This window comes from Nostoc sphaeroides (genome assembly GCF_003443655.1).
GTDB classification, from domain to species: domain Bacteria; phylum Cyanobacteriota; class Cyanobacteriia; order Cyanobacteriales; family Nostocaceae; genus Nostoc; species Nostoc sphaeroides.
In genome coordinates this window covers 2018326-2479698 of record NZ_CP031941.1, presented here as the reverse complement: position 1 = coordinate 2479698, position 461373 = coordinate 2018326, and the positions used below count along the sequence as shown (strand labels likewise).

At 41.9% G+C, this 461373-nt stretch carries 386 protein-coding genes, 2 tRNA genes and 14 pseudogenes; 202 read left to right on the top strand and 200 right to left on the bottom strand.

What is annotated here, in order from left to right:
- Nucleotides 1-1038 precede the first annotated feature (1038 nt).
- Complete coding sequence (locus D1367_RS11120) at nucleotides 1039-1452, top strand: HetP family heterocyst commitment protein (protein WP_118166515.1); 414 nt, start codon at nucleotides 1039-1041, stop codon at nucleotides 1450-1452.
- A 911-nt stretch (nucleotides 1453-2363) separates the two neighbouring features.
- Here D1367_RS11120 and rpe read toward each other — a convergent pair.
- Nucleotides 2364-3071 (bottom strand): ribulose-phosphate 3-epimerase, encoded by a 708-nt coding sequence (gene rpe / locus D1367_RS11110; RefSeq protein WP_109008981.1) that lies wholly within the window; start codon nucleotides 3069-3071, stop codon nucleotides 2364-2366.
- A gap of 229 nt (nucleotides 3072-3300) precedes the next feature.
- Between rpe and D1367_RS11105 the strand changes: the two genes are divergently transcribed.
- Complete coding sequence (locus tag D1367_RS11105) at nucleotides 3301-4896, top strand: S8 family serine peptidase (protein ID WP_118166513.1); 1596 nt, start codon at nucleotides 3301-3303, stop codon at nucleotides 4894-4896.
- Nucleotides 4897-5501: 605 nt separating this feature from the next.
- Nucleotides 5502-6830: a serpin family protein gene (locus tag D1367_RS11100; protein WP_118166512.1), complete on the top strand. Its 1329-nt coding sequence runs from the start codon at nucleotides 5502-5504 to the stop codon at nucleotides 6828-6830.
- Between the two features lie 24 nt (nucleotides 6831-6854).
- On the opposite strand, the gene D1367_RS11095 is transcribed toward D1367_RS11100, so the two are convergent.
- A complete protein-coding gene (locus D1367_RS11095; RefSeq protein WP_118166511.1) occupies nucleotides 6855-8030 on the bottom strand; it encodes an AI-2E family transporter in 1176 nt (391 codons plus the stop codon).
- 229 nt (nucleotides 8031-8259) lie between these two features.
- Here D1367_RS11095 and D1367_RS11090 point away from each other — a divergent pair, with 229 nt between their 5' ends.
- Complete coding sequence (locus D1367_RS11090; RefSeq protein ID WP_118171323.1) at nucleotides 8260-8646, top strand: hypothetical protein; 387 nt, start codon at nucleotides 8260-8262, stop codon at nucleotides 8644-8646.
- A 286-nt stretch (nucleotides 8647-8932) separates the two neighbouring features.
- A complete protein-coding gene (locus D1367_RS11085) occupies nucleotides 8933-10363 on the top strand; it encodes an LCP family protein (protein WP_118166510.1) in 1431 nt (476 codons plus the stop codon).
- On the opposite strand, the gene D1367_RS11080 is transcribed toward D1367_RS11085, so the two are convergent.
- The 6 genes and pseudogenes from D1367_RS11080 to D1367_RS11055 form a co-directional block, all read right to left on the bottom strand.
- On the bottom strand, nucleotides 10335-11396 hold the full coding sequence (locus tag D1367_RS11080; RefSeq protein ID WP_118166509.1) for an anthranilate phosphoribosyltransferase family protein: 1062 nt from the start codon (nucleotides 11394-11396) through the stop codon (nucleotides 10335-10337). The two genes, D1367_RS11085 and D1367_RS11080, sit on opposite strands and share 29 nt — an antisense overlap.
- Before the next feature lie 72 nt (nucleotides 11397-11468).
- Nucleotides 11469-12416 (bottom strand): LysR family transcriptional regulator, encoded by a 948-nt coding sequence (locus D1367_RS11075; RefSeq protein WP_118166508.1) that lies wholly within the window; start codon nucleotides 12414-12416, stop codon nucleotides 11469-11471.
- A 375-nt stretch (nucleotides 12417-12791) separates the two neighbouring features.
- On the bottom strand, nucleotides 12792-13037 hold the full coding sequence (locus tag D1367_RS11070; RefSeq protein WP_118166507.1) for a hypothetical protein: 246 nt from the start codon (nucleotides 13035-13037) through the stop codon (nucleotides 12792-12794).
- Nucleotides 13021-13101: pseudogene (locus D1367_RS32160) on the bottom strand (BrnT family toxin); the annotation flags it as partial. The pseudogene D1367_RS32160 and the gene D1367_RS11070, both read right to left, overlap by 17 nt.
- Before the next feature lie 180 nt (nucleotides 13102-13281).
- Complete coding sequence (locus D1367_RS11060; RefSeq protein ID WP_118166506.1) at nucleotides 13282-14580, bottom strand: HEAT repeat domain-containing protein; 1299 nt, start codon at nucleotides 14578-14580, stop codon at nucleotides 13282-13284.
- 547 nt (nucleotides 14581-15127) lie between these two features.
- The gene (locus D1367_RS11055; protein WP_118166505.1) at nucleotides 15128-15541 is read right to left on the bottom strand and encodes a QcrA and Rieske domain-containing protein; all 414 of its coding nucleotides are present in this window, start codon (nucleotides 15539-15541) and stop codon (nucleotides 15128-15130) included.
- A 497-nt stretch (nucleotides 15542-16038) separates the two neighbouring features.
- Between D1367_RS11055 and D1367_RS11050 the strand changes: the two genes are divergently transcribed.
- A complete protein-coding gene (locus tag D1367_RS11050) occupies nucleotides 16039-17619 on the top strand; it encodes a ferredoxin--nitrite reductase (RefSeq protein WP_118166504.1) in 1581 nt (526 codons plus the stop codon).
- Nucleotides 17620-17637: 18 nt separating this feature from the next.
- Here D1367_RS11050 and D1367_RS30710 read toward each other — a convergent pair whose 3' ends face one another.
- Nucleotides 17638-17913, bottom strand: a complete 276-nt coding sequence (locus tag D1367_RS30710; protein ID WP_181985142.1) for a hypothetical protein — start codon at nucleotides 17911-17913, stop codon at nucleotides 17638-17640.
- A gap of 63 nt (nucleotides 17914-17976) precedes the next feature.
- Between D1367_RS30710 and D1367_RS11040 the strand changes: the two genes are divergently transcribed.
- The 5 genes from D1367_RS11040 (at nucleotide 17977) to D1367_RS11020 (ending at nucleotide 25116) form a co-directional block, all read left to right on the top strand.
- Nucleotides 17977-19473 (top strand): NarK family nitrate/nitrite MFS transporter, encoded by a 1497-nt coding sequence (locus D1367_RS11040; protein ID WP_118166502.1) that lies wholly within the window; start codon nucleotides 17977-17979, stop codon nucleotides 19471-19473.
- Nucleotides 19474-19758: 285 nt separating this feature from the next.
- Nucleotides 19759-22020, top strand: coding sequence for a molybdopterin oxidoreductase family protein (locus D1367_RS11035; RefSeq protein ID WP_118166501.1), 2262 nt, complete (start codon nucleotides 19759-19761; stop codon nucleotides 22018-22020).
- Nucleotides 22021-22301: 281 nt separating this feature from the next.
- Nucleotides 22302-22760: a phosphate-starvation-inducible PsiE family protein gene (locus tag D1367_RS11030; RefSeq protein ID WP_118166500.1), complete on the top strand. Its 459-nt coding sequence runs from the start codon at nucleotides 22302-22304 to the stop codon at nucleotides 22758-22760.
- Nucleotides 22761-22954: 194 nt separating this feature from the next.
- Nucleotides 22955-23404 (top strand): nitrate reductase associated protein, encoded by a 450-nt coding sequence (locus D1367_RS11025; RefSeq protein ID WP_118166499.1) that lies wholly within the window; start codon nucleotides 22955-22957, stop codon nucleotides 23402-23404.
- Between the two features lie 329 nt (nucleotides 23405-23733).
- Entirely contained in the window at nucleotides 23734-25116 is a 1383-nt protein-coding gene (locus D1367_RS11020) for a PrsW family glutamic-type intramembrane protease (RefSeq protein ID WP_118166498.1), read from the top strand.
- 615 nt (nucleotides 25117-25731) lie between these two features.
- Here D1367_RS11020 and D1367_RS11015 read toward each other — a convergent pair.
- The 4 genes from D1367_RS11015 to ndhM form a co-directional block, all read right to left on the bottom strand.
- Nucleotides 25732-26379, bottom strand: a complete 648-nt coding sequence (locus D1367_RS11015) for a hypothetical protein (protein WP_118166497.1) — start codon at nucleotides 26377-26379, stop codon at nucleotides 25732-25734.
- A 146-nt stretch (nucleotides 26380-26525) separates the two neighbouring features.
- Complete coding sequence (locus D1367_RS11010) at nucleotides 26526-28106, bottom strand: CHAT domain-containing protein (RefSeq protein WP_118166496.1); 1581 nt, start codon at nucleotides 28104-28106, stop codon at nucleotides 26526-26528.
- A gap of 142 nt (nucleotides 28107-28248) precedes the next feature.
- Nucleotides 28249-30510: a PP2C family protein-serine/threonine phosphatase gene (locus D1367_RS11005; RefSeq protein WP_118166495.1), complete on the bottom strand. Its 2262-nt coding sequence runs from the start codon at nucleotides 30508-30510 to the stop codon at nucleotides 28249-28251.
- Nucleotides 30511-31096: 586 nt separating this feature from the next.
- Nucleotides 31097-31456, bottom strand: a complete 360-nt coding sequence (gene ndhM / locus D1367_RS11000) for an NAD(P)H-quinone oxidoreductase subunit M (protein ID WP_118166494.1) — start codon at nucleotides 31454-31456, stop codon at nucleotides 31097-31099.
- An 874-nt stretch (nucleotides 31457-32330) separates the two neighbouring features.
- On the opposite strand from ndhM, the gene D1367_RS10995 reads away from it, so the two are divergent.
- Entirely contained in the window at nucleotides 32331-32615 is a 285-nt protein-coding gene (locus D1367_RS10995) for an Npun_R1517 family heterocyst differentiation transcriptional regulator (protein WP_118166493.1), read from the top strand.
- 658 nt (nucleotides 32616-33273) lie between these two features.
- Here D1367_RS10995 and D1367_RS10985 read toward each other — a convergent pair.
- From D1367_RS10985 to ctpB, 3 genes are all read right to left on the bottom strand, one after another.
- Nucleotides 33274-33969: a response regulator transcription factor gene (locus tag D1367_RS10985; protein WP_118166491.1), complete on the bottom strand. Its 696-nt coding sequence runs from the start codon at nucleotides 33967-33969 to the stop codon at nucleotides 33274-33276.
- A 647-nt stretch (nucleotides 33970-34616) separates the two neighbouring features.
- Nucleotides 34617-35606, bottom strand: a complete 990-nt coding sequence (locus D1367_RS10975) for a glycosyltransferase family 2 protein (RefSeq protein ID WP_118166490.1) — start codon at nucleotides 35604-35606, stop codon at nucleotides 34617-34619.
- Nucleotides 35607-35736: 130 nt separating this feature from the next.
- On the bottom strand, nucleotides 35737-37077 hold the full coding sequence (gene ctpB / locus D1367_RS10970; RefSeq protein WP_118166489.1) for a carboxyl-terminal processing protease CtpB: 1341 nt from the start codon (nucleotides 37075-37077) through the stop codon (nucleotides 35737-35739).
- 310 nt (nucleotides 37078-37387) lie between these two features.
- On the opposite strand from ctpB, the gene D1367_RS10965 reads away from it, so the two are divergent.
- From D1367_RS10965 to D1367_RS10955, 3 genes are all read left to right on the top strand, one after another.
- Nucleotides 37388-38086: a YdcF family protein gene (locus D1367_RS10965; RefSeq protein WP_118166488.1), complete on the top strand. Its 699-nt coding sequence runs from the start codon at nucleotides 37388-37390 to the stop codon at nucleotides 38084-38086.
- A gap of 581 nt (nucleotides 38087-38667) precedes the next feature.
- On the top strand, nucleotides 38668-39411 hold the full coding sequence (locus D1367_RS10960) for a tetratricopeptide repeat protein (RefSeq protein ID WP_118166487.1): 744 nt from the start codon (nucleotides 38668-38670) through the stop codon (nucleotides 39409-39411).
- Nucleotides 39412-39580: 169 nt separating this feature from the next.
- A complete protein-coding gene (locus D1367_RS10955) occupies nucleotides 39581-40477 on the top strand; it encodes an SDR family oxidoreductase (RefSeq protein ID WP_118166486.1) in 897 nt (298 codons plus the stop codon).
- 217 nt (nucleotides 40478-40694) lie between these two features.
- On the opposite strand, the gene gcvP is transcribed toward D1367_RS10955, so the two are convergent.
- From gcvP to gcvT, 3 genes are all read right to left on the bottom strand, one after another.
- Complete coding sequence (gene gcvP, locus D1367_RS10950) at nucleotides 40695-43682, bottom strand: aminomethyl-transferring glycine dehydrogenase (protein WP_118166485.1); 2988 nt, start codon at nucleotides 43680-43682, stop codon at nucleotides 40695-40697.
- A 351-nt stretch (nucleotides 43683-44033) separates the two neighbouring features.
- Nucleotides 44034-44423, bottom strand: a complete 390-nt coding sequence (gene gcvH / locus D1367_RS10945) for a glycine cleavage system protein GcvH (protein ID WP_118166484.1) — start codon at nucleotides 44421-44423, stop codon at nucleotides 44034-44036.
- 133 nt (nucleotides 44424-44556) lie between these two features.
- Nucleotides 44557-45693, bottom strand: a complete 1137-nt coding sequence (gene gcvT / locus D1367_RS10940) for a glycine cleavage system aminomethyltransferase GcvT (RefSeq protein WP_118171320.1) — start codon at nucleotides 45691-45693, stop codon at nucleotides 44557-44559.
- A 259-nt stretch (nucleotides 45694-45952) separates the two neighbouring features.
- Between gcvT and D1367_RS10935 the strand changes: the two genes are divergently transcribed.
- Nucleotides 45953-46450, top strand: coding sequence for a pentapeptide repeat-containing protein (locus D1367_RS10935; RefSeq protein ID WP_118166483.1), 498 nt, complete (start codon nucleotides 45953-45955; stop codon nucleotides 46448-46450).
- Nucleotides 46451-46626: 176 nt separating this feature from the next.
- On the opposite strand, the gene D1367_RS10930 is transcribed toward D1367_RS10935, so the two are convergent.
- Nucleotides 46627-48519, bottom strand: a complete 1893-nt coding sequence (locus tag D1367_RS10930; protein WP_118166482.1) for a tetratricopeptide repeat protein — start codon at nucleotides 48517-48519, stop codon at nucleotides 46627-46629.
- 676 nt (nucleotides 48520-49195) lie between these two features.
- On the opposite strand from D1367_RS10930, the gene D1367_RS10925 reads away from it, so the two are divergent.
- Both D1367_RS10925 and D1367_RS30705 read left to right on the top strand, forming a co-directional pair.
- Nucleotides 49196-49444: a hypothetical protein gene (locus D1367_RS10925; protein ID WP_118166481.1), complete on the top strand. Its 249-nt coding sequence runs from the start codon at nucleotides 49196-49198 to the stop codon at nucleotides 49442-49444.
- A 197-nt stretch (nucleotides 49445-49641) separates the two neighbouring features.
- Nucleotides 49642-50001: a hypothetical protein gene (locus tag D1367_RS30705; RefSeq protein WP_181985141.1), complete on the top strand. Its 360-nt coding sequence runs from the start codon at nucleotides 49642-49644 to the stop codon at nucleotides 49999-50001.
- Here D1367_RS30705 and D1367_RS10915 read toward each other — a convergent pair.
- From D1367_RS10915 to nfi, 3 genes are all read right to left on the bottom strand, one after another.
- Nucleotides 49993-51948, bottom strand: a complete 1956-nt coding sequence (locus tag D1367_RS10915; protein ID WP_118166480.1) for an FHA domain-containing protein — start codon at nucleotides 51946-51948, stop codon at nucleotides 49993-49995. The genes D1367_RS30705 and D1367_RS10915 overlap by 9 nt on opposite strands.
- A 96-nt stretch (nucleotides 51949-52044) precedes the next feature.
- Entirely contained in the window at nucleotides 52045-52563 is a 519-nt protein-coding gene (locus D1367_RS10910) for an FHA domain-containing protein (protein ID WP_118166479.1), read from the bottom strand.
- 86 nt (nucleotides 52564-52649) lie between these two features.
- On the bottom strand, nucleotides 52650-53315 hold the full coding sequence (gene nfi / locus D1367_RS10905) for a deoxyribonuclease V (protein ID WP_118171317.1): 666 nt from the start codon (nucleotides 53313-53315) through the stop codon (nucleotides 52650-52652).
- A gap of 352 nt (nucleotides 53316-53667) precedes the next feature.
- Between nfi and D1367_RS10900 the strand changes: the two genes are divergently transcribed.
- The 4 genes from D1367_RS10900 to D1367_RS10885 all read left to right on the top strand — a co-directional run bounded on the left by D1367_RS10900 (nucleotide 53668) and on the right by D1367_RS10885 (nucleotide 56647).
- A complete protein-coding gene (locus D1367_RS10900; RefSeq protein ID WP_118166478.1) occupies nucleotides 53668-54189 on the top strand; it encodes a hypothetical protein in 522 nt (173 codons plus the stop codon).
- A gap of 182 nt (nucleotides 54190-54371) precedes the next feature.
- Nucleotides 54372-55856, top strand: coding sequence for a hypothetical protein (locus D1367_RS10895; RefSeq protein ID WP_118166477.1), 1485 nt, complete (start codon nucleotides 54372-54374; stop codon nucleotides 55854-55856).
- 123 nt (nucleotides 55857-55979) lie between these two features.
- Complete coding sequence (locus D1367_RS10890) at nucleotides 55980-56213, top strand: hypothetical protein (protein ID WP_118166476.1); 234 nt, start codon at nucleotides 55980-55982, stop codon at nucleotides 56211-56213.
- The gene (locus tag D1367_RS10885) at nucleotides 56201-56647 is read left to right on the top strand and encodes a type II toxin-antitoxin system VapC family toxin (protein ID WP_118166475.1); all 447 of its coding nucleotides are present in this window, start codon (nucleotides 56201-56203) and stop codon (nucleotides 56645-56647) included. The genes D1367_RS10890 and D1367_RS10885 overlap by 13 nt, the downstream gene beginning before the upstream one ends.
- A gap of 10 nt (nucleotides 56648-56657) precedes the next feature.
- Here D1367_RS10885 and D1367_RS10880 read toward each other — a convergent pair whose 3' ends face one another.
- The 8 genes from D1367_RS10880 to purC form a co-directional block, all read right to left on the bottom strand.
- Nucleotides 56658-57914: a DNA cytosine methyltransferase gene (locus D1367_RS10880; protein WP_118166474.1), complete on the bottom strand. Its 1257-nt coding sequence runs from the start codon at nucleotides 57912-57914 to the stop codon at nucleotides 56658-56660.
- A gap of 109 nt (nucleotides 57915-58023) precedes the next feature.
- Nucleotides 58024-59193: a lipid-A-disaccharide synthase gene (gene lpxB, locus D1367_RS10875; RefSeq protein WP_118166473.1), complete on the bottom strand. Its 1170-nt coding sequence runs from the start codon at nucleotides 59191-59193 to the stop codon at nucleotides 58024-58026.
- A 265-nt stretch (nucleotides 59194-59458) separates the two neighbouring features.
- Nucleotides 59459-60277, bottom strand: a complete 819-nt coding sequence (gene lpxA / locus D1367_RS10870) for an acyl-ACP--UDP-N-acetylglucosamine O-acyltransferase (protein WP_118166472.1) — start codon at nucleotides 60275-60277, stop codon at nucleotides 59459-59461.
- Between the two features lie 313 nt (nucleotides 60278-60590).
- Nucleotides 60591-61121, bottom strand: coding sequence for a 3-hydroxyacyl-ACP dehydratase FabZ (fabZ, locus tag D1367_RS10865; protein WP_118166471.1), 531 nt, complete (start codon nucleotides 61119-61121; stop codon nucleotides 60591-60593).
- 92 nt (nucleotides 61122-61213) lie between these two features.
- A complete protein-coding gene (gene lpxC / locus D1367_RS10860; RefSeq protein ID WP_118166470.1) occupies nucleotides 61214-62062 on the bottom strand; it encodes a UDP-3-O-acyl-N-acetylglucosamine deacetylase in 849 nt (282 codons plus the stop codon).
- 227 nt (nucleotides 62063-62289) lie between these two features.
- Entirely contained in the window at nucleotides 62290-64836 is a 2547-nt protein-coding gene (locus D1367_RS10855; RefSeq protein ID WP_118166469.1) for a BamA/TamA family outer membrane protein, read from the bottom strand.
- Between the two features lie 56 nt (nucleotides 64837-64892).
- Nucleotides 64893-65024 carry a hypothetical protein gene (locus D1367_RS32760; RefSeq protein WP_267255522.1) on the bottom strand — a complete coding sequence of 44 codons (132 nt, stop codon included), beginning with the start codon at nucleotides 65022-65024 and terminating at the stop codon, nucleotides 64893-64895.
- A gap of 23 nt (nucleotides 65025-65047) precedes the next feature.
- Nucleotides 65048-65785, bottom strand: a complete 738-nt coding sequence (gene purC, locus D1367_RS10850; protein WP_118166468.1) for a phosphoribosylaminoimidazolesuccinocarboxamide synthase — start codon at nucleotides 65783-65785, stop codon at nucleotides 65048-65050.
- 858 nt (nucleotides 65786-66643) lie between these two features.
- Between purC and D1367_RS10845 the strand changes: the two genes are divergently transcribed.
- Nucleotides 66644-66904 (top strand): DUF7219 family protein, encoded by a 261-nt coding sequence (locus D1367_RS10845; RefSeq protein WP_118166467.1) that lies wholly within the window; start codon nucleotides 66644-66646, stop codon nucleotides 66902-66904.
- A 52-nt stretch (nucleotides 66905-66956) separates the two neighbouring features.
- Here D1367_RS10845 and D1367_RS10840 read toward each other — a convergent pair whose 3' ends face one another.
- The 5 genes from D1367_RS10840 to D1367_RS10815 form a co-directional block, all read right to left on the bottom strand.
- Entirely contained in the window at nucleotides 66957-69554 is a 2598-nt protein-coding gene (locus tag D1367_RS10840; RefSeq protein WP_118166466.1) for a GAF domain-containing protein, read from the bottom strand.
- A 473-nt stretch (nucleotides 69555-70027) separates the two neighbouring features.
- Nucleotides 70028-71173: a glycosyltransferase family 4 protein gene (locus D1367_RS10835; protein ID WP_118166465.1), complete on the bottom strand. Its 1146-nt coding sequence runs from the start codon at nucleotides 71171-71173 to the stop codon at nucleotides 70028-70030.
- A 6-nt stretch (nucleotides 71174-71179) separates the two neighbouring features.
- Nucleotides 71180-71824, bottom strand: a complete 645-nt coding sequence (locus tag D1367_RS10830) for a DUF4291 domain-containing protein (RefSeq protein ID WP_118166464.1) — start codon at nucleotides 71822-71824, stop codon at nucleotides 71180-71182.
- A gap of 12 nt (nucleotides 71825-71836) precedes the next feature.
- Nucleotides 71837-72991, bottom strand: a complete 1155-nt coding sequence (locus D1367_RS10825) for an NAD-dependent epimerase/dehydratase family protein (RefSeq protein WP_118166463.1) — start codon at nucleotides 72989-72991, stop codon at nucleotides 71837-71839.
- Nucleotides 72992-73184: 193 nt separating this feature from the next.
- Nucleotides 73185-73715: a hypothetical protein gene (locus D1367_RS10815; RefSeq protein WP_118166461.1), complete on the bottom strand. Its 531-nt coding sequence runs from the start codon at nucleotides 73713-73715 to the stop codon at nucleotides 73185-73187.
- A 751-nt stretch (nucleotides 73716-74466) separates the two neighbouring features.
- Here D1367_RS10815 and D1367_RS10810 point away from each other — a divergent pair.
- The gene (locus D1367_RS10810; protein WP_228674553.1) at nucleotides 74467-75957 is read left to right on the top strand and encodes an NF041680 family putative transposase; all 1491 of its coding nucleotides are present in this window, start codon (nucleotides 74467-74469) and stop codon (nucleotides 75955-75957) included.
- Between the two features lie 151 nt (nucleotides 75958-76108).
- On the top strand, nucleotides 76109-76852 hold the full coding sequence (locus D1367_RS10805; RefSeq protein WP_228674554.1) for an FHA domain-containing protein: 744 nt from the start codon (nucleotides 76109-76111) through the stop codon (nucleotides 76850-76852).
- Nucleotides 76853-76911: 59 nt separating this feature from the next.
- Here the strand turns inward: D1367_RS10805 and D1367_RS10800 are convergent, their stop codons facing one another.
- Complete coding sequence (locus D1367_RS10800; RefSeq protein ID WP_118166460.1) at nucleotides 76912-77427, bottom strand: ester cyclase; 516 nt, start codon at nucleotides 77425-77427, stop codon at nucleotides 76912-76914.
- A 242-nt stretch (nucleotides 77428-77669) separates the two neighbouring features.
- Here D1367_RS10800 and D1367_RS10795 point away from each other — a divergent pair, with 242 nt between their 5' ends.
- The 3 genes from D1367_RS10795 (at nucleotide 77670) to D1367_RS10785 (ending at nucleotide 80106) form a co-directional block, all read left to right on the top strand.
- Nucleotides 77670-78023, top strand: coding sequence for a slr0373 family blue light stress response protein (locus D1367_RS10795; protein ID WP_118166459.1), 354 nt, complete (start codon nucleotides 77670-77672; stop codon nucleotides 78021-78023).
- Nucleotides 78024-78101: 78 nt separating this feature from the next.
- Nucleotides 78102-79613, top strand: coding sequence for a stress-responsive protein Ycf46 (gene ycf46, locus D1367_RS10790; RefSeq protein WP_109006933.1), 1512 nt, complete (start codon nucleotides 78102-78104; stop codon nucleotides 79611-79613).
- A gap of 142 nt (nucleotides 79614-79755) precedes the next feature.
- Nucleotides 79756-80106 (top strand): DUF1257 domain-containing protein, encoded by a 351-nt coding sequence (locus D1367_RS10785; protein ID WP_012407317.1) that lies wholly within the window; start codon nucleotides 79756-79758, stop codon nucleotides 80104-80106.
- Between the two features lie 242 nt (nucleotides 80107-80348).
- Here D1367_RS10785 and D1367_RS10780 read toward each other — a convergent pair whose 3' ends face one another.
- The 3 genes from D1367_RS10780 to D1367_RS10770 are packed head-to-tail and all read right to left on the bottom strand — an operon-like array spanning nucleotide 80349 to nucleotide 81284.
- Complete coding sequence (locus D1367_RS10780) at nucleotides 80349-80570, bottom strand: hypothetical protein (RefSeq protein WP_118166458.1); 222 nt, start codon at nucleotides 80568-80570, stop codon at nucleotides 80349-80351.
- 58 nt (nucleotides 80571-80628) lie between these two features.
- A complete protein-coding gene (locus D1367_RS10775) occupies nucleotides 80629-81057 on the bottom strand; it encodes a type II toxin-antitoxin system VapC family toxin (RefSeq protein ID WP_118166457.1) in 429 nt (142 codons plus the stop codon).
- A complete protein-coding gene (locus D1367_RS10770) occupies nucleotides 81054-81284 on the bottom strand; it encodes a type II toxin-antitoxin system VapB family antitoxin (RefSeq protein ID WP_118166456.1) in 231 nt (76 codons plus the stop codon). Before D1367_RS10770 ends, D1367_RS10775 begins: the two co-directional genes overlap by 4 nt.
- 386 nt (nucleotides 81285-81670) lie before the next feature.
- Between D1367_RS10770 and D1367_RS33295 the strand changes: the two are divergent.
- Nucleotides 81671-81963 (top strand): annotated as a pseudogene (locus D1367_RS33295) (hypothetical protein).
- Nucleotides 81964-82010: 47 nt separating this feature from the next.
- On the opposite strand, the gene D1367_RS10765 reads toward D1367_RS33295, so the two are convergent.
- Both D1367_RS10765 and D1367_RS10760 read right to left on the bottom strand, forming a co-directional pair.
- On the bottom strand, nucleotides 82011-82643 hold the full coding sequence (locus tag D1367_RS10765) for a retropepsin-like domain-containing protein (protein WP_118166455.1): 633 nt from the start codon (nucleotides 82641-82643) through the stop codon (nucleotides 82011-82013).
- 70 nt (nucleotides 82644-82713) lie between these two features.
- Nucleotides 82714-83319, bottom strand: coding sequence for a Uma2 family endonuclease (locus D1367_RS10760; RefSeq protein WP_118166454.1), 606 nt, complete (start codon nucleotides 83317-83319; stop codon nucleotides 82714-82716).
- 75 nt (nucleotides 83320-83394) lie between these two features.
- Between D1367_RS10760 and D1367_RS10755 the strand changes: the two genes are divergently transcribed.
- From D1367_RS10755 to D1367_RS10745, 3 genes are all read left to right on the top strand, one after another.
- Nucleotides 83395-84354: an SMP-30/gluconolactonase/LRE family protein gene (locus D1367_RS10755; protein WP_118166453.1), complete on the top strand. Its 960-nt coding sequence runs from the start codon at nucleotides 83395-83397 to the stop codon at nucleotides 84352-84354.
- Between the two features lie 70 nt (nucleotides 84355-84424).
- Nucleotides 84425-84985 carry a putative antibiotic biosynthesis monooxygenase gene (locus tag D1367_RS10750; RefSeq protein ID WP_118171311.1) on the top strand — a complete coding sequence of 187 codons (561 nt, stop codon included), beginning with the start codon at nucleotides 84425-84427 and terminating at the stop codon, nucleotides 84983-84985.
- Between the two features lie 17 nt (nucleotides 84986-85002).
- A complete protein-coding gene (locus D1367_RS10745; RefSeq protein WP_118166452.1) occupies nucleotides 85003-85716 on the top strand; it encodes an SDR family oxidoreductase in 714 nt (237 codons plus the stop codon).
- 280 nt (nucleotides 85717-85996) lie between these two features.
- Here the strand turns inward: D1367_RS10745 and D1367_RS10740 are convergent, their stop codons facing one another.
- The 3 genes from D1367_RS10740 to thrB all read right to left on the bottom strand — a co-directional run bounded on the left by D1367_RS10740 (nucleotide 85997) and on the right by thrB (nucleotide 89500).
- A complete protein-coding gene (locus D1367_RS10740; RefSeq protein WP_118166451.1) occupies nucleotides 85997-87631 on the bottom strand; it encodes an NAD(P)H-quinone oxidoreductase subunit 4 in 1635 nt (544 codons plus the stop codon).
- Nucleotides 87632-88048: 417 nt separating this feature from the next.
- Nucleotides 88049-88558 carry a hypothetical protein gene (locus D1367_RS10735; RefSeq protein WP_118166450.1) on the bottom strand — a complete coding sequence of 170 codons (510 nt, stop codon included), beginning with the start codon at nucleotides 88556-88558 and terminating at the stop codon, nucleotides 88049-88051.
- Nucleotides 88559-88588: 30 nt separating this feature from the next.
- Nucleotides 88589-89500 (bottom strand): homoserine kinase, encoded by a 912-nt coding sequence (thrB, locus tag D1367_RS10730; RefSeq protein WP_118166449.1) that lies wholly within the window; start codon nucleotides 89498-89500, stop codon nucleotides 88589-88591.
- Between the two features lie 284 nt (nucleotides 89501-89784).
- Here thrB and D1367_RS10725 point away from each other — a divergent pair, with 284 nt between their 5' ends.
- On the top strand, nucleotides 89785-90561 hold the full coding sequence (locus D1367_RS10725) for a DUF5131 family protein (protein WP_118166448.1): 777 nt from the start codon (nucleotides 89785-89787) through the stop codon (nucleotides 90559-90561).
- Here the strand turns inward: D1367_RS10725 and D1367_RS10720 are convergent.
- The 3 genes from D1367_RS10720 to D1367_RS10710 form a co-directional block, all read right to left on the bottom strand.
- The gene (locus D1367_RS10720; RefSeq protein ID WP_118166447.1) at nucleotides 90551-91699 is read right to left on the bottom strand and encodes a three-Cys-motif partner protein TcmP; all 1149 of its coding nucleotides are present in this window, start codon (nucleotides 91697-91699) and stop codon (nucleotides 90551-90553) included. The two genes, D1367_RS10725 and D1367_RS10720, sit on opposite strands and share 11 nt — an antisense overlap.
- Before the next feature lie 147 nt (nucleotides 91700-91846).
- A complete protein-coding gene (locus D1367_RS10715; protein ID WP_118166446.1) occupies nucleotides 91847-93535 on the bottom strand; it encodes an NAD(P)H-quinone oxidoreductase subunit 4 in 1689 nt (562 codons plus the stop codon).
- Between the two features lie 202 nt (nucleotides 93536-93737).
- Nucleotides 93738-94457: a response regulator gene (locus D1367_RS10710; protein ID WP_118166445.1), complete on the bottom strand. Its 720-nt coding sequence runs from the start codon at nucleotides 94455-94457 to the stop codon at nucleotides 93738-93740.
- Nucleotides 94458-95272: 815 nt separating this feature from the next.
- Between D1367_RS10710 and D1367_RS10705 the strand changes: the two genes are divergently transcribed.
- The gene (locus D1367_RS10705) at nucleotides 95273-96367 is read left to right on the top strand and encodes a hybrid sensor histidine kinase/response regulator (protein WP_118166444.1); all 1095 of its coding nucleotides are present in this window, start codon (nucleotides 95273-95275) and stop codon (nucleotides 96365-96367) included.
- Between the two features lie 831 nt (nucleotides 96368-97198).
- Here the strand turns inward: D1367_RS10705 and D1367_RS10690 are convergent.
- Nucleotides 97199-97381: a CsbD family protein gene (locus D1367_RS10690; protein WP_094351326.1), complete on the bottom strand. Its 183-nt coding sequence runs from the start codon at nucleotides 97379-97381 to the stop codon at nucleotides 97199-97201.
- 410 nt (nucleotides 97382-97791) lie between these two features.
- Between D1367_RS10690 and D1367_RS10685 the strand changes: the two genes are divergently transcribed.
- The 6 genes from D1367_RS10685 (at nucleotide 97792) to D1367_RS10665 (ending at nucleotide 104313) form a co-directional block, all read left to right on the top strand.
- Nucleotides 97792-99447: a tetratricopeptide repeat protein gene (locus D1367_RS10685; protein ID WP_118166441.1), complete on the top strand. Its 1656-nt coding sequence runs from the start codon at nucleotides 97792-97794 to the stop codon at nucleotides 99445-99447.
- 201 nt (nucleotides 99448-99648) lie between these two features.
- A complete protein-coding gene (locus D1367_RS30095; RefSeq protein WP_181985139.1) occupies nucleotides 99649-99885 on the top strand; it encodes a hypothetical protein in 237 nt (78 codons plus the stop codon).
- Between the two features lie 117 nt (nucleotides 99886-100002).
- On the top strand, nucleotides 100003-100326 hold the full coding sequence (locus tag D1367_RS10680) for an RNA recognition motif domain-containing protein (RefSeq protein ID WP_109006946.1): 324 nt from the start codon (nucleotides 100003-100005) through the stop codon (nucleotides 100324-100326).
- 116 nt (nucleotides 100327-100442) lie between these two features.
- Nucleotides 100443-100631 (top strand): 30S ribosomal protein S21, encoded by a 189-nt coding sequence (gene rpsU, locus D1367_RS10675; RefSeq protein WP_012407716.1) that lies wholly within the window; start codon nucleotides 100443-100445, stop codon nucleotides 100629-100631.
- Between the two features lie 122 nt (nucleotides 100632-100753).
- On the top strand, nucleotides 100754-102514 hold the full coding sequence (locus D1367_RS10670; RefSeq protein WP_181985138.1) for a serine/threonine protein kinase: 1761 nt from the start codon (nucleotides 100754-100756) through the stop codon (nucleotides 102512-102514).
- A 413-nt stretch (nucleotides 102515-102927) separates the two neighbouring features.
- A complete protein-coding gene (locus D1367_RS10665; RefSeq protein WP_118166440.1) occupies nucleotides 102928-104313 on the top strand; it encodes a molybdopterin molybdotransferase MoeA in 1386 nt (461 codons plus the stop codon).
- Nucleotides 104314-104732: 419 nt separating this feature from the next.
- Here the strand turns inward: D1367_RS10665 and D1367_RS10660 are convergent, their stop codons facing one another.
- Complete coding sequence (locus D1367_RS10660; RefSeq protein ID WP_118166439.1) at nucleotides 104733-105965, bottom strand: cysteine desulfurase-like protein; 1233 nt, start codon at nucleotides 105963-105965, stop codon at nucleotides 104733-104735.
- Nucleotides 105966-106681: 716 nt separating this feature from the next.
- On the opposite strand from D1367_RS10660, the gene D1367_RS10655 reads away from it, so the two are divergent.
- The gene (locus tag D1367_RS10655; protein ID WP_118166438.1) at nucleotides 106682-106903 is read left to right on the top strand and encodes a DUF4327 family protein; all 222 of its coding nucleotides are present in this window, start codon (nucleotides 106682-106684) and stop codon (nucleotides 106901-106903) included.
- A gap of 399 nt (nucleotides 106904-107302) precedes the next feature.
- Nucleotides 107303-107536, top strand: a pseudogene (locus tag D1367_RS10650) (zinc ribbon domain-containing protein); the annotation flags it as partial.
- Between the two features lie 70 nt (nucleotides 107537-107606).
- Here the strand turns inward: D1367_RS10650 and D1367_RS10645 are convergent.
- Nucleotides 107607-107858 carry a hypothetical protein gene (locus tag D1367_RS10645; protein ID WP_118166437.1) on the bottom strand — a complete coding sequence of 84 codons (252 nt, stop codon included), beginning with the start codon at nucleotides 107856-107858 and terminating at the stop codon, nucleotides 107607-107609.
- A 673-nt stretch (nucleotides 107859-108531) separates the two neighbouring features.
- Here D1367_RS10645 and D1367_RS10640 point away from each other — a divergent pair.
- A pseudogene (locus D1367_RS10640) lies at nucleotides 108532-108909 on the top strand (sucrose synthase); the annotation flags it as partial.
- A gap of 305 nt (nucleotides 108910-109214) precedes the next feature.
- Here D1367_RS10640 and D1367_RS10630 read toward each other — a convergent pair.
- Nucleotides 109215-109526, bottom strand: coding sequence for a hypothetical protein (locus D1367_RS10630; RefSeq protein WP_147337353.1), 312 nt, complete (start codon nucleotides 109524-109526; stop codon nucleotides 109215-109217).
- A gap of 30 nt (nucleotides 109527-109556) precedes the next feature.
- Here D1367_RS10630 and D1367_RS10625 point away from each other — a divergent pair.
- Nucleotides 109557-111752 (top strand): annotated as a pseudogene (locus D1367_RS10625) (glycoside hydrolase family 65 protein); the annotation flags it as partial.
- A 353-nt stretch (nucleotides 111753-112105) separates the two neighbouring features.
- Nucleotides 112106-112402 carry a sensor histidine kinase gene (locus D1367_RS10615; protein ID WP_420819796.1) on the top strand — a complete coding sequence of 99 codons (297 nt, stop codon included), beginning with the start codon at nucleotides 112106-112108 and terminating at the stop codon, nucleotides 112400-112402.
- A gap of 119 nt (nucleotides 112403-112521) precedes the next feature.
- On the opposite strand, the gene D1367_RS10610 is transcribed toward D1367_RS10615, so the two are convergent.
- A complete protein-coding gene (locus tag D1367_RS10610; protein ID WP_118166433.1) occupies nucleotides 112522-113439 on the bottom strand; it encodes a metallophosphoesterase family protein in 918 nt (305 codons plus the stop codon).
- Nucleotides 113440-113575: 136 nt separating this feature from the next.
- Between D1367_RS10610 and D1367_RS10605 the strand changes: the two genes are divergently transcribed.
- On the top strand, nucleotides 113576-114442 hold the full coding sequence (locus D1367_RS10605) for a hypothetical protein (protein WP_118166432.1): 867 nt from the start codon (nucleotides 113576-113578) through the stop codon (nucleotides 114440-114442).
- A 120-nt stretch (nucleotides 114443-114562) separates the two neighbouring features.
- Nucleotides 114563-115393: an ATP-grasp domain-containing protein gene (locus D1367_RS10600; protein WP_118166431.1), complete on the top strand. Its 831-nt coding sequence runs from the start codon at nucleotides 114563-114565 to the stop codon at nucleotides 115391-115393.
- Nucleotides 115394-115980: 587 nt separating this feature from the next.
- Here the strand turns inward: D1367_RS10600 and D1367_RS10595 are convergent.
- Nucleotides 115981-118011: a GAF domain-containing sensor histidine kinase gene (locus tag D1367_RS10595; RefSeq protein WP_118166430.1), complete on the bottom strand. Its 2031-nt coding sequence runs from the start codon at nucleotides 118009-118011 to the stop codon at nucleotides 115981-115983.
- Nucleotides 118012-118105: 94 nt separating this feature from the next.
- Here D1367_RS10595 and cobN point away from each other — a divergent pair, with 94 nt between their 5' ends.
- Both cobN and D1367_RS10585 read left to right on the top strand, forming a co-directional pair.
- The gene (cobN, locus tag D1367_RS10590) at nucleotides 118106-122185 is read left to right on the top strand and encodes a cobaltochelatase subunit CobN (RefSeq protein ID WP_118166429.1); all 4080 of its coding nucleotides are present in this window, start codon (nucleotides 118106-118108) and stop codon (nucleotides 122183-122185) included.
- 9 nt (nucleotides 122186-122194) lie between these two features.
- On the top strand, nucleotides 122195-123334 hold the full coding sequence (locus tag D1367_RS10585; protein WP_118166428.1) for a peptidoglycan-binding domain-containing protein: 1140 nt from the start codon (nucleotides 122195-122197) through the stop codon (nucleotides 123332-123334).
- 131 nt (nucleotides 123335-123465) lie between these two features.
- On the opposite strand, the gene D1367_RS10580 is transcribed toward D1367_RS10585, so the two are convergent.
- The 5 genes from D1367_RS10580 to lipA form a co-directional block, all read right to left on the bottom strand.
- Nucleotides 123466-123921: a Fur family transcriptional regulator gene (locus D1367_RS10580; RefSeq protein ID WP_012407750.1), complete on the bottom strand. Its 456-nt coding sequence runs from the start codon at nucleotides 123919-123921 to the stop codon at nucleotides 123466-123468.
- Between the two features lie 577 nt (nucleotides 123922-124498).
- Nucleotides 124499-125749 carry an RNA polymerase sigma factor SigC gene (gene sigC / locus D1367_RS10575; protein ID WP_118166427.1) on the bottom strand — a complete coding sequence of 417 codons (1251 nt, stop codon included), beginning with the start codon at nucleotides 125747-125749 and terminating at the stop codon, nucleotides 124499-124501.
- Between the two features lie 505 nt (nucleotides 125750-126254).
- The gene (locus D1367_RS30085; protein ID WP_147337352.1) at nucleotides 126255-126512 is read right to left on the bottom strand and encodes a hypothetical protein; all 258 of its coding nucleotides are present in this window, start codon (nucleotides 126510-126512) and stop codon (nucleotides 126255-126257) included.
- 301 nt (nucleotides 126513-126813) lie between these two features.
- Complete coding sequence (locus D1367_RS10570; protein WP_118171304.1) at nucleotides 126814-127749, bottom strand: NAD(P)H-dependent glycerol-3-phosphate dehydrogenase; 936 nt, start codon at nucleotides 127747-127749, stop codon at nucleotides 126814-126816.
- A 4-nt stretch (nucleotides 127750-127753) separates the two neighbouring features.
- Nucleotides 127754-128644 carry a lipoyl synthase gene (gene lipA / locus D1367_RS10565; protein WP_118166426.1) on the bottom strand — a complete coding sequence of 297 codons (891 nt, stop codon included), beginning with the start codon at nucleotides 128642-128644 and terminating at the stop codon, nucleotides 127754-127756.
- 315 nt (nucleotides 128645-128959) lie between these two features.
- Here lipA and D1367_RS10560 point away from each other — a divergent pair.
- Nucleotides 128960-129033 (top strand) — tRNA-Pro (locus D1367_RS10560).
- Between the two features lie 30 nt (nucleotides 129034-129063).
- Here the strand turns inward: D1367_RS10560 and D1367_RS10555 are convergent.
- The gene (locus D1367_RS10555; RefSeq protein ID WP_118166425.1) at nucleotides 129064-129846 is read right to left on the bottom strand and encodes an ABC transporter permease; all 783 of its coding nucleotides are present in this window, start codon (nucleotides 129844-129846) and stop codon (nucleotides 129064-129066) included.
- A gap of 342 nt (nucleotides 129847-130188) precedes the next feature.
- Complete coding sequence (locus tag D1367_RS10550; protein ID WP_118166424.1) at nucleotides 130189-130743, bottom strand: hypothetical protein; 555 nt, start codon at nucleotides 130741-130743, stop codon at nucleotides 130189-130191.
- A gap of 192 nt (nucleotides 130744-130935) precedes the next feature.
- Between D1367_RS10550 and D1367_RS10545 the strand changes: the two genes are divergently transcribed.
- The 3 genes from D1367_RS10545 to D1367_RS10540 all read left to right on the top strand — a co-directional run bounded on the left by D1367_RS10545 (nucleotide 130936) and on the right by D1367_RS10540 (nucleotide 133991).
- Entirely contained in the window at nucleotides 130936-131526 is a 591-nt protein-coding gene (locus D1367_RS10545; protein WP_118166423.1) for a thioredoxin family protein, read from the top strand.
- Between the two features lie 414 nt (nucleotides 131527-131940).
- Complete coding sequence (locus D1367_RS30700; protein ID WP_181985137.1) at nucleotides 131941-132108, top strand: hypothetical protein; 168 nt, start codon at nucleotides 131941-131943, stop codon at nucleotides 132106-132108.
- 377 nt (nucleotides 132109-132485) lie between these two features.
- Complete coding sequence (locus D1367_RS10540) at nucleotides 132486-133991, top strand: SIMPL domain-containing protein (RefSeq protein WP_118166422.1); 1506 nt, start codon at nucleotides 132486-132488, stop codon at nucleotides 133989-133991.
- A 10-nt stretch (nucleotides 133992-134001) separates the two neighbouring features.
- Here the strand turns inward: D1367_RS10540 and D1367_RS10535 are convergent, their stop codons facing one another.
- From D1367_RS10535 to acsF, 5 genes are all read right to left on the bottom strand, one after another.
- Nucleotides 134002-134232 (bottom strand): DUF6737 family protein, encoded by a 231-nt coding sequence (locus D1367_RS10535; protein ID WP_118166421.1) that lies wholly within the window; start codon nucleotides 134230-134232, stop codon nucleotides 134002-134004.
- Nucleotides 134233-134842: 610 nt separating this feature from the next.
- Nucleotides 134843-136879 (bottom strand): NAD-dependent DNA ligase LigA, encoded by a 2037-nt coding sequence (gene ligA / locus D1367_RS10530; protein ID WP_118166420.1) that lies wholly within the window; start codon nucleotides 136877-136879, stop codon nucleotides 134843-134845.
- A gap of 32 nt (nucleotides 136880-136911) precedes the next feature.
- Nucleotides 136912-137040, bottom strand: coding sequence for a hypothetical protein (locus D1367_RS32755; RefSeq protein WP_276469599.1), 129 nt, complete (start codon nucleotides 137038-137040; stop codon nucleotides 136912-136914).
- Nucleotides 137041-137285: 245 nt separating this feature from the next.
- Entirely contained in the window at nucleotides 137286-138350 is a 1065-nt protein-coding gene (locus tag D1367_RS10525; protein WP_118166419.1) for a vWA domain-containing protein, read from the bottom strand.
- Nucleotides 138351-138618: 268 nt separating this feature from the next.
- Complete coding sequence (gene acsF, locus D1367_RS10520; RefSeq protein ID WP_118166418.1) at nucleotides 138619-139695, bottom strand: magnesium-protoporphyrin IX monomethyl ester (oxidative) cyclase; 1077 nt, start codon at nucleotides 139693-139695, stop codon at nucleotides 138619-138621.
- Nucleotides 139696-140062: 367 nt separating this feature from the next.
- On the opposite strand from acsF, the gene D1367_RS10515 reads away from it, so the two are divergent.
- Nucleotides 140063-140557 (top strand): TM2 domain-containing protein, encoded by a 495-nt coding sequence (locus D1367_RS10515; RefSeq protein ID WP_118166417.1) that lies wholly within the window; start codon nucleotides 140063-140065, stop codon nucleotides 140555-140557.
- A gap of 67 nt (nucleotides 140558-140624) precedes the next feature.
- Here D1367_RS10515 and D1367_RS10510 read toward each other — a convergent pair whose 3' ends face one another.
- Nucleotides 140625-141263 carry a DUF2996 domain-containing protein gene (locus D1367_RS10510; protein WP_118166416.1) on the bottom strand — a complete coding sequence of 213 codons (639 nt, stop codon included), beginning with the start codon at nucleotides 141261-141263 and terminating at the stop codon, nucleotides 140625-140627.
- 1388 nt (nucleotides 141264-142651) lie between these two features.
- Between D1367_RS10510 and D1367_RS10505 the strand changes: the two genes are divergently transcribed.
- Entirely contained in the window at nucleotides 142652-143641 is a 990-nt protein-coding gene (locus D1367_RS10505; RefSeq protein WP_118166415.1) for a water stress protein WSP1, read from the top strand.
- 177 nt (nucleotides 143642-143818) lie between these two features.
- Here D1367_RS10505 and D1367_RS30080 read toward each other — a convergent pair whose 3' ends face one another.
- Nucleotides 143819-144343, bottom strand: a complete 525-nt coding sequence (locus D1367_RS30080) for a hypothetical protein (protein ID WP_147337351.1) — start codon at nucleotides 144341-144343, stop codon at nucleotides 143819-143821.
- A gap of 544 nt (nucleotides 144344-144887) precedes the next feature.
- On the opposite strand from D1367_RS30080, the gene D1367_RS10500 reads away from it, so the two are divergent.
- Nucleotides 144888-145841 carry a water stress protein WSP1 gene (locus D1367_RS10500; RefSeq protein WP_181985136.1) on the top strand — a complete coding sequence of 318 codons (954 nt, stop codon included), beginning with the start codon at nucleotides 144888-144890 and terminating at the stop codon, nucleotides 145839-145841.
- A 757-nt stretch (nucleotides 145842-146598) separates the two neighbouring features.
- Nucleotides 146599-147558, top strand: a complete 960-nt coding sequence (locus D1367_RS10495; protein ID WP_147337350.1) for a hypothetical protein — start codon at nucleotides 146599-146601, stop codon at nucleotides 147556-147558.
- A 208-nt stretch (nucleotides 147559-147766) separates the two neighbouring features.
- Here D1367_RS10495 and D1367_RS10490 read toward each other — a convergent pair whose 3' ends face one another.
- Nucleotides 147767-148609: a D-alanyl-D-alanine carboxypeptidase family protein gene (locus D1367_RS10490; RefSeq protein ID WP_410477585.1), complete on the bottom strand. Its 843-nt coding sequence runs from the start codon at nucleotides 148607-148609 to the stop codon at nucleotides 147767-147769.
- 542 nt (nucleotides 148610-149151) lie between these two features.
- Here D1367_RS10490 and mnmG point away from each other — a divergent pair.
- The 3 genes from mnmG to D1367_RS10480 are packed head-to-tail and all read left to right on the top strand — an operon-like array spanning nucleotide 149152 to nucleotide 152663.
- A complete protein-coding gene (mnmG, locus tag D1367_RS10485; protein ID WP_118171301.1) occupies nucleotides 149152-151095 on the top strand; it encodes a tRNA uridine-5-carboxymethylaminomethyl(34) synthesis enzyme MnmG in 1944 nt (647 codons plus the stop codon).
- 26 nt (nucleotides 151096-151121) lie between these two features.
- Nucleotides 151122-151244, top strand: coding sequence for a hypothetical protein (locus D1367_RS32750; RefSeq protein WP_267255527.1), 123 nt, complete (start codon nucleotides 151122-151124; stop codon nucleotides 151242-151244).
- 60 nt (nucleotides 151245-151304) lie between these two features.
- Nucleotides 151305-152663, top strand: coding sequence for a hypothetical protein (locus tag D1367_RS10480; protein ID WP_118166411.1), 1359 nt, complete (start codon nucleotides 151305-151307; stop codon nucleotides 152661-152663).
- A gap of 592 nt (nucleotides 152664-153255) precedes the next feature.
- On the opposite strand, the gene D1367_RS10475 is transcribed toward D1367_RS10480, so the two are convergent.
- Nucleotides 153256-153876, bottom strand: coding sequence for a hypothetical protein (locus tag D1367_RS10475; protein ID WP_225892291.1), 621 nt, complete (start codon nucleotides 153874-153876; stop codon nucleotides 153256-153258).
- A gap of 74 nt (nucleotides 153877-153950) precedes the next feature.
- Nucleotides 153951-154907: a DNA polymerase III subunit delta' gene (locus tag D1367_RS10470; protein WP_118166409.1), complete on the bottom strand. Its 957-nt coding sequence runs from the start codon at nucleotides 154905-154907 to the stop codon at nucleotides 153951-153953.
- A 247-nt stretch (nucleotides 154908-155154) separates the two neighbouring features.
- Here D1367_RS10470 and D1367_RS10465 point away from each other — a divergent pair, with 247 nt between their 5' ends.
- Entirely contained in the window at nucleotides 155155-155736 is a 582-nt protein-coding gene (locus D1367_RS10465; protein ID WP_118166408.1) for a DUF411 domain-containing protein, read from the top strand.
- Between the two features lie 29 nt (nucleotides 155737-155765).
- Here the strand turns inward: D1367_RS10465 and D1367_RS10460 are convergent, their stop codons facing one another.
- Complete coding sequence (locus D1367_RS10460; RefSeq protein ID WP_118166407.1) at nucleotides 155766-156734, bottom strand: tetratricopeptide repeat protein; 969 nt, start codon at nucleotides 156732-156734, stop codon at nucleotides 155766-155768.
- A 361-nt stretch (nucleotides 156735-157095) separates the two neighbouring features.
- On the opposite strand from D1367_RS10460, the gene D1367_RS10455 reads away from it, so the two are divergent.
- The gene (locus D1367_RS10455) at nucleotides 157096-157722 is read left to right on the top strand and encodes an HD domain-containing protein (RefSeq protein WP_118166406.1); all 627 of its coding nucleotides are present in this window, start codon (nucleotides 157096-157098) and stop codon (nucleotides 157720-157722) included.
- A gap of 579 nt (nucleotides 157723-158301) precedes the next feature.
- On the opposite strand, the gene D1367_RS10450 is transcribed toward D1367_RS10455, so the two are convergent.
- From D1367_RS10450 to D1367_RS10435, 5 genes are all read right to left on the bottom strand, one after another.
- The gene (locus D1367_RS10450) at nucleotides 158302-159027 is read right to left on the bottom strand and encodes a lipoate--protein ligase family protein (RefSeq protein ID WP_118166405.1); all 726 of its coding nucleotides are present in this window, start codon (nucleotides 159025-159027) and stop codon (nucleotides 158302-158304) included.
- A 53-nt stretch (nucleotides 159028-159080) separates the two neighbouring features.
- A complete protein-coding gene (locus D1367_RS10445) occupies nucleotides 159081-159560 on the bottom strand; it encodes a YbjN domain-containing protein (RefSeq protein ID WP_118166404.1) in 480 nt (159 codons plus the stop codon).
- A 295-nt stretch (nucleotides 159561-159855) separates the two neighbouring features.
- On the bottom strand, nucleotides 159856-159999 hold the full coding sequence (locus D1367_RS30695) for a hypothetical protein (protein ID WP_181985135.1): 144 nt from the start codon (nucleotides 159997-159999) through the stop codon (nucleotides 159856-159858).
- Nucleotides 160000-160696: 697 nt separating this feature from the next.
- Complete coding sequence (locus D1367_RS10440; protein WP_118166403.1) at nucleotides 160697-161647, bottom strand: AAA family ATPase; 951 nt, start codon at nucleotides 161645-161647, stop codon at nucleotides 160697-160699.
- A gap of 246 nt (nucleotides 161648-161893) precedes the next feature.
- The gene (locus D1367_RS10435; RefSeq protein WP_118166402.1) at nucleotides 161894-162988 is read right to left on the bottom strand and encodes a DUF4350 domain-containing protein; all 1095 of its coding nucleotides are present in this window, start codon (nucleotides 162986-162988) and stop codon (nucleotides 161894-161896) included.
- 336 nt (nucleotides 162989-163324) lie between these two features.
- On the opposite strand from D1367_RS10435, the gene D1367_RS10430 reads away from it, so the two are divergent.
- Nucleotides 163325-164896, top strand: coding sequence for an adenosine deaminase (locus D1367_RS10430; RefSeq protein WP_118166401.1), 1572 nt, complete (start codon nucleotides 163325-163327; stop codon nucleotides 164894-164896).
- A 190-nt stretch (nucleotides 164897-165086) separates the two neighbouring features.
- On the opposite strand, the gene D1367_RS10425 is transcribed toward D1367_RS10430, so the two are convergent.
- Nucleotides 165087-166571 carry a CIA30 family protein gene (locus tag D1367_RS10425; RefSeq protein ID WP_118166400.1) on the bottom strand — a complete coding sequence of 495 codons (1485 nt, stop codon included), beginning with the start codon at nucleotides 166569-166571 and terminating at the stop codon, nucleotides 165087-165089.
- Between the two features lie 349 nt (nucleotides 166572-166920).
- Here D1367_RS10425 and D1367_RS10420 point away from each other — a divergent pair, with 349 nt between their 5' ends.
- Nucleotides 166921-167403 carry a tetratricopeptide repeat protein gene (locus D1367_RS10420; RefSeq protein ID WP_118166399.1) on the top strand — a complete coding sequence of 161 codons (483 nt, stop codon included), beginning with the start codon at nucleotides 166921-166923 and terminating at the stop codon, nucleotides 167401-167403.
- Nucleotides 167404-167424: 21 nt separating this feature from the next.
- Nucleotides 167425-168489: an ABC transporter substrate-binding protein gene (locus D1367_RS10415; protein WP_118166398.1), complete on the top strand. Its 1065-nt coding sequence runs from the start codon at nucleotides 167425-167427 to the stop codon at nucleotides 168487-168489.
- Nucleotides 168490-168509: 20 nt separating this feature from the next.
- On the opposite strand, the gene D1367_RS32155 is transcribed toward D1367_RS10415, so the two are convergent.
- Nucleotides 168510-170564: a DNA adenine methylase gene (locus D1367_RS32155; protein ID WP_228674556.1), complete on the bottom strand. Its 2055-nt coding sequence runs from the start codon at nucleotides 170562-170564 to the stop codon at nucleotides 168510-168512.
- Between the two features lie 234 nt (nucleotides 170565-170798).
- On the opposite strand from D1367_RS32155, the gene D1367_RS10400 reads away from it, so the two are divergent.
- The 3 genes from D1367_RS10400 to rtcA all read left to right on the top strand — a co-directional run bounded on the left by D1367_RS10400 (nucleotide 170799) and on the right by rtcA (nucleotide 173866).
- A complete protein-coding gene (locus D1367_RS10400) occupies nucleotides 170799-171563 on the top strand; it encodes an ABC transporter ATP-binding protein (protein ID WP_118166397.1) in 765 nt (254 codons plus the stop codon).
- Between the two features lie 14 nt (nucleotides 171564-171577).
- A complete protein-coding gene (locus D1367_RS10395) occupies nucleotides 171578-172405 on the top strand; it encodes an ABC transporter permease (protein WP_118166396.1) in 828 nt (275 codons plus the stop codon).
- A gap of 414 nt (nucleotides 172406-172819) precedes the next feature.
- On the top strand, nucleotides 172820-173866 hold the full coding sequence (gene rtcA / locus D1367_RS10390; RefSeq protein WP_118166395.1) for an RNA 3'-terminal phosphate cyclase: 1047 nt from the start codon (nucleotides 172820-172822) through the stop codon (nucleotides 173864-173866).
- A gap of 37 nt (nucleotides 173867-173903) precedes the next feature.
- Here rtcA and D1367_RS10385 read toward each other — a convergent pair whose 3' ends face one another.
- The 4 genes from D1367_RS10385 to D1367_RS10370 form a co-directional block, all read right to left on the bottom strand.
- Nucleotides 173904-174233, bottom strand: coding sequence for a XisI protein (locus D1367_RS10385; protein WP_118166394.1), 330 nt, complete (start codon nucleotides 174231-174233; stop codon nucleotides 173904-173906).
- Nucleotides 174221-174292 carry a hypothetical protein gene (locus tag D1367_RS32150; RefSeq protein ID WP_244945018.1) on the bottom strand — a complete coding sequence of 24 codons (72 nt, stop codon included), beginning with the start codon at nucleotides 174290-174292 and terminating at the stop codon, nucleotides 174221-174223. Before D1367_RS32150 ends, D1367_RS10385 begins: the two co-directional genes overlap by 13 nt.
- Before the next feature lie 87 nt (nucleotides 174293-174379).
- Nucleotides 174380-174688 (bottom strand): hypothetical protein, encoded by a 309-nt coding sequence (locus D1367_RS10375; RefSeq protein ID WP_118166393.1) that lies wholly within the window; start codon nucleotides 174686-174688, stop codon nucleotides 174380-174382.
- 457 nt (nucleotides 174689-175145) lie between these two features.
- Nucleotides 175146-176600: an MFS transporter gene (locus D1367_RS10370; protein WP_118166392.1), complete on the bottom strand. Its 1455-nt coding sequence runs from the start codon at nucleotides 176598-176600 to the stop codon at nucleotides 175146-175148.
- An 80-nt stretch (nucleotides 176601-176680) separates the two neighbouring features.
- Here D1367_RS10370 and D1367_RS10365 point away from each other — a divergent pair, with 80 nt between their 5' ends.
- Nucleotides 176681-177199, top strand: a complete 519-nt coding sequence (locus tag D1367_RS10365; protein ID WP_118166391.1) for a phosphoribosyltransferase — start codon at nucleotides 176681-176683, stop codon at nucleotides 177197-177199.
- A 408-nt stretch (nucleotides 177200-177607) separates the two neighbouring features.
- Here the strand turns inward: D1367_RS10365 and D1367_RS10360 are convergent, their stop codons facing one another.
- The 4 genes from D1367_RS10360 to D1367_RS10345 all read right to left on the bottom strand — a co-directional run bounded on the left by D1367_RS10360 (nucleotide 177608) and on the right by D1367_RS10345 (nucleotide 180629).
- A complete protein-coding gene (locus D1367_RS10360; protein ID WP_118166390.1) occupies nucleotides 177608-178408 on the bottom strand; it encodes an alpha/beta fold hydrolase in 801 nt (266 codons plus the stop codon).
- A gap of 42 nt (nucleotides 178409-178450) precedes the next feature.
- Nucleotides 178451-178843, bottom strand: a complete 393-nt coding sequence (locus D1367_RS10355) for a carboxymuconolactone decarboxylase family protein (protein WP_118166389.1) — start codon at nucleotides 178841-178843, stop codon at nucleotides 178451-178453.
- A 72-nt stretch (nucleotides 178844-178915) separates the two neighbouring features.
- Nucleotides 178916-179476: a retropepsin-like aspartic protease family protein gene (locus tag D1367_RS10350; RefSeq protein ID WP_118166388.1), complete on the bottom strand. Its 561-nt coding sequence runs from the start codon at nucleotides 179474-179476 to the stop codon at nucleotides 178916-178918.
- A 379-nt stretch (nucleotides 179477-179855) separates the two neighbouring features.
- The gene (locus tag D1367_RS10345) at nucleotides 179856-180629 is read right to left on the bottom strand and encodes a nucleoside phosphorylase (protein WP_118166387.1); all 774 of its coding nucleotides are present in this window, start codon (nucleotides 180627-180629) and stop codon (nucleotides 179856-179858) included.
- Between the two features lie 542 nt (nucleotides 180630-181171).
- Here D1367_RS10345 and D1367_RS10335 point away from each other — a divergent pair.
- The 3 genes from D1367_RS10335 (at nucleotide 181172) to D1367_RS10325 (ending at nucleotide 183899) form a co-directional block, all read left to right on the top strand.
- Nucleotides 181172-182044, top strand: a complete 873-nt coding sequence (locus D1367_RS10335) for a GNAT family N-acetyltransferase (protein ID WP_118166386.1) — start codon at nucleotides 181172-181174, stop codon at nucleotides 182042-182044.
- Between the two features lie 127 nt (nucleotides 182045-182171).
- On the top strand, nucleotides 182172-183047 hold the full coding sequence (locus tag D1367_RS10330) for a GNAT family N-acetyltransferase (protein WP_118166385.1): 876 nt from the start codon (nucleotides 182172-182174) through the stop codon (nucleotides 183045-183047).
- A gap of 63 nt (nucleotides 183048-183110) precedes the next feature.
- On the top strand, nucleotides 183111-183899 hold the full coding sequence (locus D1367_RS10325) for a Uma2 family endonuclease (protein WP_118166384.1): 789 nt from the start codon (nucleotides 183111-183113) through the stop codon (nucleotides 183897-183899).
- 114 nt (nucleotides 183900-184013) lie between these two features.
- Here the strand turns inward: D1367_RS10325 and D1367_RS10320 are convergent, their stop codons facing one another.
- From D1367_RS10320 to D1367_RS31755, 4 genes are all read right to left on the bottom strand, one after another.
- Entirely contained in the window at nucleotides 184014-184547 is a 534-nt protein-coding gene (locus D1367_RS10320; protein WP_118171295.1) for a hypothetical protein, read from the bottom strand.
- 165 nt (nucleotides 184548-184712) lie between these two features.
- Entirely contained in the window at nucleotides 184713-184916 is a 204-nt protein-coding gene (locus D1367_RS10310; RefSeq protein WP_181985134.1) for a hypothetical protein, read from the bottom strand.
- A gap of 117 nt (nucleotides 184917-185033) precedes the next feature.
- On the bottom strand, nucleotides 185034-185186 hold the full coding sequence (locus D1367_RS31760; RefSeq protein ID WP_220451031.1) for a hypothetical protein: 153 nt from the start codon (nucleotides 185184-185186) through the stop codon (nucleotides 185034-185036).
- Nucleotides 185187-185230: 44 nt separating this feature from the next.
- Nucleotides 185231-185539: an aldo/keto reductase gene (locus D1367_RS31755; RefSeq protein WP_220451030.1), complete on the bottom strand. Its 309-nt coding sequence runs from the start codon at nucleotides 185537-185539 to the stop codon at nucleotides 185231-185233.
- A 211-nt stretch (nucleotides 185540-185750) separates the two neighbouring features.
- Here D1367_RS31755 and D1367_RS10300 point away from each other — a divergent pair, with 211 nt between their 5' ends.
- Nucleotides 185751-187226, top strand: a complete 1476-nt coding sequence (locus tag D1367_RS10300; RefSeq protein ID WP_220451029.1) for an efflux RND transporter periplasmic adaptor subunit — start codon at nucleotides 185751-185753, stop codon at nucleotides 187224-187226.
- A 2-nt stretch (nucleotides 187227-187228) separates the two neighbouring features.
- A complete protein-coding gene (locus tag D1367_RS10295) occupies nucleotides 187229-188395 on the top strand; it encodes an ABC transporter permease (RefSeq protein WP_118166382.1) in 1167 nt (388 codons plus the stop codon).
- Nucleotides 188396-188644: 249 nt separating this feature from the next.
- Here the strand turns inward: D1367_RS10295 and D1367_RS10290 are convergent, their stop codons facing one another.
- Entirely contained in the window at nucleotides 188645-189067 is a 423-nt protein-coding gene (locus tag D1367_RS10290; RefSeq protein ID WP_118166381.1) for a mannose-binding lectin, read from the bottom strand.
- 711 nt (nucleotides 189068-189778) lie between these two features.
- On the opposite strand from D1367_RS10290, the gene D1367_RS10285 reads away from it, so the two are divergent.
- The 4 genes from D1367_RS10285 (at nucleotide 189779) to D1367_RS30075 (ending at nucleotide 193671) form a co-directional block, all read left to right on the top strand.
- Nucleotides 189779-190138, top strand: a complete 360-nt coding sequence (locus D1367_RS10285; protein WP_118166380.1) for a hypothetical protein — start codon at nucleotides 189779-189781, stop codon at nucleotides 190136-190138.
- Between the two features lie 491 nt (nucleotides 190139-190629).
- Entirely contained in the window at nucleotides 190630-190803 is a 174-nt protein-coding gene (locus D1367_RS30690; RefSeq protein ID WP_181985133.1) for a hypothetical protein, read from the top strand.
- 99 nt (nucleotides 190804-190902) lie between these two features.
- Complete coding sequence (locus D1367_RS10280; RefSeq protein ID WP_118166379.1) at nucleotides 190903-192852, top strand: TolC family protein; 1950 nt, start codon at nucleotides 190903-190905, stop codon at nucleotides 192850-192852.
- A gap of 453 nt (nucleotides 192853-193305) precedes the next feature.
- A complete protein-coding gene (locus D1367_RS30075; RefSeq protein WP_147337349.1) occupies nucleotides 193306-193671 on the top strand; it encodes a hypothetical protein in 366 nt (121 codons plus the stop codon).
- A gap of 115 nt (nucleotides 193672-193786) precedes the next feature.
- Here D1367_RS30075 and D1367_RS10270 read toward each other — a convergent pair whose 3' ends face one another.
- Both D1367_RS10270 and D1367_RS10265 read right to left on the bottom strand, forming a co-directional pair.
- Nucleotides 193787-194242 (bottom strand): EVE domain-containing protein, encoded by a 456-nt coding sequence (locus D1367_RS10270; protein WP_118166377.1) that lies wholly within the window; start codon nucleotides 194240-194242, stop codon nucleotides 193787-193789.
- A gap of 200 nt (nucleotides 194243-194442) precedes the next feature.
- The gene (locus D1367_RS10265; RefSeq protein WP_118166376.1) at nucleotides 194443-195087 is read right to left on the bottom strand and encodes a class I SAM-dependent methyltransferase; all 645 of its coding nucleotides are present in this window, start codon (nucleotides 195085-195087) and stop codon (nucleotides 194443-194445) included.
- Between the two features lie 138 nt (nucleotides 195088-195225).
- Between D1367_RS10265 and D1367_RS10260 the strand changes: the two genes are divergently transcribed.
- From D1367_RS10260 to D1367_RS10240, 5 genes are all read left to right on the top strand, one after another.
- The gene (locus D1367_RS10260; RefSeq protein ID WP_118166375.1) at nucleotides 195226-196881 is read left to right on the top strand and encodes an ArnT family glycosyltransferase; all 1656 of its coding nucleotides are present in this window, start codon (nucleotides 195226-195228) and stop codon (nucleotides 196879-196881) included.
- A 77-nt stretch (nucleotides 196882-196958) separates the two neighbouring features.
- Nucleotides 196959-197426: a MarR family winged helix-turn-helix transcriptional regulator gene (locus tag D1367_RS10255; protein WP_118166374.1), complete on the top strand. Its 468-nt coding sequence runs from the start codon at nucleotides 196959-196961 to the stop codon at nucleotides 197424-197426.
- A 161-nt stretch (nucleotides 197427-197587) separates the two neighbouring features.
- Nucleotides 197588-199042 (top strand): HlyD family secretion protein, encoded by a 1455-nt coding sequence (locus tag D1367_RS10250; RefSeq protein WP_118166373.1) that lies wholly within the window; start codon nucleotides 197588-197590, stop codon nucleotides 199040-199042.
- A 480-nt stretch (nucleotides 199043-199522) separates the two neighbouring features.
- The gene (locus D1367_RS10245) at nucleotides 199523-201103 is read left to right on the top strand and encodes a DHA2 family efflux MFS transporter permease subunit (protein ID WP_118166372.1); all 1581 of its coding nucleotides are present in this window, start codon (nucleotides 199523-199525) and stop codon (nucleotides 201101-201103) included.
- A 48-nt stretch (nucleotides 201104-201151) separates the two neighbouring features.
- On the top strand, nucleotides 201152-201721 hold the full coding sequence (locus D1367_RS10240) for a Uma2 family endonuclease (RefSeq protein ID WP_118166371.1): 570 nt from the start codon (nucleotides 201152-201154) through the stop codon (nucleotides 201719-201721).
- Nucleotides 201722-201756: 35 nt separating this feature from the next.
- Here the strand turns inward: D1367_RS10240 and D1367_RS10235 are convergent, their stop codons facing one another.
- Both D1367_RS10235 and D1367_RS10225 read right to left on the bottom strand, forming a co-directional pair.
- Nucleotides 201757-202986: a tetratricopeptide repeat protein gene (locus D1367_RS10235; RefSeq protein ID WP_118166370.1), complete on the bottom strand. Its 1230-nt coding sequence runs from the start codon at nucleotides 202984-202986 to the stop codon at nucleotides 201757-201759.
- Nucleotides 202987-203426: 440 nt separating this feature from the next.
- Nucleotides 203427-203891, bottom strand: a complete 465-nt coding sequence (locus D1367_RS10225) for a hypothetical protein (protein WP_118171288.1) — start codon at nucleotides 203889-203891, stop codon at nucleotides 203427-203429.
- Nucleotides 203892-204056: 165 nt separating this feature from the next.
- Between D1367_RS10225 and D1367_RS10220 the strand changes: the two genes are divergently transcribed.
- From D1367_RS10220 to D1367_RS10205, 5 genes are all read left to right on the top strand, one after another.
- A complete protein-coding gene (locus D1367_RS10220) occupies nucleotides 204057-204962 on the top strand; it encodes a YihY/virulence factor BrkB family protein (RefSeq protein ID WP_118166368.1) in 906 nt (301 codons plus the stop codon).
- A 91-nt stretch (nucleotides 204963-205053) separates the two neighbouring features.
- The gene (locus D1367_RS10215) at nucleotides 205054-205560 is read left to right on the top strand and encodes a DUF4112 domain-containing protein (RefSeq protein WP_118166367.1); all 507 of its coding nucleotides are present in this window, start codon (nucleotides 205054-205056) and stop codon (nucleotides 205558-205560) included.
- Between the two features lie 19 nt (nucleotides 205561-205579).
- Nucleotides 205580-206512, top strand: coding sequence for an alpha/beta fold hydrolase (locus D1367_RS10210; RefSeq protein ID WP_118166366.1), 933 nt, complete (start codon nucleotides 205580-205582; stop codon nucleotides 206510-206512).
- 498 nt (nucleotides 206513-207010) lie between these two features.
- Nucleotides 207011-207283 (top strand): hypothetical protein, encoded by a 273-nt coding sequence (locus tag D1367_RS30070; RefSeq protein WP_147337348.1) that lies wholly within the window; start codon nucleotides 207011-207013, stop codon nucleotides 207281-207283.
- Nucleotides 207265-207930 carry a class I SAM-dependent methyltransferase gene (locus tag D1367_RS10205; protein ID WP_118166365.1) on the top strand — a complete coding sequence of 222 codons (666 nt, stop codon included), beginning with the start codon at nucleotides 207265-207267 and terminating at the stop codon, nucleotides 207928-207930. Before D1367_RS30070 ends, D1367_RS10205 begins: the two co-directional genes overlap by 19 nt.
- A 241-nt stretch (nucleotides 207931-208171) precedes the next feature.
- Here the strand turns inward: D1367_RS10205 and D1367_RS10200 are convergent, their stop codons facing one another.
- From D1367_RS10200 to D1367_RS10175, 6 genes are all read right to left on the bottom strand, one after another.
- Nucleotides 208172-209863 (bottom strand): fasciclin domain-containing protein, encoded by a 1692-nt coding sequence (locus D1367_RS10200; protein WP_118166364.1) that lies wholly within the window; start codon nucleotides 209861-209863, stop codon nucleotides 208172-208174.
- 1292 nt (nucleotides 209864-211155) lie between these two features.
- On the bottom strand, nucleotides 211156-212364 hold the full coding sequence (locus tag D1367_RS10195) for a NupC/NupG family nucleoside CNT transporter (protein WP_118166363.1): 1209 nt from the start codon (nucleotides 212362-212364) through the stop codon (nucleotides 211156-211158).
- Nucleotides 212365-212541: 177 nt separating this feature from the next.
- Nucleotides 212542-212889, bottom strand: a complete 348-nt coding sequence (locus D1367_RS10190; protein ID WP_118166362.1) for a type II toxin-antitoxin system RelE/ParE family toxin — start codon at nucleotides 212887-212889, stop codon at nucleotides 212542-212544.
- Complete coding sequence (locus D1367_RS10185) at nucleotides 212886-213140, bottom strand: hypothetical protein (RefSeq protein ID WP_094348969.1); 255 nt, start codon at nucleotides 213138-213140, stop codon at nucleotides 212886-212888. Before D1367_RS10185 ends, D1367_RS10190 begins: the two co-directional genes overlap by 4 nt.
- Before the next feature lie 178 nt (nucleotides 213141-213318).
- Entirely contained in the window at nucleotides 213319-213933 is a 615-nt protein-coding gene (locus D1367_RS10180; protein ID WP_118166361.1) for a hypothetical protein, read from the bottom strand.
- Between the two features lie 144 nt (nucleotides 213934-214077).
- Nucleotides 214078-215523 (bottom strand): amidohydrolase, encoded by a 1446-nt coding sequence (locus D1367_RS10175; protein WP_118166360.1) that lies wholly within the window; start codon nucleotides 215521-215523, stop codon nucleotides 214078-214080.
- Nucleotides 215524-215604: 81 nt separating this feature from the next.
- On the opposite strand from D1367_RS10175, the gene D1367_RS10170 reads away from it, so the two are divergent.
- Together D1367_RS10170 and D1367_RS10165 are read left to right on the top strand one after the other, a co-directional pair.
- Nucleotides 215605-216384, top strand: a complete 780-nt coding sequence (locus D1367_RS10170) for a cysteine hydrolase family protein (protein ID WP_118166359.1) — start codon at nucleotides 215605-215607, stop codon at nucleotides 216382-216384.
- 398 nt (nucleotides 216385-216782) lie between these two features.
- A complete protein-coding gene (locus D1367_RS10165) occupies nucleotides 216783-217238 on the top strand; it encodes a cupin domain-containing protein (RefSeq protein WP_118166358.1) in 456 nt (151 codons plus the stop codon).
- A gap of 848 nt (nucleotides 217239-218086) precedes the next feature.
- On the opposite strand, the gene D1367_RS10160 is transcribed toward D1367_RS10165, so the two are convergent.
- Complete coding sequence (locus D1367_RS10160; protein WP_118166357.1) at nucleotides 218087-219742, bottom strand: B12-binding domain-containing radical SAM protein; 1656 nt, start codon at nucleotides 219740-219742, stop codon at nucleotides 218087-218089.
- 101 nt (nucleotides 219743-219843) lie between these two features.
- Between D1367_RS10160 and D1367_RS10155 the strand changes: the two are divergent.
- Both D1367_RS10155 and modA read left to right on the top strand, forming a co-directional pair.
- A pseudogene (locus D1367_RS10155) lies at nucleotides 219844-220194 on the top strand (ATP-binding cassette domain-containing protein); the annotation flags it as partial.
- A 297-nt stretch (nucleotides 220195-220491) separates the two neighbouring features.
- Nucleotides 220492-221286, top strand: a complete 795-nt coding sequence (gene modA / locus D1367_RS10145; RefSeq protein ID WP_118166355.1) for a molybdate ABC transporter substrate-binding protein — start codon at nucleotides 220492-220494, stop codon at nucleotides 221284-221286.
- Nucleotides 221287-221829: 543 nt separating this feature from the next.
- Here modA and D1367_RS10140 read toward each other — a convergent pair.
- The 3 genes from D1367_RS10140 to D1367_RS10130 all read right to left on the bottom strand — a co-directional run bounded on the left by D1367_RS10140 (nucleotide 221830) and on the right by D1367_RS10130 (nucleotide 223413).
- The gene (locus D1367_RS10140; protein ID WP_118166354.1) at nucleotides 221830-222387 is read right to left on the bottom strand and encodes a peroxiredoxin; all 558 of its coding nucleotides are present in this window, start codon (nucleotides 222385-222387) and stop codon (nucleotides 221830-221832) included.
- A 57-nt stretch (nucleotides 222388-222444) separates the two neighbouring features.
- On the bottom strand, nucleotides 222445-222687 hold the full coding sequence (gene sipA / locus D1367_RS10135; protein WP_118166353.1) for a regulatory protein SipA: 243 nt from the start codon (nucleotides 222685-222687) through the stop codon (nucleotides 222445-222447).
- A 204-nt stretch (nucleotides 222688-222891) separates the two neighbouring features.
- Complete coding sequence (locus D1367_RS10130; protein ID WP_118171285.1) at nucleotides 222892-223413, bottom strand: Spy/CpxP family protein refolding chaperone; 522 nt, start codon at nucleotides 223411-223413, stop codon at nucleotides 222892-222894.
- 491 nt (nucleotides 223414-223904) lie between these two features.
- On the opposite strand from D1367_RS10130, the gene D1367_RS10125 reads away from it, so the two are divergent.
- Complete coding sequence (locus tag D1367_RS10125) at nucleotides 223905-225170, top strand: sensor histidine kinase (RefSeq protein WP_118166352.1); 1266 nt, start codon at nucleotides 223905-223907, stop codon at nucleotides 225168-225170.
- On the top strand, nucleotides 225170-225832 hold the full coding sequence (locus tag D1367_RS10120) for a response regulator (RefSeq protein WP_118166351.1): 663 nt from the start codon (nucleotides 225170-225172) through the stop codon (nucleotides 225830-225832). Before D1367_RS10125 ends, D1367_RS10120 begins: the two co-directional genes overlap by 1 nt.
- A gap of 371 nt (nucleotides 225833-226203) precedes the next feature.
- Here D1367_RS10120 and D1367_RS10110 read toward each other — a convergent pair whose 3' ends face one another.
- Complete coding sequence (locus D1367_RS10110) at nucleotides 226204-226629, bottom strand: nucleoside deaminase (protein WP_118171280.1); 426 nt, start codon at nucleotides 226627-226629, stop codon at nucleotides 226204-226206.
- Nucleotides 226630-226717: 88 nt separating this feature from the next.
- Here D1367_RS10110 and D1367_RS10105 point away from each other — a divergent pair, with 88 nt between their 5' ends.
- From D1367_RS10105 to D1367_RS10060, 10 genes are all read left to right on the top strand, one after another.
- Nucleotides 226718-227515 (top strand): ion transporter, encoded by a 798-nt coding sequence (locus D1367_RS10105; RefSeq protein WP_118166350.1) that lies wholly within the window; start codon nucleotides 226718-226720, stop codon nucleotides 227513-227515.
- Nucleotides 227516-227764: 249 nt separating this feature from the next.
- Nucleotides 227765-228856 (top strand): TIGR04222 domain-containing membrane protein, encoded by a 1092-nt coding sequence (locus tag D1367_RS10100; RefSeq protein WP_118166349.1) that lies wholly within the window; start codon nucleotides 227765-227767, stop codon nucleotides 228854-228856.
- Between the two features lie 5 nt (nucleotides 228857-228861).
- Entirely contained in the window at nucleotides 228862-229689 is an 828-nt protein-coding gene (locus tag D1367_RS10095; protein WP_118166348.1) for an MbnB/TglH/ChrH family RiPP precursor modification enzyme, read from the top strand.
- Entirely contained in the window at nucleotides 229686-230276 is a 591-nt protein-coding gene (locus tag D1367_RS10090; protein WP_244944998.1) for an SCO6045 C-terminal-like domain-containing protein, read from the top strand. The genes D1367_RS10095 and D1367_RS10090 overlap by 4 nt, the downstream gene beginning before the upstream one ends.
- A 60-nt stretch (nucleotides 230277-230336) precedes the next feature.
- On the top strand, nucleotides 230337-231173 hold the full coding sequence (gene fghA / locus D1367_RS10085; RefSeq protein WP_118166347.1) for an S-formylglutathione hydrolase: 837 nt from the start codon (nucleotides 230337-230339) through the stop codon (nucleotides 231171-231173).
- Nucleotides 231174-231402: 229 nt separating this feature from the next.
- Nucleotides 231403-231861, top strand: coding sequence for a response regulator (locus D1367_RS10080; protein WP_244944997.1), 459 nt, complete (start codon nucleotides 231403-231405; stop codon nucleotides 231859-231861).
- A gap of 175 nt (nucleotides 231862-232036) precedes the next feature.
- Nucleotides 232037-232501 carry a pyridoxamine 5'-phosphate oxidase family protein gene (locus tag D1367_RS10075; protein ID WP_118166346.1) on the top strand — a complete coding sequence of 155 codons (465 nt, stop codon included), beginning with the start codon at nucleotides 232037-232039 and terminating at the stop codon, nucleotides 232499-232501.
- A gap of 250 nt (nucleotides 232502-232751) precedes the next feature.
- Nucleotides 232752-235202: a hypothetical protein gene (locus tag D1367_RS10070; protein ID WP_118166345.1), complete on the top strand. Its 2451-nt coding sequence runs from the start codon at nucleotides 232752-232754 to the stop codon at nucleotides 235200-235202.
- Nucleotides 235203-235518: 316 nt separating this feature from the next.
- Complete coding sequence (locus D1367_RS10065) at nucleotides 235519-235758, top strand: type II toxin-antitoxin system Phd/YefM family antitoxin (RefSeq protein ID WP_118166344.1); 240 nt, start codon at nucleotides 235519-235521, stop codon at nucleotides 235756-235758.
- Between the two features lie 74 nt (nucleotides 235759-235832).
- Nucleotides 235833-236138: a type II toxin-antitoxin system VapC family toxin gene (locus D1367_RS10060; protein WP_228674562.1), complete on the top strand. Its 306-nt coding sequence runs from the start codon at nucleotides 235833-235835 to the stop codon at nucleotides 236136-236138.
- A 305-nt stretch (nucleotides 236139-236443) separates the two neighbouring features.
- Here D1367_RS10060 and D1367_RS10055 read toward each other — a convergent pair whose 3' ends face one another.
- Complete coding sequence (locus D1367_RS10055; protein WP_118166343.1) at nucleotides 236444-238660, bottom strand: FUSC family protein; 2217 nt, start codon at nucleotides 238658-238660, stop codon at nucleotides 236444-236446.
- 446 nt (nucleotides 238661-239106) lie between these two features.
- On the opposite strand from D1367_RS10055, the gene D1367_RS10050 reads away from it, so the two are divergent.
- The gene (locus tag D1367_RS10050) at nucleotides 239107-239883 is read left to right on the top strand and encodes a Uma2 family endonuclease (RefSeq protein WP_118166342.1); all 777 of its coding nucleotides are present in this window, start codon (nucleotides 239107-239109) and stop codon (nucleotides 239881-239883) included.
- A gap of 238 nt (nucleotides 239884-240121) precedes the next feature.
- Here the strand turns inward: D1367_RS10050 and D1367_RS10045 are convergent, their stop codons facing one another.
- Nucleotides 240122-241804 carry a DUF1565 domain-containing protein gene (locus D1367_RS10045; protein ID WP_118166341.1) on the bottom strand — a complete coding sequence of 561 codons (1683 nt, stop codon included), beginning with the start codon at nucleotides 241802-241804 and terminating at the stop codon, nucleotides 240122-240124.
- A 922-nt stretch (nucleotides 241805-242726) separates the two neighbouring features.
- Here D1367_RS10045 and D1367_RS10040 point away from each other — a divergent pair.
- The 5 genes from D1367_RS10040 (at nucleotide 242727) to D1367_RS10020 (ending at nucleotide 247915) form a co-directional block, all read left to right on the top strand.
- Nucleotides 242727-243095: a hypothetical protein gene (locus D1367_RS10040; protein ID WP_118166340.1), complete on the top strand. Its 369-nt coding sequence runs from the start codon at nucleotides 242727-242729 to the stop codon at nucleotides 243093-243095.
- A gap of 172 nt (nucleotides 243096-243267) precedes the next feature.
- Nucleotides 243268-243513: a hypothetical protein gene (locus D1367_RS10035; RefSeq protein ID WP_118166339.1), complete on the top strand. Its 246-nt coding sequence runs from the start codon at nucleotides 243268-243270 to the stop codon at nucleotides 243511-243513.
- 261 nt (nucleotides 243514-243774) lie between these two features.
- Entirely contained in the window at nucleotides 243775-244143 is a 369-nt protein-coding gene (locus D1367_RS10030; protein WP_118166338.1) for a hypothetical protein, read from the top strand.
- A 138-nt stretch (nucleotides 244144-244281) separates the two neighbouring features.
- Entirely contained in the window at nucleotides 244282-246468 is a 2187-nt protein-coding gene (locus tag D1367_RS10025; RefSeq protein ID WP_118166337.1) for a peptidase domain-containing ABC transporter, read from the top strand.
- A gap of 70 nt (nucleotides 246469-246538) precedes the next feature.
- On the top strand, nucleotides 246539-247915 hold the full coding sequence (locus D1367_RS10020) for an HlyD family secretion protein (RefSeq protein WP_118166336.1): 1377 nt from the start codon (nucleotides 246539-246541) through the stop codon (nucleotides 247913-247915).
- A 351-nt stretch (nucleotides 247916-248266) separates the two neighbouring features.
- Here D1367_RS10020 and D1367_RS10015 read toward each other — a convergent pair whose 3' ends face one another.
- From D1367_RS10015 to D1367_RS09995, 5 genes are all read right to left on the bottom strand, one after another.
- A complete protein-coding gene (locus D1367_RS10015) occupies nucleotides 248267-250648 on the bottom strand; it encodes a phosphoketolase family protein (protein WP_118166335.1) in 2382 nt (793 codons plus the stop codon).
- A gap of 187 nt (nucleotides 250649-250835) precedes the next feature.
- Nucleotides 250836-251120: a type II toxin-antitoxin system PemK/MazF family toxin gene (locus D1367_RS10010; RefSeq protein ID WP_244945017.1), complete on the bottom strand. Its 285-nt coding sequence runs from the start codon at nucleotides 251118-251120 to the stop codon at nucleotides 250836-250838.
- Between the two features lie 255 nt (nucleotides 251121-251375).
- Nucleotides 251376-251630 carry a hypothetical protein gene (locus tag D1367_RS10005; protein ID WP_118166330.1) on the bottom strand — a complete coding sequence of 85 codons (255 nt, stop codon included), beginning with the start codon at nucleotides 251628-251630 and terminating at the stop codon, nucleotides 251376-251378.
- A gap of 120 nt (nucleotides 251631-251750) precedes the next feature.
- Nucleotides 251751-252383 (bottom strand): ribosome maturation factor RimM, encoded by a 633-nt coding sequence (gene rimM / locus D1367_RS10000; protein WP_118166328.1) that lies wholly within the window; start codon nucleotides 252381-252383, stop codon nucleotides 251751-251753.
- Between the two features lie 93 nt (nucleotides 252384-252476).
- Nucleotides 252477-253760 (bottom strand): valine--pyruvate transaminase, encoded by a 1284-nt coding sequence (locus tag D1367_RS09995; RefSeq protein WP_118166325.1) that lies wholly within the window; start codon nucleotides 253758-253760, stop codon nucleotides 252477-252479.
- Between the two features lie 431 nt (nucleotides 253761-254191).
- Here D1367_RS09995 and D1367_RS09990 point away from each other — a divergent pair, with 431 nt between their 5' ends.
- The 4 genes from D1367_RS09990 (at nucleotide 254192) to D1367_RS09980 (ending at nucleotide 257232) form a co-directional block, all read left to right on the top strand.
- On the top strand, nucleotides 254192-255301 hold the full coding sequence (locus tag D1367_RS09990; RefSeq protein WP_118166323.1) for an S-(hydroxymethyl)glutathione dehydrogenase/class III alcohol dehydrogenase: 1110 nt from the start codon (nucleotides 254192-254194) through the stop codon (nucleotides 255299-255301).
- 517 nt (nucleotides 255302-255818) lie between these two features.
- Nucleotides 255819-255971, top strand: a complete 153-nt coding sequence (locus D1367_RS30685; protein ID WP_181985132.1) for a hypothetical protein — start codon at nucleotides 255819-255821, stop codon at nucleotides 255969-255971.
- Between the two features lie 441 nt (nucleotides 255972-256412).
- Nucleotides 256413-256670 (top strand): hypothetical protein, encoded by a 258-nt coding sequence (locus D1367_RS09985; protein ID WP_181985131.1) that lies wholly within the window; start codon nucleotides 256413-256415, stop codon nucleotides 256668-256670.
- Nucleotides 256671-256773: 103 nt separating this feature from the next.
- Nucleotides 256774-257232, top strand: coding sequence for a DUF29 domain-containing protein (locus D1367_RS09980; RefSeq protein ID WP_118166318.1), 459 nt, complete (start codon nucleotides 256774-256776; stop codon nucleotides 257230-257232).
- A gap of 49 nt (nucleotides 257233-257281) precedes the next feature.
- Here D1367_RS09980 and D1367_RS09975 read toward each other — a convergent pair whose 3' ends face one another.
- Together D1367_RS09975 and D1367_RS09970 are read right to left on the bottom strand one after the other, a co-directional pair.
- Nucleotides 257282-258955 (bottom strand): hybrid sensor histidine kinase/response regulator, encoded by a 1674-nt coding sequence (locus D1367_RS09975; protein ID WP_118166315.1) that lies wholly within the window; start codon nucleotides 258953-258955, stop codon nucleotides 257282-257284.
- A gap of 261 nt (nucleotides 258956-259216) precedes the next feature.
- Nucleotides 259217-261136 (bottom strand): GTPase family protein, encoded by a 1920-nt coding sequence (locus D1367_RS09970; protein ID WP_118166312.1) that lies wholly within the window; start codon nucleotides 261134-261136, stop codon nucleotides 259217-259219.
- An 88-nt stretch (nucleotides 261137-261224) separates the two neighbouring features.
- Between D1367_RS09970 and D1367_RS31750 the strand changes: the two genes are divergently transcribed.
- Nucleotides 261225-261374: a hypothetical protein gene (locus D1367_RS31750; RefSeq protein WP_220451027.1), complete on the top strand. Its 150-nt coding sequence runs from the start codon at nucleotides 261225-261227 to the stop codon at nucleotides 261372-261374.
- A gap of 216 nt (nucleotides 261375-261590) precedes the next feature.
- Here the strand turns inward: D1367_RS31750 and D1367_RS31745 are convergent, their stop codons facing one another.
- A complete protein-coding gene (locus tag D1367_RS31745; RefSeq protein WP_118166309.1) occupies nucleotides 261591-261896 on the bottom strand; it encodes a PIN domain-containing protein in 306 nt (101 codons plus the stop codon).
- 3 nt (nucleotides 261897-261899) lie between these two features.
- Nucleotides 261900-262115 (bottom strand): hypothetical protein, encoded by a 216-nt coding sequence (locus D1367_RS09955; protein ID WP_118166306.1) that lies wholly within the window; start codon nucleotides 262113-262115, stop codon nucleotides 261900-261902.
- 296 nt (nucleotides 262116-262411) lie between these two features.
- Between D1367_RS09955 and D1367_RS09950 the strand changes: the two genes are divergently transcribed.
- Nucleotides 262412-262555 carry a DNA-binding protein gene (locus D1367_RS09950; RefSeq protein WP_118166304.1) on the top strand — a complete coding sequence of 48 codons (144 nt, stop codon included), beginning with the start codon at nucleotides 262412-262414 and terminating at the stop codon, nucleotides 262553-262555.
- A 39-nt stretch (nucleotides 262556-262594) separates the two neighbouring features.
- Here D1367_RS09950 and ebsA read toward each other — a convergent pair whose 3' ends face one another.
- Nucleotides 262595-262969, bottom strand: coding sequence for a type IV pilus biogenesis protein EbsA (gene ebsA, locus D1367_RS09945; protein ID WP_118166302.1), 375 nt, complete (start codon nucleotides 262967-262969; stop codon nucleotides 262595-262597).
- 648 nt (nucleotides 262970-263617) lie between these two features.
- On the opposite strand from ebsA, the gene D1367_RS09940 reads away from it, so the two are divergent.
- Nucleotides 263618-265024: a glycosyltransferase family 2 protein gene (locus tag D1367_RS09940; protein WP_118166299.1), complete on the top strand. Its 1407-nt coding sequence runs from the start codon at nucleotides 263618-263620 to the stop codon at nucleotides 265022-265024.
- Between the two features lie 150 nt (nucleotides 265025-265174).
- Here D1367_RS09940 and D1367_RS09935 read toward each other — a convergent pair whose 3' ends face one another.
- Nucleotides 265175-267301 (bottom strand): DNA polymerase III subunit gamma/tau, encoded by a 2127-nt coding sequence (locus tag D1367_RS09935; RefSeq protein ID WP_118166296.1) that lies wholly within the window; start codon nucleotides 267299-267301, stop codon nucleotides 265175-265177.
- Nucleotides 267302-267707: 406 nt separating this feature from the next.
- Here D1367_RS09935 and D1367_RS09930 point away from each other — a divergent pair, with 406 nt between their 5' ends.
- A complete protein-coding gene (locus D1367_RS09930; protein WP_181985196.1) occupies nucleotides 267708-268394 on the top strand; it encodes a hypothetical protein in 687 nt (228 codons plus the stop codon).
- A gap of 188 nt (nucleotides 268395-268582) precedes the next feature.
- Nucleotides 268583-272434, top strand: coding sequence for a CHAT domain-containing protein (locus tag D1367_RS09925; RefSeq protein ID WP_118166290.1), 3852 nt, complete (start codon nucleotides 268583-268585; stop codon nucleotides 272432-272434).
- Between the two features lie 474 nt (nucleotides 272435-272908).
- Here the strand turns inward: D1367_RS09925 and recR are convergent, their stop codons facing one another.
- Both recR and D1367_RS09915 read right to left on the bottom strand, forming a co-directional pair.
- Nucleotides 272909-273466, bottom strand: a complete 558-nt coding sequence (gene recR / locus D1367_RS09920; RefSeq protein WP_244944996.1) for a recombination mediator RecR — start codon at nucleotides 273464-273466, stop codon at nucleotides 272909-272911.
- Nucleotides 273467-273631: 165 nt separating this feature from the next.
- Nucleotides 273632-273982, bottom strand: a complete 351-nt coding sequence (locus D1367_RS09915; protein ID WP_118166284.1) for a histidine triad nucleotide-binding protein — start codon at nucleotides 273980-273982, stop codon at nucleotides 273632-273634.
- A gap of 223 nt (nucleotides 273983-274205) precedes the next feature.
- On the opposite strand from D1367_RS09915, the gene D1367_RS09910 reads away from it, so the two are divergent.
- From D1367_RS09910 to D1367_RS33075, 4 genes are all read left to right on the top strand, one after another.
- Nucleotides 274206-275744, top strand: coding sequence for a glycosyltransferase family 39 protein (locus tag D1367_RS09910; protein WP_118166281.1), 1539 nt, complete (start codon nucleotides 274206-274208; stop codon nucleotides 275742-275744).
- Nucleotides 275745-275858: 114 nt separating this feature from the next.
- Complete coding sequence (locus tag D1367_RS30675) at nucleotides 275859-276020, top strand: hypothetical protein (protein WP_194198680.1); 162 nt, start codon at nucleotides 275859-275861, stop codon at nucleotides 276018-276020.
- 95 nt (nucleotides 276021-276115) lie between these two features.
- A complete protein-coding gene (locus D1367_RS09905; RefSeq protein ID WP_118171274.1) occupies nucleotides 276116-278062 on the top strand; it encodes an APC family permease in 1947 nt (648 codons plus the stop codon).
- Nucleotides 278049-278492 (top strand): hypothetical protein, encoded by a 444-nt coding sequence (locus D1367_RS33075; RefSeq protein ID WP_323808632.1) that lies wholly within the window; start codon nucleotides 278049-278051, stop codon nucleotides 278490-278492. Before D1367_RS09905 ends, D1367_RS33075 begins: the two co-directional genes overlap by 14 nt.
- Before the next feature lie 499 nt (nucleotides 278493-278991).
- Here D1367_RS33075 and D1367_RS09895 read toward each other — a convergent pair whose 3' ends face one another.
- From D1367_RS09895 to D1367_RS09885, 3 genes are all read right to left on the bottom strand, one after another.
- A complete protein-coding gene (locus tag D1367_RS09895; protein WP_118166278.1) occupies nucleotides 278992-279876 on the bottom strand; it encodes a hypothetical protein in 885 nt (294 codons plus the stop codon).
- 70 nt (nucleotides 279877-279946) lie between these two features.
- Nucleotides 279947-280537, bottom strand: coding sequence for a DUF1517 domain-containing protein (locus tag D1367_RS09890; protein WP_118166275.1), 591 nt, complete (start codon nucleotides 280535-280537; stop codon nucleotides 279947-279949).
- Nucleotides 280538-280644: 107 nt separating this feature from the next.
- On the bottom strand, nucleotides 280645-282216 hold the full coding sequence (locus D1367_RS09885; protein ID WP_118171268.1) for a pentapeptide repeat-containing protein: 1572 nt from the start codon (nucleotides 282214-282216) through the stop codon (nucleotides 280645-280647).
- 67 nt (nucleotides 282217-282283) lie between these two features.
- Between D1367_RS09885 and D1367_RS09880 the strand changes: the two genes are divergently transcribed.
- On the top strand, nucleotides 282284-283123 hold the full coding sequence (locus D1367_RS09880) for a prephenate/arogenate dehydrogenase (RefSeq protein ID WP_118171266.1): 840 nt from the start codon (nucleotides 282284-282286) through the stop codon (nucleotides 283121-283123).
- Nucleotides 283124-283242: 119 nt separating this feature from the next.
- Entirely contained in the window at nucleotides 283243-283533 is a 291-nt protein-coding gene (locus tag D1367_RS09875) for a hypothetical protein (RefSeq protein ID WP_118166272.1), read from the top strand.
- Nucleotides 283534-283576: 43 nt separating this feature from the next.
- Here the strand turns inward: D1367_RS09875 and D1367_RS09870 are convergent, their stop codons facing one another.
- The 7 genes and pseudogenes from D1367_RS09870 to D1367_RS09845 form a co-directional block, all read right to left on the bottom strand.
- Nucleotides 283577-286204: a beta strand repeat-containing protein gene (locus D1367_RS09870; RefSeq protein WP_181985129.1), complete on the bottom strand. Its 2628-nt coding sequence runs from the start codon at nucleotides 286202-286204 to the stop codon at nucleotides 283577-283579.
- Nucleotides 286205-286217: 13 nt separating this feature from the next.
- Complete coding sequence (locus tag D1367_RS09865; protein WP_181985128.1) at nucleotides 286218-287465, bottom strand: calcium-binding protein; 1248 nt, start codon at nucleotides 287463-287465, stop codon at nucleotides 286218-286220.
- 301 nt (nucleotides 287466-287766) lie between these two features.
- On the bottom strand, nucleotides 287767-287955 hold the full coding sequence (locus D1367_RS09860) for a DUF3122 domain-containing protein (RefSeq protein ID WP_225892300.1): 189 nt from the start codon (nucleotides 287953-287955) through the stop codon (nucleotides 287767-287769).
- A 72-nt stretch (nucleotides 287956-288027) separates the two neighbouring features.
- Nucleotides 288028-288204, bottom strand: a complete 177-nt coding sequence (locus D1367_RS30670; RefSeq protein ID WP_181985127.1) for a hypothetical protein — start codon at nucleotides 288202-288204, stop codon at nucleotides 288028-288030.
- A 551-nt stretch (nucleotides 288205-288755) separates the two neighbouring features.
- Nucleotides 288756-292529 carry a translocation/assembly module TamB domain-containing protein gene (locus D1367_RS09850; protein WP_420845980.1) on the bottom strand — a complete coding sequence of 1258 codons (3774 nt, stop codon included), beginning with the start codon at nucleotides 292527-292529 and terminating at the stop codon, nucleotides 288756-288758.
- On the bottom strand, nucleotides 292489-294117 hold the full coding sequence (locus D1367_RS33290) for an AsmA family protein (protein ID WP_420845979.1): 1629 nt from the start codon (nucleotides 294115-294117) through the stop codon (nucleotides 292489-292491). The genes D1367_RS09850 and D1367_RS33290 overlap by 41 nt, the downstream gene beginning before the upstream one ends.
- Nucleotides 294118-294964: 847 nt before the next feature.
- Nucleotides 294965-295522 (bottom strand): annotated as a pseudogene (locus D1367_RS09845) (carbohydrate ABC transporter permease); the annotation flags it as partial.
- Nucleotides 295523-296015: 493 nt separating this feature from the next.
- Here D1367_RS09845 and D1367_RS09840 point away from each other — a divergent pair.
- Nucleotides 296016-297326 carry an FAD-dependent oxidoreductase gene (locus D1367_RS09840; protein WP_181985126.1) on the top strand — a complete coding sequence of 437 codons (1311 nt, stop codon included), beginning with the start codon at nucleotides 296016-296018 and terminating at the stop codon, nucleotides 297324-297326.
- A gap of 166 nt (nucleotides 297327-297492) precedes the next feature.
- Here D1367_RS09840 and D1367_RS09835 read toward each other — a convergent pair.
- A pseudogene (locus tag D1367_RS09835) lies at nucleotides 297493-297663 on the bottom strand (ABC transporter substrate-binding protein); the annotation flags it as partial.
- Nucleotides 297664-297786: 123 nt separating this feature from the next.
- Here D1367_RS09835 and D1367_RS09830 point away from each other — a divergent pair.
- Nucleotides 297787-298533, top strand: a complete 747-nt coding sequence (locus D1367_RS09830) for an SDR family NAD(P)-dependent oxidoreductase (protein ID WP_118166261.1) — start codon at nucleotides 297787-297789, stop codon at nucleotides 298531-298533.
- A gap of 90 nt (nucleotides 298534-298623) precedes the next feature.
- Here the strand turns inward: D1367_RS09830 and D1367_RS09825 are convergent, their stop codons facing one another.
- Complete coding sequence (locus D1367_RS09825; protein ID WP_118166258.1) at nucleotides 298624-298821, bottom strand: hypothetical protein; 198 nt, start codon at nucleotides 298819-298821, stop codon at nucleotides 298624-298626.
- Between the two features lie 202 nt (nucleotides 298822-299023).
- On the opposite strand from D1367_RS09825, the gene D1367_RS09820 reads away from it, so the two are divergent.
- Nucleotides 299024-300319 (top strand): chloride channel protein, encoded by a 1296-nt coding sequence (locus tag D1367_RS09820; protein ID WP_118166255.1) that lies wholly within the window; start codon nucleotides 299024-299026, stop codon nucleotides 300317-300319.
- A 115-nt stretch (nucleotides 300320-300434) separates the two neighbouring features.
- On the opposite strand, the gene D1367_RS09815 is transcribed toward D1367_RS09820, so the two are convergent.
- Nucleotides 300435-302756 carry a family 1 glycosylhydrolase gene (locus D1367_RS09815; protein WP_228674568.1) on the bottom strand — a complete coding sequence of 774 codons (2322 nt, stop codon included), beginning with the start codon at nucleotides 302754-302756 and terminating at the stop codon, nucleotides 300435-300437.
- A gap of 295 nt (nucleotides 302757-303051) precedes the next feature.
- On the opposite strand from D1367_RS09815, the gene D1367_RS30665 reads away from it, so the two are divergent.
- A complete protein-coding gene (locus D1367_RS30665; RefSeq protein ID WP_181985125.1) occupies nucleotides 303052-303243 on the top strand; it encodes a hypothetical protein in 192 nt (63 codons plus the stop codon).
- A 76-nt stretch (nucleotides 303244-303319) separates the two neighbouring features.
- Here D1367_RS30665 and glf read toward each other — a convergent pair whose 3' ends face one another.
- The 4 genes from glf to D1367_RS09790 all read right to left on the bottom strand — a co-directional run bounded on the left by glf (nucleotide 303320) and on the right by D1367_RS09790 (nucleotide 310738).
- Nucleotides 303320-305806 (bottom strand): UDP-galactopyranose mutase, encoded by a 2487-nt coding sequence (glf, locus tag D1367_RS09805; protein WP_118166251.1) that lies wholly within the window; start codon nucleotides 305804-305806, stop codon nucleotides 303320-303322.
- A 1371-nt stretch (nucleotides 305807-307177) separates the two neighbouring features.
- A complete protein-coding gene (locus D1367_RS09800; RefSeq protein WP_118166249.1) occupies nucleotides 307178-308173 on the bottom strand; it encodes a glycoside hydrolase family 43 protein in 996 nt (331 codons plus the stop codon).
- 316 nt (nucleotides 308174-308489) lie between these two features.
- Nucleotides 308490-309710, bottom strand: a complete 1221-nt coding sequence (locus D1367_RS09795) for a hypothetical protein (protein WP_118166246.1) — start codon at nucleotides 309708-309710, stop codon at nucleotides 308490-308492.
- A 218-nt stretch (nucleotides 309711-309928) separates the two neighbouring features.
- Nucleotides 309929-310738, bottom strand: a complete 810-nt coding sequence (locus D1367_RS09790) for a phytanoyl-CoA dioxygenase family protein (protein ID WP_118166243.1) — start codon at nucleotides 310736-310738, stop codon at nucleotides 309929-309931.
- 999 nt (nucleotides 310739-311737) lie between these two features.
- Between D1367_RS09790 and D1367_RS09785 the strand changes: the two genes are divergently transcribed.
- From D1367_RS09785 to D1367_RS09765, 5 genes are all read left to right on the top strand, one after another.
- On the top strand, nucleotides 311738-313597 hold the full coding sequence (locus tag D1367_RS09785; protein ID WP_118166240.1) for a glycoside hydrolase family 2 protein: 1860 nt from the start codon (nucleotides 311738-311740) through the stop codon (nucleotides 313595-313597).
- Nucleotides 313576-314676 (top strand): galactose-1-phosphate uridylyltransferase, encoded by a 1101-nt coding sequence (galT, locus tag D1367_RS09780; RefSeq protein WP_118166237.1) that lies wholly within the window; start codon nucleotides 313576-313578, stop codon nucleotides 314674-314676. Before D1367_RS09785 ends, galT begins: the two co-directional genes overlap by 22 nt.
- Before the next feature lie 337 nt (nucleotides 314677-315013).
- The gene (locus D1367_RS09775) at nucleotides 315014-315910 is read left to right on the top strand and encodes a restriction endonuclease (RefSeq protein WP_118166234.1); all 897 of its coding nucleotides are present in this window, start codon (nucleotides 315014-315016) and stop codon (nucleotides 315908-315910) included.
- A 220-nt stretch (nucleotides 315911-316130) separates the two neighbouring features.
- A complete protein-coding gene (locus tag D1367_RS09770; RefSeq protein WP_118171260.1) occupies nucleotides 316131-316418 on the top strand; it encodes a hypothetical protein in 288 nt (95 codons plus the stop codon).
- Entirely contained in the window at nucleotides 316418-316813 is a 396-nt protein-coding gene (locus D1367_RS09765) for a type II toxin-antitoxin system VapC family toxin (protein ID WP_118166231.1), read from the top strand. The genes D1367_RS09770 and D1367_RS09765 overlap by 1 nt, the downstream gene beginning before the upstream one ends.
- Here the strand turns inward: D1367_RS09765 and D1367_RS30660 are convergent.
- The gene (locus D1367_RS30660) at nucleotides 316802-316948 is read right to left on the bottom strand and encodes a hypothetical protein (protein WP_181985124.1); all 147 of its coding nucleotides are present in this window, start codon (nucleotides 316946-316948) and stop codon (nucleotides 316802-316804) included. The two genes, D1367_RS09765 and D1367_RS30660, sit on opposite strands and share 12 nt — an antisense overlap.
- A gap of 23 nt (nucleotides 316949-316971) precedes the next feature.
- On the opposite strand from D1367_RS30660, the gene D1367_RS09760 reads away from it, so the two are divergent.
- The 3 genes from D1367_RS09760 to D1367_RS09750 all read left to right on the top strand — a co-directional run bounded on the left by D1367_RS09760 (nucleotide 316972) and on the right by D1367_RS09750 (nucleotide 320418).
- Entirely contained in the window at nucleotides 316972-318060 is a 1089-nt protein-coding gene (locus D1367_RS09760) for a M24 family metallopeptidase (protein WP_118166228.1), read from the top strand.
- A 5-nt stretch (nucleotides 318061-318065) separates the two neighbouring features.
- Nucleotides 318066-319148 (top strand): galactokinase, encoded by a 1083-nt coding sequence (galK, locus tag D1367_RS09755; protein ID WP_118166225.1) that lies wholly within the window; start codon nucleotides 318066-318068, stop codon nucleotides 319146-319148.
- Nucleotides 319149-319257: 109 nt separating this feature from the next.
- Nucleotides 319258-320418, top strand: a complete 1161-nt coding sequence (locus tag D1367_RS09750) for a GNAT family N-acetyltransferase (protein WP_118166223.1) — start codon at nucleotides 319258-319260, stop codon at nucleotides 320416-320418.
- A 120-nt stretch (nucleotides 320419-320538) separates the two neighbouring features.
- On the opposite strand, the gene D1367_RS09745 is transcribed toward D1367_RS09750, so the two are convergent.
- On the bottom strand, nucleotides 320539-321033 hold the full coding sequence (locus D1367_RS09745) for an ureidoglycolate lyase (RefSeq protein ID WP_118166220.1): 495 nt from the start codon (nucleotides 321031-321033) through the stop codon (nucleotides 320539-320541).
- Nucleotides 321034-321148: 115 nt separating this feature from the next.
- Nucleotides 321149-322168 (bottom strand): RNA polymerase sigma factor, RpoD/SigA family, encoded by a 1020-nt coding sequence (locus D1367_RS09740; RefSeq protein WP_244944995.1) that lies wholly within the window; start codon nucleotides 322166-322168, stop codon nucleotides 321149-321151.
- A 607-nt stretch (nucleotides 322169-322775) separates the two neighbouring features.
- Between D1367_RS09740 and D1367_RS33425 the strand changes: the two genes are divergently transcribed.
- Nucleotides 322776-322970, top strand: coding sequence for a hypothetical protein (locus D1367_RS33425; RefSeq protein ID WP_228674572.1), 195 nt, complete (start codon nucleotides 322776-322778; stop codon nucleotides 322968-322970).
- A gap of 234 nt (nucleotides 322971-323204) precedes the next feature.
- On the opposite strand, the gene D1367_RS09730 is transcribed toward D1367_RS33425, so the two are convergent.
- A complete protein-coding gene (locus D1367_RS09730; protein ID WP_118166214.1) occupies nucleotides 323205-323597 on the bottom strand; it encodes a hypothetical protein in 393 nt (130 codons plus the stop codon).
- A gap of 492 nt (nucleotides 323598-324089) precedes the next feature.
- Entirely contained in the window at nucleotides 324090-325796 is a 1707-nt protein-coding gene (locus D1367_RS09725; protein ID WP_118166211.1) for a hypothetical protein, read from the bottom strand.
- Between the two features lie 260 nt (nucleotides 325797-326056).
- Between D1367_RS09725 and D1367_RS31740 the strand changes: the two genes are divergently transcribed.
- The gene (locus D1367_RS31740) at nucleotides 326057-326221 is read left to right on the top strand and encodes a hypothetical protein (protein WP_220451026.1); all 165 of its coding nucleotides are present in this window, start codon (nucleotides 326057-326059) and stop codon (nucleotides 326219-326221) included.
- A 395-nt stretch (nucleotides 326222-326616) separates the two neighbouring features.
- On the top strand, nucleotides 326617-330276 hold the full coding sequence (gene nifJ / locus D1367_RS09715) for a pyruvate:ferredoxin (flavodoxin) oxidoreductase (protein ID WP_118171254.1): 3660 nt from the start codon (nucleotides 326617-326619) through the stop codon (nucleotides 330274-330276).
- 62 nt (nucleotides 330277-330338) lie between these two features.
- Here nifJ and D1367_RS33420 read toward each other — a convergent pair whose 3' ends face one another.
- The 3 genes from D1367_RS33420 to D1367_RS09705 are packed head-to-tail and all read right to left on the bottom strand — an operon-like array spanning nucleotide 330339 to nucleotide 331101.
- Entirely contained in the window at nucleotides 330339-330563 is a 225-nt protein-coding gene (locus D1367_RS33420; RefSeq protein WP_476739226.1) for a hypothetical protein, read from the bottom strand.
- A complete protein-coding gene (locus D1367_RS31735; RefSeq protein WP_220451025.1) occupies nucleotides 330503-330784 on the bottom strand; it encodes a hypothetical protein in 282 nt (93 codons plus the stop codon). Before D1367_RS31735 ends, D1367_RS33420 begins: the two co-directional genes overlap by 61 nt.
- Nucleotides 330781-331101 carry a DUF433 domain-containing protein gene (locus D1367_RS09705; protein WP_118166205.1) on the bottom strand — a complete coding sequence of 107 codons (321 nt, stop codon included), beginning with the start codon at nucleotides 331099-331101 and terminating at the stop codon, nucleotides 330781-330783. The genes D1367_RS31735 and D1367_RS09705 overlap by 4 nt, the downstream gene beginning before the upstream one ends.
- Before the next feature lie 162 nt (nucleotides 331102-331263).
- Here D1367_RS09705 and D1367_RS09700 point away from each other — a divergent pair, with 162 nt between their 5' ends.
- From D1367_RS09700 to D1367_RS09690, 3 genes and pseudogenes are all read left to right on the top strand, one after another.
- Entirely contained in the window at nucleotides 331264-331449 is a 186-nt protein-coding gene (locus tag D1367_RS09700) for a hypothetical protein (protein WP_118166202.1), read from the top strand.
- A gap of 289 nt (nucleotides 331450-331738) precedes the next feature.
- Nucleotides 331739-332162: pseudogene (locus tag D1367_RS09695) on the top strand (thiamine pyrophosphate-dependent enzyme); the annotation flags it as partial.
- A gap of 1004 nt (nucleotides 332163-333166) precedes the next feature.
- On the top strand, nucleotides 333167-335764 hold the full coding sequence (locus D1367_RS09690) for a beta strand repeat-containing protein (protein WP_118166199.1): 2598 nt from the start codon (nucleotides 333167-333169) through the stop codon (nucleotides 335762-335764).
- A 215-nt stretch (nucleotides 335765-335979) separates the two neighbouring features.
- Here the strand turns inward: D1367_RS09690 and D1367_RS09685 are convergent, their stop codons facing one another.
- Together D1367_RS09685 and D1367_RS09680 are read right to left on the bottom strand one after the other, a co-directional pair.
- Nucleotides 335980-336921 carry a DUF1338 domain-containing protein gene (locus tag D1367_RS09685; protein WP_118166196.1) on the bottom strand — a complete coding sequence of 314 codons (942 nt, stop codon included), beginning with the start codon at nucleotides 336919-336921 and terminating at the stop codon, nucleotides 335980-335982.
- Between the two features lie 48 nt (nucleotides 336922-336969).
- Nucleotides 336970-338289, bottom strand: coding sequence for an acetyl ornithine aminotransferase family protein (locus D1367_RS09680; protein WP_118166193.1), 1320 nt, complete (start codon nucleotides 338287-338289; stop codon nucleotides 336970-336972).
- Nucleotides 338290-338580: 291 nt separating this feature from the next.
- Here D1367_RS09680 and D1367_RS09675 point away from each other — a divergent pair, with 291 nt between their 5' ends.
- The 3 genes from D1367_RS09675 to D1367_RS09665 all read left to right on the top strand — a co-directional run bounded on the left by D1367_RS09675 (nucleotide 338581) and on the right by D1367_RS09665 (nucleotide 339914).
- Nucleotides 338581-339003: a serine/threonine protein kinase gene (locus D1367_RS09675; RefSeq protein ID WP_118166190.1), complete on the top strand. Its 423-nt coding sequence runs from the start codon at nucleotides 338581-338583 to the stop codon at nucleotides 339001-339003.
- Nucleotides 339004-339195: 192 nt separating this feature from the next.
- Complete coding sequence (locus D1367_RS09670) at nucleotides 339196-339468, top strand: DUF2281 domain-containing protein (protein ID WP_118166187.1); 273 nt, start codon at nucleotides 339196-339198, stop codon at nucleotides 339466-339468.
- Between the two features lie 2 nt (nucleotides 339469-339470).
- Nucleotides 339471-339914, top strand: a complete 444-nt coding sequence (locus tag D1367_RS09665; protein ID WP_069070167.1) for a type II toxin-antitoxin system VapC family toxin — start codon at nucleotides 339471-339473, stop codon at nucleotides 339912-339914.
- 44 nt (nucleotides 339915-339958) lie between these two features.
- Here D1367_RS09665 and D1367_RS09660 read toward each other — a convergent pair whose 3' ends face one another.
- The 3 genes from D1367_RS09660 to D1367_RS09650 all read right to left on the bottom strand — a co-directional run bounded on the left by D1367_RS09660 (nucleotide 339959) and on the right by D1367_RS09650 (nucleotide 344910).
- Nucleotides 339959-341200 carry a M20 family metallopeptidase gene (locus D1367_RS09660; RefSeq protein WP_118166184.1) on the bottom strand — a complete coding sequence of 414 codons (1242 nt, stop codon included), beginning with the start codon at nucleotides 341198-341200 and terminating at the stop codon, nucleotides 339959-339961.
- A gap of 1275 nt (nucleotides 341201-342475) precedes the next feature.
- Nucleotides 342476-343156, bottom strand: coding sequence for a dethiobiotin synthase (bioD, locus tag D1367_RS09655; RefSeq protein ID WP_118166181.1), 681 nt, complete (start codon nucleotides 343154-343156; stop codon nucleotides 342476-342478).
- Nucleotides 343156-344910, bottom strand: coding sequence for a serine/threonine-protein kinase (locus D1367_RS09650; RefSeq protein WP_118166178.1), 1755 nt, complete (start codon nucleotides 344908-344910; stop codon nucleotides 343156-343158). The genes bioD and D1367_RS09650 overlap by 1 nt, the downstream gene beginning before the upstream one ends.
- Nucleotides 344911-345515: 605 nt before the next feature.
- Between D1367_RS09650 and D1367_RS09645 the strand changes: the two genes are divergently transcribed.
- The 3 genes from D1367_RS09645 (at nucleotide 345516) to D1367_RS09635 (ending at nucleotide 349845) form a co-directional block, all read left to right on the top strand.
- Nucleotides 345516-346532: a ribose-phosphate pyrophosphokinase gene (locus D1367_RS09645; RefSeq protein ID WP_118166175.1), complete on the top strand. Its 1017-nt coding sequence runs from the start codon at nucleotides 345516-345518 to the stop codon at nucleotides 346530-346532.
- Nucleotides 346533-347112: 580 nt separating this feature from the next.
- A complete protein-coding gene (locus D1367_RS09640) occupies nucleotides 347113-347907 on the top strand; it encodes a GNAT family N-acetyltransferase (protein ID WP_118166172.1) in 795 nt (264 codons plus the stop codon).
- A gap of 255 nt (nucleotides 347908-348162) precedes the next feature.
- A complete protein-coding gene (locus D1367_RS09635; protein WP_118166169.1) occupies nucleotides 348163-349845 on the top strand; it encodes a glycosyltransferase family 39 protein in 1683 nt (560 codons plus the stop codon).
- A gap of 366 nt (nucleotides 349846-350211) precedes the next feature.
- On the opposite strand, the gene D1367_RS09630 is transcribed toward D1367_RS09635, so the two are convergent.
- Nucleotides 350212-350616 (bottom strand): hypothetical protein, encoded by a 405-nt coding sequence (locus D1367_RS09630; RefSeq protein ID WP_118166166.1) that lies wholly within the window; start codon nucleotides 350614-350616, stop codon nucleotides 350212-350214.
- Between the two features lie 32 nt (nucleotides 350617-350648).
- Nucleotides 350649-351224, bottom strand: coding sequence for a bifunctional adenosylcobinamide kinase/adenosylcobinamide-phosphate guanylyltransferase (cobU, locus tag D1367_RS09625; RefSeq protein ID WP_118166163.1), 576 nt, complete (start codon nucleotides 351222-351224; stop codon nucleotides 350649-350651).
- A gap of 217 nt (nucleotides 351225-351441) precedes the next feature.
- Between cobU and D1367_RS09620 the strand changes: the two genes are divergently transcribed.
- The 5 genes from D1367_RS09620 to D1367_RS09600 all read left to right on the top strand — a co-directional run bounded on the left by D1367_RS09620 (nucleotide 351442) and on the right by D1367_RS09600 (nucleotide 357006).
- A complete protein-coding gene (locus D1367_RS09620; protein ID WP_118166160.1) occupies nucleotides 351442-352239 on the top strand; it encodes a hypothetical protein in 798 nt (265 codons plus the stop codon).
- A 182-nt stretch (nucleotides 352240-352421) separates the two neighbouring features.
- Entirely contained in the window at nucleotides 352422-353354 is a 933-nt protein-coding gene (locus tag D1367_RS09615; RefSeq protein ID WP_118166157.1) for a glycosyltransferase family 2 protein, read from the top strand.
- Nucleotides 353355-353421: 67 nt separating this feature from the next.
- Nucleotides 353422-354378, top strand: coding sequence for a glycosyltransferase family 2 protein (locus tag D1367_RS09610; protein WP_118166154.1), 957 nt, complete (start codon nucleotides 353422-353424; stop codon nucleotides 354376-354378).
- Nucleotides 354379-354417: 39 nt separating this feature from the next.
- Complete coding sequence (gene hpsU / locus D1367_RS09605) at nucleotides 354418-354996, top strand: hormogonium polysaccharide biosynthesis acetyltransferase HpsU (protein ID WP_118166151.1); 579 nt, start codon at nucleotides 354418-354420, stop codon at nucleotides 354994-354996.
- 846 nt (nucleotides 354997-355842) lie between these two features.
- On the top strand, nucleotides 355843-357006 hold the full coding sequence (locus tag D1367_RS09600) for a substrate-binding domain-containing protein (RefSeq protein ID WP_118166149.1): 1164 nt from the start codon (nucleotides 355843-355845) through the stop codon (nucleotides 357004-357006).
- A gap of 180 nt (nucleotides 357007-357186) precedes the next feature.
- Here D1367_RS09600 and D1367_RS09595 read toward each other — a convergent pair whose 3' ends face one another.
- Nucleotides 357187-358395 (bottom strand): RNA-guided endonuclease InsQ/TnpB family protein, encoded by a 1209-nt coding sequence (locus D1367_RS09595; protein WP_118164548.1) that lies wholly within the window; start codon nucleotides 358393-358395, stop codon nucleotides 357187-357189.
- Between the two features lie 404 nt (nucleotides 358396-358799).
- Between D1367_RS09595 and D1367_RS09585 the strand changes: the two genes are divergently transcribed.
- Nucleotides 358800-359276: a hypothetical protein gene (locus tag D1367_RS09585; RefSeq protein ID WP_118166147.1), complete on the top strand. Its 477-nt coding sequence runs from the start codon at nucleotides 358800-358802 to the stop codon at nucleotides 359274-359276.
- Between the two features lie 50 nt (nucleotides 359277-359326).
- Here D1367_RS09585 and D1367_RS09580 read toward each other — a convergent pair whose 3' ends face one another.
- Nucleotides 359327-359725 carry a nuclear transport factor 2 family protein gene (locus tag D1367_RS09580; protein WP_118166139.1) on the bottom strand — a complete coding sequence of 133 codons (399 nt, stop codon included), beginning with the start codon at nucleotides 359723-359725 and terminating at the stop codon, nucleotides 359327-359329.
- 304 nt (nucleotides 359726-360029) lie between these two features.
- Here D1367_RS09580 and D1367_RS09575 point away from each other — a divergent pair, with 304 nt between their 5' ends.
- Both D1367_RS09575 and D1367_RS09570 read left to right on the top strand, forming a co-directional pair.
- Nucleotides 360030-360944: a DUF4437 domain-containing protein gene (locus tag D1367_RS09575; protein WP_118166137.1), complete on the top strand. Its 915-nt coding sequence runs from the start codon at nucleotides 360030-360032 to the stop codon at nucleotides 360942-360944.
- Between the two features lie 67 nt (nucleotides 360945-361011).
- Nucleotides 361012-361755: a maleate cis-trans isomerase family protein gene (locus tag D1367_RS09570; protein WP_118166134.1), complete on the top strand. Its 744-nt coding sequence runs from the start codon at nucleotides 361012-361014 to the stop codon at nucleotides 361753-361755.
- Between the two features lie 47 nt (nucleotides 361756-361802).
- Here the strand turns inward: D1367_RS09570 and D1367_RS09565 are convergent, their stop codons facing one another.
- Nucleotides 361803-362597 (bottom strand): aspartyl/asparaginyl beta-hydroxylase domain-containing protein, encoded by a 795-nt coding sequence (locus D1367_RS09565; protein WP_118166132.1) that lies wholly within the window; start codon nucleotides 362595-362597, stop codon nucleotides 361803-361805.
- A 117-nt stretch (nucleotides 362598-362714) separates the two neighbouring features.
- On the opposite strand from D1367_RS09565, the gene D1367_RS09560 reads away from it, so the two are divergent.
- Entirely contained in the window at nucleotides 362715-364193 is a 1479-nt protein-coding gene (locus D1367_RS09560) for an amidohydrolase family protein (RefSeq protein ID WP_118166129.1), read from the top strand.
- Nucleotides 364194-364594: 401 nt separating this feature from the next.
- Here D1367_RS09560 and D1367_RS09555 read toward each other — a convergent pair whose 3' ends face one another.
- From D1367_RS09555 to D1367_RS09540, 4 genes are all read right to left on the bottom strand, one after another.
- A complete protein-coding gene (locus D1367_RS09555) occupies nucleotides 364595-364801 on the bottom strand; it encodes a hypothetical protein (RefSeq protein WP_118166127.1) in 207 nt (68 codons plus the stop codon).
- Between the two features lie 26 nt (nucleotides 364802-364827).
- Nucleotides 364828-365127 carry a protealysin inhibitor emfourin gene (locus D1367_RS09550; RefSeq protein WP_118166125.1) on the bottom strand — a complete coding sequence of 100 codons (300 nt, stop codon included), beginning with the start codon at nucleotides 365125-365127 and terminating at the stop codon, nucleotides 364828-364830.
- A 239-nt stretch (nucleotides 365128-365366) separates the two neighbouring features.
- A complete protein-coding gene (locus tag D1367_RS09545) occupies nucleotides 365367-366446 on the bottom strand; it encodes a M4 family metallopeptidase (protein ID WP_118166123.1) in 1080 nt (359 codons plus the stop codon).
- A 69-nt stretch (nucleotides 366447-366515) separates the two neighbouring features.
- On the bottom strand, nucleotides 366516-367232 hold the full coding sequence (locus D1367_RS09540; protein WP_118166120.1) for a class I SAM-dependent methyltransferase: 717 nt from the start codon (nucleotides 367230-367232) through the stop codon (nucleotides 366516-366518).
- 968 nt (nucleotides 367233-368200) lie between these two features.
- On the opposite strand from D1367_RS09540, the gene D1367_RS09535 reads away from it, so the two are divergent.
- From D1367_RS09535 to D1367_RS09525, 3 genes are all read left to right on the top strand, one after another.
- Nucleotides 368201-369433, top strand: a complete 1233-nt coding sequence (locus D1367_RS09535; protein ID WP_118166117.1) for a sedoheptulose 7-phosphate cyclase — start codon at nucleotides 368201-368203, stop codon at nucleotides 369431-369433.
- Between the two features lie 4 nt (nucleotides 369434-369437).
- Nucleotides 369438-370271 carry an O-methyltransferase gene (locus D1367_RS09530; protein WP_118166114.1) on the top strand — a complete coding sequence of 278 codons (834 nt, stop codon included), beginning with the start codon at nucleotides 369438-369440 and terminating at the stop codon, nucleotides 370269-370271.
- A 470-nt stretch (nucleotides 370272-370741) separates the two neighbouring features.
- Entirely contained in the window at nucleotides 370742-372130 is a 1389-nt protein-coding gene (locus tag D1367_RS09525) for an ATP-grasp domain-containing protein (RefSeq protein ID WP_118166111.1), read from the top strand.
- A 102-nt stretch (nucleotides 372131-372232) separates the two neighbouring features.
- Here the strand turns inward: D1367_RS09525 and D1367_RS32745 are convergent, their stop codons facing one another.
- The 4 genes from D1367_RS32745 to D1367_RS09510 form a co-directional block, all read right to left on the bottom strand.
- On the bottom strand, nucleotides 372233-372367 hold the full coding sequence (locus D1367_RS32745) for a hypothetical protein (protein ID WP_267255531.1): 135 nt from the start codon (nucleotides 372365-372367) through the stop codon (nucleotides 372233-372235).
- 304 nt (nucleotides 372368-372671) lie between these two features.
- Nucleotides 372672-373718 (bottom strand): D-alanine--D-alanine ligase family protein, encoded by a 1047-nt coding sequence (locus D1367_RS09520; protein ID WP_118166108.1) that lies wholly within the window; start codon nucleotides 373716-373718, stop codon nucleotides 372672-372674.
- A 443-nt stretch (nucleotides 373719-374161) separates the two neighbouring features.
- Nucleotides 374162-374449, bottom strand: coding sequence for a type ISP restriction/modification enzyme (locus tag D1367_RS09515; protein ID WP_228674575.1), 288 nt, complete (start codon nucleotides 374447-374449; stop codon nucleotides 374162-374164).
- Between the two features lie 157 nt (nucleotides 374450-374606).
- Nucleotides 374607-376877 (bottom strand): RelA/SpoT family protein, encoded by a 2271-nt coding sequence (locus tag D1367_RS09510; protein ID WP_118166105.1) that lies wholly within the window; start codon nucleotides 376875-376877, stop codon nucleotides 374607-374609.
- 291 nt (nucleotides 376878-377168) lie between these two features.
- On the opposite strand from D1367_RS09510, the gene patD reads away from it, so the two are divergent.
- The 6 genes from patD (at nucleotide 377169) to D1367_RS32140 (ending at nucleotide 385336) form a co-directional block, all read left to right on the top strand.
- Nucleotides 377169-377522: a heterocyst frequency control protein PatD gene (patD, locus tag D1367_RS09505; RefSeq protein WP_118166102.1), complete on the top strand. Its 354-nt coding sequence runs from the start codon at nucleotides 377169-377171 to the stop codon at nucleotides 377520-377522.
- 1092 nt (nucleotides 377523-378614) lie between these two features.
- Entirely contained in the window at nucleotides 378615-381965 is a 3351-nt protein-coding gene (locus D1367_RS09500) for a beta strand repeat-containing protein (RefSeq protein ID WP_118166099.1), read from the top strand.
- A gap of 174 nt (nucleotides 381966-382139) precedes the next feature.
- The gene (locus D1367_RS32740) at nucleotides 382140-382271 is read left to right on the top strand and encodes a hypothetical protein (protein WP_267255532.1); all 132 of its coding nucleotides are present in this window, start codon (nucleotides 382140-382142) and stop codon (nucleotides 382269-382271) included.
- Nucleotides 382272-382814: 543 nt separating this feature from the next.
- Complete coding sequence (gene cysH / locus D1367_RS09495) at nucleotides 382815-383540, top strand: phosphoadenosine phosphosulfate reductase (protein WP_118166096.1); 726 nt, start codon at nucleotides 382815-382817, stop codon at nucleotides 383538-383540.
- A gap of 97 nt (nucleotides 383541-383637) precedes the next feature.
- A complete protein-coding gene (gene sbcD / locus D1367_RS09490) occupies nucleotides 383638-384891 on the top strand; it encodes an exonuclease subunit SbcD (protein WP_118166094.1) in 1254 nt (417 codons plus the stop codon).
- Nucleotides 384892-385120: 229 nt separating this feature from the next.
- Nucleotides 385121-385336 (top strand): hypothetical protein, encoded by a 216-nt coding sequence (locus D1367_RS32140; protein ID WP_228674577.1) that lies wholly within the window; start codon nucleotides 385121-385123, stop codon nucleotides 385334-385336.
- A 61-nt stretch (nucleotides 385337-385397) separates the two neighbouring features.
- Here D1367_RS32140 and D1367_RS32735 read toward each other — a convergent pair whose 3' ends face one another.
- Nucleotides 385398-385520, bottom strand: coding sequence for a hypothetical protein (locus D1367_RS32735; RefSeq protein WP_267255533.1), 123 nt, complete (start codon nucleotides 385518-385520; stop codon nucleotides 385398-385400).
- Between the two features lie 315 nt (nucleotides 385521-385835).
- Between D1367_RS32735 and D1367_RS09480 the strand changes: the two genes are divergently transcribed.
- The 3 genes from D1367_RS09480 (at nucleotide 385836) to trxA (ending at nucleotide 388480) form a co-directional block, all read left to right on the top strand.
- A complete protein-coding gene (locus D1367_RS09480; RefSeq protein WP_118166091.1) occupies nucleotides 385836-386366 on the top strand; it encodes a YdcF family protein in 531 nt (176 codons plus the stop codon).
- Nucleotides 386367-386664: 298 nt separating this feature from the next.
- The gene (locus D1367_RS09475; RefSeq protein ID WP_100898834.1) at nucleotides 386665-387828 is read left to right on the top strand and encodes a GuaB3 family IMP dehydrogenase-related protein; all 1164 of its coding nucleotides are present in this window, start codon (nucleotides 386665-386667) and stop codon (nucleotides 387826-387828) included.
- Between the two features lie 328 nt (nucleotides 387829-388156).
- Nucleotides 388157-388480: a thioredoxin gene (trxA, locus tag D1367_RS09470; protein WP_118166088.1), complete on the top strand. Its 324-nt coding sequence runs from the start codon at nucleotides 388157-388159 to the stop codon at nucleotides 388478-388480.
- 148 nt (nucleotides 388481-388628) lie between these two features.
- Here the strand turns inward: trxA and D1367_RS09465 are convergent, their stop codons facing one another.
- Complete coding sequence (locus D1367_RS09465) at nucleotides 388629-389222, bottom strand: MarC family protein (RefSeq protein ID WP_118166085.1); 594 nt, start codon at nucleotides 389220-389222, stop codon at nucleotides 388629-388631.
- Between the two features lie 210 nt (nucleotides 389223-389432).
- Here D1367_RS09465 and D1367_RS09460 point away from each other — a divergent pair, with 210 nt between their 5' ends.
- On the top strand, nucleotides 389433-390245 hold the full coding sequence (locus D1367_RS09460; RefSeq protein WP_118166082.1) for a carbon-nitrogen hydrolase family protein: 813 nt from the start codon (nucleotides 389433-389435) through the stop codon (nucleotides 390243-390245).
- Nucleotides 390246-390611: 366 nt separating this feature from the next.
- On the opposite strand, the gene fba is transcribed toward D1367_RS09460, so the two are convergent.
- The 8 genes from fba to pdhA form a co-directional block, all read right to left on the bottom strand.
- Nucleotides 390612-391691 carry a class II fructose-bisphosphate aldolase gene (gene fba / locus D1367_RS09455; protein ID WP_100898838.1) on the bottom strand — a complete coding sequence of 360 codons (1080 nt, stop codon included), beginning with the start codon at nucleotides 391689-391691 and terminating at the stop codon, nucleotides 390612-390614.
- Nucleotides 391692-392412: 721 nt separating this feature from the next.
- The gene (locus D1367_RS09450) at nucleotides 392413-392823 is read right to left on the bottom strand and encodes a mannose-binding lectin (RefSeq protein ID WP_118166079.1); all 411 of its coding nucleotides are present in this window, start codon (nucleotides 392821-392823) and stop codon (nucleotides 392413-392415) included.
- Between the two features lie 501 nt (nucleotides 392824-393324).
- Nucleotides 393325-394863 (bottom strand): tetratricopeptide repeat protein, encoded by a 1539-nt coding sequence (locus tag D1367_RS09445; protein ID WP_118166076.1) that lies wholly within the window; start codon nucleotides 394861-394863, stop codon nucleotides 393325-393327.
- Nucleotides 394860-395702 (bottom strand): RNA polymerase sigma factor, encoded by an 843-nt coding sequence (locus D1367_RS09440; RefSeq protein ID WP_118166073.1) that lies wholly within the window; start codon nucleotides 395700-395702, stop codon nucleotides 394860-394862. The genes D1367_RS09445 and D1367_RS09440 overlap by 4 nt, the downstream gene beginning before the upstream one ends.
- A gap of 105 nt (nucleotides 395703-395807) precedes the next feature.
- Nucleotides 395808-395948 (bottom strand): hypothetical protein, encoded by a 141-nt coding sequence (locus tag D1367_RS30655; RefSeq protein WP_181985122.1) that lies wholly within the window; start codon nucleotides 395946-395948, stop codon nucleotides 395808-395810.
- 16 nt (nucleotides 395949-395964) lie between these two features.
- A tRNA-Lys gene (locus tag D1367_RS09435) sits at nucleotides 395965-396036 on the bottom strand.
- Between the two features lie 61 nt (nucleotides 396037-396097).
- Nucleotides 396098-396967, bottom strand: coding sequence for an aldose epimerase family protein (locus D1367_RS09430; protein ID WP_118166070.1), 870 nt, complete (start codon nucleotides 396965-396967; stop codon nucleotides 396098-396100).
- A 178-nt stretch (nucleotides 396968-397145) separates the two neighbouring features.
- Complete coding sequence (gene pdhA, locus D1367_RS09425; protein ID WP_118166067.1) at nucleotides 397146-398180, bottom strand: pyruvate dehydrogenase (acetyl-transferring) E1 component subunit alpha; 1035 nt, start codon at nucleotides 398178-398180, stop codon at nucleotides 397146-397148.
- 908 nt (nucleotides 398181-399088) lie between these two features.
- Here pdhA and D1367_RS09420 point away from each other — a divergent pair.
- Nucleotides 399089-401395 carry an IMS domain-containing protein gene (locus tag D1367_RS09420; protein ID WP_118166064.1) on the top strand — a complete coding sequence of 769 codons (2307 nt, stop codon included), beginning with the start codon at nucleotides 399089-399091 and terminating at the stop codon, nucleotides 401393-401395.
- 611 nt (nucleotides 401396-402006) lie between these two features.
- Here the strand turns inward: D1367_RS09420 and D1367_RS09415 are convergent.
- From D1367_RS09415 to lpdA, 3 genes are all read right to left on the bottom strand, one after another.
- Complete coding sequence (locus D1367_RS09415) at nucleotides 402007-402258, bottom strand: DUF5340 domain-containing protein (RefSeq protein ID WP_100903113.1); 252 nt, start codon at nucleotides 402256-402258, stop codon at nucleotides 402007-402009.
- A 389-nt stretch (nucleotides 402259-402647) separates the two neighbouring features.
- Nucleotides 402648-403538 carry an indole-3-glycerol phosphate synthase TrpC gene (gene trpC / locus D1367_RS09410; protein WP_118166062.1) on the bottom strand — a complete coding sequence of 297 codons (891 nt, stop codon included), beginning with the start codon at nucleotides 403536-403538 and terminating at the stop codon, nucleotides 402648-402650.
- A 175-nt stretch (nucleotides 403539-403713) separates the two neighbouring features.
- Nucleotides 403714-405138 carry a dihydrolipoyl dehydrogenase gene (lpdA, locus tag D1367_RS09405; protein ID WP_118166059.1) on the bottom strand — a complete coding sequence of 475 codons (1425 nt, stop codon included), beginning with the start codon at nucleotides 405136-405138 and terminating at the stop codon, nucleotides 403714-403716.
- 571 nt (nucleotides 405139-405709) lie between these two features.
- Between lpdA and D1367_RS09400 the strand changes: the two genes are divergently transcribed.
- The 12 genes and pseudogenes from D1367_RS09400 to D1367_RS09355 all read left to right on the top strand — a co-directional run bounded on the left by D1367_RS09400 (nucleotide 405710) and on the right by D1367_RS09355 (nucleotide 422710).
- The gene (locus D1367_RS09400; RefSeq protein ID WP_181985121.1) at nucleotides 405710-407485 is read left to right on the top strand and encodes an SWIM zinc finger family protein; all 1776 of its coding nucleotides are present in this window, start codon (nucleotides 405710-405712) and stop codon (nucleotides 407483-407485) included.
- Between the two features lie 379 nt (nucleotides 407486-407864).
- Complete coding sequence (locus D1367_RS09395) at nucleotides 407865-409670, top strand: ShlB/FhaC/HecB family hemolysin secretion/activation protein (RefSeq protein WP_118166055.1); 1806 nt, start codon at nucleotides 407865-407867, stop codon at nucleotides 409668-409670.
- Between the two features lie 508 nt (nucleotides 409671-410178).
- Nucleotides 410179-410316 carry a hypothetical protein gene (locus D1367_RS31730; protein WP_220451024.1) on the top strand — a complete coding sequence of 46 codons (138 nt, stop codon included), beginning with the start codon at nucleotides 410179-410181 and terminating at the stop codon, nucleotides 410314-410316.
- Nucleotides 410317-410447: 131 nt separating this feature from the next.
- Nucleotides 410448-413084, top strand: coding sequence for an EAL domain-containing protein (locus tag D1367_RS09390; protein WP_118166052.1), 2637 nt, complete (start codon nucleotides 410448-410450; stop codon nucleotides 413082-413084).
- Between the two features lie 595 nt (nucleotides 413085-413679).
- A pseudogene (locus tag D1367_RS09385) lies at nucleotides 413680-414601 on the top strand (histone deacetylase family protein).
- Between the two features lie 470 nt (nucleotides 414602-415071).
- Entirely contained in the window at nucleotides 415072-415209 is a 138-nt protein-coding gene (locus D1367_RS30650) for a hypothetical protein (protein ID WP_181985120.1), read from the top strand.
- Nucleotides 415210-415386: 177 nt separating this feature from the next.
- Nucleotides 415387-415833: a tellurite resistance TerB family protein gene (locus D1367_RS09380; RefSeq protein WP_118166049.1), complete on the top strand. Its 447-nt coding sequence runs from the start codon at nucleotides 415387-415389 to the stop codon at nucleotides 415831-415833.
- Between the two features lie 814 nt (nucleotides 415834-416647).
- The gene (locus D1367_RS09375; RefSeq protein WP_118166046.1) at nucleotides 416648-418009 is read left to right on the top strand and encodes a UDP-N-acetylmuramoyl-tripeptide--D-alanyl-D-alanine ligase; all 1362 of its coding nucleotides are present in this window, start codon (nucleotides 416648-416650) and stop codon (nucleotides 418007-418009) included.
- Nucleotides 418010-418164: 155 nt separating this feature from the next.
- A pseudogene (locus tag D1367_RS09370) lies at nucleotides 418165-418564 on the top strand (transposase); the annotation flags it as partial.
- Between the two features lie 250 nt (nucleotides 418565-418814).
- Complete coding sequence (locus tag D1367_RS09365; protein WP_118166044.1) at nucleotides 418815-421334, top strand: tetratricopeptide repeat protein; 2520 nt, start codon at nucleotides 418815-418817, stop codon at nucleotides 421332-421334.
- A 241-nt stretch (nucleotides 421335-421575) separates the two neighbouring features.
- Nucleotides 421576-421872, top strand: coding sequence for a DnaJ domain-containing protein (locus D1367_RS09360; protein WP_118166041.1), 297 nt, complete (start codon nucleotides 421576-421578; stop codon nucleotides 421870-421872).
- 61 nt (nucleotides 421873-421933) lie between these two features.
- The gene (locus tag D1367_RS09355) at nucleotides 421934-422710 is read left to right on the top strand and encodes a nucleotide exchange factor GrpE (protein ID WP_118166039.1); all 777 of its coding nucleotides are present in this window, start codon (nucleotides 421934-421936) and stop codon (nucleotides 422708-422710) included.
- A 34-nt stretch (nucleotides 422711-422744) separates the two neighbouring features.
- On the opposite strand, the gene D1367_RS09350 is transcribed toward D1367_RS09355, so the two are convergent.
- Nucleotides 422745-423365 (bottom strand): Uma2 family endonuclease, encoded by a 621-nt coding sequence (locus D1367_RS09350; protein ID WP_118166036.1) that lies wholly within the window; start codon nucleotides 423363-423365, stop codon nucleotides 422745-422747.
- A 397-nt stretch (nucleotides 423366-423762) separates the two neighbouring features.
- Here D1367_RS09350 and D1367_RS30645 point away from each other — a divergent pair, with 397 nt between their 5' ends.
- The 6 genes from D1367_RS30645 to D1367_RS09330 all read left to right on the top strand — a co-directional run bounded on the left by D1367_RS30645 (nucleotide 423763) and on the right by D1367_RS09330 (nucleotide 427036).
- Nucleotides 423763-423903, top strand: a complete 141-nt coding sequence (locus D1367_RS30645) for a hypothetical protein (RefSeq protein WP_181985119.1) — start codon at nucleotides 423763-423765, stop codon at nucleotides 423901-423903.
- 24 nt (nucleotides 423904-423927) lie between these two features.
- Nucleotides 423928-424110, top strand: coding sequence for a hypothetical protein (locus tag D1367_RS09345; RefSeq protein ID WP_118166034.1), 183 nt, complete (start codon nucleotides 423928-423930; stop codon nucleotides 424108-424110).
- A 19-nt stretch (nucleotides 424111-424129) separates the two neighbouring features.
- Nucleotides 424130-424294, top strand: a complete 165-nt coding sequence (locus tag D1367_RS30640) for a hypothetical protein (protein WP_181985118.1) — start codon at nucleotides 424130-424132, stop codon at nucleotides 424292-424294.
- Nucleotides 424295-424327: 33 nt separating this feature from the next.
- Nucleotides 424328-424531 carry a hypothetical protein gene (locus tag D1367_RS09340; protein ID WP_118166031.1) on the top strand — a complete coding sequence of 68 codons (204 nt, stop codon included), beginning with the start codon at nucleotides 424328-424330 and terminating at the stop codon, nucleotides 424529-424531.
- 248 nt (nucleotides 424532-424779) lie between these two features.
- Nucleotides 424780-426537 (top strand): Hsp70 family protein, encoded by a 1758-nt coding sequence (locus tag D1367_RS09335; RefSeq protein ID WP_118166028.1) that lies wholly within the window; start codon nucleotides 424780-424782, stop codon nucleotides 426535-426537.
- Between the two features lie 19 nt (nucleotides 426538-426556).
- On the top strand, nucleotides 426557-427036 hold the full coding sequence (locus tag D1367_RS09330) for a hypothetical protein (RefSeq protein ID WP_118166025.1): 480 nt from the start codon (nucleotides 426557-426559) through the stop codon (nucleotides 427034-427036).
- Nucleotides 427037-427236: 200 nt separating this feature from the next.
- On the opposite strand, the gene D1367_RS09325 is transcribed toward D1367_RS09330, so the two are convergent.
- The 7 genes from D1367_RS09325 to D1367_RS09295 form a co-directional block, all read right to left on the bottom strand.
- Nucleotides 427237-427572 (bottom strand): hypothetical protein, encoded by a 336-nt coding sequence (locus tag D1367_RS09325; protein WP_118166021.1) that lies wholly within the window; start codon nucleotides 427570-427572, stop codon nucleotides 427237-427239.
- Nucleotides 427573-427777: 205 nt separating this feature from the next.
- Nucleotides 427778-428179 carry a fasciclin domain-containing protein gene (locus D1367_RS09320; RefSeq protein WP_118166018.1) on the bottom strand — a complete coding sequence of 134 codons (402 nt, stop codon included), beginning with the start codon at nucleotides 428177-428179 and terminating at the stop codon, nucleotides 427778-427780.
- Between the two features lie 222 nt (nucleotides 428180-428401).
- Nucleotides 428402-429718, bottom strand: coding sequence for an FADH(2)-oxidizing methylenetetrahydrofolate--tRNA-(uracil(54)-C(5))-methyltransferase TrmFO (gene trmFO / locus D1367_RS09315; protein ID WP_118166016.1), 1317 nt, complete (start codon nucleotides 429716-429718; stop codon nucleotides 428402-428404).
- Nucleotides 429719-429826: 108 nt separating this feature from the next.
- The gene (locus tag D1367_RS09310; protein ID WP_118166013.1) at nucleotides 429827-430543 is read right to left on the bottom strand and encodes a Uma2 family endonuclease; all 717 of its coding nucleotides are present in this window, start codon (nucleotides 430541-430543) and stop codon (nucleotides 429827-429829) included.
- Nucleotides 430544-430659: 116 nt separating this feature from the next.
- On the bottom strand, nucleotides 430660-431487 hold the full coding sequence (locus tag D1367_RS09305; RefSeq protein ID WP_118166011.1) for an Rpn family recombination-promoting nuclease/putative transposase: 828 nt from the start codon (nucleotides 431485-431487) through the stop codon (nucleotides 430660-430662).
- 402 nt (nucleotides 431488-431889) lie between these two features.
- The gene (gene panB, locus D1367_RS09300; RefSeq protein ID WP_118166008.1) at nucleotides 431890-432660 is read right to left on the bottom strand and encodes a 3-methyl-2-oxobutanoate hydroxymethyltransferase; all 771 of its coding nucleotides are present in this window, start codon (nucleotides 432658-432660) and stop codon (nucleotides 431890-431892) included.
- Nucleotides 432661-432785: 125 nt separating this feature from the next.
- Entirely contained in the window at nucleotides 432786-433892 is a 1107-nt protein-coding gene (locus D1367_RS09295; RefSeq protein ID WP_118166005.1) for a ligand-binding sensor domain-containing protein, read from the bottom strand.
- A gap of 969 nt (nucleotides 433893-434861) precedes the next feature.
- On the opposite strand from D1367_RS09295, the gene D1367_RS09290 reads away from it, so the two are divergent.
- From D1367_RS09290 to D1367_RS09260, 7 genes and pseudogenes are all read left to right on the top strand, one after another.
- On the top strand, nucleotides 434862-436292 hold the full coding sequence (locus tag D1367_RS09290) for a form I ribulose bisphosphate carboxylase large subunit (protein WP_118166003.1): 1431 nt from the start codon (nucleotides 434862-434864) through the stop codon (nucleotides 436290-436292).
- 207 nt (nucleotides 436293-436499) lie between these two features.
- Nucleotides 436500-436907, top strand: coding sequence for a RuBisCO chaperone RbcX (gene rcbX / locus D1367_RS09285; protein ID WP_118166000.1), 408 nt, complete (start codon nucleotides 436500-436502; stop codon nucleotides 436905-436907).
- 47 nt (nucleotides 436908-436954) lie between these two features.
- Nucleotides 436955-437293, top strand: a complete 339-nt coding sequence (locus tag D1367_RS09280; protein ID WP_118165998.1) for a ribulose bisphosphate carboxylase small subunit — start codon at nucleotides 436955-436957, stop codon at nucleotides 437291-437293.
- A gap of 151 nt (nucleotides 437294-437444) precedes the next feature.
- The gene (locus tag D1367_RS09275) at nucleotides 437445-438485 is read left to right on the top strand and encodes a tetratricopeptide repeat protein (protein WP_181985117.1); all 1041 of its coding nucleotides are present in this window, start codon (nucleotides 437445-437447) and stop codon (nucleotides 438483-438485) included.
- Between the two features lie 55 nt (nucleotides 438486-438540).
- A complete protein-coding gene (locus tag D1367_RS09270) occupies nucleotides 438541-438768 on the top strand; it encodes a type II toxin-antitoxin system Phd/YefM family antitoxin (protein ID WP_118165993.1) in 228 nt (75 codons plus the stop codon).
- Nucleotides 438765-439151 carry a type II toxin-antitoxin system VapC family toxin gene (locus D1367_RS09265; RefSeq protein WP_118165991.1) on the top strand — a complete coding sequence of 129 codons (387 nt, stop codon included), beginning with the start codon at nucleotides 438765-438767 and terminating at the stop codon, nucleotides 439149-439151. The genes D1367_RS09270 and D1367_RS09265 overlap by 4 nt, the downstream gene beginning before the upstream one ends.
- Before the next feature lie 91 nt (nucleotides 439152-439242).
- A pseudogene (locus D1367_RS09260) lies at nucleotides 439243-440515 on the top strand (ribulose bisphosphate carboxylase small subunit).
- A gap of 235 nt (nucleotides 440516-440750) precedes the next feature.
- On the opposite strand, the gene D1367_RS09255 reads toward D1367_RS09260, so the two are convergent.
- The 6 genes from D1367_RS09255 to fraI all read right to left on the bottom strand — a co-directional run bounded on the left by D1367_RS09255 (nucleotide 440751) and on the right by fraI (nucleotide 447547).
- Nucleotides 440751-441503 (bottom strand): hypothetical protein, encoded by a 753-nt coding sequence (locus tag D1367_RS09255; protein WP_118165988.1) that lies wholly within the window; start codon nucleotides 441501-441503, stop codon nucleotides 440751-440753.
- A gap of 1115 nt (nucleotides 441504-442618) precedes the next feature.
- Entirely contained in the window at nucleotides 442619-442990 is a 372-nt protein-coding gene (locus D1367_RS09250) for a C6orf136 family protein (RefSeq protein ID WP_118165985.1), read from the bottom strand.
- Between the two features lie 74 nt (nucleotides 442991-443064).
- Complete coding sequence (locus D1367_RS09245; RefSeq protein WP_118165982.1) at nucleotides 443065-443628, bottom strand: hypothetical protein; 564 nt, start codon at nucleotides 443626-443628, stop codon at nucleotides 443065-443067.
- A gap of 394 nt (nucleotides 443629-444022) precedes the next feature.
- Nucleotides 444023-444697, bottom strand: a complete 675-nt coding sequence (locus D1367_RS09240; RefSeq protein WP_118165980.1) for a HupE/UreJ family protein — start codon at nucleotides 444695-444697, stop codon at nucleotides 444023-444025.
- Nucleotides 444698-444886: 189 nt separating this feature from the next.
- On the bottom strand, nucleotides 444887-446638 hold the full coding sequence (locus D1367_RS09235) for an ABC transporter ATP-binding protein (protein WP_118165977.1): 1752 nt from the start codon (nucleotides 446636-446638) through the stop codon (nucleotides 444887-444889).
- A gap of 255 nt (nucleotides 446639-446893) precedes the next feature.
- On the bottom strand, nucleotides 446894-447547 hold the full coding sequence (gene fraI / locus D1367_RS09230; RefSeq protein ID WP_118165974.1) for a septal nanopore formation protein FraI: 654 nt from the start codon (nucleotides 447545-447547) through the stop codon (nucleotides 446894-446896).
- Between the two features lie 413 nt (nucleotides 447548-447960).
- Between fraI and galE the strand changes: the two genes are divergently transcribed.
- Nucleotides 447961-448959 (top strand): UDP-glucose 4-epimerase GalE, encoded by a 999-nt coding sequence (gene galE, locus D1367_RS09225; protein ID WP_118165971.1) that lies wholly within the window; start codon nucleotides 447961-447963, stop codon nucleotides 448957-448959.
- 178 nt (nucleotides 448960-449137) lie between these two features.
- Here the strand turns inward: galE and D1367_RS09220 are convergent, their stop codons facing one another.
- From D1367_RS09220 to D1367_RS09205, 4 genes are all read right to left on the bottom strand, one after another.
- Nucleotides 449138-449833: a hypothetical protein gene (locus tag D1367_RS09220; RefSeq protein ID WP_244944994.1), complete on the bottom strand. Its 696-nt coding sequence runs from the start codon at nucleotides 449831-449833 to the stop codon at nucleotides 449138-449140.
- On the bottom strand, nucleotides 449808-451079 hold the full coding sequence (locus tag D1367_RS09215) for an urease accessory protein UreH domain-containing protein (protein WP_118165968.1): 1272 nt from the start codon (nucleotides 451077-451079) through the stop codon (nucleotides 449808-449810). The genes D1367_RS09220 and D1367_RS09215 overlap by 26 nt, the downstream gene beginning before the upstream one ends.
- A 633-nt stretch (nucleotides 451080-451712) precedes the next feature.
- Complete coding sequence (locus D1367_RS09210; RefSeq protein WP_118165965.1) at nucleotides 451713-452846, bottom strand: hybrid sensor histidine kinase/response regulator; 1134 nt, start codon at nucleotides 452844-452846, stop codon at nucleotides 451713-451715.
- 24 nt (nucleotides 452847-452870) lie between these two features.
- On the bottom strand, nucleotides 452871-453461 hold the full coding sequence (locus D1367_RS09205; protein WP_118165962.1) for a response regulator: 591 nt from the start codon (nucleotides 453459-453461) through the stop codon (nucleotides 452871-452873).
- A 1039-nt stretch (nucleotides 453462-454500) separates the two neighbouring features.
- Between D1367_RS09205 and D1367_RS09200 the strand changes: the two genes are divergently transcribed.
- Nucleotides 454501-456834 (top strand): NACHT domain-containing protein, encoded by a 2334-nt coding sequence (locus tag D1367_RS09200; RefSeq protein ID WP_118165959.1) that lies wholly within the window; start codon nucleotides 454501-454503, stop codon nucleotides 456832-456834.
- A 590-nt stretch (nucleotides 456835-457424) separates the two neighbouring features.
- Complete coding sequence (locus tag D1367_RS09190) at nucleotides 457425-458477, top strand: M28 family peptidase (protein WP_118165956.1); 1053 nt, start codon at nucleotides 457425-457427, stop codon at nucleotides 458475-458477.
- Nucleotides 458478-458579: 102 nt separating this feature from the next.
- Here the strand turns inward: D1367_RS09190 and D1367_RS09185 are convergent.
- The 4 genes and pseudogenes from D1367_RS09185 to D1367_RS09170 form a co-directional block, all read right to left on the bottom strand.
- A pseudogene (locus tag D1367_RS09185) lies at nucleotides 458580-458759 on the bottom strand (transposase); the annotation flags it as partial.
- Between the two features lie 245 nt (nucleotides 458760-459004).
- A complete protein-coding gene (locus D1367_RS09180) occupies nucleotides 459005-459316 on the bottom strand; it encodes a ferredoxin (RefSeq protein ID WP_118165952.1) in 312 nt (103 codons plus the stop codon).
- A 106-nt stretch (nucleotides 459317-459422) separates the two neighbouring features.
- Nucleotides 459423-459674 (bottom strand): annotated as a pseudogene (locus D1367_RS09175) (uroporphyrinogen-III synthase); the annotation flags it as partial.
- A 92-nt stretch (nucleotides 459675-459766) separates the two neighbouring features.
- Nucleotides 459767-460078 (bottom strand): hypothetical protein, encoded by a 312-nt coding sequence (locus D1367_RS09170; RefSeq protein ID WP_147337347.1) that lies wholly within the window; start codon nucleotides 460076-460078, stop codon nucleotides 459767-459769.
- A 25-nt stretch (nucleotides 460079-460103) separates the two neighbouring features.
- Here D1367_RS09170 and D1367_RS09165 point away from each other — a divergent pair, with 25 nt between their 5' ends.
- Both D1367_RS09165 and D1367_RS31725 read left to right on the top strand, forming a co-directional pair.
- Complete coding sequence (locus D1367_RS09165) at nucleotides 460104-461006, top strand: S1C family serine protease (protein WP_118165947.1); 903 nt, start codon at nucleotides 460104-460106, stop codon at nucleotides 461004-461006.
- 51 nt (nucleotides 461007-461057) lie between these two features.
- Complete coding sequence (locus D1367_RS31725) at nucleotides 461058-461351, top strand: ribosomal eL19 family protein (protein WP_220451023.1); 294 nt, start codon at nucleotides 461058-461060, stop codon at nucleotides 461349-461351.
- The last annotated feature ends 22 nt before the right edge of the window (nucleotides 461352-461373 follow it).

Genomic DNA, 461373 nt, shown 5'->3' with positions numbered 1-461373 from the left:
TTCTAATATTCTCACGGCTTAAGTCGCTACATACTTTTTAGTAAAACCATCTTGCTATAAGTGTTTTACTTGATTATATTGATGATAATTAAAACTAGCTATCTCTATTATTGCTAACCAGTATTATTTTCAAAACTAAGCTATCTGTGATTACTAACTGATAATGATAAAGTAATTCACGCTCAATTTACAGTAATTTTATTTAAATAGGCTAAAGCTGGATTCCTTGTAAATCAAGAAATATGAGGGTAATAAATATAATTATCTAATTGAACTTATTAAAAAATATGTTCAATGCTATAGCTACGAACGTTTTTTATTATTTTCATTTTACTATTTTTAGAAGTTGTTTTACATTATAGTTAATGGTAGTATTTTCTAGTGACTCGACCATAATAAAGGGTTTAAATTGAGATTGCATGGGGGGTCAGACCCCTCATGAATTAGCAAAGGAGGACAAAATTAAAAGTTGCACAATCTGCAAGTACGTATCTAAATACATTCAGTAAATTTAGCTTAAAAATCTACTAACTTAGTAGATGACATTAACGACAAAAAATAGTATAAATACGAATGGCGTTGTTAAAGCTCAAAGATAAATAAATTTTTCCCACTACTAGAAAAAATATGAAAACTTGCCGGAAAATGCTTAATTAAGCAGTAGTAAGAAATACAGGCGTTTTAACAGAGAAAGTTTATTGAATTAGGAGTTGAGAAAGTTTCAGAGGACAAAACTGCATCTACCAAGAGCTACGCCGAGACTTTTGTCCTACCAGTCAGATGATAAGACAAAAGATAAATTTTTACCTTTGACTTACTAACAAGCTATAAGCACAGTTTCCTCAATTCATCGGAGGGAATCTGGATAGTTAGGACTGAGCAGCCAACAAGCTTGATTAAAAACTTGATTGTTTTTAATCAAAGGTTAGTTCATGAAAAAAATCATCAGGTCAAATGTAGTTTTTAAACCTCAATTGAAACAGCAACAATCGCAGAAAGTTAACTAGTTTACTTCATCCAAGATAACTAAACACTATGATGAATCAAGACATTGCTGGTATTAGTAGTAACTTAGATACAACAGTCAAGGCTCAACAATTTGACAAAGTAGTTGAAGCAATTATTGCTGGAAAGTACTCCTGGGCATGTGTTTTAATGCTACGTTTTGCTGGTTATAATCCTCTCCATTACATTCCGTACCGTACCTACAATCGATTGCTCAAAGAAAATCAAACCAACAGAACAAAACAACAGCAAAATGAAAATATAAAAATGCTGAAAGATTCAAGACCTGCTTATCTTGAAGTGGTTGGAAAGCAAAAAACAGAAATTCGTGGTGGTAGTTTAGACCAGAGATTGGGACAGCCAATTAACGAACATCAATCAAGGAAATCGCCATTAAAACCAGAAGGCAGCCAAGATATTTCCTTGAAACGCTGTGGAGTCAATTAAAAAAAATTTGGAATCCAGAGATTCTGCCCTAGAGTTGATTGAGTGTCTGAGAGCCTACTATGCTAATTTAAAATTCTTAGCATGGTAGGTTTTCTATAGCAGTGATTAATTTGATATTTTTCTTAAAAATCTGCCAAAATGGCAAATATATACTGATGATATTGGTAAACTAATAACAACTACAACTTCAACCAAAATAGAGGTGATTAGCGGCAAGCAAGTTAATTTTAATAAATAAAATCAATGATTAGTTCTGACTATGAAATAAATCAAACTGATTACAAAACTAGTCAGCATTTCATGGAGTAAATAACTCCTAAGTAGGTCGGCGAGAAAAACCAAACTATGTAACGAAAAGTAAAATATCTGTATTTGGCTCGTAGTTGCGCTTTAGCGCTAAACCGCAACTACAAACCAGTGATGATTATTTGCGCCGACTTACTTATACCAAGACCAACGATAGAACCGTTGCTGCTGGTGGTTCTTTTTCTGAGGAAGTCTCAGCAAAGAGAATTTGGGGAGGTGGATTCCCCCAATCCAAATTTTACACAGCTTTCATCGACTGCAGACGATGTGAGTAATGCTTATAAAACTTTCTATCCTGTGGTTGGTGTTGCTTTAGTTAAATAAAGCAAACGCTTAACACCAATAACAGGAACGGAAACAGAAAAGTGACGGTAAAATCGTTGTCGTGGCTAGTAGAACTAGTAGGTCATACGCTTCTCTTTCGACTATTGTAATCCTATTCCTCCCAACCTGGATTATCTCTGCTTTCTAAATTTTCAATTTATATAGCAACTACTGGAAGTTCAAAACTTGAATAGCTTCCAGTTTTTTTATGTGTAAATAAAAATAGGGTAGACAATTTGCCCACCCTACTTTTTGTAGAGAATAATTAATCCAAAAATGAATTAAACCTTAGCTAATTCTGGCGTAGGACGCTTGCTATTGCGAATTGATGTAATAGCCTCAGCATAATCCTTAGCGTTAAATACAGCTGAACCGGCGACAATTGCATTAGCTCCCGCTTCCAAAACTTGCCAGGTATTATTTGCCTTGAGTCCTCCATCCACTTCAATCCAAGGGTCAAGACCGCGTTCATCACACATTTGACGCAGCTTGCGGATTTTGGGTAATACACCAGGGATAAAGCTTTGACCACCAAAACCAGGGTTGACGCTCATAATCAGTACTAAATCGCACAAATCTAGAACGTATTCAATTAGCTCTAGAGGGCTACCAGGATTAAGTACAACTCCAGCTTTCTTACCAAGCTCTTTAATTTGCCCCAAGGTGCGGTGCAGGTGTGGGGAAGCATTATGCTCGCAGTGTACAGAGATAATATCGGCACCCGCCTTAGCAAATCCTTCTACATATTTTTCTGGCTCCACAATCATCAAGTGGACATCCAGGGTCTTGGTGGTAACCGGACGAATCGCCTCCACAATCAGAGGGCCTATTGTAATATTAGGTACAAAACGACCGTCCATGACATCAACATGAATCCAATCCGCTCCAGCCGCGTCTACGGCGCGAATTTCATCACCCAGACGACTAAAATCGGCTGATAGGATAGATGGAGAAATGACAATGGGTTTTTGAGATAGGTTTTGGGTCATGGCTAGTGGATTTTTAAGCGTCCTCGTCTGTAAGCATTGTAACAAAACATTGAGCAAGACTCATAATTTTGATCCCGGATTTTTTGGGAGTGGGGAGATGAGGGAGAATAATAACTCCTAACTCCTAACTCCTAACTCCTAACTCCTAACTCCTAACTCCTAACTCCTAACTCCTAACTCCTAACTCCTAACTCCTAACTCCTAACTCCTAACTCTTGACTAATAACAAATGACTAAAAAACTAACCTGGATAATTTGGGGATTAAGTGCTTCTTGTTTGAGTGCGCCGGTAATTGCTTCGGCTTTAGAATCTGCTATAGGAACTAATGGTATTGATGCTCTGAGGCTACACCGAGCTCCTTATAATTTAATCGGTCGCAAGGTTGCTATTGGTCAGGTGGAAATTGGCCGGCCTGGAATGTTTGGGTGGGATAAGGCGGTGTCTAAAAATCGCGCTATATCTTTAGCGGCGGTGTTCTTACGCAATGGGCCAGCTAAATCAAATAGCGGTGTTGACCCCCACGCTTACAATGTCGCTGGGATGATGGTGAGTCAAGACAAAGCTTTGCCGGGGGTTGCTCCGGGAGCGCGACTGTATTCGTCTGCGGTGGGTTCCACTAAAAATATGGGTCAGCCAGAAGAGTGCTTATCAGCCCAGCACATAGCGTTACAAAATGGTGGCGATGTGCGGGCCATTAACTTTAGTTTTGGTGAACCTCTGACGCGCGATCCTAGACCAGAAGCTACTTTAGACGGCAATGCTTTACTAACTTTATGTGTTGACTGGTCTAGTCGCGTTCATGATGTTTTGTATGCGATCGCAGGCAACCAGGGTAAGGGGGGTATTCCCATCCCTACAGATAATTTTAACGGAATGAACGTGGCTTTTTCATCCCACCGTGGGAAAGTTTTTAATAAAGTAGACGTGGCTAATCTGGCGGGCGCTAACCAAGGAGTGAGTGGAAGGCTAGCTGGAAGGGAATTTAATCTTGATGGGCGTCCTGCTATCAGTTTAGTTGCTCCTGGGAATAATATTCCCTTGCTCAATCCAGATGGCAAAGTGAATAAGGTTACAGGTACTAGTTTTGCAGCGCCTCAAGTTACGGCTAGTGTTGCTCTGTTGCAAGAATTTGCTGACCGACAGATACGGACAAAACAACCGCACTGGAGCATTGATGCTCGCCATTATCAAGTAATGAAAGCTGTATTGCTGAATTCAGCAGACAAAATCCAAGATAGCGGTGATGGCTTGCTGTTGGGAATGAGCCGGACATTAATTGATAAAAAAAATCAAAGCTGGCTGGATTCTGATGCTTATAAAGATCCAAAAATTCCCTTGGATGCTCAAATGGGAGCGGGTCATTTAAATGTATTTCGCGCTTATCAGCAATTTAGTAGCGGTCAATGGCAGCCATCAACGGCTGTACCTGCCATTGGTTGGGATTATCGCACAGTTAATGCTGGAGCGTCTGTTGACTATATATTAGCAAAACCGTTAAAGCAGGGGAGTTTTGTTGCTGTGACTCTGAGTTGGGATCGATTAGTAGAACTCAACGATAAAAATAAAAACCAGCGATATGACGTAGGCGAAAATTTCCGCGATCGCGGTTTGAATAATCTCGACCTATACTTAGTAAAAGCTAATGCTCAAAATTCAGATGCTGATACTGTTTGCTCCTCAATCAGCCAAATCGATAGTGTAGAACATATTTTTTGCCCCGTTGCTGCTGCTGGCAATTACAAAATCCGCGTCCAGTTTCGTCAAAAGTTAAATGAAGTGACTCAACCCTATAGTTTAGCTTGGTGGAGTGTACCTATCAATTAAATCAGTGAACAGTTATCACAGTAACTCTTTCGGGGATTTGTCCTTCACTGAAACCTACCACTTGTTAGAAGTGGGGGACTCTGACGAATTGGATAAATACATCATGCAACTGATAACTGTTGAAATAGGGCAGCACAGCCGTGCATACGTGTCAACTTAAGCTAAAAGTAGCAAAACTTTCAGCTTCCTCACCCGCCTCGAACTTCAGTTCCTTGCGGGACATGGCTTTTACGTTAAGTTGACACCAATGACAGCCGTGTGTCCCTATAAAAGCTTGGTATTTCGTGAACTGAAAAGCGTGATTTTATCTTTAAAAACCAAGAGCGCTGGTTATTTTGCGATTAGGTAGTCTAAAATACTTTTATAGATAAATAGACATCTCCGAAAAATCGAGATTTTTCATAATTCATCTGCATAATCGCCTCAATTAGGAATTCACAACTCTAATCAGTTGTGTTTAATTCCTCTGAGTTACTAAATTGCTGTTACAGAAACTGTAACAGTCCCACTTTTCTATTGGAGCAAATGCAATAGTTAATCATTGACACAGTGTCTGCGTCAACCATAATCACAGATCGGGAATCTTTGGCAAGTGAGGTGGTAAAATGAATCCGCAGAAATATAGTAGTATGAGAGAAAATTTCATGCAAAGACGTTACGGTGTTAGTCTAGGCAGACGCTATGCTATGGCAGCCGCAAGTGTTGTTTTATGCAGTGTATTAGGGTATTCTCAAATCGAGAGTAATAAAAGTGCCCTTGCCCAATCTGGTTTACCTCAGCCAGAAACTCCATTGCAAAAAAAAACACTCAAGACTGATACCAAAATTGTTGATAGCAATAAGTTTGGCTTCAAACTGTTTTCAGAAGTTCTGAAAAAGGATCAGGATCAGAAGAATGTTTTTCTCTCACCAACGAGTGTTGCGATCGCTTTAGCTATGACCTACAACGGCGCTAGCGGCACGACTCAACTAGCGATCGCAAAAACTCTGGAATTACAGGGGCTGAATCTATCAGAAATTAACTCCTCTTACAAGGCGGCATTAAACCAGCTTTTAGACAATTCTGATCCGAAAGTGCAACTGAAGATTGCTAACTCACTTTGGGCAAATAAAAATTTTAGCTTTCAGCCAGACTTTTTCCAGAGAACGCAGTATTTCTATCAAGCTAAGGTCAGCAATTTAAACTTTCAAGATCCCGCCGCGCCTAATATTATCAATAAGTGGGTAAAAGATAATACTAATGGTAAAATCGCTAAGATAATTGAAAAAATTGAACCAGGTCAGGTGTTGTTTTTAATTAATGCCATTTATTTCAAAGGAAAATGGAGTAAAGAATTTGAAAAAAGTCAAACTGCTCCATACCCTTTTTATACCACATCTGGCAAGCCAAAACAACACCCGATGATGTCACAAAGTGGTGACTATAGATACTATGAAAGCAAACAGTTTCAGGCTGTTAGTTTACCTTACGGCAAAGATGGGAAATTCAGCTTTTATATTTTCCTGCCAAAACAGAACTCTAACCTGAAAGCCTTCTATCAAAACTTGAAGGTTGAGAACTGGGATAAATGGATGACTCAGTTCAGCAAACAAAAAGGGTTTATTCGCTTACCCCGATTTAAAAGTGAGTATGATGTTACTCTCAATAACGCCTTAAAAACCTTAGGCATGGAAGAGGCTTTCAGCAGCAAAGCCAATTTTTCTGGCATGGGTAAAAATCTTAGCATCAGCGAAGTTAAGCATAAAACTTTTGTTGAAGTTAACGAAGAAGGCACGGAAGCGGCTGCGGCTACTTCAGTGGGTATAACAGTAACAACTTCTATTTCTATAGAGCAACCATTCGAGATGATTGTTGATCGTCCATTCTTCTGTGCCATTAGGGATAATCAGACAGGAAGGGTTTTGTTTATGGGTTCTATCATTGACCCACAATGAGGAGGCAGAAGGCCTCCTACCTCCTTAAGGTAATGTCGCTTCAGAAATACTCAATGTATTGTTAGCGTCAGCTTTCGAGGACTGGTTTGCTGCAATAGGTGCAGTTATCTCCCCTGTGGTGCTGTCGTCTGTCTCGCTGTTTAGGCTCCCAGGACGCAAGGCGCTTAAAGCAGTCTTAATCACAACAGCCGTGGGTACTGCCACAATTACCCCCAACAATCCGCCAATTCTTGCGCCTGTTAAGACCGAAATTAAAATCCAAACTGGATTTAAACCAGTAAAGCTGCCTAAAATTCGGGGGGCAATTAAGTTTTCGAGAATTTGCTGTACAATTACTGCTGCTATCAAGACTCTCACACCCATTGAAAAATCTTGCAGTGCTACCAATAGTGTAGTCAGGGCGATACCTACAGAACCGCCAAAGGGGACGAGAGCCATCAAACCAATAGTTAGGCCAAATAGTAGACCAAATGGCACTTTCAGCCACAAAAAGGTAGGAATGAGGGCTGATGCCATGCAAGTCGATAAAATCAACTGGGTGATGAAGAAATTTTGGAAGCTCAGGCGGACTGTTTTAGAAAAAGGATCGCGAAATTTAGAGGGTAGCCATTCTACTAAACTTTCCCACAGTTCACCCCCATGCTGTAAAAGGTAGAAAGTCAAAACCATCGTCAAGAGAATATCTAGCAGGCTAGTGACTGTAACAACTGCTAGATTCAAAACTTGTCCAGCGATCGCTTGCAATTGTCCCTTGACGCGATCGTTGATTTGCACTACCAGAGCATCAAGGTTAATCGGTAAACCATAAGTCTCAGCTTTTTCGTTTAATATCATTAACTGAGAGCGTCCAGAGTCGATTAACTCTGGTAAACGAGCCACCAATTGTTGAGCTTGGGTAAGGGCCAACGGAAAAAGTGTCACACCCAAGGCTAATAAAATCGATAAAGCCAAGAGAAATACTAAAATAGCGACTTGCTCTCGTTTAGCACCATGATGCTCCATCCAGCTCACGGGGTAGTTGAGCAGAAATGCTAGCACTGAGGCTCCAACTAAAATGACTATGAGAGAATGGAAATAATTAAAAAATACCGAAAGTGCCCAACCATTAAGAACTAGTAGCGGTAGGAATAACGCGATCGCCCCGATTCGCGCTATTGGTGTGAATGTTTGCCACCAGTCGAGTAGCTTGCGTGTCTGCATTTTGAGCTGATTGCTGGATAGAACTAAATAAAATCTTTCTTTACAGATTATTATCTCTAACTATATGGGTCTTATTCATCCTTCTAGTTTAGGAGTTAGACTAATCCCAATGGAAAATTTTGAACCGAAAGAGAATGGGGAGTGGGGAGTGGGGAGTGGGGAGTGGGGAGTGGGGGAAGCAGGGGAAGCAGGGGAGGCAGGGGGAGAAATAACAAATGCCCAATACCCAATGCCCAATACTTCGACTTCGCTCAGTACAAGTGCCCCATGCCCAATCCCCAAAACACAGTTGCTTTTACATTTGATTCCAATCATCGGCTTTTTTCCGTCCTTGTGGACTCTCTATCGGGGTCAAGGGAGTCGGGAACAACTTGCTATTAGCCGTCTATCTATTACTTTGGCGCTTACTTGGCTGTTGGGATATCTATTGTTAGCTACCGGAGCAGCAACTTCAGATTTTTTTGGGCTACGTCTTTTTATCCTGAATAGTTTTCTTACGTCGGGTTACTTTTTAGTAAGTCTCTGGTTGATTTTGCGCCTAATCCAGGGAAAATCTGGGCGTTTACCAGGGTTTACTACCTTAGCCGAACGAGTACTAGGAAAGTACTTATCTTAATTTTTTAGGGTGAGAAATTTTCAGTAGTTTTACCTATTTCCTAAAAAATTACTGTTGATTTATCTATATATCTAGTCAAATCCAGTTTATTATTGCCATACTTCAGTAAAACATCTCTAGGTTGGCCCAAAAGAAGGAAAAATGCTGCTATAAGTGTTGTGGTTGACACTACATTAAAAAAATTAGCACTGATAATTAAGAGTTAGTTATTATGGGTTGATTTGTTTGGATGTTTTTAGTTTGCAAATTTACCGAATTTGATTATTGAGTAAGTGTGAGGAAGTCTGTGACCATTCAAAGAAGTTCGGCGGAAGAAAACCAGTCGGGAAAAGCCTCAAAGTCCAGTAAAAGAATTCCCCTTTCCCATAACTCGAAATCCGGGCGTTGGCTATGGTTTTGGGTAGGTATGAGTGGGATTGCAATGGTGTCAGCAACAGCAGGGGCGCTTTTGGCGGTGTCTTTGACCAGTACACCTTTGCAACAAGCCCAGCTAAGTCCACAGGATGAGGCGGTCTTTGATGGCGATCGCATTTCTGGAGGTGTGCTGCAATTTTCAGAATTAACTCGCCCGGTGAATCTCTTGGTTATGGGGATGAGTGTACTTCCTCCAGATGTGCAAAATCCTCCCGAAGAAACCAAAAACCTTAGATATCTGCCCCAAGTAAACTCCTTTGATGGTCTTGCTGATGTGATGCTCTTGGTCAAATTTGATCCAGAGACGAAAAAAATAGTTATGCTCTCGGTTCCCAGAGATACCCGTACAGAAATAGAGGGGTATGGGGTGAGAAAAATTAATGCCGCTAATATTGAAGGTGGGCCAGCTTTGACTGCCAGAACCGTCAGTAATCTCTTAGGTGGCGCCGGAATTGATCGCTATGTGCGAATTAATGTTCTCGGAGTTGCCAAGCTAATTGATGCTTTGGGTGGCGTGACAGTTTATGTCCCCAAAGATATGAAGTACCAAGATGATTCTCAGCATTTGTACATCAATTTGAAGGCGGGTAAGCAGCATCTCAACGGCGAACAGACACTTCAATTGCTGCGGTTTCGCCATGACGAACTCGGAGATATTGGTCGCATTCAGCGCCAGCAAATGGTCATGCGGGCTTTGATGGATCAAACACTCAACCCAGCTACTGTAACTCAATTACCTAAAGTTCTTGATGTAGTTAAAGACCACATTGATACCAACTTGACGGTTGAAGAATTAGTGGCGCTAATGGGTTTTGGGGTGCGAACAAATCGCTCTAATATGCAGATGTTAATGCTGCCAGGTCGCTTTAGCGAGAAGAATGAGTTTGATGCTAGCTATTGGTTGCCTAACAAAAATGGTATTGCCAAACTGATGGCTCAACACTTTGGTTTGGAGTCAGAACAGGAACAGCAGGCTACTGCGACTGACCCACATTCTTTACGTGTAGCAATTCAAGATAGTACAGGTGGCGATCGCTCTAACCTGCGACCATTGATTAGAGCCTTGGAAAAATCTGGATATCGCAATATCTATGTAGCCAAGGCATGGGGTGAACCTCTAGATGTGACTCATATTGTCGCCCAGCAAGGAGATGGTGACAGTGCCGAAGCAATTCGTGACACTTTAGGGTTTGGCGAAGTGCGTGTAGAAAGTACTGGCAACCTTGGCTCAGATATCAGTATTCAAGTCGGTCAGGATTGGTTGCAACAAAAATCTATTTTGGAGAAGTCGCTAACACCCTAAAGTTGAGTTCTTGGAGTTTAGCTGCTACTGCACCATTGGTTAATAATTCTTCTGCCTTAGCTAAACCCTCTGGCATATTTGGACAAATACCACTCCGCCATAGGTAAAATCCGCCATTCCACAAGGCTGTTTGCATTAGTTCGCCTGGTTCACCTGCCAAAACCTTCTGCATATCCGCCACTAGTTCTTCAGTAGTTCCAAGGGGTACGTTCTTGGTAGTAAAGCCGTAATCACGCGGTACGAGGTGTAATCGTTCTACCTCTTGGGATGCTACAGATGAAGATAAGCTGATGATTGCAGTGCGATCGCGCGGTAAGTCGCAACTACCTTCCAATCCTTTTACGAATGTAAATTTTGTTACTCCCCGCAGCCCCAAAGCTATCTGAAACATCCCTTCTGTCGGCGGATGCACAAACCCAGCAATTACGTGAGCATCCCCGGCATAAGGACACCAGATTAGCTCCATTGTCGCCAATGGCGGACGTTTGCCAAGTTGGTCGCGGTATTCCCAAATACTTTTAGCTAAGGGAAAATGCTGAGGTAGATAAATAAAGCCGATTCCCGTTTGCTCAAACACTTGTTGGGTTTTTGCTAGTGGTACGACAGTCCAATCGACTCCTAAACCTTGCCAAATATCTATTAGAGGTAAGCCGTACTTAGTTGGGAGGCGATCGCCACCATGCATTACCACTGGTTGGCCAACTGTGGCGAGTAGTAAAGCTATTACCGGACTAATTGGTGCTGTGCGGGTTCTGCCATCATAAGGGATACCAAGAGCGATCGCTGGTCTTTGAGAGACGATTGGTTGCAGTTTTGGCCCCAGTTCATCATAAGCATCCAACATTCCCGCTAACTCTTCCCCCGTGGGGCGTTTGATTCGATGAGCAATCAAAAACGCTCCGATTTGGGCTGGTGTAGCTTCACCCAGCAGCATCATTTTAATGGCGGTGGCTGCTTCGGCACGAGTTAAATTCTCACCTGTGTGGTTTCCGCTACCTACTTTTTTCAGTAATTCCCGAAATACATTGCTCATTTGTACTTTGTCCTTTGTGCTTTGTCATTTGTGAATAACCGAAAATGACTAATGACCAATGACTAATGACCCTTAAGAAGCCGATCGCTGCTGGTCAATTTGCAGTGGGATATTTTCGCGCACGAGTTGCCAAAAGTGCTTAATGGGGGGAATTTGCAGTCGGTCTTGAGTTGTTACCATAACTACCCGACGAGTCAAACTGGAACCATCTGCTAAACCAGTAGTATTATTGCTGGCTAAGGAACGAATCGCTAGGGTAGGGTCAAGACGAGCTTCCACTAATGCTGATTGAGGTAGCAAAGCTATCAGTTCTCCTTGGCGCACCACTCCCCGAAAGGCATCTAGGGTATTTACCTCTAAAGCCGCTTGGAGTGTAGCTTCCATTCGCTCAAATTTATCTTGTATTAAACGCTGCATCCCATAACCATCTTTAAAAACCACTTGGGGATAACGAATTAGCTCCGACCAAGGGACGTATTCATATTGGGCTAGGGGATGATTGGCGGCGGTTAGAACTTCTATCGGTTCATCATAAAGTACTTCTACCACCATTTCTCTACCAGTGATTAAAAAGCGATTATTCATCACAATTGCTAAATCCACCAATCCATCTTTGAGGACTTTCAGGGCGCGATCGCTTCCCAATGAAGTCACCCGCAATTGCACATCTGGATAATCATGACAAAATTTTTGCAACACTGGGGGTAAGTAAGATCCGCATACTGAGTGAATCGCGGCAATGCAAAGTTCTGGTTGCTTTCCGGCGATTAAATCGGCTAATTCTTCTGTAGCTATCTGCCATTCTTGGCAAATTTTGCGGGCACGGGGTAGTAAAGATTCACCTGCCAGTGTCAATTTGGCGTGACTAGTTCTGTGAAACAGTTCTACACCCAAATCTGCTTCTAATGCCTGGATTTGGCGACTAATAGTCGATTGGGTAATACCACATGTTCGCGCTGCTTGTTGAAAGCTGCCGGTTTGTGCGATCGCCAGAAAGGCTTGCAACTGCTCTAGGCGCATTTTTATGTAGCCTGAATTACATTTATAGCTTTCATTAAGTTAACGGTTTTTTATCCACAATTTAGTATAGTTTGTTACAGCATTTTTTATCTGATTTACATTTGTGTAAAACAGGTTTGACTGCCTTAATCGTCAATTATCCGCTTTGCTACGGGTTGTTTCGGAAAATATCGCCAAAAAAAGAATTGACTATATTGTGCTGAAATATATGAATTTTTAGATAAGACTTTTAAAATATGCGGGGGATTATAAGGTTTGAGCAACACAAGTAAGTTTCTGTGTAACCTCAAGCAAATAGCTGTGCAATTTGCGGATACGCCTGCGATCGCGTCATACTTGCTTGCATTTACTGATTACAAATTATATTGATTATTTTTATTCTGTCTGCTGCACCGCAGTATTAGGCTGCTGGCGTTGGGCAACCTGAATTAACAACCTCAATGCCTCATTCACCGTTTTATCATTAGGAAAAGCTTGGGCAACATCGGGATCTAAAAGTACTAAATTTGTTCCCTGACGATACCGCTCAATATAGTTGCCTCTGATGCCTCCCTCCATTTGAGCAAAATCGTACTCAGAACGTAATTCGTCTTCCATTTCATTCTCAATTTCTTTCTTCATAAAACCTTTTCTCCTTACGGGTGGCTTTTCGAGCGCTGATAATTCGTACTTTTTCTCCTCGATCGGTGTGTGCAACGACTAAGAGTTGTTCAAACCTAGATACACCAAATCAGCGTAATATTCTTTCAAGTTGTTTGAGATCAGGGATTGTACGAACTTTCCAATAACGCATATTGCCAAACTTGGGAAACTTATCAAGGTTAGTATTTACTTGCCCTTTATGCTCATCCTTCATTGAAGGAAATTACCACTCAGCTAAAGCGATCGCTATTCCTTGTTGCAAATCTGGTGTGAGTGCAGCATTATTTGCTAAGTGCTGCAATTGTTGATATGTAGCTTCCCCATCCAAATTTTTTAATGCTGCGATCGCATGTAGTCTCACCGATATATTCTTGACAGCTAGCAGCGAAATCAATGGTTCAATAGCTTGCATTTCGCCTAACTGTCCTAAAGATAAAGCGATCGCACTTTTGACACTGACAATCTCTCTGGCTGGATGCTGCGATCGCAGGATTTGCAATAATATTTCTGTGGCTAGTGTAGTTTGCGGCTTTTGCACTCGCCCCAAAACTGTAACAATTTCTTGCCAAAGTATCTCTGAAGTGATTTGATTAAATGCTGTTTGTAAATATTCCAAACTAGATAACGTCCCCAGCCAACTTAAAGCGCGGATGGTTTCTAATTGTAGTGGTAGCGGTGTATGAGGTGATATTAGCAGCTTAAATAATTGCTGGGCTGCATTATCACAACCCATCCGAGAAAGGGAAACTGCGGCTGCACAACAAACATCAATATTAAAGTCGTAAAGCTTGGGTTGTAGTCTCGCCACCAAATCTAAGGCTTCGCGTAAGTCGGGGCGAAAACCTAAACCAAGCACTGCTGCACGCCTAACTGTAGCGGCTATATCATCCAAAGCGTTTAACAAGATTGGTGGTACACGTTCGTCATGAAAGCTGCTGAGGGCTTCAATTGCAGCCGTGCGGATTGCTGCTTGTGGATCTTGCACTACACTTAATAGCGGTGTGATGGTTTCTGTTTGGGGAATGCAGGAAAGCGATCGCACTGCTAAAAGCCGTGTATCTTCATCTGCTAGAAGTTCAGTTAGTGAAGTAATCGCAACACTACCCATTTGCCCTAGTGCTGTAGCTGCGATCGCTTTGAGTTCTTCATCCTCATCGGTTTTCAACAATTCCACTAAGGGTGCGATCGCTTCTGGATGCTGAAATTCGCCTAAAGTTCGTGCTGCATACCAGCGTAATTCTTCTTCTGCATCTTCATCTTCTAATATATCAATGAGTGGTGGGATGGCAATATTTCCCAAGCTAGTCAACACTTTGGTGATTTCCCAGCGTTGCTGAAAATCTCCCATCTCTAAGATTGAAAGTGTTAATTTCAGCAGATATTCTCGATTTTTAACTATTTCTGGATGTTCAGAATCTATCCCTAAAATTAATTGTTGTAAATATTGAATGAGTGATGAGCAATCAGCTGCATCGTATGCTGTCTGGGCTTGCACCAAAAGCTGGTTGATATTACTCACCATACCCTGAATTGTGAATTATATGAATACAACAAAAACACAAAATCGTAAATAAATCGCTGCTTTTATTTGCCCTTATACCATTCCACTTTAATAATGATACAAATACGCTCTTTTGGGGCATGGCGCAATACCCATTAGTGTCAACTTAACGTAAAAGTCATGTCTCGTAAGGAACTGAAGTTCGTTGCTAATAGCGAAAGTCTTCTATTGATGACTAAATATAACCAAAAATCTTTAGTCTACTTCAGTAGACTTTAGCTAAAAGCCAAAGGAATTTATTCCCAGGCGGGTGAGTTCGCCAACAGTTAAGCTACTTTTAGGTTAAGTTGACACGTATGGGCATTGCGCCTTGCCCTTACGATAAATCTATATGTATCAAGATTTTAGGGAATTGGTATTACTCTACTTTTTAGTAGATCATTACACCAATGTTATCAGATTGTAGCTAGCGGCTTTAGCTCTGATTTAAGCACTAAAGTGCATACTACGAACTACGAATTACGTTAGCGTAGCGGTAGCGAGTATTCGAGCGTCATTACGAATTATTTTAACTTGCCTTGACTACAACTGAATTACCCTCAATTTTGACGGCGTAAGTTTTAAGCGCTTCTGTCGCTGGGCCTTTTTGCACTTTACCGTCAATTCCAAATTCCGAATTATGACAAGGGCAGACGAATTTTTTTGTCTCAGCTTTCCATCCCACTGTGCAACCTGCGTGAGTACAGGTAGGGTTAACTGCTGTCAGATTTGCACCTTTAGATGTACCGACTACCAACACAGGCCCAGCAGGTGAGTTTTTCGCCAGCAATTGGCCCGTTTTATCTAATTCTGCTGATGTACCTACTGTTTCCCAATTCTTAGATACTGGAGTTGTTTGAGAAGAACAGGCTGCGATCGCTACAGGTAGAGAACTCGCTATCAAACCCAAACCTACCCAATTAATAAAATCACGACGTTTCATAGCTGCTGAAATAATATCTAAGTTTTAGCTAACATTTGCCACTCAATTTTGGATTCAGAATTGATTTATGGCAATCCAAAATCCTTTCGATCATTTCAAATACTAATCATTAAGGGGTTTGCGTAAGATATTGGTTGGCTTTGATGCAATAAATGCATATTGTTTATCCGTTTTCAGCAATCTTACCAAAAAACCGTAGCTATTTATACGATTTTAACAGAAATATGCCTTTAATTTATAAGTATCGAAATTGTTACATGAACATTATCTAAACCTGCTTGACAAATTTCCCAGATGTAAATGGTGACAAGTTTTGCTTAACTAATCACGGATTTGGAGTTTCGCTTTGAATGCTTTGAAGTAAAAATAATCAACCGTAAGCAAATATTAAGTTTTTAATTCCTAATCCTCGTAGATACAACACCTAATGGAACTACGGGTTGATTGATATTGGGCAATTATCACCATATTCAGTAGTTTAAACGAGAGTCAGCCTCATGACAGACACAACAACTAACACTACCAGCCTCAATAAATTCGAGAAATTGAAGGCGCAAAAAGATGGACTCGCAATCAGGGATGAGATAGAGAAATTTGCCGCTTTGGGCTGGGAAGCAATGGACGAAACCGATCGCGATCATCGACTTAAATGGGTGGGTGTGTTTTTCCGCCCAGTCACCCCAGGTAAGTTTATGATGCGGTTGCGGATGCCTAACGGTATTCTCAGCAGCAGTCAGATGAATGTTTTAGCCCAAGTAGTGCAACGTTACGGTGATGATGGTTGCGCTGATATTACTACGAGACAGAATATCCAATTACGGGGGATCAGAATTGAAGATTTACCAGATATCTTTAATAGATTTCACGCAGTTGGTTTAACCACTATCCAGTCAGGGATGGATAACGTTCGCAATATAACAGGCGATCCGGTGGCGGGGTTGGATGCAGATGAGTTGTATGACACACGAGAGTTGGTACAGCAAATTCAAGATATGCTCACCAACAAAGGCGAAGGAAATCCAGAGTTTAGCAACTTACCACGGAAGTTTAATATTGCGATCGCAGGAGGAAGAGACAATTCAGTTCATGCTGAAATTAACGATTTAGCTTTTGTTCCAGCATTTAAGGAAGCAGGGGAGCAAAATTTCCCCTCTAAAATATTCGGGTTTAACGTCTTAGTGGGTGGTTTTTTCTCGGCTAAACGTTGTGAAGCGGCGATTCCTCTGAATGCTTGGGTACTTCCTGAAGATGTGGTAGCCGTATGTAGAGCAGTTTTAGAAGTCTTTCGTGATCATGGCCCGCGTGCTAATCGGCAAAAATCCCGCTTGATGTGGCTAATTGATGAATGGGGTGTAGAAAAGTTTCGAGCAGAAGTAGAAAGCCGTTTAGGTAAATCATTGTTACCCGCAGCAGCAAAAGACGAAATCGACTGGGAAAAACGCGACCACATCGGGGTATATAAACAAAAGCAAGCAGGATTAAATTACGCAGGTTTGAACATTCCCGTCGGGCGACTATATGCCGAAGATATGTTTGAAATTGCTCGTCTAGCGGAAGTTTACGGCAGTGGCGAAATCCGGTTTACAGTTGAGCAAAACATCGTTATCCCCAACATTTCTGACTCGCGTTTAGCAACATTTTTAACAGACCCTTTGCTAGAGAAGTTTTCTATTGATCCAGGTTTGCTAACGCGATCGCTAGTATCCTGCACAGGCGCACAATTTTGCAACTTTGCCCTCATCGAAACCAAAAACCGCGCCCTGGCAATGATAAAAGCCCTAGAAGAAGATTTAACCTTCACCAATCCAGTGCGAATTCACTGGACAGGTTGCCCCAACTCATGCGGACAGCCCCAAGTTGCAGACATCGGCTTGATGGGAACTAAAACTCGCAAAAATGGCAAAACCTTGGAAGGCGTTGACATATATATGGGTGGCAAAGTCGGCAAAGACGCTCATTTAGGAACTTGCGTCACCAAAGGCATACCATGCGAAGACTTGCAGCCAGTATTGCAAGATTTACTTATCAAAAACTTTGGGGCAAAACTCAAGCAAGAAGCCATATTAGTTAGTAACTGATTGGGGATTTGTCATTTGTCATTTGTCATTTGTGATTGGGCAAAACTCATATTTCAACCTTAAAGGCTCAACGTCCGAGTTCAAAGGCTCAACCTTCGAGTAAAAAGGTGCAACGTCCGAGTAAAAAGGCTCAACCTTCGAGTAAAAAGGCTCAACCTTCGAGTAAAAAGGCTCAACCTTCGAGTAAAAAGGTGCAACGTCCGAGTTCAAAGGCTCAACCTTCGAGTTCAAAGGCTCAACCTCCGAGATAAAAGGCTCAACCTCCGAGATAAAAGGTTGAACCTTCGAGTTCAAAGGCTCAACCTCCGAGTTCAAAGGCTCATCTTCTGCGTATTTTATTCAATTAGAAAGATTAGAATGCTTAAAAACTTATTTTCGTTCAGCGATCGCTACCGCATCTTACATCAAACTTGGTTTGCTTTCTTTCTCACCTTTGTTTGTTGGTTTAACTTTGCTCCCTTCGCTACAACCATTGGCAAAGAGCTAAGTTTAGCGCCTGAGCAAATTAAAACTTTAGGCATCTGTAACCTTGCTCTCACAATTCCCGCCCGGTTAATAATTGGGATGCTTCTGGATCGTTTTGGCCCCAGAATCACCTACTCAATGCTACTAATGTTTGCAGTAGTTCCTTGTTTAGCAACCGCACTAGCGCAAGATTTTAATCAACTAGTTATCAGTCGTTTGCTGATGGGAATTGTCGGATCTGGGTTTGTTGTCGGTATCCGCATGGTAGCAGAATGGTTCCAGCCGAAAGAGATGGGAATTGCTCAAGGCATTTATGGCGGTTGGGGTAACTTCGGGGCTTTTGGTGCGGAATTTGCCTTACCGATACTTGCAGTTTCTACTAGCTTTTTTGCTGGTGGTGCTTCTAACTGGCGGTTTGCGATCGCATTTACAGGGATTGTTACAGCTATCTATGGCGTAATTTATTACAACACTGTCCAAGATACACCCACAGGTAAAGTCTACAAGAAACCTAAGAAAAATGGTTCTTTAGAAGTGACCAGTATTAAAAGCTTCTGGGCGATGATTGTCTCGAATTTTGGTTTGATTTTCGCTCTAGGTTTATTAGCTTGGCGCTTAGAACAAAAGAACATTCACTTCTTAACTTTGAGCCAAATGTATCTGACTTGGTTACTATTAGCAGGATTGTTTGCTTATCAAAGTTACCAAGCTTGGCAGGTAAACCGAGAACTTCTAACTGGTAAAAAAACTTACGCTCCATCTGAACGCTTTCAATTTGGTCAAGTAGCCTTACTCGAATTCACTTACATAACTAACTTTGGCAGTGAACTAGCAGTTGTTTCCATGCTCCCGGCATTCTTTGAAAAAACTTTTGCTTTAGAACATGTTGTAGCTGGGATGATTGCCGCGATCTATCCATTCTTAAATTTAGTTTCTCGTCCTAGTGGTGGCTTAATTTCTGATAAATTTAGCTCCCGGAAATGGACAATGACAATTATCAGTGTCGGCATTGGCGTTAGTTATTTGATTGCACATTTTATTAATGGTAACTGGCCAATTCCAGCTGCGATCGCAGTTACAATGTTGGCCGCCTACTTTGCCCAAGCCGGCTGCGGTGCAACCTATAGCATCGTACCCCTAATTAAGAAAGAAGCCACTGGACAAATTGCTGGAAACGTGGGAGCTTACGGTAATTTTGGCGGCGTAGTTTACCTGACAATTTTTAGCTTAACCGACGCTCCCACACTATTTTCCACAATGGGTATAGCTGCTTTAATCTGCGCTTTCATGTGCGCCTTCTTCCTCAAAGAACCAAAAGGTTCCTTTGCCCCTGCTTATGAAGGTGAACTACCAGAAACCGCAACACCTATCTTCTTAACTGAAGAATAATCAACTCAAGGATGAAGTAAAAAATTCACTATCAAATCTGAATTAGGGAACTTTACACTTCATCCTTCCATAGCAATCCTAATTCATAAAAATCTCTTTTTCTTCTCTCTGCGCTCTTGGCGTCTTGGCGGTTCGTTAAGAAAATTTATGAAAAAACGAACCGCCAAGACGCCAAGGACGCAAAGGAATAAGAGTTTCAAAGAGTTTTTACATAACACACAAATTTCTCAACCTGGCGCTACATCTGAGGTTGCACAATCAAAATAACAAAATAGTACAACAGCCATGAGTGAATTTACCAAAACCCTTTGTCCCTACTGTGGTGTTGGCTGTGGTTTAGAAGTTTCACCTCCAGCCCAACATAACAAAGCAACTAATCGAGATAGCCAAGGAACTCCAACTTGGCGAGTGCGCGGTGATAAAGCCCATCCATCTAGTCAAGGAATGGTTTGCGTCAAAGGCGCAACGATCGCAGAATCTTTAGATAAAAATAGATTACATTACCCAATGGTGCGAGACTCCTTAGATCAAGAGTTTCGCCGCGTTAGTTGGGATGAAGCTTTTAATATCATCACACAGCGCATTCAAACTATCCGCTTCAACCAAGGGCCAGAAGCCTTATGTATGTATGGTTCCGGCCAGTTTCAAACCGAGGATTATTACATAGCCCAGAAACTAATGAAAGGCTGTCTGGGTACTAATAATTTTGATGCCAACTCTCGCTTATGTATGTCTAGTGCAGTGTCTGGCTACATTCAAAGCTTTGGCTCAGATGGCCCGCCCTGCTGTTACGATGACTTGGAGTTAACCGACTGTGCATTTTTAATTGGTACTAATACAGCCGAATGTCACCCCATTGTTTTCAACCGGCTAGAAAAGTATCACAAAAAGAACCGCAAAGTCAAAATGATTGTGGTTGATCCCCGTCGCACGCCAACCGCAGAAGCTGCTGACTTGCATTTAGCCATTCGTCCCGGTACAGATATCGATTTGTTAAACGGCATCGCTCACTTGTTGATGCGCTGGAATTATATCGATACCATGTTCATGGACGACTGCACCAGCAACTTTCCGGCTTATGCTGAGGTAATTCGCCACTATCCACCAGAAGTAGTGGCTCGTCAATGTGGAATCAGCATTGAAGATTTAGAAACAGCAGCTCGCTATTGGGGTAAATCAGAGCGAGTATTGTCTTTGTGGTCAATGGGTGTAAATCAATCCTCAGAAGGGACAGCTAAAGTAAGAACTATTATTAACCTGCACCTGATGACAGGACAGATTGGCAAACCTGGGGCTGGCCCTTTTTCCCTTACTGGTCAACCAAACGCAATGGGAGGACGGGAAGCCGGAGGTTTGGCGCATTTATTACCGGGTTATCGGGTGGTGAAAAATCCCCAGCACCGTGCAGAAGTTGAGGAGTTTTGGGGACTTCAGCCAGGACAGATTTCGCCCAATCCCGGTTTGACTGCTTGGGACATGATTACTGGCTTGGAAGATGGCGCTGTAGAGTTGCTGTGGATTGCGGCTACTAATCCAGCAGTGAGTATGCCAGATTTGGAGCGTACTAAAAAGGCATTATTGCGATCGCCTTTTACTATTTACCAAGACGCATATTATCCCACAGAAACCTCTGCTTATGCTCACGTTCTACTACCAGCAGCCCAGTGGGGTGAAAAAACTGGTGTGATGACCAACTCCGAACGGGTGGTAACTCTGTGTCAAGCATTTCGCCAACCGCCAAGAGAAGCGAAAGCCGATTGGGAAATTTTCGCCGAAGTTGGACGTAGATTAGGCTTTGAGAAAGAGTTTGCCTTTGCTAACTCGGCTGAAGTTTATGCTGAGTTTGTCAAACTAACAAAAACTCGCCCCTGCGATATGACAGGTATCAGTCACCCCCAATTACAAGCACAAGGCCCAACTCAATGGCCTCACCCACAAAAAAGTGATGAGTTAAAAGTTAGGAGTTATGAATTAGAATCTTCAACTCCTAACTCCTCACTCCTCACTCCTAACTCCTCACTCCTAACTCCTAACTCCAAACGCCTCTACACCAATCTCCGCTTCCACACCCCTGATGGACGCGCTCGATTTGGGGCATATTACTCAAAGGGATTGGCAGAACCACCAGACCCAGATTATCCTTTTGTGCTGACTAATGGACGACTTTACGGACACTGGCATACGCAGACGCGCACCGGGCGAATTGAAAAAATTTGTAAAATGCATCCCGAACCATTTATCGAAATTCATCCCCGTGATGCTGCGAACTTAGGTATTGTAGATACTATGTATGTAGAAGTGCGATCGCGTCGGGGTAAAGCGAAGTTTCCTGCTAAAGTGACAAAAGCGATCGCGCCTGGTACAGTTTTTGTCCCCATGCACTGGGGTTCATTGTGGGCAGATAATGCCGAAGCTAACGCCCTCACCCATCCAGAATCTTGCCCCGATTCGCTCCAACCAGAATTAAAAGCTTGTGCTGTGCAGCTGATACCAATCTCTGTAGAAGTTACAGTCAAAGATTATCAACTCCAGTCCTCACAATGGTAAGCTCCTAACTGTACGCTCAAGAGATCATTAATAATCACCAATAGGTAATTTAGTCAATAATCAATAGCCAATAGTGATTATTATTTTTTATAGCTCTCTACTATTGACCCATACCAATTACGATATTTGAAGAGGTTAAACTTATAATAACCAGAGGTTTGACTAGCGCCGAGTTAAGCTATGGGAAATAATAAAAATCAGATAGTATTAGAAATCATCTTATTTTAATCCTCTAGATTTATCTATGGGATTTTATTTTATTTAAAAATTGGGTGCAGCAGATGAAAAAGTTACTGAGGCAAATTATAGGGGCTACCAGAGACGAAAACTTCATGCGCATCATTGAAAACGTAGAAGTGATAGTTTCTAAAGTTCTATCTGTTTTTATGGTGGTCGTGATTTTGGTAGCGATCGGGGATTTAGGAGTATTTATTCTTAAAGAGTTATTTACAGCGCCTTATGCAAAGTTTAACACAACGTTATATAAAATTTTTGGGCTATTTTTGAATATTTTAATTGCTTTAGAAATCTTAGAAAATATCACAGCTTATTTACGAAAACACGTTTTTCAAGTTGAATTAGTTATTGTCACATCTTTAATTGCTGTTGCCCGAAAAATTATTATTCTTGACTTAGAGAAAGTTGGAGGTATTGATATAATTGGTTTAGGAATTGCTATTCTTGCCTTGTCAATTAGTTATTTGATAATTCGTCTTAGTAATTCCAAAAATACCCGTTAAAAATTCCAGATGTTTGGCATACAATTTAGTTATATATAGGTTAGTCTGAACTCTTTGCAGATAATATATAGCAATTCGATTTTATTTATGAAAAAATCTAGGTATATGTAGAGTGTGAAAGCGTTGCGTAATGCACCGTCCATTGATGGTTAAAAACCCTTAATTTTGAACGATCAAATTTTAGATACTTTCTTATGACAGATTTCTTTGAATTTGAAGCAGACTTTGTTGATTCCCTGCGCTGTATCCCCATGCAGGTGCGTTGCAAATTAGATACTTGTGGCATTAAACTAAAATTGTCTGATTGGAATCAAATGACTACAGCCGAGCGTCAAGCTTTAGTCGAATTACCTTGCACTACAGAAACAGAAATTCAGTCTTACCACGAACATATCCAGCAATTAATTCTACAACGCACGGGTATACCAGCTACAAAATTGCCCATCGAGTCTCATCCTGCATGGCTAGATGCCACTGTACCAGCCAGCCTCCAGGAAAAAGCTCAAGAACTAGGTGTAACCCTAACACAACAACATTGGGCAGGTTTAACGTCCTTACAGCGTTTTGCCCTGATTAAACTCAGCCGCCCAGGACATGAAAACAAAAACTTTGAGAGAGCGATCGCAGAATTTCATCTGCTTTAATCAGCCAATAGTTATTAACAGAACAAATCTGTAAAGTGCATTACACTTTGTTGACTTGCCGCCCTCAAATGATACAGTACAGCCTTGAGTACGCCACCCAGACAATTTGATTTATCGGACTAACAAGCCAGTTTTAGGATAAACTCAAGAGCAAATGGAATACTTATTTACGTTAGGTAAAAGAATTTGAAATTTTGCATCTATAAATTTAAATTTCTTAGCGGGAAGTGAAGCTATAGTGGATTTAGCAATGCTGCTGTTAATGTGGCTAAGGTTAGTCCTGCTGCCAAATTATATGAAGAATTAGTTTAGAAACGCACTTCTTATCGATGACAGGCAAACACGCAAGACATAATGCATTTCTGCGGCTAGTGTCTGGTAATGGGGCAGCTTTTGGATCAGAATCTCGCTATTCCCTGCCCCCCAGTAAAGAGATGGTAATTGGACGCGACCCCAGCTGCCAAGTTGTCTTGGATGCCATGATGTACCGAATGGTATCTCGTCGTCATGCAGTGGTTCGTCCCCTCTCTCTATCGCCAGATAGCAAATTCAGCTGGGTGCTTTGTGATTTGAATAGTGCTAATGGCACTTATTTGAATGGACAACGCTTGTATGAATGTCAGGAATTGCACCCAGGCGATCGCATTTCTCTAGGTGCTGATGGGCCGCAATACGTTTTTGAGTATGAGTATACCTTACTCACCCCGGCCACGACAGTTAACCAAGTTACACCATTACCTTCGGCGACAAATTACCACGGCCACACCCAATTAAAGCAGCCAGATTCTGTTAGCTTTACCCAGCTTTTCCCCATTATTTCCACTGGTAAAGATTTAACTCGGAAAGCTTACCTCGTACCGGGAATACTGACCGTAATTTTTGTAGTGTTAATGTTTGCTACAGTCGGTCAGCCCCAAGCTAATCAAGTTATCGTCGCAACTTACATCGCCTTCGCTGCCTACTATTTTGTTTACCAACTTTGCGGTAAACAGAAGCCTTGGTGGGTGCTAATGGCTGCGGCAATGGGTACGATGCTGATTTTGCTTAGTCCGTTGTTGGATTTATTTATCTTCGTGTTTCGCACCATTCTGCCTGGAAACTTGCCCTCATCCCAAGAATCTACCACCTTCACAGAGTTGCTGGTGCGGATGTTTTTTGGCGCTGGCTTGATGGAGGAATTACTCAAGGCATTGCCTGTACTAGGGGCCTTTGCCATCGGGAGAATATTGTCTTCACCTTGGCGGGAACGCATAGGCGTCTGGGAACCTCTAGATGGTATTCTCCTGGGAACAGCTTCTGCTGTGGGCTTCACTCTCTTGGAAACTCTCGGACAATATGTGCCAGATATTACTCAAAATGTCACGCAACAGGTGGGTATAGGCGCTGCTGGTCAACTAGCGGGTTTACAACTGCTAATTCCGCGAATTTTAGGCTCCGTAGCCGGACACATGGCTTATAGTGGCTACCTGGGTTATTTTATCGGGTTGGCTGTTCTCAAACCCAGTAGAAGTTGGCAAATTCTCTCTATTGGTTATCTTAGTGCTGCTGCGCTCCATGCTTTATGGAATGCTACAGGATCAATCAATGCCTTGCTGTTGGTAGTTGTTGGGGTGTTATCTTACGCCTTTTTGATGGCAGCAATTCTCAAGGCACGGGCGCTATCACCGACGCGATCGCAAAATTTTGCTACCCGATTTCTTGGCCCAAAATAACCCTCTTCTGTCACTCTGGGAAAACTTTTGCCATTTCTGAATTCTAGAGCTTTTGTATCCGAAGCGATGGCAATGTCTGCCGCAGGCATCGCAAGATTTTTTCCTAATAACAAATACAATAACCAAGTTTTTGTAATAGGATAGCTTGTATTGCTTGACTGATAAAGCTTCTAGAGATTGCCCTCTCGGAAAGTGACAGAAGAGGGGTATTACAAAACAATAGAGAATTATGCAGTTTTCTGCATTCTCCAGGTATGAAAACTGCACTCAAATATGCAGAAAAGGTGGATGTGTGGCATGAAGATGTCAGATATTCTGTAACTCATCGGCAACAACAGTAAAACTACTGACCGGGCACATCTAGCGGTTGGGGTAAGGGGGATAGCAAATAGTGCTTAAAATCAAGCTGATAATTAGCGCTGGAATTTTGAATATTTATATCTTTGGATAGATGACCTAATGGTTAGAATCAGGTTATAATAATCATTGTTTTAGCCCCACTGTAGAAAAATATTAAAAATCAGTGGATGCTTAAAATCGCAGCACAAGCGTTATCAGCAGATAAATCTGCCTGCACCGGAAATTTATGTAGAAAACAGAGACAATTCATTCAAGTTATGCTTCATACTCAGACTTGTTGAGTTCATTGAAAGCATAAGAGGCGATCGCTAAACTAACCTTTGCTTTTTCTACTTCTGATAAAGCTGTCCACGAGCTATTTTGAAGATTACTGAGTGCAGATGCCGCGTTTTCCGATTCGCTACTTCGCATAGCGTAAGCAAAAGGACGAGCCAAAACTAAAAGATCCTCTGTTCCCCAATTTGGTAGTACTGTCTGAACACACTCAACCAGTTGTTCACCGATTGATTGTTGGGCAGCAAGGATTTCAGTAGCTTTGGTGGCGATGGTGTTGAGCAATGCTTGGGGGACACAGGCGGCAAAAGTACTAGATAATCTTTCTTGAAGATTAAGCACTACTGTTTGGTGGGGATTGTGATTATAGTCTGACTCCACAGAGATACCAGACCAAAGTGTGTCTAGATGGCTATAAAAATCTTGCGATCGCGTTGTCAGTTCTTCATCAAGTAAATCTTGCATTCCGAACTGTTGTTCTAATTCGTCAAAATAAGCAATTGATTCTTCATCACCGGGATTCCAGGGATAGGTAGCATCGTCTGGTTCCAGTAATGCTTCTAATAATTCTAAATCTATTTGAGATGGCAAAGAAGAGGAAGTGTCTGAGCCGTTAATTTTATTAGCCATTTTTCATTGCCTCACAATTATTTGGTGGTATTTACAGCTACAATTCCTCAGAAGAGATTTCCGCAAAAGCAGTTGAATTTATCTACAGTAAAACAGATTTTAAAGGTTGATGCTAAAGACTCAAATTTATTTCTGCAATAGCTCTGCTAGGAGTCTTCAATAATAAACTCCCAGGTTTCAGATTTAGCACTTCCAAACTTTAACTGCATTCCCGATTTCAATGGGACTTCCTCTCGGAGGATTTGTTGCCAACCATTAGTCCCTAAAAACCAGGTTGTCCCGTAGGTGGAAAAATCTTGCAAATAATAACTTTGCACCAATGTAGCATCAGTAAGAGTATTGCGGCAAAAAATTTCGGCGTGGCGTTTGGATACAGATGGTTCAGGGATGACAATATCATTGTCTTTCGTGCGGCCGATGCGGGTGACTCCATAACGCAGTAACCAGGTTTTACCTTTTGGGGCGAGCGATCGCAACGAAGCAGAAGGAAGCGGGGAACCGATATCAGGAATGGCTGTATCTGGTAGTTCGGTAATACCTTCGTCCAGATTCTTAATCAGTTCGCCATTAAAATCTGGATGCAGGTAGAGAACAGGCAAAGTCCAAGCAGGTTGATTATATTTATACACTGTTAACAACTCTTGCCTAGCTTGGGCTACGGCTTCATCAATTGGCTTGTGCGATCGCAAAGCTTCGGTAAAAGCTTGAATAAAGCTGTGGCTTTCATGGTCTGCGATTTCATCGCGCATCCCCAAAACCGCAGGCACACCATGACGAATCAACACTTCTGCTAAACTGCTGGCAGGTATAGCTTGATGATTGATAGCAGCTGGTTGTGCGCCCCAACAGGCGTTAAAAACTGCTAATTTCACACCTGTATGGGTCAATACTTGGGCCAATTCTATCCCATTTAGGGGCATATCTGGTCGCAAAAATAGTAACCCCCCGTCTGGGTCTGGCAAACCATGGCCAGCATAAAAGAAAACATTGTATGCTCTGGTTTCTAATTCTTGAATCAACTCCTGTGGAGTTGGTTGTAGAAGTTGATTCACTATACAAGGTGCATATCTTTGGGAATTACCACCCACAGAGGTATCTGCAAGAGTTTGCTCTAAAATAGCAGCTTCTTGTTCTAGTTGCAGCTTGTCATCATGACCTAAAACCAGGAGGATACTTAAAGCCTGGTCAGTTCGCAAATGCGGTAAGGGGTCAACTTCACTGCTGGTGCGACTAAATAGCAAATCTTGGGAGAGAGACATAGCTGATTGACCAGGTTCACGCTGCATAATTTCCCAAGGGAGAGCGATCAGATCCGGGTCGCGGATTTCTAGGCGGAAGCGCAAACGTGTATGCTGCCCCATAGCAATACCGCGACTGCGTTCTAGACTACCAAGAATTTGCCCATCAAATATCCAGCGCCATAAATTCATTCCCAAGTATTGCATCAGACGACTGCTGTAGGGGCCAGTGGTTTGGCCTGAAGGGGGAGAAATCCAATCTATGGGGAATGGGTTGGTCTTTTGAGATGTTGAGTTTGGGGAAATATCTAAGTGACTATGACCAGCAAACATTTGCTGCCATTCTTGCCAGACTTGATTGAGTTCATCAGGCCATACACAGTCGCGTAAAACGTAGCCACTGGGATAGGGAGCTTTGACCACCCAAATGGCGAAGTTGTCAGTGCCAGTGTTTCGGAGACGGGCGATCGCCAAATTCAGGGATGGCATGGATTCATTCAAATAAAAACTAAAATAAATAATTTCAAATAATAATTCTCCAAGGTGAAAACTTTCTACTTTTTTACCTTGTAAGTTTTTACTCTGATGTTACCTATTATTCCAGGTTTCTACCAGTTTATCGATTATTTAACTAAGTTGGACTACTGTCGTCAGGTGGTTGAGGAACTGGCGGTTGTGTGGCAGGTGTACACGGACTTGGTGCATCTTCTGGTAAGACAGAGAAGCTCAAAGGATTTATTTTGGAGGAGTCCAGCAATACTTTTGCTGGCAAAGGTTTTGGATTTGGTGGAACTGAGGTAGTTCCTGCCGATTTATTAGTATTAGCTGAACTTTGCGTACTATTACTAGCACAGACTCGCATAGGCACTAAAAAATTCCCAGTAACAGGTTGGGGATTTGATGTTTTCTCAAGAACTTCTAAATAAGTTCCAGGGGGAATTAATTGCTTGTTTCCCCAAGATATTGCCTTCTTGGTTTTAATTACTGAACCAGGAGAAAGGTTGGCTAGCGATCGTGTATCTTTGATGGTAGGACTTGAAGTTGGTGTCGGAGGGGATGAAATCCAGGGGACTGATGGCAATCGCACTCGCTCCACAAACAATCCTAAAGCACCTGCTGCTAACACAAATATTAATGGAACAATCCACTGTAGCGGTAAACCGGAACTTTTAGCCGGCTCAGTGTCTGGAATCACCTGAGTTTTGTGGTTTGGGCTACCTAAAAGTATCGAATCTGTCCCCCTAGATGCAAAATCAATAGTTTTGGCAGAATAACTCTCTGGAATGAAGGCTTTGATCGTAATTTCTGGTTCCCAGTATTGGACTTGATAATGGACTAAAGCGATGGTGACATTATCGTGTCCATTCTTAGTGTTAGCGATTTCAACTAATCTATCCGCAACATTTGCGATCGGGACTTCCCCAACTAGAATCGGCAAGATTTCTGTTTCCCAGTACTCCTCCACCCGATCAAAATCACTCAAACCATCGGATGTGAGCAGAAAAACAGCATCTTCGTCGAGCATAAATCGCCCAGAGGTGGGATGCAATGAAGTGCTTGGCCCCATACCTAAAGCCTGGACGAGAGAGCCAGCAGAACTTTGTTGTACAGCCTCGCGGTAAAGGGCATAGCCTAGCCGCACCTCGCGGGAAGCAACATCATCGTCGAGGGTAACTTGATAACAGCCGTGGCGGGTAATCCAGTAAGCACGACTATCACCGACGTGGGTAATGTACATTTCATGAGCAACAGGCAATGCCATTACTAAAGTCGTGCCCATCCTCTGACGCCCTTGGCGATTTTCACTATCATTGCGCTGACTAATTTTGTCATTAGCAATTGCCACTGCCTTTTCTAGGTCATTAAGTAGCAGTGAGGGGTCTATGTGGTCGTAGGGAACTTTTGTGAGTTGGTGTACCTGCTGCTGGATCGTTTCAATGGCTAAATTTGAGGCGACATTGCCACCCTCGTGTCCACCGATGCCATCACAGACAATTGCTAAGGCTGTTGACTGGGGTGGTTTGCTTACCAGAGTTCCACTAGGGGGGCTACAAGAATCTTCGTTACGTTGGCGGCTGGGCCCAGTGTCGGTTTTGGTGATAATTTTGATTGAGGGTGTTTGCGATCGCCCTAACCCAGCCAGTCCGCGATCTAAAACTCCGATTAATTGATCGGTTGAATTAATCTTTCCCTGAATTAAGGAAAGGCTAACCTCGTTAACAAATTCAGTTATGGCTGGTTTGGCTTCATGTACCAACTGCTGCCAAAATTCGCCTAATTGGGGCAATTCTGGTGATGTTGCGGCATCGAAACGCAATTCTAACAAACGGACTAACGATCCTTCTACCCGTAATACAGATGAGTCAAGCAAGCTAGAGACGACACCTTCACTTGCAAGAGGTTGCCACAGATGAGCTATTTGCCATAACCAATTGAGTTGGCGCATCGATGTTGCATCACGCCAAGCGGTGGTTAACTCGCCAGCCAACTGCACTTGTTGGATTTTCTCATCTACTAATAATGGCGGTTTTTCTAAAAGTAATATTTCTTGATGGGAGGCGCCGTCACCGAGAAAAAGCACTCCATATACCTGCGGTACGTGTAATCGGTAGGGAATTAGTCTCAGGTAAGCTTTTAGAGGCTGTAAGTGATCTAACTCAGGCGTTAGCGTTAATAAACCAGGTTTCGTATCTAAAAGAACAAATTTATCAAGGACTAAATAGCGATCGGCTAATATTTCTCCAGGGCTACCCACACTTGGGCCATCTAACACAGCCCAGAGATAATTTTTGGTTAGGGGCGTGGAACATCGCAGGCAAAACTTGTGAGTCAGGGGGTTGGCAGCCTGACAACTTTCATTTGTACAGTAGAGCGTTGCCGCGTCATTTTCCATAGTTTTCGCACCGGGAAGCGATTGGCAATTTCTTTAACAGCATTATTAGGGACAATCTAGACCGCTCATCTTTTTTAAACTTGACATACCCAGACTTTAGATGATGATTTTAGCTGGGGGATATCAGCAGGTGCTAATACTTACTTATCCAAAAATACGCTCCTAAGTCAACCCCACAGCCTGATCATAGCTTCTATTGCTCTGTGACTCTTCATCAATAAAGCAACGAACTCCAACCCTGTTAGCAAAGCATAACCCAAACATAACTGCGCCCCAAGCTTTTGCTAAGTTACCCCATCATCAAGAGGCAGATAATCTTGGTATTTATTTAGTTTATAAGTAGGATAGCAAGAATTAAGTTTAATTAAGAATTAAGATAAGTGAACTACTCAAAGTAGCTGACTAATGAAGAGGCTTTAAAAATCTGGTAATCTCGTTTCCGGGTTCTTTTTGGGGAGGTCGCAAAGCTTCACAGATTGATTTTCCCCCTTCCAGCGTCGGGAAGGGGGTTAGGTTTTTCGTGAACTTTTCCAGATGGATCTGAAAAGTCACAAAGGTTCAGTCAGATCGCTACCAACTCATTCGGTTATTTTTTGTCGTCAATTGCAACTTGGGGGACTCCCATGCTGTAGTTGGTAACGCGGGCAGAGAGATTGTAGCTGATTTCGCCGAGTTGCAGGAGCGATCGCAGATAATGCTCTAAGTCTGACCCAACACGACGCAAGTTATAGTCTGTGAGGTCTGCACCACTAGATGCTTCTACTAGTTCATCAAATTTTCGATAAACTTTTTGCAGCGCATCTTCATTCCAGTTAAATTCGTTATCTGGGTCAATATCTAACGTTAAGACCTGTTCACTCGGAACCAGATCGCCATCCCGGTCAATTTCGCCTGCAAAAATGCGGACATGCCGGGTTGTGGACTTGAGCAGCATCGGGTTATCCATAAAAGGGTGTAAGATTTGGGTGGATTACACTGAAATTATTGTAAACGGTATATTCAAGCTTGAATGCTCTCAATTTACAAGCTTTGAACACAGTTTCAAAAGGGTATATTGAATGGGCATAAGTAAAAATATCACCTGTACTGATTAACTTACTACTTCTGTTAGGAGTTGAAGACACAATTAGTAGCTAGTACTGACAGTAGTCTAATTATTTTCCTGTAAAAATTACTGGGGAGATTCTTTTTATTTGGCGTATACAAACAAGTCAAAGTGGTGTGCTAATCTTACCTACTGCTAATATTTTCCTACTCATGAAGCCTAAAAGCCAGTAGGGTAAAGCACTCAGCAGGAATAATTTGATCTGTGTACATTTTTTTATAGAGAACAAAAGTTTTTACCTGAATAATTCTGACGATCAATTTCTTCGGAATTTTCTATTGCAAAAAACGTACATCAAGTAATTTTACTGAATAGCGCTACATCTACCTCTGGCTTTAATAAGTTCCAAAAAATTAAGCGGTTTTACTTACGTATAAACACCAAAACTAAAGTAACAAGTCAAACTGTTATTGACGTTCACATAAAGTTGATGTAAAAACCTTTAAAAAGGGCGAGCAACTTCTTACAGAAACTTTATTGTGTAGAATCTTAAAAACTGAATAATAGTTATGGCTTACCATAAGCTACATCTGGCACAATCACATCAAAATCTAGCTTGAAAATAAAACACAGGAGACTGAAATAGAATACAAAGGTGATTGATGAAGAAAAATTCTTAATTCAAGCACTTTGGATTCAAAGAAGATATAAAGAATTTTGCTGGACATCTACCTCCTTACCCTCATGACCACCAAGTAAAGGAATCTCAATAGCTATGAACTCCAAAGCATTACCACGCCAGATTAATAATCTTGAAGTAGGTGTTTATGAGTGCGAAATCCATCTCAAATTCCGGTTGATTGAGGAAAAGAGTCTATTGGGCGATCGCGAACAACTGTTACAGGTATTACTTGATGCCTTAACCGAGGGTTCCGACGACTTTCTAGAGACGCTGCAAGCGTCCGTTAAAGCCCAAGAAGTGTCAGAGTTCAAAGCCTCACCTCAAATGCGACGCCAGCTGATGCGCTTGCGTAATGCTGCTGAAAATCCCCAGCCTTAAAGGTGTAATTTAAGTAGCGAAAAAACATGAATTGGGCATCAAATCAAATGTTGATCGTATAGCCCCGTTGCAATAAAAACTAAGCAGTGAGTAGAATTCATAAATAAAATATTGTGATTTCTACTTTATGAAAGTCTTATTTAGCAGCACAAAGTCCCAGGAACAGTTTCCTCTATTAAAAACTTTGTAGCAAAGGATACTGGTAGAATCTAAAAGTAAATTCAGCCGGGTGCATTTTACCGAGTTTTTATCAAAACATTGCAGGAACAAGAAAACCCTGTGTCTTTACAGATGGGGAATTGGACAACAGGCGCGAATTCAATGAAAACCTAAAAGGTCAGCCCCTTCCCTACGGGACGCTGCGCGAACGGGGAAGTCAAAAGTCAAAAGTCAAAAGTCAAAGTGAAAATCAATAACCTGACTTTTAGCTTTTTACTTTAGCTAAGTGCCTGATTTGCTGAAATACTTATGTTTTATTTATTACTGGTAATAGGTCATGGTTTAGCAGCCAGTTACCTATTACCAATTACCCACAAGAAGGGAGCAGGGGAAGAAATCAATTCAAAATTCAAAATTCAAAATTCACAATTCACAATTCAGAATTTCTGCCTCCTCTTTCCCAATCCCCTGTTTGGTCAATGCCCAATTCAAAAACTGTCTATTTAGCAAGACCGTGTTCTAGGGCGAAACGAACTAACTCTGTACGGCTATTGGTGCCAGTTTTACTAAATAAACGGCTGACGTATTTTTCTACATTGCGGACGCTGGTTTCTAAGCGACGGGCGATTTCTTTGTTCATTAAGCCTTCAGCGACCAAATTTAAAACACTTTGTTCTCTGGGAGTCAAATCAATTTTGAAAGGGGCTGGCGATTGGGAAATGGCATTTCTTTGAGTTAATAATGCCTTAATTTGGGCAATCTGATTGGCTAGTTCAGCAAGATCGGGGGTTTCAACGTCATCTCCGGTAGTTGCAGCCTTAGCGGCGCGGCGGGCTAGCAAATTTTCGACTATAGCCACTAACTCATCTGGATCGAAGGGTTTGGGTAAATAGGCATCGACACCAGCATGATATCCTTGGATGCGATCGCCTGTCATGCCTTTAGCAGTTAAAAATACTACTGGTAGCGCTTGGAAGCGGGGGTCTTCTCGCAGTTGCTTCAGGAACTGATAGCCATCCACCTGAGGCATCATGACATCAGAAATCACTAAGTCAGGTGTATTCATCTGCATCCATTCCCAACCTTCAAGGGCGTTACTGGCGACTTGAACGCTGAAACCGCTCTCTTGCAAATAGTCTTTCACGGCTTCCCGTATCCCTGGTTCATCATCCACCAGTAACAATTGTGCTGACATTTAAAATTCCCTTAAATTTACCTTTTTCCAATTTAGCGAAAGTTGACAGGCATTGAACAAAAGGATGAAATCAATTCGCAATTCGCTTTTTCGCCCATTCGCAATTAAACTAAGCCCGACACAACGGGCAGAGGGTTTCAACCTACCAAGAGAATACAAGGATTTTTTCGCTTGACTTCGGGCGAGGTTTTGAACCTTCACTTTTTCCATAAAGGGAAAAATGAGAGAGCTTGTTAATGTTAAGCATTATTTTTATAGCGATTCTCGTTTACATGAGGTACACACGTAGGGGCACGGCAGTGCCGTGCCCTTACACCTGGTGATGTAATGTTGTACCCCATCTGAATGGGAACCGCTATAACCCTCTTCTGTCACTCTCCGAAAAGATTTACCTTTTCTAAAATCTAGAGCTTTTGTATAGCAGGCGTTTGTGCGATTCTTTTCTAATAACAAATACAAGACCAACTTTTTTCTAACAAAACCTAAAATAGAGCCTTTGGTGAGCGAAACAATTGGTTGGTAATAAACTCGAAATTCAAGGCGTTCAATTGCTTTGCGTAACTCGGACTCTAACTGCAATTTCGCCAGAATATTAGCATACTTCTTAAGATATATTCACTTTTGTAATCTTAACGAAAGAATAATTGTTACAGTCGATCAATTATCTTGGCATTTTCTGGCAACTTGGCGTTTCGTTGCCCAGCAGTACGCGCCCTAGCAGTGAACAAACCAATGGGAGTATTTAATAAATCTACAAGGGTGACTTTACCCGCGATGCCTGCTTTGGGCTGCGCCAAAGCCTTTTTCATATCCCTTGGTATTTCCTTGACTAACCAACGTGCCAAACGATAACCGCATTCTTTGAGTGTAATATCTCGCATCAAATCTACACCGTGCAGTTCGTGCAGATAGCGATTTGAGCGTCCATAGCGCCGCCATTGACTTTGCAGTTCTTTAAGTGTGGCGCGGTGCCGGTGTCTAACGATCGCATTCGGGGCAAATTCCAAACGTCCGATGTTTTCGGCCAAAATCCGCCAGCAAATATCGGCATCGCCACCACTGGTAAGATAGGGACGAAATAAACCCGCTTTTTCTAAGGCAATGCGTCGAATCGCTAAATTAGCCGTTTGACCATAGGGACGAAAGGAATGGTTAAGGGTATGCTTTTGCGACAAAGTTTCTTGACGCTCTGCGTGTTGTTCTAGCAGAGTTGTGCCTGGTAGTGCCAAAATTTCACCAGCGACTATTACCACTTCTTGGTTGACAAAAGGCGGAATTAATGCATGTAACCATTGTGGTTGTGGACGGCAATCAGCATCGGTAAAAACGATAATTTCACCCGTAGCGGCGCGAATCCCAGTATTACGAGCAGAGTATGAGCTTTGAATTTGGTTTTCGCTGAATGGGCGGATTGTAATTGGGCAATTTTCGGCAGATGTTTTGAGGATGGTGAGAGTGCGATCGCTACTATTATTGTCCACCAACAAGTACTCTACCCGGTCTTTCGGGTAAGTTTGAGACAATAAACAATTGATTAATTCTGGTAAATCCGCCTCACCGTTATAAATAGGAACAACCACCGACACCATTGGTAAAAAACTGGTGGCGGTGGTTGCATCAACTGGCTGATGATTCATAAATCTGAGATTTTAGAGATAGGATTACTAGCTAGTATTCCCAAACCAAAATCCTAGAAGGGTATATCAAGCAGTTTTCGGAACTCCAAAAATCTGGATTTGGGAATACTACTATATCATTTGCGTCAATCTAAAATTTTAGGCTATCGGCGCGGCTCATGGGTCGAGTGGGCTGATTTGCTGGCGGTTGGGCAAAGTTGTTATTTGATAAAATTGCGATCGCCCGGGCATATTGTGGATCGCTCTTAGTTCCGATTAAATCTGGATTAGAAGCCAATTGCCGCTCTTGTGCCTCTGTCAAGTCTAGCTTGATATCTGGGGCAATCCCTTTATGGTTAATATCCGTTCCTGCCGGGGTGTAGTAATGGGCAATGGTAACTGCCAAGCCGGAACCATCTGCGAGTTCATGAACTGACTGGACTAAGGCTTTACCAAAGGTTTGACCACCTACGACTACCGCCCGCTTATTATCCTTGAGTGCCCCTGTGAGGATTTCGCTAGCACTAGCTGAATTCCCATCCACTAAGACTGCCAAAGGACGATTTGTTAGAGCAGTGCGATTGGCTTTAGTTTCTTCAGTGCCGCCCACACGGTCTACTGTCTTGACAATGCCGCCATCATTATACCACATCCGGGCAATTTCAATGCTCGCCTGTAACAACCCGCCAGGATTTCCCCGCAAATCCAAGACATAAGAATCAACTTTCTTAGTGTTCAAATCGCGGATGGCTCGTTGCATTTGGTCTGCGGCGTGAGCGCTAAATTCCCGCAAACGGATATAGCCAACGCGACGATTCCCTTCTTGTCTGAGGGTATAACGTACCGTTGGTACTTCAATATTTGCCCTTGTTAACTTCAAATCAAAGGCAGTTTGCCCCGCCCGTCCCAGCTTTAGTTTGATGGGAGTACCCGCTTTGCCACGAATTAGCTTAGAAGCATCATCCACCTTCATTTTGAGAGTGGGTTTGCCGTCAATTGCCAAAATTTCATCGCCTGCTTTGATCCCAGCTTTCAGTGCTGGAGAATTTTCTATAGCTTCGACAACAGTGAGGCGCTGAGTTTTTTCGTTCACTTCCATCCGAATGCCAATACCAGAGACTTCCCCAGATGTTTGGCTAGTCAGGGCTTCAAATTGTTTGGGATCCATGAATCGAGTGTAAGGATCTCCCAACTTTTGTAAAGCTTCGCGGATGGCAGTGTATGCTTCTTCCCGAGAAGAATAGTCTTTGCTCAACAGGCTTTGCCTGGTTGCTTGCCAATCTTGTTGATTAAATTTGCCATCAACATATTCATGGTTCACTAGTTGCCACACTTGGTCAACTATCACTTTCGGGCTGTCTTGTAGGGCTAGAGCGGCCCGGACACCACGAGTCCAAGCGGTGCCGAACAAAGATATAGTAGCAGTAGTGGCGATCGCTCCACCAATCAAGGCTACTTGGAGCGGCGAGTAACTTTTCGCAGATTGGTTCATGTATATTAGCTGGAATAATTGTGTTATTGACAGTTTAGCAATCAGGCTTTCAAGAGACTTTTAAGTTTTTATACCCCAAACGTAAGCTCTGCTCCCTTCATCATTTTTATCGTTGAATGATGCCGAAAATACTGCATTATTAACAACCATTTCTCAGTTTGTTAGCTTTCTTGGGAAGGCTATACTGAACTTATGACACTTTGATAAGCGTCATTTTTGTACTTATTCATTACTTTTATAAGATAGCACTTTGATCACTGAATTGCAGCACTTTTAGACAGCCATTAAATCAGCTTTTATTACCTAAGTCATGAAACGTAAATTTCCTATCAAATCGTTAATTTCTATTAAAAAATTTTTTGCTAATCTGTGGCAATCGTTACAAAAACTAACTAGTGGATTGTACTTTGTTTTGGGCACTTGGCTGATTTTTACCACTATAACCTTAGTTTTTGCTTCTTCGCAGCCAGTAGATGCCTTCTTTGTGCTTGGTGGCAGTATTCGTCGAGAAACTTATGTTGCAGGGCAAGCAAAACAATACCCGCAAACGCCAATTTTAATTTCTCATGGTTCCCCAGACCCCTGTATATGGTTAATTTTTCAGGCGGAATTAGCAAGGTTACAAAACGTTTGGTTAGAAAACTGCGCTAATTCTACCTTTGAAAATTTTTATTATGGTATTCCAATTTTGCGACGTTGGGGAGTGCATAAAGTCATGTTGATTACCTCGCCAAGCCATTTACCCAGAGCCTTATGGATGGCAAAGATTCTCTTAGGCGCTCATGGTATTTGGGTAGAGACAGAGATTGTTGAGGAGTTGGGTGTTCCTGGTAATAATGAATCTTGGTCAAAAACTGGATTAGATGTAACACGCAGCTTATTTTGGGCGATTGTAAGTCAAATTATTCAACCGCAATGCTCAAATGTAACAAGACTTACCGAAGTAGATATGCAAGCTTGGGAGCATCGAGGTTTTCATTGTGAACACCAAGGGGGGTTGAGCAGATAAGTTACTCGTAATGTGTCCACATGCGAATTGACTACAGATATAGACTTGACGCTCGGAGAATGGCTGACCATTTTGCTCACCCTGACGCTCTAAAGACGACTAATGAATCAATTCAAAATTCAAAATGACGCTCTCTACGAGACGCTGCGCGTAGCTTGCTTCCCTGTAAGGGTACGCGGACTTGCTTGAGGTTTTAAGGATAAAGCTTTTTTCATAAAGGCTTTTAGTCGTCTAAAGACGACTTCTGCTGTGAGCCGCAAAACTTTAGTTCTGGGCAGTTTATGTCTAGAACGAAATAGCCTTGACTGCAATTACTAGCTGACGATGCTGCTATTCCCTACATCTATAGCTACTCTAGCTAGGGAGTGAACGGTGCTACTAGTGTAAAAGTGGCATCGTTTGCTTTATGTGTATTTAATATGATAATGTAATATCCGCTTGATTTTTACGGAAATCTATGCATCATCAGCAAAGTTATTTGTGAAAATATAAGTAAATGAATGAGTAAAAATACTGTATTTTGACAATACTCAAAAAACGAACAAATTTTAACATCATCTTCTAAATTTTGTAGGTACAGCATGGTTTTTCGGCGCTGCTTGGTTGCATCTGGCTTGATAGTTTTCTTCGCATTTGGTTGTAGTGGTGGGGCAAACTCATCAACAGAAAATACTACAAAAGTTGTGCAAGAAAATAATGTAACCCAGCTTTTCATAGAAGCGAAGGCTACCCAGAAAACAGAATATTTTTTTCATCAAGGTAATAATTTATTAGATGGACAGCGTTACGACGATGCAATAAAAGCATACAATAAAGCGATCGCTATCAAAGTTGAGAGTCCTGAAGTTTGGATTAACCGTGGCATAGCCTTAACATCGTTGCAACGCTACCAAGAGGCTATTGCATCATACGAGAAAGCGATCGCCATCAAACCCGACAAAGATGAAGCCTGGTATAATCGTGGCATAGCCTTAACATCGTTGCAACGGTACCAAGACGCGATCGCATCTTACGACAAAGCGATCGCTATTCAACCTGACAAGTATGGAGCCTTAATTAACCGAGGCATTGCTCTGACAAAACTACACCGCTACAAGGATGCGATCGCGTCTTATAATAGAGCGATCGCCATCAAGCAAGATTTGCACCAAGCATATTACAATAAAGCTTGCTCTTATGCTTTACAAAGTAATCTCGAATTAGCAATTGAGAACTTAGATAAAGCAATCGAGTTTGTTCCTGATAAATACAAAAAATTAGCAAAAACTGACCCAGACTTTAGCAAAGTGCGTAGTGCAAAGCAGTTTCAGGAATTACTGCAATAGTTTGTTGTAACCACCGCTCAGTGTAGAATATAAGCCAATACAGTTCAGATAAGACCAAAACACTTGTAGAGACGGCGATTTATCGCGTCTATAAAACTATAAAACCCAAGCGTATAGAATATAAGCTTGCGACAGCAAGGATTTTTTCTTGAGCGGTTTCCAATTAGACATGAAAAAATTGTTAATCACCGGAGCAAGTGGTTTTTTAGGATGGCATCTTTGCCAACTTGCAAAACAAGAATGGGAGATTTATGGCACTTATTTATCCCATTCTCTAGAAATTCCTGGTATAAAAATGTTAAAAGCGAACTTAACAAATTTCCAGGAATTGAAACGTATATTTAATGATGTCAAGCCGACGGCAGTTATTCATACTGCTGCACATTCGCAACCAAATTTTTGTCAAACCAACCCCAAAGAATCGCACGCAATTAACGTCATCGCATCCTGCAATATTGCCGGACTTTGCGCGGATAATTCTATTCCTTGTGCTTTTACCTCAACAGATTTGGTTTTTGATGGTTTAAATGCTCCCTATCAAGAAACAGATGCCGTGTGTCCTGTCAATCTTTACGGTGAGCAAAAAGTCATGGCGGAAGCAGATATGCTAGAAAGGTATCCCATGACCGCAGTCTGTCGAATGCCGTTAATGTTTGGTGTACAAACACCTACAGCTAAAAGCTTTATTCAGCCATTTATTCAAACTTTACAAGCAGAAAAAGAACTAAGTTTATTTATAGATGAATTTCGTACACCAGTAAGTGGAACAACTGCTGCCAAAGGACTTTTATTAGCATTAGAAAAAGTCAACGGCATCATTCACTTAGGTGGAAAAGAGCGGATTTCGCGTTATGATTTTGGAAAAATATTAGTTGAGGTATTTCAACTTCCCACCACCAAGCTTAAATCGTGCCGACAACAAGATGTGAAAATGGCAGCGCCTAGACCGGCAGATGTTTCTTTGGATAGTTCCAAAGCTTTTGCATTGGGGTATGAGCCTTTATCTGTAAAGGAAGAATTAGAAGATGTTTGTAAAGTCTTAATTCATGCTAGCCCTGGCGACTAGAAGTCGCGGCTATACGAGACTTTACCCACCTCCGTGGGTTTGAAACCCTTGATTTTCTCTTACTCCACGGAGTTTTTGAGACGCGATAAATCGCCGTCAAGACAAGTGTTTTGGTCTTATCTGAACTGTATTGAATTCTATTCACCCAATACTTTTCAAACATCCTCTTATAGGAGTTAGGGGTTTTAATTCCTAACTCCTAACTCCTCACTTGATTTTAGTAAGCATCCATTGGCAGACAAGAACAAACAAAGTTCCTATCACCAAAGGCTGCATCAATGCGACCAACAGCCGGCCAGAATTTATACTCACGAGTCCAAGGTGCAGGATAGGCAGCTTGTTCACGAGAATAAGAATGTTGCCATTCGTCGGTGATGAGACTTTCGGCAGTGTGGGGTGCGTTTTTCAAAACATTATCTTGAACATCCACCTTACCTGATTCAATCTCGGCAATTTCTTGGCGAATAGAAATCAACGCATCACAGAAACGATCTAACTCTTGTTTAGATTCACTTTCTGTAGGTTCCACCATGATTGTACCCCCTACAGGCCAGGAGACTGTCGGCGCATGGAAACCATAATCCATGAGACGCTTGGCAACATCATCAATTTCGATCGCAGCTGATTTTTTGAGCGATCGCAAATCTAAAATACATTCATGGGCAACTAGACCATTTTTCCCCTGGTACAAAACCGGATAGTAAGATTCCAGTCTCTTAGCAATGTAGTTAGCATTGAGAATCGCCACCTTAGTTGCTTGGGTTAAACCATCTGCACCCATCATGGCGATGTACATCCAAGAAATCACCAAAATACTAGCACTACCCCAAGGCGCAGCCGCCACAGCACCAATATGCTGGGTACTGGGGATTGGGAATTGGGGATTGGGAATTTCTTCTTTCCTAGTCCCCAGTCCCCAGTCCCCAGTTCCTACCACAGGATGTCCGGGGAGAAAAGGCACAAGATGAGAGGCTACCCCAATGGGCCCCATACCAGGGCCACCGCCACCATGAGGAATACAGAAGGTTTTATGCAAGTTTAAATGGCAGACATCCGCGCCAATATCTCCAGGACGGCAAATTCCCACTTGGGCGTTCATATTTGCCCCATCCATGTAAACTTGTCCACCATGACTGTGGACAATAGCGCAGATTTCCTGAATTGGCTCCTCAAAAACACCATGAGTCGAGGGATATGTCACCATTAAGGCAGCTAATTCATTGCTGTGTTTTTCTGCCTTACTCTTCAGGTCATCAACGTCAATATTACCTTGTGAATCACAGGCAACTGCTACCACCTTCATCCCGCACATCACTGCACTGGCTGGATTTGTCCCATGTGCCGAGGTGGGAATCAAACAGACATTACGGTGTTTTTGTCCACGGCTTTCGTGATATTGGCGAATCACTAAAAGTCCAGCGTATTCGCCCTGAGAACCAGCATTAGGTTGTAGAGAAATTCCCGCAAAACCAGTAATTTCAGCTAACCATGCCTCAAGTTGCTCAAACAGGACTTGATAACCTTGCGTTTGCGACGCCGGGGCAAACGGGTGAATCTTGCCAAATTCCTCCCAAGTTACTGGAATCATCTCAGCAGTTGCATTCAACTTCATTGTGCAAGAACCCAAAGGAATCATCGATGTTGTTAGCGACAAGTCCTTGCTTTCTAGCTTGTGCAGATAGCGCAACAACTCAGTTTCTGAGTGATAGCGGTTAAATACAGGATGGGTGAGATAAGTGCTTTGACGGCTAAATGGTTCACCGCTTAAACCTGATTGCTGAGTTATCCATTCCATCTCTTCCACATTCAAAGCAAACCGTAACTCATCTGTCCCTGCAAAAATCTGGCATATATCTCGCACATCATCCAATGTGGTAGTCTCGTCCAGCGAGATACCAACAGTAGATGTATCAAAAATACGCAAATTAATTTGACGGGCTTCAGCAGCTTGTAGAATTTCTTGCAGAGGTTTAGTTCCTAACTCCACCCGCAGCGTATCAAAGAAAGGTTTGGAACTGATGCTGTAACCTACTCGCTGCAACCTCTCTGCCAAAATCAAAGTCAGGGAATGTATTCTAGTCGCTATTGTCTTAAGTCCATCTGGCCCATGATAGACGGCGTACATACTTGCCATTACCGCAAGTAGCACCTGTGCAGTACAAATATTACTAGTAGCTTTTTCGCGGCGGATGTGCTGTTCGCGGGTTTGCAAGGCGAGACGCAATGCAGGCTTACCTTGAGCATCTTTTGATACTCCCACAATTCGCCCTGGAACCAGCCGCTTATACTCTTCCTTCGTAGCAAAGTATGCCGCGTGAGGCCCTCCAAACCCCAACGGAATACCAAAGCGCTGGGTGCTGCCGACAGCAATATCAGCGCCAAATTCCCCAGGAGGGGTGAGCAAAGTTAAACTTAAAGGATCTGCTGCTACCGTCACCAATGCACCCTTAGCATGGGCTTTTTCTATAAAAGCGCGGTAGTCGTAAATAGTCCCATCACTAGCAGGATATTGCAGAACAGCCCCAAAAATTGGTTGATCAAAATCAAATGTTTGATGATCGCCAACAATAATCTTAATCCCTAATGGTTGAGCGCGTGTTTGCAACACGTCGATAGTTTGGGGATGGCAATCACCAGAGACGAAATAGGCATTTGCCTGATTTTTACATACACCATAGCTTAGGCTCATTGCTTCAGCTGCGGCTGTGGCTTCATCAAGTAACGAAGCATTGGCAATTTCCAAACCTGTTAAATCGATAATCAGGGTTTGGAAATTTAGCAGTGCTTCTAGTCGCCCTTGGGCAATTTCTGGCTGATAAGGAGTGTAGGCAGTATACCAACCGGGGTTTTCTAGGATGTTACGCCCAATTACAGGTGGGGTAATACTGTCGTAATATCCCATACCGATGTATGAACGGAAAACCTGATTTTTGGCAGCAACTTTTTTTAAAGATATCAGTGCTGCATACTCACTTTCGGCTTCTGGTAACTTTAACGGTTGCTTCAGCCGAATTGCCTGCGGGACTGTTTGGTTGATTAGAGCATCCAGACTGGGAAAGCCCAAAACCTTAAGCATAAGCTGGATATCGTCGGAGTTAGGGCCAATGTGTCTTGGCACAAAACTACTTAGCTTTTGACTTGTTTGACTTTTTTCGTCCAGCACTTGCTGCTCATTAGACTTGAGAATAGGGGCGTTCAATACCACAAATTACTCTCCAGACGGTACTATTTCATATTTTGCAATAAATACTGATGATAAGTTGGTGTAACTTTTCAGTTAATCTAAATTTCATGACTTATCTTCAGGTGGAATGGGAGATGGGAGAGAAAATTTTTCCTTAAAACCTCGTTTCCAGCCTCTGGCTGGAAATGCTTGTCATTGGGCTGCTGCCGCTAATTCTGGAGGCGGCAGCCCCAACGATGGGCATTCCCAGTCGGAGCAGGGAACGAGACACGAGACAATGACTTATCTTCGGGTGGAATGGGAGATGGGAGAGAAAATTTTTCCTTGTCTCTTTGTCCCCCTCATCTCCCTCATCTCCCTCATCCCCACTCCCTACTCCCCTTCTACCTGGGCGCGATACTCATCTGCTGTCAAGGCATCCTCAACTTCATCAGGGTCATTGACGCGCACTTTCAAAAACCACCCTTCCCCGTAAGGGTCGTCTGACACGTCTTCGGGAGAATTAATTAAGGCTTCATTGCGTTCTATAACTGTGCCTGTCACTGGTGAATTCAGTTCTTCAACCGCTTTCACTGATTCAATTGTGCCAAAACTTTCTCCTCTAGTAAGAGCGTCACCAATTTCTGGCAGTTCCAAAAAGACGATATCGCCCAATTCATTTACAGCAAATTCAGTAATACCAATGGTGGCAATTTCACCATCTATTCGCACGTATTCATGAGAATCCAGGTATCTGAAATCTTGAGGATACTCAAAAGACATATCACTTCCTCTCCCTTATCAAAAAAATTATTGTCCCAACAGTCATCCAAGCCATATCTGGTAATGAACCTTACTGTAGATTGATTGACTAACTAACTCACAACACATTATTCCTCAAAAACCTCGACGCTTATCAGTTGGCGACACGATTTTTTGACCGATAAAAGGGACGTTTAACTACAACTGCTGGATAAGCTTTGCCGCGAATTTCGACTTCTAGCTGTTGACCGACGGTTGCTAGTTGGGTAGGAACGTAAGCTAAGGCAATGGGATAACCAAGTGTAGGCGACAGGGTGCCACTGGAAACTTCTCCCACAACTTTACCTGCTGATAACACTTGATAGCCGTGACGCGCAATGTTGCGTCCTTGGGTTTGCAAACCCACCAATCGACGCTGCACTCCATCGGCTTTTTGCTGTGCTAAAATTTCCCGACCAATAAATTCGCCTTTGCTATCTAAATGAACTAGCCAACCCAAACCTGCTTCTAAGGGTGTGGTGGTGTCATCGATATCTTGTCCGTAAAGTGCCATCGCCGCTTCTAGCCGCAGAGTGTCTCTGGCACCGAGTCCACAGGGAATAACACCAGCATTATGGAGACTTAACCACAATTCTACCCCCACATCTGGATCTACCATCACCTCAAAGCCATCTTCTCCGGTGTAACCTGTGCGGGCCAGGAAGGCAGGTTTGCCTAGTAGGGTTGCTTCTAAATGTCCGAAGGCTTTGATTGATTGTAAGTCTTCTTGCACTAAGGGCTGGAGGTATTTAATCGCTTTTGGCCCTTGCACGGCAATTAAGGCTTTATCTGGTGAAAGGTCTTGGAATTGCACTTTATCCAAGTCAAGGTGTTGCAATAGCCATGCTTTATCTTTACCAGAGGTTGCGGCATTGACGATGATGAATGCCTTCTGTATACCAATGGTGTCTTCACCTTGGTAATAAACAATGATATCGTCAATAATTCCGGCTTGGGGATTTAACAATACGGTGTATTGGGCTTGACCGGGTTGCAATCGACTCAAGTCTGAAGGCACTAGAGGCTGGAGTTGGGAAATGAGATTTTTACCTTGGAGGGTAAATTTGCCCATGTGGGAAATATCGAACATTCCGGCTGTATTTCTTACAGCTTCGTGTTCGCGGCTAATGCCACTAAATTGCACGGGCATTTCCCAACCACCAAAGCTGGTAAAGCGTGCTTTAAGTTCTACACCCACTTGATATAAAGGGGTTCGCGCCAGAGATTGGGCGTTGTCTTCTTGATTAGCCACAGGTAATTTTGCGTAGATGCGGAGCAACTTGCCGTTAGGCATCGCACCTCAACATCTATAATCCTACGAGATGCTTTCTGCTTTTAGAGTCTTATGTATTGAATTTGGGCATTGGTCATTAGTCATTAGTTATTCTCCCCCATCTCCCGGTTGGTGAGCGAAGTCGAACCTCATCTCCCTCATCTCCCCACTCCCTTGTCCCCTTCTGTAAGCTTTAATAGTTAATGTTGCAAGTGTTGAGATTTATTAAGAAGACATTATGAAATATTGGCGACTGTTAGCTAGCTTTGTCTTAGCGATGGTTCTTTTTTGGTTTCCCTTATCGGCGCAAGCTGCAAGTTCTTCCAGTATTACCCGTTCTATGGGTAATGATGAACTCAAGGGCAAGGATTACTCTGGTCAAAGTTTAGTTGGTACTGAGTTTACCAATCTCAAATTAGAGAATGCTAATTTTAGCAATGCTGACTTACGTGGTGTCGTGTTTAACGGTACTCTGCTGGAGGGAGTAAATCTGCATGGTGCTGATTTTAGTGAAGGCATAGCCTATCTAACAAAATTTAAAGATGCTGATTTAAGCGATGCTGTGTTGACTGATGCAATGATGCTGCGTTCTATTTTTGATGATGTAAATGTCACAGATGCTGATTTTACGAATGCAATTTTAGATGGGACGCAAGTGAAAAAACTTTGTGTTAAGGCAAGTGGTGTTAATTCTAAAACTGGTGTAGATACTCGCCAGTCTTTAGGATGTAAGTAGAATTTATCCCCTTCTTCGCTAGTGGAGAGGGGGATAAATTTTAACGAATTACGAATTACGAATTAGGCGCAGCGATGTCTAACGACAAGCCGCTGACGCTCCAACTCTTGGAGACGCTGCGCGAACGTCGCTACCGCTTCTCTACTAGAGGCTTCGCCAACGCTAATGCGTCTACGCTAGTGATATGCTTCTGTTAAAAAGTTTACATAATTTGCCCGAATTGTCATAGTAGTAGGATGATTTACACCTAAAGTTTGTTCACAAATTTTCAAAGCTTGCTCAAATAACGGTTTGGCTTTCCTGTAGCGTCTTATATTACGGTAGAGTGCTGCAAGATTATTCAGACTAATGGCGACATCAGGATGATTATCTCCTAGCAGGCGTTTACTCACTTCTAAAGCTTCTTGATACAAGGGTTCGGCTTTGGTGTAGCGTTCTGTAGATTCGTAGAGTTGCGCTAAATTATTCAGGCTAGTAGCGACATCAAGATGGTTCTCTCCCAGCAAGCGTTTTCTCAGTTCTAAAGCTTTTTTAAGCAAGGGTTCAGCTTTGCTATAGCGTCCTGTATAACAGTACAATGCTGCTAAATTGTTCAAGGTAGTAGCGACATGGGGATGTTCTTCTCCGACTAGGCGTTTCCACAGCTTTAAAGCTTGCTGATACAAAGGTTCGGCTTGGTTATAGTGTCCTATAGATTCATAGAGCAATGCTAAATAGCTTAAGGTAGTGGCGACATCGGTATGTTCTTCTCCCAGTAGCCGTTTTCTCAGTTTTAAAGCTTGGTGATAGAGAGGTTCGGCTTCGCTGTAACGTCCTATAGAATCGTAAAGTTGTGCTAAATTATTTAGGCTATTGGCGACATCAAGATGGTTCTCTCCTAGCAGGCGTTTGCTCAGTTTTAAAGCTTGCTGATACAAAGGTTCAGCTTCGCTGTAACGTCCTCTAGATTTGTAAAATCCTGCTAAATTGTTCAAACTAGCAGCGACATCGGTATGTTCTAAACCAAGACGATTTTGAGTCACTTCTACACACTGTTGCAACCAAGATTCTGCTTGCTGATAAAGTCCTTGACCTTGATAAAACCAGGACAATTTGGTAAACAGAATAATTAGATTTTCATCGCCCACATACTGGGATAGGTGGGTTGCAACTTCTGTAATGTGCGGGATATGTGGAGTGAGGTTGAGAATATCTTCAGGGTTAGGCTGTTGCGGAATTAGCTTTGCTACCTCTAACATCATCGCTGCAAAGTTAGTTTTTGCTTCATCCGCCTCATTTGACTTATCCAACTTCATTTGAAAAAGTTGCCGAGTTAGAAGATTTAGACGATAAATTCCTTTACTTTTGTGTTGTAGCAAATGCAATTGTAGTAAATCGGCTATGGCTTTCTGCCAAAGTTCTTGTTTTTTGTTATCTTCTATCGTCTCAAGAGATAAGGGAATGTCAGCTAATGCACACAAACTTAGCAAACAGCCAAAGCTTTGTGCATTTTCATCCAACTGTTCCCAACTTAATTCAAAAGCTTCAGCTACACCGGATTCATAAGATATCAATGAGTTAGCATTGACTACTGCTTCATGTTCCACTCGCTTTTTCTCTAGCCGCTTCAGTAGTGTTTCCAGAGACAACTCTGGTATTTTATCCAGATATTGCCCTACTAACTCTAACGCTAAAGGTGAATATCCCAAAAATTTACAAATTCTTCTCGCAAGCCAAGGTTCTTGTTGCAGTCGTTCCCGAACCACTAGCGTTTTTAATAATTTCATCGCCGCCAATGGTTTGATGACATCCAATTCGCTATTATATTTCACTTTCAGGTAAACTTGTAACGTTTCTAGTTTGTCCCGATTGTTAGAAATGGCTAACTCAGGATAACTCTGAGCGAACTTTTCATATATCTCACCCATCCACTTTCTGAAAGCAGCAACATCAACGTTTAATTCGCTGAGAAGTTTAGCTTCACTTTTTCCTAAATTTTCATTATTAAAATACTTTAGAAAGGCTGCTGTTTGCTCTAGAGATAAGCCATGAGTAGCAGCTTCTTTGGCTAGAAAATTAGCCCATTGCATAAATAGTTTATAAAGTTTATTTTTAATTCTACTTTGTCTTCATTTGGAAATATCCTCTCTTTGGGGGAAAAATACCATTTGCAATGAGAATCGAACCGCAGAGGCGCAGAGGACACGGAGGAAGAAATTAAGAGGGAGCGATCGCCCTTTGAAGTTAGAGTCGATGGCGATCGCTGCTAAAATTTTAACTACAACTTTGGTGTGATTTTGTGAAAGGGTGCGATCGTTAGCATACTTCTACAAAATCGTGGGTTTGGAGACGCGATAAATCGCCGTGTGTACAAGACGCCATAAATCGCCGTCTGTACAAGACGCCATAAATCGCCGTCTGTACAAGACGCCATAAATCGCCGTCTGTACAAGACGCCATAAATCGCCGTCTGTACAAGACGCCATAAATCGCCGTGTGTACAAGACGCCATAAATCGCCGTCTGTACAAGACGCCATAAATCGCCGTCTGTACAAGACGCCATAAATCGCCGTGTGTACAAGACGCGATAAATCGCCGTCTCTACAAGTGTTTTGGTCTTATCTGAACTGTATTGGCTTATGAGATTTATTCTCGATTCTACTTAATTTCTACCTTCTCTCTACTTTGTCTCTATTTCTATGGAATCTCTTCTTCTCCTGGCAGAAATACCATTTGCATAGAAACATTTAAAAGAGATTCAAGCCATGAAAACTGCCTTAACAACTCCAGCCAACTCAAATCAAACCACCCAAACTTCGCAATTAATCCCCGCCTCGCCAACATCGGTAGAGAATCCATCTACTTGGATGCGAGATGGATACAGCCCTACTGAAATCATCCTCGCGGCGGCAATTTTAACTTCATTGTCGATTGGGGGAATTGCCTCTGTGATTGTGGCGATTACGGGTTTAGTTAAAACTTTAGTACGCCCCACAAGCGAAAAAACAAAGTAGGCTTACTGGCAAAGGCAAATTCTTCGCTTCGTTGCTATCCCGCCTCTGAATCAATTCCGAGGCTAATAGCCTAAGTCCGTTGAAACGGACTAAATTGAATTAATTTGAGTCAGTTTTAACTGACTTATGCTGTTAGCCTGCGATTTGAATCGCAGGCGGACTGAAAATATCGCCCGTCACTTGAGCCACTTGAGCCTTTGAACCTGAACGTTGAGCCTTTGAACCTCGACGTTGCACCTTTTATCCTCAACGTTGAGTCTTTGAACCTCGACGTTGCACCTTTTATCCTCAACGTTGAGCCTTTGAACCTCGACGTTGCACCTTTTATCCTCGACGTTGAGTCTTTGAACCTCGACGTTGCACCTTTTATCCTCGACGTTGAGCCTTTGAACCTCGACGTTGCACCTTTTATCCTCAACGTTGAGCCTTTGAACCTCGACGTTGCACCTTTTATCCTCAACGTTGAGCCTTTGAACCTCGAAGTTAGGATTTGCTACTCAAAACAGCCAGATAAATACTCTATCCCTCCTGCGTCCTGCCTTCTTAAACTAAGGTGACTGATTTAACACCCACTTCACCCACTGCCCAAAGGAACTTGCAACATTCAACCTTTGAACTCCAGTAGCACGGGCGGCGGCGAGTCCATCAATGGCGACTAAGGCGGCGTACTGCAAGCCCAAAAAACTATCAACGGCTGCATAAGGGCCACCTAAAGTAATAGCTCCGGCAGCATACATTTGACCTCTATCACTACGCATTTCTACTAATTCAAAATTGTTCGCTACAGTCAATCGCCCCAAGTGATTCACTGGGAGGTTGTAATGTTTCACTAAATCTGCTATGAGGGGATTAGCATCTACCTTGGCATCCAGTCCAGTAGCGTCAACAATAAAGTCGGCTAGCAATTTCATTTCCCCAAAGCTTTGTTCTCGGATACGGGTAATAGTCCGGTTTTGGGCATCTCGTTCTACATCCAGCACCTCACCAAAGGTAATTTGATACCAGCCTTCGCTTAACCCTTGGGCAGTAATTTGCTGCCAGTCTTGGCGGTCTGCGGTGGTAGTTCCACCCCAGTCTGCTAGTAAACGTTTGCGTTCATCGGGGGTGGCTTTTTCTAACATTGCCCGGAGTTCGCCGCCCCAGCAGGCTTTAGGCCAGTTAAAGGGTTGAAATTCGTAATGATTTTTGACTAGGCGCTGGGTATTTTGAAATTTGTTGCCTTGAGGTTTAGGCGATCGCATTAAATGCAAAACTGCAATATTCCGATTTCTTTTTCTTGCTTCATAAATGCGCTGCACAATCCGCGAAGCTACAATTCCCCGCCCCCGAATCAACACCGTACCACCTTGTTGCTCTAGTTGCTCATAAACATGATCGTGAGCTTCATAAGCATTGACGACAGATTTAAAATCTTGATATTTTTCCCTATAAGCTTGCAAATCTGGGAGAAACTGAATTGCTGGATACCCAGTAGCTAAATGTAAATAACGACTAACTAAAAAAGCATAATTTCCTGGGGCGCGAGAATAGGCTATACAATATCTACCATCATCAGTTTTGCGAATTCCCCTAACTCGTCCATAGCGATAAATTTGATTCCAGCCAATGCGCTTCGCCTCTCTATCTATAGAATCAAAGACATTGCCCGCACGGGGTGTATAAGTTTCGGCAAATGTTGGTTCAGCAAACACTTGCCACAAATATTTGAATGCTGAGTTTATCTGTCCCTTAGTGAAATCGTGCCAAGCCTCACGCAAGGCATAACTAGGCCAGCCCCAAATATTATCAGGACAAGAGTCAGAATTAGAACGCAGTCTTTCATATAACGGAATTTGCGAATTTAAACAAAGGCGCTTGTAACGAGCATAAGGTTCCGCCTCTAATCCCAAAGCCACAATTTTGTCAGCCCGCACACCACTAATTCGCAGCAAATCAGCCCAAACAAAGCTACCCAGTCCTGCCCCGATCGCTAGATAATCAGATTCATCTACTGGTAATCCTGTAGCATGAAGTGCTTGCACAGCGACTTTTTGCGCCTGAAACGCTAGTGGTGGGAAATTACTTGCCAAGGGCGTTAGCGGCTGGACTACAGGCAAGCTGGGGTCTGGAAAATTGGTATTTGCATTGAAGTGAATCGTTGAAGGAAGACTGGTATCTGGTGCAGGGACGTTAACAGCAAATGTCACTGTTATTAAATAGGGGCCAATTTGCAACGTATCGCCATTAGCCAGAACACTGCGCGTTTGTGGTTGACCGTTGACATACACACCGTTAACGCTGCCTTGGTCAATCACTACTAGGTGGTCTTGTTCCCAGTCAATTAGGGCATGGTAGCGAGAAACTTCGTTACTGTTAAGCAGCATCCGAGAAACGCGTACTCCCCTAAGTTCAGCAGGTAAACGAGCGAATTCTCGACCAAAAGCGATCGGCATATTCAACCTTGGTTCTCGCCGTTCACCCGTCGCTGGTTCTTCCCAACTCAATTGGATTTGTTCATTTGTCATTTGTCATTTGTCATTTGTCATTTGTCATTTGTCATTGGGCATTGGGCATGGCAAAAAAATCTTGTACAGACGCGATTCATCGCGTCTCTCTTGTCTCTAATTCCCTGCTACCAACACACTCACAGCCGCAGCTAAAGATGTCCCACACCAATGACAGCCAATTTTGAGATTTTCTCCTGGGGAAACTTTATGACATTTGGGGCATTCTAAGCCATAAACTCCTGGCGGTGGTGCAGGGGGTGTTGGTGGATGTGGTGGCATCAAAATTGTTGCTGGAATACTAGCCGTGGAAACACTAGTAACATTGAGTTTTATTTGTCCCAAAGATATACTAGTGCCCTCACTTAAAAGCATTTCACCTTGGACTAATTGCCGTCCATCAATAAGGGGGGGATTTTGCGATCGCAAATTCCTAATATAAAAGCGCTGTTGCTGGTGATGAAAAAATATTTCGACGTGCAGTCCAGAGACAGTAGGGTGACTCAGAACAATATCGCACCGGAGTGGATCACGACCGATGCGAACAGTGCCAAGATTTTTACTTGGCTGTTGTTCGTAAATATTCTGAGTTTTATCTTGCCCTGCATCGTGCCACTGTAAAGTTAGTGCGTTCATGGTTAGCTACTTCAACTCCTTTCTGTGCGATTCCTAACACGATTGAGTCGGTGCAAGCAAGTATTTAGAAAAAACTTCAACAAGATTTATTTCGCCGATGCTAATTTATCAGCAATGCGCGTCGTTTCTGGTAGCCGATATTTGGGTGTGCAGCGTAATACATAGTCAATGGCTGTTGGTAAACTAATTCGATGACCACTGGAGATGTAAAGAGGTTTTACTCCTGTGCGCGATCGCAAAACTGCCCCAACCGTTTCACCTTTATATATAAGTGGTTGGCTGCTGCCTTTTGTTTCTGGCAATTCCTCATACTTACCTACTAACCTGGACTTGGCTACACCAATTGTCGGCATATCTATAAGCAACCCTAAATGGCTAGCTATACCCAATCTGCGAGGATGGGCAATTCCTTGACCATCACACAGGATGATATCTGGTGTTGTTTGAATCTTCTCTAGGGCATCGAGAACAGCTGGAATTTCCCGAAATGAGAGGAACCCAGGAACATAAGGAAAGGTTGTAGGACGGTGTGCTAGGCTTGTCTCGATTACTTGCAAATCAGGAAAATTCAGGACTGCGACAGCTGCACGGCTAATGGTTCCATCAGCTTCAAAACCCATATCCACTCCAGCAACGTACTGGATGGGTTCTTGCAGTTGATCCTCAGTAATTACTTGATCTCGCAGCTTTTCTTGGATAACTATGGCTTCTTCTAGCGTCGAAGGCCAAACATGATCTCGATAAAATTTCATATTTAAAATTTGAATTAAACTGATTAATATTAACAAGCTCTGCGGGTTTAAGTCCCCCGCTTCAATAAATAGGTAAATTTTGTATTGGGGTTAAAATTTTCATTACAAAACTTAATTACGAATTACGAATTACGAATTATTTTAATCCTGTTATGGCAAGCACAAAAACAAGAGTTTTTGATGTTGATGCAGGGAAAATCTATTTTTTGCAAAAGTCTGTGAATGACTATCTTTATCCTAGACATTTTAGCCCCGGTTAGCTGATATCTTGCATCATAATGTTACTTAAGGCTGTCAAGAGGGAATCCTGAGAATATAAGTTTATTTTTCTAGATTTTCTGTTTTACTAGTTATGACACAGCCAAATATTCTGGAACTTGCAAGACAGGGAGATGTACAGGCGATCGCATCTCTGATGAACCGCCACCTACAGCCCAAAGGGATCACCGCACAGGTAGCCTTACAAGATGCTTGCTTGGAGGTAATACTAGAATCTACCCAAGTACTAAATCAGCAAATTTTAGTTGCATTTATCCGCAAAGGGTTAACCGCTTTAGGGTCTGCATCTATTGAAATAGTGAAAGTTTATGGAAAACAAACGGGTCAAGAGTTTCCAGCTTGGAGTAGAGAGTTTAATTTAGGCATAGCAGAAGCTGAATTAGTAGCAATAGATGATGAACACTCTTCTAGTAATCCTCAAAGTCTAACTATTTGTATTAACTTAAGCGGCGATACTGCCCAAGGATTAACAAACCAAGATTTTGAATTGATTGCTAATCAAATCAGCAGTGATATTTTATCATCTTGTTCTGAGGTTTTTATTCAAAAAGTAAGTATTACTAATGGTAGTTCTGTAATTACAAAGGAGCGCTAATGTTTAAGGCTCACCCAGAGACGCAGAAAAATAGTCTAAAATTGGTGTTTTTGCAGCAATTATAATAAATTAAAGTATATTTTCACCATAAGACTTTTAAGATTTTTAAAATGTTGTTTTTACCTGTAAATGGGGAACCCTGAGATAGAAGATATTTTCTTAGGTTTTCGGATTTATTGGTTATGACACAGCCGAATCTTTTAGAACTTGCTAAACAGGGAGATGCACAAGCGATCGCATCAGTAATTAATTATCTTCTGCAACCAAAAGATATTACTGCCAAAGTAGTATTGAAAGATGGTTGCTTACAGGTAATGCTGGAATCTTTTCAAGTACCGGAGCAAGAATCATCAGTCACTTTTATTCGTAAACTAATAATAAAGTTAGAAGCTATATCTATTAAGTCCGTAAAAATCTATGGAAAAGGCAAAGGACAAACCTCAGTAGCTTGGATAGATTATTTACATTTGACTCCTGAGAATGAGGAGATTAAAAAACATTCCAGTATTTTAGAACTAGCTAAACAGGGAAAATACGAAACACTCTCTCAAATATGGCCAGTTTGGTTTCCTTATCCTAGTTCTTGGTTTAGGGCGATTATTCTAGTTCCCATAGCATTTCCTGGCACACGTTTAATAGTTTTTGGATTGGCAGGAGTATTTATATCACTTCTCGGCAACAGCCCTATATTATTAATATTTTCTGTTTTATTCGGCTTATTAATACCAACCATTTTCTTAGGCTTTATATACCATATTTTCTGGTTTATTTGGCAAAAGCCTAAATTATCTAATAAATTACCTAAATGGATACCTACCTTGAATAGTTTATGGGCAGGTTTCTATGGCACAGTGGTTATGGGATTATCTTTTATGCTAATCCTAACTATTTTTTCGGAATTAGCTTTTTCTAGTTGCAATTTGTACAATAAAATACCAGAATATTTCAATGGTTGTACAGGGCATTTAACAGGACACGCAACAAACGGAATTTTTTACAGTATTGAAAATAATGATTTTTTAAGTCAACGTTGGTTCATGATTTGGATGTTCACTGCCGCCTATCTTTACCAATTAGAACATTTATTGATAAAACGCTTCATTCCTAAACTGAAAATTCTACTCCAAAACTTACAAACTAGACCTAAAAGCTACAGTGTTGATCGCACAGATTTAGAAATTGACAGATTACGTGGTGATATGGGATTAACCCAAATCAAAAAAGGTAAAAAGCCCCATTTACTTATACTATCTCAAGATAATTATCAAAAGCCTAAAAATTTAAATAAAAAACTGTTGATAATTATGCTCATTCCTTTGGTTGCTATTGGAATATATTTATTAGCAAACATTCTTAAAATAAAAGAAAAAGTACCAACTTCTATAGCTTCTCCAGTGATGTCACCAAGTCCATTTGTAACAGCATTCACGCCTCAAACTGATACATTCCGAGAGGCAGTCAGTAAAGCAATTAATGCAGCTAACCTGACTCAATTAGCAAAATCTCCAGATGAGTGGAAAACAGTTGTGAGTCAGTGGGAAGCTGCGATCGCACTTATGAAAAGTGTGCCATCTTCTAGCCCCAATTATATAGTAGCTCAACAAAAAATCATCGAATATCAGAGAAATCTAAACTACGCTGAGAAAAATTCTCTTGGGAATAAGTAAAGCGATCGCACCTCAAAGCTAGACTAAAAAAAGCAGTGCGTAGCTTGCCGCCGTAGGCATCGCTCTTATTCTTACCTATACTGATGAAATGCGATATTCCGACACTAATGAGGATAAATTATCATGCTTAATGGACTCAGGCAACAGGCGATCGTCAAACCTGGTGGTGTAGTAGAAATCTGTTCTCCAGAACTTCCAACAGGTGCAACTGTCGAGGTGATAGTACTTCTGGAGTCACCCCCAAAGCATTCAGAAAAGCCTCTAACTAGCTTTATCGGATCTGCTAGAGGCAGTTTTGCCACACCCGAAGAAGTGGATAAGTTTATTCGCCAAGAAAGAGATGCATGGGAATTCTAGATGCTATTCAAGGCACACGAATCTACCTCGATACAAACATTTGGATCTATGCTTTAGAGGGATATCCACCATTCGTCCAAGATTTAACTCAGTTATTCCAAAGGATTGATCAAGGTAACTTGAGTGTAGTAACTAGTGAATTATCACTCGCTGAAGTATTGGTAAAACCTTTCCAAAATCAGAACTTAGCTCAACAGACAACTTACAAACAACTGATTAGTAATTCACAGAATTTAACAGTGATTCCTGTCAGTCGTCAGGTTTTAATTGAAGCTGCTCAACTCCGTGCCAGTATTAAGATTAAATTACCAGATGCTATCCATGCAGCAACAGCATTATTGACTCAATGCTCTACTTTTCTAACCAATGATCAGCGCTTTCGGAGTGTTCCTAATCTATCAGTAATTTTGCTTTCTCAAATTAATTCTCCCTAGCAGTGTATTTTTACCAGTCACGCTGATAATATTGTGCCGCTTGCGACATATTAAATTGTAATAGCTTCTCCTCCCTCAACTTGTATCGCAAACTCGGCTTAAAAGGTGAAATATTCAAACTGCGAATAATTTCCGCCGCCACAGCCTTTGCTAGTAGCGGTGGTACAGAATTACCAACTTGTCGAAATCCATGCCATTTGGTTACATGAAATCTAAACCAATCTGGATAAGAATGCAATCTCGCCGCTTCCCTAACTGTAATACAGCGCGGCGTAATTGGATGAATCGGTCTTGGAGATGTGAAAGAACCCCTATACTTATCTGTTCCGGCTCTTAAAGTATTACAGACACCAGCAGGATGCAGCTTATAAAAACGACTAATTTTTTCTCTCTCGCCTTGTTGAGTTTCCTGAAAACGTTGAATAGTTTCCGCAGAATGTTTTGTCCTTAAACTTGAAGAAAGTATTCGCAAATCATATTCTCGTTTATAAGAATAATCATCATTTAGGCATTTGATACCGCGAAGTACAAGAGCATAATTACTAGGTTTTTCGTATTCTGCTACAACCCAATCTCTTGTTAGTAACTCGGAATATTTTTCTATTTCCGGTAAATCTCCAATTGCATCCAATACTGTAGGACTCAATGGGATATCAGATATTTTTTTAGAATTTAAATTATTTGGTAATGCTTGTTTAGTAATTGGGTGAGGATATTTCGGCAACTCTACATCCTCTCTTGCACCTATGAGAAATAATCTCTCACGAGACTGTGGTACTCCGTAATGTGCAGCGTTGAGAACTTGGTAGTTTTCTTCTACTTTATAGCCGTGAATTCTAAACTCGCTAATTAAGGATTGGAGGATTTGTTTATGTTCGCCAACTGTAATCCCCCGAACATTTTCCATGACAAAAAACTTTGGTTTTAGCTCAAAAACGAGCCGATGAAAGTGAAACACCAAAGAGTTTCGGGGATCATCAATAGCCCGTTTCCCAATTAGAGAAAACCCTTGACATGGTGAGCCACAAATTACCACATCAATTTCGCGATCGCCAATCTCAGACCGATGCCTAATTTCTTCCCCAGTTATATCCACAACACTTTTACATAACACTGAGCAATAAGGGAAGTTAAACTCATGTGTTGCACAGTGGATCGGGTCAATTTCCACAGAGGCTAGGACATCAAAGCCAGCTTGTTCAAAGCCAAGAGTCATACCCCCTGCACCGGCGAATAAGTCAACAGCGATCGCTCTTTGTTTTTTCATCTCATAAGCTATGACACCTCTAAAGAGATTGGGATTGGGTATCACGTATTAAATATACAAAATTTTCCCTACTCCCACTTTGTACAGACGGGATTAATCGCGTCTCTCCCTACTCCCCATTCCCCGCCACCATTTGCAAAATTTCTTGAGCAACGCGATCGCAAACCCCAACTTCTCCTAAACTTTGCCGCATTTCTTGATAATCCGCCAAAGTTTGCTCTCTGCGACTGGGATTGAGTAGCAGTTCCATCGCCGTTTGGATAATATTCTCTGGTGTGGCTTGCTCTTGTAAAAATTCTGGCACAATCGGCTTCATCACTACTAAATTAGGTGGTGATGCGAAGGTTATAGAACCTTTGAGGATTTTACGAGCTATCCAAGCAGTCAAAGAACTTAAGCGGTAAACTACAACTTGCGGCACATTTAACAGGGCAAGTTCTAAATTCACGGTACCAGATTTACTAATGGCTAAATCAGCAGCAGCAAAAACTTCTATTTGTTGACCTGATATAATTGTCGCCCGTAAACCATAACGCTCAATAGCCTGCTCAATTGGCTGTCTATAAACTTCCAGCGACAGGGGAATCCAGAAATGAACTTCAGGTAATTTCGCTTGAATAGTTTGAGCGGCTTGAAAAATAATTGGTAAAAGATATTTTAGTTCTTGGCGGCGAGAAGCGGGGAGGAGTGCGATCGCAATTTGTTCTGGTGCAATTCCCAGTGTTGCACGGGCTGCTTGGCGACTAGGAGCATCTTGCATTCGGTCAACCAAAGGATGCCCTACCCAAGTAACTTTTGCTCCTTTCTCCTTAAAGTAACGGGCTTCTTGTGGGAAAATTGCCAACAGCTTATCTGTAAAACCAACAATCCGGTTAGTTCTTCGCAAACTTATTGACCAAGCCCACTCTTGGGGAGCAATATAATACACCACAGGCACATTTGGTAATTGCTGTTTCATATAAGTCCCAATTTCCAGATTGGGAGTCATATAATCGATCAGCACCACCAAGTCGGGTGGATTTTGTTTTAAGAAAGCGATCGCCTGACGTTGCACCTGGAGAGTCGGTAAAATATAAGGCAGCCCTTCTAGAATACCCATTGAGCCAATACTACTGGTATTTCCCAACAGAATTGCCCCAGCCTCCACCATTTTTTCGCCACCTAGCGCCACAATCTCTAATTCCAACCCAATCGCCACAGCTTGACGCTTCAGCGCTGTAATTAGCAGCGACCCTTGTAAATCGCCAGACACTTCGCCAGTGCTGATAAATATCCGCATTTGATAATTAAAATTAGGAAATAAATAGTTAGGAAAAAATAGTGAGGAGTGAGGAGTCAGGAGTGAGGAGTGAGAAGTGAGGAGTGAGAAGTTATGAGTGAGGAGTGAGAAGTGAGGAGTTAGGAATGATACAGTGAAGGGTTAGCAGTTAAATTTAATTTATCAACTCCTAACTCATAACTCATAACTCCTAACTCATAACTCCTAACTCATAACTCCTAACTCCTAACTCCTAACTTATAATTCCTAACCCCTAACTTATAATTCACGACTCATCACTCACGCCTTTTTTTCCCCTACCGGGAATCAAGCCACGCCTTCCTGGCATCTGAGAAAGTAGCAGAAAACGGCGCAAATGCTGCAACTGTTCGCTATTCCCTAACAATTCCAACTGTTCTAAAGCATCCTTAAAGGGCAAATCAGAACGGTAGAGAATGCGGAAGGCTTTTTTCAGCATAAGCAAATCTGTAGAATCCATACCAGACCGTTTAAGTCCGACAAGGTTGAGGGTTCGTACCCGCGCTGGATTTCCCTCCACTAGCATATATGGGGCCACATCCCGGTCAATCCGTGCCATGCCTCCCACCATTGCCTGTCTACCAATATGTACAAATTGATGGACACCTAAAACCCCACTCAGCCTAGCGCGTGACTCTATATGCACATGACCCGCCAACGCCACAGAGTTAGCAATCACTACCTGGTCTTCAATCACGCAGTTATGAGCCACATGGACATAAGCCATCAGTAAGTTACCATCGCCAATTACCGTTGCTTCACCAGCACCAGTAGCGCGGTTAATAGTAACGTACTCACGAATTAAGTTGTTATCACCAATTTTGACCCAGGTTGGTTCTCCCACAAACTTCAGATCCTGGGGTTCCATGCCGATGGCTGCACCTGTAAAAATCTGATTTTGCGCCCCAATTTCACAAGGCCCCTCTAGCACGGCATGAGCGCCGATTATTGTTTCAGGGCCCACTTTGACATGCTCTCCAATCACAGCATAGGCACCGACTTGCACTGTATGGTGGAGTTCCGATTTCGGATGAATTACAGCAGTTGGATGAATTAGCGTTTTCAAGGGTGAATCTCCAGAACTGTCTTGATAAGCCAGCGCCGGGTGGGGTTTTTAAAGCAGTGCGTTACCCTGGTTAAGAGAGTTATACTGACTGCCGTCCCATTGAAGCGACTGGCATTGTTGAGCGATAAGTATTTCAGTGAACGAAAGTGTCGGGCAAAGCAAGTTAAGTGTGTTCGTGAGTGCGTCTCGTAAAGAGGGCGTCAAAAATCAAGAAATTATTCAGATGCTGTTGTGGATTTTTGTCAACTGTCATCCTTTTTCAGGATTCAGTAAGGGCATTTCACGGCTATGCCAATACCACGAAAGCAAACTTTTAATTAACTAGAGAAAACATTAATTCCCCTTCACAAGCAAGTTGACCGTCAACTTCGGCACGACCTTGCATCTTACCGAAACGACGTTGTTTTACCCATAACAGTTCCACCGTCATTACTAGTTGATCTCCCGGTACAACCTGGCGGCGAAAACGAACTTTATCGATACCAGCAAAGACGAACAGTCCGCCTTCTACTGAAGACATTTGAGTTAAAACAATGCCCCCAACTTGTGCCATTGCTTCGACAATTAGTACCCCTGGCATCAGTGGTCGTGCTGGGAAATGTCCTGGGAAATGGGGTTCGTTGATAGTGACGTTTTTTACTCCAACAGCTTTTTTACCTGGAGCGTAATCAATTATTTTGTCTACAAGTAAAAATGGGTAGCGGTGGGGTAGCAATTTCTGAATTTCTTCAGATGTAAAGGTTGTTTTAATCTCAGATACGATTGTAGTCTCATTTATAGCTTCTGATTCGGTAGATGTAGGTGTCGTCGTATCGATGGTATTCACTTCAGTGAGGATTGACATTGGCCGTGTGGTTAATTTTTTATCTGAAAGTTGAGTAGGCAGGCGTATGTCGAAAGCCTTAATAATCCTAGATTGTAAACTTTAGATCAAATCTAAAATCCAAAATCTAAAATTCTCTGAGCCAGTTGAATGTGTAAATTGTGGCTGGCTTTATACGCTAAGAAATGAGCAATAGGAAAAGTTCCTAGTAAACTTAAATCTCCTACTAAATCCAAGATTTTATGACGGACTGGCTCATTTGCAAATCTTAATGGTGGATTTAACCACCCTTCTGGCCCACAAACGAGTGCATTATCCAAACTGCCACCTTTAATTAACCCTGTTTTTTGTAAGTGTTCAATTTGATGCAGTAACCCAAAAGTCCTGGCGGGAGCAATTTGTGCAGCAAAGCTAGCAGAAGCTTTTTCTAGTTCAGTGGTTCGTGACCAACTGTGCCATTGATTACCAATGGCGGGCAGGTCAAAATCAATACCGTAACTAAAGCGGGTTTCTGGTGCTGGGAGGGCACATACAAAGGCATCTCCTTCGTAGACCCATATTGGTTCTGTAATAGCCTTAGGAACTTGGTGGTTAACGGGTTGTGATACTAAGCCAACTTGGGCAATGTTGGTTGTCCATACACTTGCTGAACCATCTAAAAGTGGAACTTCTGGGCCATCAATCTCAATCCGGGCATTATCCACACCCATACCCGAAAGCGCAGCCAACAAATGTTCTACCGTGCGGACGGATACCTCACCCTTACCCAACTGAGTTGAGAGAACAGTGTGACTAACTGCCGCAACTTGGGCTGGAATGATCGGCAAATCCGGTAAATCTACCCGCACAAAGTAGCGTCCACTTCCCGCCTCAGCTGGTAGTATCCGCACCTGGGTACTCACACCGCTATGCAATCCCACCCCTACTTGGGTGATTTGGGCTGCTAGAGTGTGCTGTTGCATAGCCGAAAAGTCAGTATATTTCCTTTAGTATTGTTCATCGTCTGTTTTGGTAAAATCCCTGATATTCCCCTGAAAATGTCATTAATCCCTTTATCGGAACAGTATTGAGGTAAATGTCAAATTTAGCAAGCAAATCCAAAAAAGTTAATTGTCCAAAGTCCAATTGTGATTCACTAATGACCAATGTACAGACGCGATTAATCGCGTCTCTACTGACTAATGACAAATTAAAACCTTTCGCCAATACCGAAATTAATTCGGCTATCACCATCATCGTTGATACCGTAGTCAATCCGAATTGGCCCCAGTGGAGACTGGACGCGAACGCCGAGACCATAGCCGTAGCCACTACCATTTTTGTTCAAAACTTCAGCCGCCCTAGTACTAGTTCCCAAATCGCTGCCGAGATCAAAAAATAGTGCGCCACTGACTACTGAAAAAACTGGAAACCGATACTCAACTGATGCTTGCACATAAGAGCGCCCACTAGCTAATGCTCCTTCTTCATAACCCCGGACTGAGTTGCTACCGCCAATGGTAAAAGCTTCGTAAGGAGGCAAGTCACCAAGGATAGTTCCTGCTTGCAGGTTAAATGCTAAGGTTTGTGCGCCTTTGGAGAGGCTAATCAGCTTGATAGGTAAATATTGACTGTAGCTCCCCCGCAATCTGGTGAGCAAGATGTTGCCTAGCCCGACGGGAACCGATTGATCGACCCCGAAGCGGAGATAAGAACCGCTAGTGGGTTGCAATGGGTTATTACGGAGATCGCGCTGTAGACCGACTTGCAATAGTAGTAAATCGTCTTGCCCTCCTGGAGATTCGGTCAGTGGAATTGTGATTGGTTGATCATTGCTGGTGGGATTTCCATTTTCGTCGATGGGAATTCCATCATCATTAAATAGACCTCCTGTTGGTCTGAGATTGCCATCAGCATCACGGGCAGAAACTCGTTGATACTGTATACCTGCTGAAGCAGTCCAGACGGAAGTTTTGTAAGGATTAGCTGACAGGGGACGGGTAAAGGTGACACCACCACCTAGCCGGAGAATACGGGGGCGATCCTGAGCATCTTCATTATTGACGTTGTTTGGTTCAAAAGTCCTAATATCCTGATCTTTACCATCAAAAATCAACGAAATCGAACTGCGGCGAAAAAGATTGGTTGTGTAGGAAGTCCGGTAAGGATCTCCGGCAATCCAGGGGTCTGTAAACCGCACATCAAACAGCAGTTCCCTTTCTCCCACCTGTACTTCTGCCCCCAGTTTTTGGTTTCTACCGTTCAGGTTTTGCTGTTGATAGCTTACTGTTCCAAAAAGTCCGCTAGCAGAACTAATACCTGCCCCAGCCGCAATCGAACCACTACTGCGTTCAGCTACATTCACGACTACATCCACCTTGCTGGGGTCAGTACCAGGGTCAAGGGAGACATTCACATCTTCAAACAGTCCTAGTCCATACACGCGCTGTAAGTCTCTTTGCACTGTGTTGCGATTGAATACTTGTCCTGGCTTTAACTCCACTTCTCGCGTAATGATGTAATCTTGTGTCCGTCCCCGAATTGGTTGTCCTTTCTCGTCTGTCTCCTGACCATCTTTATTGCGGAACCGGACTCTAATGTTTTCTACTACACCTTCTGCTACTTGCAAGGTAACAACTCCGTTTTCAGAGACTTGGGGCGCTCCAATCACGTTAGCTAGTACGTAACCTTGGTCTTGATACCGCTTGTTTAACTGCTTGATGCCTTCCTGCAAGTCACGCAAGTTGAGGATTTTGCCATACTGCTCCCGAAATACTTCATCTACAGTATTAGCTGGGAGTACAGAAGCAACACCAGTGCCAGGGTTGGCTTGCACTTCTACCTTGCTTAAAACAGGGTTAGGCTGCACAACAAAGCTGACCCGCACTCCCAAGGGGGTATCTTCTGGCGCTGCTTGCACGTTGGAGAAGAAGCCAGTACCAAAGATGGCGTTAATATCTTCTTGCAGTTGGCTGCGGGTTGTGGTTCGTCCTGGTTGGGTACGAATTACTTTGTAAACTTGGTCTTCCAGTCCTGCTGGTAGTTGCCCAGCCTGCGCTCTAACTACTACTTCCGACACCAATACGCGGGGGTCATTGGCTTCTGGGGCTGCGTTGGGTTGAGTATTTTCTGGAGTTGTCGGCGGGTTAACATTCTGCGGACTGGGAGTCGCACCTGGGCTTGGAGCAGGTGTTCTTTGTTGACCATTTGGGAATGGAACATCGGGAGCGGTAGATGGTTCTGGAGTTGTGGGTGATAAAGGTTGCGTTGTCGGTGGGTTGACATTTTCTGGGACTGGAGTTGGGGAAGGCGTTGGGGAAGGCGTTGGTTGTTGAATTTCTGGCGGTGGAATGTCTAAAGTGGGAGACGGCTGTTGAGTAGGGTTAGGATCTATTGGAGGGGTTTGTGCAGTTTTTGGCGTTGTGGAGGTTGGCACGATTACCTTTGGGGTTGCTGCATCTACGCCCGCACTTCGGCTGCGCTCAGTGACCACCGCAGGCATCGCTCCTGGATTGCCAGGGTAAACTGCGACAATGCGAGATTTCTCCGCCTCTATAACCCTTATGGCATTAGGTCGAGATTCTAAATTTTTACTATCAACCTGACCAGTATCCTTTTCTGGCTGCTGATTTGTTTCTATTGTCAAAACTTCTGTTGTCTGTTTTGAACTGTTGGCGGTTTCTGCATTTGCACTCAATGAACCGCCCAAAGGGGCTGCAATTGCTACTGCTGCCAGCAACATGGGAGATAAACGCATTTTACTTATAATTCCTCTTCACGACCACACACACACAAATAGTCATTAGTCATTAGTCATTGGTCAGAGACGCGATTAATCGCGTCTGTACAATGGCGATTAATCGCGTCTGTACAATGGCGATTAATCGCGTCTGTACAAGGTCGTTGGTGAATAACCAAGGACAACTGACAAAGGACAATCCACACGAGTTTAATTGATTTTTACCCACTTAATTATTACTCTCTACTGCTTTTAGCACTCTTTGTAAAACCTCCTGGTAGGCATCTTCTACATTTCCTAAGTCCCGGCGAAAGCGGTCTTTGTCCATTACCCGGCGGTTTGAGTCTTCTTCTGCGGTATCCCATAAACGGCAGGTGTCGGGGCTAATTTCGTCTGCCAAGAGCAACTGCTGGTGTGAGTCCAAACCAAACTCTAGTTTGAAGTCTACTAGGGTAATGCCGCATCGTTGCCAAAAGTTCTTGAGAAATTCATTGATTTGCAATGCTAGATGTGTAATTGCATCTACTTGTTCCGCAGTCGCTAGTTCTAGCAGGTACAGGCGATCGCGTGTCAATAAAGGATCTCCTAACTGATCGTTTTTGTAATAAAACTCTACCAACGGCTGTTTTAGAATTGTACCCACTGGTAACCCTGTTTGCTGACACAAACTGCCAGCAGCAATATTTCTGATAACTACTTCTAAGGGTAAAATCTTTACTGCCTTCACCCGCATCTGATTCGGGGCAGGGCTGTCGATAAAGTGAGTTTTTATACCATAAGCCTCCAACTGTTTAAAAAGCTGGCTGGAAATGCTACAATTAATTTTTCCCTTCTCTTGGATACTGCCACGTTTTTGGGCGTTAAACGCGGTGGCGTCGTCTTTAAAATCGGCCAACAAGACTTCCGGATCGTCTGTTGTATAGAGAATTTTGGCTTTGCCTTCGTATAACTTGGAATTAACAGACATGGTGGCAGGTAAAGTTCTAGGCGATGGACAAAAGTTGTCCTTTGAGGCTTCACCATTTTATCTTTAGTTATTAACTATTAGCCATTGGTGATTATTTAGGAGGGTGCGGGGACACGGTTAAAACAATTCGCAATTCGCAATACCTCGACTTACCTCGGCACAAGTTCGCAATTCGCAATTACGTTTTGTGACGGGGATTTAGATTTAGGCATTCAATTCGCGCTGCTTGATAGAAGCAGGGGACTTAAACCCCTACCACTTGTTAATTGGGCAGAGGTCTATGGAAGGAACCCGTAACGTAGGAAAAGAGCAGAGGGGCACAGAGGAAAATCTTCCCCCTTTGCTCTGCTTAACCTTTCCGTGTTTTTGGTCACGCCCCAGCAGAAAGTTGCTAAAGATTCCCAACTGAATTTCTAACTTTTAACAGATGACAATTTGCTTTAACGCATAGTATGTTTGCCTAAGTACTTTTACCCGCAAAAATATGTAATTATTTTTGCAAACAATGATAATTAATAACAATATAAAATACTGGTATATTTTTTTGGCATGTAACTCAGGGTTTCAACTGAAGTTAATTACAGTCAGAAATTCATAAATTAAAATGAGATAAATTGACGACTGGGAGGTAAGTCAAATATTATCTTTAGCAGAAACTTTTTTTGTAACTTTTACAGTAAGAGTGTTTCAAGCTTTATTTTCTAGTCTCAAAATCCAAATCAATCAATTCCCGCATCATTAATTGGAAAAGGAGTTTGATGGTTTGAGTTACCGCAGTGTTACAACAGTGCGGTAGCTAATGATTCAGCTTTAGAGATTCAAACACAAGGGGAGTTGAATAAATTGGAGAACAAAATAGTGAACAAGGATGATTTTCTTTACCCTCGCGGCCGCTACTATGGCCAGGTGAAGCCAGAAAACTTGGTTTTTAATGCAAATTTACAAGAATTTGCCCAACGAGTAAGCTACATTTGCAATTTAGAAACAGGTGGAAAACTGCCTCCAGGTGAAGCTTACGAACAAATAAAGGATCTATGGAAACAGTTGAAACACTCAAAAAAAGAGCTAAGAATTGGCGAAGATCCGTTTCAGGATGATCAGGGGGAGGTTGAAGAGTGAAGGGGATAAGGGGAAAAACTATACCCAATGACAAACGACTAATGACTAATGACTATTTAGTAAGCATTGTCCAAATACCATCCCAGGACTCTGGGGGCGGCGCTTGTTGGTAATTACGCGCCCGTTCTAGGTGGATATCAACAGCTTGGTCTTGGGGTTGGATGCATTTGGCGGCTTCAAAACAGGCGATCGCTTGTGAGAAGTTGCGCGATAAATAAGCCGCGCGTCCAGTATGATAATGAAATAAAAATTCTTGAGTGTTGGCATCTAGGGGGGTGGTGCGATCGCCAATTAACTCGTAGATATTTACAGCCTGGTGTTTCCCTTTGACTCGAATTTTATCTAACTGGCGCACCCAAATGCGATCGCTGCAAAGCTGATAAGTAAATTCGCTTAGAATTATATCACAACCATAATCCTTAGTTACGGCTTCCAAACGCGAACTTAAATTTACGCCATCTCCAATTACGGTGTAATCCATTCGTTTGCGGGAACCAATATTACCCGAAACCACATCCCCAGAACTAATCCCAATGCCAATATGGATTTGTGGCTGCGCCTGGATAATTCGCCGTCGGTTAAATTCCTCTAACCGTTGTCGCATATCTAAGGCCGACTGCACAGCCCTCCAAGCATGATTTTCTGTCAATGGTAGCGGCGCACCAAATACCGCCATTAAGGCATCACCAATAAATTTATCAAGAGTGCCTTCGTGGTTAAAAACCGCCTCTACCATCGTTTCAAAATACTGATTGAGCAGCAATACTACTTCAGCTGCACCAAGATTTTCTGTAAGTGTGGTATAGCCTCGGATATCAGAAAACAAGATGGTTACTTCCTTGCGCTCACCCACCATTAAAGCATCTTCCCCCAAAGCCATAATTTGCTCGGCTACATGGGGCGTTAGGTAGCGGGACATGGTAGTTTTCATCCGTTTTTCCTGGCTGATGTCTTCTAACACCACCAAACCACCCCGGACACCGCCTTCGGGGTTAGTTAGGGGATTAACAGTTAGATTCGTGCTGCGTTCTAATTTTTGTACTTCATTAGCGGTGAGAAACTCAGATTGGGAAGTGAGGGGTAAATTCCAGGGAATGAACACATCGGGATTAGTGCGATCGCGGACTGCTAAAATTGAGTCCTGAGTCCTAATTTTTGATTCTTGAGTCTCACTTTTAACTCCTAATTCTTCACTATTAACTTGAGAAATTCCTACTATTAAACTTTGCTCTGGCACATAATGTTTAGCTCCAGTTTTTAAACTATCTTCTAACCGCATTTGGAGATTTTCAATTGGCACAACTTCCCAAACTAGCCGACCAATCAAATTTTGTTCCCACGAAAGCTTGTTGTTTTTACTATTAGCATCTTTTATAGGACAGCCCAGCAACTCTAGCGCCGCATCATTAATCGTAACAATGCGTCCTGCCATATCTGTAGAAATCACCGCATCTGATAAACTTTGTAAAATATCTTTTTGATACTGTTTTTCTAACAGCACATTTTCAAATAGACGAGCATTTTCTAAAGCAACTCCTGCCTGAATATTAAAAGCCCGCATAAATTCTTCATCAGAAGCGGTAAAACTGCTTTGTTGTTTATTAATTAATTGTGTAACGCCTATTAATTCATTTGCCGAATTAAATACTGGCAAACACAGGATACTACGAGTTACATACCCAGTTTTTCTATCTGTAGTCGGGTCAAAGCGGGGATCTTTATAGGCATCGGAAATATTTAAAGCTTCACCAGTAGAAGCCACATAGCCAGCAATACCACGATTAGCGGGAATGCGGATTTCTATCAAGTTTGTTCCATCCGCCGCCGCCGCAACTTTCGTCCAGAGTTCGTTCATCTCTTTACGATATAAAAATAGTGTGCTGCGGTCTGCTTGCATTAAAATTCGAGCTTGCTCCATGACTATTTGCAAAGTTGCTTCTAAATCCAAACTTTGCCCCAGTGTCTGAGTTGCCCGCAATAAAGCCGTTGCGCCTCGTTGATTACGAGCGGCTACATAAAAAGATTGGCAGCTTTCCAGAATAATACCAATAGAAGCGGCGAAGTCTCGAAAACGTTCTTCATCATCAGAATTAAACGGAACATTCCCGGTTTTATTAGCCAGTTGCACTACTGCTACAGTCTGGTTTTTGCTACTGGTAACAGGCATACATAAAATATTATGGATTTTGTAGCCCATTTGTTTTTCAAGTTCTGGACTAAATAAGGGATGAGTAGAAGTTTCAGATATATTTAGATATTCACCTGTACTGGCAACATGACCAGGAATACCCACTGTAATGGGAGTCCGAATTTCTAAGAATTTTTGGGTATTATCTTGGGGAACTTTTGACCACAGTTGACCTTTGTCATAGTCAACTAAAAAAATGGCTGTGTGTTCTGCTTGTAGAATTTGACCAATTTTGAGTGTGATAGCTTCTAGTACCTTCTCCAACATAGTTTCTAGAGCTTCATTATTGATCAGTTCAATAGCTCTAAGAAATTGCTGGAACTCAGCAGTTATGAAGTCGAGTAAGCAAACAAATTCATTAACAGATAAGTCTTTAACACGACGCAGTAAGGCATGAGTATGATTAACTTGAGTCAGTTCAGTTAATGTAGCCAATACGCTGCCAGGGTTGGGGAGTGTCACGTCGCTTTGCTCCGAATTCAAAAGTCAAAATTCAAAATTCAATAATTTTTAATCCCCATAAATAAATGGGCTTGTATCATTAGTCTGTTTCGGTCATAGGAATTTTAGATTTTAGATTTTGGCATTGGTTATTAATTCTTCTCCCTCATCTCCAGGGCTATTTCGTTCTAGTACCGCAAGGCGGAATTCAAAATTCACGCATTCACGCATTCAAAATTAAGACAGAGTAAGCGTTCCGTTGATTTTGAATGGTCTGTTTATTTACGCCGCGCTGTACTAGATATAAACCGCCCAGAACTAAAGTTCAGCGGCTCATAGCCTAACTCCACGCTTGGTGGACTAAAAGCCTTTATTAGTCGTCTTTAGACGAATGAGTGCTATTAGCCTCAGAATTTATTCTGAGGCGGGCTAGATGAGAATCAAATAGCCCTGCCTCATCTCCCGGTTGGTGAGCGAAGTCGAACCACATCTCCCTACTCCCTACTCCCTGATTTTGCCAATTTTTCAGAAAATATTACCTTTTGATAGTAATCTACTAGCTGTCTGGTAGCAGATGGCCAACCCCAACTTTCTGCCTCCTGGCGAGCATTTTGACGAATGATGTCTCGTTGTTGTTTTTGTTCTAACAGGCGAACAGTAGCAGCTAATGCTCCTTGAACATCTGCTGTTGGCTCAAAAAGATATCCATTTACCCCATCTGTGACAATATCAGGAATCCCCCCGGAACGGGCTGCTACTACCGGACAGCCAGCAGCCATCGCTTCTAGTAATACTAAACCTAGTGTTTCTGTACGGGAAGGAAAGATAAAGGCATCAGCACTCGCAAAAGCAGAACCTAATTCTTGCCCCATGAGATACCCAACAAAATAAGTGTTTGTGCCAGCAAAGTGTTTTTGCAATGCTTCACGGTGGGGGCCATCCCCAACCAATGCTAACCGCGCTTCGGGAATTGCTTCTAAAATTGGTTTGATGCGCTCAATTTCTTTTTCAGCAGAAAGTCGCCCCACGTAAAGTAATAATGGACTTTCTGGATGATTTTTTGATAGGCGCGATCGCATCTCTACACTAGCTAAATCAGGGTGAAATAATTCCGTATCCACCCCACGTTGCCATAAATCTACACGTTCAATACCATGTGCTGTCAGTTCCTCCACCATTGCTGTGGAAGTACATAGATTTAAAGCTGCTTGATTATGAGCGCCTTTGAGCAGTTCCCAAAGAAAACCCTCCAGCATCCCCAAACCGTAATGCTGGAGATATTGGGGTAAATGGGTATGATAAGACGCCACTAAGGGTATTTTGAGGATTTTGCTATAAAATATCCCAGATAAACCTAAAACTGCTGGATTCACGACATGAATAATATCTGGCTTGAACTCTTCTAAAGCGTACCCAATGGCTGGGCGCGGAAGTGCCATTTTCAATTCTGGATACAATGGCAAAGGAAAGCCAGTTATGCCGTAAACTTTAGCGCCTTTGTGTTCTGTGATGCCTCCATCAGGGGCAATCACCAGTACTTGATTACCACTACGCTGTAAATGGTCAACAGTATGGCGCAGGCGCGTTACAATGCCGTCAACCTTGGGTAAAAAGGTTTCGGTAAATAGGGCAATTCTCATATAAAACTATTCAGTCCAGGCAGATAATCTCAGCTTTGCTTGTGTTTCGGTATCAAACACAGAATAGACCCTCTCCCGTGGTGTAATCAACTCTGCACATTCAGATTTAATGTTTTGCCTCTGTTTTTGTACAAAGTCTGAGATATCCTCAATGTTGACAATCCAATCTTTGGCGTAAGCAGCTAGTACTTCGCCACGTAACCCTAACTGAATAGCGCGTCTTTCTAATTTTGTCCCAGATGGGTGATGGTCTGGATCCCATTGTAGGCGGACTTGCGATCGCTTCAATGCTCTTTGCCATGCACTTTTATCAGGATAAAGTTCTGGAACGTAGCTGGAATGAACAGCCGCCGCTAAAATTTCTTCAATTGCCGAACGCTTAATCCAAATAGCTAACACTACCTCTTGCCCATTTTGTGTACCCCATCCAGAACGATACATCATCCAAAGGAAGTTAGGTTTTATCCAACTCATCCGCTCAAAACTGAAGTCACCACCAAAATAACCGTAGGTGGCGGCGAAGTTACCAATAGATGGACGATACGCCTGATAAACAACAATTGAATGGTCGTCATATTGTGCTAAAATATGACAACCATTTTCAGGCCAATTAATGACTTGAGTTAAATAAGGTTCTGTTATCAGCCGCACGCGGAGTTTACCCTAATTTCTGTGCCAAGAGACTTTGGGCAGAATTTGTTTGTGATCAACTCGCGTCTGATACTTGATGGCAAAGTTTAACAGAGAATCGAGTAAAGAATCAGAAAGCAAGTGAGGCTGTAAACCTAAATCGAGCAATTTAGTGTTTTTAGCGTTGAAGTAATGTTCTTCTTTCTCGACTCTGGGATTATCTAAGTGATTGATTTCTACATTCAATCCCATAGCGTTACCAGCTTTTTTCACCATCAATGCCAAGTCGCCGACGCTGAATTGTTCGGTAAATTGGTTAAATACGCGGAATTCACCAGCCTCAGCAGGGTTAGCGATCGCTAATTCCACACATCGTACTGTATCCCGAATATCCAAAAATCCGCGAGTTTGCCCACCTTTACCATAAACGGTTAAAGGGTGTCCGATCGCTGCTTGAATACAAAAGCGGTTTAGTGCAGTACCAAACACACCATCGTAATCCAGCCGATTAATCAATAGTTCGTCCATCCCCGTTTCTTCGGTTAAGACGCCATAAACTACACCCTGATTTAAATCAGTTGCCCGCAATCCCCAAATCCGGCAAGCAAAGTGGATGTTATGACTATCATGGACTTTGCTTAAATGGTACATTGAACCGGGTTGCTTGGGATAAGGTAGGGTATCCTTGCGTCCATTGTGTTCAATGGTGATATACCCTTCTTCGATGTCGATGTTGGGTGTACCGTATTCGCCCATCGTCCCCAGCTTCACCAAATGACAGTCGGGGAAATCTTCCCGCATGGCGTACAGCAAGTTCAACGTACCAACTACATTATTGACCTGGGTAACAACTGCATGTTCTCGGTCAATCATGGAAAATGGGGCCGAACGCTGTTCACCAAAATGCACCAGAGCATTTGGCTGAAATTTCTGTAATGTTTTATGAAGAAATTCGTAATTCGTAATATCGCCGATGAACAAATCGATAGATTTACCCGTCAAATCTTGCCAGCGCTGGAGACGTTGTTGAATTAGTGCGATCGGAGTGAGAGTTTCAACACCAAGTTCATTATCCCAATGCCGCCGCACCAAACTATCTAAAATTCCAACTTCATAACCTCGATTGGAAAGGTAAAGAGCAGTTGCCCAACCGCAATATCCATCACCACCAATAACCAGGACTTTCATCTTCACCAGTTTTTACTCGCTGATAGCTAAATCTATCAGGTTTCTGTCCCATCTCAATCATCATTATGAGGGAAATGTGGATTTTGGGCGCAGGGAGCAGCAATAAATAAGGGAAAATTAGAGGAATTTTTATTTTTGTACAGACGCGATTCATCGCGTCTCTCTTGTTCGATTCATCGCGTCTCTCAGTCTCTTAGGACTTCGGAATCCGATACTGTTGGGCAATGTAATAAAACAAACGATAATAATCTTGAAATCTTTGGCTCTTGCTTCGTCCTCGCCAATAGTATTTTACTTGACTCTGAGTTAGTGTCAGTGTCATTGAACCTATATCTTTATCAACCTCTACAACCATTACCCCAGATACTCCTTGGGCTGTTTGAAAGTTGGATTTTGTCTTTTTTAACGGCTCTTGCTCTGTAACAATCGAATTTGGTAACTGCTGACTTGCCCACCCCCGAATTTCCACTGAGTTATCCTGTGGTGAAAGAAACGCAATTCCATCATCATTTGCTGGTGCTGCTAAAGAAGTCCAGTTACTCGGATATGGAAATTCAAAGCCATAACGGGAGTTGCTATAAGTTTTCCAGGCGATCGCTCCAGCGTTAAAATTATTTGCAGTACAACCCCACAAAATTATTAACAGGGCAATAACCCCGCTAACGCTGGCGGCAAACCGATAAATTCTTCGCCCCAAACTACAGATTTTATTCGCAGTAGCCATTTACATTACACATTTTGCCAAAGTCACTGATTTTATAGAAGAGCCAGAAACTTAGATCAATACCTTCGCCAATTTACTAGCTATTCTCGAATCCGTAAACTGCTGAACAAACTGCACCAAAAGAGCGCTGATTAAAAATTCAATAATATTCAGGATATTTACCATTCTCTTTTGAGTTCTCAGTAGAGAAACTTATAAAAAGTGCTTTATCACACATTTTATGCACAGTGCATCTCAGACAGCCGAGCTAACTTTGGAGCTTTTTCACTTTTGGACTTTGGACAAAAAAGATTTGTTCGCGGGTATTAACCGCGAACAGGAAATGATTAATCTTGTTTATAGTTTTTCGCCTCTTTGATCAAATCTGCTGACCCTACTAGAGACTCAAGTAGCTAAAGTAATATAAAAATTTATGTTCTTAGGACTTACGCATTGACAGAAAAGCCAAAATAACAGGTAGAGTTTTCAAGGCTGATAGCTAGATTTTTCAATGAGATTTTAGCGATCGCACTCAATCAAAGGTGATTGATAAAAGCCTGAAACAACGTATTTAGGTTGATGCACAAGATAGTTATTTTGTACAGTGCGTAAGTCCTAGTTCTTTGGTGATATTACTTATTTGATTTGGGACAAAAATTGTAAGCAAAGCGTATTAATTTCGCTTGCTTTAGCGTGGGCAGAAAAAAAGGATAGCCACCAGACCCCCAACAAATAGTAATATCAACGACAAAGTATCTTTGGGTAAATACTGATGGCTATGCCAAAATTTAATAACAATCAATTAATAGCGCAATTTCAAGATTTTAGACAAAAAATTTACAACTGTTTTGAATCATGTAGTGATGCCTGTATGAATTTGTTGGATGCGCTTGCGGGGAATACGGGAGCCAATTCAATTGCTGAGTTATCTTTAAGTCCTTTGTTTCCAAGAACCTATAACTCTATTTATAAAGCTATAATTGCATCATTTAATACAACTAGTCAGGAGATGAACAATGAAGAACAAGAAGGAGGAAAAGAAGAAGAAGAAAAAGAAGAAAAACCAAATAACTTAATTAGGGTGGTGTCTGAGTTAATTAGGCAACCACAACAACGCCCTTTTTACTTATTTGCAATAGATACAACACCACATCCGCGTCCTTACGCGAGGACTTTAGCTGAACGTGGGTATATTTACCAGCCAAATACTATCAAGGGTAACAAACCTATTAATATTGGTCATTCTTATTCGATACTTTCTATCTTACCAGAGAAAGAAACTGTGAATGCAGCCCCTTGGTCAATACCAATATCAGGAGAAAGGGTATCACTTGATAAAACTGGTGTTGATGTGGGTAGTGAACAAATTTCCGAAGTGATGTCTGATTCATCACTGCCCTGGCAGGAAAAATTGTGTGTCTTAGTAGCAGATAGCGCCTATAGTCAGCGTTCATTTCTGTTTGAACAGTCCAAACACAAAAATTTGGTAGTGATAGCCAGAGTTCGTAGTAATCGAATTTTCTACCAATCTCCACCCGTTGACTCCTCAAAGAAAAAACGTGGTTGTCCAAAAAAATACGGTGAACGGTTTAATTTAGCTGATGTTGAAACTTGGCACTCTCCCGACGAGACAACACAAATTCAGCAGACAACCCGTAAGGGTCGTCTTTTAAACATCACCATACTCGCTTGGCATCAAATGTTGATGAGGGGAACCAAGCACCAAAAAATGTACCGTCATCCTTTTACTCTGATTAGGATTCATGTGACTGATGATACTAATCAATCTCTCTGGAAACCAATGTGGTTAATTGTCATAGGTGAGCAACGTGGAGAAATCTCACCTACAGTTGCAAACCATTGCTATAGACAAAGGTTTGATATTGAACACATGTTGCGATTTAGCAAGCAGCATTTGTTGATGACGGAGTTTCAAACTCCAGACGTCTTGCATGAGGAAAATTGGATACGTTTAGTAATGCTTGCTTACGCACAACTCTGGGCGGCAAAAGATTTAGCAACACACTTACCTAGACCGTGGGAGCGTTATTTAAAACCTCAAAGTGATACAATCATGACTCCCAGTACCGTGCAACGCGATTTTCCGAGAATTATTTCAGAGATTGGTACACCCGCTCGTTCTCCCAAAACCCGAGGAAATTCAATCGGTCGAGTTCAAGGTCAGGCTCAAACGCAACGCACTAAGCATCCTGTTGTCAAGAAGCAGTCAAAATCAACACCTAATAAACAAAAAGCCGCGTAAATTTTCTTAGGCTTTAGGCGTTTAACTCAGTTGTACTCAGTTTGAAAAATAACTGGGGTAATTTATGATGCCTAGATTTTAAGTTCGCGTGTAATCTACGCGAACACTTCTTTTTTGTCCAAAGTCCAATCACTTCCAAACCAACAAATCTTTGCAATTTCCAGCAAATCTTTCTGTAATTTCCATCGGTAAGCCAAACGACCAAAAATCACCAGATATTGATATCTCTGGCTTACCAGATTCGGATGTGGCATCTCGCATCCACGCGCAAATTTGGATAAATGGGGATGAATACCATATCACCGATTTGGGCAGTTCTAATGGTACATACATTAATGGTGCGAAACTTCAACCTCAAGTTTTTTTCCCACTGCATCCAGGAGATAGAATTTCCCTTGGGCAGGGAGACAAAATAACTTTTATGTTTAGGGTGCAGCAGCACTCTGCATCTGCCACAACAAATCCTCCGCCAAATTCCGCACCCACAAAAATTACAGCGCCTACCATCGGCAAAGAAGAGGAACAAGTAATCCTTGCCAGTAAGCTTATTGGCTTAGGACTAATCCTCGCAGGCTTTACATTTTTAAGTACAAGTATTTATGTGAGCGTCTACTTACGCAGCACGCCTGGAATTTTGCTGTGTATGGGAGGTGTAGTAGCTCTAAATTGGGGTGGGCGCGATAATCGGAAACTGGGATGGGTGTTGATTGGCATAGGAATTGCTCTATTCCTTGCCAGTGGTGTTGTAATCGGCTCTGTGTCCCTTTTCTCTATGCTGGTGTCATTCGCTGGCATCTCTTGTGGATATCAGTTGTTTACAACCGGAAAGGTGTTCAACTTTAATCCGCTTACACTCCAAATAGTTAAAAAATCAGCCAACTCAGGCAATCATTAAATTAGCGATCGCTAATTCACGTTCTGGTAAAAATCTTGGCTGTTCCCTTAACCAGAAGATCACACACCCAAGTTATTAATTCCTCTTGGTTTTTTAAACAGCTTTGATAAAAGACTTTTAAGGATATGTGGCAAAAGCACAGGCCCTGGTAAAAAGACAATACCCAACTGTTGCATTAATCCAAGGGCATCTCCTTGTCCCCAATGCTCTACAATTTTGCTGTTTTCAACGCGATCAATATGCATGATTGATAACTTAATTTGCTTACCTGTTGAAGGAAGACCTTGGAAGTCACCAAGATGCGTAGCTGTAAATGTTCCACAAGTAACAACTTTATCTCCTTCAACAAGCACCTGGTCAAATTTATGTTGACCATTCGTAAAGGCTAAGTAAAAAGCCATACCGAACTGTTTAAAACCTTCACTGTCAAGAGGGGCAGATGTGCCAGCCATGTGAGCGACAAAATTAGGAGCCAGAAGCGCAAAGGCTTCGCTAATATTCCGCCTGTCGAAAGCTCCATAGAACTGAAGAACGATATCTTTATTTTGTTCAGTTGGACTTATTTCTTTACACATACAGCTTTACAAATAGCTTATCGAATAATTTATCGTCCCATTGTTGGGGAATGATTACGAGCCACAACCCATCAAATTTTCTAGTGTAAGCAGTTGATAATGGCTACTTAATAAACAGCATTTCCGCCTTTAATGTAAATAAATGTAACGAAACTAGCGTTAAAACGTTTTGCTGTCTTGACAAGCAATAAAAGAACCGATACCTTGATATACATACCCGGGTAAGACCGTTAAAGAGTTATATGCAAACGCAAACTAAGCAAAAGGTCACTTTGTATTTATCGCCAGAGTTGCACAGAAAACTGAAGATTCGTTCAGCAGTCGATTCGGAGCCAATGTCAGAACTTGCCGAACGTGCCCTTGGTTTTTATCTATCTAATCAAGAATTAGTTGACGAGTTAGAAGATTCTACTTATGGGCGGACTCATAGAGTTTATTCATGCCCAACTTGTGATAGCTCACTAGTCTTACGTGATGGGGAACTGGTTACTTTAGGCAATCAACCAGGAGTAGTTGGTCAAGAGCTTCTTTCCATTGATGAAATGGACGAAGATGAAACCAATCCCAAGGGTGAGGAAGAGTTAGTTCCTTGCTAAATAGATATTCATGATTCGGTTGTCTTTACCAGAAGCAATGTCTCTACTGTCTCTATAAGGTCTCAAGTAGGTCGAAGTATGAAAGAAGAGCTCAATATCCTAATTCAAGCTCAATACCCTTTAATCTACCTTGTGACCTCCGAGGAAGAGCGGGCCGAGCAAGCAGTTTCCACCATCGCCCAGTTATTAAAGCCCCAGCGCCGAGTATTTGTTTGGACAGTAACCCACGGGATTGTAGAGTATGGTCAACCCCGGAATGTTACTCAACATAATACTGTGTCTCCAGAGGCGGCGATTGAGTGGATAATTCGGCAGAAAGAACCTAGTATATTTATTCTTAAAGATTTACACCCCTTTATAGATGCGCCTGCAACAAATAGATCGTTACGTGATGCGATCGCTAGCTTTAAAGGCACGCAAAAGAACATCATTTTAATGTCTCCAATGCAACAAGTACCTATAGAGTTAGAAAAAGAAGTTGTTGTTATCGATTTTACGCTGCCAGATATGGCGGAGTTAAATAAAGTACTAACTCAGCACGTAGACCAAAATCGCGGTCGGCGGTTGACAACAGAAGCTAGAGAAAAGCTTCTCAGAGCTGCTTTAGGTCTAACTAAAGATGAAGCTGAGAAAGTCTACCGAAAGGCACAGGTAACTACAGGGCGTTTGACGGAAGATGAAGTAGATATCGTTTTATCTGAGAAAAAGCAACTAATTCGGCGCAATGGGATCTTAGAATACATTGAAGAAGATGAAACCATTGATGCTGTAGGTGGCTTAGAAGAGTTAAAAAGATGGCTCAAGCAACGCTCTAACGCTTTTACAGAAAGAGCTAGAGAGTATGGTTTGCCTCAACCAAAAGGGATGTTAATTCTCGGTGTTCCCGGTTGCGGTAAGTCATTGATTGCTAAAACTACTTCCCGACTGTGGGGTTTACCACTGTTGCGGTTGGATATGGGGCGAGTTTACGACGGCTCAATGGTGGGACGAAGTGAAGCAAACTTGCGGAACGCCCTGAAAACAGCAGAATCTATTTCGCCAGCGATTTTGTTTATCGATGAATTGGATAAATCCTTTGCTGGTAGTGGAGGTTCATCTGATTCCGATGGGGGAACATCAAGCAGAATCTTCGGCTCTTTCCTCACATGGATGCAAGATAAGAAATCACCAGTGTTCGTGATGGCAACCGCCAACCGAGTAGAACGCTTACCTGGCGAGTTCTTGAGGAAAGGACGCTTTGATGAAATTTTCTTTGTCGATCTGCCAACACCGGAAGAACGGCAACAAATTTTTAATATTCATCTGACCAAGCGCCGTGAAGACATCTCTCGATTCGATCTTGAGCAACTAGCTAAGATGTCTGATGGCTTTTCTGGGGCAGAAATTGAGCAAGCGATCGTTGCGGCAATGTATGAAGCTTTTGCCCAAGATCGGGAGTTCACCCAACTAGATATTATTGCTGCACTGAAGGCAACATTGCCGCTGTCTCGAACGATGCAAGAACAAGTAACGGCTCTGAGAGATTGGGCCAGACAGCGCGCCCGCCCCGCAGCATCCTCCGTAGCTGAATATCAGCGAATGGAGTTTTAAAAGCTTTCCTCTGCCATCCCAGGGGGAAAGGCTAGCTCCCAATGCTAGCAGTTATAAGAAAAAGCCGCATCCTGCTAAGAGCGGCTTCGCCCGAAACAAACCGTTGTCGTTTTTCTCAATCTTCTCATTGGAGGAAACCCAAATGTCTCACTTTAGCACCCTGCGTACCAAGATCACCGATGCCGAAATCCTCAAAGCTTCCTTGCGCGACCTCGGTATCAGCGTAAAGACTGAAGCTGATGTCCGTGGTTATAACGGTCAGCGCGTCCGTTCTGACATCGTTGCTATGTTAGATGGCGAATATGACCTCGGTTGGTCTCGCAACAGCGATGGTTCTTTTGACCTAATTGCTGACCTGTGGGGCGTTGCTAAGAAGCACAACCAAACCGAGTTGATCAACTCAATCAACCAAAAGTATGCCGTTAACAAAACTTTGGCTGAAGTAAAACAGCGCGGTTTGCAAAACGCCAATGTGAAGTTGGTATTGCAATAAGAATTACTCTGCGCGTTCCCAAAGCTGCACGGGTTAACCATATCAATAGCGGTTAGCCCGCTTTTTTATCGGGACTGAGAAATAAATCTCAGTCCCGATTTTTATAAAATTTTATCCTTGAGTCACACTCAGCTAAACATAAATCAATACGCTTGGGTTAGAGCCAAAAACCTTAAACTGCGTAGGTTGGGTTGAGGAACGAAACCCAACATTTATCAGAATTTGTTGGGTAACACTAAAGTTCAACCCAACCTACGATTATCCTTAACTGAACTGTATTGAAACATAAATAAGTCTAGCTCATCTACATTGTGAATAATATTGGAATCAGAAACATTATATGCCACTGCTAGTTTAATACTAGCTTGCAGCCTCAATTCTACATTTAAACTAGGGTTAAAAGCTGCTTGAGCTAAGTTACCCAATTTTTCATAAGGGCTATTTTGCGTTTGAGCTACACGCATAATCCAGTTGGGTGATTAAGGATTCTTCTAGTTCGGCTTCGGGTTGGGTGGTCACAATTCACTCAAGACTGTAAGGATTTATAATTTTAACTGGTGTCAGTTTAAAATCATCAACATTGCGGGTAACTAAAGTTAATTTATGATGATGTGCTGTTGCGGCAATCAGACTATCCATTACGGCTAATTTTTTACCTTTCAATTCTGAAGAAGCAGAAAATTTTGCCCAATTATCTAAAATATCATCGTTTATTGGTAAAATATGAGAAGAAAATTCAATTTCTACTTTTTGCAGCCATATTTTTAGTTTTTGATATCGTTCAGGTTGTGAGTCTTGGATCTTATAAATCCCTTTTTTTATTTCAGCGATGGTAATACTACTTAAAAACAGTTGTTCAATCGGTTGCTGATTAAACCATTGACTAACTTGGGGGTTGGGAGCTTTTTTAACAAACTCAGACATTACACAGGTGTCTATTAGATAAGTCATAGTTCAAAATTCCTGCCTGTGTCTCTATCGCGTTCAAACAACGAGGCGATATCATCTTCGGCAGATTCGTCGTCTATAAAACGTAGTCGCTCAAACAAAGGCAGTTCTTTTTTTTGCTGCTGCAAGTAATTGGATAATATTTTAATGACTGCTTCCTGTGGATTTTCATAGTGACTGAATGCAATAATTTCATTAATTAGTTCATCATCTATTGTGATAATGGTCATCACTTTGTCCTCGGTTGTGTTAAATAAAATTTATGCAATCTGAATGATTTTGTTAAGCTGATTGCACACTTGTAGAATTGAAGAAGAATTCAGAAGCGATGCCCTGAGCTTGCCGTTCGCGCAGCGTCTCGTAGAGAAGGGTCAGAATGGGCTAAACGCCCCGCCACCGCTAACAGGAATCAGAATCAAGACGCTCGATAGCGTAGCAGTAGCGAATCCTTGAGCGTCTGACTCGCTACCGCTTTCCATTACGATTCAACCACTTGAGCATTTCATCTGTTTCTATTTTAGAGCGTGTTGTGTTCATATATTTAATTTTGTCCGTGGATGCGGAATATTTAAAGCAGTATTTTTAATCTTCTGGTGCAAGATGTGAACTACCAAACCTGACTCGCAACAGCGATGGTTCTTTTGACCTAATTGCTGACCTGTGGGGCGTTGATAAGAAGCACAACCAAACCCAATACGGTTCAGTTAAGACTAAAACTTTGCGATCAAAGTCAATTTTTTAACGAACCGCCAAGGCGCAGAGGACACAGAGAGAAAAAAGAAATGCTTAACTGAACCGTATTGCAACCAAACCGAGTTGATCAACTCAATCAACCAAAAGTATGCTGTTAACAAAACTTTGGCTGAAGTAAAACAGCGCGGTTTACAAAATGCCATTAAGTCTAAATAGCAGTAAGTTTATAAGGTGGGTTAAGGTTGTGCTTAATCCACTAATTTTTATGACTTCAAATCTTCACGCCATGTAAAAATAATTTGCTCCTCAGCTTGCCTAAATTCAATATTAAATTTATCAAATACAACTTCTCGACCTAAAAGCAATTGTTCTCCGCCTGTATTGGTTTGTAACCATGCTACAGGAGTAATAAAATTGTGTTCATCAATTGTCATTTCTACATTACGTAAAACGTACTCAACTCTGCCACCTATAGTTTCTGCCAACAAAGTTGATTCGGAATCAGCCAAAGCATAGCCTAAATCTTGACCAACTTTTAATGAAATTAAACTTAATTCAGCACCAGAATCTACTAACATTGTTGTATTAGATTCTATATCTCTGTGCTTTAAAATTACGCTATAATTTGGTTGCCAATCATGTCGAGCAATGCTGCGGAATCGAATTGGTAAAATTTCTATAGAAGCAGTGCGACGGGGAACTAGGTAAATTAAAAAAGCCTGTTTTGAAGCATTACCTAATGCTAGAACTTCGCGTAAGTTTTCACTGTGAGCAATTATTCCATTTGCATTGTAAGCAATATATTGATTTTTATATAAATCTAATAACATCTGGCGGTTACGATTCAACCACTTGATTATTTCATCTGTTTCTCTTTTAGAAGGCGTTGTGTTCATATATTTAATTTTGTCCGTGGATGTAGAATATTTCTAGCACTATTTTTAATCGTCTGGTGCAAGATTTGAACTACCAAACCTGATTTAAATCCAAAACAAAACCAGGTAGTAAAGTTTCACCGAAAAGAGTTTTAGGATTATCTAATACCTCAACCGCTATATTAGGACGATAAATAAAAACTCGCCGTTGTTTTCTATCAATTAACCAACCAAGTTGCGTCCCATTATCAATATACTCTTGCATCTTGTCTTGCAAAATTCGTAAGTTATCGCTCTCTGAACGCAATTCAATCACAAACTCAGGACAAATCGGTGCAAATTTTTTTCGCAGTTCTGCTGGTATCGCCTCCCAGCGATCGCGTTTTATCCACGCTGCATCAGGCGATCGCACTGCACCATTCGGCAAAGTAAACCCACCACTGGAACCAAACCCTACACCTGTACCATCTTGCTTTGTCCATACCCACAACTGCCCAACTAAGTTAAAGTTGCGTTCATCAGTTTCGGAACCAGTAGGGGGCATAATCACTAATTCTCCAGCAGCATTACGTTCGATGCGAAAGTCGTGGTTTAACTGACAAAATTCGTAAAACTGATCTTCAGTTAGTGCGATCGCAGGTTGCAATTGCAAGACCATTGGTATAATTTCTGTGGCTACAGGTAAGTTAGTGGTCATAATCGCTTTTTGGGAATTTTACCTGTCTTCACGATATCTCTTTGTGAAAATTTTGAGGAAGTGTGCTAGGTCAATATGGAAAATTCACCAGGTTTACCCCCGATTTACGTAGAGATGCAGATTGAATTAGCACCTGCTAAAATTATTACCTCGTTTCCTGTTAATACTTTTTTAGAAAATCTAGCGATACCTCCGGCGGGCTACGCCTACGCACCAGATGGCACAATTTTTGTAACCAATCATGAAGTCGGTAAAATTGTTCGCATTACTCCAGATGGCAATCAGCAGATTCATGCGACTGTTGAAGGTAAAGTCAGTGGTCTTGCTTTCACTACCAACGGCGATTTGGTTGCAACAGGCTGGAATGCTGATTCTATACCTGTGATTTCTCTAGTTAAAAGTGATGGCGCGGTGAAAACGTTGCTGACACTACCAGACGCAATATTCCTCAATGGCATCACCCCACTTTCTAGCACTCAGTATTTGACAGCAGATTCCTATCGCGGTGCAATTTGGCTAATTGATGTTACTAAACCCAGTGGATCAATTTGGCTAGAACATCCAATGCTTGCTCGTAGCAGTTCGGAGAATGTGACTCCGGCTGCAAATGGGTTGAAGCGTTTTGGTGATTTTCTGTACGTTTCAAATACGGAAAAAATGTTGCTCTTGCGGATTCCCGTTGATAGCACTGATAAACCAGGTGAGCCGGAAATTTTTGTTGAACAGACCAATATTGATGACTTTGCCTTTGATGTGGAAGGCAACCTTTATGGAGCAACGCACATTTACAACAGTGTGGTAAGAATTGCGCCCGATCGCAATACTACTATCATTGCTCAAGCCGAGCAAGGTGTAATTGGCAGCACAGCCGTGGCTTTTGGTCAAACAGAGAGCGATGTCTACGACGGGCTACGCCTACGCACCGCGATTTATGTTGTCACCAATGGTGGAATGTTTTTACCACCGCCTACAGGGGTTGTTCCTGCTAATGTTGTTCGGCTTGAGGTTGGAAAAGCTGGGTATCCCTTAATTTGAGAATGACTCAACCATGCTACGGTTGCAAAAACTTACAACTATTAACTTGATGGTGGCATAACTAATGGAGATGGAACAGGACGATCAATTTGTAACCGTGGTCATTACACAACTTGTCAAACCAGGATGCGAAAACGCTTACGAAATTTGGTTAAAAGATATTACTAGTGTTGCCAGAACTTATATTGGTCACATGGGAACAAATGTAATTCGTCCCCAACTTGGTGTGCGAAATGAATATGTAATTATCTTCCGGTTTGACGGTTATGAAAATTTAAAGGTGTGGATGACATCGCGCGATCGCGAATATTGGCTGAATCAAGGTAAGCATTTGGTGGAATCTGATCCTGATGTTCAACAACTCTGTGGATTAGAAGCTTGGTTTTCTCTTCCCGGTCAACCATTAAAAACTCCACCGCGCTATAAAACAGCCTTGCTAACTTGGGGAGCTGTATTTGTGTTGATTAATTTGTTAAGTACGTTTATAGTCCCCCTACTTCGTGGTTTACCTCCCTTGATTATTTCGTTAATCGTTACAATTACAATGGTTTTGCTGTTGACATATATTGTCATGCCTAGAGTTAGTCGTTTGTTTAGCTTTTGGCTATATCCTAAATCACGAAAAGTTTAGGAATTTAAATTACTTATATGGATTCACAAAAAGTAGCGATTATTACGGCTGCTAGTCGAGGGATTGGCGCAGGTTGTGCGCGAGAGTTAGCAGCGCAGGGTTATAGGGTTTCACTGATGGCGCGATCGCCACAGATTCTGGATTTAGCAGATGAATTGGGCGGTATTGCTACTCAAGGATCAATTACCAATTTTCAAGACTTACAGCGATTAGTAGAGACAACTTTAACTCAATTCGGTCGTATTGATGCAGTAGTAAATAGTTTTGGAGATCCACCCCGACCAGATTTGCTATCTATTTCTGATGAAATGTGGATAGAAAACTTTGAAATGCTGTTTTTGAGTGTTGTCCGCATCGCCAGACTAGTTACAGAAGCAATGCGATATTCAGGAGGCGGTGTCATCGTGAATATTTCCGCGTGTGACTCCCATGAACCAGAATTAGGGACACCCTTTAGCGGTACACTCCGCGCCGCAATGGAAGGGTTTACAAAACTTTATGCCAAGCGTTACAAATCAGATAGAATTCGCATGGTTTCCGTAGCGCCTTTTTTTGTCGCAGATTCAATGGCAGAGTTAGAGGGATGGAATGTACCTTCGGATTTGATGCTTGGTCGTCCTACTACCTATGCAGAGTTTGCTAAAATAATTGCTTTTCTGATTTCTGATGATGCCAAGTTTATTACAGGCACAACTTTGAAGGTGGATGAAGCCTATTCTTCTGCTATTTAATTTTATTTCTCGGTCGGGAAATACAAGCGATGCCTATAGCGCAATACAGTTCAGTTAAGCCCAAAAACCTTGGTAAAGACGCGAAATTTCGCGTCTCTACAGGTCTAAAATTAGTACCAAAAATCCTTAACTGAACCGTATTGGCCTATAGCGGGCTACGCCTACGCACCTGATCACCCCTCAAAAAGCCAAAATGTTAGGGGTAGTTATCTAACTAACCACCCCTTTATTGCCCTAATAATTTAGAATTTACTTACAGACCCCTTAATGGGAAGTTAATTTACTCGGAAATGTTAATCGAACTTTCAACTTGAGAATTAGCTAGTGTTGGTGCAGAGAAAATCCGCGAGTACAGACTTGATGGTTGTTGATGAGCAACGACTGGTAGAACTTCACGAGCATGAGCGGCTAATTCCACCGCTTTCACATCATAAGTCTGCGTTGCCAATTTGGGATAAAACCCAATACCGATAATAGGAAGCAGCAAACAAGCGGTAATAAAGATTTCGCGGGGTTTGACATCAGATATTACAGCATCCAAGTGCAACTCTTCTCTACGAGACGCTACGCGAAGACTTTGCTCACCGTAGAACACTTGACGCAGCATCGACAGTAAATAAATCGGTGTCAAAATCACGCCAACTGCTGACAGCAACACAACTACAATCTTGAAGCTGGAACTGTAAACATCACTGGTGGCGATACCCAGAAATACCATCAACTCACCCACAAAACCACTCATTCCGGGTAAGGCGAGAGAAGCCATTGAACCAATGGTAAATAGAGCAAAGGTTTTGGGCATTACCTTCGCCATACCGCCCATTTTATCCATCATCAAGGTGTGAGTGCGATCGTAAGTCACGCCAGATAAGAAGAACAAGCTAGCAGCAATCAAACCGTGAGAAACCATCTGTAGCACTGCACCACTGATACCCAGTTCTGTGTAAGAGGCAATCCCAATCAGCACAAACCCCATGTGGGCAATTGAAGAGTAAGCCAAGCGGCGTTTGAGATTGGTTTGAGCGAAGGCACAGCAAGCACCGTAGACAATATTCACTACACCCAAAATTGCTAACACTGGCGCAAAAGTAACATGGGCATTGGGCAACATTTCCACATTGAAGCGGATGAGGGCATAACCACCCATTTTTAACAACACACCAGCCAAAATCATTGAACCGGGTGCAGATGCTTCACCGTGGGCATCAGGTAGCCAAGTATGTAAGGGGAAAATCGGTAATTTTACACCGAAGGCAATCAAGAAACCTGCATAAACCAACAATTCCAAGGTTTTGGGGTATTCTTTCATTCCCAGAGTCGCCATGTCGAAGGTGACGGTATCTCCAGAGAAGGCAAGTGCAAAACCGGCAATCAAGATAAATATTGATGCGGCGGCGGTGTAAAGAATGAATTTGGTAGCCGCATAACGGCGGTTTTGTCCTCCCCAGATGGAAATCAGCAGGTAAACCGGCACTAACTCGATTTCCCACATTAGGAAGAATAGCAGCAAATCTTGGGCAACAAATACGCCAAGCTGGGCGCTGTACATCGCTAACATCAAACCATAAAATAATCGCGGCTTGGTGGTAACTTTCCAAGCCGCGAATATTGCGAGGGTATTTATTAAGCCTGTCAGAAGTAGCAAGGGCATCGATAAACCATCAACCCCCACCGCCCAATGCAAACCCAACTGCGGTATCCAAGGATAGTTTTCTACAAGTTGGAGTCTTGAACTCTGAAAGTCGTATTTATACCAAAAGGCATAAATCATCAGTGCAAAGTCAGCAAAAGCAACTCCCAGACCATACCACCGCACAGTTCTACCTTCTTTGTCTGGGATTAAGGGGATGGCTAAGGCAGCCACCAAGGGTAAAAGGATTATGGCTGTTAGCCAGGGAAATTCAATAGCATTCATCACTTCTGACAATTAATTTGCTTTCTCGCTTTTAGTTACATTATATTAAGGAGTTTTTACTTTTGTAACCTTTATTGAAGTCTAAAAGATTAAGTTTTTGCTTCTTGATGAGAATATATACTCATCGAATGTCAATTTTTCAGGATAAACAGGAATAAATACTTATGTAATTTTGCCGATTCCATTCTAAATGTAAAGTTTTGCAACGTCAACTAAAGCCACCGTTACAAAACCGTCATATTTTCTAGCCCAATTGTCAGGGCTATTTAGTCTACGCTTCTAAGTTGAGTCATAGACCTAACAAGAACAGCCCCTTCCCTTATAGGGAAGGGGAGTAAGATTCAAAGCCTCTCTCCTCTTAGGAGAGAGGTTTGGAGAGAGGTCAATTTATTGCATACAAACGAAAAGGCTAAAGCATTAAACAATCCGGTTGACAATTGTCCACACTTCCCCATCAGAGCGGACATAAGGAACAGAGATTGTCTTGAACCCAGTAATGAAGGGCTTGTAATAAATCTGCCAATACATTGGACTCATTTGATTAGCACAAGCTTTAAGAAAACGGACTTCTGCGGCTAGTTCTCCAGCTAGCTGATTAATGCGTTGAGCATGAACCTGTGCCACTTCTTTCGCTTCTTCTAGCTGCTGCTGTTGGATAAGTTGTTTTGATTCACCTTGCGATCGCACTAATTTACCTTGTTTTTGTTTTATCTGTCCTTCCAAAGCGGCGATCGCTGCATCTATGCCTTGGAGTTCAACTGATAATTGGGCATTTTCTCTGGCTTGACGGCGGTAGGCTTCAACCATTGCCTGGGGTGAATCATTCTCGCCAGAGATGACATTATTAATAGTGAGTGCAGCGCGTTCTTCTAAAAGAATCTGAATTTGAGATTTAAGCGCCGCCATTTCAGCCTGAATTTGCTCCATAAATCGAGTTTTTAAGTGCTGAGTAAAATATTAAAAGCTTTTTGCGCCTTGGGTATCGAGAGAAAGCGATCGCACCTCGGCTGTAATTCCTTCTTCTTGCCAAGCAGCTAACATCGCCGCCTCCACAGCCTCTGAGTGTAATTTATCTGTCAAAGCTAACAGTGTCGGCCCCGCACCACTAATCACCATACCATAAGCACCAGCACTAACGGCTGCGATGTTAAGAACATCATAACCAGGAATCAAAGCTTTACGATAGGGCTGATGTAACTTATCTTGCAAAGCTGTTTTTAACCATTGTCCGTTACCAGTTTCCAAGCCGCGCAACAATAACCCCAAATGTGCTGTATTGAAAATCGCATCGGCGCGACTCACCTCAGTTGGAAGAACGCCCCGTGCCTCTGAAGTGGAAAGTTCAAAATTAGGAATAGCTATAACTGGTACAATATTTTGATGCCAGGGAACATCACAAATTTCCCAAGCTGCACCACTGGTAGCAGCGAGACGACATCCTCCCAACAAAGCTGGGACTACATTATCAGGATGTCCTTCCATTGCGATCGCTAACTCCATCACCTGCGACTGAGACAGAGTTGCACCCTCAAGTTGATTAGCAGCAACCAATCCACCAACAATTGCTGTCGCTGAACTACCCAAACCCCTCGCCAACGGCACACCTAACTTAATCTCTATTTTCACAGTTGGCGGCGTTTGCTCTATATATTGATAGAACTTGACAAACGCCTGGTAGAGGAGATTACTTTCATCAGTTTGGACTCGTTCAGCTTCAGTACCAGTGACATGAATACTTAGCCCACCTTCTTGGCGAGTGAACTTGAACTCGTTGTACAGCTTTAATGCTGCACCGATGCAATCAAAACCAGGCCCCAAATTCGCAGTTGTGGCGGGAACAGTAACAGTGATAGCAGAAACAACAGACATTGGTAAAACTCACTAATCATCAACTAGCATCCCATGTATTGGTAGCATGGGGCTAGTTTTTGCTCTACTGTTCCTTAATCGATCCTCCGAGCCTTGAGTTGCAGTGGTTGTGGCTCTGGCAAAATTCTACTATGGGAATTTAAATGCTTGGATTGTGCGATCGCTCCGCCCCATCTACAGCGATGAGATGATCATGAGTTCTGTTATAGTACGTATACACTATAAAAATCACACATCCTAAAAAGTATAATTTGCAGAATTTGTAATTTACAAGGTTATGTAATATGTCTAGTACGCACACGGGTATTGAGTGGACAGATAAAACTTGGAACCCAACGACTGGTTGTAACAAAGTTAGCCCAGGTTGTTTGCATTGTTATGCAGAAGCTCTCACTAAACGTTTTCCTAATAACTTCAAGAATGGATTTGATTTAACTTTACATCCTGAAAGGTTAGCAGAACCTCTCAAGTGGCGTACTCCGAGTAGAATCTTTGTGAATTCAATGAGCGACCTTTTTCATGAAGATGTACCTCTTGATTTCATTAAAAAGGTCTTTAAAGTGATTCATGAAACGCCTTGGCACATATATCAAATATTAACAAAAAGACCTGAGCGATTACTTCAGTTGGCTTCTGATCTAGAATTTCATGAAAATATCTGGTTGGGTGTGTCAGTCGAAAATCAAAACTATGTTCATCGTGTTGACTTTCTTCGCCAAGTTCCGGCGACTGTCCGCTTTCTTTCATGTGAACCGCTCTTAGGTGAATTGAATCTTGAGTTAACAGATATTCACTGGGTTATTGTCGGTGGAGAGTCTGGACAAAAACATCGCCCTCTAAAAACTGAGTGGGTAAAAGATATTCATGACCAGTGTCAAGCAGCAGAAGTGGCATTCTTTTTCAAGCAGATTGGCGGAAGAACTTCTAAGGCTGGAGGTAGGTTACTGGATGGTAAAATATGGGATGAAATGCCTGATGCTTGGAAGCGACATCAAAAGAGATGGGGAAATACTCCAGTTAAATTAGCAGGGAAAAAAGAAAGTTTGGTAATCACTGCTTAGGTGGAAATGTAACTTTTACCGAATCTGCGAATGTAAGTTCACCTTTATTCTTTCTTCGTTTATTAGCAGGTGGCTCTGCTACTATTTTGCTTTTAGCTTCAAGATTCTTTAGAGCATCTTTGTAATTCTTGCTAATATAACGCCTTCCAACATGATGCTGATTGTAAATGTCTTGCATGGTTATTGTTCGACCCGCAAATGTATCCAATAACATTTCTTCTAAGTCATCAAGAGGACGGTAAAACTCAAAAAGCAATGGTTGTTTAGAAGTCGCTGGATTATATTCAAAAGAAGGTACGCCTTGATTTTGTTCAGAACTCTCTTTTGCCATTATTTCTTTCATGATTTCATAGCCTCTAACGTGCTTACTCACGAAGATTAAGTGGTGGCTAGTTCGGTTGCCGTTTTCATGTTTAAAGCGAAAAGGTAGAACATAGTCTCCACCCATTTCTTTGAGAGCTTCGCAAAGTGCCTCTACGACTGTTAATTCCCGTTCTTTTGGATTAAGAGTTATTAGTTGTTGGCGTACTTCATTGGCTCGTATTTTTCCAAATAGGGCATTCATGTGTTCTTCAACAGCTACGTTACTTAAACCCATATTGATGCGGTTGTAATTGAAAAAGAAAATGCAATCACACCCCCAGTTCTTTACAACTGAATTAATAAGTTTTAGCGATAATCCCTTATATCCCCAAGGATCTACAAAAAACAATGTAGGGACTAACTTTCGCTCGTTAAATGTTTTGACAATATTTTCCCCAACTTCATGATTGATTACTTGAGGCTTATATTTAAAGTCGTCAATACGAGGAATTAAATTTATGGCTTCATGAAGAGAACTGACATTTTCTGCATCAACATCATTAAATACTGTCACCAGCCTATTTTGCATCTCTGGGTTAGAAATTCCAGTTTCTAAAACTTTTATTGGTGTTGATTTTGAACCATCTTTGTATCGACCTGGCCCTGCAAAAAGGTCTATGTAAGCAATTCTTGGATCAACTTCCCTACCTTTGCTTTCAAGCCTTTTAATAGTTCCAATCATTACTTGTGCCCAAGCCCAAAAATATTTCTCAACAATTCTAGCTTTTATTAAAGATTGCTCTTTCTGTTCATCAAAGAAGGAAGTATTACTCATACGCAACCCACTTATGTATTACTCTAATGTAGTAATTGTAGGTTGCGTAGAGCCTTTGGTCAAAGTAATAACCTAATAAAAACGCATAGACGGGTAGTAGTTAGTCGTACAAAACGCTCTTTTCGACAAGTCTATGAGTCAAAAAGCTTACTTCAAAGTTCCCAAAACGGGCGCTACCTCAACCTCGGAAATTTGCGGAACAAAGAAACCCTTAGCATAAATCTGGGGATTTGTTTGCGAGACTATGGCATAAGACTGGCGAAGATTAGCATTGACTGCAACGGTCTTCACATCGTACATCTGCATGGCCATCTTGGGATAGAAACCAATACCAATAATCATCAACAGAAAACAGGCAGCGATAAACACCTCACGGGGTCTAGCATCGTCGTAGACTGCATCTTCTGGTACTAAGCAATCTGTACCAAAACAAACTGTTCCGTCATCTTCTTGATTTTCCAAGGCTGCATTATTAATGTCGCATAGTAGTGCTGCATCTTTACCATAAAACACCTCTCGCAGCATGGAAAGTAGATAGATAGGTGTGAGGATGACTCCAACTGCGGCGAGAAAAACTGTGACGGTGCAGAAAGTCGAACTATAAACGTCACTGCTTGTCATCCCAACAAATACCGAGAGTTCGCCAGCAAAGCCACTCATACCGGGAAGTGCTAGGGATGCCATCGCGCTGATTGTAAACAGGGCAAAGACTTTGGGCATGGCTTGACCAATACCGCCCATATCTTTCATTACCATTGTGTGGGTGCGATCGTAAGTTACGCCTGCTAAAAAGAACAGCACCGATGCAATCAAACCATGCGAAATCATCTGCAACATCGCACCGTTGATTCCCAAATCAGTGAAGGACGCAATCCCAAGCAGCACAAACCCCATGTGGGAAATCGACGAATAAGCTAAACGCCGCTTCATATTCGTCTGAGCAAAGGAGTTCAATGCACCATAGATAATGTTGACAACACCAAGAATGGCTAGAACCGGTGCAAAGTAAATGTGTGCATCAGGAAGCAACTCAAGATTCAGGCGAATCAGTCCATATCCGCCCATCTTCAGCAACACACCAGCCAAAATCATCGACACAGGAGAAGATGCTTCGCCGTGGGCATCAGGCAACCAGGTATGCATCGGGAAAACAGCAAGCTTGACACCAAATGCAACCAATAACCCTGCATAAAGTAGCAGTTGTAATCCAAGAGGATATTCCTTCTGGGCGAGGGCGGTTATATCAAATGTCATATCACCGCCGCCGTATAGCCCCATTGCTAAGGCTGCCACTAAAATAAATATAGAAGCTGCTGCGGTATACAACAAAAATTTGGTAGCTGCATAACGTCGCCTTTGCCCACCCCAAATGCAGACTAGTAGGTAAACGGGGATTAGCTCTACTTCCCACATAATGAAAAATAGCAGCAAGTCTTTGGCAACAAACACCCCTACCTGTGCGGAATACAGCACCAGCATCAAGAAATAAAAGAGGCGGGGACGGTGATCAACTTGCCAAGCTGAAAAAATCGAGAGTGTGGTGACAAATCCTGCCAGCAGCACAAGTGGCGCTGAAAGTCCATCAACCGATACTGCCCAGTTAAGACCCAACTGAGGCATCCAGGCATAACTTTCCACCATTTGAAAACTAGCATTGCTGGCATCGTAATGCTTCCAAAAGGCGTAGCACATCAAGGCGAAGTCTGCGATACCTATACCTAATGCATACCACCGCACGCGCTTACCATCTTTATCAGGCAGCACAGGGATAAGCAGGGAAGCAATGAGTGGCAGCAAGACAATTGCGGTAAGCCAAGGAAATTGATCCGCTATCATGTATATGAGAATAAATACTTATTTGGGATGATGTCATTGTACTAAACTTTGTAACAATTTCTTCATAAGTATTTGTCCCAGTTAACCATAAATATTTGTCCGGGTTAACCGCTTTGACTCAAAGACAATTGACTTGAAAATGGCGACTGGGCTTGCCGTGAGCGTAGCCGAACGGGACTGGGGAAGAAAGATTTTTAGTTGCTCACGGTACTAATCCAGCCCGCAAGGCACGGACGGCAGCCTGTGTCCGGTCAGCAACACAGAGTTTATTGAGAATACCTCGAACATGAGTTTTTACAGTACCAACTGTTAAATAGAGCCTTTTAGCAATTTCTGCATTGTCACACCCGGCGACAATCAACTCTAAAACATCCATCTCTCTATGAGTTAAAGGATAGGTGACTATACTTTTCTCAACATCTGGGTCAATACCTTCAATCAAGACTCTTTTTCCAGATGCGCCTTTGTTGCCATCGGGGAAATCTTGACGTATTTGTTGTAGTACAAGGTCTGCGATCGCTGGATCGATCCATGAGCTACCTGCATAAGTTGTTCGCACAGCCTCAACTAGTCTCTCAGTTTCGATATCCTTCATGCAATAAGAATCTGCACCTGCTGCAAATGCCGCTAAAACTGCCTGTTCGCTATTCTGCATGGTTAAAATTAGCAGTTTTGTGGTATAGTCTTCATTCTCTGCTTGATATTGCCTAAATGTGCGTGTTAGCTCAATACCATCCATGTCAGGCAAACCAATGTCAATAGTAGCAACATCCGGCTTGAGAGTTTTCAGAAGCTTGATGCCGTCGGCTGCATTTGCTGCTTCACCAACAATGTTAAACTCTGGCTGGGTTTGTAAGGCAGCCCGTAAGCCGATTCTCGTCAGGTTGTGATCTTCAATCACGAGGATCTTGATTTCATTCATAGTTGCTTAACTTTACTGTTATCTATCTAAAGTACAGATTAAAATAATCTCGTTCTTCTATCCGGGATCTTATACAAAAAGCAATGTATTTGGTATTGTTCCCTTAACTTCATCTACCATTAGACATAAATAACCTTATCTCGGAAGTTTTTCTAAAGCAAGAGTTTCGATATGACAATAATAAGTTCATCAAAAAATATTTTTATACATTAATCTCAGGATGATGTTTCATGGTAAACAATTTTTCATTGAAAATCCGGTAGCAAGCAAGAGTGGGTGAACAGTTAACAGGCGTATCGGCGTAGGTTTAAACCCACCACCAACGCCTGACACCAATTGGTGGGGGACTTAAACCAATTCGCAATTCGCAATGACGCTCGCGGACTCGCTACCGCTACGCTAACGCAATTACGTTTTGTGACGAGGATTTAGATTTAGGCATTCAATTCGCGCTGCCGTCATTAGGCAGGGAACTTAAACCCCTAAAGTTTGTTAAACCAAGCGAATTGAAACTGATAACTGTTAAAGAGTTGCTTTTGCAGTGGCTACGATGATCTAAATAAAAGGGACTAAACTACCTCATCCTAAGACCCAGACACAGATATTGCTTGGATAATCAGATGGCTAAGATATTTGTTAAGAGAATATGCTAATACATTTATCAAATAAAGGCTCAGTGTAATTACTTAAAAAAGTTAGATTTTAATTTAGGAAACTTTAAACGAAAATATGAATCCTTAATAATCTTAGCGCTGGTGAAGTAAGCTATTACTAGATTTGCGAGGGATAGCCAAGCACTTCTTTTTTATTTAGCCATGTCTTTAACTAAAACTGTCAAAAAAGATAAAATTCTGGTTGTAGATGATATTTTTGATAATTTACTGGTCTTAGAAGCTGTCTTAGAAGATGAGGGCTATGAAATTAGCTTAGTCGAAGATAGCAAAATTGCTCTGGCTATGGTTGAGGAGTCGCCGCCAGACTTAATTCTCTTAGATGTGATGATGCCGGAGATAGATGGGTATGAATTTACTCGACGCATCCGGCGGAATCCGGCGTTGCCATTTATCCCCATTTTGCTGCTCACGGCTCACTATGCGTCTAGCGTTGTGGAAGGACTCGATGCTGGTGCAGATGACTTTATTCGTAAACCATTCGATCCTGATGAACTTCATGCACGAGTGCGATCGCTCCTGCGCCTGAAGCATAGTATCGACGAACGAGATCAGATGGCTAACCTGCGGGCAGATTTTGTCTCCCGTTTTACTCACGATTTACGCATCCCACTAGTAGCCTCTAACCGCGTATTAAAATTATTGCTGGAAGGCAGGTTTTGCGATGTTTCGCCACAATTGCAAGAAATAATTGATACCATGATTGGCAGTAATCAAGACCTGCTGGAAATGGTAAATACCTTGCTAGAAGTTTATCGTCACGAAGCGGGCTGTAAAACCTTAAAAATTTCTCCCTGCAATATTCAGGAATTAGTTAGTGAAGTTTCTCTAGAATTAACTCCCTTAGCTGAAGAAAAAGGATTAGCTGTAAATATTGATCGAGATGAAACTGCAAGTACTGTCATGGGCGATCGCGTCGAACTGCGGCGAGTTTTGACAAATATTATCGGCAATGCCATCAAATTTACAGACAAAGGTTCTGTAGATATTCACTGCTATTCTACTCCGGTAGCTGTGACTATTGATATCCAAGATACAGGGCCAGGAATTTCTAAACAAGACCAGGCAATATTATTCGAGCGATTTCGCCAAGGGAAACACCAACGCTCTGGTAGTGGTTTGGGACTATATCTATCTCGCTACATTATTGAAGCACATCAAGGCACAATCGATGTGACATCTGAACCAGGGAAGGGCAGTACATTCACGATTCGTCTACCTGTAGCTGGCGAAAACTAAAAATTATAAGGGAAATGCTGAAAACCCGTGAGAAGCAGGACACGCAAGTGTCCGAGGTTCGTACTTCAGGCTGCGTTTTGAAAGGAAGTCAGAAGCCTTTAGGCTTAAGTCATTTTGTTGACGATCATGGTAAAATATTGTTGATCAGTACAAGATTTAAAAACCTACCCCCGGACTGGGGGAAAGTCTACGCCCAAAACATTCTTGAGGAGATATCACTACGCACCTTGTGTGCAAACGTGGTGAGCCTGGGAACCTGTGCAAACAGGATATTAAGGCTGAAAAGTCTTAAGAATCTCCGTCTCTTTAGAGCGGAGAGTGTCAATACTTATCGAAACAGAATTCAGCATGAATTCTGTTTCAGGTAAATATAAGACAATACAGTTCAGTTAAGGATAATCGTAGGTTGGGTTGAACTTTAGTGTTACCCAACAAATTCTGATAAATGTTGGGTTTCGTTCCTCAACCCAACCTACGCAGTTTAAGGTTTTTGGCTCTAACCCAAGCGTATTGAAATATAAGATTAATCATGAATTAGCACTTTTGAAAAAATCAATGATAGCTTGAGAAAATATTTTCGCTATAAATAAAGTTTCATCTAGTACAGTATCGCTAAATTCAGCTACTATCTCAATTAACGAACTTTGGGGGTTTAAGTCCCCTGCCTCTACAGGCAGCGCGTTTTGTGTCGGGGTATAAATCCCCGTCACAAAACGTAATTGCGAATTGCGAATTGCGAATTGCGAATTGTTTTAACCAGATCAGTAGGGGCAATTCATGAATTCCCCCTACTTGAGTACCTTATTAAAGGTAGGGAAACTTCCGCCTGTACTATTCTAAAGTCTTTTTAACTTCATCTTTGATATTCTCAGCAGTGTGGCGGACTTGTGATTCAGCTTGTTTAGCTTTACCTTCAGCCTTATCTTTAGGATCGCCGGTTACTTCACCAACCGCCTCTTGGACTTTACCTTCGACGTTTTTAGCAAAAGCTTTTGCTCTATCTTCGATACTCATATTCTTTGTTCCTAAGATAATTGTCGATTAGTTTTTTGTTGCTTGCTCGAAAAGCGCTGCAATATTTATAGATTACTTTTAGACAAGCTTTAATTCTTCTATCTGGCGATGTTTTTATAAAGAATATTTGTGTCCGTTGTACATAATTATTTAGAGGTTAAATTCATCTGGAGAATTTAATTAATATCCAAAAGAGGGAAAGGTATCATTATATTATTCTATCTTGAGACAAAATAATTTATAACTTCAGGTAGATAGTGATGCTGATAACCCACAAGTTGGCTTATTAAGCTGTCGCGCATTTAATTTGCACAACTAGGGCGGGCAAGATGCCCACCCCACAAGAGATTTATTTTTTGGAGGATGCAAATTAAATATTAATAAAAAAAAGAGATTGAATATAAAGAATAATGAAGTACTTATTTCTAATTTGGGTGCTTATACTCTCTTTAATCGCTCCTAGTGCAGCGATCGCTGACGAAAAGCCGCTTTACGTCTACGCTCAAGCAAGACAGCCCTATAGTTTAATATCTGGAGTTGGGACAATCCACCATCCAGTTTCCACTTCTAATCCCCAAGCGCAAGAGTTTTTCGATCAGGGATTAAATTTGATTTACGCTTTCAATCATGATGAGGCGGTGCGTTCTTTTCAATACGCTGCCAAACTCGATCCACATTTGGCGATCGCATATTGGGGTATTGCTCTAGCTCTAGGCCCTAATATTAACTTAGCAATCGACCCCAACCGAGAATTAGCTGCTTACCAAGCAGTACAGCAAGCTTTAGCACTTTCCACCCAAGCATCTGCCGAAGAACGAGACTACATTAGCGCCTTAGCAAAACGTTACTCTCAAGATGTCGATGCAGACTTGTATCAATTAGCGGCAGACTACGCAAAAGCAATGGCAACCCTAGTCAAACGCTATCCAGATGATTTGGATGCGGCGACGCTTTACGCTGAAAGCTTGATGGATCTGCATCCTTGGCAGCACTGGACTAAAGATGGCAAGCCACAGCCAGATACAGAAGAAATTGTGGCTATTTTAGAATCAGTTCTCAAACGTAACCCAAATCATACCGGAGCTAATCATTACTATATTCATGCAGTGGAAGCCTCACCTGCTCCAGAACGGGCCCTTGTGAGTGCCAAACGACTGGGAACCCTAGCACCAACAGCCGGACACTTGGTACACATGCCAAGTCATATTTATTTTCGTGTAGGAGATTATGAAGGGGCAATGCAAGCAAATAAGCAGGCGATCGCTCAAGATGATATTTACATCAAAAAATATCAAGTCCAGGGCACTTACGCCATGATGTACTACAACCACAACATACATTTTCTCATGGTGGCCAGTAGCATGGCAGGAAAATATAAAGATGCTCTCCAATCCGCAGAGACGTTAGTCGCAAATGCTACTGCAATTGACCCGTATGCACCAATGCTTGAGGGATTCCTGGGCAGCAAAATGCTGATTCAAACACGCTTTAGTGATTGGGATGCCATCTTAAAAACTCCCGTCCCCGATGCTAAATTGCCTACTACCACAGCACTTTGGCATTTTGCTCGCGGTATGGCGGAAGCAGCCACAGGCAAACTTGAAGATGCAGCAAGTGAAAGTCGGGCATTACTTACCGCCAAACAAGAAATTTCTAGCGAAGCAACTATTGGATTCAGTCCCGCCAGTCGTATTTTAGACATTGCCTCTAAAGTTCTAGATGCCAAAATTGCTAGACAAAAGCATGATTATGAATCTGCCATTTTATTGCTAAAAAAAGCGGTGGCAGTAGAAGATACCCTTGATTACGTGGAACCACCAGACTGGTACTTTCCGACGCGGGAATCTTTGGGTGCTGTGCTTTTGGCTAAAGGTGACTATGCACAGGCTGAAAAAGTCTTTCGTGCTGATCTAGAAAAATATCCCCATAATGGGCGTTCTCTATTTGGTTTGCAGGCAAGTTTGCAAGCACTGGGCAAAGATAAGGCTGCTCAACTTGTCAAAGCCGAATTGGAAACAGCTTGGAAAGGTGATAATAAGCAACTTGATATAGCCAACATGTATTGAGGGAACGCCAAAAAATAAATTATCCAATTTTTGGAATCAAAACCACTTTTTCTCTCCCAGCTAAGAGATCCCTGCTCCCCTGCCCTGAAAGCGACGCACCAGAAAGCGGTTAGATAATTTTTATAACTCAAATTAGGATTGCCATACCCTTTATTTGTTGCCTGACTTTGCCTTTCATATTAAAATTTGGGAGTAATACTTTTGGTTAATACAGTCAAACGTTCAATTCGGATATTAAAGATGCGCCCCTGCATGTCTGATTTCCTTGATCACCCTACAGGATTTATCTTCTTCCATTTCCAACCCTTTTTTGCGGTGGGCTGTACTTATGGTAGGTGGGGGCAGGCGATCGCGTTGGTGCGATCGCATCACTTAGTTAATTATCTGTTAACGATCTACTGGATGCAGAGAGTTGGCTCGTATGTCATCCTAGATTAGGAGAGTTAATTTGGTGATGTCTTTGGTTTTAGTATTGAAAGGCTTTTTCCTTTTAGTATTTACAGACTACTCAGAGAAATTAAAATCTCTACACAGTGATGATTTTGGAGAGAATCGATGTCAATTTATGTAGGTAACCTCTCGTATGACGTTACACAAGAAGATTTAAGTGGTATTTTTGCAGAATATGGTACTGTAAAACGGGTTCAAGTACCTACTGACCGTGAAACAGGTCGTCCACGCGGCTTTGCTTTTGTGGAAATGGGAACCGAAGCTGAAGAAGCAGCTGCCATAGAAGCTCTCGATGGTGCTGAGTGGATGGGTCGTGACCTGAAAGTGAACAAGGCTAAACCCAAAGAAGATAGAGGTGACAGAGGTTCCTTCGGTGGTGGTAGAGGAGGATACGGCGGTGGTGGCGGCGGTGGACGCAACCGCTACTAACGTTGGAAACAAAAAAACTTACCTAGAGTCTTAAGGTCAGACAAGGAGTCTGTCTTTTTTTTGTAATGTTAGTGCTTCCATAGCCATTGATGAAGTCAACTTAGTTAGGAGAAATAATGACCCAAGTAATTGTAGGTGACAATGAACACATTGAATCAGCCTTACGGCGATTTAAGCGAGAAGTTTCCAAGGCTGGAATTTTTCCAGATATGAGAAAGCATCGTCATTTTGAAACCCCTCTAGAAAAACGCAAGCGCAAAGAAGTTGCCAAGCACAGACAAAGCAAGAGAAGCTTTCGTAACTAAGGGCTGACATAGATATAACGAAAACCCTCATAAAATCTATGAGGGTTTTCCTTTTGGCTATTTTAAAATCAGGAAACCTAAAGAAACGCTAAAATCAAGTCAGCCTTTGTATTGTAGCGGTTGTGTCTCACATCACTCAGAGGGCGGTTCACTGTATAAATCCTGATTGTCAACGTCCTTATCCTCAGCCTTGGGGAAACAAATTTTGCAACAGTTGTGGCGCACCGCTAGAACTGTTAGACCGCTATGTTCCACTTCAGGCTTTGGGGTCGGGAGGATTTGCTCAAATTTACACGGTTTGGGATGAAAAAACTCAAACAGAGAAAGTGCTGAAGGTGTTGGTAGAAGATTCACCAAAGGCACTGGAGTTATTTACCCAAGAAGCGGCGGTTTTATCTAATTTGCACCATCCAGGTGTCCCCAGAGTCGATACCGAAGGGTATTTTCAGGTACAACTGTTTAACCCCAAACCGCACCAATTGCCTTGTCTGGTAATGGAAAAAATCAATGGGCAAACTTTAGAGGAGATATTAAAAAAGTTTCCCCAAGGGTGTCCAGAGGATTTGGTTTTAAATTGGTTTGCTCAAGCTGTACAGATTTTACAAGAATTACATAAACGTCAGATTCTTCACCGGGATATCAAACCTTCTAATTTAATGCTGGGCACTTCTTCGCCATCTTTAACCCCGCCACAAGGGCAAACAGGGGGCGATCGCTTAGTACTAATTGATTTTGGCGGGGCAAAACAATTTAGCGCCTCTAAGCTGCGTTCTCAGTCTAGTTCCACCCGATTATTTTCTTCTGGCTACAGTCCACCAGAACAGGTGACTGGCGGGATTGTTGGGCCAAATGCTGATTTTTATGCCCTTGGTCGAACGATGATTGAACTATTAACAGGCAAGTACCCGCTAGAATTGGAAGATCAGCAAACGGGTAAATTGCGGTGGCGAACTACGGTAAATGTCAACCCCCAATTGGCAGATTTGCTGGATGAGATGGTGCAGGAAGATGTGCGATCGCGTCCAGCGAATGCAGCTATAATTCAAAAACGTTTGGCGAAAATTTCTCAACCATTACCGCCACCAGGATTATTTGCCCAACTGCGAGATAACCTTAAGCAAGTCTCAACGCAAGTTTCCCAAAGATTTACACAGCTAATACAAGCGATTGAACAAGTTTTAGCTAACTTTAGCCAAGCTGTAACCAAAACCGTTATTTTTATTGCTCAGACAATCATCAAAATTTTGCAAGCTTGTTTGGCGACGATTTGGGCGATGATTCTGGCTTATGTTGGCGCTTGTTTTGGTGCGATCGCAGGTTTTATTTTGGCATATCACACCAGCTTGGGTCGTCAGGTTGTGGAATTTATCTGGAATCAGCAAAACCAATTAATGCCAAATACTCAACCCGTCTTTGGGGCAGATATTTTGGTATTCGTCGCCGCAGGCTGGGGAACCGCTTGGGGACTGACAGTATCCGGGTGTTTTGGTCAACAGCGACGCTTTTTAGTAGCGTCGCTGATGGGCATGATTAGCTATGGCTTCGGCTGGTTGATTTTGCAATTAATCACACCCAAAGATAGCGGTGAGGGCTTAGTGGCAGTAATTTTAGTGGGAGTTTGCCTACTTACCTTGAGCTTAGGACTTCGCAGCCATCAGATAGTGTATGCTGTGTTTGCTGCCTTTGGTAGTGCGATCGCCTATGCAGTTTTGATTCTTTTGAGGTTAGCGCCTCCGATTTTCCAATTCTCAAGTCAACCAGGCTGGTCAGAGTTACAGTTACCTCTGATTTTTTTTGGTTCTGTAGGCGTCTTTATTAGCTTCTGGTTAGGAGTGAGTTACTACCTAATTGTCCCAGGATTGCGGTTTTTAGGATGGCGTTAAATCAGTGAACAGTTATCAGGTAATACGCTTGGGTTAAGGAAAATTGTAGGTTGGGTTAAGCAAGGCGCAACCCAACAAAGCCCCGAAAATGTTGGGTTTCGTTCCTCAACCCAACCTACATATTTCAAGGTTTTTGGCACTAACTGAACTGTATTGAGTTATCAGGTATCAATTTTTAATCTGTTTTTGAGAAATATTCAGTAATTACACAAAATACCTCTCAAACTCTTATTACTCCGTGTTCTCTGTGCTTCTGTGGTTCGATTTTCCGTTATTTGTGCGTAAGTCCTAATTCAATCCAAAATTTAAAATCGTTCGACTGAGCGACTTGTGCCGAGCGGAGCCGAGGTAAGCCGAAGTCTAAAATCTAAAATTAGTCAAAGGGATAAAAGAAAAATTTGGAGGCGATCGCTATGGTATCAGTCAGCGATGCACAAGCAATTATTTTAAATTTAGTACAACCGTTGAATCACCAACAAGATACAGAAGTTGTCGATTTATTAGTAGCAGATAGTCGGATTTTGGCAGTACCTGTCACCAGTCCGCTAGATTTTCCCCATTGGGATAATTCGGCAATGGATGGCTACGCAGTTCGCTACGAAGATGTACAGCATAGCAGCGAAAACCCAGCCGTTTTAGAAATTGTTGAAGATATTCCGGCTGGGTATCAGCCCAAGTCTACAATTCAACCAGGGCAAGCCGCGCGGATTTTCACAGGTGCGGTGATCCCAGCAGGTGCGGATACTGTAGTCATGCAAGAAAAGACACGCCGCGAGGAAAACCGTGTATTTATTCTGGATGCGCCAAAACCGCAAGAATTTGTCAGACACAAAGCATCTTTTTATCAATCTGGAACACAATTACTACCAGCAGGAATTAAATTAAATGCTCCAGAAATTGCCGTATTGGCGGCAGCACAATGTCCGCAATTAAGTGTTTATCGCCGTCCGCGTGTGGCAATTTTTTCCACCGGTGATGAGTTGATGACAGTTGATCAACCCTTGCAACCAGGGCAAATTGTCGATTCTAATCAGTATGCGCTAGCAGCTTTGGTGAGACAAAGTGGCGCAGAACCAATACTTTTAGGCATAGTCAAAGATGATCCAGTTGCTTTGGAGAAAGTTATTGCCCATGCTGTTGCGATCGCTGATATAGTTCTCTCTTCTGGTGGTGTCTCAGTAGGAGATTATGACTATGTTGATAAAATTCTAGAGTCACTAAAAGCAAAAATCCACATTCGCTCTGTAGAAATGAGGCCAGGAAAACCCCTCACCGTCGCTACATTCTCCAGCACAGACGCGATTAATCATACAGACGCGATTAATCATACAGACGCGATTAATCCTACAGACGCGATTAATCCTACAGACGCGATTAATCCTACAGACGCGATTAATCCTACAGACGCGATTAATCGCGTCTCTACAAACTCGCCACTTTATTTTGGTTTACCAGGAAACCCTGCTGCTGTATTGGTGACATTTTGGCGGTTTGTGCTACCAGCAATCAAGAAACTTTCGGGAATTACTGAAGGTTGGGAACCAGTGTTTTTGAAAGTGCGATCGCATCATGAGTTGCGATCGAATGGCAAACGCGAAACTTACCTTTGGGGTAAATTGCATTTAATTGATGGAGTTTACGAATTTCATCAAGCTGATGGTAGTCAAAGTTCCGGCAATTTAATTAATTTAGCTCAAACCAATGCTTTAGCTGTTCTCCCAGTGGGTAAAACATTAATTTACCCACAAGAAGAGGTGCAAGTTTTGCAGCTTAGTAATGGATCAATACAGTTCAGTTAAGCAATTTTTTCCTTCTCTTTCTTCTCTCTGCGTCCTCTGCGTCTTGGCGGTTCGTTAAAAAATTGACTTGGATAACAGAGTTTTAGCCTTAACCCAAGCGTATTGAGTAATGGGTAATAAGCTGATATGCGTCTAAATTATATAAACATTCTTTATAATCGTTGACAGTTGACGGTTGACGGTTATTGGTCAATACGGTTCAGTTAAGGATTTTTGGTACTGATTTTAGACCTGTAGAGACGCGAAATTTCGCGTCTCTACCAAGGTTTTTGGGTTTAACTGAACGGTATTGGCTTAACGGTCATCAGTCAACCGTCAACAGTCATCAGGTAAATGTACAATATTATTTGCATAACAGCTTAGACAATGGAGACAAGGAGAATAACCTATTACAAATGACAAATGACAAATGCCCAATTTTAAAATACCTGTTCAAAAGCCTCAATCAAACTGTTAACTTCCTCAAGAGTATTGTAATGCACCATACTCACCCGGACTATTCCACCTTGCGAGGCTAAACCCAGGTATTCAATCAGCCGTTTAGCATAAAAGTCTCCGTAGCGAATCGCAATATAATGTTGGTCAATTTTTGCCGGAATGGTTGAGCTATTCATTCCATCTACGACAAAAGATATAGTTGGTACACGAAATTTACGGTCAGCTTTTGATTGACCAATTACTCGCACATTAGACTTGCTGTTAAGGTAATTTAAGAGGCGATCGCTAATATGTTCTTCATGTATGCTAATTAAATCAAACGCTTGCACCATTTGATTTCTCAAATCAGGTGCAGTTTGTTCGCCGTAGTGTAATTGTGCTAATTCACTTAGATAATCACATAAACCCAACATGCCATAACTTAATTCAAAATTGACATTCCCTAACTGAAATTTATAAGGTATATCTGTTTGGTCAATAAAATAATGGTTAAGACCAGGTAATCTTAATAAATGTTCTTCTTTGCCATAAAGTAAAGCATGATGTGGCCCGTAAACTTTATAACAACTCAAAGTATAGAAATCAACATCCAAATCTTGGACATCAACTAACCTGTGGGGTGCATAAGCTACACCATCCACACAAATCATCGCGTTGCGATCGTGTACAAATGCAGCAATTTCTTTGATAGGATTGATGGTTCCCAGAACATTAGAAGCATGAGTCAAAGCTACTAGTTTTGTACGCTGACTCATCAAAGGTTCTAAATCTGCTAAATGAAGTTCCAGGGTGTCTGGGCGAATTTGCCACACTTTAACCTTCATTCCTTGTTTTTCGAGAGCCACCCAAGCACCAATATTGGCCTCATGGTCACAATTAGTCACAATAATTTCATCACCAGGCGTAAAGGTTTGACCAAGACAAATAGAAAGAACTTTTAACATCATCGTAGTAGATGGGCCCATAACCACTTCTTTATAAGAATTGGCATTAATGAAAGTAGCCATTCCTCTAGTTGCTAAAGCCAATCGTTCTCCTGCAAGTTGAGAAACTGCATAAGAAGCTCCCAACTGGACATCAGAACTCAGGAGGAATTCGCTAATTCTATCTACTACTTTTTTCAGGGTTTGTGAGCCGCCAGCATTATCAAAAAATGTCCATTCACCAGCTAGAGCGGGAAAATATTGCCGAACTTTATCAAGATTCAAAAGCATAGTATAAGTTTTTTGGAGAATGTTCTTTACCCTAGCCTACATTTTGGCAAGTCGCCCAGAGAGCATCTACATCCCAATACTGCTCGGGTTTTGGTGCATAGTCATTGAAGATCGGGAGCATCTGTGCGAAAGCAAATATACCTTGCGATTAGAAATCGCGGCTACACAAACTTTCGTCCCGCGGACTCCAGGAATTTGAAACCCACGGAGGTGGGTTTTGTCTGTATAGCCGCGAATTCCATTCGCCAGGGCTAGGGCGTGTTTTTACACTCATTGAGATGCTCCCTTGAAGATCCCCTTTAGTCCCCCGATAAATTGGGGGAAAATAAGCCCTCCAATTTATTTGGGGGGGGTTGGGGGGATCGACTCAAAACCTACGCAGTATTTATCTACTGTCTTGATGTTTACAGCTTGTTATTCCAGCCTTCTTACTCTGCAAGAATCTCTCCAGAGGGGGTATGCTTGGTGACTCAGAGACGATATTACTGACATATAGCAGTTACCGTATGGGTAAAGTACAAAAAAAATAATTAACCACAGATACTAGTAGGGACACGCCCTGATTGAATTGAGAATCACTATATCTAACTTACTGCAAGGGTTAATGTCTTGATTCTTTACAATTCTCGCCAATTTTATTTGATAAGTTTAAGGGAGAGTCAAAGCAACTATTGTTTTGATTTTTAATTCCTTGATTGAAAATAAAGGAACGAGCTATGAATACTACGGTTAAATACGACATTGAGGTTATCAAGGAAGATGCACTTCAACTTGTAAAAAAGAGACTTGTTAACCGTCAGCAGTCAATTTATACCCTCTGTAAATATATTCCTCATCCTGACTGGGTTAATTTTGAACTTGAGTTAGAAAAAAACGAATTTTTGCTCAGAGATAGAATCATCGACCTCCTGAATCACGAATTGTGGGAAGATGATTGAGGCTGCATTTGGAAGCTGAACCTTCTTAGCAGCATCCTAATAAAATTAAAAATTCATTTTTCAGCATTAAAAACCCTCTAATTAAGTTGAGGGTTATAAACAATAGATTATTACTGGTTATTTATAAAGTAATACGCTTGGGTTAGCGCCACAAACCTTAAACTGCGTAGGTTGGGACAAAGGCTGGAAATCAATACTGCTCGGTTAACAATATTCGTAGGTTGGGTTGAGCTAAAGCTCAACAAACCCCACTTTTAGGTTGGGTTTCGTTCCTCAACCCAACCTACACATTTTTATTTTTTAACCTTAACCGAGCAGTATTGGGCTGGAAATACACTTTATTGGCGAGTAACGAAGGCGGAAGGCGGAGCCTTTTAGTAGCAGGGCAAACGCATCAGTTCTGTCTGTGGCGAGAAAGTGAAAAAATCTCTGTCTACAAGAACTCATGTTTGCCCACATTGCAACTATGTAGCGGATAGGGACATAAACGCTAGCATCAATATTTTGAAATTAGGGGTGAGTATGGTAGGGCATACCGGAATTTACGCTACAGGAGATTTGCCCTCTTGGGCGGTTGGCGCAAGCCTGTCGTCTAACGGCGAGTCTATGAATGTAGAATCCCCATTGCTTTAGCACGGGGAGTGTCAAGACGATTCCTTGGTGGAAGAAAAAATTATACTAAACCAATTTCAGTCACTTAGGATTAGACAGACAATTCTTCTAGCCCTATCCATTCGGTGATAGATTGCCATTTGCTTGCGTAAACGGTAGTATTTATACGTCTTTCTTGTTGAGGTTTTCTAAGTATTTTTCCCTTGACAGCCTCGGTGAATGAACTGGATTGGTTCAGATTATAAACAGGCATTTCTTGCCAGCAGTGGCGACAAAACCAGTAACTTTCTGCACCGCGTACATGTTCTAAAAGTAGACTTGAACAGCAAGGACAGTAATTCATATTTTTCTCAAATCCTGTTAATAAAAGTGTTATTGCAAATCAGGGTAGCCAGTTGACAAGCCCGTAAGTATTTAAAACAATGTGTCTGTATTTTTACTATAGTATTTAAATTTGAGGAACTTGTGAGTAAATTGAAAACACTTAATAATCTCGTATTATTTATACATATTTCTTAAGTAATGACATCAATGGGACTTAAAAGCAGACTTACTTGTAGCGTGCCACCCACTAAGTAAATTTATTAAGTATTATTACTGAAAAAGATGTACTTAGGCTTATAGCTGCTGGAATAGACTTATCTACGGTGACGATCGCACAAGTAATGACGCAGGCAGTAGTTACCCTTAGACAATCAGATTCTCAGGATATTTTCATTGCCTTATCGCTATTGCGTCAGCATCAGACTCATTATTTGCCCTAAGTCTGTACTGAACTTACGTTTACCCGACGAAATAGGCTTGCTGGCTAATGAACATTGGTATATTAATTATGAATTTTTAACTCATGATTTCCTCATTCTATAGATATAGATTTGAAGCTATCGCAGCATTTCATCCCAGAGCTAGAAGCGAGGAATTTTCATAGTCATATACCATTAAAACGGAAATGTACCTCACAGAATTAGAGAAAAATATGAGGTCGTAACCTAACTAAATTTCTGGGATTCGTCATCATGTATGAACTAGTTCAAGCTGTCTTCAACGGTGATGAAAAAACTGCTCTACATCAGTTAATTTATACGTTGAATGCTTCAGGTAAGCGTTACTTCCTAAGAAATGAAATTTTGCAAGCTTTTGCCGATTACTGTCATGAATCCCAAAAGCCAGCCTATTTTTACCACTCTTCTTCTGTGGGCAAACTGATCCAGTCCACTCACGAAATAATTTTTGAAGAGGAAAGTACCTGGTTCGTGGTTCGTCCCAGGATTGCTAGCCAGGAAGTTTGGAAACTGACAGCCGATTTTAATAGTTTTGAGCAGATGACGCCTCAAGCGCTGCTAGATGTGAGAGATCGCCTAGTCAATCGCTACCAACCCCACATCCTGAACATTGGCACGAAGTCTCAGAATGGATGAGTCAGCGAATTCATAATAGATACAACTGGCATTTACATAGTAATCAATTACTACAGCTTGCTAAAACGTTTAGTTTTTGGAATTTTGTTGCTCCAGAAAATAACGAAGCCAGAGATCGCTGCTATATGGAAACCTTATTTCATCTCATTTATAAACCTAGAGCCGAAAAGATGTTGGAAAAGCATAAGGGGGGATGAGGGAGTGGGGAGTGGGGAATGGGGAATGGGGAGTGGGGAGTGGGGGAGCAGGGGAAGCAGGGGAAGCAGGGGAAGCAGGGGGAGTTAGAAGTTAAAGCATTGGCTTAAAGACTCATTCATCCACCTCAGAGACTCATTCATCCACCTCAGAGACTCATTCATCCACCTCAGAGACTCATTCATCCACCTCAGAGACTCATTCATCCACCTCAGAGACTCATTCATCCACCTTAGAGACTCATTCATCCACCTCAGAGACTCATTCATCCACCTCAGAGACTCATTCATCCACCTCAGAGACTCATTCATCCACCTCAGAGACTCATTCATCCACCCCAGAGACTCATTCATCCACCCCAGAGACTCATTCATCCACCAAATTTCCCAATTCCCCATTCCCCATTCCCTACTCCCCACTCCCCACTTATGCAAACAAAAGGTCATTCTCGCAATTTTATCTACACAGACTGGATCTTAATCGAAACCCAGTTTGACCCCGATCAATTGCACTCTAAAGAAACCGTCTTTACAATCGGCAATGGATATCTAGGAACAAAAGGCAGTTTTGAGGAAGGTTATCCTCATGCATTGCCAGCTACTTTGATCAACGGTGTCTACGACGATGTGCCGGTGGTGTACACTGAACTGGCAAATTGCCCTGACTGGTTACCTTTGATAGTGATTGTAAATGGCGATCGCTTCCGTCTCGATCAAGGTGAGATATTGCGCTACGAACGAAGGCTTGATTTACGCTACGGGCTTCTTAGCCGTTACATGCGTTGGCGCTCTCCCAGTGGAAACACTATAGATATTACCTTTGAACGCTTTGCTAGTTTTGCAGATCAGCATGTGTTGGTGCAACGCTGCCATTTAACTCCAGTAGATTTTGACGGGTTAATCGAAGTTCAGGGAAGTATCAACGGCTATCCTGAAAATCAGGGTTTTAATCACTGGGAAGGACTAGATCAAGGCAAGACTGACCAAGGAATCTGGTTGCAACGCCGCACCCGCCAATCCCGAATTGAACTCGGTATGGGCGCAACAATGAAAATATCAGGCGCTGAAGCATCTTTGCAAGTCAGTACCGCACCTGGTTATCCAACCTTGAGCATGACCTACCAGGCTAAATCACAACAGACCGTAACGGTAGAAAAGCTTGTGATAATTTTTACCTCGCGGGAGACTGAGACACCAGTTTCCGCAGCTACAGAAAAACTCGCGCAACTGCCAGACTACGCAGCACTATTAAAAGCCAATCAGCAGGCATGGGATGAGGTGTGGCAGCAAAGTGACATCCTCATTGAGGGGGATAGCACAGCTGCTTTTGCTGTTCGCTACAACTTATTCCAACTGCTGATTGCTGGGTCACGCCATGATGATAGGGTGAGCATTCCGGCTAAAACACTTTCGGGGTTTGGCTATCGCGGTCATATCTTTTGGGATACAGAAATTTTTATGCTGCCCTTTTTTCTGTTTACCCAACCTGCGATCGCCCGAAACTTACTCAGTTACCGTTGGCACACCTTACCAGGAGCTAGACGCAAGGCAATCCATTACGGATATAAAGGGGCAATGTTTGCCTGGGAAAGTGCTGATACCGGAGATGAAGTAACACCACGTTGGGGACTCAATAGTGATTTTTATGGTGAAGACGTGCGGATTTGGTGCCGCGATCGCGAAATTCATATTAATGCAGATATTCCCTACGCCGCCTGGAATTACTGGCAAACCACTGGTGATGATCAGTGGATGCAACAGCGCGGCGCAGAGATTATTTTGGATGCCGCCATCTTCTGGGGTAGCCGGGTTGAATTCAATTCTGAGCTACAACGCTATGAAATTCGCGGAGTGATTGGAGCAGATGAATACCATGAACTTGTCCACAACAACGCCTTTACAAATCGGATGGCGCAATGGCATTTAGAGAAAGCGATCGCAGTTTATGATTGGTTGGCTCACAAGTTCCCCGAACGAGTTACTGAACTAGAAGAGAAACTAAAACTCACCCCACAAGAGCGATCGCACTGGCAAGATATCATCGCCAAAATCTTGTTTCTCCATGACCCATTAACAGAACTAATCGAGCAGTTCGAGGGATTTTTCCAATTAGAAGATATCAACTTAGCAGATTACCAAGGGCGCGATCGCTCCATGCAAGCCATCTTGGGTATTGAGAAAACCAATAAATATCAAGTAATCAAACAGCCAGATATTTTGATGCTCCTTTATTTAATGCGGGAATCAGCAGATTTTCCCTACAACGAAAAAGCATTACAGACCAACTGGAACTACTACGCACCCCGCACAGACATTACTTATGGTTCGTCCCTTGGCCCAGCAGTTCACGCCATTTTAGCTTCCGATTTGGGCAAATCATCCGAAGCTTACCAAGTGTTTATGCAAGCGTTAATGGTGGATCTTGAAGATAACCAAGGTAACACCAGCGATGGAATTCACGGTGCTACTGCTGGTGGCGTTTGGCAAGCTGTAATTTTTGGATTCGGCGGCATTCAACTAACCGAAAATGGCCCCGTAGCCAACTCCCATCTCCCTGATGGCTGGACGCGCCTAAAATTTAAACTGCACTGGCGCGGAAAATGGCACGACTTCGACCTACGCAAAGAACAAGTCACTCAAGATATCAATACAGTTCAGTTAAGCCCAAAAACCTTGGTAAAGACGCGAAATTTCGCGTCTCTACAGGTCTAAAATTAGTACCAAAAATCCTTAACTGAACCGTATTGACTCAAGATATAACTCGTCAACTAGAATATCTCCAACTTTCCCTCTCCCAAAATCCCCCAAATTTCCCCTCAGAAGCTTCTAAACACCAAACTTTCCCCCCTGTTCCCTCATCCCCCCCCACTTTGTACAGACGCGATTAATCGCGTCTCTCCTCACTCCCCCAACATCCAAGGATTCATCTTCGACCTAGATGGAGTGCTAACAGATACAGCAGAACTCCATTATCAAGCTTGGCAAAAGCTAGCAGATCAAGAAGGTATACCGTGCATTGCGATCGCTTTGCTCATATTGACATTATCGATTCTGGCAGTGGAATTCCACCTGAAATTCAAACGCGCATTTTTGAACCCTTCTTCACCACTAAATCAGTGGGACGTGGTTCAGGACTTGGTTTGGAAACCGTTCGCCGGATTGTAGAAAATCGCCATCACGGTATGCTCTCATTTGAGTCGCACTCAGGTAGAACTTGTTTCACCATCTGCTTGCCTTTGACCAAAGAGGATTCGCGTTACAGTCTTGCAAAGTAAAGACTAATGGGAGATGAGATGAATTGCCACCAGGTAAAAACTAACGCGACAGCTATGAAATGTTTGGTTTATTTTGGTTATCAACGTAATGTTTTAGTTGCTCAACTGTAGTCATATAACTAAGCTGATTTTAATTGAATAATACCTTTATCAAAAATGCGATTATCAGTAGCGATCGCACTTACTTCTATTCTATCTTTATACACCTCATAAGAGGCAAAACTTAAATCACTCGTAGAATACTTTGTCCACTCAGAGCGCCCTACAGGACGATTACCAGCACCTGCCCCACAAATTAAATAAGTTGTACCATTAATAGCACGAGTGCGTTCATAACTGTGTTCGTGACCATTGATGTAAAGTTGAACGCCGTGTTTTTTAAATAGAGGAGTGAAAGTTTTAATAAAATCTGGATTACTCCCATACTGACCCGATGAATAAATTGGATGATGGCCAAATACAACTTTCCAAGGAGCATTACTAAGACTTAATTCTTTTTCTAACCAAGTTAGCTGGTTTTTCCAATCAGCATTACTGTTAGTATCTAAAGCGAAAAATTGTACTTGATTACGTTTAAATGTATAATAACGTCCCTTCATATTAAAGCCAGCATACTTGACTTGTGGATCGCCATTTTCAGTCCGAATATCGTGATTACCTAAACAAGCCTGAAATTTCACACCAAGTTTTAGTAGATATTGATAAGGACGCTCAAAAACTGCACTGATTTTCTCAATTTCGCCGTTGTTGTAAATGTTGTCTCCAGCTAAAACAACTAAATCATAAGGATTTCGCTTGTGATATGCGTTCATCGCTCCAGCCACAGCATACTGTCCTTTAGCCCCAGTCCCTGTATCAGCCACAGACACAAAACGTAATAACAAGTCTTTTTTGGCTGGGGTGGCGGCTATAGCTGTTGTCGAATCGGTGATATCAGCAGTTTGATGATTTTTATCAGCTAACATCCAGGCTAAAAATCCCGTACCAATGGCGCTGAAGCTACTTAAAAATAAAAATTGACGGCGTTTGAGGTTCATAACTCACCAAATTTAATAAATAGTCAGTTTAGCTGAAGCAATGTGCAATTGAAGTGATACATTAAGGCAAAAGAAGGCAGCACCAGTAATAATGTACGTTGTTTGTCTTTGATTCGCTGCTTTTGGTGAAAGTTCCATGTCACAAGACAATCAGTCAAAACCGACGGATAAGCAAGTAACTCAACCTCCGCAAAAACCTTACCAGAGAGTTCAGCCATTTTGGAAGGCTAAAATTATCCAACTTCTGCAAGGGACGATTGGGGTTTTAGAAGTAACGGTGGAGAAACTAGAGACAGCACCGCCACCTGGTACTGAGGAAAAACCCAGCTTTTTCCAGCAGTTTCAGTTGTGGTGGGGTGGACTGTTAAGGACAATCCGCTTGTTTTTACCATCAAATTTGTCAACAAAGTTATCAGATACAGCTTTGACTGGAATTGTTACTGCAATTGCTGTAATTATTGTTTGGACAACTGCGAGTGTCTTTACTGGTAAACCTACTGAAATCGCAACAGTTCCACCCGTTGAAGAAGTTCCTACACCGACACCAACGATAACTACTCCACCTGAGTCAGTCGCACCCGAACCACAGCCACCAGAGGAAATTACGCCGCCGCCAGAAGTAGAAATTCCGCCACCACCAACGCTGGAACCCGAACCAATTCCCACGCCAACCCCGACACCAGTCATAGAATTAACGCCAGAACAAGCCTTGATTGCGGCTATTGAAAATCAGGTAGCCGAAATTAGCGATCGCATTGCCTCTGGTCTGATAAAGTCAATTCAAGCCAACTTCCGTAGCAGCAATCTTACGGTCAAAATTAGTAACGATTGGTACACTCTCAAAGAATCTCAGCAGGACAAACTAGCTGGGGAGATATTACAACGCTCTCAAGAATTGGATTTTACTCATTTAGAAATTGTTGACTCCCAAAATAGATTGATAGCGCGTAACCCAGTTGTTGGTACTGAGATAGTAATTTTTAAACGGCAACCAGCAAGTTAAAATAATTCGTAATGACGCTCCTACGGACGCTCGTTCCTCTCTACGAGACGCTGCGCGAACGCTACCGCTTCCCTAACGTAATTCGTAATTCGTAATTTGGACATTTAAATTTAAGTATTTATGTTAGATAATGTTTCGCTACTGCTCCAAGCTTGTGAAAACTTAAACATCAGCTATGAAATTTTTAACCCGGCTGAAAACTTAATAAAAATTCAACTCAATAATAAACAGCATTATTTTTGTAACTATAGCACTCCGTTAATTAATCAAGCAGTAGCAAAAATTATAAAAGACAAAGAGTACACTTACCATATTTTAAAGCAAAAGGTTAAAATTCCTCGGACAGTAGGTTTTCTCTCGCCTTTTTGTGACATCCAATATAAGATGTATTTAAAATTTCCAACTATTCAAGATATCGTATTAGAGATTAAAGAAAAATTTGAAACACCTGTTATTGTCAAAAGGAATTCTGGCTCTGGTGGACATAACGTTTTTTTATGCCAAAATCAAGATGAAATTGAAACTGCTTTAAAAGAGATTTTCAATATTAATCACAAGTATGATTACGTTGCGATCGCTCAAGAATATATTCACATTAAATCTGAATATAGAGCGGTTTTCTTAAATAAAGAGTTAGTTTTGCTCTATGAAAAAGATATAAGTAATGCAGAGTTTGCGGGTAACCTCAGCCCTCTGCACTGGAATGGTGCAAAAGCAAACTATATCAACGATCCACAAATATTGTCAGATATTGCTAATTTTGCTAAACCAATTTTTGAAGAATTAGACCTTGATTATGGTGGTTTAGATATTGTATTAGATCGAGATAACCAATATTGGTTAATTGAAATCAACTCTCACCCAAATTATACGATTTTCACTAGAGACAATGGAGAAGAGCCTGTGTTGAAAGTTTTTGAAAAAATGCTTATTAGCCTGGCCTCAAAATAAAAAATTTAGTAGTTTGGTTAGCTGATATCATCTGCGACCAAATACCATAATTCACATTATGGTAAATTTGTGCAGTGCGTAAATCATAGTTTAGATAAAAAGTACTTAAACATAAAAAGTTTAAGTACTCCTGCTATTCTCAACAATCAAATAACAGCTTATTTGCTGTAACCAATTCAAAAAACCCCCTTAAGATAGATTATTTATTCATACTTAAGTTAGTTGCAAAAATTTTACTTATATTGTAAAAGGGCTTCAAACTCGTTGTATCCTAAAAAATAGGCGAACGCAGGCATAGTCTGTTGATGAATCGAGGCGAGTTAAGTAACGAACAGTGGGCTAAAATCTAAAATCGCATGACCACTTTTTGAATTCAAAATTCAAAACTTGTACTGAGCGTAGCCGAAGTATTCAAAATTCAAAATAAATTGTTATAAATTTTGAATTGATACCTAAAGGGATACAAGCCCCTAATTTCAATTATGAAAAAAAATAAAACACGTAGTATCAATATTCAAGCCCTCGCATTTATGCGTGGGGTATTAATAATGAAATTGATAATTTTGAATTTTGAATTGTTTTGACTCCTAACTCACTATTCTCATTGCCTGAGTTGGTATCCATACAGTAAAAACTGAGCCAATACTTACAGTTGATTCCACTTCAATTCGACCCCGATGGAGTTCCACGAGTTGTTTAGTTAAAGCCAGTCCAAGTCCAGTACCTTCGTAGCGGCGGCGATAGGGTGTATCGAGTTGCTGAAATTTCTCAAACAATAATGGTAATTGTTCATCGGGAATACCAATCCCAGTATCTTCCACTTGAAAAATAGCATTATCATCTTCCACCCAAAGACGCAAGGTAACGCTACCATTTTCAGGGGTGAATTTAATCGCATTAGTTAACAGATTCCAGAGAATTTGTTCTACTCGTTCTCTATCGGCGGTAAAGCGATCGCGCCTGGGATCGATTTGCAAATCAAGTATAAGATTAATTTGTTCACTGATTGCTTTTTTTCGCAGTGACTCAACAGCATTTTGGGCAACATTCACCAAAGAAAATTCCGAAATATTTAAAGCTGTCTTACCAGCCTCGATTTGCGATAAATCGAGGATATCATTAATCATTTCTAATAAATGTTCTCCACTGTCGTGGATTGTTTGCAGATAACCCCGTTGTCGTTGACTTAATTCACCCAAAGGCCAACGTAACAATGTAGATGACATCCCAATAACATAAGTTAAAGGCGTGAGCAATTCGTGACTGATAGTAGCAAGAAATTCACTTCTGAGACGGTTAGCAGCTTCGGCGGCGAGGAGAGCATCACGTAATCCTATTGTGCGCTCAATAACTCGTTGTTCGAGAGTTTGTTTTTCTTGGGTGAGGGTTTGCATCAACTCAGCTTGGTGAATAGCGATCGCTAATTGTTCTGCGATCGCCATCAGCAAGTTTTTTTCGCTCTCAGTCCACTGGTGTGGGCGATCGCACTGATGAGCAATCAGCAATCCCCACAATTTCTCCTCAAATATAATTGGTGTTGCTAACTTAGCCCTAACTTGGCATTCCCTCAAAAAATTCAACAAACACTCTTCTAGAGCATAAGTTTTTTTCACATCATCCACAGCTAAGGTAAAGCCTTGGCGATACTTTTCCCAACATTTAGAGGTTCGGATAAAGCAATTTCTTTCCGTGTAATTCAACACCGATGTAATAGCATCTGTAGCGCGAGCTTCATAGACAATATAACCTCCATAGTTTTGGCAGTCTTCTAGTAATGGTTGATTATTGACTGACACAGAAGGCGAGTGTTTATCGTTGTCATGTATAGAAAAATAGATTTCGGAAGGTTCCAGTTCTATACCTGTAGCCAGTGCCGTTTTATTGAGAGGAATAGTGTCAGACTGGTATGGTTGAGCCTTGACTTTGGAACCTGCAAATTTATAGATTACTAATCTATCTAATTCCAGAAACTCACGCACTTGTGTAATTGCTGTTGCCATAATCACCGGCAAATCCAGGCTTTTGCGGATCTGCGTTGTTACCTGATTTAACAACCGCTCTTGGGAAATCTGTTTTTTTAAAGCATCTTCCACTGGCTGACAGATATAAATTGTCGGCGTAGTTGAGCTTGGAGGTGCTATTATTTCTTGGTTTGGCTGAGTTAGGAGGTATTCTAATAACAACAGCGAGAATTGACTTTGGAGCGTGGCATCATTGGGTCGAATAATTTGGCGATAGCCTTCGAGATTTTGGTAAGTGGCGGAATCACACTCAAACAAGTCTCTCAATTTGTAGACAAATGTTGCGATCGCCTCTAAATTAAATGTCAACTGAGCATTAAGCGCCGAGTCCTGAGTCGTTACTTGTTCTCCCTCATCCCCCTCATCTCCCTGCGCTAAGTTTCCTACCAACAGCGCACTAAACTGCTCAGAAACCACCAACGTAAACCTTTGCCTTTGCCATTCCACAGGTATGCAAATCCGCATCAACACAGCTTCTGTCAGTATCAGAGCGGCACTTCCCACCCTTTGAGCCATCTGTTCCAACAATTCCCCAAGCTGATTAAATACAACAATAGGCAAGGTTCGAGAAAAGCTCAAATCAGGAGAACTAAGCATTTTTAATCATTACTGGTAAGAGGGGGCTGAATGCAGGGAAAAAGTTTGTTTTGATTGTGCAATAACCAATAGTTTAAGACGGTAATACAGCATTATGCATCGTACAAGTAGCATATCGGGTGGATGGAATCAGTCAGAGAGTTTAATTTTTATAGAACAAACTCCAGCGCCTTTCGTGTTAATTACGGCTGCTGATACCGACATTCAAACTTTGGCAGTTGCGGTGACAAAATTACCTACAACCTTTCCGGCATTAAGAGTCGCCAACCTGTTGCAGTTACAGCAACAATTAACCATAGACACTTATGGAGAGCAAGTTTTGGAACTTGCCCAAGTTATTATTTTGCGCCTGTTAGGAGGACGCTCCTACTGGAGTTATGGTTTAGAAGTAGTGCAAGAAATTGTACAACGTAATGGTAGAACCCTCATTGTAATGCCAGGGGACGACGCTTTTGATCCCGACTTAATTTCTCAGTCTACCGTGCCTGTGAGTATTGTTAATCAGGTATGGCAGTATTTCAGCGAAGGCGGCGTAGAAAATTTCGTTAATGCTCTCCAATTTATCTCTGATACTTGTCTGTTAACTGCATATAATCCGCCATTACCCCGGCCGATTCCGCGAGTGGGATTGTATGAATGGCAAGTGGGGAGTGGGGAGTGGGGAATAGGGGAGCAGGGGAGCAGGGGAGCAGGGGAGCAGGGGAGCAGGAGAGAGTTAGAACCTCGTTCATCCACCTCAGAATCTCAAATTTCCCAATCCCCAATCCCCAATCCCCAATCCCCAATCCCCAAAATTGGCATCCTTTTCTACCGCGCCCATTATTTAGCGGGAAACACTAAAGTAATTGATGCTTTATGCGAAGCTTTGGTACAGAAAAATTTACAACCAGTGCCAGTATTTGTTTCGTCATTGCGTGAACCTGATGTGCAACTTGAGTTGAGTGAATTTTTTCAACCCAAAGAAGGCGAATCAATAGCTGTGCTGCTGAATACCACCAGTTTTTCTCTAGCACGCTTGGAAAGCGAAACACCCCAAACTGAACTATGGGAAAAATTAGATGTGCCTGTGTTGCAGGTAATCCTCAGTGGCGGATCAATTGAGCAGTGGGAGTCACAATTTCAAGGGCTTTCTCCCCGCGATATTGGGATGAATGTGGCGCTACCAGAAGTAGATGGGCGGATTATTACTCGTGCTGTGTCTTTTAAAGCCGTACAAACTCGTAATCCCTATCTAGAGACAGATGTGGTAATTTATGAACCAGTGAGCGATCGCATCGAGTTCGTTGCTAAACTAGCAGCAAATTGGGCGCGTCTCCGTTCCAAACCACCCCAAGAACGGCGAATAGCCCTAATTCTGGCAAACTACCCCAACCGCAATGGCCGCCTTGCCAATGGTGTAGGACTCGACACCCCAGCTAGTTGTGTAGAAATCCTGCAAGCTTTACATCAGGCTGGGTATGAAGTAGAAAAACCACCTGCTCAAGGAGACGAGTTGATTCAACGGCTGACATCTGGCGTAACCAACGATCCAGAAGGTAGAGAATCGCTTCCTGTATACCAAAGTGTTTCTTGGGAAGAATATCAAGAATATTTCGCTTCATTACCGCCAGCAGTGCAGCAGGGTATTAGCGAAAGGTGGGGAATAGGGCATGGGGCATGGGGCATGGGGCATGGTAAGAACAAAGATGAGAGTTATAACCAATCCCCAATGCCCAATTCCCAATCCCCAATCCCCGTTCCCGGAATCCAACTCGGCAACATCTTCGTGGGAATTCAGCCAGCAAGAGGTTATGATAATGACCCCAGTTTGAATTATCATGCGCCGGATTTAGAACCAACCCATGATTATTTAGCTTTCTACTATTGGGTTAGAGAAACTTTTGGCGCTGATGCTGTAGTTCATGTAGGGAAACACGGAAATTTAGAATGGCTACCGGGTAAAAGTGTGGCTTTATCGAGTAATTGTTATCCAGAAGTTGCTTTCGGCGCACTTCCCCACCTGTACCCTTTTATTGTCAATGATCCTGGTGAAGGTTCCCAAGCCAAACGTCGCGCTCAAGCGGTGATTATAGATCATTTAACGCCGCCAATGACTCGTGCAGAACTCTACGGTTCTTTGCAACAGTTAGAAAATTTAATTGATGAGTATTATGAAGCCGACAGTTTAGATCCTTCGCGTTTGCCAGTAATTCGCGATCGCATCCACGAACTGGTGATCAAAGAAAATCTCCATCTAGATTTAGGAATCCAAAACGAAACAGAAATTTTTAAGTCTGAATCTTTAATTTTGAATTCCATCGGTGGCTATCTTTGTGAATTAAAAGAAGCCCAAATCCGCGACGGGTTACATATTTTTGGGCAATGTCCCCAAGGAAGGCCGCTACGAGATTTAATAGTAGCGATCGCTCGCATCCCCAATCGCCATTCTCCAGGTATTACCCGTGCGATCGCTCAAGATTGGGGTCTAGATTTCGATCCCCTCACAGCCGATTTGTCAATGCCTAGCGGTGAATACTCAATAGTCAATGGCACAGAATGCCGTACCCTTGGTGATATCGTCGAAGTCCTAGAAGAACACGCCGCCCTCCTAGTAGAACAACTAATAAATCAAAATTCTTCTTGTAGAGAGGCGATTCATCGCGTCTTAGCTGGCGAGGAAGACGCCATTCATCGCGTCTCCACCTGGATACGCGATCGCCTCCTTCCCGCCCTACAAAAAACCCACCAAGAAATCACCCATTTATTACACGGACTCGATGGCGGTTACGTCCCCAGCGCTCCATCTGGCGCACCCACCCGCGGCCGCCCGGAAGTTCTACCCACAGGGAGAAACTTTTATTCTGTCGATATTCGCGCCATTCCCACAGAGACAGCTTGGGATATCGGCAGAAAAGCTGCTGAAACCCTCGTAGAATATTACACTCAAGAACATGGTGAATATCCCAAAACACTAGGCTTATCATTGTGGGGAACAGCCACCATGAGAACAGGCGGTGATGATATAGCCGAAGCCTTAGCTTTACTCGGAGTCCAACCAGTCTGGGATGGTGCAGCGCGGCGAGTAGTGGATTTTGAAATTTTGCCCTTGGCGATTTTGGGGCGTCCCCGTGTAGATGTCACCTTGCGAATTTCTGGATTCTTCCGCGATGCTTTTCCTAACTTAATTGATTTATTCGCTCAAGCAGTATCAGCAGTAGCAGATTTAGATGAACCACCAGAACAAAATCCTCTCGCCGATGCAGTTTGCCAAGAAACTGATTTGTGGACAAGCCAAGGATTAAGTTTAGAAGAAGCCGTAGTGCGATCGCGCTATCGCATCTTTGGTTCTCGCCCAGGTGCTTACGGCGCCGGACTCCAAGGTTTAATCGAATCCCAAAACTGGACAGACGACGAAGATTTAGCCCGCGCCTACATCAACTGGAGTTCTTACGCCTACTCATCGGGAAACAGCGCAGAGGAGCAGGGGAGCAGAGGAGCAGAAATTATTCCTAATCCCCAATCCCCCCTCCCCACTCCTAACTCCTCACTCCTAACTCCTAACTCCTCACTCCTAACTCCTAACTCCTCACTCCTAACTCCTAACTCCCCCCTCCCCTCCCCCGAAGCCTTCAAACAACGTTTATCCCAAATGCAAGTTGTCCTGCACAATCAAGATAATCGTGAACACGATCTCCTAGATTCCGATGATTATTACCAATTTCAGGGCGGCTTAACTGCGGCGGTGCGTTCTCTACAGGGGAAAAATCCCGAAACTTATTTTGGTGATAATTCTATACCCGCTAAACCACGAGTCCGCCAACTGAAAGAAGAAATTGCGCGGGTGTATCGCTCTCGCGTAGTTAATCCCAAGTGGATCGCCGGAGTCATGCGCCACGGATACAAAGGAGCCTTTGAAATGGCGGCGACGGTAGATTTTTTATTTGCCTACGATGCTACAGCTAAATGTGTTGAAGATTACATGTATCAAGGCATAGTAGATGCTTATTTACTCGATCCAGTTGTTGTAGAATTTATTCAGCAAAAGAACCCTTACGCACTGCGTGATATTGCTGAAAAATTATTAGAGGCACACAAGCGCAATTTGTGGGAGGATGTAAATATAGGAACATTAGAAGCTTTGAGGAACCTAGTACATCAAGCTGAAGCAGTGATCGAAGAAAAATCAATGGTGTAGGAAACAAATATGGAAAATCTTGCGTATTTGCACCTAGCTTTCGCCTACGAAGACAGCACACCCAGTGAATTGGTCTCCCTCAGTTCTTTGTTTAACAAAGCAGCTGCACCAGACTGGAAACGGCTTTCTGGTAGGGCTTGGAAGTATATGTTGCCCCTTGCTCTGTCCTTATCTATTCTTGGCGCTGTTACTAGCGTCATGGCACTGGAAAAAGGCGATCAAGGCCCTTCTGTCAGAAATCTACAACAAAAGTTGAAAACAGCAGGTTTTTACCAATCTTCTGTTACCCAAGTATATGACGCATCCACACAAGAAGCTGTGCGGCGCTTCCAAAAGGCCGCTGGTTTGCCAGTAGATGGCATTGTTGGCGCAAACACCCTGCAAAAATTAGAAAGTTGGCAAGCGAAAAAGCCTACAACTACGGCTACACAAGCTAAAACTACTGCTGTAAGAAGCGCACAAGCTAAAAAGCCCAGCAGTACTACTTCAGCTAGTTCAGCAACAAGAGTGCGCCGTAATTCCAACTACCTTGCTAAAGGGGCTGAAGGTGAAGATGTCAGAGCTTTGCAAGAACGCTTAAGAGTTGCAGGTTTTTATTACGGGAACGCCACAGGAATATTTGGCCCAATTACCGAAGAAGCTGTGAAGCGGTTCCAAGATTCTTACAAATTAAGCGTTGACGGTGTTGTAGGCCCAGCAACATTAGCTAAATTGCCGGGAGTTGGCATTGGTAGTGGAGAAGAGGCTCCCACAAAGGTAGTGAATCGCAATAAACTTCGTGTAGGCGATCGCGGTGAGTCTGTTAGAGTACTTCAAGAACAATTGATCCGGGCAGGATATTTAGAGGGAGAGCCAAATGGCTACTATGGCCCCTATACTGCCGATGCTGTCAGGAGATTCCAGGCAGCTAATTACTTGAGTGCAAGCGGTGTTGCTGGCCCAACTACGCGAGCTAAGTTATATAGCTCAGTTAATACTACTAGCAAAAGCGAATTTAATACCCTAGAAATCCAAACGCGACTACAGGAGCGGGGTTTTTATAAAGGTAAGCTGAACGGTGTGATGGCACCTGACACCAAAAAAGCAATCAAACAAGCCCAAGAATTCTACGGCATCAGTCTCAAGGATCTTAAGAGCGGACGCTTTTAACATCCGCTTTGGCGTTGTTAGTATCAGTCCCCAACTGGTTGCTTACCTCCAGTAACAGCAAATTACGAACTGCTCAAAATTCCATTTATTTGGTTAATTTGAGTAGTTTTGTTTTGTTATCCATCCAAGTGCTAAAGCGGCATTAGTGCCCGTTGGCACTTGGGACACACTGCATGAATAGTCATTTGACAGTCCAGCAGGTGAAAACCTTCTTTTTGAGCGGTTTTCGACCCAATTTTTAAAATTGAGTCATTTTTAAACTCAATAGTTGAGTTGCATCTAACACAAATTAAGTGATGGTGGTGATGGGGATAAGGCTGGTTGATTTCATAATGCTTATGTCCCTCGCCCAGTTCTAGTTCCCGTAAAATTCCCATTCTTGCCATCAACTTCAAAGTCCGATAAATAGTTGACAGACTGATCCCTTCACCATCAGTTTCTAGCCGATGATAAAGATCCTCCGCACTCAGATGTTCACCTTGCGGAAGTTCTTGAAAAATGTGTAAAATTGTTTCGCGCTGGGGAGTTAATCGCCAGCCTCGTTCGTTCAGTTCTGCCTTGAGTGAAGTAGTTGTGTAGACAGTCATACTAATATTTCTCAACAAAGCTCGTTAGTTGAGAATATAACAAATCTTGGGAGCAATTTGCAACAATCATTGCCTATTGAGAATTCTTACTAAATATTTAAGAACAATTCATCAAATCTTGATCAAAATTAAAGTAATTAGCTGTAGTGCATTTAATTTGCATACAGCTAATAGTTAGGATACTTGTAACGATTGCATCCATTGACTTTGAATTTTGCATAAGTGAATTTTGAATTGCTCAGTTGATCCCCACTTCAAGATATTTGAGCAAAGGTCTAGGGAAACTCTTGTACAATTAAATGCAAATAATTTGCTACAAGCCTCTAAAAGGCTTTTGACCAGCAATTTTAGATTTTGGATTTTAGATTTTGGATTAAAATAATTTTTGGTTCATACCCCATCCCTTGTGTACAGAACCAATCTTAAATCCTTGAGCTAAGTCCCCTTGTGGGCAAAGTCAATGCAAAATTGCAAATCTAAAATCCAAAATTGTTTAAATAGGGGATCAAATCAGCCATTTGTCTGTAGTCATTTGTCAAGTATAGTTTTCAAATGACAAATGACTAATGACAAATGACTAACTTAGAGATTCCAAATAATCACGGATGAGGTTGCGACGCTTGGGTTGACGTAGCTTTTGCAAAGCCTTGGATTCTATTTGTCTGACTCGTTCCCGTGATAAATCGAGAGCGCGGCCAATTTCTGCTAAAGAGTAAGGATGACCATCTGCCAAACCAAACCGCATCAAAATTACATCACGTTCTCGGCTAGTCAAATCTGACAGAAGATGATGCAAGTCTCTTTGTAAAGATTCTCGCATTAACATCTCTTCTGGGGTTACACAGTCAGTTTCGAGTAATTCGCCTAACTCAGTGTCTTTATCTTTACCTACTTTGGTTTCCAAAGAAACGGAGCGAGGAACCCGCAACAAAACTTCTCGGACTTGGGTCGGTGTCATCTCTAACTCAGTTGCTAAATCTTCTAGAGTTGGAGTGCGGCCTTTTTCTTGAGCAATTTTGCGTTGAGCCTTTTTGATTTTGTTTAACTTTTCGGTAATATGGACAGGAAGGCGGATGGTGCGACTAGAAGTAGCGATCGCCCGTGTAATACCCTGACGAATCCACCAGTAAGCATAAGTACTGAAGCGATAACCCTTAGTTGGGTCAAATTTTTCTACAGCCCGCTCCAAACCTAGTGTGCCTTCTTGGACTAAATCCAACAATTCCAAACCGCGATTTTGATACTTCTTAGCAACAGACACAACTAGGCGAAGATTAGCCTTAATCATGTGTTCTTTTGCTTGGAGTCCTTGGGACTGAACTTGCTCCAACTCTTCTACAGTCAACTTGGCAATTTCAGCCCAGCGACGCTTGCCATTTGCCAAAGTTGGCCTAAGATCGGATAAAACTATATCAGCAGTAGCAGCCCATCTTTCCAAAGATGGGCGATGTCCTAGTTCGGAAGTAAGACGTTCTTGAACTTCAACTAACCTTAGATAGGGCGTAATTACTTCATCCCCTTCCTTGGCGGCCTTAGCAAGTAATATCCGCATCCGCAAGTAACGTTGGACTTTTTGAGCTTCTGAAACCTCTTCATCTCGCCCTAACAAGCGAACCCGACCAATTTCTTGAAGATATAGACGTACTAGGTCTGTACTCCGACGGTTAGTGTTAGCAGCAAAGTTAGCATTGTCAGCAGAAGCAATCTCTAGCTCCTGTAGATCATCTACCGATAACTCACTGTCATCAACCGTGAGATCCGAGTCCAAAGCCTGGCGGGACTTTTTGGTGTTGTAGGGGGCGTCTGCATAAAAAGATGTTGCTGGCATAAAGATCGTCTCAATGGCTCCAGGTAACAATAGATTTCGGTCAGCTTAGATTACGGTCAGCTATTCAACTGTTGCTATTGTTCCCGTGATTTACGATGAACTAACATGGTTGAACGTTCCATTACAGTTTTTTTTTGAAATTAACTGTAAGGGTTTGATTGGATACAGCATTACTGAACTTAATCGGCTGCTAAACTTTTGATTAAACCAATAGCTATTCAAATCGGCAGCTAGGTTTTCAATATTTCAACTACTTAGTTAACATTTCAACCTTGATGGTTTTTAATAGTAACTTTTATAACACGGTATAAACATCCTTCAGTGAATGTCATCTTTATAATTGGCATAGTCACATTTACATGGCTACAAAAGTAATATCCTGACGATTTAGCAATTTTTTCTCAGGATTATTCAGGTATAAGTAGAACTAATGGATATTGGGGAAGTGATTAGTATTAGCGGCAAAAATTCTCTCGACACTGAGATAGAAAACGCGGGGGAGTTATTAAATACTCTCTCCTGTCCCCGCGTCCTTTTGCATATTAGTTAGGGAGACGCGATAAATCGCCGTTAGGGAGACGCGATAAATCGCCGTTAGGGAGACGCGATAAATCGCCGTTAGGGAGACGCGATAAATCGCCGTTAGGGAGACGCGATAAATCGCCGTTAGGGAGACGCGATAAATCGCCGTTAGGGAGACGCGATAAATCGCCGTTAGGGAGACGCGATAAATCGCCGTCTCTACAAAGAATCTATCCGTCAATTATTTCTTGACAGACTATTACTGTCCATCAGGCTAACGAAAGCCTGGTATGTAGTAAGCACTCAGTGGTTAATATAAGGACTAAAGTCCTTACTACAAACTTAGTTACCCAGCATAGTTGACTTCTAACTAGTGGTCTGTCCCATTAGTTGTAAAGACGCGAAATTTCGCGTCTCTACAGGGTTTTGGTAACAAACTAATCAATCAGAACTTATGAGACAGACTACTAGTACAGCACGGCGTAAATAAACCACCCATCCCAAATGACCGAAACTCTTACGCTGTATTCATTTTAACTGTACTAGTAGTTGTACTCTGGCTTGATATCTCGCAGCATCAGTTCATCAAGTGCTTGTCGGGGTGTGATTTCGCCTTGAAGTAAACGATAAACTTGCTCAGTAATTGGAACAGGAATATTTTGTTGCTTGGCTCGTTGCATCAGAACCTGACAAGTGTTCACTCCTTCAGCAGTTCCTTGTAAATTTGCGAGAGTTTCTGTAAGTGACTTACCGCCAGCTAGCTGGTAGCCGACTTGGTAATTGCGACTTAAGGGACTATTGCAGGTTGCTAACAAATCTCCTAGACCTGATAAACCATAAAATGTTTCCGTCTTCGCACCCCAGTTGTTACCGATGCGAACCATTTCTGTAAGCCCACGGGTGACTAAAGCAGCTTTGGCATTGGTTCCTAGTTGTAAACCATCGCACACACCGGCTGCGATCGCAATCACATTTTTCAGTGTTCCCCCCAATTCCACGCCCAAGGGATCGGGATTGGTATATACCCGAAAACGCCCAGAAGAAAATACTAACTGCACTATTTCCGCAGCCGTGGGGATATTACTGGCTACCACCGTGGCTGCTGGTAATTCCATTTGAATTTCTTTTGATAAATTAGGCCCAGACAAAACAACCACTGCATGGTTAGGGAATACTGTTTGCCAAATTTGCGACGGTGTGCAAGTGGTTTGGGGGTCTAAGCCTTTCGTCGCTGTGACAAAAATTGTCTCTGGAGATAGGGTGAAAGACTGGACTTGCGAAGCAACATCTCTCACACCAATCATCGAGATAGCGGACAAAACTATTTGGGCATCTTTTAAAACTGCTTGGATAGTTTGGGAACCTTGACGCGACCAGACGCGCACCTGATGACCATTTGCTGTGGCCAGATTTGCCAGAGATGCACCCCAAGCACCTGCACCAAGAATTGCAACAGAAAGTTTTGAGTTGGAGTACATCTGCTCACTCATAACTCCTAACTTTTGAGCGGGGATAACGTTCCATTAATTCCCTGACTTGTTCAGCATGATATGAACTTCTTGTCAATGGTGAAGAAACAACTTGTAAAAATCCGATTTCTTCGCCGAATGCCTTCCAAGCAGCAAATTGTTCTGGGTTGATAAATTCATTTACTTGCAAGTGTTTTTGACTGGGTTGGAGGTATTGCCCAATGGTCAAAATGTCGCAATCCACAGTTCGCAAGTCTTGCATGACTTGGCGAATTTCAGCATCAGTTTCACCGAGTCCAACCATGATACCGGATTTAGTGTATGTGTTAGGACAAACTTGGCGAGAGCGGTGCAATAATTCTAATGTGCGATCGTAGTTTCCTTGGGGACGCACCCGACGATACAGGCGGGGAACAGTTTCTGTATTGTGGTTTAATACCTCTGGCGCAGCTTGTAGAATCAACTCTAGAGCATTCCAATTACCGCACAAGTCAGGAATTAGTACCTCAATTGTGGTGTTGGGTGAAACAGTGCGAACCGCATTAATACAGGCTATAAACTGAGACGCACCACCATCGGCCAGATCATCTCGGTTTACAGAAGTGATCACAACATGGTTAAGTTTCATGCGGCGAACGGCTTCTGCTAGTCGTGCAGGTTCTGTGGGGTCTAGTGGTTTGGGTTTTTTCTCAAAATCAATATCGCAGTAGGGACAAGCGCGTGTACAAGCCGGGCCCATAATCAAAAACGTGGCAGTACCAGCATTGAAGCATTCACCAATATTTGGACAGGACGCTTCCTCACAAACTGTATTGAGGGCTAAATCCCGCAAAATATCTTTAACGTTACCAATGCGCTCACGCCCAGGTGCTTTTACCCGCAACCAGTCTGGTTTTACAGTCACAATCCGCTTTTACCACTAGAGTTATACAAATTTAATCGTAGCAAGCAAAGCCTTGGGTGAAGCGATCGTATATATATAGATGTGGGGAGCATCCCAATGCAAGCCAAAAGCTACAGGACTGACACAAAAACCCTGTACAAACCTCTTTCCTTGGCGCTCTTGGCGTCCTTGGCGGTTCGTTATTTCATTATTGTTCTAAGCCAAAATCCCGTATAAAAATAAACTTGCACATTTGGGATGCTCCCTAGATGTGGATCTAATTCTGCTATTTGGCACGCGTTGTGATATTCTTAATTTACAATGCCATTTTTATGGCGGGATGTGGCGCAGCTTGGTAGCGCACTTCGTTCGGGACGAAGGGGCCGCTGGTTCGAATCCAGTCATCCCGATTTTTAGTTGAAAGGCGTTGCTGTAGCTCTCTAACTCGAAGCACTGGTATAAAACCGCAACGCAAATCGCCAAAACCAAGTTGAGGCGAAAAACAACGTTACTGCTAATATTGCCGCACCTATCAACCAGCTAATTTCACTCCGACCCAGTAGCGCTTCGGCTGGTACAGTAGTTAAAAAACCGACTGGCATCACAAAGGTGAAGAAAAAGCGGTAAGCAGTAGGATATGCTGCGATGGGATATCGGCCAGCTTCCAACAAACCACGCAGCACTTCGGTAGCGTTGTATATTTTTACGAACCAGATACTTGTCGCTCCCAGCATAAACCACAGGCTGTACAGAATCACAAAGCTGAACAATAACGGCAGCACACCAACTAGATAGTCGTCTATCCCTACACCGAGGTGTTTACCTGCATAGCCAATCACAATACTACCAAAAATTATATCCGGCAGTCCCCAAGGTGACAGGGTATGGGTGGAAAGCCAAAACTGACTGCGGATAGGTTTTAATAATATAAAGTCCAAAGTGCCTTCTTGGACATGGCGGACAATGCGATTCAAGTTCGACGCTAAAAAAGTAGCAGAAAATCCTTGTAGTAAGGTAAAAATTCCTAGAACTACTAAAGCTGCCTCCCATGACCAGCCACTAAAAGTATAACCAGTCCGGTAAAACAAGAATAGTCCAAAGAGGCTACCCACTAGATTTCCCAAGCTGCTGAGGGTAGCGATGAAAAAGTTAATCCGATATTCCAACTCTGCTGCGATCGCAGCGCTCCAAAATAGTCTTAGTACTTTCAAATATCTTTCCATCTTGCACCTCTACCTCAAAATGTATCATCTGTCACTAGATTTTCAAAGATTACACAATAACTTTATGGAAATTTAATATTACTTTTTATTCAGGAAAATTGCTAAACGTTAAGATGTTGTGGATCTATTGTTGAAAGCTAAAAAATTCTATGCATCTGGATTTACCACAACTGAAGTGCCATCGATTATTCATCTAATACAAGAAAATAGAGCCAACAAAAGTTGAAATATTTTTTGGATTTGCTGTAAATATTAGGTCTGCGCTAACGTAATTATTAATTAAGTTTTGTAACAGAGATTTAGACACCGCCACAAAACTTGCCGTAACTGAAACCTACAGAATTAATTAATCGCAGAATTAGCCATTTTTACCAAAGAAGTGCGATCGCCTGCTTTTAAACCAACAACATATTGCACACCCTGTTGTCTCCAAGTCAAGGTAGCATCTGAGCAATTAGCACCACAAGTAGAATCCACAAAATAGCCAGTGATGCCCTTAGCTAAAGATACAGGTTTACCAGTAAGGCGGGGTGTTTTGCGGGTTACAGCTTCAGCATAAACAACGCCCAAACGACAGGCAGTTCCACCAGTACAATCGGGACTGAAACCCAGTAAAATTTCGTACTTTTTTTGCGTAGCAGCTTCTATAATCGCGTAAATTGGATTTTCCCCATCCGACTCAGGAATAAACTTCGGCAATAGAATCCGAATCTGAGTCTTCTGCTTTAATTTGGGCAAAATAGATTTGAAAACTGGGTGTGGCTGAGTTTTACTCTGCTGTGCTATCAGTTGAGATTGGTTATTTACAGTAGCTATGGCTGACGTATGAAAGCTACCAACGCTGACTAATAAAAATACGGCACACACAGCACTGGTATAACTGATGCTTAAAATCATCTTTTAAAACCTATTTCATCTAAAGTACTTATTTGTAATACCCATTTTGAGTATCAAATTACATATTAAAAAGATGAAAAATTGCTAGGAAGTGGGGCTTTTGGCGAATTAGCTAAAGGTGGAGAGTTAAAGAGCGGTTGGAGTCAGCTAAACTAAAGAAGAAATTGCTTAATAAGTTTTAATAATTTTCTTATGAGTACTGATTCACCTGTTAATTCTCCCGATAAGTCTGAATCCAACTTCGGGAAGCGTTTGAGAAACTTTTTAATTGTAATGGTAGCGATCGCCCTTAGCGTTGCCCTCGTTTTAGGATTGCGAACTGAAACAACCTCGGCAACTCTAGCCAAGTTAAGTGATACGTCCACACCGCTAGAAGTAGCAATCAGCAACGGCAAACCATCTCTAGTAGAGTTTTATGCTGATTGGTGTACTGTCTGTCAGAAAATGGCACCAGATATCACTCAACTGGAAACAGAGTATGCTGACAAGATGAATTTTGTGATGCTGAATGTGGATAATACCAAGTGGCTACCAGAGATGTTGAAATATCGGGTAGATGGGATTCCCCATTTTGTATTTTTGAGTCAGCAAGGGGAAACCATAGCCCAAGCGATCGGCGATCAACCCCGGACGATTATGGCTAGCAACTTAGAAGCTTTAGTTACTGGTTCGTCTCTCCCTTATGCTCAAGCTAGCGGCAAAGTTTCCAAATTTTCAGCCCCAGTAGCACCAACGGCTAATCAAGATGATCCTCGCAGTCATGGCAGCCAAGTGGTAAATTAGCAGGACAGACACCGAGTTTTGCCGTTCCCTTCAGGCAATAGCTTTAAGAGTAGGGGTACAAAACTGAACTTACTTTTTCTCGCTACAGCAACGATTTCGACGTTTCCTTTTGCAAGTGCTTCTAATGCTTCGCCTTGGGCATCTTCTTGCCTTTTTTCACCATCTGCTTGAGCGATCGCTCTCGATCATCTCTGCACAGAAGCGCAGAGATGATTCGATATAGGAAAACTCAAAGCCTGGAGCTTAATTCTTTTTTCAGTAACTTCGCTTTATACCAATTAATTTGGTTTAAAGCAGCGATTGATACAGTTTTAGGGAACTCCAAAAAATAAATTATTCCACATTCAAGTCGTTGACTGTTGACTGTTGACTGAAAACTCGTGAACCGTCAACGGTCAACAGTGAACAATAGCAATGGAATATTTTTTTACTTGGAAGTCCCTTAGTAATCGGTTTCAGCTTTTCGGCGTACCAGATGGTAACAGTGCCTTAATTGCTACAATTATGGCCCTCTTAAATTCGACAAACTTGTTACGTAATCAGGACTTACGCAGTACAATTATTTCGTTGAGTTGGGCATAGGCAATGGGGCATCGGTGAATTTTCTATGCCCAATGCCCGATGACCAATGTCCAGCCCAAACCCTTGATTTTTCGTTACTGATGCGTAAGTCCTAGTAATATTAAGTCGCAGATGGCTTTAAAAGATTGTCTGCTAACATGTCAGCATTGCGTTTTATACCGCCTTTTCTAGCTGCTGGAATCAGTCCCCATAGCAATTCCCACTGCGGCGATGAAAGTTAATTAGGTACGGTGGATTCATGTCTCTCGTCACGCTGTCATCCTTAAGTATTTTTTCTACTGAGAGGATATCGGTGAGTGAGCTTTCTTACTTTTCAGACATCCTCTAAGATTAAAACATCAACAGGTTTCAAACATCATTTAAGCAAGGAGAATAAGATGGCTAACACAAATAATCTCACAGTTGTGAGTGAGCAGGCTCTTGTGATCATCGCTCCCCTGACTGGTAGCACTAATCCAAACACTGCTCCTGCTCAGATATTGGAAGTCACTGGTCAAGGAGAGGTAACGGTTCCCACTACTTTAACTGAGGTTCAATTGGGGATTCAAGTAGAGGGAAAAACCGCAACCGAAGTTCAAGAAGAAGTTGCTCGACGTTCAACAGCAGTAGTTGATGTGCTGCAAAAGCTTGGGGCGCAAGAACTTCAAACTACATCTATTCAACTAAACCCCGTCTTTAGCTTTGAAAATAATACTCAAACCCTAATCGGCTTTAGAGGAGTCAACACACTTCAGTTTGAGTTACCAACAGATAGAGCTGGAGGAGCAATTGACACAGCTATCCAAGCAGGTGCGAATCTAATACAGAATATAAACTTTACTGCCTCAGACGAAGCATTGCAGCAGGCACGCTTGCAGGTTCTTAGCGAAGCTGTTAAAGACGCCCAAGCTCAGGCTAATGCAGTTTTTAGTACCTTGCAGTTAACCCCCGGAAAGATTATTGACATTGATATTAACTCAGCTGCCAATCCTAGCCCATCTCCTTTGGTGTTTGAAGCAGCAAATAGGGCGTCTTTTGCAGCAGATACTACAACTCCTATAATTGGTAGCCCTCAGACGATAGAAGCTAGCGTTTCTCTAGATATCGGTTATTCTCCGAATTCAGCAGGCACTCTCGCTTCGGCTACTGATAATCTCACCGGTGCGATTAAGCAGGCTCTTGGGATTATCGATCCCCTGACTGGTAGCACTAATCCAAACACTGCTCAGATATTGGAAGTCACCGGTCAAGGAAAGGTCAGTGTTCCCACTACCTTAACTGAGGTTCAATTGGGGATTCAAGTAGAGGGAAAAACCGCAACCGAAGTTCAAGAAGAAGTTGCTCAACGTTCAACAGCAGTAGTTGATGCGCTGCAAAAGCTTGGGGCGCAAGAACTTCAAACTACATCTATTCAACTAAACCCCGTCTATAGCTTTGAAAATAATACTCAAACCCTAACTGGCTTTAGAGGAGTCAACACACTTCAGTTTGAGTTACCAACAGATAGAGCCGGAGGAGCAATTGACACAGCTATCCAAGCAGGCGCAAATCTAATACAGAATATAAGCTTCACTGCCTCAGACGAAGCATTGCAGCAGGCACGCTTGCAGGTTCTTAGCGAAGCTGTTAAAGACGCCCAAGCTCAGGCTAATGCAGTTTTTAGCACCTTGCAGTTAACCCCCGGAAAGATTATTGACATTGATATTAACTCAGCTGCCAATCCTAGCCCATCTCCTTTGGAGTTTAATCTAGTAGCAGATAGAGCTTTTGCAGCAGGTAGTACAACTCCTTTAATTGGTGGCCCTCTGACGATAGAAGCTAGTGTTTCTCTAGATATTGCTTATTCTTCAGCTTCAGCAGGTACTCTCGATCTAGCTACTTATGGATTGCAGCAATCTACTTAATCCTCATTCCTTAGTCCTTATACGACTCCAAAATCCCACTGCGAATCATTAGTTGTGGCCAAAACAACACAAAAAATCCCATCCATATCATTACAGGGATAGAGAGGAGAACTGTTAGCCAGATAGTTTTAAATAGTAACCAACTACCACCAATCAGAGTTACACCTGTGAGAACTATAGACCAAGGCTGACACCACCAAGGTTTGTAGTTCCACGGGCTTATGGGCTTTTCTTCAGACATTGGTTTTATTTTAGTAAAGTTCCAAATTTTTCAGAACAGCTTGCCATCTTTATCAATCTTAAAGTGAAACGGTATAAGGGAACTCCAAAAAATAAATTATTCCACATTCAAGTCGTTGACTGTTGACTGTTGACTGTTGACTGTTGGCTGAAAACTCGTGAACCGTCAACGGTCAACAGTGAACAATAGCAATGGAATATTTTTTTACTTGGAAGTCCCTAAGACGGTAAAGTTATATATCTTGCACCTGTCCATTTTCCCGCCAGAGAATAAATTCCGAGGCGGGATAGAAACGCAGTGCGAGATTTATTAATTAACGTGATGTGCAACTTATCCTTAAAATCCCGCTTTCATTCCTCTCCCCCACTCCTGAGAAGCTTTGATTCTTGCTCCCCAACGCTAGTAGGGAAGGGGTTGGGGGTTAGGTCTGAGAGAAAGTTGCACACGGCGTTAATAATTAATAAAGATATGGCTGCGACAAAACTTGTGTATACACGGTAGCCTTAAAAAGAGGGTTAGGGAAAATCAAGGCTAAAGCCAAGCGTAATAAACGTTAACAATTAATTCTGTCTGGTTACTTAATGAGTATGACGGGTTTGCCAGATATACATCAATCCTCAAGCATCTCTAACAACTGCACCTCGCTTAATTGCGTAATTCCCAACGAGACTGCTTTTTCTAATTTAGAACCTGCATCTTCTCCTACTACCAAATAATCTGTTTTTTTACTCACTGATTCAGTCACTTTTCCACCAGCTTTTTGAATCAAAGCTTTCGCTTCATCTCGCTTTAAGGTTGGCAATGTTCCCGTAATTACAAAAGTTTTACCTGCAAACTTTTGATTAACATCACCAACTGTTTTTGTTTCCTCCGTGGCAGCTAATTGTAATCCTTCTGCTTGTAAACGTTCTATTAACCTTTGGTTGGCATCAATCCGAAACCACTGGTACACAGATTGGGCAATTTCAGCACCGATACCGTAAATTCCTTCAATATCTGATTGCTTTGCTGTAGCTAACTGGTCTACAGTGAAATATTTCTGAGTCAACAATTGGGCATTCACACTGCCAACGTGACGGATGCCTAAACCATACAATACCCTTGACCAAGGTTGGTTTTTCGATTGAGCGATCGCATCCACTAATTTCTCTGCCGACTTTTCCCCCATCCTTTCTAATGCACACAATTTGTTTTCTGTCAACTCATACAAATCGGCAACGGAATGCACCAAACCTTTATCAACGAGTTGATGCACCAGCTTTTCGCCTAAACCTTTAATATCCAAGGCATCACGACTTACCCAATGTTCAATGGAACCTTTGAGAATCGCTGCACAGGAAGCATTGACGCACCGAGTTACCGCCTCACCTGATTCTCGCACCACTGGTTGACCACAGACTGGGCAATGGGTGGGCATAACGAAAGGTTCAGTGTCAGAGGGACGGAGTTCTTTTAGTACCCTCAGCACTTCTGGGATGATTTCTCCCGCTTTGCGGACAATCACAGTATCGCCAATGCGGATGTCTAATTGAGTAATGCGATCGCTATTGTGTAAAGTCGCGCGAGAAACTGTTGTCCCCGCCAGTTGCACCGGGCGCATCTCGGCTAACGGCGTTAACGCTCCCGTTCGTCCGACATTTACAGCAATATTTTCTACACGGGTGGGTGCTTCTTCGGCTGCGTACTTTAGAGCTACTGCCCAGCGAGGGAATTTCTGCGTAAACCCTAGCTGTTCTTGAAGTTTAAAAGAATTCAGCTTTACTACTACCCCATCAGTCATGTAGGGTAAATTCAGCCGTTCCGTATCCCAGTATTCATAATATTTTGCCACTTCTGCGATCGAGGCACACAGTTTGTGGTTGGGGTTGACTCGAAAACCCATCTTTTTTAATAACTCCAATGCTTCCCATTGGGTATTGGCAATACTGGCGTCATCTCTACCAGGAATGTGCAAGGTGTAGCCAAAGAAATCTAATCGCCGTTTAGCGACAATACGCGAGTCTAGTTGCCTGAGTGTACCAGCTGCGGCATTACGAGGATTGGCAAATAATTGCTCACCTGCTTTTTGTCTTTCCTCGTTAATTTGTTTAAACACTTCCAACGGTAAAAACGCCTCGCCGCGTACTTCCACCCTTTCTAGAATTTCTAACCCTTCAAAATTCAAACGTAAGGGAATTGAGCGAATTGTCCGCACATTTTGGGTGATATCTTCACCCGTCGCCCCATCACCCCTAGTTGCACCCCTTACTAGAATGCCATCTTGATAGGTAAGAGCCAAAGCAGAACCATCAATTTTGAGTTCACTGACATATTCCACCGAATCTATTTTCGGTAGTTGTCGCCGCCAACGCTGCTCCCAGGCTTGCAACTCATCGATATTAAATGCATTCTCCAGACTGTATAGCGGGATATTATGCCGCACCGAGGTAAACTGCGTATGCTTAAGCTCACCCACGCGCTGAGTCGGACTATCAGGTGCTGTCAATTCTGGATATTGAATTTCCAGTTGTTGCAATTCTCGATATAGCTGGTCATAGACTGCATCCTCCATAATTGGAGCATCTAAAACGTAATAAGCGAAGCTTGCTTGTTGCAATAACTGGCGCAATTCTTCTGTGCGCTTTACTTCCGGCTTAATCTGTGTCATTAGAATAATTACAAAATATCTAGAAATAAAATTTAAACATGATCAAACCTGCTTTTGCGGTTAATTGTGATGGTAGCTGGATTTGAGCCAAGCTGTACTACAGACTTTTCCAGGTTATCGAATTTAATGCCAATCGTCCCATCCATCGGTAGACTTAACATTTTATGTGTAGCGCTCCCTGACTTCTCATTTGCGTCAGGTACACCCTTAGGGGCACGGCACCGCCGTGCCCTTACACCCTGCGATATCGATATAATGTTGTACCGCGTCTGAATGGGAACCGCTATAACTGGGTTTTAGAGACGCGTTAGCGTAGCGGGACGAAGTACAATTTCGCGTCTCTACAGGGTTTTGGTAACAAACTAATCAATCAAAACTTATGAGACAGACCAGTAGTCGTTGGCATTTAGCGATCCCAGTCTTCGACTTCATATAAAAATCGAGTTTTGCCAATCAGTTTACGATTAGCAGAGGTACTTTGGACAAACACAACATACTTTTCTAGGTTACTCGGTTTAATCCGAATCGTTGCATCCATCGGTAGACCTAATATTTCTCGTGCAGCCCCTCCTTCAAATAAATCACCCGTTACCCGCTCCATTAAGATAATTTCTTTTTGAGCCTGGATAGTTTCTGTTTTTGTGAATTCGTAGAAACCCCGCCCAACTTTAAAACTCAAACCATTTTCCAATACAAACGCTTTAATTGAAATATCTTGTTCAACCTCTAAAATCTGGAAACGTCCTGGATAAACTGCCCGTAAATCAGCCGATTCGTAATAGGATGTTGCTTCCCGGTTCATCATAGTGTTAAATATTTTATTTAACCCACGGCTCATGCGTCCTTGATCAATTACTTCTTGTTCATAAGCTTGTAGCTGATCGGTAGAAGATTGTTGGTAGCAAACTGCTAAAAACAAGTCACTAATATACGAAAACTGGTCTAAGTTGATATGAAAACCGCCAGACTTTTCTGCAAGTTCTTGATAAAAAGGAGTAGCATGAGGGCGATTGAGTGCTTGAACTCCGTAAACTGTAATTTCTGCCTCAGCTAATTTATCTAACTCTTTGCGCCAATTTAGTTTTTTAGGATTGTGGGCTGGAGGATGGGGAATATCATCGCCAATCAAAACCAGTGATTTTGTTGCTGACTTTGACCAAGATAAAGATTGGGATTCATGTAATACTAATTCGTAACATTCTGGTGCATCTCCGCCACCAGTAGGCTCGACATTTTGCACAAAATCACAGATAGCATCAACATCACCGGATATATTAAATATTTTGGTGACATAAGTTGAACCTGCATCGCAGTAGTCACCATGAGCAATAATCCCAATCCGAATTAAGGGAATTTCGTCTATCAGTCTGGTAACGGTATTTTTGATTTTTCGCCGTACCTGGGTAAGGCAAGGGTACATACTCCCAGTTGTATCAAAACTGAAAACAATCTCAATATTATTACTTGTCATCCGCTTACCTAAATTAATATTTAATTTTTAACTTACAAAATTACAAATGGCACGCAATCATGGTTAAAAATTTTACAGGTAAGCCCCCAATTATCATTGCTCACCGAGGGTGAAGTCCTCTCAAGAGGCTCATAGCTGAAGTCTTCTTTAGAAGACTGAGCAAGGATTTTAGTAGCGATCGCACTACTAATGACCTGTAATATTTAAGACAAAAAAAGTGGCTCTGCAATCAGCAGAACCACTAAAGCTTTCGCAAACCTGTTATAACTTAACGAACTGCCCCTTGAGCAGAAACAGTATCAATCGGTTTCATCAGGTACAGCCGCAATAACTGCCAGCCACTGGAGATGTAAAGCGGCAGTTTTTGGAAGATTTGCAGGAATTTGGGAGTGCTAGAGTTAGCGATCGCACCCAGCTTCTCGTTATTGCTTATACAAGTATCCAAGCGTTCATAAAACTCTGGATTCTCTACATCCAGCATCAATGGGAACACTCGACCTGCGTTTTCGTTAGTCTTCTTAATTACATGGATGTCGTATTCTCGCGCATCCAATCCAAGGGTGGCATAAAAGTCCTTGCGTTGGATGTCATTGAGATACATTGTCGCAAACACCGACAACAAGAAGAACCGACTCCACAGCCGTGCTTTCCAGTCATTCAATATTTGCGGCTGGGATTTCATGATCGCATCAAAGAAATCGCCGTGACGGTTTTCATCCTGACACCAGTTCTCAAAGAACCGGAAGATTGGATAAACCCGGTCTTCGGGATGTGCTTCTAAATGGCGATAAATAGTGATATAGCGCCAATAACCGATCTTCTCAGAAAGATAAGTAGCGTAGAAGATGAATTTCGGTTTAAAGAAGGTATAACTGCGACTCTTAGTCAAAAACCCTAAATCTAGGGACAGATTAAAGTCCGACAAAGCTTTGTTCAAAAAGCCAGCGTGACGTGCTTCATCCCGTGACATCAGGTTAAAACACTCTGCCAAGACGGGGCTTTTGTCTTTCAAGCGACGGCCAAGTTCTTTATACAGCAAAAAGCCAGAAAACTCAGCCGTACAGGAACGTTCTAGAAACTCAACGAACAACCGACGAGTTTCCCCGTCAATATGATCCCAGGATTGTTCAAACTCGGCATCTCGAACAAAGTGATGGCGGTTGTAGTCAGTGCGGAACTCTTCGAGAATGGCTTGTAACTCGTCTTCATTGACGGAAATATCCATCCGCGCCATTTCATCAAAATCGGTAGTATAAAACCGAGGTGTTAACAGGGTTTCTTTTGCCGGGACTTTAATCCCTGGCCGGATTTCTTCAAAGCCTGGTTTTTTGAGGGAATCTACCATGTCTTGATTGCTCTTTCGTCTTTATTATCTTAAGTAGACCAGAAAGCCAAGGTTAAAGCTCTGGCAAGGCGTAACAGCCCACAATAATCCAATTGTATAAAGTTCAGTCTACCAAGGTACGGGTTAGAAATTTGTAAGCAAAAGATTAAGAGTTGCAACAATCATTCAATGTTTACGGAACCAAGAATCGCTGACTAGTAGTCAAATAAACGTAGTTCAGCGATCAGCACTGTTTAGATCAAGTGGAGTAGTACGCACTTCTTGTATTCTAAAAGCACTGCTATCTCAGTAATTTTCTGTGGTTTTTACTACAATATGGAAAACCCATCTTAGGCAACAAGAGTAAATCCAAAGGGTTGAAAACGAGATGAATCTTGAAAACAATCAGCATAAAGACCGACTTCTTGTCTCTTACATCTTGTGTGCAGCAGTCTTTTTCGGATTAGGAGGACTGCACCGTTTCTACAATGGCAAGATTGGGACTGGTTTGTTGTGGCTGTTGACCGGTGGTGTGTTTGGTATAGGGCAGTTGGTGGATTTGTTTTTCATCCCCAACATGGTTGACGAATACGAAAACAACCTGAGATTAAAAGCGGGTGTGTCTCCCTTTGGTGTGCCCTTAAATCAAGCAGTGGTTGCTTCTCAAGTCCACCGCCCAACAGGCAACCAACTCATGATTAAACTGATTGAAGCGGCAGAAAGCAAGGGTGGTATTTTAACTGTGACTCAAGGCGTAAAGTTTACGGGAGCTAGCTTTGCTGAAGTGGAAGCTACTCTGAACGAGATGTACAAATCAGGTTACGTAAAAATAGATAACGACCCCAATACTGGAGCCGTTATCTACCATTTCCATGAACTTTAAATAAAATAGTCCTTTGTCATTTGTCCTTTGTCTTTTCTTAAAAAAACCAATGACTAATGACCAATGACTAATTTATACCTAACCACTTTTGACCGTCCAAGCGCTGAACTAAGCCAAATACTAACAAATCAAGGGTAGTTTTGCGCTCATCAATTAAGAAGGACTCAAGAGTGCTAGGTTTTTTGCCTTCATTACAGGAAAATCCCTTTTTCCCTTGAATATCTTCTTCTGGGAAATAGAGGTTAAACTGACGCAGACCAATTTCTTTCCAACTGCCGATAATTTGCCAGCATTCTTCGGCAGATTCAAAACCAGTGATTGGAACTTTCTGCTTGGCAAAAGACACCTGTAAATCTTTCACGCCTTGTTGAGCGATCGCTTTTTGTAAAGCTGGCAAGTAGTCTTGCTCGATGAACTCTACAAATGGCTTATCCTCAACAGCTGGGGCTTTTTCCTTTTTGGCGGCTTTAGCTGCGGGTTTTTCTCCTGTTGCGGCGGCTGCGGGTTTTTCGCGCTTAGGTGATGCAGCATTAGGGTTATCTTCGGGGTTTGCAGCTTTCGGATCTGGCGCGTTAGCAGTAGGAAGGTCTGTAGCTTCCGGTGAGTCTGTACTAGGAGCGTGTTCTTCAGCCACACTGGGAGCTTGCTTGTCAACTGTGCTGGGAGCTACTTCTCCCGCTTGATTGTGATTGGTTGGGTCTGCCATTGCTCAGGTCAATCCTTTAATCTAGCTTTTGGAGCGATCGCTCACCTTGATGTATCGGGTATTTTTATTTTGACATACTAATGCAGCAGGGCAAAAATAACTGTGCAGTTAGAAATTTGTTAAACCAAATAATATATATAGATGCACATAACAAGATACCCCAGTATTCCCGCCGATGCCTTGGGGGGTAAATATATGCACCCTCTCAAATAATTGGTATAAAACTAGACCAACATTTTGATTGCGTTTAGGTTGCGATGTCAGACAACAAGCCCGAAACAACGGAAACGTCTTGGCTTTGCGCTGTGCGTTTATGCCCTAGCAAAAGTCTGATTTAGTCCCAATACAGTTCAGTTAAGGATTTGTGGTACTGATTTTAAACCTGTAGAGACGCGAAATTTCGCGTCTTTACCAAGGTTTTTGGGCTTAACTGAACGGTATTGGATTTAGTCCTCCACAAAAGGCATTAAAACAATTCGCAATTCGCAATTCGCAATTCGCAATTACGTTTTGTGACGGGGATTTATACCCCGACACTTTCACGCGCTGCCTGTCTTGCTGGGGACTTAAACCCCCAAAGTTCGTTAAAGTTCTTGCAGAGTCAGGTTAAAGGGCAAAGGAGAAGAGATGAGATTTTCTTTTTACCTTTGTCGTTTAACCTTTTTTTATTCTTTTTGTTAAAGGTACTCTCAAGTGAACAGGACTAAGATTTACGCACTGTACAAATTAATCATGATATGCATTTACCACAATACGTTTTTTCAGGCTTTTATTGATCATTTTTTGATGGTAAATACACCCGCAATCTAGGGGTAATTAATAAATTAACCCTAAGATAGATGTGTTTTTAAAACATCTGCATTTGGTATTTACTTTTAATGCGTAAGTCCTAATGCCAATAGCGATCGCCTGCGAAGATTAAATCGTTTAATAGCTATTAAAACAGTCGAGTGATGCTTACATAAGTGAGTAAAAATAATCAGTAGCTACTAAACTTTAACCGAGATATCATCAAATCTTAACATCAGTCAAATATAGTGTTAATAAGATCATCTCAAATACAGCTTTTAACCTTAAACTTTGACTTTGAATCGGCAAATCAAAGATCCTTTTCTCTTTATTCATTGAGCAAATAGTAACTACAACGGTATTGAGTTAAGTTGTCTTAGCCTGTTTCCGGACAAAGGTTTAGTAGTGTTTCAATTTTGCAAGCTTATAGGCTATATAAGCAAAATTAAATGCAGACTATTTTTAACTTTTAGCCTGCAAAGGTTAGCTTTGTTAGTGTCGTTAAAGACTTTTAGCCAGATAGCAATTTGCACATTTGGAATGCTGCATATTTGGAATGTTCTCAAAAGTTTAACAGTTTGAATAAGGAGACAGTTATCATGGTTCTTTACGGCTATACCATTGGAGAAGATAGTAACCCTAACACTAGTGGAAATCAACTTCCCGTTTACCGCTTTTTGATCCCTTCTGCACCTACAGGTTCTATTGCTGCCACATTAGTAGGTACAGTCGATATTACAAGTACTGCTGCCACACGCATAGACCTAGAAGGTTTGGCAACGAACCCCACCACCGGAAGGGTAAGTGCAGTTAACGAAGCACGGGTCACGGGTACTACAACAGCAATTGATCCAGCTGTTATTGTCGTTAATAATGTAGATGTGCCTTTTGCTCCAGCCACGGTTTCACCAACCCGTACACCATCTGACTTACGTCGTTTTGGATTTGAGTCAGGTGCTGACTTTGATGGTAATACTCTATACAACATTTCAGGGAATCCTGTTACCGCAAATGGGACAGTAGGAAGCTCTCTTTATAGAATTACCACAGCTAACTCTGGAACTATTAGCCTTGTAGCCGCAGCACCTACTGCTGCACAAACACAAGGAACTCAACCTACCAACCCTGGAAAGTATGCAGATGGATTAGCTATCGATAATCTTAATCCTGGCCCTACTCGTGCTTTTGCTAGCGATTTCGATAACAGAGATGAAATTGCGTCCGACAACACTAAGAACAACCTTTACAAAGTAGATTTGCTCACTGGTGAGCTATCTGAGCCGATTGTGCTTAGAACTCCTTCAGGGGAAAATTTGAATGTCACCACAACTTCTGGAATTGGATTAGATTCTGGTTTGGCATTTACTAACAGTGGATCTCAAAGATTGTTGGCTTTGCTGGAAAATGGCGCTGTCTATGAGATCACAGGCTACCAAGATGAACTTGCTGCATCAGGTCTAGGTTTAGGTAGTGCTACTGGTACTAATGGTGCTGGCTTTGCAACCGCCACCTTAATTGGTAACGTTAATTTACCAAATGCTGTGAGTGGAGCCATTGATTATGAAGGCTTTACGATTGTTAATGAATAACAGTCGTTAGGATACTCTTTCTTCAACTCTTGTAAATACTACTTTTACAAGAGTTGAAGAACGGAGTTAAAGATAAAAAAAGTTTTATTTGCTAAACTACCTGTAATTTTTGTAGAGACTAACTGGATTTTATTTTGAAATTTATTCTATCCTCTAACCCTTTTTTAATTCTTTTTGTTAAAGGTGCTTTGAAGTGAACAGAACAATAGCGATCGCCTCCAAGGTGCTTTGAAGTGAACACAACAGTAGCGATCGCCTCCAAGATACTTTGAAGTGAACACAACAGTAGCGATCGCCTCCAAGATGCTTTGAAGTGAACAGAACAATAGCGATCGCCTCCAAGGTGCTTTGAAGTGAACACAACAGTAGCGATCGCCTCCAAGGTGCTTTGAAGTGAACACAACAGTAGCGATCGCCTCCAAGGTGCTTTGAAGTGAACACAACAGTAGCGATCGCCTCCAAGGTGCTTTGAAGTGAACACAACAGTAGCGATCGCCTCCAAGATGCTTTGAAGTAAACAGAACAATAGCGATCGCCTCCAAGGTGCTTTGAAGTGAACACAACAGTAGCGATCGCCTCCAAGGTGCTTTGAAGTGAACAGAACAATAGCGATCGCCTCCAAGATGCTTTGAAGTGAACAGAACAGTAGCGATCGCCTCCAAGATGCTTTGAAGTGAACAGAACAGTAGCGATCGCCTCCAAGGTGCTTTGAAGTGAACAGAACAGTAGCGATCGCCTGCGAAGATTAAATCGTTTAATAGCTATTAAAACAGTCGAGTGATGCTTGCATCAGTAAGTAAAAATAATCAGTAGTTACTAAATTTTAACCAAAATATTATTTTAACCAAAATATTATGAAATCTTAACATTACTTCAATATAGTATTAGCAAGATAATTCCAAATGCAGTTTTTAACCTAAAAATTTGACTTTGAATCGGCAAATTAAACACCCTTTTCTCTTTGTTCATTGAGTAAATAGTCAGTAGAACAGTATTGAGTTAAGTTGTCTTAGTCTGTTTACAGTCAAAGGTCTAATAGTGTTTCAATTTTGCAAGCTTATAGGCTATATAAGCAAAGTTAAGATAATACAAGTAATACAAGCTAGTTTTAACTTTTAGCCTGCAAAGGTTAGCTTTGTTTGTGTCGTTAAAGACTTTTAGCCAGATAGCAATTTGCACATTTGGAATGCTGCATATTTGGAATGTTCCTAAAATTTTAACAGGTTTCAATAAGGAGAAAATTCTCATGGCTCTTTACGGCTATACCATTGGAGAAGATCGTGACGGCAACGCTAATAATGGCAAGCAACTTGACGTTTACCGCTTTTTGATACCTTCGGCACTTACAACTTCACCTATTGCTCCCACACTAGTAGGTACAGTCAATCTTCCAGCTAATGCTACTACCGCCGATCTAGAAGGTTTGGGAACTAACCCCATTACCGGAAGGGTAGGTGCGGTTAACGAAGCACGCGTCACTGGTCCTACAACACCAATTGATCCAACTGTTACTGTAGTTAATAATGTAGATCAACCTTTTGCTTCAGCCACGACCTCACCAACCCGTACACCATCTGACCTACGTCGTTTTGGATTTGAGTCAGGTGCTGACTTTGCTGGTAATACTCTATACAACATTTCAGGGAATCCGAATCCCGCAAATGGGCCAGTAGGAAGCTCTCTTTATAGAATTACCACAGCTAACCCTGGAACTATTAACCTTGTAGCCGCAGCACCTACTGCTGCACAAAGACAAGGAACTCAACCTACCAACCCTCAATATGCCGATGGATTAGCTATCGACAATCTCAATCCTGGTAGTCGCGCTCTTGCTAGCGATTTCACCACTCGTGATGGAGATGGAGCGCAACTTTACAAAGTCGATTTGCTCACTGGTCAGCTATCTGCGCCGATTGCTTTGAGAACTCCTTCTGGGGAAGCTCTGAATGTAAACGGAGATTCTGGGTTGTCATTTACTAACTTCGGTTCTCAAAGATTGATCGGTTGGCTGGAAAGTGGCGCTGTCTATGAGATCACAGGCTACCAAGATGAACTTGCTGCATCAGGTCTAGGTTTAGGCAGTACTGGTGGTACTAATGGTGCTGGCTTTGCAACCGCCACCTTACTTGGTACCGTTAATTTACCAAGTGCTGCAAGTGGAGCCATTGATTATGAAGGCTTTACGATTGTTAATGAATAACAGTCGTTAGGATACTCTTTCTTCAACTCTTGTAAATACTACTTTTACAAGAGTTGAAGAACGGAGCTAAAGATAAAAAAGTTTTATTTGCCAAACTAATTGTACTTTTTGTAGAGACTAACTGTATTTTGTTTTGAAATTTATTCTATCCTCTAACCTTTTTTTAATTATTTTTGTTAGACGTACTTTGAAGTGAACAGATCAATAGCGATCGCCTCCAAGCTGCTTTAAAGTCAAGAGAACAATAGCGATCGCCTGCGAAGATTAAATCGTTTAATAGCTATTAAAACAGTCGAGTGATGCTTGCATCAGCAAGTAAAAATAATCAGTAGTTACTAAATTTTAACCAAAATATTATTTTAACCAAAATATTATGAAATCTTAACATTACTTCAATATAGTATTAGCAAGATAATTCCAAATACAGTTTTTAACCTAAAAATTTGACTTTGAATCGGCAAATTAAACACCCTTTTCTCTTTGTTCATTGAGTAAATAGTCAGTAGAACAGTATTGAGTTAAGTTGTCTTAGTCTGTTTACAGTCAAAGGTTTAATAGTGTTTCAATTTTGCAAGCTTATAGGCTATATAAGCAAAGTTAAACTAATGCAGACTAGTTTTAACTTTTAGCCTGCAAAGGTTAGCTCTTGTTTGTGTCGTTAAAGACTTTTAGCCAGATAGCAATTTGCACATTTGGAATTCTGCATATTTGGAATATTCCCAAAATTTTAACAGGTTTCAACAAGGAGAAAATTCTCATGGTTCTTTACGGCTATACCATTGGAGATGCGGATATCAATCCTAGACAAGCTGGAGAACAATTCGCAGTTTACCGCTTCCCCATAAGCCCCCTTGCTACTACTCCCGAAAAAGTAGGCGAAATCACTGCTGCGAATATTAATAACGCAGAACTAGAAGGTTTGGGAACTAACCCCATTACCGGAAGAGCAAGTGCGGTTAACGAAGCGCGTGGTTCTAATACAATACCTGGTCCTGTTGTTGTCGTTAATAATGTAGATCAGCCTTTTGCTCCAGTCACGGTCTCAGCAACAGCTACACCATCTGACCTACGTCGTTTTGGGTTTGACTCAGGTGCTGACTTTGGACGTGACTATTCAGTAACTGGTCAACCAATTGTTCTATACAACATTTCATCGGATGCTGAGACGCCCGTAGGAAGCTCTCTTTATAAAATTACTACAGCTAACCCTGGAACTGTTACCCTTGTAGACGGCTTTGGCGCACCTACTACTGCTGCACAAAGACAAGGAACTCAACCTACCAACCCTGGAAAACATGCCGATGGATTAGCTATCGACAATCTCAATCCTGGTAGAACTCGCGCTCTTGCTAGCGATTTCACTAGTGGTGATGGAGATGGCAACCAGCTTCACAAAGTAGATTTGCTCACTGGTGAGCTATCTGCACCGATTACTTTGAGAACTCCTTCAGGGCAAGCTCTGAATGTTGATTTAGATTCTGGATTGGCATTTACTAACAGCGGTTCTCAAAGATTGTTGGCTTTGCTGGAAAATGGCGCTGTGTATGAGATCACAGGCTACCAAGATGAACTTGCTGCATCAGGTCTAGGTTTAGGTAGTGCTACTGGTACTAATGGTGCTGGCTTTGCAACCGCCACCTTACTTGGTACCGTTAATTTACCAAGTGCTTCGACTGGAGCCATTGATTATGAAGGCTTTACGATTGTTAATGAATAACAGTCGTTAGGGTACTCTTTGTTCAACTCTTGTAAATACTACTTTTACAAGAGTTGAATAACGGAGCTAAAGATAAAAAAGTTTTATTTTTAAATTTATTCAATCTATTCAATTGCTTATAAAAACTTGATGCTTATGTATGATTGCAGAAACTTACATCATGTCCGTTTAATAGCATGTCTAATTCTGTATTAAATGATATTAATAATTAAAGTGGGGTAATCCAATAAATAATGCCTCGGATAACTTGTTTGTTAAAACCAAACAGAGGTAAATTCTCTTCAGTTAAACCCACATAACTCCAATGTGGAACATCATTTTGTACAGTTTGAAACCAACCATTTTGATTAAGAGCTTTTCTTTGTTCTTTACTACCTACGCGTAAATCAATTGCTAATCCCCAGAGATGTTGTGAAGTTCCAGGAGGTGCAACCACACCGAGAATTTTTGTTTCTTTGCCCTGTTGAACTTTCGCCAAAATTTGATTGTTAGCATATTTGTGCCAAAATCTTAAATTCGTATTGAAAGTGCGAGTACAATCACCAGAACCATAACCAGATTTTAGTGGTATTTGTTGCTGGATTCGCGCTTTATTTAAAGCATCAGCCGCCGATTTTTGTAAATAACAATCTTTAGTGCCATCAACATGACTCATTGTTAAACTACCTTGAAACTCTTGGGTTTCTTGTTCATTAGCAAAAATATTTTTTTGCGGTAGTTTAATTTCGACATTTTGATTTACAAAGACTGCGCCATAGTTTCGCAGCAAAATATATTCATAAGTACCAGGCTGGGGAACTATGGGTAACTTCCTAGCGATCGCAGATAAAAAACGCTGTTGAGCATTTAATTTTGGATCGGGAAGAAATGGTTCTAATGTCGTCTTTTTAAAGGTATGTGTACAAAGTAATGAATCAGTACTCAGGCATCCATTTAATGGTTGGGCAGTTATCGCAACTTTGTGGTGGGTAATTTCATTACTAGCTACTAATACAAAAATCATCAAAATAACTATACTGACGAAAGTTGCCTTTCTTAAAAATCTAGTAATATTCCTTTGCTTTTTAAGAGTAAGTTTCATTTCTAAATAATTACTGAATTGATTCCAGAATAAAGTTAAGAAAATGCTGAGATATATTTATTGTTAATTAGTTAGTTAGTTAGTTAAAAACACAAGTTAGTTATTTACATTAATCTATATATCACTCCTAAATAATTTTTATAAACTATATATCTCTTTATTATTTCTTCCCTTTGCAACCTTGGCGTACTTTGCGGTTCGTTTTCTTCTTGATATTTTTCACGAATTAAATAAGACTGCTATAGTTTTATGCATATCTAATATCTCTCAGCAATCAATCAAATTTGTGCTAATTGCTAAACATGGGAACAATAGTTGTAATAAACAACCCGGAAGATTGTCACAAATTTTAAAAAGATTATATTTTTACTTAATCCTCAAGTTAAAAAAAGAAAATTACCTTTAATTCAGTACTAGTAAATTTGATAACTTTTTTATCAGAAAGTTACATCCCTGAAACCACTGGAACAGTTAAAATTGAAAAGAACTCTCAGCAAGCTGATCCTGTAAGTATGACCATGCACAATTCCGTTGAATTCCAAGACGCTTTTGATGTCATAGTCGTCGGTGCAGGTCACTCCGGTTGCGAAGCAGCTCTCGCCTCTGCACGCCTCGGTTGTCGTACCCTGCTATTGACGCTCAACTTGGATAGAATCGCTTGGCAACCTTGTAATCCAGCAGTGGGTGGCCCAGCCAAATCTCAGTTGACTCATGAGGTAGATGCACTCGGCGGGGAAATTGGTAAAGTAGCAGACCGCACCTACCTACAAAAACGTATCCTCAACTCTTCACGGGGGCCTGCTGTTTGGGCATTACGCGCCCAGACAGACAAGCGCGAATATGCATCAGTGATGAAGAATATTGTCGAGAACCAAGAAAACTTGACAATCCGCGAAAGTATGACAACAGATTTAGTGCTGGGCGCTAACGGTGAAGTCATCGGCGTTGAAACTTATTTTGGTGTCGGGTTCCAGTGTAAAGCAGTCATCTTGACAACTGGCACCTTCCTGGGGGGGAAAATTTGGGTTGGTAACAAATCAATGCCAGCCGGACGTGCAGGAGAATTTGCGGCTGAAGGATTGACACAAACCCTAAATCGCCTGGGATTTGAAACCGGCAGACTCAAAACTGGAACTCCAGCGCGGGTAGACAAGCGATCGGTAGATTATAGTAAAATGCTCATCCAGCCAGGGGATGAAGATATACGCTGGTTTAGCTTTGACCCAGAGGCGTGGGTAGAACGGGAACAAATGCCTTGCTACATTACCCGCACAACTGCCGAAACCCATCGCCTAATTCAGGAAAATTTGCACCTGTCACCAGTTTATGGCGGTTGGGTGGAAGCGAAAGGGCCGCGTTATTGTCCCAGTATTGAAGATAAAATTGTCCGCTTTGCCGATAAGGAAAGCCATCAAATCTTTATTGAACCAGAAGGAAGGGATATACCCGAACTTTATATCCAAGGGTTTTCCACAGGGTTACCCGAAAATTTGCAACTGCAAATGTTACGGACTCTCCCCGGTTTGGAAAAATGTGTGATGCTGCGTCCGGCGTATGCTGTGGAATATGACTATTTACCTGCAACTCAGTGTTACCCCACACTGATGACTAAAAAGATTGCCGGACTGTTTTGTGCTGGGCAGATTAACGGCACTACAGGTTATGAAGAAGCCGCAGCTCAAGGGCTGGTGGCAGGAATTAACGCAGTTCGATTTGTTCGCTCTCAAGAAATGATTGTCTTTGCCCGCGAGCAAAGTTACATTGGGACGCTAGTTGATGACTTGTGTACAAAAGACCTGCGGGAACCTTACCGGATGCTCACCAGTAGGTCTGAGTACCGATTGATATTGCGTTCTGACAATGCCGACCAACGCTTGACACCCTTGGGACGGGAAATCGGTTTAATTGACGATCGCCGTTGGGATCTATTTACCCAAAAGCAAGCCAATATTACCACAGAAAAGCAAAGATTGCAAGCCACACGAGTCAAAGAACATGATGAAATAGGAATAGCGATCGCATCTAATACCCAGCAATTAATTAAAGGTTCAATTACCCTCAACGACTTGCTGCGCCGTCCCGGATTCCATTACGTTGACCTCGACAGGTTCGCCCTTGGAAACCCCAACCTCAACCGCGCCGAGAAAGAAGGCGCAGAAATTGACATCAAGTATTCTGGCTATCTCGCTAGGCAACAAAATCAGATTGACCAAATTGCTCGCCAAGCACACCGCCAGTTACCTGCGGATTTGGATTATACAATAATTGATACCCTATCCAAAGAGGCGCGGGAAAAGCTAACTCACGTAAAACCACTCACTCTTGGTCAAGCTGCACGTATTGGTGGTGTGAACCCAGCAGACGTTAACGCTTTATTATTATATTTAGAATTGCGTAGAATCAAGAGCCAGTCGGAGTTTCCAGCGTTAGCTTCACACAAACTTGATAAAGACTGAGTATAGTAGTAGGGAGGGGGATTGGTATGATAGATGACATAAATATTAGTAGTGGCATCATCAACAATCCCCAGATTAAAGTTGACTTTAATACCAACGCTCAACCAACTCGTCTCAATCAGACGGTAGATTGGATATTTTATCTGTAATCCTAATTAAGAGGCAGTAGGCGCGGCGTTTCCTCGTCCTAGCAACAACCCAGAAAGTCTATGTTACAAGAAGCCAGCACCCGTCTCATAGTACCGGAACCATCAGAAGACTTAATCGCCAACGAGCCTTGGTCGATAGAAAACTATGCTGATGGTCTAATGGATGAACTCTTTGCCGATATCGACTCCATTCTGGATGTTAGTAGTAATCTGCTTTCTCAAACCGTTAGGCAAAGTAGGCAGAAGAAATCCAACCAGTTTGTTGCTGGGGTTTCTCCCCAATATCAACGCCAGTCGCCTCCAGAAAACGTGGTGCAAACAGTTACGACAATACCGCAGATTATCTTACCAAACGCAGTAAACCAAGCAGTACAGTCAGTTGCTCATAACCACAAACACTTGAGTACCGTTGTATTTGACACCGCCTCCGTAAAAAGAGTTAGTAGAAAGCGTCAGAAAAGTAGTCGAAATTTGGGCAAACTGCTGATGGTGGGAACAACTTTAGGCGTGGCGATCGCTGGTACTATCTACTTGGTACAGTCTGGAGTCGTATATCTTTTAAATACCAACTTTACCCAGCCAGCTTTTTTAGTGCCGCAACCGCAGTCACGGTTGCCAACAAAAGTAGAAATTGAGGCAGATTTAGTTGACTACATGCTGCAATCGCTGGCAGTTATAGATAAGCAAGAAGCAATGCCCAATCAAAAATCTGCCAGCCCAGGATTTTCCAGTCAGACAAATACTAACCAAATAGCCCTTGGCAAGAGCCAAACAACTGGTAATCTACCATCACTTCCACTTCTAGCTAATAATACACCATCAGCCCCCAACCGTTCTGGAAGTGTTGTTGAGCGCATTTACGTTCCTGTTTATCAAGCGCCGTCGCCAATGCGCTACGCCCTGCCGGCTATTCCTGGTAGTCCTATAGTTTTACCACAAGTTGCGAGTGCGTTACAGGGATCTAAACCGGATGTTGTGAAAAATGCCCTGAATACAGTGCGACAAGCTGCCAAGCCTGTAACTGTCAACATGTTAGCTGCGGCTGTAAGAGCCGAACTTAAACCTGTAGCGGCGAAAACTGCACCGATTACCGTGCGGCAAACACCCAGCCCTCTGCCTGCATTACCAGTAGTTGCATTACGTGCAGCCCTCGCCCCAGAGTCAGAACCAACTATTATCCAAGAACAAGTATATCCGGCAGTTGCGATCGCAGAGGCTCCGAGTAATACCTTAGAAGGATTACTAGAGTTAGGCAACAAATCTGCCGCTTTGTTTAAAATTGATGGCGTAACTCGCCGCGTCAATATGGGTGAAAGTATCGGCGAAAGCGGTTGGACATTAGTCGATGTAAGTAATGGTGAAGCTGTTATCCGCCGTAACGGCGAAGTCCGATCGATTTACGCAGGGCAGAAACTTTGACAACTCCCCAGCCTAAAATTAGCTCCTCACTGGTAGGTTAATTTCAAAATGAATATGATTATCGTGACCACTCAGAGAAACACAAAGTCTTTCTCTAATTAGCGAGATTACTTGCAGGATAAGCATGATCAGAATTGTCTTAATGTCTATCAGCTGACTACTCTACATAACCAGGACTTACGCAAAAATTGCCGAAAAGCTTAATTTATCGAACCGCCAAGACGCCAAGAACGCCAAGAATTCGTAGAGTGTGCGTAAGTCCTAATAACTATTGACAAAAAATACAAAATATAATTCCCGCTTAAAAACCATATCTTTCGTAATAGCACAGCATTGCTCATAGGTGTCAACTTAAGCTAAAACCCTTTTCAAATCTCGTTTCCAGTCTCAGACTGGAAATGCAGATCAATTGCGGCTCTGCCGCTAATCTTGAGGCGGCAGCCTCTAATTAGGCATTCCCAGTCGGAGACTCTTGACGAGGCAAGACTGGGAACGAGACAATCTAAAAGCTAGTTCCAAGTTGGCTTTCAGCGTAAGTCCTAGAATAGATAATAGTTGGGTTAAAATGTGTAGGTATAGCCCGTTGCATCGCTTAATAAATGTTTCGCCAAGCGTTCACCGTCCCTTTGCCAATTTCGCTATCAACAGTTTGACCACCTTCCAAGACTAGTCTGATGTCTAAGTTCTCATCTGGAGCATTTTTCAAAGCAGTGGCTAATTCTTGACTGACTGCAAAAGTGCCGGTTGAACCGTCTACTTGAAAAACTTTTTCCCTGACCTTGAGCAAAAGTTTATCGACTTTCCTGGTAGTGACAAACCTAAGAAAGTCAGGTCTAGGATACACACGACCTGCGGTGTAGAAAGGAAACCTTGCTTCACCCGAATTTACAGTTACGAGAACTCGAATGCTTGAAGGAGTCCACAAACTAATAACTTGCGTTGCACCCTCACGGAACAAATAGCCACCTAAGGAGTTGCGGTCAAAAACCCCAAGAAACTCCCCTTCAAAAGGGTCAACGATTCTCACGGCTTTCGACCAAGGTACATCCATATCAGGGGATAATCCTGCTGATTTGACTACTGGTAAATCGCTTGATGCTTTGGCAAGACTAGCTACCTCTTGAACAGTGAAAGCAGGACAAACTTGAGGTGAAAGCACAGCCAAGCTAGTCCCTAAAAGAAGAACTGGAATTGTCTGCGGTAAGTTCATCATAAGTTAAGGGTACAATCTTCAAAGATAATAATTGGACAGCCTTTATTAGTCATCCTCCGCAAGACTTTTGTTTGCTATGAAGCTTTGACAATTGAGCATACAGATAAAAGCAGACATTCCCAAACTAGCCGTGGTTGAGCGTAAGAAAGTAAGTATTTACGAGATTGTTCTAGCTGGTTGATGATGCTGGGTTGATGCCACTGCTGCCAGTAGAATTGCTGAAGATAATCAATTAACCACAGTTGGGCTTCTGTATCTAAATCTTTATCAATTTTCTTCGCTAACTCCAAGGCTTTGCGGTAAGAAGCAGGAGCTTTTTTTAAGTCTTCGAGTAACTCTGAAGGAATAGCTTGTAATTGCTCGTAAGATGCGATCGCACTTCCGGCACTGCCAGCTGCTATGCTCAATACTGCCTGATTTGACAAAATTTCTTGATGACCAGTTTGTGTGAGTACAACAGCCAAAGACTGTGCATCTAAGCGATAAAAAGGAATGCGTTGACAGCGTGATACCAAAGTTGGCAAAACAGACTCTAAGGTAGGTGCAATTAAAATTAACGTTGCCTGTCCCGGTTCTTCTAAAGTTTTAAGTAAAGCATTTGCTGCTGCTTCTGCCATTGTTTGGGCTTCTTCCAGCACCACCACATTCCTCGGCGCTTCCAAGGGTGGACGACTGAGAAACTCGGTAATTTCCCGAATTTGCTCTAGCCGAATTACAGGTGGTGCTTTACGCTTAAGTCCTTTTTCGGCCGCTTCTGCTGCTGTTAATCGTTGTCCCTGGTATTGGTACGTCGGTTGCACCCACAACAAAGATGGATGGTTCCCTTGACGCAAACGGTTTTGTAAAGCCGCAGTGACTCCCATCTCATTAGAAAATAGCAATTCCACAAAACACTTGGCTGCTAAACTTCTTCCTACACCATCTGGCCCTACAAATAGATACGCTGGAGCAACCCGATTTTGAAGGGCAGCCTGAGTGAGTAATTCTATGGCTTGCTGTTGTCCTACAAGTGGTGCAAATGGGTTAATAATTCAGTACCTTCGCCAAAACAAGAATATAGAAAACAGAGGGCTGATGTAGTAGAGTTGTTGTTTTCTAGAACCACAACTTAGAAGTTAAAAAATGCCAATATTTGACATATTAGCACTGTTATAATGACTTCTACCGCGTAAGGGTCGTAGTATTTTTAAACGCAGAGGGGCGCAAAGGTACGCAGAGTTTTTTTGAAGGGAATTTGTTACAACAAACTTATGCAATGTTGTACTTAGGAAGTCTCAGATGTCGTACAAACAATTTATTTATTGCTGGCAAAAATGCTTACCTCCTATCTTGGTACGTGTTGCTGTACGTGCAGTGGTAATATTTTGTCTAACAGTCGGAGTGTTAAGCATATTGGGAAGCACTGCTCCGATGAGTAATGCTCAACTGGTAAGTACTACTAAAGGTATCCAAGATAAACAGACACCATTAAAATCAACAGCGCTAAATGCAACTGTATATCACAGTCCTGATTGTAATTGTTGTGGTGGGTGGATTGACCACTTAAAGACACAAGGTTTTCAAATCACAGACTTTTCTACGCCTGACATCGAAACAGTCAAACAAAAGTACAATGTGCCAGATAACTTGTCATCTTGCCACACAGCAATTGTTAATGGATATGTTATCGAAGGACACGTCCCAGCAGACGACATCAAACGTTTGCTTCAAGAAAAGCCAAATGTTGCTGGTTTATCTGTTCCGCAAATGCCTGTAGGCACTCCTGGGATGGAGATGGGGGATCGAAAAGACCCGTTTTATGTGCTTTCTTTTGATCGCAAGGACTCTGTTGCGGTATTCAACCAATACCCGTCCTCTTGATGTAATCTCGCTGTATTCGGGGGAATATGTCAATCGTTAGAATCAGCTTTGATGAACTGCGACAAATGACTGAACCATCTCCCTAACCAGAAGGGAGATGCTGCACTTGCAATATTTTGAGAAAGAAGCTCAATGGCATGGTTACAATCTTGCAGACTTGCATCGAGTCCCATTGTATGATATAATTCGCGGGCATTGCAAAAAGCATCCATCGCTTCTGATTCTCGATTGATTTTTTCTAAGACCAGACCCAAATTAAACCAGGCGTTTGCTTCTGCATTTTGGTCATCAAGATTTCTTCTGATATCTAATGAATATTGATGAAACTCAACCGCCTTTTGGTACTGTCCTAGAGCATTATAAGCATTACCCAACGCACTTAAGGCCATGGCTTCCCCGTTGCGTTGGCAATGCCCGCCGTAGGCATCGCAGATGAATCTTGCCAGTTCTAACCATTGCTGGTAAAACTTAATTGCCAGTTGGTATTGCCCCAACGATTCATAAGTATTGCCCAAACTTCCCAGACAAATGCATTCCCCAGTCCAATCGCCTATTTTCTTGCTGATACTCAACCACTGCTGATAAAATTCGATCGCTTGTTCATACTTGCCCAGGTATTCATAAGTATTGCCCAAGCTTCCCAAGCAAATGCCTTCGCCAGTGCGATCGCCTATTTTCCTGGTGATGCTCAACCACTGATGATAAAATTCAATCGCTCGCTGGTATTTTCCCAGTGATTGGTAAGAGTTACCCAACCCAGATAAAGATTTAGCTTCCCCTAAGCGATCGCCTATTTCTTTCGCTATATCCAACCACTGCTGATAAAACTCAATTGCCAGGTGATACTCGCCAAGTGACTGGTAAGCATTGCCCAAACTTGCTAAACAAACGACTTCCCCATTGCGATCGCCTGTTTCTCTGGCTTTGTGCAAGCACCGCTTTTCAAACTCAATGGAATCGATGTTATTTAGGCCCCCGGATTTAATTACTTCTGTCATTCTCTATAGAAAAGGAAATTTGTGATCGATAAGCTGTCGATTATACAATTTTCTGTGGCTTTCGCACACTATAAGTGCAACATTGAAAGGAATTGCCTGAAATGGCATCAGAAATTAAATTGGCTGTGCAGTTTTGAAAGTGTCACTCAATATACTCGCCTTTTGATAGAAGCAGTGATACTATTTATTTGTGTGAGGAGCAAGTTAAAAATAAAAAGCGTCTGGGGTGGAAACACGGCAACACTCCCAGGCGCTTTTTAATTGGTATGTAGAAAAAATCTCTTGCATGTTTGCTGCAATAACTGAGATAATCGCCTACAGTTAAAAATCCAGTCAACCCGACTCACAATCAGAAATCTAGGTGCAAATTAATCGGCTGACTCAACAAATTCAGTTCATCATCGAGATTGACCAATTGAAACAGGTGATGCGCCAAACCCTACTTATTGATGGGTCACGCCGAGAAAATAGTGCAGAACATTCTTGGCATTTAGGGGTGATGGCGATCGCATTAGCAGAATATGCCCCGGAGGGTGTTGATATATTCCATGCCATCAAAATGCTGCTAATTCACGATTTGGTAGAAATTGATGCAGGTGATACCTTCTGCTACGATGTGCAGGGTAATGACAGCAAGGTAGAACGAGAACTACAAGCAGCGTTACGCTTATTTGGACTTTTGCCAGCAGATCAAGCTAGGGAGTTGCGTTTACTCTGGGATGAGTTTGAAGCAGGGGAAACACCTACCGCCAAGTTTGCCGCAGCCCTAGACCGTATACAGCCTTTGCTGCACAATCAACAAACTCAGGGCGGGACTTGGCGCATTCATGGCATTAGGCGCGATCAGGTCATGAAACGGGTAGCGCCAGTAGAAACAGGTGCGCCGGAACTGTGGCCGTTTGTCCTGCAATTGATTGATGATTGTGTGATAGCAGGATATATAAAGGAGAGTCCTGCATTCACTCCTGTGGCAGGCGATTATTCGTAAGGGAGTCAGTAATTAGACATCTCCAGATATTAAATATGCGTTACCCAGAACCCTTGTAGAGACGTAGCAGTGCTATGTCAAAACAATTCTTTTTCACTCCTATATCTATTTGATTCGGTGCGTTATACCAATTCACGAAAATCCTGATACATCATATAGATTTATTGTAAGGGCATGGCAATGCCCATTGGTGTCAACTTAAGCTACAGATAGCTTGACTGTTGCCTTCCTCACCCGCCTTGAACTAAAGTTCAAGGCTAATAACTAAAGTCTACTAAAGTAGACTAAAGATTTTTGGCCATATTTAGTCATCTTCAGATGAGTTTCGCTATTAGGAAGGAACTGAAGTCAATACGCTTGGGTTAAGGCCAAAACTCTTGTTTTACGAACCGCAGAGGCGCAGAGAACACAGAGAGAAGAAAGAGTATAAATGCTTAACTGAACTGTATTGGAACTGAAGTTCCTTGCGAGACATAGCTTTTACGTTAAGTTGACACCTATGGGCATTGCGCCTTGCCCCTACCAGCTTTTTTGTATCATTATTAAAGTGAAATGGTATTACGCTGTCGCTAACACACCCTACGTTGTTGCCAAAATTTTCTCCCACTCAGATTGTGAGAGGGGTTGCAACTCTATCTGCATATCAAAACAATCACTAGCTGCGGCAACTAAAGCTGCAATAATCTTTTCTACACTCAGACTTTGAGGCAGTTGTACAGTCGTAAAAGATTCTGCACCAAATACTTGAGTAAACAGTTCAGAATCGGGTTGCAAACGAATGGAACCATGTTGCAAAATTACCCCACCACGTCGCAATTGAGCGCTACCAATGAGTTTGCTAGCATCTGGCAAAACTAAATCTGCACTGGTAGCGGTGCCAAAACAGTTAGGATTGTGGATGTAACTTCGCCCAGCCGTACCGTAATGTAATTCTACGCCGAGCGATCGCCACCCTTGAATCAAAAACTCACAAATTTTTTCGTACACCTGAAGGCGACTACCCGTAAGTCCAGATGTGACTACAGCGTAAGTTAAATCACCTTGGTGTAACACAGCCCGTCCACCAGTCGGACGCCGCACTAAATCTAGTTTTTGTCCTTGCCAAGTTAAATGTTGCCAATATTCAGGGTATTGGCGTTGATGATAGCCGAGAGAAATGGCAGGTGGCGACCAAGTATAAAAGCGCAGAGTTGGCGGGTGCTTTCCAGACTGGTGCTGTTCTAGCAACCATCGGTCAATCGCCATCTGCACATTGCCAGTCGCCTCTAGCAAAGGAATTAGTCGCCAAACCTGATTGCTATGCATCCGATGCAGCAATAGCCCAATCCAAAATCCAAAATTCCAAAATCCAAAATTCTTTAACTCGCACCAAATTCAGTTTGTAAAGCTTCATCGTTATTATCAGCGATCGTTGCCACAATGGTAATGAGTCGAGATACTTCGCCAGGAGATAACTCAGCTAAGGTACGTGTTGATATCACAACCACTCGGTTTTCAATAATACCGAAACGCGCTTCAAAAGTACTAGAGCAGTTTAACTCCAAAAGATATCGCATCAACTTAGGTTCATCTTTGGCAGGTAAATTTAGCACCGTAGACCAAACCGTTATGGTGTCTTCATCGGTTGTCCCGTTGAGTTGGACAAATACTTGCACACTTCCATACTTAAACTTCCAGAGATAACCACCCTCTGGAGTGTGGCTAACCATCGCACTGTCATCTTGTTCTAAGGAATCGATGACATTCTCAATTACCTCTACATGGTTAATGCTTGCCGTCTCGGCGATTAGCTCATTAATCGATTCGTTACTAGGTATGGTTTCTTGGTAGCTTGTCATAGAGATTTTTTCCTCAACATCCTTGCTGTCTTATCTACACATACTTTATAACTTGTGGAGGCAGTTAGTTTGAGCTTCCTTTTGGCCTACTTTCCAAATGCCTAAAGTGTGGGGCTTTCCAATTAAAAAATACCTTCAGGGTAGGGGCACAGGATTGCTGTGCCTTTACAGAGTGGTCTATTTACCTGAAAATAGCTGTATATTTCTGGGTATGATTGCGAAATCCTGTAAATTTAGTTTGCAGATTTATTGATTCTGGCAATAAGATTTAGTCATGAGAGCAAAATTTTGGATATTAGCTTGTAGGTGTGATGAGTAAGGGCATATTCAAATTAGTTATCTGTGTTGGTTGTTGATCATTGGCGATATATGCATCGGCATTATATTTTAGCGATCGCACATCTACCGCGATCGCTAGTAAGGGCACAGCATTGCTCATAGGTGTCAACTTAAGCTAAAAATCGCTTATCTGTTGGCTTCCACGCCCGCCAGAGAATGAATTCTCTGGCTAATAGCTAAAGTCTACTGAAGTAGACTCAACATTTTGGGGGATATTTAGTAATCTTCATATTACTTTAGGCATTATGTAAAAATAAGTTGTACAAATTTTATCTTAAATAGCTTGTGATTCTAGCTTTCACATAAAAAGTGTTCAAGTTATTTTTACACAATTCCTTAGCTAAAAGCCAAGGAACTGAAGTTCCTTGCGCGACATCGTTTTCACGTTAAGTTGACACCAATAAGCATTGCTGTGCCCCTATAGCAACCCCTATGTACGTAGTTTACCGCCGTAGGCATCGCAGGATTAATTCTAAAAGTTCTATAAAAAATTTTGCAATCAGTTCTTTAAATAAACGGTCGTGGTCAATGATATTAATATCAGTTTACCTATAAGTTGATTCTAAATCATTGCTTTACTCCTTTTATTACTTCTAATATTTCGATGTAACCAAACGCGATCGCATTATCTCATGCAAGGTATGGCGGGTTGCCGTGAACTTAAGCCCCAGCGAATAAAATTTGCGGCTACACAAACAGGTAAGGAAAATTAAGGTTTTTAAGGCGAGTTTTGCCTGTATAGACACGGTTTATAACCGCCAATTTAATTTTACTAGTATAGCCTGACAAAGATTTTTTCATCTTGGAACTGCTACTTGATTAATTACCGACGCAATTACCGCATCCATTTGTAAACCATCCAGCATTGCTTCTGGTTTCAAAATGAGGCGATGACGTAAAAGCGGCGATGCAACTGCTTTAACATCATCTGGTGTGACAAAATCTCTTCCAGCCAACCACGCTAGGGCTTGAGATGTCTGCAACCAAGCACCGGCGGCGCGAGGCGATGCACCCAAAGTTAAATCAGGATATTGACGCGATATTCTCACCAACGCCAACAAATAATCAACGATCGCTTCTGATACTTTAACCTCTTTGACTGCTTGTCGTGCTTGCAAAATGTCGGCTACTGTTGCGATTGGTTTCAAACGGCTAATATCCATACGCCGTGCTGCAAAACCCGCCTGACGATTCAGTAACATTTGCTTTTCGGCAGCTTGATCTGGGTAATCTACCACCAGTTTAAATAAAAATCTGTCTAACTGCGCTTCTGGTAAGGGATAAGTCCCCTCAAATTCCAGGGGGTTTTGCGTCGCAATCACCCAAAATAAATCTGGTAAGGGCAAACTTTCACCATCCAATGTTACCTGCATCTCTTCCATCGCTTCTAATAGCGCCGCTTGTGTCTTTGGAGGAGTGCGGTTGATTTCGTCTGCTAGCAGCACTTCGGTAAATATTGGCCCTTTTTTCAAAGTGAAATTGCGGCTATTCAAGTCAAAAATATTTGTCCCAGTAATATCTGAAGGTAAAACATCTGGTGTTAGTTGAATCCGGCGAAATTCCCCTTGGATTAACTGCGCTAACACTTTTACTAGCAGAGTTTTACCAGTCCCCGGTACTCCTTCTAAAATTACGTGCCCACCCGCTAGCAGTGCTACTAAAAGTTGTTGTATTAGGCTAGATTGTCCGACAATTACTTGATTAAGACCTTGACCAAGGCGAATTAAAATAGGATGAGTTTCGCTCATATTTTTTAATAATTACAAAGATATTTCCAAGAAACAAATTATCCAAATAAACGAACCACAGAGACGCAGAGAACACAGAGAGAGGAGAAATAGAGAGAATTTTTAGGTCAGTTTGGGGATATTTTTTATTTGGAAGTCCCAAAAAAATAATTACGAATTACGAACTTGTACTGAGCGTCTTGCCCTGAGCGACTTGTGCCGAGCGAAGCCGAGGTAAGCCGAGGTAAGCCGAAGGGAGCCGAAGTATTACGAATTACGAATTAATCTAATCTTTCCCCATTTCCCCAACCAGCTTAACAGTTCTTGTTCACTGATGGGCTGTTTGCGAGATTGTAGCTTTAAAACTGCATCTAGTTCTGCTGCACTTGCGCCTGTTTTTTCTATCCAGAAGTTGATCAAGGCTTCAGGTTCTAAAGGTATTTGCCCTAATCCCAAGGCTTTTTGGAGTTGTAGTTGTTCTTGTTTACCCACCATCTCTACAACAAAGTCGGCGGTATCAGCTTTCTGCAAGACTCCGGCTAAAGCTTGGATGTATGCTTCGCTGTTATCTACAACTGGTGTATCTAAAGCTACTGGTTTGCCAAAGCGGCGATTCTGCGCCCAAATTAGCACTAATAGCAGGATACTGACTTGTACTAATATTGGAAATACAGGAGTTTTAGCAAAAAAACTAGATAAATCTGCTTCGCTTTCTTTCTTTCTGATATCGGCATCTTTATAGCCGTGGATGTATTCATCAACAAATACTGTGTTATTTTTTTCAGTAACCAAACTGGCTAGATACTTGAAATTACTTAAATAATCTTGGTAGGCGTTGGCGGCTAAATAAGGAGTGGTAGAAAAAATTACCTTTCCCTTTTTGTAATTTTCTTCCCAGACAACAGCACCGAAGCGATCGCCTAAATCAACTTGCTTAGAGTTAGCTTTTTTATATCGTCTACGTGTATCAATTTTAATATCACCTTTGGGGGATTTTTGCATAGTGCTAAACTGCGCCTCTGTAACCCGCGCCCCCGCACCCAAAATTACCAAAGTATTCCCTTTTTCTACCCATTCACGCTTTTGACTATCCAGTGTCGTTTCCCTTGGATCGCTGCTTACCTGTAGGAAGGTAACAGGGTTGTTATCTGGCTGAATATCACTAAAAGGCTTTTGCCAGCGCTTGATAGAAATTCCCTGCTGTTGCATAAAAGCATACCAAGCACCATAGCCATCGGAGGCGCGATTATAAGTAGAGCCAATGTTGATTTTAGTATTATTAGGAGCCGCAAATAAACTAAGTAAAACGATCGCAGCGAGTGCGATCGCTCCTATCCAAGCAAGACGATTTGAACGTTTCATCTTCCATCACTATAATCACTGCGTTTCAGGATCAGTAGTGTTAATACTTACTTATTTTTCAGGGAAAGTCAAAAATATTATTAATTTTATTAAATCCTGCATTAAAACACCTGTAGTAATAAACCATACAAGTTATTTGAATTATGCATATTACAATATGCGATCGCGCTGAACTAGGTAGGTTGCCCCGATTTATTGAGCAGATAATAAAATTTATTAATACGTATCTATCTTAGGCTATAGTTTATCTAGCTTATAAAGATTGATAGTTGATGGTTTTGAACAGCATGAGAACTCAGATAATTCTGGCCATGTTTTACAAAAAAATAAATCTATATGCATAGACGAGCGCGTTTATCTTTGTTTTTAGGAGTATTAACGAGTTCTAGCTGTTTTATCTTCAGTGTAGTAGCCCAAGTCCCATCTAATTCGCAGCAGTCCTCGACTGGGAGTGAAGCTGAAACTGCTAGTTGGTTTGAAGCCCATCGCGCCCAGCCAGCCGCTTTACGAGCATTTGTACAGCGAATGCCGAAGGGAGGAGATATCCACAGTCATCTAAGCGGGGCTGTATATGCAGAAAAATATCTGGAGTGGGCTGCCACCGATGGGTATTGTGTGAATCCACAGGCGGGGGCTTTAGTTGAACCAAAAGCTTGCGGTCAGGACAGTAGCTATTTTCCCGCCTCAGAATTGTTAAACCGAACATCTGTTTATGATTCCCTAATAAATCGTTGGTCTACTCGTAACCTCCCATTTGCTGGAAAATCTGGGCACGACCAATTTTTTGAGGCTTTTAGTGGTTTTGGGACAATATCAGACTCTACGAGCCGTCGGGATGATATGGTTGCGTCAGTAGCAAATCGGGCAGCTTCGCAGCATATTACCTATCTAGAGTTAATGCTTACCGTTCAGGGCAGTGAGGTTCGACAGCTAGGGCGTGAAGTTGGTTGGAATAAAGATTTTGCTCAAATGCACCGTCAATTGCTCAAACGAGGATTAACCAAGCTAGTGACACTTGGCAGCCAGCAATTTACAGAGTTGGAGCGCGAAGTCTCGAAAACACTCGGTTGCGGCACTCCATCGGCACAGCCTGGATGTGCAGTGAAAGTGAGCTATTTGCAGCAAACGACAAGAACAAAGTCGCCCGTTGAAGTGTTTGCTCAGTTAGCTTATGCCTTTGCACTAGATTCATCGGATTCGCGGGTAGTTGGCATCAATCTCGTCGCCCCAGAAGACAACCCAATTGCACTGCGCGACTACACCCTGCAAATGCAAATGCTGCAATTTTTAAAACGCCAATATCCCAATGTCAAGGTCGCGCTCCATGCCGGAGAGTTAACTCTGGGGTTGGTTCCAACGGAGGATTTACGTTTTCATATTCGGCAAGCTGTAGAAGTGGCACAGGCATCTCGCATCGGACATGGTGTGGGTATTTTTTTTGAGGAGCGTCCCTTCGAGTTGATGGAGCAAATGCGGCGACGCGGCGTGTTAGTCGAAATCTGCCTGACCAGTAATGAGGTTATTTTAAATGTCCAGGGAGATCAGCATCCTTTTAGGGAGTATTGGAAGGCTGGAGTACCAATGACCCTTGCTTCTGATGATGAAGGCATTTCCCGCATCGATTTGAGTCATGAGTATTTGTTAGCAGCAACGAGATATGGGCTGGGATATAAAGACCTCAAGCGACTGGCTCGCAATGGCTTAGAATATAGTTTCGCTGTGGGAAATAGTCTCTGGAAGTCGCCTGAGTTTAAGGCAATGGTTTCAGCTTGTGCAAGCGATACCCCTGGTGAAACCTCTGTTTCTCAAGAGTGCAGTGCTTTTTTGCAAAAGAGCGATCGCGCGCGGATTCAATGGCAGCTAGAATCGGAATTTGCTCGGTTTGAGTCATTGCAGAACTGGCTTTGATTGACTTTCACCAAAAGTGTAGAGCGATCGCACTTGGTCTGATGAGGTACAGCTTAACCTGACCCCGATAAAGCTGTGCTTTATCTCCCCTCTCCTTAGTAAGGAGAGGGGTTGGGGGTGAGGTTTTGATTTTGATATGTATATGTACTTCATCCACCTGGGAAGCGCTATAAGTCTGTAGTCACTTCACTTATTTATCCTTAGCTAAATCAGAAAATAACTTCTGCCAATCGATAGAGTTAACAGTATTATCTCCCTGTTTTACTTCAAACGTGACATTAGAAGCTTTTGCTAGTTTTAAAGCTTGCACGCAAAGTTCTGCCACATCCTCACGGCTGATTTTGCCCTTAATATTATCGCCTTGCTCGAATATTAATTCCTTCCCTCCTGGTTCTTCAGTTAAAGCACAAGGTCTAACAATTGTATAAGGAATTCCGCTTTCTCTTAAACTATCTTCTCCCTTCAACTTCCAAGTTAAAATTCCTCCCAATTGGTCATTTAATTTCACTGCTGGCGGTTCTTCATCTAAATTAATTCCAGGGCGTCCCGGACGAGTCACGCCTGCTGAACTGACTAAGATAAATTGTGGTAAAGTTGTCCCGCCATAAGCTTTTATTGATTCCAACTGCAAAGCAAAACCACCGGGAGAAAATTTAGGATTCAAAGCGCCATCATATTCAAATTTGCTCAACATCAGTTGGAATGAACAAACTCTATTCTGCTCAATTGGCGGCGCATCTTTGACAACTTTTGCCCGAAATACAGGAATCAAATCTGCAAAGGGAATGCGAACATCTATCCAGGTATTAGCTACGGTATCGAAAGAATAGCTGTAGCCAATGCCATCCCATTTTGTATCTGTCCGCAGAAAGATTTTATAACGTTGACCGTCACCTTTGACGCGTAATTTTACACCTTCGCAATCAGATAAGTTGAAGGGTGGATCAAAATTCTTAGTTCTGATAGAAGCAAATCCGCCAGAGTTAGCGGTGGAGACATTACCAGCAAACAAAGCTGCATTTTCTACTAATTGGATATTACTGGCACTCACGCCACCCATAACGACATCATCCAGCGCCCCCCAGTAATCCTTTAATTCTGCTGATGGCTTGGTGAAATCAAATATCGGTTTTTCGTTTGCTTGGGGTAGATATTTTGCAGCCGCTTGGACTAAGTTTTTAACACCTTGATATTCGACATTTTCTGGTGTGTCGCCAACAATTTCTGGCTGGTAAAATTTAACACCTTGATAATATTTTACTCTATCTGCTGTGTCTCCCTCAACTGGTTGCACGCGCACTGCTGTACAACAAACTATAGCTTGGATATCAGCCATAACTAAAGAAGTTAAAGTTTCTGGTTGAGTGATATCCGCAACTACTAAGTCTATATCATTACCAAGAATTGACCTGGCTCTGTCAATATCTCGAACTAGGGCGCGAACTTTATAACCTTGTTCGAGCGATCGCTGCACTACTCGTTTACCTACACCACCTGTTGCACCTGCTACTAATATTACACCCACGTTTCTTCCTCCATTGGGTCTATTTTGATTATCCTTAGGACGACCTTGGATTAACTGCTGTACCCAGTTAAGGAAAGGAATTACCTCAAAGTAAGCCAGGGTTTCGATAAACCTGCCTAAGTCCCATTGAGAACGATTTTTGTCAGTCATATTTGCGTCCTCATAACTTTCTTAAGTTTAGCCCAATGAGCTAGTACCGCAGGGCGGAAGTCACGCATTCACGCCTGCTTTAATTTTGGGGTTTTTGGCTGTAATGAAATGGTATGTTTGTTTTTGCCGTGGCGTACTAGGTATTTGTCAACTGTCTCTAGTTAGTTTTTATTTTGATGACTCTAAATGTCGAGTGTGGTATTAGTCGTATGCTGAATACAATAAATCACACAGAAAATTCATAATTAGCAATAAATTACCGCATTTTTAAAGATGGCTTTAAAAACCATTTAATAGATATATTTTGTGAGAAAGTTAATACAAACGTATATTCACTGATTTCAAATTCATGGATTCTTTACCTATCAATTCCTTACTTGAAGAGTTGAAAAACCCCGATGCCACAGTCCGCGAAAAAGCAACCAGAAAAATCTGGCGGATTTGGTTTCAGCAAAAGGGAATTTATGGACTGGAAATAATTGATCGCAGTCAAAAGTTACTCGATGCAGGTGAAATTACTGAAGCCGAAACAGCGCTGACAGCACTAATCAAAGACCAGCCAGATTTTGCCGAAGCTTGGAATCGCCGTGCTTTTCTCTATTACAGTATTGGAGATTATCAAAAATCTCTGGCAGATTGTCAGATGGTTGTGCAGATAAATCCAATACATTTTGGGGCGCTTCACGGTATGGGCTTGTGTTATGCAGCACTAGGAGAGTATGGTGAAGCCATCAAAGCTTTTAGAAGTGCTTTAGAAATTCAGCCTTATTCCCTAGTGAATCAAAAGTTGATTTTAGAATGTACATTTAGATTCAGTTACAAAGGCAAATAAAAGAGAACATCATCCTGTTTTATGAAACCGTCATCACCCTCATCAACAGCAGTTAATCGCCTTAGTCGCCGCAATTTTATTCAATACGGTTCTATCTGGATTGGTAGTAACTTTATTGCTGGTTGTACTAACAGCAACCAACCGTCAACTAGCAATTCTCGGTTGGATAAAGTTACATTTGGCACAAACTGGATAGCACAAGCAGAACACGGCGGATTTTACCAGGCGATCGCCACTGGTATTTACAAAGACTATGGTTTAGATGTAACTATTAAAATGGGTGGCCCGCAGGTTCCCAGTGGTACTCAATTGTTGATGGGGGGTGCGGTAGATTTCTTTATGGGTTATGGCATTGATGCCGTGAATGCCATAGCACAAGGTATTCCCAAAATCACAGTCGCAGCAATTTTCCAGAAAGACCCCTGGTGTCTTATTGCACATCCCAACCCAGCAATTAAAACCCTTGCAGACCTCAAAGGCAAGCCAATTTATGTCTCTGCTTCTGCTAACATTACCTATTGGCCTGTTCTGAAAGCTAAGTACGGTTTTACCGATGATCAGAAACGCCCTTACAACTTTAATCCTGCTCCCTTTTTAACTGACAAAAACTCAGCCCAGCAAGGTTATATTACATCTGAACCCTTTGCTATTGAGAAGCAGGGTGGTTTTCAGCCAGTAGTATTTTTATTAGCAGATTATGGTTATCAACCCTATGCAACCACTATTGAAACAAAAAAAGAACTAGTAGAAAAAAATCCCGATTTAGTGCAGCGATTTGTTGATGCGTCAATTAAAGGTTGGTATAGCTACTTAAAAAATCCCCAACCAGGGAATCAGTTAATTAAAAAAGAGAATCCAGAAATGACGGATGAGCAAATTGATTATGGGATTCAAAAGCTGAAACAATATGGAATTATCCTTTCTGATGCCGCAGAAAAACAAGGGATTGGGGCGATGAGTGATGCAAGGTGGAAATCACTCTTTGACAGCATGGTTGATACTAAGATTTCTAAATCTAAGGTTAACTACAAAGAAGCATACACCTTGCAATTTGTGAATAAAGGGGTAGGCTATTACAAGAAGTAGCTTCACATTTTTTCTACCTCTCAAAGTGGAGTATCTAATTCAGTCTCAACATCTGAGTTGATTTCCACTTCAACAGTCTCAACAGCTTGGCGTAATGCTAAAAAGGCCTCCTTTAAGGGTTGACTAACTGCACTGTCGGGTTCTGCAAGCACAAGCTTTTGATATTCCTCCACAAACTGCATCCGTAAGCGATGAAACAAGTGCAAAAAATGCCGTAAAAAACCAAGGCAATCAAGTACTACAATCTCTATACCTCCTGTCTTTTCATAGAGATTAGCAGCATAGTCTTCTACATCTTTATCTATAGTTTCAGTAGTTATAAATATGTAATTATCAATCTTATATCCAGTTTGCTCTATTCTTCGTGTAATTTTTGGAAGGGCATTATTGATGTCATTTATAGTAATACGTTTCATTTTCATCTCGTAGCTGGTTACTAAATTGTTACTACTTATAAGTCTGATTTCAATATCACCTAAAGAACCAGTTTGTTTATCAGCCGCATTGTGACTTTCAAGCGGTAAACATCGTTCTCCTAAATGTTCTGAGGCTGATTGATAAGCCGCAGCTACAATAAGCACTGGCAAACGACTTGCTCTGGGACAATCCAAATGCTGTCTAATAAGTTTTACAATTGCTTCAGCAGAAAGAGGAATTGCCCGATCATCTAGAGTGTTTAAATTAGCAATAAGGCTTTGAATTCGTTGTTCTTTCTCTTTTTTGAGAATCAAAAGCCATTTTATAGTTTCTACAAGAAGGTCTTCTGTTGCTACACGCTCTGTATAAACATCATCAAATAGCTGAATAACAGTCTGGTATAATATTGCAGGTTTTCCTATCAACTTAGCGTCTAAAGTTAAAGGTATTGCTTTAGTACGAAGTGCAGGTGTTAAAAAAGCAGTTGTTGGGTTGCATACATCTTGTAAGTTACGTTCATTTATAAAAAATGCTATATATGATTCATCATAAAAACGACCAGAGTAAGAATCTTTTGTGCCAATTTCAGTAAATGGCTTACGAATATCTAGATGAGGTTGATGAACTTTCGCTAATAAGCAAGCTAATAGAAGCCTTATGCCAGCCTTATTTTGAGGGTGCCTACAGACAAATTCAACTCTATCAATAATTTCTGGAGCAATCATCATTGAATCGCCCGTTCTTATGTATTCGGATGCTCTATCAAAAGCTGAGTTAAGAATCTCTGGAGGCGTTGACATAATAGCTGTTTTAGACTTTTTGGACTTACTTTGAGATATTTGTACAGGTTGATATTCTAAGTTATAGTTTGTCCAGAGGACTTCTGTACGTAACTTTTTGACAGAGTGACAGTACTTTGACGGTGCTGGAATACGTCGCCAGTCACCATATAGTTCCTCCATTAGGGTACAGTCGTATCCTGAGATAGCAACTTTAGCACTGACATTGTGAAGGACATAAGCTAGTTTATGATGTTGTTCATCTGTCATCTCATACCCATAAGCATTACTGTCTCCACGGGAATCATGTGGATAAGGAGGGTCACAGTAAAAAAGTGTTTCTTCGCTGTCATATCTTTGAATAACTTCAATTGCTGGGCAGTTTTCTATTTGAACTCGCTGAAATCTTTGAACTATTTTAGAAAGGTCATCTATACTCCCTAACCATCTTGAGACAGCCCCAGCCATACCTGCACGACTTGTCAACAAACAATGTGCCCATCTACCGGAGCTTGCTGTCTGAGCTAATCCTGTTCTTACTTGTCTAGCTCGGACAAAAAATCGTCTAGCTCTCTCTAAATTAGATAACTCTTTAGTGGGTTGAGAAATGGCAAGTTCAAACTCACGTCTTGAGAAAGGTGTAAAAGTAATAGCTCTGATGAGTTCATTTTTCTCATCACGTAGTACACGAAAAAAGTTAACTAGTTCGCCATCAAGATCATTGTAAGTTTCTACAGGTGATGGTTCTTTGTTTATCAAAACTGCTGCTGAACCTCCAAAAGGTTCACAGTAGTGAGTAGTTTTTGACAAGAGTGGTAGAAGCCAGTCAAGATGACTATATTTCCCTCCATACCAACCGAATGCTATCAGTTTACTCATAAGTTTGCTATTTTATGTAACCCTCTAATTTAACACTAAGTTGTTCAGTTAAACTAAAATAGATCCCATTTAAATTTGCATTGGCAGTATTTTTAAGGAATATTTAGTTAACATCGACTCGAAGAAATATTATTAATACTTTTAACGGCTTTGAGTTTTAACTGATAATTAGATTAACCATTAAAAATATTTTCCATATTGTTTCATACAGTCAAATTTTAATCTATAGAATGAATGAGTAAGCATCCCATCATCACACTCAATCAAATTACCAAGGTCTACACCAATGGCACTGTTGCCCTGCAAGACCTAAATTTAGCAATTCCAGAGTCGCAATTTGTTAGTTTAGTTGGCCCCTCTGGGTGTGGTAAAAGTACAGTCCTGCGCCTGATTGCCGGACTGGGGCGCACGAGTTCTGGTAGTATTGACTGGAGTATAACTCAGCAAGCAAGAAAGCTGGCTTTTGTTTTCCAAGATGCTGCACTCATGCCTTGGGCTAACGTTAGAGAGAATGTCCGCCTACCGCTAAAGTTGGCGAGAATGTCTAAAAAAGATAGCCAAAAATTGGTGCAGGAGACATTAGAATTGGTAGGATTAGAAGGCTTTGAAGAAAACTATCCCCGCCAATTATCAGGTGGGATGAAAATGCGGGTATCAATTGCTAGAGCATTAGTTACTCAGCCAAATGTTTTGTTGATGGATGAACCATTTGGTGCATTAGATGAAATCACTCGTAGCAAACTCAATGGTGATTTACTAAATTTGTGGCTTCAACAGCGCTGGACGGTGGTTTTTGTTACCCACAATATTTACGAAGCAGTGTACTTATCAAATCGCGTGCTAGTTATGGGGATAAGTCCCGGAAGGATTGTAGCTGATGTAGAAATTGATGTTCCCTACCCCCGTAACGATGACTTTCGCACATCATTGCTGTATAACCAATATTGCCGTGAAATTTCTCAGCATCTAGCCCAAGCTATGATCTCTGTGCCAATTTAAAGTTTTGAATTTATATGCTATTTATCCGTCGCACCAAATCACAAAAGACATCGAGCAAGTTTCTTTCTGCTGAGGTTTTGGCACCGATGGGAGTTGGCATTATAGCATTATTTTTATGGGATATATTTGTGCGAATAACACATCTACCTCCTTATATCCTCCCTGGCCCTTTATTAGTATTTAAAACTTTAATTACTGACTGGAACGAGCTTTTTCCATCACTATTAATTACACTGCAAATCACAGTTGTTGCTTTTGTTGCTGCGGCTATTTCTGGTTTACTAATGGCGATTTTGTTCACCCAAAGTAAATGGATTGAACGCAGTTTATTTCCCTATGCAGTGATTTTACAAACAACTCCGATAGTTGCGATCGCACCCCTAATAATCCTTTGGTTAAAAAATAACACTTTCGCCGCCTTAGTAGTTTGTGCCTGGATTGTCGCCTTTTTCCCCATCGTATCCAACACTACACTAGGACTCAACAGCGTTGACCGGAACTTGCTCAACCTATTTCAACTTTACAAAGCTTCTCGCTGGCAAACTCTGCTGTATCTCCGTTTACCCAGCGCCATGCCCTATTTTTTAGGTGGTTTAAAAATTAGCGGTGGTTTAGCATTAATTGGCGCAGTTGTAGCCGAATTTGTCGCCGGTACTGGTGGGGCAAAATCTGGCATTGCTTACCGGATTTTAATCTCCAGCTACAACTTACAAATTCCTCGGATGTTTGCAGCATTATTTCTTACAACTGGGTTGGGTGTATTAATTTTTGTCAGCTTGAGTGCCCTATCTGACTTTATATTAAGTAAGTGGCATGAAAGTGCTGCCAAACATGAGAATTAAGATTTTAAAACGCAGAGGAACGCAAAGGTTTACGCAGAGGAACGCAGAGGAATTAATTCTCTGCGAACCTTTGCGCTTCCCTCAGCGTCCCTCTGCGTTAAAAAAAGGATATAAGCTAAGTTTAGAATTTTTACCAGGTTAGGTGCAGCAATATGGCGGCCAGATTACTATTGATCCTGAAGAGTTTAAGTTTAAAGAAATAGTTGACCCATATCGGTTGATGAATCCCGGTAAAAGCAAGGTTCTTCAATTGCAAATTCAAAATTAGCAAACTACAAAAAACATCCTCTCAGAATTTTTTCTGTATATTTGTGTAACTTGTCTTCAAAAAACTAGCTGCTAGACGTTTATAATTTGTGGTTTGATTTTAAGAGCCGTGGGGATAACCCAAAATCCACCATTCCAAAATCGCCCATGATTGAAATTGACGGTTCCTACGGAGAGGGAGGCGGACAAGTTCTTCGCACTTCCTTAAGTCTAGCCGCTATCACTGGCGAACCCATACGAATTTCAGGCATTCGCGCTGGACGCAAAAAACCAGGATTAGCAGCACAACACTTAACAGCAGTTCGGGCTGCGGCGAGAATTTGTAATGCCCAACTACGGGGTGATGCTTTGGGTTCAATGCTGCTAGAATTCATCCCAGGTAGTGCTGTGCAAGCTGGAACTTATACCTTTGATGTTAGTAAAGCACAAGTTGGTGGTTCTGCGGGTGCGATCGCTCTAGTTTTACAGACAATTCTCTTACCTTTGGCACTAGCATCGGGCAATTCTCAAGTAACTCTAAAGGGTGGAACTCATGTAAATTTTAGCCCGACAGTGACGTACATTGAGCAAGTTTATTTACCGATATTGCAACGCATGGGTGTAGAAGCCCAAGTCAAGTTAGGTGCTTGGGGGTGGTTTCCCAAAGGTGGCGGAGAGGTACAGTTGCATGTAGATGGCGGTGGTAAACTCAACGGGATTAACTTGTTGGAACGGGGAAATTTACAACAGGTGCGAGGGCTAGCAGTGGTAACAGAATTGCCTTCGCATATTCCCCAACGGATGGCGAATCGTGCCGAGAATTTGTTACGGGAAGCCCATTTGAAAGTTGCTGTACACGCTTTGCGAGAAAGAGGTATAGCACCTGGGGCGGGTATTTTTTTAACTGCTGAGTATGAGAACAGCTTGACTGGCTTTGGTGGATTTGGGCGATTACGGTTATCGGCGGAGACAGTTGCAGAAATTGCTTGTCAGCAACTCCTTGAGTTTCATCACACCGGTGCAGCAGTGGATGAACACTTAGCAGATCAGTTATTATTGCCGGCTGCTTTAGCTTCACAGGAAAGTCATTACCGGGTAGCTGAGGTAACTAGACATTTGACGACGAATGCAGTCGTAATTGAACAATTTGGGTTGGCGCAGGTTAGGGTAAATGAAGCTGAGAAAATCGTGTCGGTAAAGAGTTTGACTAGATGAAATAAGGTTTATTAGTGCTTTTTGATCAAGATGTGCTTCAACTAGCAGCAAATTCAGTAAATTTTCGTTTGTATGGGGCTTTAAAAGCCAAAACTATATCTTGTTTAGGAACTCCAGCTTCTACTAATTCATTAGCTACTCCGATTTCCGTTCCATCGCGTTCGATCCAAATTTTGCCATCTTTAATTTCTACATAAATAATACAACCAAATATTCGCGTTAGCTCTTGCCAACCAATATTCATAACTTGATAGCGATGGCGCTCAGTATCAAATAACAATTTGACTTCTGTCTGACTATTTGAGCGATTTTTGGCATGAGTTTCCAGAATTTTTTGGACTATTTCTTGATAATTTAGTCTCTCCATATAACTATCTCCTCTTGCTCTGGATTAAAAACTAGTAATTTTAGTTGATATTCGCCAATAATTCTTTGAATAAACTTCCGACTAAAAAACTCATTATACTGACAATTGAGAAGGTGCGTTACATTTCATTAACGCACCCTACAAGATCAGGCGATCGCACTGAACACTTTCTTAAGAGCCTTGATTTTTGTAGTATCAATGCCACATTCAAGTTTAGAGATAGGATTTAAGCTTTTCCACTTGCCTTTACTAGCACTGAATATAACATCAGACGATTTTTCTATATCAATAGCTTCAAAGCCATCTATTTGAGATTTTGATAAATAACTCAAACGAATAAAAATTTCATCTCTTGATGCAGATTTAATACTCACAATTTTTGGTGGTGGTAGCTGCGGTAAATCATTGATTACTATATTAAAGCTTTTCCCTAAAAGCGATCGCACTTGCAGCACTAAGACTTTGCCTATATCCCCGACGACAAAATTACCCGTGGGGTATATAGCTAGATAGAAATTTGCCTCATTTCCAAGAGTGGGAATGAGGCAAAGGTGTTTAATATAAGCAAAGACAGAAAACTTTTGATAGTTTATTTAAGAGGATTTGCAATCAAACTTTTAACCTGCATGGGTTGTAACAATCAGCGACCAACCAATTTACAAGGCAATGCAAATGTAGTTGAGACTGAGTTCAGTTGTCTGTGATACTTGCTCTTTAGTTAAGTATGGAACAGAGCGTTTGAATTTACCTCTGTCACTTAGGTTAAGTCAGTTTGCGATCGCAAATATACAAGGCACTGGGAATTGAGCATTGGGTAGGAGTCTAGGAACGCCAGCAACGAGTGTAAATAGGAGATGTTTATTTATGCCGAATTCGTAATTGAATTCTTAACTACGAATTACGAATTACGAATTAATTAACTCCCCTCTTCTCTTGCCGTTCTTTGAGTTTTAGCATAATCTCTGCGTGCATCTCGCGGGTAATTGGGTAAAAATACGTTAAAACTAAACCCAATATTAAAGCGATCGCTGGTAGGGGGCCAATAAAACTACGAATTACATCTAACACAGTATTTGGTTGAATTGGCATTAGCACATCTGGCGTGGGTTTAATATATCCAGCTGTACCTAATCTTTGTAAAAGTATATAAACTGCAAATCCTAAACAGATTTTCTGGAGAAACACCATAAAACTGTAAAAAATACCCTCTCGCCTCTGTCCAGTTTTGAGTTCATCCAGTTCAATTACATCAGGTAGCATTGACCAGGGAATAAGATAGGCAGTGGAGACACCCAAACCTGCCATCATCGCAAAAATGTACATTAGGATGATTTGACCAGGTTGCAAGAAAAAAAGTCCAACTTGGGCAATAATCCAAATAGTCATTCCCATGTAGTACACAGCTTGTTTGCCAAAACGCTTACTGATGGCAGCCCAAACAAACAGCATAGACATGGCGGTTCCTTGCACCGTCAACAGCACTAGGCTAACGTGCCATTGCGGTAGCCGCATCCAACTGGTGACAAAGTAGGGAATAATGCCAGCTGACAATTGAAAACTCAACCAAGAACAAAGGTAAATCCCTACTACAAACAAGAAAGGGCGATTAGTAAAAACAATTTTGAGTTGTTGCCATAAAGGAATAGAGACTTTTTGCTCAGTTTCTGGGTGTAACTTTGCTACTGCTTGAGCGCGTTTTTTTGTTCCCCAAACACACCAATATAAAGGGAAAACAGAGACAGTTGCACAAATGCCTCCCAAAACTACATATTGTAGTTGTCTGTTATCGGGAATTAGTATAGAAATAGCTAAAAAAAGAAGTATGGCGAAAATGCTACCGCCAATAGAAAAGAAAAAGCGAAAGCTGGTTAGACTAGTGCGTTCGTCGTAGTCTTGAGTTAGTTCTGCGGTGAGCGCTGTATATGGTAAATTGACGACTGTATAGAAAGCATTAAACAAAATAGAAACAGCAGTGTAATACCAAAACAACCCCCACTGATTCACACTTTCTTGAGTGCTAAATTGCGGAACAATCCACTGCAAAAAGAAGAAAATCCCAAAAGGAATTGATCCCCAAATCATCCAAGGATACCGCCTTCCTTGACTACTTTGAGTGCGATCGCTCAATACCCCAACCATCGGATCGTTGACTGCATCCCAGACTTTACCAACCAGTTGGGTTTGTCCGGCTAAGTTGGGATCTAAACCAGCAACATCTGTGAGGAATGGTGACAAATAAGTGATCCCAATCATCGCCGCGATCGCTGTTCCCAAATCTCCAGCACCGAAAGCAATTTTAGTACTGAGGTTTAGTTTTTCATTTTTAGGCGTTCCTTGAGCGTCGCCATCAGCAGTAGAATCATTCATAAAACTTTGCACTCATAGTAAAATAAGAAATTTGTTTTCAACACTAGCTATCAATCTTATCCATCACTTCCCTAAGACTTATGCCAGACCTTTATGTTTCTTGGTCAGATTATCACCAAAAAATTGAACAACTGGCCGTTCAGATTTATCAATCAGGCTGGGAATTTAACCAAATTATCTGTCTTGCCAGAGGAGGACTACGAATCGGAGATATTCTCTCCCGTATATACCAGCAGCCGTTAGCAATTTTAGCAACCTCATCTTACAGTGGCGTCCAAAAGCAAGAAAGAAATAATTTAATTTTCTCTCGCCACTTAACGATGACTGCCGAAAAGTTAGGTTCCCGCATTCTCCTAGTGGATGATTTGGTAGACTCTGGCATCACACTCCAGCAGACTATACCTTGGCTCCAGCAAAATACTGATTTCCCCATTGAGGAAATTCGCACCGCCGTTCTTTGGTATAAAGCTTGTTCAGTTATAGCACCCAATTATTATGTTGATTATTTGGCTGACAACCCCTGGATTCATCAACCTTTTGAACACTACGAGCAGATAAATATTGCAGAATTTGCGGCTAAAGTAAATCAAATGTGTTGATTAATACTAAGGTGATTTACAAGAATAAATATACCGATGCCGTTGGTTTCGACTTCGCGGTAGTTGAGCGTAGTCGAAACTCAACCAACTGATAGATCGAGAGTTGAGCGTTCGCGTAGCGTCTCCAAGAGTTGTCGAAACTCGCCAACACAGGTATTTTCTTTGTTGGAAATCACCTAAACAAAGTTAATTTTACAGCCAAAAGTATTGGTCACTTTTGAGATTTTAGCGTTAGCGTAGCTCGCACTTCTCTACGAGACGCTCCGCGAACGGCAAGCTCAGTGACCACCGCAGGCATCGCTTCCCTAATAAGAGTCTGCTTTTCACAGAACGGGCGTTATTGGTGGGTTAAGAGTGCAGTGCAAGCGATCGCAATCATCAGCCCAAAAACGCCGCCTGGAACCCTGATTATTTCGTCAACTTCCTCAGGAAGTTAAGCATGGCTGAAACCACAGCATCCGGCGACTCAATTAAGAAGCCATGACCCCCTCCATTGAGGGCTAAAAGTTCAGTGTTGGGAATGCCTTGAGCAAGTTGCTGGGAAAACTTTAGCGGGGTGAGAATGTCTTGTTTACCAACTAGAACTAGGGTAGGACAATGAATTTTTTGAAGGCGGTCTGTTGTGTCAAAGTCAAGCATAGCTCGGCTGTGATGATAGAGTGAATGAGCCGCAGGTGGAAAAGGATATCTGATTGCAAATTCAATTAGTCCTTCGATCATCCCAGGAATCGAGTAGAACGTATCTGTAAATATCCAGGGTAATACGACTTTTTCATAAAGTTTCAAGTCTACATTTTTGCAGAGGTCGCCCCAAGTCTCAATGATACTGTTAAATAATCCATCACCCTTTGCTAATGATGAAAGTAGTATCAGACTTTCTACCTTTTCAGGATGTGCTAACACTAACTCTTGGGCTATCTGACCACCCATTGAATGACCTACTAAATGCACTTTATCGATCGCAATGCGATCGAGCAATGCTGCAACGTCATTAGCCATCTGTTTCAGACTATAGGGGGTTTCGGGAGCAGAACTTCGCCCCATACCTCGGTTGTCTAAACGAATGACTTGATACTGCGAAACCAGCGATGGCATAATCAACGACCAATAGGCATGATCGCACAGGAAGCCAGCTATTAATAGCAAAGGTTCACCCTTTCCCTTAATGTCGTAGAACAAATCAATCCCGTTAATCTGAACTTTGGGCATAGTAAATAATTTTCTTAAGCAGGGATGGACAAGGCTACACTCCTACGTCTTAAATCTCTCGTCCACAGGAATTTGATAGCCGTTGGCGAGGCGATTAGTCATGTTGGCAGTGGCTGCGATCGCCATTAGTTCCCCGAACATGGTATCATCCATACCCTTAGCCCGCGCCCCTGCTGTGTGCGAGGCGATGCAATACTCACAGCCATTCGTCGCACTCACGGCGATGTAAATTAGTTCGCGCATCAGTGGATCAATCTCACCGGGGCCAGTCATCACTTCTTTCACCGCTTGCCAAGTTCGTTGCAAGGTAGGGGGATGATTGGCTATCGCTTTCCAAAAGTTATTTATATAGTCATTCTGGCGTGTAGCGCGGATGTCGTCATATACTGCCCGGACTTCCTCGCTGGCTTCTTCGTATTCAATCAGCTTAGTCATGGAAAATTTGGGTTATTCCCTGTCCTTTTATAGATACCAAAATGTAGGATACTACGTTTTTAGCTGCGAACATTAGCGGTGATGAAATTCCACCTCTTTTTCCAGAATTTTAATATCATAGCTGCCAAAGAAATCGTGACCTAGTAAGCCGATGCTTGCTTTTGGTGCGATCGCTACCCGCAGATTATTGGCTGTTACTCCGCCTACTGCAATAGATTTTACCTGACTGGTTGGAAATTCTACTTGGCTACCATCGGCAATTTGGGCTTGCATTGTCCCTGTAGCCTGGAGTTCAAGTGTATTCGCCATCTCTTGAGTGATAATAGTTTCACTAGCACCTGTATCTACAATCATTTCAAAGGTTTTATTGTCGTTGAAGGTGACATCAATTACAGGAGTTCCCCCAAAGCGGCGTTTGATTGAGACTCGAAAAACTCTTTTGTCTGAAGCTACGGGTATATTGCTACAAAGCCTTCCCAATCTAATGGTTTTACCAGAGGAGGTTATCATGTAACATGCTCCTGGATCGTCTGCTGTTGCTCGATGAGAGAATGCTAAAAATATCAGCGTCGGTATTAGTCCGATTGCAGCTAGGTTAACGGTCGTAATCCAACGCCTCCAAGCATTCTTCATGTTATATTTTCTCCAATTTCGCTGAGTTTTTTTAATAGCTTAATTCATCATAATGGCTAAAATAATTGGTGCTTTAAATTCATCTTTTTAAGATTAAAAGCTAATTTTTAAAGTTTTCATTACAATAAATTTTAAAATAAGTGGCTTTACTTTTGTTATAATTATTGTTTATTTTAATTACACAGGTTTTTTAATTTTAAGTTGTTTAGTGATTTTTTTACTGTTAATTTAAGTGTCTCCAGAAGATTAAATTGCATTTTACTCAATACATCTTATCTACAATTACTGATTGATAAATTAAAGATTAGGTAAAGACATGATAAAACTACTTAGAGCATATTAAATCTAGCAGACTAAAAAGTTAAATAAGATACATTTATTATTCAAGGGTTTTTGCTGCATGTACAGCAGTTGCGATCGCATTTTTAACAGCGATATCTTTTTGTTCTAAGATGATATTTTCACTAACAGTACGCCCAGCTACTACAGCGCAAATAGCAGCAGCAGTAAAATTATACACTCCTGCCATTTTGAATAATGTGCCGCATTCCATTTCATAATTCAAGATATTTAATCGCCGATATTCTTCTGTAATACCATGCAGCGATCGCATTAAATTTGGATTCGCTGAATCAGTGCGTTCTTGTCCTTCGTAAAAAGTATCAACTGATGCCGTAATTCCTATGTAATGTTCAACCTTTAATTCTCGGGCGGCTTTAACTAAAGCGACTGTGAGAAAAGGATCGGCTGCGGCTGGATACTCCACAGGTGCAATATCATTTGCTGCACCTTGGCGACACAATGCTGCACTGCTAATAACAACGCTACCGACTGGTATATAAGATTGAATTGCTCCGCAAGTTCCAATACGAATAATTTGCCGGATTCCTACTTGGATTAACTCATTGACAACAATACTTAATGAAGGCGCACCCATACCACTAGTAGCTGATAAAATACTGCGACCATTTTGTAAGTATCCCACATAGCTATTGAGTCCGCGATTTTCTGATAACACGCGCACATCTAGTAAATAAGTTTGGGCAATTAGACGCGATCGCTCTGGATCGCCAGATAATAAGGCAATGCTGGGAGGTGATGAACCTAAATCGTCTTGTCCAAAGCCAATGTGATAAAAGCGTTTACCAGTCATAGAGTTGAGATTAGCGATCGCTCTAACACAATACTATGCTAGGGTGACTTTTATTTTCCTAGAGCAAATCTCCTTCTTCCCATATCTGAAGTTGTCTTTGGGCCGCAACTATGCAATTGAGATATTTGGGTGGGTACAGAAAATGATCCTAAGCTAAAGCCATCATTAGGGAACTCCAAGAAATAAATTATCCAATATTGTGGGGTGGGCGTCTCGCCCGCCCATGATTAGGGGCGGGCGAGACGCCCACCCCACAAGAATTAATTGGATATTTTTTTATTTGGAAGTCCCTTATCAGCCTTTTTATATGCTACATATATAATACAAAAAATATCACCACTCAGTTGGTGACTGTTTGTCGCTTGAACAAAAGGAAATTTTATGATTCCCCGAACAGGCACTTGAAGTAGTTTAATTTAGGGGCACAGTTAGGCTGTGTTCCTTTCAATTACCATTAGGTAGAACCAACTTCACAGATGGCATTGCTACTATTCCCAAAACAGCTTATTCGGTAAACTAAATTGGACACTCAGGAGTTTTTTGTGCCTATTTTGAGAACTCTGCAACCTGGAGATGAAGTATCGCTGGAAGCATTTCTCTTGCAACACACTGATACTTCTATGTTTTTGCGCTCTAATTGGCGAACTGCGGGACTACTTGACCAAAATGCCAGATTTCAAGGAACTTACATAGCAGCCTACACAGATGAAACTATAGTGGCAGTTGCAGCCCATTTTTGGAATGGGATGATCGTAGTCCAAGCCCCTGTATATTTGCCAGAAGTGGTGCAAGCAGTTGTGGCACAATCTGAACGTGCTATTTCTGGAATTAGTGGCCCAGCAGCACAAGTCGAAGCGACAAAAAGCATTTTGGGACTTAGCAACCGACCAACTCAACTTGATGAGTCTGAGATATTGTTTTCTCTAGCATTACGAGACTTGCAAATACCTGAAGCTTTAGCATCGGCAAAAGTGCAGTGTCGTTTGCCACATCCAGAGGAGTTGGAATTACTCACTCAATGGTGCGCTGCTTATAGTGTGGAAACTTTAGGACAAAGAGATACTCAGAGTTTAACAACAGCTAGCCGTAGCATAATTGAAGCTCGTCAAGCTATGGCAATGCATTGGGTTTTGGTAGCAGAAGATACCCCAGTTTCTTACTCTGCTTTCAATGCCAGCTTACCTGATATTGTGCAAATTGGTGGAGTGTGGACACCGCCAGCCCTGCGGGGTAAAGGCTACGCCAAAAGTGTAGTCGCAGGCTCATTGTTAGATGCGCGATCGCTCTTAGTAAAACGTGCCATCCTGTTTACAGGTGATAATAACCAAGCAGCCCAAGCAGTTTATCAAGGAATTGGCTTTTTGCCTACTGGCGAGAAGTATGGCTTAGTCTTATTTGAAGAGACTCAGGCTTGAGAAATATTGGGTTCAACGTTGGAGGCGCAACATCTTAAGCCCTTGCTATCCATTTATATTTCCCTTTTTCTGGATTTGCTGGAATTGATTTTATAGTAAGTAGTGAATTGATAGTAATACTTTAACTATGAACCAGTATCGTTTCAAACAGTCATTCTCTGCTGAACCCAGCATAAGCGATAAGCTTTTTGACTTAATGGAAGCCACATTTCCCGGACTCAGCAGTTTAGCAGAATGTGCAAGAAAACTAGGCGCATCCTGGGAAACAGCTTCGACTCCGTTTATTCGCTTTCATGATGATATAGCTATTACCCATGTGGGAGTGTTAGAAATTCCCATGCAAATTATGGGACAAAAGCTCACTGTCGGCGGAGTTCATGGAGTAGCTACCCGTGCAGAATTTCGTAGGAGAGGATATTACCGCGAAGTAATGGAAGAAGTGCTGGAATATTGCGATACCCTTTACGAAACCCTGGTACTAACGACACCACAACCAGAGTTTTACTTACCTTTTGGCTTTCGTATTGTCGAAGAACATATCTTCAAAGTTAAGTGTAACTCCACAGGTAGCACTGATAGCTTCAGAATACTGGATTTTACAGATACCAAAGATTACACATTGTTACACAGACTTTTGGAAACACGCGCCCCTGTCTCTAATATAGTTGGCGTAGTCAAGGAAAAACCTGTGTTCTTTGTCAATGAAGGAAGTCGTACCTTATACTATGCAGAAGATTTAGATTTAATCGCCTGTCTGGAGATAGAAGATACCCGACTTCATCTTTTTGATCTAGTTACAACGCAGATATGCTCTTTGAAGAATATTATTGCTAAAATACCCCAACCCATTGAAGAAGTAGTGATTTACTTTAGTCCAGAACTTTTGGATGTCAAAGATGTGCAAGCATTCGTCCATGCATTTGACGAAACTGTGCTGATGGTTCGTGGTAAATTTGCAGCCGAGGGCGAAAAATTTATGTTGCCGCGTTCTGCAAGGTGTTGAGTTACTTAAAAACAATTGAATCATAATATAACTGAGAGTTTCATCATCAGGACTAGCTTTATGATGTATCAAACTGACCCGCCGCGATCGCCAAAAGATGTATTGCCAACCATGTATGATCTTCCCAGTGAAGATCCACAGGAGCCTGGTTTGCCCGATCAGTTTCATTTATTGCAACCTCGTCTGTTAGACGAAACCTTTCGTCCACCGAATTATCCAAGCGACGAGATATTTGTTGCTAGCGATCTGAATCTTTATTATGACCCGCGTCATCCACTGTGGCATAAGCGACCAGATTGGTTTGCCGTTTTAGGTGTTTCCCGCCTCTACGAACAACGGGATTTACGCTTAAGTTATGTCGTTTGGCAAGAGGGAGTTTATCCTTTTATTGTGGTTGAATTGCTGTCTCCTGGTACTGAAAAGGAAGACTTGGGGCAGACATTGCGGGATATCAAGCAACCACCAGGAAAATGGGAAGTATATGAGCAGATTCTGCGTGTTCCTTATTATGCAGTATTTGATCGCTACAAATATGAGTTAAGGGTATTTAAGTTAGACGGTGGTCGTTATGCTGAGATAACACTGTCAGAATCACGCTTTTGGATACCAGAACTAGAATTAGGCTTGGGTGTGTGGCACGGACGCTATCAAGATGTAGAACAGCCCTGGTTACGCTGGTATGATTGGACAGGCTGCTGGGTATTAACTTCTACAGAACAAGAAAGACAACGGGCTGAACAAGAAAAACAACGGGCTGAACAAGAAAAACAACGGGCTGAACAAGAAAAACAACGGGCTGAACGGTTGATTGCACAATTGCGATCGCTCGGCGTTGAACCCGATGTAGATTAGACATAGGAGTGAAAATTAAATATGCATTATCCAGAACTCTTGTAGAGACGTAGCAGTGCTACGTCTCTACAATCATTTTTGGAGATGTCTATTAGTTTTTTTAGAAATTTTCACTTAATTTCCCATAAGTTTGCTCTTTTGTGAATAGTCTGTATAGCCTTGAATATTTTCTGGTTCAAATTGACGCAGTACGCGTGTAGCTTCGCGTATTAAATCCTCATTTCCGGTAACTGCAATTAAGTATTTGCCAGCATTCAGACGGTTACGATAAGGTAAAGCATCGCCACTACTAGCTGTTAACCTGACACTTCGACCGATTAAACCAGCGCCCAAAGCACCGCCTATACCTCCTAAGATCCCAGCAAGAAATTCATTGCCAAATCGAGCAAACTGGGGAAATATTTCAACTTCTGTGAAATGGTTGAAGGCATAACCTGCAACAAATCCAAAAATTACAAGCCCCCCAAAGAGCCGATTTGATTGTTTGCGGGCTTGCTTGTCAGGATCAATTAGTCCAAATTCATCAGCGCTTAAATAACCATCGCCCAAAATATTGACTTGTGAAGTTGGCAAGCCTGCTTTTTCCAGAGCAGAGTAGGCCGCTTCGGCTTGTATTCGATCTGGTAAAACTGCAACAAGGTAATTCATAAGACCCCACTTAATAAAGTTTTTTTGTGCAGCAATAAAACTGCTCAATACAATACTCTACTCTTCTTGAGCGTTGTTAAATGCAGCCCGAAAAATTTCTTGGGCGTGCTTGGGTAAGGCATAAATTTAGTTTCCTTACTTAATGAATGATAAGCTGATGCGCGTCTAAACTATATAAACACGATGTTGTTGACTGTTGACTGTTGACTGTTGACTGTTGACTGTTGACTGTTGATTGTTGACTGTTGACTGTTGACTGTTGATTGTTGATTGTTGATTGTTGATTGTTGATTGTTGATTGTTGACTGTTGATTGTTGATTGTTGATTGTTGATTGTTGACTGTTGACTGTTGACGGGTTTTCAGTCATCCGTCATCAGTCATCCGTCATCCATCATCCGTCATCCGTCATCCGTCATCCGTCATCCGTCATCCGTCATCCGTCATCCGTCATCCGTCATCCGTCATCCGTCATCAGTCCCCAGTCTCACGTTTGCACTTGGCTTTGAGGTGGAAAACCATGCTGGATTCTGCCTTCATCGCCATCAAATTTCATGGAGGTTTTGAAGAGTTCAAAACGCCCATCAGTTGCATATTGGACGCAACGATCGCGCAACGCTTGCATTTCTTTTGCCTGCATCGGTTGAAAACCACGGGCGATGTCTACGACGGGCTACGCCTATGCTAAATTTTGCAAACCTTCGTCATCAAAAAAGCCTTGTCTCGTCGCCCTTGCAACGCCTCTCCCATCCACTCTTCACTCCGATGCTGGTTATACTCCCAAGCGTTATCCATGAAAGTGATGCCATTGTCAATAGCTTCGTGGGTGATGCGAATTGCTTCTTCCTTGCTCTTTGCTTGCCCTAAAGTTGCACCTCCAAGTGCGATCGCTGACACTTTACCCCCTGTTTTTCCCAGTGGACGGAGAGGAATTTCACCAGTGTTTATAACCTCAGCTTCACATTGCATGAGTCGGAATAGTAATAAAAACATAAATCCTTGAATTATGCATAAAAAAGAAGTTTAAAAACCTTGAATTACTAGATTTAATTTCAGAATATTGAAGTGGAGTTAAGCAGTATACTAATTTTGATCGCTGATACAAGCAAGTCCTGCCGGGTGGTAAAGTTAGACAACGCCATTTCAACTATTTGATTCAGCCGCAAGGGATTGTATGACCTCAAAAACGGCGGGCGCTGCGCTTATGAAACAGGGTAAAAATAAATTTAACACAGGAGTTAAATGGTTAGCCTGGTCAGGAGTTTTGGCTTCGGTTAGCGCCGGGGGCTGGCTAGTTTATGTCCATCAAAATCGACCAGCAGAGTTGGCACAGCAGCCTGTTGTCACCGTAGAACGCGGCAACATTGAAACCTCAATCAATGAGAGTGGCATCCTTGAACTGCGTGGTCAACAGACTCTTAAATCTCCAGCAGAAGGCGCAGTCGATCGCGTGCTAGTACGGCTTGGCGATCGGGTAAAATCTGGTCAGCCACTGATTATTCTGCGTAACCCCGACCGACAAACTATCCTCAGCAACCAGCAGTTGCAGATTGAAAAACAGCAACTTACTCTGGCAAGTAACCGCCAGAAAGTTGTTGAAGCCGACGAAAAGCTAAAAGCAGCTAAACGGGAAAGCCAGACAAATAAGCAATTCCAGATTCAAAAACAGGAACTTACCCTAGAAAGTAATCGCCAAAAATTTGTCGAAGCTGAGGAAGACCTAAAAGCCGAGGAAAGGAAACTCCAGGAGCTTGAGGCTCTCGATAAAAGGGGCTTCATTGCCAAAAATGAACTTCGCACACAGGAGGAACAGGTTCGCCGCGCCAAATCTGCCGCAGGGCAGGCTCAGTTAACCGTTAACACCGATATCATCGAACTTCAGAACCTTCAGATAGAGCTACAAAATACCCAACAGCAAACGCAGAACAAAATTATGGAGGCTCAATCTGCGTTGCGGGAGGCTCAGTTAGCTGTCAACACTGATATCCGTGAACTCCAGCGCCTTCAGCTTGAACTTCAAAAAATCCAGCAGCAACTCCAGAATAATCTCTTGACTGCGCCTATTAATGGTAAAGTTCTCGACATCAAAGTTAAGGATGGGGAAGGAGTTCAGGTGCGTACTGATATGCTCACCTTGGGCGACCCCACCCAAGAACTGGTGTCGCTCCAGCTTTCCACCCTAAATGCGGCTAAAGTCCGAGTCAACCAATTAGCCCGCATCAGCGTTATCGGCCCTAATGCTCAGTCATTTCAGGGAAGGGTGCAGAGCTTGTCTCCTATAGCAACCACTTCTTCTGGGAACGAGAGCCAAAGCAGTAACCAACAATCGGGGCAAGCAACGGTATCTGCAAAAGTGCGACTTAATACCCCTTCTGGCAAGCTGATTCCAGGCAGCCAGGTAAATGTCGAGATTATTTTACAACAACGGCAGAATGTGGTGGTTTTGGACACGGAAGCGATCGTCCGCTCTGAAGAAAAGCCCTATGTATTGGTGCGGGATAAACAAGGTAAGGCTCAGAAAAAAAACATCACTTTAGGGCTAGAGGGGTTGACTAATGTGGAGGTAACTTCTGGTCTGCGCCCTGGCGATCAAGTGGTGCTGCCCGCAGCTGATTCTAAATCGGAACCAGGAACGCCAAGCGTTCCCGAAGACAATTCGACTGAAACTAAAAGCGAATAGCAATGAGTCTCAAATCTTTTGACCTACTAGCTCTTACTTGCCGCTCTCTGAGTGGCAATGCTCTGCGTTCCACCCTAACCACCTTGGGCGTTTTTATGGGTGTAGCTGCGGTAACAGCGACGCTTCAGGTCGGCAGCATCAGTAGGGCAGTGATTGCCCGTCAAATGGCAGAGCGAGATGCCCCTCAGGTCATAATATTCCCAGAGTCCCAACTTCTTCGGCTAGAAGACATGAAATTCTTGCAAAAACGGCTCTTGGGCTTGCAAGCAATCAGTGCCTCCAGTTCCCCAACTTCTTCTCAAACATTTTTTCAAGATCAGGAAGCAAAGAATCCTTTGATGTTGGGTGTTTCCCAAAACTTCTTGCTCACATCCGGTAAGCAATTAGTCAAGGGACGCTTCTTCACAAAAGCAGATTTTGCCAGCTATCGACCTGTGGTGGTAATTGATCAATTTCTGGCGGACAAACTTTTCAAAGGTCAAAAGCCAACGGGTAAGCGCATTTATGCCGATCGCAGACCCTATATCGTCGTGGGGGTGGTAAACACTAATCCCGGTAACAACGAGACGCCTGAAGGTGAGCTACTGATACCGATGTCGCTTTTCAACGCTTTAATGGGTAGCCAGGATATTGGAACTATTTGGATGCGCCCCCACAAACTCGAAGACCTGAAAAACTTGGAAGAACAGACAAGAAAACTGTTGGAGCAGCGCTTTCCAAGTCAAAAATTTTATGTTGCTAACAATGTTGAAGACATCCTGGAGCAACAAAAAACTCTTGAATCCGTTTCAATGGCACTGGCAGCAGTGGGAGTAATCTCTCTATTGGTGGGTGGTGTCGGCATTGCCAATATTACCATCGCCACCGTAGCGGAGCGGACTGCCGAAATTGGTCTGAAGCTAGCGATCGGGGCAACAAAGCAGGACATCATGTTGCAGTTCATTCTCGAAGCGGCGGTTTTGAGTTTGTTAGGGGGAACTGTGGCGCTGATGACAGTGCATGGGTTGACGTTGGTGGTTGTCGGTACTTTTGATTTGCCGTACCAATTTGAAAGCAGTACAGCCGCTTTGTCTTTAGGATCGGCGCTGCTGGTGGGGGTGGGCGCTGGTTTTCTCCCGGCTTTACGAGCTAGCCAGCTAAATCCTGTTACAGCTTTGCGTAGCACGTAGTGTTTGCCGCACGTGAATTACCCCACCTGATTTTAAAATTCAGGTGGGGTAGTTCATTTAGGGACTTCCAAGTAAAAAAATATTCCATTGCTATTGTTCACTATTGACCGTTGACGGTTCACGAGTTTTCAGTCAACAGTCAACAGTCAACAGTCAACGACTTGAATGTGGAATAATTTATTTTTTTGAGTTCCCTTACTCAAAAGGTTCGGGCAGCAAAACTGCCTCTAATTGCATCCTACTTACTACCTATGAATACCTCAAGTTTCCATTAATATTGTCGATTCCCCGAATCAGAATTGATGTTGAGTTTAATCTGCCATTTCTTGTACGACAATTTGCTCTTAGAGTAGCTCCAGAAACACGAATGTTCTGACAAGAAGCTGCATAACTACTAGCGGCTGTGGGACTACTACCATACCTCAAATTTCCATTAATATTGTCAATTCCTCTAATCAGAATTGATGTTCGGTTGAATGTGCCATTTCTTCTACGACAGTTTGCTGTTAGGGTGGCTCCAGTAACACCAATGTTCCGACAAGAATTTTGATAAGTACTAGGAGAGGATGGCCCTGCAAAAGCAGCATCAATAGGAACTGTAGCCAACATCGCACTACAAACTGCAAGAGTCATTAAACGTGGTGACTGACTTAGCTTTGTGAGATAAGACATGAGTATTCTCCTTTGATAAATTGAGTTTTATTGCCATCAATGCCTTCCCAAAAAATAGAGGTAGTCTAGCTTTTGCCGAAATAGCCCAAGATAAGAGCGTGGTTAACTGTTAGGCAAAACGTAAAGCCCTAGTCCAAACAGACACGATACTATAAATTCCTTCTACAAGAACCACATAGGATTTTATACGCTTGTTTTCGCTATAAGGCAAAAACAAGCGTGTAAAATCTTAGGTTTTATCTAGGCCAATACTCTTAAATTGGCGAAGGTATTAATTGCTATGAATTACCTTTGTATTTTAACTCACAAAGGACAATAGGAAAATATAACTACCAGCAGTTGTTTTTTTAGCCTGGTGGTATTACTTGCCTATTTTTGGTGCAGGAATTTCAAAAAAGAAAGTAAATCCAAACTCTGACAAAAGTTTGGGGTTTGCTCACAGTTCAGTTAGCCATAAAAACCTTAACTGCGTAGGTTGGGGAGCCACTGCGTTGGACGGGTTCCCCGGCTTGTTCGCGCTGCGTCTCCCCTTGGGAGAAGCAAGTGGCGTTTGAGAAACGAAACCCAACAATTAACGCTATAGCGTTATTCTCCTAGTACTAATAACAAAATAATGGCGGTGCTGTGCCGAGTGCTGGAGGAAGCATAGAAGCTGGGGCAGATAGATGTCCTCTGTAATTGGAAGCATAACTTTTCCGCTAGCGAAAGCTTATGCTTCCAATTACAATTCACCAACGCCTAGATTTTTATAAACCTCATCAGCATTTTCGCAATTCGCTCACTTTAGGTGCGGGAGGGAACCCGATTCCCCGTGTCTCTGTGAACGAACCACCAGGCGGAATGCTTCGGCAAGAACCATCTGCTGCAAAAGCCCATATCATACGAAAACGTTGTGTTCCACTGCAACGATTCGTAGCTGTGGCTACTATTTTATCAGGAGCCCGTGATATTACCTGTTTCGACTGTGTAAGGTTAACACAAGATGGCGCCGTTGCAGCTTGTGCATTATTTGGCCACGATGCAACAGCAAAAAGAACAGCAGGAATCAGCGTTATCAGCCTCTTTGATTGACTTGTATTTGCGATTGACATGATCTTCTGTAGGTTTAGTTATAGTTTTTTCACCTAGTTTTCTTAAGTAAAACTAAGCCGTCAATGCTTAATCTACTTAATTCAATTTTTATATCAATCAATATAGAAAATCAAGGCAATACAGCTTGTTTTTAAAACATAACTATAGTAATTATGTTTTTATTGTGTTAACTTTTGAAACGTCCAAAAGCAGTTTTAATGCTGAATAGTAATAATAAGTTTTTATAAGATTGCAACATATCAGAATTCCCCCAGACCTTTAAAAAAGAGGGACTGGGGGTATCATATTTGGGAAATATTTGGAGAAATGGTATAAAATTCCTCCGGCTTCCTGCTTTCCTTAAAACTTGGTTGTTAATAATTCTATAATCTTTTGCGCTCAAAACTAAAGCACTTTTGTTTCCGAAAGTTACACAAAAAGTAAAGTAAGCAGTTTAGGGTAAAATCAAGACTAGTATTCAGACAGCAGCAATGGGTTTTACTAAACGTAAACTACTACCCGATGCAACTTACAAATCTGACAACGCCAACCTGACAGTGGCGGCGGTGTCTAAAGATTTGATAGCGAGTTACGGCTCAATTACCTCACCACGCCTACGGCATTCCTCTATGAGCATAAGGAGAGGAGATAAAGGCGAGGTGTGAGTCATGAAGGCAACGTGCGATCGCTTTATCTAAACAACGCCAAAAATCAATCTCAATCTAAATTAGGCGAGCAGAACAATCTACTAAATTAATCTCATCATGCAGAAGCTACCTAACCAAGATTCTCAACCTCAAAACCAACTTTATCTATCTTTGCGATCGCTCAACTTATTCTTACTTAATGCGGTCGTTGTTTCAACTGTTATTCTGGGTACAACTCGTATTCTCACCCAGATTTTTAAGTCCCCGAAGATATTCACACCTGCTGTTGGCGTTGAGACAGCAGTCAAACCGCCAATCGTTAGCGAAGGCAATCAGCCAATTAGTAACGACAGGAAAACGCGATCGCATCCAACAGACCAAGAACGCCAACAGCCAACAAACAGCGCAAAACCTACACTTGACGCTTCAAAAATGCACAACACACTTGTAGCTAATTTGCAACCTCAGAATCAAAATAACCAGCAGCTTCTTAACAACCAGACGCGATGGTCGAAGACCCGCCTTCGGCGATCGCTCTTAACCTTCAACTTAATAAATGATAAGCAGCCGCCGCCGGACTTGGTTAGAGCGCCATCTCAAAGCGTCTCCAAAGAAGAATCACCGATCAACTTTCAGTTAACCACTGATACGCAAGGAGAGCAAACCCAAGCAGCAGCGCTAATTTCTCAGAATCAATTTCCAAAAGTCGAAAAAAAGGCTGAAAATAGTCTCAAACAAAATCAACAGGAATCATTACAGAATGCTGGTACAGTTGCACTGAAGCTTTCTGATATTGTCGTTTTGGCTTTGCAAAACAATAGAACGATTAAAAACTCATATCTCGAAAGGATAGCTCAAAGACAAGACCTGGCAGTGGCAGAAGATAAATTTGCTCCTGATTTTACACCCTCCCTTTCAATGTCGGTAGCATCATCCGAGTCTAGTGCAACCACAACTACTAATGAAGCCGGTCTTGAGGCAAAAATGAAGATTCCCACCGGGGGAGAACTGAGTTTTGGCTTCGCAGGTAACGCTCTAACGCCAAAGATAAGTTTTAACCAACCTCTATTGAGAGGAGCTGGAGTCGATGTAAACAGAGCTTCAATTAAGACTGCTCGACTCACAGAAAAAAGCAATGTCCTGGGTTTAAAATCGACATTGACCAATACTATTACGGATGCTATTTTGGCATACCGAAATTTACTCCGCGCTCAGGAACAATTGAAAATCGAACAGCTTTCTCTGAAAAGCGCTCAAGAAATTCTGGAAATTAACCAAGCTCTGATTGCTGCGGGTAGGTTAGCACCAGTTGAAATTATCCAAAGCCAGACAGCGATCGCTAACCGACAAGTCAGCTTGGTGGCTGCTCAAAATAGTCTTCAGTCAACAAAGTTAGCTTTACTTCAGGTTCTCGATATCGATCAAAATACTAATATTGTGGCAGCAGAAGTTCCCAAGGCGTCACCCGTTACTTTAGACCAAAACAAAATAAAGCAATTAGCGCTCTTAAATCAGCCGGAATATTTGCAGGCACAGTTAAACCAAGATATAGCTAAACTTAACCTGTTAGAGGCAGAAAATAACAGACGTTGGGACTTAGGTTTAAATATCAGTTATGACAATGCAGGAAACAATGCAACACCAGACGTTAGAGCCGGGCTAATTTTTAGCAAAACATTAGGCGATCTGACAGTCGAACAAACATTTCAGCGCAGTCGAGTCAACCTACTGCAAACAGAAAACAATTTGAACGAGCAGCGTGAAAGTTTAGATATTCAGGTAACAGACGGAATTAGAGATGTTAATTTGAGTTTTAAGCAGGTCGAACTTGCAGGGCAAGCCAGGGAGTCTTCTGAACGACAACTAGAGATAGAAAGAGAAAAACAGAGATTAGGCAGGGGATCTGGAGTCTTCGAGATTGTCAGTCTAGAAAATAGTTTGGTAGAGGCAAGAAATGCAGAACTTAATGCAACTATTGAATATCTCAATGCTTTGACAAACCTTGATAAAACTGTAGGAACCACATTAAACACTTGGCAAATAACAATTGAGAGGAATCAAAATTGATTTTTCTATGGATGCAACCACTTCCAATACTAGGGGAAACGCATCTTATTTATTTACTATTGAAGAAGAATTCAAAAAGCAGAATTCAGGAGCGGAGCCGGAGACTCCGAAACGGGTGCATCCCAGTTTTTATTATTCGATGAAATAATAAAATAAAACAAGTCATTGCGAGGAACGAAGCAATCCCAGCCATTGCGATTGCTTCGTCGTTCCTCCTCTCTACGAGACGCACTCGCGTTCGCAATGACGGAAGATTGTTAGATTTTGAAAAAGTGGGATGCTCCCACTCCCCACTCCCTCTCTACACAAATAATTTCAAAAATCAAAGCGGACTGCTATATAAGTAAATTTCGTTACTTTTGCCTTACTAAAGTTTGTGAATTCTGAACTATATAATTGCTCAACTTAAGTATTAAATAAAATTATTACCAATACTCTAGGAAAAGCAAAGACGTGAACCGTTTCAAAAAGCTATCCTCAATTGTGTTCCTGCTATTAGCCTTCATTTATCCACCTACTTTGGCTGAAGCCAAGGATAATACTCTAAATAATGTTCTCAATGAACCAAGTCTTGACGCCCAGATAAAATTAGTTGGAGAGCAAAGTGAAGAGCTTTTGTTAGCTCATCGACGGACTCGACGACGTTATCATAGACGCCAACGGACTGGGCAATATAATTATCAACGCCAGCAGAATCGACGACATTATTACAGACGACGCTATCGCTCTGTACGTTATCACGGACAACCATATCGTCATGGAGAATGGGAACTTGTGCGTGATCGTCATGGACGATTAATATATGATTGGCAGCGTTAATAGTAAAGTTCACACCCAATTTTCCCAGAGAATCTTTATGCGTAAATCCTAATGTAGGCGTGAGCATCTCAACTTTGACGCACTTTTATTTACCTAGACCTAGTGTAATTTTAAACTAGAAGGTTTTCATCGCCAGAATCTTCAAAGCTACTGCTTCAGGGACGGGCATCACTGATAACCGATTTCCTTGTCTGACCAACATTAACTCTTCGGCGCTAAACTCTTCTTTAAGTATTGATAGCAAGATGGGGTTAGAAAAAGCCTCAACAAATTTCACTACAACTGTTTGCCACCGAGGGGATTCGGAACTCGATTTCGGGTCGTAGTATTTACTTTCTGGCTCAAACTGGGTCGGGTCAACAATATCTTTTTTTACTACACGCATTAACCCAGCAATACCGGGAGGATTAGTGCTGGAGTGATAGAAAAAAGCTAAGTCTCCTTCATGCATTTGGCGCAAAAAGTTGCGAGCTTGATAATTGCGAACACCGTCCCAGATAGTCTCGTTCTGCTGTTGAAGGTCAGCAATGCTATAGGCTTCTGGTTCTGATTTCATTAGCCAATAATTCATCTACACAAATTATCTATATACAAAAGTATTTTAATTTTGAGCAGGTAAGTAAGTTCGTAGTAAGGACTTTAGTCCTTATTTTCTAAGCACGCTTTGTGCTTACTACAAACCCTCTTGCACTAGCTTAGACATTGTACTAGGGACTTCCAAGAAATAGTTGTATATTTTTTTATTTGGAAGTCCCCTAGTGAATATTTGACTTAACTACGGTAAGCTATAACGGCATAAAACGGATCTCCTCCAGCTGCACCCAACCACTGTAAAAAATTCGGTAATGTTGATTTATTAGCTATAACTTCTGCGGTTGTAAATCCTGGAACTGAGGCGAAATACTCTTTGACTAATTCCACTCGCTGTGCTTCTGAAGCTTCTCGCCAAGCTTGAATCGCTTTTTCAAAAAACATCCGGTTGGAAAAGCTGATAATTGCGACACCACCGGGTTTCAAGATGCGGTAAATTTCAGAAAATACTGCTTCTGGATATTGCACATACTGCACAGATACGCAATTGAGAACAGCATCAAAATCTTCATCTGGTAAAGGTAGCTGCGGATTTTCGTTAAGATTTTGCACAAAGTAATGATTTAAACGGGGATTTCGTGCTAGTTCCTCACCGTTGAGTCCGTGTCCTTCCACATGGGCAAACTGCATTTCTTCTGGTAGATGAGACACCCAGCTGCTCATCATATCAAAAATGCGGGTGTTGGGTTTGAGGCGATCGCGATATAAATCTGTTAGCTGTTGAATAAATCCTTCATCGACATGGGTAACAAAGCGGGGATAAGCATAGAACAGCTTATCGTCTGTGTCGTCTAATTTCAGGCGTTGATTCGGTTTTAACTGCATAAATCTCTGCTTTAGAGGGCTTTTTCCGAAAATTACTGCAATTTCAGATATTTTTTAACAAACACTATGTAACATATTTTAATAACAGTAGGGCACATAAACGAGTCTAAATAGCAGCATTCAATTTTTATCAATTCAATGTTATATAAACTACAATTCTTGCAGTATATTAGACGACTCCGCTTAGTAGCATTATTACCCTATTTAAGTTTGTTAGTTTGGATACTGCCCTTATTATTATTTACTTCTGGGCACAATAGCCTGATGGCACATGATGAAGCACTTTACGCATCGCGTGCCCGTCTAATGTTTGATTCTGGTAATTGGATAACTCCTTGGGAAACAGCACATCATAAAACCCCTGGCCCTTATTGGATAATTGCCAGTTTCTACAAGCTGTTTGGGATGAGTGATACTAGTGCGCGTATTCCTAGTATGATTGCTAGCATTTTTAGCTTATGGCTGGTGTATGAAATCGGCAAAATTATGCTAGGCAAAAAATTAGCTTGGCTTGCTGCTGCAATTTTAAGTGTGGAATTTCTCTGGCTGCAATACTCTCGCTTAAGTACACCTGATCTGCCGATGATTTTCTTGGTACTTTTAGCTATTTGGTCTTTAATCAAAACGGAATTACATCCTAAATATCGCTATTTTTGGAGTTTTATAGCTGGTTTAAGTTTAGGTTTAGGCTTCTTAGTCAGAAGCTTTATGATTTTTTTGCCAATCGTAGCTTTACTCCCTTATTTAATTTGGGAACATCGCCGTCATCATCATCTTACTAACCCATTTTTGTATTTAGGCTTTTTTGTCGGTTTAATCCCTACCTGCATTTGGCTGTGGTTAAGCTGGCTGCACTACGGAAATCAAAGTTTTGACGAGTTGCTCAAGTTTGTTGTGCAACTAGGTTCTGAAAATAATTATAGAAATGATCGGCTGTTTTATTTATGGAATATTCTTTTAAAAGCATTTCCTTGGGCTTTTTTTGGACTTTTAGGTTTGTTTTTGACTGTCCGTCGTCCGATTGCTCGTTATCAGTTAATATTAGTTGGCTTTCCAATTGTCCTATTTTGTGAACTTAGTCTTTTTAGCACTCGTCTCCCTCACTATAGTCTTTGCCTTTATCCATTTATAGCTTTGTTTGCATCTGTGGGTTTAAACTGGTTAGGTAGTATTTACCAGACAGGAATTTCCCCCCAATTACCTCTTCAAAAAGGTAAAATAAATATATTAAGCCTTTTTGCAAAGAAGAATCTTCCTCGAAATATCAGTTATGGCTTTGGTGGGTTCGGTGTTTTACTTGTAATAACGAGTATTGGTGTTCTTCGTTGGGGTAGTTCTGATATCCGCAACTATGCAACTATTGCCTTAGTTTTGGGCTTGGGTTGGTTAATTTTACCTGTGGTGTGGATTAGTCGTTACCACTTTGGCAAAAAGTTTCTCACAGCCCGTTATTGGATTGCAGGTTGGTTAATTCCCTGTTGGCTGGCTTTGGCGACGACTGGTAGCATAGGTCTATTAAGTGACTATAACCCTGTTTTAAGAAGTTTTTTACAACAAAGCGCGATCGCCTCAATTCTCCAATCTCATCCTACCTACTATGTGCAAATAGACCAGAAAACCCAAGTAATGTTTGAGTTCTATCTTTCTACTCATGCCCAACAAGTAGCCTCTATTTCCCAAATACCACCTTTGAGCTATGCTTGGATCTATGCTGATCAGTCCCCTAAATTATCTCGACCTCACCGCATTATCGGCACTGTTAAAGAGTACCAGTTGATTCAAGTTCTTCCCTAAGACAGATGCCAAGCAACTATTGCTAAAAAAGACTAGTCTAGTTATAATAATAGTACGCATACTAAGTATTTTGCTAAATGGTTTCTACATCTAATCATTCCCCAGCTTTAGATTCGTGGCAGCAAAATCTGGCACCATACAATTTGGGTTACAGAATCAAATTAGTCTCACAACTACTCGGACGCAAGTTTACAGATAGGCTAGAACCCTTTGGACTTACGCCATTTCACTGGCTGGTGTTGTGCTGTTTGTGGCAAGAAGATGGTTTACCTACTTCTAGTATTGGGGACAAACTCAAACAAGTGGGGGGGACTTTAACAGGCGTACTAGATCGGATGGAAGAACGCGGCTTGGTGCGTCGAGAACGCGACATTCACGATCGCCGCATTTGGCGAATCTGGCTCACGGATGCAGGTAGGGAATTAGAAACTGTTTTACCCCCAATCGCCGCAGCCGTGCGTGATGAAGCGATGGACGGTATTTCCTTTGCTGACCGAGAAATATTTTCCCAAATCTTGAATCGGGCGATCGCTAACCTCTCCTAAAGATAATGCCATAATCACCCGGCCGGGGGAGGTGCTGTAAAGAATTGTTTTGAGATAATAATACGCATACTAAGGAAATAAGAATTTTTTTCAGAAAATACTACGCATTCTAAATAAAAGACTATCAATCAAATTATTGAACGAACAAAGAGTTAAGAATCATGACCAGTAATACTTTTAACGGACACAACCAAAACAAAACCCCATTTATCGGAAAACAATTGATTCCTGATTCCGAGACTTTAGAAACTGTGACAGCAGAAGCAACTGTTGTAACACCTGAGATAGAGAAAGAAAAAGAAGTTCCACCGAAGCGCAAAAGACCGACTGGTTTAATATTGGCAGCATTAGGTGTGAGTGCGATCGCCGCAGGTGGTTTTGGTTATAACTATTGGCAATACGCCTCCACCCACCAAGAAACCGACAACGCCACTGTTGCTGGAAACATTCACCAAGTTAGTAGCCGCATTCCCGGAACTATAAGTGAAGTACTTGTGAATGATAACCAACTGGTGCAACCGGGACAATTGTTAGTGAAGTTAGATCCACGGGACTATGAAAGCAAGGTACAACAAGCAGCAGCAGCCCTAGAAAATGCTCGTGGACAGGCGCAAGCCGCCCAAGCAAATATTGCTCTAAGTTCAGAAACTACCACTGGTAAGACAACTCAAGCGCAGGGAGATGTTAGCGGTGCGGTAGCAGCAATTTCCACAGCCCAAGCAGCAGTCCAAGAAGCCCAAGCTGGGATACCAGCAGCGCAAGCCCAAGTTAGACTAGCCGAAGCAGGGATTCCCGCCGCCCAAGCGCAGGTAGCGCAAACAAATGCGAACTTGGAAAAAGCCCAAGCAGATTACAATCGCTACAACCAGTTGTATAAATCAGGTGCGATCGCTCGTCAGCAGTTAGATACAGCCAAGGCAGCTTATGATGTGGCTACGGCACAGAAAAACGCCGCTATTCAGGGAGTAGAACAAGCCCAAGCTAAGTTAGCGTCTGCGAGAGTTGGTGTCGCCCAAGCCCAGTCTCAACTAGCACAGGCGCAAGAAAATGTAGTCAACGCCCAAGCTAAATTGGCAGCATCTAGGGGAGGATTGCAACAAGCTACCGCAGGCGGACAAGATACCACAGTAAAACGTAGCCAATACGAAGCGGCAAAAGCAGCGATCGCGCAATCGGAAGCATCGCTAAAAGATGCACAATTGCAACTATCTTACGCCAACGTTACCGCCCCCAGTGCCGGACGAGTAGGTAGGAAAAACGCCGAAGTTGGCAATAGAGTCCAATCGGGAACACCATTAATGGCGATCGTGGATAACCAGTATTGGGTAATTGCGAACTTCAAAGAAACTCAATTAGAAAAGATGCGCCCAGGAGAGCCAGTAGAAATTAAGCTCGATAGTTTCCCTCATCACACCTTTGTTGGTCGTGTTGACAGTATTTCCCCAGCTTCCGGCGCTCAGTTTGCCTTATTACCACCGGATAACGCTACAGGTAACTTTACCAAAGTTGTGCAACGCATCCCAGTAAAAGTAGTTTTTGACCAAAAGAGCATTCAAGGATACGAATCGCGGATTACTCCGGGGATGTCTGCGGAAGTTGCGGTGGAAGTCAAGTAATATCATGTCCACTAAATTACTCATAATAAAAGAACCCCACCCCCTCCCGAAAAGCGAGGCTATGGTGTACACAAAACTCGAATTACCCCCCTTATAAAGCAATACAGTTCAATTAAGCAATTTTTTCCTTCTCTTTCTTCTCTCTGCGTCCTCTGCGTCTTGGCGGTTCGTTAAAAAATTGACTTGGATAACAGAGTTTTAGCCTTAACCCAAGCGTATTGCCTTATAAAGGGGGGAAACAAGAAGATAAATCTAGTTCCCTCCCCTTTATAAGGGGAGGGTTAGGGTGGGGTAAAACCTTTGCAAATGATTTAGGACTGCTATTATATAATGTTCAATAATTGAACTACAGCACTCTCTACTTTCCGTCTAAGTTGTGGTCTAAATAACTGAAAAATGCTGTAATTTTACTGTTCAGAGAGAAAGATAAGATTTCAGAAAATATTTTTTGCTACTTAATATTGAAACAGGAAAAACCCTATGGCTAATACAGGCGTAATTGATCAGCAAGCACCACCAGAACGTGTCCCCTTAAGAACTTGGATTGGTGTATTAGCCAGTATGCTTGGTGCATTTATGGCGGTATTGGATATTCAAATAACTAATGCTTCACTGCAAGATATTCAAGCAAGTTTAGGAGCAACCCTAGAAGAAGGTTCTTGGATTTCTACGGCGTATCTCGTAGCAGAAATTGTGGTAATTCCTCTAACAGGATGGTTATCACGGGTGTTTTCTCTACGGCGTTATTTGCTAGTAAATACCGCACTATTTATTTTATTTTCTATATGCTGTGCTTGGTCGTGGAATCTCAATTCCATGATTTTCTTTCGCGCCTTACAAGGTTTTAGCGGAGGAGTATTAATTCCTACTGCTATGACAGTTGTCTTAACGACTTTACCGCAATCTAAGCAATCTGTTGGGCTGGCTGCATTTGGGTTTAGTGCAGTTTTTGCACCTTCAATTGGCCCAACTTTAGGAGGTTGGTTAACAGAAAACTTTGGTTGGGAATACAACTTTTATATAAATGTAATTCCTGGGGCATTAATGCTAGCTGGTGTTTGGTATGGAATTAAGCAAGAAAAACCCCAAATGAATTTACTGAAACAAGGTGATTGGTGGGGAATTATTGCGATGGCTATTGGGTTAGGTTCCCTGCAAGTTGTTTTAGAAGAAGGTAGCCGCAAAGATTGGTTTGGTTCAGCTTTGATTGTACGATTAAGTGTGATTGCAGTAATTTTTCTGGCGATATTTTTCTTTATAGAATTAACTCGAAAGCAACCATTTATTAATCTACGGCTTTTGTCTAGACGTAACTTCGGTTTAGCCAGTATTGTCAATGTGTCGTTGGGGGTAGGGTTGTATGGTTCAATTTATATTTTACCGTTGTATCTTGCCCAAATTCAAAAATACAATGCGCTACAAATTGGTGAAGTATTGATTTGGGCTGGTATTCCTCAACTATTTATTATTCCCCTCATCCCCAAATTGATGCAACGCATTGATGTGCGGTTAATGGTCGCTGTTGGTGTGACTTTGTTTTCCATCAGTGCATTTATGAACTCTGGAATGACTAATCAAACAGGATTAGATCAGTTACGGTGGTCGCAATTTGTGCGTGCAATGGGACAACCCCTAATTATGGTGCCTCTGACTTCTATTGCCACTGCTGGATTAAGTCCGAAAGAAGCAGGTTCGGCAAGTGGTTTATTTAATATGATGCGGAATATGGGCGGTTCTATCGGAATTGCTTCTTTAGCAACTTTATTAGCAAACAGAGAACAATTTCACTCGAATAGATTGGGTGATACAGTATCTTTATATAACCCAGAAACTCAACAGAGAATTGACCAAATGACGCAGTATTTTGTCAGTAAGGGAGCAGATTTAAGTACAGCACAAAATCAGGCGATCGCAGCCATATCTAATATAGTCCGTCGGGAAGCTTATGTAATGGCTTTTAACGATTGTTTTTACTTTATTGGCATTGCTTTGCTACTCAGTGGTCTTGCCGTTTTATTCTTTAAAAAAGTGAAGCCCACTGGTGGCGCTGTCGCCCATTAAATTGGTTCTATGGGTTACAATGTTTGGTAAAATTATTAAGGTACTAAAATGGTCGTTAGCCAAAGTGAGTACTATATCTCCCCAGAAGAATATCTAGAAGGCGAGAAATTTAGTGAAATCAAACACGAGTATATTGATGGGCAAGTCTACGCAATGGCAGGGGCAAGTGATGCTCATGTCACAGTAGTAGGGAATTTGTTTATACTGCTGCGAAACCATCTGCGGGGTAGTGGTTGCCGTGTCTACATGTTAGATATGAAAGCAGAAATTGATGTGATAAATCGCTATTTCTATCCTGATGTGATGGTGACTTGTGATATACGAGATAAAGAATCTGAATATTTTAAGTCCCATCCTTGCTTAATTATCGAAGTGCTTTCTGAGTCAACAGAAGGCTATGACAGAGGCAAGAAATTCGCTAGTTACCGACACTTAGAATCACTACAAGAATATGTGCTAATTTCACCAGATCGAATGAGTGTCGAATGCTTCCGTCGCAATGAAGAAGGACATTGGGTACTTTACCCTTATGAAAAAGAGCAAGAAGTACATTTAACTAGCGTTGATTTTCGGTGTGCGATCGCAGCTATATATGAAGATGTAGTATTAGTACCCTAATCCAAAATTCGAGGATTGAATAGCATTAATATTGGCTACAAATTTGCTTTCGAGACTTTTTCAATTTGCCCAGCAAAGTATGCTTCCTCATGTTTGAGTTGTTGCGCTAATTCTAATCCTTTTTGAAAGGCTGTTAATGCTTTAGGAAACTCTTTACGTTCTAGATACAATTGCCCAATTTGGTCATAAGCTTGCATCAGCCCGTAAAAGTTGGCGGCTTGCGTCTCTGTCTCCACAAGAATTTGGCTAGCCTGCAAAGCCTCATCTGTTTGTCCTTGAGAACGGTACAGCGCAATTAACTTCTGCAAAGCTTCACCAGCCCGAACGTATTCCTTTAATTGCCAAGCAGTGGTATAAGCTTCTTGATAATTTTTAAAAGCTTCTAGCAGTAAGTTAGGATCTTTCTTTGCTAGAGATTCGTAATTTGAAGCGATCGCTAGCTTTAATTCTGGTATTTCAGTAAGATTATTTTCACTAACGTAAATTTCTACTAGTTTATTAAGTACATTCAATGACTGCTGCGGTTGGTTTGTCTGGTCGTAAATTTCAGCCAGTTGTTGCAGATATGTTACCTCGTTGACACCAACGCCAAAAGATGTAGCTAAACTCAATAATTCCTCGTAGATTGGCGCAGCTTTGACATAATCAAACCAACTCAAATGTAGTTCCCCAATTGTCTTAAGGGTTTCTACTACTGCTGTTGTATTTTTTTGCTCTCGCACCACTAACAAAACTTGGTCGTAAGCTTCCACAGCTAGTTTAGGCGATCGCACATTTTGATAAGCTTGACCTAGCGATCGCCACAATTCTAGATCAATTGGGGCAGTTGAATTCTTAGATTGTGCCTGTTTTTGAATTGCTTGCAATCGTAGCGTAATATATTGTACTTCCTGCCCATCATTTTGCTTCCAGGCGATCGCCCCGACTCGTGATAGTGCTTGCACCTCTGGTAATGAACCTAAAAAGCGCCGCAAACGAAGTTCCCGGTTCCAAATTTCAAACGCCGCCACCCCATCCCCTGCTTGCAGTTTCGCAGCGGCTTCTTGATTTAAAGCATCCAGCGCCGGTTCTAACTTTTGCTGTTCTTGGAGAGTTAACGGCTGTTTATCCTTGGGCAAACGTGGTAGCAGTGGATCGGGTGTGGTAACTTCTAGGAGATTAGGAGGAAATTTATCCGGTGGTTTCGGCTTTTTAGTCTGTGCCAGCGTCAAGGAACTGCTAAAAAGTATAGTGGCAGTAACAATCACAATTAAGCGCCTGAACATGGGTACTTTACCTTGCCTTGAGTTAGTTGCATGAGTTAATTATCCCCATGCCCTATTATTTTTACAGAAAGTAGTGGGCTTATAAATTCCCAATATTTTCCAAAAATCAAGTTAAGGGACTTCCAAATAAAAAAATGTTCCAAAACTGACGCAAAAACTCTCTCTATTTCTTCTCTCTGCGTTCTCTGTGTCTCTGTGGTTCGTTTATTGGGGAGCATCCCAAATGTGCAAGTTTATTTTTATACGGGATTTTGGCTTAGAACAATAATGAAATAACGAACCGCCAAGGACGCCAAGAGCGCCAAGGAAAGAGGTTTGTACAGGGTTTTTATGTCAGTCCTGTAGCTTTTGGCTTGCATTGGGATGCTCCCGTTTATTGGAATAATTTATTTCTTGGAAGTCCCTTAATATCAAGTTAGTATTAACAAAGTCTTTGCGGGTCATTGACTTTCTTTTTCTGCTTTGGCTCGTTCCTGTGTCAAGCTATCAATAGCATCACCCAAAGCAGTAGTAAGGCTATTGCGGGTTTGAGCGTGGTTATCCTGCTCAGTTTTCAAAGCTTGCAAGAGGCGATCGCGTTCTTTGATTACGGCAATGAGTTTAGCTTGCAATTCCTCCACAGATTTCAGTTGTTCTATTTCTTGGTGGATCGCTGTTACTGGTGTTCCAGCAGCCAGTGTCTCCATTTCAAGACCCTGGAGTTTATGCAATTCTGCCTTGAGGGATGCGATCGCCTGTTGGGACAATTGGGCATCTGTGCGGCGTTGTTCTGCTTCTATGTTATAAAGCTGACGCCATTTTTGGGCACTTTCCCAAGCCGTATTGCGATCGCTCTGAAGTCCCGCCATCTGCTCTTTGAGTGTCTGGATTTCTGTCAACCACTGTTGTGTTAAATCTTGATTCATAAATAATTTGTCATTAGTCATTAGTTTTCTTCCCCTGCTCCCCCTGCTCCCTACTCCCCACTCCCCACTCCCCACTAAGTATTATTGCGGTAAAAAGATAAATGCGATCGCTACGCAAAATTTGGCAAAGTAGTTAATAAAGCTAACTAGTTTTAACTCTAAATTATGCCAAAGCCTCGTTTTTTCCGCTTCTTTCGCCACCTCAATTGGCGCACGCTCAAAAAAACTTTTGCTAGGACAATGGAAAGACGACTTTTTGGACTCGCTTCAGAAATCGCCTTCAATGCTATGTTATCGCTGTTTCCGGCAATTCTTGCGATCGTTACAGCCATTGGCTTATTGGCAGAATCTTTACAAGCTACCTTTAAACAATTGGCGACACAACTAAGTCAAGTCCTACCAGAACAAGCCCTGACTCTGATTCGTGATTTTGCCACTACAGAAATTACCAACTCCAAAAACACTGGTTTATTTTCTCTAAGCTTTGTATTAGCCATTTGGACTGCTTCTGGGGCAGTGAGTACCGCGATGACAGCCTTCGACCAAATCCATCAAATTCCTCCAGAAAAAATCCGCCCCTTTTGGAAAGCCAAGCTTGTCTCTTTAGGATTAACAGTCGGTACTATGTTGCTTTTAGTGTTGGCTTCTTTCTTAGTGTTTACCAGTGACCTACTGTTGGCAATGGTAGTGCGTGGAAATGGTTCTTTGATTTTCTTGTTCCATCTTTGGCAGCTTTTACGCTGGCCTTTAGCTTTAAGTATTGTTGCTGTCGCCTTTAGCTTTGTCTATCGCTATGGCCCAAGCCAGTGGAACTCAGGCACGCCAATGATGCCTGGAGCAATTTTAGCAGCTGTTTTCTGGGCAATATTGTCTGCTCTATTTCGGCTTTATGTGGCGAATTTTGGCAATTATAATAAAGTATATGGTGCTGTAGGGGCTGTGATAGTTTTAATGCTTTGGCTGTCGATGAGCGCTGCGGTTCTGTTAATCGGCGATCAGTTGAACGTAACTGTCGGCGAAGATATGCGCCAAAAGCACAGTCAGAATCTCGTAAAAAATATTAATGTGTAAATATCGTTATAAATCCCTAAGAAATTTTTGCAAAAGTTCAGTAGGGGAGTAAAATTTCTAACGATTCAAGACAAACTTAGCGATCGCCTTCATGCCTGATTCTCCTTTTCGATTTTCGATGATTGAACCTGATGCCAAAGCACCCACCTTGAAGCGTCTGCGTCAGTTAAGTCGGCTACTAGATAATGTTATTACCATTCCTGGTACACAGATTGGTTTTGGTCTAGATCCAATTATAGGACTTATACCTATTGGTGGTGATTTTTTGGGAATCATGTTTTCTAGCTACATCATCCTAGAAGCAGCGCGGCTGGGTGTATCTAGAGCCACTTTAGGCAAAATGGTTCTGAATGTGATCGTTGATGGCTTAGTAGGCGCTGTCCCAGTTTTGGGAGACTTTTTTGATTTTACCTGGAGAGCTAACACTAATAATATCAAGCTATTGGAAGATTACTTAAAGTTTCCTAGCCAGCAAAAGAGTGCAGACAAGTGGTTTATCTTTGGCGTTTTGGTAGGATTGTTGCTGATTGCCATTGTTTTAGTAGCATTACCAGTGATACTAGTTAGAATGCTGTGGAACGCCTTAACTGGCGGTTAAATTATTTATTGATAATGGAATGAAAGATTGGTGGCAAGCTACTTTTCCTAAAGGGCGGCAAAGTCTAATTATTACTGATGCTAAAGGGTATCCTGTACAAATTTCTTATGGCGAAAAAGGTAAAGGTAAACCGCTAATTTTATTACATGGCATGGGTAGTTGGAGCTATAATTGGCGTCATAGTATAGCACCATTATCTAAATATTTTCGGGTAATTTCTTTTGATGCCAAATGTTTTGGTTTTTCCGAAAAACCAATGTCTCGCAGAGAAGATAACGGTCATCAAGTTATTGAGTTTAAAAGAGTTATTGAGGCATTATCTGATGAACCCGCAGTGATTGTGGCTGAATCTCTGGGGGGATTGGTTGCCCTTGCGCTTGCTCAAGAAAATCCGCAGTTAGTCGGGCGGCTTGTAGTCGTAAACGTACCTATTTTTGCCGAACGTCTACCCCATTGGGCTATGTGGTTACTTGCCCAAACGCCCCTGGAAATAATACAAACAATTGATTCTTTACGTCTGGCATATTTGTTTGCACCTCTATTAAGAGAAATTATGGCAATAGAAAGACGTCGGGTATTATTTGATCCGTCAATTTTGACACAGGAAGATGTCTATTGGATAACTTATCCATTTATTGAACTACCTGGTACAGTTGCGAAAGTCGCCGAAGAGTTACAAATAGCAGCGCGAGAAATTGAAAATTGGCAAGAAAATAAGCCGAATATGCTCACCAAAATCCAAAATAACCTAAGTGAAATTAAGTGTCCCACACTAGTTTTGTGGGGCGATCAAGATAGTTGGTTTCCTGTTAGTCATGGTGAGAAATTGCATCAGCATATCCCCAATTCTAAATTAAAAATTTTGTCTAACTGCTATCATGATGCCTCAACTGGTGCTTCTGAAGTGTTGAATGCAGCGATTATTGAGTTTTTACGGAATACTGATCAATAATTCATAATTCATAATTCAATACAGTTCAGTTAAGGATTTGTGGTACTGATTTTAAACCTGTAGAGACGCGAAATTTCGCGTCTTTACCAAGGTTTTTGGGCTTAACTGAACGGTATTGATTCATAATTCATAATTACCGCTCCAGGATAAGCTAACGCTGCGTTCGCAAAGCGTTTCGCACAGAAGCACCGCTTTTCGGTCAAAATACCCAAGTGAATTCTGACGACTGATACCATTTCTTTGTGAGGTTGCGCCAAATTTTCTTTCTTCTTTGTGTCCTTTGCGTCCTTTGCGGTTCGTTCCTCATATAGTTTGGCGTATCTTCATACAGAATTGGTATGACGCCTCTCAATAGGGTTCGGTTAGGGTTTTTTGATCAAAATTCTAAATCACAAAGATGTGATAAATCGCCGTCTGTACAATAATTAATCCTTTGTCTTGACGGCGATTTATCGCGTCTTTTAGCTTAACCGAACCGTATTGTGAGTTCCCATTCAAATGAGGTACAAAATTATATCGCAAGGTGTATGGGCACGGCAGTGCCGTGCCCATACGAGTGTACGTCACGCTTGCCGGGAAACGCTATATGATGATATTAAAGCAGGAATGTCAGTCACAGTTAGAGATGGTAAAGGTGCTATTTTAGCAACCGGCATAACTGAAAATGGCAAGCGATCTACAGATGAATTTTCACAGGTAAAATGTGTTTTTAGCTTTCAAATAGATAGATTCTTTCAATTCTCTCACCTACTATGCCAAAACAATCTATAGGTCTTGATACCCAACTATATAATTACCTTTTATCGGTTTCGCTGCGGGAACCGGAGATTCTTTTGAAGTTGCGCCAAGAAACTGCTAGTCATCCCCGAAGTGGAATGCAGATTTCACCAGAACAAGGGCAGTTTATGAGACTTTTGGTGCAGCTTATTGGAGCCAAAAAAACCCTGGAAGTTGGAGTATTTACGGGTTATAGCTCACTTTCTGTAGCTTTAGCACTACCGGCTGATGGGAAGATAATCGCTGCTGATGTGAGTGAAGAATTTACTGCGATCGCCCGCCGATATTGGCAAGAAGCCGGGGTTGCCGATAAAATCGATCTACGATTAGCACCAGGCTTAGAAACTTTAGATCATCTGTTGGCAACTGGGCAAGCCGAGACATTTGATTTTGCTTTTATTGATGCTGATAAAGAAAATTATGATGGATATTATGAGCGATCGCTGCAATTGATGCGTCCAGGTGGATTGATTGCTATTGATAATGTTTTATGGTCAGGACAAGTTGCTAATCCGCAAAATCAAGATGAAAGCACCCAAGCTATCCGGGCGCTCAACGAGAAGTTACATCATGACGAACGGGTAACGCTCTCCCTTGTCCCCATCGCCGATGGGCTTACTTTAGCCATCAAGCGCCCTTAATACAGGGTTGTAAAGACGCAAAATTTTGCGTCTCTACAGGGTTTTGGTAACAAACTAATCAATCAGAACTTATGAGACAGACCACTAGTTAGAAAGACGCGATAAATCGCCGTCTCTACAGAAAATCTATTCGTCAATTATTTCTTGACAGACTACTAGTATTGTAGGTGTTTTCAATTTGTTTGAATAAACTAGGGTAGCACAGATGTGCTACCCTACTGCGTGTTCTAGTTGTATTTACTTAGAAGTTGTAGCCAAGTCCTAATTGTAGCCCGACATCAGTTTCATCCATAAAAGCAGCATTTACAGCGCCATTTAATGTAAATCGAGTACCGAGAGGAACGTCTACACCACCAGTTAGCAGTAATCCAAAATCAGTATCCAGATTAGCTTCTATGGCTACGCCAGCACCCACATAAGGAGAGATAGAGAAAGTTCGTTGACCCACCTCAGCAGTTGCGCGAGGAGTAAAATCCAAAGTCAAGGGAACCAAAAATATTGTATCATCCCCAAAGATCACCGATGGTCGGACTGAGATATTGCGTGTCAGGCCAATTTTGCTGAACACTGCAAAGTTGCTGTCGCCCAAAGCTGTATCGTCACCGCTCAAACCAATGTTACCACCACCCCCGATGTAGCTAGGGCCACCAAGAGTAGTTCTACCTGGCGTTACCTCAGGTGTTGCCCCATTTGTGGTTCCTGTTGGTGGTTGATTTAACTGACTGATGTTAACATCAGGCGGGACGAGGACTTCATTAATTGCATGGATAACACCATTGCTAGCTTTCACATCCGCCTGAATAACTCTGGCATTATTCACCGAGACTTGATTGTTAGCAGAATCGATTTTAATATTTACAGGGCTTTGTTCAGAGGTTCTCAGTTCTCCAGCCGAGAGTTGACTAGAAGTTACTGCACCAGGAACGACATGGTATGACAAAATCTTGATCAATGCATCTCTGTTTTCTGGTTGCTGTAACTGCTGTAAGGTAGCAGCAGGTAAAGCCGCAAATGCTTGATCGGTGGGAGCGAAGACTGTATAAGGGCCAGGCTGTTGAAGAATATCTGCTAAACCTGATGTCCTTAATAAAGAAGTCAGAGTTGTCAAAGAATTACTGGATGCAGCAAGAGAAACAATATCAGTACCGGTTTGAGTTCCACCGACAATATATTGAGTAGCGGGAAGATTGCTAGCAATTGGTTGCACCCTTCCCTGTTTAGCCAAAGCTTGATATAAGAGTGCCGCAGCTTCAGCACGAGTTAGGGGCTGTTGCGGATTGAGTTGTTTTACATCTGGATAATTAACAACAATATTAGATTGTGTTGCTATTGTCACACTATTAACAGCATAGTTCGGGATAGCTGAGGCATCGTTGTAGTAGGTGCTGAGGTCACTACTGGTTCCAGTGCTGCTAGCAGTTAAACCCAAACCATTGGTTACAGCAACGATCGCCTGTACCTTCTGTATTTGTTCATTTGGTCTAAACACGTTGCCAGGATAGCCTGCCAGAAATCCAGTTTCGTAGGCGTTCTGAATTGCAGAAGCTGCCCAATAGCCAGCAGGAACATCACTAAATCCACCTGCGCTTAATTGCCGAACTCGATTTTGGTTTGGGAAAGCTTTTTGAATGAGGGCGGCAAACTCTGCCCGAGTCACACCTTGATTCGGCCGAAAGCTGCCATCAGGAAAGCCACTAATTACGTTATTGTCAGCTAAGGCTTGAATGAAGGGACGCGCCCAATAATCTGAGGAAACATCAGACAAGTTTACTGTTGAAGTAGGCGATGGTGTTGCAGGTGATGGTGTTTCAGATGGAACAGTATTTTGAGATAAAGCTGGGGTAGAAATTACTATGGGAGTTATTGTAGCAGCTGTCATTCCCAGAACTACTAAAGTAACCCTTGCTGATGGCCAACGAAAGAAACTAAACATGGAAATATCCTCTACTATCTAAATGTTCACCACACATAGTACAAAATTTCTATTTGGTTTTTGAAAAACCGCATATAACACTAATAAACATAAACAACGATATTGTGGTATATGGTATGTTGCAAAAATAAAGATGCTTACATGCGAGTAGGCGATTTTATAAATGATAAAATCGCACCCAAGCACTAGAATAATTAGCTTTTAATAGCCGTCTCTTTATAATTGCAGAAGAGCGTTAATGCCGTCAAGCTAGATGCATCATGATCTTTCGCAACGTTTAAGAAATAAAATTTGTCTTGGCGATATCTTGTATTATTAATCTTTTTGCAAAATTATACAACTAACTAATGGCTGGATATCGAGGAAGAACTTTCAGTCTTTAGATAGTTGTCTGTGATGGGAAATTTTCAAATATTAGACTGAGAATTAGCGATCGCAATCAAAAATTTTGGGCATGATTGCGCCAAGATTTTTGGCTAGGAATTATTTTTTTGCAAAATACAATTTTAGAAAAATGAACCCACGGATAAATTAGGATTTTTGAAGTGTCTAATATGTAACATTTTTGCTGATAACTCCTCTCGATGTAGAGTAATAAATCCGGTTTTAACAAGTGGTAGGGGTTTAAGTCCCCTGCTTCTATCAAGCAGCGCGTGAAAGTGTCGGCGTCTAAATCCCCGTCACAAAACGTAATTGCGAATTGCGAAAAAGCGAATTGCGAATTGTTTTAATTCACCCTTAAACCCAGTATTTTCACATAAATGCAACGTATTATGGCGTTTTACAGCAGTTTTCATGTATTTGAACCACATCTTTGGTAGGGGCACAGCAATGCTCATTGGTGTCAACTTAAGCTAAAAGTTTAGCTGACTCGCCCGCCTCGAACTAAAGTTCAAGGCTCATAGCTAAAGTCTACTAAAGTAGACTAAAGATTTTTCAGATTATTTAGTCATCTTCAGATGACTTTAGCTATTATTCTTGGAACTTCAGTTCCTTGCGGGACATGGCTTTTACGTTAAGTTGACACGTATGAGCAATGCTGTGCCCCTACCGCATGGTCTATTTACCTGAAAATAGCTGTAAGCTACTGGAAGCATGATTATAAAAAGGTTTTAGTCATACCTTTGCACTAGCAAATCTGCAATTGAGGTTGGTAATTCAGTTGGTAGTACTGGTTTAGCAACGTATTTTGGAAACGCAGGTGTTAAGACTTACCTAGCGATCGCTTTCTCCAGCATAGGGGGTAAGGGCGATCGCAAAAATCGGAAAACATTCTTTCCCCCCTGCCTCCTTCAAATCAACATCCCAGCAATACAAGCGGTAATAAAACCCGCTAACAATCCGCCAATCATTGACCTTACACCCATACGAGCTAAATCATGCTGGCGATTAGGTGCTATTCCAGTAATGCCACCAATGGTAATTCCAATTGAACCGATATTTGCAAAATTACATAAGGCGTAAGTCGCAATAATTACTCCACGTTGAGAAATTTTACCACTTTCAATTAGTGCCTTCAAATCCAAAAAAGCAATAAACTCATTCAGAATTGTCTTTGTACCCAATAAAGCCCCCACTTGCCGACAATCAGCCCAAGGTACGCCCATCAGCCAAGCTACAGGAGCCATAACAAAAGACAAAATCCACTGTAATGATAGTTGCTGTAAACCGACAAATCCCCCCAACCATCCCAGCAGCGCATTCAGGGCAGCTAATAATCCTAAAAAGGCAATAATCATCACCCCAACATTAACTGCTAACTTCACACCATCAATTGCTCCGGTAGTAGCAGCATCAATTACATTTACATAATTGGTTTCTACATCTGCTTTTGCCTTCCCAACCGTCTCTGATACTTCTGTTTCTGGGTAAAGTAATTTTGATACCACCAACGATGTGGGAGCAGTCATAAAAAAAGCAGCAATCAGATGTTGTGCTGGTATCCCAAAGGAGAGATATGCCCCTAGTACTCCACCCGCAATTGTGGCAAAACCACCCGTCATCACAGCATGAAGTTCTGATTGCGTCATATTCGCTATATAAGGTTTAACCATCAGCGCCGACTCTGTTGGGCCCAAAAAGATGTTACCTGCACAGGATAAAGATTCAGAACCCGATGTTTTCATTGTCTTTATCATTACCCACGCGATCGCGTTTACAACTCGCTGTAAAATGCCGTAGTAATACAAAACGCTGATAAAGGCAGAGAAAAAGATAATTGTCGGCAGCACTTGGAAGGCAAAGAAATGATCTTTAAAATTTTCTCCAAAGACAAATTTTGCACCGACATCAGAAAATGCTAAAAATTGACTGACAATATCTCCCAGAGATTTAAACACAGTCAAACCCCAAGGAGTTTTAAGAATCACTAGCGCCAATGCAAACTCAAATCCCAAACCCCACGCCACTACGCGCCAACGCACCGCACGACGATTAACAGAGAAGACGTAGGATATACCGATAAAAACTAAAATTCCCAACGCAGAAATAGCGCGTTCCATGTTTACTCCAGGAAATGTATCGCAAAGGCAGGCCACAAAGCATACACAAAAATCCGTGTGTTTTTATGGATTTGTAGTCAATTCCTAGAGTTTTGATGTTGTAAAGAAGGATAATTGGTGGTAGATAATATTGAACACCCAGGATATAACCGAATGGCGATCGGGTGCGGTGATTTGTTAGGTGGCGTTGGGTTCATCAGGATCTTCACAAAGGATTTGCTGTGCAGCGTGTCGGATGTGCAGAATACGCACTGTAGATACTTCTTGCCCCTCCAAAATAGTGAAAAGGATGCGGTATGAGTTGCGTCCTTCACCATAAAGTAGTTGTCGAATCTCTTGGCTGAAATACTCGTTCTCTGGCGCTAAAGGACAGCGCTTCGGCATTTGAGACAAAGAATCAATCGCTTGCAGCAATTTTGCATACCATTGACTTGCCTTTGAAGGGGATGTGACTTGGGACAACCATAGGAAGGCACTGTCTGCTTCAAACTCCGCCACACTGGAAATTTCGATGCGATATTTCATGAATCAGCTGGCAGATTATACTTGCGACGCTGTTCTTGGGCAAACTCATGAAAAGATCGGAACCGTCCTGTCTCAAAATCATCTAATCCTTGTTGAATCCCCTTTATTGCCTCCTCTGATTCTTGTACTTCCCACTCTAGGACACTGGTAAGCAACTCAGACGCTACAAGACTAACATCTTGACCTTGCCGAGCAGCTTTGTCGCGTAATAATGCTTCTAATTCTGGGCTAAGGGTAATGACAATTGGCATAGAGCTACTTCCTTTGGCATTTAGCAGACCTCTTGCAAAAATCGTTGAATCACCCCACCCTAACCCTCCCCTTATAAAGGGGAGGGAACTAGATAGAGTTCTTTTTCCCCCCTTTCTAAGGGGGGATTAAGGGGGGTCTATTCGACTTATGCAAGAGGTCTAGCCTCTGTGCGATATTCTAGCAAACACGGCCGTTTTTGTTGATGGAAGAAGAATTTCTTTTTGGGCGAATACAAGTTTTAGGGAACTCGACAGAAGAACCATCTAACATTTTTTTGTAGAGGCAAAGTAAATTTTCTAGATGATCTCCGCTTAATTGGTTAAAGGGTTCAGGAAATTCTTCTATAGGTATGATACGTCTATTTTTTTCATTCAAACCTAGAGCGCGAAATCCAGTCTTAACACCTGCATGAAGATAGACTACCTGAAGTTCTCCACAACCCTGATAGTGAGCAATACGCATTGCCACATCATAATTGGCTAATTCACCAAAACCTTTAACTTTCTTTCTAACAGAGCGAACAAATTGATAAATACTATTAAAGTTGTCAAAATCAATAATACACTGAGTATCTAAATGTTCTAAAGCAATCTCAGCCGCTAGAGGTAAACACTTGGGAATACCATAACGGGATTGATGGTCTTCAATTTCTCCCTTTTCGTTTATACTAAGAAAAGCTCTTTCGACAGCATCTCTTAAATTGCCAGGTTGTTTATACCAAGAATATTCCTGCTCTACACGGCAATAAAAATGTTCACGATAGTGGTTGAATATGTTGGTGTAAGATGTCATAATCTAAAAATCCTTACTCAGTATAGAGTGTAATCTTGGAAATTACAGTCGTCAACGTTACTAAGTATATTTTTCCCATTATCTAATTGGATATTAAACACCAAAGCACGAATTTTTTGCCGCAGTTCTGTATTTTATTGTCTTTCACAACCCCATAACCGTGCGATAATGCGCTTCAATTTGCGCTACGGTTTCAGATTTACGCTTTGTCTCCCATTGACTGCGGTTAAATAATTCTTGTCGCAATTCATCAACGTTAATTGTTGTCACTTTGCCATCAGCAACAATTTGCTTACCATTTACCCAAGCACTATTAACAACATTCGTAGGACGACCTAAAACTAATAGTCCAATGGGATCTGTACGAGGTAATAATGATAAATTTGTGAGGTCATAAAGTACCAAATCGGCTTTTTTGCCCACAGTTAAGGAACCAAGTTTGTCTGCTATATTCAGTCCCTTTGCACCTCCCAATGATGCCATTTCTACAGCTTGTCTGGGTGTAATCCAGTGTTGATAATCTGAGTCTGTAATATTATGTAAAATAGAACCCATTTTGATTGCTTCTAGCAAATCTTGTGAGTCATTACTAGAAGCACCATCACAACCAAAAGTTACATTTACTCCAGCTTGGCGATATTTTAAAATGGGGGCGATGCCACTGCCTAAACGCAAATTACTTAAAGGATTATGAACAACTGTAGATTGAGTTTCGGCGAGGATGGCGATATCAGCATCATTTAACCAAACGCAATGAGCAAGTGAAGTTTTATTGCTCAAAAATCCGATTCTTTTCAAATGTTCCACAGCAGTACAACCGTACTTTTCTTGGGCGAGTTTTTGCTGTGCCCTGGTTTCGAGTAAATGGGAGTGACGACAAAGATTGTAGCGATCGCTTAACTCGATACATCCCTGAAATAAAGCATCAGTACACAATTGAATCCCCGTTGGTGCAACTAAAATATTTATCCCCTCATCCGGGCGATGAAACTGTCTTACCGCCTCTTCGATGATTTCCAATGTTGCGGCAGTTGTGCGAAAATACGGTTCATGAGTTTGGGCTGATTCCCCAGATGGGATACCTGCGCTGAGGGATTCATCTTGAATTAAGGGGGCGATAAAGGCGCGAATTCCCACTTCTCTGTAAGCGCGAGTGGCAATAGCGATCGTTTCTAATTCAAGTCCGGGAATTAACACCAGGTGATCTACTACACTTGTACCGCCGGAAAGTAGGGTTTCCACCGCAGTACCCAAAGCACTGAGATAAACCTGTTCAGGATCGAGAGGGGCAAAATCATACAGTTCCGCCAACCATAATTCTAAAGGAAAAGCTGACATGATTCCTCGCTGCCACATCTCTGATGAGTGGGTATGGGCGTTGAAAAAGCCAGGTAGCAGCAGCTTATTTTTGCCATCTATAACAGTGCCGATTGCTTGGAGATTGGGGGCGTAGGCGTAGCCCGCACTTCGGCTGCGCTCAGTGACCGTCGTAGACATCGCTGCTATCACACCATCTACAATCTGTACATCTACCGTTGCATAATCATCACTGGCGGCAATTAAAACATTCTGGATGGTGAAACTTACCATATTTAACCTTGATTAAGTAATCGTCTTTTCAACTAAGTTTCAAGTTACAAAATAGAAAATGGCGTTGGGTATTAGAATTTTATGAATTTACCATTACGGACATTGGGAGTTGTGCCAAATGCGTGGACAGTGAATGATGCGATCGCAGATATCACTCGTCCTCAAAAGACTCCACAACCCGTTATTTTATCAACAGAAACTAAAACCCTGCATCTAGACTTGGCAAAAGCTGCTATCCTCGTCATTGATATGCAAAACGACTTCTGTCACCCTGATGGCTGGTTAGCGCATATCGGCGTGGACGTAACTCCAGCGCGTCAACCTATTGAACCTTTGAACAATTTACTTCCAGAACTGCGTGAGGTTGGTGTTCCAGTCATTTGGATAAATTGGGGCAATCGTCCCGACTTGCTCAATATTAGTGCTAGTTCGCGTCACGTTTATAATCCCACAGGGGAAGGCGTGGGATTGGGCGATCCACTGCCAAGCAATGGTGCTAGAGTACTCATGGCAGGTAGTTGGGCCGCAGCAATAGTAGACGAACTAGAACAGATTCCCGAAGATATTCGTGTGGACAAATATCGCATGAGTGGATTTTGGGATACACCTTTAGATAGTATATTACGGAATTTGGGAAGAACAACATTATTTTTTGCTGGTGTTAATGCTGATCAATGTGTACTAACTACCTTATGTGATGCCAACTTCTTAGGATATGACTGCGTGTTAGTTAAAGATTGCACCGCTACCACTTCTCCTGAATATTGTTGGCTGGCGACATTGTACAATGTTAAACAATGCTTCGGTTTTGTCACTGACTCGCAAGAAATTTTAACAGCGCTGCATCATAGTGAGGAGTGAATCAATTTTGGATTTTGGACTTCGACTTCGCTCAGTCGAACGATTTTAGATTTTAGATTGATCCCATGCATTAATGCTCTTTATCAAGAAGGGAAAAGGTAAAAACCTCGCCCCTTGTGGGTGAAATAATCCGCATCATCGCAAATCAGGTCGAAACCCCACCCCTAGTGTCGGGCTTGATTTAATTGCGAATGCGCGAAAAAGCGAATTGCGAATTGGTTTCATTCACTCAATAATTTTAGATTTTTTCTCGCGTTTAAATTCGCTTGCTTTCAGACAATTTTGAATTTTGAATTATTCAATCCAAAATCCAAAATTTAAAATCTAAAATTCTGTGATTCAGGACTCGGATTTTAGGAATTTTCATACCCATCGATAACTTCAGAGGGGATAAACAAATGTACGCTACTCGTTGTGTAATTCCAGTTATCAAATCTAGCAAAGATTACCAAGTATATCGCATCAGTCCCGACGCCTCGAATCGATTAGCAATTATCTTCGATTCGACAAATGCTAATACTTCTTTGACTTGCTGCATAGAAATTTTTGATGTTGGTGGACAAACACCCCCAAATCGCCATCAGTGGGCGGTGGAAATGTTTTTCGTCCTCAAAGGGGAAGCGATCGCTATATGTGACGGCAAGAGTGCCATAATCAAAGCTGGAGATAGTTTATTAGTGCCTCCCACAGGGACTCATTTGATTAAAAATACTGGTTCTACTCGCTTGTACACATTGACTGTTATGGTTCCCAATGAAGACTTTTCGGAATTGATTCGCAGTGGAATTCCGTCGGAGTTGGATGCAGAAGATATGGCAGTACTGGGGAGATTCGATGCTTTGATGTCCTGTTAAAATAATTTGTAATACAGCAGTTTTTTTTGCATGAAGTACAAAGATACGGGTTTTGAGGCAGTAAACAAGAAGTAGAAACTCTTTATATCTGATGCATGAGTCCTGCATTTTGTACCTCACCTACTTGCAAACTGCTGTATCATTCATGTATACATAATAACGTAAAAGCCATGTCCCGCAAGGAACTTCAGTTCCTTGCTAATAGCGAAAGTCATCTAAAGATGACTAAATAATCCGAAAAATCTTTAGTCTACTTTAGTAGACTTTAGCTAAAAGCCAAAGAACTTTAGTTCGAGGCGGGCGAGTCAGCTGAAAGTTTTGCTACTTTTAGCTTAAGTTGACACGTATGGGCAAAGACTTGCCCCTACAGTATGGTTTATTTACTTGACACTCTGCGGTCTAAAGACACGCAGATTCTCTAAGACTTGGCTTAAAAGGGATAGTCAAATATCCCCCTACACGCTTAAAACAACTACCAGTACGAGAGGTATTGCAATTGCGCTTACTTATTATTTTGCTTTCCGAGTTCATCGCAAGGCCAGTTCGGTACGCTCCATGTTTTCCCATTACAAGTTTTACCCAGAGTCGCGACTTGTGCGGGTACGAGGTAAATCAGGGGTTGCTCCTTACAAAACACTTCAACACGTAGATGATTATTCCTACTTGCACTTTAATTCTATCATTTTTGACGGTGGTTAAAACCACTCGTGGCGCGTTTCCTCCACTGCCTGAAATTCAAGTGGCTTCCACGCGTCCCGCGATGTTTTTGTGAAAATAGCTGTAATTTGCACAATTAGTACAGGCAAGATTGCCCACCCTACAAGATTTTTATATTCACTTTTAGCTTATTAGCTACGAACTTTAGTCAGTACTTTTTGGGAATAAAACGAAGCTGATTCTTCGTTTTTGGCACAATCTTGGGCAAACTTAATCAAATGATGTCCCACAAGTCCAACGTGAATCAAGTTTTCAATATTACCTGCTTTCAGTGCTGGCTTGGCCATTTTCCAGAAAGTCTGACGATAGTTACTAAATATGCCTATCCGCAGCAAAATATTGCTTAAATAAGTTAAACCCTTACGAATATTAGCCGCAGAAGCGCGAGATGGGCTGTTAGGAACTTCGATGCGATTTGGATAGGTGTGTTCCATATTGTAGGCAAAGCGCTGATATAAAAATTCCGGTTCATAAGCAGTTGTAATGCAACGCCGCCACATCTCAATTACTTGCTCATAAGGCATCAAAAACTCAACATTTGATTCGCGGTTTTCATCATAGAGAAGTCGTGCTTCTGCTTCTAACCTCCGCCATAATGGAGTTCTAGGTAATGCATGAAGTAGGTTAATTGTCAACATGGGAATTTGTGATGCCCGAATAAATTCAATAATTCGGTCTGCTGTTTCTGGTGTATCTGTATCTAACCCGATGATGATTCCTGATACTACTTCCATGCCATAGCTATTTAAAACCTGAATTGCTTTTAAGATGGGCATACTCAAATTTTGGTCTTTGGAAATCGCATGGAGAGCATTTGGTTCTGGTGTTTCAATACCACAAAAGATTGTGCAGAAATAAGCTTCCCGCATCATTTCTAGCAGCTTTGGACTTTGAGCTAAGTTGAGCGTTGCTTCACAAGCAAACTGGATGGGGTAGCCATTGCGTTTTTGCCACTCAATCAGATGAGGAAGTAACTTCATGGCGGCGCGGCGATCGCCAACAAAGTTATCATCGACAAAATACACTGCCCCCAAATTGCCAGATTGTCGCATTGCGTCTAACTCTGCGACTACTTGCTCTGGTGTTTTCATCCGGGGACTATTGCCATAGAGTTCGGGAATATCACAAAACTCGCAGTGATAAGGGCAACCACTAGAAAACTGCACATTTGCCAAAAAATAATCATTGATATTCAGCAAATGATAAGCTGGGGTTGGAAACTCTGTTAGGGGTAAGCGTTCCTTAGTTTCAAAGCGAATTTGCGATTGGGGACGTTCCAGGTTTTGGTCGAGATATTCGATCATGCGATCGCTTGCATCTCCCAATTCACCCAAATGTAAAATATCAAACTCAGGATAATATTCTGGACACCCAGAAACCGAGGGGCCACCGACAACGGTAATTTTCCCGGCTCGATGGGCAAGTTCATTAATTTGATTAATCTGTGGTTTCTGGATGTGCATTCCACTCACAATTACCACATCAGCCCATTGATAATCAGCCTTAGTTGCTGATTTGACATTCTCATCAATAAACCGCACTTCCCATTGTTTAGGTAAATAGGCAGCCACAATTAAAATACCTTGGGGTGGCATAAAAGCCCGGACATTACCCATAAGTGGGTAGGCGTGATGAAAAGTGCCAAAGGAGCGGCTGTACTTAGGAAAGATACACAGAATGCGTCGATGGTGCGAAGGAACGTAGCGGGTTCCTTGAGTGCTAGGAGCGGTTTTTGAATCGGCCGCTACATTAATTTGGTTCTCTAAAGATTTTATATTCACAGTCATCGCAAATTTCACCCGGGAAAACTGAGCAGGTAATTTGACAGTTTATTGACATAATTAGTTGTAATTCTAACTAGCTTACCAAAGAAAGGCAGGAGCCAGAAAAAAATAATGACTTGGATGCTCAAGCTACAAAATATTTAAAACAACTGCAATTAGACCATAAAGTTAAAGTTGAAAATGGGCAACTTTCCACCACAGCACTTTCTCAAGGACAACGAAAACGGCTGGCTTTGCTGAGTGCGTACTTAGAAGATCGACCAATTTATCTATTTGATGAGTGGGCAGCAGATCAAGATCCAGTATTCAAAGAAATATTTTACACTCAGCTACTCCCAGAACTGCGATCGCGGGGCAAAACAGTGCTGGTAATTAGCCATGACGATCGCTATTTTCATTTAGCAAACCGAATTATCAAACTTGACTATGGACAAATAGAGTCCGACAAAACTTGAAGGAGGCAGGAGGCAGGAATTTATCCAATACTGCTCGGTTAAGGAATTTCTTGGTTGAGGCAAGCTGTTCAATAGCTGGGGGAGAAATGGAGGCTGGCGTTGAGTTTTTGCCTCAAGAGCCTCAAGAGCTTCCCCTGCCTCCCCTGCTTATCCGAGCAGTATTGGGAATTTATCTGTCGCTCTCAACCCTTGTTCTTTTTTGGGCATTTTACCGATAAAGTTGGTTAAATGTTGGTATTGCTGGTACGATTTTACTTAGCATCAATTTTCCGAAAAAACCTATATTGCGGCTTTTTTATGAAAAGAAGACAAATTCTTGGCTTTCTGGGTATAGCAATTGCAGGCTTGCTCCTGGCAATTGGTTTACCATTGGTTACTCCTTCTGCTGTAGTAGCACAATCAAGCACCAGCATAACTGTGTCCGCAGCTTCCAGCTTAAAAGATGCGCTACAAGATATTAAGATTCTATACCAACAAAGTAAATCAAATATCAACATTAGTTATAACTTTGGGGCTTCTGGTGCTTTGCAGCAACAGATTGAGCAAGGTGCCCCTGCGGATATCTTTATTTCTGCTGGCAAAAAGCAAGTGGATGCCTTAGAACAAAAAGGATTGTTGCTAGCAGGTAGCCGTACAAACCTAGCAAATAACACTCTAGTCTTGATTGTGGCTCAGGATGTTTTTGGGATCACGAGTTTCGCCAATTTAACAGATAGCAAGATTAAGAAAATTGCGATCGGTGAACCCAGGAGTGTACCCGCAGGGCAATATGGAGAGGAAGTCTTAAAAAATTTGAAACTTTACGATCAGCTTAAATCAAAATTTGTCTTTGGTAACAATGTACGTCAAGTTTTGGCAGCAGTAGAAAGTGGTAATGCCCAAGCGGGCATAGTTTATGCCACTGATGCCAAAACTTCCAACAAGGTAAAAGTCGTAGTCACTGCTGACGAAAAGCTTCACTCACCAATTGTCTATCCAGTGGCAGTAATTAAAGGCAGTAAAAATATTTCTGCTGCCAAACAATTTGTCCAGTTTTTATCTGGCAGTCAAGCTAAGACTGTACTCAGAAAATATGGGTTTATTGTGCGTTGAAGATGAATGCGGATAACAAGCTGACAATTCATATCATGTCCGCTTGATTGCTTATTAAACCCTAAGAACCCCAAAGAGCCAAAGCTACGCTTCGTCTCCCTTAAGAGGTTGAATGAACAAGTATTTCGCTGTGACTTTAGGCACTTTTAGATCCCCCCTAACCCCCCGATAAATTGGGGGAAGAATCAAAGTCCCCCAATTGATTGGGGGACTTTGAATGGCTTTTGCCCCCTTTTTTAAGGGTAGTTGGGGGGATCTAAAGCTTGTGGGGCAATGTTAGAAGACTTGTATGTACACCGTAGCATCCCATTTAACTCGTTCCAATACTCCGTATGGGAATGCATTTATTGAGTCTCTGGCTCCATGTCTGACTGGAGGCAGCAGCCCCTAATCAGCCATTCCCATGCAGAGCATGGGAACGAGAGAAATGGGAAATCGAGCTTTTTTGACTTGTGTATACACCGTAGCCTAAAAGGAGAGAGAAATAGAAGTGAGGTTTTCCAGATACCGTGAAAAGTCAGCCCTTGTATGGTTAATTAAGGTCTAAGAAGCTGTGGACTGTAACTTTTCTAATCGTGCTAGCACTTCTGAACTATGAATGTTTGGGTTGACTTTGACAAAAGTCTCGCGCAAGACGCCTTGAGGATCGATGATAAAACTGTGGCGCATAGATAAAAAGCCAAGCCACGAACCGTAAGCTTTACTCACTGAACCATCAGTATCCGCCAACAGGGGGAATTTTAGTCCCTCTGAATCACAAAATTCGGCGTGAGAATCAATATCATCAGCACTGACGCCAATAATCTGGGCATTTTTTGCAAGGTATTGGGGCAAGTCTTGCTGAAAACGGCGAGCCTCTATAGTACAACCAGAGGTAAAATCTTTGGGATAAAAGTAGAGGACTAGCCACTTACCGCGCAAGTCAGAGAGAGAAATTTTGCCATTACCTGTATTGGTTGGCAAAGTAAACTCTGGTGCGGGTTGATTAATTGCAGGAAGTTTACCACCAATAGCGTCAGCAGCAGGGGTAAAATTCAGCCAGCTGATCAGAGAAATACAGCTGGCAAATAATATGCTTAAAAAAGTGCGGCGGGAAATCATGGTGCAAACCAGAATTACAACTTTACACAAGTTTACAATTTCTGGTTGCTGCTAATCTCACTCTAAATGAGATTCGGGTGGGGTATCTGTGCTTTCGATGTATTGGCTATCTAAGAGAAAAGCTCCCCTAGTAAAGCGAATACCCCAATATCCACCAGGTCTGCGGTCAATAACTATACCCTCTTCGCCAAGGTGAATTACATCGGGCGGGCGCAGCATGGGCATAGGTTCAGCAGTTTTGACGTAGGGCGGTAGTGCCACAACCCGGACTTTACTACCAATTGCGAATTCTTTAGACATCTTAATCAAGCTACGAGTTTTGAATTAACTCATAACTCATAACTAGCTTGAAAGTCTATTAAATTGGGCATGGGAATAAATAGGGAAAGGGAAAGGGGAAAAATTTCATCCCCTTTCCGCATCTTCTGCAAGAAGTCTATTAATTTTTGACTATGGAAAACAATGTTTAGACATCAGTCAAGTTAATTATTTTTTGAAAAATTATTATTGGGGATTGCCTTGTTGACGACGCGAAGGAGCATTTTGACGGAATTGCTCTATTTTTTGGCGCTGTTCGGGGGTTAAGACTACTTGAATCTGTTGTTTTTCAGACTCCCGGATTTGTCGGAGTTGGGTTTTTTGTGCTTCACTCAGATTTAAGTCAGCATAACCACGCTTTCCTTGACGTTGACCTGGTTGGCGTTGACCTTGACCAGCTTGCCGTTGAGCCTGACGTGCTTGTTTCGCCGCCTCTAACTTGGCCTTTTGTTCTGGGGTGAAAACTGCCTCCATTTTGGTGCGGCTATCGCGCTTAATTGCCTGAATTTGGGTTTTTTGGGCATCTGTTAGACCCAATTCTTTCCAAGGGCCCCTTTCTTTTTGTGGAGTTTGTGCAAGTAACACGGGTGAAGGAGAAGCTGTTTGGGCATTAACAGCAAAGGAGGTTGCACTTAAAGTTAGAGCGAGAGCGCAGAGCGCACACTTCGTGAACGCTCCAGCGACTAGTGATAATGCTTTGAGTTTCATGACTTGTGTAATGGGTTTTTCCTGGTTGGATGTCACCATCATAAGAATTTCTCTTTAGTAATCACATGAGGAGAAAGTCATGGTTTTACCCATGACTTTAGTCATGATTGACAATAAATAGTTAGGAGTTAGGAGTTAGGAGTTAGGAGTTAGGAGTTAGGAGTTAGGAGTTAGGAGTTTGGAGTTAGGAGTTAGGAGTTAGGAGTTAGGAGTTTGGAGTTTGGAGTTTGGAGTTTGGAGTTTGGAGTTTGGAGTTTGGAGTTTGGAGTTTGGAAGGATGAAAAATTTTATTATGATTAATTTATAAATACTTGTTGAGCTTATTACATAATTTTTATACTATACACTGTATTTACTCTTAAATTTTAAGTAAGCCACCGAAAATTTGAAATGGTAGAGGCTACCGTTAAAATATGCAAAACTCTTAACTTCTAATTCCTAACTCCTAACTTCCAACTTTTAACTCATCTATCACTAGAACAATGTGGCTAATGAATCGTCCAATTCAAATTAAGAAACATCCTTTTCCGTCTCTACTTTATCTGGAGTGGACATTACTGGCGATCACCGCATTGACAGCCTTTATACCACCTCCGTTAAAGCATTTTCGTCCTAAGCCTCCAGAACTATCAATTTGTGGTGCATTTCCAGACTTATCAGTTTGTAGCATATTGCCAGAACTATCAATTTATAGTCTGATTATTTTTGCAGCAATGGGCTTAAGATTACCCAGAAATAACCAGAGAAATAAGCTAATCTACACAGGCATTGAAATTTTATTGATTTTAATAATTGGACTTTTTGGAGAGAGATTTGCTCGGTTGTTCCCCTTTCTATATATAATTTTAGTGACTCGCAGTTGTTTGATTTTTCAGTTAAAAGGGCGTTTATTCGTTACAATTTTATCATTTTCCTTATTTTTAGTTACTACACAACTAAAATATCAATTATTCAATTTTCAAGCATCGCCACAAGCACAAGAGCGATATCGATTTTTGATTTTGAATTCGTCGCTGGTATTTGGCTTAAGTTTGGTTTTTGTATTGTTGATGATGAATGCAGTATTGTCTGAGCGGCAAAGTCGAGAAAAGCTAGCGATCGCTAATGAAAAACTGCGCCAATATGCCATGCAAATTGAAAATCAAGCTACCTTAGAAGAACGCAATCGCATTGCTCGTGAAATCCATGATTCATTAGGACATTCTCTAACTGCTTTAAATCTGCAATTAGAAACCGCTTTAAAACTATGGCAAGCTAACCCAGGTAAGGCTGAAACATTTCTAGCAACTGCAAAGGAATTAGGTTCAAAAGCGCTAAAAGATGTCCGTGAATCTGTTTCTACTATGCGTTTGAATCCCTTACAAGAACAATCTTTAGAACGGGCGATCGCAAGTCTTTCAGAAAACTTTCATCGCTCAAATGGCATTTTACCAATTTATCAAATCAACCTGGAATATCCTCTACCACCTGAAATAAATACCGCTATCTACCGGATTACTCAAGAATCATTGACAAATATATCTAAATATGCTTATGCCACAGAGGTTAAACTAGAACTCGCTACGACTAGAGGCAATTTGCGATTGATAATTCAAGATAATGGTAGAGGTTTTGATTTAGGGCAAAATACTACAGGTTTTGGGCTTCATAGTATGCGCGATCGCACTTTCGCTCTTGGAGGTGAGTTTAATATTAATAGCGCTCCTGGTTCTGGTTGCAAAATTACAGTTAATATTCCCTTAACGAGGTTGACATAATGATTAAAGTGCTGCTGGTAGATGACCAAGGTTTAATTCGTCAAGGATTAAGAGCGTTATTAGAATTAGAACCAGATTTAGAGATAGTGGGAGAAGCAGAAAACGGTGAACAGGCGATTAATTTAGTTGCTGAATTTCAGCCAGATGTAGTATTGCTAGATATCAGAATGCCCATTATGGATGGAGTTGCAGCCACGCGAGAAATTCAAAAACGCTTTGGCAAAACTAAAATTTTAGTACTGACGACTTTTGATGATGATGAATATGTATCAGCAGCGTTGCAAAATGGGGCAATGGGTTATTTATTGAAAGATACACCCTCAGAAGAATTAGCTGTTGCTATTCGTGCCGTTTATAAAGGATATACTCAATTAGGCCCAGGTATAGTTAAAAAACTATTGACTCAGTTTTCTAATGGTACACCAACCCACTCCCCGCCTGTACCCTCTACTTTAGCCGAACTTACTCCGAGAGAAAAAGAGGTTTTGCGGTTAATAGCTACAGGCGCTAGTAACCGAGAAATTGCTCAACAACTCTACATTTCTGAGGGCACAGTAAAAAATCATGTTACGAATATTTTAAACAGATTAAACTTGCGCGATCGCACTCAAGCTGCAATTTGGGCAAATACGTATTTATCCTATTTAAATGAGCCAAGTTAAATAATTCGTAATACTTCGGCTACGCTCAGTACAAGTTCGTAATTCGTAATTTTAACGTCTAGATTAGCTGTAGGGTATATTATCGCTGAAAGTGCAACATAATTTGGGGGTTTTCGGTGCGTTACGGAAGCCGTAATACTATTTCTTTATGAGACTGCGCCAAACCCTTTTCACTTCTTTCTTTCTTTCTTTCTTTCTTTCTTTCTTTCTTTCTTTCTTTCTTTCTTTCTTTCTTTCTTTCTTTGTGTCCTTTGCGTACTTTGCGGTTCGTTTTTCTTTCTTATTTCTTGTACTTAAATATGATTTAGCCCATCTTCATGCAGAATTGGTATAACATACCCTAAATCTGAAAAGTTTAGATTGTTTCTAGCTTATTTAAATAACTCCAAACATTCATTTTTTAAAACGTCTTTTGTGAATTTGATGTTTCTAAATGACTTAGCGATAACTTCTTCGCAAGATATATTAATTTGTGATTGATTTACCGAGATTAAATCTTGAATTGAAGCCCCATATACAATTTCTGATAAACCACTCCAAACACAAGCAGTTGCACACATCGGACAAGGTTCGCCAGTTGTATATATGCTATAACCTTCTAAAGAAGGGTTTTTAAGTTTAGCTGTTAAACTACGAATGGCGTTAATTTCCGCATGGGCTGATGGATCGTTGTCTCTGTTAACAGTGTTATGAGCTACAGCAACGACTTCGTTATCTTTAACAATCACAGCACCATAAGGCGCATCTCCTTCTTTTGCTTCTGCCAAAGCTAAACGCATAAAATATTCTGGGTTCATATAAGCTGAGGTTAACATAAGGATAATGATTAATAATATCGTATTTCTAATGCTATAAATGGAAATTAAGATTAGTTAATGGTCGAATATGTTACTGAGCAGACAAGAAACAGAATTCTACTTAAAAGACTTGGAAACACCATTAGGTAAAGCGATTAATTTAACGCTTGCCGCTATGGTGCTAATATCATCAGGGATTTTTGTGGCAGAAACTTATAATATTCCTGATTCTGTGCGGTTTCAGTTGAATGTAGCCGATACTGCGATCGTCATTATCTTCGCGGTGGAATATTCACTCCGTTTGTGGAGTGCGGAAAACAAAATTAAGTATATTTTTAGTTTTTATTCGATTATTGACTTAATGGCAATTTTGCCATTCTTTTTAGGAATGGTGGATATTAGCTTTATCCGCCTACTGCGATGGTTTCGGATTTTACGATTAATCAGATTTATAGATAGGAAATTTCTATTCGCCACTATCAGCACCGAAGATGGAATGATTTTTGCGCGAATCTTATTTACATTATTTGCAATTGTTTTTATTTATTCTGGCTTAATTTATCAAGTCGAGCATCCGGTTAATCCTGAAAATTATGGTACGTTTTTAGATGCCTTCTATTTCTCTGTTGTCACAATGACAACTGTAGGGTTTGGCGATGTTATTCCAATTTCTGAATTAGGGCGCTTGCTAACAGTACTGATGATTTTTACAGGAATTGCACTGATTCCTTGGCAAGTGGGAGATTTAATTAAGCGAGTTGTGAAAACTGCTAATCAGGTAGAAACAGCTTGTTCAGGTTGTGGTTTGGCTTTCCATGACGTAGATGCTGGGTTTTGTAAAAGGTGCGGGACTAAGTTACCTAGTCGTAGTACTCTGTCAAACTAATTTATAATTCATAATTCATAATTCATAAAGGACTAAAGTCCTTACTACGAACTTGTTTACCCCTGAATTCCAAGCTGACAGACTAGTACCGCAAGGGGCTGACGGAGCATAAATTTTAATGTGTGCTACAATCTTGTGGTAAAGTAAATGACAAACCTGAGAAAGCCAAATGTTCTAAAAAACTCTGCAAACATTGAGTCATTTAATTTCTCTTAACTTTCAGTAATTCCCTAAAAAGGAGTAAAGGCAATGAATGCATTACTGCATAATCCAATTGCAGATATGTATGGGCCAGATTTTTTACTGTTTTATTGCTTTGTTATTGGGATAACTTTGGTAGTTTGCCAACAGCTAGTGCAAGATCCAACCAAAAACCAGCCTCTGCCGCTAATTCCTGCTGAACCAGATCCCTACGAAATCGCTTATTTGCGTTCCCAAGAAACAGGAATCGCCAATGTAGTATTATTTGATTTGATTATCCGGGGTTATTTGCAAGTCAGTGAACAATCCATCAGCCAAGTAGCAAATCATCCTGATGTATCTCAGCTAGAGCCTATAGAGCGTGAGGTATTTGAGAAATTATCTTCCTCCTCCACAGCTAAAACGTCTGTTTGGTTGGCAACCGAGAGCATCCAGTCATACAGCAATGCCTATGAAGAAAAACTCCAAAATGAGCAACTATTGTATGCTTCCCAGTGGCAAGAACGGAATATCAAAGTTGGCTTGATTGGAGCAATGATTATTTTCAGCTTGGGGGGCTATAAGCTTCTCATCGCCTTGGGTAAGGAGCGCTATAACGCAGGTTTATTAATCACCATTGGTGTATTATCGATTATCTTTTTGCTGTGGTTTGTCAGTAAACGTACACATCTCAGTCATCGAGGAAAAATGTATCTGCAACAACTGCAAGAAACATTTACCCGATTGCAGCAGAAGGCAAAGTATGACATCCCTTCTGTATTTGACTACAACTTACTGGTGGCACTATTTGGCGTTGAGGTGCTGGCTGGAACCTCTTATGACTCCTACTACAAAGCCTTTTTTCCGCCAACAATTTCTAGAAAAGTTACCACAGTAGAGAGTTCGTCTAGTAGCTTATGCGGTAGCTCCTCATGCAGTAGCTCCTCATGCAGTAGCCCCTCATACACTAGTAGTTCTCGTACTAGTAATTCTGACACTAGCTCCTCATGCAGTACTAGTTCTGGCTGTAGCTCCTCATGCAATAGTAGTTCTGACAGTGGCTCCTCATGCAGTAGTGGTTCTGACAGTGGCTCCTCTTGCAGTAGTGGTTGCGGTGGTGGCTGCGGTGGTGGCTGCGGTGGTGGTTGTGGAGGAGGTTAACAGCAATGCTTTCTCATCTTCCTAGTTTAGGCGTGGGGTTGGGTTTTCGACAACCGTTTAAAAGCGATCTGTTTCTTAACCGTCAGCAGGTTGACTTTTTGGAAATTGTCGCTGAACACTATCTAGATGCATCTTGGCAAAAACAGCAGGAGTTAGAATTGCTTGCTGCTCATTTCCCGATAATTCCCCACGCGATTAATCTTTCGTTAGGCAGTGCTGAAGGCTTGGATACAGATTATTTACGCAAACTTGCAGCACTAATTAAGCAACTTAACCCGCCTTGGTGGAGTGAGCATATCTGCTTTACAAAAGCGGGTGGAGTTGATATCGGGCATTTGTCCCCGCTACCTTATACTCAAGAAGCTGTGGAAGTACTTTGTCGCAATATTGCTTTATTGCGTCGCTGGATTGATGTACCACTGATTCTGGAAAATATCACTTACATGGTGACGGTTCCAGGTGCAGAAATGACTGAAGCCCAGTTTTTAGCCGAGGTGGTTGAACGTTCTGATTGTGGACTGTTATTAGATATAACGAATCTCCACACTAATGCTGTGAACTACGGCTATGATGTCCATGAGTTTTTGCAACAATTACCGTGCGATCGCATCGTACAATTACATTTTGTTGGTGGACATTGGCATGATGGTGTCTTAATTGATAGCCATTCCCAATCCACACCAGTGGAAGTATGGCAACTAATGGAGGAAGTTGTGGCCCGTGTTCCAGTTAAAGGGATTATTCTAGAACGAGATGAAAACTTGCCACCCTTTGCAGAATTGACAAAAGAACTGCAAAAAGCACGGGAAATTAGCAGGAGTTACTTGTGTTGAGCGAAGTCGAAACATGGCAGATGGGGTTAGCAAAAACCCAGGAAGTTTTAGCCCAACTTTACACGAATACGGAATTTAGAGAGCGTTTCTTTGCTAACCCAGAAGCCGTTGGCGCAGAGTTGGGGCTGAGTTGCGATGAAGCACAAAAGTTAGCTCAAATTTCAGCAAAAGAGGTAAATATCTTTGCCAATTCTCTGAAATGGAAACGGTTAGGGGAAGTACGCGAACTACTTCCACGCACTGCGCGGGCGCTGGGGAAAAATTTTACTGCCTTGTTTTGGCGATATGCTCAAACTCATGTACCAAAAGGAATCAAAAAACATAGAGAAGATGCGATCGCTTTTGCTAATTTCATCTCCAGAATTGCTGAAAAAGAAAACCTAGATCCACCTTGGATTAGTGATTTGGTACGCTACGAAAAAACATGGCTGTTGGCTTATGAACCTACTCGCCGCTTAATTGTGTGTTGGTTTCGTTATCCTGTTGGCATAGCGAGTCCAGACGCGATGAAGCGCCAACTAACGATCGCAATTTGGTTTCGGTTCTCAAAGCGAGCGCAACTGCGGTATATTGTACGCTCGCTATAGCGTGTTAATTACCAGGTAGTTCACGGTAAAATAATCTTTCTCTGGCGATCGCTCAAACCAATGTCTAACCTCAATCTCATTTCCGAATATAAAAGCTTTGGTGGCAAACTCGGTTTTTACAGTCATTCCTCCTCAACCTGTAACGGTGAAATGCGCTTTGCTGTCTATCAACCACCACAAGCAACTCAAAAACCTGTACCGATTCTCTATTTCCTCTCTGGGTTAAGTTGCACAGAAGAGAATTTTATGGTAAAGGCGGGAGTGCAACGCTTGGCAGCTGAGTATGGTTTGATATTGGTTGCACCAGATACAAGTCCGCGTAATACTGGCATTGCAGGTGAGGATGATGACTGGGATTTTGGCACAGGTGCGGGCTTTTATGTTGATGCTACAGAGGAACCGTGGCGTAAAAACTACCAAATGTATAGTTACATCGTCCAGGAATTACCTGCTTTAATTACCGCAAATTTCCCTACGCAACCTGAAAAACAAGGTATTTTTGGTCATTCGATGGGGGGACATGGGGCGCTTGTCTGTGCAATGAGAAACCCAGAACTTTACAAATCAGTATCAGCTTTTGCACCGATCGCTGCACCTATGCGTTGTCCTTGGGGTCAAAAGGCTTTGGGTGGTTATCTTGGCAATAATCAAGAAAGTTGGCGTGCTTATGATGCTAGTGAATTAGTCAAAAAAGTAGGATATCACAGTTCGATTCTGATTGACCAAGGGACTGCTGATAAATTTTTAGCTGAACAATTAATGCCTGAAGTGTTTGAGCAAGCTTGTGCAGATGTTAGCCAGCCGCTAAACTTGCGTTACCAAGAAGGCTATGACCACAGTTATTATTTCATTGCCAGTTTTATTGAAGATCATATCCGCCACCATGCGTTAGCGTAGCTTACCGTAGGTATCGCTTTGAAATAATCAGCAACGCCGGAAAAAGAAATTCAGATTTGACACTTTTCTTAATTTTATATTGTAGTTAAACAAATAACCCCACAAATGAAACATTACCCTGTCATGGTGTAGGGAAATTAATAAGACACACCCTACACCTGGTTAATTCCTCTCTAGGGTTCCCAGGTTTTTTAGCACTGTTGAACGTGAAATCACGATTGGGGCTGCAATGTATTCAATTCCTAGTAATTACTCATCCCTCCAAGGGCTGCGAGTACTGCTTGTAGATGATAATGTCGATTTCTTCTGCTCCTTGATGACGTTGCTGCTGCAACTCTATGGGGTAGAGGTGCAAACAGCGTTTTCAGTCCAGCAAGCCTTAGAAATATTTGAGCAATGGCAACCTGATGTCCTCGTCAGTGACATTGCTTTGTCCAAGAAGAATTGTTATGCCCTGATTCAACAAGTGAGAACTAAAGTCGGAGAAAGAGGGGAAGTGGTGCTAGCGATCGCTGTGACAGGCTATGCCAATAAAAATATGCTTCAACGTGCTCTGTGTGCGGGATTTGACCTATGGTTCACTAAACCCCTAGATTTCGATGAGTTTTTTGCTGTGCTTACCTGTTTAGCGATTTGCCAACAATCATCAGGTGCGACTCGCTCAACGGATTTTGGATCATGTCCCTAAACATGCTGATCTAAGTCTTAGTCAACAACACATTAGCAACTCATTAATCAATTAAATCCAGGACTTACGCAAAAATTCCTAAAAAGCTTAATTTATCGAACCGCCAAGACGCCAAGAGCGCCGAGAATTCGTAGAGTGTGCGTAAGTCCTAAAATCTTTATTCTGGAGAATGACCATGTTAGATATTGATGAAATGGGCACAAAAGAGATACATGAACTCTTGAAAAAAGTAGGACATGGACACTTAAGTTGTGCCCTTGAAGGACATCCCTATGTTGTGCCTATGCACTATTATTTTGAAGAGCCAAACATCTATATCTTCACCACGCTTTGGATGAAGACTAAGTATATAGACGCGAATCCAGAAGTATGTTTGCAAGTTGAAGAATTCTACAATCTCAAGCATTGGCGCAGCGTTACTGTGACTGGTCGAGCCGAACACATCACTCTTGAGCAAGACATCGATCGCGTGATGCAATTTATCAAAAAGCAAAATCCAACGCTTTCGCCCGCAATTAATCGAACCTGGATTGATGCCTGGAGTCGTGGGGAGGTTATGGCGCTCTACTGTATCCATCCCAGTGAGATGAGCGGACGAACCACTGAGGGAGTCACTCACTTGGCTCGAATTAAAAATTAAAAATTAAAAATTCAACCCCACGGCTTAAGAGGATGTTTGAAAAGTCCTATTGTCGGTATCAAAAGTTTTGGATCCCCCTAAATCCCCCGATAAATTGGGGGACTTTGATTCTTCCCCCTTTTTAAGGGGGTTAGGGGGGATCAATAAGTGCTTAAAATTACAGCCAACCACTTTTAAAACATCCTCTTAGTCAAACGGCGATACACGACAGATATATAATTGGTTAAAGTTTGTTTTTGATCAAATAAATATGAGTCATTTTGACCATTCTCAGCATCGAAAAGATTATATTATCCTCTTAATAATTTGGCTGATAGCATTAGCTATAGATAGAGCTTGGTTTTTCTTAGATGACTCGATTCCAGCCTACGATCAAAGCGCACATTTAACCACAGCATTACATCATTATAGAATTTTTCAAAACTTCAATATATTCTCAGGAAATTGGTGGTTATCTCTGTGGCAATTAACTCCAACTTATCGCGCTCCTTTTGTATATATTTGCACCGTACCATTTTTGATATTGTTTGGCCGTGGATTTGACCAAGCAAGTTTGGTCAACTTATTATATACTGCGATGATTATACTTTCAGTATATCATTTAGGTAATTTTTTATTTAAAAACCGAGAAATTAGCATAACTGCCAGCATATTTTGTCTGTTATTTCCTATTTTGGGATTTATACGGACAGATTATTTAATAGATTATGGTTTGACAGCAATTGTTACAGTAACTTTCACAGTTCTGACAACTTGGAAAGATAGTTATATTGGGTTTTTATCGTGGGGACTAACTATCTTATTGGGCACAGGAATAGGTTTAATTTTGTTGACTAAACCTACAGGGTTTATTTTTATTTTAATTCCTAGTATTTGGATATTAATTAGTTTTATTAGAAAACGTAAATTTATCAAGCTAATTCAAACTTGCTTATCTTTGGTAATAGCTTGGCTAATTTGTAGTTTTTGGTATGGCTTAAATTGGTTAACAATTATTACATCGGCATTAAACGCTAACCAAGTGGGAAAAGGGGAGGGTGATCCTTCTGCTACAACTATTGCTGGATGGTTATACTATCCACAGATGATTCCAGAAAGCGTTGGTTTACCAATATTATCTGTGAGTATTGGCATTTTATTGGTTTATCTAATTAAATATCAATTTTCTACTGATTTAATTTCAGTAAATCTCCATAAATCGGCTCGAATTTGGTTATTAGTTACCTTAGTAAGTAGCTATATAATTTGTTCTTTGGGCACAAATAAAGACATTAGATTTATCCTGCCATGTTTTCCTATAATTAGTTTAATATTGGCCGATTTATTCAACTTAATTGAAAATATATATTTTGATAGACTGAGATTAGCAACTCTGGTATTAAGTAGCATAGTGTTACTCAATAATTTGTTTCCATTACCCCTAATTCAAGCATGGGGTGGTAAACATTTACCTAATGATGATGCTAAGAAATATCCTCTGGAGAAACTGATAAACAAAATAAACGAAACAGATTTATATTTAAGGTCAAATTTAGGGGTAATTCCCGTTGCTATACCTCAGATAAATGAGTTTACTTTGGATTATTTTGGGACATTAGAAGATTTTCGTGTATACGGCAGAAAATTAACAACCAAATTATCTCAGGTAGAGGAAGATTTAGAATATTTTTGTTGGTATATCACTAGAGATAATGAACCAAGCGAACCGGGAGAAAGTGGAGAGACTAAACGTAAATTAAAATCTTTAGTCGAATCTTCTACTGATTTGAAATTACAGGGCGATTGGATATTACCTCATGGAGATAAAATGCGATTATATCACTGCAAAAATCCTCATGTAGTTGTTGAAAAATTAAGTAATAGTCAGTCTGTAATTAGTTTAGAAAAAGTTGCAATTTCTCAACAATTAATTTTAGATAAAAACAACCCTGTCAACTATGAAATAACAGGTTCATGGGATGATTTAAAAAATGGTATATTGCTGTTAAAATGGCAAAATAACCAATCATCTTGGGATCACGATCATGCCATTGGTTTGGGTGATTTATACTGTGGTATCAAATGTCATCCTGAAGGAACTTTTCGAGTAAAAGAAGCATTAGCTACATTTCTTCCCAAAACACTACCACTAGGAAAATATCAACTATCAGCACTATATTTAGATAGAAGAAACAACAAAGTCACATCTTTAAATATTCCAGAGATTACTGTAAATGTGACAAATGTAGGAACCGGAAAAAAATCGCCACCTTTAGATTTAGTTACCCGAACTTCACAACTAGCACAAGATTTACAACAGGGTAAATTAAATAATATATTTGTGCAAATAGATAATTTCAATCAATACGATCCTACTCAAGATTATTTAAAACAAATTCAATTTGCAGCTAATTATCATCTGCAAACAGAGCCAAATAACTTAAATTGGCGTTACACTTTAGTCTTATCACAACTTTTACAGCGCCAAGCCCCAGAATTAATCCAAAATTTAATAGAATTAACTAAATATGATGCTCAAAATCCTTACGCATGGCTTTATTTAGCTGTTGTTTATTTATATAATTTTCAACCTGCACAAGCTGAACAAAAATTAGCGATCGCAGAACAATTAAAACCAGATATACCCGAATTAAAAACTTTAAAAACCATAACAAATATTATGAAATTTTTGCCATTACAATGGTTTGCCACCAAAGAATAGGAGAAATGGGGAGCAACCTCGGTGTTACGATCGGATAGTTGAGCCTATAATTAGAACTTTTTGGGAGACTCTAAAACATCTGACAATTCAGGTTATCCTAAATCAAATGTTGATCTGATGTCACAGCATCCATAAACGTTGTTGCTGCATAACAACAAAACAAAGACAATTAACTAATCCTCAACTCTTATCTAAACGAGACTCCTAGTAATATGTGAGATGCGGGAAACTCCATCAGAAAGAGCGCTGAGAGGGAAGCATGGAAAAATACTCACAGTTAAGTTAGAATAGAAGTAGACACTTTAGAGGTGTAATCATGACAACAAAAAATATTGATATTCAACAAACTTCTATCAGCGTTTCTGATTTATTATCCTTGATGCAAGATGATAATACAGAAATCATTTTAACTAATGGAGATAAACCTTTTGCTAAGGTGATTCCTATTGCTTCTGTGCAGGAAAAAATTATCCCTAAAGCTGGGTTAAATTTGGGTGCTATGGTGATGAGTGATGATTTCGATGAACCTTTACCTGATGAATTTTGGTTATCATAAAATTTCTGTTAGATACTCATACCTTTATTTAGTGGGATAGTGACTCTAAAAAACTTTCAGAACGGGTTTTAGAATTGTTATTAAATCCAGAAAATGTTCGGTTAGTAAGTGTTGTGAGTCTCTGGGAGATTCAAATTAAAACTCAATTAGGGAAATTAACATTAAATCAGTCTTTACCTGAGATTATTCACCAGCAGCAAAATAATGGAATAGAATTTATTGGAGTTAAAGTTAATCATGTTTTAATGTTGGGACAGTTACCTTTACACCATAAAGATCCATTTGATAGGTTGTTAATTTCACAAGCTCAGAGTGAAAATGCTATTTTAGTGAGTAAAGATACAAATTTTTCTAGTTATAGTGTATCTGTTGAATGGTAAATATATCATCTAAACCTTCTAAAATATCTACTTAAAACCATAATAAAAAACGTTCATAGTTGGGGCTTTAGCCATACAAACCAGGGAGTAAGGGACTTCCAAGAAATAAATTATCCAAATAAACGTAGACGCATTAGCGAAGCGGTAGCGACGAAGGAGCGTCAGCGGCTTGCCGCAGGCTACCACAGAGACACAGAGAACACAGAGAGAGGAGAAATAGAGAGAGTTTTGGCGTCAGTTTGGGAACATTTTTTTATTTGGAAGTCCCTAAAGAAACGACAAATATAGTTCTTCTTAGATGTGCTTTATTTACTTGATATTAAACGTACCATCGCTGAGTGCATAGCAGTCAACCGCCGAACAATCTGCTCAATCTCCAAATCTAATATGCTGTAATCAATAACTGCTTGACGAATCGGTGTATGTCCTTGATTGACATCTAATTCTTGTATCCGGGCTGTACGCAGTGCTTGTAGGTGCGGTTGGATTTTGTGCAGCGTTTCTTCCAAGTCAGGTAAAGGCGGTGGGGTAATTTGCTGCTGTACTGAATCAGCTAACTGCTCTAACAGTAGCGAAACTTGACAAACAAAGGTTTCTAATTCCGGTAATGGCACTGTTGCTCGAAAATGTTCCAGATGTACTGCCAAAACTGTCACGGCGTTAGTAAAACGTCCCATGTACACCAGCAGCGTCATTACTGGTTCTACTAATTCTTTCGGCATTTGGGGTTCACGCAGCAATCCTTGGAATGAGGCTTGAGCATTACCAATTGCCAGTCCAGTTTGTCGCCGTTGACTGATAATGTTAGAGTCGTCCTCCTTTGTTCCCTGATAAACAGCCATCACATCCCGAAAGTATTTGTGGGTTTCTCGCAGGGCTGTGGCGAGTTGACTGGGTAAGCGATCGCGTTCCCGATTTGGCAATATAAAGTAATGACTCGCAAAAGCCAGTCCCGCCCCAATTAATGTATTCAACACGCGAAAGCCAGCAAATTCCCAACCAATCGGATGTCCAATATCAATAATCAGTAAGACAAATATTGACAAGAAAATCACTGAATAACCATAGTTGAAACTGATCAGGGAAATGCCAAAAAACACTGTCAGCAAAATGATTATGTTTAATACAGTCTTACTCATTATGGTTGCAACTATGACAGCTGCTAAGATAGCTCCTAAGATAGTCCCGCCAACTCGCTGGAAAAACCTCTGAAAAGTTGCACCAAAGTTCGGTTTGAGGACTAGCATAATTGTCAGTGTCACCCAATAGCCCATTGGTAAATTAGTAATGCTATATAACATTACGCCTACAGCTAGAGACACAGCAATGCGGAGTGCATGGCGAAAAATTGCTGAATCTAAGGTGAGGTTTTCTTTGAGTAAAGTTAAGAGCGATCGCTGTTCGCCTTCAACTAAAAGAAGTGTATCTACATCTGGGCGACTGATTTTGCTACGATCTGCCAGAGATTTAGCTGTCTGAGCCGTGTATTCCAGTTGCTTGATCAGCTTTTCTATCATCAGCACCAGGTTAGTGAGAGCAACGAGAGTTGTGTAGTCTGTTTCACTCCCAGCAATTGCTTGTCTTTGCAGATTTTCTTGTTCTTTCAGTGCCTCATAGATGCGCTTCAAATTTCCCAGATCGATGCTGGCAGGCTTGCGAGATATGACTTTCGCTATGGCTTGCAGAATCACTGATATTTGTTCAAGTGCATCGTCTACTAATTGCTGGACTACGTGATATTGCTGTTGTTGAAAGTGAGTTTCTAGTAACTCTGTTAAGGCAATTACTGAGCCAAGGAAGCGATCGCCATCCTGAATTAGCACCAACAATTGCTCATCCATCCAACTTCGAGCCGGCTGTCCAATTCGGACTGTACCTAAAGTAGCCCGTGCTGTCTCTAATGCCTTTCTAATTTCGAGAATATTTTCAGTTGTTGCCACCTTACCAGGAAAGGGCTGTATGTAATTGGCGATTGCACTGTAGCAGCCAGCCAAAGCTATTCGTAGTGGATCATAAGGTCTAAAGGGCCACATTACTAAGGAAAGTGACATCGCCCATCCACCTGCAATGAGACATAGCAGCGATCGCATCAGTGCAGTTTCCAAGTTTCCTGGTTGTGCGATCGTGGAAACAAATGATATCCCTACCACCAGACCGACATTTGCACCAGCATTACCATACAGCGACGCAAAACCGGAAGCAAGTCCCCAGAGAAATGTCAGTACCACAGTTAGTGCTGGAACTTTAGCGACTAGAGTAGCCACAAATACTGAAACAGCGATTCCCAAAGTAGCCCCCGTCATCGCCTTAGCTTTGATCTGGTAAGGGCCACCAACATTCGCTAAGTTGACAAAGTAAGCCATTAAACCGACAAATAATCCGTTTTCCCTTTGGTTGATCACTTGCCCAATTAGCATGGGAACCCCCAACGCTAACGCCGCTCGCAAGCCGTTGGATATTGCTGGTTTTCCTGGCTCTGACTGGATCAGAAATTTGAGGAAATTAGTTCGATTCAACTGCATTATTTTTGTTAACAAAACAAAATTCTAAGACTTACGCACTGTACAAATGCATCGTGATGTGAATTACCTAAAATAGGCTATTTCAGGCTTTTCTTAATTATCCTGCGATGCCTACGGTGGTCACTGAGCCTGTCGAAGTGCGGTAAACTACTTACATAGACAATGTTGTAGGGGCACAGCAATGCTGTGCCCTTACGAAAGATATGGTTTTTAACCTTCATTCATATTTGGTATTTCTTGTCAATGCGTAAGTCCTAAATTCTTATCTAGATTTTCTTAATATTCTTATATATTTAGATTTATTCTAATTTATTGTGGGCAAGTGAGAGCTTTTCGAGAAAGTTAATATTAGGATGCATATTTTGTCACTTTATCACCGACAGACCACTATCGCCTTCATACCGTTCTAAAAACGATAAGATCAAAAATAAATTCATACTGCGTTTATGGCAACCCAACTCAGTGAAGCCAAATCCCAAACTGAACTGGTAATCTCTTGGGAAGCCTTACCCAAGGATTTTAAACTAGAGGATGAACCAGTGGAGAATACAGGTCAGCCACTTTTGGCTGGTGCTTTGCGTGAAAGCTTAGAAATCAGTGGATTCATCCAACCCCAAATGTTGATAGCTTCCAACTTTGGTCTTTGTGCGACAGTCAACGGGCAATTTATTGCTAAAGCACCTGACTGGGTTTATGTGCCATCGGTGAATCAAGTTGTGGGTAATCGCAAAAGTTATACACCCAATTTAGAAGGAGATATTCCAGCGATCGCTATCGAATTTCTATCGGATACTGAGGGTGGAGAATATTCGGTAAAGCGAGCTTATCCACCCGGAAAATGGTTTTTCTACGAACAAATTTTGCAGATTCCCATCTACATAATTTTTGAACCAGATGGCGGTTTATTAGAATATTATCAACTGGAAAATAAACGTTATGAGTTAAAGCAACCTGACGAAAATGGTCGTCATTGGATTGATGTAATGGGCTTATTTTTGGGAACTTGGCAAGGAACAAAAGAAGCTCGCACTGGTTATTGGTTGCGCTGGTGGGATCAAGGTGGTAATTTATTACCGTGGGCTGTAGAACAGATTGAACAAGAACGTCAACGCGCCGAACAAGAACGCCAACGCGCCGAACAAGAACGCCAGCAAAAAGAACGACTGATTGCTTATTTGCAATCTCAGGGTATTGACCCGAATAATTTGCCTCCGTTCGAGTAGAAACTAAAAACCACCTTTTTGAAATTAAGTATGAATTTGCTCTGCCTATAGCGGTTATCGTTTATGTGAGGTACATCGGTAAGGGCACGGCACTGCCGTGCCCCTACACCTGGCAATATAATGTTGTACCGCATTTGAATGGGAACCGCTATATAATTTAGAACCATTTTTGTAGGGATAATTCATTAATTGCCCCTACAAAAATCATGCAATTTTGCAAAACAAATTATTTTACCAATTAAGCAACAATATAAGGCGAGTTAATCGCAGCTACACGATCAGCGTCTACCAAGGCTTGATATACCATCACCGCTACCTCAGCGCGTGTAGCATCGCGGGTAGGATTAAGTTGTTTGACGTTCGGGTGATTGACGATAATCCCTTTGTCTATAGCTTTTACTACCTCATCCTTAGCATATTCAGGAATCTTTGCTTGGTCATCAAAAGTTTTGGTAACGGTTGCACTATCAGCAGATAACCCCAATCCATTCACCAGGGAGACAATCACTTGCACGCGCTGGATATTTTTGTTGGGGGCAAAGGTATTGTCAGGAAAACCAGAGAGAAATAAACCTTGATATGCTTGTTGAATTACTTTCGATGCCCAGAAGTCTGCTGGTACATCTTTGAATTTTATCACGGGTCGGTTTGGCGATGGGTTGAAAGCTTTTACCAGTAATGCGGCGTATTGCGCCCGTGTCATTGTAGCATCCGGTTTAAATGTGCGATCGGGAAAACCATTAACTATCCCCAATTTGACTAATTCTCGAATAAAGCCACCTGCCCAATGATTCGTAATATCGGTTAATTCTATAGTGGGCGTGGGTATTGGTGCCGTAGGGGAACTAGGTATTGGTGCCGTAGGGGAACTAGGTATTGGTGCCGTAGGGGAAATAGGTATTGGTGCCGTAGGGGAACTAGGTATTGGTGCCGTAGGGGAACTAGGTATTGGTGCCGTAGGGGAACTAGGTATTGGTGCCGTAGGGGAACTAGGTATTGGTGCCGTAGGGGAACTAGGTATTGGTGCCGTAGGGGAACTAGGTGTTGGAACCGAACTATCTGCAAACTCTACGTTTCCTGTGACTTTAGACGTATCTATTTTATTTCCCACAGAAACCAGCTTGTTAGAACTGGCATTTTGCAAATTAAATTTACCGTTATTGCGTAGAGTATTGCCTCCTAAGTTATTGGTACTGCCGATATCCGGTAGGGCAGTGCCGATTACTGTGATACCATCATCAGTGTTATTTTCGCAGACATTGTTACGCAATACAGGACGAGCGCTGCCAGAGATGACAATTCCAGAACGGTTTTCGTAAATTTTGTTATCTCGAAGGGTGGGTGATGCAGTATCACTAATGGCAATGCCAAAACCTGTTTTTAAGCAGGTATTATCTATAATTTGACCTTTGGAATTTTTAGCGATCGCAATTCCATTGGCTGCATTCTCACTGAACACATTACCTAGAATAACTGGATTAGCTTCGCCTGTAGTAAATACTCCCTCCCGCTTACAGTTGGTGAAGGTGCTATTAGCAACAGTAGGGGCAGTTGATTCAATCCAGACACCACTACCACGACTAGCCAAATTTGTTACAGTTACTCCCCGCACTTCGGCTTTATCTAGTAGTACAAATGTGACATTCTGAGCAGCAAAAGTCCGGCTCAAATAGCTACCACTCCCTTCAATCAAAATACCATTGCCTTTATTGGTTTCATTACCCACCACAGTCACGCCAGATGGAACCGTTAGGGGAAAGACTTCACCGCTAGCAGCATTATAGTTCCCATTTGCTAGTTGAATCTTGGTATCAACAGTTGCTACCTTGAGGGCTTGCGTAATGGTTTTGAAGGGGGCTTGTTGGCTACCTGGGTTGGTATTATTGCCTGATACTGGATTTACGTAAAAAGTTTGAGCCATATTTATACTTTAATAAAATACATAGCTATCCTAGCGCTAACCATGAAGGTGGGTAGCGTTTGATGCATTAAGTAACTTAAAGTACTTCTCACTATAAAGTTAAAGAAAGATAATCTGCAATACCTCTTTTAGGGAACGAGAATTTATTACACCCCCAATCCAGCACTCAAGGTTGGGCGGAAATAAGTTAGGGACTTCCAAGTAAAAAAATATTCCATTGCTATTGTTCACTGTTGACCGTTGACGGTTCACGAGTTTTCAGCCAACAGTCAACAGTCAACGACTTGAATGTGGAATAATTTATTTTTTGGAGTTCCCTTATTTGAAAATCTTTCTCTTTTTGACATTTTTTTAATTAATTTTGGGTACAGAGCAAGCACTGAATTTTTTATTCACCCCATTTTGTCGATTCTTTTATAAACAATTTTACTATCAAATCTTGTTTAAATACATCTATTACATTGATATAAACCTACTAATACTTTCCTTTTTATCTATTCACATAAGTTGTGTTTTGTCAAAAAATTTAGATTCGTTTCTCCTGAGTAAGGGAGATGTTTATAGAGGGGTCTTTGAGATTCTGGAAAAAGCAAAAGAAAAAATAAAGTTTGTAAAATTCGTATTTACAAATAATTTTTTTATCATATATTAAAGACATGGGAGTTCGTCTCATCCTATCGAAATAAATCCTGACCATAAAAAGTTAACTTCTATTATTCTGAATAGAAATAACTTTTGTTTTCTGCCTTGATGCCTACTCTGCAAGAATGACTACTGTGTGGGAACTGGTAGTGTTCTATGACATTAAGGGTAAACGCCGGATAGGTGAGATTTATATATTATCTATCACCAACGCCTAACCTATCGGTGTTGACAAATATTGAGCGTATTTCCTAAACACCAACTTTTAGGAGAAAATCACATGACTATGACAGTGGAAACAGCCCAGTTAAACAACCAAAGTATCTTACAAAATTTTGGTTTTGTTGAAGAAATTGACGAACAAACTGCGGAAATAATTTCTGGCGGATACATTACGATTAAAAATACAACAAATCAGCCGATTACTTACTCAATCGATGGCGTATCAACTGTAATAAAATCCGGAGCAACACAGAAAATAGTAACCCAACTGGATGGGGAGCTTAGATTTGATAGAGATATTCGAGACGAAAAAGTAAGAGTGAGAGATTATGACCTGGAAGATGGTAAGACATATCAATTTCGACCCGATACAGCGAAGAAAGACTTTTGGATTGATATCTATGGGGAAGGGGGAGATTGCGATTGATCTCAATCTGGGATTTTGAATTAACTACCAATGAACCAATACTGCTCGGTTAATAATTTTTATAGCGATAGCTTGATATTCAAGACAGTCGCTACGTAATTTCAGTTTTTGTTTTGCGCTGAACCGATAAGTATTGAGCAATGAACTAAACGCAATTTCAGGAGAAACTTAAATGGCTATTACCATCGCAACAACCTTGTTAAGCAACCAAAGTATTTTAGAAAATATTGCTTTGGTAGAAGAAATTGACGAACAAGCCGCAGAAATAATTTCTGGTGGTCAATCTGTCAATTTCTTGAATACAGGAATATCTAGTTTTGAAGATGACGACGACATCACCCCAGTCAACGAAGATGAACCAGACCCTAAAAATGAGCATCCAAAATCTGTCAATCAGGCTAATTTTGTATTTGGGTAAGGTCTTGTAAAAAGTATCAAGTTTGATTGAGATTCCCCCAACCCCCCTTTTTAAGAGGGGGGCTAAATTACTCAAATTCCCCCTTTTTAAGGAAAACCACTGCGGTTAAGGGGTTTCTCCAAATGGAGAAAGTGGCGTGGATTTAGGGGGATATACAAGTCTTGGATACTACACAAAAAAGGTTTCAAACATCCTCTAACGTGTCGGCGTTTAGAAATATTTAGCGTACTTCCTAAACACAAACTTGCAGGAGAAAATCACATGGACATAAGGCTAGAAAAAGCTCTGCTAAATAACCAAAGCATTTTACAGAATTTTGGGTTAGTTGAAGAAATAGAGGAACAAGCTGCGGAAATAATTTCTGGTGGCTACGAAGTGTTTAAGATCAGAAACAATACAGGCTTCAACATTACTCACGTTTTGGATGGTACAGCATTCCTAATTCAACCTGGTGAAGAATGGACATATACTGCCTATAACGGAGGAACTATTGAATTTGATGCTGATAGTCGATCTGATAACTACCGACCTATATCATACAATTTGGACGAAGGGCAAATATATGAATTTCAAGACAACACCTACACTACTGGCAATCCCTATGATTTTGATATCTATCGCGTAAGCTAATCTGATTTTTTACGTTATGTGAAAAGCCAAATAAAAAATCTAGGGTTTTGGGAACATATTGAGATGTTTCACTCCGCTTTGCTGCATTCAACATGACATAGAAAAACCGTATTTCCGCCCCAAAAATTACACTGAGAAATGAAATACAAAATTGTCCTTCAACACAGTGAAGAAGATTGTGGTGCAGCCACTTTAGCTACCATTTCCCAACACTACGGACGCACATTTACCCTCAACCGCGTGCGCGAAGCTGTTGGTACTGGGGCGAGAGGAACTACTCTATTGGGATTAAGGCGGGGTGCAGAAGTCCTGGGATTCCATAGCCGACAAGTTAAAGCCACTCCTCAACTCATCAACCAATTAGATCAAGCTCCTCTACCTGCCATCATTCACTGGAAAGGCTACCACTGGGTAGTATTATACGGACAAAAAGGCAATAAATATGTAATTGGCGATCCTGGTGTTGGTATCCGTTACCTGACTCACCAGGAGTTAATAACAGGTTGGAATAATGGTGTTATGCTGCTACTCCTTCCCGATGAAAGCCGCTTTTATCAACAAGAATCAGATAAAATTGGCGGTTTTGGACGTTACCTGCAACGGGTTTACCCTTATCGGTTTATTTTAGCCCAAGCAATTTCCCTCAACATTGCTATCGGTCTACTTTCTCTTGCATCTCCCTTCATGATGCAAATACTAACCGATGATGTCCTAGTGCGCGGAGATACTCAACTATTAACCACCGTTGCTATTGGCGTAATCACCCTGAACTTAATTAAAAGTGCCATTGGTTTAGTACAATCGCACCTCATCGCTCATTTCAGTCAAAGATTGCAATTAGGACTCATCCTAGAATACGGGCGGAAACTCTTACATTTACCCCTATCTTATTTTGAAGGACGACGCAGTGGGGAGGTTGTCAGCCGCATTGCAGATGTTCACGCTATCAATAACTTAGTTTCCCAAATTGTCCTTGGATTACCCAGTCAATTTTTTATTGCTGTAGTGTCTTTGGGCTTTATGCTTTTTTACACTTGGGAGTTAACTCTGGCTTCTATAGTTGCATTTCTCATGATTACGGCTGTTAACTTACTTTTCTTACCAGCACTGCGACAGAAAACCCGCAAGATGATTGTTTCTGGTACAGAAAACCAAGGGTTTTTGGTAGAAACATTTCGGGGAGTACAAGTCTTAAAAACTACCCAAGCTACACCCCAAGCCTGGGAAGAATATCAAGGAAATTTTGGTCGTCTGGCTAACTTGGGCTGGAGTACTATGCAGCTAGGACTTTACAGCAGCACTGTTACTAGTATTCTTTCGACATTCATTAATATTGGTATTCTCTGGATTGGTAGCTCTTTAGTAATTAATCGGACTTTAACAATTGGACAATTTATTGCCTATAACGGCATGAGTGGCAATTTTCTTGGCTTTTTAAGTTCTGCTATAGGCTTAGTAGATAAATTTATCACTTCCCAAATAGTTATTCAACGTCTGACAGAAGTTATTGATGCTACTCCAGAAGATGAAAATGATGTTAAAAAGCAGTGGGTAGAAATTCCTGCTAATGCAGATATTACCTGTACGGAAATTAATTTTCACCACACAGGTAGAGTGGATTTATTGCAAGATTTTTCCATAACTATTCCTGGGGGACAAGCAATTGCTCTAATTGGTAAATCTGGCTGTGGTAAAAGTACCCTAGCAAAATTGATTCCTGGTTTATATACAATTCAATCAGGAAATATTCGCTATGGTTTTTATAATCAGCAAGATATATCTTTGGAATGCTTGCGGCAACAGGTGGTTTTAATACCACAAGAAGCCCATTTTTGGAGTCGGTCTATTCTAGATAATTTCCAATTTAGTTATCCTCACATTAGTTTTGCAGACATTGTTAGAGCCTGTCAAATTGCTGGTGCAGATGAATTTATCAGCGAACTACCTGATAAATATCAAACTGTATTAGGCGAATTTGGAGCTAATATTTCTGGTGGACAAAAGCAAAGATTAGCTATAGCTAGAGCTATAGTTACTAACCCACCTATTTTAATTTTAGATGAGTCTACCAGCGCTCTCGATCCAGTGAGCGAAGCACAAATACTAGATAGGCTTTTAGAGAATCGCCAGGGTAAAACTACTATTTTTATTAGTCATCGTCCTAGAGTGATTTATCGTGCAGATTGGATTATTTTTTTAGAACAAGGACGGTTAAAAATTCAAGGTACACCAGAAGATTTGCGGCAAGTTAATGGGGAGCATTTAGACTTTTTGGATGATGTAATTTTGAGTATTTCAGACACGATAAATCGCGTCTCTATATGAGGGTTTTGTGGCTCAAATGAACTGTATTGGCTAATATCTTCACCTATTTTAAATTTTGAAGTGTCTAACTATGGTTAACGTTCACAACACAGACTTTTTACAACCAATTCAAACAGATGAATTTCTCCCACCGATTAGTCGTTGGATTACTTTTGGTGGACTCTTTGTTCTCTGCGTTTTGGGACTAGCGATTCCTGTCGCCACAGTCACCAAATATAAGGTTACAGTGAAAGGGCAGGCAGTTGTCCGTCCATCTGGGGAATTGCGAATTGTGCAGGCGGCAACTGAAGGCCAAGTGATGCAGATTTATGTCAAAGAAAATCAAGTTGTCAAAACCGGAGATGCGATCGCTATCATTGACGACTCCCGCTTGCAAACTAAAAAAAGCCAACTGCAAACTAATATTCAACAAGCTAAGTTGCAGCTAGTCCAAATCAAGGCTCAAATTCAAACGTTTAACAGTCAAATTCGCGCCGAAACTGCTAAATTTAACCGGATTATCACTGCTACCGAGGCTGCATTAAGCGATCGCCTGCGCCAATATCAGGATAAAAAAATTACCTCTGTGGCTGAATTCCAAGAAGCTCAAGCTAATCTCCATTCTACTAGGGCAGCTTTGAATGCAGCGAAGTTAAAGCAAAAGCGATATGAGAGTGTAGCCCAAGCATTGTCTAGGGATAAATTAGAGGAAGCACAGTTAGCTACAAAACAGCAAGAACAAGCAGTATCTGCTGCGATCGCTAAAAAGCAACGTGCGAAAGCCGCCTTAAATCCCAGTCATGCAGAAGTAGAAATTGCTACTGCCCGGATAGCCCAAGAAAAAGCCGCAGGTGAAAGTAACAAAGCAGCTTTAGACAAAGAACTGCAAGGAATTATTAAGCAACGGATTGAAGTAGAAAAACAGCTAGAGCGCGATACTAGCGAACTAAAGCAAGTGGAAATTGAACTTCATCACACCATTATCACTGCTACTTCTGATGGTATCATTTCTCAGATAAACTTACGTAACCCCGGTCAAACTGTGCGTCCCGGCGAAGAAGTCTTGCAGATTGTCCCCAGTTATGCAAAGCAGATTGTCAAGGCAGTAGTGGCATCTGAAGAAAAAAGTAAACTCAAAATTGGTCAACAAGTTCAAATGCGGGTTAGTGCTTGTCCCTACCCGGATTATGGTACTCTCAACGGTAAGGTCGAGGCGATTTCTCCAGATGCTATGACTCCCCCAACGAATAGCACAAATGGATCTCCTTATCCCAATACCACTCCGAAAGCGGCTGTACCAGGTGCTTTTTATCATGTGACTATTGAGCCGGAAAGTCTGGTTTTAGGTAAAGGCAAAAATCTCTGTCACATTGAATTGGGAATGGAAGGTAGAGTGGATATTATTTCTCGTGAAGAAACGGTACTGCAATTTTTCTTCAGAAAAGCGAGGTTAATTGCAGATGTGTAATGCTAAACGAAATAATTACAATTTCACTACTTGAAGTTTTTTATAAATTATTTATCGTAAAATATTTTGTTTTTCTCAGCGTTCTCTGTGGTGAAAATAATTAATTTTTAACCGCAGAGGCACAGAGAACACAGAGAGAAGAGGTTAAAATAATTCGTAATTCGTAATTCGTAATTCGTAATTCGTAATTCGTAATTCGTCAATTTTGTTTTGTGACGGGGATTTAGACCCCGACCCAAAACTTGCTTATTTTTTGAACCGGGGGATTTAAACCCCTACCACTTGTTAAATAATTCGTAATTCGTAATTGAATTCTTCACTACGAATTACGAATTACGAATTAGTAATTAGTTAATATGGCCACTTCCAGTCACGAATTTCCGGCAGATCGTCGCCGTACTTCTGAATGTAATGCTTGTGTTCGATCAGTTTATCTTGCATCTGCTGTTTGACATAAGCTGCCTTAGATCCTAGTTTGGGGACGCGATCGATTACATCAATTACCAAATGGAAGCGATCTAGATCGTTGACAACAACCATATCAAAGGGAGTGGTGGTAGTTCCCTCTTCCTTATAGCCACGCACATGGATGTTCTTATGATTAGTGTGGCGGTAGGTTAGGCGATGAATCAGCCAGGGATAGCCATGAAAGGCAAAGATAACAGGTTTGTCAGTGGTGAAAAGTGTGTCAAAATCTTTTTCACTCAAACCGTGGGGATGTTCGGTTTTTGGCTGTAGTGTCATCAAATCGACTACATTCACTACCCGCACTTTTAAATCTGCGAAATGCTGACGCAGGATATCTACAGCCGCCAAGGTTTCTAAGGTGGGAATATCCCCAGCACAAGCTAGTACTACATCTGGGTCGCCGCCTTTGTCGTTGCTTGCCCATTCCCAAATGCCGATGCCTTTGGTGCAGTGCTTGATGGCTGCATCCATGTTGAGATATTGCAATGCTGGCTGTTTCCCAGCAATGATGACGTTAACATAGTTGCGGCTTTTTAGACAATGGTCTGTTACCGACAGCAGAGTGTTGGCATCAGGGGGCAAATAGACGCGGACGATCTCAGCTTTTTTGTTAAGTACATGGTCGATAAAACCGGGATCTTGGTGAGAAAATCCGTTATGGTCTTGTCGCCAAACGTGAGAGGTAAGTAGGTAATTGAGGGAAGCGATCGGTCTACGCCAGGGAATATGTCTCGTCGTTTTCAACCATTTGGCGTGTTGGTTGAACATAGAATCAATGATATGGATGAATGCCTCGTAACAAGTGAAAAATCCGTGACGACCTGTGAGGAGGTAGCCTTCTAACCATCCTTGGCAAGAAGTTTCGCTGAGAATTTCCATCACCCGACCGTCGGCGGAAAGATGGTCATCTTCAGGGTAAATCTCGGCTGTCGAAACTCTGTCAGTAACTTCCAATACAGGGTCTAGACGATTCGATGCTAATTCATCGGGGGCGAAGATACGGAAATTGCTACTTTCTTGGTTAAGTCGCATGATATCCCGCAGGAATTTACCGGTCACTTTGGTAGCTTCTGCGATCGCTTTCCCTGGTTCAGCAACATCTACAGCATAGTCTTGAAAATCGGGGATTTTCAGGTCATGTAGCAAAATACCACCGTTAGCGTGGGGATTGTCACCCATACGCCGATGCTTTTTGGGGGCTAGTTCTGCTAGTTCGGGAATCAGCTTACCGTCAGCGTCGAAGAGTTCTTCTGGTTTGTAACTCTTCATCCAATCTTCTAGAAGTCTCAGGTGGTCTGGCTGTTTGGCGATGTTGCCAAAGGGAACTTGGTGCGATCGCCAAGAACCTTCGGTTTTTTTGCCATCCACTTCCTTGGGCCCTGTCCAACCTTTGGGGGTTCGCATGACAATCATTGGCCACTGAGGACGTTCAGTGAAACCATGTACACGGGCTTCTCTCTGGATACTTTGAATTTCGGCGATCGCTGTTTCTAGAGTCGCCGCCATCTGCTGGTGAACATCTGCGGGATCTTCACCTTCTACAAAGTATGGTTTGTAGCCGTAGCCTACAAATAAACTCTCCAACTCATCATGGCTAATCCGTGACAGTGTAGTTGGGTTAGCAATTTTATACCCATTCAGGTGCAGAATCGGCAATACAGCACCATCACGTACAGGATTAAGAAACTTGTTGGAATGCCAGCTAGTTGCTAAAGCACCTGTTTCGGCTTCACCGTCACCGACAACAGCAGCAACGATTAAGTCAGGGTTATCAAAGGCAGCACCATAAGCATGGACGAGGGCATAACCTAATTCCCCGCCTTCGTGGATCGAACCAGGAGTTTCTGGTGCAACGTGACTGGGAATACCACCGGGAAAAGAGAACTGTTTAAAGAGTTTCTTCATTCCCTCAGCATCCTGAGAGATGTTGTGGTAATACTCGGTGTAAGTGCCTTCTAAGTAAGTGTTGGCTACTAGTCCAGGGCCTCCATGACCGGGGCCAGCAATGTAGATTGTGTTTAGGTCATATTTTTTAATGAGCCGATTCAGGTGAACATAGATAAAGTTCAGCCCTGGCGTTGTTCCCCAGTGCCCTAAGAGTCTGGGTTTGACGTGTTCCAGCTTTAGGGGTTCTCTTAGTAGCGGATTGTCGAGTAGATATATTTGCCCAACGGAAAGATAGTTAGCTGCACGCCAGTAGGCGTTTATCTTCTGTAATTCTTCATCTGTTAAAGGCTTTGTTTGTGGAGTCGTTGCTAATGTCATTTTCGACACTCCATTACAAAAGGATGTTGGCGGACTCGTTCAGTCAGCAATTATACCTGTTTTCAAAATTCTTGCCACCTCCCCACAATAAATTTTTCCAGCCTTCGTGATTAAATTCTTTGGTTTTGGGTACAGGATGGAGAGCGATATCTAGGATGGATTACACCTATGCTATTGATTAATCCTATCAATCGGCATTTTCTTCGTCATAATTATCTAGTTGTAAAGTGTAATCTAATGCTACTTTTAGCATTAATAAATAATTAGCAGAAAGACTTCCTAATTTTCGGATTAATCGCTGCTTATCGATAACAACTATTTGATAAGAAAGCACAACTGAGTCTTGCGTTAAACCGCTTTCACCTGAAGGTATGACAATTGTACCTGGTATAATAGCGCGTCGCAGATTAGTGGTTAAAGGAACTACTACAGATGTTGTTGTAAACTGAGCTAGTCGATCTCTCTGAACAATAATAACTGGTCGGATACCTGCTTGCTCTGGGGTGCATCCCAGTTTTTATTATTTCATCGAATAATAAAATAAAACAAGTCATTGCGAGGAACGAAGCAATCCCAGCCATTGCGATTGCTTCGTCGTTCCTCCTCTCTACGAGACGCACTCGCGTTCGCAATGACGGAAGATTGTTAGATTTTGAAAAAGTGGGATGCTCCCCTTGCTCTGAACCTCGACTCGGATTCAAATCAGCTAAATAAACATCTCCTCGCATCAAACTGCGTCCTCTTGCTGAAGCTGGGAGAGATAATCAGTTAAAACGGATTCTGCAAAAGCTAAATCTTCATCAGCAAACTCAGTTTTCAATGCAGCAGCCTCGACATCAGAAATAGCATCCCACTGCTGAGTTAATTTTTTTTTCTGGAGAGAGGTAGCAAAATCTAATACTTCTTCTTGACTAGACTTGGGTAATTGGGACAAGATTTCCAGCAGTTGCCTGTGAATAGTTGCTGTTGGTTTTTCTGTCATTGCCACATTTCCTAGATTAATAAATATAGTATGTACTTTAATTTTCTCATGCTTCAAGTTTTGCTTTCTCTTGAAGTATCCAATACAGCAAAAATAGCTAGAGGCAGATCAATTAACGAGCTAATTATTAATTTCCAATAACCCAGCTGGTGGGGTAATTTCAATACGATTAGATTTCAAGTCTACGACTGGTGCGATCGCTTCCACAAATGGAATCAAAACAGTCTTTTGTTTTTTGTCATTTGTAATTTGTCCTTTGTCACTTGTACTGAGCGCAGCCGAAGTATTTGTCATTTGTCCTTTGTCAGTGGCAAAAGATGGGTGTAATTTTACTTCTAACAAATCATTGCCAGCCGGGATGATGTCTACCACTGTACCCACGAGTTCGCCAGATGCTTGCATGAAGACTTCCAAGCCAATCAAATCGAGGACATGATATTCATCTTCGCCTAATTGGGGGCGATCGCTAGCTGGCACCATTAACGTACAACCGCGCAACGCCTCCGCCTGATTGCAATTTTCCACACCAGCTAATTTGATCACATACAAGTTTTTATTACTGATATAACGTCCTGTCAATAATTCGATTGGTTGTGGTTCTGTTTCACCTGAACGCAGCAACCAACGTTTTCCCGGCACCTCAAATCTTTCGGGAAAGTCTGATACAGGATAAACCCGTAATTCCCCAGACAACCCTTGAGGGGAAACAATCTTACCAATTTCTAGCCAATCATCTAATTTGTCATTTGTCATTTGTCATTTGTCATTGGGTAAAAAATTCTTATAACTCCTAACTCCTAACTCCTAACTCCTAACTCCTAACTCCTAACTCCTTACTTTCCCTCATCAGGCAGTCACCGCCGCACCTTTATAAGCTTCTTCAGCCACTTTTGCTAAACGTTGCATAGCAGTGGCTATCTCTTCATCGCTGCCTGTGAGGCTGATGCGGAAGCATTGGTGTTTGTGCGCCCACTCTTCCTCTAAACCGGGAAAGAAGCTACTTCCTGGGACAATAATCACACCTACTTGCTTAAGTTGCTGATAAAATTCCCAATCACTGATGGGTAAATCTTGTAACCACAACCAAGCAAAAATTGCTCCTTCACCGCGATGAAGAAACCAAGGTAAATTCTTGGGCATCGCTTGTTCTAAGCTGGTTTCTAAAACGGTAAACTTATTTTGGTAAAAAGGACGGATGACAGTGTGAGAAATTTCCACTAAAGCGCCAGAGTTGATTGCATAAGCTGCGATCGCTTGGCCGTAACGTGAAGAATGAAGACCAATATTTGCTTGAAAACACTCCAGCACTTCAATCCACTTTTCATCCCCAATGGCAATACCAACCCTTTCTCCTGGTAATCCAGCTTTCGATAAACTCATACAGTGTAAGATATTATCACCAAACACTGGTGTCATTTCAGTAAAATTCAATGCCGGGAAGGGAGGCGCATAAGCTGAGTCAATTAACACGGGTAGATTGTAAGGCGCAGCCAGGGCAGTAATCTTTTTCACCTCATCCTCAGTCAGGACATTACCAGTGGGATTACAGGGGCGAGAGAAGAGGATACAACCCGTATTTTCTGTAATCGACAGTTGGCTGAAGTCGGGGCGATATTTAAATCGGTGGGCGGCTTCATCAATATCGAGAGTCGGTTTGTAAGCAATTAAGGCTTTTGGAACTAAGCAGATGCCGCCGTAACCGGTGTAGTCAGGGCTGAGGGGCAAAACGATTTGTTTTAACTCGCCGCTAGGGGTGTAGCCACCGAAGCTATTTACCGCGTAGAAGTAGAGGGTTTGACTACCGGGGGTGATGAGGATATTGCGATCGCTTAAGTTTAACCCGTAGCGTTTGTTAAAGTCGTTAGCGATCGCTTCAACTAATGGTGCATAGCCTTGACTTGAACCGTAGCGACAAACTACTTCACCATATTCTGAGCTAGCCAAAAGCTGTGCAGTACAATCCCGCCATAATTGTTCTACCTCTGGCAAAATCAACGGATTACCAGCACTCAAATTAATAAACTGCTGCCCTGCACCCGCTCGTAATGTTTCGATAATATCCTTCATGATTGCTCTGACGCCAGTCAGGTTGGACATTTGAGCGCCAATTTGAGTTAGGGCAGGGTTCATAAGCTGTGACAAAATGTATTAATCGAGGGGTGGACAAATTATTTGGGGGTTGCTGCTGACATCCAGTTTACATCGTTGTCAAAACAGCTGTTGCCGCCTTTAACCAATCTAGCTAGAGAATGATATCTTAACAAATGACTGATGACTGATGACTGATAACTGATGACTGATGACTGATGACTGATAACTGATGACTGATGACTGATGACTGATAACCGTCAACAGTCAACCGTCAACCGTCAACCGTCAACCGTCAACAGTCAACCGTAAACCCTCAACCGTCAACCGTCAACCGTCAACCGTCAACCGTCAACCGTCAACCGTCAACCGTCAACCGTCAACCGTCAACGATTATAAAGAATGTTTATATAATTTAGACGCATATCAGCTTAACCAATGACAAATGACAAAACTATATAGGAGGGCTGACGTTGCAAGTTAAAGCAGCAGTAGCTTACAGCGCAGGTAAGCCGTTGACAATTGAAACCGTTCAACTATCGGGGCCACAAGCAGGCGAAGTGTTAGTTGAGGTGAAAGCAAGCGGGGTTTGCCATACCGACGCCTTTACCCTATCTGGTGACGATCCTGAAGGTTTATTTCCGGCAATTTTGGGACATGAAGGCGCTGGTGTGGTAGTGGAAGTAGGCGCTGGTGTCACCAGTCTCAAACCAGGGGATCATGTAATTCCCCTATACACTCCCGAATGCCGCCAGTGCGAATATTGTTTAAGCTTCAAAACGAATCTTTGTCAAGCCATTCGCTTAACTCAAGGACGCGGTGTCATGCCCGATGGCACTAGTCGCTTTAGCATTGATGGAGAAATGATTCATCATTACATGGGTACATCCACTTTTGCCAACTATACGGTGCTGCCAGAAATCGCCCTGGCAAAAATTCGGGAAGATGCCCCATTTGATAAGGTTTGTTACATTGGCTGTGGTGTGACTACTGGTGTTGGTGCAGTCATCAATACTGCCAAGGTGGAACCGGGAGCAAATGTTGTAGTTTTCGGCTTGGGTGGTATTGGTTTAAATGTTATCCAAGCAGCGCGGATGGTAGGGGCAAATATGATTGTCGGGGTAGATATTAATCCCAACAAACGCGCTTTAGCAGAAAAGTTTGGCATGACGCACTTTGTTAATCCCCAAGAAGTAGAGGGTGATGTAGTTCCCTATCTGGTTGATTTAACAAAAGGCGGTGCTGATTACAGTTTTGAATGTATCGGTAATGTCAAAATTATGCGTCAAGCATTAGAATGCTGCCATAAAGGTTGGGGTGTCAGTGTGATTATTGGGGTTGCTGGTGCTGGACAGGAAATCAGCACTCGTCCTTTTCAATTAGTAACTGGGCGCGTTTGGAAAGGTTCAGCATTCGGTGGCGCTAGAGGACGTACAGATGTGCCGAAAATTGTTGATTGGTATATGCAAGGTAAGATAAATATTGATGATTTGATTACTCATGTAATGCCGATTGAGCAAATTAATGATGCTTTTGAGTTGATGCACAAAGGTGAATCAATTAGGAGTGTGGTGACTTTCTAATTCGTAATTCGTAATACTTCGGCTACGCTCAGGACAAGCTCAGTAGAAGTTCATAACTCGTAATTAAAAAGGCTTTGTAGCTGATGGAATGCTACTATAGGAATCATATTTGATTTCTGAAAATATTTCAGTAGGGTGTGTTACGCCGTAGGCTAACGCACCATCCGAAGATTCTGGTGCGTTAGGTCAGCCGTAACACACCCTACATATACTCAGATGTAATGCGTATAAACTTCAGCCAAAACACGAGAGAAAATCCTTGTTTCTAGCCTCTGGTTGTAAATGTTATATTTTGCGACATCTCCGCTCACAAGCTACAGCATCGCCAACGCTGCCGCCGTTCCCAACACCTACTCGTCAGTCACTTTCACTCTAGGTTACGATGCCCCGAAATTTACTGAATTACCCGCAGTGGGGGCTAGAGGAAATAAGTTGTGTAAAACTTTGATTGGACTTTAGAAGCAAGTAAAGTCTAAAGAGAAAAAGACTATAGCTGTTATTCAAAGGACAAAACAAAATGGCAGACTCTACAGATGTCTTGCTAAAACTTAGTGAGCAAAGATGGGCTGAGGTTAAACAAGCAGAGGATCAGAGGTCAGCCCTCAATACCGTTCAGTTAAGCCCAAAAATCTTGGTAGAGACGCGAAATTTCGCGTCTCTACAGGTTTAAAATCAGTACCACAAATCCTTAACTGAACTGTATTGGGTCAGCCCTTAGCAATATAATTCTTCTTATTGCCTCTGCTATAGTAGGAATTTTTACTCAAAAAGGACTTGACAGAAATAATTTACCGTTATCTCTACTTCTGATTTTCTTAGGCATCTATGGAGCTATATAGGACTCATATCTGATTTTTGAACAAGATTTCAGATAAAACCCTGATAAAACGGGCTTTTCAGTCTCAGTATGTTTTCAGAAATCAAATCGGAGTCCTATAGGCTCTCGGAAATATCGAGAGCGTATTCACTATAGTCTTTCTATTTTAAAGCTCTATCGTAATAGGCTCAATGAACTACATCCTGATGCACAGATTGAAGACCGCAGAATTCAAGCAAAAGAATTTCATGAAAAACTTCACCCGTTAATGACAAAATTTCATCCCAATTATCTTTGGGTGACCCTTCATATATCAATCGCCATCGCTGGCACTATTCTTACAATTTCTATTTTGAGGTTGTGATGAACAAGCATATATTCTTCAGTCACGGTTTAGACAACAACCGCGATCAGACCCTACTTGGCATTGAGCCAAGTAGGACATCTTCCCCAACTGGTGACAGCATAGCCAAGCTTGTAGCACAAGCTGCTAAAGAACCCACAATCGCCATTTCCCCCCAAAGTCTGGGAAGAGAAACCAGAAAAGTTTGACACCAATGCATATCTATGATCCTTTACTATAATTAGGGAAAGTTCACCAGGTTTTGAACCCACTATGCAAACACCACAAAGCAGACAAACAGAGTGAAACCTGATGCCAAACCTCTACGAAAATGACTTTTACACTTGGACTCAAGAACAAGCTAACCTTCTGCGTCATCACCAATGGAACCAGCTTGACTTGCCCAATTTAATTGAGGAAATTGAATCTTTGGGAAGAAAGGAACGCCAAGAATTGAGAAATCGTCTTAGTATATTAATTGGACATTTGCTCAAATGGGAATATCAACCAAATCAACGCAGTCGTAGTTGGTTAGCGACAATTAGAGTACAACGACGGGAAATTCTCAAGTTGTTAAGCGAGAATCCTAGTCTGAAACCTTACCTTGAAGAAGCACTCCAAGAATCTTATGACAACGGTAGAGATTTAGCATCAGGAGAAACAAATCTGCCACTTTCAACTTTTCCCAACCAATGTTTATATCCTTTTGAGGAAATGTTGAGCGATCGCTTTTATCCGGGTGAGCCTGCAACAGGTGATTTAATGGAATAAAAGCGATGTCTACGACGGTCACTGAGCGCAGCCGAAGTGCGGGCTACGCTTACGCACTCATCAGAAAGTATCGATCAATTTCTGCCGTAAGTATGTCAAAGTCTACAGGCTTGGTCAAGTGACATTTAAAACCAGACTTCAGCGCCAGTTCCTTATCCTCCTGGCCACCGTAGCCAGTGAGTGCAATCAGAATTGAGCGAGTAAATTTAGAATCTTTACTCAATTCTTGTGCAACGGCGAATCCATCCATTTCGGGAAGTCCGATGTCACAAATAATCACATGAGGTTCAAACTCTCTTGCAGTTTCTACCCCTGAAATTCCATTGTTAGCAACGGAAACTTCATGCCCAAAATGCTCAAGCACTGCTTTTAATGTTACGGCTGAATCGTCGTTATCTTCGATGACTAAAATCTTCAACGATTTTTTAGCCTCTTCTATAATCTCCGGGTCGTTATGCCAAGCTGTAATCTCTTCGCATACAGGAAGAGTAACTTTGAATTCTGCTCCCAAATTAATCCCTCTACTTGAGGCTTCAACATTACCACCATGAAGTTCCACAAGACTTTTTACTACCGATAATCCCAAACCTAGCCCACCCCTGGAACGATCTAAGCTGCGATCGGCTTGGGTAAACGGCTCAAATAGTTCTGGTAAAATTGTCGGGTCTATCCCTATGCCTGTATCTCTTACAGATAAAACCGCTACACTCTCTGAGCCATTTTCACCTGGAATACATGAGAGATCAACCCAGATCGTTCCATCTGGCTGGGAAAACTTTAAGGCGTTATCAAGAAGATTCCCAAAGACTTGGAAGAACCGCGTCGGGTCAACATAAGCCCACAAAGGCTTGTTTGGTAGGTCTTCTACTACGTTCAGGTTCGATCTCTTTATTGCCTGTGCATGGTCATTGAGACTCTGGCGAACCAATTCTACCAAATTAACCTTCTCCAGGTTTAATGAAATCTTCCCATAAGTAATGGATGATACGTCAAGTAACTCATCAATCAATTTCGAGAGGTGCTTAATTTGGTGCTGCATCTTTAAAATTGTTTCTCCGACTGCGCCAGTCTCGCCTAGCTTCAACTTGAGAAGCTGAACCCCATTTGAGATGGGAGCAACGGGATTTCTCAACTCGTGAGCTAGCATCGCAATGAATTTGTCTTTAAGGGCGTTTTGGTTCGTCAATTTCTGGAAAAGTTGAACGTTGGCGATCGCAACTGCTGTAGTATCTGTCAAAATCTCAAGCATTCCGATCTCTTGGGGCGTGGCTAGGTGCGGTGTACTCCAATAGGCTCCGATCGCACCCAGTGGATCAGAAATCCGTATGGGAACCATCACTAAACTCTTGACAAAAGTTACTTTGTAAGCGTCAATCGGAATTCGAGCATCTTGGTAAATGTCTTCAATTACGGCTGCTTGTTTATTGAGCATCGCCCAACCGGAGACGCAAGACTTGAGCGGAAAACGCATACCTTTCCAAAGTGGCCCGATGGCGTTTTCATCGACATAGTGGCAACATTCACCATCCCGCAGTACAAAAGTTACTCCATCAGCATTAGTCAGATCGCGAGCTGCCAAACGCACAATCTCAATAATTTCTTCAATAGTCCGCACACAAGCCAAATCCTTCACGACCAAAAGCAGTCTATTGTAAGATGAAATACTATAACTCTGATGTGAATTCTGTTCTTGTGAGATGGAGCTTTGTAATATATTTTTCATAAATAACTCCGAACAAAAGGGATGTCTGGATAAAAACTTTGGTAAAGCGGGTAGGTTTCAGCAGACACCTACTCTTAATCGTAATCTTAACTTTGATGTTAAGAGTATGACCCGTCACCGCATTTTTTGTTTTTTCTATCTTTGGTATAAATATACTTTATTTTTATAAACTATACACCGTAAATATACTTGAACAGTAATTGTGAGAATGTAAAGATGCGTAGGTGTACCCTGTTGTAGTATATTTCTAATGCAAACAAATTATTTGGCGATCGCTAAATAATACTCAAATCGCTGCCGGAGTTGTTCAACTGTCAAATTTTGAGTCCAGTATTCCACTAGGGCGTGACCAAATGCCCAGGCGTTGCGATCAGGTGAAGCGGAATTTTCCAGCAGTAGCGGCCAGAGGGATAGCAATTCAAAGTTGAGCGGGTTAGAGTTAGCTGTATTCAAGAGCGAGAAAAGCTCATATCCCATTTGGAGTTTGCCAATCACAATCGGCAACTGTTCCACAGGAATTTGCTCTGCCAGCATATATGCTAGGGCTGGAGATCCGGTTGAGAGTGTAGAAACAAACTGGAGGACGGGACTTTTGAGCAATGATGTTAGTCCCTGTGTTGTCGCCATTTGGAAGGTGTAATGGTCGATGATTTTGGCAGCAGCGACGGTGCGGACTTCAAGATTACGCAAAAAGCGGGCGAGACGGAGTTGCTTGGTAGGTGCGATCGCATCTATTAATCCCAACGATAGCGCCTCAACTCCCCAAGCGATTCGATTTGTTTTGCCCTCACCTGTAACCAGGGGTAGAACTAGATTACAGAAGTTTCCCAGCAGTTTGGCACGATATTCAGTAGCTTCTCGAATGGCAATTTCTTTGGCGCGATCGCCCCATTCCCAATCATAAGGCGGTTGCCACTCGCGGATGGGACGCAGCCGATCTACTTGAGTAACGATCGCGATCGCAGGTAAATCTGCAATTTCTGCTTTGATATCTTGCAAAAAGTCTACATCCATTTGCAGGGCAGGATCGAGGGCTGGGGTAGCTAACAGCAGCAAATCTGCCTTAATGGCATAATCAAGCACCAGATTTCGGAGATCGGCACGGTTGACTTGTTCGTAGCCAGGTGTGTCCAAAAGCGTTAAGGTTTCCCCAGTTTCAGTCTGCCATTGGTAATTTTGAATGCGATCGGTACTGGGCAAAACATCAACGGCGGCGATATCCGCCTGAAATAGCGTGTTAATCAGGCTACTTTTTCCCGAACCCGTGCGCCCCACCAGCAGAATATTCACGGGTTTTTGCTCAACTGCTTCGGCTGGTTCGGCTTGAGTCAGGATTTCTCGGAGGGTTTGGGTTTTGACCTTGGGTATAGTTGGTGTGGATACTACGGTTGCTGAAACTGGTAATGTAGTACGTCCGTAGAGAGCGATCGCCTGCTGACATAAGTTTCTCAGGGCAGCTTCCCGAAATAACTGGCTCAAATTCCCCAACAATTGCTGAGTTGCTTGGTTACTAGAACCCTGGCTAGCTTGTTTTGCCACCGCCGCCACTGGATTTAAAACCCACTGTGCCCAGTTCCAAGCTTTCCAGAATTTCCGAGCCGATGGTTCCAACTTCCGATAGACTTCGTATCCTTGGTATGCTTGCCCAACCGTCACCTGATTCAGGACAGGAGATAACTTTTGCATCCACCGATCCATGTCATCCACCGTTCCCCGAATCAGCCCGTAAGCTTGGGGGACGTAGATATTCAGCAGGGGATATTGAATTTGAGGATTGTAGATATGAGCGATCGCTACAACCAAATCCTGGCATCGCGTCCAAAAAGTTTGCCAATCTTCCCAAATGGGGCGATCGCTTTGTGCTGCTTGCAGAATCTCTTGAAGGGCGGCTTCTGCAAGCTTTGTAACATCACTTCCCACTGGTAGCCCTACTGTATTCTCTGCTGTTGATTCTAGTTCTTCTTGGACTTGGGCTAATACAGCTTCTACTTGGTTAACAGCAGGTTGAGTCCATTTCACCAATAGCCAACGCCAACCAACGAATAAAAGGGTGAATACACCCCAAATCCAATTAATGCCCCACGCATGGATTTGCGAACCGGCGGATACCAGTAAGAAAATAATGATAAACGCGATCGGGATTGCTAAGACGACCCATTGCCACGGTTTTAATCGCACCATTGCCCCATACCTGCTTTGAAATGTTGGGAAATTCGAGTTTTGTAAAAATTACTCTTATAAAAATTTTATCGTTTCCAATCTAGGCAGGATGTTCCAGTCTTGGTTTTCTGTTAGCGATCGCTTGACTTTTAAGACAGTCGCTACAAATTTGCCTGGACGCGAACAATTAGACTTTCAATATATTTATACTCTTGCTTCATGCGATCGCAACTCAGATAACCTCTCTACCTTGATTTAAACGGATTCACAATTTCTAATTGACCAGCGACTATTAACCCATCGTGCATATCTTCAGAATAAAGAATACTTGCTCTTGCGGACAGCGCACAAGCAACAATTAAACCATCCCAAAAAGAAAAATTATCAGGACTTACGCAAAAATTGCCGAAAAGCTTAATTTATCGAACCGCCAAGACGCCAAGAACGCCAAGAATTCGTAGAGTGTGCGTAAGTCCTAATTATATCGGCTGCGGATATCCGATGCAGATTCAAAAATATTCAAATTGAACTCTACCACAGTACAACGACGGTAAAGTGACTGAATCACAGCTTTGATTTGCTCTTCGTTAAAAGCTGCTTTTTTCAGCAAATTAGCAGAAACCTCATTCACAACCTGCGTACTGATAATTATTCTTTCATTTGACGTAATTGAAATAGCAATATTACGCTTTCTGTCTCGTTCTGCCACTTCTATCTTTTTGTCATCAAATAAACGATAGAGCCAAACATTTGTATCAATAAAATCTCTATTATCACTCATCGACTAGCGACTATAAATTTCTTCACGGCTGAGTACACCATTCACTTGAACGGGATTTTCAGTCAACTCATCAATTATGTCTTTTTCTGGAAATGATTTTTTCTTCACCAAAACAATTACTTGAATATCATCTCCTTCTGCAAATTCTTGTTTATACTCATCAGGAATCTGAATTAACCCATTTTGAATCTTTGCTTGAAACTCTACTGCATTCAACATCAATAAATTCTCTTATCGAGCTATATAAATCAATCTTAGCTCTATTCCCCAGTTATCTGATCGGGTTTCCCAAAATCTTAATTGCATTATCAAGGCGATCGCCAAGCGCGTAATTATGGATTTTCTCTGACAAATCTGGATGCGATCGCTTTTTGATTATATTTTAGGATATTAGGTGCGATTATCTTTGACATGCTCTGCGATCGCAAGCAAGAATAACAATAGCGATCGCCTGTCAGAGAAACTTAAAATACTAATAAATGTTACACTTTCCTAGCATTTAAGGAGTAAAGGCTGTGGCTTCCATCACACTCGACATTTCCGATGAACAATTGCAAAAGCTGCAAGCAATAGCACAAGAGAGTGGTATCTCACTTGAACATTTGTTACGTACCAGGATAGAAGACTGGCTCAGTCACCCGACGAGCGATTTTGTTTAATCAACAGTTATCAGTGATAACTGATAACTGATAACTGATTTAATCGTCTATACGCAGTAATTTGCGATAAAAAGGTTGTGAAAAATCGGTTGCACGATAACGTTTATAGTTATCCATAACTTCAATTAAAAAATTAATAAACTCGAAACTAGCCATCATCAGTTCGTAACTCAGTTCAGCATTGCCATCAAACTGGATTCGGCAACGGGTTAAGTCTGAGGGTAAAGTCGCAACATTCCAGGAGGCGACAAAGGGAACATGTTCACTGGCTTCTATCTTCCGGTGTCCCTCCAAGACCCCTTTTTGATAAAGACTGATGGCATAGGGTAAGAAATTGCGCCTAGCGCCCTGAACGTAAGGTAAGTAAACACTGGCTTGTTGTTGAGTGGCAGGCTGGAGTTGGTCAATAGACATTGTTAAATATGCCAATTGGGGATATTAGTGGATGTTACTAGTATTCCCAAAAGATGTGTCTAAAGCACATAGTGGGAATGGGGAATAGGGAATGGGGAATAGGGAATGGGAGATGAGGAAGCAGGGGGAGCAGGGGAAGCACAGGAGAATAATTAATAACCGATGCCCAATGCCCCATGCCCCATGCCCAAAAATGAAGTTACTGCTAAGAAATATTAAAATTTCGGTTAGAATGATGCTGCATTAACTTTTATCGAAGTTGGGGAAAATAACACTAAAAATCCCCACTGTAAAGTGGTGGATGTTATTATTGCTGTTTCTCCTAACAACGAGCTGCTGCTACCTTGTTATTACTTTGCCCAAACCGGAGTTCTCATTGAAGAAAGTCCCACTCTAGAAGTTTCCTGCCTAAATGGCTATTAAAGGAATCAAGCGTCTGTCTGAAGAGTAGCAAAGGTGGTTAATGCGAGGTAATTACGCAAAGTAGCGGTGACAACAAAGGTAGTCCCATCGGCTTTTGGCTTAGGGATAGCGGGTATTGCAGTTTGCCCATTCCGATTAATATCGGGAAAAGTAGCTTAGGGATATTTGTCCGTAAAATTACTAACTGTAGACAAATAGTGGTTTTTGAATCAAGCAACCTAACCTATGCCAGCGAATTCCTGGCCCGAAGAAGATTCTTATCAAGAGCTTGATCCGCTCAACTCCTTATTGTCTGACCTATCAGCAAATGAGGAGTCAGTGTTAGAGACTGATCCTGTGTCTCTAACACCCCGGTTTCAAGGTCGTAGACGCAAAGCGGCTCTAGTCTTGACTATCGTCTGGAGTAGCACGATCGCTCTACATTTAGTTTCTTGGGCTTCTATATTTATTCTAGGACTGACCACCATTCTAGGATTTCATGCTTTGGTGGTAGTGTTTACTAAATCCCGTCGCTATCCAAAAGAAATACAGGGAGATTTACCCTCTGTATCTGTGTTAGTGGCTGCGAAAAATGAAGAAGCGGTAATTGCTAAATTAGTTAAAAATCTTTGTAATCTGGAATATCCAGGTGGGCAATACGAAGTATGGATTATTGACGATCACAGCAGTGATAGCACACCGCATTTATTAGCAGAACTCGAACAGAAACACGAGCAACTGAAAGTACTAAGGCGTTCAGCAGAAGCTACTGGTGGCAAGTCGGGGGCGTTGAATCAGGTATTGCCCTTGACAAAAGGCGATATTATAGCAGTATTTGATGCTGATGCTCAAGTGACACCAGACTTGCTGCAACAGGTAATCCCTTTATTTCAAAGAGAAAAGGTGGGGGCGGTGCAGGTGCGAAAAGCGATCGCCAACGCTAAAGAAAACTTTTGGACTAAGGGACAAATGGCCGAAATGGCTCTTGATACTTGGTTTCAGCAACAGCGAACCGCCCTTGGTGGCATTGGCGAACTGCGCGGCAATGGTCAATTTGTGCGGCGTTCAGCCTTGGAAAGCTGCGGTGGCTGGAATGAAGAAACCATTACCGATGATTTGGATTTGACAATCCGCTTACATTTGGATAAGTGGGATATTGAGTGTGTTTTCCATCCAGCAGTGCAAGAAGAAGGAGTCACAAGTGCGATCGCACTTTGGCATCAGCGCAACCGTTGGGCAGAAGGCGGTTATCAACGCTATTTGGATTATTGGGATTTAATTCTCAAAAACCGCATGGGATGGCGCAAAAGCTGGGATTTGCTGATTTTTATGCTGATTATGTATATCTTACCCACAGCAGCAGTCCCAGATTTATTAATGGCGATCGCTCGTCATCGTCCACCAATGTTAACTCCTATCACAGGCTTGTCCATTTCTATGTCGATGGTAGGAATGTTTACAGGTCTGAAGCGGGTACGTCAAGATCAAAAATTCCCACTTTCTACATATCTTACGATCCTGGTGCAAACCCTGCGTGGCAGTTTATATATGTTGCACTGGTTAGTCGTTATGAGCAGTACTACTGCCCGGATGTCGGTAAGACCAAAGCGGCTAAAATGGGTGAAAACTTTGCATACTGGGAATGGGGAATAGGGAATGGGGCATGAGGAGTTAGGAGTTAGGAGTTAGGAGTTAGGAGTTAGGAGTAGAGACGCGATTAATCGCGTCTGTACAGGAGTTAGGAGTTAGGAATATCTCTCTCAATGCCCAATGCCCAATGCCCTATTCCCTATTCCCCATTTTTTATTCATCATCAACTTCTGCTTCCTCTACCCATTCAGGTGTAGTCATGGAGTCGGAAAATTCTGGGAAATCATCTGCAAAACGAATAATTTGTCCTTGGAAAAATTCTGCTAGACGTTGAGCTGCGATCGCTACTTCGTCAGGTTCCCAATCAGGTGCGGGTGTTCGTTTTGCAGTTGGAGGCAAAGCTTGCACCCCATTTCCATTTAGGCCATTTCGATTTGCCCCATTTCCATTTACTCCATTTCCATTTACTCCATTTCCATTTACGCCGTTTCCATTTACTCCATTTCCATTTAGGCCATTTCCATTCTTTGCTACCGACTCAGTTTTTGGTGGTGTTGGTGTCGCTGGTGGTGGAGTTGCTAGCTGTGGTGCTGGCGTTGGAGGCTGAATTTGCTGGTTGTAACTGGGACTTGGTGGCTGCTGAACGCGAGGTGAGTCTTTTGGGGGAGGATTTTTTTTGGCTGAGGTAAAGTTTGAAGAAGTTGCTTTTTCTATAATTATCTGAATTTCACGCTGGAAAGTCTGCTGAAAAGCTGCCGTAATCATCGGTAGATCACATTTACCCTTGTCATACCATGCCTGTTTGATAGCAATTCGAGCCACAACACCGTCGAACTCTATGAGTTGGCCCATTTGACGTAGCATTTCTTGCCTTGATTTTGGCTGGAGGTTAGCAAGCATCTGTTGCCAAACCTGAGTTAAGTCATATTCTGCTTCCCCAACAACTTCTGAAGTTACTGGTTCAACGATCGCAGGTGACACAGGTACAGATACCGGTTCTGGGGTAGGTGGTGAAACTGAGTTAACAGCAGAATTGTGATTTGTTTGTTGTTCAACTGGGGGAGGTGAAGTAACGGGCTGATTTTGGGCAGCCGCTATATCATTGTTTGCAGAATTATGATTTGTTTGCGGTTCAGCTACAGGTAAAGAAGAGACTGCATTATTTTGGGCAACTGCTGGAGAATAGCTTGGAGATACAACAGATGTGTTAACTCGCTGCGTAACACTTGGGGCTTGTGGCTGAATAATCGTCGCACTGGGTAACAATCCTAGTAATGTTACTTCCAACCACAAACGCGGCTGGGTGGTATTTTTAATTTGCACTTCAGCTTCTCGCAAGTGTTTTTGTCCTGCCAAAATCACGCTCATATCGAAGTATTGAGCAAACTCAACCAACGCTGTCCAGGTTTGTTGAGTACAAGCAACCAAATCGTGGCGATTGGGTGCGGTTTTAGCAATCAGTAAATCGCGGTAGAATGCGGCAAGATTTTGCAGAAGAGTTAGCGGTTCTCGACCACGATCTAGAATGTAGTGAGTACAGTCTAAAACTGCTTCGGGTTTATCTTGAGCGATCGCATTTAACAGCCCCAGCAAATCCTGTTCGCTTACTGTCCCTACCAAATCCCAAACTCGATCCGGTGTCACTTCACCCGCTAATAAACCCAATTGATCGAGCAAACTTTCGGCATCTCGTAACCCTCCCTGAGCAAGTTGGCCTACCAGGGTGACAGCATCGGGTGAAATATGGATGTTTTCTTTAAAGGCGATCGCACTTAAATGCTTTACCATCGCCTCTAACTGGATGCGTCTAAAATCAAACCTTTGACAGCGCGAAATAATCGTTGGTAACACCCGTTGCGGATCTGTTGTCGCCAACACAAAAACTACGTGTCTTGGTGGTTCTTCTAATGTCTTTAGTAGCGCGTTGAATGCCTGCGTACTAAGCATGTGGCATTCATCGATTACATAAACCTTGTAGCGACACTGCACTGGAGCAAACTGGGCTTTTTCAATCAACTCGCGGATATTATCAACACCAGTATTACTAGCGGCGTCAATTTCAATTATGTCTAAGGCATAGCCCTTGGTGATCCCCTGACAAACTTCACACACGCCACAGGGTTCAGCAGTGGGCTTATCACCTTTGAGACAATTGAGAGATTTAGCCAGAATCCGGGCACTAGAAGTTTTCCCCGTACCTCTAGGCCCAGTGAATAAATAGGCGGGGGCGATTTTAGATGTGCCGATCGCGTTCGTGAGGGTGGTAGCGATCGCCTCTTGGCCCACCAGTTCAGCAAAACTTTTGGGGCGATATTTGTGGTGCAGGGGTTCGTAAGACATGGAAAAATAGACTTCAATGCCTTTCAAAGTTAATTAGTAGCACCGAGTCGAGTTTAGGATTCAATTATTTTAGACTCTTGTACCTGCTTGGTTTGTACAAATTGCCAGAGCTACTGCCCTCAACTAATGCCGTGAATTTTGGCACTCAGGAAAGCAAGTAACCAAAGCTTACCTTCTACTATGATTTCAATATCAAAGTATTGGAATTATAGCATACCATTTAGTACATTTGTTCTAGCTAAGGGAGTGGGGAGTAGGGAGTAGGGAGTGGGCAGGGGGCAGGGGGAGAATGACTAATGACTAATGACAAATGACAAATGACCAAAGAATTTTAATTACTGACTAGCGCCATAGTCCAGTGCGATCGCTACAATCTTAGGATAAGCAAAACTCGATGGTGCAGCAGATGCTCAAGCGGCTATTTCAATGGCTCAAAAAGCTTTTTCAGAGCTTGTTCGGTGGAAAACAGACTGCCTCAAAATCTAGAGGAAATGTGCTAAAAGAACCAGCGCCACCCTTAACCGATACCGATCTGGAATTTCTCTTCAACGAACTGTTGCAAGGAGTATATCTTGCACGAGGGGAAGCGTGGGCACAAAAGTGGCTGCATAATATTGAACATCGCATCCCAACTGAAGACTGGGTTGAGTGGTTAAGGCGCTTTGGCGACAGATTGCTAGCATCACCTACACCCAATAATGAAATGGCTGCACGGTTAGTGCAATTGGGTGAGTTGGACATCGGAGAAATCGGAGATGTTGCTTATAGTATCGGGATGCAGTTGTTGACACGCAATCAAGGCGAACCGATTTGGGAATATGAAGGGCCTGATGCTTTTAGCACAACGATACCATCTGAGCTAACCGCCCCCATCTCAGAGTCAGTAGATACCCCAGATAATCCCCCAGAGGGAGAATACCAAACTGTCACCCTAGAAGAATTGTTTGTGATGTTGCAGCAGGATGAAAACTTACGCCAGCAAATTGCTCAACAGCTTGCCATTGAGACAGACGATCCAGAATTGCTTGTCCAGGCATTGATTAGTCAATTATATCCTGCTGGTCAATCGACTACAGAGCAAACAGACAATTAACTACTTGGCATCAAAAGTCAAATTTGGAAATTGTAACGTTGTAATGCTCTACTCTTGAAGTTTTGTATATTTTTTGCTAACCTGCGACGGAAGCCCTGTCCCGATCTAATGGATTTTTACGTAATTGATGATTTTTTTAACACAACGATGGCTACAATCTAGAAAAACAAAATCCAATAGTGTGGCAGATGCTCAGGCGGATATCGCAGTCGCTTAAAAGGTTTTTAAAGCGCCTTATTGAAAGTAAGCAGGCTAGTTCTCTCAAGGGTGCGAGAGGACATAATCTGGTGGAGATGCTACCAGAACTAACCAATGCGGATCTGGAACAATTGTTTATCCAATTGTTAGAAGGCGTGCATCAAGCACGAGGACGACAGTGGGCATTGAGGTATCTGCAACGGGTAGAAAATCGCATTCCGGCTGAACGCTGGATAGATTGGTTGGTGATCTTTGGCGAAAGCTTGCTAGCTTCACCGGCACCAAATCCGCTTTTAGCAACAAAGATGGTGCAATTGGGGGAACTTGGTGTTGGCAGAATTGGAGATGTTGCTTATGACATTGGCATCCGGCTGATGCAAAACTCACCCACACAGATAGAGTATGAGGAGAATTATCCAGAAGAAGATTTAGAAATCACTCCTGGGGAAGAACCGTTCGGCAATTTGGACGAACAGTTATGGGAGTATGAGGAACCAGATGTAAGAGAAACTACTCCAGGGCAAGAACTGATCCGCAATTTAGGCGAGCAGTTATGGGAGTATGATGAGCCAGATGTGGTAGAAATCACAACCGATGAAGAAATTATCCCAAGTTCGCCTGGGCAAGAGTTAATCCGCAGCTTAGGTGAGCAATTATGGGAGTATGATGAGCCAGATGTTGAACCAATAACGTCAGCGCCTGAAAATACCTCTAGTGAGGAAGCATTCACCCAGAATTTAGAGGAACTGGTATTTGAGTATGAAAGGAATGATGCCCAAACTACAATAGGCGAAAATTTCCCTCTCCCCGCCGCAGAAGATTCAATCACCTCATTAGCCCAACTGAGGTTCGATGATGATGAAGTTGTTCAAAGTCGAACAGGATCAAATCTCCTTTCCACTAGACAAAGAACTGAATTAACAACTTCTCCCTCAGTGGAAACCTGGGACAACACTTTGACCAATTTAGAGCCAAATGTGGCTAATACATTAGATGAGTTGTGGGTGAGATTGGATCAAAGTACTAATTTAGTCCAGCAACTTGCTTCTAATTTGGCAGTTCAAAGCAGCAATTCCCCTGGTATAATTGAGCGGCATGGCGATGATCCTGTTACCCAGGCTCAACGGTGGTTTTATCAAGGTCTAAGCCAAGCAAAAACAGGTGATTTGTTAGGCGCGATCGCATCTTATGACCAAGCCATCGCACTTCAACCAAAATTTTCAGAATATTGGTTTAACCGAGGCTTGACGCTGTTCCATTTAGAACGTTTTGATGAAGCGATCGCATCTTACGAAACCGCCACACGACTAAAACCCGACTTCTACAAAGCTTGGTATAATCGCGGTGGAACTCTCGGAGAATTAGGATATTTTCAAGAAGCGATCGCTTCTTTTGACAAAGCCATAGAAATCAAGCCAGACTACCAAGAAGCTTGGTCTAGTAAGGGTTTGGCACTGCTTAAATTAGGTTGGCTACCCGAAGCTATTTCTAGTTATGACCAAGCCCTACATTTGGAACCAGAAGACCAAGAAAACTGGTATTACCGTGGTATAGCCCTAGCTGTCGGCGAACAATTTACAGAAGCGATTATATCTTACGACAAAGCGCTAGAAATTAACCCAGATTATCACGAAGTTTGGATAGACCGGGGTGTAGTGCTGTTTAATTTAGGAAGATGGTCAGAAGCGATCGCCTCCTGGGATAAAGCACTGTCAGTTCAATCAGACTTCTACTTAGCTTGGTACAACCGGGGTATAGCGTTAGACAACTTAGGACGTAGACAAGAAGCGATCGCCTCCTATCAAAAAACGATCGCGATTAAACCCGACTTCCACTTAGCTTGGTATAATCAGGCAGTAGCATTGTTTTATTTAGAACAATTTGCCGAAGCGATCGCTTGTTATGACAACGCTTTGCAAATTAAACAAGATTATTGGGAAGCTTGGATTGGTCGAGGAACTGCGATCGGTCATTTACTGAACTCTGACGCATTGCTGATTTCGAGTAGTATCACCGCGACAAATCCCGCCTTACAACAGGGCGGCTACGAAGGGAAATTAGCCAGCTACGAGGAAGGGTTAAAGCATCTGCGGACAGATACCCATCCAGAAGGTTGGGGTAGATTGCATTTTGCGATCGCTAATACTTACTACGAACAAGGCAAAAAAAATACTAATCCCCGCGATTATTGGCGCAAAGCTGCATCTGAGTACCATCAAGCGCTGCTAACCCTCACACTAGAATATTTTCCCCAGTTGCACCTAGAGGTTTTACAATCTCTAAGCAAAGTGCTGATGGGTTTAGGACAAACAACACAAGTTCAAGAATTGCTGCAACGCGGTACAGATTTATTGCGACAATTATTGAGTGAAGAAACTCGCTCAGACGAAAGTAAAAAACAGTTAGCCCTGAAATTTGCAGGCTTTGATCAATTAGCAGTTGATTTAGCCGTAGAGTCCGGTGATTTAGTTGAAGCCTGGGAAATTGCCGAACAAGGCAAAAATGCTTGTTTAAACTGGCTGCTTTATGGCTGGAATGATAATATTTACTCGCCTTATTATGGCGCAATTCAACAACTATTTAATTCTACAACAGCAATTATTTACTGGCATATTAGTCCAGTTGCCCTACACACATTTATTCTCAAAGACCAAGCGCCATCACCCATCCTCCTATTTACACCCATGCAAGATACTGGGGCAATAACTTTAGGAGAAGACGCTATTCGTCTAAATGAATTGCCCCTACCCGAAGCAGTACAACGCCTAATTAAATTTGAAAGTTTGCTAGAAGATTGGCATCAACAATACCAAGAATATCGCAGCACGGCCCAAGACAAAGAAAGTAAAAGCCAGCATTCTTGGCGAGTTGATATGGAACAGAAGCTATTGCAGTTGTATGAAATCCTGAATATTTCCACAATTGCACAGGAACTCGAAGGCATCACCCAACTGGTTTTAATTCCTCACCGTGACTTATACAGATTGCCCATTCATACCCTTTTCCATCTTCCTTCCCCATCGCCGGAAGAATTGCCGAATGTGGAGTCAAATTTCAGTGTAACCTATCTACCTAGTGCCCAAATAGGTTTATCAATTAGAACTGAAGATATTTGGCAATGGCAAAATCAATTATTGCTTAGTGTTGAACATCCTGAGAGTACGGGTTATCCCACGCTTAAATTTGCTAAACTTGAGTCGGAAGTTGTTAGCCAGATGTTCAATAATATCCAACGAATTCATGGGTTAGAAGCTACAAAAAATATTATTGAAAACGCCTTATTTGATAATTACAACATTTTACATTTTACTGGTCATGTCACTAATAATTTAATTGAACCCAAAAAATCCGAATTAGCATTAGCAGGTGAAGACAAACTTACTCTAGATGAAATCTGCCAACAAAATCTAGCAAGTTACAACCTTATTACCCTCTCTGCTTGTGAAAATTTAACTACTAGCAACCACACTATCAGCAGCGAATATGTGAGTTTGGTGACTGGTTTTGTGAGTCAAGGCGTTCCTCATGTAGTGAGTACTCTCTGGAGTGTAGAATCTTCAGCTAGTGCCTTGGTGATGATAGAGTTTTACCGACGATTACAGCCCAATAAATCAGCAGTTACAGCCTTAGCTGAAGCAACCCGATGGCTGAAAGAACTAACTGCTGGAGAATTGACAAAATGGTATGAAGATGTATTAAATAATCTGCATCCTGAAGAAGTACGAATTCAAACTTATTTAGCGACACAACTATATAGAAATAGTAAAATGGCATCAGATAAAAATCTTTATAATCATCCTTACTACTGGGCAGCATTCACGATTACAGGTAAGCCGAATTAAAATAATTTGTAATTCGTAATGACGCTTGTTAGAAGCGTGCATTAGTTATGAGGGGTGAAAAAGTTTGTAGTAAGGACTTTAGTCCTGAATTTTTAAGCACGCTTTGTGCTTACTACGAACCCATCAAAATTAATTCAATAGACCAGTAGTAGTCTGTCCCAAAAGTTTTGAGAGGTTAGTGGTGTTCAGATCCCCGACTTCGCAGAAGTTGTCAGGGATCTAGCAGCCCCGCAAAATTAATGCGATAGACCAGTAGTAGTCTGTCCCATTAATTTTGCGGGGTTGTAGAGACGCGAAATTTCGCGTCTTTACAGGGTTTTGGTAACAAACTAATCAATCAGAATTAATGAGACAGACCAGTAGGTTGGGTTGAGGAACGAAACCCAACACCAACAATCTCTGATTTTGTTGGGGTTTCACGAATGTTCAACCCAATCTACGAATATTTTATTTTTTCTGAGTAATAAAAGAGCGCTAATCTAACTCCCTACGTCCTTCCAATGCCCTTGCTAGGGTCACTTCGTCGGCGTACTCCAAATCACCACCTACAGGCAAACCAAAGGCAATCCGCGTCACCTTGGTAAATGGTTTCAATAGCTGACCTATATACAGCGTTGTTGTCTCCCCTTCTACACTTGGACTAATTGCCAGAATTACTTCTTGAGGTTTTTGCTGACTCACCCGGCGCTGCAAAGCCAGTATAGTCAACTGTTCTGGGCCAATTCCATCAATTGGAGAAATCACCCCACCTAAAACGTGATATTTGCCTTTGTATTCACGGGTTTTTTCCAGTGCAATCACATCGCGGGGATCTGCTACGACACAAATAGTTTTGTTGTCACGATTGGCATTGCGGCAGATTTCACAAACAGGTTCAGCAGATAAGTGAAAGCAAACAGAACACAAGCCTATCTGTTTTTTTGCCTCAATCAGCGCATGTGCTAAAGCTTCTACTTCTGCTTCTGGTCGCTTCAAAATATGCAAAGCCAGTCGTTGGGCAGATTTGGGGCCAACTCCCGGTAGGCGCTGCAATTGCTCAATTAACCGTGCTAAAGGGCGTGCGTAAACCGTTGTCTTGTCTCCAGAATGTTTTTACCTTAACTATGATGACATTCCTACAGAATTTTGGAAGGAAGCGTTTATAGTTTAGTGATGAATCGCGTCTAGAGACACAATTCATCCCGTTTTATGGTTTTATCAACCAGGCGGCCAGTTCAACTGCCGACCTCCTAAAATATGCAGATGTAAGTGGTGGACTGTCTGGCCACCATCATCACCAATGTTGATGACAACTCGATAACCGTTTTCCAGTCCAGCTTCTTTTGCAACCCGTTTGGCAGTTAACAAAAGATGCCCCAGCAAAGCATGATCCTGAGATTCAGCATCAGCTAGTGTGGGAATGGGTTTTTTGGGAATGACGAGGATGTGAACAGGCGCTTGCGGGTGGATGTCCTTGAATGCCAAGGCTAAATCATCCTCATAAACAATATCAACGGGAATTTCCCGACGAATGATTTTGCTGAAAATCGTTTCTGTAGTTTCACTCATACCAATCTATTTACTCATCTGCTAGAAATTATACAGAATTGGTATTAGATCATTTACATAACAAAATACTCCTTCTTGTGATAAAGTCTTCCATAGATAATATTCGTCCTACTCCAGCATAGAGAAAATAATTACAATATGTATGTCGTCACTCAACTCTAAGGCGAAAGTTTCGTGCTGAGAAAAGTACATATTTTTTGTATCAGTAATTTGGAGGTTTAGGATGAAACAGTCAAAATACTATTTTATTGCTTTTATTATTCTCATAATTAGCATCTTCCTGCGTTTCTTTACGTTGCAAAATCAAAGTCTTTGGTTTGATGAAGGTTGGAGTCTAGCTTTATCTAATAATACAACCGTTCAAGAAAATCTCTCTGAAATTTTAGGTCTAGAAAATGGTGATAAATACCAACCGCTTTATTATTTGGTCTTATTCTATTGGCGTTCGGCTTTTGGAAATAGTGAATTTGCCCTTAGATCGCTTTCAGCTTTGTTAGGAGTCGGCTCAGTAATTGCGATATTCTTTACTTGCCTACGTATTTATGGGAAAAAACATGCTTTATGGTCGTCCACGCTCCTAGCGGTTAGTTCTTTCAGTGTATTCTACAGCCAAGATGCCAGACCTTACGCATTATTAATATTTATAGCCTCACTTCAAATATATTTCTTTAGTTATGCAATCAATGTATATAAGAGGAATACAATTATTTTTCCATTGCTTTTTGGTATCTTTACTGCTATTGGGGCTTTTGGCAGTATTTTGATAATAATTTTTAGTTCATCTCTTTTTCTATCTCATGCTATTGTTTATAAAAACTTCAAACAATTGCTCAAATGGTGGATACCGCCGATAATTTTTTCCTCCCCAATGCTTTGGTTCTACTTGTCTTCACCTGCCGCATCTGATCCAACAGCTACTGTGGTTACTCGGACTGGGTTACCCATAATTCAAAACATGATATTTGTGATCTACGGTATATTAGTCGGGACATCTTATGGGCCGCCACTAGAGAAATTGCGCGAGCAAGAAAAGTTCAATGTTATACTTAGCTATTGGTTTCATTTACTAATATTTATTATTGTCATTGCTGTCATTTTTATAGCTTTATTAACAAGTTTGTTGAGACACCGCAAGAGAAAAATATATCAACCGACTGATTATTTTTTTACATCTCTTTTGGTGGTATCATTTTTACTAGCGTTTTTGTTTGCTTTGGTGACCAAAATTAATTGGCTACCGCGCCACTCTTTTTATCTATGTCTACCAGTTGTCATTCTTATTCCCTCGGCTTTTTTACATAATTACCAGCGTCAGAATAAACTTGATATTTTTCCTCAAGTTACAAAGTTAGCTACAGTCTTTTTACTAAGTATGAATGTTTATTCAAACTTTCAATACTATTTAAATCCAGCCTATGCAAAAGATGACTATCGTTCGGCTGCTCGCTACCTTCTACAACATCGAAATGAATCGGCAAAATCTGTATTGTTATTGGGACAGCCTATACTACTCAAATATTATGGATATCCATCTACAATATATGCACCAGAACGCATTCTGAAAACTGTAGATGGGAAGAATATGGCAGAAAAAATTAGTAGAATAACTCAAAATTCAGATACAGTTTTTATAATAATTAACCGCGAATATAGTTGGCAACCTAGAGGTGTTTTTAAAAAAGAAATGAGTTCTTTATATAACTTAGAAGATCAGTCTGATTGGGCTTATATGAAAATATATCGATTCACTAGAAAGAAGTAAAAAAACTGCCTTATTATATAGTTTGACTTCAAAGGCGATCGCTTTAACGATAATATGATTATTTGGAGTGCGATCGCCAAATAGCCCGTGGTAGACATCGCATGAAGCAATAGTATGATTACTCTGATGATACAGCTTAAAGATGCAAAAGCTTTAATCCCAAAATATACGGTTACAGGATTGATTTTTTCCATACCAGAAGCTGCAATTGATCTTGATACGCCAGACTACTGCCAACAGCTACGATATATTTTGCAAATCGGACAGAATGCTTAACATACAATAATAGTGCTATACCTTTGTTGTTGAAAATTTTAATAAACCACAAAGGCTTAAAAATCACAAAGCCGATTGCAACACAACCGTATTTGATGGCTAAATCAATTGTTTCAACAAAACGGCTCGGTAGCCAGTTAATCCACTGGTTGCTTGAAGAACATCGACCAGAGAAAGAAGGGCCTTACCACAAGGAAGAACCACATCGCCAGCATTCTTGGTGGCAGGTGATGTGCTTAACTGGTGTAGATTATTTCTCAACCCTTGGCTATCAACCTGGGATTGCAGCACTGGCTGCTGGCGCTCTTTCTCCTGTAGCTACCCTAATTCTAGTTTTGCTGACGCTCTTTGGAGCATTGCCAATCTATCGGCGCATTGCTGCCGAAAGCCCTCATGGTGAAGGGTCGATCGCAATGTTAGAGCGTTTGCTGCCTTGGTGGCAAGGCAAATTACTTGTACTATGCTTACTCGGCTTTGTGGCAACTGACTTTATTATTACCATTACCTTGTCAGCTGCTGATGCCACAGCCCATATCATCGAAAATCCACTTATCCCAAATTGGCTTCACAATCAGACGATCGCTATCACCCTGGTATTAGTTATATTACTAGGCGCAGTTTTCTTAAGAGGTTTCCGAGAAGCGATTGGTATTGCAGTAGTTTTGGTGGGAGTTTATCTGCTGTTAAACTTCATAGTCGTTAGCCTCGGCCTGTATCAGATTTTAACTCACCCAGAAGCGATCGCTAACTGGGAGACTGCACTTTTTGCCCGCGATTCTAACCCTTTAATACTAGTCGGCATAGCTCTTTTTATATTCCCTAAGCTAGCGCTGGGATTATCAGGGTTTGAGACTGGCGTAACCGTTATGCCCCTGGTAAAAGGTAGCAACAACAACACTCCGCATCTTCCCAAAGGGCGGATTCGGAATACACGCAAGTTGCTCACCACTGCTGCTCTAATTATGAGCTTCTTTTTGCTCACCACCAGCTTTATAACTACTTTATTGATTCAACCCGCAGAATTTGTATCTGGGGGCAAAGCTAATGGACGGGCCCTAGCCTATCTGGCACATCTATATCTAGGCGATGGCTTTGGCACAGTTTACGATTTAAGTACTATTTCGATTTTGTGGTTTGCAGGTGCATCTGCAATGGCAGGGTTGCTGAATATTGTGCCTCGCTACCTACCACGCTATGGCATGGCGCCCAATTGGGCACGAGCAACGCGACCTTTAGTGTTAGTCTACACAGCGATCGCCTTTGTTGTCACAATTATCTTTAGAGCTAATGTGGAAGCCCAAGGTGGGGCTTATGCAACTGGTGTGCTTGTGTTAATTACCTCAGCCGCCTTTGCCGTAACCTTATCAGCCCACCGTCACAGACAGAAGCGGGCAAGACTCGTTTTTGCAATTATCACACTGTTATTTTTATATACCACTGTTGTTAATATCATCGAAAGACCAGAAGGCATTAGGATCGCTGGTTTTTTCATCGGTACGATCATTTTTACCTCGCTGGTTTCTCGGGTTTGGCGTTCAACAGAACTACGAGCAGAGCGGATTGAAGTTGACGAACTTGCTAGCCAATTTCTTGCCGAAGAGAGCCAAGGAGCAATACGGCTAATTGCTAATCGCTTGAATACGGGTGATGTCCTAGAGTATTTTATGAAAGAGAAAGAGGTACGCGAGGATAATCATATTCCACCCAACGATCCAATTCTTTTTCTAGAGATTCAGGTATCAGATGCTTCGGAGTTTGCGGATGTCATCAATGTAAAAGGGGTGCGAGTTGGTGATTATCGCATCCTCCGGGCTGAGAGTGCAGCAGTACCTAATGCGATCGCGGCTTTACTACTCTATATTCGTGACCAAACAGGTAAGATTCCCCATGCCTACTTCGGCTGGGCTGAGGGCAACCCCATACAATATTTACTGCGTTTTATCTTGTTTGGGGAAGGTGATATTGCTGTAGTCACCCGTGAAGTACTCCGTCGGGCTGAAAAGAATCCCCATAAGCGTCCTGGCGTTCATGTCGGCGGGTGAGGAAGAAAGGAGAGCAGGGGAGGCAGGAGAAGAGAAAATTTATAACGATTCTCATTTGAATGAGGGACACGGCAATGCCATGTCCCTACGAGTATCTGTGTTATCTGTATTGGGTTATAGTAAAGCTCACATAACTTCAGGAGTACTCACAATGAATCAGATACAACTGACTTTAAGTATTGTTTACCTGTTCATGACATGCTATTTTCTAAGCAATTGGTTAATATTTTCCCTACGTCATCCTACTTCTACTCCTGAAGATAAATTTTTATCGGTTGTGATGTTTTTGGTAACAACTATCTTCTGGCCTCTAATGATTCCGATATCTTGTTTAGAAATGCTTCAAAAAAAACAAATAGACTTTAATAAAATGGTTCCTGTTCTCTTAGCAATATTTGTATTTAGTATTTCATATTATTTGACCGAATAATTCATAATTAATCGTCAAAAGTTGCATATATAGGAGTTTGTCTCGTTCCCAGTCTCCGACTGGGAATGCCCGTAGTTGAGGCGGAGCCTCAAGACTTGCGGCAGCAGCCCAATAGAATAGCATTTCCAGCCTAGAGGCTGGAAACGAGGTTTTAAGCCAATACAGTTCAGTTAAGCAATTTTTTCCTTCTATTTCTTCTCTCTGCGTCCTCTGCGTCTTGGCGGTTCGTTAAAAAATTGACTTGGATAACAGAGTTTTAGCCTTAACCCAAGCGTATTGGGTTTTAAGCGGGTTTGAACTTAAGTTGACACCTATGGGTATTGCGCCTTGCCCCTACGATAAATCTATATATATGAGGATTTTCGTGAATAGGTTTCTAGATAACGCATATTTAATTTCACCAGATGTCTATTGATATATAAAGAGAAGTCGGAGGGTTACAAGTCAACCCCCCGACTTCTTTATTTCTTAGGCAGTCTATTTATTGAATTTGGAATTTTTAACGGCGTCTGCTGCCGAAACCAGTTGAGCGGCGGGGTGCTGAACTACGCCCACTACCAAAACTACTACCAGAATCGCGTCTAGGTGAAGTAGCTCTGCCAGAGGGGCGCAACGTACTACCACCAAAACCAGAACCAGAAGGACGGTTATTACCAGTGGTGCTACGTGGTGTATTGCGTACAGTTGAATTTCCCGGATATGACCTTCTAATTGTCCCTGTATTGCGGAACGCAGTGCGATTTCTTACGGCTGCGGGTTCTGTATTATAACGACTTTGGTAGCTTTGAACTGCTTGGCCATAACTTCCGCCATATCCACCGAAACCACTTAATCCTTGTCCTGATTGATAAACAGGGGGTACATAATATTGGGGTCTAAACAACATACTACCAATCGCCTGACCTGCCACAGCACCAGCCACAGACCCAGCAAATGGGGCCCAGAAGTTATTTTCTCGACGGACTACAACCGTCTCTTGTTGTCCTGTTTGAGGATTAGTTTTATTCTCGGTGACGTTGTGGACGTACTCAATTTTAAAGTCTTCCGTTAGATATAAAATCGGTTGGCCTTTATCTACCTTTAGATAGGTTTTTTTACCCTGCTTGATTTCATCGTCAGTTAACCGTGCCATTTGCAAATTTTCGGTTGCAAAGGTTGGGGGATTATTGTTCAGTAAAAACAAGCTATATTCACCAGTTGAATCGTCATAAGTAGCTTGTTGGATTTTATACTCTCCGTCACTCAGCTTGGTATTAGTAGAGGTTTGGCTAACGTTCTTAGCTGGAGGAGTAGCTTCGTTGCCCCCACCACAAGCAACAGTTGTCATACACAAACTCAGAGCTAAAAAAACGGCTGTAAATTTACGTACTATGGTCATGATCATTGGATTATTGTCCTATCTCTGAGCTTAACAATTTCTCGATGTAAGTAGTAAGTACGGACTACCCAACATATTATAAAGGAATCAATTCCGGGTAATATTGCAACAGTTGATCGCTAGTGAGGTCATCGCCTAACTGTGCTGGCGAGAAATGCACTTGGATTGCTTTGAATCTATGTTTATAATGCAAATTGATCAATGCTTTGAATCCTTCCTTGAGTGCCTGAACGTTAGAAAGATCGGTTTCTAACTCTGGTACTTCTCCTTCATAAGCTACTGTAATCATCACAATGACGTTACGGGTTACAGGTATAGATAAAGGTTCATTCAATCCATCAGAACTGTAACCTGGTTCACTAAGATATCTTTGGGCAGAGTCAGTAAATAATTCATTCACATAATCTCCTGCTTCGCCTTCATCAAAAAATACGTCGCCTTCGTTGGCAGCAGAAAGCCAATATTCATCGTATTGCAGCAGGGTTTGGCTAATTTCTACCAATCCTTCTCCCAAAACTTCTAAATCTCCATCGGCATCGATCGCATCTCGTCCAGCACTATTTAATACTCCCAAAATTGGTGCTACCTCGCCTCCCCCTAAGTGCAGAAATAGGCGAAAAACTACATAGCGAGTTCGACCAATCATTTTATTAAAGAGATTGCTCATCCTTTCCTCCAAATTTTATTTGTCATTTGTCATTTGTCATTTGTCATTTGTCATTTGTCATTTGTCATTTGTCATTTGTCATTTGTCATTTGTCATTTGCCCAATAACTAATGACCAATATAGTGAAATCCTTTGACAAAATCCATAACCATATTTAACGAAGGCAATATATGTTTTGTTGCTTCATTAGATATATCATCATAAGCTGAAGCCTTGAAAGCAGAGCGATTAATAAATCTTTTTCCAAACTGGGGATTGTCATGAGCAATCAAAGTGTGGGCGCTGGAATTCGTTAAAATTATTTGGGTTGGGGCTTTACAAAAATTTAACTTGGCAGCTACTTCGATATTTTTTTTCATCTGTTTAATTGTTGTAGCCTGACTCATCGCTTGCTCTATAAGAGTATTTAATTGTTTCACGATTTGGGTTGATTTTAGCAATTTTAAATTTTGGTTCGCAATAACTTCATTGTTAATCATTTCCACCATCCTGGAAATATTCTTTTGGGTAGATACCGCATCTAGAAAGGGAAGAATCACAATGTAAGCAGTAGGAAATAATGCTTCGTCGCTATTTACATGAAATGTAAAAACAGTTCGACGGGGCCCACTTTCCATGCTTGGGGGTTGTTTCAGCCCCCATTCCTGAGCAATTTGATAATAAGCGCCAGCGAGAGCAAAATTGGCTTCGTGTTCTATGGGGGCATCAACAATAATTCGGATTGTTGGCGGTGTTTCGTTAAAAAAATCTCGTGAGTCTTGGGAATGGAACTTCTGGATAATGGAGCGATCGCCTGCGGGGCTAAGATCAACCCATTCACAAATCATCCCTTCGGTTTTTAAACCAAACCTGGAGGTGGCATAAAGTTTTGCCCCAGTTAATGTTGCTCCTGTTAAGTCAGCACCAACCCATTCCGCCCTAATTAATTTTGCCTGAGTTAAATCGGCGTGGATAAAAATTGTATTCGTTAAGTTGGCATTGCTTAAATCTGCGCCAATTAAAGTAGCCCCGCTCAATTTTGCGCCGCTCAAATCTGCCCACCGGAGATTTGCGCCGCTCAAATCTGCCCATCGGAGGTTCGCCCCGCTCAAATCTGCTCCGCTCAAGTTAGCACGGCTGAGATTCGCTTGTCTGAGTTCGGCATCTCGCAAATTTGCGCCGCTAATGTCAGAACGACTCAAATCGCTGGCATGTAAGTTAGCCATTTCTAAGTTAGCTCCCGTCAAGGAAGCGCCTTTCAATACGGCTTCACTCAAATTAGCGTGACGGAGATTCGCTTGGCGGAGTGTCGCCTCTCGCAAATCGGCACCGGTGAGATCAGCCTCCGACAGATCGGCGCGACTGAGATCAGCACGAATTAATTCAGCGCGGATCAATGAGGTTCCTTTAAGTTGAGCGCGACTAAGATCCGCTCGAATCAAATTAGCGACGTTGAGACTGGCGTTATTTAAGATGGCGCTACATAAATTTGCGCCACTCAGTCTTGCTACATTTAGCAAGGCATTGCTCAAGTTAGCTTCACTCAAATTCGCGCCGCTTAGGTTGACTATACTCAAATTAGCATCGCTAAGATTTATGCCACTGAGTTTAGCCCCACTCAGGTTAGCTTCTGCGAGGTCAACACCATTAAAGTTTAAGACTCCTGCCGCGTATTGTTCCAGTAATTCGTCTACAGTCATCGATGCTACCCCTTGGATGCCAACTTTAATAGTTGGTATCATAAAAAACGGAATGTCAAAATCAAAAATGAATATTGGGATTTTAGGATTAGGACTGATCGGCGGATCTTTGGGTTTTGATTTGCGATCGCTTGGACATCATATCTTAGGAGTCAGTCGGCGTGAATCTACTTGTCAAAAGGCAGTTGCTCTCGGCAGTGTCGATCAAGCATCTGTTGATCTGAGCCTATTGGCAGCCGCAGAGGTTGTATTTATTTGTACACCTCTAGGGCTTATTGTGCCCCAATTTCAGGAAATGATCGCTCATTTGTCTGCTTCTTGCGTTGTAACTGATGTGGGTTCGGCGAAAGCAGAGATAGTTAAAGCGATTTCTCCCCTTTGGGATAATTTTATCGGCGGTCATCCAATGGCGGGAAGAACAGATAGTGGGATAGAAGCTGCACAGCGAGATTTATTTGTTGATAAACCTTATGTACTAACACCGATAACTACAACAAAAACTAGTGCAATTACGGTTGTAGAGGAAATTGTGCGATCGCTAAGGGCTAAAATCTACTATTGTCAACCTGAGCAACATGACCGCGCTGTTAGTTGGATTTCTCATTTACCTGTAATGGTCAGTTCCTCCTTGATTGCTGCTTGTTTGAGTGAAACTGACCCCGATGTTTTGGAATTAGCCCAAAAGTTAGCTAGTTCAGGTTTTCGGGATACCAGCCGTGTGGGTGGTGGGAATTCAGAGTTGGGTGTGATGATGGCCCGGTATAATCGTCAGGCATTGCTGCGATCGCTGCAACAGTATCGTCACAATCTCGATGAGTTGACTAACTTAATTGAGCAAGAAAATTGGGCAGTTTTAGAGCAAAAGTTGAAATCAACCAGAAAGGCACGACCTGATTTTGTTGATTAGTTTTAGGGTGCGTTACATTATCTATAACGCACCTAATACTGCGTAGGTTTTGCCTAAAAAAGCACGTTTTATAGTCACCAAACCGGTGTACTATACAGATAAATTTACAAAAATCAACAATGGTAGAACGCCCAATTAAGAAATCGGAACGTCAGTCCCAAGGAAGCACTGACAACAATTCCGAAAATACGGATTCTATACCTCCTATTGAATCCAACCCCAAAAGCTCAAAACCGAGCCGTAATCGCTCGTCTGAGAAAGGGAAAAAAGCATCCTATGGAGAAGAAACTAGGCAGCAGGGGAATCCTGCCCTAGCCCGCGGCCCAAAACCTGTTAAACCTCCAGTCAAAGTCCAAACAGAAGAACTTGAAACCGAATCGGAACCTACCTCTGAAGAGTCTCAAGACTAATATTACGACTGCTGCGTGTGATCTGGGAGGCTATAAAGTTAAGCTAAGAAGCACTACAAGAAATGGGGCTTTGCCATGATTCATGAGGCTTGGTAGGCGCATCCGCTGTGAAGACTAACTCGCCTTTAGCGTTGAAAACCCACCCAGTCGCTTCAACTATAGGTTCTGGCGTGGGCTTTATTGGATTTGAGGAAACAGACGGACTCTTACGGTTGTCAATGTTGGGGTTGAGAGTGACCCAATCTACTTGAACGGCGTCAGGTGTGATAATGTCTTTGGGATTGGGTGGTAAACCGCCGCGCCCAGCGATCACAAATCGGTTTTGGGCGTAACCTGGACTGTAGCAACCTTGGGCTACTTTAGTCTCAACTGGTATTGTTGGCAACTCAACCAAGCCATTGTTGGGGTCAATATCAGGTGTGTTGAGTTCTACAGTGCCTTGTGTACCAAATTCTGAACTAGCAGTGATGTCACTCAAGAGAGTTGGACTTTCACGGAACTCAATACCATAAATGCCATTGGCTTTGATATCCACTCTCCCACCAATGCCAGTAAAAGCATTGGCACTGATGTCACTATTTTCAGCAGGGTTAGCAACAATGAAACCATTAGGAGCATTAATAGTAATGTTACCGCCGTCTCCACCCTTCTGGTCTGTGCCTGCGGTGGTGGAAATTTCACTACCACGGCGTAGCAGTAAGAGGTCTTTTATTGATAGATTAATGTTTCCTCCATTACCCGACGTCGTTTGCGAGGTAATACTTCCCTGGTCAAGACTCAGAGAGCTTGCTTGTACTTTAGAATCACCTGCTCTTCCAATCCCTGTGCTGCTACTGGTTATCTGTGCGCCATTTTTGATAGTCAACTGCCCAGTTTCAATCGTTAAATTCCCGGCGTCTCCCACGCCTGTGGTTTGAGTTGTCAAGAGGCTGGGCATCTGACGGTCGGCTGAGGTACCATTTAGCTCTATAGAGTTAGAAGCATTCACCATTACGCTTCCTCCTCGTCCCTCGCCCACAGTACGGGCAGACACAAATGCTCCATCCAGGACTTGCAATTTCTCAGTTTTAATTATCAATTCTCCGGCAGATCCGCTACCTGTGCTTCCAACAAGCAGGCCGCTTCTGACCTGACCATTTGCCGATGTTCCAATCAGTTGCACTAATTCGGAAGCGGTCAGACTCAACGTCCCTCCCGACTGAGCCGAACCTAAATTGGAAGCTGAGGCTCTTGCCCCATCCCGGACAATAAAGGAGCGAGTTTCAATCGTCAAGTCTCCAGGTTTGCCGGAACCTTCCCCCAAAGCAAACAGACCACTAGGTATGGGATTATCAGCTGATGTTGATGTTCCAATCAGTTGCACCGAATCAGAGGCTTTTACAAGCAACAGTCCTCCTTGTCCCGAACTAGTCTTAGCACTAGCAGTTGAGACTTGTGCCCCACCCTGAACAATCAATTGCCCAGTTTCAATGCTTACTAAACCGGCATTTCCGGCACCATCAGTCTGAGTTATGATTCTGCTAAAATTCGCACCATTTGCATCTGTTCCACTCAGTTCCACAGAATCAGAGGCTCTTACAGTTACAGTCCCTCCCTGTCCAGAGTTAAAAGTACCAGCTGCTATCTTTGACCCATCCCGGATAATCAACTTCCCAGTGTCAATCGTCAAATTTCCACCAGTTTCGACACCATAAGTTTCAGCTAACAGGCTACTTGCTCCAAGGACTTCCACTAACTCAGAGGCGCGGACGGTAAGTGTCCCTCCTGGTTCGGCACCTGTGTTGTTAGCTAGAATTTTTGAACCATCAGCGATTGTGACACGTCTACCCTGTACCTGGATATTGCCAGTACCTAGTTGAGAACCGACACCTCGTTCAAAACTGGTTTGGACTGTAGCTCCTTTGGTGAGGGATACGTCTGCTAGCGCTACATTATCAGGAAAACTCAAACGCAGATTTTTGTCATCTATATTCAGGCCTACCGTTCCTTCTCCTGCTAATCCTCCCAATTCCACTCGACCATTAAGAACGGACAATTTCCCCCCTTCTAAGTTCACATCACCACCTACCAATAACAAACTTTGATTGGCAGGAAGTTGCAGACCTGTTGTAGATTGATTGGTAATCGATTTGGCAATTTGATTGAATAGCAAAGCTGAAGGATTGACCGTTAGGACTGGGGGAGAATTAGGAACCAAGGCACTGAACAAGCCTTGATCACCAAACCCGATGGCATTTGCTGTTGTTGCTAGAAAAGAACCTCCTATATTAAGTTGGGCATTCGGCCCAAAGATAATCCCATTGGGATTAATTAGAAACAGGTTAGCACTACTTAAGACACCGAGCCTGCCGAAAATCTCGGAGCGGTTACCTCCTGTCACCCGACTAATGATATTCTCAATGCCAGGAGGATTTCTGAAAATGGCTCGTCCTCCTTCTTTAACGTTGAACTCCTTAAAACTGTGGAATAGATTGGCCCCCCGAATTGCTCCACCGTTTATCTGGTCAAGGTTAGGAGAAGATATAACAACAGAACTTTCCTGACCTAAGGTGTTATCGGGTACTATCTGGGCTAGGGCAGATTCGTTGGCTCCTGCGATCGCTGCAACTAAAGCCAATAAGCTTGCCAACCTCAACTGCCACCACTGATAAAATAAGCTTTGAGAGAACACAGGAAAATTCTCCTTAAAGGATATAGCTAATTGAAGAGCTTAGATCCTCAGAGACAAGCTCAATATCGAGACGGGGTATGAAATTAGGCTTGTTCTCAAGAGTGGCGAATTGGGTTCCCTGGAAAGACAAGGCACCAGTGTTGCGGTTGTAACTGAACTCCTTAGTGGAAGTAGCGCCAAACCCAATTGTAGAAATCTGAATTTTGTCGCTCTGCAAGTATCTGAAGTCCTTGATGATGTCAATGCCTTCAGACCTGAAGTTGAAGACAAATGTATCAGCACCAGCATCGCCTGTGAGTGTGTTGTTCCCAGCACCGCCATTTAAGAAGTCGTTACCAGAACCCCCATTTAAGAAGTCGTTACCAGCACCACCAACGAGTGTGTCCTTACCAGCCTCACCAACCAAAATGTCGTAGTCCCCATAGCCAAGCAAGTAGTCATTGCCATCGCCGCCAATCAAAAAGTTGTGACCGGCATTCCCCTCAATTCGATTGTCCAGGGCGTTGCCTATGCCATCAATATCGCTGCTACCTGTGAGAACCAAGTTCTCTAGGTTGTCACCCAAGTTGTAGCTGGACGAAGCCTGAACCGTATCGGTTCCTTGATTCAAGTATTCTATAATATCAACTTTTACGCCATCAATGCCATCAATGCCATCAATGCCATCAATGCCATCAATGCCATCAAAAATGTCATCGCCTTCCTCGCCATAAAGTACATTGGCACCTCCCCCATTCAAATAATCATTGCCCAAACCACCGTACAGTTCGTCACCAAAATTTGCACCACCGTAAAGGCTGTCATTACCCGAACCACCATACAACATATCGTAACCATCGTTGCCATACAGTACATCGTTGCCTTCCAAACCATAAATAATCTCGTCTGCCGAGGTTCCTTGAATTGTGTCAGAACCTGTGGTGCCGTAGATGGATTCGGTTTTTTCTGAAGGAAATACCACGGCTGGGGCAGCTGAAATTACTACATTTATATCTACATGCTTACGGTTGTGATTCACAGGGTCAATACTGATAACCTCACCCGAAAAAAAGTTTTTAATGATGTCAAAACCATCAGTACTATATATATACAAATCTGAAAAGTCATCAAAAACGAGGACATCAATTACATTGTTGAAGATAAACTTATCATCACCACCAAGACCATCAAGGATGTCATCACCTAAATCGCCGAAAATGGAATCAGCTTCTGGAGTCCCAGTCAGATTGTCATTACCAAGGCTACCCTTAATAAGTGCCATGTCCATCACTCCTTCTCAAACTATGGTTCAGTGCAAAATTCAGTTAATTTAACGTGAGCTGACAACGAACGGCATTCGTTATGCCTTAAGAGAAACAATCTAGTTGACCAAATAATTATTAATTCATAATTCATAATTCATAATTCATAAATTTTAAAATGGGTACAGCAGCCCCACGCTCATTTTTAAATCAGTGGTCAAAAAGACAGTGGAGAGTTCAAAGCTCCCACTGATAGCGTTGCGGAAAGCGAGTCCTCGTTCGCGCAGCGTCTCGTAGAGAGCGTCTTTAAATTATGAATTATTAATTATCAATTATGAATTTCTCAATCAACAATGGTTGGGGGTGAGCAATTTCAACGACACCCGGAAAAGCAACCAAGCGCAACCGTAAGTCTTTTACCGGACTAGCACACGCGATCGCAGGGTTTTTTATGTTGAATGCTTTTACCGCACATTCCGCGCGTAGTTTTGTAATATTGTAATAATACAAATATTTTCCTAGCGATAAAGGATATGTCTATTAATTTTATGCCCAATCCAAAAAAGCTACTATTTCTAGAGTCTAGTTGAGGCGAAAAACTTCAACAATTAGACCTTCAGCACTACAGTAAAATACTGGTGTAGCAGCAAGTGCAGAGGCAGGTATTCCCAGTGTGGCTGTGAACATGGAAGCGGCTCCACAAGCTGTAGCCAAAATTCCCCAAAGAGATTTCGCACGTTTGCGGTCTAAGTCTTTCATGATTGGTTCCTTTAAGTTTGTATATGCTTTATCTACAAACTTGAATTGTCCTTTTTCGGATTTTTATAGACTTTATACAAGAAACACGACCTGTCCCGAATGTAATTCAAAGCCGGGATTTGGGTCTAGGTGAGTCAGTCTTAGAGGTTGTTTTAAAAGTATTTCGCTGTGACTTTAGGCACTTATAGCTCCCCCCTAACCCCCCGATAAATTGGCGGAAAAATCAAAGTCCTCCAATTTATCGGGGGATTTAGGGGGATCTAATGGTATTAACCTGGGGCTATGTAAATTCTGGAAGGGAAGTAATTCTGGATGATTTAGCGACCCGTCGTTGTGCTGCAACTTTGGGAATTCCGGCTGCACGTTCAGAGGATGTTTGAAAAGTCCTTCAGCGTGTGTTTCACTACCCTGGCTACCGAGAAACTGCTACGAGAGAATAGGAGTTTTGGGATTTGAGATCCCACCCCTGAGTCGCACTTGAGGCTCAAGCCGACCCTTTTCAAACATCCTCTCAGTTTACCCAGGCACTACGAAAGTTGAACTGTATTTATCTAAAATCTAGTTTCATACTCAACTAGGAATTGATTTTCATCCCCTAAATTAGTTGAGCCTCGCATCAAAATTTCATCATTGAGTCGATAAAGCACGTTATAACGGAAAGACTCATCACTAGAAAGAGGGCGTGATAAAGAGGCAGAGAAATTTCTATTGATGTCAAATACACCTTCTGCTGATAAATTCAGAATTGAAGCTGTCGTTGTTTCATTACTAGTGGTAGGGGTGGGAAATATCCGAAATTCGCTAAAACCAACAGCCTGCCCGATCGCAGTAATAGTTCCTTGCAAACCACCTAAAATGGTAGAACTAGCGAAATTAGTTAGCCCTTGTCCTGCATCTGCTTGACTAAAAGAATTCAGAATCGAGCCACCCAGTAAAGCAACTATTTCTCCCTTACTACGACTAGGTTCACTTGTCAATTCTAGATTGTTGCCCAATTCACTAGCTGGGCCGTTGACCCTGGCTTGAACGGTAACGGTACGTAAAGTCCCGAAGTTGCTAGCAGAAACATCGCTGACTTCAGCAGACAATGGTGATTCCAAAATTTGACTGTTCCTTGCTGATGCTTCCGGTACAATTGCGGTAAGTCGGACATCCAAAGTAGGGTCAAGTCCAAGACTAGGACTAAACCGCGCAGTTTGTTCGTAACCCCGCGCCAAGGTAAACTCAGTGGAAAATAAGCTGATTCGTCCTCCTGTCAAACGAATCACTCCTTCAGGAAGCGGCTTGGCTAATGTACCATTAATCGTTAAGTCACCTTTGGCGTCAAAGCTCAATAGTGGCTGACTCAATGCGGCTCCTCCTGGTACAAAGTCGAGTAGTGATTGACTGGTAACACGAACATTATCGTCTAAACTTAACCTTAAATCTGCAAACTGTATAGGTAAATTGGCTGGAGTTACAGCACTAGCCTTAGTATCTGCTGTAGTCACTGGGCTAGCGTTACTCTCTGCTGTAGGTGGGAGATTAACTTTAATCTCTTCTCTATTTATGACGTTAGTGTTAGTTTGATCTGTAGCTGCTGATTTTGTCTGAGCAGTAGTACTTCCAATGATTACCTGACCATCACTTAGCTGAATCTCTCCAGCAATTACAGGTTTTAATGCTGTTCCGCGAATTACAACATCGCCGCCTACACCACCTTGATATAGTCCTGCAATTTCAAAATTGAGTTTGTCTGCTATTGATACTGTGAGAGGGTTTGATGTTGCTTGCTGAGGCTGAAGAATTGGGAGGATACCTGATGCATTTATTTGCCCCTTATTGTAAGTGCCTTGGATACCTTGGACATTCACTGTATTGCCATTAAATTGCGCTGTCCCAGTGACATTTGTTAAGGGTTCAGATAGGGCTTGGGCGCGAAAAGTTGCATTCTTGAGTGTGGCATTTCCGTTAATAATTGGTTCGTTCAAAGTACCCTGAACGTTTAAATCTACTTGTCCTTGACCATCTACCCAAGCGACTTGATTGTTGGTAAACAGGTTTAACAGTGCCAACCCTTCATTGTTTACGCTGGCGTTGATGCTGATTTGATTGCTATCTGGTTCCACTTTGGCAAAAGGCAAAGCAGCAGGTACGCTACCTGTAATGGTAACTGGCTGCGTTCCTGTCACTAACAAAGTACTGTCAAAATTTAAGCGAGCATTGTTGTAATCAAAGTTTACCTGTCCTGTTTGCACAGGTTGCTTGTTGAGAGTCGCATTCGCCAACGTCACTTGCCCTTGCGCTCTCGGATCTTGTAAACTACCTCCCAAGGTGGCATCAGCATTTACATTACCAGTGATATCTATCGGGTATTTTTCGATAAAAGGTTGGAAAAGCGATAGAGGTAGACTTGCTACATTCAACTTTCCAGATAGTTGCTCAGTTCCTAACTGTCCGGTAAAAGCCACCACTCCTTGATTTATCCCAACACTCAACGGCGAAAGTGTGACGACACCATCAGCAAAATTGCCTTGAGCAACGACTTGATTAATGGAGTATTCACCCCATTGCCAATTAGCACCTTGGAAATTAAAGCCGACATTTAACCCAGATTTTAACGAGCCATTAGCTGTAATTCCTCCGCTCAAAGTACCCGTTAATTCTGCAAGGGTAGGTAAAGATGCAGTTTCATTTCTCTCTTCTTGCTGTTGTTTTGCTACCAATGCGACAACTTTTGAGAAATATGCTAACTGTGTGAGCAAATCTGCCTCAGGTAGACTGACAGACTCAGTTTCAAGTACTTCTGCTCCAGCTAAATTTGGTAGCTGCAACCCGGTACTAAAGTCTTGAAAGTCGAAGATATTAAATGTTTGTAAAAGTCTCTGGATTCTGGCTTCGTCAAAATTAGCTTGAAATTGAAATTGCGGGTTATTCCCTGGTTGCAGATTGCCACTGAGGGCGATATTGCTATCTCCAATTTGCAATTGACCATTAGATAAGCTAGCAGTACCATCGGCATAATTAATGGTGCCGCGAAATTCATCTGCTGTAATTCTTCCAATCCGAGGCTGGGCGATCGCAACATCTCCCGCAATGGCATAATTATTCAGATTGACAACTAAATCCCCCGATAGTTGTCCCGCTAGCGGTTGCAATTGATTGTTCGGTAAAAAGCCTCCAATCAAAGCGATGGGAAACTCTTGAGCGTTGATAAACAAGTTATCTCCCTCTGTTCTACCTGTCGCAACTGCTCCATTTCGTCGAACTAAAAATGAAGTGGGACGATAATCTGCACCCAAGTTCAGCGCAATCCTATCTTGTTTCCCAGCTAATCGCAGACTTGCTCCCTGTCCTCCTTGAAAATTCACGTTTCCCGTTAAAAGCGGGTCAAATGCCAAGTCACTAACCTGGAAATTCCGCAGTCGGATATTACCAGTGGCTTGCGGAACATCTGGAGTACCTGTAACTTGTCCTTTAAAATCAAGTAACCCCGCTAGTTCTACATCACCAGGAATTTCAAAACCAGTATTTTTTAAGTTGAAATTTTGTGCCAGTACATTTAAATTAAATCCGGCAATTTGGGGTGCTACATTTGGTGGAGTTTGAATAGCGATCGCACCATTAGCACTCAATCCTGGGGTACTTGCGTTTTCAACGATAATCTGCTGTCCATTCCACTGAAATTGAGCCGTAAGCGGTTTTGCCAGCAGTGCTACCCCTTGGGAAAGGCGAATTTGTCCACCAGCGCGAATATCTGCAAGCTGGAAAGATTTTGTTGTGCCTGCTAACTGAATATTGCTATTAAGCCGTCCTCGCAGTTGTGGTGAGAACCGATTGAGTTCAATTTGGGAAGCGTTAACAACTCCTTGCCAGCGTTCTTGTGCAAGTTGACCACTAGCTCTGATTGTACCACCTGCAACGTTCAAAACTGCATCGGGGAAAACGATATTCTGTCCTTGTTTGGCAACAACAACTCGTCCGGTGGTGGGATAGGTGGCGGTAGGCGCTTGCACCCGCGCTACTGTTTGTAGATTGCTAAGTGTACCAGAAATATTGGCATTTGCTGATACATTCCCAATGGTGATGGAGGGTGAAGAGTTGTATGCTTTTGCGATCGCATCTCCTGGTAAATTTTGTGCTTGCACATTCAACGCCACCCTACCTTGGGGTGCAAGCTGAAGTTGACCACTAGCTGTTACTTGCCCTCCCACCTCTGGGTTTGCTTGAACGCTAGCAATATTTACATTTAATGGGCTACTTAGAGAACCAGTAACTTTGGCGTTCGCAGATATACCACCAACATTAATTGGAGTTGAAATACCGTAACCTTGAGCGAGTCGCATTTCCTGGTAAACCTTGAGCTTGAATACCTAAAGCTACTTGACCTTGGGGTGCTAGTTGAACTTGACCACTGGCGGTAATTCTTCCCCCGGTTGGCGGCGTTACTTGAACACTACTAATATCAAGATTCAATGGTTGTTTACTAAGTGAACCAGAAACTTCTGCTTTTGCTGAAATATTGCCAACTGCGATCGGTAGAGCAACGCCGTAGTTACGCGCTAGTATATCCCCGGATACACCATCAACTTGAGCATTAAAGATTACGTTATCTTTGGCTCCGATATTAGCTTGACCGCCTCCTGTGATTTGACCACCTGCTGCGGGGACTATTTTCAGATTGGAGACAACAATTTGAGAAGCAGTTTGAGATACATTCAAGCGGAAGTCAGTATTGACGGCTGTGAAGAGAAGGCGGTCAACTTGAATCGGTTTTGTATTGCTTAATGTACCGTTAACGACTGGTTTCTGTAGTGCGCCGCCTACCTTAATATTTGCTTGAACTTCGCCACTAGCTGGGAGTGACGAATTTACATTCAGCGTGTCTAAGATATTTTTCGCACTAACTGGTTTTATTTGAGCAGAGAGATTAAAACCTGTTTGGGTATTAATTGTTCCATTAGCCACAATAGGAACTTTGCCAAAGTTCGTATTCAGATTTTCTAGAGAAACTGTCTGACCTTGAAATAGAAATCTGCCATTAAAATTAGAAACTTGTTGAGGAATCTTGGGAATTTTAGCAACGATTTGATTAGCTGTAGCTGTTCCTATAACGGCTATTTCTGACAGTTTCGGTGGAATTTGAACCCCTAAGTCAGCATCTATTCGCCCTGCTTGTAAGGCAATTGGCAACTCAATTAATCGACTTATATCAGATGCTTGTAAATTTTGTGCTTGCAGCTTGAGGTTAGTTTGTTGAGCTTTTATTTGTGTCTCACCAGAGATTTTAACCGCGCCTCCCCTAGCGAGTTGACCATTAATGTCATAACCAATTCGTTGATTTTGATCAAAAAATCGGGCAACACCACCAAATTGATTTAATATTACTGACCCTTTCGGTCTAGTTGTCCCGGAAGCTGGCGATAACTCTACATTCCCATCTTGAATTTGAAGTGTCTCCAACTCAGTTTGAATAGCACCTTTTCCTTCCCCAGCTTTGACTTGGGCTGTAACCCAGCGACCATCTTTATCCTGTTGGATGTAAACATTGGGTTGAACTAACGTGACATTTAATGCTAGTTTTCGGGTAAGGATGAGTTGTAAGGGCGAGAACTGTACATCTAAGGCTTTTGCTACTACCTGATCTGGATCAGTGGAAGTTGCTGGTATTGATAAAGAGCTAAATCTTAGACTATTTAGTGAAAAACGTTCAACTTTACCTACTTTTACTGGACGTCCAAGCAATTGTTCGAGATTTTGCTGTACTAATGGCGCTAAATCTTTATATATATAGCTTCTAGCCCACCAAGCACCGACTGCAATTCCAACCAGGAAAACGACACCGAAAGCCAAACTGGTACGTCCTAAGAGAAGGAGCCATAAACGACGATTAGGTGGTTTCTGGTTATTTTCTGAATTTGGAGAGTGCGTCATTATCGTTACAATACTTTTATCTGGAATAATCCGAGAGACAGGCTAGTACCGCAAGGCGGAAGTCAAAAGTCAAAAGTCAAAAGTCAAAAGCTTCTAATTTTGAGCTTTATGGCTGTAATAAAACGCTAGGTTTATTTCCGCCAGCCTGTGCTAGTAGCAGTTGTATCAGCCAGTCACAAGTAATATATATCGAGTCACAAATTATTACCCGACATTAGTTTTTCTCGCCTTTCAATTTTGGGATTTAATCTAGAGTATGGTACTTAATTAGCACTTCCTCAATTTGAGCAGTAATTAAAGCTATTCTCTGCTTCACCTTTTGAAAGTCTATACCCGCATTTCTCACAAAACGGTAGGGGCGGGTTCACGAGAGATTCGTGAATGATTGAAGCATATTTGTGAACCCGCCCCTACAGCCTCTGAACTTGGGTTTCATAAATTTGCTGAGAAATCCGGGTATAGTCATCTAAATAGTTGTCTGACAAATTGTGCCTCCTTTCTGTTAGGCAAAGTAGATGATTAGTATGTTTTTTCTCACAATATATATATTGTGAACAACTATCTTTTGTACGAAGAATTGATATCTTAAGATAGATTTTCTTTGCTTAAAGATTATTTATCAGAGTTTAGATAAAAAATCGTCAAATATTAAACTACTCCATGAAAAGTCTTGTAAATATAACTGTGGTTATAAAATTTAACTTTGTATAATATTACCAAGTAGTGATGACTTTTTTATCGTTTTGTGTACAGGTAAAATATCCGTTACAAAACGTAATTGCGTTAGCGACGTAGGAGCGTCATTGCGAATTGCGTTAGCGAGGAACGAGCTTCATTGCGAATTGGTTCACCCTTTTCCCCCCGTAAAGGTGACGCTTTGAATAAAGTAACGATTAAAAAAGGCGTAAATGCCTAAAGCTGGCAGAGTGAAGACCATAGAAGCTGCCATAATGTAATTCCAATAGCTGATGTATTGACCTTTGAAGGTGTTCAGCCCCAAAGGAAGGGTAAACATTTCTGGGTCAAATAGGATAACTATAGGCAGTAAAAAATTATTCCAACTGCCCATGAACACAAAAACTGCCTGTGCTGCGAGTGCTGGTTTTGTTAAAGGTAAGACAATATGCCGGAAAATTCCAAAAGTATTTAAACCATCGAGTTGAGCTGCTTCTTCTAGTTCTTTAGGAAAATTAACGAAAAACTGCCGCATCATGAAGATAAAAGTGGCATTAACCATGCTGGGCACAATCATGCCTTGGTAAGAATTCAGCCAGCCGATCGCTTTTAAAATCAAAAATGTGGGAATTAGAGTGATTTGGGCTGGGACTGCCAGTAATGCCAAGATTAGGAAGAACCAAAAGCGCTTACCCACAAAACGCAATCTCGCCAAGGCATAACCAGCCAGCTGCATATCCCATTTGTAAAACCAGTTATAAGTCCATCTAATCTTGCACTAACTCGACTGTAGCGATCGCTAGTGCATGATTATTTATCGTACTTCGTGTTTAGAACTCAAAACTTTGTTTTCAGAACTGAGAATGCCAAGCTTTTTTTAAAGGTTATTTGAAAAGTATTTTTCGTAACATCAAAGCCTCAGAAACCTAACGCACGGGGCCCCTTCCCTACGTTCGCGTAGCGTCTCCGACAGGAGAAGAGAGGGAATGCAAAGCCTCTCGACCCTTGCCTAACGGCAGGCTGATGGCAACGGGGAGAGGAATGGAAGCAGGGCTTCCAGTATACTTTAGGACTTTTCAAACATCCTTTTAACCCGTGCAACAGAGTGGCTCCCCATGAGCAACTGGCGCTCTACTTCTTATCGCCCGGTGAGTAATAAATTAGAATTTACAAACATCCTTTAAAAATCTAATATTATAATATAAAGTATTTTATTAAAAATAGTGAAGAAAGTTATTATTGTTGGCGCTGGCCCTGCTGGAGTTTTACTGGCACATTATTTATCGCGTCGCGGCACTCAATATAAAATAGAAATCTACGAAGGCCGTAGTGACTTGCAAAAAGTTTCTTTGGCTAACTCTAGAACTATTCCTTATGGCATCAATGAAAGAGGACTAAGAGCTTTGAGGAAAATAGAGGGGTTAGAAGCCGCAGTTAAAGCGACTTGTGTACAAAATCATGGTAGTATAATATATCAAAAAAATAAAATATTAGAGAATCGGTCTAAAAGCAACTATTCATTTAACACTGACCGAACTAGTTTATTAATAGCTCTGTTATCACAATTAACTAAAAAATCCGATAACAAAGTTGAAATTTATTATGATTGCAAATGCACTAGTGCTGATTTTGAAAACAAAACTATAACCTTTGAGAAAGTTAAAGAAACAGTACCAGAAAATCAGACAGAAAAGTTTGAGGTTGATTATGACCTATTGATTGGTGCAGACGGAGCGCGTTCAATAGTGAGAACGAATTTTCTCAATACCGAGTTTTTTGAATTTCAGCAAGAGTATGCTTCTGCTTGCTACAAAACAGTTTTCTTATTAAGTAACAAAGAAAAAACAAGTAAAAAATTAAAACCAAACTACCTTCATGTATGGAGAATAGAAGAAGGTATTACTTTTGGAATAGTGCCTCAACTAGACGATAAGTTTATTGGGATTTTATTCTTTACAAAAAAGACAAATAAAGTAGTTAATTTATCTACTAAAGAAGAGGTAATGACATTCTTTCAGCAGAATTTGCCAGAGGTTGCGCCGCTAATTTCTGAAGAAGAAGCAGAAGCTTTCCTGAAAAGACCGATAGGAACACAATTAAGAACACGCTGCGATCGCTATCATTATGGTGACAGTGTGCTAATTCTTGGAGACGCTGCTCATGCTATTTCTTCGAGTCTTGGTCAAGGTTGTAATAATGCTTTTGAAGATGTGCTAATCTTTGATAGCCTTTTAGATGAGTATTCTGATGAATGGGCTATTGCTGTAGAGCAGTTTACTATCCGCCGGCGACCAGACGCATACGCCTTATGGGAAATCGACACAAATGTTATACCTGCATCTAAAACTTTATTTACTGAATTTCTCTTAAGAGAAAGTCTTGCAAAGATGATGAATAAACTATTTCCTCAGTTTTTTATGCCTCCTTTGCGAGAATTATTATCTGCTAGTACAATTCCCTACTCAGATATTTTTAAGTCCTATCAAGGTTGGATATTAAAAGTCAAAAATTATAATAAAAAGTTTTTGAATTAAACTAGAATTCAGGAGTCAAAATTCAAGAGTCGGAATGCCAAGCTTTTTCTCGACGATTACCATACCTGATGACCATGAAATGAAATAAAGTCTTCAATGGCAGAAATTATCATCATCGAGTTAATATTTTTACTTTTTAAGTAAGTATACGTAATTACTCCATTGCTTTAATGGTTGGATGTTGGGCTTCAAAGTCTTGCAGTACTTGCCTCAAGAGTTTTTGTTCAACAGGAGAGCCTCCCCAACCACTGAGTTTAATGGTGACTGGGGTAGATGCTAACGGTTTCCTTGGTAATTGTAGGCTTTGACAAGCACTAATAGCGATCGCGATCGCCATTACCAGTCCCAAAAAATTAAACAATCTTTTTTTGACGTGAAAAGTCAGATTATAGTAAATGCCCAAAGTTTTTACACCAAAAAGAAGTAACCTATATAAGTTAATAGAGAAGGAATTTATTTTGTGTCAGAGCAACTTAAAGATCAAGTTGCCATTGTTACAGGTGCTGGAAAAGGTATTGGTCGGGCAATTGCCTTGACTTTTGCTCGTGAGGGAGCGAATATTATTATTGCTGATAAATCTCCACAGTTAGCCTCCCAAACCTACCAAGCCATCAAAGCAATTGGCAAAAAAGCGATCGCAGTAACAACTGATGTCACCCAAGAAGAATCAGTTGTAGAAATGGTCAGACAAGCACTGGAAGTCTTTGGTAATATTGACATTCTGGTGTCCAATGCTGGCATTCAGCGTCGGTATTTTGTTGCTGACTTGCCGCGTGAAGAATTTCAAGCAATGCTAGATGTTAATTTACTTGGCGCTTTCCTCACCTGCCAAGCAGTATTACCTACGTTCTACACTCAACAGCAAGGCAATATCATCCTGATAGCTTCCGATTCAGGTAAACGTGGTTATGCATATAACTCTGCATATTGTGCCAGCAAATTTGCCGTACTTGGTTTTATGGAAGCATTAGCTGATGAAGCACGTTCCTATCGAGTCCGGGTTAATGCGTTGTGTCCTGCTGGGGTGAAAACTGACATGGGTAAGATGCTACAAGAAGCAGATGGTACCTCAGTTAATGACACCTACTTTATGGAAGCTGAAGAAGTAGCAGATGTAGCATTATTTTTGGCTTCGCATCAATCGCGTGCCATTCATGGGCAAGCAATCAATGTTTACGGCGGGGTCGATTATCGTCTCACAAGATAATTTTGGGTAGCGACAGATTACTAACAAGATTCCCGACTTCTTAGAGAAGTCGGGAATCAGAGCATTTCAATTACTCTTTTGCAAACCCAATCAATCATCAGTTGGATCATCGATCATTTCTGGTACTAAAGCTGGGTTACTTTTACGTTCTTCTGGTGATTGCTCCCGAATAACATCGTCTATTCTCGCAGGATGCTTGATTTTGTCCAGTACCTCTGGATCTAGTTGCGATGGATCGCCTTCTGGACTAGACTTTTCAGCTTGACTAGGAACTGTTTCCTTATTCATCACTATTTCCCCAAACTTATACGCCAAGCTTAAGTTCTTTTGTGATGAAGTACACACTATCTTGAGACTTAATTTCACACAGTGGTGGGTAAGAAAAGCGATAGCCCCTTGTAGACCAAAGATGATTCACTAAACTAAATAGTCTTTACTATAAAAAACGTAAATATTCTGTATTCTCTGTTTCACAAATAGGAAATAAACAGTGTTACCAAAAAAGCCCCCCGCTACCAATCAAACTCAACGCTGGACATTTGCTCAACTTTTTGGACTGGTAAAACGTAATCCCTTGATGATTTCGCGGTGGGTGATCTGCTGGGTAGTTGTAGGCATTGCTGGTGGTCTATTTGCTGCGTTGTACTGGAATGTTTTAGAACTTTTAACTCACCAGTTGCAAAAAGTTGAAGGTTTTAGCCTCCTGATAGTGATGCCACTAGCTGGTTTAGTTATCGGGCTAGTGATTCATTTTTTAGGAAATCCCGGTGAAATCGCGGTGATTGTTGATAATATTCATTTTCGTGGCGGACGCCTAGATCCGCGTAAGAATCCCTCAATGATTCTTGCTTCTTTAATGAGCATATCGGCGGGCGGTAGTGCTGGCCCTGAAGCACCACTGGTACAGGTAACAGGTTCTTTTGGTACTTGGGTTGCCGATCGCCTAAAACTCCAGGGTGAAGACCTCAGAACCATGAGTTTAGCAGCGATGGCGGCTGGCTTCACTGCCTTGTTTGGCGCACCTCTTGGCGGTGCAATGTTCGCCTTGGAGATTTTACACCATCAGCATATTGTGGAATATTACGAAGCCTTGATGCCAGCTATTGTTTCGAGTTGCGCTAGTTATTTGGTATTTGCAGCAATCACACATCTAGGAATTGCGCCGACTTGGCATTTTCCCCAATACCATTTAGACAAGATTGATGATTTTGCGATCGCTATTATGTTCGGCATCATCGGGGCGGTGGCGGGATGGATTTTTATCGGCATTTTTCGCGGCTGCGATTACTTGTTTGCCCGAATTCCCGGCCCTATTTATGTACGCACAACATTAGCAGGGTTCGGGCTTGGCACTTTAGCAGTTTTATTACCCCTAACCCGTTATTTTGGACATGAAGAGTTAGAGTCAGTCCTCACTACTAGCTTTGGTGCTGTTTTTCTCTTAACTCTTGCTTTTGGTAAAATGGCTGCCATTAGCATTACGGTAACAGGTGGGTGGCGCGGTGGATTCATCATCCCCCTGTTTTTCACTGGTGCTTGTATTGGTAAAGCAGTAGCAGTTTTAATTCCGGGAATTAATCCGGCCCTTGCGATGATTTGTACAATGGCGGCTGTTAATGCAGCCGTAACGCGCACACCTATAAGTACGACTTTGCTCCTGTCAAAACTGACTAATTTGAGTCCTTTGACGCCAATCCTTTTTGCCAGTTTAATTGGATTTTTTCTTGCGCCCAAAGTTCCCTTGATTGCAGCTCAATTGAAGTCTCAAAGAGAAGCTACTGAATGAAAGGGTAGCTAGTGGTCTGTCTCATAAGTTCTGATTGATTAGTTTGTTACCAAAACCCTGTAGAGACGCGAAATTTCCCGTCTCTACAACCCCGCAAAATTAATGGGACAGACCACTAAATTCTTTCTTCCAGGTAGCGAGAAATTGCACTGTCAAGGGACGGCATAAATTCACCTCGGCTGCTACCAAGAACGCTGTAAGTTGGGCGGGGAGCTGTTAAACCTAGTTGTTCTGTGGGCACAGAAATTAGATTGGTGACACTGACTCCAGCTTGTTTAGCTGCTAACCGTGCTAAATCAGCCCAGGCGATCGCACTCTTGTTCGCCAAATGCCACAGCCCACACTCGCCGTCAATTAATAAATCTAGGCTAACATTAACCAAATCTGGTACATAAGTAGGTGAAACAATTGCATCCTCTGCGGCAATGAAATTATTACCAGCACTAAGCTGACGCAGAGCGATCGTGACAAAGTTATACTCATCCCACGGGCCAAAAAATGCACTGGTGCGAATCACCAGCGCTGCGGGATAAGCCTGCAATACCAGCTTTTCTGCTAAAACTTTACTGCACCCATATACATTGAGAGGGGCAACGGTATCAGTTTCGACATAAGGATTGGATACAGCACCATCAAATACCAAATCTGAGGAGAAAGTTAATAGGGCTACGTTATGTTCAGCGCAAGCAGCAGCTAGAATCGCTGGGCCTTCGGCGTTCACTTGCAGGCAAAGATGGGGTTCACGTTCGGCATCGTCTACCCGCACGTATCCAGCAGCGTTCACAACCGCCCACGGCTTCAACTGGGTAAACATTGCATCCACAGAGGCAGGATCGGTAATATCCATTTCTTGGCGCGTCAGCAGGTGAGATGAAATTCCGCGCACTTCGCACAACCGAGCAAAAGCTTTTCCAAGAGTTCCTCTAGCACCAACGATCGCCAAGGGACGTATCAATTTTGGACTTCGGCTACGCTCAGTCGAACGATTTTGGACTTCGGCTTCGCTCAGTCGAACGATTTTGGATTTTGGATTATTCGACGAGATTGTGGGATTTTTTGTATGACAACTGACTGTTGGGTATAATAGGCGCTGTTGTCGATGCCACCAGCCAGGGGTTTCAAGTAGCGGATGATTTAGTTGATGCCCATTTGCTAGATCCTGCACCATTTTAGCGATCGCTGTTGGTCGAGGATGTGGCGATTCTCCTCTTGAGACGCTGCGCGATCGCAAATCAAATACTCCTGGCTCGTAGTAGCCCTGAGATTTTGTAACTAAACTATTCCAATCGTAGCTGCCAAGGAGCGCCCAAGCAGTGACAGCGCGGATATCTACACCTTCAGCTTGTAATTCCTTCGCCGCATTCCACACCTCGTAAAGCCAGCGTAGCTGCTCCTCACGGGTGCAGCTAATATGAGCTTCGGTGACAGCAAGGGGCAGGTGATAGCGTTCCCATGCTTCTAGTAGCAATGTACGTGGGCCTGCCAAACCCTCAGCACAAACTCGCACCGCCTCTACATCTGCATACTTATCTCGTCCATTACCACCATGCGTCCAAACTGGATAATTTTCTGTATGCTCATCCAAAAAGCGTTCGCTGGTTAAATAATGGTTAATCCCAATGATGTCAGGGGGACAAGTATTTTCCAAAAATGTCTCAAGTTCAGCCTCACTAATACCACAATTCTTTAAATAACCCCACATTGAATGAGTTGGGTTGATTCGACCGCATAATAAATCAAGGCTCAACCAACGGCGATCGTTCTCAAATTCTGCTTGATATTCTAATTTCGGTGTACTGTAAATCTTACCTAAATCCTCGGTTTGCACTAGTTGAGCGCTAGGGTTAACTTCCCGGATTGCCTTCATTGCCAAGGCTACACCGCGACACTCTCCCAACAAAGCCCGGGCGAAAGTTAAATCATCCCGCCCGTGAGGATACCAGTGCCCATACATTCCACTGAATCGCGCCGTTGTCAGTGGCTCGTTTACAGGTGTGTAATATGTCACCCAAGGATAGCGATCGGCAACTGCACGGGCGAATACAGCTAGTTTCTCTGGAAATTCTGGGTCTACCAAACTCGTATCCCGTGGGCCGCTACCATGATGCACTAATCCCACAATCGGACAGATGCCGAGTTCGCGCAAGCGCCCCAGTCTTTCATCAGCCCAAGACCAATCGGCATTTTCTAGCCCATTAGGTGCTATCTTTTCCCACAATACGGGGTAACGGATAGCTTTTATCCCTAGTTCTGCAAACAAATCTAAATCATCTAAGCGCGTTGCATGACCGTTGCGTTCCAGCTGGTCTAAATATTCATCACCCACGCGATTAACTGTACACTCTACACCAGCCCACACTTCCAAGGGGAGTTGTGAATTATTCTCTCTCAAGACGTTATTCATCGCGTCTTTACTTGAGTTAAAGACAAAAGTCATAATTTACACAACGAAAGCTTCTATTACCTTTATCAAGACTTATGCAGACAATAGCCAAAACCTTTTTTCAGGTAGGGGCAATTCATGAATTGCCCCATAGCGGAATGGCACTAAGTTAAAATACAGCCCTTGCCTTGACTGGTTCCTAGCCTCCAGGCTGGGAACCCATGCTGGGAGGCTCCGCCTCCAGTGGCTTGAGGTGAGGTAGAACCTCTCGGAATACATTCCCAGCCTGGAGGCTGGGAACGAGGCACAGTTTCTTAGTACAGCTTTGCGTAAAATCGTAGCGTTTTTAATGCAAGGGGACGCATTGGCATTGTCAGTCGATGCGTTGGCATTGTCAGCCGATGCGTTGGCATTGTCAGTCGATGCGTTGGCATTGCACGGTATTACCAAATTTAATTCACTACGAATTAATAAAATGCTGTACTTAGTAATCACTAAATCATCTGCCAGTCCCATAAAATTGCCAAGACGAATTTTGTAGAGACGCGATGGATTACGTCTCCACTTTAAAAAATTGCAGCCTAAGCAATACCTGTCCATAATCAACATCAACAAACTCAAGCCTTAACCGCTATTTGTTTGTATGTTGCTAAAGCCTGTGCCACACAATGATCCATGTTGAGATACTTGTATGTAGCTAGTCGTCCCACAAAATGCACACCTGATGTTGACTCAGCCAGAGCTTTGTATTGTTTGTAAATTTCCTGATTTTCAGGACGTGGCACTGGATAATAGGGGTCGCCCTCTGCCTTGGGAAACTCGTAAACAATACTAGTTTTGGAGTGTTCCTGTCCGGTTAGGTACTTAAATTCGGTAATTCGGGTATACAGTTGTTCGTTGGGATAGTTAATTACTGGCGCTGACTGAAACACAGGGGTGTGATGGGTTTCGTGTTTGAAATCTAATGAGCGATAGGGTAGTTTACCGTAGCGACAATCAAAAAACTCATCAACTGGCCCAGTGTAAACCATCTCGCGGCAAGGTATAGCTTTCTCGATTTCGCGGTAATCGGTGTTAAGCATTACCTTAATATTCGGATGATTTAACATATTCTCAAACATCCGAGTAAAGCCGTGCAGTGGCATTGCTTGGTAACTATCTGTGAAATATCGGCTGTCGCGGTTGGTACGGGTGGGAATTCGGGCAATTACTGTTTTGTCAAGTTCTGAAGGATCGAGTCCCCATTGTTTGCGAGTGTAGTTTTTGAAGAATTTTTCGTAAAGTTCCTGACCAACTTTACTAATTACTACATCTTCAGAGGTACGGATGTGTTCTCTCGGTTCTGCAACTGACTGAAAAAACTCTTCCGCCTGGAATGAATTGAGGTTCATTCCATAGAGTTTATTGATGGTGTCAAGGTTAATCGGGATGGGAACGAGTTGTCCGTCTACGCTGGCTAGAACATGATGCTCGTAAGAACGCCAGGGAGTGAACTGTGAAAGGTATTCAAATACTTCGCGGGAACTGGTATGAAAGATATGGGGGCCGTATTTATGTACGAGAATCCCGTGGTCGTCGTAATGGTCGTAAGCATTACCGCCAATGTGGTTGCGCTTGTCTACAACCAATACTTTTTTACCGGAATGTCTCGCTAAACGATCAGCGAGAACGCTACCAGAGAAGCCTGCACCAACAACTAAATAATCAAATATAAAGTCTCTGGTAATGATGCTTGGTGCTTCTGGGATATTTGTTGAGATGGGAGATTTCCCATTTTTACCATTACCATTAGTTGTGGTATCTGGTGTGGTTGCGAAGCTCTTAAAGAGCGGCTGCGCCAACGCAGATTCTATCAACTGCATCATCGATCCCCAAGTCCGATCCCAAGAAATCTGCTCTAAGAATGCATCTACCCGACTCAACCATCCTGATGCTGGGGTATCTTCTTGCAATGCCTGTTCTGCGGCGGCGACAAACTCTTCAGTCGTGTCTGCAATTCTGACTAGCTTCAAGTCTCCATAAGGACGTACTACATCTCGAATCGAAGTAGAGACTACAGGTTTACCTGCGGCTAAATACTCTGGTGTTTTAGTCGGACTAATAAAACGTGTTGACTCGTTTCGCGCAAACGGCAACATTGCCAAATCCCAACCCGCTAGATATGCAGGCAAGTCTTTATAGTCTTTACCACCAAGATAATGAATATTTTCATGCTGTGGCAGAGTTGCTGGGTCAATTTTCACAACTGGCCCAATTATCACTAAATGCCAATCAGGGCGAGCCTCGGCAATTCCAGCTAGTAATTCAATATCCATCCGCTCATCAATTACACCAAAGAAGCCAAGGCGGGGATGAGGAATATTTGCTTGGTCTGCTGGTTCTTCTTTAAGGGTTCTTCCTTGTCCAAAGTGGGCTACATCTAGACTACTAGGAAATGCATAAACGTTTGGATGCTGGTTTACTTTACTTTCGTAAAGGCTTTGTCCGCCTGTAAATACTAGGTTTGCTCGACGAAATAGTTCTGCTTCGTAGTTCTTTAAAGTAGGGGATGCTCCTTTAAAGGCAGACAATTCATCCATGCAATCGTAGATAACAGCTTCCGGTTCTAAATGGCTTGTCCATGCGATCGCCATTGGTGTATAGTACCAACAAATGTACTTAGAGATATTATACTCTGCAAATAACCCATCTATTAGTACTTTTATATCTGCGTTTATTGCTTCTTCACTTAGACCTTCTGGTAAATAGGGAACAACAACTATCACTCCACTTTTGTCTTCACTAACGTCCAATCGCCCCAATGGTTCCCGGCTAAAAATTGGCTCTTCGATAAAGAACACTCTCTTTTTTTGAGCGCAGCGACTTAAAAGATGTTGTGGTCTTTGATAGACAAAATTCCAACGCAGATGAGATAAGCAAACTATATCAGGCGTATCGGTAAAAGCTTTTGTTGACCGAAAGTTTTTGTTAAATGAGGATAAATTGAGTGATGATGTAGTTAACGATTGCGATTTAGCTGTCTCTGATGATTTTGTTTCATTTAGTGTTGGTGACACAATATGAGTCACACCGTTGTTTTGTGCTTGCACTTTATTGCTTGGCATAGATTATTAACTCTACTTGCAGAATATTGGACTAACAAGTTCTGTTTCTCGTAAGAATTAATTTTATTATTTGCTTTTTTTAATTACATATTCATCTATCTAAATATAGTAATTAAAAATTTTTGTATTATTCTTAAGTATTAAAATTATAACATTAATAATACTTATTCTTGTGCCAATTTTAGCTAAATATATAATTAGATATACGCCAAAAGGGTTATATGTTCGTTAATTTTGTAAGTAAAGATTAAAACAAAGTAGATTAAAGGTATAAAAAATGGAACTAATTTAACCGAGTACCGTGGGTTGAAATCCCCCGGTTCAATAATCGGCAAGTTTTAGGTCGGGGTCTAAATCCCCGGACGCTCGAAGACTCGCTAACGCAACGCTTACACAAAACTTAATTACGAATTACGAATTATTTTAAGTATCTGCTACAGATGTTTTATAGTTACTGCTCAGAAATATCTGATGATGTCTAAGCAAGTCGGTAAGAATAAATCAAACTAGATTAACAATTAACAATTCAAAATTAAAGACATTAAAATCTATAGGAATATGATTTAGCAATCCGATTTGATTTCTGAATCACTGTAGAGGTAAGGGACTGGGGATTGGGGATTGGGGACTGGGAAGAAGGAATAAAGGTGTACTGAGTTTTGTTCAAAAATTAAATATGAGTCCTATTTTATTTCTGAAAAAATCTAAGTAGTATGTAGTATGTAGGGTGTGTTATGGCGTAGCCTAACGCACCAAAACTTTTGGGTGGTGCGTTACGCCAAAGGCTAACGCACCCTACGTATATTTCAATACAGCAGTTCCGGCAGCTATGAGGTACATTCTCAAAGCTGAAAGTCATGCTAAGAGAGGGGCAAGGAGAAAAACTGTATTGCATAATTGCGGGAAGCGCTGTAATCAAATATGAGTCCTATATATCTCAATACGGTTCAGTTAAAGCCAAAAACCTTGATACACGTAGGTTGGGTTGAGGAACGAAACCCAACATTTGGCGGGTTTGTTGGGTTTCGCTGTCGCTCAACCCAACCTACAATTTTCCTTAACTGAACCGTATTGCTATATATCTATCAAAAATTTAGACTTTTTGCTGCTCATCTAAACTAACTAAAATTGTCCAATTTTCCGGCTTTGGAGTGGAACTTTTGAGCAATTGTTCAATAATATGATTTATATCGTTTGATTGGATCAAGTCGATTTGAGAAAAAATTACATTTTATTTGGGGTTCTAAACACCAACAAGAACCAATAGGTAGGATAGTGCAACAAAGGTAAGTAAGGGCATGGCAATGCCATGCCCATACGATAAATCTATATGTATCAAGGTTTTCGTGAATTGGTATTAATCCTTGGAAATCAAATTGATTTACAGGCGATCGCCTGTGGTGTCCAAGTGGGGCCTTCGCAATATGGGCCATCTGGTGTCCAAATGAGTTTATCTAAGCACATTCGCCGTGCATCCATGTTTAGATCCCACGCATGGTAGACAATGTACTCAGTCTGACCATCGGGGGCGACAACAATTGAGTTGTGTCCAGGCCCTTTGACACGATCAAGAAGCGAACGCAACACCCGTGGCCCCGTTTCGTTACCGAAATCAGAATAAGTCCCCATCACATGATCCGCAACTCCATAATCTACACCGTAGTCCTCAGTTTCCCAGCGCCCACCACTATAAAAGCAATAATATCGACCTTCATGTTTACGGACACAGGGGCCTTCTAAGGTATGCCAATCAAAATGTTCACCATACATCAATCGGTTGGCTAAAAATCGTTGCCAATCGGAACGTGCCCGTAAAACGACTTTCCCGACACCGCAGAGTTTCGTCATATCTTGGAGTCGGTCTACAAAGAGGGCAGTGCCAGCCCGCACGCCGCCTTCTGTGTCTAAAAAATCACGAGCATAAAATAAATACCATTGCCCATCATCATCACGGAATGGGTGGGGGTCGATGGCGAAGGAGCAAGAATTCGGATCTACAAGTGGCTCACCAACATCTTTATATGGCCCCAAGGGAGTATCGCTGGTGGCAACACGCAACTGATGATTCTTGTCCTCGTGTCCTACAGAGTAGTAGAGGTAGAACTTGCCATTAGAATAAGCAACTTCCGGGGCCCAAAAATTATCGCCAAGGGAAGGGTCTGGCCGTAACAGGGCGTTATCTACAAAATCCCAATTGATGAAATCGAGAGAGCGTAATAGAGGGAAGACACGTAGTTTTGCGATTTCGTCTACCATTCCTTCCGCAACGGCAGCACCAGTGCCGATCGCATAGTATACACCCTCAAATTCCCAAACAAAAGGATCGGCAAAATAGCCTTTGTAGACTGGATTGGTATAAGTTAACATCTCGGCGCTCGCTATAGCGTGTTAACTCAATTCTTGAGGAAGTGCGATCGTAAAAACAACTATCTTTATGCTGGTTCGCGTTCTTGAATTTTCCGGCATTACTGAATTTGAGTCCTTGACAAAAATACGAAAACTCTAGAGCATCGATTCAGTAATCAAAAATCTAACCCCGCAGCCTCCAACCCTTGTAACCAACACTCCGCATCCAGAACTTTCACATACCAAGCAAGCGGGTATATTTAGTACATAAGAAATAGCTATCAGGAAATTTTACTAATCCTAAATGAGAATTAATAGTATTAAACTTCAATTCAACCTAGTAATGAGACATCCAATCATTTTCGCGGAAATCATTACCAAAATCAGGTGATATGGGAATTATACTTCTTTTAGTTGCAAAACAGCATAGGTTGTGAAGCCCACCTCGACGTGGTGTATATGGATCTGGATAACCTAGTTCATGGGCAATAACAGGGTCTATTGGATAATCTTTAATTGTTTCCTCTAAGGCTTTGGCTGATGAAACTCCAAATCCCATACCATTTATAAAACGTGAATAACTATCAAAAAAAGCTTGAACATAATAGGGATTTATTAGGTCTTTTTCATATATCCTATAATATCCAGAATCATTATAATTGGAATTGCAATACTCTCCTACCCTCTCAACATCCTTTGCAAAGAGCATTCCTACGATAGTGGCATATCGCATACTTTCCTCTAAAACTACAAAAGTAAAAATATCTTTTGTGTAGGAACCATAAATACAACTTCTGCTAATGTGCCAATGTTTACGCTTCTTGCTTTTAGATGTTTCTAAATAAGTTTTTACATCAATACGAAACTTATCACCTGAAAAGGGCATTTCGTACAAATAATCATAGTGATCTGGTGTATCTCTAACCACTAAATCAATATTACTTAGGGGCAAGCGACGCTCACTTGCCCATGTTTTAAATGCAAACTCACCAACTTTACCTTGTGTTGCATATTCAACATTATTAGGGAAAGTTTCTTGCGCCCATTCTCTAGCTCTTTCTACATCTTCAGAAAACACAATTACGGCATTGTTACTGATAATATGAGTTTCATACAAATTTTTCCAAAATTCATGATCATTTTCCCTACGTGCATCTCTCAGGGCAAAGCGCATATAAGAAACTGCCTTGGCGTATTTCAGTAAATCTTGTTCATTTACCTCAGTGCTGCCATCTGTAAAAGCAATTACGGCTGGCATTATTACATCTTCTCCATTTGAGCCTTGTTTATTTGGCAGTAAGTAATATGTATTACAAGCTGGATTACCGTGGAATTTACCAAGCTCACTGTATATAATTGGGCATTGTGTACGATAGTCAACATCAGTAATTTCGGGAATATCATAATCAAGAGCTAATGGCATCCACGAATATTGGTATCCACCCTTTTCAGCACAACTCTTCAATTCTTGAATATAATTCCCAGTAGCATTGTAATGCTCACCAGAGCTAGATATTTCAAAGTTTAAGCTACCAAACTCTTCAGGTATGTAGGACATAATAATATTTATACAAAAAATCAGCAGATTTTAAGTATATTTGCTATTTTAAACTGAGGCAATAATTTTCTAATCTTCTTGCGCCATAATTGGCCCAAGGAGTTCGTTTAACACTTATCGGTTAAAAATAAACTCTTCATCAAAAAATCATGTATAGTATGCTGCACCCAGTCTTGGTAGATATGGGTGCAGTACTCTCTTGAGTTTTTGATAGTTTACTAGTACTTAAAATTCACGTAAGTTTCAACCTTCTCTTTTGGCAATTGTTCTACAATCTGACACCGAATCATCTGCCTTAAATTCTCTGGTAGGCTCTCATAATAGTCTCGTTGGAGAGTTAAATCTACCTTCGGCGTGTGCAACCAATGCATAGCATAGCCCATAACTACCATCGGTCTTGGCTGGTTAGTCCGATTTGGTGAACCTCGATGCAGCGCCAAAGGTGTCCGAATCATCGCATCCCCTAGCTGCATATAGAAAGATTCCATCGGAATTTCACCAGTGGCAATTTTCCTTAGCCCCTCTTCACGCGGCAAAAGATGCGTACCACACGCCATCTGGAACGGGCCGTTTTCTGCCGTTACTTCCACAAGTGGGAAGTTAACTGCAAGGGCGTAGAGTGGCGTTACTATTTGATCGGAAAACAAAGGGCGATAGTCCCGGTGGATTTCCTGATAATCCGAACCTTGTACTGGGAGATCAACTCCCAACTGAACCATCACATATTCCTGAAAAAATACTCGCTCCAGCACACCCATAATCACTGGATTGGCGAAAACTTCCACGTTGGCAAAGGGGGAAACCCAAGGCAATGTTAGATAGTAACGAGCAATTTCACGGGGAGCCAGTCCACCTGGTTGATTTTGGCGTTCTCGGAATAAATTTTCAAAAGCTTTTGCCCATTCGCTAATCAATTCTTGATCAAAAAGACCGCGAATCACACAAATTCCGTCTCGATTCAGGTCTTCGGCAAATCGGTTTAGGTCAGTATCTGTATATTTATTTACTCTGCCTATACTTTGAACCATTTTCTTATCCTCGCCAATTCATCATGTTAAAGTCGAATTTAAATTGCACTCTCAATAGCAGTTTTTGCAATTGTTCGTCGATAATAACGCACCATTTCTGGAATTGACTTATCAGTTTTTGTAGACTTAGGTTATCGTAATCTCTTTAAAGATACGGCTTTATTTGGTGGCTGATAGCACAAACCGGTTGATTAGTTTCTAAGGTTTTCCGGTTCTGAGGTAAGGTGCTGAATCAGAAATACAGCAATGGTTCTTCAGGCAGTTCACTGCCCAAATTGTGATATTATAAATTTAGTAAGAGGTGAAAAAAGTACTGAAAGCAAAAAGTGCTACCTTTGCTGCCAAGATGGGAGTTTTTGCCACACATTCATCACACGGGTTCTGAAAATTACCTGCAACTCTGTAATCCAAGAATGAAAATAATTCGTAATTCTTAATTAAGTTTTGTAACGGACATTTAGCGCCAAACCGGAGCGGAAATTTCCTTTGATGTGAATTTTGTCCTCTTAGACCCCCCAGAAAATTTGCCGCGACTCGAATGAGCGATCGCCCAACGTCTTGTTAGTTGTTCTTGACTTAAACCCCCAGAATTAGTTAAAAAAACTTTCAGCGTTATTGGGCAATAGAGTTAATTTGCAAAACCGAATTCAGCATAACTGTTGTGGGGTAGCCGTTTTGCCCGCCCAGTAGATGCAATTTAAATATGGAACAGCTTACCTGATTTTTTCCTGCCGACTTGGCAAATATTCACGATATGTGTGCCATAATGTCACGAGTCTATAGTCTATACCTAATTTTGCAGCCCTAATACTAGGGCGCTTGATGTATTTTATGTTTACTATTAAGCGATAAATAGCGTTATGTAAGTACAGGTATAAAGTTATATAGATTACAGAGGAAGGAGTAAAAAACTCCTGGAATGTCTCAAAAGAGCCTAGTTTACTTGAAACCGAAGGCACAGAAAAATTTGTTCTATTGTAGTTACATTAAGAGGTTTTAATGAAGTTGTTGGATATACAAAATCGTAAAGTTGAATTACCCTCTAATACAGATAATCAAAGGGTTTCTGGTTTCCCAGAGGCTGGGTATCCACGTCCACAGTTACAGCGATCGCACTGGCTAAATTTAAACGGTGAGTGGAAGTTCGCATTTGACGATGAAGGGCGATGTGTTCAACCAGGCGATATCCAGAGGTGGAGTCATTATATACAAGTTCCCTTCGCTCCCGAATCTACCAAAAGTGGTATTGGTGATACAGGTTTTCATCCAAACTGCTGGTATGAGCGAGAATTTGAAACGCCTGAAGGTGACGGCAGATTATTACTGCACTTTGGGGCTGTGGATTATCGCGCCCGTGTATGGGTGAATGGTCAATATATGCTAGAGCATGAAGGGGGACATACTCCTTTCACGCTCGATATTACCGCAGTTTTGAATGATACTGGCATAACTAAAATAACAGTCTGGGCGCAGGATGATCCTGGTGATCTTGCCAAGCCTAGAGGAAAGCAGGATTGGCAATTGGAACCGCACAGTATTTGGTATCCTCGCACCAGTGGTATTTGGCAAACAGTCTGGATTGAGCGGGTGGGTAAAACTTACATCGATCACATCCGGTGGAGTCCCGATTTCGAGCGGTGGGAAGTTGGTTGTTATGCTGCGATCGCAGGTGATGCGCCTGCTGGTATCCAAATCAAGGTAAAACTGAGCATTGGCAATAACGTGCTAGCAAACGATACTTATGAAGTGTTTAACGGAGAAATTGGGCGTCGCATCTCCCTTTCCGATCCAGGTATCGACGACTACCGCAACGAATTGCTGTGGAGTCCAGAAAAGCCCACTCTAATGGATGCCCACATTGAACTTTGGCATAACAATGAGCTTTTGGATGAAGCAAAATCCTATACAGCAATGCGGACTGTGGGGATACAGCGCGATCGCTTTATGCTCAATGGTCGTCCTTATTATTTGCGCTTAGTTCTCGATCAAGGCTACTGGCCAGATTCGCTAATGACAGCACCGGACGATGGCGCATTGCGCCGCGATGTTGAACTCACCAAAGCAATGGGTTTTAACGGAGTCCGTAAGCACCAGAAAATTGAAGACCCGCGATTTTTATATTGGGCAGATAAGCTGGGGTTGTTAGTATGGGAGGAGATGCCCAGTGCATATCGTTTCACACCGAAAGCTGTGGAACGCACGACGCGAGAGTGGGCTGAGGTGATTAAGCGAGATATCAGCCACCCCTGTATCGTAGCTTGGGTAACGTTTAATGAATCCTGGGGAGTTCCGAATTTGGTTGAGACTGCGGCTCACCGAAACTACGTTTTAGCAATGTATCACTTAACTAAGACTCTCGATCCGAGCCGCCCAGTGATTGCCAACGATGGCTGGGAAAGTACGGATACAGATATTCTGGCTATTCATGACTACGACACCCACGCACAACGATTAGGTCATCGCTATGGGCCAGAAGTGAAGCTATCAGATTTGTTTGACCGGAAGCGTCCTGGAGGGCGCATCCTGACACTGGATAACTTTCCCCATCAGGGACAGCCAGTGATGCTGACTGAGTTTGGTGGTATTGCCTATGCCCCTGTTGATAACCCCGATGCAGATAAAGCTTGGGGATATGAGCGTTGCTCCAATATTTCCGAGCTAGAAATGAAATACGCTTCTCTGCTTCTAACGATTAATGATATCGAGCTATTTAGCGGATTTTGCTACACCCAATTAACAGATACTTTCCAAGAAGCTAACGGTTTATTATACGCCGATCGCACCCCGAAATTTCCCATTGAGGCGATCCGCGCTGCAACCCTCTCAGGACAAGGTTTATGTACTCCCACAAGCTGTTAAAGCCGGATGGTCGCCCACTGACCTTATATAGTCGATACCCGATTGCCGATAATATCATCGCCACTAGCCCTAGTAATGAACCAGTGCAGGCAAATCCCCACCTGCGCTGGCATCCTTTACGCGGCGAATGGGTTGCTTACGCTTCTCACCGTCAAGGGCGGACTTTCATGCCACCCCCGGAATATAACCCCCTTGCACCCACTACTAAACCGGAGTTTCCTACAGAACTTCCCCCAGGTAAGTATGATGTAGCGGTGTTTGATAATCGCTTTCCCTCAATGGCTCAAACGGCACACAACCCACCGGAGTGTATTGTGGAAACATTGCCTGCAAATGGGGCGTGTGAAGTGGTGGTTTTTGCTCAAAATGCCCAAGCTTCCCTTAGTTCTCTGGAATTGGAACACCTTGATTTGCTGTTGCAAGTGTGGGGCGATCGCACCCGCGTATTAGGAGCAAATTCCCAAATTCAGTACGTGCTGCCATTTGAAAATAAAGGTGTAGAGGTGGGTGTAACATTGCACCATCCCCACGGGCAAATTTACGCCTATCCTTTTACACCGCCTGTGCCGGCGCGGATGCTGTCAATGCAGCAGGAGTATTATGAAAAACATCGGCGGGGTTTACTGCAAGACTTGATTCAGAAGGAAATTGCAGACAATCAACGGATTATTTATCAAGATGAGTATGCGATCGCATTTGTCCCGGTATGCGCTCGTTACCCCTATGAAGTTTGGATAGCACCAAAAGAGCCAGTTGGCACTTTTATGGATCTTACCCCACAGCAACGTTGGGGACTTGCTAAGGCATTAAAAACTGTCACTCTCAAGTATGACGGCTTGTGGAATCGTCCATTTCCTTACTTGATGGCTTGGTTCCAAGCACCAACTGACGGTTTAGCGCATCCCGAAGCGCATTTACACGCCGAGTTTTTTCCACCATATCGAACAAGCGAAAGGCTGAAGTATCTAGCGGGAACTGAACTTGCAGCAGGGATGTTTGCCAATGATGCTTTACCGGAGGAGAAAGCGAAGGAGCTACAGGCTGTGGCTGTAGATATTGAAATGCCAATTTCCGCATAAAGAGAAAATAGGCAACTGATAAAAGGCGCATTTCATAAAGTATGCGCCTCAAATTCAAAATTGATATCCCAATACAGTTTAGTTAATATATACTGGTAATTATTGTTACGCAATATGAGGCTTTAAAAATCAGTTTTTTATGTGAACTACTTGCCAACGTTAGGAATTCTGTTAACAGGTAATACTATATACGGTTAACCGGAGTGATTACATATATACGCTTAATAATACATCTGTATATAATCTTTTTTATACAAAAGATAAAGTATTTTCGTTGTTAAACATAAATTTATTTTAAGGAATTAACAAAAAGAAACTGAAAATAGGATTTTTACGAATGTTAGATGTATTTAGCGAAGAAGTTGAACTCCTGATTAAATCAGGTATCTCTAATCTGTATTGGTATAAAGCCCATCTTAAAAAAACTTGGTTAAATTCAGGAGTTCCGTCTCCAGTATGCGAAGATTTGTTTTCCAGGACTAATAGCGAAGGTAAATCTCTGACAAAAAGACGATTAATGGATTTACTTTATGAAGAATTACGTAATTTTCATTATGATAGAAGGCTCGAAATATCACGAAATTTTGTAAGGATTTTGATAGAAAGAGAAAACTTTGAGCCAGAAGATAATAAGCATAAAATAGAAATAAGTAAAAATAGTAGTATTAAGTTAAAAGAAATAATAGCTCGTCAGAAAAGGGAACAAGAAAAGAAAGAATATAAAGAACAAGAAGAAAAAAAGGAAGATTATTATTCTCAACAATCACGCTTAAAAGAGCGTTTTATTGAGTCTTATAAATTCCCTCCACAAAAAAGAGGTTATGAATTAGAAAAAATCTTCTCTAATTTGATGAGGATAAGTGGTATTCCTGTGGAAGATTCGTTCAAAATAGTAGGAGAGCAAATAGACGGAGCTATTAAATATGATGCTTATTATTATCTAGTCGAATTAAAGTGGATTGCAGAGCAAGTTAATCAAAGCCATATTTCCAGTCTTTATATGAAAGTAGAAGGTAAGATGCAATCCTTTGGATTATTTATTGCAATGAATGGTTATTCTGAAGACGCGTTATCTTCTTTAACCACAGGTAAAAATATTAAGGTACTTCTTTTAGATGGTATTCATCTAATGAATGTTATATCTGGTATTTATACATTTCAGCAATTATTAGAACATGCAAGAAAGCAAGCTGCTTTTAAAGGGAAAATATATTGTTCACATGACATTAATTGAAGTTAAATAACCTCAGCAAGTAGCGTGCCTTAATAACGTACCCGTTAAAATTTATTATCTCGTTCCCAGTCTCAGACTGGGAATACAATTATAGAGGCTCTGCCTCTGCTGTCACTAAAGGCAGAGCCTTTTAAAATTCATTTTCATACAGAATATGAAACAAAGGATGAAATCTAGATTTTACAATGATAATGTGTCAAAATATCAAGGAGAAAATAAAATGAAAGTCAGAGGAATAAAACGCGGTCAAAATATAGAAATATTAGAGCAATTAAATAACATTCCAGATGGAACAGAAATAATTATAGACTTAGAATTTATTGAAAATAAAATATGCGAACCAAAAGTTAATTTAACAGAAGAAGAGAGATTAGCTAAATTAAATAAATTATTTGGAGTGTGGAAAAATCAACCAGATTTAACAGAAATATTTGTAGAGATTGACCAAGAACGTCATACTTACCAAGGTAGAAACATAGACTCAATTGATAATCAGGATAACAGCTAATGTATCTGTTAGATACTAACATTTGCATTGCACTTCTCAAAGAAAACCCTCAAGCAGTGAAAAAATTTAATCGCTACTTTAGCCAATGTTATCTATCAACAATTATAGTTGCTGAACTTTATAAAGGCGTTTACTATTCTCAACAGATGTCCAAGAATCTGGAAAATTTGCAGCAGTTTACTGAGCTATTACCCATAGAACCATTTGATTTAGAAGCAGCTACTGAATTTGGCAAGATTCAAAGCGAACTCAAAAATATTGGTAAACCAACTGGAGAATTAGATGCGTTAATTGCTGCTGTTGCTCGTTCTCGCAATGATATTCTCGTGACTAATAACATCAAAGATTTTAGTAATATTGATAACTTACAATTAGAGAACTGGTTAGAAAATTAGATATAGATTAATACAATTGATACACTGCCATATCACTATTGTTGAGTAATCTGGGGTAATAGCGATCGCTAGTGTACCATTTGGAATACCAACCTCAGACAGACGCAGACCGACGCAGATAAGTTTGATAATCATCTGTATCTATCCGTGTTTTTCCTATGAACGAAGAAGTCTCCAAAAAACTAGAGTTAATCAGGCAAACTTTGCGTGAAACCGAAGTGCAAGGCGTGCGCTTGCGCGGTACAGACTGGTTTGCCTGGGCGACGGCTGGCGCTTCTAACACCGTGCTGCTTACTGCTGAAAGTGGCGTAGCAGAAGTATTAATAACTACTGAAGATGCTTGGGTATTGACGGATGAAATTGAAGCGCAACGTCTTCAGGATGAAGAACTGCCTGCTAATTTTAAGGTGTATGTGAACCCTTGGGCTGATGGTGCTGCCCGTGAGTCTTTTGTTCGTGATGCAACTGGCGGAGGGAAAGTAATTAGCGATCGCCCCATCTCCAATTTAGAACAGCCATTACCCCCATCTCTGCAATTGCATAAACGGGTAATGATGTCAAGTGAATTAGAGCGATATCGCCAAGTTGGGCAAAAAGCTAGTCAGGCAATGACAGAAGTACTCAAAGTTGCCAAGCCAACTTGGACAGAATATCAGTTAGCGGGTGCGGGTGCAGAGGCATTATGGGCGCAAGGCTTACATCCGGCGTTGACACTGGTAGCGGGTGAGAGGCGTTTACCGCTATACCGTCATGCTACACCCACAGCAGAACAGATTGGACGGCAAGCGATGCTAGTGTTTTGCGCTAGAGGTTACGGTTTGTATGCAAATTTGACGCGATTTGTTTGTTTTGGTAAGCTCTCAGACGAACGGGCAGAATTGCATTCCCATGTGCGCGAAATAGAAGCAGTAGTTTTGAATTTGTGCCAACCTGGAACCACTTTGGACACAGTTTATCACGCGCTAGCTCAGGCTTATGAGCAGCATGGATTTCCTAATGCCATCCGTGAACATCACCAGGGAGGAACTACTGGATATTTAGCGCGAGAAATCGTAGCAAATCCAACCACTACTGATGCTTTGGCAGAAGGTATTGCTGTTGCTTGGAATCCCAGTTTAACTGGGGCAAAGGTTGAAGATACTTTTGTAATTTTGAAAGATGGAAAGTTGGAAAATCTGACTTTTGATCAAAATTTCCCTAATGTTGAGGTAGAAGGAAGATTGCGCCCTGTACCTTTATATAATTAATAATTATGGATTTTCAACAAGTATTCGGTAAACCACCTGAAACTCAAGCTAGTGCGCCAGGAAGAGTAAATTTACTAGGCGAACATACCGATTATAACGATGGCTTCGTTCTTCCAACTGCGATTCCTCAAAGTACAATGGTACAGCTAGGTTTTAGTAGCGATAGCCAACATCACTTTTACTCGGAAAATCTCAACGAGCAAGTGAGCATTTCAGATATCAATCATACGCCCTCTGGATTCGCCAGTTATATTTTTGGCTGTATTGAGCTTTTGCAAAAAGCAGGATATACAATACCATCACTTTGTGTCTACGTCAAATCTTCGGTTCCGATGGGTTCAGGTTTATCTAGCAGCGCAGCTTTGGAAGTGGCAACCCTCCGGGCATTACGCCAACTTCTGAACCTTCCCATTGATGATGTTGAAATCGCCCAATTCGCCCAGCAAGCAGAAATTCAATATGCTGGCGTACAATGCGGCATCATGGATCAGATGGCTTCTAGTTTGGCTGATACTGAACATATCTTGTTTTTAGATACACGGACTTTAGAACGCCGCGTGATGCCTTTGCCTGAAAAAGCGGAGATTTTGGTTATTGATAGCGGTGTACCCCGCACACTTGCAGGTAGCGGTTATAACCAGCGTCGGGCTGAGTGTGAAGAAGCGGCGCGATCGCTCAAAGTTAAAGCATTGCGAGATATTACTGATGTTAATGTAACAAAAACATTACCCGAACCACTACAGCGTCGTGCCCGTCATGTAGTTACAGAAAATAACCGCGTCTTGGAGGTTTTGCAGGGAGTAACATCTGAACGCTTTGGTGAATTGATGAACGCTTCCCACGCCAGCTTGCGAGATGATTACGAAGTTTCAGTACCAGCCCTAGATAGGTTGGTAGAGATTTTGCAGAAAACAGAAGGGGTGTTTGGTGCAAGACTGACGGGTGCAGGCTTTGGGGGAGCAAGTGTAGCTTTGGTTAGATCGGGTGAAAGCAAAGGTATTGCAACTCATGTCCTTGAACAATACAACCAAGCAGGTTACAACGGACAAATTTTGGTTCCTTCTTTGGGATTAACTGATGCAGCTTAAAGTTGTTTATAGCGCGAATTAATTCTCCCCGATGGATTATACTAAATCCTCAGTGTATTCTAATGTACAATATTGCTTACAAAAACTTGGCAATTAGAGATTTATCACTATGGTAGCATTAACACAATCAAAATTATTAACTAAGGAAAAATTAAAAATACAGATTGCTGAAAACCTTGAAGAACTCAAGCTCCATGCAGACAGTTGGAATCAGCTTGTTTTTGAATCTACTCAACAGTTACCAATGACATCCTATGCATGGGTATCATCATATTTTGAACACTATGTGGAAGTTGACGAATCATGGTTTTGTGTATTTGCTTATAATGATTCTGAGCTAGTAGGTGTTTTGCCGCTAATTGTAACTCCAAAGAGGTTCTTTGGATTCAATTTTTCGTTCTTAGTTACACGTAGGTCTTCACAATCATGTTCGCTTGATATTGTAGCCGCATTGGGGCTTGAAAATATAATTATTCCAGTCCTTATTGATGCTGCGAGGCAATTTTGTCCCCATCATCTGGGCATGGTATTTAACCGTTTACCGGAGAATTCACCGACTATTGCTGCTTTAGAAGGGATGTCACATATTATCCTCATTAAAGAGCTTGATTGGATGATGGGAGCTCACTTAAAAATAACTGGCTGTTTTGATGAATATCGAAAAAACCTCAGTGGTAATTTAAAAAGTACTATCAAAAGATCGGGAAAGAAACTTTATCAACTAGAAGGGGTGAAAACTATTTTCCTCAAAGGAAGCGACGCCACTGAAAAACATTTACCTCAATTAATAGAAGTGGAAGCTGCCAGTTGGAAAAGAACTAGAGGAAAATTAATTGCAAGTTCATCAACAGATATATCATTTTACACAAATCTTACACGCCGATTATCAGAAGCTGGTTGGCTTGAATGGCAATTACTTGAAGCTGAAGGGAAGACAATCGCAATCAATTTAGCGATTAAGTTGAAGCGTTCAACCATTATTTGGAAGCTGGCTTACGATGAGAGTTATTCCAAATTTTCTCCTGGCACTATACTTTTTGAACAAGTAGTTAAGTCAGCTTATGAGGATAAAGTTGACGAGATTAATCTAATTAGTGATTTTCCTTGGTATGACAATTGGAAGATGGATAAACGCCCACACTATACTATACAAGTATATTCGCATCAACTGATTTCTTTGATGTTTGGATTCCTGCCTGCATATATCCTCAAAAAGCTTAAAATGCTTAAAAGACAATTTACAAAGCGGTATCAAATTTTTAGTAATTAAGAATAATAAGAGATGATTTATAAAGTAAACTTTAAGTTGACTAGGGACTAGGAAAGAGTTTTCCCAATACCCAATCCCCAATCCCCAATCCCCAATATAATTTATTTAACCCAATCTCACCTAAACCATCTCAAACTCTAATTGATGACTCTTGAGAAAATCATGGGTGAAATGATCGACCACATTTGTGTCAGCTAGTTCTAAATTATAAAAATCTACAGATTCATGGTCAAAATGGGGGCCAGCGTGCCAAGTACCCTCATGTAGCTTAATAAAACAATTCCCCGGAATACGGAAAGCAGCAATCTCTTCTAATGCTGGTTCATTCACATCATTATTAGGAGGACAAACTGCAATTAACCAATCCTTCCCTTCTAAAGAACCCAGACATTGAGTACATCGCACATGGCGAGTAATTTTGTGAAACTTTCGCCCTCTCTTCTCCAACTGCATAATATAAAATCGGGGAATCCCGTTATGCAGGTTTAATTGGGCATCTTCCACATCGTAAGCTTTGCCATCAAGACTTGCAAAAATCACCTGTCCATAACGCCGAAAGTTTTCAGAATTCACCGATTGTGCTTGCAATTGTTGGACTGTCTTTGATGCACTCATATCAAATCTTTGAGAGAGATTACTTAGCTTGATTTTCCCGCATAATCGCCAATAATTATTAATTCATAAATTAAAAAATTAAATTATGAATTAGTAATTATAAATTATGAATTATTTAGCTAGCTAGATAACTACGTACTTGTTCTTTCTGGCGGCGGAGGAGACTGAGGGCTTTTTGCTCTATTTGACGTACCCGTTCTCGACTAATACCCATGCGATCGCCAATCTGTGCTAAAGAAAGTTCATATCCATCAGTCAGACCAAAGCGCAAGGTTAATATTTCTCGCTGCTGGGGAGACAACTTTGCCAACAAGTCTTGTAAATCTTGGTGCAAAGATTCTTCAACAGCATAGTCTTCGGGAGATGGGCCATCATCCTCTAGTATGTCCTGCAATTCTGTATCTTGTTGTTCACCAACTCGCGCCTCTAAAGAGAAAGGTTGACGCGCTAAGTACAAACACTCTCGCACTTGGCTAGGTGTCAAAGATAACGCTTTAGCGATTTCAGCAGTAGTGGGAACCCGACCTAATTGTTGAGATAATTCTCGCTGCACCCGTTTAATTTTGTTCAGTTTCTCAAAGACGTGGATCGGTAAACGAATTGTCCGTCCTTGTTGAGCGATCGCTCTTGTGATTCCTTGACGAATCCACCAGTAAGCGTAGGTAGAAAACTTATAACCAAGAGCGGGATCAAATTTATCCACCCCTCGCTCTAAACCTAAAGTACCTTCTTGAATTAAATCCATAAATTCCAGGTTGCGGTGCTGGTATTTCTTCGCCACTGCTACCACTAACCGGAGATTAGCCTGAATCATTTTCTGCTTGGCTTGATGTCCTAAATTTAGCCGTTGCTCTACCACCTCAACACTTAACTCCACCCGATCTGCCCATTCTTGCAGCGTGGGTTCGTTATTTAATTTCACAGCCAATTCTTCTTTAGCAGCTAATAAATTCATCATCTGCTGCACTTGTTCAGCAAAAATAACCTCTTGTTCACGAGTCAACAAATCTACACGCCCGATTTCTTGCAGATAACTACGCACAATATCATCTGTAGCTCGAGGTTTTTTATCTGCGGCTAAACTTTTTTTCTTCGTTTTTTGAACTTCGGTAGGTGGAGATGTTAAGTTGCTCATGGTTATTTGCTCCTCTGTAACGTCATCAATTTATTGGTACCAAGTCTAGATATTCAGACCCATAGCCATTTCACACTGCTAATCAATCAATTGGCAATACTGATGATGAATTCTGGTCTATGATACATTACAAGTTAATTCTTGGAGATAATAAACCCAAAATCAACCCACCCCCTAATAATAACATCATCAGTGGTGACAAATCAATTGCCTCAAGTATCATCACCATATTTTTAACCTATTACACTGATTTATTATTGATATTTGCATATCTGGAAACCTAATTATTATTGATTTAATTTTCCAATATACTTTATGAATAATCAAAAATTGCCCCGACAAGTATTTTATTACAATAAACCAATCCGCTTGGGTTAAGGCTAGCACTATGAGTCAAATTTGTTTTTTTTTAACGTAGACGCGGAGCGGCTTGCCGCAGGCTACCACAGAGGCGCAGAGGACACAGAGAGAGAAGAAAGAGAAGGAAAAAATTGCTTAACTGAAGTGTATTGTACAATAAACAACTTAAGAATAGGAAATCTCTAAATTAGTCGTAATTGAAGATTATTAAAACACAAAATAACAATTTATTTATTTATTTTCATTTGTGCTATTTTGCTTATCTCTCAAAGGTATCTATGATAATTGCGCTTGTCTCATACTGCACGCAGACATCTGCATTGGGTGTATTATCAATGTAATTACTCTTGGCGACATTTTTTTGACTAAAAGTAGTAATAATGGTCACATTAACATCAAGGATAATACTTGGCAAGACAGCAACACCCGCGATCGCAAGTAATTATCCTATTTTCAGAAAATATTTACGTTATCAGATGGTTAATTATTATACAGCTTAATTTAAATAACAAGATTCCTGACTTCTCCAAAAATCATCTGAAATCCTTAACGAGACAATATCTTAAGGCTTCCCTGCTTACTAGTTTTCACCTTAGCTTGACATAATTACACACTTATGAATAAATCCAAATGATTATACCAATAATTAGTTATCTCTTGTTAAAAAAGTTGTATATCAAAACTTAGTAACTGTCACACTAATACCAGAATCGAGTTTAGGAACCTTGAGATACTCAATTGGCTCACTACTTTGAGAAGTTTGGGTGTTTGTTGGCTTTTGACATTCCTTAAAAAAAGCACCTGGGTTATTGATGAACTCAAGCGGGTTAATCTTTTTGCATCCTCCCTCCTGTTCTAGCAAAATTGATTCAGCAGTTTGTTTAGGATTATTGGATTGTCCGGTAAAATTACTCCATGTAGTGTTAATTGTGGCTGGTTCCGTTAATAAAATTCCAGCTTGATTGTAATCGTCTGTTGTGATGGGAACATTTTCTTGGTTAGCGAATGCACTCTGGGGGAGAGCGAATGCACTAATCACTACAACTAAGGTGATAGAAGATAATTTCATAATTCAATCTCTTTAGATTTAATATTCAGTTTAATAATTAAAATTGGCTAGATACAGAAACCAAAAAATAGCAGGCTAGTTTTAATACTCCAGGTTAACATAGGTAGCAAGAAGTTGGGCTAAACTTCATTAAAGATATAGCGAAGGTCAAATGTAGACTTTTATCTAATCAGTTAAGCATTTATACTCTTTCTTCTCTCTGTGTTCTCTGCGCCTCTGCGGTTCGTAAAACAACAGTTTTGGCCTTAAGTGAACCGTATTGTCTCAAAATGGCGGATTAACATTAATGCTCAGGTGGAATTGGTTGCTTATCTCCTGATGTCGTTTCTATGGTGCTTTCCTGAAATCAACTGGATGCTGAAAACTTAGATTAATTTTCAGGTAAATAGACAACATCTGTCGCGGAGGTTTAGTATTGTTAAACCACTACGACAGATGTGGATAGCATCAATGAAAACTGCTGTAATTACACGGAAGTGGCACTGATGCTAACTATAGGAATGGTTGAGGTATAGTCGTTAAATTATCTCCACCAAAGTTGTACTCTGTGCCGAAACCGACAGGAGTAGTAGAAGTATCGAGAATCGTGAACTCTGCGGCATTCCTTGTCGGATTCGCCCCATAGCCAATGCCACTAATCAGGGTATAAGTAACGATTTCTCTCCCTTCTGTGAGGTTATCGGCAATGATGTTGTTGACGAGACTGGCAGCAGTTGCCCCCGCCGCGATACCCACTTTCGCCCCAGTAATTATGTCTGCACTGTTACGCAGGAGTTCAAAACTGGTAATGTTGGTGCCACCTGCGACGTTATATTGGATGTCACCTGGTAAGGGGTCGCTGTCTTGGGTAAGGGCAAATTCAACGATTAGACCATTTGTCGGCGCAGGCTGAGTCAGGTTGAAGTTCCAGCGTAGTTGGTCGCCTTCTCTGACATTCCGGGAATCTGTGCTAACGCTGACTACAGGAGTAGTAGAAGTATCGAGAATCGTGAACTGTGCGGCATTCCTTGTCGGATTCGCCCCATAGCCGATGCCACTAATCAGGGTATAAGTAAGGATTTCTCTCCCTTCTGTGAGGTTATCGGCAATGATGTTGTTGACGAGACTGGCAGCAGTTGCCCCCGCCGCGATACCCACTTTCGCCCCAGTAATTACACCTGCACTGTTACGCAGGAGTTCAAAACTGGTAATGTTGGTGCCACCTGCGACGTTATATTGGATGTCACCTGGTAAGGGGTCGCTGTCTTGGGTAAGGGCAAATTCAACGATTAGACCACCTGCTGGAGCCGCCTGAGTCAGGTTGAAGTTCCAGCGTAGTTGGTCGCCTTCTCTGACATTCCGGGAATCTGTGCTAACGCTGACTACAGGAGTAGTAGAAGTATCGAGAATCGTGAACTGTGCGGCATTCCTTGTCGGATTCACCGCATAGCCTGTGCCATTAATCAGCGTATAAGTAACGCTTTCTGGCCCTTCTCTGAGGTTATCGGCAATGATGTTGTTGACGAGACTGGCAGCAGTTGCCCCCGCCGCGATACCCACTTTCGCCCCAGTAATTACACCTGCACTGTTACGCAGGAGTTCAAAACTGGTAATGTTGGTGCCACCTGCGACGTTATATTGGATGTCACCTGGTAAGGGGTCGCTGTCTTGGGTAAGGGCAAATTCAACGATTAGACCACCTGCTGGAGCCGCCTGAGTCAGGTTGAAGTTCCAGCGTAGTTGGTCGCCTTCTCTGACATTCCGGGAATCTGTGCTAACGCTGACTACAGGAGTAGTAGAAGTATTGAGAATCGTGAACTGTGCGGCATTCCTTGTCGGATTCACCGCATAGCCTGTGCCATTAATCAGCGTATAAGTAACGCTTTCTGGCCCTTCTGTGAGGTTATCGGCAATGATGTTGTTGACGAGACTGGCAGCAGTTGCCCCCGCCGCGATACCCACTTTCGCCCCGGTAATTACACCTGCACTGTTACGCAGGAGTTCAAAACTGGTAATGTTGGTGCCACCTGCGACGTTATATTGGATGTCACCTGGTAAGGGGTCGCTGTCTTGGGTAAGGGCAAATTCAACGATTAGACCACCTGCTGGAGCAGGCTGAGTCAGGTTGAAGTTCCAGCGTAGTTGGTCGCCTTCTCTGACATTCCGGGAATCTGTGCTAACGCTGACTACAGGAACCTTATTAGTGCTTGTTGATGTCATTTAAGATACTACAAAGAAGATTTCATGAAATATCACAATATTTTAAAGGTAGGTAATTAAAAATATATTATTAAAAAGTAAAAAATAGGTTAACCCTAAAAAATTATCATAAACGCGATTCAGTAAGAATTATGAAAAACTCCACGCTACTTGCGGGATAGAGTTTACCGCCGACTTCCATGAAATCTTACCGGAAACGACAGAAGCCTTCGTTTACGGAGAAGATTGGAGATCGAAGATTAAAGAAAAGCAGATTGAATTTGGTACAAGCCCCGTCCCTCGTGGACGGAATAAATCTAAAATTATCAATCTCAAATCCTCAAGCTGCACCCCTTGTGGGTGCAGACAATCTCCAATCTGCCATCTACAATCTCCAATGTGTTGACATTGCTATGATTCGTCTGATGCTCAAACAACTTGCGTGATTAAAATCACCTATCAAAAACTTTTCAGACATCCTCTAACATTTTATTTCTTTTTCTTTAAGCAAAATATATCAAAAATTCCCGCCCCTATACCCCACAAAAAAGAATAAATTATTTGAAAGTCTTATCAAACAGAGACTTTGGCTATTGAGTACATTATTAATACATATTAATAGATGCAGTATTGTGGATGAGATATTAATAGATGCAGTATTTGTTAAAAGTTAACTTCAGAGCCAAAAGTCATCAATAAATTATCCTTTAATCACGGAGTAAATCCTACCGATAAATTTTTAATGTAGATAATACACTCAACTTCTAATTTTGGCTATTTCTGATTCTTATACTCACATGTTCTGATAATGCAGCTTAGAGGCGGGGACAAAAATCAAATTATGAACAAAACCTTTGCAACCATCGACGGGAATGAGGCTGTTGCCCGTGTTGCTTACAAATTAAATGAAGTGATTGCCATTTATCCTATCACCCCCTCTTCAGCAATGGGTGAATGGGCAGATGCTTGGTCAGCAGAAAGTCGTCCCAACCTCTGGGGTACTATTCCCAGCGTCGTGCAGATGCAGAGCGAAGGGGGAGCCGCCGGTGCTGTGCATGGGGCATTACAAACAGGTTCCTTGAGTACCACCTTCACGGCATCTCAGGGATTATTGTTGATGATACCCAACTTTTACAAAATTGCTGGTGAGTTGACTAGCGCTGTGGTTCACGTTGCCGCCCGTTCTTTGGCTACTCATGCGTTATCAATTTTTGGCGATCATAGCGATGTGATGGCAGCCCGCGCTACTGGTTTTGCTCTATTGTGTTCGGCTTCGGTGCAGGAAAGTCAAGATTTTGCTCTGATTGCTCATGCTGCTACCCTAGAGACGCGAGTCTCGTTTATGCACTTCTTTGATGGTTTCCGCACATCACATGAAGTGCAGAAAGTCAAATTGCTCTCAGATGACGATTTGCGATCGCTCATCCACGATAACCTAATACTCGCCCACCGCAGTCGCGCCCTCACCCCAGATCGTCCAGTTTTGCGCGGGACTGCCCAAAACCCCGATGTCTACTTCCAAGGACGGGAAGGTGCTAACCCTTATTACAACGCCTGTCCAGATATTGTCCAGCGCATCATGGATGAATTTGGCGATCGCACGGGAAGGCATTATAAAATCTATGAATATTACGGCGCTAACGATGCCGATCGCGTTATCGTTCTTATGGGTTCAGGTTGTGAAACCGTCCATGAAACAGTCGATTATCTCAACGCCCGTGGTGAAAAACTTGGTGTAGTAAAAGTGCGACTTTACCGCCCCTTTGATGTCCAAAGGTTTGTTGCAGTATTACCAACTAGTGTACAAGCGATCGCAGTTCTCGACCGCACCAAAGAAGCAGGTAGCGCCGGTGAGCCTTTGTATTTAGATGTTGTAGCTGCTATCCATGAAGCGTGGGGAGATAAGAGAGCAGGGGGAGCAGGGGAGGCTGGCGTTGCAGGGGGAGAAAATACTGTCTCATACCCTAAAATTATCGGTGGGCGTTACGGTCTTTCTTCTAAAGAATTTACTCCGGCGATGGTGAAGGGTATCTTCGATAATCTCGCGCAAAGCCAGCCGAAGAAGCATTTTACTATCGGGATTAATGACGACGTTAGTTATACTTCCTTGAGCTTTGACCCTAATTTCTCTACAGAATCGGATGACGTTGTTAGGGCAATGTTCTATGGGTTGGGTGCTGATGGCACTGTTGGAGCTAATAAAAATTCTATCAAGATTATTGGTGAAGAAACCGACAATTACGCCCAAGGCTACTTTGTCTATGATTCCAAGAAATCTGGCTCAATAACCGTCTCTCACCTACGCTTCGGGCCAAAACCAATTCGCTCTACTTACCTAATTGACCAAGCCAACTTTATTGGTTGTCATCACTGGGGATTTCTAGAACGCATAGATATTTTGAAAGCTGCTATTCCTGGGGCGACTTTGTTGATTAACAGTCCATACAATGCAGATACCGTCTGGGAATATCTGCCGATGAAGGTGCAGCAGCAAATTATCGACAAGCATTTGAAGTTATACGTCATCAATGCTAGCCAAGTTGCCCGCGACAGTGGCATGGGTGGCAGAATTAACACCATTATGCAAGTATGCTTCTTTGCCTTAGCGGGTGTCTTGCCACAAGAAGAAGCGATCGCTAAAATCAAACAAGCAATTGACAAAACTTACGGTAAAAAAGGCGTAGAAGTTGTCCGCATGAACTTGCAAGCTGTAGACAACACCCTAGACAACTTGCATAAAGTAGATGTCCCCCAAACAATCCTAACTACTTCGGCTCCGCTCAGTACAAGTCCTAACTCCTCACTCCTAACTCCTCACTCCTCACTTAACTCCGCTCCCGAATTTGTGCGGGACGTTCTGGGTAAAATCATGATATGGGAAGGTGATGATTTACCTGTTAGCACCCTACCTGTTGATGGTACTTTTCCCGTAGGTACTGCCAAATGGGAAAAACGTAACGTTGCCGAAGAGATACCTGTGTGGGAGCCGGATGTCTGCGTTCAATGTGGTAAGTGCGTGATGGTTTGTCCCCATAGTGCCATCCGGGCAAAGGCTTATCAAGCGGATGAGTTAGTCAATGCACCAGAAACCTTCAAGTCAACTGGTGCAAAAGATAAAGACTTTGCCAATCAAAAATTTACCATTCAAGTTGCCCCAGAAGATTGCACAGGATGCACTATTTGTGTAAATATTTGCCCTGCTAAAGATAAATCTGAGCCATTGCGGAAAGCGATTAACATGGCACAGCAATTGCCATTGCGGGAAGAAGAGCGAAAAAACTGGGATTTCTTTTTGAGTTTACCTAATCCTGACAGGCGATCGCTAAAATTAAACCAGATTCGCCAACAACAACTGCAAGAACCTTTATTTGAATTCTCTGGTGCTTGTGCAGGTTGTGGTGAAACACCTTACTTAAAATTATTAACACAATTGTTTGGCGATCGCGCCGTCATCGCCAATGCTACAGGTTGTTCCTCAATCTATGGTGGTAATCTCCCCACAACTCCTTGGACAACCAACGCCCAAGGACGCGGCCCCGCGTGGTCTAATAATCTATTTGAAGATAACGCCGAATTCGGTTTTGGCTTCCGCCTTTCCTTAGATAAACAAGCTGAGTTTGCGGCGGAATTGTTGCAGCAGTTAGGGAGTGGGGAGTGGGGAGTGGGGAGTGGGGAAATAGTTTCTGAGGATTTGGTTCAATCTATTCTCAAAGCTGAACAAAAATCTGAGGCTGACATTTGGGAACAGCGCGAAAGAATAGAACTTTTGCAGCAGAGGTTAGATGAAATCGTAACTCGCGATCCTAATCTAAAATCTAAAATCCAAAATCTAAAATCCCTTGCTGATTATTTGGTGAGAAAAAGCGTCTGGATTGTTGGCGGTGATGGTTGGGCTTATGATATTAACTTTGGCGGCATCGATCATGTAATTGCTAGTGGTCGAAATGTGAATATTTTGGTCATGGATACAGAAGTGTATTCTAATACAGGCGGTCAATCTTCTAAAGCTACGCCACGAGCAGCAGTTGCTAAATATGCCGCCAGTGGTAAGCCAGGAGGGAAGAAAGACTTAGGGATGATTGCCATGACCTACGGAAATGTCTACGTAGCGAGTGTAGCCCTTGGTGCTAGAGATGAACATACCCTGAAAGCATTTCTAGAAGCAGAAGCTTATGATGGCCCATCAATAATTATTGCTTACAGCCATTGCATTGCTCACGGCATTAATATGACCACAGGCATGAATCATCAGAAAACTTTGGTAGAATCAGGTCGTTGGTTGCTGTATCGGCATAATCCAGAGTTGCTCAAACAAGGTAAAAATCCCTTGCAATTGGATATGCGATCGCCTACGCAATCGGTAGAACATTCGATGTATCAAGAAAATCGCTTCAAAATGCTCACCAAGAGTAAACCAGACGTAGCCAAGCACTTGTTAGAACAAGCGCAAGCTGAGGTAGATGCCCGTTGGCAGATGTACCAATATCTGGCAAATAGGTAATGGTTAACAGGTAATAGGTTTGTAGCTATTACCTGTTATGTGTGTTACTACTGTTTACCAACTTATAAAGGTAAATATTGAACACGATTTTTTAATTCTTCAAGATATGCAGTTTTAGCAATAATTTCTAAATCACGAATACAATCACCGACAGAAACTCTGAGTTTATGGGCATAAATCACACCAACAAAGTTTATTTGTTGTCCTTGACGACAGTTAGCTTCAGCTAGAAAATCTTCATCTTGGGAAAATAAAACACGCTCAAGTTCTGTTGCACGGTCAAGTATAATTGGATCAGGAAAGCCAGTGCGCCCATCTTCTTGTACTTAGGACTTACGCACACTCTACGAATTCTTGGCGTTCTTGGCGTCTTGGCGGTTCGATAAATTAAGCTTTTCGGCAATTTTTGCGTAAGTCCTGGTACTGTTAATACATCTACACCCCGTAACCGTAATCCATTTGTAATTCCTCGATGAACATTTTCATCTATATAAAGAGCAACACTCATTTAATTAATCCTTCTGCACGGAGTCTTTTTGATAATGGAGATTCTCCGGCTTCTAAACGTAATTTTTCGGCATACTCAAAGCGTCGCTGCATATCAGCATCAATTTCTTCTTTATGCTCCCAATAATAAGCTAAAGCTGAGTAAATTTGGCTCATGGTCAGATGTGGATACTGGAAATGTAATTCTTCTGGACTCCAACCATAAGCATGAATAGAAGTAATTAACTCTACAACTTTCATTGATGTTCCTGTAATGTAAGGAACATTATTTTCATCAATTAGGATATGTCTATATTCAGTAGTGGTTGTTTCAGACATTATTTTTATAAATCCTGTATTCTAAAATATCTCTAACTATTTTATCAAGCAATTCTTGTTTTTTGACTATTGTAAGTCTTTAAAAATATCCTTGCCTAAGTTTTCTATTGGCACATCTGAAGATAATTGAGTTGGGATTCGTAGGTTAATTAAAAATACTATTTGATTTTTCTCGATATTAAGAGTCGCATAGCTCAACGAATTGATGCTGATGATAATTTTGCTAGTCAATTGGAGCAAGCGCTTGATACCAATGATACATCTTGGTTAGCACAGTTGATATATGAAGTAATTGGTATTGTTATCCAAATTGGATCAGATATTTGGAATTGGCTTTGTAGTCTGTAATGCGGTTGACAAATTTAGTTTCTTAATTCAGTAAGTAAGTTGAGTTAAAGAAAACGTATTATTAAAGAGCGATCGCCCCTAATTTGCCATCTTCAATTACCAAGCGATCGCTCTTCATTTTCTCACTTCAGATGTATCAATATTTAGCAAACAGGTAACGCTTAATGGGTAATAAGTTGCGTAGGTTGGGTTGAGGAACGTAGGCGTAGCCTTCTCGCAGAGTAACCCAACATTTTCGGGGCTTTGTTGAGTTTCGCTATCGCTCTACCCAACCTACAATTATCCTTAACTGAACTACGGAAATGTCTACGTAGTTAGTGTAGCAATGGGCGCTAAAGATGAACATACTCTCAAAGCATTTTTGGAAGCCGAAGCATATAATGGCCTATCGTTGATTATTTTACAGCCATTGCATCGCCCACGGCATTAATATGACCACAGGCATGAATCATCAGAAAACTTTGGTAGAATCAGGTCGTTGGTTGCTGTATCGGCATAATCCAGAGTTGCTCAAACAAGGTAAAAATCCATTGCAATTGGATATGCGATCGCCTACGCAATCGGTAGAACATTCGATGTATCAAGAAAATCGCTTCAAAATGCTCACCAAGAGTAAACCAGACGTAGCCAAACATTTGTTAGAACAAGCCCAAGCTGAGGTAGATGCACGTTGGCAGATGTACCAATATCTGGCAAAACGCGATATTTTCTGAATATTAGCCCTGATTTTAGTTACAAAATACCATTTTTGTAACTAAAATCGTTATTTTCGTTACAAAATAATCATTTTGGTTACTAGAATAATTCTTTTTGTTACAAACATTATAATTTTGGTTATTAAATAACCATTTTGGTTATTAAAGTCATTATTTTCGTTACAAACATCAAAATTTTCGTTACAAAATAATCATTTTGGTTACTAAAGTCGTTATTTTTGCTACTAACGCTATGATCTAAGTTGTGTTGAACTCAACGTTTAGTCAACAAACGCCCCAATGTTGGGTTTAGTTCGTAAATAGAATTTCTAAAAAGAGCGCGATGTCTACGATCGCCTGTCATCCTTGAACACAAGGCTCATACGTGTCAACAAAAGCCTTGAAATAGTTTCGCTGTGGGCCTCCTCACCCGCCAGAGAATAAATTCTCTGGCTAATAGCTAAAGTCTACTGAAGTAGACTAAAGATTTTAGGAATATTTAGTCTACTTTAGTAGACTTTAGCTATTATTCTTGGAACTTCAGTTCCTTGCGGGACATTGTTTTCAAGTTAAGTTGACACCAATGAGCAATGTGCTTTACCCCTACTGCATAGTCTATTTACCTGAAAATAGCTGTAATGCCTACTATGAAGTTCCGCCTTGCTCAAAAGCATTTCCAGGTTTTACCTAGAAACGAGATTTCAAAAAACAATTTTAGCGTAGGCGTAGCCCGCCGTTAGGCATCGCACCAACCGATCAAACCACCAAAGATCAACTCTGTGCTACAATCCGCGCTGCGAGGTGTTACGGGAATTATAGAGTATTGGTATTGAGTCGTTAATCGAGTTCTTCAGTAAGGATGGATGAGATCAGGAGAGAGGTTTAGGGCGTACCTATTTTGGAATGCTTTGTCCAAAAGTGGGATGTTTTGTATAAACCCTTGATTTATCTTTTTCCGAGTTAATAATATATTAACTACGCAGTGAATAACTACTTAATAACCACATGTGGTAGAGGTGATTATGGCTAATTCATTATTCAGTTTCTTTAACCTCTCTGATTTGAATGGCACTAATGGCTTTTTAATTAACGGCATTGCAGCAGGTGACGAATCAGGCAACTCAGTCAGCAATGCAGAGGACATCAACGGTGATGGCATTGACGACCTGATTATTGGGGCAGTAAATGGCAACCTCATTGGCAACTCTAGTGCTGGGCAAAGCTATGTAGTGTTTGGGGGGAGAAATCTGGGCAGTGGCGGCAGCCTCAACCTCTCTGATTTGAATGGCACTAATGGCTTTTTAATTAACGGCATTATTCAAGCTGACAACTATTCACGCTCCTCAGTCAGCAATGCAGGGGACATCAACGGTGATGGCATTGACGACCTGATTATTGGGGCAGAAAATGCCGACCCCAACGGCATCTCTGATGCTGGGCAAAGCTATGTAGTATTTGGGGGGAAAAATCTGGGCAGTGGCGGCAGCCTCAACCTCTCTGATTTGAATGGCACTAATGGCTTTTTAATTAACGGCATTGCAACATATGACCGATTAGGCATCTCAGTCAGCAATGCAGGGGACATCAACGGTGATGGCATTGACGACCTGATTATTGGGGCACGCGAAGCCTCCCCCAACGGCATCTCTGGGGCTGGGCAAAGCTATGTAGTGTTTGGGGGGAAAAATCTGGGCAGTGGCGGCAGTTTCAACCTCTCTGATTTGAATGGCACTAATGGCTTTTTGATTAACGGCATTGCAACATATGACCGATTAGGCAGCTCAGTCAGCAATGCAGGGGACATCAACGGTGATGGCATTGACGACCTAATTATTGGGGCATTTGTTGCCTCCCCCAACGGCATCTCTGGGGCTGGGCAAAGCTATGTAGTGTTTGGGGGGAAAAATCTGGGCAGTGGCGGCAGCCTTAACCCCTCTGATTTGAATGGCACTAATGGCTTTTTAATTAACGGCATTAAGCAATTTGACCGTTCAGGCAACTCAGTCAGTAATGGGGGGGACATCAACGGTGATGGCATTGACGACCTGATTATTGGGGCACAATATGCCGACCCCAAGGGCAACAGAGATGCTGGGCAAAGCTATGTAGTATTTGGGGAGAAAAATCTGGGCAGTGGCGGCAGCCTCAACCTCTCTGATTTGAATGGCACTAATGGCTTTTTAATTAACGGCATTAAGCAACTTGACCGTTCAGGCAGCTCAGTCAGCAATGCAGGGGACATCAACGGTGATGGCATTGACGACCTGATTATTGGGGCATTTGGTGCCTCCCCCAACGGCAACAGATATGCTGGGCAAAGCTATGTAGTGTTTGGGGGGAGGAATCTGGGCAGTGGCGGCAGCCTCAACCTCTCTGATTTGAATGGCACTAATGGCTTTTTAATTAACGGCATTGCAGAGGGTGACTTCTTAGGCATCTCAGTCAGCAATGCAGGGGACATCAACGGTGATGGCATTGACGACCTGATTATTGGGGCACGCGAAGCCGACCCCAATGGCATTAGAGATGCTGGGCAAAGCTATGTAGTGTTTGGGGGAAAGAACATCGGTAGTGGCAGCGCGATTATCCTAACGGGAACTGCTGATGCAGACACTCTCATCGGTACAATTGGGAACAACATCATCGACGGCAAAGCTGGTAACGATACCCTCACAGGCAACGGTGGTCAAGATAAGTTTGTGTTTCGCGTTGGCGATCGCAATGACATTATCACCGATTTTGGTGGCGTAGGTAAAGGCTACAACCCATCATCGGCTGTGATTGCCAATGTTGATACACTGCAATTTATCGGTTCGGGATTGACTGCCCAAAATCTGCAACTAACTCAAAAACGCAACAACTTAGAAGTCACCTTTGAAAATGTGGCATCCACCAAAGTCCAATTGCAAAACTTTAAATTAGAAAACCTGGATAATCTGCCAGCAATTTCTTCAAGACCTGCACTCGGCAATATTTTGTTTGATGGACAAAGTAGCATTGCTGATAGCTTTGATGTAATTAATGCCAACTCCACTCAAACTAGCATTTTCAACAAAAACACTGTCACCTTCCTTAATGAATTAAACAATAACATCGCAGGTTTTGACAACTCAGATGATGTGATTAATGGTCAAGGAGGTAACGACATAATTAATGGCTTAAGTGGCAATGACTTGTTGCGGGGCGGGTCAGGCAATGATATTCTCATCGGAGGATTCGGCAATGATACTCTTGTAGGTGGTGTAGACAATGATATTTTCGTTGGTGGTGTAGGTGCTGACAAATTCCTTTATAATACAAATGCTGCCTTTGCCTCTTCTGCTGTTGGTGTAGATGCGATCGCTGACTTTAACCACTCTCAAGGTGACAAGATAATCTTAGACAAGACTACCTTTAATACAATTACTTCTACTGCGGGAACAGGTTTTAGTAACGCCAATGATTTTAAAATCACAACTTCCGCCGCAACTAGCACCGCAAAAATTGTCTACGATGCTGTGAGTGGACAGTTGTTCTACAACCAAAATGGCAGCGTGGCTGGTTTTGGCAGTGGTGGTTTATTTGCAACTCTAACTGGTGCGCCAACTCTGACGGCATCTGATTTTGTGTTACAAGCATAAGTTTGCCCAAAATATCGAGTTCCAAGCTTGAAGTTTCATGTTTCAAGCTTGGAAAATAGAATTGAACCTCTTCTGAGGCGCATTCCCCCACTTGTTCCGAAGTGGGGGTTAGCTGAATCCTTTGCTAACAACTCTGGGCTACTTATACCAATTCAATTAATGATTGCAACACATCCTTGGGTAAAGACGCGATGAATCGCGTCTCTAAAAATGGTCTATTTGTCGCATTCTTTTTTCAAATTGGTATTAGATAGACGAGTCATTTCAAACAATTGCTGGGCATTACTTCCTAAAAAAGCATCAAAAAGTACCTGCTTTCCAGATTCCACTTCTATTAGATAGCGCTGGGCAATTTCATAATAGGCGTAAGTCCAAGGGATTTGAATTTCTGCACCACTGTTATCATCTAATACTGTCACCATTTCTGTGACCGCTTGAGTTGCAGTTTGCCGCAAACCACAAGCAATATTTCCCTCTATCTCTGCTTTCATTGGTACACCCAGGTTAGCCAAAGCATCGGCGGTAGTCTCAATGTCTGGATATTCTGGGGTGTTTTGTCCGTTGATGTAGCCTGTAAAATGATTGACAGCATATCCGTGCAGCAATACCCAAGCCCCATACTGAGTAACCTGATTCACCTCTTCGACAACAGAACGCACAGGAGGTAGCCAAGGGCGGGTAAAAACTTGCTGGAGTTGTTTAGCAATGGTTTCAATGTTCCCGTCTTTTTGTAGAAGAGTAGCGGGTAAATTTAGTTCGTATGGAATTGAAGATACTGTTTTAAAGATGAGTTGGGCAATATTAGCAGGCAATTCATCGACAATCAACTCGCTAATAAACAGTTTGGGTAAGTTAAATTCCTCTTGCTGTGGATGACGATAATAACGGGCGTACAAATGGGTTTGAGCAAAATTATACTCTCCAGTTGCCACGTAACCTAAAGCTTCTACAAGTTGCCCAAGATAGTCAATTCCCAGGTTAACTTGACCCTGTGGACTATCTACTAATAAACGCAAAGACCGAAAGGCAATGTGGTCGTTGGCGACAGTCCCACCCGCAGCAGTAATCATTTGCTGGTAGGTACGCGCATGATTTACTCTGGCATTATATTCTTGCCAAAGTAATTTCCATAAATTAAGGGCAATTTTATTTGTCATTTGTCACTTGTACTGAGCGAAGTCGAAGTATTTGTCATTTGTCATCTTTTAAGAACTTAAAATCTCGCTGATAATCTGAAGGGCTGTCTGAATTTGGTCGCTGTCGATAACTAGAGGGGGACAGAAACGAATTGCTGCTTTACCGCAACCTAGCAATAATAAACCGCGTAAAAAAGCTTCTTGAATAATGCGATCGCGCAATTTATGATCAAGATTACCCTGTTCATCCAATAAATCCACCGCAACCATCAAACCTTTACCTCGTGGCAACGATACTCTAGGAAATCTTTGATGCAACTCGGTAAGACTAGCTTGTAATAATTCTCCCATCTGAGTAGCGTTGGTCATCAAACCACTTTCCAGCAGTCGCAGTGTGGCAATACCAGCAGCACAAGCTACGGGATTACCGCCAAATGTGGTAGCGTGAGAACCAGGAGGCCAAGTCATTAACTCTGGTCTGGCAAGTATCGCTCCTAATGGCAAACCACTGGCGATACCTTTGGCAGTAGTAATGATATCAGGCATGACACCCCAATGCTCGATCGCAAATAAGCGACCAGTCCGCCCCATCCCTGCTTGCACTTCATCCACTACCATCAGAATACCGTGGCGATCGCAAATATCCCGAATCCGCTCCAAAAAACCATCTTCGGGGACAATATACCCACCCTCTCCCTGAATCGCTTCGACTACGATCGCCGCTACTTCTTGCGGTGGTAAAATTGTGCTAAATAACTGTTGTTCTAGATAATCTAAGCTAGCGTGAGTGCCATAAGGGATATGAGTCACCCCAGGAACTAAAGGCCCAAAATTCGCTCGCTGCACTACTTTAGAACCAGTCAGAGACATTGCTCCATAAGTGCGTCCGTGAAATGCCCCTAAGAAGGCTACAATTAGCGATCGCTTGGTGTAATATCTAGCTAGTTTGATGGCTCCTTCGGTAGATTCTGCCCCGGAATTGGTGAAAAATACCTTTGCGGGAAACCCAGTATTACTATGTGGCTGGGGAAAGGGGGCGCGAATCGCTAATTGTTCCGCTAGTTCCACCATTGGTTCATAATAAAAATCCGTCCCTGACATGTGCAGCAGACGTTCGGATTGTTCTTGAATTGCTTTAACGACTTCCGGGTGGGCGTGTCCGGTGGCGGTAACGGCAATACCTGCGGTCATATCCAGAAATACATTGCCATCCACATCTTCTATCATGCACCCTTGACCGCGAGATACAACTAAGGGGTAATCGCGGGTGTAAGAAGGGGAAGTGACAGCGCGATCGCGTTGTACAATTGCTTGAGCGCGAGGCCCAGGTAAAGAAGTTACTATACGGGGTGTAAGGGGTAAATTTAAGTTAATAGGGATACTTAACATAATTTTTTCAATTTTTTTGCATACTACTGATGATTAAACGCTAAAGTTTGATTGCTGACAGTAGCATTTGATTCCATTAGTGTAGAAATTACGCATTTACCAAAAAAGCTTCACAGTAAAGATTTTCGGATTTTGTAAGACTTTGCCCGTTTTTATAACACAACTTCTGCGATCGCGTCATATTACATTTTTTGAAGCATAACAGCTTCACTATTAACTGAGCGTAGTCGAAGTGCTGCGCCTCTGCATAAGCTTATTCAGCAACGCCAACCACGAGAACTCACAAAAAGCGTGTCACAATCAACATTAGGCATTAATAAATCTGGGCGTATGTTCTGGCAAGACGGACAGCTAATATACAACGGCAAATACAAAATAGAAAAATACTTGGGTGGTGGTGGTTTTGCACTTACCTACGAAGCAATGCATACCAAGCTAAACCGCCGAATCGTCATCAAAACCCCCAACATCAGCGTTCAACGTGACCCAAACTATCCTAAGTACGTTGAACGCTTCAAAAAAGAAGCCGAGATGCTGGCAATGTGTTGTCAAGACTCACATCCTCATATTGTGCAAGTATTCGACTTTTTTGAAGAAGATGGTCACTACTGTTTGGAAATGCAATACATAGCAGGCCAGAGTTTGTGGGAGTATGTGCAACGCCAAGGAGCATTACCCGAAACTAAGGTTTCAGAGATTTGTAAAAGTTTGTAAACAAAATATATTCTACGAAGCCTTGCGAGTTCTAGCTTTTCGTTACCTGGCACTGTTTAAATAGGCAAGGCACTAAGGCGCAGGCTTGGCAAACACAAAAAGCCGAAATGAATATCTCAACATTAGATAAAATATAAATGTAATATATAAATCAATACCCAGTTTTTCAACCTTGTAAACACAGGGTCAATAATGACTACTAAGGAACAAATTAATCAAGAACTAGAAAAATTACCTGAACCCTTATTACAGGAAATTTTAGATTTTGTGCAATTTTTGCAAGCCAAACATCAAACAAACAGCATATCTTCAGATAGCCAATCTGCTCAGATGCTTAGAACAGAGCATACCTTAACAGGTTCTACTGCTGAAGATTTATTAGAATTTGTGGGCAGTTGGGAAGGTTCAGATATTAGAGAATGCCTGCAACTAGTTCATGACAGTCGGATACCTCTAGAATTTTAATTATGTATCTCTTGGATACTAATCACTGTTCCTTCTTGATGGAAGGTGTGCCTAGCGTTGTAAATCACTTGCGATCGCTTGGTCAGGTACAATTAGCAACCAGTGTTATTGTTGCTGGTGAGTTGCACTTTATGGCACAAAACTCACATCAAAAAGCTGCTAATTTAATAAAAATTAATGCATTTCTCAAAAGAATTAACCTATACGGGATCGACAAAGAAACAACAGAAATCTACGGTGATTTTAAATCAGAAATTATCAAGCAATTCGGCCCAAAAGAAAAAAATAAACGTAAAACAACCAAATTAAATACCATAGGCATTAGTGAAAATGACCTCTGGATAGCTGCTACAGTTTTACGTCATTCATTGACTCTTGTTTCATCTGATAGCGACTTTGAGCGAATGCGACAAGTCAGAGAAATTTCTTGGGAAAGTTGGGTGTAAATTAAGCAGGGTAAAAAAACAGCTAATTTTTTACACCTACTCAATTAATTCAAAAACTTCTCCACGCATCTAACAAATATTTCTACGCCCATTCCCAAGGCGGTTTCGTCAAAATCAAACCGGGGATGATGATGGGGATACGCCAAATCTTTCTCTGGATTCGCAGAACCTAAAAAGAAATAGCAACCAGGAACCTCTTGTAAGAAGAATGACATATCTTCAGCAGCCATAGTTTGGCATTCTGGCACAATACCCAACGGGGTTTCTACTACTACTTCTTCTGCTACAGTTCGCACTAATTCTGCCATCTTCATATCATTAATTACTGGTGGGTAAAGTGACCAGTATTCTAAGTCATAACTCGCACCATGACTTTGACAAATTCCAGCAATAATCTGCTCGACGCGCTGGTTAAAAAAGCCTTTCAAACTAGGATTAAAATACCTGACAGTAGCACTCATTCTCGCTGTATCAGCAATCACATTCCGCTTGGTTCCAGCATGAAGTTCGCCCACTGTCACCACAGCCGAATCAATAGGATTCACATTTCGAGCGACAATAGTTTGCAAAGCATTGACAATTTGGGCAGCAACTACAACAGAGTCAACAGTTTGATGGGGTAGTGCGCCGTGTCCACCTTTGCCCAAAATTGTGCAGTTAAAGCATTCTACAGCTGCCATCAACGCCCCAGCCCGCACACCCACTGTTCCCAAGGGTAAATTATTCCACAAGTGCAAACCAATAATTGCGTCAACATCAGGATTTTTCAGCACTCCAGCTTCAATCATCGGCTTTGCGCCTCCTGGTGATTCTTCTGCTGGCTGAAAGATAATTTTTACTATACCGGAAAAGTCTTGACGATGCTGCTGGAGATAGTAAGCTGTACCTAAAGCGATCGCAGTATGTCCATCATGTCCACAAGCGTGCATCACTCCATTATGCTGCGATTTATAGGGCACTTCGTTGAGTTCTTGGATTGGCAAAGCATCCATATCCGCCCGAATCGCTAAAACTTGGGGAGTAGGGAGTGGGGAGTGGGGAGTGGGGAGTTTGTTACCCTTGATGGTGGCAACAATGCCAGTTTGGGCAATGCCAGTTTGATGCTCAATTCCCCATTCTTGGAGTTTTTGTGATACAAACTCAGCCGTCAGTTTTTCTTGAAAACCCAACTCTGGTTGTTGATGCAATCGTCGCCGCCACTCTACCAATTGCGGTTGCAATGAACGGATCGAAAGTCGGATGCGAGATAAATCAACAGAAGAGGAATTGGGAAAGGTAGAAACCATTATGACAAACTAGTTTAAGTACAGCTAACTTAATTTATTGTAGGGAATGGGACTGGAACGTGGGAAGAAAATTAATGCCCAATGCCTAATTTAAAGTGCTTGTCGTTACCCACATTTTTGTAAAAGTCAAAGTGTAACCGCCTAGAACTGAAGTTCCGCGGCTCATAGCTTAAGTCCACTCAAGTGGACTAAAATTTTTGCTCTTACAGAGTATCGTTAAGGCAGGGTAGCAACTAGCGCGACGCAGAGAGAAAAAAGAAATTCTTAACCCAAGTGTATTGATATTTAGTCCTCTTGAGAGGACTTTAGCTATTAGCCTTGGAATTTATTCCCAGGCGGGATGGCAACGAAGCGAAGATTTATTTTGTAAAAGTCAAAGTGTAACCGCCCAGAACTGAAGTTCCGCGGCTCATAGCTTAAGTCTACTCAAGTGGACTAAAATTTTTGCTTTTACAGAGTATCGTTAAGGCAGGGTAGCAACTAGCGCGACGCAGAGAGAAAAAAGAAATTCTTAAACCAAGTGTATTGATATTTAGTCCTCTTGAGAGGACTTTAGCTATTAGCCTTGGAATTTATTCCCAGGCGGGATGGCAACGAAGCGAAGATTTATTTTGTAGAAGTCAAAGTGTAACCGCCTAGAACTGAAGTTCCGCGGCTCATAGCTTAAGTCCACTCAAGTGGACTAAAATTTTTGCTTTTACAGAGTATCGTTAAGGCAGGGTAGCAACTAGCGCGACGCAGAGAGAAAAAAGAAATTCTTAAACCAAGTGTATTGATATTTAGTCCTCTTGAGAGGACTTTAGCTATTAGCCTTGGAATAAATTCCAAGGCGGGATGGCAACGAAGCGAAGATTTATTTTGTAAAAGTCAAAGTGTAACCGCCTAGAACTGAAGTTCCGCGGCTCATAGCTTAAGTCCACTCAAGTGGACTAAAATTTTTGCTTTTACAGAGTATCGTTAAGGCAGGGTAGCAACTGGCGCGACGCAGAGAGAAAAAAGAAATGCTTAACCCAAGTGTATTGATATTTAGTCCTCTTGAGAGGACTTTAGCTATTAGCCTGGGAATAAATTCCAAGGCGGGATGGTAACGAAGCGAAGATTTATAAACCAATACGCTTGGCTTTGTGGAAAATTGCTTTGTTGGGTAACGCTAAAGCTTAACCCAACAAAGTCCCGAAATGTTGGGTTTCGTTCCTCAACCCAACCTACACATTTCAAGGTTTTTGGCGCTAACCCAAGCCTATTGATTTATAAAGATGTTGGTAATGACAAGATTTAAAGCGTCAGTGTTTCCCAATCTAAATCTGATGCTACTTGAGCAAGTTTATCTAAATCACTTAGGTTATCTAAATATGGTAAGCAGCCTAAAACTGGCGTGTTAGTAAGTGATTGAATCAATTGCTGTGGTGTCCAGTCAGCTATTTCTGCATCAGTTCGAGGTTGTACGCAGTTCAGCACAATGCCTTTAAGATTCACGCGCGATTGTCTAGCTAATGCTACATTCGCCACTGCTTGAGCGATCGCACCTAATCTAACTGGTACTACCAATACCGTTGGTAAACGCCATTCTCCTGCTAAATCAGCTACCGTTAATTCCTCAGTTATCGGCGAACCTAATCCACCCAAAGCTTCTACAAGCACAAAATCACGATGCGATCGCAATTTAGATAAAGCTTGCCAAACTACTGCTAAATCTACTTGGCGATTTTCCCGCGCTGCTGCGATCGGAGGGGCTAAAGGTGCTTGAAAGTACAAAGGTGTAATTTCTTCTGAAGATTGTTCTAGTGTAAATAGCTTTTGATACCATTCGCGATCGCCAATCCCCGATTGAATCGGTTTCATGATTCCCCAGCTACGCTGCGGATAATATTTTTGCCAATAGGCTGCTAAGGCTGTTGTTAAAACAGTTTTACCAGCTTCAGTATCAGTTCCAGTAATTAGTAGTGTATTTAACATTAATTTCTTTGACCAGAAAATGGTTGTGTTCCATCAACTGGCGGAAAACTTGGCGTTTCACCAGTGGTCGGAATTGGGCTAGGTGTCTCTGTCGGAGTTGGGAAGGGTGTTTGTGTAAAAATTGGGTTGGGTATCTCTGTTGGAACTGGGGGCGGTGTTTGTGTCGGAATTGGGAAGGGTGTTTCTGTCGGGATTGGTAGCGGTGTTTCTGTAAAAGTTGGAGTGGGTGTTTCTGTCGGGATTGGCTGGGGTGTCTCTGTAGGTGTTGGTTTTACTGGTGTTTCTAATGCAACACTAAGGCTGTAATTGCTTTCGGCAACTCCTGGAACCAGTGTTAACTCAATAGTATATCTACCAGTAACCAGCAATGGGCCTTTATATGATGTTACTTGTTGAACATTCTGATCAATTGGTTGTTGATTGGGACTGAAGACTGTTAGCAAAACGCTGCTTCCTGGGTCAATAAACGCAGTTAAATTGTCACCTTCCTGGCCAAGAAAAGTGTAGCGAATGATTTGATTTGTTTTGAGAGTATCTGTAACCGTGCTTGGGTTAGATGCTTTAAGATTGAGCCGCCTACTAGATATAACAGGTTGTTCGGGGGTGGGTGTGGATGTGAATGTAGTACCACCAGAAATAACTGGTGAAGGGAAATTTTGGGGAAGCGTCTGTGTTGGTTTTTGCTGACTGCGGATGGAACTTACTAATGCCCAAGAACCGAATCCGGCTACGATTACTACAGCAGCGCCAATTGCTGCGATCGCTAAGGGATTATCCAAGACTGAGCTAGCTGAACTTGGTGGAATCACCGGATCGGGTTGTTTTTTGGGGGAAGCTGCTGCTGGTACTGAGTCAGGACGGCGACCAACAGCCATTGTTTGCAAGTTAGACGTATTTAAGGGCGGAAGATTGACTTGCTCTAAAGATTGTAGTGCAATAGATACACTAGCAGCACTTTGATAGCGATCGCTCGGTATATGATTCAACATTCGATTCAACACTAAAGCAAATCGCGGATTAACTGTTGCCCATCGCTGCCAATTCCAAGTTAGTTGGTTTTCGTCAAATAGATCCCTTGGTTCTTTACCAGTCAGCAAAACAATTGCTGTTACTGCTAATGAATACAAGTCACTACTAGGATAAGCTCCTCCTGTTTGCATTTGTTCACTAGGAGAGTAGCCTAATTTTCCCACAGTGGTTTCTGGCATTGTGCTTTCTGGCGATCGTAAACGAGTTGCCAGTTCTTTTACCACCCCAAAGTCAATTAACACAGGTTTAGCGTCACTATCTCGCAAAATAATATTTTCTGGAGAGATATCTCGGTGAATAATCCCTCTATTGTGAATATGCTCTAAAACAGGCAGCAACAACTGGATCAACTTCAATACTTCAGCCTCTGTGAAAGTTTGACCCATAGCTTGACGTTCAGCCAGCAGAGCTTGGTACGTTTGCCCAGCAACGTAGTCCTCCACCAAAAATAAACGTTGGTCTTGCTCAAACCTTTCCCTGAATTTAGGGACTTGTGGGTGTTCAATTTGATATAAAATGGCAGCTTCTCGGTGAAAAAGCTCTTGTGCCTTCTCCCTAGCCAAAGCCTCCGTTGCTGTTGAAATCAATTCCTTGATCGCGCAAAGTTCGTTAAAGCGCCTCTGGTCTTCTGCCAGATAGGTTCTACCAAATCCTCCTTGTCCGAGAATTTGAATTATGCGATAACGGTTTTGCAAGACAGTGCCAACTGTAATGGGTGGTTGCATGATCGAATGATTGAGTGTAGTAGCAACTGAGGAGGAAGTCACCCACAAAGATTAAGTCCAAGAGGCGACACAGTTACATGCAGCGATATTTTACCTTACCTAATGGGTATACCCCCAGTTCGGAGTATATGCATCACGCTTCAAAATATAATAGTTGTAGATTTTTTTATTTGTCAGTGCCTTAAAATTAAATCTCTAGTTTATTTTTTATTGCTAGTATCATAGAATATAATAGGATACATAATGAACACGTAGTCCAGAATGTTCTCCTGTCTAAGAACAAACTTCAACACCACTTATACTTGTAAATGCTTTACTGTCAGTTAGAAATGAGGTACTTAGAAGAAGCAATCTATCACACCAATCTTTGAGAGATTAAGGTTATTTACCTCAACCCCAAAAATTTGAACTATAAACCTAGTGGACGGACTAAATGTCCGTTAAGCTATCAATAGTTTGCTTGCCAAGAAAATTAGACAGTTAGCCAATGATAATTTTATGGGAAAATGTTTAAATTTTGTATGGAAGCTTTAACAAAACTCACAAATGTTTTTTTTAAGCGATTTCTCGGTTAAACCTATTAAATCTTTAACGATAATATTGCTATGAATGCACATAAAGGATCGGCTGTGCTTAGTTCTGCAACTTTCAAAGTGCAATCATCTGCAACAGGACTGACCGATAATCATCGCCTGCGGCTGTTTTCTGGCTCTGCCAATATACAACTGTCTCAAGAAGTTGCTCGTTATGTGGGTATGGACTTGGGGCCAATGATTCGCAAAAGATTTGCCGATGGAGAACTTTACGTCCAAATCCAAGAATCGATTCGGGGTTGTGATGTCTATTTAATCCAGCCATGTTGTCAACCCGTAAACGATCATTTAATGGAATTATTGATTATGGTTGATGCCTGTCGCCGAGCTTCTGCGCGACAGGTGACGGCAGTAATTCCTTACTATGGTTATGCCCGTGCCGATCGCAAAACGGCAGGAAGAGAGTCAATAACCGCCAAGCTAGTTGCTAACTTGATCACCGAAGCAGGGGCCAACCGCGTTCTAGCAATGGATTTACACTCGGCTCAGATTCAAGGCTATTTCGATATCCCCTTTGACCATGTTTACGGTTCGCCAGTCTTGCTGGATTATCTAGCAAGCAAACAACTGCCCGATCTGGTAGTGGTTTCCCCCGATGTTGGCGGTGTAGCGCGAGCCAGAGCATTTGCGAAAAAACTAAATGATGCCCCACTGGCGATTATTGACAAACGTCGTCAGGCCCATAATGTTGCCGAAGTGTTAAATGTCATCGGCGATGTTAAAGGCAAAACAGCAGTGTTGGTGGATGACATGATCGACACTGGCGGCACGATCGCCGAAGGAGCGCGATTACTGCGTGAAGAAGGAGCGCGTCAAGTATACGCCTGTGCAACTCATGCAGTGTTCTCTCCACCAGCGATGGAGCGTTTGTCCAGTGGCTTGTTTGAGGAAGTCATTGTCACCAATACAATTCCCATACCAGAAAACAATCGTTTTCCCCAACTAGTGGTGCTGTCAGTGGCCAATCTCTTAGGAGAAACTATCTGGCGGATTCATGAAGATACTTCAGTTAGTAGTATGTTCCGCTAGTCAATACACAGACTGTCATTCATGTTATAGGCATAAATTACCCACGCTGAACCCTTGATCGGGTACAGTGTGGGCTTTTGTGCGATTTGTTATCGTCGCAGATAGATTCCTTGTAGAGACGGCGATTTATCGCGTCTCCCTAACCGTCAAAATGAATTTGACAGACCACTAGTACAGGGGGCGCGGAAATAAACCTACCATTTCATTACGGCCAGAAAGCGCAAAATTAAAGTTAGGAACACCCGTAAGGGCACGGCAGTGCCGTGCCCCTACACCTAACGATATAATGTTGTACCGCATCTGAATGGGAACCGCTATATGCCTCGACAATAAATATATATGATTTGCATTTATAGCGTATATCAAAAGAAGATTTTGTATCTTATTGCCAGATTTTTCAGGAATTAATCTCCATAATAAAAGCACTCTACCTCTAATTCAAGAAAGTAAAAAAGCTCTAGAGGTTTTTTGAGCAAAAACCGTCTCAATCACGTTTCGACACATTAATGCATAATGTGAGCTATTTGTATAGTACCTAAATCCTAGTAGAATATTTTCGCCAATCTAAGTAGGAAGATAGATGGAAGTTTCTGGACGCAACATCAATTACCCACTGAATCCTCCTCCCACTCTTGAAGATTTTCCCGTCCTTCAAACTGAAAAATATATCCTACGCCTAGCATCAACCGAAGAAGAATTAGAATCAATTTTTCGGTTGCGCTTTGAAGTTTTTAATATTGAACTAGGCTTGGGATTTTCTGCTTCTAACTTTACGCAGATGGATATAGATAAGTTTGATGCGGTTTGCCATCATTTAATCATGATTTCCAAACAAACGGGTAAAACCATTGGAACTTATCGGATGCAAACCTATACAATGGCTTCTCAAAGATTAGGCTTTGATGCTGCCGATATATTTAATCTTAATGCGATTCCCAATTCTGTGCTTCAGGCATCAGTTGAAGTTGGACGTGCATGTATAGATAAAGAATACCGCAACAGTCAGACACTTTTACTATTATGGAATGGGCTAGCAAATTATCTCATCTGGAGTAGAAACCAATATTTCTTTGGCTGTGCATCATTATTAACACAATGTCCTGCACAAGCTACTTGCACTTATGATTATTTTCAGCAGAATGGCTTGATGCATCCAAGTATTTTGGTGTATCCAAATTCACAATTTTGTCTAAAAATGCCTCCAAAATGTCCAGATTCATTCAATGTTAAAATACCTAAAATTTTGCAGGCATACTTGAATATTGGTGTTAAAATATGCAGTATTCCAGCTATTGATCGGCACTTTAAGACCATTGATTTTTTAACGATATCTAATAGCAAAGATTTTGCTAGATGGCGTTACCAAGTATTGTAAAAATTCTCTTTTGTTCTAAGCTCGACTTTATCCATTTTTTGGCAACGCGATGCCTGCGGCAAGCCGCTAAAAAGCGTCTACGCTATCACTGAAGGCATAGATAAGCAAGTAAAATACAGTATATTGCGATGTCTGATGAACAGGTTCAGATATAATAACTAGCGATGTCTACGACGGGCGTAGCTGTGGCACTTCATCCAGTGCGCCTGCCTGACTGGATTATTTTAGACAACTTATTGCTTGGGAAAACTACTTATGCGCCATCTCAAATTTGCTCCGAGTTGGTTGCGATTTTTAATTACTTTCTTATTGGTGATGGGTATATTGTTTCGCTTTTTCAACCTTGATGGCAAAGTTTACTCGCATGATGAAACTTATACTTCATTGCGGCTTTCTGGTTACAGAATAACTGAAGTAAAACAACAAATTTTTAATAATCGTGTCATTAGTAGAGAAAGCTTTGCCCAGTTTCAAGGTGTAAATCAACAAAAAAGCTTAAATGACACAATCATGAATTTGGCAAAAGAAGATCCTTACCATCCACCGCTTTATTACATAATAGCCAGATTGTGGATGGAAATCTTTGGTAATTCGGTGACGGCGATTAGAAGTTTATCTGCCTGCATCAGTTTGCTGGTTTTTCCTTGTGTTTATTGGCTATGCCGAGAATTATTTAATGTGCCATTATCGGTTCCTGGTGTAGCGATGCCTGCGGCGGGCTACGCCTACGCACTTATGGCAATTTCTCCAATTCAACTAGTTTATGCTCAAGAAGCACAAGAATATATTCTCTGGTTAGTCACCATATTACTATCTAGTGCGTCCCTGCTGCGAGCAATGCGGCTGGAATCACAAGATAAAGATGAGCCAGTAACAGAACAAAAACGGCCAGATTTATTCGCAATCTGGAGCATTTATGCAGTAAGTTTAGCTATCAGTCTTTATACATTTATTTGGAGTCCATTTATAGCATTTGCTCACGGAATTTATGTAATGAGCGCTGCCAAATTCAAGTTGACTGAAACTGTCAGAACTTATCTTTTAGCATCACTGGTAGGTTTTTTAGCTTTCATGCCTTGGATAACAATTGTGATAGGTGACTTTTTTCAATTTTTGATTTCAGCAGATAAAACAAAAATGCAGTCATCTTCGATGCCAGTATTTCCATTTTTAATGATGCAGTTAACCCGGATTTTTTTTGATATAAACCTTAGCCAAGATAATCCTCTTAACTCTTTAATTACACCAATATTTTTAATCCTGGTAGGATATTCAATTTGTTTTCTTTGTCTCACAACCAACTATAAAGTCTGGGTTTTTCTCATCACATTTATTGTAGTGCCAGCACTACCCTTAATACTGTCAAGTGCAGGTGGCATACGATTATCTACCGAACCATATTTCCTACCAGCTTATTTAGGAATCCAAATAACTGTTGCTTACCTACTAGCTACGCAAGTATATAATGGGAGCGGATCACGCCGGAGCATTTGGCAGATAATTATAGTATTAGTGATTATTTGTGGACTGATTTCTTGTAAGGTGAGTTCCCAAGCAGAAACTTGGTGGAATAAGGGTATGAGTTATGGCAATCCCCAAGTTGCCCAAATCATCAATCAGACGAGTAGTCCACTTTTGGTTAGTGATGCTTTGGGCAATAATTTTGGGAATGTTTTGTCTCTAAGCTATCTTTTGGAACCAAAAGTGCGATTTTTGTTGGTGAATAACCAAAAAACTCCTAACATTCCTGATGGGTTTGCTGATGTATTTTTACTCAATCCTTCAGACACTTGGCGCGAAACAATCGAAAAAAAGTATAATTTAAAGACAGATATTGTTTACAGCGATCAATATTATTCGGTCTGGAAATTTGGTAAATATCCTAAGTTGCGCCGACGTAATATTTTAATTAATAATAAGTTATCTGCCAGTTTATAGCGCAATACGCTTAGGTTAAGGATAATCGTAGGTTGGGTTGAGGAACGAAACCCAACAATTAACGCAAGACGCTTGGGTTTCACTTGAGTAAGTAGAGAACAAGAGCAAGCTCCTCGCTTGCTCTGATGTAGCTCATTTGATTAGGAAAAGCTATATAACAGGGCTATTTCATTCTCATCTAGCCCGCCTCAGAATGAATTCACCAGTCTAATAGCGAAAGTCGTCTAAAGACGACTGAGAAAATGCAAGATTGTCTATAAGCCAATACAGTTCAGTTAAGCCCAAAAACCTTGGTAAAGACGCGAAATTTCGCGTCTCTACAGGTCTAAAATTAGTACCAAAAATCCTTAACTGAACCGTATTGGGCTATAAGCGATCGCTAATTATTTTGAGTTGATCTTGAGTCTTAATTGGCTCTCGCGGTGCTGGTAATTCGGTATTAGGCCAGTTGGGTAAATCATTGCAGGGGCATAACAACGCCGGCATTCCGACGTTTCGCGCGGCTACTGGCATACTGCAACGGCTGCAAGGTAGCATTTCCCAAGCTGATGTCAAGAGTTCAGCAATGGTTTCGTGTGTACCCTCTAGGTAACAATCACCCGATTCTGGTGAGAGAATTTTTTGCCAGCACTCTTCAAATTCTTCACTATAGCGATCGCCATTTAGCACCGATAGCGGCAAAAAGCTTGCCTTACCGTTGCCCGTAATCACTTTCTTACCCAACTGAAACCAGTAGGCAAGGTATCCTCTAACTTCTTGTTTGGTTGCCATATTACAATTTTAGATTTTAGATTTTGGAATAGTTAAGAATCTTGACTTGTGAATGTTCCAGAATCCCCTCTAATTGGCAATGGATAACCAAGCCTGCTGAGATTGAGAACATGACCACCAGTAACTAAATAAACAGGATTGCTGATTACACCTAGCTGGCGCACTAAAGAACCCAGGCGATCGCGGAACGCCCTCCCAAGGGGATAAGCTGGTATCACACCCCAACCCACCTCTTCTGCTACAAACACCATATCAGCAGCCACCAGATCCACCGTCTCTAATAACTCTGCAACAATGTTTTGCCAGCTAAACTCGTCCTCTTCTAAGAGATTAGCTACCCAAGTACCTAAAGAATCAACTAAAACACAGGTATAAGGTTTGACATCGGCGAGGGTAGCAGACAGTTCTACAGGTACAGATAAAGTTTCCCAGTCTTGGGGACGACGTTGTTGATGTTCTAAAATGCGTTGATGCCATTCTTGGTCATCTGGGTTATCGGTGGCTGTTGCTACGTAAACAACTGCTTTTTCTGACTGCATGGCCAGAGTTTCCGCCCATTCACTTTTACCAGATCGTGCTGGCCCTGTTACTAAGATGATTTTACCCAAAGTTGTTTCCTAAAAATTTTAACAAATATGCCTAACATTGCAATTTATCATCGTAGTTTTTTACTTTATCGGCAAAATTTTTAGTTTCAAATAACTTTTAAGGGATAAAATTAGCACCAGCATCATTGATGTCACAATTGGCAAAAGCCGAAAATCCCAACAACCCCATTCTTAATTATTTAACACCATTGGGGACAGTAAACCTTAGGATGTCTTTATGAACGCAGGCTTAAAACGCATAGAAGCAACTCTACATGATTTAGGGAATCGCGGTACTGCCTCTGCCGCCGAAGCTGGTGATTCGACGACAAAACGGCCTTTCTCCTTTAGAATCAGTGTCGGAGCCAACGAATCCACAGAAAGTACACAAACTCCATCCTCTCAGGAAGAACAAACAGGTGACACTGAAAGAGATTATCCTACTGAACAAGATTTCTTTCCTCACCATGAGTCTGTGCAGACCTTTCAAGCAGAAGAGGATGGTAGTAAAACACCCAGCCTACCCAAGTTGAAAACTCCGACCTTTAGTAGCCATCGCCACGGAGCAAATCCAGGATTAGCGATGAATCTATTACAAGAAATTCAGGAAACTGTCGCAGGTTGGCAAATAGAACTGCAAAATATTTTGAAGCAAATTCAGGATATTTACTTAGAAGGGCCAATTGTCAATGGCTGGTTAGAATCCAATCCCAAGGAACCAGAAGCAGGAGGAACTGCAACACTACGCCATGCAGAAGTTGACCGCCTGATGAACTATGTAGAAGAAATTTGCGCCACTGGTGGGAAAGTATCTTATCAATCATCTATTACTGGCTACCGCCTCTGTGGTGTAGACGATACTGGTAAAGTCTGGTCGCGTCCATGTCCAGCAGATCAGATTCCGAATGTTAGCATGGCGATCGCACGTTACCAAAAGTTACGTCAACTGTTAGGGCGTAAGCAATCTTTGGAAACCCGCCTGAGTCAACTGGCTCAAACACTTGTAGTTTTACATAGTCATATTCAACAAACGTAAAGTTTTAAAGATTATTTCCGAAGAAACTCGGTTGGTGGGTGGGGAACTTTTGGTTTAAATTAACTCTCAGCAGTTATGCGTTGGATTTAAGATTTTAATCTAAAATCGTTCGACTGAGCGACTTGCCTTGAGCGAAGTCGAAAGGAGCCGAAGTCCCAAATCTCAAATCCAAAATAAAATCTATGCCAGACACCCAAATCTCTGCCATTATCTGTACCCACAATCGAGATACCTATTTAGGGGCTGCAATTGATAGTCTTTTAGGGCAGGATTTTGCTGCTGACTTTGAAATTGTGGTAGTTGATAATGGATCTAGCGATCGCACTCGTGAGGTTGTAGAACAAAGGGCCCACAATCCGCGCCTGAAGTATATATTTGAACCCACCATTGGTTTATCTGTCGCCCGCAACACGGGTGCAAAAGTAGCTAGTGGTGATATTCTTGCTTATTTAGATGACGATGCCGTTGCAAGCAAGGGCTGGCTACAAGTTTTATATTTTGCCTATTACAATAATTCTAAACTAGCGATCGCAGGTGGCAAAGTCACTCTCATTTGGCCTCCAGGAATCCAGCAACCACGGTGGCTATCTCCAGGGCTAGCTGCAAATCTGGGTGCATACGATTTGGGTGACAATATCATCTATATCGAGCAACCTGGCTTAACACCCAGAGGCTTAAATTACTCCATCCGCCGCAGTTTCCTAGAAGAAATTGGCGGTTTTGATCCTCATCTCGGTCGAGTAGGAAAAAACCTACTATCAAATGAAGAACTGCAAATGACCGAATTTGCCCTACAGCGTGGTTGGCAAGTTGCTTATCTTCCCAAAGCGCTGGTTGCTCACAATGTTGCCCCAGAACGCCTCCAACGCTCCTGGTTTTTAAACCGGGGCTGGTGGCAGGGTATCAGTGAATGCTATCGAGAACAACTCGCTGGTAAAGCTGGAATCGCTCAATTACAGCGAGGTAGCGAACGGTTTGTGCGCGGCTTGTATAAGGCATTGCAATATTTTTCTGATCCAGCAGAACGGTTTGACAAACTTGTATATGCTTACGGTCAGATTGGTTACTTAAATGCTGCTATTCAAGGTCTTTTATCCAAATCAAATAATAAATAAACAAGAATTCAGAATTCAGAATGCTTTACTCCTAACTCCTAACTCCTAACTCCTAACTCCCAAATATATGCCATCTAAAATACCAGTTTCTGTATTAATTCCGGCAAAAAACGAACAAGCAAACTTGCCTGCTTGCCTTGCTAGCCTCAGCAGAGCAGATGAAATATTTGTAGTAGATTCTCAAAGTACTGATAACAGCATTGAAATTGCTAACAGTCACGGTGTAAATGTCGTACAATTCAACTTCAATGGACGCTGGCCTAAAAAGAAAAATTGGTCTTTAGATAATCTACCTTTCCGTAACGAATGGGTTTTAATTGTAGATTGCGATGAGCGCATTCCTCCCGAACTTTGGGAAGAAATTGAGCAAGCAATTCAAAACAATGAATATACAGGTTATTATCTCAATCGCCGCGTATTTTTCTTAGGAAAATGGATTCGTTATGGTGGCAAATATCCCGATTGGAATCTCCGTTTATTTCAACATAAAAAAGGTCGCTACGAAAATCTCAATACAGAAGATATTCCGAATACTGGTGACAACGAAGTTCACGAACATGTGATTTTGCAGGGCAAAGTTGGGTATCTGAAAAATGATATGCTCCACGAAGACTTCCGCGACCTTTACCACTGGTTAGAACGACACAACCGCTATTCCAACTGGGAAGCCAGCGTTTATTTTAATATTCTCACAGGTAAAGATGATAGCGGCACTATCGGCGCGAATCTATTTGGTGATGCAGTGCAACGCAAGCGCTTTTTGAAAAAAGTGTGGGTACACCTGCCATTTAAACCAATTTTACGATTTGTTTTATTTTATATAATTCAACGCGGTTTTTTGGATGGCAAAGCCGGATATATCTATGCACGCTTGCTGAGTCAATATGAATATCAAATTGGCGTTAAACTCTACGAATTACGCAACTGTGGTGGTCACTTAAATACTGCAACTACCCCAAAAGAAGAAGCAGGGGAGCAGGGGAGCAGGGGAGCAGAGGGAGAGCTATTGACCATTGACTCCTAACTAATAACTCCTAACTCCTAACTCCTAACTAAATGACTAATGACTAATGACCCTTTCGTAGATTTACGCAAATATGACCAATCTTGGTTTGATCGGGGGCGTCCAGGTTGGTATATTTTATTATGGTGGCTTGTACAAGCGATCGCCTTTCCCCTGACTCCTCAACCGTTAAATATTCTACGTTGCGCTCTGCTACGACTATTTGGCGCTCATATCGGCGAAGGCGTATTAATTCGACCCACCGCCCGCTTTACCTACCCTTGGAAAATTACCATTGGCAACCACAGTTGGATTGGAGATAACGTAGTTTTATATAGTCTCGATCAGATCCACATCGGTGAACACTGCGTAATTTCGCAAAAAAGTTACCTGTGTACTGGTAGTCATGATATCCAAGACCCTGCCTTTGGGTTAAAAACAGCGAGTATCACCATTGACAATGGTGCATGGGTAGCAGCAGATTGTTTTGTTGGGCCGGGAGTGCAAATTGGCGCTAATGCTGTGATTGGCGCTCGTAGTAGTGTTTTTACTAATATGCCTTCTGGGCAGGTTTGCTGGGGAAGCCCCTGTCGTCCAAAGATGACTCGGATAAAACTTGATTCCCCCACAAACCCCTGATTTGAGTGCGTTGTGGGGGTAATTGAGCAATCGTACAGAAAGTTCCGCGCTTGGCTGAAAACTTTACTAAATATATTTTGTATGAATGAATACTGGTTTAAGTAAGTATCGTTTCTACCGTATTCATAGCTTATCTGGCAGTATGATTTTTTTGAACTATTTGCAGCCTACAACAATAAGTGGTTTTTTTATCCTTTTGGGAAAAAACTGTCCGAAGTATTAATCAATAATTAATTTTTGAAGACAAAATAAAGGGTTATTTATAGCTTGAAATAACTCTAGAGAAATTTAATTAATTCATAACCAAAACTTAATAGTAATCTAACCCACACTGGTTAAGTTGTATGATGAACTGTAAAGCGTAGGTAGAATTGCAGTTTTAAATTTATTACCAAGAATACTGTAGTTCCCTATTATAGCAACTGATGCTAATACTGGCATTTGTAGGGCAGTTTATATATTGGGAATGTTTTGAGAGCTTTAGAAGTTTCAATAGGCAGAGAATTATCATGACTCTTTACGGCTCTTAACGCCTTCTGACATGTTTAAAGTTTGCCTTTAATTTGCTATAACTCTAAATTTTTCAGTGTTTTGTGCAAACTTTTGATTTATAAATAACCTTTCTTCATGCTAGTTTTTTGAGCTTAAAAAAGGTTATTTATAATCCAATACGGTTCACTTAAGGCCAAAACTCTTGTTTTACGAACCGCAGAGGCGCAGAGAACACAGAGAGAAGAAAGAGTATAAATGCTTAACTGAACTGTATTGATTTATAATCACCATTTTGACACTTGATTTGGATTTGATATGGTGTTGAACCGGAAATTAATTTGAAGGAGCAAGAGTATGAGTTTATATCCCGTTCGCCTGAATAATTTGACAAGTTCAATTTCTGTACTTGCCATCACAATTGGTTTAGTAGTAGGTCAATCCGCTACTCAGAAATCTCTAGCTCAGACCATAGGTAATGGTGCAGGTGCAAGCACTGTAAATCCTTTGTTTGTTGGTATAAAAACAGCCTCTCCCAGCTTCACATTCACATATTCTCCAGTTGGTAGTGGCGCAGGTTTAACAGCTTTTTTCACTCAAACCCCACCAGCAGGTACTCCTGGCCCAATCACTTTTGCAGCTAGTGACGACCCCGTAGCAGGAACAGAAACAGTTACTGGCGGTCGTGGTTACCTCCAAGTGCCTGTGCTAGGTGTCGGAATCACATTAGCTTATAACGCTACTGGTCTGACTGTACCAACAGGTGGAATTAAGCTTTCACGAGCTAGTTACTGTGGTATTTTGAACGGTAGCATCACAAATTGGAATGCTCCCAGCATTAGTGCAGATAACGGTGGCCCAATAGCAGGCAATGTACCCATCAAAGTTGTACGTCGTAGTGACTCAAGTGGTAGCACTTTTGTTTTAACGACTCATCTCAATACTGCATGTAAGGCTGCTGCGACTCCAGGTATTCCAGCAGCTAATGTATGGAATAGAGGAGTAGGTACAACTATAACTTGGCCAACCACTTTCATTGGCGCTACTGGTGGTGGTGCTGTAGCCAAAGCGATCGCAAGTACTTCTGGTGCAATTGGTTATGTGGATAGTGCTACGCGCTTAAGTAATAATCTACCTGCCGCACTGTTACGTAACAAAGCAGGTAATTACACTGCTCCCTCAACAGGCGCAATTACAGAGGCTCTTCTAGGTGGAACTGTTGTAAAATACGGTACTAATCCCAATAACAGGCTGATTAGAATCGATAATTTGAACGATCCGACCCGTGCAAATGCTTATCCCATTTCCACAGCAACTTATTTCCTGTTTTATGACATATACTCAGATACTACCATAATCAATGGTATTAAAGCCTTGACCACCTTGGCTTCGGGAGCAGCTGCGGCTGATTTCGTTGCATCTCTCGGATATGCTCCTCTTCCCGATCCCATTAAAACTGTGTCTACAGGTGTTGTGAATACTTGTGTAAATACTGTTTTAGGCCCTTCTCCTTGCAATTAGGTTAGAAATTGACCTAGCAGCCTGTCGGAGCATAGCTGTTAATTCTGTTTGCAGACTTTAACAGCTATCGGCAGCGTTGCTGAATTTAAGTAGGACTTACCCACTCAAGCCTGAAAACCTGATCCCTCCTGTTGACATCCTCCCCACCCTACTAAGAGTTGAGGGTGGGGATTCCAAAGATCACTCTTTGGGTTTTCTCTTTCCACGACCCGACTTACTTGGAGGAGTTTCCCCACCCACGCAGAGGTCGATGTCTCCAGAGACGTTAGTTCCGACGTGACCCGCCGTACTCAATGCTTTTTCTAATATATTTCTTGCTGCGTTCCAGTCCCTATCTTGGGTATGCCCACAGTGAGGACAAACATGAGTTCTAGTGCTAAGAGTCTTTTTAACAACCTCACCACAGTTAGAGCAATTTTGACTGGTGTAGTGGGGTGGAACTGCAACAGTTACCACGCCAAACACTTTACCAAAATACTCAACCCACTCACAAAACAGCGACCACGACACGTCACTAATCGATTTAGCCAAGGGGTGATTCTTGACCATATTTCGCACCTGCAAATCTTCATACGCCACGAGGTCGTTAGACTTCACTACGCACCTTGCTGTCTTAACAGCAAAGTCTTTACGCTGGCGACTTACTTTGAGATGCTTTAAGCCAAGTTTATTTCTAAACTTAATTCTGTTATTGGAACCCTTCTTAGTCTTAGACAATCGGCGTTGCAACCGTTTCAAAGACTTCTCGCTTTTACGAAGATGTCGGGGATTGGCGATGGTTTCCCCGAAAGAATCGGTGTAGAAGTGAGTCAAACCTACATCAATACCAATAGTTTTACCCGTTGGTTCTCGCCTTTCTACTCGTTCATGGTCAATGCAAAATTGGGCATAGTACCCATCCGCACGACGCACAACCCGCACTCTCTTAAACTGTTTGAGTTGATAGAAATGCAGGTCACGAGTTCCCCAAAGCTTGAAAGTTCCTGCTTTAAAGCCATCCGAGAAAGTGATATACCTGCGGTCATCAGAAAGTCGCCACCCACAGGTTTTGTACTCTACAGAACCGTGAGTCTGTTCTTTCTTGAACTTTGGGAATCCCTTCAATCCTTGTTTGCTTTTTTTGCAGTTCTCAAAAAACCGAGCGATTGCAGACCACGCCCTTTCGGCGTGTGCTTGTCTTGCCATTGAGTTCAGATTGGCAACCCAAGGAAACTCAATACTGGCTGCAAGCACAGCGCAGAATTTGTTGAGGTCATAGCGTCCAATACCCTTGTTGTCCATCCAGTATCTCAGGCAACTATTACGCACAAAACGAGCAGTACGAATAGCTTCATCAAGCGCTCGATACTGCTCGTCTAGTCCCTCAAGTTTTGCCTCAAATACGATCATTTATGTCCATTTTTGCCACATAAATAGTATATCATGATTGTCAAAAACTCAACTACCTTCTTCCCTGATTTCGCTTACGCTCAATTTTGGTCAGAAGGTGTTTCGTTTTTGACCGCTTTACATCCCCTGCCTACGAAACGTTGAGGCAGGGGTATTACAGGGATTTGATAAAAAGGGGGGAACTCTAAAGCGCCATTTTGGCGATCGTAGTATTGTTTTTACTAATATGCCTTCTGTCCAGGTTTGTTGGGGAAGCCTCTGTCGTCCCAAGATGACTCGGATAAAACTTGATCCCCCGAAAAACCCGTGATTTTATAGATAAACATAAAATTAAAGTCTCTTCAAGCAAGACGGTAAGTAGCAATGATAGTATATTTTCATGGCTGCTCTAATCCTTGCTATTGATGAACAAACTATTGGATGAAACGCTGTCAATCAAAATTGCTGAAAGTATAAACAGCAGACCTAGCACTCCGTTTGATAATGCTTACAAAGCAGCATTATCCACTGAGGGAGCAAGATATATTCAGGGATTTTTAGCTTTTGCAGGGAAACCATACAAACCGATTGAACACAGTTGGATTGAGATAGGCGACGCCTCCGATGTCCGCATTGTCGATCCCACGTTACCGCACCTAAACAAAAATCCCCAAGAACTCTGGTATTTTGCAGCACAAAGGCTGAGTGTTAAAAAACTGAAAGCCATCATTGAAGAATCGAAAGAAGATTATCCAGAAGATGATCCATTACCAATCTATGGTGATCCACCTTATGAATATTACGGTGATGTGATGTTGGGTGGCCAAGAATACTTGGCAGCATATCAAGCCGCAGAGGCTAAATGCAGAGAAATCAGCGAACTCAACCCTGAGAATAACTAACAAAACTAAATTAAATAATTCATAATTCATAATTCATAATTACGAATTATTTAATAGGATTTTCCATCGCTGCCAAAGTATTCTCTGTAGCCGCAAATTTTGTCTCCACGCACATCAAAAGAAACTGCTACCCGATTTTTGTAAGGCTGTCCGAACAAAAGCCCCTCATCCCGAAACTCAAAGACAGCCGTTGTTTCATTGCTCGTAACACGGTCTAGACCAGCTAGTTTTAAACCAGGATTGAAGGATTCAGAAACGTACTCAAAAAATTCTCTAGCTCGTTCTTTCCCCACATTCAACCCGTGGAATTTTGCCATAGGAAACCAAAGGGTAAAATCTTCTGTGAGCATATCTAATAACGGTTCCCACTCTCCTGTTGCCATCCCATGCGTCAGATTCTCAAATGCCTGTTGAGCAACTTTTAAAGTATTTTCTGAATATTGTGTCATTTTCACCCCCGACTACATATAAATTAATACTGTGTTACTTAAAATATCACAACTACTTTGCCAAGTTAGTAGATGCAGAAAATAGATATGGTTAAAGGACATAAAAACAATAAAATCTCATCTCGATAGGGACTTCCAAGTAAAAAAATATTCCATTGCTATTGTTCACTGTTGACCGTTGACGGTTCACGAGTTTTCAGTCAACAGTCAACAGTCAACAGTCAACGACTTTAATGTGGAATAATTTATTTTTTGGAGTTCCCATAATAATGTTAATCTTACACACACAGACATAGGTATTAAAATGAACAATAACACCTCGGCAGGGCGTAAACATGTAGAAACTGAAGAATCACTTAACTCAGTTCTTAACTTTCCACAAGTGCCTTTTAATGTGAAAAACTTTATTACTGGTGAACACAGTAATGCTCAGGTTCTATCTCTCAATGAAAGTACAGGTGAATCTACACAGCGAGTCGTCCTGAAAAAGGGTTGGAAGGCGCCAATCGGTCATTTCACTACCGATGTGGAAATTTTTGTGCTAACCGGCGCACTTTGCCAGGGTGGGTTTAGACTACGCAATCTCAGTTACTCTTTCATCCCAGCTGGCATACCTACTGGCCCTTGGAAAACGGAAGAAGACACCATTATCTTGTGGATGCCAAATGCTACCCCTACTTACATGACAGAAGACTACGCAAGCCTTGAGCAAATCCCGGAAACTTCTGTATATCATGTGAATATGCAGACCCATGAACGGATGACTGAATTTGTTCCCTTGCAAGAACTCCACGCCATGAAATGGGAAAGCACAACCTTTTTACCTCCTGGTTCAGCACGTAAAAGCCTGTATACCAATAAAAAAACCGGACGCGCCACATGGATTCTAGGCTTAGTACCTATGTGGATTGAAGGCAATTTCTATGCTGGTCATCCTACTACTGAGGAGGCGTATGTCATCAGTGGAGATGTGCTTGGGCATTGGTCTATGAACGATGATCCTTTTAATAGACGCTATACAGCAATGTGCAAAGACGGCTATTACTGGCGACCAGCACATATTCCACACGGCCCGTTCTGGACAGAAAGTGGAGCATTACTTCTGTTTCGCACCAATGACCGCCTAGATTGTTATTGGATACTGCATAACCCAGATATTACTCAGCAAGATGAGATACGTCTCCAGGCTGCACTCGATCGCGACAAATCCCACTCCTGAAACACAACTAGCAAAGCAGATTAGGGTAAGTAATTAGGTGATAAGCGGTATCCACGGGTATTCAACAATGACAGATGCATTAGGATGGCGAAAAAAATTCGGGGTGCTTGTGCCTAGCACAAACACGATCGTCGAACCAGATTTTCACGCGATCGCGGTACGGGGCGTTACATCCCACATATCCAGGATTCATGTTAGAAACCAGGACTTGAGTAGCGATGAAAAGATGGTGCGTATTTTGGAGCAGATCGACAACGAAATTCTCTTCGCAGTCGATCGCGTGATGACGGCAGGCATCGACTACCTAATTATGGCAATGAGTGCCGAGACTTTTTGGGGAGGAATCGAAGGGAATAAAGCTTTCATCAAACGGCTTGAGGATTATACTGGTCTGCAAGTGGCTACCGGCGCTTCGGCATGTCAGGAAGCTCTGGAAGCGTTCAAACTAAAGAAGATCGCAGTCATCAATCCTTATCAAGCTGTGGCTGACGAGAAGTTACGCCGCTTCTTCAGTGACATTGGGGTGGAGGTCGTGCGGCTCAAAGGACTACGTTGCCCCACTGCAATAGCGATCGCTGAAGTCTCCGAAAATACTCTTCGCAACTATCTTCAGGAACTCGATGGTGATGACGTAGACGCGATCGTGCAGATGGGTACCAATTTGAGTATGCTCCGGCTGGCTGACGAAGCGGAGCGGTGGCTCGGAAAGCCGGTCATTGCCATCAATGCGGCAACCTGGTGGTATGCCTTACGACATAACGACATCCACGATCAAGTGTACGGGTGTGGGAGACTCTTGAGAGAATTTTGAAAATGGCGAATTATCTTTCCCAGCCAGTTTGAAGATCATAATTAAGCTTATAAAGCTTTATCCCATTCTAATTGATGAGCTAAACCATACTTGATAAAATCTTCTACTTTAGCTTTATCGCTTTTACCAAAAACACCTAAGCTGTAAGGATTATCTTGCATCCTTTGTGTAACTTGCTCTTTTTCAAATTGGATAACTTCATCTCTAGGTTTATCCGGTTTAAAAAAGTCTACAACCAAGACAGTTCTATCATAATTAGTGTAATTATGTGGACAATGTGGATAGCTATGATCTAAAACTAGGAATTTTCCTTCATGCCAATAAAGTTGCTCATGGCATATTTTCATAGCCACATCTCCCTCTGGCACGATTAATCCTAAATAGCCACGATTTGTATGAGGGTTATAGTTTACATGCAGTTTGATATCCAAGCCTGGATGGAATGTTCCAAAATACACATTTCTGATGATTTCATCATCGCTAAAGTTGACTTTTTCTATTACTTTAGCCAAACTTGGAAAATATTTTTCTCTTAATTTAAGTGCTTTTTGTGATGCATCATCTGGCCCATAATCAGGATATTGTATTTGATGCGCCTGAATATATTTTTCAATAAACATACCTTGAAATAAAATACCAAAAGCACTGTATTTTGCATCACCCTTGGTTTTAATTGTTTGACTTTTAGTCCCCAAAATATCATAAGTTAACTTTAACTCATCATTAGACGCATTCTTAATAAAGTGTGTAAATTCATCTCTAATCACTTGCCAGTTATCTTCAAAACTTTTGAGAAAAGTAAATTCATTTGGGTCTATATGATATTCATTAAAACTTTCCATTGTCTTTTCTCCTGAAGATGATTTCATAAAAAACCGTTATATAATGATGGGATTTGGTCTTCGTCCCGATTCGATGTTGGAATTCCTGACTAAACTCATTTTAGTGTGAGGTCTACTGTGTCTGAAACTCCCGTATTAGATAAAATTATCAAAAATGTGCGGGTAGTTCGTCCCCATCAGGATGCAATCGAACTACTTGATTTAGGCATTAAGGATGGAAAGTTTGCTCAGATTGCCCCTAATATTAGCCCAGACACAGCTAAAGAGGTATTTGATGGCAAAAACCTGTTAGGCTTTCCTGGGGTCGTGGATGCCCACATGCACATCGGTATCTATCAACCTCTGGACAAAGATGCTGTAACTGAAACCAAAGCAGCCGCAATGGGAGGCGTGACTACCAGCTTAAATTACATCCGTACAGGGCAGTATTATCTTAACAAAGGTGGCTCCTACCGTGATTTTTTTCCAGAGGTCTTGGCTTTATCCGCAGGTAATTTTTTTGTAGATTACAGCTATCACATCGCACCTATAGCTAGCCAGCATATCGATGAAATACCTTTATTGTTTGAAGAATATGGTGTTTCTTCGTTTAAAATCTTCATGTTTTATGGCGGCTATGGGTTGCATGGTTTGTCAGACCAGCAAAACCTCTTTTTGATGATTAATAAAGAGGAACGGTACGATTTCGCTCATTTTGAATTTATTATGCGTGGTTTAACTCGCTTGATGGAAAAGCATCCAGAAGCGCGAGATACTATCAGCTTGAGTTTGCATTGCGAAGTTGCAGAAATTCTCAACGCCTACACCAAAATAGTTGAAAACGATTCTAGTCTTAGTGGATTACACGCTTACAGTGCAGCACGTCCACCTCATTCCGAAGGTTTAGCAATTTGCATTGCTTCTTATTTGGCGCATGAGACTAACTGTGCAAATATCAATTTGTTGCACCTAAGTTCGCGTAAAGCAATGGAAGCAGCTTTGACTATGCAAACTGCTTTTCCTCATATCAACTTTCGGCGAGAAGTTACTATCGGACATTTGTTATTAGATGTCGATACTCCTAATACAATTTGGGCAAAAGTCAACCCTCCTATTCGTCCCCGTGCCGATGTAGAATACTTATGGCAAGCAGTACTCAACAATCAAGTAGATTGGATAGTTAGTGACCATGCTTGTTGTTCTGCTGAACAAAAAAGAAGTACTAAAGACCCGAATAACATTTGGTTAGCAAAGTCTGGTTTTGGCGGTACAGAATATTTACTTTCTGGTTTATTTAGTGAAGGGAGTAGGCGGGGGATGTCTTACAATCACATGGCCAAATTGCTATCTTGGAACCCATCGCGGCGTTTTGGTTTGTTAGAAAAAGGTGATATTGCTATTGGTTATGATGCTGATTTGGTGTTAGTAGATCCAAATGAAATTTTTGTGGTACGTGCTGCTGAGTCGGAATCACAACAAGGTTATACACCCTTTGAAGGAGCCGAGTTAACCGGACGGGTGAAGAGTACCTTTTTGCGGGGAAATCTGATTTATAACAAAGGACAAGTTCTAGGTTCACCTACTGGACGTTATTTAAAACGCTCCTACTATTCGTAAGCACGCAATAATTGACGTGAAAAATACTGTAGAAGACTCCGGTTTTTTATGATCGCTTAACATTTAACATAATTACTACTAGGGGAATACTGTTTCTGTCTACCCTGTAGCAACTTCCGTCTTCACTGTAAGAGCTTCTGCCTTCACGTTTCGGTGTTACGCGCAGTCTGTAGCAACTTCCGTCTTCACTGTAAGAGCTTTCGTCTTCACATTTCCGTGTTACGCGCAGGCTGTAGCAACTTCTGCCTTCTCTGTAGCAACTTCCGTCTTCACGTTTCGGTGTTACGCGCAGTCTGTAGCGATTTCTGCCTTCATGTTTCGGTGTTACGCGCAGTCTGTAGCGATTTCTGCCTTCATGTTTCCATGTTACGCGCAGACAGTCGCTACATTTTGATCTAAAATTATTTGCGATCGTCTAGCATGACATCAAAGTGTTTAACTGTAGTTTCTGGTTTGATCAGATATTCTTTATCTCTAGGAAGAAATCTGACTTTTTCAATGGCTAATTGTACAAAATTGTGAGTTTTCGAGACGCGATAAATCGCCGTCTCTACAAGTGTTTTGGTCTTATCTGAACTGTATTGGTTTATATGTTTCTCATTAGGCATTTAATTTTATTTGTTAATTTAGCAAATTACCTTTTCTGTGATATATTTTGCAACCATTCAATCAGGGGTCTTAAGGTTCCTGGCAATGCTGCTTCACTGACAGTCACCGTATGCTGCTTACTTTTATCTTCTACTGTTAACTTATACTGAAAGCGATCGCTCTCTTGATTTGGTGAAGTAATATGTTCCGGTAGCCTAAATAAATCAGCAACTTCTACCAGTCGGGCAAGTGTGCTGGCTTCATTTGGCGGGAGAGTATCTGTATCAACGGTTGTCTTCTTGCTGATCCCAGCAAAACCGCCTGTGCGTTCAAATGATACTCGCATTTCTGGCTCTCCGTTGTGTTATTTAATTGGGATAAATACAAAGAGTGGGAGATGATAGTTATCACATCCCAGTTTAACTCAAAACTCCTGTACAGACGCGATTTATCGCGTCTCTACTCAAAACTCCTGTACAGACGCGATTAATCGCGTCTCTACTCAAAACTCTTGTACAGATGCGATTAATCGCGTCTCTACTCAAAACTCTTGTACAGACGCGATTTATCGCGTCTCTACTAACTCTAAATAACTCCTACCTTTTGCCAAGCGTTCTGCACAGCTTTTTGCTCATTACTGTCATTACCGTAGAGTTCGCCAGCAATTTGAATGGTGACGCTGGCAGCTTTTTTAAAATCTGCTTTGCCATTCAAGCGATCGCGTAAAGCAATATACCAAATTTTACCAACTGTTTCCCAAGCATAACCACCAATCTCAACAGCCGCTAAATAAAAGGCATGGTTAGGGATTCCTGAGTTGATATGCACCCCGCCGTTATCATCAGTACCAGTATATTTATCTTTTATATGGGCTGGTTGCGGATCTTTACCTAATACTGGGTCATTGTATGCTGTTCCCGGTGCTTTGAGCGATCGCAGGGCAACACCTTTGATAGTCGGTATCAAAAGACCTTCACCAATCAGCCAGTCTGCATCTTGTGCAGTCTGATTTTTGGACTTTTGTTTCACTAAGGAACCGAAGACATCAGAAAACGATTCATTCAGTGCCCCAGGTTCGCCATAATACTGTAAACCCGCTTCATATTGGGTTATACCATGAACTAGTTCATGCCCAATCACATCAATTGATTTCGTGAAGCATTGAAACATTTCTCCGTCGCCATCACCATAAACCATTTGGTCGCCGTTCCAAAAGGCGTTGTCGTATTTGTCACCATAATGCACGGTGGAGTCTAAACGTAGTCCTTTGTCGTCGATGGAATTGCGATCGAACATCTCATAAAACAAGTCATAAGTAGCACCCGCCGCATCGTAGGCTGCATTCACTGCGCGATCGGTGCTGGGAGGATCTCCCTCACTACGCACCAGCGTACCAGGAAGTTGTTGCCCATTTTTGGCATCGTAGATGGTGCGGCGTTTTTCACCAGGAGAAGGTGCAAAGGAGATATTACCTACAATGTTTCTCCGTCCCAGAAATTGTGCCGAAATGTTTAATGTATGAAAAGCCCAAGTACGCTGCTGGGGATTGCCATTCTCCACGACATTTTTTAGTATATGGGGTGGGATAATACAACAAATAGGGCATCTAGAATGTAGCGATCGCTCATACTTGAACCCGGCTGATTTCTTTTTATTTCGAGCCATCCAAGATATTCTCCTTTTGAAACTAAGTGATGGCAAATAAAGGAGCAGAAAAACGAAAATCTAAAATTTTCACAGCCAGCCACCAAACACCGCCAGACCATAATATTTCCAAGGCACTGCAACTATTTTAAATCCAGCTTTGCTCAACATTTGTAAATGAACATCTAAGCTAGCTAGCTGGTCTTGACTGGAGTACCCTTGAATGGTAGTTGCACCAAGCTTCGTGCGAATATCTGTTAAATTAATTCCCTGTTGAAGTGACCATTCTTCTCGTGCTGCTTTGTAAACTTCTACTAAGGCTGGTGATTCCGGTAAAGTAGGGTCTGCATTCCAAAAACAGCCGTCTTGAGTCAGGCTAGCAGCAATTCGCCCAAATAACTTTAATTTCATCTCGTCCTGGAGATGGTGGATTGCCAAGGATGACACGCAGGAATCAAATTTATTACCAATATCAAATTTCTCTGGATTATCTGCCCAGTCGCCAAAGTCTGCTTGTGTACCAGTCCAGTGTTTTTGATATCCTGCGCCTGTGATTTTATCTTGGGCAAATTGCAGCATTCGCGGTGAGTAATCTAAGGCAATTACTTGGGCATCTGGAAAGCGATTGAGTATCTTGAGACTAAGTTCGCCTGTACCACAACCTAATTCTAAAATCCGCCGACTTGTGGAAGGCACACAACGGGTAATTACTTCCAACATCTCATCGTATCTCGGTAAAAGTTGGCGAATACCAGTGTCAAAATCAGCAGTGTTGGCAAATACCTCTCCGGGAAATAGCTGTTGCATGGTGATTGGAACAAATAGACTACTAATCAATATTAATCATCCATCACTACTGAGGTACAGGCTACATCGATAAAAACAAATTTTAGGATTAAAAAATATTCACTTAATATACTTTTGGCAGAATACATATATCACATTTTATGTTATTAGCTAACTAATTATCTATTTAGGCTGAAATCCCATGAGTTTAAGCAAAAAAGCCAACTTAACTCTTTTTTAAGATTTGTAAACAGAAAATTGCTCATGTGTTGAGTTAAACTGATATGTGTAATTAGTAACTCTAATAAATTAAAATTTTGGGTTTTCAAAAGTTACTGACGTTGGTATATTAAATACTGAACAGAAAGTTAACTAAAACAAACTAGAAGTCCACTGGCATTCTGAGTAAAACAGAGTGTAGCAAGTTTAGCGATAAAAGGTTCGAGACTAATGCTAAAAAACAGCGAACTGAAGGTTAATCAGGGCTGTAATCTTAAATGGAAGCCCGGAGATAAACTATTTATCCAATTTTCTCTGTTAGAAATTTTGCGAATTCAAACAGTTGTAAATCTATATCCGTAGTTATAGATATAGCAGGTTCATCGTTAAGTTAATCTGCATTTAGATTAATTTCCGACAAGTCTATACTGGAGTTAATCTAAATTAAGGTTAACTTGCTGAATTCAGGTAAACAATCCCAAAAGAACGCAAGCATTATGACGATAGATTTTTAATGAAACTAGTTGATTAGTCTTGAGGCTATCTAAAATTAGAAGTTAGCCTAAAACAGAATTTATCTAAGTACATGGACTTGTTGAGTTACATCGCAAGCCATCAATATAAATGAGCTTTTATAGTGAAAGCTTGCTTTAGAGTCGCTTTAATCTACGGCGACTAAGAGCATCATTTTTTATTGCCATGCACTAGGGTAAATCGAAAATATTGCCTGAATTGTCACAAATTTTTTAGTTCTATCAAGGTCAACAATAATGAGTCATGTTCAAGCATCGTTTGAAGCAACAGAAGCTGAATTTCGCGTGGAAGGTTACGAAAAAATTGAGTTTAGTCTTGTATATGTAAACGGCGCATTTGATATCAATAACAGAGAAATTGCAGACAGCTATGAGAAGTTTGGCCGATGTCTGACTGTGATTGATGCCAATGTCAATAGGCTATACGGTAAGCAAATAAAGTCATATTTTAGACACTATGATATTGATTTGACTGTAGTTCCCATTGTCATTACCGAGCCGACTAAAACCCTTGCAACTTTTGAAAAAATTGTTGATGCTTTTTCTGATTTTGGCTTAATCCGCAAAGAACCAGTGTTAGTAGTGGGTGGTGGTTTAATCACTGATGTAGCTGGGTTTGCGTGTGCTTCTTACCGTCGCAAGAGCAACTACATTCGCGTTCCGACAACACTAATTGGTTTAATTGATGCAGGTGTGGCGATTAAAGTTGCAGTCAACCATCACAAGTTAAAAAATCGCTTGGGAGCGTATCATGCTCCATTGAAAGTTATCCTCGATTTCTCCTTTTTGCAAACATTACCAACGGCTCAAGTTCGTAATGGCATGGCAGAATTAATCAAAATTGCTGTTGTTGCGAACTCTGAAGTTTTTGAAATGCTGGATGAGTATGGCGAAGAACTGCTGCATACTCACTTTGGACATGTGAATGGCACAAGTGAACTGAAAGCGATCGCTCACAAACTCAATTACGAGGCAATTAAAACTATGCTGGAGTTAGAAACTCCTAATTTGCATGAGTTAGACCTCGATCGCGTCATTGCCTACGGTCACACTTGGAGTCCTACCTTAGAGTTAGCTCCCATTGTACCGTTGTTTCACGGTCATGCCGTCAATATAGATATGGCTTTGTCTGCAACCATTGCTGCAAGACGTGGCTACATTACATCAGGAGAACGCGATCGCATTTTAGGCTTGATGAGTCGTGTAGGTTTATCAATCGATCATCCTTTACTAGATAGCGATTTGCTCTGGTATGCTACCCAATCTATCAGTTTAACGCGAGACGGCAAACAACGCGCAGCTATGCCAAAACCCATTGGTGAGTGCTTCTTTGTCAACGATTTCACTCGTGAAGAATTAGATGCAGCTTTAGCTGAACACAAACGTCTGTGTGCTACATATCCTCGTGGCGGAGATGGGATTGACGCTTACATAGAAACTCAAGAAGAATCCAAACTATTGGGAGTGTGAAAACATGACCAGTATTTTAGGACGAGATACCGCAAGACCGATAACCCCACACAGCATTTTGGTAGCGCAGTTACAAAAAACCCTCCGAATGGCAGAGGAAAGTAATATATCTTTAGAGATATTGACATCTCTGCGTCAAGGGTTGCAATTAGCCGCAGGTTTAGATCCCTATCTGGATGATTGCACTACCCCCGAATCGACAGCATTAACAGCACTAGCGCAGAAGACAAGCATTGAAGACTGGAGTAAACGCTTCAGTGATGGTGAAACGGTGCGTCAACTAGAGCAGGAAATGCTCTCAGGACATCTTGAAGGACAGACATTAAAGATGTTTGTGCATCTAACCAAGTCCAAGCGCATCCTAGAAGTGGGAATGTTCACAGGATATTCAGCTTTGGCGATGGCGGAGGCGTTACCAGCCGATGGACGACTGATTGCTTGTGAGGTAGACTCATACGTGGCCGAATTTGCTCAAACTTGTTTTCAGGAATCTCCCCACGGCGACAAGATTGTTGTAGAAGTAGCACCCGCACTAGAGACACTGCACAAGCTGGCGGCGGCACAAGAATCATTTGATCTGATCTTCATTGATGCCGATAAAAAGGAGTATGTAGAATACTTCCAAATTATCTTGGATAGCGATTTGCTAGCTCCCAACGGATTAATCTGCGTAGATAATACGTTGTTGCAGGGACAAGTTTACTTACCATCAGAACAGCGTACTGCCAACGGTGAAGCGATCGCTCAATTCAACCGCATTGTCGCCGCAGATCCTCGTGTAGAGCAAGTTCTCTTACCAATCCGAGATGGTATAACCCTGATTAGACGCTTGGTGTAACAGGCGCTTCTCAATTCAAGTCATCACAAAAAGGCGATTTGATAGCGGTTCTCATTTGGATGCAATACCCGTAGGGGCGTACAGATATCATTGGTGTCAACTTAACGTGAAAGCTATGTCCCGCAAGGAACTGAAGTTCCAAGAATAATAGCGAAAGTCATCTTCAGATGACTAAATATATTAGGACTTACGCAAAATATCTCTCAAACTCTGATTTCTCCGTGCCCGGTTATTGAGGGAAGTCGAAATACTGTGCCTAATAAGGTTCGTTATTCCGTAACTCATGCGTAAGTCCTATATATATCCAAAAATCTTTAGTCTACTTAAGTAGACTTTAGCTAAAAGCCAAAGAACTTTAGTTCCAGGCGGGTGAGTCAGCTAACGGTTAAGCTATTTTTAGCTGAAGTTGACACCAATGCACATCTGTGCGCCCCTACAAAAAAACCGCATTCCACGCGAAACAAAAACTTATGGCTCAATCAATCTCTTTATCTGTTCCTAAATCCACAACTCCCTCAACGGGTGTAAGGATAAAAATAGTAGCCCTATTCAAAACTCTCGGTACTCTAACACTACTGCTGATAGCCTTACCTATTAACGCTTTTATAGTATTACTATCCCTGCTGTGGGGCATTCTGTTTACAAAAAAACCTGCCGTAGCCGCCCATCCTCAGAATATCTTAGTCAGTGGCGGCAAAATGACCAAAGCGTTGCAACTTGCTCGCTCCTTCCATGCCGCCGGACATAGAGTTATTCTGATTGAAGGTCATAAATACTGGTTATCTGGGCATAGATTCTCAAATGCTGTAAGTCGTTTTTATACAGTTCCAGCACCACAAGATGATCCAGAAGGCTACACCCAGGCGCTATTGGAAATCGTCAAACAAGAAAAGATTGACATTTATGTACCTGTATGCAGTCCTGTAGCTAGTTATTACGACTCTTTGGCAAAGCCTGCATTATCAGAATACTGTGAGGTTTTTCACTTTGATGCTGATATAACCAAGATGCTGGATGATAAATTTGCCTTTACCGATCAGGCGCGATCGCTTGGTTTATCAGTTCCCAAATCTTTTAAAATCACCGATCCTGAACAAGTTATCAATTTCGATTTTAGTAAAGAAACGCGCAAATATATACTTAAGAGTATTTCTTATGACTCCGTTCGCCGCTTAAATTTAACCAAACTTCCTTGTGATACCCCAGAAGAAACAGCAGCGTTTGTCAATAGTTTACCCATTAGCCCAGAAAAGCCTTGGATTATGCAAGAATTTATTCCTGGGAAAGAATTATGCACTCATAGCACAGTTCGGGATGGTGAATTAAGATTGCATTGCTGCTCAGATTCTTCTGCGTTTCAGATTAACTATGAAAATGTGGAAAATCCTCAAATTCGGGAATGGGTGCAACATTTCGTCAAAAGTTTGAGGCTGACTGGACAAATATCTCTTGACTTTATCCAAGCTGAAGATGGGACAGCCTACGCCATTGAATGTAATCCCCGCACCCATTCGGCAATTACAATGTTTTACAATCACCCAGGTGTTGCAGAAGCCTATTTTGGGAAAACTCCCCTAGCTGCACCTCTGGAACCTCTTGCAGATAGCAAGCCCACTTACTGGGTATATCATGAAATTTGGCGACTGACTGGGATTCGCTCTGGGAAACAATTACAAACTTGGTTTGCGAGGTTAGTACGAGGTACAGATGCTATTTATAAAATAGATGATCCTCTACCATTTTTAACTTTGCATCATTGGCAGATTGCTTTACTTTTGCTACAAAATCTGCAACAACTCAAAGGCTGGGTAAAAATTGACTTCAATATCGGTAAACTCGTGGAATTAGGCGGGGATTAAATCTAGTTCCCTCCCCAATATATCGGCTACGGTGTACCCACAAGTCTGAAATAGCTGAAAAACCCAAGGTTTTACCCCACCCTAACCCTCCTCTTTATAAGGCTACCGTGGTATACACAAGCCGTCCTCTACCCACATTTTTGTCAAAGTGAAACTGTCACGCTGACCGATATCCCGCCCAGAACTGAAGTTCAGGGCTGATAGCTGAAGTCCACTCAAGTGGACTGAATCGATCATTTAGTCCACTTGAGTGGACTTCAGCTATGAGACTCGGAATTCATTCCGAGGCGGAATAGAAACGCAGTGCGAGATTATTACATAGTAAGTAATCAAGGGGACATGATATAAGTCCTGCTTCAATACTGTTCGGTTAAGCCTAAAAAATAACTCCAATGTAGGTTGGGTTGAGGAACGAAACCCAACATTTTACGGGGTTTGTTGGGTTTCGCTTAGGCTCAACCCAACCTACAAATATTCAAAACCTACGCAGTATTGAGTCCTGCTTCTATTGAGTCTATTTATTTTTTCAACAAATTCACTATCAATTTTGCAACGCCTTTTTATTACTACCCAACGTTTCATTAATAGCGGTTATTAATAAATCATTTAGAGGAATTCCGGCTGCTTTCGCCATAGAAGAAATCACACTTTTGGGGGCAAAAGAACAATACAACCCGGCTTCTAAGAACCAAGGTTCTCCCTTTGGGTCGATGCGGAAGTCAAATAAACTGTAGTGGCGACAACCTAAAGCCTGATGGCACTTCTTAGCTACTTGCTGAACCTTTTCAGTAATTGGGTCGTTAGGGTCTACAATCCAAGACTTGATATTATCTTTAGCGGCGAAACTTAAGTCGCCATCCTCCGTTTGTTGGAGTTTATCAACATAGTTGCGGATGGGTTTATCGTGGGGATCTACCAGATACTCTTCGAGGGGTAAACCGATTAGCTCTCCGTCTTTGGCAATGATACCGCATCTGACTTCTCGACCAAGTTCGATGAATTCTTCTACGATGACCTCTGAAGCATATTCAAACGCTTTCTTCAGAGCAGCGTCATATTCAGTAACATCTTTAACTAAAGTCACCCCTAAAGAGTTGTCCGAACTTACGGGTTTGATGACTGCTGGAGGTGTAATTGTCGGAACATCTCCTTGGTGGAGCAATTCTCCACGAGGCACTTTTACCCCTGCTGCTTCGACAATTGCTTTGGCTCTAGCTTTGTGGGCCGCGATCGCCATTATATCTGGAGTATTGCCTATATAAGGGATCTTGAGCAGATCGAATAGGGCGCGATACTGAGTCATTCCAGGAATACAAAACATTTGTGGTAACATAATGTCAATGTTTTGCCCTGTTAGAAACTGTATGGCATCAAACAGAGGAATCGGTTTGGTGAGAGCAATATCTTCTCGGCTGAGGGAGTCAGGAAATCGCCACTGGCGATCGGGTGTGATGTATGCAATTTGAAAATTATAAAGCGATGAATCTGCTGTTGCTGCCAAACAGTCTTGGGCGTAAAGGCGTGATAAATCACAGTAAAAATCATTGTGTGCAGACCCAACTAAATGAAGGATATTAAGTACTGGCATGATTCATATTCCTAGCTACTGTTATAACTAGAGTTTAGTGGTTCATGAAGTTGTAGTACAGCATCACCAATAAAATTGGGGAGCATCCCAATTTTGTACAAAGGTGTAAGTCAAAAGCGAATGAAGCAATCGCAAGATATGGGATTGCTTCACTCCACTACGTTGCGATCGCAATGACAATTCATAATGTGGGTTTGATAAGCTAAAAAACATTTAAATTGCATAACCCTTATTAAATATAACTCTTGTGGGGTGGGCATCCTGCCCGCCCAGTATATGCAAGTTTATTTGTGGAACAGCTTATAACTTACACATTTGGGATGCTCCCTAAAATTGTGACAAGTTCAAATTTATGCAATTTTAACCTCTATCGTCCTACTGAAGCGGCAATTGATATAACATTTTACTAGTGATTAGTCTGTTACCCAAAAATAACGAATCGATTACAACTCAATCTGTTGAATAATCTGCATTGTTTCGACGCTGACGGTGCAGACTCTTTGTAGTAAATCTATTACCTGTTCTTTGTAATCTGCAAAGCAATATGTATTGAATTTTTCAGCAATTGTCGGGTCTTTAGGTTTTTTTTCTTTGTATTGATCTAATATCCATTCTAAAGCACAACGGTTGCCAAGGCGATATTCCCAAGCAATTTTGGGGACACCTTCTAAAGTTGTGACATCATCTAAAATAATAGTTCCATTAGCTGCATAAGCAATAACACGGTACATTTATTTCCTCCTCTCTGAATACGGTTCGGATAAGGTTTTTTAATGAAAAATCTAGATATAAAGACGCGATAAATCGCCGTCTCTACAAAGAACTGATTCTTGTAAAGACGGCGATTTATCGCGTCTCTTGCTGCGTTAACGCACCCTACAGGCGCATCTACTCGTCGATTTGACCAACGCGGCGGATATTCAAAATGTCGCTCATTTTCTTAATTTGGACAAACACTTGCTCTAATTGCGAGCGATCGCGTATATCTATTCCTAAGTCCATCAATGCAGGTTGACCAGCAGAGGTTTTCACCTGAGCATGGCGGACATTAATCCCTTGGTCACTCAACCGTGACAAAATATCCTTTAGCACCCCTACGCGGTCAAGGGCTTCAATTTGAACATCCACTGGGTAAGTGTGCGGACGACCACTATTTTCGGCGGCTGGGTTCCATCTAACTGGTACTAAACGCTCATACTCCACAGGTTCGAGATTATTGCAGCCTTGGCGATGAATTGAAATCCCCCTACCTCGCGTCACCACACCAATAATTGGTTCGCCAGGAATCGGGGTACAACACCCAGCTAAATAATACACCAATCCCTCTACCCCTATTATTGGCGAATCACTGGCGCGGGAGATAGTTGCAGGTGCATCCCGCAAAGCTTTTGATGTAGTTGGTTCTTTGGGGATAAATGGCGAGACGGTGGAAACTGGTTGTTGTGCCTTCGCCACTTCTCGCCAACGATTTAGCACCAAGTTCAACGTTACTTCTCCGTAACCCAAACCGGCAAGTAAATCGTCTACGCTGTGGTAGTTACACTTTTGGGCGACAGTCTCCATCGCATCCGACTTTAGCAAACTATCAAAACCAGTTTTACCGAGTTCCTTTTCTAACAATTCCCGTCCACGGGCGACATTTTCTTCCCGGCGCGATCGCTTGTACCATTGTTTTATTCGATATTTCGCCGCCGAACTTCTCACAAAGTTCAACCAATCCAAACTCGGATGGCAGTTCTTTTGGGTGAGAACTTCTACAATATCGCCATTGTGTAGCCGCGTTGACAGAGATACCATTCGCCCATTCACCCGCGCCCCTGAACAATGGTTTCCGACTTCGGTATGAATCCGATAAGCAAAATCTACAGTAGTAGAACCGGGGCTTAAAGGAACAACATCCCCCTTAGGGGTGAAGACATAGACATCATCTTCAAATAAATTATCTTTGATGCTATCAAGATATTCTTGTGCATCCTTGAGATCGGTTTGCCATTCCAGCAGTTGTCGCAGCCAAGTAAACTTGTCATCCGTCCCTGTCAAATGGCTAATACTAGAACCTCCTGTTTCTTTGTACTTCCAATGGGCAGCAATCCCGTACTCGGCGATATGATGCATTTCGACTGTCCTAATTTGCACCTCTAAAGGACGGCCTGTTAGTCCAATCACCCCAGTATGCAACGACTGGTAACGGTTAGGTTTTGGCAGTCCAATGTAGTCTTTAAATCTCCCAGGAATTGGGCGAAAAGCATCATGAACCACCGCCAACGCCCGATAGCATTCCTCATTGCTTTGAACAATAATCCGCAGCGCCGCCAAATCATAAATTTCATGAAATTCTTTTTGCTGGCGGTGCATTTTTTGGTAAATGCTATAAAGGTGCTTGGGACGACCGCTAATATCCTGAAAGCGGATTCCAGCTTGCTGCAAACGCTCTTGCAACATCTTCGTAGCTCTAGCCAATTTCTCTTCTCGCGCCGTCCGTTTTTCGGAAACAAGCTCCTGCATTTGGCGAAAAGCTTCTGGTTCCAAATACTTAAAAGCCAAATCTTCCAGTTCCCATTTAATTCGCCAAATCCCCAAGCGATTGGCTAAAGGTGCGAAAATATCTCGCGTTTCTTGGGCACTGCGGCGGCGGCTGGCTTCTGACATATATTGTAAAGTTCGCATATTATGCAAACGATCTGCCAATTTCACCACAATTACCCGAATATCTTGCGCCATTGCCAAAAACATCCGCCGGAAATTTTCGGCTTGACTTTCGGTTTTGCTGGTGAAATTGATTTTAGAAAGCTTGGTGACACCTTCAACCAATTGCCGCACTTCTGCGCCAAAGCGTTCTTCAATTTCTTGACTTGTGACTTCTGTATCTTCAACGACATCATGAAGAAATCCAGCTGCTATCATAGCAGCACTGCCTCCCAAGTCATGCAGCAAGTCGGCTACAGCGATGGGATGAGCAATATATGGTTCTCCCGATTTGCGGTATTGACCTTGATGCAGTTGGAAAGCAAATTCAAATGCGCGACCAATTAAGACTGCATCACTATGCCTTCGGTCATCTTCCGGTGTGCCGCTACTTGTAGATGACTCCTTCAAACATTTCTTTAACCATTCTGGAATGGTTAGATTAACTGATGAATTTATAGCTAGGCTGCTCATACAATTGGGTTTGGTAGATCGGTAGATAAGTGAATGATAAATAAAACTGGCAGCATCAACCTAAGAAGATGCTGTCGCCCAGAGACGGGTAGAAAAAACAGTGTAAGGATGATTTTCCAATTGCCGGCGGTAGTCATCCAATTTGAGTTTCAAGGATCATAAAGAAAATCCATTGATGGCAAACAAAGCCCCAAATCCTGATTTGAGGCTTTTAGTGCTGATAAGTGTAAAAGAGAAGTTTATTGTAGAAGAAAAATTACTTGACATTAATACTATCTTAACTAGCACAGGATGTCTTTAAACCGTGAGAAATATTTGGCACTCGTAACCTTGCTAGAGCAATTACGTTCCGATGCCACAACGACCCAAATTGTTGCACCCGAACTGCGGCAACGTGTAGCCTCCTTGCAGCAATTCTTTGGGGAGCAGATTGTGCCTTTGGCTGATGAAAACTGGCGAGTGCAGTCTTATCAAACCGAAATGAGCAAGCAATTGCGCCTGCTGGCAATAGATGTGATGTTTTTGCAAGGAGCGCGGCAAGCATCTACTATACAAACGAGACTTCAGACGATTAGCGATCGCTTGACAACCCTCATTCAATACTGTGATGCCATCCTGCACCCAGAAGCGGAAGGAGAAAAATAACAATTGTTCACCTTTTTCTCTAATTTCTCCATCATCTCATTTATGAACTATAATGGAAAGTTATTTTGGTAACAAGTTGGGAATGGGGAGTAGGGAGTCGGGAGTGGGGAGTTTGGAGTTTGGAGTTATAAAAATTCTTCCCGAATGCCCCTTTAACTAAGGGACTTCCAAATAAAAAATACCCAAAAAACTCACGAAAAAACTCTCTCCTCCTCATTCCTCTGTGTCTGGAGTGGTAGCCTGCGGTAAGCCGCTCCGCGTCTACGTTTCATTTGGATAATTTATTTCTTGATTGTAGTGCTGGCAACATGAGCGCATCGCATATAGCGTTTCTCGACCTAGTTAGGTACACCCGTAAGGGCACGGCAGTGCCGTGCCCCTACACCTAGCGATATAATGTTGTACCGCATCTGAATGGGAACCGCTATATACAAATTAAATACGCAACAGCTTACTATGGGTAAATTAGCGATCGCACCCCAATTTTAAATTCTTTTTGATTCAACTTGGTAAGTAGTCAGACAGAATTAATTACACAATGTCATTGCGAATGGAGCGAAGCGGAATGAAGCAATCGCAAGGGCTGGGATTGCTTCGCTTCTCTTCGAGACGCTAACGCGAACGCTCGCAATGACTGTAAATATTTTTGTCCGACTACTTACTAGTCGTGGTGGCACACAGGATCAGCCCTTCCGACTTCTCTCACTACCAAATATTTGTTCTCTTAACCTTTTGTAAATATTTTCTTAACGTTGTTCACATAACTTAAAGTTGCTGAATGTAGATTAATCATAGTAAAATCCATAGGTTTTTGACTATAAAATAGTTTTTTTAATGGTGATATTGCGATTGTCAATGTTACCAAATTTCGGATTTTAAATTTTGGATAATGGAATTGAAAGATTCAAAATCTAAAATTCAATGAGAGAGCCAGTAACTTGATTGCTGGGGTCAATCTAAAATCCAAAATCCAAAATCCAAAATCTAAAATACTAAATTGCCTGACTTGATTAAGTTTGCAAATTCTTCGTAAATATCAGCTTTTCAGGCGCTTCTCAAACAATACAAACTAAATTGAAGGAGACGTTATCAATGGCTTTGACACAAGGCGATATTGCTTTTATCTCTTTCAATGCCGATGAAGATGGCTGGTCTATTGTCACCTTTGTAGACATAGATCCGAATACAACTATTTATTTTAGTGACGGCACAGCGGCGAGTGCGATCGCTATTGGTAGCAGTGAATCCTCGTTTCTATGGAATACGGGATCTCAGAAAATTGCCGCAGGTACTGTAGTTCGGTTTAGTGCAATTGATAGCACTAGTCGCGCATCATCTATTGGTACATTTACAGTTGTTAACTCAAGCGAGTTGGGACTTAATACAACTGATGAGACTGTTTACGCCTTTCTGGGAAATAGTGCCACTACCCCAACCACAATTCTAACCGCCGTCTCAAGTGAGGCGAATAATAACAGTCTAACTACTGTTGGACTAACTGATGGAGTTAATGCGATCAAACTCACCAGTAGCACTGACTATGGTCAGTATACTGGTTCCCGTAGTGGACAAGCCAGTTTTGTAAACTATAAGGCGCTTGTTAACAACAGTGCTAATTGGACAATTGATATCGGAGGTGACGGGGCTACGATAGTTCCTAACACCACAAACTTGGCGATCGCCAGTGGAAATCCCACAGTCAACTTATCTCTCAGTACTAACTCAGTAGCTGAAACAGGAACAACCCAAATTATTGTTACCGCTACTGCATCGAGTGCCGTATCTGGGAATCAAACAGTCAATTTAGGTGTAACAGGAACAGGCATCACCACCGGAGATTACAACCTTAGCAACAATATCATCACCATTCCTAGCGGACAAACCGCAGGTTCTGTCATATTCAGCGTTGTAGATGATGCTGTGATTGAAGGCACAGAAACCGCGACATTAACTATCAGTAATCCTTCCTCCGGTATTACACTAGGCACTACTTCCCAAAACTTTGCGATCGCTGATAATGATATTGCTGCCTCTCCAACCGTCAACTTATCTCTCAGCACTAACTCAGTAGGTGAAACAGGAACAACCCAAATTATTGTTACCGCTACTGCATCGAGTGCCGTATCTGGGAATCAAACAGTCAATTTAGGTGTCACAGGAACAGGCATCACCACCGGAGATTACAACCTTAGCAACAATATCATCACCATTCCTAGCGGACAAACCGCAGGTTCTGTCATATTCAGCGTTGTAGATGATGCTGTGATTGAAGGCACAGAAACCGCGACATTAACTATCAGTAATCCTTCCTCTGGTATTACACTAGGCACTACTTCCCAAAACTTTGCGATCGCTGATAATGATATTGCTGCCTCTCCAACCGTCAACTTATCTCTCAGCACTAACTCAGTAGCTGAAACAGGAACAACCCAAATTATTGTTACCGCTACTGCATCGAGTGCCGTATCTGGGAATCAAACAGTCAATTTAGGTGTAACAGGAACAGGCATCACCACCGGAGATTACAACCTTAGCAACAATATCATCACCATTCCTAGCGGACAAACCGCAGGTTCTGTCATATTCAGCGTTGTAGATGATGCTGTGATTGAAGGCACAGAAACTGCGACATTGACCATCAGTAATCCTTCCTCCGGTATTATACTAGGCACTACTTCCCAAAACTTTGCGATCGCTGATAATGATATTGCTGCCTCTCCAACCGTCAACTTATCCCTGAGTACTACTACTGGCTTGGAAGCAAACACAACAGCTATCATCGTTACTGCGACTGCATCGAGTGCCGTATCTGGGAATCAAACAGTCAATTTAGGTGTAACAGGAACAGGCATCACCACCGGAGATTACAACCTTAGCAACAATATCATCACCATTCCTAGCGGACAAACCGCAGGTTCTGTGATCTTCAGCGTTGTAGATGATGCTGTGATTGAAGGCACAGAAACCGCAACATTGACCATCAGTAATCCTTCCTCCGGTATTACACTAGGCACTACTTCCCAAAACTTTGCGATCGCTGATAATGATATTGCTGCCTTTCCAACCGTCAACTTATCCCTGAGTACTACTACTGGCTTGGAAGCAAACACAACAGCTATCATCGTTACTGCGACTGCATCGAGTGCCGTATCTGGGAATCAAACAGTCAATTTAGGTGTCACAGGAACAGGCATCACCACTGGAGATTACAACCTTACCAACAATATCATTACCATTCCTAGCGGACAAACCGCAGGTTCTGTCATATTCAGCGTTGTAGATGATGCTGTGATTGAAGGCACAGAAACCGCAACATTGACCATCAGTAATCCTTCCTCCGGTATTACACTAGGCACTACTTCCCAAAACTTTGCGATCGCTGATAATGATATTGCTGCCTCTCCAACCGTCAACTTATCCCTGAGTACTACTACTGGCTTGGAAGCAAACACAACAGCTATCATCGTTACTGCGACTGCATCGAGTGCCGTATCTGGGAATCAAACAGTCAATTTAGGTGTAACAGGAACAGGCATCACCACCGGAGATTACAACCTTAGCAACAATATCATCACCATTCCTAGCGGACAAACCGCAGGTTCTGTCATATTCAGCGTTGTAGATGATGCTGTGATTGAAGGCACAGAAACCGCAACATTGACCATCAGTAATCCTTCCTCCGGTATTACACTAGGCACTACTTCCCAAAACTTTGCGATCGCTGATAATGATATTGGTGGCTTTCAAATTATCACGCTTTCTAGTAACAATACCCTACCCGCTACTACAATCTTTGATAATAGTGGCAGAACTACCCCGATAACGGTATTCGATAACAACACTATCAGTAATTTAATATCGACTGTTCCCACAATAGTACAGAACAATACTATTACTTCTAACACTGGGCAATCGACGATAGTCAATTCCCTAACTGGGGACAATCTCCTGGTCGGCACTGATGCCAGTGAAAATATCAATGGTAGGGCAGGCAATGACTACCTTGATGGCAAGGGAAACAACGACATCCTCCGTGGAGGCGATGGCAATGACACAATTTTAGGCGGACTTGGCAGTGACACCCTTTCTGGAGGCAACGGCAATGACCGCCTCATTGGTTGGGGGGGTGACTCACGCGAAATTGATCTACTCAACGGTAATCAAGGTACAGATACTTACGTCTTGGGTGATGCCAGTTCAGTTTTCTATGCCAGTTCCGGTAACGGTGACTATGCCGATATTGCCAGCTTTAAGGCTAAGGATAAAATTGAACTCAAGGGACTTGCTAATAATTACTCACTAGGGTCTGTATTCGCGGTGTCTGACAACGAGTCTGCTGTCGGCATCTTTACCAGCAATGGAACAGAATTAATTGCTGTTGTTAAAGATGGGTTAAGGCTCAATACAAATTTGGCAACCGATACTGGCTTTGTATTTGTTTAACCTGTTTGCGTAATTCCCCATCCCTCTACAGGCTGGGGATGTAAGCGAGTCCAAAACGAAACGTCCTCAAGTCTTTTTCGGAGTAGCTGGAACAATCTTGAGGAGAGTTGAGTTTTAGACACATATTATTAGGGACTTCCAAGTAAAAAAATATTCCATTGCTATTGTTCACTGTTGACCGTTGACGGTTCACGAGTTTTCAGTCAACAGTCAACAGTCAACGACTTTTGCTATTGTTCACTGTTGACCGTTGACGGTTCACGAGTTTTCAGTCAACAGTCAACAGTCAACAGTCAACGACTTTAATGTGGAATAATTTATTTTTTGGAGTTCCCTTAAGTCCTAGTTAAATTCCAACGATCGAGGTCACGTAAAAATAAAAGCCCCACTCAGTTTTGAGCAAGGCTATGTGAAGTTTTATTGCTAAAATTAAAAATCTTTCTCTTAGAAAAAGTTCATTATTGTAATTATGCTAACGCTGGTCAACATCATTAAAGCGCCCATGATCATAGATTCGCCTAAACGGTTGGGGGATTTTGAAGTGTTCATTTAAGTAAAATCCTTTTTATTAATTGTTTCTTAACCATATCAAAATCAGTATAAATATCTATAAAAGCATTGTAAAACTTAAATTACCGTAAAGTTTCTTAGTAAATACTTAATTTGTACTTACGTGTTAATTTTTACTTGCAATGCCTTATTCTCTTAGTTTCCCCACTCCCCATTCTCCAGTTCCACAATGTAGTAATTTCCGAACAGAATAATTACCTTATCTCCGAGCGGAATATGGGCCTTTGTGGAGTAAAATAAATCTTAATCAAGGTAAAATTATTTGAACAGAAAATTATCATGACAGCTTCCACGGCATCTAGAAACCAAGCGATCGCTTTTGACTTAGAAAAATTAAATCAGCAATTTGAAACTGCCACTCCCAAAGAAATACTGGCATGGTCTATAGAGAATATCCCAACGGGGCTGGTGCAAACAAGCGCCTTTAACGTGGATGATATGATAATTACCCATATTCTTTACACTGAACTGAAGCATCCAGTTCCTGTGATCTTTCTCGATACTTTGCACCACTTCCCTGAAAGCCTAGAATTAGTAGCCAAAGCCATACAAATCTACAACCTGGATTTGCAAACCTTCAAAACTCCAGATGTAGACACCCGCGAAGCCTTTGAAGCCAAGTACGGCGACAAACTTTGGGACAAGGATATTGCCAAATTCCACCACATTACAAAAATTGAACCACTGCTAAGGGGTCTAGACGAACTCAACAGCGTCGCTTGGATTACTGGACGCCGCCGTGACCAAGCAGTAACCCGTGCGAATATGCCCATATTTGAATTCGACGGTAAAGGTCGGCTGAAAGTAAATCCTATCGCTACCTGGACACGTAAAGATAGTTGGGTTTACGTGGCTGAACACGGAGTTATCTACAACCCTCTCCACGACAAAGGTTATCCCAGCATCGGCGACGAACCCATTACCACCAAAGTAGGCGAAGGCGAAGATGAACGCGCCGGACGCTGGCGAGGAAGTGATAAAACAGAATGCGGAATTCATATTTAGTCATTGGTCAGTACAGACGCGATTAATCGCGTCTGTACAATGGTCATTAGTCATTAGTATTAAACAAAGAGCAAATGACTAAGGACTAAGGACAAATATGATTAAAATCCTCCATCTCTCCGACATCCACATGGGAAGCGGCTTCTCCCACGGACGAATTAATCCAGAAACGGGATTAAATACACGATTGGAGGATTTTGTCAATACCTTATCTAGATGTATTGACCGAGCGTTGACAGATGCTGTTGATATGGTGATATTTGGTGGCGATGCTTTCCCGGATGCTACACCACCGCCTTATGTACAGCAAGCTTTTGCCAGCCAATTTCGCCGTCTCATGGATGCCAATATTCCAACAGTGCTGTTGGTGGGCAACCACGACCAACACTCCCAAGGACAGGGAGGCGCGAGTTTAAATATTTACCGCACTTTAGGAGTGCCAGGGTTTGTTGTGGGTGACACATTAACTACTCACTGCATCGAAACCCGTAATGGCAAAGTGCAAGTAATTACCCTGCCTTGGTTAACCCGTTCAACTCTGATGACTCGCCAAGAAACTGAGGGTTCATCTTTGGCGGAAGTCAACGAACTGTTAACGGAACGTCTGCGAGTTGTTTTAGAAGGGGAAATTCGCCGTCTTGACCCCGATGTGCCAACTATCCTTTTGGCTCATTTGATGTCTGACAATGCTACCTTGGGCGCAGAACGCTTTTTAGCGGTGGGTAAAGGCTTTACTCTACCCTTATCTTTGCTAACGCGACCTTGTTTTGATTATGTAGCTTTGGGACACGTCCACCGCCACCAAAATCTGAATAAATCCAACAACCCCCCGGTGATTTATCCGGGAAGTATTGAGCGCGTAGATTTTAGTGAAGAAAAAGAAGACAAAGGCTATGTGATGATAGAACTGGAGCGGGGGAGGGTTGAATGGGAATTTTGTCCCTTAACAGTTCGGACTTTCCGCACCATTGAAGTGGATATCTCCAAAGCAGATGATCCGCAAGGGGTGTTAATGAAAGCGATCGCTAAGTATGATATTCAAGATGCTGTAGTGCGGCTAATTTACAAACTCCGCTCTGAGCAGATGGATTTAATTGACAGTTCCTCTCTACATACTGCTTTAAGTCCGGCTCACACCTACACCATTCAAGCAGAATTATTGAGTCAATTAGCTCGTCCCCGCATTCCTGAATTGACTGCAAGTAGCAGCATCGACCCAATGGAAGCTTTAAAAACTTACTTGAACAACCGCGAAGACCTTAAAGATATTGCAGCATCAATGATGGATGCAGCCCAGAAGCTGCTAGCAGATGATGTGGAAGTCTGGCTGGAAGCAGCAACTAATGAATAGGATAAAATCCTTCGTAATACTTCGGCTACGCCCTTCGGCTACGCTCAGGACAAGCTCAGTACAAGTTCGTAATTCGTAATTAACAATTGTTATGGAATAACGAACTGCTCCAGGCGCAGTATTTCGACAACTCTTGGAGACGCTACGCGAACGCTCAATAACCGGGCACGGAGAAATCAGCGTTTTAGAGGTATTTTGTGTAAGTCCTATTTTCTACTTCCCAAAACTTATGACGCAAATAATCCAAGCAAAGGACACTAACTTAAGGTACTTAATCGATAACTTTGGAATTCAGTTAGTTTTGGATGACTCATTCTTCCACGAAGTGAAAGTAAATCTACCGCGTTATGCTTTATCAAAGGGTTTTTTGATGCGAAACCCTGGAAATGAATTGTACGACGTACTACGTATACTGAAACGCCTGACTCTGTTAGTGAGTGCTTAAATCTTATCGCTTGATTATATATATATTCTACCAGCAAGGGCGATACCTTTCCTGCGAAACGCTACGCCAACGCACTACACCTAAATTCTAAGCGATCGCCTGATCGCCTGATTATATGTTCTACCAAAAAGTGCGATCGCTCTTTCAATAATGCGAAAATATAGTAAACTTCAAAAAAGTTCATGATCAAGCGAGAATTTAATGTAATTAGTCATCTTCTAAATGGGGTTCTTTGAGAAGATGCTAACATCCTTTGATGAATTGTCCGATATCGGTTAGGATAATCCATCAATTAAAGGTAAAACTTCAAGCACGCTTAATCGTGCTGCAACATAAAAATCACCCAAATTTATATATATTTGGGCAGATTTTATAGGAGTTTGCTACTCTTCTACTATCAATTGTTGTTTTTCTTCTAGCCAGAGGAAATTTTTGACTCAGTAAATAAATTTATCGAGCCTTGAATAAGCTATTTTTTACAGGTAAATCTTTTCGTTTTATGGCTTTTGTCTTACCGCTAATCACCTGGTGGGGATACAAAGAAGTACAAAATCAAATTGTACAGCCGCAAGCAGTTGTAGTGTTGGGTGGTTCAACGAGACGTTTGGAGCGAGAAAAGTTTACGGCTGAATTCGTCCGCCAGCATCCAAATATACCAATTTGGATTACTGGGGGTAGTCCACCTACATTCACCCAACGAGTGTTTACCAAAGCTGGTGTTGATCCCAAACGTTTACATTTGGACTATGAGGCTGTGGATACAGTTACTAATTTTACTACGTTGGTAGATGATTTGCAAGCTCGTGGGATCAAGAGCGTTTATTTGATTACTTCAGATTTCCACATGCGCCGGGCTTGTGTCATCGGCGAAATTATTTTGGGTAGTCGAGGTATTTATTTAAAACCAGTGCCAGTTCCTTCAGAAAAACCACCTGAATCTATTGAAAAATCTATTCGTGATGGAGCTAGAGCAATACTTTGGCTAGCTACTGGTTACACTGGTGTGGATGCAGTTAAAAATAAACGATAAATTATCAGTGGTAATTTGGATGAGCTTGGCTTAAGTCAATACAGGTAAATTAAGCCAATTAATGCCAATAATCGTGAGATTAACTAAGTAATAAAAAACACATGAAACTACAATTATCCAAAAACTAGCGCAACATCAACCCTTAAAGAACACAATATAAAAACCAATTAACAATTTTTGCTCATTTAGTGGCAGCTTGGGTAACTCGAATTTATCTGTGTAGTTCAGGGAAAAAAACGCCCCAACTTATCTCACAATTTGATACCCTAGCTTAAACAGATTTAAGAAAAATTAAAGCGTGGAAATTCAACTTGGGCGGGGAAAAACAGCTCGCAGAGCTTACGGAATAGATGAAATTGCTCTAGTCCCTGGTAACAGAACACTAGATCCCAGTTTGGCAGATACTAAGTGGCGTATTGGCAATATTGAGCGAGAAATCCCGATAATTGCCAGTGCGATGGATGGTGTAGTAGATGTTCGTATGGCTGTACGTTTGTCACAGTTAGGAGCATTAGGTGTCCTCAATTTAGAGGGGATTCACACTCGCTATGCTGACCCAGAGCCAATATTAGATCGGATTGCCTCTGTGGGGAAAGATGAATTTGTTGCCCTGATGCAAGAACTCTATGCTGAACCAATAAAGCCAGAATTAATTGAACAACGAATTCAGGAAATTAAACAACAAGGTGGCATTGCGGCGGTAAGTGCAACTCCAGCCGGTGCAAGTAAATACGGCGAGGCGGTGGCAAAAGCTGGGGCAGATTTATTTTTTGTACAGGCTACGGTAGTTTCTACTGCACATCTGTCACCAGAGTCTTTAGTACCACTTGATTTAGCAGAATTTTGCCGTTCCATGCCCATCCCCGTGGTGTTGGGGAATTGTGTAACTTACGAAGTCACTTTGAATTTGTTGAAAGCTGGAGCGGCTGGGGTACTGGTGGGAATTGGGCCTGGTGCTGCGTGTACTTCTCGTGGCGTGTTGGGTGTGGGAGTGCCGCAGGCGACTGCGATCGCAGATTGTGCCGCAGCACGAGATGATTACTACAAGGAAACTGGCAACTATATTCCTATTATTGCTGATGGTGGTTTAATCACCGGTGGCGACATTTGTAAATGCATCGCCTGCGGTGCCGATGGTGTGATGATTGGTTCCCCCTTTGCTAGAGCCGCAGAAGCCCCAGGACGAGGTTATCATTGGGGTATGGCTACTCCCAGCCCAGTCTTGCCTCGTGGCACCCGCATTCGCGTTGCCACCACCGGTAGCCTAGAGCAAATACTCGTTGGCCCAGCAGGACTAGATGATGGCACTCACAATCTTTTAGGAGCCTTAAAAACCAGTATGGGCACCTTAGGAGCCAAAAATATTAAAGAAATGCAACAAGTGGAAGTTGTGATTGCGCCTTCTTTATTAACCGAGGGTAAAGTTTACCAAAAAGCTCAACAATTAGGTATGGGTAAATAGAATTGGGGCATGGGGCATGGGTTATTAATTCTTCTTCCCCTGCTTCCCCTGCCTCCCCTGCCTCCCCTGCTTATTAAATTTTTCCAGCCCCCTAAACAATTGCTGGAAAAATCCTATATGTCGCCTACAATAGAGATAGCGGAGACGAATGTTTCCGTTCACTCCTCACACCACACTCCGCCCGGACTACTGTTCGGGCGGTTCCTTATGTTTGTAAATAAAATAAGAGAGCTTCTTTGCAAATGTACATCCTTGGACTTCCAAGCTGAGGTTTTTGCTATGGTAGAATTTTCACCAAGCTCAGATATTATTGGCGAAGGTTTTAGGCATGTCAACAGCCGCGCAAGTTACCGATTCTAGTTTCAAGCAAGAAGTACTCGACAGCGATGTACCTGTTTTAGTTGACTTTTGGGCACCGTGGTGCGGACCATGCCGTATGGTAGCTCCTGTTGTCGATGAAATCTCCGAACAGTACAAAGGTCAAATTAAGGTCGTCAAAGTCAACACGGATGAAAATCCTCAAGTTGCTAGTCAGTACGGCATCCGCAGTATTCCCACATTAATGATTTTTAAGGATGGAGCAAAAGTGGATATGGTGGTGGGGGCTGTGCCTAAAACTACATTAGCTACCACTCTCGAAAAGTATCTTTGAAACTCAATTGGCAATAAACTCCTCTTGAGTTATCCATCTTGTTCTAAGTTTAGGTTAATTTTTATAAACAAGTTTGAGAGGCGCGAATTTCTCGTCTCTCAAACTTATTTACGTTTGTATACAGTTTCAGAATATTTTTAGGAGTTTTCTAGCTCAAAAACAATTCCCTAATTCCCGTACTCCCAATTTCCACCGCTAGCGCTGCCAACAAAAAACCCAAAAGTTGAGTCACAATCACTCCACCTTCTGCACCAATCCACTGATCAATCAGATTTGCTAAACGCAAAATTAACCAAGTGATAAACATCGCCCCTAAGATACCCACCGCGACAGCAATATGCGGACTCTGTGATTTCGACATCAGCAACATCACCGTTGTCAAAGTCCCCGGCCCCGCTAACAGTGGTAAAGCTAGTGGAGTAATTGCAACATCGCGTCCTTCTTCAATAATCGGCTGATCTAATTCTCCCCGCAGCATTTGCAAAGCAATTAACAGCAACAATAGTCCTCCTGCTACTCGCAAAGAGCCGATACTGATTTCTAAGTAATTTAAAATTATTTGCCCTGCAAAGGCAAATAGCAAAAGAACTGCGATCGCAATGATAATTGCTTTATCTATAACTTTGTTTCTTTGGTCTGGCATCATGCCCTTAGTCAAAACTAAAACAATCGGTATATTGCCCACAGCATCCGCCAAGACAAACACAGCGATAAATGTTTGAATGAGAATAGAAATATCCACAGTAGACAGTTTTTATCAAGATTTGATCACAACTTAATCTTTATCTTGCTCAGTTTGCTATAACCCAGAGGAAGATTAAGATCAGCAATAAAACAAGTGTTTTAAAGAAAATCTTGGCTGACTGATTTCTAATTAAGTTCCACAGATGTTGAAGTAGCGATATATTTTGATAATCTATCTTCCATAAATCAACTGTTCGTTGTTGAATCTATGAAGTCTTATTTAGCCGCCGCTATTCAATTGACCAGTGTGCCCGATCTACAAAAAAATTTGGCACAGGCAGAAGAATTAATAGAGCTTGCCGTGCGTCAAGGTGCCCAATTGGTTGGTTTGCCAGAAAACTTTTCCTATATGGGAGAAGAAAAAGACAAACTCGCGCAAGGTGATGCGATCGCTCTTGAAAGTGAAAAATTTCTCAAAAAAATGGCTCAACGCTTTCAAATTACGATCTTGGGCGGCAGCTTTCCACTTCCCGTAGACAATACAGGCAAAGTTTATAACACCACTTTACTCATTGACCCAAACGGTCAAGAACTTGCCCGCTACTACAAAGTACACCTATTTGATGTTGATGTCCCCGACGGCAACACCTATCGGGAATCCAGCACGGTTGTAGCTGGTACAGAACTACCACCTGTCCATTTTTCCGAAAAACTTGGTAATTTAGGGCTTTCCATTTGTTATGATGTCCGCTTCCCGGAACTGTACCGCCATCTGGCAGATAAGGGAGCTGATGTTATCTTTATTCCCGCCGCCTTTACCGCCTTTACAGGCAAAGACCACTGGCAAGTACTACTACAAGCCAGAGCCATCGAAAACACCGCCTACGTCATTGCTCCTGCCCAAACAGGCAATAACTACGGTCGCCGTCTAACCCACGGCCACGCCGTTATTATCGACCCTTGGGGTGTAATTTTAGCCGATGCTGGAGAGAAACCGGGAATTGCGATCGCAGAAATCAAGCCAACTAGGTTAGAACAAGTCCGCCGTCAAATGCCCTCTTTACAGCATAGGGTGTTCTAGGGATTAGGGACTGGGGGCTGGGCACACGGAGAGCAATACCGCCTTTATGAATATAGGGCTTCTTGAATGGAAGCAATATACTAGGACTAGCCCTTTCAAGGTGGTGAAATTTAGAACGGAATTGGTTATTTCAACCTTCAAAAAGCCCAAAATCTGAGCGGAGGATTCAAGATGGTAGCACTGAAATAACGTATCTTCCTTGGCCAGCTTGAAAGGGCTAGGGCTGGGGGTTAGGTCTGTATTTCATGCAATTGAGAACTGCTATAAAATAAAAAACCGGGTATCTACCCGGTTTCTGACAACATTAAAATCCTTAGTTTTTTAGGAGCATAGCAGTACTATGCACCTATTTATTAGTTGTCAGAATTAAACTTTAGCAGCAGCTTTGGTAACAACATTGAGTTCACCTTTAGCATACTTAGCAGCAAAATCTTCCAAAGAAATCTGCTTAATCTTGCTTGCGTTACCAGCTGTGCCAAATTGCTGATAGCGTTCAGCACAAACTTTTTGCATGTATGTAATGGAAGGCTTGAGGAAGTGACGGGGGTCAAATTCCTCTGGTTTTTTAGCCAAAGCTTCACGGACAGCAGCAGTAATAGCCAAACGGTTGTCGGTGTCAATATTTACTTTCCGTACACCGCTCTTGATCCCTTTTTGGATTTCTTCTACAGGTACACCGTAGGTTTCAGGAATTGCACCACCATACTGGTTAATCAGTGCAAGCAAATCTTCAGGTACAGAAGAAGAACCGTGCATTACCAAGTGGGTGTTAGGCAGACGGCGGTGAATTTCTTCAATGCGGCTGATTGCCAAAATTTCCCCAGTCGGCTTGCGAGTAAACTTGTAAGCACCGTGGCTAGTGCCAATGGCAACAGCCAAAGCATCTACTTGGGTTGCTTCTACGAAGTCAACAGCTTCATCGGGGTCGGTTAGCAGTTGAGAGTGGTCAAGTGTACCTTCAAACCCGTGACCATCTTCAGCTTCACCAGCACCAGTTTCCAGAGAACCCAAACAACCGAGTTCACCTTCAACACTTACACCCAAAGCATGAGCTACATTTACAACTTCGCGGGTAACATTAACGTTGTACTCGAAGCTAGCGGGGGTCTTAGCATCAGCTTCTAAAGAACCATCCATCATCACGCTGGTGAAGTTGTTCTTAATTGCTGAGTAGCAGGTAGCAGGCGCATTACCATGATCCTGGTGCATGACAATGGGAATGTGAGGATAGGTTTCTACCGCTGCCAAAATTAGGTGGCGGAGGAAATTTTCTCCTGCATAATTACGAGCGCCGCGTGAAGCTTGTAAAATTACGGGGCTATCTGTCTCGACAGCAGCCTTCAGGATTGCCTGAATCTGCTCCAAATTGTTAACGTTGAAAGCTGGGATGCCGTAACCGTTTTCAGCTGCGTGATCCAACAGCAGCCGCAGTGGTACAAGCGCCATAGATAGTCCTCCTAATGTGGTTGTCAGCTAGTCGGTGTGAGAGAAGCGTAATTATTACGCTAAATCTTAAGAGTTTTTTCAACTTATAGGAAATTATAACTAGTGTCGTGTATCTATGTTGAAAAAGTTTATGCCATCGTTACTATAACTATGTTCTATACTCCTGTACTATGCACCATACTTGCTCTGTATTGCTGTACCTTTAGTTACCCTACAGTTAGTAGCTCTGGTAGCCCACTATCCAAAATGGCGATCGCTTTGAGATCGCTTCACCTTAAACCCACTAATGTCTGACAAATGCTATGAGGGTGTTTTCCCCTGAATATTGCATTTGGGATTATAATATGCTATGGTAATTAACTTCAATTTTCACGTCATCTGGAAAAACCCACGAAAACGTAACGCCCTAACCCCCTTCCCGATGCTCTAAGGGGGAACATTCAAAGTCTCTCTCCTTGCAGGAGAGAGAAATAGAAATGAGTGAAAAGTTAGGACAATTAACAGGGTGCGTTAGCCAAAGCATAAGGCACCCTACAGGCGTGGCAAGCCTAAAATGATGCATTAAGCGTAGGTTGGGTTGAGCAACGTGAAACCCAACATTCATCGGGGTATTGGATCTCATTCTTCGCTGCGCGACGCTGACGCGAAGGAGCCAACCGACAAAATTTATTGCACAAATTTAGCTTCGCGACGCTACTACAAAATCAAGCGATCGCACTATTTATGGAGTGCTCGTGTATTTTAGTACTCCATCAATGTTTTCGATTCCATTGATGCTAGTACGAGTTGATACAAAATTACCATTGATCTTACGACATTGACTAGAAATTTCCGCTCCCGCAACAGAAGTACCCGTACAAGAGAGGTTAAAGTTAGCTGTTTTTTGAGGATCAACTACCTTGAGAGTACCATCAATATTTTCAATTCCTTTCAAAGTGATGGCAGTGCTGTTGGGTGATTGATCCCGTTTTCTGCAAATAGCTGATAATACATTGTCCTTAATAGAGATATCTGAGCAGGTCTGTTGATAACTACTTGGAGCTGCTACAGCAGTTAAGGGACTAGCAATCACTGCAACGCAAAAAACAAAGATCAAAGCTGCGATCGCATTAATCAATCTACCTAACTTCATTTTAAACACTCCTGATGTTTCAGAATTTTTACGTAGAGATTAAGGTTGATTTTTTCATCTCTATACTCTAAAGACGATCTCAGTTATCAATTTCGGAATTTTTCGAGTTAGAGGTAATTTTTCTCTAAATAAATCCCCTCCCTGCCCATTGGTGTCAACTTAAGGGAACTCCAAAAAATAAATTATTCCACATTCAAGTCGTTGACTGTTGACTGTTGACTGTTGACTGAAAACTCGTGAACCGTCAACGGTCAACAGTGAACAATAGCAATGGAATATTTTTTTATCTGGAAGTCCCTAACGTAAAAGCCATGTCTCGCAAGGAACTGAAGTTTGCCTCGTCAAGAGTCTTCGACTGGAATGCCTAATTAGAGGCTCCGCCTCAAGACTAGGGGCAGAGCCGCAATTGAAGTGCATTTCCAGTTGGAGACTGGAAACGAGATTTGAAAAGGGTTTTAGCTTAAGTTGACACCAATGCTCCCTGCTCCCTTGGCTCTAGACTCAAGTACAATTCTTCTGCACCATAGCTTGTAACCGTTTAACAGCCTCCTTAACTTCCCCACGAGCCGGATAAAACAACTGTTGACTCAAAGCACTGCGATAAGCTGCGATCGCCTCGAAAGTATCCCCCAACCCTTCCAACGCTCTCCCTTGCCAGTAATCAGCCGTAGCCAAGTTAAACGGCTTCAGTTGGTGACTTTGCACACAAGCCTCTTGACACCACCGCCGACTAACCCCATCATCCCCCAGTTCTCGATAACTTTCTCCCAGCCACACCGCAGCAGGTACAGATTGCAGATAACCCCCCGCTACTGGCAAAAACTGCCATCCTTTTTCTAAAGCCGCGATCGCTTCTTGATGTTTAAGCGCCAAAGCCAATACCCGCCCATGACGAAACCAAGCATCAGCTAATTGGGGTTGGAGTTCCATTCCCTTGGCAGAAACACTACACCCTCGTTCAATCTCTTGAAAGCTTTCTACCAGCACTCGCCCCACCGTCGCCCAAACACTCCACCGTTCAGGAAAACGCTCAAGCATCTCTTCTAGTAGGGGTTGTAATTTTTCTAGTCGCCCAGCAACGGGCAAAATCTTACACAACGCCCGATAGATTTCACAATCGTCAGAATATAAACGATATGCTTTGAGCATCATCTCAGCCGCCGCCTGATATTCCCCCGTATGGAACAAGCACTGTCCATAGTAATACCAACCGCTAGGATAATTGGGGTGTTGCTGTGCAAACTCTGCTAATACCCCCACACCTTGCGCCCAATCTCCCCGGTAAAGATGATAATACGCTAGCGATTTGTAAGCTTCAGCTGCATGAGGAGCCTGTCGCAGCACAGAACCAATCAGCTTTTTAGTCTGCTTTCCTTCTTCACCGGATACCAATTTCATTCCGCAACGCCGATCTAATTGTCGTTGGAGTACCCGGAAATCATCGGGGGCTAAAGCGATCGCTTTATTTAACTGCTCCCTAGCTGCTTGAAAGTCCCCCATTGTCATCAGTGCATCATAGCTGTGAATCAAGGCGACAATATCATCTGGGTTGAGTGACAAAACCTGTAAAAAGGCTTTTAAAGCCCCAATCGGATTTTCTCTTTCCTTCTGTACTTGTCCTAATGCCAGCCAGTGAACGATTTTGTCAGGTTCTAGTTCAGCCGCAGCATCAAAAGCGATGATTGCTTTTTCGGTGTCATTTTTACAGACAGCAATTAATCCGCCTATGTGGTGGTGAGTTCCTTGATTACAAGATAATGCTAAGGCACTTCCATATAGCTCTATAGCTTCTGGTTCTCGTTTCATCATCTGCAAGATTTTCCCCAGTTGCAGCCGCACATTGATTAATTGAGGCTGTAACTCAATTACTTGGCGATACTCTGCGATCGCCTCTAGCCAAATTCCCATTCCGTAGAGCAAATCAGCTAGTTCTAATCGTTTCTTCCATCCTTGGGGATATTTCTGGACGTACTTACTTAAGGTTTTTAGCTTCTGGTCTTGTCTACTTGGCTTTTCGTCTAACACCAAGTGAATACTCATGTCCACCCCAGAAGACTGGGAGAACTGTACCAAGTATGTGGCAAGGTTTCCAACCATATCACGCTTACTTTATAATTTATTTCTTCGATGATGCTGTGTGTTGTTATTGCCGCTTCCCAGTCAGATGTCATGGTTTCATGAGGTTGGGACTCTTCCACCATCGGAATTACCGATTTTAAGGATGGCGAGAGGGAATTTAGAAAAGTGTCATCTTCCCCCGCCAGATACTTGTTTAAATGCTTTTGCAGAATAGTTTGCGCCTGTTTAACCCGCTTGCGAATGTTGTCTTCAGAGAGGGACAGTTCCTTGGCAATGTCTCTGTAGGACTTCTCTTGGCAATAGTGGAGAATAAAAGGATCGCGCAGTCTGGGAGGTAAGGACTCAATTCTGTGGTTCAGATATGCCCTCAGTTCATGACGGAAAATTTCTGACTCAGCAGATTCAAGGCTGCAAGTGGCTGCTTCATGAGCGACACATTGAATGTCCTCAATGTTTTCCATCCTTTCGCGCTGGCGTTTTCGATGAATATCGATGCAGAGGTTATGGGTTATTCGGCTCAACCAAGCTTTGGGATTGGTAATTTTCCCGGCATACTTTGGCCATTCATTCCAGGCTTTGAGCATTGCCTGACTCAGTGCATCTTCGGCATCTATGGGATTACCACTCATCCACCGTAAGCTACGACTGTAAAAATAATCTTGATATTGTGCCCATAATTGCCAAAAGTCGCGATCGCTCCCAGATAAACCCTGCGATCGCATTTGCTTTGACCATAGGTGGTTCTCAGTTTCCAGCCCTGCTAAGGAAATAAAGGCTTTTTGACCCAAATGTGCCTGCATTTACTACTTCCAGTTGAAAAGCTCAAACTCCTTTATTTATTCACTTTCAACATGCACTTAAGTATCCGTATAATTACTGAATTATACATAAAACTTAGTTAATTTCTATGAATCGGCAATCATTTTTATTTCTAGCGAAAAGCGATCGCTCATCCAAAAATTTTTCTTTAACAGAGCGATCGTATTCACAAATTTCCTAATAATAAAACTCACCTCTGCCTTCATCTCAAAAGCTTCAGCGAGCATTCCTTAAACTTTTATATGGGTCGCCCGGGATTCGAACCCGGAACTAATCGGTTAAAAGCCGAGTACTCTACCGTTGAGTTAGCGACCCTTTCGCTGCATTTCGCAACTTTGCCATCATAGCATATACATCTATAGATTTGTAAAGGGGTTTAGAAAAAATTTGCCGTTAACCGCACAGATGCTGTGTAGCTGCTTCCTGGTGCTAACACAGTCAGGTTATCACCAGTATTGAGAGAGTTACGGGTGGCACTCCACGGTTCTAAACAGTAGAATTCTTTGCCTTTGACTGTCCAAAATACCAGGTAGGTAGAGAAATCATCATAATCCAAGGTGAGTTTTAACTTCCGGCTGCCATCTATGGCAGTGGCCGATTGACTCGTTAACTGTCCAAAGGCAAAATCAATTTCATCACGGCTAAAGTCAAAATTGCCGTCAAAAGAGTGAATTTCCTTAGTTTGATTGTCTTGATACTGCTTAGAGGGAATTTCAAGCTTTAGCTGAGTTTTATCACCACACAGAAAGTAGGGATGGAAACCAGCCGAAAAGGGCATTGGTGTAGATGACAAGTTTTTATACTGCTGGCGGACTTCTAGAGTATTACCTTGAAGTTCGTAGGTGAAAGCCAGCTGAAAATCAAAAGGATAAACTGCCTTAGTTTGCTCATTGCTATCAAGAACGACAGTGAGACTAGCTTTATCTCCAGTTTCTTGTTCTGTTGCTTTCCAGGGCAATTCACGGGCAAACCCGTGTTGTTTGAGTGTATATTGTTGCCCGTTGTGAGTGTAAGTATTATCTGGTAAATTGCCACAAATAGGAAACAAAATTGGATTCCCACCTCTAACACTCAACTCAGGATGAGTAAAGCGTTCAGTGTCCAGGTAGAAAATTTCTTGCCCTTGAATGCGCCAACGGGTGATGATCCCACCACGTTCTGGTACGACTTCCAACTGAGAACCTGCGGCTTCGTCAGAAAGAATGTACGTCTTGTACTGTTGCTGTTGAACTGCAATACTAAACACAAATTTTAGTCCTGGGTATAAGGATAGTTAGGAGTTAGGAGTTGTGAGTTAAGAGTTAAAAATTCCTAACTCTTTTTAGTCTTGGGTATAGGATAGTTAGGAGTTGTAAGTTAGAAGTTAACAATTCCTAACTCCTAACTCCTAACTCCTAACTCCTAACTCCTAACTCCTAACTTTGTTACTCGTCTTCTGCAAACACGAAACGATATAACTCGCTGGGGTCTGGTTCGGGGCTGCTTTCGGCGAACTTAACTGCTTCGTCGATTACATCCTGAATTTTACGATCAATTGCTTTGATTTCTCCCTCATCCGCCAGATTTTGCTCCAGCAAATAAGCTGCCAACTTCTTAATTGGGTCACGGGCGAACCAAAATTCTTTTTCCGCTTTGCTTCGCATTTCATCTGGGTCAGCCAAAGAGTGACCCCGGAAGCGGTAGGTAAGCGCCTCAATTAATGTTGGCCCTTCACCTGCGCGGGCACGGGCTACGGCTTCTTGGGCCACGGCTCGGACTGCTAATACATCCATGCCATCTACTTCCACGCCCACCATGTTAAATGCACTGGCTTTTTTATAAATCTCTGGCTGAGAAGTGGCTCGTTCGTGAGACATCCCAATAGCCCACTTATTATTTTCAACCACAAACAGAATTGGCAGTTTCCATAAGGCTGCCATATTCAGCGTCTCGAAAAACTGACCGTTGTTAGCTGCACCGTCGCCAAAAAAGCAAGCTGTCACTTGGTCAGCATTTTTATCTCCCAGCACTTCGCGGCGGTATTTGCTCGTGAAAGCCGCCCCAGCTGCTACAGGAATTCCCTCAGCCACAAAAGCATAGCCACCTAGCAAACGATGTTCAGCAGAAAACATGTGCATGGAACCACCGCGCCCTTTGCTGCAACCTGTGGCTTTGCCAAATAATTCTGCCATTACCTCTCTTGCTGGTACTCCCGCACTCAGAGCATGAACGTGGTCGCGGTAAGTACTACAAACGTAATCTTCACCCGGTCGCATTGACTGCACAACACCACTGCAAACGGCTTCTTGACCGTTGTACAAATGGACAAAACCAAACATTTTGCCTCTGTAGTACATTTCAGCGCACTTGTCTTCAAACAAGCGCCCTAGTACCATGTCCTCATACAACCGTAACCCTTCTTCCTTAGTAATATGCGTAGTAGCAGGATTAAATGTGGGTAAAGTACGCTCTTGAACCATTATTTTTGAGTATCCCTGTTGTACAAGTTAAAAGTTACGGTCTTAAATAAGTTGGTCTGATAACACCTCAGCTTTTAACAGGCTAGCGTTTGTAAGACTCAACAATCAAACTTTATTTATGCACCAAAAAAGGGTCTTAGGGAATAGCTGAATTTTTAATTTTTTGATTTTTAACTTTTCAGCCCATGTCCCATGAGGATTTGACTCCAACGGCAACATCTGCCGCTTTAGGTTTTTCTTCACTATTCCCCCTCATAGACTAGCAATCAAGATAGACTGCTTTCTGCATATCCATTAACAATTTAAAAAAAAGGAGGCAAAAATCTATCTGACTTTTCACGGGGTCTGGAAAACCTCACTTCTATTTCTCTCTCCTACAAGGAGAGAGACTTTGAATTTCCCCCCTTCCCGACACGGGAAGGGGCTGTTCTTGTTAGGTCTGTATTGCAGTAAACAAAGAAGGGCTATATATACCCAAATAGGTAATTGTAATTAAAGGTAAATTATGATATTATTTGCTTCTCTAGTTATCAGGGTCAACTCCCAATAGTGGTATTTTTGTTACCTCGTAGTGGGGAAAGTCCCAAAAAAATCAATCATCAATAGATTCTTGCAACCACAACAATTATGCCGTGATTAAAAGCGGTAGTTGTGGTTTGTGCTATCGAAGGCTGATAATAGTTGTGTTAAACAAAAATACTAAGAATTAAGATAAACAATTGAGGCTTTCTAGTCGAAAGCAAAAAATTAGTACTAGAATGTGACTCAAAATTTCGGGAAGGTACAAAACAAGTTGTTGCAATATACACTTGTAGAGTAAATTCTATACGGCATTGTTATGGCACGGTTTTACAGGCCTGGAACGCTCTAGGTGAATTATGTTGATCACGGTGCAGGGGAAGTAGGCTGTGCGAATTCCGCTAGATTACTACCGAATTTTAGGACTACCGTTGGCGGCAAGTGATGAACAATTGCGGCAGGCATACAGCGATCGCATTGTACAATTGCCTCGACGTGAGTATTCTCAGGCAGCAATTTCTTCTCGTAAACAACTCATAGAAGAAGCTTACGTGGTTTTATCAGATCCAAAACAACGCAGTACCTACGATCATCTCTATCTTGCCCACGCCTATGACCCTGATAACCTTGCTGCTGCCGCAGTAGCAAAGGAAAATCGTCCAGAAAGCACCAAAAGGGGTAGCGACACCCAAAGTCTCGGCATCGAAATTAGCCAAGACGAATTAGTTGGCGCTTTATTAATTTTGCAAGAGTTGGGCGAATACGAGCTTGTATTGAAACTAGGTCGTCCATACCTGATCAATAAAAATGGTGCTAAAAGTGTAATAAAAAGTAATAATTTAGCAGACGAAGAAATATACCAAAGCGCTGAACATCCAGATGTTGTTCTTACTGTTGCCCTGGCGTGTCTCGAATTAGGTCGTGAACAATGGCAGCAAGGTCACTACGAAAATGCCGCCATATCCCTAGAAACTGGTCAAGAACTGCTAGTACGTGAAGGGTTATTCGCCAGTGTCCAGGCAGAAATTCAGGCGGATCTTTACAAATTGCGACCATATCGAATTTTGGAGTTGTTGGCACTACCTCAAGAAAAGACTGCCGAACGACGCCAAGGCTTGGAATTATTGCAAAACCTCTTAGAAGATCGTGGTGGCATTGATGGCACGAACAATGATGAATCTGGTTTAAATATAGATGACTTTCTGCGATTTATCCAGCAGTTACGCAACCACCTAACAGTCGCAGAACAGCACAAGTTATTTGAAGCTCAAAGCAAACGTCCTTCTGCTGTTGCCACTTACTTGGCTGTTTATGCCTTGATAGCACGCGGATTTGCTCAACGGCAACCTGCTTTAATTCGGCAAGCAAGGCAAATGCTGATCCGTTTGGGCAAGCGCCAAGATGTACATTTAGAACAGTCGCTATGTGCATTACTCTTGGGACAAACTGAAGAAGCAACTCGTGTTTTAGAACTTAGTCAGGAGTACGAAGCTTTAGCTTTTATTCGGGAAAAATCTCAAGACTCTCCAGATTTGTTACCGGGGCTGTGTCTATATGCAGAACAGTGGTTGCAACACGAAGTATTTCCCCATTTTAGAGATTTAGCAAACCAGCAAGCTTTTCTAAAAGATTACTTTGCTAACCAACAGGTACAAGCTTATTTAGAAGCATTGCCAACTGATGCAGAAACAACTAATGAATGGGCTGTAATTAACCCCCAATATTTTCCTCAGCCCAAGACAAATAATCCTCCTTTCCACAACAATTCAACTAGGACTTCAACGCAATTTAATCACAGCAGAACACCTGACCCAGATTTGCCAAAAACATCAATAAAAGAAACGTCCGAATATCCAAACTTCTCACCACATATATCGAATTCATCTGGAAGTGTAAAATCAGACATTCCTGCTGCTGAACGGATGAGCAGAGGCACTAATCAGCATTTAAACGGTTCAGCTAAAAGTGCTGCACCCGCTCATAACCAAAAGCGTAGGCAAAGAAAACCCACTCCATCTGCTAGCCGAGAGCGTGTACCAGATAATCGTCCTCATTCTCGTCGTCCCCGGCGGCGGCGAACTTTTGCTAACACCATCGAAGGGAAAACACGGCTGGTATGGAGAGTGTTTATTTCTTTGGTGAGTCTATTAGTTCTCTGGGTGGTAGCCACAACAACTTTTGGATGGTTAAAAAATCTGTTTTTTCCTCCACCCTCTCTGCGTGGTATAGAGTTGTTTGTAGAGATGAATCAACCACCAGTATCTATTCCTGATCCAAATGATAAACCACAAGCAACAGATGGCCTTTTAACAAATGCAACGGCAGAGGAAGTTATTCGGACTTGGTTCTCGACCAAAGCCGCAGCTTTCGGGCCGAATCATGAAATTAATAATTTAGAGCAGATTTTAACTGGTTCAGCTTTGTCTCAATCGCGGCAGACTGGTGAACAGTATAAATTAGAAAACCAATATTACAAGTATGACCATAGTCTGAAGATAGAATCTGTAGAGAAAAGTGATTTATTTGCAGAGCGTGCCGTAGTGAAAGCTACGGTTAAGGAAGCAAAGCAGTTATATGAAAATGGTCAGTTTCAAAAATCTTATAACGAGGATTTGCGAGTTCAATATGATTTGATTCGAGAACAAGGTAAATGGCGCATCCAGAGTATATATGCTGTCAATCAGATAATTAGATAAGTTTGAATTTTTAGGCGATTTCTACGACAAACTCCCGTGCTGAATCGTTATCTTGGAAGGCTTTAACAATTAATTCAGTAATTTGGCAATTAAACAATATAACATTTTACTCCTGAGAAGATAACTCTTCATGAAGATTGTCTTGAAGACCTGAGTTCGACGTAAGAAAATGCCCAAAAGGCTTAGAGATAAAGCTTTTCGCTGAAAAATACACTCGATCTTTGTTCTCAACAAGGCTCCTATAATGATAATAAACATTCTATTCTCAACAAATACGTTTAATTCTCAATAATTGCTGTGAGAAAGCGCCTATATCAAATTTCTTATATCGAACTCAGGTTAAATAAAGTAAAATTTTTATCAAATATAATTTAAGCGTTCAGACTGACTACCTATTTAAAATCCTCATCTAGCATTTATAGATACTTTTGCAAAGCAGAGATTTTGTAAGCAGAATTATTTTCAGTGACACCCCAAACTGTGCATTTGAGTCAAGCAAGTGCGGCGGAAGTTTTGAATACTGGTTCGTTCACACAGATACACTTTGTAAGGGTGGTAAGCTAACTTAACAAAAATGCCAAATCTGAGGTTGAGATATTAAGTTATCAGCTTCAATCGGGGGCAACAACTTTGTTATCGTGATGATGGTTAATTGACCAACGGTGATCAACTGTCATAGAGGAAAACTCGCAAATTTCTTCTAGGCGTTTTTGCTGCACGGCAGCTTTACGCAGAGTAATAATGAGTTGATTTACCTGATGCCGTAAATCTGGATTATCATTTACAGCTAACATGGTTTGTCTTTCTAAAAGTTGAAGTATAAGTTCGTAGTGAATAGGAGATGGTAGAGGAATTTGCTCCATGAAGTTAAACTTTGATTTCATATTTGAGATTTTGTATTAGTCATTTGTCTTTTGTAAATAAATTGTTACATAATAAATAACTACTCGCTTATGGCTTTGATTTGATTAGCAATGAAGATTTGGCAAAGATATGATGATAAGCTGATATCCGTCTAAATTATATAAACATTCTTTATAATCGTTAATGGTTGACGGTTGACGGTTGACGGTTGACGGTTATCGGTCATCAGTCAACCGTCAACAGTCATCAGGTAAATGTACAATATTATTTGCGTAACAGCTTATTTGATGGCAATGTGCTGCGTGTTCACGCATAGTGTACCCAATTTAGCAACTATTATATGCAGTTAGTTGCCGTATGCTAAGAGGCGTAGGGGAGGTGTATTATTTCAGAAATTCCTCGGCAATATATGAGCGATCGCAGCGCCGGGATCTGGTTGTTTTACCAAAGATTCTCCAATTAATACGGCGGATGCACCTGCTGTCAGCACCAAACTCAAATCATCTGGGTTGTGTAGTCCTGACTCGCTGACAACAAGGATGTTTTTCTCCTGCAATTGGCTACCCCTTGCGGCTAAAAGTTGGCAAGTAGTTTGCAAGTCAACAGAGAAATCTTCCAAATTGCGATTATTGATTCCGACTAAGGAGACGCCATCTAAGGCTAACACACGGTCAAGTTCCGCCAAACTATGGACTTCAACCAAGGTTGCCATTTTTAGGTTGTTAGCAATTTTAAGGAAGTATTTCAAATCTTGATCGCTCAAAATAGCCGCAATCAACAAAATCGCATCTGCACCCTGAACCCGCGCTAAGTATATCTGATAAGCATAAACGACAAACTCTTTGCACAGTAGGGGCAAATCTACGGCAGCCCGAACCTTGGCTAAGTTGTCAAAACTACCTTGAAAGAACTTCACATCTGTTAGCACAGAAAGACAACTAGCGCCACCTTGCTGATAAGAAAGGGCGATCGCTACTGGGTCAAAATCTTCTCGTAAAATACCTTTGCTAGGTGAAGCTTTTTTAACTTCGGCAATCAATGCTGGCTTAGTCTTACCTTGGCGCAAGGCGGCGACAAAATCACGGGTTGGCGGCGCAGTCAGTACCCGCTTCCGTAATTCTTGCAAAGGAACTTTTTCCCGCATTTGGTCATATTCTACTTCTTTCTGCCAGACAATTTCTTCCAAGATGTTGTTTGGCGCCGCATCAGGCACGACAGCCTGATAACGTAATATCGATACATCAATAGCTGGGTTAGGTGAACGGCGACGGATTTGCATAATTAGTTAGGAGTTAGGAGTTGGGAGTTAGGAGTTAGGAGTTGGGAGTTAGGAGTTAGGAGAGACGCGATTAATCGCGTCTGTACAGGAGTATTGAGTAGAGACGCGATGAATCGCGTCTGTACAGGAGTTAGAGATTATTAATTCCTCACTCCTAACTTTTCACTTCTAACTTTTAGATGGCTCGTTTATAAGCTTCGTCTAGCACTTCCGAAAGTGTCGGGTGGGCGTGAACTAGATGTGCGAGACTTTGGACAGATTGACGGTTTGCGATCGCAGCTGAGGCTTCATGAATTAAGTCTGAGGCGTGCAGTCCAAAAATGTGGACGCCCAAGACTTCTCCGGTGTCTTTGCGATATATCACCTTGGCAATCCCATCGGCTTCATTTTCTGCCAAGGCTTTGGAATTTCCTTTGAAGTAACTCCGACTGGTGGCGATTTCAAACCCTTCGGTTTGTCCTAACTCCTTAGCTGCGGTTTCTGTTAAGCCCACATAGCTAACTTCTGGGTGGGTAAACGCCGCCGCCGGGATGCTGCGATAGTCTACTATTCTTTCCCTCCCAACTATATTTTCTACGGCGATAATGCCTTGAGCAGAAGCCGCATGTGCCAACATCATCTTCCCATTAGCGTCGCCAATTGCCCACAAATGCGGCACGACTTCACCAGATGATAGTACTGCCATGCGATCGTCAACTGGGATAAAATTCCGCCGATCCAGTTCCACTCCCACAGATTCTAAACCAAGATTTTTGGTCGCTGGGATGCGTCCTGTAGCCACCAAGCAAGCATCTACTTCGATGACATCTACATCTTCTTTGGTTTTGAAATCTGCTAACTCAATCACCACTGGTGAACCTGGAATGACTTTTTTAGCGTATATTCCCACTTTGGTTTCAATATCGCGGGGAGTAATTAGCACCCGTTCGGCAAGTTTGGCAATATCTCGGTCAAATCCTGGCATTAACTGATCTAGGGCTTCAATCAAGGTGATTTCGCAACCCAAAGCTGAGTAAATATCAGAAAATTCTAAGCCGATGTAACCACTGCCAATAATTGCCACCCAGTCTGGTAGCGACTCCAACTTAACGCCTTGATCGCTGGTAAAGACAGTTTTGCCGTCTACTTCAATCCCTGGAGGCACAAAAGGAATTGAACCAGGGGAAAGGATGATGTCTTTGGCTGTGATGGTTTTTTCACCGCCGTCTCCGGTAACAGAGACTTTTTGCGCCCCAGCGATTTTTCCCCAGCCGTTGATAATATCGACTTTTAGACGTTTGAGGCTATTGGTTAAGTCGCCTTGAATTTTTGAGACGAGATTGTTAGCATGATTAGCGATCGCTTCACGATCAAATTCCACGCTACCAATTTGAATTCCCAGTGACTTCAGGTGGTGGGCATTGCGTAACTCCCGCACACGTCCAGATGCTGCTAGTAGCGCCTTAGAAGGAATACAGCCCCGATTAACACAGGTTCCTCCCATATCAGCAGCTTCAATAATCGCTGTTTTTAGACCGCAATTTACGGCGTGTAAGGCTGCGCCATGTCCGCCTACACCAGCGCCGATAATTACTAAATCGTAATCAAATCCTTGACTCACGTTAGTTTCCCTGTGTGCTTCGCCTATTTATTCTCAACTTGACCGACAATCAGTGCAACCCCTTTAACAGTTATCAGTTTTATCGCTTCACTCTAAATCCCTCACAATACACCATCAGAACTGTTTACTAATTTCAGGTTCGGGTGTTGCTTCAAATTATGATTCACTTGCTTTTAACGAAAATATGGATGTTTTCAGTAATTATAGTCAAATCTATATACTTATTTTTTTGATACTACAAAACTCTACAAGCGTTATCGATACTCCAAACTCCAAACTCCAAACTCCAAACTCCAAACTCCTAACCCCTAACCCCTAACCCCTAACTCCCAACTCCAAACTCCAAACTCCAAACTCCTAACCCCTAACCCCTAACCCCTAACTCCTAACCCCTAACTCCTAACCCCTAACTCCTAACCCCTAACTCCTAACTCCTAACTCCTAACTCCTAACTCCTAACTCAGCCCTGTTTTGCCCAATGCCGATAACTTTGAATTTCTTTACAGCGCGTTAGCCTAACACTAAGCTGGATTTAGGATTCATCCAGAAGATTTACGCAGGCGATCGCTCGATGTCTATTCCCCAAATTACTGAATTTACTATCCGCCGTCATGCTAACGCTAAATCTTTCCAACGCGGCGAGGCATACTATGAGGCTGGTGCTGTCAATGCTATTATCCAACGCGGTCATATCCTTCAGGCAGATGTTATAGGCACTGAAACTAAACCTTATCATGTCAACCTGAGTTTCGATAGCAGTGGGTTAACCTCAGCAAACTGCACCTGTGCTTACAACTTTGACGGGTGGTGCAAACACATTGTAGCGACGATGCTTGTTTGTGCGCGTAATCCAGAAAACATTGAGCAGCGCCCTACCCTAGAACAACTACTTAATCGCCTGGATTATATCCAAACTCAAAGATTGCTGCAAGACTTGGTAACAGAACATCCACAACTAATTGAGGCGATTGACCGGCATGTAAGTTGGATGACGAATCCTACTGACAAGCAAACAACCACAAAACCCTTGCTCCACATTACTATTGATCCGGCTCCCTTTCGGCGGCAAGTACGGCAGATTCTCAAAGATACCGTCCGCTACTTTGAGGAGGGGTGTGAAGAAGATCCAATTGGTGAAGAATTGCTAAGTGTAGTGGAAACTGCGGTAGATTTTAGCGAACGGGGAGAGGGTGAGAATGCGATCGCTATTTTAGAAGCGATTACCTCTACCTGTGTGGAAAATTGGGATGATGTTGCAGAATACGGTGCTGAAAATGATCAACTTGTCGGGGAATTAAATCATGCTTGGTGTGAAGCAATTCTCAGTGCTGAACTCACCCCAGAAGAAAAAGTTGATATTCAAATAAATTTAGAAGCTTGGCAAGATGAGTGGAATGTTGATTTTGGCATGATTATGGAGGCTTTACGCCAAGGTTGGGATTATCCCCCACTGGTGCAAGTTCTCCAAGGTAATATTACCGAAAGGGGAGCTTGGGAAGAAGACGTGCCAGATTACGCGGATGATTTGGCACTAATTCGGCTAAAAATCCTCGAACGTCAGGAACGTTACCAAGAATACTTATATTTAGCAGAAGCAGAAGGGCAAACCCAGCATTATCTGACAATGCTAGGGCGTTTAGGCAGGGTAGAAGAAGCAATTGATGCTGCTCAAACCCAGATGAACTCAATGGAAGAGGCTTTTGCCCTAGCGAAAACACTAAGCATTCAAGGGGCATTACAGCAAGCACTAAATATAGCCCAGAGTGGATTAAATTTACCAGGTAATTGTCAGTATGAATTGGGGATTTGGACAAGTGATTTGGCTATTGAGTTGGGTGATAGTGAAGCTGCTTTATTAGCAATCAAGGCGGCTTTTCAAGTTAAGCCCTCCTTTTTTGACTACCAAAAGATGGCAGAATTGGCTGGAGAAAATTGGGAAAGTGTCAAAACAGACCTGCTGAGAATTATTCGTACTGATAGTGGTGGGGGAACAGAATCAGCCAAGGTGGATATATTCTTGCATGAGGGGCTAATTGATGATGCAATTGCGATCGCTAGTGAACTCAGTTCTTATAATTCAGAATTGATTCACCGAGTCATGGATGCTGCTATCCCTCACAATCCTAATTGGGTGATTGCGAATGCTCGTCGCCGTGCCGAAAAGATTATGGATGCAGGTAAAGCCGAATACTACTACTACGCAGTTGAATGGTTGAAAAAGGCACGTAACGCCTACTTGGAATCTGGAAAGAAAGGAGACTGGTTAAGCTATCGTCAAAACTTGATGCAAACCCACGCCCGTAAACGTAAATTGATGGGAATGTTTCAGCAAAGGGATATGCAGTAACCCCAAACCATAATAAAACGCAAGTTTGCCTACTTTTAACAAGGGGATTTTGCCCCAAGTCTTGTTAGTTGAGATAGTAAGGGACTTCCAAGTAAAAAAATATTCCATTGCTATTGTTCACTGTTGGCCGTTGACGGTTCACGAGTTTTCAGTCAACAGTCAACACTCAACACTCAACACTCAACACTCAACAGTCAACAGTTTGCTTATGCAGATCAAACACCATCAATGTTTTAAGTCTGCAATAACCAGTTGATTTAGCTTTTAAATTGAGATTTGCCCAAAATATCAACTTTAGTGACAAAAGATGAAGTAAGATTCACTTCTGAAACACTCCCTGAATAATCCCATAATTTCTAACAAAAAATAATCCGGTGCGATGATTGATAAATATCCTCAAAATCTTATAGTGTCCTGCTTACCACTGAGTATGCTTCTATTACTTGGTAGCATAACTTCTAGTCCCCTGAAAGCTCAGGCTGTTGATACCACACAATTACCAACTAGTAATTTCATCCTGTCACAACAACAACTCCCACCGCCACAGGATGTCCAACCACCCTCACCTTCGCCAGTTCCCTCACCTGAAACACCACAACCACTCCCCCCGCCAGCAGAACTATTTCCACCCTCTGCCCCAAATCCTACACCAGAGGAACCACTCCCTGGCAACTTTCCTCAAACTATTGTTGTTGAACGCTTTGAAGTTGTTGGTAGCACAGTCTTCAGTCCCGAAGAGTTAGCCCTCGCGACTGCTGAATTTACTAAACGACCGATCTCACTGACCCAAGTGTATCAAGCACGTTCTAAAATTACTGATTTATATGTCCAAAATGGTTACATTACTTCTGGTGCTTATATTCCGCCCCAAACAATCCAATCCGGTGTTGTAAAAATTCAGGTCGTCGAAGGTAAATTAGAAGATATCCAGGTAACTGGAACTCGGCGGTTGAATCCGAATTATGTCCGCAGCAGACTAGCAATAGCTACATCAGCGCCTCTGAATCGGCAGCGTCTACTAGAGGCACTGCAAGTCTTGCAACTTAATCCTTTGATTCAAAACGTCTCTGCTGAACTCTCAGCAGGATCACGGAGTGGTACAAGTCTGTTGGAAGTCAATATCAGCGAGGCAAAAACCTTTAGTAGCCCAATAGTTCTTGATAATGGGCGATCGCCTAGTGTTGGCAGTTTCCGCCGGGGATTACGATTGAATGAAGCCAACTTACTCGGATTTGGAGATAATCTGAGTTTAGGATACACCAATACTGATGGCAGCAACTCCTTTGACGCTAGTTACACATTGCCTCTCAATCCCCGCAACGGGACACTTACCTTGAATTATGGAACTACGTCGAGTAATGTCATTGAACCTGCTTTCAAATTTTTAGATATCGAATCGGCATCTCGCTATTACGAATTGACATTTCGTCAGCCTATAGTCCAAACTCCTACACAAGAATTCGCTCTTGGGTTAACAGCTTCTCGACGCGAAAGTGATATCTCGTGGATACTACAAAAAGAGAGCCAAGGAGGGTTTCCTCCCTCTCTACTTTCGCCTGGTGCTGATGAACAGGGACGCACCAGGGTATCTGCCTTGCGATTTTTTCAAGAATGGACGAATCGTAACAGTCGTGAAGTCATCGCCCTACGCTCTCAATTCAGTTTGGGTATAGATGTGCTGAATGCCACGGTTAATCAAAATCTTCCCGATAGCCGTTTTTTTGCTTGGCAAGGGCAAGCGCAGTGGGTACGCCTTTTAGCTCCTGAAACTTTACTTTTATTTCGTTTAAATACGCAACTAGCATCCAGAACACTCTTACCTATAGAGCAAATTGGCTTAGGTGGACAGGATAGCATTCGGGGTTACCGTCAAGATTACCTGCTAACGGATAATGGCACTTTTGTTTCTGCGGAAGTTCAAGTACCGATTCTGCGCTTACCCCAGATAGATAGTAGGTTACAGGTTGTCCCGTTTGTGGATTTTGGTATTGGCTGGAATAGTTCTGGTAGAGAGAACCCTGACCCTAATACTTTAGCTGCTGTTGGTCTGGGGTTGCGTTGGTCACAAGGCGATCGCTTCACCGTTCGTCTTGACTGGGGCATTCCTTTAGTATCTGTTGACTCGAATGATAGAACATTACAAGAAAACGGACTATATTTTAGTTTATTATATAATCCTTTTTGAAATTTAGGGTTCATTCTCCTTCCCTTTAAAAAATAAAAATCAGACCCTTATTCAATTCAGAGTTCCCCACCACTCAGAATGAAAATCCGCGAATATACCATGTGTTCTATTCAGTGTTTGATTTTATTCTGGGTATCCTAAGAAAGACAAGGTTAGATGATATGGACAAAGGGGGAAAGTTTATAACTTATGTATGAGTAGAGAAAACAGCTAGAACTTCTACCGCAAAACTGATTGAATAATTAGCCATCTGCTCCTTTGGAGAAACCAAAAAGAGCCTTTGGGTTGAGCAGTTCTTCATGGGGAAACCCCCAAAACCACACTGCTTCATCGCGCCCGCTCCCATGAAACTAACTTTTCACGTTATTTGGAAAAGCTAACCATTGACCTAACCCCCTAACCCCCGACCCTTGTAGCGTTGGGGGAAAATTCAAAGTCTCTCTCTTTAAAGGAAGAGAGAAATAGGGGACTTCCAAGTAAAAAAATATTCCATTGCTATTGTTCACTGTTGACCGTTGACGGTTCACGAGTTTTCAGTCAACAGCCAACAGTCAACAGTCAACGACTTGAATGTGGAATAATTTATTTTTTGGAGTTCCCTAGAAAAGAGGTTTTCCAGATACCGCTGAATTGTCAGTCCCATTAAAAAGGGAGACTTAATTCCCTGCTTTTTAAGGAGGTTAGCGAGGATAAAGCCTTAACCCAAAGGTTTTGGAACTTGTGGGAGTAGGGTTTTTCAGACTAAGACATAAAAATATGAAAATTTGAGGAACAGCCATGCTAGGAAACGAGCGGGAAAAAATACGCCATCTGCTGGTCATCCAAGACCTCCAAGGCCGGCGAACTGTCCCCTTGCGAGAGACTACTTATTCTCTGGGGCGGCATCCCGCAAACACTATTATCTTGTCTTCACGGTCAGTATCAATGCAACATGCAATTTTATTGCGAGTAACTGTTCCAGAGACTGACCAATACGGCTTTCAGATTATTGATGGTAACTATAAGGGGAAAGGGAGTACTAATGGCTTATTTGTCAATGGCGCTAAATGCTTTTCCCATAATCTCAGAAATGGAGATGTCATTGCTTTTGGCAGTAATCAAGCTCAAGCTAAATATTATGCTATTTCCAACATTTCAGAAAAAGCATTTTCTGAATCTTTTGATGTTGAAGACTTATCTGGTTTCTTATCAGAGCAAGGCAGTCCTGCCAATCCTTTTCAAACCTTAGCTATCGATCCCAGCTTTGAACTAGCTAGTGAGTCTGCCCTCGCTCGCCTAGCATCCTTCCCTGAACTCATCCCCAATCCAATTATTGAAATGGATTTCGAGGGAACAGTTACTTATCTCAATCCAGCCGCAGCTCTCAAGTTTCCCAACCTTAGGGAAGTTGGAACAAAACACCCGATTTTAACGGGACTCCTGAGCGCAGTTAAGAATCTAGAAAAAAATTCTTTTGTCCGGGAGGTGGAAGTAGGTACAGAAGTTTTTGAACAATCCGTTCTCTACCTTCCTGAAAGTGATTTAATTAGAACTTTTATTACAAGGGATATTACAGAGCAAAAACAAGCCACAGCCGAACTACGTCAGCGCGATCGCTTGCTACAGGCAGTTGCAGAAGCTGCCAATTATTTGCTGGGGGAAATGAATTACGAAACTGGTATTGAGCGAGCTTTAGCTGTAGTGGGTGAAGCTGCCAAAGCCGATCGGGCCTATCTCTTTCAGAACCATCCCCATCCTGCTACAGGAGAAATAGTAGTCAGCCTGCGGTTTGAATGGACACATCCTTCTATTGAATCTACTTACGAATATTGGCAGAATCAGCCTTATCAAGCTTCTGGATTAGCTCGTTGGTACATTGTTCTCTCTAGCGGCAAGTCGATTAGCGGAGTGACCCAAGAATTTCCTGCCGTCGAACAAGAATTCATGATTAGAGATGGCATTCAATCCCTTATTTTGGTACCTCTTTGCTTGGAGAATGAGTTGTGGGGGTACCTTGGCTTGGCAGACTGCACCTTTGAGCGTCATTGGTCAAAGCACGAAGAATCTACCCTTTTGACGATGGCCGCCAGTATTATTGGGGCGCGGCAACGTCAGCAAGTAGAAGAAAAGATTCGCTATCAAGCTCTACATGACATGCTGACAGGGTTGCCCAATCGCCTACTATTTAATGAACTGCTTAATAAAACTCTCCCCAACGCCACTCGCAATGGTGAAAGTTTAGCTGTGATCTTCCTCGACCTAGATCGCTTCAAGGTGATTAATGACACTCTGGGGCACACTCTGGGAGATCAATTGTTACAAAGCGTCGCTCAAAGATTACAACACTTACTCAGAGGTGGAGACACTATAGCCCGTTGGGGAGGTGATGAGTTCACTATCCTACTCCCGCGAGTGAATGATATTGAAGAGGTAACACTGGTAGCGCATAAAATCTTACAAGCATTGGAGGATGCTTTCTATCTCCAAGGGCATGAACTTTATGTGACTGCTAGCCTGGGTATTGCGTTGTTTGATAACAACAGTCCTGACGCCGAAACACTAATCCAGCACGCAGATGCCGCTTTGTACTACGCCAAAGACAAAGGACGAAATAACTACCAATTCTACAGTGTTTCCCTAAGTGCGAAAAATCCTGAACTCCTGACTTTAGAAAAGAGCTTGCGCTATGCCCTAGAACGCAATGAATTTACGCTGTATTATCAGCCTCGTGTAAACATTGCCACAGAAGAAATTACTGGTATGGAGGCTCTATTGCGTTGGCAGCAACCAGAGATGGGATTGGTCGCACCCAGTGTTTTCATTCCCCTGGCCGAAGAAAGTGGATTAATTGTCCCCATCGGCGAATGGGTGCTGCGGACAGCCTGTATTCAAAATAAAATCTGGCAAGATGCAGGATTGCCACCCATAACGATCGCTGTCAATCTTTCTCTTAAGCAGTTCCGCCAACCCAAATTGATGGAGACTATAGCTACAGTTTTGCAAGAAACGGGTCTGGAGCCGCAGTTTTTAGAATTAGAAATTATGGAAACCACAGCCATTGAAGATTTAGATTTTACCAGAGCGGTGTTAGAGGAGCTACAGCAGATGGGTGTTTGCATCTCCATTGATGACTTTGGTACTGGTCATTCCTCGCTCTCGCGTCTACAGCTTTTGCCACTCCACAATCTGAAAATAGATAAATCTTTTATTCAATATTTGACGCAGGATGCTAAAGTAGCTCATATTATTCAGGCGATAGTTACCTTGGGACACAGCTTGGGATTGAAGTTGATAGCCGAAGGCGTAGAAAATGAAGAGGAACTGGAGTTCTTGAAATCTATTAATTGTGAGGATGTACAGGGCTATTATTTCTACCGGCCACTTTCTGCCCAGAAAGCAACAGAAATCCTCGAAAGTAAACGACCAACGCTTTAGTACCCCAAGGCGGAAGCGGGGTTGTAGAGACGCGAAATTGTACTTCGTCCCGCTACGCTAACGTGTCTCTACAGGGTTTTGGTAACAAACTAATCAATCAGAACTTATGAGACAGAGCACTAGTACAGCATGGCGGAAATAAACCCACCATTACAAACCCTGAAAAAATCAACCTTTGCAGTCTTTGAAAATGGTAGGCGTATTTACGCCGACTTGTACTAGTAGTCTGTCCCAAAAGTTTTGAGAGGTTGTAGAGACGCGAAATTTCGCGTCTTTACAGGGTTTTGGTAACAAACTAATCAATCAGAATTAATGAGACAGAGCACTAGTAGTCTGTCCCAAAAGTTTTGAGAGGTTAGTGATGTTCAGATCCCCGACTTCTTTAAGAAGTCGGGGATCTAGCAGCCCCTCAAAATCAATGGGACAGACCACTAGTAACCTACGCAGTATTGAGAGAGACGCGATAAATCGCCGTCTCTACTCTTAATCTATCCATCAATTATTTATTGACAGACCACTAGTAAAGAAGAAAAACTGTTTGTACCAGTGACGATACAATAGCATTGATTGTCTTGCTGCCAAACTTGTTCGTTCTATGCTGCCAGTCATTTATTCCGACGAATTTTTAGATCACAAGACTGGAAAATACCATCCTGAAAAACCAGAACGTTTAAGTGCGATCGCCACTGCCCTAAAAGCAGCTACATTTGCAGATAAAATTGACTGGCGATCGCCCACACCAACATCAGAACAGTCATCGCTGATGCCTGTGTTAGTTAAAGCCCATAGCCCAGCCTACATCAAAAAACTTTGGCAAATCGCTTCTAGTGGCGGCGGCCCTTTGGATGGAGATACGCCAGTTTCGCCGCGTAGTTATGATGTGGCATTGTTGGCAGTCAGTGCATGGTTGGATGGTGTTGAGGCTGTATTAAAGTCGGCTAATCCAGCTTTTGTACTAGCACGTCCCCCAGGACATCATGCAGAAAGTGATGCGGGGATGGGCTTTTGCCTATTTTCTAATGCAGCGATTCGCAGCTTTATTTGCCCTCGAACAACCCGGAATTAACCGCGTCGCCATCCTCGATTGGGATGTACATCACGGTAATGGTACTCAGGCGATCGTCGAAACCCAAGCACGCATCGCCTACTGTTCCCTACATCAGTATCCCTGCTATCCTGGTACTGGAAGATCGACAGAACGCGGCTTTCATAATAATGTATTAAATTTACCTGTACCCCCTGGTAGTGATATTGCAGTATATCAGCCACTATTTGAAAAACAGGTCGTACCCTTTTTAGCTAACTTTCAGGCGGATTTGCTGATTGTGAGTGCTGGTTATGATGGCAATGCCGCAGATCCTTTGGCAAGTATCAATTTGCAGCCAGAAGACTACGCTTTATTTACTGATTATTGTCTAGGGATAACTCGTAAAATTCTGTTTGGCTTAGAAGGTGGTTACGACTTTGACTCTCTTTCTCAATCAGTTGTAGAGACAATTGGACATTGTTTAATTTAGGTAATTTCTTTTTTTTAGGTAAAACCTCGGAATTCGTAATTGGGTGACTTTCGTATATGCACTGAGATCATAAAAATCCTATTGATTTGTAGCTCAGATTCCCGATTTCTCTAAGAAACCGGGGATCTTCTTGTATGTTTCCTTTGGATTTCACAACATAGTTTGCAAAAATAGGCAATTTCTGCATACTTATTGTCATAGTTATTTGTGAGTTAGTTGACTAATTTAACAACTATATTTACGTAAATTTAAGGTGACACAACTTTTGCTCTCAACTCAACCTAAGTAATTTCTTTTACCAAGGCTTTCTAAAATTCATCAAATCTTCAGAAATAAAAAGTTTGAATGTTGTTCTGAAACAGCTAAAGTTTTGTTAAGATGCAATTGCTAGCAGTTTCTCGGCGAAATTCACCTATCGGTGTGTGGAGAAATAAAAAGTACTAGCAGCACAAATTCAAAAAGGTGAAGCAATGACCACCTACATTTTTTTCGATGAAGCCTTACGGATGCTAACCAACGCCTATTTAATGTCAGTAGTACTGTTACTCGCAGCTTCTGGTATAGGTTTGGCGGTAATTGAAACAATAGAAAAGGCAGGAGAACGCTAAGTTTATAAATGGCAGTGTAGTTATTGCCAAAAACCATTGGGTGCGAGTGTTCGCCATGAACAAATCTTGGGAATACTAAAGCATGAAAGTCTCATAACGTTGCAGTTTTACCTGTAAATATACCAAACACACAGGTAACTGTAGCGCTATTGAGACTCTAACCAAGGAGTTACTACAATGGGTCTATTCGACGCTGTATTGGGCACAGAAAGCCAAAGCCAAGCAGCACTCAATCCAGCAGAGGCTTTTGCTGTCATTGTTTTGGTGGCAACAGCATCAGACGGTTATCTTTCTGTCGAGCAAACAAATTCTATCACTTTTGTGCTGTCTCGGATGAAACTTTTTAAAAGTTATCCCCATGAGATGATGAACAAGCTGTTTGAGAAAATCTTGGGTATTCTCCAAGGGGATGGCTTTAATACTTTATTTAATGCAGCCAAAGATTCTCTATCTCCAGATTTGCGCGAAGCAGCCTTTGCAGTAGCCAGCGATCTAGTTCTAGCTGAAGGTATCGTAGTTGAAGAAGAAAAAAACTTCTTAAATGATTTATATCAAGCTTTAGGTGTTTCTAGAGAGATAGCAATACAGATTGTGCAAGTAATCTTAATTAAAAACCGAGGATAAGACGATAAAAATATAAATATGCTTATAAACAAAGCGTGCCAAAGAAGCTTAACTTTTTTGGCACTATTTTTGCTGTTATTGTAACCAGAGAGGCAGTCTTGCTGGGGAGAGAAAGAAAAATATCATCTAAATAAATTGGCTAATTTATTTTTTGGAAGTCCTGTAAATAAATTTATCATAAATTAAAGGGTTTAAGACCCCAACCATTACATGTAGCACCCATTTCAGTCGGGGTTTAAATCCCCCGAAGTTGCCACAACGCGGGGAACTATCGCTTGGCACTTCTCAACTCTTGGAGACGCTAGGCGTTCGTCTGAAATGTCTAAAATGTTTGAATTTTGAATTTTGAATTTTGAATTGTTAACACTTATAGCGGTTCCCATTCAAATGAGGTACAAAATTATATCGCAAGGTGTAGGGGCACGGCACTGCCCATACGTGTCAACTTAAGCTAAAAATCGCTTATCTGTTGGCGAACTCACCCGCCTGGGAATAAATTCCTTTGGCTTTTAGCTAAAGTCTACTGAAGTAGACTAAAGATTTTTGGCTATATTTAGTCATCTCTAAGATGACTTTAGCTATTAGCAATCAATTTATTGCAGGGCGGGAAAGCAACGCAAAACCAAGGCTTTAGGGGTGGGGGGTTTAACAAGAGAAATTGACCAACAGTCTCATTCTATTCGCCTAATACTTTTCAAACAACCTCTTCGGCTTAGATTCGCGCCTTTTTCAAGAATTGTAAATCTTGTTGTTTAATGCAGTATCATGTCATAATTCGATTTTATAATTTTGAACTTTAAATTGTAAATTAATTATGCGTTACTCTGCCACGCTAACCGAACTGGTTGAAGTTCTTTTGGCCAGTTCTGTAAACTTATCTGAAACTGCTTTAACACAAGTAAGTTACGCTATACAAACAGATAGCCGTACCCTGAAGCCGGGTGAAGTATTTCTAGCTTTACGAGGCGATAAGTTTGATGGACATGAATTTGTGCAAACTGCGATCGCAAAGGGTGCAATAGCTGCAATTGTGGATTTTGAATACGAAAATCCGGGACTTCCTGTATTACAAGTAAAAGACACCCTCAAAGCATATCAAAAAATTGGCAGATGGTGGCGCGATCGCTTTAACATTCCTGTAATTGGTGTCACAGGTTCCGTAGGGAAAACTACAACTAAAGAATTAATTGCCGCAGTTTTAGGAACAAAGGGACGAGTTAACAAAACTTATGGAAATTACAATAACGAAATCGGAGTCCCGAAAACTCTCCTAGAACTTGGAAAAGAAGATGACTACGCCGTGATTGAAATGGCGATGCGGGGTAGGGGACAAATTGCCGAACTCACACAAATAGCGCGTCCAACAATTGGAGTGATTACCAATGTGGGGACGGCACATATTGAGTTACTGGGTTCGGAAGAAGCGATCGCTGAGGCAAAATGTGAGTTGTTAGTCGAAATGTCTGCTGATAGTGTGGCAATTCTTAACCAAGACAATGCTTTATTAATGACCACGGCAGCAAAATTTTGGCACGGAGAAGTTTTAACTTACGGCTTTTCTGGTGGGGATATCCAAGGGCAATTAATTGATAACGACACTGTAGAAGTTGCTGGAATCCAACTACCTCTACCTTTACCAGGTCGTCACAATGCAACAAATTTCTTGGCAGCTTTAGCGGTGGCAAAGGTGTTGGGGATCGATTGGGCATCCCTGAAAGCAGGTGTGATGGTGGATATGCCCGCAGGGCGATCGCAACGATTTACCTTACCTAACGATGTGGTAATCTTAGATGAAACTTATAATGCTGCACCAGAAGCTATGATTGCAGCCTTGCAATTATTGGCAGAGACACCCGGAAAGCGGAAGATTGCTGTGTTGGGTGCAATGAAAGAATTGGGAGAGCGATCGCAGCAGTTGCACCAGCAAGTGGGAGAAACAGTGAAAAAGTTGAATTTAGACGGCTTGTTGGTTTTGGTAGATGGACAAGATGCCGAAGCGATCGCTATTAGTGCTGAAGGTATCCCATCGGAGTGCTTTGCAACTCATGCCGATTTGGTGGCTAGGTTGAAGACATTTGTGCAAACAGGCGATCGTTTATTGTTCAAAGCCGCCCATTCCGTGGGACTAGATAAAGTTGTGAATCAGTTACATGCAGAATTGACAAACATTAAGTGAACCGCGAGTTTTCATTCAGGGTAAGAGCATCTCAATCCGTTTGTCATAACTGACATTAATCCCCTGGAAATTACTATCGGGACTTAAACAAAATAAAAGGTAAAAACAGAGTATAATACTTTCCTAGTATAGCTTTCACGTCGAAGTAACACCCAATGAAAGAGACAACCTCCGCAGCCATGCCCCCGTGATTTGAAAAATGGTGTCAACGGTTTGATGAAGCGTTTACTCATAAAGCTCAAAAAAGAGGGTTTAGGCATTATTTAAAAGGATTATTGGGGGGAAGCGAGAGAAAAAACCTGTCTCAGATGGCTTCTAAGGTAATTTTACTGATGGGGTAGGCAGACAATACATAGGAGAAATAGGCAAAACAGATAATGGGATTGTAGTAGTAACAACTCATTTATATGATGGACGTAAAAGCTTACCATTAGATATTGAATTATATCAAAACTCCGATTCTCTACCCTCCGGGAAACAAGACCCAGCATTTGAAAAAAAAAACTGAATTAGCGCTCAAGTTATATAGATAGAACATTGTCGAGAAAACATCAAAGGAAGTCAAACCAGATGTAGCGGCGGCTGAAGCTGGCGCAAGTTAATAGATGTGTGGCAGTACCATCTTTAGATGGTGACAATTGGCGGCTTTAGCGAGGAGAACAGCATTCAGAGGAAAACGTTACAGCGGCTTGTAAAATTTCTGCTCCCCGGCCCACTAATATTGAAATATTGAAATTAAGAGAGTAGTTGGAGCCGCCCTTAACTATGAGGGTGAAAATAAAAAAACAATTAGGAAGAAAGCCCAGTGGCTAAACATCAATCCAAACAGCGCTCACAACAACACGTCTCTAACACAGGGACAAAAGTTGGTGAAAACTCTTTCCAGATGCAACTGCAAGAATTACTGAAGCAGAAAAAATATCGGCAGGCATTGGAAGAAATCAAAAAAAATCAGCGCTTGCACCCTGATATTGAATTCACTCCCAAAGAATCAGAGATTTGGTTTCTACGGGGTCAGCAAGAATTCCAAAAACAAGATTTTAAACAGGCAGAAAAATCTTTTGTCCGCGCTCTAGAATTTGGTTTAGTTGGAGAAGTTCATTATTGGCAAGCTAGATGTTTGCTGGAGTTGAAGCAATTAGATGCGGCGCTGAATTTGCTCAGAAATGCTTTTGAGGCAGGCACTCTATCCCAAGACTACAGCATCTGTTACGTAAAACTCTTGTTACTCAAAGGAGATACCGCCACAGTTGAGCAGTTAATTAACGAACAATCCAAACGCTTTAGTGCTGCCCAACTCCACTGGGTACAAGGTGTTATGGCGCTAAAAAATGGTCAACCAGAAGCAGCTTTGACATCTTTTCAGAAAATTAAGCAAGCCATCACCGATAGAGACTCGCCAATAGCTTGGATTGTTTACACTCAACAAGTCAGCGGTCATTGGGATGCTGCCGCTAATATTTTGGGTTTGAAATCGTCTGGAAGGTCATCCGACTTGATGAACTATGGCGACCCAAAGTATTTAGAGCATCCAATTTTAGAGCGATTGGCGACTTTCCAGCAAGGAAAAACGGGACAACAACTTCTACAATCTAGGAATCCGCAAAAAACAGTAGATAAAATTACCCAAGAGGCATTAACGGCGTTGCGAATGCTGCAACTGATTGACCAAGGCGATCACCATGAGGCCGCACATTTGCTGTTGAAGATAGAGCGGCGTTCCACACGCTTTGTAGAAATAGAAAGTCTCCGTCCACTGCTGTTGACCCTAGCCGGACAACAAGCACTGAATCAAGGACAATTAAACTGTGCTGAACTATTTTGGCAGCTTTTGTTGACAGAGCAACCCTTTAACCCCCAGTTGGCAATCAATCTCTTAGAAGTTTTGGATGCTAATGATTCCGATCAAGAACGCCCACGTCTGTTGACCCGTTTTTTGAAGTGGTTAGAGCAGGAAGCAAAACAAAAACCTCAAGAATGGCCTTCACAACGATTGAAACCGACCCTAGCACATCTCCACTGCTGGATGGCAGATGCTTACATGGCAACAGGTCGGGAACGCGCCGCTTTAGGAGCTTTGCAACAAGCAGAACGCATCTGTCCCACATCGCCAGAGTTCCTGGGGCGTAAGGGACTAGTTGCGGCAATGGAGGAAAATTATACTGAAGCGATCGCACTGCTTACCCAAGCATTAGAAGGTGGATGTCGGTATGACGAAGTTTACGGTATTTTGTTGCGATGTTACGAGGAAGTAGGAGATAAACTTGCACGTAATGAAGCTCGGCGTAAATTTGGCAAGCACTTTGGCGACCTGAGCATTGAAACTGAGGTGGAAACAGTACCTTGGATAGATGCTTTATCTACGTTAAGTTATCCCTTATTTAGCCGTTTAGTACAGACAGAAGATAAAAAAGATCCTGCTATTCGTGCTTGTCAGATATTCGTGAATGCAGTGCAAAGCCCGCCCAATTCCGGCGGTCGAGTTTCATTACACCAAAAAGTAGCAGTCGAAAGATGGGACACTCTCCTAAAAAAATTATCTGGTCAAGAACAAATTCCTGTATTGCAGGCGATCGCTCTTTCTATCCACCTCTTCGCCAAACGTGAAAAAGGCATCGCCGCTTTAACAAGTCAGTATCTACAAAAATTATTCAACTTATCAACAGAACACCCAGAAGCTAGAGTTGCTCATTTAGTTGTCTTAGCCGTCAAAGAAAATAGTCCCCAAAAACTAGAAGTTCCTCTACGTACCTACCTCGACACCATGCCCCAGCCAGGAAATGCTCTGGCAAATATTCAACTTCAAGTGCGCCGTTTTGGTGAAATTACAACCCTTGTACCTGTGCTGGAATCAGCACTGCGTCGTGAACCTCAAAATCCTTTATTACTATTAGCTAGAGCCACTACCTACCATGTTGATCACCCAAACTATGAACAATTAAAGCAACAGGGATTTGAATTAGCCCGTCGCTTACAAGATGCCAAAGCATTACAAGCATTTCGGGAAGAACAGGCTTTTATCTCTGCTCAAGAAACGACTAGCATGATGCCAGACCCAGAGGAATTTGACAACCTGGATATGTCAAATATTGATGACTTCTTATCAGGGATGCTTCAAAAATTACTTGGCAACAAAATGCCCAAAGCTGATTTTGAACGGATGCTTCCAGAACTCAAGCAAAAGATGTTAAACAGTATGCCTAACTTCGATGAAGATGATGAGTCAGAAGAAGAACCAGACTTAGACTTTATCTTTGGAAACTTACCGCCTACACGTAAGAAACGAAAGGGTAGAAGAAAAGGTGGTTTTCAGGAATTGTTTTAAAAGTTAGTTTTTAGTAAGTTGTACTTAAGAGGTTGTTTGAAAAGTGTTTGGCTGTAATTTTAGGCACTTATTGATCCCCCCTAACCCCCCTTTTTAAGGGGGGAACCGGAATCAAAGTCCCCCAATTTATCGGGGGATTTTGGGGGATCTAAAAGTTTTTGCTACCGATAAGAGGACTTTTCAAACATCCTCTAATAGTGACGAACAATAAATAGTAAATTTTTAATTTGGAATTAATTTGATGACTGACCACTACGAAAGCTTAGGCATTTCTTCAGGAGCTACTGCTGCCGAAATTAAAGCGGCCTATCATGCCAAACTGCGGGAATTTCCCGCTCATACTTATCCAGAAGAGTTTAAGAAAATTCGAGGAGCTTACGAGGCAATTCGCAAAGGAGAAACAACTCAACATGAGGATTTCTTAAAATTTCGTCCACTAAAAGCAGAACTGAACCCAGAGATATTAAAACAGGTGCGAGAAAAAGCGCTTGCTCAACTAGAAGTTAGCCTGGATGATTTAATTCGTGCCACATTTTAAATAATTCGTAATTGTTAGTTACTGATTTTTCTAATGTCCCCTCACTATTAACAAATGACTAATGACTAATGACTTTGAAGTTTTATTTACCAAATTTTTAGACTATTTACAGTCAGAACCAGTACCTCCTGACTATTTGGGTGAACCACCAGAATCTGCTAATACCTTTGACCCCTATCAAATGGTGGCAGAATGGACTGCCCTGCGCCATGAAGTTAAGCAACAGGGTAAATTATTGCGTTCTACTCAAGATGCTCTGGTGCAAGCATTGGAAGTAACTCGCGCAGATAAAGAACAGTTGCAAATACGTCTAGAAGATAGCCAAAAACAGACATTGGCTCAAATTGAGCAACAGCAGGAGAAACTGTTAAAAGATTTGTTGGGTATCCTGGATGCTTTAGATCAGGCTTGTACTTATTGGGAAGAGGAATTAGCAGCATTATCTGCTACCTCAAAACTAAAACCTATTCCTCAAAAAAGCTTCTGGGAAAAGCTAGGAGATTGGATTAATGGCAATTCTACCCAATCAGATAGGTCTGAAAAATTACCAATGCCAGAATTATTAACTGAAATTTTAACTAGCAATCAACAAGGTGTGGAGTTAATTAGGCGATCGCTTTTAGAGTTACTACGACAACGGCGTGTTGTTCCGATTCCAGCACAGGGCAAACCTTTTGACTCCCAGACAATGTATGCTGTGGGACGTGAGTCTAGAACAGATGTTACAGATAATACCGTAATTCAAGAAGTAGTGCGGGGTTATTTATGGGGCGATCGCATTTTGAGGGAAGCACAAGTTATTGTAGCGGCACAAGTGGCTAGAGACTTAGAGAAGTAAGACACTAGAAAATTACGAATTACGAATTTAAACGCTACACCAAACCAGCTTGAAAAATCTGGTTTGGGGTGAGATTCAATTCGGGAAAAGTTTGGGAGACAAGGCGATCGCTATCTCGAAACTTACTGATCTGATATTCTCCATCAATCAAGTTACAGACAGAGATTGTCGGTTGTTTGGGGTTGCCAATAAAATTACGTCCACCCAAGGCCGCATAATCGACAATCCAGTATTCGGGGATACCCATCTCTTCATAGTCAGCATATTTCAAGTGGTAATCGTCCCGCCAATTGGTTGATACAACCTCAATTACTAGAGGTATTGATACACCCAAACTCACGGTAGATTGTTTTTTCCACAATGGTTCATTTGCGAGATTTGCCCGATTTAGCACCAATACATCTGGAAAGTAACCCGAATCTTTTTCAGCAGGTCTAACTATAGCTTGATTGGGGACAATGTAGGGTAGTCCTAGACGTTTGATTTCAAAAGGAATTTCGATACCTAAAAATCCTTTAACTTCTTCGTGTTCTCCTACTGGTTGTGCCATCTCAACGATTTCCCCGTTATGTAGTTCGTAGCGTACACCGGAATTTTCGGGTAGGCGATCGACGAATTCCTCAAAGGTTACTAGCTTGGGTATGGCTTGAGTCATAGATAATAGAGAATTACTACTTTGGAAATATTATCTCTAATTTAGGAAACTGCGGACAGCTTTTCTACCACGCTTAAGTATATGGGTATAAATCATCGTCCTCTTTATATCCGAGTAATTCCTGTAACCTGCCGATAAGCCGTTACGTATTTAATTAAATCTTGATTCATACCCGACATTTGTTTAATATTTGCAAAAACTTCATCTTTTGTAATAACTGTTGGTAAATATTTATATTTATTCGCACGTACTGCATCAACCTTTAAATCTAAATCTTGTTTTAGTTCTCGATATAAAAGAAAAAGATTATGTAGAAACTTTCCGTATAATAAATAGTTAGACGGGAATAAATCTGAAGTTACTTAGACATATAGAATATTATTTGGGAGTCATGAAAATGGTAAACTCTGAAGATAATCCAAATATCAGTCAAGGAGATATTTCTCAGCAAAATGTCTATGCCGTTTCAAAACGCGGTGCAAAATTGAAAAAGGTAAGTGTTTCATTACCATTTGGCATTGGATCTGCCGAATGGTAACCTGAAACGGAGGAAAAGATCACGTTGGACTCGGAATTAATAAAACTTTTAGAATGGCTTTCAAAGCAGCAGGGAACCAGTGTTGATATTGCATTAAAGAAAGCTGTAACTACGGCTGCATACATTCATGACATTACAGTTAATCAAGGAGGTAGATTATTAATCCAACGAAAAGATAAAACCATTGGCGAAATCATATTAAAGTAATAAACTTGGCTAGAAGTCAATGATAACAAATCCTCAAGAAGAACCTATATTACCTGCAAGAATAGAAACTAATGATTTTAATGAACATGAATTATTCAATAGATACCTTAAAACCGAAGATGCCGATATAGCGAATTTAATTCCATTTCAGAAAGAGATCAAACTGGAGGAAAAGCAGGAATAAACGCGATCAAAACTGGCAACATTCTTGATTAAAATGCTTGCTGCAACTTTAATTTCTAGCTTCTTTTTAGTTGTTATTTTGATTTTATGTACAAGCTTGGTAGACGAAAAAAAAGCAGAGGTAATAGAGAAGAAAAGTGCTTTAGTTAAGGATCTAGTCACATTTATAATAACCGCACAAACAGGTCTAATTGGTACAGCTCTCGGTTTTTACTTTGGATCTAAGAGTAATGATTAGACAAACTGATTAGCGACGCTAATTCTTCGGCTAAATTTTCTTAAAGTCCTATTTGTTTGCGACTATACCGTAGCAGTCAATATCTTGTACTCTTATATCTAATGGTGAAGCTGCCATGCTTCAAAAAAAATAGAATATCATATTACAATCGCTCAACTTCCACCGCAATGTGTGCAATTAGACTTGTCGCATGTGGGTGATACAGCTAAGACTACGGGCAAATAACTTTTAAACTAACTTTGAATTTTATGAAAGCAGTTGGTATTGATTTAGGCACAACAAATTCCGAAGTGGCGATCGTCGAAAATGGACAGGTGCGGGTATTGCCAGGAGAAGATGGCGACCTGATTTTACCTTCCTGTGTGGGATTTAGCGATACAGGTAAACTGCTAGTGGGACGGGAAGCCCTCCGTCAGTATGCAGCAGCACCTGAACGCACCGTGAAGTCAATTAAGCGCTGGATGGGAACTGACCACAAAACCACTTTCGGAGATAAAGAATACTTACCTCATGAAGTTTCCGCGATTATTCTCCGCGCTCTGAAACAACGGGCTGAAAATGCTTTAGGAGAAACAATCACCCAAGCAGTGATTACAGTTCCAGCCTACTTTACCGACGCTCAACGGCAGGCAACTAAAACTGCTGGCGAGATAGCTGGTTTGGAGGTACTGCAAATTATCAACGAACCAACGGCGGCGGCTTTAGCTTATGATTTGCGCTCCGAAGAGACAGAACGAGTTGTAGTTTATGACTTGGGAGGTGGTACTTTTGACGTGTCAGTAGTTGAAATTACGGGTGAAGTGACAGAAGTACTAGCTAGTCATGGCAATAACCGCTTGGGTGGAGATGATTTCGACAGACTTTTACAACTCCATCTAGTAGATTTATTCCGCAAACAGCATGGCGTCGATGTCCCAGATGATGCAGCTACCCAGGCGCGTCTCCTGAGAGCAGCAGAGCAGTTAAAAATTGACCTGAGTTCCCATGCTTTTGCCACAGTCCGGGAAGCCTTTTTAGGTAGTAAAGGCAAGACTGCACTACATCTGGAGACAGAAGTAGCACGAGCAGATTTTGAAAAATTGATTCGCCCACTCTTGACAGAAACCCTAGAGGCAATTGACCGCGCCCTAACAGACGCCAGCCTAGAACCCAATGAGATTGACCGGATTATTTTAGTTGGTGGTTCTACACGCATTCCTTTAGTGCAACAAATGATCCAAGAGCATCTGGGACAAAACCCCACCGATGGCATTCAACCAGACCTTTGTGTGGCGTTAGGAGCAGCTTTACAAGCTGGGGTGCTGGTAGGTGAATCCGTGGACGCCATTCTTGTAGATGTGATTCCTCATTCTCTGGGCATTGCTGCGGCTGTGCCTACACCAATGGGTATTATGCCAGGTTACTTCAGTGTGATTATTCCCCGCAACAGCGTTGTTCCTATTTCTCGCTCCCAAGTTTATTCCACCGTGTTTGATGAACAAGAAGTGGTAGAAATTGAAGTTTTTCAGGGAGAAAATACGGTTGCTGAAGAAAATGTTCCTCTAGGTTCCTTTAGAGTGGAGAACTTACCACCCAAACCAGCCGGAGGTATTGAAGTCGAGGTTCACTTTGACTTTGACCTGAATGGCATTCTCACTGTAACCACTACTGAGAAAGGCAAAGGACAACAAGGAACGCTAGTAGTAAATAATGCAGGTATCCAGAAACTTTCTAGCCATGAATTGAAGCAAGCAAGGGCAGATTTAGATGCATTGTTTGACAGTGATGAAACAATTGAAATCTCCGCAGAAGATTCAATCGAGTCTGTAGAAATCGCTCCAGAATTGGCAGCACTTTTAGACCGCGCGGGGCAAGCACTTCTTACGGTAGACTCTGAACAAGCTCTTGAATTACAAGACTTATTAGAACAGATTGAAAGTGCGATCGCTAACAATAGCCCAGAACTACCCCAGTTAGAAGAAGAACTCTCAGATTTTCTTTACTACGCCAGTACGAATGATGAATAGGGAATAGGGAGTGGTAATTATGAAATGTCCTGTCTGTGGTGCAGTTTATCGTCCAATCAAGGGGAGCAGAGTCGGGATTGAGCAGCGCAATAATGATTACAAGGAAGAAACTGCTACCATATCTGCCTCATCTTCTTCATCTCTTTTACTCAGCACTGCTTCTTCCTCCCCAACTTGCAGACGCTGCAAAGTAGACTTGTCTGACTTGTTCCGTCTGCACGACCAAGCCATCTGGTATCACAGACAAGCACTGCATTTATTGTCAAAAGGGCGTTATCCAGAAGCAGCAGTGCACAACAATCAAGCTCTAGCTTTGTATTACAGCAATGCAGACTTCCATGCCTTGGCTGGGAAATTATCGGCATTGCAAGGAGAATGGAGAGAAGCGATCGCATCTTGGCAACAAGCACTCAAGTTTGACCCACAAAGTGCCATTGCTTCTGATTCTCTACAAACGATCAAGCTTATGGCAACTCTCACCGCTAACCGCAAGCGGTGAGAGTCGGATTGAGAAAGGTTTTGACTGTGTAGCCAAGCCAGTGCGTTGGGCGGCGAGCCACTCTTGTTGCACCTGTCCCGCGACTTCCAGTCGCCCGCTGAGTAATAAATTAGACTTTGCAAACAACCTCTAAGATGCGTTTATATACCAGTTGCAACAACGAGCTTGAGGAATAGTGCGATCGCGACGATGTGTAGATTTCAGGCGTTGTTGGAAAGACTAGGGCTGTTACTGTAGCGTCTTTGAAAAATAATTGCTGCCAAATTAGTCACTAAACACGTAATTGCTAGCCACAGCAAGATATAAGTAGGAGCCATTACCACGCCAACCATGAACCAAGTATATACGTGCAGTATCATTACAGAAGCGAAAAAGCTAGCAATTCCAGCAGATTGCCACACTTGATACGATGGACGACGTAACGCTACCAGGCTCATCGTTAAAATTGTGACAAGCAAGTTCGCTGGTACGAGAAATGCACAAATACTAACGCAATTGCCACGAGAGAACTCAGCTAAGGTGTTTAAATCGAGCATTAATTTGTTGGGATAGGTGTTAACTTTTTAAGAATTTAATTTATTGTATTTTAAAATAACGAAATCAACATTAATATATGAGTGAGTAATCACATTGCAAATATAACATAAATTAAACTATTGAATTGCCTTTTGATACTCCCAATAGTTAGTTAATTATAAAGATTTTAGATAAGTAGGGTGGAAAATACCCACCCTAGCTGAATTAACCCGGTAAAATCACCGTATCGATAACGTGTACCACACCATTATCGGCTTCGATATCTGCTGCTAAAACTGTGGCATTTTTAACTTCAAAACCATCAGAAGAACTAATTTTAATGGGTGAACCTTCCACAGAATTAACCGTACCGAGTTCTGCTAAATCAGCCTTTAGCAGCTTTCCTGGAACGACATGATACTTTAAAATCCGCGTTAGCTGGGGAATATTTTGTAATAGAGTTTGGATAGTTCCCGGTGGTAACTTGGCAAAAGCATCGTCATTTGGTGCAAAGACAGTGAACGGGCCAGGACTTTTTAATGTTTCTACTAAACCAGCAGCTTGTACAGCTGCCACCAGTGTTTTAAAAGACTCAGCCGTAACTGCAATATCAACAATATCAGCCATATATCTTACCTAGAATCTCTGCAAAAGATTTTAAAGGATAATAAACCTATTTGAAGTTTTATTAAACAAAATAAATTTAAAATCAGGCGTTAAAAAAAAGGCAGGGGAGCAGGGGAGACAAGGGGGGGATGAGGGAGCAGGGGGAGCAGGGGGAGCAGGGGGAGAAAAATTAATAACCCAATTCCCGATTCCCGATTCCCGATTCCCGATTCCCAATGCCCATTAATTATGATTAACTTTCCAGTTTGCTAAATCAGTTAAAGAGCGATCGCGGTAACGTCCATAACGCTCCTGCTTACTTTTAATTTTCGCACCCAGTTCGGGAAAAATCCCAAAGTTGGGCGGCATTGGTTGGAAATGCTTCGGGGAAGCGGAACTAATAAATTCCAATAACGCACCCATCATTGTTGTTGGGGGTAAAACCAAAGCTTCTTTACCCAAAGCTAGCCGCGCTGCATTAATTCCCGCCAAGCAGCCACCCGCAGCCGCAGCAGTGTACCCTTCAGTACCAATCAACTGTCCAGCAGCTAACAATGTGGGACGCTCTTTAAATTGCAAACTAGGATGCATTAGTTGAGGAGCATTAATAAAAGTGTTGCGGTGCATCACTCCCAATCGCACAAACTCCGCCTTTTCCAAACTTGGAATTAGCTGAAATATTCGCTTTTGCTCACCCCAACGCAGGTTTGTTTGGAATCCTACCATATTCCACAGTTGACCGGCTTTATCTTCTTGTCGTAACTGCACCACAGCATAAGGACGTTCCCCGGTGCGAGTATCTGACAATCCCACTGGCTTTAGGGGCCCGTAGCGCATGGTATCTTCCCCACGCTGTGCTAGTTCTTCAATGGGTAAACAAGCTTCAAAAAATTTCGCCGTTTCCCGTTCAAAACCTTTGAGTTCTGTTTGTTCTGCTTTACAAAGTTCTTCTCGAAACCTTAAATACTGCTCTTTATTCATTGGGCAGTTGAGATAAGCGGCTTCACCTTTGTCATAACGTGATGCCATAAAAGCAACGTCACGGTTAATCGATTCTCCCACAATAATCGGACTAGCGGCGTCGAAAAAGCTGAGGTATTCCATCCCCGTAAAGCGCTGCAAATCTTCGGCTAAGTCGGGACTCGTTAAAGGCCCAGTTGCCAAAACCACAATTCCTTCAGGAATCGCAGACACTTCACCCCGGCGAAATTCAATTAAAGGATGACTCGCTAAAGTTTGAGTCAAGTCTTGCCCAAATTGTCCCCTATCTACCGCTAACGCCCCACCAGCAGGTACGGCGTGTTCATCAGCTTTAGAAATGACGATAGAACCTAGTTGGCGTAACTCTTCGTGCAATAATCCGGCTGCGCGATCGCTTGCCATTGCCCCAAAGGAATTACTACACACTAATTCTGCTAAATGTTCTGTATGATGAGCAGGGCTGAAGCGTTTTGGACGCATTTCATGGAGAATTACCGGTACTCCAGCTTGGGCTATTTGCCAAGCTGCTTCTGTCCCAGCTAGTCCACCTCCAATTACTTGTATCGGTTGTTGTTCCATAGTTAAATTTTTAGTTCCTAATATTGTAAGTATTTATTAGCATCATAGAAGTAAAAATAAAGAAAAGAGATAAACTTATGATTACTTCTATAAATAGAACATCAGCGATTATAAATTATCTGTATCAATTCCTTTTTCTTTGAGTTTAGCTAGTAATTCTTGATAGCGATCGCGCTCTTTTTCTAATTCTTCTAAAGCCGCTTCCTTTGCTTGGCATTCCCGTTCTGCACGTTGGCGTTCTTGTTCCCGTAACTGGTCAATTTCTACAGGTGACAAAAATTTTTGTCCAGTAGAAGAAACAATTTCCAAAGTCTCTGGTGTTAATGTAAAACAGATTCCCAAGCGCGGACTTACCCAGCCATTCATCTCTTCGATGACTTCAAAACTATCTCCAGAACGGAGCAAGCCGTTTAAATCGTTCTTAGCCGGATCATATATATAATATTCTTCCACACCGTAACGCTGGTAAAACTGCAATTTTTTAGCCATTTCTTTGAGAGTGTTACCTGGCGATAGTATTTCAAATACTACCTGTGGGGGAATATTATCTTCATTCCATTGTAAATAGGAACCCCGTTTTCCTTTTGGTCTGCCAAAGACCACCATTGTATCCGGCGTTTGTTTAATATTCGGGCTTCCTTTAACTGGATACCAAAACAAATCTCCGGCGATAAATACATCAGCTTGCGATGCAAATAGGATTTCTAAATTTTCTTTAATTTTGACAATCCATGTAAATTGTTCTGTATTATCCGCCATTGGCTGTCCGTCGCTTTCTGGGTAGATGACTTCGATGGTGGTTTCTGGTGTAACTTGTTGTACCATTGCTGCACCTCCAAGTATAGGGTTTTTAGCTGATATTTATAGTTGAGATGGCGATCGCGTTAATTTAAGATGCTTAGATGCAAAAAGGCTTGTCGCCAAACATTGCTTGTCTGAATTTATTCATTTAGAGGGGTTTGCTGTATTGCTTGCTGGACTTGTGCAACATCCAAATCTAACGCCTGTGATATCTGTTCCACACTTAAACCCAGTGCTAGCAGTTTAGGTACAGCTTCTAACTTTGCCTCAAAACGACCTTCTTGTTTACCTTCTTCCTTGCCTTCTTGTTTGCCTTCTTGTTTAGCTTCTTGATAAACCCGTGTTTGCTTCAACTCACTTAACCCAAACATCGCTTCTATCTCCTCTCGACTTATGTTAGGCAATTTATAAACCAGGATTGTCTCTATTAATTCTAGTAATTGTTTTTGTGGAAGTTGTAAATTTACCGCTTGTTTGGTACGGTTGATTAAAACTCTTGCGGTAGTAATAGTTGTATCTTCATTTTCAATTACTAATTTTAGGGTAGCAATACCTATTGGTAGTGATGCAGCTTCGCCTAGTTCATCCAAGTAAATTATACTAATGCGATCGCTATTAAAAAATTCGTGGCAATCTTGTCGCTCGCCAGTATCTATATTCCTTCTGGGATAAATCACCACTCCTCGCCAAGAATTTTTAGATTTATTTTGCCGCAAATAGAGAAATGCTTCCGAAACTAGGCGCAAATAAATATCTGAATCTGGTTGAAATTGAACTTCAAGGAAATAAATCGGATTTTCTCCGTCTTGAGTCGGAAGAAATACACCATCTATTCTAAAGGCAGTTTGTTTGATTTCAACTGAAGAGAATTGATAGGTATTTGCAGTCTCAGGAGGATTGCCAATCAGTTCAAAGAAGATACTGGGAAACTCTTGAAATAGGCGATAAAATATACTGTCAGTTTTCACTCTGGATGTTGTAGCACAGTTTTGAACTTCAGCAATTTTATAATGCAATACGCTTGGGTTAAGCGCTACTTCTACAAAATCGTGGGTTTTGAGACGCGATAAATCGCCGTCTCTATAAGACGCGATAAATCGCCGTCTCTATAAGACGCGATAAATCGCCGTCTCTACAAGTGTTTTGGTCTTATCTGAACTGTATTGTTTTATAATGTGCTGCTCTCTGATTGCATAAATTATCCCAGATGGAAAACTAGTACAGCGCGGCGTAAATAAACAGACCATTCAAAATCAACGGAACGCTTACTCTGTCTTAATTTTGAATTTTGAATGCGTGAATTTTGAATTCCGCCTTGCGGTACTAGCTATTTGGCAGCTTCTTGTATTTTTTGATCGTAAATTCCATACTTATGGAAATTTCCGATCGCGTACTTCCACGGCATAATCTTGCACGGCTTTGGTAATCGTCTCTCGCAAGTTTGTGTAAACTTTGGCAAAGGGTGGATGCTTCTCAGCAAGTCCAAGGACATCAGAGGTAACTAAAACTTGTCCATCGCAGTGAGTTCCCGCACCGATACCGATTGTGGGAATGCTTAATTTTTGTGTAATCTGCATTGCCAAATCTGCGGGGATATGCTCTAACACTAGAGAAAATACCCCAGCTTGTTCCAGAGCGATCGCTTCAAGTAAAATCCTCTCACTCGCTTCTTGGGTTTTCCCTTGTTGTCGCAAACCGAGTTGATGTACTGATTGCGGTGTCAAACCGACATGGCCCATTACCGGAATTCCAGCTTCTACCAGACGAGCAATAGTTTCTGCGATCGCTGGATAGCCACCTTCCAATTTTACCGCTTGAGCGCCCGTTTCCTTGAGTACCCGCCCAGCTGAGTGCATTGCTTGCTGGAGACTTTCTTGATACGTCAAAAATGGTAAATCTACCACCACTAATGCGCGTTTAACCCCACGGCGCACAGATTTGGCGTGGTAGATCATCTCATCCAAAGTTATCGGCAGTGTTGTTTCATACCCTAGAACTACTGCCATAGAGTCACCCACGAGGATTAAGTCTACACCAGCTGTATCGAGGAGTTGAGCGATCGCATAATCCCAGGCCGTCAACGCCACAATTGAACGTCCCTGTTGTTTCCATTGAATTAATTGCTGGGTAGTAATTGCCATTGCCAATTTTAGATTTTAGATTTTGGATTTTCGATTGGGGATTAGGTATTAGTTATTAAGTATTGGGTATTAGGATAAAATTTCTTATTCCTAGTCCCCAGTCCCTAGTCCCCAGTCCCTAATCCCTACTTAACAGCGCGACTGAAAGCAATATGCGGTTTTGCACTACTCGTTTTGGGCATTAACCAAGCTAAACCTTCACTAGTGCCAATCCATAATTTATTGGCTATATCAGGTGCAATGGCAAGAACTCGACTAGAAGGAAGTCCAGCAACTTCTGCATCTAACACAGCTCCTGTATTTGGATTTAATCGTAACAAACCATTGTTAGTCCCAACCCACACACTACCATCTTTAGCAAAACGTATTGCTGTCACGTCACGCCCACGCAGGCGAGTTACAGAACGCAACACTGCACCAGTTTTTGGGTTAATAACTAGCAAATTATTTGGCATTCCTGCCCAAATTAATCCTTCTGGACTGATGGCTAAAGCTTGGACAGTCGTCCCTGGTAAATCGGTTATCCGCTTCATAATCGCAGCACTAGCAGTATTTACCCGTACCAATCCATCAAGTGTACCAACCCACAGTTGACCTTCAGCATCTAAAGTCAGGGTGTTAGCGCTGACACCAGGCAGATTTTTTAATGTTGTCATAATTAAGCCTTGGTCGGGACTAATTAGGGCTAAACCACTATCGGTTCCAGTCCACAAATAACCCCGTTTGTCAACTAACAATGACAACACCCGTTTAGAAGGCAAAAATAAATTCTGCGCGGTGATTTCACTAGTACGGGGGTCTACTCGGAACAGTCCATCATAACTTCCTACCCATAAACGTCCTACTTTGTCTTGGGCTAAAGCACCAATAGCAACATTCGGTAAACTAACACGAGAAATAATCTTGCCAGTTTTAGGATCAATCCGCGATAGTCCCCGCCAAGAACCTACCCAAAGATTGCCAGTAATATCTCCCAGTAAGTTACCGACACGATAATCAGTTTTTGGCAAATTTTCTTGCACCCCTCGTTCGTCGGGCAAAGGTTCTACTCGCGGTGGCGGTGCAGAACGAGGGTAAGCAGGAGTTAGATCAGATGAATTAATATCAGGGGTTTTTTGTGCCCATCCTATACTTGGCACAGCTATCAACCCCAGCAAGATAGAAGTAGTCAATAAACTAGTACGCTTGCAAAACAATACCACGGTGACATTTCCTTTGGAGACAGTACCCATAGCCGTTACCTAAACTGGCTTTGGTTTAGTTCCAGTGTTCCCCTAGCCGAGATTTTTTAAACGTAATTTGGAATTTTCCTCAAATTTTATACAGATTGGGCATTGAGCAAATAATTCTTATAACTTTTAACTCCTAACTCCTAACTCCTAACTCCTAACTCCAAACTCCTAACTCCTAACTCCTAACTCCTAACTCCTAACTCCTAACTCCTAACTCCAAACTCCTAACTCCAAACTCCAAACTCCAAACTCCTAACTCCTAACTCCTAACTCCTAACTCCTAACTCCCCACTCCCCACTCCCCACTCCCCAAAAGCTTCTTTACAGTTATTGATGACACCTTGTAAAGCATCTGTAACAAAATGTTAAATCTTTATGTAATAACAAAATTAAATATATAAGTTAAAAACTTTCAAAGAATAACTTATCGAATTATTGATATATTGTGGAATAAGTTACAAATTACGTGGTGTGCAATTTTTTATCTTTACGCTCACGACTCTGCTAAATCTCTGTCAAGTAAATTTTTTTCTGGTATCTTTTCCATCAACGGAGAAGATATAAGGAGTGTAGAGGCGGGAATGTGTGCCAGCCAGCCCAATCCCCTGAATACCCCGATTTGTAGGGAAATTATCTAAATCAAGCCGCGAAAAGCGGAAGTTTTGGTCAAATTGAGAAGGTTTAGTTGGGTGCGAAGAAGAGGTAAAAAAGAATTTTGATTCGTAAGAAGAGGGAACAGTAGAAGCGCTAGGTCGTGTACCCCTAGAAGGGGATAACACTGGTGAGGAGGGCTACCACCGCTACCAAAGTGTCCGCCGCAAAAAAACTGCTAACCTTTGCCAAAAACAACCCCTAAAAAAAATTTTTTCTGATCTCCTCCCCGATGAAGGGGGGAAAAATCGGGTGAGGGGAAGTTGCACAAAACGTGATTTGATAATTAACAAGAGTGATTTCAGGGAAGGATAAAATATGTCTTACGCTCAAACGAAGACTCAGAGCAAGTCTGGGTATCAAGCCGGGGTTAAAGATTACAGACTAACTTATTACACACCCGATTACACACCAAAAGATACCGATCTTCTAGCTGCGTTCCGCATGACACCCCAGCCTGGTGTTCCTCCCGAAGAAGCAGGTGCGGCTGTAGCGGCTGAGTCTTCCACAGGTACTTGGACAACTGTGTGGACAGACTTGCTCACCGACCTCGATCGCTACAAAGGTCGTTGTTATGACATCGAACCAGTTCCCGGCGAAGACAACCAGTACATCTGCTACGTTGCCTATCCTTTGGACTTGTTTGAAGAAGGTTCTGTAACCAACGTATTAACCTCAATTGTAGGTAACGTATTTGGTTTCAAAGCTCTGCGGGCACTGCGTCTAGAAGATATTCGTTTTCCAGTAGCTTACATCAAGACCTTCCAAGGGCCTCCTCACGGTATCCAAGTTGAGCGCGATAAGTTAAACAAATACGGTCGTCCTTTGCTGGGTTGTACCATTAAGCCCAAATTGGGTCTTTCCGCTAAGAACTACGGACGCGCTGTATACGAGTGCTTACGCGGTGGTTTGGACTTCACCAAAGACGACGAAAACATCAACTCCGCACCATTCCAAAGATGGCGCGATCGCTTCTTGTTCGTAGCTGAAGCTATCAACAAAGCTCAAGCAGAAACCGGTGAAATCAAAGGTCACTACCTAAACGTTACCGCTCCTACCTGTGAAGAAATGCTGAAGCGGGCTGAGTACGCTAAAGAACTCAAACAGCCCATCATCATGCATGACTACCTAACCGCAGGTTTCACCGCCAACACCACATTGGCTCGTTGGTGCCGCGATAACGGTATCCTCTTGCACATTCACCGTGCTATGCACGCTGTAATCGACCGTCAAAAGAACCACGGTATCCACTTCCGTGTATTGGCTAAAGCCCTACGTTTGTCTGGTGGCGACCACATCCACACCGGCACCGTAGTTGGTAAGTTGGAAGGTGAGCGCGGCATCACAATGGGCTTCGTTGACCTATTGCGTGAAAACTACATTGAGCAAGACAAGTCTCGTGGTATTTACTTTACCCAAGACTGGGCTTCTCTACCTGGTGTAATGGCAGTTGCTTCTGGTGGTATCCACGTATGGCACATGCCCGCGCTGGTAGAAATCTTTGGTGATGACTCAGTACTACAATTCGGTGGTGGTACTCTAGGACATCCTTGGGGTAACGCTCCTGGTGCAACCGCTAACCGTGTCGCCTTGGAAGCCGTTGTTCAAGCTCGTAACGAAGGCCGCAACTTGGCTCGTGAAGGTAACGATATCATCCGCGAAGCTGCCAAGTGGTCTCCTGAACTAGCTGTTGCTTGCGAACTATGGAAAGAAATCAAGTTCGAGTTTGAAGCAATGGATACCGTCTGATCAAAAGTTAGGAGTTAAGAAGTAGAGACGCGATTTATCGCGTCTGTACAAGAGTGTAGAGACGCGATTCATCGCGTCTGTAGAGATGCGATTCATTGCGTCTGTAAAGATGCGATTCATTGCGTCTGTACAAGAGTTAGGATTTGCTTTGCATTAATTCATAACTCATAACTCATAACTCATAACTCTTCAGGGCTGGGGTCAAGCATGAATCTTAAGCAAATTGCGAAGGACACAGCCAAAACTCTCCAAAGCTACCTGACTTATCAGGCTCTAAGGACAGTATTGGCACAGCTAGGCGAAACGAATCCTCCATTAGAACTTTGGCTGCATAACTTTTCTGCTGGCAAAATTCAGAATGGTGAATCATACATTGAACAACTGTTGCGAGAAAAACCAGATTTGGCTTTGCGAATCATGACTGTCAGAGAACACATTGCGGAAGAAATCATCGAATTTTTACCGGAAATGGTTCGTACTGGCATTCAGCAGGCCAATATGGAGCAGCGTCGCCAGCATCTAGAACGCATCACACGAATAGACGCATCTAGCCCCAGTCTGCAACCAGAACAGCAAGCAACTTCAGATCCGAATTTGGATAACTTATCTAATTAGTTCGGTCAACCTAGTAGTCAAAAATCGCAACCCATTATCAAAAAGCTATGCAAACTTTACCAAAAGAGCGTCGTTACGAAACCCTTTCTTATCTGCCACCTCTTACTGATGCTCAAATTGCCAAGCAGATCCAGTACATTTTGAATCAAGGTTACATTCCAGCGATCGAGTTTAACGAAACTTCTGAGCCAACAGAATTATATTGGACAATGTGGAAGTTGCCTTTGTTCGGTGCTAAATCCACTCAAGAAGTATTGGGCGAAGTTCAAGCTTGCCGTTCTCAATTCAACACCAGCTATATCCGTGTTGTGGGTTTTGACAACATCAAGCAGTGCCAAATTCTCAGCTTTCTTGTTCACAAACCCAACAAAGCCACCAGATACTAAAGCTAGCAAGCTTTAAGTAATTTGTTGATTATAAATAGGAGAGGTAGAGTTTTCTGCCTCTCTTTTTTTTAGAGTACGGGAAACTCGGAGGTTTGTTTTTAATTTGTGATGCAGAATAGAATCGTAAATTGAAAAGCAAAAGGTGGTACTTGTGCAGTACATTACTCGGGCTGAAGCATACTATAATCGAGGTATTGCTAACTATTATTTAGAAAATTTTCAGGGGGCTTTGGAAGACTTGAATGGAGCTTTGCAAATTAATCCTAACAATACCAAATCTCTCATTGCAAGGGGCATAATTTATTTTGCATTAGGAGCAATAGAAGAAGCTATCAAGGATTATAACAAAGTATTAAAGATTAATCCCAATAATTATTATGCTTACTTTAATAGGGCAGTTGTCTACTCTATTATAGGAAATAAACAGAAGGCAATATATGATTATGATATAGCATTACAGATTAATCCTGATAAAGCTGATGCTTACTATAATAGGGGAAATATCCGCTATGAATTAGGAGATAAACAAGGGGCAATATACGATTATGATATAGCATTACAGATTAATCCTGATAAAGCTGATGCTTACTACAATAGAGGAAATATCCACCATCAATTAGCAGACAAAGATAAGGCAATTAAAGATTTTAAAAAAGCAGCAGATATATATAAGCAGAAAACCCAAGAGATAGATTATCAAGATGCTGTTGAAAAAATAAAATTACTTAATAAGTCTGAATGGACAGATGAAAATAGAGATAACAAAACTGAAATCAACTTTTCTCAAAATCACGTTAATTATTCATTTGATGTTTTGGTTCGAGATAAAGATATTTGGAAACAATTACTCCAAGGTATAAAAACTCATATCAACTCTCGTTGGCAAATAGTAAGTATAATAAATAAGAAATTTGTCAGGATTAAATTCTATGGAAATGATGAAGAATGTTCAATTTTGAGTAAAAAATTCCAAGAATATGAAGAATCTTGTCTTAAAAATATGAGAAGTGATTTTGATACTGATATAAATCTTGAAACAACACAAGAAGAAAAATATATAGATAATATTGAGAAAGAATTTAATAAGATTAGCGATAATAACTACTCTGCTCAATTTGAGAGTGATAGGTATGATGGTTGGCTCGATTGTGGCTATATGAATGATATTACAAATCCTTATGAAGTATACTAGATTATAGTCATAACTATAGACTAGCATTTATTTTTTTATCCCCAAAGTAGTAATTATGCAGCAAATTACTCTAGCTGAAGCATCTCAAAACTTATCCGACTTAATTGAAGCAGCACTCAGTGGTGAGGAAATTATTATTATCAAAGATAATCAACCTGTTGTGAAGTTAACTCCTGTGTCGCCAGTTAAACAACGCCGTCAACCTGGAAGCGCAAAGGGTTTAATTACAATATCTGATGACTTTGATGAACCACTCGAAGAGTTTAAGGAATATATGGAATGAGATTACTGCTGGATACACATACTTTTATTTGGTATGTGACGGATAATTCAAGACTTAGTAATCAAGTAGTAGCATTAATCAATGATGAGAATAATGAAATTTTACTAAGTATCGCTAGTCTATGGGAAATAGCTATTAAGCAGAATTTAGGCAAGCTTAGTTTCAATCAGTCATTTGAAATATTCATCACACAGCAACTCAATCTGAACGATTTTAGTTTACTCGATATCAAAATTACCCATGTTACTGTTGTTGCCACACTATCTTTACATCACCGTGACCCATTTGACAGAATTTTAATTGCACAATCGATAGTGGAAAATATACCTTTACTGAGTGCCGATAAAATTTTTGATGCATATCCAATAAGACGTATGTGGTAGGTAGCGTTGCTTTTCTACCAAAAGATAAATAAACAGTTATCACCAAAAAAACTTAACATTACTTTAAGCAGTGCTAGGCAAAAATAATTTTATGGGTTACTACATCGCTCCCCGCTTTCTGGACAAATTGGCTGTCCACATCACCAAAAACTTTCTAAAGCTTCCTGGCGTGCGAGTTCCCGTGATTTTAGGTATTCACGGACGTAAAGGTGAAGGCAAAACATTTCAATGTCAATTAGTCTTCGAGAAAATGGGTATCGAGGTGACTAACATTTCTGGCGGCGAATTGGAAAGTCCAGATGCAGGAGATCCAGCGCGGTTGATTCGGCTGCGCTATCGGGAAACAGCAGAACTGATCAAAGTACGCGGCAAAATGTGTGTACTGATGATTAACGATTTAGATGCGGGGGCTGGACGCTTTGATGAAGGCACTCAATATACTGTAAATACGCAGTTGGTAAATGCCACACTGATGAATATTGCTGATAATCCCACAGATGTGCAGTTGCCTGGAAGCTATGATTCCACGCCTTTACATCGTGTACCGATTATTGTCACAGGTAATGATTTTTCGACTCTCTATGCACCGTTAATTCGGGATGGACGGATGGAGAAATTTTACTGGGAACCAGATAGAGACGACAAAGTGGGAATTGTCAAGGGGATTTTTGAAGCGGATGGACTATCGCAGAAGGAAGTTGAACAGCTAGTTGATACATTTGTCAATCAGTCCATTGACTTTTTTAGCGCTTTGCGATCGCGCATTTATGACGAACAAATCCGCAACTACATCCATCAAGTAGGTTTTGAGAAAGTATCCTTGAATGTGGTTAACAGCACTGAAGGGCCACCAGAATTTAAAAAGCCAGATTTCAGGCTGTCTCACTTGAATCGAGTCTGGTAACTTCCTCGTTGGTGAACAAAAACGGGTGGAAAATTCCCATTTGGTTGACGATTACAACCGACTCAATCGAGGTAGAAATTCTCAATCTACAACACCGCCTGCGACACCAATTAATCAGTCGTCAAGTAATGGTGCAACTCAAGAACCAAAAACGAATGGATTCCAGAAACAGGAAGTATCAAGCCCACATTTAACCCTAGAGACACAAGAACAGATTCGGCAATTATTATCTCAAGGTTACAAAATTAGCATTGAACACGTAGATGAGCGCCGTTTCCGCACAGGTTCTTGGCAAAGTTGTGTTCATAGCCACATTGATGCCGAGTCTGATGCAATCTCAAACTTAGAGGCAACTTTGGCAGAATATAGCGGTGAGTATATCCGCTTAGTAGGTATTGATCCAAAAGCCAAGCGGCGAGTTTTGGAGACAATTATTCATCGTCCGCATGGGAAAAATTAGTCATTGGTCATTGGTCATTAGTCATTAGTCATTAGCAAAAGAAAGTGGGCAGAAAATCTTTCTTACTATGGACTATGGCCATTTTCAATCCGGTGAGGTACGGGTATGTAAATAGACCTAACCCCCTAACCCCCTTCCCGTTTCGGGAAGGGGAAAAAATTCAAAGCCTCTCTCCTAAAAGGAGAGAGGAATGGAAGTGAGGTCAAAATTTTACTTCACGCTTGTCGAGAACGCTTTACTTACAGGTAAGAGCTAAAGCTGAGTTCACCTTTGTTAAATCGCCAGTGAATACTGCTGTGTATTGATAAGGTGATGAACCAGTGCAAGTCATGGAATTTGTATTAGCGCCACGAGGAGTCCACCATGACTTTGCCTGCACAGTCAAATTTGTGCCATTCCATGATAGATTTTGGACAACTAAAGAGTTAGTTTGTCCATTATCCGCCTTTTTGGAAGTTAAAAATGTGGCATAGTTAACCTGACCATTGGCTGGATTAATTCGGGCTATAACCGCGACTTTTGGCCCGCCCCCGCTACCATAGCTAGACAACCAACGCCCAGTTGCAAAGCGGCGAAAATCACTACCAGTCTGACTACCAGTGGAGGAGTAAACGCCATATAAAACATTCGCTCCATCCCAATATAATCCGTAACCTGTACCATCGTCATTCGTTGTTTCGTAATCAGTTCTACACCATGATTTGATACCACTATTGAAACGGATTGTCACAGGGTTTTTGTTATTAGATGAGACTTGCTGATAACCAATATAAAAGGCTGTATTTCCTTTAACTACTCTGGGGCCATTTTTAGCTTTGATTGTCGTTTCACTATCATTGCAACTGAATGTTACAGCATTACCGATAGATAAATTTACCGTCTGGGCAAAAGCTGGAGGAGCTTTTTGTGTGATTACTAAATCACCTGCTAATACTACAGATAAAGAGAAAGCTGCCAAATACTTCTGCAATTTGTGAGAATAAATCATGGTAAAAATCTGCCGAGAAATTCTAAGGAAAAACACCGTATTACTATAAAGTCTAATTAGAAATTAGACAAGAAAAATTATTGAAAATCGCACATGGCAGCATTTTCAATATGACTAAAAATCAGCCTATACTACAAAATGCATAATAAAATATGCATGATGTTGCCTGATATGAACTGCACATCAAGCTTCTTTATCAAGGAGCATTAGTCAATAGAAGAAATTGCTGGTTTTAATGAAAAAGTGGGGTTTGCTCTTTGCTTTTGGAAGAGTCAATCATAGCTAGAGCGATGTTATAAGCATCAAGCATAGTGCAGAACTGCTCAATTGATTGAGTCATATTTCGCAAATCGCAATTATCACCAAAACCATATTTCAATCAATTGCTTTCAGTCCAGCCGAACTCAATTCAGCTTTTTATAGAAGACTGATTTACGTTTTGGACGGGACATAGATATATTCGTTAGAGAGGGTTCTAAAGCTAGTTTGGCTTAGTTAGGCTGTTTTGTGGTTCAGTAAAATTAGTGAATAAATTTTTTATTTTTTAAGGAAATAATATATAAATCTGAGTAATTTCTCTTAATTCAGGTATGGCATCTGCTTTTCTAGACAATTACTTTAACGTTAGTTATGAAGGTTACGATGTTAATCATAACGGTTTAAGAAAACCTCATCAAGCTAGGTTTTTATAGCAATCCTAAATGAGTCGTGAAAAATATAGATAAGGAAACGAACCGCTATCTCTACGAGAGGCTTCCGCCAACGCGCAGCGTCTCGTTAGAGAAGGACGCAAAGATAAGAAAGAAAAAAGAGATATATAATTTTCACAAATGATTTATACCAATTCTGTATGAAGATGCGGTAAAGCATATTTAAGTACAAGAAAGAAGAAAGAAAAACGAACCGCCAAGGACGCAAAGGACACAAAGAAAGAAAGAAAGAAAGAAAGAAAGAAAGAAAGAAAGAAAGAAATTAAAAGGGTTTGGCGCAGACTCACAAAGAAATGGTATTAGGACTGCTATAAGATTTGTGCGTACACCGTAGCCTAAAAGGAGAAAGGCTTTGAATCTTACTCCCCAACGCTAGTAGACTCTATTAGAGTCAACCCGGAAGCTTTAGAAATGCTGCTTCACTACATCTAAGCGTGAACAATTCCAATAATCGATATGGGAGACAATCAGACCATCTGAGTTGAGACTTAATTCACTCCAACCAGGAATAGAAATCCGTGGTTTCCAGGGAAGAGGAGTATTCCAACTGAGTGTCCACTCAGTTTTTATGGTGTCTCCTAAACGTTGAATATTATGTAAGTCCATCTTGGGATCTAAAAACCAAGTTTGGATCAAATTAATCATTTCTTTGTAACGTTTGACGCCACGAAATTTATTTAGTGGATCTTGAAAATAAACCTCTGGAGCGTAAATACTATAAGTTTGATTGACTGGGAATCTTTGATAGTCTTCTTTGAGGATTTCAATGATATCCATGATAAATAGATATATGTGTAAATTACTTTAATATGTAAACGGGCGCGGATAAAAATCCTTATTAAAAATTGAAATCAACCCTCATTCCATAAACGCTCTAACTGACGCCGCCAAGCAGCTAAAACTTCTTCTCGCGCCTCTGAGGTTTGATTTATTTCACCCATCACTCCTTCTGCATAAAAGCGTTCCAAGCTTTGCATAGTAGCTTGCAGAGATTGTCCTTGCTGTTTTGCTGCCTGAATAATTTGCCGGATACGGCTTTCAATTAGTCGATTAAAGACATTATCTAATCCAGTCTGATGGAGAGATAGAAGTCGATTGATTGCATTGGACAAATCTGCACTCACTAAAGTGCTACTGTTATGTTGAAATACTCCCCAAATCACCCCTTCATACAAAGCGTAACGTACTTCTTGAGTGTCATCAAAGTTGGCTTCTAGGAACTGTTCTAAAAATGGTTGGGCTTGTTGGATAGGCACAATAGGTAGTAAAGCTCGCAACCAAGTATTATCTTCGGAAAGCAGCACCAACAGCCGGAAAGCTGAAGTGTCTACTTGCCACGATCCAGGAGCGATGGTACTAACAGGCGATGTGCCAAATAATTCTGTTAACGTACCCGCAATTTCTTCAGGTGTCATAAGCCTTTTTTGAGATATAGCCTCTAGTGGTCTGTCAAATTCATTTTGACGGTTAGGGAGACGCGATAAATCGCCGTCTCTACTCTTAATCTATCCGTCAATTATTTCTTGACAGACTACTAGATTAGCGCAGAGGTGCATCAGCTTATAAAAACACTCGTTGAAAACCCTTGAGTAACAGAACCACAAGGAGGGTTAGATACCGCAAGGGGTCTAATCTAAGTGGACTCGTTGAATCAAGAATCCCCGTCCGCGACGGTCGGGGAGTGTCAATCACTAAAACCCTGTGCTACTTGCTTGGTGGAAAATTTTCTGCCTAAAGACGTAGTGGGGGCGTACACTTAGCTGTACGCCCCCACAAAAGAATGTATTCCACTAAATTGAAATATGTGATTTAGATTATCGAATTGCTCAAAAACACAATGCCGATCGCACACAAAGCGAAGCCAGTAATGCTAATTTTCCAGGGTAAAATTCGGTTTATTTCTCCCATACCCATTGCACTACCAATTTCTCTCGCACTCATGGCAACCGCAAACAGAGTTAAGGTTATGCCTAGTATATAGGCAATTAATGGCATGATTCCTGCCCCAATAATAGATTCGGCATCAGCGTAACCCTGAAATAAACCAGCACTGATGCCCACCAGAGTAAGTACTATAAAGTTTGGTTGATTTGGCATCATTAGCATAGTACCAAAAACGATGGTAGAAATGGCGATCGCTATTTCTGTGCCTGGTAAATTTAGCTGAAATAAATGAATCACAATGCCCAAAACTGTTGCTAAGACAAAACATCCAGCGATCGCAGCACCACGAACAAATACAGATGAGAGTAAACCAATAGCAATAATACCAATTAAACAATTCAAGCCAATTACTGGATCTGCCAATCCCCAGATAAAACCTTCCCAGGAGTTAGAGATGGTATGGTTAACTGGTATTCCACTCAATGAACTCAGTAAGCTAATTAAAATTAGAACTGCGATCGCTCCAATATGGCGATGCATTAACCTCAAGGTGTAAAATTCCCCCGAAGCATGGGATTTTGATAATTTAGTTTTGAACATTACCATCTGCCAAATTAGTTTTTCCGGTAATTTATACTACCCACATACCAAAAAAAACTAACGTGGTATACCCGTAAGGGCACGGCACTGCCGTGCCCCTACACCTTGCGATGTAATGCTGTACCGCATCTGAATGGGAACCACTATAATACTTTTTACTTTTGAATGCGTGACTTCCGCCTTGCGGTACTAGTGCAATAATTCCTCAACTTGATGCTGGCTCCACAAAGTTCTATATAAACCCTGTTGTTGCAAAAGTTGTAAGTGATTGCCTGTCTCGACAATTTTTCCCTTTTCCATCACAAAAATTCGGTCAGCCGCCGCCGCCGCCGATAATTGATGCGTAATGAAAATTACTGTTTTGCGTACAGTACCACCAGAGAGATTTTTGAGGATTTGCGTGGCTGTTTGATTATCCACACTAGAGAGGGCATCATCCAAAATTAAGACTGGAGCATTGACCAGCATAGCCCTAGCTAAGGCAGTACGTTGTCGTTGACCGCCAGAAAGAGTAATACCGCGTTCACCAACAATAGTTTCATATTGCTGGGGAAAATTGTCAATTTCTGATTGAATTTGGGCAAGTTTAGCGACAGATTCTATCTGCTCTTGTTCACTAAGTGGATCACCGTAGCGGATATTATTTTTGATTGTAGTACTAAATAGAAAACTATCTTGAGGAACGTAGGCGATCGCACCTCGTAAATCTGCCAACGCTATCTTAGTAATATCCACCCCATCTAAAAACAATTGTCCTGTTTCAATATCCAACAAGCGCGGTAAAGCATTGGCTAAAGTAGATTTTCCCGCACCAATTGCCCCAACAATGGCTACGGTTTCTCCCGGAGCAATAGTAAAGTTAACATTTTTTAGGGCTGGAGTAGTGGAACCAGGGTAAGTATAGGTGAGATTTTTAGCTGTCACTTCCCCTTTAAGTTCAGCCACTGGTAGATGTATGGCATCGGCTGTGTCTTGAATTTTCGGTGTGACAGAGAGAATAGATTCAAGCCTATCGATACTAACTTCACCCCGTTGGTAGGCCGTAATTGTGAATCCTAAAAGGGCTGTGGGGAAAACTAGACGCTCTACATAAATTAACAGGACTAAAAAATCGCCAACCTGAAGCGTCCCAGAAGACATCCGCGCCGCCCCTAGCCAGATGATTACCAGTGAACTGACATTAGCTAGCCCACCAATTAGCGGAAACAGTGTATTTCGGAGTTTTGCCAGTTCCAAGTTAGCAGTCAATAGCTGCTGATTTTTCTTGGCGAAGGCTCGACGCTCGTTTGCTTCTTGGGCATAGATTTTAATTAAGGCAATGCCACTGATATCCTCTTGGATAAGTTCGCTGATGTCAGAGAGTTGCTCTTGGACTGCTGCTTGTTGCTTGCGTAAGCGATCGCTAAACATACTCACTAACAAGAGCATAAAAGGGTACACTGCCAGGGAGGCTAGTGTGATATCCACACTAATCGCCAGCATTACTGGCAGTGTCAGGGCGTAGGCAAACACGGTATTTGCCAAACTTAAAACTGCAAAACCCAATAACCGCTTGATATTGTCCACATCACTGGTAGCCCGATTAATCAAATCGCCAGCAGTATTACTGGCAAAATAAGCCGGCTCCAGCTTGAGTAAGTGTTCAAAAATCCTTTGTTTCAGGTCAAATTCTACCTGTCGCCCCACCCCAAATAGCCAAATACGGGATGCCATCCGCATTAGCCACATCGCCGAACTGAGTAAGACAATGATTACTACGTCATGTAGTATTTGGCTCAAGACGAAGGTTGTGGAGAGTTTGTCAACACCAGCACGAATCAACAAGGGGATATAAACGCCCAGTGCATTGACAGACAACAAAGCGAGAATGCCTAAAGACGCCTCGCGCCAATGGGGACGTAGGTAAGCAGTGAGTTTAGTGATTCGTCGAGATTTTGCCATTAAAGCAATTTTGCAACTTTATCATCCTAGATTAACTGCTAGTCCAAGAAGACAGCTATGTAGGGGATTGGGGACTGGGGACTAGTGAGTGGGAACTGGGGATTGGGAAAGAATGGGGTCTGAATCCCGATTTAAATTTTCCCAATCCCCAATCTTTAGTTGAATGAAACCCTTGCAAATTCGTAACTCTGAATTTCGGGTCGCGTTACTAAAGCATGGCATTGCGGTCTTTTTAGTATTTATTTTTTTACTTTATTACCGCTGAACACGCATGAACCTGTAAATTTCAACGAGATAACTTTCCCAAGTTCTTGTTGTCAATTGCAACGTTTCCGAATTCGGTACAAAGTCTTCAAGTCGTAAACCGCGTGTACGAATATCTTGAAGATTTCCTTGTAATAGGTAGGGAGGTACTCTCAAATTATAAGAAAGAATGCCATCCCCCGTCACATCTGAGATGTTCGCTGCGGTGCTTTGTTGCCCTAATGCCACTAGTGTGCCAGATGTTGGTGTAGCAGTTGCTACATAGGTTTCACCTGTCATTGCTAGAGGTGCCCGATAAAGGAAATAGGCAACTGCTGGTGTACTTGATAACAGCAAAATTGTCAGTGCCCAACCGATCAAGTATCCTCCTGGTTTTTCTATTCCGCCTCCTTTGATTTTCTGAGCTGCAAGAATCATCAGTAAAACAGAGGCTCCTAGTGGCTTGAGTGGAAAAGACAGCATCCTCCACAAAGACGCCACAGCAGGTTCACTGGGGTTAAGAAATGATAGGGCTACGATTACCAAGATAACGACTAGGATTAATCGCCCGACAAAAGTTCCAGAGGGATAAAATCGCTGGAACAGAGAATATACGATAGTGCCAATCAGCAGCCACAGCAGTACTCGGCTTAACAATAGAAACATAGATTAACTCTCAAATTTTCTGGTGCAGTGAGCCAATGTGGTGGTAAGACAGTCCACTTTGCTTGGGATTTCCACGCCACTTATCTTGTTCAGAGAACAAGTGGCTCCCCAAGAGGAACTGTCGTGCATGGTTTCCCTGCATAAAACAACTAGCGACTTCTTAGCTTTAGCGACGCTAGGAGCGTCACCCGTAAGGGTCAACCTAGAGGTTTCGGGAAATGGATTTATTTTATTGCCAAATTGTAATCGCACTGTTTGACTTAAAATACCTCAAACCTCACACCCAATGACTACCGTCGTAGTGATTTTAGTGCAATTTTTTGACACTGCGTCTATTATTTATATTTTTCCAGAAGAGTAATATGGTACCGGTAAACTAAATTAATTGAGTAATCCACTAAAAAGGAAAAACTATGTCGCCTGGAAAGCCTAGCATTTTGGTAACGGGGGGAGCTGGATATATTGGTTCTCACGCGGTGCTTGCTTTGAAGCAAGCGGGTTATAACGTTGTCATACTTGATAATCTAGTCTATGGGCATCGTGACCTGGTAGAAAAGGTTTTACAGGTAGAACTGATAGTAGGGGATACAGGCGATCGCGCCTTGCTAGATCACCTATTTAAAACCCGCGATATTGCTGCTGTGATGCACTTTTCTGCTTATGCCTACGTAGGAGAATCGGTGACTGATCCGGCTAAATATTACCGCAATAACGTTGTTGGTACTTTAACCCTCTTAGAAGCGATGCTGACGGCATCTGTGAAGAAATTTGTCTTTTCTTCTACCTGTGCCACCTACGGTGTACCGGAATTTGTACCCATTCCAGAAAATCATCCCCAAAATCCGATTAATCCTTATGGCGCTACAAAGCTAATGGTAGAGCGGATTCTTTCTGATTTTGATGTTGCTTACGGTTTTAAATCAGTGCGTTTCCGCTATTTTAATGCTGCTGGTGCTAATCCCAGTGGCTTGCTGGGTGAGGATCACAACCCAGAAACCCATTTGATTCCCTTGGTGTTGATGACAGCTTTAGGTAAACGAGAATCCATCTCAATTTTCGGCACTGATTACCCTACGCCCGATGGTACTTGTATTCGTGATTATATTCATGTTAACGACTTAGCTGATGCCCATATTTTGGGATTGGAATATTTATTAAAAGGTAACGATAGCGAAGTTTTCAATTTGGGTAATGGTAGCGGTTTCTCTGTCAGAGAAGTAATTGCAGCTACCGAACAGGTGACAGGAGTTTCTATACCAGTACAAGAACGCGATCGCCGTCCTGGTGATCCTCCAATTCTCATTGGCGCCAGCGAGAAAGCCAGAACAATTTTAGGCTGGAAACCTCAGTATCCATCCATCGAAGATATTGTCGCTCATGCGTGGCAGTGGCATCAGAAGCGACATAAATAAAAGTTAGGAGTTTGGAGTTTGGAGTTTGGAGTTTGGAGTTTGGAGTTTGGAGTTTGGAGTTTGGAGTTTGGAGTTTGGAGTTTGGAGTTTGGAAATTTTAGATTTTTCCTTCGATTCAAAATCTAAAATTGTTAAGTCTTGAATTCATAACTCTCAACTCCTCACTCCTAACTCCTAACTACTCCCCACTCCCTCTCATACTTCGCAGTACGACAACTAAGATGCCGATAAATCCGAGGATTGGAAGTGCGATCGCCCAGATTGGTAATTGCTGAGATTCACCCTCTCCTAAATTACCGTTGACATCTCGTAGATTTTGTGTATTCTGTGTAGATCCACCTGCCACAGTAACTTCAAATTTGAACTCAAAGGGTTTGAATCTTGCCCCAGAAACTGGTTTACCATTTAGTTGCAACTGATAAATACCTGGCTTGGGAAAGACAACTTCCGCACCTGGAATGCCTTGATAACGTTCAGCTGCCACAGGTTCTAACTGTGGTTCTAACAGGGGTGGCTCTCCGGCTGCATAAGGTTGGGCATAAATAGCCAACTGACAATTGCACTGTGACAGGGGAATCACCCTTCCACCTCTGCGGGTAAGCGCAAACCAGGCTTGGCTTGGTTCTCCAGCACGAGGATTATCATTTGGTTCAATGTGAAGGGTGCCGCCGACATCTCCAGATATCTCCACTTTATGAGCAAAAGCAGGGTAAATATTAGTTATTGGTATAACTAAGCAACTCAGGAATAATAAATACTTTATTGTTCCTTGATTCCAGGAAATGCCTTTGAGCGGGTAAAGCCTCTGTTTTTGGCTTGTTGGGATGGAGCCAGAAAATAAAGATGATTTACCGCGATTTGATTGGGGGGACATAAAACTTTTCTACGGCTAACTTTGACCAAAAAAAGCGCGATCGCACCATCAAGACACCGAGGGTAATAATTCCCATCAGTACTACTGCTAATTTATTTCCCCAAGTTGATTGCGAGGAACCCAGGTAATGGGAACCAATCAACACAGCATGAATGGCACTCAAGAGCAAGGCTGGCACACCCAATAGATGAATCTGTCGCCAACGCTTGCCCAAAGATTTCTGCAACGATTCCCAACTCGTAAAAGCGGCGGGGGACATTAATACCAATGCTACAGCACCCGCAGCCATACCCCACTGAAATTCTGGCGGCAGGAAAGAAAAGGCAGCAAATTTCCATTGCAATGAGTGTTCCATCATGTGGGCGGTGTGAACCACAGAAAGCACAAAAGATCCTACCCCCAAGCCCCGGCGGTAACGCAGTGGTGATGCCCACAAGCCACTAATAGGACGTGCAATTAAAGCCAAGATTAAGCAAATTAAGGCGGCATGTCCGGTGTAATCTACCATTGTGTCACCAGTCCGCAGCAACGTAATCACGCCAATGGTGAGTGTCACCCAACCGCCTAATCGAAACAACTGACTGCGCCTGTCTTTACTTACCAACGATGTGGAAACGCCTACACCTAGCATTGTAGGTAGAGTTCCCAAGCCAAAAGCCAGCATAGTTGCCCCACCCATCCATAAATTGCCAGTTTCAGCAGCTTTAATTTGGGCAGCATACAGGAAACCACAGGGCATTAAACCCCAAGTCATTCCCAAAAGCATTGGTGTCCACCATTTGGTTTTTAAGGAAAGCTTAACCATTCCTCTGCTGAGGCGATCGTGTAAACTACCTTGTAACAAGGGGTGTAACACGGGGATGCGCGGCAGTAAATCGGGTTTTACATGTCCTAAGCCAAACCAAATCAGCATTACACCAGTTAGAATTGCCATCCAGCGCCGGAAGTCGCTACCAACACCGGCTAGCTGTCCACCTTGCAGCAATACCGAACCTAGCGCCCCAATGCCAGCACCGACTAGAGCATAGCTTAACATCCGCCCCAGGTTTAGCAGGATATGAAATTTTAATTGCTGTTGCCAAGTGTCGGACTTTTCTAAGGTTGATGTGCGTCCTAAAGAGGCTGTTGGTGCTGTTTTCGGCTGATGAGATAGGGAAAACGCCATTGTTAAAGGGCCACACATCCCAAAGCAATGCCCAAAACTCCCCAGGAACCCCACGATCGCAATCAGCAACAAATCTACCATAAAAAAAGCCCTGAGTTCTGAGTCATGAGTCCTGAGTGTCAGAATAAAGATTTTGAAGAAGTAATAATAAATTCTTTGCTTAGTACTCAGCACTCCTCTAGTGGGGCACTTTACGTGAAGTTGCGATCGCTGTCAAAAGACAAGTTGTCAAACTTGATATTCACTTTAGGGAAAAAAAAGCAATCAGGTTTAGTGTAAATATTTATAAAACTCATCAAAGATAGACTTTTAGTACTCAGTGTTATTAACCCTGCGCGGCTGTAGCTTAGAGGTTGGATGATGCAGGCGATCGCCCGTAAGTTTGAAATATTTTTGGGACATAAATGTTTTAGTTAATAGTAAAAATTGCCGGAAATATTCTAATTTAATTAGTACGCCAATCCTTACGTTTTATTTATTTGCTTTCAAATAAATTAATAGAAAACTAACCAATCGTTATAATGCAAATAATCTGCTAGCAAATAATAAATTATAATCCTCTTATAAAAGGATAAAGATCAATGCCTAGGCACTAACTGTGTGCAAGGCTTTTAGTTTTGATGTTCGGTCGTATGAACCTCTTGACCTGAATCCTTACCTCCTGAGTAGGCTTTTTTCTATCTCCCAAAAAAATGAGCGAACCGGGAGTCATAATTAAACAGATACAGAATCTACTTTCAATGGAAGTCTAACTACAAAACTTGTTCCTTTACCTAGTGTACTATCTAGGTGTATTGTACCTTTGTGCATATCTACACATCGCTTAACAATTGCTAGCCCTAATCCTGAACCTGGAATTGTGCCAACATTGCTAGCACGTTGAAAAGGTTCAAATAGTTTAGCTTGAGATTCTGCTGGAATCCCTATTCCTTGGTCTGTTACTTGAAAACACACACTATTCTCTTCGCAAGTTAGCGATAACGAGACTGTACTACCTTTTGAAGAGTACTTTACTGCGTTGGAAAGTAAGTTATTTAGTAAATGCCATAGTAACTGTTCATCTAAATAGACAATACAACTTTCGGCATCTGCAAAAAAGCTAACTTTATACTTATCTTTAAGTGTCAACCGTAAAGATTCGGCTATTTCTGCACAGAAAGTTACCACATCTATTGGTATGGGGTTAAATACAAAACTGTTAGATTCGGATCTGCCTAGTGTGAGTATATTCTCTAAAAGATTTGTTAAGCTATGCGTGGCAGAATCAATGCCGTTGATATGATTTTGTTTTCTTTGCTCTGACATCCGATCGCCATAGGCTTTCAACATTTCAGTACTAAGCTGAATTGTGGTCAAACGATTACGAAATTCATGTGCTGCCATGTAAAAGTGCTGAGATTTTATCTGGCTTTTGGACTCAGCAATTTGCTGATTAGTTTTGGCAGCAACCAACGCTTTCTTAACTCCAATCTCTGCTTGGTGTCGGGAAAGAGCAATCTCAATTGTGGTAGCTAGTATTCTTTCATCAAATGGTTTTAAAATATAACCAAAAGGTTGGGAAATCTTAGCTCGCTCTAGTGTCGCTCGATCAGCATTAGCAGTTAAGTAAACTACAGGCAAATTCAAGCGAGACTGGATTTCCAAAGAGGCTTCTATTCCATCCATTTCGCCCTTTAGCCTGATGTCCATTAGTACTAAGTCAGGCTGCAAATTTTCTGCTATTAAAATAGCTTCTTCTCCTGATGCAACTAGAGCAGAGACATTATACCCCAAGTATTCTAGAGTTTCTCTCAGGTCGTCAGCAACTAACTGCTCATCTTCAACTATTAAAATTTTGATAGGATTCATAATTAATTTTATGGTTGAGTATCTTCATGATTTATTTGGATTTATTTCCTGCAATCTTTCGCTTAAAGTAGAAATTTCTTTGAGATTTTTTAGGATTTCATCTTTATCCATTAATTCATAGTTATCTATCAGCTTCTTGGAAATAGACATAATTTTCTGAAGAGAATTACACAACTCATTGCTAGTTGATTGAGTAATGTAGTTGTAATATTGGTTTATTTTTCTTTGAGTTTGTCTATTAATTATTTCTTGCTTTTCAAATCTCGCTGTTATTGCTCCCAGTAAATCTGCTCTTGTAAATGGCTTAATCAGATAATCATCTGCACCTAATTCTATGCCTTGGCGAATATCACTCTGAGAAGCTTTAGCGGTCACAAATATGAAAGGAATTGCTTCAGTTTCTGGATTTTCACGAGACCAGCTAACAACTTCATATCCATCTAGCTTAGGCATTGTAATGTCGCAGATAATCAAATCTGGAATTTCTGCTTGTATTAATTCAATGCCAACTTGTCCGTTCTCTGCATCCATAACATAGAAATTTTCGGCAATCAGCATTTCTACAATAACGCGACGGACATCTTCTTGGTCTTCAATTACTAAGATTTTTGTCATTAATTGAGATGTATTAGCTGTTCTAAAATTTTGACTTGGGACAAAAAATAAAAAATAGTTGTTTACAAATAATATGACTTTGTTAGGGAATTATTGAAACCCTGATTATTTACTAGGTTAGGTAGAAAGAAGTTAAATCCGAACCTAACATTTTTCAAATAAACGGTTTTTTATTGGCAGTCCAATTGTTAAATTATATTTTGCCAACTTTTACCAAAAAAGTCATAATATTCACGAAAACAAATGATTAATCTTGTTTATATTTTTCACCCTCTTCTATTAAATACCCTGATTTTTGTAGTAAAATGCTTACAGATTGTTACAATCCTTGAATCTTGGCTCTCGTAGCTACTTGCTCAAGTGCCATGAGGTAAGCTTTACTACTAGCTTTTCCAAGATTCTTGCATTATAGTATACTTCCATTTTGTTTGGGTGGGGAAAATCGCTTGAAATATTTGTAGTTTATAGTATTAACCCAAGTTGCGGGTTATCAAAATCCGGGTGCTTCTGATCCAGAAATTAGTGCGATCACCAATGACAAATTGCTGGTTGCGCGTAGCGCAACCACGATTTTGACTAATCATTACAAGCAGTGTAATCAAGCGGTTTCAGGTATTAATAATTGCTTACTATAGAAATGGTAGTTCTTTTCTCACCTTCTACCAAAAGGGGGACTGTATTCAATCAGACACCCCTTTTCATGATTATCATTATTGTATTATTCTTTAGAGCAAGTATACTACATAATTGTTAAAGGTCGCGGATGCTTTGAGGCTGACAAGATAATATTTTTAATCTCTAATTCCATTTTATTTGCGTTCTCTCATATCGCTTTTAGTCTAAACTCCAGTTGGAAATTCTGTCTCTCCAGATAAGTTTATCGAACTAAACTTTTCAAAAATTAAACTATATTTCTATATTTTTATTGACAAAGCGCAACACCATACACTACTATAAATAATTCAGTTGTCGCTAATTGAAAAAATAAATACAATTGATGTCAATTAATTATTGAATTGAATAAATTTCTGATATCAGCATGGCTAAACGATCTCTGCAAGCTTCAAATGAAGGTATTAGAAAAGCCAAACAGGCTTTTAATCATAAAGGTTGGACACAAGAATATCTTGCAAGGCAAGTTGGTTTAGACAGTCGCCAGCCAATTTGGAAGTTTTTTACTGGCAAACCTGTTGCCCGTAAAATATTCCATGAAATTTGCTTGACTCTAGCACTAGAACCAGAAGATATTGTTCAAAGACTGGAATTTGAACCAGATGAAGACTTAGCATCTCAGCAGATACTAAAAAGTAAAAATTCTACTATCATTGACCCTTTAGTAATTAAAGTGCGTGCTGCTCACTCAGAAAAAATTCAACACCAATGTGGTACGATCCGGTTGCTAGATGTTGCTCGCACTGTAGAATTAGATGAATTATTTGTTGATGTCAATGTCGTAGAAGAAATTAACAGTCAAAGATGGCTAGATATTTCAGATTTACAAAAATTTGATAATAAGGCTTTAGATAAATTTGACTCCGAGGAAGTTACTACTAAGAGAATTACAGGTTTACAAGCTATTGACAAATCTTCTAAGCTTATCTTACTTGGAAAGCCAGGAGCCGGAAAAACTACTTTTTTACAATCAATTGCTATCCTTTGTAATCAAGGTAAATTTCAGACTCAAAGGGTTCCCATTTTTATTAGTCTGAAAGATTTTGCTGAAAACATGGATTATGATGATAAAAATTATTTATTAAGCTATTTAATTCAAGAATTTAGTATTTGTAAAATAACTCAACAAGAATTAGAATATCTACTTCATGAAGGTAAAGCTTTAATTTTGCTAGATGGTTTGGATGAAGTTGCCGATAAAAATAGTGATAGAATTAATAAAGTAATTAGCAATTTTTTAGATATTTTTTATAAAAATATAGTAATTATTAGTTGTCGGATTGCATTTAGACATCAGAAATTCAAAGGGTTTGCTGAAGTAGAAATTGCTGAGTTTACAAAATTACAAATTTCAACTTTTGCTAAGAAATGGTTTGCAGCGTTTGCTAAAAATAATCTCCGATTAAGAAAAACATTAGCCTCTAAATTTATTGATACAATAACGCTTCCCGAAAATCGGCTGGTTCAAAACCTAGCATCTACACCTCTTTTACTAAATCTCACTTGTTTAGTTTTTCAATATTTAGGCGATTTTCCTACTAAGCGTTCCGAAATTTATCAACAAGGATTAGAGTTATTACTAGTACGTTGGGATGAAGCAAGAGGTATAAAAAGAGATGAAATTTACCGAAATTTAACTTTAACTCAGAAAATTAAATTGCTTAGTTATATAGCTGCTATTTCTTTTGAAACAGGTGATTACTTTTTTGAAGAAAGCAAAATTTGTCAATTAATAGCTGACTATCTTTATTTGTTACCCAATGCACCGACTGATATAGAAGATTTACAAGTAAATAGTAAAGCTGTACTTCAAGCAATAGAGTTACAGCATGGATTATTAGTGGAACAAGCTAGAGGGATTTATTCTTTTTCCCATTTAACATTTCACGAATACTTCACTGCGAGGAACTTTGTTGCTAATGGCGATCAAAAAAAATTAGAACAAGTTGCCAATCATTTGTTTGATAAGCGCTGGCGTGAAGTTATTTTGCTTACATCTGAAATGCTCAGATCGTTTGATAATTTATTCCAGTTAATGAAGCAACAAATTGATAAACTAGCTGTTAGCGATGAAACATTAAAGAGTTTTCTCACTTGGGTAATGCAAAAGTCTTCAACAGTTACCTCAGATTGTCATCCATCTGCTATCCGTGCTTTTTACTTTACCCTCGTCCTACCTCCCCATTATTTTTTATCGCGCAACCAAACTCTAGCTATATCTTTAGATAACCATCTTGCTGGAAAATTAGCTGATGATTTAGCTTTAGATTTAGCTTTAATCCATATCATTGCTGTTAGCCTAGCTTTGACTCCAGAGATTTTTTGTAAGCGGATCTCTGCTATGAAATTAGCTCTTGATATTGATTATTTATTACAAAATCATTCATCTTTATATGAATCTCTGCATAGCCTCAAAAATGAATTGCCTAGTTCACAACAAGATAGAGAGATATTAAAAGCATGGTGGCAATCTAACGGGCAATCATGGACTACACGATTAAACGAAGCGATCATAATTAACCGACAGATAGGTTATAATTGGCAATTTAGTAATGAACAGTTGCAGTTAATTCAGCAATACTGGGAGGCAAACAGTTTACTAGTATATTGCTTCAGCACTGCTAGTAATGTTACTCCCAACTTACGAGAGATGATTGAGGAAACTTTGATTTTACTGCCAGATAAGCTGATACGCAGCTAAATTCAGTAGACCGAAAACTTCTGCGATCGCTAAAAAATAGTAGTGTATGATACCGTTTTTTTGGAAATGTACAAAAGGTGATTGTGAGATGTGAATAATAAGATTTGCTTATAAATAAGCCCCGAAAATCAACCAAAATCAGCCAGATGGTAAACAAACTTCGCAGGCTACCCCATAGTTACGGTCTACGGCTTGACCTAGAAATTCAAGCATCTGTTTGAGGGTAAATGGTATTGAGCCGAGATACAAGTAAAAACCTGCAAGATGGTCTGGAAACTATTGCTATATAATGGTTTCAGTTATTTTTACGTATAATTGACAGAGAAGCGCAAATCTTGGGTATGTATCGCTACAAAAACTAGAGTATTTATTAATTTTATTTACAGATTTTACAGCAAGGACTTTGAGTCTCTTCCTCCCTTGATTTTGATTATCATTATCAAAAATGAGGAGAAAATCCAATTTTGTAGGCGATCGCCAATCTTAAATAGAAAAGTTTCACGAAAAATCAGTTATTGGCGTAGATATAGCGAAGCTGTCACCAGGGGCAAGATGCGCTACCCTAAGTCTGGAAGCCAAGGATAAATCACATGAGAAAATGGATTTGGCTGATGCTGTTGGTGCTGATGGCAGTTGCCGTGGTGGGTAGCAGAAGTAGTACATTTTTTGAACAGCGTCCGTCACCAGCAATTGTTGAGCGCATTCCAGTGGAAAGACCCCAACCACAGCCAGAGTCAAAGGTAGTTGATAGTGCGCCGCAAGTGTCTACTAATAAGCTATTAACTCATATCCGAAAGTTGAATTTTCAACGCTACACAACAACAGAGCGATCGCTTACTCGCACTTATATCACAACTGAACTCACAAAATTAGGCTGGAAGCCCAAATTGGAAAAGTTCTCTGAGGGTGTAAATATTTTTGCCGAACGTGTAGGAACGAGCATTGCCGCTAAAGCAATTCTCGTGGGAGCGCATTACGACACTGTTGCTTTATCCCCTGGTGCTGATGATAATGCTAGTGGTGTAGCTGTGGTGCTGGAAATAGCGCGGTTGCTTGGTTCCCGTCCCACGCCACGGACGTTACAGCTAGCTTTTTTTGACAAAGAAGAAGCAGGACTTTTGGGTAGTCAGGCTTTCGTTAGCAAGACAGCACGCTTACAAAACTTGAGCGGAGCGATCGTCATGGATATGGTAGGTTATGCATGTCACACTACTGGGTGTCAAAAATACCCTGCTGGATTGCCTGTTAACCCAATTAGCGACAAGGGCGACTTTTTGGCAGTAGTCGGTGATACAGAACATTTGCCTTTGCTGAGTGCTTTTGAAAACTCACAGATGCTCCCCTCAACTGCTCTGAATAAACAAAAATCAATGCCATCAGTCCTAACACTACCAATTCCTTTTAAAGGTTTACTGACACCAGACACCCTACGCAGCGACCATGCACCATTTTGGTATCAAGGTGTGGGTGCTGTGCTGGTGACAGATACCGCAAATTTACGTACTCCGCACTATCATCAACCTAGTGATGTTCCAGCGACTATCGAGCGATCGTTTTTCACGGGAGCAGCACAGATTGTGGTTAATGCTACTACTGCCTTGTTAGAGAAAAACGAAGTTTTGGAAACTCAAACACCAAGCTGACTGAATAATTCGTAATTCGTAATTAAATAAGAAATGACTAATTCCGTGTAGCGGTACTAGTTTTTGCTTCAGTGAATCCCCAAAAATTTATTCCTGCTGTCCAGATGCTTCTTCTATTTGTTCTAAAACTTTGTCTCCCCACTTTTTCATTGCTTTTTCAATTTCAATTTGTTTTCTTTCTTTTACTAACCCTATTAATCTCCCTGAATCTATATCTACTAGTACGACAATAAATTTTCCTTGGACTTTGAGCAAACTAATTTCATCTATTCCACTTCGTTTCGCAGACCGCTATTCATCCCCAAGCCTATTGCATGGGGTTTTCCGCGAGTTCAAATAAAAAGCGCTCCCCTTTTGGAGAGCGCTTTTTAGCGTGAATTACTCAGCCTGTACAGATTTATTAGGAAAGTGCAAAATTTTAAATCTTTTATAGTGTGTTATACACCACCGCAGATTTTTGGTGCGCTAGGAAAAATATTATAACGCACCCTACAAAACTTGCTCTTTATTAAATCCACATTTCTTAGTTAACCGTTAAGGGCTTCTTCTTGATGGGTTTCGATAACGCAATCAGAAGTGGGGCGGGCTACACAGGTAAGAACCCATCCTGCGTCGATTTGATCGTTGTCTAAGAAGTTCTGATCTGATTGGTCAACTGTACCTGAAATTAGCTTCCCGGTACAGGTAGAGCAAGAACCAGCGTTACAGGAATAGGGCAAGTCAAGATCATTTTCCTCGTTAGCGATCTCTAGGATGTACTCATCATCAGGGACTTCAATTACGTGTTCACCTGCGTTTTCACCTTCTGGGATACGTAATGTAACCTTGTAAGTTGCCATGTAAAAATTCCTAGCTCAATATAAACTCCATTTTTGATACTACGGGTTTATGTGCAGCTAGTCTAGAGTTTATTGTGGTTGATTTATTTACATCCTTAATAAGCGCTTAGTGTAAACTGGAAGTTAGAGTAAAAAATTCTGCGTAGGCGTAGCCCGTCGTAGACATCGCTTCAGCAAATCCCTCAAATGAACTATAATCTTTAGCCACGATGCAGACATTCACACCCAACTTTCGCGCATTAGCAGTTGTATAAGGGCCAAAACATGCAATTATACTGCGCTCATAATCGCTTTGCGAGTTGACCATTGTTAAAAAGCTTTCTACTTCTGCGGTGCTACTAAAGGCAATTACATCGATTAAGTAGTCGGACAAAAATATTTACAGTCATTGCGAGCGTTCGCGTTAGCGTCTCGAAGAGAAGCGAAGCAATCGCAAGGGCTGGGATTGCTTCATTCCGCTTCGCTCCATTCGCAATGACATTGTGTAATTAATTCTGTCTGACTACTTATTCCTTGACGAATCAGATTTAATTCAATAGTTAAAGTGTGGTGCTGACCGATATCCCGCCTGGGAATAAATTCCCAGGCTAATAGCTCAAGTCCACTCAAGTGGACTGAGATTTTTCCTTTCAGGAAGCAATACGCTTGGGTTAAGAATTTGACTTTTGACTTCCCCAAAGGGGCACTAGCTATTTTTCTAGGATGAATTCTCCCCATTTTTCCGATGTCATCTGGGTTGATAAAACGGGACGATATGAACATCTAATAACGTTGGCACAAAAATCTTATGTCTTCATTACTGGCTTTATCCAACAGTTTAGCTGATACCGTAGAACAAGCTGGAAGTGCTGTGGTTGCAGTTAATGCAGGTACTCGTGTTTCCCCAAGTGGCATTCACTGGCGTAATGGCATCATTGTTACCTCTGATGAGTCACTACAGCGCTATGACGACATCACTATCACTTTATCAAATGGTAGTACTGCACCAGTAACACTCATCGGTCATGACTCAAGCACTGATATTGCTGTTTTTAAACTAGAAAATCTAGAAATTCCTCTGGCAAAAGTTGGCGATGCCAAAACGCTCAAAGTTGGTCATCTCGTGTTAGGACTGGCAAGAGGTAGCGAAGGTGATTTAAGGGCGGCGATGGGTGCGGTGAGTGTGGTTAGCGGTGCTTGGCGCAGTATGAGTGGCGGGAATATTGACCAATTCATCCGCCCAGACATCACCCTTTACTCTGGTTTTGCGGGTGGGCCGCTCGTAGATGCTGCTGGTTTTGTGGTAGGCATGAATACATCGGGGCGGCGTGGTACTGCTTTGACTATTCCCACTGCTACAGTCGATCGCGTGGTTGATCAATTAGTGGCAAAAGGACGCATTTCAAAAGGCTACTTGGGTGTGGGAATGCAACCTGTACGTTTACCAAATAACCTGAAAACTGCTCTCAATTTAACTTCTGCAACTGGGGTAATTGTCGTTAATGTTGAGTCTTCCGGGCCTGCTGATAATGCAGGTGTGTTGCTTGGCGATGTTTTGGTAAGGTTCGATGGCGTAACTGTGGGCGATACAGGTGATGTGCTGGCGCTGCTTAATAGTAGCGATCGCATTGGTAAAACTATCAAAGTGCAACTTGTCCGGGGTGGGGTGTTAGTTGAGTTAGCGATCGCAGTTGGCGAACGACCTTTATAATTCGTAATTCGTAATTCGTAATTCGTAATTTGGAACTCGGACGTTGAGCCTTTGAACTCGGAACTTCCACCTTTTTGCTCGGATGTTGAGCCTCTGAACTCGGAACTTCCACCTTTTTACTCGAAGGTTGAGCCTCTGAACTCGGAACTTCCACCTTTTTACTCGAAGGTTGAGCCTCTGAACTCGGAACTTCCACCTTTTTACTCGAAGGTTGAGCCTCTGAACTCGGAACTTCCACCTTTTTACTCAAACGTTGAGCCTCTGAACTCGGAACTTCCACCTTTTTACTCGAAGGTTGAGCCTTTGAACTCGGAACTTCGACTAAAAACTATTGTCAGCCAATAGATTCTACTTTGACATGGGGAAA

Bases quoted from the DNA above. Each gene is read 5' to 3' on its own strand.
- D1367_RS09635 (WP_118166169.1), top strand. From the start codon at position 348,163: ATGCGCCATCTCAAATTTGCTCCGAGTTGGTTGCGATTTTTAATTACT.
- D1367_RS10320 (WP_118171295.1), bottom strand. From the start codon at position 184,547: ATGAATTACCTTGTTGCAGTTTTACCAGATCGAATACAAGCCGAAGCG.
- D1367_RS33290 (WP_420845979.1), bottom strand. From the start codon at position 294,117: ATGACGCACTCTCCAAATTCAGAAAATAACCAGAAACCACCTAATCGT.
- cobN (WP_118166429.1), top strand. From the start codon at position 118,106: ATGCATCGTACAAGTAGCATATCGGGTGGATGGAATCAGTCAGAGAGT.
- D1367_RS09255 (WP_118165988.1), bottom strand. From the start codon at position 441,503: ATGATTTATTCTCACAAATTGCAGAAGTATTTGGCAGCTTTCTCTTTA.
- D1367_RS10400 (WP_118166397.1), top strand. From the start codon at position 170,799: ATGAGTAAGCATCCCATCATCACACTCAATCAAATTACCAAGGTCTAC.
- D1367_RS09415 (WP_100903113.1), bottom strand. From the start codon at position 402,258: ATGGAGCAAATTCCTCTACCATCTCCTATTCACTACGAACTTATACTT.
- lpxB (WP_118166473.1), bottom strand. From the start codon at position 59,193: ATGCGGATATTTATCAGCACTGGCGAAGTGTCTGGCGATTTACAAGGG.
- D1367_RS09670 (WP_118166187.1), top strand. From the start codon at position 339,196: ATGACTACTAAGGAACAAATTAATCAAGAACTAGAAAAATTACCTGAA.
- patD (WP_118166102.1), top strand. From the start codon at position 377,169: ATGTCTTTAAACCGTGAGAAATATTTGGCACTCGTAACCTTGCTAGAG.
- D1367_RS09295 (WP_118166005.1), bottom strand. From the start codon at position 433,892: ATGGGTACTGTCTCCAAAGGAAATGTCACCGTGGTATTGTTTTGCAAG.
- D1367_RS33075 (WP_323808632.1), top strand. From the start codon at position 278,049: ATGTCGGCGGGTGAGGAAGAAAGGAGAGCAGGGGAGGCAGGAGAAGAG.
- D1367_RS32735 (WP_267255533.1), bottom strand. From the start codon at position 385,520: ATGAACTTTTTTGAAGTTTACTATATTTTCGCATTATTGAAAGAGCGA.
- D1367_RS09390 (WP_118166052.1), top strand. From the start codon at position 410,448: ATGCTAGGAAACGAGCGGGAAAAAATACGCCATCTGCTGGTCATCCAA.
- D1367_RS10545 (WP_118166423.1), top strand. From the start codon at position 130,936: ATGAGTACTGATTCACCTGTTAATTCTCCCGATAAGTCTGAATCCAAC.
- D1367_RS10265 (WP_118166376.1), bottom strand. From the start codon at position 195,087: ATGCAGTTAAAACCGAATCAACGCCTGAAATTAGACGACACAGACGAT.
- D1367_RS10290 (WP_118166381.1), bottom strand. From the start codon at position 189,067: ATGTCTTATCTCACAAAGCTAAGTCAGTCACCACGTTTAATGACTCTT.
- D1367_RS10050 (WP_118166342.1), top strand. From the start codon at position 239,107: ATGGCAACCCAACTCAGTGAAGCCAAATCCCAAACTGAACTGGTAATC.
- D1367_RS09850 (WP_420845980.1), bottom strand. From the start codon at position 292,529: ATGCGACTCGCTCAAGGTTACGGTATTTCAACTCCAATTAATGTTGGT.
- cysH (WP_118166096.1), top strand. From the start codon at position 382,815: ATGACAGCTTCCACGGCATCTAGAAACCAAGCGATCGCTTTTGACTTA.
- D1367_RS10895 (WP_118166477.1), top strand. From the start codon at position 54,372: ATGACACAGCCGAATCTTTTAGAACTTGCTAAACAGGGAGATGCACAA.
- D1367_RS09600 (WP_118166149.1), top strand. From the start codon at position 355,843: ATGAGTTTATATCCCGTTCGCCTGAATAATTTGACAAGTTCAATTTCT.
- D1367_RS10885 (WP_118166475.1), top strand. From the start codon at position 56,201: ATGGGAATTCTAGATGCTATTCAAGGCACACGAATCTACCTCGATACA.
- D1367_RS10715 (WP_118166446.1), bottom strand. From the start codon at position 93,535: ATGATAGCGGATCAATTTCCTTGGCTTACCGCAATTGTCTTGCTGCCA.
- D1367_RS30700 (WP_181985137.1), top strand. From the start codon at position 131,941: ATGGAATATTTTTTTACTTGGAAGTCCCTTAGTAATCGGTTTCAGCTT.
- D1367_RS10495 (WP_147337350.1), top strand. From the start codon at position 146,599: ATGGTTCTTTACGGCTATACCATTGGAGATGCGGATATCAATCCTAGA.
- D1367_RS30665 (WP_181985125.1), top strand. From the start codon at position 303,052: ATGCAAGGGGACGCATTGGCATTGTCAGTCGATGCGTTGGCATTGTCA.
- D1367_RS10855 (WP_118166469.1), bottom strand. From the start codon at position 64,836: ATGCGTTTATCTCCCATGTTGCTGGCAGCAGTAGCAATTGCAGCCCCT.
- D1367_RS10890 (WP_118166476.1), top strand. From the start codon at position 55,980: ATGCTTAATGGACTCAGGCAACAGGCGATCGTCAAACCTGGTGGTGTA.
- D1367_RS09540 (WP_118166120.1), bottom strand. From the start codon at position 367,232: ATGCAACAGCTATTTCCCGGAGAGGTATTTGCCAACACTGCTGATTTT.
- D1367_RS11005 (WP_118166495.1), bottom strand. From the start codon at position 30,510: ATGGAAAATGACGCGGCAACGCTCTACTGTACAAATGAAAGTTGTCAG.
- D1367_RS32750 (WP_267255527.1), top strand. From the start codon at position 151,122: ATGATAGATGACATAAATATTAGTAGTGGCATCATCAACAATCCCCAG.
- lpxC (WP_118166470.1), bottom strand. From the start codon at position 62,062: ATGCAACAGCACACTCTAGCAGCCCAAATCACCCAAGTAGGGGTGGGA.
- D1367_RS10965 (WP_118166488.1), top strand. From the start codon at position 37,388: ATGAAACGTAAATTTCCTATCAAATCGTTAATTTCTATTAAAAAATTT.
- rtcA (WP_118166395.1), top strand. From the start codon at position 172,820: ATGATTGAAATTGACGGTTCCTACGGAGAGGGAGGCGGACAAGTTCTT.
- sbcD (WP_118166094.1), top strand. From the start codon at position 383,638: ATGATTAAAATCCTCCATCTCTCCGACATCCACATGGGAAGCGGCTTC.
- D1367_RS10550 (WP_118166424.1), bottom strand. From the start codon at position 130,743: ATGATTTTAAGCATCAGTTATACCAGTGCTGTGTGTGCCGTATTTTTA.
- D1367_RS10445 (WP_118166404.1), bottom strand. From the start codon at position 159,560: ATGACAAGCTACCAAGAAACCATACCTAGTAACGAATCGATTAATGAG.
- D1367_RS10600 (WP_118166431.1), top strand. From the start codon at position 114,563: ATGTTAGATAATGTTTCGCTACTGCTCCAAGCTTGTGAAAACTTAAAC.
- D1367_RS11070 (WP_118166507.1), bottom strand. From the start codon at position 13,037: ATGAAGAAAGAAATTGAGAATGAAATGGAAGACGAATTACGTTCTGAG.
- D1367_RS10710 (WP_118166445.1), bottom strand. From the start codon at position 94,457: ATGAATGAAATCAAGATCCTCGTGATTGAAGATCACAACCTGACGAGA.
- trxA (WP_118166088.1), top strand. From the start codon at position 388,157: ATGTCAACAGCCGCGCAAGTTACCGATTCTAGTTTCAAGCAAGAAGTA.
- D1367_RS09245 (WP_118165982.1), bottom strand. From the start codon at position 443,628: ATGACACCTGAAGAAATTGCGGGTACGTTAACAGAATTATTTGGCACA.
- D1367_RS09705 (WP_118166205.1), bottom strand. From the start codon at position 331,101: ATGTCTGAAACAACCACTACTGAATATAGACATATCCTAATTGATGAA.
- D1367_RS11040 (WP_118166502.1), top strand. From the start codon at position 17,977: ATGCTTAAAAACTTATTTTCGTTCAGCGATCGCTACCGCATCTTACAT.
- D1367_RS10180 (WP_118166361.1), bottom strand. From the start codon at position 213,933: ATGACATCTTACACCAACATATTCAACCACTATCGTGAACATTTTTAT.
- D1367_RS10765 (WP_118166455.1), bottom strand. From the start codon at position 82,643: ATGAACACAACGCCTTCTAAAAGAGAAACAGATGAAATAATCAAGTGG.
- D1367_RS10025 (WP_118166337.1), top strand. From the start codon at position 244,282: ATGAAATACAAAATTGTCCTTCAACACAGTGAAGAAGATTGTGGTGCA.
- D1367_RS09325 (WP_118166021.1), bottom strand. From the start codon at position 427,572: ATGCTCGATTTAAACACCTTAGCTGAGTTCTCTCGTGGCAATTGCGTT.
- D1367_RS11100 (WP_118166512.1), top strand. From the start codon at position 5,502: ATGAATCCGCAGAAATATAGTAGTATGAGAGAAAATTTCATGCAAAGA.
- D1367_RS09570 (WP_118166134.1), top strand. From the start codon at position 361,012: ATGACAGATGCATTAGGATGGCGAAAAAAATTCGGGGTGCTTGTGCCT.
- D1367_RS09440 (WP_118166073.1), bottom strand. From the start codon at position 395,702: ATGCAGGCACATTTGGGTCAAAAAGCCTTTATTTCCTTAGCAGGGCTG.
- D1367_RS11060 (WP_118166506.1), bottom strand. From the start codon at position 14,580: ATGGTGAGTAATATCAACCAGCTTTTGGTGCAAGCCCAGACAGCATAC.
- D1367_RS09740 (WP_244944995.1), bottom strand. From the start codon at position 322,168: ATGAGCAACTTAACATCTCCACCTACCGAAGTTCAAAAAACGAAGAAA.
- D1367_RS09645 (WP_118166175.1), top strand. From the start codon at position 345,516: ATGAATGCACATAAAGGATCGGCTGTGCTTAGTTCTGCAACTTTCAAA.
- D1367_RS10065 (WP_118166344.1), top strand. From the start codon at position 235,519: ATGACAACAAAAAATATTGATATTCAACAAACTTCTATCAGCGTTTCT.
- D1367_RS09460 (WP_118166082.1), top strand. From the start codon at position 389,433: ATGAAGTCTTATTTAGCCGCCGCTATTCAATTGACCAGTGTGCCCGAT.
- D1367_RS10300 (WP_220451029.1), top strand. From the start codon at position 185,751: ATGAAACAGGGTAAAAATAAATTTAACACAGGAGTTAAATGGTTAGCC.
- D1367_RS09975 (WP_118166315.1), bottom strand. From the start codon at position 258,955: ATGAAAAATATATTACAAAGCTCCATCTCACAAGAACAGAATTCACAT.
- D1367_RS09395 (WP_118166055.1), top strand. From the start codon at position 407,865: ATGATTGATAAATATCCTCAAAATCTTATAGTGTCCTGCTTACCACTG.
- D1367_RS11050 (WP_118166504.1), top strand. From the start codon at position 16,039: ATGACAGACACAACAACTAACACTACCAGCCTCAATAAATTCGAGAAA.
- D1367_RS09165 (WP_118165947.1), top strand. From the start codon at position 460,104: ATGTCTTCATTACTGGCTTTATCCAACAGTTTAGCTGATACCGTAGAA.
- D1367_RS09665 (WP_069070167.1), top strand. From the start codon at position 339,471: ATGTATCTCTTGGATACTAATCACTGTTCCTTCTTGATGGAAGGTGTG.
- D1367_RS10415 (WP_118166398.1), top strand. From the start codon at position 167,425: ATGAAACCGTCATCACCCTCATCAACAGCAGTTAATCGCCTTAGTCGC.
- D1367_RS09785 (WP_118166240.1), top strand. From the start codon at position 311,738: ATGAAGTTGTTGGATATACAAAATCGTAAAGTTGAATTACCCTCTAAT.
- trpC (WP_118166062.1), bottom strand. From the start codon at position 403,538: ATGCAAATCCGTCGCCGTTCACCTAACCCAGCTATTGATGTATCGATA.
- D1367_RS10690 (WP_094351326.1), bottom strand. From the start codon at position 97,381: ATGAGTATCGAAGATAGAGCAAAAGCTTTTGCTAAAAACGTCGAAGGT.
- D1367_RS10795 (WP_118166459.1), top strand. From the start codon at position 77,670: ATGCAAACGCAAACTAAGCAAAAGGTCACTTTGTATTTATCGCCAGAG.
- D1367_RS11035 (WP_118166501.1), top strand. From the start codon at position 19,759: ATGAGTGAATTTACCAAAACCCTTTGTCCCTACTGTGGTGTTGGCTGT.
- D1367_RS09885 (WP_118171268.1), bottom strand. From the start codon at position 282,216: ATGACTGTAGACGAATTACTGGAACAATACGCGGCAGGAGTCTTAAAC.
- D1367_RS10185 (WP_094348969.1), bottom strand. From the start codon at position 213,140: ATGCCAATTGTCATTACCCTTAGCCCAGAATTAGAAGCATTATTACGC.
- glf (WP_118166251.1), bottom strand. From the start codon at position 305,806: ATGCCAAGCAATAAAGTGCAAGCACAAAACAACGGTGTGACTCATATT.
- D1367_RS10480 (WP_118166411.1), top strand. From the start codon at position 151,305: ATGTTACAAGAAGCCAGCACCCGTCTCATAGTACCGGAACCATCAGAA.
- D1367_RS10525 (WP_118166419.1), bottom strand. From the start codon at position 138,350: ATGACAAGTAATAATATTGAGATTGTTTTCAGTTTTGATACAACTGGG.
- D1367_RS10285 (WP_118166380.1), top strand. From the start codon at position 189,779: ATGCTTCCAATTACAATTCACCAACGCCTAGATTTTTATAAACCTCAT.
- D1367_RS10450 (WP_118166405.1), bottom strand. From the start codon at position 159,027: ATGCATAGCAATCAGGTTTGGCGACTAATTCCTTTGCTAGAGGCGACT.
- D1367_RS09680 (WP_118166193.1), bottom strand. From the start codon at position 338,289: ATGTTAAGTATCCCTATTAACTTAAATTTACCCCTTACACCCCGTATA.
- D1367_RS10780 (WP_118166458.1), bottom strand. From the start codon at position 80,570: ATGCGTGTAGCTCAAACGCAAAATAGCCCTTATGAAAAATTGGGTAAC.
- D1367_RS10075 (WP_118166346.1), top strand. From the start codon at position 232,037: ATGTTAGATATTGATGAAATGGGCACAAAAGAGATACATGAACTCTTG.
- D1367_RS10900 (WP_118166478.1), top strand. From the start codon at position 53,668: ATGACACAGCCAAATATTCTGGAACTTGCAAGACAGGGAGATGTACAG.
- D1367_RS09480 (WP_118166091.1), top strand. From the start codon at position 385,836: ATGGCTTTTGTCTTACCGCTAATCACCTGGTGGGGATACAAAGAAGTA.
- D1367_RS10420 (WP_118166399.1), top strand. From the start codon at position 166,921: ATGGATTCTTTACCTATCAATTCCTTACTTGAAGAGTTGAAAAACCCC.
- D1367_RS30645 (WP_181985119.1), top strand. From the start codon at position 423,763: ATGGTAAACTCTGAAGATAATCCAAATATCAGTCAAGGAGATATTTCT.
- D1367_RS09825 (WP_118166258.1), bottom strand. From the start codon at position 298,821: ATGAATAAGGAAACAGTTCCTAGTCAAGCTGAAAAGTCTAGTCCAGAA.
- nfi (WP_118171317.1), bottom strand. From the start codon at position 53,315: ATGAAATTTTATCGAGATCATGTTTGGCCTTCGACGCTAGAAGAAGCC.
- D1367_RS30675 (WP_194198680.1), top strand. From the start codon at position 275,859: ATGATTACTCTGATGATACAGCTTAAAGATGCAAAAGCTTTAATCCCA.
- D1367_RS11120 (WP_118166515.1), top strand. From the start codon at position 1,039: ATGAATCAAGACATTGCTGGTATTAGTAGTAACTTAGATACAACAGTC.
- D1367_RS09555 (WP_118166127.1), bottom strand. From the start codon at position 364,801: ATGCCTAATGAGAAACATATAAACCAATACAGTTCAGATAAGACCAAA.
- D1367_RS10735 (WP_118166450.1), bottom strand. From the start codon at position 88,558: ATGGAGCAAATTCAGGCTGAAATGGCGGCGCTTAAATCTCAAATTCAG.
- D1367_RS10555 (WP_118166425.1), bottom strand. From the start codon at position 129,846: ATGGAAAGATATTTGAAAGTACTAAGACTATTTTGGAGCGCTGCGATC.
- D1367_RS09790 (WP_118166243.1), bottom strand. From the start codon at position 310,738: ATGGTTCAAAGTATAGGCAGAGTAAATAAATATACAGATACTGACCTA.
- D1367_RS09685 (WP_118166196.1), bottom strand. From the start codon at position 336,921: ATGACAAATAAAATTGCCCTTAATTTATGGAAATTACTTTGGCAAGAA.
- D1367_RS10080 (WP_244944997.1), top strand. From the start codon at position 231,403: ATGTATTCAATTCCTAGTAATTACTCATCCCTCCAAGGGCTGCGAGTA.
- D1367_RS09775 (WP_118166234.1), top strand. From the start codon at position 315,014: ATGTTAGATGTATTTAGCGAAGAAGTTGAACTCCTGATTAAATCAGGT.
- D1367_RS10125 (WP_118166352.1), top strand. From the start codon at position 223,905: ATGAATCGTCCAATTCAAATTAAGAAACATCCTTTTCCGTCTCTACTT.
- D1367_RS09235 (WP_118165977.1), bottom strand. From the start codon at position 446,638: ATGGCAAAATCTCGACGAATCACTAAACTCACTGCTTACCTACGTCCC.
- D1367_RS10800 (WP_118166460.1), bottom strand. From the start codon at position 77,427: ATGTGTAAAGAAATAAGTCCAACTGAACAAAATAAAGATATCGTTCTT.
- trmFO (WP_118166016.1), bottom strand. From the start codon at position 429,718: ATGGAACAACAACCGATACAAGTAATTGGAGGTGGACTAGCTGGGACA.
- D1367_RS10985 (WP_118166491.1), bottom strand. From the start codon at position 33,969: ATGTCAGCACAATTGTTACTGGTGGATGATGAACCAGGGATACGGGAA.
- D1367_RS10165 (WP_118166358.1), top strand. From the start codon at position 216,783: ATGTACGCTACTCGTTGTGTAATTCCAGTTATCAAATCTAGCAAAGAT.
- D1367_RS09445 (WP_118166076.1), bottom strand. From the start codon at position 394,863: ATGAGTATTCACTTGGTGTTAGACGAAAAGCCAAGTAGACAAGACCAG.
- D1367_RS09265 (WP_118165991.1), top strand. From the start codon at position 438,765: ATGAGATTACTGCTGGATACACATACTTTTATTTGGTATGTGACGGAT.
- D1367_RS09220 (WP_244944994.1), bottom strand. From the start codon at position 449,833: ATGTCCCCCCAATCAAATCGCGGTAAATCATCTTTATTTTCTGGCTCC.
- D1367_RS10825 (WP_118166463.1), bottom strand. From the start codon at position 72,991: ATGAAAGTCCTGGTTATTGGTGGTGATGGATATTGCGGTTGGGCAACT.
- galE (WP_118165971.1), top strand. From the start codon at position 447,961: ATGTCGCCTGGAAAGCCTAGCATTTTGGTAACGGGGGGAGCTGGATAT.
- D1367_RS09510 (WP_118166105.1), bottom strand. From the start codon at position 376,877: ATGAGCAGCCTAGCTATAAATTCATCAGTTAATCTAACCATTCCAGAA.
- D1367_RS10665 (WP_118166440.1), top strand. From the start codon at position 102,928: ATGGTATCAGTCAGCGATGCACAAGCAATTATTTTAAATTTAGTACAA.
- D1367_RS10035 (WP_118166339.1), top strand. From the start codon at position 243,268: ATGGCTATTACCATCGCAACAACCTTGTTAAGCAACCAAAGTATTTTA.
- D1367_RS10105 (WP_118166350.1), top strand. From the start codon at position 226,718: ATGTTACTGAGCAGACAAGAAACAGAATTCTACTTAAAAGACTTGGAA.
- D1367_RS10585 (WP_118166428.1), top strand. From the start codon at position 122,195: ATGGAAAATCTTGCGTATTTGCACCTAGCTTTCGCCTACGAAGACAGC.
- D1367_RS10235 (WP_118166370.1), bottom strand. From the start codon at position 202,986: ATGTTCAGGCGCTTAATTGTGATTGTTACTGCCACTATACTTTTTAGC.
- D1367_RS10705 (WP_118166444.1), top strand. From the start codon at position 95,273: ATGTCTTTAACTAAAACTGTCAAAAAAGATAAAATTCTGGTTGTAGAT.
- D1367_RS09280 (WP_118165998.1), top strand. From the start codon at position 436,955: ATGCAAACTTTACCAAAAGAGCGTCGTTACGAAACCCTTTCTTATCTG.
- D1367_RS11075 (WP_118166508.1), bottom strand. From the start codon at position 12,416: ATGCGCCTAGAGCAGTTGCAAGCCTTTCTGGCGATCGCACAAACCGGC.
- D1367_RS10535 (WP_118166421.1), bottom strand. From the start codon at position 134,232: ATGTCTGAAGAAAAGCCCATAAGCCCGTGGAACTACAAACCTTGGTGG.
- D1367_RS10515 (WP_118166417.1), top strand. From the start codon at position 140,063: ATGAATCTTGAAAACAATCAGCATAAAGACCGACTTCTTGTCTCTTAC.
- D1367_RS09530 (WP_118166114.1), top strand. From the start codon at position 369,438: ATGACCAGTATTTTAGGACGAGATACCGCAAGACCGATAACCCCACAC.
- D1367_RS10295 (WP_118166382.1), top strand. From the start codon at position 187,229: ATGAGTCTCAAATCTTTTGACCTACTAGCTCTTACTTGCCGCTCTCTG.
- D1367_RS10220 (WP_118166368.1), top strand. From the start codon at position 204,057: ATGCCAAAGCCTCGTTTTTTCCGCTTCTTTCGCCACCTCAATTGGCGC.
- D1367_RS10355 (WP_118166389.1), bottom strand. From the start codon at position 178,843: ATGACTAAGCTGATTGAATACGAAGAAGCCAGCGAGGAAGTCCGGGCA.
- D1367_RS30655 (WP_181985122.1), bottom strand. From the start codon at position 395,948: ATGCTCGCTGAAGCTTTTGAGATGAAGGCAGAGGTGAGTTTTATTATT.
- D1367_RS10580 (WP_012407750.1), bottom strand. From the start codon at position 123,921: ATGACTGTCTACACAACTACTTCACTCAAGGCAGAACTGAACGAACGA.
- D1367_RS10425 (WP_118166400.1), bottom strand. From the start codon at position 166,571: ATGACTGACAAAAATCGTTCTCAATGGGACTTAGGCAGGTTTATCGAA.
- D1367_RS09585 (WP_118166147.1), top strand. From the start codon at position 358,800: ATGAACAAACTATTGGATGAAACGCTGTCAATCAAAATTGCTGAAAGT.
- D1367_RS09375 (WP_118166046.1), top strand. From the start codon at position 416,648: ATGCGTTACTCTGCCACGCTAACCGAACTGGTTGAAGTTCTTTTGGCC.
- D1367_RS09575 (WP_118166137.1), top strand. From the start codon at position 360,030: ATGAACAATAACACCTCGGCAGGGCGTAAACATGTAGAAACTGAAGAA.
- D1367_RS10745 (WP_118166452.1), top strand. From the start codon at position 85,003: ATGGATTCACAAAAAGTAGCGATTATTACGGCTGCTAGTCGAGGGATT.
- D1367_RS10360 (WP_118166390.1), bottom strand. From the start codon at position 178,408: ATGCCCAAAGTTCAGATTAACGGGATTGATTTGTTCTACGACATTAAG.
- D1367_RS09580 (WP_118166139.1), bottom strand. From the start codon at position 359,725: ATGACACAATATTCAGAAAATACTTTAAAAGTTGCTCAACAGGCATTT.
- D1367_RS11025 (WP_118166499.1), top strand. From the start codon at position 22,955: ATGACAGATTTCTTTGAATTTGAAGCAGACTTTGTTGATTCCCTGCGC.
- D1367_RS32140 (WP_228674577.1), top strand. From the start codon at position 385,121: ATGACGCAAATAATCCAAGCAAAGGACACTAACTTAAGGTACTTAATC.
- D1367_RS10595 (WP_118166430.1), bottom strand. From the start codon at position 118,011: ATGCTTAGTTCTCCTGATTTGAGCTTTTCTCGAACCTTGCCTATTGTT.
- D1367_RS10540 (WP_118166422.1), top strand. From the start codon at position 132,486: ATGGCTAACACAAATAATCTCACAGTTGTGAGTGAGCAGGCTCTTGTG.
- D1367_RS30670 (WP_181985127.1), bottom strand. From the start codon at position 288,204: ATGAAAGACTTAGACCGCAAACGTGCGAAATCTCTTTGGGGAATTTTG.
- D1367_RS09760 (WP_118166228.1), top strand. From the start codon at position 316,972: ATGAACGAAGAAGTCTCCAAAAAACTAGAGTTAATCAGGCAAACTTTG.
- D1367_RS10015 (WP_118166335.1), bottom strand. From the start codon at position 250,648: ATGACATTAGCAACGACTCCACAAACAAAGCCTTTAACAGATGAAGAA.
- D1367_RS09690 (WP_118166199.1), top strand. From the start codon at position 333,167: ATGGCTAATTCATTATTCAGTTTCTTTAACCTCTCTGATTTGAATGGC.
- D1367_RS10110 (WP_118171280.1), bottom strand. From the start codon at position 226,629: ATGAACCCAGAATATTTTATGCGTTTAGCTTTGGCAGAAGCAAAAGAA.
- D1367_RS09240 (WP_118165980.1), bottom strand. From the start codon at position 444,697: ATGTTCAAAACTAAATTATCAAAATCCCATGCTTCGGGGGAATTTTAC.
- D1367_RS09565 (WP_118166132.1), bottom strand. From the start codon at position 362,597: ATGGAAAGTTTTAATGAATATCATATAGACCCAAATGAATTTACTTTT.
- D1367_RS11020 (WP_118166498.1), top strand. From the start codon at position 23,734: ATGACAGGCAAACACGCAAGACATAATGCATTTCTGCGGCTAGTGTCT.
- D1367_RS10030 (WP_118166338.1), top strand. From the start codon at position 243,775: ATGGACATAAGGCTAGAAAAAGCTCTGCTAAATAACCAAAGCATTTTA.
- D1367_RS10430 (WP_118166401.1), top strand. From the start codon at position 163,325: ATGCATAGACGAGCGCGTTTATCTTTGTTTTTAGGAGTATTAACGAGT.
- D1367_RS09340 (WP_118166031.1), top strand. From the start codon at position 424,328: ATGCTTGCTGCAACTTTAATTTCTAGCTTCTTTTTAGTTGTTATTTTG.
- D1367_RS09730 (WP_118166214.1), bottom strand. From the start codon at position 323,597: ATGAAATTATCTTCTATCACCTTAGTTGTAGTGATTAGTGCATTCGCT.
- D1367_RS10130 (WP_118171285.1), bottom strand. From the start codon at position 223,413: ATGAAACTCAAAGCATTATCACTAGTCGCTGGAGCGTTCACGAAGTGT.
- nifJ (WP_118171254.1), top strand. From the start codon at position 326,617: ATGAACAAAACCTTTGCAACCATCGACGGGAATGAGGCTGTTGCCCGT.
- D1367_RS09320 (WP_118166018.1), bottom strand. From the start codon at position 428,179: ATGGCTGATATTGTTGATATTGCAGTTACGGCTGAGTCTTTTAAAACA.
- D1367_RS31760 (WP_220451031.1), bottom strand. From the start codon at position 185,186: ATGCAGGCAAAAGAAATGCAAGCGTTGCGCGATCGTTGCGTCCAATAT.
- D1367_RS10205 (WP_118166365.1), top strand. From the start codon at position 207,265: ATGCCAAAACAATCTATAGGTCTTGATACCCAACTATATAATTACCTT.
- D1367_RS09610 (WP_118166154.1), top strand. From the start codon at position 353,422: ATGCCATCTAAAATACCAGTTTCTGTATTAATTCCGGCAAAAAACGAA.
- D1367_RS09215 (WP_118165968.1), bottom strand. From the start codon at position 451,079: ATGGTAGATTTGTTGCTGATTGCGATCGTGGGGTTCCTGGGGAGTTTT.
- D1367_RS09640 (WP_118166172.1), top strand. From the start codon at position 347,113: ATGGAAGTTTCTGGACGCAACATCAATTACCCACTGAATCCTCCTCCC.
- D1367_RS10630 (WP_147337353.1), bottom strand. From the start codon at position 109,526: ATGGGGAATTGGGAAATTTGGTGGATGAATGAGTCTCTGGGGTGGATG.
- D1367_RS09940 (WP_118166299.1), top strand. From the start codon at position 263,618: ATGCCAGCGAATTCCTGGCCCGAAGAAGATTCTTATCAAGAGCTTGAT.
- acsF (WP_118166418.1), bottom strand. From the start codon at position 139,695: ATGGTAGATTCCCTCAAAAAACCAGGCTTTGAAGAAATCCGGCCAGGG.
- D1367_RS10645 (WP_118166437.1), bottom strand. From the start codon at position 107,858: ATGAATTACTGTCCTTGCTGTTCAAGTCTACTTTTAGAACATGTACGC.
- D1367_RS09895 (WP_118166278.1), bottom strand. From the start codon at position 279,876: ATGATCATGACCATAGTACGTAAATTTACAGCCGTTTTTTTAGCTCTG.
- sipA (WP_118166353.1), bottom strand. From the start codon at position 222,687: ATGTCTAAAGAATTCGCAATTGGTAGTAAAGTCCGGGTTGTGGCACTA.
- D1367_RS09910 (WP_118166281.1), top strand. From the start codon at position 274,206: ATGAAACAGTCAAAATACTATTTTATTGCTTTTATTATTCTCATAATT.
- D1367_RS10440 (WP_118166403.1), bottom strand. From the start codon at position 161,647: ATGAGCGAAACTCATCCTATTTTAATTCGCCTTGGTCAAGGTCTTAAT.
- D1367_RS09450 (WP_118166079.1), bottom strand. From the start codon at position 392,823: ATGAAGTTAGGTAGATTGATTAATGCGATCGCAGCTTTGATCTTTGTT.
- D1367_RS09500 (WP_118166099.1), top strand. From the start codon at position 378,615: ATGGCTTTGACACAAGGCGATATTGCTTTTATCTCTTTCAATGCCGAT.
- D1367_RS09550 (WP_118166125.1), bottom strand. From the start codon at position 365,127: ATGCGAGTATCATTTGAACGCACAGGCGGTTTTGCTGGGATCAGCAAG.
- D1367_RS09725 (WP_118166211.1), bottom strand. From the start codon at position 325,796: ATGACATCAACAAGCACTAATAAGGTTCCTGTAGTCAGCGTTAGCACA.
- D1367_RS10775 (WP_118166457.1), bottom strand. From the start codon at position 81,057: ATGACTTATCTAATAGACACCTGTGTAATGTCTGAGTTTGTTAAAAAA.
- D1367_RS10935 (WP_118166483.1), top strand. From the start codon at position 45,953: ATGAAATATTGGCGACTGTTAGCTAGCTTTGTCTTAGCGATGGTTCTT.
- D1367_RS32155 (WP_228674556.1), bottom strand. From the start codon at position 170,564: ATGAGTAAACTGATAGCATTCGGTTGGTATGGAGGGAAATATAGTCAT.
- D1367_RS11095 (WP_118166511.1), bottom strand. From the start codon at position 8,030: ATGCAGACACGCAAGCTACTCGACTGGTGGCAAACATTCACACCAATA.
- D1367_RS10195 (WP_118166363.1), bottom strand. From the start codon at position 212,364: ATGGAACGCGCTATTTCTGCGTTGGGAATTTTAGTTTTTATCGGTATA.
- D1367_RS09360 (WP_118166041.1), top strand. From the start codon at position 421,576: ATGACTGACCACTACGAAAGCTTAGGCATTTCTTCAGGAGCTACTGCT.
- D1367_RS10930 (WP_118166482.1), bottom strand. From the start codon at position 48,519: ATGCAATGGGCTAATTTTCTAGCCAAAGAAGCTGCTACTCATGGCTTA.
- D1367_RS09515 (WP_228674575.1), bottom strand. From the start codon at position 374,449: ATGTACCGTGTTATTGCTTATGCAGCTAATGGAACTATTATTTTAGAT.
- D1367_RS10095 (WP_118166348.1), top strand. From the start codon at position 228,862: ATGCTTTCTCATCTTCCTAGTTTAGGCGTGGGGTTGGGTTTTCGACAA.
- D1367_RS09925 (WP_118166290.1), top strand. From the start codon at position 268,583: ATGCTCAGGCGGATATCGCAGTCGCTTAAAAGGTTTTTAAAGCGCCTT.
- D1367_RS30695 (WP_181985135.1), bottom strand. From the start codon at position 159,999: ATGAGCAATGCTGTGCCCTTACTAGCGATCGCGGTAGATGTGCGATCG.
- D1367_RS09350 (WP_118166036.1), bottom strand. From the start codon at position 423,365: ATGACTCAAGCCATACCCAAGCTAGTAACCTTTGAGGAATTCGTCGAT.
- D1367_RS10395 (WP_118166396.1), top strand. From the start codon at position 171,578: ATGCTATTTATCCGTCGCACCAAATCACAAAAGACATCGAGCAAGTTT.
- D1367_RS10140 (WP_118166354.1), bottom strand. From the start codon at position 222,387: ATGATTTCCCGCCGCACTTTTTTAAGCATATTATTTGCCAGCTGTATT.
- D1367_RS09250 (WP_118165985.1), bottom strand. From the start codon at position 442,990: ATGGATATCATTGAAATCCTCAAAGAAGACTATCAAAGATTCCCAGTC.
- D1367_RS31735 (WP_220451025.1), bottom strand. From the start codon at position 330,784: ATGAGTGTTGCTCTTTATATAGATGAAAATGTTCATCGAGGAATTACA.
- modA (WP_118166355.1), top strand. From the start codon at position 220,492: ATGAAAAGAAGACAAATTCTTGGCTTTCTGGGTATAGCAATTGCAGGC.
- D1367_RS10005 (WP_118166330.1), bottom strand. From the start codon at position 251,630: ATGACAGAAAAACCAACAGCAACTATTCACAGGCAACTGCTGGAAATC.
- D1367_RS09880 (WP_118171266.1), top strand. From the start codon at position 282,284: ATGAATATTGGGATTTTAGGATTAGGACTGATCGGCGGATCTTTGGGT.
- D1367_RS10225 (WP_118171288.1), bottom strand. From the start codon at position 203,891: ATGAATCAAGATTTAACACAACAGTGGTTGACAGAAATCCAGACACTC.
- D1367_RS09180 (WP_118165952.1), bottom strand. From the start codon at position 459,316: ATGGCAACTTACAAGGTTACATTACGTATCCCAGAAGGTGAAAACGCA.
- D1367_RS10120 (WP_118166351.1), top strand. From the start codon at position 225,170: ATGATTAAAGTGCTGCTGGTAGATGACCAAGGTTTAATTCGTCAAGGA.
- D1367_RS09660 (WP_118166184.1), bottom strand. From the start codon at position 341,200: ATGGTTTCTACCTTTCCCAATTCCTCTTCTGTTGATTTATCTCGCATC.
- D1367_RS10785 (WP_012407317.1), top strand. From the start codon at position 79,756: ATGTCTCACTTTAGCACCCTGCGTACCAAGATCACCGATGCCGAAATC.
- D1367_RS09310 (WP_118166013.1), bottom strand. From the start codon at position 430,543: ATGGTACAACAAGTTACACCAGAAACCACCATCGAAGTCATCTACCCA.
- D1367_RS10190 (WP_118166362.1), bottom strand. From the start codon at position 212,889: ATGAAATATCGCATCGAAATTTCCAGTGTGGCGGAGTTTGAAGCAGAC.
- D1367_RS10685 (WP_118166441.1), top strand. From the start codon at position 97,792: ATGAAGTACTTATTTCTAATTTGGGTGCTTATACTCTCTTTAATCGCT.
- D1367_RS10175 (WP_118166360.1), bottom strand. From the start codon at position 215,523: ATGGTAAGTTTCACCATCCAGAATGTTTTAATTGCCGCCAGTGATGAT.
- D1367_RS09770 (WP_118171260.1), top strand. From the start codon at position 316,131: ATGAAAGTCAGAGGAATAAAACGCGGTCAAAATATAGAAATATTAGAG.
- D1367_RS11055 (WP_118166505.1), bottom strand. From the start codon at position 15,541: ATGAAACGTCGTGATTTTATTAATTGGGTAGGTTTGGGTTTGATAGCG.
- D1367_RS10925 (WP_118166481.1), top strand. From the start codon at position 49,196: ATGAAAACTGCCTTAACAACTCCAGCCAACTCAAATCAAACCACCCAA.
- D1367_RS10260 (WP_118166375.1), top strand. From the start codon at position 195,226: ATGTTATATAAACTACAATTCTTGCAGTATATTAGACGACTCCGCTTA.
- fabZ (WP_118166471.1), bottom strand. From the start codon at position 61,121: ATGTCAATCCTCACTGAAGTGAATACCATCGATACGACGACACCTACA.
- D1367_RS09935 (WP_118166296.1), bottom strand. From the start codon at position 267,301: ATGTCTTACGAACCCCTGCACCACAAATATCGCCCCAAAAGTTTTGCT.
- D1367_RS30070 (WP_147337348.1), top strand. From the start codon at position 207,011: ATGAGGTACAAAATTATATCGCAAGGTGTATGGGCACGGCAGTGCCGT.
- D1367_RS09520 (WP_118166108.1), bottom strand. From the start codon at position 373,718: ATGCCAGTACTTAATATCCTTCATTTAGTTGGGTCTGCACACAATGAT.
- D1367_RS10655 (WP_118166438.1), top strand. From the start codon at position 106,682: ATGAATACTACGGTTAAATACGACATTGAGGTTATCAAGGAAGATGCA.
- D1367_RS10210 (WP_118166366.1), top strand. From the start codon at position 205,580: ATGAAAGATTGGTGGCAAGCTACTTTTCCTAAAGGGCGGCAAAGTCTA.
- D1367_RS09745 (WP_118166220.1), bottom strand. From the start codon at position 321,033: ATGAGTGCATCAAAGACAGTCCAACAATTGCAAGCACAATCGGTGAAT.
- D1367_RS10040 (WP_118166340.1), top strand. From the start codon at position 242,727: ATGACTATGACAGTGGAAACAGCCCAGTTAAACAACCAAAGTATCTTA.
- D1367_RS30685 (WP_181985132.1), top strand. From the start codon at position 255,819: ATGGCAGACTCTACAGATGTCTTGCTAAAACTTAGTGAGCAAAGATGG.
- D1367_RS10810 (WP_228674553.1), top strand. From the start codon at position 74,467: ATGGCTATGCCAAAATTTAATAACAATCAATTAATAGCGCAATTTCAA.
- D1367_RS10975 (WP_118166490.1), bottom strand. From the start codon at position 35,606: ATGAATCATCAGCCAGTTGATGCAACCACCGCCACCAGTTTTTTACCA.
- D1367_RS09890 (WP_118166275.1), bottom strand. From the start codon at position 280,537: ATGAGCAATCTCTTTAATAAAATGATTGGTCGAACTCGCTATGTAGTT.
- D1367_RS09915 (WP_118166284.1), bottom strand. From the start codon at position 273,982: ATGAGTGAAACTACAGAAACGATTTTCAGCAAAATCATTCGTCGGGAA.
- D1367_RS10325 (WP_118166384.1), top strand. From the start codon at position 183,111: ATGTATCAAACTGACCCGCCGCGATCGCCAAAAGATGTATTGCCAACC.
- mnmG (WP_118171301.1), top strand. From the start codon at position 149,152: ATGACCATGCACAATTCCGTTGAATTCCAAGACGCTTTTGATGTCATA.
- rcbX (WP_118166000.1), top strand. From the start codon at position 436,500: ATGAATCTTAAGCAAATTGCGAAGGACACAGCCAAAACTCTCCAAAGC.
- D1367_RS10385 (WP_118166394.1), bottom strand. From the start codon at position 174,233: ATGGAGAGACTAAATTATCAAGAAATAGTCCAAAAAATTCTGGAAACT.
- rpsU (WP_012407716.1), top strand. From the start codon at position 100,443: ATGACCCAAGTAATTGTAGGTGACAATGAACACATTGAATCAGCCTTA.
- D1367_RS10835 (WP_118166465.1), bottom strand. From the start codon at position 71,173: ATGAGAATTGCCCTATTTACCGAAACCTTTTTACCCAAGGTTGACGGC.
- D1367_RS10045 (WP_118166341.1), bottom strand. From the start codon at position 241,804: ATGGCTCAAACTTTTTACGTAAATCCAGTATCAGGCAATAATACCAAC.
- D1367_RS30660 (WP_181985124.1), bottom strand. From the start codon at position 316,948: ATGATTATCAAACTTATCTGCGTCGGTCTGCGTCTGTCTGAGGTTGGT.
- D1367_RS09270 (WP_118165993.1), top strand. From the start codon at position 438,541: ATGCAGCAAATTACTCTAGCTGAAGCATCTCAAAACTTATCCGACTTA.
- D1367_RS10680 (WP_109006946.1), top strand. From the start codon at position 100,003: ATGTCAATTTATGTAGGTAACCTCTCGTATGACGTTACACAAGAAGAT.
- D1367_RS09970 (WP_118166312.1), bottom strand. From the start codon at position 261,136: ATGGTGCGATTAAAACCGTGGCAATGGGTCGTCTTAGCAATCCCGATC.
- D1367_RS10500 (WP_181985136.1), top strand. From the start codon at position 144,888: ATGGCTCTTTACGGCTATACCATTGGAGAAGATCGTGACGGCAACGCT.
- D1367_RS11015 (WP_118166497.1), bottom strand. From the start codon at position 26,379: ATGGCTAATAAAATTAACGGCTCAGACACTTCCTCTTCTTTGCCATCT.
- D1367_RS30690 (WP_181985133.1), top strand. From the start codon at position 190,630: ATGGGTTTTACTAAACGTAAACTACTACCCGATGCAACTTACAAATCT.
- ndhM (WP_118166494.1), bottom strand. From the start codon at position 31,456: ATGGATAACCCGATGCTGCTCAAGTCCACAACCCGGCATGTCCGCATT.
- D1367_RS10995 (WP_118166493.1), top strand. From the start codon at position 32,331: ATGAACTCCAAAGCATTACCACGCCAGATTAATAATCTTGAAGTAGGT.
- D1367_RS10170 (WP_118166359.1), top strand. From the start codon at position 215,605: ATGAATTTACCATTACGGACATTGGGAGTTGTGCCAAATGCGTGGACA.
- D1367_RS10070 (WP_118166345.1), top strand. From the start codon at position 232,752: ATGAGTCATTTTGACCATTCTCAGCATCGAAAAGATTATATTATCCTC.
- D1367_RS10465 (WP_118166408.1), top strand. From the start codon at position 155,155: ATGTCGTACAAACAATTTATTTATTGCTGGCAAAAATGCTTACCTCCT.
- D1367_RS10460 (WP_118166407.1), bottom strand. From the start codon at position 156,734: ATGACAGAAGTAATTAAATCCGGGGGCCTAAATAACATCGATTCCATT.
- D1367_RS10100 (WP_118166349.1), top strand. From the start codon at position 227,765: ATGAATGCATTACTGCATAATCCAATTGCAGATATGTATGGGCCAGAT.
- fba (WP_100898838.1), bottom strand. From the start codon at position 391,691: ATGGCGCTTGTACCACTGCGGCTGCTGTTGGATCACGCAGCTGAAAAC.
- D1367_RS10570 (WP_118171304.1), bottom strand. From the start codon at position 127,749: ATGTACTCCAACTCAAAACTTTCTGTTGCAATTCTTGGTGCAGGTGCT.
- D1367_RS09795 (WP_118166246.1), bottom strand. From the start codon at position 309,710: ATGTCCTACATACCTGAAGAGTTTGGTAGCTTAAACTTTGAAATATCT.
- purC (WP_118166468.1), bottom strand. From the start codon at position 65,785: ATGTCTGTTAATTCCAAGTTATACGAAGGCAAAGCCAAAATTCTCTAT.
- ycf46 (WP_109006933.1), top strand. From the start codon at position 78,102: ATGAAAGAAGAGCTCAATATCCTAATTCAAGCTCAATACCCTTTAATC.
- D1367_RS11090 (WP_118171323.1), top strand. From the start codon at position 8,260: ATGCCCAATACTTCGACTTCGCTCAGTACAAGTGCCCCATGCCCAATC.
- D1367_RS10740 (WP_118166451.1), bottom strand. From the start codon at position 87,631: ATGAATGCTATTGAATTTCCCTGGCTAACAGCCATAATCCTTTTACCC.
- D1367_RS09750 (WP_118166223.1), top strand. From the start codon at position 319,258: ATGGTAGCATTAACACAATCAAAATTATTAACTAAGGAAAAATTAAAA.
- D1367_RS09525 (WP_118166111.1), top strand. From the start codon at position 370,742: ATGGCTCAATCAATCTCTTTATCTGTTCCTAAATCCACAACTCCCTCA.
- D1367_RS09170 (WP_147337347.1), bottom strand. From the start codon at position 460,078: ATGTTCATATCGTCCCGTTTTATCAACCCAGATGACATCGGAAAAATG.
- D1367_RS09955 (WP_118166306.1), bottom strand. From the start codon at position 262,115: ATGTTGAATGCAGTAGAGTTTCAAGCAAAGATTCAAAATGGGTTAATT.
- D1367_RS11030 (WP_118166500.1), top strand. From the start codon at position 22,302: ATGAAAAAGTTACTGAGGCAAATTATAGGGGCTACCAGAGACGAAAAC.
- fghA (WP_118166347.1), top strand. From the start codon at position 230,337: ATGTCTAACCTCAATCTCATTTCCGAATATAAAAGCTTTGGTGGCAAA.
- D1367_RS10815 (WP_118166461.1), bottom strand. From the start codon at position 73,715: ATGGCTACTGCGAATAAAATCTGTAGTTTGGGGCGAAGAATTTATCGG.
- D1367_RS09930 (WP_181985196.1), top strand. From the start codon at position 267,708: ATGCTCAAGCGGCTATTTCAATGGCTCAAAAAGCTTTTTCAGAGCTTG.
- D1367_RS09355 (WP_118166039.1), top strand. From the start codon at position 421,934: ATGACTAATGACTTTGAAGTTTTATTTACCAAATTTTTAGACTATTTA.
- gcvH (WP_118166484.1), bottom strand. From the start codon at position 44,423: ATGTCTTTTGAGTATCCTCAAGATTTCAGATACCTGGATTCTCATGAA.
- D1367_RS10725 (WP_118166448.1), top strand. From the start codon at position 89,785: ATGTCTAGTACGCACACGGGTATTGAGTGGACAGATAAAACTTGGAAC.
- D1367_RS10750 (WP_118171311.1), top strand. From the start codon at position 84,425: ATGGAACAGGACGATCAATTTGTAACCGTGGTCATTACACAACTTGTC.
- D1367_RS10505 (WP_118166415.1), top strand. From the start codon at position 142,652: ATGGTTCTTTACGGCTATACCATTGGAGAAGATAGTAACCCTAACACT.
- D1367_RS10755 (WP_118166453.1), top strand. From the start codon at position 83,395: ATGGAAAATTCACCAGGTTTACCCCCGATTTACGTAGAGATGCAGATT.
- ligA (WP_118166420.1), bottom strand. From the start codon at position 136,879: ATGACACAGATTAAGCCGGAAGTAAAGCGCACAGAAGAATTGCGCCAG.
- D1367_RS09875 (WP_118166272.1), top strand. From the start codon at position 283,243: ATGGTAGAACGCCCAATTAAGAAATCGGAACGTCAGTCCCAAGGAAGC.
- D1367_RS10720 (WP_118166447.1), bottom strand. From the start codon at position 91,699: ATGAGTAATACTTCCTTCTTTGATGAACAGAAAGAGCAATCTTTAATA.
- D1367_RS11105 (WP_118166513.1), top strand. From the start codon at position 3,301: ATGACTAAAAAACTAACCTGGATAATTTGGGGATTAAGTGCTTCTTGT.
- D1367_RS10475 (WP_225892291.1), bottom strand. From the start codon at position 153,876: ATGATGAACTTACCGCAGACAATTCCAGTTCTTCTTTTAGGGACTAGC.
- D1367_RS10055 (WP_118166343.1), bottom strand. From the start codon at position 238,660: ATGCAGTTGAATCGAACTAATTTCCTCAAATTTCTGATCCAGTCAGAG.
- D1367_RS10020 (WP_118166336.1), top strand. From the start codon at position 246,539: ATGGTTAACGTTCACAACACAGACTTTTTACAACCAATTCAAACAGAT.
- D1367_RS10310 (WP_181985134.1), bottom strand. From the start codon at position 184,916: ATGACTGAAAACCCGTCAACAGTCAACAGTCAACAATCAACAATCAAC.
- D1367_RS30640 (WP_181985118.1), top strand. From the start codon at position 424,130: ATGATAACAAATCCTCAAGAAGAACCTATATTACCTGCAAGAATAGAA.
- D1367_RS09615 (WP_118166157.1), top strand. From the start codon at position 352,422: ATGCCAGACACCCAAATCTCTGCCATTATCTGTACCCACAATCGAGAT.
- hpsU (WP_118166151.1), top strand. From the start codon at position 354,418: ATGACTAATGACCCTTTCGTAGATTTACGCAAATATGACCAATCTTGG.
- D1367_RS10200 (WP_118166364.1), bottom strand. From the start codon at position 209,863: ATGTTTAGTTTCTTTCGTTGGCCATCAGCAAGGGTTACTTTAGTAGTT.
- D1367_RS09210 (WP_118165965.1), bottom strand. From the start codon at position 452,846: ATGAATCCTATCAAAATTTTAATAGTTGAAGATGAGCAGTTAGTTGCT.
- D1367_RS09190 (WP_118165956.1), top strand. From the start codon at position 457,425: ATGAGAAAATGGATTTGGCTGATGCTGTTGGTGCTGATGGCAGTTGCC.
- D1367_RS10880 (WP_118166474.1), bottom strand. From the start codon at position 57,914: ATGAAAAAACAAAGAGCGATCGCTGTTGACTTATTCGCCGGTGCAGGG.
- D1367_RS09765 (WP_118166231.1), top strand. From the start codon at position 316,418: ATGTATCTGTTAGATACTAACATTTGCATTGCACTTCTCAAAGAAAAC.
- D1367_RS31755 (WP_220451030.1), bottom strand. From the start codon at position 185,539: ATGTTTTTATTACTATTCCGACTCATGCAATGTGAAGCTGAGGTTATA.
- D1367_RS31745 (WP_118166309.1), bottom strand. From the start codon at position 261,896: ATGAGTGATAATAGAGATTTTATTGATACAAATGTTTGGCTCTATCGT.
- D1367_RS09200 (WP_118165959.1), top strand. From the start codon at position 454,501: ATGGCTAAACGATCTCTGCAAGCTTCAAATGAAGGTATTAGAAAAGCC.
- D1367_RS10350 (WP_118166388.1), bottom strand. From the start codon at position 179,476: ATGAAGAATGCTTGGAGGCGTTGGATTACGACCGTTAACCTAGCTGCA.
- sigC (WP_118166427.1), bottom strand. From the start codon at position 125,749: ATGCCAGCAACATCTTTTTATGCAGACGCCCCCTACAACACCAAAAAG.
- bioD (WP_118166181.1), bottom strand. From the start codon at position 343,156: ATGTTAAATACACTACTAATTACTGGAACTGATACTGAAGCTGGTAAA.
- D1367_RS10770 (WP_118166456.1), bottom strand. From the start codon at position 81,284: ATGACCATTATCACAATAGATGATGAACTAATTAATGAAATTATTGCA.
- D1367_RS09815 (WP_228674568.1), bottom strand. From the start codon at position 302,756: ATGACTTTTGTCTTTAACTCAAGTAAAGACGCGATGAATAACGTCTTG.
- D1367_RS10960 (WP_118166487.1), top strand. From the start codon at position 38,668: ATGGTTTTTCGGCGCTGCTTGGTTGCATCTGGCTTGATAGTTTTCTTC.
- pdhA (WP_118166067.1), bottom strand. From the start codon at position 398,180: ATGGTTCAAGAGCGTACTTTACCCACATTTAATCCTGCTACTACGCAT.
- thrB (WP_118166449.1), bottom strand. From the start codon at position 89,500: ATGTCTGTTGTTTCTGCTATCACTGTTACTGTTCCCGCCACAACTGCG.
- D1367_RS11010 (WP_118166496.1), bottom strand. From the start codon at position 28,106: ATGCCATCCCTGAATTTGGCGATCGCCCGTCTCCGAAACACTGGCACT.
- D1367_RS10915 (WP_118166480.1), bottom strand. From the start codon at position 51,948: ATGACAAATGAACAAATCCAATTGAGTTGGGAAGAACCAGCGACGGGT.
- D1367_RS10435 (WP_118166402.1), bottom strand. From the start codon at position 162,988: ATGAAACGTTCAAATCGTCTTGCTTGGATAGGAGCGATCGCACTCGCT.
- D1367_RS10240 (WP_118166371.1), top strand. From the start codon at position 201,152: ATGGTCGTTAGCCAAAGTGAGTACTATATCTCCCCAGAAGAATATCTA.
- D1367_RS10160 (WP_118166357.1), bottom strand. From the start codon at position 219,742: ATGACTGTGAATATAAAATCTTTAGAGAACCAAATTAATGTAGCGGCC.
- D1367_RS09595 (WP_118164548.1), bottom strand. From the start codon at position 358,395: ATGATCGTATTTGAGGCAAAACTTGAGGGACTAGACGAGCAGTATCGA.
- D1367_RS09335 (WP_118166028.1), top strand. From the start codon at position 424,780: ATGAAAGCAGTTGGTATTGATTTAGGCACAACAAATTCCGAAGTGGCG.
- D1367_RS09650 (WP_118166178.1), bottom strand. From the start codon at position 344,910: ATGCAACCACCCATTACAGTTGGCACTGTCTTGCAAAACCGTTATCGC.
- D1367_RS09535 (WP_118166117.1), top strand. From the start codon at position 368,201: ATGAGTCATGTTCAAGCATCGTTTGAAGCAACAGAAGCTGAATTTCGC.
- D1367_RS10280 (WP_118166379.1), top strand. From the start codon at position 190,903: ATGCAGAAGCTACCTAACCAAGATTCTCAACCTCAAAACCAACTTTAT.
- D1367_RS09620 (WP_118166160.1), top strand. From the start codon at position 351,442: ATGAACGCAGGCTTAAAACGCATAGAAGCAACTCTACATGATTTAGGG.
- galT (WP_118166237.1), top strand. From the start codon at position 313,576: ATGTACTCCCACAAGCTGTTAAAGCCGGATGGTCGCCCACTGACCTTA.
- D1367_RS10370 (WP_118166392.1), bottom strand. From the start codon at position 176,600: ATGAATGATTCTACTGCTGATGGCGACGCTCAAGGAACGCCTAAAAAT.
- D1367_RS10760 (WP_118166454.1), bottom strand. From the start codon at position 83,319: ATGACCACTAACTTACCTGTAGCCACAGAAATTATACCAATGGTCTTG.
- D1367_RS10215 (WP_118166367.1), top strand. From the start codon at position 205,054: ATGCCTGATTCTCCTTTTCGATTTTCGATGATTGAACCTGATGCCAAA.
- D1367_RS10510 (WP_118166416.1), bottom strand. From the start codon at position 141,263: ATGGCAGACCCAACCAATCACAATCAAGCGGGAGAAGTAGCTCCCAGC.
- D1367_RS09290 (WP_118166003.1), top strand. From the start codon at position 434,862: ATGTCTTACGCTCAAACGAAGACTCAGAGCAAGTCTGGGTATCAAGCC.
- D1367_RS10660 (WP_118166439.1), bottom strand. From the start codon at position 105,965: ATGCTTTTGAATCTTGATAAAGTTCGGCAATATTTTCCCGCTCTAGCT.
- D1367_RS10345 (WP_118166387.1), bottom strand. From the start codon at position 180,629: ATGACTGGTAAACGCTTTTATCACATTGGCTTTGGACAAGACGATTTA.
- D1367_RS10610 (WP_118166433.1), bottom strand. From the start codon at position 113,439: ATGAACCTCAAACGCCGTCAATTTTTATTTTTAAGTAGCTTCAGCGCC.
- D1367_RS10255 (WP_118166374.1), top strand. From the start codon at position 196,959: ATGGTTTCTACATCTAATCATTCCCCAGCTTTAGATTCGTGGCAGCAA.
- D1367_RS09380 (WP_118166049.1), top strand. From the start codon at position 415,387: ATGGGTCTATTCGACGCTGTATTGGGCACAGAAAGCCAAAGCCAAGCA.
- D1367_RS31750 (WP_220451027.1), top strand. From the start codon at position 261,225: ATGTTCCAGTCTTGGTTTTCTGTTAGCGATCGCTTGACTTTTAAGACA.
- D1367_RS32755 (WP_276469599.1), bottom strand. From the start codon at position 137,040: ATGTTAAGTCTACCGATGGATGGGACGATTGGCATTAAATTCGATAAC.
- D1367_RS09995 (WP_118166325.1), bottom strand. From the start codon at position 253,760: ATGAACCCTGCCCTAACTCAAATTGGCGCTCAAATGTCCAACCTGACT.
- D1367_RS10270 (WP_118166377.1), bottom strand. From the start codon at position 194,242: ATGAATTATTGGCTAATGAAATCAGAACCAGAAGCCTATAGCATTGCT.
- D1367_RS32745 (WP_267255531.1), bottom strand. From the start codon at position 372,367: ATGATCGATTCAGTCCACTTGAGTGGACTTCAGCTATCAGCCCTGAAC.
- D1367_RS09630 (WP_118166166.1), bottom strand. From the start codon at position 350,616: ATGGCAACCAAACAAGAAGTTAGAGGATACCTTGCCTACTGGTTTCAG.
- D1367_RS09205 (WP_118165962.1), bottom strand. From the start codon at position 453,461: ATGACAAAAATCTTAGTAATTGAAGACCAAGAAGATGTCCGTCGCGTT.
- D1367_RS10955 (WP_118166486.1), top strand. From the start codon at position 39,581: ATGAAAAAATTGTTAATCACCGGAGCAAGTGGTTTTTTAGGATGGCAT.
- rimM (WP_118166328.1), bottom strand. From the start codon at position 252,383: ATGACAAATGACAAATTAGATGATTGGCTAGAAATTGGTAAGATTGTT.
- rpe (WP_109008981.1), bottom strand. From the start codon at position 3,071: ATGACCCAAAACCTATCTCAAAAACCCATTGTCATTTCTCCATCTATC.
- D1367_RS09865 (WP_181985128.1), bottom strand. From the start codon at position 287,465: ATGGCACTTATTAAGGGTAGCCTTGGTAATGACAATCTGACTGGGACT.
- galK (WP_118166225.1), top strand. From the start codon at position 318,066: ATGGATTTTCAACAAGTATTCGGTAAACCACCTGAAACTCAAGCTAGT.
- D1367_RS10910 (WP_118166479.1), bottom strand. From the start codon at position 52,563: ATGAACGCACTAACTTTACAGTGGCACGATGCAGGGCAAGATAAAACT.
- panB (WP_118166008.1), bottom strand. From the start codon at position 432,660: ATGGCAATTACTACCCAGCAATTAATTCAATGGAAACAACAGGGACGT.
- D1367_RS09980 (WP_118166318.1), top strand. From the start codon at position 256,774: ATGCCAAACCTCTACGAAAATGACTTTTACACTTGGACTCAAGAACAA.
- D1367_RS30650 (WP_181985120.1), top strand. From the start codon at position 415,072: ATGACCACCTACATTTTTTTCGATGAAGCCTTACGGATGCTAACCAAC.
- D1367_RS11080 (WP_118166509.1), bottom strand. From the start codon at position 11,396: ATGAGCAATGTATTTCGGGAATTACTGAAAAAAGTAGGTAGCGGAAAC.
- D1367_RS10330 (WP_118166385.1), top strand. From the start codon at position 182,172: ATGAACCAGTATCGTTTCAAACAGTCATTCTCTGCTGAACCCAGCATA.
- D1367_RS09330 (WP_118166025.1), top strand. From the start codon at position 426,557: ATGAAATGTCCTGTCTGTGGTGCAGTTTATCGTCCAATCAAGGGGAGC.
- D1367_RS09800 (WP_118166249.1), bottom strand. From the start codon at position 308,173: ATGTTAACTTATACCAATCCAGTCTACAAAGGCTATTTTGCCGATCCT.
- D1367_RS10250 (WP_118166373.1), top strand. From the start codon at position 197,588: ATGACCAGTAATACTTTTAACGGACACAACCAAAACAAAACCCCATTT.
- D1367_RS10365 (WP_118166391.1), top strand. From the start codon at position 176,681: ATGCCAGACCTTTATGTTTCTTGGTCAGATTATCACCAAAAAATTGAA.
- D1367_RS09400 (WP_181985121.1), top strand. From the start codon at position 405,710: ATGTCTATTCCCCAAATTACTGAATTTACTATCCGCCGTCATGCTAAC.
- D1367_RS10605 (WP_118166432.1), top strand. From the start codon at position 113,576: ATGTCACAAGACAATCAGTCAAAACCGACGGATAAGCAAGTAACTCAA.
- ctpB (WP_118166489.1), bottom strand. From the start codon at position 37,077: ATGAACCAATCTGCGAAAAGTTACTCGCCGCTCCAAGTAGCCTTGATT.
- D1367_RS09545 (WP_118166123.1), bottom strand. From the start codon at position 366,446: ATGGCTCGAAATAAAAAGAAATCAGCCGGGTTCAAGTATGAGCGATCG.
- D1367_RS09905 (WP_118171274.1), top strand. From the start codon at position 276,116: ATGGCTAAATCAATTGTTTCAACAAAACGGCTCGGTAGCCAGTTAATC.
- ebsA (WP_118166302.1), bottom strand. From the start codon at position 262,969: ATGTCTATTGACCAACTCCAGCCTGCCACTCAACAACAAGCCAGTGTT.
- fraI (WP_118165974.1), bottom strand. From the start codon at position 447,547: ATGTTTCTATTGTTAAGCCGAGTACTGCTGTGGCTGCTGATTGGCACT.
- D1367_RS10245 (WP_118166372.1), top strand. From the start codon at position 199,523: ATGGCTAATACAGGCGTAATTGATCAGCAAGCACCACCAGAACGTGTC.